Raw genomic sequence first — 447938 nt, forward strand, 5'->3', positions numbered from 1 at the left:
GCGGGCGCGCCGCAGGTGGGCGTGGCGGCGATGGCGGGCGGGCTGACCGTCGCGCAAAGCGGCTTCCTCAAGTTCAGCCGCGGCCAGGAACAGGCCGCCGACCAGGCGGCGGTGCGCTACATGGGCGAGCTCGGCCAGAGCCCCGAGGGCCTGCTGCAGTTCTTCGAGATCCTGGATTCCGACGACCTGCACCTGAGCGGCCGGGCCAATCCCTGGCTGCAGACCCACCCGCTGACCGGGTCGCGCATCAACTTCCTGGCAAACCAGGTGGCGAAGTCGCCCTATGCCGGCAAGGCCATCACCGGTGCCGCGGTGGAGCGCCATGCCAGGATGCGCGCCAAGCTGGACGCGTTCCTTTCCGAGCCCAGCGACGCGCTGCGCCGCTGGCAGGACGACCCGTCGGTGCCCGGGCGCTACGCCACCTCGATCGCGCTCTACCGCATCCCCCGGCTGGACGACGCGCTGATCGCGATCCGGGCCCTGATCGCCGAGCATCCCGACGACCCGTACTTCCACGAGCTGGAAGGGCAGATGCTCTACGAGAACGGGCGGATCGCCGAGGCGGCGGGCCCGTACCGCGAGGCCCTGGCGCTGCTGCCGGCCAGCGGGCTGCTCAAGCTGGGCCTGGCCAAGACGCTGATCGGCTCCGACGACCCGGCCGACCTGCGCGAGGCCCGCCAGCAGCTGGTCGACACCACGGTCACCGAGCCCGACAATGCCGAGGCGTTCCGGCTGCTGGCCACCGCCGAGGGCCGGCTCGACAACGAGGGCGCCGCCGCCATCGCCATGGCGGAGTTCAGCCTCCTGGTGCGCCACTACGACGATGCAAGGCGCTACGCGATGCGTGCCACCCAGATCATCCAGCCGGGCGACCCCGACTTCCTCAAGCTGCAGGACCTGCAGGCCGCCATCGACGCGCTGCCGCCCGGCTCGCGCAACCCGCGCCGCCGCTGATGCCGACGACCGGCCCCTTTGGAGTGAAAACCTTGACGATCCGAACCATCCTCCTCGCCGGCCTGATGCTGACGGCGGCGGTGCCCGCCCTGGCCCAGGAGGGCGCCGCCCCGGACCGCGCCGCGATCGAGGAGGTGGTGCGCGACCTGCTCCGCCGCGAGCCGGAACTGGTGATGGAGGCGCTGCAGGCCCTGCAGGCCAAGCGCGAGTCCGAGGAAGCCGCGCAGGCCAAGATGGCGGTGAGCAGCAACGCCGAGGCCTTGAAGGGGACCCCGGCCGAGGTGGTCGCTAATCCCGAGGGCGACGTCACCCTGGTCGAGTTCATGGACTATAACTGCGGCTACTGCCGGCGGATGACGCCGACGCTGCGCGATCTGGTCGAGCAGGACAAGGGCGTGCGCTTCGTGCTCAAGGAGTTCCCGATCCTGGGGCCGGAATCGGTGGTGGCCGCCCGCGCCGCGGTCGCCGCGCGCAACCAGGACCGCTACTGGGACATGCACCTGGCGCTGATGGAGAGCGAGGACATCTCGATGGAGGGGGTGCGGGTGATCGCGCAGCAGCTGGGCCTCGACATGGCCAAGCTGGAGGCGGACATGAACGCGCCGGAGACCGACCAGGTCCTGGCCGAGGACATGCAGCTCGCCCGCGAGCTCGGCCTGCGCGGCACCCCGGCCTTCGTGCTGGGCGGCGAGATCATCCCGGGCGCGGTGCCGCCCGAGCAGCTCCAGGACATGATCGGCGCGGTGCGCGAGCGCAGCTGACACGAAGCGCCGCGGTGGCCGGGCGCCGCCGCGGGCGTCCTAGCGGCGGCGGCGCAAGAGGGTCAGGCCGTCGCCCACCGGCAGCAGCACCACCGCAAGGTCCGGGTCGGCGTGGATCGCCCGGTTCAGCTCGCGCATGGTGCGGGCCTGGCGGCTGTCGTCGGAGGGGTCGGCGACCCCGCCGCGCCAGAGCGTGTTGTCCAGCACGATCAGCCCGCCCGGGCGGACCAGCCGGCGGCAGCGCTGCAGATAGGCCGGGTAGGACTTCTTGTCGGCGTCCACCAGGGCCAGGTCGAAGCCGTCGGCCAGGCCGTCCGCCAGCAGGGCGTCCAGGCTGTCCAAAGCCGGGCCCTCGCGGAACTCGATGCGGCTCTCGACCCCGGCGGACCGCCAGTGGCGGCGGCCGATCTCCTGCCAGTCGCGGTTGACGTCCAGGGTGGTGACACTGCCGCCGTCCGGCAGGGCCAGCGCCATGGCCAGGGTGGCGTGGCCGGTGAAGCAGCCGACCTCCAGCACGCGCGCAGCCCCGATCGTCTCGATCAGGAACGCCACCAGCGCCGCCGCCTCCGGCGAGGTGCGCATGTCGCCATGCTCCAGCCGGTCGGTCTCGGCGCGCAGCGCCCGCTGGGCCGGGTGCTCGCGCAGCCCGACCGCGGCGACATAGTCGGAGAGCCCTTCGGACAGGCCGATCGTGCGCGCGGTCAGCGTCGGAGCTCCTTCGCGGCGTCCAGCACCTCCTCGACATGACCCGGGACCTTGACGCTGCGCCAGGCGCGCACCACCCGGCCGTCGGCGTCGACCAGGAAGGTCGAGCGGTCGATGCCCATGTATTTCTTGCCGTACATCGACTTCTCGACCCAGGCGCCGACCCGCTCGACGAAGCTGCCCTCCTCGTCGGAGGCGAGCGGGAAGGTCAGGCAGTATTTCTGCTTGAACTTGTCGTGGCTGGCGGTGCCGTCCTTGGACACGCCGATCACCTCGACCCCGGCCTCCTGGAACTCCGGGTAGAGCGAGGCAAAGCCCTGCGCCTGCTTGGTGCAGCCGGGCGTGTCGTCCTTGGGATAGAAATAGAGGACGTAGGGCCGCCCGCGCAGCTCCAGCGACGAAATCCGCCCACCGCCATCGGCGGGCAGGTCGAAATCGGGAACGGCGTCCCCGGCGGCAAGGGTCACGGTCAGGCTCCTTCGGTGGGGACCAGGCGGTCGAAGATCTGGCGCACGGCCTCCTGGCTTTCAACGAGCCGGAGCTGCAGCAGCGCGATGTCGTTGGGCACCCCGGCCAGGCCCTGCGGATCCGTGGCGCGCAGCAGCGCCTCCTGCATCGCCTGGGGCGCGTTCTTCGGCATGGTCTTCTCCTCCTGCGACAGGCGCAGGGTCGCGAACAGCCGGATCATCAGCCGCCAGGCCTCGTCCAGGCGCACCGCCTCGTCGGCGGGCAGGATGCCGGTGGACGCGGCCCTGGCGAACACGGAAGGGGTGGAGCGGTCGCGGATCGCGGGCTCGGCGGCCAGATGGGCCAGCTGCAGGAACTGCGCCAGGAACTCGATCTCGACGATCCCGCCGCGCACATGCTTGAGGTTCCAGGGATCCTCGTTGCCGTGCTCCTTGAAGATCCGCATCCGCATGGCGCGCACGTCCTTGGCCAGCGCGTCCACCGGGCGCGGCCGGCGCAGCACCGCCTCGATCGCGGCCTCGACCTCGGCGGCGAGGCCGGGCTCGCCCGCCACGACCCGGGCGCGGGTCAGGGCCTGGTGCTCCCAGGTGGCCGCGGCCTCCTCCTGGTAGCGCACGAACCGGGTCAGCCGGGTCGCCACCGGGCCGGCATTGCCGGAGGGGCGCAGGCGCATGTCGATCTCGAACAGGGTGCCCTCGCCGGTGCGCGCCGAGAGGGCGCTGGTCAGCCGGTTGGCCAGCCGGGCGAAGTACACGTCGGCCGAGACCGGGCGGGCGCCGTCGGAACTGGCCTCCTCGGGCGCGTCGTAGACGAAGATCAGGTCCAGGTCGGAGCCGATGGTGAGCTCGCGCGAGCCGAACTTGCCCAGGCCCACCACGCAAAAACGCGATCCCTGGATCTGCCCGTGCTGGGAGACCAGCCACTCTTCCGCCTCGGGCAGGAGCTCGACCACCGCGACCTCGGCGATCTGCGAGAGCATCAGGCAGGCGCGCTCGGCGGGCGTCACTCCCAAAAGGATGTGCAGCCCGGCCTGGAACTGCCGGCCGTGCGCCCAGCGCCGCATCATGTCGAGCTTGTCCTGCAGGTCGCGGGCGTCCTGCAGCCGGCTGGCCATCTCGGCCACCAGCTGCCCGGGCTCGGGCAGGGGCTCGAAGAAGTCCGGCTCCAGCAGCGCGTCGAGCAGGTCGGTATGCGCCGCCAGGTGCGAGGCGAGCTTGGGCGCCGCCCCGGTCAGGTCGACGATCAGGCGCAACAGCTTGGGGTTGGCGCGCAAGAGCGAGAAGATCTGCACGCCGGACGGCAGGTTGCTGACGAAGCGGTCGAACAGGGCGAAGGCGGCGTTGACGTCGGGGGTGCGCCCGAACGCCTGCAGCAGCGCCGGGATCAGCTCGGTGAGCAGCTCGCGGGCGCGCACCGTGCGGGTCGCCCGGACATGGCCGTGGTGCCAGCCGCGGATCCGCCGGCTGACCGCGGCCGGATCGGAAAAGCCCAGGGCCGCCAGATGCTCCAGCGTGGCCGGATCGTCCTCGGTCCCGGTGAACACTAAGGAGGCGCCGGCACCCAGGTCCGGGCTGGTCTCGAACAGGGCGGCGTAATGGCGCTCGACGGTACGGAAGGTCTCGTCCAGGTCGCGCACCAGGGTCCCGGCGCCGTCGTGGCCGGCAAAGGCGGCGAAGGCCTCGAAGCGGTCCTCCCGCTCGGGCAGGCGCTGGGTCTGCTGGTCGGCCACCATCTGCAGGCGGTGCTCGACCTGGCGCAGGTAGCGGTAGCAGGCGATCATCTCGGCGGCCGCCTCGTCCTCCACCCAGCGCGATTCGGCCAGCGCCTCCAGCGCCTCCACAGTGCGCGGGTTGCGCAGCACCGGGTCGCGCCCGCCCAGGATCAGCTGCTGGGTCTGGGCGAAGAACTCGACCTCGCGGATGCCGCCCCGGCCGACCTTCACGTCGTGGCCGTGCACCGCGATCTCGGAAAAGCCGCGATGGGCGTTGATCTGGCGCTTGATCGAGTGGATGTCGGCGATCGCGGCGAAGTCCAGGTACTTGCGCCACAGATAGGGGCGCAGGTTGGCCAGGAACCGCTCGCCGGCGGCAAGGTCGCCGCCCACCGGGCGTGCCTTGATCATGGCGGCGCGTTCCCAGTTCTGGCCGTGCCGCTCGTAGTAGAGCTCGGCGGCCTCCACCGGCAGGGCGAGCGGATGGCCCGGCGGGTGCGGGCGCAGGCGGAAGTCGACCCGGAAGACATAGCCTTCCTTGGTCTTCTCCTGCAGGACATATTCCAGCCCGCGCACCAGCCTGGACGCCAGCCCCATCGGGGTGGCGCCGCCCTGCACCCGGAAGCGCTCGGGCTCGTACAGCACGATCAGGTCGATGTCGGAGCTGTAGTTGAGCTCGCCGGCCCCGTACTTGCCCATGCCCAGCACGATCAGGCCGGAGCGGCCGACCGGATCGTCCGGGTCGAGCTGCATCTCGCGCCGGTCGGCGGCGTCCAGCAGCAGGCGGTGCAGGGTGCAGTCGATCACCAGGTCGGCGAAGCGGGTGAGCGTGCCGGTGACCTGCTCCAGCGACCAGGCGTCGGCCAGATCGGCCAGCCCGACCGCCAGGGCCAGCCGCTTGCGCGCCCGGCGCAGCGCCGCCATCAGGCGCGGCCGCTCCGGAGGGGCGCCCGGCTCGGACAGCTCGGCGAACACCTGGTCCACCACCGCCTGCGCCCCCTCGTCCAGGGTCCGCACCAGGCTGAAGGGGGCTTCCAGTGCCACCTCGGTCAAAAACGGGCTGCCGGACAGCACGCCGTCGATCAGGGCGCGGTGGCGGTCGTCGTCCAGCACCGCCAGGGCATGGGCACGGCGCGTCGCGTCGGGTTCGGCCTCGACGGCGCGCTTCAACCGTGCACGATGCCGCGCAACCGCCTGGGAGTCGGTGCTGCGTGGAGGGTAGAGGAGTGGCAAGGGACGTCGATGCCCATCCTGGTGCGCGCCCCGGGCCGGACAATTCCGCCCCGGAGGATGCGCAGGTTGCTGGCGCAAGGGCGGGCAGATTGACCGCAGCACCGCCCGGCCGCAAGCGGCCCGGCCGCTGGCACCGCCTTCTGCGCGGCGTGGCGGCGGTGGTGGCGGTGCTGGTGGTGCTGCTGACGCTTACCGGGTTCGGCGCCTACCAGCGCCTGGCGCAGGGACCGGTCTCGCTGCAGCCGCTGGTGCCCTGGCTGAAGGCGCCGGTCGAGCAGCGCCTGGGCATGCCGGTCGACATCGAGGGGCTGCAGCTGGCGTTCGCCGACGGCCAGGAGGACGGGCTGGTGCTGAGCGCCGGGCCGGTCACCGTCAGCGGCGATGCCCCCGCCCGGGCCGAGAGCCTGCGCTTCTGGATGGGGCTGCCGTTCCGGATGCAGGCCGTCCAGCTTTCGGTCGACAACACCGAGGCGCGCACCCTGCTCGCCGCCTGGCCGACCTATCTCCTGCCGGAGGTGCGCGAGCAGCTGCTGGAGCTGATCGCGGGCGGGCGGATCCGCACCGGGGAACTGCACTACCGCTTCCATCCCGACCGCGACGACGACCTGACCCTGCGGATCCAGGCCGAGGACGCGCAGGTCCGCCTGCCGGACGGGCTGCCCGAGGTGGCGGCCAAGACCGCCGAGGTGGCGATGGATGGCGGCGACCTGCAGGTGCGCTCGCCGGCCGCTACCGGCGCCGGCCTGACCGTCACCGATCTTGCTGTCACCATCGACCACCTGACCGACGAGCAGCCCTCGCGCCTGACCCTGGCCGGGGGCGTCCAGGGCAAAGGCGGGGCGCTCTACGATCTGCTGGCCCATCCGCCGCTGGCGCTGATTCCGCCGGACCTGGTCGAGGCCGGCAGCCTGCGCGGGCAGATGAACGCGAAGCTCGACCTCGCCCTGCCGCTGGCCGACGACATCCCGGCGGACAGCGTCGACCTGCGGGTGGACGGCAGCTTCAGCGACGTGGCCGGGCGCCTGCACCTGCCGGTGCCGCTCGACCTGACCAAGACCGCTGGCGGGGTGAAGATCGCGGACGGTGCCATCGAGCTGAACGCGAAGGGGCTGCTGTTCGGCTCGCCCTTGTCGATCGCGCTGCACGACCGCTGGCGCAACCGCGGCGAGGGGCGGCGGATCGAGCTGCAGGGCCCGGTGACCGGCGAGCTGCTGGCGCGGTTCGACGTGCCGGTGCCGGAGCAGGTCGGTGGCCGGGCCGTGGTGGTGGCCAAGCTGCACGAGAAGCCGGCCGGGCGCTGGAACGTCGAGCTGGACGCCGACCTGGCGGAGGCCCGGATCGACGAGCCGGTGTCCGGCTTATCCAAGGCGGTGGGGCAGCCGGGCCGCCTCAGCCTGTCCGGGCAGGCCAGCGATGCCGCCTCCTGGGCGATCGAGCGCTTTGCCCTGGAGGCGGGCGACCAGAAGGCCGAAGGCAGCGTCGCCCCGGCCGAAGCGGGCCATCTGATGAAGCTGGACCGGCTGGTGACCGCCACCATGGACCTGTCGGCCGCCCTGGTGCTGGGCAGCGAGAACAGCGTGCGCGGCCGGATCGAGGGCAAGCGGGCGGGGCTGCCGGACGGGGCGGCGAGCGCGGCGAGTGCGGCGGGCGCGGCGCCGGCCGTAGGGGCGGGCGAGCCGGCCGATCCGCCCACCGCCCTGGCCCTGGAACTCGACCTGGAGCGGTTCGATACCGGGCGCGGCGTGCTGAACCAGCTGCAGGGCCATGTCGAGCACGGCGCCCAGGGCTTCCACGATGTCCGGCTCGGCTTCGACCTGGGCGGGCCGGCCTCGCTCACCATCGCGCCCATCCAGCCAGCGAGCCCGCAGACGCTGGAGCTGCTGGCGCCCGATGCCGGGCGGCTGATCGAGGTGCTGGGCGCCGGCAAAGCCGTCACCGGCGGCAAGCTCAAGCTGGAGGCCGTGCTGGCGCAGCAGGTCCCCGCGATGCAGGCCAAGGGCCGCATCGACCTGTCGGACACGCGGATCAACATGAGCGGCGAGCAGCCAATGCCGTTCGCCAAGATCGTGATCCCGTTCCAGATCGACGGGCCGGTGGTGACGATCGACCAGGCGCGCATGACCGGCGGTCCGCTCGGGCTGCGGGTGAGCGGGACGATCCATCGCCAGACCGGGGTGCTGAACATGTCCGGGCAGGTCACCCCGCTCTACCCGGTCAACCGCCTGATCGGGCAGATCCCGATCATCGGCGGGCTCCTGGGCGGGTCGAAGGGGCTGGGCGCCATCAACGCCGACTTCACCCTGAGCGGCACGCTGGACGACCCCAAGGCCAAGCTGGCGGCAAGCTCGGTGCTGGTGCCGGGGGTGGTGAAGGAGCTGCTGCGCCTGTTCGAGCCGCGCTGACAGGCGCCGGCGTCGCCTTGTTCCCGGCACCGGGCGGCCGCTGCCGCCCGGGCAGGCCGGCCCGGCTCAGCCGGCCAGGCGCACCAGCACGTGGCGCTTCTTGCCGGCCGACAGCTTCAGGCCCTCGGCCAAGGCCGCGCGGGCCACCGATTGCTGCGGGTCGGCGACCGCCTGGTCGTCCAGCCTTGCGCCACCGCCCTGGATCAGCCGGCGCGCCTCGCCGTTGCTGGCGGCAAGGCCGGCCAGGCGGAACAAATCGGGCAGGGCCACCTGATCGCCCAGGCCGTCGGCGGCGATCTCGACCAGCGGCAGCGAGGCGCGGTCGCCGCCGCCGAACACGCCGGACGCCTGGGCGCGCGCCTTCTCGGCGGCTTCCCGGCCATGGCAGAGTGCGGTGGCCTCGGTCGCCAGGATCGCCTTGGCCTCGTTCAGCTCGGCTCCTTCCAGCCGCTCCAGCCGGGCGACCTCGTCGAGCGGCATCTCGGTGTAGAGCCGGAGGAAGCGGCCGACGTCGCGGTCCTCGGTGTTGCGCCAGAACTGCCAGTAGTCGAACGGCGCCAGCATGGCGTCGTTCAGCCAGATGGCGTTGCCGGCCGACTTGCCCATCTTCTCGCCGGACGCGGTGGTGATCAGCGGCGTGGTCAGGCCGAACAGCTGCACGCCGTCGACCCGGCGGCCGAGCTCCACGCCGTTGACGATGTTGCCCCACTGGTCGGAGCCGCCCATCTGCAGGCGCACGTCCAGGCGGCGCGACAGCTCCAGGAAGTCGTAGGCCTGCAGCAGCATGTAGTTGAATTCGAGGAAGGTCAGCGGCTGCTCGCGCTCCAGGCGCAGGCGCACGCTGTCGAAGGTCAGCATCCGGTTGATGGTGAAGTGGCGGCCGTACTCGCGCAGGAAGTCCATGTAGCCGAGGCCCAGGAGCCAGTCGGCATTGTCGACCATGGTGGCCTTGCCGGGGCCGAACTCCAAAAAGCGGCCGAGCGACGAGCGGATGCCGGCCTTGTTGGCCTCCAGGCTCTCGGCGGTCTGCATCTTGCGCAGCTCGTCCTTGCCCGAGGGATCGCCCACCAGGGTGGTGCCGCCGCCGACCAATGCTATCGGGCGATGGCCGAAGCGCTGCAGGGTGCGCAGCAGCATGATCGAGACCAGGTTGCCGACATGCAGGCTCTGGGCGGTGCAGTCGAAGCCGATATAGCCGGTGATCGCCTTGGCCGCGGTGGCCTCGTCGAAGGCCGCCTCGTCGGTACACTGGTGGACGAACCCACGGGCGTGGAGCTCGCGCAGGAGCTCGAAGCGATGACCGGTCACGTGTTCTGGCTTCATCAGATCGGGGAACGGGGAAGGGCGGCCGCCTCCCGGCCCGGGCAGGCCCGGCCGGGAGGGCGGCGGGTCAGCGGGCGGTGAGCAGGGCCTCGCCCGGGATGCGGTTCATGCGGCGGTCCATGTAGTGCTCGCAGGCACCCATGAACCGCTCCATGTTCTGGCCGAACGCGTGGTCGGCATTCTCGATCAGGTCGAAGTCGATCGTGATGCCGCGCTGCTGGCTGAGCTTGTTGACCAGCTTGTGCACCGATTCGGTGGGGGTGACCGTGTCGCGCTCGCCATGGACGATCAGCCCGGACGAGGGGCAGGGGGCCAGGAAGCCGAAATCGTAGATGTTGGCCGGCAGGCCGGCGGAGATGAACCCCACCACCTCGGGCCGGCGCATCAGGAGCTGCATGGCGATCCAGGCGCCAAAGCCGAACCCGGCCACCCAGACGCCCGAGGCGTTCGGGTTGTGCAGCTGCATCCAGTCCAGCGCCGCCGCGGCATCGCGCAGCTCGCCCTGGCCATGGTCGAACTGTCCCTGCGAGCGGCCGACCCCCCGGAAGTTGAAGCGCAGCACCGAGAAGCCGCGCCGCACATACATCTGGAACAGCGAATAGACGATGCGGTTGTTCATCGTCCCGCCGTGCAGCGGGTGAGGGTGCAGGATGACCGCGAGCGGGGAGGTCGGTCCTTCACCGTGAACGTAACGGCCCTCCAGCCGGCCATCCGAACCGTTGAAGATCACCTCGGGCATCGATTACTCCGCTACCACCGAATCGGCAGGCCAACTGCGCGCCCTGCTCGTCACCGAGCCGCGGGGGCGGAACATTGCTGCCGTCTTGGGACGTCCCTATACTTTGTCGGGCGTGGTCCACACGCTCGGATCGGTGCCGGATCATGCCGCGGTACGCATCGTGCCGCACCAGACGTGAACACGAGCGCCGCGCGGCGGGCATCCCGGCGCACGATCGCAGGTCGTTTAGCGCGAGGAGAGTGCCGTGTTCAAGAGAATGCTCACGGCCGATGCCGGCTGAGCCGCGCATCTATCTGGATCATGCCGCCACCAGCCCGGTCCGGCCGGAGGTGGTGGCGCGGGTCGCCGAGGTGCTGGCGATGGTCGGCAACCCGTCCTCGGTGCACGCGGAGGGCCGCGCCGCCCGCCGGGTGCTGGAGGATGCGCGCGCGGTGCTGGCCGAGGCCACGGGTGCTGGGCCGGACGAGATCATCTTCACCTCCGGGGGCACCGAGGCCAACGACCTGGCCTTAAGCGTCGCCGCTGGGGGGGCCGTGCTGGTGTCGGCGATCGAGCATGCCTCGGTGCTGGAGGCGGCGCCGGAGGCGCTCCGCCTGCCGGTGGACCGGAACGGCCTGGTCGACCTGGCGGTGCTGGAACGGCTCCTGGCGGCAGCGCGGCCGGCCCTGGTCTCGGTGATGCTGGTCAACAACGAGACCGGGGTGGTGCAGGACATCGCCGCCATCGCTTCCTGCTGCCGCAAGGCGGGGGCGCTCTTGCATGTCGACGCGGTGCAGGGGTTCGGCAAGCTGGAGGGGGTGCGGGTCGATCGCCTGGGCTGCGACCTGATGACGGTCTCCGCCCACAAGCTCGGCGGCCCGCCCGGCACCGGCGCCCTGCTGACCCGCCCGGGGCTGGCGGTGCCGGCCAGGCTGCGCGGCGGCGGCCAGGAGGGCCGGCGGCGGGCGGGAACCCACCACCTGGCCGGCATTGCCGGGTTCGCGGAAGCGATCCGCCGCCTGGACCCGGCCGAGCCTGGCCGCCTGGAAGGGCTGCGGGCGCGGCTGGAGGAAGGGGTGCGCCGGCTGGGCGACGCCACCTGGGTCGCCGCGGCCCGCGCGGCGCGGGCACCGCACATCGCCTGCCTGGTCACGCCCGGGCGGCCGGCCGAGATGCAGGTGATCCGCATGGACCTCGCAGGCGTGGCCATCAGCGCCGGGGCGGCCTGCTCGTCGGGCAAGGTCGCCGCCTCGCACGTGCTGGCGGCGATGGGGCTGGGGGCGGATGCCGGCTGCGGGATCCGGGTCAGCCTGGGCTGGTCCAGCGGGATCACCGAGGTCGACCGCTTCCTCCAGGCGTTCGCGGCACAGCACGGTACAGCTTCGAACATGTCCAATCGGACGGGTTCACCCTTGCCGAACCCTTCCGCAGTTGCGACATGAACGGTTGGCCGGGACCTGCTCCCGGACGAATGGCAAGTGGCGAGACGGATGGCACAGGCACTCAGCATCACCCCGCGTGCGGCGGAGCGGGCCAAGGAACTGCTGGCGACCCAGGCGGACGTGGCCGGGATCAAGCTCGCGGTGAAGCCGCGCGGCTGCTCGGGCTGGAGCTACTCGCTGGACTTCGCCAAGGAAGTGGCCGCGGCCGACCAGACCATCGAGGTGGGCGGGGTGACCTTCGTGATCGATGCCAAGGCGCTGGAATACGTGAACGGCACCGAGGTCGACTTCGTCGAGGACAAGCTCGGCGCCTCGTTCGTGTTCAACAACCCGAACGAGAAGGGCCGCTGCGGCTGCGGCGAGAGCTTCCACGTCTGAGCTGAAGGCCGGCCATGGTCGAGATCCTGTTCCGCCTGCCCGACGGCAGCGAACGCCGGGCTCATGTCGCCGCGGGCAGCACCCTTTTGGAGGCGTCGCGCGACGCCAGGGTGGAGCTGGAAGGCGCTTGCGGCGGCAGCATGGCCTGTGCCACCTGCCATGTCCGCATCGACGACGCCTGGTTCGACCGGCTGCCGGTTCCCTCGCCCGAGGAAGAGGACATGCTGGACCTGGCCCCGGACTGGCAGCCGACCTCGCGGCTGGGCTGCCAGATCGCCCTGGACGAGTCCCTGAGCGGCATCGTCGTGCATGTGCCCAAGTCCAGCCTGCTGGACGGTTGACTCCCGCCGCTTCGCCCATCGAGTTGCCCTGCCCGTGACCGCTGACCATCTCGCCGATCTCGACCTGCCCCCCGGCGCCCGGGTGGTGGTCGCCATGTCCGGGGGCGTGGACAGCTCGGTCTGCGCCGGGCTTCTGGCCGAGGCCGGCTACGATGTGGTCGGCATCACCCTGCAACTCTACGACCACGGCCAGGCCACCGGGCGAGCCGGGAGCTGCTGTGCCGGCCGCGACATCCGCGACGCCCGGGCGGTGGCCGACCATCTGGGCATCCCGCATTTCGTGCTGGACTACGAGGAGCGCTTCCGCCGGGCGGTGATCGACGAGTTCGCCAACAGCTACGCGGAAGGGCGCACCCCGATCCCCTGCGTGCGCTGCAACGAGCGGATCAAGTTCGGCGACCTGCTCGACAATGCGATGGAGCTGGGGGCCGTGGCGCTGGCGACCGGCCATTACGTGCGGCGGGTGCCGGCCGGCGGCCAGGCCGAGCTGCATCGCGGCCAGGACGCGGCCAAGGACCAGAGCTATTTCCTGTTCGCCACCACCGACGAGCAGCTCGACCGGCTGCGCTTCCCGCTGGGCGGGATGACCAAGGCCGAGACCCGCGCCCATGCGGCACGGCTGCGCCTGCCGGTGGCGGACAAGCCGGAGAGCCAGGACATCTGCTTCGTCCCGCATGGCGACCATACCAGCGTGGTGACCGCGATCCGGCCGGACGCCGGCCTGTCCGGCGAGATCGTCGACGACCAGGGCCGGGTGCTGGGACGGCACAGGGGCATTGCCGGGGTCACGGTCGGCCAGCGCCGCGGCCTGGGCGTGGCGGCGGCGGAGCGGATGTACGTCACCGAGGTCGACCCGCAGACCCGGCGAGTGCGGATAGCGCCCAAGGCCCGCGCCGCCATGCGCGCGGCGGTGCTGGACCGGCTCCACCTGGTCGGTCGGGCGGAAGCCGGGCTGCCCGACCAGGTGCTGGCCAAGCACCGCTACAACGAGCCGGCCCAGCCGGCCACGATCGACCGCGACCCGGACGGCCGGATCCAGGTCCGGTTCCAGACCCCGCAGATCGGGATCGCCCGCGGCCAGGCCTGCGTGCTCTATGACGGCACCCGGCTGGTGGGCGGCGGCTGGATCGAGCAGGCGCTTACTTGAGCGCCAGCGCCCCGGCCGTGATGGCCGGGGCGTCGGGTCCGCAAGGGACCGGCGTCAGGCGATCCCGGTCCAGGCCTGGCCGTTCCAGCCGAGCGTCTGGTCGGTGAACTGGATGATCTCGATCGAGGTGAAGCGGTCGCTGCCCTGGTCGGGCAGGGCGATGCCCAGATCAGTCAGGCTGCCTGCCTCATCGTCGCCCTCCAGGCGGAAATGGGCGAGCAGGCCGTCGACCACGATGGTGTCGCTGCCAAGGCCGCCCTCCAGCAGGTCGTCGCCCTTGCCGCCGGCCAGGATGTCGTCGCCCTCGCCGCCCTGCAGCACGTCGTTGCCGGCAAAGCCGTAGAGCGTGTCGTCGCCGGCACCGCCGCCGACCGTGTCGTTGCCGCGCCCGCCGGACAGGAGCGAGCCGCCGGCGCCATCCAGGAGGATGTCGTCGCCGTCATGGCCGAACAGGCGGTCGATGCCGTCGCCGCCATCCAGCCGGTCGTTGCCGGCACCGCCTTCCAGGCGGTCGTTGCCAGCTTCGCCCGACAGGACGTCGTCGCCGCGCATCCCGCGCAGCCAGTTGTTCTCGTTGCTGCCGCCGATCCGGTCGGCGCCGTCGCCGCCGATGGCGTGCTCGATCCGGATGTTCGGCGCCGGGCCCCAGGCGGCGTCGCCAACCGACCCTTGCGAGCCGTCCAGGAAGATCTCCAGGTCCGAGGTGAGCGCCGCGAAGTTGACGGTGTCCTGGCCGCCATTGCGGTCGGCCAGGAGCTGGCGCGACGGGTCGTCTGCCGCCAGTCCGGCATATTCGTCGGTGAACAGATAGAGGTCGTCGGTGCTGGCGGCGCCGCCCTGCACGGTCAGGGTGAGGCTTTCGACGGTGACGGTTTCGTTCTTGCCGCTGTTGTTGGCGATCTCCACCGTCCAGACCTGATCGGCCGCCTCGCCCCAGTGCTGGGTGGTGCCGAGCTGCAGCTCGAGCGTGTCCTCGTCCGTGCGCTCCGTGAGGTCGGCGTCCGCCTCGAAGGCAGACCAAATGTTGGCGTCGAACCCGGTCAGGAGGTAGCTGACCGTGCCGTCCTCGGAGGTGAGCGTGATGTCGAGCGCGTCGTAGATGTCGAGCACGTCGGCCAAGGTCGCGTCGGTCGCCAGCGCCAGCTCCAGCCGCAGCGTCAGGTGCTCCACGGCGACGCCGTCGGCATCGGCGAAGCTGATGGCGTAGTCCACGCTGCTTCCGGCTTCCAGCGTGGTGGATTCCGTGTCGGTGACGGCGATCTCGCGGTCGTTGCCGAAGGTCTGGGCGTCCTTGCCCCAGCTTTCCGCCATGCGCACCGCGGCGCGTGCGTCGACCAGGCCCATGCCGTAGTCGTGGCTGACCTGGCGGCCACCGCCGTTCCAGTCGGCGGCGCCGTTGACCTGCCAGTCCCACGGCTTGACGTAGAGCTGGGCCAGGGCCTCCGAGAACCCCTCGATATGCGGACCCATCACCTCCATGACCTGGTCGGCCGACTTCATCCAGCTGTCGGCGCCGTCCGGCTTCCAGGCCGAGGCCGCCAGGATGTTCTGGACGTCGCGGGCGCCCAGGAGCGGGTTCGCCTCCAGCATCAGGGCGACCACGCCGCTCACCATCGGGGCGGAGAACGAGGTGCCGTTGTCGGCGCTGTAGTCGCTGGTCGGGTCGTATCCGTTCGGAGGTACACGATCGGTCGACAGCACATTCTCACCGGGCGCGGTGACCAGCAGCGACGAGCCGGGATTGCTGAACCAGGTGGCCCGGCCGTCATGGTCGACCGCGGCCACGGAGATCACATAGGGCTGGGACTGGTGCTCGTCGCCGCTGGTCAGCGTCGTCTCATCGCGCTCGTTGCCGCCGGCGAACACGATGGCGGTGCCGAGACCGTCGCGGCCCTCCGTGGCCAGACGGATGATCGCCTCCAGCGAGTCGGGATCAGGCGCCTCCATCAGGACGCCGCCCCAGGAATTGCTGGAGACGTCGACGCCCTGCAGAAGCTGCTGCTCGAAGCCGATCCGCTCGAAGCGGTTCTGGGTGGCCTCCGGATCGGGATCATCCTCGTCATCGTCGCCCAGGGGCATGCGGTAGGCGACGAGGGTGGCTTCATGGGCGACGCCCACGCCGCCGATGCCGTTGCCGGCAACCTCGCCGATGAACCCCGCGACCATGGTGCCATGGTTGTCGTCCGGGAGGACCGGCAGGCCCGGTCCGGCCTTGCCGCTCGACGTGTCGTAGCCGTCGGTGCGGTCGAAGTTCGCGGCGAGGTCCGGATGATCGCCCTCGACCCCCTCGTCGAACACGGCGACGCGGACGCCCCTGCCGGTATAGTCCTCCCAGACCTCGGTCACCCGGACGTCGATGCCGGAGGTGCCGCCGGACTGGCCGGTGTTGAGGAGATGCCACTGCTGATCGAACAGTGGATCCCTGGGCAGGGTCGTCATGGCTTCTCTTCCTATAGAAACACGGCAGTACTGTAATTTTTTTTTAGCCGTGTTTTCCGAGGAATAGTAAATACAGATCCGATTGGGCAAGCATTGATTCGCTCCTACACTGTGGCGTGGAACGATCGCGTCTCCGTATTTCAACCAGGGACTGGCCAAGAAAAAGGGCCGTCCACCTTGCGGTCGACGGCCCTCGATCAGACGCGCGAAGGTCAGGCGGCGGCCTTCGGCGTGTCCTTCACATGGTCCAGGTCAGGCGCGTTGCCGTAGGACATCCGGCGCATCTGCTCGATCACCCGGTCCATCTCCTCGGCGGACAGATGCGGCGGCTCGCCGATCGCCAGGGCGTGGACATACATCTTCGCCAGGGTCTCGACCTCGATCGCCAGGCCCAGCGCCTTGTCCAGGCTCTTGCCGGTGGTCAGCATGCCATGGTGGCCCATGATGCAGGCGTAGCGGTCCTTGAGCGCCACCAGGATGGCGTCGGACAGTTCCTGGGTGCCGAAGGTCGCGTACTGGCTGACCCGGATGTCGTGGCCGCCGGCCACCGCGGTCATGTAGTGGAACGGCGGGATGCCGCGCTCGTGGGTCGCCAGCACGGTGGTGTAGGTGGCGTGGTTGTGCAGGACCACGTTGACGTCCTCGCGGTTCTTGAGGATGTCGCGGTGGAACCGCCATTCCGAGGACGGCCGGTGCCGGCCCTCATAGCTGCCGTCCCACTTCATCGTGACGATGTCCTCCGGGGTCATCGCCTCGTAGGGCAGGCTGGTCGGCGTGATCAGCAGGCCGCCCTCGATGCGGTAGGAGATGTTCCCGGCCGTGCCCTGGTTGATGCCCTGGCGGGTCATCTCCAGGCAGGTCGCGATGATCTTCTGGCGGATGTCCAGATGGGCGAGCTCACTCAACGGATGCTACTCCTGGTCGTTCGAGGGGGAAAGGCCACTGCAGGATGGCGGCAGCGGCCGCTGGATATGGGCCGCCACCGCCTGGCGCCAGCGGCGCCGGTAGGCGGCAAGGCCGGAAAGGCCGGAAAGGGGAAGGGGGCTGACGGGCTCGATGCCCAGCCGGACCGGCTGGCCGCGGTGGACATGGGTCCAAAGCTGCGCCGCCCCGGCAGCGGTGCCGCCGCCCAGGCGATTGACCAGCACCTCCTGGCCGGGCCGCAGCGCCGCCACCAATGCGGCGAAGGCCGGATCGGCGGTGAACCCGCCATCCACCACCACCTGGCCGGTGCTGCGCATCAGGTCCAGAAAGATGTCGGCCACCAGGGCGTTGTAGAGTGTGGCCAGCGCGATCCGGCCGTCCTGGCCGCCAGGCTCGCCCTCGATCCGGCCGCGCCCGGCGCTGCCCGGGAAGATCCCGTCATAGTCGACGAAGCCCGGCAGGGCGAGGCAGCCCCGCCCGATCAGGCCCTCCAGGGCTTGGGCCGAGGTGGTCCCGGCAAGGCCGCCGGTGATCGCGGCATATTCGCGGCCGCCCATGCCCAGCACCCCGGCGACCGGCCGCCCGGCTGCGTCGTTGGTGACGGTCATCCCGAACGCCGCGTCCAGCGCCTCCACCGGCGTGGTCGGGCACATCCCGACCAGCCAAGTGCCGGTGGACAGGAGCGCGAAGTCGACAAGGCCGGCCGCCTGGTAGCCGAACAGGTTGGCGGTGCTGTCGTGGATCCCGGCCAGGACCTGGAGGCCCTCGGGCAGGCCCAGGCCCGGCCGGACGGTGCCGACGACCTCGGAGGGCGCCACCACCGGCGCCATCAGATGCTGCCAGCCGCAGGCCTCGACGATCCCGGTGGAACTGCGGTCGAGCGGGTTGATCAGCTGCGACTGGGCGCCCAGCATGGTCGGCTCGTGCACCGCGCAGCCGGTCATCCGCCAGGCCCAGTATTGCGGCAGGGGCAGGAAATGCCGGGCCCTGGCGAACGCAGCGGGATCGGAGCGCTGCATCAGCAGCATCTGCTGGGCGAAATGGCCGGCGCGGACCTGGATCGGCGCGCCGCAGGCCGGAAACGGCGGGATCAGCGCGCGGTACTCGCGGGCGATCTCGGCCGGCACCTCGTTCTCGTAGTCGATCGCCGGCAGCACCGGCCCGTCCGCGTCCACCAGCACCCCGCCCGAGCCGTGGCAGGCCGCGACGAACGCTGCGACCGGGTGCTCGCGGGCAAAGCCGGCCAGGGTCGCGAACAGCCAGTCCTCGATGGCGCCCAGATCGTAATGGCGCCAGGGCGGGCCCGGCAGCGACCGGTTCGGCCGGCTGCGCTCCGCCACCAGCCCGCCCCGGTCGTCGAACAGGTGGATCTTGAGGTTGGTCTTGCCGATGTCGAGGACGGCGACGCTCATCCGCGCCTCGGCTCGGGAGCGGGCAATCGCGGCTGGGGAAGGGGCGGCACCACGGTCAGCGCGGGTCTCCGGATCGGGGCGGCAAGAACCGGCACGGGCCGGCCGGGACGGCAAGGGCCGGAGGCGGCGCCAGGCGGGGGAAACCGGGCGGGAGGCAAGCCGGCCGGCCAGCTCGTGAAACCTTTCACGACGGCGGTATACATCGGCGCCGCTGCGTGGCAAGCCTGAAGCCACCAAGTCCGATGGACAGAACCGTCGATGTACTGGATTGCTCGGTCCGCCCTTTCCACGATCCAAGGCAGCAGGCGCCTGTGAGTCTCCGCCAGCCCCCGGGCACGACCCCCCGCGTGACCATCCGCCATGTCGCCTCCGCGGCCGGGGTGTCGATCGCCACCGTTTCCAACGTCCTGAACGGACGCTCCAGCGTGGCGCCGGAACTGTCGGCCCGGGTGCGCCGGGCGATGGAGGAACTGGGCTACCAGCGCGACCAGGTCGCCTCGACCCTGCGCCGGCGGCAGACCTCGGTGGTGGGACTGGTGCTGCCCTCCCTGATGAGCCCGTTCCTGGCGGCTCTCGCCACCAAGCTGGAAGGGCTGGCGCACAGCCAGGGCTACCAGCTCCTGCTGGGCAGCGCCGACGAGGACCCCGACCAGGAACTGAGCCGGGTCCAGGCGATGCTGTCCTGGCGGGTCGCCGGCATGATCGTGGCGCCGGTCGACTATCGCTTCCTGTCGCACAAGCTGATCCGCAGCCAGGGGATCCGCTGCGTGATCGTCGACCGGACCAGCGAGGTCGATGACCTGGATTCGGTGGGGGTCGACAATTTCGAGGCAGCGCATACCGGGGCGCGCCGGCTGATCGAGGCCGGGCACCGGCGGATCCTGGCGGTCGGCAGCAGCCGGGCGATCCCGAACATGCTGGAGCGGATCACCGGCTTCGAGGCCGCGGTCAGCGAGGCCGGGCTCGCCGCCAACTGCGAGGCGCTTTGCGGCGGCGGCGACGTGCAGGCGATCGGCCAGGCCCTGCGCCAGCGCCTGCAGAACGGCCCGCTGCCGAGCGCGGTGTTCGCCCTGTCGGACGTGTCGACGCTCGCTGCCCTGCGCGAACTGGGCGAACTCGGCGTGCGGATGCCCGACGACGTGTCGCTGCTGGGCTTCGACGACCATGAATGGATGCAGGTGCTGCGCCCGCCGATCAGCGCGGTGCGCCAGCCGATCGAGGACCTGGCCCGCCATGCCTGGTCGCGGATGCTGCAGCGGATCGAGGGCGATGTCTCGCCGGTCTCGCGCATCCAGCTGGCCTGCTCCCTGCAATGGCGGGGATCGACGGCCGCGCCGAAGGACTGAGCGCATCCCGGTCAGCCGCCGTCGAAGATCACCCCGCCGCACACGTTGAGCGACTGGCCGGTGATGAAGGCGGAAGCGTCCGAGGCGAAGAAGCAGACCGCGCCGGCGATGTCGTCCGGCTGGCCGATCCGGCGCAGGGCGGTGGCCGCCTCCCATTTCTCGATGCTGGCCTGGTCGCCCAGGTTCACCTTGCCCATCTCGGTCATGATGATGCCCGGACACACCGAGTTGGCCGTGATGCCGCTGTCCTCCAGCTCCATCGCCAGCACCCGGGTGAACTCCAGCACGGCGGCCTTGGTGGCGCAGTAATGGGCCTGGCCCGGCCCGCCGCGCTTGCCGCCGATCGAGGCGATGTTGACGATCCGGCCGGAGCGGCGTCGGCGCATGTGCGGCAGGACCGCCTGGGTGACCAGGAACACGCCCTTGGCGTTGACCGCGAACACGTCGTCCCACTGCGCTTCGGTGATGTCCTCGATCCTGGCACTGGTCAGGATCCCGGCATTGTTGACCAGCACGTCGACCTGGCCCAGCCCCTCGATCGCCTGCCCGACCATGCCGTGGACGGCCGTCTTGTCGCGCACGTCGGCGGTCACCAGCAGGCTGCGCCGGCCGATCGCCTGGACCTCGGCGGCCACCTCGTGCAGGTCAGAAATCTGCCGGTCGATGTCGTTCAGCGCCAGGTCGAACCCGTCCCTGGCCAGCCCCAGCGCGATGCTGCGGCCGATGCCCCGGCTGGCGCCGGTGACCAGCGCTACCTTGCCCATGCCCGTTCCTTTCCCGTTACTTGACCGCACCCATGGTCATCCCGGCCACGATGTGGCGCTGTACGAAGAAGGTCAGGATCACCGGGGGCACCAGCTGGATGATCGAGGCGGCCGCCATCTGCTCCCAGACGGTCTGCGCCTGGCCGGAGAACGAGGTCAGGATCACCGGGAAGGTCCGCGCGTTGCGGTTGGTCAGGAACAGGGCGATCAGCAGCTCGTTCCAGGCGAACAGGAACACGAACACCGCCACGGTCATCAGCCCGCCGGCGGCCATCGGCACCATCACCTTGACCAGGACCTGGACCCAGTTGCAGCCGTCGATCCGCGCCGCCTCCAGCACCTCGACCGGGGCGCTGCGGAAGAACGACATCGCCATCCAGATTGCGAACGGCAGGTTGAAGCCGGTATAGATCAGCACCATGCCGGTCCAGGTGTCGAGCAGGCCGACCCCGCGCAGGGCGAGGTAGAGGGGCACGGCGGCCGCGATCGGCGGCATCATCCGGTTGCTCAGCACCCACATCTTCAGGTCCTCGCGGCCCTTGAAGGCGAACACGGTCAGCCCGAACGCGCAGGGGACCGCGATCAGCAGGCAGAGCGCGGTGCTGCACAGGGTGATCACCACCGAGTTCAGGAGGAACGGCCAGTAGCCCTCCAGCACCGCCGCGAAATTGGCGAGATAGGTGAAGTCGGGGATCCAGACCGGCGGGACCTGGTAGATCTCCGCCCGGGTCTTGAACGCGGTCAGCCCCATCCAGACCAGCGGCGCCAGGTTCAGCAGGGTGAATACCAGGGCCGCCAAATAGAGGAAGGCGTGCCTGCGCCGGGAGCTAGGCATTCTCCACCCTCCGCAGGTAGCGCATCGCCAGCGTGGTGACGAACAGGGTGAGAAACAGGATCAGCACCGCCGCGGCGGAGCCGTAGCCCATGTTGAAGAACTGGAAGGACTGCCGGTAGGCGAACATGCTGATCACCTCGGTGGCGTCGCCGGGCCCGCCGCGGGTCGCGATGTAGACCACGTCGAAGAAGCGCAGATTGTCGATCAGCCGGATGATCGCCCCGACCAGCAGCACGTCGCGCAGGGCCGGCAGCTCGATATGCCAGGAGATCTGGTACCACTTGGCGCCGTCCAGGGCGCTGGCCTCGTGGAGCTCGCGCGGCACCGACATCAGCCCGGCCAGCATGATCAGCATCAAGAACGGCGTCCACTGCCAGACATTGACCATGATGATCGAGAGCAGCGCCACGTCGGTGGAGCCAAACCAGCCGGATTCCGGCAGGCCCACGCTGCGCAGCAGGTAGTTGGCGACGCCGAGCGTCGGGTTGAGGATGTAGGTGAACAGGAGGCCGGTGATCACCGGGGTGACCATCATCGGCAAAATGAACAGGGTGCGCAGCCAGTTGACGGTGGGCAGGTGGGCGATCTCGTAGAAGATCTTGGCGATCATGAAGCCGATGATCACCTCGATCGCGATCGAGCCGCCCGCCAGGATCGCGGTGTTGAGGATCGCCTTCTGGAACAAGGGATCGCTCAGGAGCTGGACGTAGTTGTCCAGCCCGACGAACTGGCTGCGCCGTGGCCGGGTCAGGTTCAGGGACGTCGTGCTCATGTAGAGCGAGTAGAAGAACGGAAACAGCCCGATGATCGCGAGGTAGGCCACGCCCGGGCCGATGAAGAACAGCTTCGTTGTTCGAGTGACGACCATCCGCTTCCCCGTGCGGGATCGACCGGGCCCTGGCGGGCCCGGCCGTCCGGTGCTGACGCCTGTTACTGCTCGACCGTGTAGCCGCCCTTGACCATCAGGTCGGCGATCCCGGTCTGCAGCTCTCCCAGGGCCTCATCCACGCTGGCCTGGTCCTGCAGGGCGCGGGAGAACTGGAAGCCGACCGTGTCGATGATCTCGAAGGATTCGGGGATGCGCGGCCGGCAGTCGGCGAACACGTTCTTCTGGGTCTCGTAGATCGTGTCGACCCACGGCATCTTCTCGCGGACCTCGGGATCCTGCATCGTCGAGATCCGGCTGGGCGGCCCGCCCAGGAGGACGAACTGCTTGTGCACGTCCTTGCTGGTGAACCACTTGATGTAGTCCCAGGCCAGGTCCTTCTGGTTGCTGTTGCTGTTGATGCCCATCACCCAGCCGCCCAGCGGCGGGGTACCGTCGATGCCGTCCTTGTGCGGGAACACCGCGGTGCCGACCTTGTCCGAGATGCTGCTGATCTTGGGGTCGTGGAACAGGGGCGTGCGCACCGACCAGGCGGTGATCATCGCGGTCTTGCCGGTGGTGAAGGTGGCGGCGCGCTGCTCCCAGTCGATCGATTCCGCGCCCGGCGGCTGGAAGGCCAGCATGTCCTTGAAGAACTGGAACACCTCCTGGCTTTCCGCCGAGGTGAATTGCGGGGTCATGTCGGCATACGGGTCCTCGCTGCCCGGATAGCTCGACACGAACGGCTTGCCGCCGAAATTGTAGATCCACTCGAAATAGGACTGGCCGATCGCCGAGCCGCGCGCGTTGTTGAGCGCCGTGCCGTACATGCCCGGGAAGTCGGGGTTGTCGGTGAAGTGCTTGGCGGCCGCCTTGTACTCGTCGATGGTCCTGGGCGGCTGCATGCCGGCCTGCTCGAACAGGTCCTTGCGGTAGTGCATCAGCATGAAATACGCGCCGAACGGCACGCCGACGATGGTGTCCTCCCATTCCGCGACCTGCTGGAAGGCCGGGACGAAGTCGTCCCAGGCGAGCACGTCCGGGTTGGTCTTCTCGATATAGGGCTTCAGGTCCTCGACGAACTCGCCGCTCCAGAACTCGCCCACCCAGGGCGAATCCAGCACGATGATGTCGTACTCCGACGACTGCGAGGTGCCTTCCAGCACCTCCTTCTCATGGGTCTGGTCGTAGCCGAATGCGTCGATCACCACCTTGGTGCCGGTCAGCTTCTCGAAGGTCGGGTTGAGCTGCTCGAACCCGCTCACCCAGGGGTCCTGGATCATCAGGATGCGCAGGGTGGTGTCGGGATGCTTGCCGAGTTCCTGCTCCCAGTCGATCGCCGCCTGGGCGCGGGCCAGGAGCGGCCAGGTCGCGGCGATCGTGCCGGCCATCAGCAGCGCGGTTCTACGTTTCATGGTCAAGCCTCCACCGGATTGTTCTTGTTCGAGCGGGACGTGATCCGGCACCACGCCGCCGGTGCGGAGGGTGCCGCGACCTGGAAAACGACAAGAGACGTTTGGCCGTCCTCCTGGACGGCCTCGGTCCGGACCGGGGACCGGCCGGCGATCACGCTCCCCTCGTGAATCGTTACACGGAAAGCATAGCCGCGTCGTCCCGACTGACAAGCGGCAATGACACGAGCGCACTGTGGGACACGGGCGCACGGGCGACACGAGCGCGCCGTGGATGCTTTGCCGAACCGGCGCTGTGGAACCCGGCCATGGCGCAGGCTGTTCTTCCGCCCAAGGGCAGCAGGGAGGCAGCGAGGTGGACATCGAGGAGATCCTGATCCGGATCGGGATGGCGACCGGTGCCGGCCTCTTGCTGGGGCTGGACCGGGAACTGCGCGGGATCTCGGCGGGGATCCGCACCCATGCCCTGGTAGCGATGAGCTCCGCCCTGATCACCGTCTCGGCGCTGCTGCTCTACCAGGAACTGCGCGAGCAGCACGGCACCAGCATCGATCCCCTGCGCGTCGTCCAGGGCCTGGCGCAGGCGATCGGCTTCGTCGCCGCCGGCGCGATCTTCGTGTCCAAGACCGATGTCCACAACCTGACGTCTGCCGCCAACATCTGGCTGGCCGCCGCGATCGGGATCGCGGCAGGCGCCGGGCAGGAGGAGCTGGTCGCGATCGGCGTGGGCTTCGGCGTGGTGATCGTCACCTTCGTGCGGGTGCTCGAGCGCTACATCCCAGGCAGCGACAAGATCGACCGGGATTAGGCGCTTGTGCCGGCCTAGCCGCCGTCCTTGGGCGCCAGCAGGTAGGTCACGATCGCGGCGCGCGCCTCCGGGGTGATCATCCCGGTGGCGTTCTCGATCACCTTGGCCATCTCGCCGCCCACGAAGTCGCCCTCGGGCGTCATGCCGAGCGTGAGGAAGGTGTCCAGGTCGTCGGCGCTCCAGCCGCCGATGCCCTGCTCCGGGTCGGCGGTGATGTTGGGCGCCCGGCCGGTGACCAGGTCGCCGGGATTGCCGGACAAAGGCTGCGCCGGATCGGCCACCCCGAAGCCCCAGAAGGTGCGGGGGCTGTGGCACTCGGCGCAATGGCCGGGCCCCTGGACCAGGTAGGCGCCCTCGTTCCAGGCGGCGTCGCGCTCAGGATCGGGGACGATCGGCTGCGGGTCGAAGAACAGCCAGCGCCACGGCCACAGGCCCCAGCGCTGCGAGGCCGGGAAGATCAGCTCGTGCGGTTGCGACGGCTCGGCGGACGGCGCGATCTCGGTCTTGAGGTAGGACCACAGCGCCAAAAGGTCGTCCCGGCTCATCCGGGCATAGCTGGTGAAGGGAAAGGAAGGGTAGTAGGGCCGGCCGTCTGGCGAGAGGCCTTCGCTCATGGCGCGCAGGAAGTCCTCGTCGCTCCAGGCGCCGATCCCGGCCTGCGGGTCCGGGGTGATGTTCGGCGGCAGGAAGGTGCCGAGCGGGGTCTTCAGCGGCTCGCCGCCGGCCAGCGGCGCGCCGTCCTTGGCGGTATGGCAGGACTGGCAGCCGCCCATGTGGAACAGGAGCTCGCCCCGTTCCATGGCATGCGCCGCACCGAAGGGTGCGGCGATGCCCATCGCCAGGACCAGTTGCCGCAAGGCCAGGGTCAGCTGCCGCAAGCGCTCAGTCCTGCGGCTTCCGGTAGGTCTGGTGGCAGCCGCCGCAGCCCTCCTTGCCCAGGGTGGCGAACGCCGCCGTCACCTGCTTGGCGTCGCCGCTGTCCGACGAGGCGGCCAGCGCGTCGGCCAGCTCGCCCATCCGGGTCGCGGCCGCCTCGAAGCCCGCAGGATCCGACCAGACCGCGGGCAGGGCGTCGGTCTTGCCCTGGTCGCTGCCCTCGGGGAACATCGCCGGGATTTCCGGGGCGGTGGCGCTGATCTTGAGCGCGTGCTCGCGGACCTGGGCCAGTTCCTCGGGCGAGCCGGTCAAGAGCTCCTTGATGGCGCCCATCTCCTTGCCCAACGCCTTCATGGTGGCCTGCCGCTTCGCGATGATGTCATCATCCTGGGCGAGAAGCGCGGTCGTCGCGGAAAGAGCCGAGACCGCGACGATCACGACTGCAGCGATCCGATGAAGTTGCATCCTGAAGCCCCCCTGGGAGATCATGGATGTTCTCTAGAATCATTCCGCCCGGCGGAAAAGGCATCGGATGGCGGCAGACGTGAGAAATGAGCTGGACAGTCGTGGAGGTCCCGTGATCCAGTTGCGGGAAATGCAGAAGAATGCCAGGGTAGCTGGAATCCTGTTCGATAAGGACGGGACGCTGGTGGATTTCAGGCGTACCTGGATGCCCGCCTACCAGGGCCTTGTCCTCGACTTGGCGCAAGCGGCCGGGCAGGACGGTTCGATGGCAGCCGAACTCGCCGATCTGCTCCTGGCAAGGCTGGGCTATGACGGCGCCAGCGACCGCTTCACGCCGGCCAGCCCGCTGCTCTGGGCGACCAACGACCATCTGGCGAGCCTGCTCCGCCAGCAGCCGGAACTGGGCCACCTGGATGTCGGCGCGATCGCCCACGCGCATTTCGCCGACGCGGAGCGCTACCCGGCAGCACCGGTGGGCGATCTGGCCGGGCTGTTCGCCCGTTTGCGCGGCCACGGCCTGATGCTGGGGATCGCCACCATGGATGCGACCAGCTCGGCGCTGGCGCTGGCGGAGCGTTTCGCCCTGGCGCCGCATCTTTCCTACGTGGCGGGCTACGATGCCGGGCATGGCGCCAAGCCGGAGCCGACCATGGTCCAGGGCTTCTGCGCCGCCACCGGGCTGGAGCCCGGCCAGGTCGCCGTGGTCGGCGACACCCTGGCCGATCTGCAGATGGCCAGGGCCGCCAATGCCGGCCTGGCGGTGGCGGTGCTGACCGGGGCGCTGCCGGCGGAAACCCTGGCGGAGGCGGCCGATCATGTCCTGGAAAGCGTCCAGGATCTGGAAGCTTGGCTGATCGCCACAGGAAGGCTTGCCAGCCGCGCCGAGCGCCGCTAACAACCCGCCACCGAACGGGCGCCCAGGTAGCTCAGTTGGTAGAGCAGCGGACTGAAAATCCGCGTGTCGGCGGTTCAAATCCGTCCCTGGGCACCATCCTTCCCCTCCTGTCAGAACGTCTCGCCGGCCCGGCTTCCCGGCCGCCGCGCATCCGCCACGCGTTGTGTCGCAGGGGCGGGGGCGCTGACGAACCTGCCCGGTCATGGCATGATGAGCCTTGAGCGTGGTCGGCAGGACCGGAGGCCGGCATGACCTTGATGCGATGGCTCAAGCAGCTGGGCGAGCCGCCGATGACCCGGGTGGCGGCCTGGGTCGACGAGCTGACCCAGGACCCGGACGCCAGCGAGGTCGAGACCGAGCTCGATCTCGGCAGCCGGGTCCGGCGCCGCTACCACCTGCTGGCGCGCGACCGGGACCTGCCGCGCCCGGGCTGCCCGGCCTGGATCGTCGGCATCGAGAAGACCGGCAAGCAGCTGGTGGGCTGGCAGGGCGGCAAGGACGCCTGGCCGCTGGGCGGGCGCGGCATGGCCCTGCGCCTGCCCGCCGACGCCGAGCCCGACTTCGTGCGCAATGTCCGCGACCTGATGGACGACCAGGACGGGATGTTCGTCTCGCACATCGCCCATGTGGGCGGGGAGGGGCGTCCCTGGGAGCTGGTCTACGACCTGTTCGACGACATGGAGCAGGGCCGGCACGTGCCGGGCCAGGCCTGGCTGACCGGCTGGGAGGCCATGGAGACCACCCTGGTGTCCGGGGTCACCGCCACCATCCGCGCCGCCGCCGCCGCGCGCCGCCCGGTCACCCACCTGATCCTGGGCGCCATGGGCTGGGACAACGACCAGGCCGAGGCTTTGGCCAACTACCGTCTCCTGATCGCCAAGACCGCCGCGGGCGCTGATGCCGCCGGGCTGCCGTTCCGGCCGCTGTTCGTGGGGATCACCTGGCCCTCGGTGTGGCGGCCGGGCAGCGGGCTGCGCGACGAGGTCGCCAAGCTGGTGGGCTATGCCGCCAAGGCCGACGATGCCGACGAGGTCGGCCTGACCTACTTTGCCTGGCTGTCGCACCGCCTGGTGGAGGCGGCCCAGGCGCAGGCGGCGGAATCCCAGGCGCCGCTGCGGGCCCTCGCGATCGGCCACAGCTTTGGCGGGCGGATCGTCACCCGGGCCGCCTTCACCGGCGCGCTGCTGGAGCCCAAGCCCCCGGCTCCCGGCCTGGACGCGGTGGTCGGCCTGCAGCCGGCCTTCAGCGTCAACCGGTTCCTGGCCGGCCAGGGCGACGAGGGCGCGCCCTATTCCGGCTGGAAGGACGTGCTGGGCAGCGGCTGCCGGCTGGTGTTCACCACCTCCGACCACGACATGGCCAACCCGCAGGCGCGGCTTTTGAGCTTTGCCGAGCATCTGGGCGGGTTCACCGGGCGCAACGACGCGATGCGCCATGCCGGGGTGTTCGTGATCCATGCCGGCGACGCCGACGGGGTGCTGCCCGAGGCGGCGTTTGCCGGCCGGGACCGGATCATCCTGGTGGACGCCACCGCCTTCGTCGCCGAGCATTCCGACGTGTTCCACGAGCCGGTCGGCCGGCTGATGGCCGGCCTGCTGCGCGCCATCGAGGCCGACAACCAGGCCTGAGGCGGGGGCTCTGCGCGAGGCATGGCGCGGTGGCGGCGGTGCGGGCTACCGCGCCCGGCGTTTCCCGGTTACGGAAAAGCCGATGAACACCGACCTCGCCCCGCCGATCGCGGCGCTGGCCGAACGGCTGCTGGCCGGCGAGCGCGCGGCCCTGGCCCGCGCCATCACCCTGATCGAGAGCAGCCGCGCCGACCACCAGGCCGATGCCCAGGCCCTGCTGCGCCGGCTCCTGCCGCATACCGGCCAGGCCGAGCGGATCGGCATCACCGGGGTGCCGGGGGTCGGCAAGAGCAGCTTCATCGAGGCGCTCGGCACCATGCTGACCGGGCAGGGCCACCAGGTGGCGGTGCTGGCGGTGGACCCCTCCAGCTCCCGCAGCGGCGGCTCGATCCTGGGCGACAAGACCCGGATGGCCAGGCTCGCCGCCGATCCCAGGGCGTTCGTCCGCCCGTCCCCTTCCTCCGGAGCGCTGGGCGGCGTGGCGCGCGCCACCCGCGAATCCGGGCTGCTATGCGAGGCGGCCGGCTACGACATCATCCTGGTGGAAACGGTCGGGGTCGGGCAGTCGGAGACCGCGGTCGCCGACATGGTCGACCTGTTCCTGGTGCTGATGCTGCCCGGTGCCGGCGACGAGCTGCAGGGGATCAAGAAGGGCCTGGTCGAGCTGGCCGACCTGATCGCGGTCAACAAGGCCGACGGCGAGCAGATGCTCGCCGCCGAGCAGGCCCGGCGGCACTACCGCAACGCCCTGCGGATCATCGCGCCCGAGGCGGCACCCTGGCGCCCGGACGTGCTGACCGTCTCGGCGCTCACCGGCCAGGGCCTGGCCGAGCTGTGGGCGACCGTGCTGCGCTTTCGCGAGGCGATGGAGGCGGCGGGGCAGCGCCAGGCCAAGCGGCAGGCCCAGCAGGTCCGCTGGATGGACAGCCTGCTGCAGGACCGCCTGCTGGGCCGGCTGGCGCGGCACCGGGAAGCCGCGGCCGAACTCGCCGCCTGCCGCCGCGAGGTCGCCGCCGGGCAGGAGACCCCGCTGCGGGCGGTGGAGCGGGTGCTGGGCGCCTTCCAGGGCGGCTGAGGCCGGGACGTCTTGCTCAGAAGCCGAAGCCGATCCCGACACCGACCGAACTGCCGGACGTGCCGAAGCTGCCATAGCCGCCATAGCCGTAGCCGCCATAGCGGTCGTAGCTGTAGCGCTCGGCATACGGGTCGGGGAACAGGTTGTGGCCGGTGCGGCGCAGGAGCTCGCTGACGTCGCCCTCGCTGTCGCTGGCCGCCGCGGCGCGCAGATGCGCCACCGTGCTGGGGCCGTCGCAGACCAGGGCCATCAGCCGGCTGGTGTCGCCAAAGCCGGAGCCCAGCACCGCCTCCGGCCCGCAGGCCCGCCAGGGCGACAGCTGCTCGGGCGGGCCGAACAGCAGGATCACCCGCGCCGCCTCGGCCGAAGCCTCGGGCTGGGCGACGAACTGCGCGGAGGTGCCGACCACCTCGGCGCCCAGCGCCTGCGCGACCTGGGCGGGATCCAGCCCGCCGGGAACCGGGCCCTGCACCACCACCGCCATCGGCCCGGAGCTGTTCACCTCCTGGAGCAGCATGCGGGCGGAGCGGGGGTCGCCGTCGGCATAGCGGCCGATTTCCGGGCTCGAGGCGCAGGCGCCGAGCCCCAGGACCGATGCGGCCAGCGCCAGCCGGAGCGCCCGCCATCCGCCCGTCTTTCCGATCCGCGCCATCCTCGACCCCTCGTCATCGTTGCACCGGGCCTGCATCCGCAGTGTAGAGATGCATTCCGTCGATGCGACCTTACATGAGGAGCAACGCCGGAACGTCCCTCCGGCTCCGGCCGCCATGCCGGCGCATTCCGATTTCCGAGGCCATCGATGACCCTCTACGACCAGCTCAAAGCCGACCGCCTTTCCGCCATGAAGGCCCGCGACGAGGTGGCCAAGAACCTGCTGGGCACCCTGCTTGCGGCGGCCGGCAAGGACAGCAAGTCGCCGGACGACGACACGGTGGTGCGGACCATCCGGGCCTTCCTGAAGAGCGTCGAGGAAACCATCGGCCACCTGGCCGGCCGCGATATTTCGGTCCAGGAGCGCGAGAAGGCGATCCTGGAATCCTACCTGCCGACCGTGCTGGACGAGGACGCCACCCGTGCTTCGGTGGAAGCGATCGTGGCCGGGCTCCCGGACCGCTCGCCCAGGCAGATGGGCAAGGTGATGGCGGAACTGAAGGCGCGCCACGGCTCCGCCATCGACCTGAAGCTCGCCAACCCCATGGTCAAGGACGCGCTGAGCGGCTGACCGGCGGCGCGCGCGCAGGCGGGCGCCGTTCAGGCGGCCTGGCTGCGCCCGGGCCGGCAGAACCGGGCGTTGCGCGAGCGCAGCATCGGCGGGGTGGGCTCGAAGGCGGCAAGCTCGCCGCGACGGCGCGCCACCAGCTGGCGGCGGCGCTCCAGTTCGGGCGAGAAATGCGCGGAACTCCGGTGCAGGGTGAGGGCCGGGTGGAGCAGGTCGCCGGCCATGAAGCTGGAATGCGCCATCAGCCGGCCCATCGTGTCGAGCAGCGACAGGGCCAGCCAGTCGGCCTCGACCGTGCCGGGCTCGTGCACCGGCGGAACGGCCGGGCCCGGCCCGCCGCCGTCTTCGCCGCCGCCGCCGCCGCCGCCATCGAACGGCCGGGCGATCGCCAGGGCGGGCTCGTCCAGCGCCAGCCGGCCGGACTGCAGCAGGTGCAGGAGCGGCCGCAGCGCCTCCAGGGCGGTGGTGCGGGCGCCGGTGGCGGCGAGCAGGCGGACCAGGGCGATCAGCCGGGCGGGATGGTGGATCAGGTCGACGAAGTCGCGCAGCCCGCCAAGCCAGGCGGTGGCCAGGGTCTCGGCCCGGGCGATCCGCGCCGCCAGCGGCAGGCCCTCGCCCAGACAGGCGGCGATCCCGGCGCAGGCCTCCGGCCAGTTCCGGGTGAACGGGTCCGGCGGCGGGGCCCGGTCCCGGACGCGCGCCGCCGCGATTGCCGCCGGGGTCGCCAGCAGCCCGCGCGCAGCCAGTTCGGCAGCCCGCTCCGGCGGGCAGGCGATCAGGTTCAGGGTGAAGTCGTCCAGAAAGCCGGCATCGAGCGGCGCCGCCGCGTCGAACCCCGGCAGGAGATGGTAGAGCTGGAATCCCGCCGCCTGCAGGATCTCGCCGGCCACAAGCCCGGCGGCCGGGTCGCCCGGGTCCAGGCGGACCAGCAGAATCGGCGTGTTGTCCCGCCGCCCGGAACCGGCGGCACTCAGGCCAGGCACCGCCTGCGCATCGAGCCGGACCAGGTCGAACGGGCCCTCGGCCATGAGCAGGCGGCCGATCGTCCAGCCGGGCCGGCGGACTTGGCCGGACGCGGGCGCCTGTCCCGGCCCGGCTGTCTGGTCCGGGCCCGCGGCCAGGGCGATCCGCTGCGGGTCCAGCCAGGGAAGGTCGTTGATGCGCCGGGTGAGCTGCAGGCGCTCATGGAGGTCCGGGGCGGCCTCGCAGACAAGCATGCGCCCGCCGGGCCCGGCGGCGCGGGCGAGGCTCGCCGCAAGCACGCCGCAGCCAGCCGCGCTGTCCAAAACCCTCCAGCCCGGCCGGACCGCCCGGCGCAGCCAGGCAAGTTCCGGCTCGAACCAGTCCTCCTGCTCGAACAGGACCCAGGACGGCATCGCCGACAGGTCGTTGGCGGCGGCGACCCGCACGCCGTCCACCAGCTCGATCTCGACCGGCAGGTCGCGGGGGCGGCCAGGGTCGAGCCGCATGTCCCGCCGCTGCCTGGAACCGTTCATCCACGACGCCCCTTCGATCCTGCCGCCGGCCGAGCATAGCCCAGCCGGGTTAACGGGATCCTAACGGGGCCCGGTCATTCCTCGATCGCCGAGGCCAGGATCGCGCCGCGCGACGCCATCACGTAGAGGCCCAGATGATGGGTCAGCGCCTGGGGATGGGCGGCGGTGTCGGGCAGGCCCAGGCTGCGCGCGGTCTCCAGCGGCATGTCGTAGGTGGCGCAGGCCGGCTCCAGGACCACGATGTCGCGCAGGGTCGGCACGAGGCCGTGGTTGCGGGCGGAGAGCAGGGTCACCACCAGGTCCAGCACGCAGATGTCGGTGCAGATCCCGGTCACCACCACCGAGTGCAGCCGGTGCAGCGCCACCCAGTCGGCCATGCGGTTGTGGCTGACGCCGTGGCCGGGATGGGCGGCCTCGACCGCGCCGATGAAGCCGTTGATGCAGTCCTTGCGCAGCAAGGTGGTCAGGATCTCGGATTCCAGCCAGGCCAGCTCGTCGACCAGGTTCTCCTGGCCGGTGCCGCGCTCGCAATGGGGCGGGTAGGGCGGCTCGGCCTTGCCGGGCTCATGGGTGTCCAGCAGGGCCATGATCGGACGCCCGGCGGCGACGAACCTCCTGGCCAGCCGGTCGATCTCGCCGACCATCCGGGCGACCTGGGCATTGGGCGAGGCCGGTGCCAGCGGCCCGGCGCCGACCGTGCAGAAGCCGTGGACTGCATCCACGATCACCAGACCGGTTGGCCGGTCCCCGGGCGACCAGCTCGATGTCGCGACCGGCAGCTGATCCTGGAGCGCTGGGGTTCCGTGGGTCACTTGCTCCCCCTGTTCCTTGTTGGGCCCTGATCCTTGTCGAGCACGCAACCGTTCTAGCCGCTTCGGCGGCCGCCGTCGCCCCGCCAGCGGCGGCACCGCTTGCAGCCCCTCGCCGAAACAGGCAGGACCGTGCGCGCCACAAGCGGCGGGGAGGCGGATCATGGGTGACATCGCAGTCGGGATCATCGGATGCGCCGGCCGGATGGGCCGGCACAATCTGGAGGTCGTGCTGGCGAGCCCCGGGCTGCGGCTGGCCGGCGGGGTGGAGCGGGCCGGGCATCCGGCACTGGGCCAGGACCTGGGCATCCTGGCCGGGCGGGAGCCCGCCGGCAGCGTCGCCACCGACGACCTCGCCGGGCTGATCCAGGCCTCGGACGTGCTGATCGAGTTTTCCGCGCCGGAGCCGACCCTGGAACATCTCCGCCAGGTGGCAAAGGCCGGCAAGGCTTTGGTGATCGGCACCACCGGCTTCTCCGCCGAGCAGGTCCAGGTCCTGGAGGAGCTGGCCAGGAGCTGCCCGGTGGTGTGGGCGGCCAACATGAGCCTGGGGGTCAACCTCCTGCTGGGCCTGGCCCAGCGGGTGGCGGCGTCGCTGGACGTCGAGTGGGACATCGAGATCCTGGAGATGCACCACCGCCACAAGGTCGACGCGCCGTCGGGCACCGCGCTGGCGCTTGGGCGGGCGGTGGCCGCCGGGCGGCTGGTGGCGCTGGACGAGGTGGCGGTGCGCAGCCGGGACGGCATCACCGGCGCCCGGCCGGAAGGCTCGATCGGCTTTGCCACCCTGCGCGGCGGCGACGTGATCGGCGACCATGTGGTGATGTTCGCCGGGGAGGGCGAGCGGATCGAGCTGGCGCATCGCGCCAGCGACCGCAAGCTGTTCGCGCGCGGTGCTGTGCGAGCGGCGCGCTGGCTGGCCGGCCGGCCGGCGGGGCTCTACGGGATGTCGGACGTGCTGGGGCTGTGAGGGCGCGACACGGGCGCGGCGGCCGGGTCCCAGGCCCGCCAGCCCGCGGGCGGCGCTAGAAGGCGGCGGACATGCCGCCGTGATAGGTGGCCGGGCCGGCCGGGTCGTCCTCGACCCGGGGCGGCAGAAGGCGCGCCTGGGAAACCCAGTGCGCCACCTCGTCGGGCGTGGGGGAGCGGCGGGAGATCCGCTCGCGCCGGTTGTGCTCGCGGACCCGGACGTGCAGGTCGGCCGGGTCCTCGGCGGCCAGGCGCTCGACCGTGGCGATGCCCAGCTCCTCCAGGATCAGGCCGAACACGGCGCCCAGCCCGTCGATGCGGGCCATGTCGGCGCGATGCAGGATGACGCGCAGCTCGTCGCCGTCGATGCGGCTCTGGGCCAGGAGCTGGCGGCGTCCGGCATGGCTGCCGGCGACCCGCAGCAATTGTTCACAGGTGGTGATCCGGCGCGCCTTGAGGGCGACGCGCAACGGCGAAGGAAGGCCCCGTAACTTGCTGAGGGGCAGGTCACCCGTTGGCCGGGCGCTTTTCGGCGATGTCGCCGTTACTTGATCCATTAGTGCATCGCCCGTCACGTACCACGAAGGTGGACCCCGCACTCCAAAAGCCGTGCGGCGGTCGCTACACCCATAACGCGAAAATCGTCGGATGATATGCGCCTAGGTAAGCAGAACATTGCGTACGGTCCATATTCCGGAACGTCGCACCTCACAATCCGTCACAAGTCGAGGAGCGCATCCTCAAAACGACAGGCGGCTCAAACTGGATCAGATGTGTGCCGTGGGTCACATTGGCCGGAGTTCATCAATATCGGCTCCGGAGCATCCGTGGTGAAACTGCGGCTGGTTCTGCCTGGGGCGCCTCTCCCGTCCATCCCGCCAACCCTCCAGCATGTCACAGAGGGGCGAGCTTCTTGGTTTCACCCACCGCTTCCCGAAGCGCCCGCGCCAGGTCCGCCCGCTCGGTCGGGGTCAGGAACCCGCCGATCCGCACGTTGGTGACATGGTCGCGGACCCGCACCAGGCTCGCGCGCTGCAGCTGCTGCTCGAACTCGACCCGCGTGAAGTAAGGGATCAGCCGCCACTCGCGGCTGCGGCCATGCTGGTCGACCCGGCGGATGGTCAGCCGTTCCCGCTCCAGGCGCACCGCCTCGAACGCCCGGGCCCGGTGGCGCACCGCCGCGAACGCCGCCCACAGCAGCAGGACGTCCAGCCCGAGAAAGCCCACCACCGGCCAGGCCCCGGCCAGGAAGCTCGCCAGCCCGATCACCGAGGAAAGCAGGGCAAACCCGCCGATGACCAGCGCGGCGCCGCGCCGGGACAATGGCGGGTTGGGATAGATCACCGCCTCGAACAACGCCTTGGTCGTGCCGGACGCTTCGCTCATTCTGACCTCGATTGGCGGGCAGTTTCGGATATATCACGCCGCGACCATGAAAACAGCCTCGGGTGAACAGCCGGCATGAGCGACACCATGACGCCCGAGTGCGTCGAAGCGATCTTCGCCCATCTGGCCGCGGCCGATCCGGAGCCAAAGACCGAGCTCGTCTATCGCGACCCGTTCAGCCTGCTGGTGGCGGTGGTGCTGTCCGCCCAGTCCACCGATGTCGGGGTGAACAAGGCCACGGTCGGGCTGTTCGCCGAAGCCCCCGACGCCGCCGCGATGGCCCGGATGAGCGAGGAGGCGGTCGGCAGGCATATCCGGACCCTGGGGCTGTGGCGGAACAAGGCCAAGAACGTCGTGGCGCTGGCGCGGATCCTGGTGGAGCGCCACGGCGGCGAGGTGCCGCATGACCGCGCGGCCCTGGAGGCCCTTCCCGGGGTCGGCCGCAAAACCGCCAACGTCGTGCTGAACGTGGCGTTTGGCGAGGGCACCATCGCGGTCGACACCCATATCTTCCGGGTCGCCAACCGCACCGGCCTGGCGCCGGGCAAGACGGTCGAGAAGGTGGAGCAGGAGCTGCTCCGGGTGGTGCCGGACACGTACCTGCTGGGCGCCCACCACTGGCTGATCCTGCACGGCCGCCATGTCTGCAAGGCGCGCCGGCCGGAATGCGGCCGCTGCGTGATCGAGCCCTGGTGCCTGTTCCCCGACAAGCAGCTCTATTCGAAGCGGCCGATCGGGCCGGACGGCGTGAGCAGCCCGGACGAGAGCCGCCGCTCGGCATAGCGCATCCGCCAGGACAGCATCGCCGACGCCATCTCCGCCCGCACCCCGGCGCAGGCGGGATCGGCGGCCCGGTCGACCAGCCAGTCCGGGTCGGCCGCATGGTCGAACAGCAGCGGCGGCAGGGCCGCGAACTGGACCAACGCATGGCGCCGGTCGAGGCGGACCGCCACGCCGCAGGCATGGTCGTCCAGGCCCAGCGCCGTGCGGTGCCAGCCGGTTTCCAGGTCGCCGACATCGTGCTCGTAATGGACCGCCTGGCGCCAGGCCCGCGGTTCCAGGCCGCGCAGGAAGCCGGTCAGCGCATGGCCGTCGCACTGCAGCGGCACCGGCAGCCCGGCGGCCTCCAGCAGGCTCGGCATCAGGTCGACATGCTCGGTGAAGGCCTCGACCCGGCGGCCGCGCGCCCCGCCCGGCAGGCGCGCGATCAGCGGCACGTGGAAGGCTTGCGGGAAGAAGCCGGACTTGCCGATCATCCAGTGGTCGCCGGCCATCTCGCCATGGTCGGCGGTGAACACCACCAGCGTGTCGTCGAGCCGCCCGGTGGCGGCCAGATGGTCGAGAAGGCGGCCGACATGGTGGTCGACCTCCTCGACCAGGCCCAGATAGACCGCGCGCATCCGGTCCAGCGCCAGGCCGTCCAGATCGGCGCTGCCCGCGAAATGCCGGCGGAACCAGGCCCCCAGCGGCCGCTCCAGATGGGCGGCCAGCCAGGGATGCAGGCGGCCCTCCAGCGCCGGGCTGGGCTGGCGCCGCAGCGGCGGCAGGTTTGCCGGATCGACCGAGGCATGCCAGGGGGCGGCCGCCACGAAGGGCGGGTGCGGCTTGATGTAGGACAGGTGCATCACGAACGGGTGCGGCTGCCGCTCGTCCAGATAGGCGATCGCCCGGTCGGTCAGAAAGGCGGTCTCGCTGTCTTCCGCGCGAAAGCGCGCCGGCTCGCCCAGGTGGCCCTGGTAGACCTCGTCCACCGACAGGTCGCCATAGCCTTTGGCCCGCAGGTGGTCGAGCCACGGCCGGTTGTCCTCCAGCAGCAGGCAGACCGGCCGGTAGCCGGGCGCCACCCCCTCGTAGCTGGTCAGGCGCGGGTCGGTGGCGGCAAGGCCGCGGGGGTCGACGCTGGTGTCGGTGTAGCCCAGCAGGACCGGATCGGCCCCGGCCCGGCGCAGTTCTTCGGCCAGGGTGGCATGACGCCGGTCCAAAGGCGTGCCGTTGCGGATCGAGCGGTGGTTGAAGCCGTACATGCCGGTGTGCAGGCAGGCGCGGGACGGGCCGCACGGCGTCATGTTGGAGAAATGCCGGGTGAACATCACCCCGTCGGCGGCCAGCCGGTCGAGGTTCGGCGTGCGGACCGCCGGATGGCCCAGCGCCGACAGGCAGTCGCCCCGCCACTGGTCGGCGGTGATGAACAGAATGTTCAAGTCGAACGTCCCCCAGACTTGCCGCGGCGATGGTGGCGGCAGATTTCAACCTGGACAATGCGGCGGCTCAAGGGTCACCCTTGGGTCCAATGAGGCAGACGGGAGGAAGACGATGCTGAGGCTGGCGACGCTCACGGCCGTGATCGGCCTGTCGATCGGCGGGGCCGCGCAGGCGGCGACCATCTCCATATCCTGCGGCGCGGTCGGCGCAGAGCTGGAATACTGCCAGAGCGGCGCCCAGGCATGGGCGCAGCAGACCGGCAACGAGGTCCAGATCGTTTCCACCCCGAACTCGGCTACGGAGCGGCTGGCGCTGTACCAGCAATTGCTGGCGGCCGGATCCGGCGACGTCGACGTCTTCCAGATCGACGTGGTCTGGCCGGGCCTGCTCGGCAGCCATTTCATCGACCTGTCCGGCGACTTCTCCGCGGACGAGGTGAGCGCGCATTTCCCGGCGATCGTCGAGAACAACACCGTCGACGGCAAGCTGGTGGCGATGCCGTGGTTCACCGATGCCGGGCTGCTCTACTACCGCAAGGACCTGCTGGAGAAGCACGGCTTCCAACCGCCCCAGACCTGGGCGGAACTGTCCACGATCGCCCAGAAGATCCAGGACGAGGAGCGCGCCGCCGGCAACGACAAGATGTGGGGCTATGTCTACCAGGCGAAGGCCTATGAGGGCCTGACCTGCAACGCCTTGGAATGGGTCGACAGCTTCGGCGGCGGCCAGATCGTCGACGACGAGGGCAAGATCACCATCGCCAACGAGAAGGCGGCCGAGGCGCTGACCTTCGCGGCCTCGACGGTGGGCACGATCTCGCCCGAGGGCGTGCTGAACTACCAGGAGGAGGAGGCCCGCGGCGTCTGGCAGGCGGGCAACGCCGTGTTCATGCGCAACTGGCCCTATGCCTGGAGCCTGGGCCAGGCGCCGGACAGCCCGATCAAGGACAAGATCGGCGTGGCGGCGCTGCCCAAGGGCGGCGAGGACGGCAAGTCCACCGGCACGCTCGGCGGCTGGCAGCTGGCGGTCAGCAAGTATTCGGACAACCCGGCCGAGGCGATCGACCTGGTCCGCTACCTGACCTCGCCCACCGAGCAGAAGCGCCGCGCCATCGGCGGCGCCTACAACCCGACCATCACGGCGCTCTACCAGGACACCGACGTGCTGGAGGCAGCACCGTTCATGGGCGACCTGTTCGACACCTTCACCAACGCGGTGGCGCGTCCGGCGCGGGTCACCGGGGCCAAGTACAACCAGGTCAGCGCCGAGTTCTTCAACACGAGCCACCAGATCCTGAGCGGCCAGGCCAAGGCCGACGAGGCGCTGGGCGCGCTGGCCGACAAGCTCGACCGGCTGAGCCGCGGCGGCCGCTGGTGAACGACCGGCCGGCGCCGCAGCCCCCGCGGCTGCAGCACCGGCCGCTTCCCCCTGTGCGACGAGGATCAGGGCGATGAGCACGGCCTCCCGGTTGACCCGATCGCGCACCCGTTCGGCCTGGGCGTTCCTGGCGCCGATGCTGGTGGTGCTGGCGCTGGTGGCGGCCTGGCCGCTGGCCCGCACCATCTGGTTCTCGTTCACCGACGCCAACCTGTCGGACATGAGCGCCGCCCAGTTCGTCGGCCTCGCCAATTTCGAGTACCTGCTGACCGATCCCGACTGGTGGCGCTCGGTCTGGAACACGCTGTTCTTCACCCTGGTCTCGGTGTCGCTGGAGACGGCCCTCGGCCTGGCCATCGCGCTGGCGCTGAACATGCACATGCCCGGGCGCGGCCTCCTGCGCACCGCCGTGCTGATCCCCTGGGCGATCCCGACCATCGTCTCGGCGCAGATGTGGGCCTGGATGCTCAACGACGTGTTCGGGGTCATCAACGAGATGCTGATCCTGATCGGGGTGATCGACCAGGGCATCGCCTGGACGGCCAACCCGGACACCGCGATCTGGGCGGTGATCATGGTCGACGTCTGGAAGACCACGCCGTTCATGGCGCTGCTGCTCCTGGCCGGCCTGCAGATGCTGCCCTCGGAATGCTACGAGGCCGCCAAGATCGACGGCATCCACCCGGTCGAGGTGTTCTGGAAGGTCACCTTGCCGCTATTGATGCCGGCCCTGCTGGTGGCGGTGATCTTCCGGCTCCTGGACGCGCTCCGGATCTTCGACGCGATCTACGTGCTGACCGGCAACAACCAGGCGACCATGTCGATGTCGATCTATGCCCGGCAGCAGCTGGTCGACTTCCAGGACGTCGGCTTCGGCTCGGCCGCCTCGACGCTCCTGTTCCTGACCATCGCGGTGTTCACCACCGTCTACCTGACCCTGGCCCGGATCGGCGACAGCGGGGGAGACCATCCATGACTCGCGCCAATCGCCGCCGGCTCGGCCGGGTCGGCTTCTACCTGCTGATGGCCGTGATCGTGTTCTACGCGGTCTTCCCGTTCTACTGGGCGATCGTCAGCTCGTTCAAGCCGGGCTCGGAGATGTTCCGGGTCGACTTCCTGCCGCCGCCGAACCTCGACAACTACCAGGCGGTGTTCGCCGAGCAGCCGTTCGGCCAGAACATCCTGAACTCGCTGATCGTCGCGGTCTCGGTGGTGCTGCTGTCCCTGGCGCTGGGCCTGCTGGCCGCCTTCGCGCTCGGGCGGATCCGCTTTCGCGGCCGCTCGCTGCTGCTGTTCACCATCCTGGGCGTGTCGATGTTTCCGCAGGTGGCGGTGCTGTCCGGCATGTTCGAGCTGGTCCGCTCGCTGGGCCTCTACAACCGGCTGCCGGCCCTGGTGCTGTCCTACATGATCTTCACCCTGCCGTTCACCGTCTGGGTGCTGACCACCTTCATCCGGGCGCTGCCCAAGGAACTGGAGGAGGCGGCGATCGTGGACGGCGCCAAGCCGCTCACCATCGTCACCAAGGTGTTCCTGCCGCTGCTGACCCCGGCGCTGATCACCACCGGCCTGCTGGCCTTCATCGCCGCCTGGAACGAGTTCCTGTTCGCGCTGACCTTCACCCTGTCCGGCGAGCAGCGCACCGTGCCGGTGGCGATAGCGTTGATCTCGGGCGCCTCGGCCTACGAGCTGCCCTGGGGCAACATCATGGCGGCCAGCGTGATCGTCACCGTGCCGCTGATCGTGCTGGTGCTGTTCTTCCAGCGCCGGATCGTGTCGGGGCTCACCGCCGGCGCGGTGAAGGGCTGAGCCATGTTCGAGCCCACCACCCACCGCACCCCCAGGGTGGGGCCGCGCCAGGACCACTGGTGGCGCGGCGCGGTGATCTACCAGGTCTATCCGCGCAGCTTCCAGGACAGCAACGGCGACGGGGTCGGCGACCTGCCGGGCATCGCAAGGCGGCTGGAGCATATTGCGGATCTTGGCGCCGACGCGGTCTGGATCTCGCCGTTCATGCGCTCGCCGATGAAGGATTTCGGCTACGACGTCGCCGACTACTGCGACGTCGACCCCTTGTTCGGCACGCTGGCCGACTTCGACGCGCTCCTGGACAAGGCCCACCGGCTGGGCCTGAAGCTGCTGATCGACCTGGTGTTCAGCCATACCAGCGACGAGCATCCCTGGTTCGCCGAGAGCCGCCGATCGCGGGATGACGCGAAAGCCGACTGGTATGTCTGGGCCGACCCGAAGCCGGACGGCACCCCGCCCAACAACTGGCTGGCGCATTTCGGTGGCGCTGCCTGGAGCTGGGAGCCGCGCCGGGGCCAGTACTACCTGCACAACTTCCTGGCCGAGCAGCCGCAGCTCAACCTGTGGAACGACCAGGTCCTGGCGGCGGTGCTGGAGGTGGCGCGGTTCTGGCTGGACCGGGGCGTCGACGGGTTCCGCCTGGACGCGATCGACGTCGCCCTGCACGACCGGAAACTGCGCGACAACCCGGTGCGGCCCCATGGCCTGCGCCATCTGGGCGGGCCGCCGGCGACGCCGTTCTCCATGCAGGTCCAGCTCTACAACAAGGCCCGCCCGGAACTGTCCGACCGGGTCCTCAAGCCGCTCTGGCAGCTCACCGAGAGCTATGACGCGCGGATGCTCCTGGGCGAGCTCGGCTCCGACATCGGCCTGACCCGCGCCGCCGAGCATACCAGCGGCGGCGGGCTGGACATCGCCTACACCTTCGACCTGCTCCAGCCGAACCCCAGCGCCGCCGGGATCCGGGCGATCCTGGAGGCGGCCGAGGAGGCGGTGGGCGAGGGCTGGATGTGCTGGTCGTTCTCCAACCACGACGTGGTGCGCGCGGTCACCCGCTTCGCCCATGGCAGGCCGCCCAGCCCGGCGCTGCGCCGGCTGGTCCCGGTGATGCTGGCCTGCCTGCGCGGCACGGTCTGCCTCTACCAGGGCGACGAGCTGGGGCTGGAGGAGGCCGAGCTGGCGTTCGAGGACCTGCGCGACCCGTTCGGGATCGCGTTCTGGCCGAGCTTCAAGGGGCGCGACGGCTGCCGCACGCCGATGCCCTGGGAGAGCGGTGCGCCGGCCGGCGGGTTCACCGACGGTGCCCCCTGGCTGCCGCTGCCGTCCGACCATCTGGAGCTCGCGGTCGACCGGCAGGCGGGCGACCCGGCCTCGGTGCTGGAACATACCCGCGGCTTCCTGCGCTGGCGCAGGACCCAGCCGGCCTTGATCCAGGGCGACAAGCGGTTCCTGGACCTGGGTGCCCCGGCCGTCCTGGCGCTGGAGCGCAGCGACCCGGACACGCGCCTGCTCACCCTGTTCAACCTGTCGCCGGAGCCGGTGACGCTGGCGCTGCCCTACCCGGTGCTGGACGGCGGCTGCCCGTCGGGCTGCGACCGGCCGGACGGCGACGAACTCCACCTTGGCGGGCATGGCTTCGCGATCCTGCGGGCAAAGGAGGTCTGATGGCCACGATCGAACTGGCAAAGGTGAGCAAGCGGTTCGGCTCGGTCGAAACCATCCGCGGGGTCGACCTGCACCTCAATGACCGGGAGTTCGTGGTGTTCGTCGGCCCCTCGGGCTGCGGCAAGTCCACCCTGCTGCGCCTGATCGCCGGGCTGGAGGACGTGTCCAGCGGCGAGATCCGCTTCGACAACCAGGTGGTCAACGAGATGACGCCGCCTGAGCGCGGCATCGCCATGGTGTTCCAGTCCTACGCGCTCTACCCGCACATGAGCGTGTACGAGAACATGATGTTCGGCCTGAAGCTGGCGAAGACCGACCGGCCCGAGGCCGAGCGGCGCGTCCAGGAGGCGGCGCGGATCCTGCAGCTCGACCAGCTCCTGCAGCGCAAGCCGCGGGAACTGTCCGGCGGCCAGCGCCAGCGGGTCGCGATCGGCCGGGCGATCACCCGCAACCCCAAGGTGTTCCTGTTCGACGAGCCGCTCTCCAACCTGGACGCGGCGCTGCGCGTGCAGATGCGCATCGAGATCGCCCGGCTGCACCAGCGGCTGGACGCGACCATGATCTACGTCACCCACGACCAGGTCGAGGCGATGACCCTGGCCGACCGGATCGTGGTCCTGGAGACGGGCGAGGTCCGCCAGGTCGGCAGCCCGATCGAGCTCTACCAGCACCCGGCCAACCGGTTCGTCGCCGGGTTCATCGGCTCGCCCCGGATGAACTTCCTGCCGGCAAGCCTGCCCAAGGGCATCGCGATCCCGCCGGAGATCGTGGAGGTCGGGGTCCGCCCGGAACATCTGCAGCTGGGCGAGGGCGGCGACGCCACCATCGAGGGCCGGGTGCTGACGGTGGAGCGGCTGGGGGCGGAGAGCTGGGTCTATCTCGACCTGGGGCTGGAGGATCCGGTGGTGGTCAAGCATGGCGGAGCGGTGGATGTCGCCGTGGACGGCACGGCGCGGGCGGGGCTGCCGGCGGGGGCGCTCTACCTGTTCGACGCGCAGGGACGCTGCCTGCCCCGCGAGGTGTATGGCTGAAGCCTGCGCCGGGCCCCATCTGCCGCGACGGAACAAGGGGCCCGGCCGGCCATCTACTGGCTGCCAGCCGCCGGTTCGGCCGGAATGCCGGCTCCCGGCATGGCTTCCTGCTCCTGCTGCATCTGCTGCTGGCTGGCGGCCGCGGCGGCCTCGGCTTCCTTTTCCTCCAGCGTCCTGAATTCGGGCATCGCTTCCAGCTGCTCCCGGGTGGCGCTGACCACGAAGAAGCGCTCGTTGTCCTGCCGGGTCATCTGGACGCTGTCCCAGGCCAGCGCCACGCGCTTCTGGCCGATTCCGAGAAAGCCGCCGATGCCGACCACGATCGCCTCGACCTGCCCGTCCTCGGTGACGACCAGGTCGGAGATCTTGCCGATCGTCTCCTGGCCGTTGGTCACGTCGACCCCGAGCAGGCTCTGGGCGCGGACCTGATGCTCGCCCTGCTCGGGCACCGGCTCCGGGGCGCTGCCCGTCGCCATCGGCGCGTCGCCGGCTGCGGCCGGAGCATCGGCGGCAGGGGCCGGCATCGTCGCGTCATCGGTCTGCTGGGCAAGGCCTGGTGCCGCCGCCAGGGCAAGCATGGTCGTGGAAACGAGAAGCATGCGTCTCATGGCTCTCACTCCCTAGAGGTGTCCTAGTTCAGATGAACAGACGCTCCTGCATATGCAAGTACGCGGCCGAAAATAGCTCGGTCGATGGATGTCAGTTCACAATTCTGATGAATATGAACTCCGCGTGGACACATGGTGATCTGCTGGTGGTTGACTGGAACTTCTCCGCCTGATTTTGGATTGCGATCGGTGTCCCGAAGTCATCCGCCGCAAGGCAGCCGGCAAAAACCCTCATCGGCTCGATGCGGGCCAGGTCTTTCCCATGGTTACAGCACCCGAAATCTCGCCGCTCCTGGCGATGAGCTTCGGTGGTTCCGGCTGAGGTGGGGGCTTTCGGAGGATTACCGGTCCTGCCCATTGAACAGCAGGCGCGCCGGCCCCGTGAATCGTGGTCCGGTCTTGGGGATGCCGCCATGACGGGGCAGAGGCATCCTCTGGCGCCGGATGGTCGCCGGTTCTAGGCTGGCGGCCAGGGCCAGGATGGAGGGCGGCGATGGTTCGGCAGAACGAGCGGATGGCGTGGTTCAACGGCGAGATCATGCCGGAACGCGAGGTGCGCATCCCGTTTCGCGATTCCAGCTGGCTCTACGGTGACGGCTGCTTCGACATGACCCGCAGCTTCGGCGGCAAGCTCTTCAAGGTGAAGGAGCATGTCGCCCGGCTGTACCGCTCCCTGAAATACCTGCGGATCGACCCGGGCTTCGGGCCGGAGCGGATGTGCGCGATCAGCGAGGAACTGTTCGAGGTCAACCGGCACCTGCTCGGGCCGGACGAGGATTTCTGGCTCGGCCAGCGGATCAGCCGCGGCGTGCGCGAGGTGGAGGGCTATCAGGTCGAGCATCACGGGCCGAACGTGGTGGTCGAGTGCATGCCGCTGCCGTTCCGCCAGCGGGCCAAGCTGTTCATCGACGGGATCAGCGTGCTGGTGCCCTCGCAGCGGCGGGTGCCGCCGGATTCGCTGAGCCCGCGGGTCAAGTCGCACAACTACCTGAACCTGATCGTCGCCAGCCAGGAAGTGCATGCCCAGGACCCGTCCGCCTGGCCGATCCTCCTGGACATGAACGGCAACCTCGCCGAGGGGCTGGGGTCGAACATCTTCGTGGTCAAGGACGGGATCATCCTGACGCCGCGCGACAAGTACGTGCTGCCGGGGGTCTCGCGGCAGACCGCGATCGACCTGGCGCGGGCCGAGGGGATCCAGGTGCGGGAGACCGACATCGATCTCTACGACGCCTACAACGCCGAGGAGATCTTCATCACCTCGACCTCGCTGTGCCTGTGCCCGGCGACCCGGTTCAACGGCGTCGAGGTCGGCCCGAAGGGCCAGGTATGGGGGCCGGTATCCCGCCGGCTGGCCGACGCTTACTGCCGGCTGGTCGACTTCGACTATGTCGACCAGTACCGCCGGCACTACGACAACGAAGCGCCGTCCCGCCCGTTCTGAGGCGGCCGGAGAAGCGATCGTTCCGTCGGCGGGCCCTTGAAGCACGAGGCCGCCGACGGTCGGCGGCTGGCTGCGGCTCCACCAAACAAGGGCGGCCATGCTTGCGCACGACCGCCCTGGTCTGGGAGCCCTGAGGACCAGTCATCAATGACCTTGTCCCGAGGTTCGGGTCGAGACCCGATAGCACGAAAAAAGTGCCTGAAGAGTTTTGTGACCAATCCGACTGTATCTTAAATAAGTAACGTTCTGTCTCGCGCAGAGCCAAGACACCTTCCGGGCTGCCTGCAGTATCGTGGCAGGTGATGAGCCTGGGGGTGGAATTATCTTGGTATCCGATGCGATCCGTATCTTCGTCCATGGAGCAAGACGTCGGCGGCGGAGGTCCACCGCTGGCTCCCTGCTCTCGAACGGCCGTACGTGTGAAATGCTTCTTTTTCAAAGTTCCAAACTGTCGGCTCGTTCACCATGCCATAGGCATGAGCGCCCGATCAACACTTTGATCCGGGCGGGTCGGACAAATTATAGCTTTTCCTGGAAAAGCCAGCCTGCCAGTCGCGGCAAGGCTACAAGCCGGACGCCCAAGGTGATGCAAGGAAAAGAGGTGGTGGACGATCGGGCCGACCGGCGGATCTCACCACGGGCCCAGCCGAATCAGCGGGAAATGTCCTTGCCCGAGCGCCGTTCTAGTTTCCGGAAGCTTATATCTTCGCTCGAGGGGTGACAGGCCTGTTACTGCAGGGTTGCAATCGTTACTCCGGACGCTCCTGGAGCGAGTTGGGGCCCTGTCCCGACTTTCCGGCCGGTCCCGCTGGCCGGGCGGAAGCGCCGCTGGTACCACCGTCGCCGGTTGTTTCCGCCTGGAGTTGCCGCACGTGACCAAGCTCGATGTCGTCCCTGTTCTCGCCGAAGCGGAGCGCCAGTTCCCGGAGACGATCGAGCGGCTGAAGGCGTTCCTGCGCTTCCCCTCGATCGGCACCGCCCCGGCCTACCACGCCGCCACCAAGGACTGCGCGGCCTGGCTTGCCGAGGAACTCGCGGGGCTCGGGTTCGACGCCTCGGTCCGGCCGACCGGCGGCATGCCGATGGTGGTCGCCCATCACCCGGGACCCGCCGGCCAGGACGTGCCGCACCTGCTCTATTACGGCCATTACGACGTCCAGCCGGTCGACCCGATCGAGCTGTGGGACAGCCCGCCGTTCGAGCCGACGGTGGTGGAGGACGCGAAGGGCGGACGGATCGTCGCCCGCGGGGCCGTGGACGACAAGGGCCAGGTGATGACCTTCGTCGAGGCGTTCCGCGCCTGGCTGAAGGTCCACGGCACCCTGCCGTGCCGGGTCACCGTGTTCATCGAGGGCGAGGAGGAAGGCTCGTCGCCGTCCCTGGAGCCGTTCATGCACGCGCACAAGGACGAGCTGCGCGCGGACGTGTGCATCGTGTCCGACACCGGAATGGTCGACGCCGACACCCCGGCGATCACCACCTCGCTGCGCGGCCTGGCCTATGTCGAGGTGACGGTGCAGGGCCCGAGCATGGACCTGCATTCCGGGATGTATGGCGGGGTCGCGGTGAACCCCAACAACCTGCTGGTGCGGATCCTGGCCGAGATGGTGGATGCCGACGGCAGGGTCGCCATTCCCGGCTTCTATGACGGGATCCTGGAGCCGAGCGCGGCCGTGACCGAATCCTGGAAGGCCTTTCCCGTCACCGAGGCGCAGTTCCTGGACGGGGTCGGCCTGACCGGGCCGCATGGCGAGAAGGGCCGCTCGTTCCTGGAACGCAACTGGACAAGGCCGACCCTCGACATCAACGGGATCTGGGGCGGCTATACCGGCCAGGGCTCCAAGACGGTCATTCCCTCCAAGGCCTCGGCCAAGATCAGCGCGCGGCTGGTGCCCGGCCAGCAATGGGAGAAGATCGCCCCGGCGATCCTGAAGTTCGTGCAGGACCGGCTGCCGGCGGACTGCCGCATGACCTACCAGGATTTCGGCTCGTCGCCCGGCATCACCGTGCCGGCGGAAGGGCCCTGGATCGAGGCAGCGCGGGCCGGGATCGCCCAGGTGTTCGGCAAGGAGCCGGTCCTGATGGGCTGCGGCGGCTCGATCCCGGTGGTCGGCAGCTTCAAGGAGATCCTGGGGATGGACACGCTGCTGGTGGGCTTCGGCCTGGACGACGACCGGGTGCACAGCCCGAACGAGAAGTTCGACCTGATCTGCCTGCGGCGCGGCGTCCAGACCCATGTGGCGATGCTGGCGCGGCTGGCGGACGTCTCAGCCTGACGGCCGGGGCGGGCCGGCTTCCAGGAAGATCGCTTCCAGGGCGCGCGCGGCCCGCGACGGCTGGCGTTCCCGGTGGCGCAGCATCGAGAACGCCCGGGGCGGCAGGGACAGGCCGGCCTGGACCAGGCGGCCGGCTGCCAGGTCGGGCGCTGCCACCAGTTCCGACATCACCGCCGCGAGCGGCCCGGCCTGGACCGCCGAGCGCACCGATTCGTTGGAGGGCAGCTCCAGGACGACCTGGAGCTGGCCCGGCTCCAGGCCCAGGCCGCGCAGCGCGTCCTCGAAGACGGAGCGCGTGCCGGAGCCCGGCTCCCGCATCACCCAGCGCCCCGCCGCCAGCTCTTCCGCCCCGAGCGGGCGGCCGTCCGACCAGGGATGGCCCTGCGGCACTACTACCATCAGCCGGTCGGTGGCCACGGCCCGGCGATGCAGTTCCGGCATGTCGGTGTCGTCCTCGACCAGCCCCAGATCGGCGCTGCCCTCCATGATCGCCGCAGCCACGCCCTGGCTGTTGCCGATCTCGATCTGGACCTCCACGGCCGGGTAGCGCTCACGGAACGCGACCAGCCGCGGCGGCGCCCAGTAGCTGGCGATGGTCTGGCTGGCATGGATCCGCAGGCAGCCCCGCAGCATGCCCCCCAGTTCGGCCAGGGCCTGCTCTGCTGCCCTCGCGGCCGCAAGGGTGGCCCGTGCCTCCGGGACCAGGGTGCGGCCGGTCTCGGTGAGCTCGATCCGGCGGCCGACCCGGTGGAACAGGGTGATGCCGTAGCGCTGCTCCAGCGACCGCACGGCGGCGCTGACCGCCGACGGCGACAGATTGAGCTTCGCCGCTGCCTGGGTCAGATGCTCCAGTTCCGCCACGACCAGGAAGATGCGGAGCTGCTCTAAGGTCATGGGCGCCCACTGTTCAATTTTCTAGAACGATCGATCCGAAGATTCGCGATGGACCGAACGGACCGGGAGGCGCGAGGTTCCGCTCCCGTGACGTGGAGTTCCCGATGCGCTGCCGTTCTCCGGCCGACATGGCCATTCTTCTTCCGGGCCTCGCCTGGTGCGCGGGCGTCGCGGCGGTCGCCCTCCTGGTCGAGCGGGCGGAGCTCCATCTGGCCGGCCGGGCCTGGCTGGACGGGCTGGTGCTGGCGATCCTGCTGGGCATGGCGGTCCGCAGCCTGGTCCGGCCTGGCCCGGCCTGCGCCGCCGGCATCGCCTTCGGGGCCAAGCCCGTGCTGGAAGCGGCGATCGTGCTGCTCGGCGCCTCGGTGAGCAGTGCCGCCCTGGTCGCGGCCGGGCCGCTCCTGATCCTGGGCATCGCCGGGGTGGTCCTGGCCTCGCTGCTTGCCAGCTACGGGATCGGCCGGATGGCCGGGCTCGGGCATCGGCCGGCAATGCTGGTGGCCTGCGGCAACTCGATCTGCGGCAACTCGGCGATCGCGGCGGCGGCTCCGGTGCTGGGCGCGGAGGGCGACGAGGTCGCGTCGGCGATCGCGCTCACCGCGGTGCTGGGGGTGCTGGTGGTGCTGGGCCTGCCGCTGCTGGCGCCGCTGCTCGGCCTGTCGCCGGCGCAGTACGGGATCTTCGCCGGCCTGACCGTGTACGCGGTGCCGCAGGTGGTCGTGGCCACGGCACCGGTGTCGGTGCTGAGCGTCCAGCTCGGGACGCTGGTCAAGCTGGTGCGCGTCCTGATGCTGGGCCCGGTCGTGCTGGGGCTGGCGCTGAGCCGCGGGACGACGGCCGGCCGGCCGCCGCTGCACCGGATGGTGCCCTGGTTCATCACCGGCTTCCTGGCGATGATGCTGCTGCGCTCCCTGGGATGGATCCCGGCGGCGGCGCTGGCGCCGATGGCGCAGATGGCCGACATCCTGACCGTGACCGCCATGGCGGCCCTGGGGCTGATGGTGGATGTCCGGGCGGTGGCCGGGGCCAGCGGGCGGGTCGCCCTGGCGGTCGTGCTGTCGCTTCTGACGCTGGCCGCGATCAGCCTTGGCCTGCTTCGCCTGCTGGCGATCAGCTGACGCGGCGGATTCTACAGGCTCTGCTGGTGCTCCCGCCTCTATTGCACTGCAAACAACATCCTCGTCGATCCAACCCCTTGTCGAATCTGCTCATCTTGCCTAAGGCGCCGTGCGTGGGTGCGACAAGAAAGCATCCGCGCCACACTTGGCGGGCGGGGAAGAGCGTCTAATGCAGATCGGGGTGCCGAGAGAGCACGCTGCGCACGAGCGTCGTGTCGCGGCAACACCAGAGACGGTCAAGAAGCTGAAGGCGCTTGGCGTCGACGTGCTGGTGGAGGCCGGAGCCGGCGCCGGATGCGACTTCGCTGACCAGCTCTATGCCGATGCCGGCGCCACCATCGTGCCGGACCCGGCCGCGGTGTTCGCCGCCGACATCGTGCTCAAGGTCAAGCGGCCGGACGAGCGCGAGATGGAACTGCTCCGTCCGGGCCAGGTGCTGGTGGGCCAGCTCGACCCCTACATGAACAAGGAGCAGGTCCAGGCCTATGCCGGCAAGAAGGTGTCCAGCTTCGCGCTGGAACTCCTGCCGCGCACGACCCGGGGCCAGGCCATGGACGTGCTGTCCAGCCAGGCGAACCTCGCCGGCTACAAGGCGGTCCTGGACGCGCTCGAGCACTATAGCCGCGTCATGCCGATGATGATGACCGCGGCCGGCACGGTCACCGCCGCCAAGGTGTTCGTGATGGGGGCGGGCGTGGCCGGCCTGCAGGCGATCGCCACCGCGCGGCGCCTGGGCTCGGTGGTGACCGCCACCGACGTGCGGCCCGCCGCCAAGGAAGAGATCGCCTCGCTCGGTGCCAAGTTCGTGGGCTTCATTCCCGAGGGGGCCGCCACCGCCGGCGGCTATGCCCGGGCGCTCACGCCCGAGGAGCAGGCCGAGCAGAAGAAGGTGGTCGCCGACCACATCAAGAACCAGGACATCGTGATCACCACCGCCCTGATCCCGGGCCGCAAGGCCCCGGTGCTGGTGACCGAGGCCATGGTGGCATCGATGAAGCCGGGCTCGGTGATCGTCGACCTGGCGGTCGAGACCGGCGGCAATGTCGAGGGCTCCAGGGTCGGCGAGGTGGTGGTGAAGAACGGCGTGAAGATCGTCGGCAACCCCAACGTGCCCTCGCGCCTGGCTCCCGCCGCCTCGCTGCTCTACGCCCGCAACCTGCTGAACTTCGTGACCCTGCTGGTCGACAAGGAGAGCAAGGGGCTGGTGATCAACCGCGACGACGAGCTGATCAAGGGCACCCAGCTCACCGATGCCGAGGGCGCGGTCGTGCACGATGCCTTCAAGGCCGCCTGAGGACGCTGGAGAGAAGCAATGGAACTGATCGATCACAGCGTCTTCAACCTGATCATCTTCGTGCTGGCGATCTTCGTCGGCTACTACGTGGTCTGGTCGGTGACCCCGGCGCTGCACACCCCGCTCATGGCGGTCACCAACGCGATCAGCTCGGTGATCATCGTCGGCGCCCTGGTCGCCAGCGGCTCCGGCAGCACGGTGGCCCTGGTGTTCGGCTTCATCGCGGTCGTGCTGGCGGCGGTGAACATCTTCGGCGGCTTCGCGGTGACCCACCGCATGCTCGCCATGTTCAAGAAGCGCGGCTGAGGAACCTACCATGAGCCCGAACCTCGCCGCCATCGGCTATCTGATCGCCGCGATCTGCTTCATCGTCAGCCTGCGCGGCCTGTCCTCGCCGGCGACCTCCCAGCGCGGCCTGCAGGCCGGCATCCTGGGCATGGGGCTGGCGATCGTCATCACCCTGCTCTCGCTGGCCGAGCCGTCCTTCCTGGCCTATGTCCTGATCTTCCTGGCGCTGGCGATCGGCGGCGGTGCCGGCTTCTACATCGCCCGCACCGTGGCGATGACCGCGATGCCGCAGCTGGTCGCGGCCTTCCACTCGCTGGTGGGCCTGGCCGCGGTGTTCGTCGCCGCCGGCGCGTTCGCCAGCCCGGAAGCCTTCCACATCCTGGTGCCCGGCAGCGTCGACACCATCAAGGGCCTGTCCCTGGTCGAGATGGGCCTGGGCGCGGTGGTGGGTGCGATCACCTTCACCGGCTCGATCATCGCGTTCGCCAAGCTGCAGGCGATCATGGGCTCGGCCCCGATCATGCTGCCGGCCCGGCACCTCATCAACATCGCCATCGGCGTGATCATCGTCCTGCTACTGGTCTGGCTGATCGCCGCGCAGAGCACGGCGGCCTTCGTGCTGCTGATCCTGTTCTCGCTGCTGATCGGCGTGCTGCTGATCATCCCGATCGGCGGCGCGGACATGCCGGTCGTGGTCTCGATGCTGAACAGCTATTCGGGCTGGGCGGCGGCCGGCATCGGCTTCACCCTGAACAACCAGGCGCTGATCATCACCGGCGCCCTGGTCGGCAGCTCCGGCGCCATCCTCAGCTACATCATGTGCAAGGCGATGAACCGCTCGTTCATCTCCGTGATCCTGGGCGGCTTTGGCGAGAGCGGCGGGGCGGCGGCTGCCGGCGGCGCCGAGCAGAAGCCGGTCAAGGCGGGCTCGGCCGAGGATGCCGCGTTCATGATGCAGAACGCCCAGAAGGTCATCATCGTGCCGGGCTACGGCATGGCGGTGGCGCAGGCGCAGCATTCGGTCCGCGAGCTCTACGACGCGCTGACCAAGGAGGGCGTCGAGGTCAAGTTCGCGATCCACCCGGTCGCGGGCCGCATGCCCGGCCACATGAACGTGCTGCTGGCCGAGGCCAACATCCCCTACGACGTCGTCTACGAGATGGAGGACATCAACAGCGAGTTCGGCCAGGCCGACGTCGCCTACGTGATCGGCGCCAACGACATCACCAACCCGTCCGCCAAGACCGACAAGGCCTCGCCGATCTACGGCATGCCGGTTTTGGACGTCGACCGGGCCAAGGCGGTGTTCTTCGTGAAGCGCTCGATGGCGGCGGGCTATGCCGGCATCGACAACACGCTGTTCTTCCAGGACAACACGATGATGCTGTTCGGCGACGCCAAGAAGATGACCGAGACCATCGTCAAGTCGATGACCGGCGCGGGGCACTGAGGCCCAGCCGATCGGACCGGTCGTGACGGAACGGCGCTGGGGGCAACCCCGGCGCCGTTTTCTTGTGGGCCGGCCGGATTGGTCCTACATCTTGCCCAGGATGTAGGACGGAGGCGGACATGCGGAAGGTGTCGGCGCGGGAGGCCAACCAGAACTTCTCCCGGCTGCTTGCCGAGGCCGAGGCCGGCGAGACGATCGTGATCACCAAGCGCGGATCCGAGGTGGCGGAACTCGTGCCGGCCTCTACCCGCGCCCAGCGGCGCTCGTTGCAGGAGCAGGCGGAGCGCCGGGCCAGGATCGACGAACTTGTCGCATGGCTGAAGGAAGGCGTGGAGTTCACGGAGCCCGCGGAGTTCAAGCGGGAGGAGATCTACGACCGGTGATCGGCATCGACACCAATGTCCTGGTTTATGCCGCCCAGCAATCGGACGATCCCCGCCATCTCCGGTCGGCGCGGATCATCGAGGTGCTGATCACCACCGACCAATTGTTCATCCCGCTCCAGGCCCTGGGCGAAATGTACCACGTCCTGCGCCGCAAGACCCGGATGCAGCCTGGTGATCTGGCAGGTCTGGTCCGGCGATACCTGGACCTGGCAGACACGGAAGCCTACCGGCCGTCGGACTTGGCGAGGGCCATGGCGGCGGTAGCCGATCATGGGCTGCCGTTCTGGGATGCCCTGATCTGGTCGGTCTGCGACCGGATGGCGGTGCCGATCCTCCTGACCGAGGACCTGCAGGAAGGACGGACGCTGGGCTCGGTCACCTTCACCAACCCGTTCGGCGATCGAGCCGGCAGGATCCTGGCGATCTAGCCGGCGCCGCCGCTCAGTCGTGGTCCTTCGGCCGGCCGCGCATCGACTTGATCCCGGAGCGCTGCGACTTGGCCGCCAGCCGCCGTTCCTTGGAGCCCTTGGTCGGCCGGGTAGCCCGGCGGGTTTTCGGGCGGACCGCGGCGGCGCGGATCAGCGCCACCAGGCGGGCCAGGGCGTCCTCGCGGTTGCGCGGCTGGTCGCGGAAGTCCTGCGCTTGGATGATCAGGATGCCGTCCTGGGTCATCCGCGACCCGGCCAGGTGGATCAGCCGCTGGCGGATGTCCTCGGGCAGGGAGGGCGAGTTCAGGACGTCGAAGCGCAGCTGCACCGCCGAGGACACCTTGTTGACGTTCTGCCCGCCGGGCCCGGACGCGCGCACGAAGCTCTCGTCCAGTTCGCGGGGATCCAGCTGGATGGATTTGGTGACGGGGATCATCGAAGGCTTCCAGAACGGCTCGCGGCCTTCTTAGCGCAACCAAGCGCGTTGACCACCGCCTCGTCACCCCGGAAGGATCGGGCGACCCCAGCTGCGACCGGAACCGCCCATGTCCCTTTCAACGAAGTCCATCCTGGTCACCGGCGCCACCGCGGGCATCGGCCAGGCCATCGCCCGGGTGCTAGCCGGACGCGGCGCGCGCCTGCTGATCACCGGCCGCAACGCCGAGGCGGGCAGGGCGCTCGAGGAGGAACTGGCGAAGGCCGGTGCGACGGTCAGGTTCGTTCGTGCCGACGTGACGGACACCGATGCGCCCAGGCTGCTGGTGGACGCGGCGGTGGACGCCTTTGGCGGGATCGACGTGCTGGTCAACAATGCCGGGATCGTCGCCCGCGGCGATGCCGAGCACTGCAACGACGAGCAGTTCGAGCGGATCATGGCGACCAACGTCACCGCCCTGTTCCGGCTGAGCCGTCAGGTCCTGCCGGTGATGCGCCGGGGCGGCGGCGGCTCGATCGTCAACATCGCCTCGGACTGGGGGCTGGTCGGCGCGGTCGGCGCGGTCGCCTATGGCGCCAGCAAGGGGGCGGTGGTGCAGATCACCCGCTCCATGGCGATCGACCATGCCCGGGACGGGATCCGGGTCAACGCGGTCTGCCCGGGCGACACCGACACCACCATGCTCGACGGCGCCATGACCGGCGGGGACCGGGCGGCGGAGCTGGCGAAGATGGGGCAGGCGCTGCCGCTCGGCCGGGTCGGCCAGCCCGACGAGATCGCCAAGGTGGTGGCGTTCCTGGCCTCCGACGACGCCAGCTTCATCACGGGCGCCTGCCTGCCGGTGGATGGCGGCAACACCGCCCAGTGAGCGTCAGCAAGCTCCGTCGAGCGTCAGCGCCGGCGGACCATGCCGGCCGCCAGCATCAGGATGATCCCGGCCAGGGTCAGGACGCCCAGCGCACCGGCCAGGCCGATCGCCTTGGCCAGGAAGCCGATCAGGGGCGGGCCGGCCAGGAAGCCGACATAGCCGATGGTCGCGACCGCCGCCACGCCGGCGCCGGGCGCAGTCCCGGGCAGCCGGGCGGCCTGGCCCAGCAGGACCGGCACGATGTTGGCAGCACCCAGGCCGATCAGGCCGAACCCGGCGGCGGCCACGAACGGCATCGGCACCAGGGTGGTGATCAGGAACCCGGCGGTGATCAGGAAGCCGCCGGCGCGCAGGACCATGACCCGGCCGAACCGGTCGGTGACCGCGTCGCCGATGAAGCGGCAGCTGGCCATCGCCAGGGAAAAGGCGGCAAAGCCCGCCGCCGCGACCGCGGGGGTGGCGCCGGTGTTCTGCACCAGGTGCAAAGCGCTCCAGTCGGCGGCGGCACCCTCGACCACCATCACCATCATCGCCAGCAGGCCCAGCACCAGGGCGGCGCCGTGCGGCAGGGCGAAGTGCGGGCCGCCGGCCTGGTGGGCCGGGTCGGGCAGGGGCAAGAGCCAGTTCCAGACAAAGGCGATGATGGCGGCGGCCAGGCAGGCTGCCAGCAGCAGGCCGGACCCATCGCCCCAGCCGGCCCCGATCATGACGCCGCCGATGGCAGCGCCGGTCAGGCCGCCCAGGCTCCAGAAGCCGTGGAAGGAGGACATGGTCGCCCGGCCACGGGCGCGCTCGACATCGGTCGCCTGGGCGTTCATCGCGACATCGAGGCCGCCATTGAGCATGCCGAACAGCAGGGCCGCCACGAACAGCAGCGGCAGGTTCGGCGCCAGCACTGGCAGCGCCATCACCAGCACGAACCCGGCAATGAAGAAGCGGGTCGCCCGGTCGCTGCCGAACCGGCCGGCGGCCCAGCCGGCGAGCGGCATGGTCGCCATGGCGCCGCCGGCGACCGTGAGCAGCACCAGCCCCAGCACGAACTCGTCGATGCCGTGGACGGCGCCGATGATCGGGATGTGCACGGCCCACAGCCCGATGGCGGTGCCGTTGACCATGAACACGGTCGAGACGGCCGCCCGGTTGCGGTCGACCGCGCCGCGACGGTCGGCGGTGGTGGCGGTCATCGCGTTTCTCCGGGTGCGCGCAGGATCTCGGGTCCCTCGTCGCCGACGATCCGCTCGACCAGGGCGGCGGGCGCGTCGGCCTCGATCACCAGCTGGTCCAGGGCCGCCAGGGGGGCGATGGTGAAGGGGGCGGAGGCGCCGAGCTTGTCGTTCAGCACCGCCGTGACCACCCGCCCGCTCACCTCGATCATGGTGCGCTTGACCACGGCGTCGTCGGCGAACACGGAGGCCAGCCCGTCATCGGCCGACAGGCTGCAGGCGCCGAGCAGGCAGAGATCCGCCCGGATCTGCCGGATCGCGTCGGTCACGCCGGTTCCGGTGACCGCACCGGCCCGATGGCTGAGGCTGCCGCCCAGCAGGATCACCTCGATGGAGTTCCGGCCGAGCAGGGCGCTGGCGATCGCCGGGCTGTTGGTGACGATGGTCGCCTCGAGGGCAGCCGGCAGGCAGTGCATCACCGCGAGGTTGGTGGAGCCGGCATCCACGATCACCACCTCGCCCGGCCGGATCAGCCCGGCGGCTACCCGTGCTATCGCCTGCTTGCGCGGCCGCTCGGCCTGCTCGCGCTCCAGATAGGGGCGGGGTGCGGTGATCTGGCGGACGGCACCGCCATGGACCCGCTGCACCCTTCCGGTGGCGGCGAGTTCGCGCAGGTCGCGGCGGATGGTGTCCTCGGAGGTGCCGAAGTCACGGGCGAGCTCGGCGGCAAGCACGCGGCCGTCGCGCTCGATCAGGGTGAGGATCGCCCGCTGGCGCTCCTCCGGCAGGACAATGGCAGTGACGGTCATGGCAGGCCCAGAAGTTCGTGCACGTTCGGGTACACGAACATGCACGAGCGTGCAATGCGGATCTGCCGGCGTTGTTCAGGCAGGGAAGATCCGGGCGCTGGCTGCACGAACATGCACGCTGTCGCCCCTGGCCAGCCCCAGCTCCCTCCAGCGCGAGGGCGGCAAGGAGGCCTCGACCGGGTCGGCCCGCCCCTCCACGTCCAGGTCGACCCGGATCACCGAGCCCAGCGCGGTGACGTGCCGGATCCGGGCAAGCGCGCCGTCCTGCCCGGCGACCCGGCTCATCTCGATCTCCTCCGGCCGGACATAGGCGATGCCCTGCGCAGCCGGGGTCTCCAGGCGGAAGGGGCGGCCCAGGACATGGGCGACGCTGTCCTTGGCCTCGAACGGGATGCGGTTCACCTGGCCCAGGAACTCGTAGACGAACGGGTTGGCGGGATGCTCGTAGATGTCGGCCGGCGCGCCGACCTGCTCGATCCGCCCCTTGTTCATCACCACCACCCGGTCGGCCAGCTCCAGCGCCTCTTCCTGGTCGTGAGTCACGAACACCGAGGTCAGCCCCATCTCGTGGTGCAGCCGGCGCAGCCAGCGGCGCAGGTCCTTGCGCACCTGGGCGTCCAGGGCGCCGAACGGCTCGTCCAGCAGCAGCACCTTCGGCTCGATGGCGAGTGCCCGCGCCAGCGCCACGCGCTGGCGCTGGCCGCCGGAAAGCTGGGTCGGGTAGCGATGGGAGAGGCCGTCCAGCTGGACCAGCTGGAGCAGCTCGTGGACCCGCCGCGCGATCTCCGCCTTGTCCGGCCGCTGGGCGCGCGGCTTCACGCGCAGGCCGAACGCCACGTTCTCGAACACGGTCATGTGCCGGAACAGGGCATAGTGCTGGAACACGAAGCCTACCGCGCGCTCGCCCACCGCCCGGGTGGTCGCGTCGTCGCCGTTGAACAGGACCTGGCCGCGATCGGCGAACTCCAGGCCGGCGATGATCCGCAGCAGCGTGGTCTTGCCGGAGCCGGAGGGGCCCAGCAGCGCCACCAGCTCGCCCTGCGACACCGTCAGGTCGACGTCGTGCACGGCCACGAAGCCGTTGAATTCCTTGGTCAGTCCCTTGACCGTGATCGTCATCGAAGGGGCTCCAGCATGAAGCGGGGTCAGTGGCGGCGGGTCGCGGCCAGCTCGGCGCCGTAGCGCCATTCCAGCAGGTGCTTGATCACCAGGGTGACCAGGCCCAGCAGGGCCAGCAGGCTGGCGACCGCGAAGGCGGCCACCGACTGGTACTCGTTGTAGAGGATCTCGACATGGAGCGGGATCGTGTTGGTGAGGCCGCGGATATGGCCGGACACCACCGACACCGCGCCGAACTCGCCCATCGCCCGGGCGTTGCAGAGCAGGACCCCGTAGAGCAGGCCCCACTTCACGTTCGGCAGGGTCACCCGGCGGAAGGTCTGCCAGCCGGACGCGCCCAGGGACAGCGCCGCTTCTTCCGAATCGCGCCCCTGCTCGGCCATCAGCGGGATGAGCTCGCGGGCGATGAAGGGAAAGGTGACGAAGATGGTCGCCAGCACGATGCCCGGCACCGCGAACACGATCTTCACGCCCATCGCGTCCAGCCAGGGGCCGAAATAGCCGCTGCCGCCGAACAGCAGCACCCAGACCAGGCCGGAGATCACCGGGGAAACCGAGAAGGGCAGGTCGATCAGGGTGGTGAGCAGCGCCTTGCCGCGGAAGTCGAACTTGGCGATCGCCCAGGCGGCGCACAGCCCGAACACGAGGTTGGCCGGCACCGCGATCGCCGCGATCAGCAGGGTCAGGCGGATTGCCGCCAGGGCGTCGGGTTCGGTGATCGCCGCGGCATAGGCGCCCCAGCCCTCCCGGAACGCCTCGATCAGCACCACCAGCAGCGGCAGGACCAGGAAGCCCAGCAGGAACAGGACGGCGATGGCGGTGAGCGTCCAGCGCGCCCAGCGGCCTTCGCCGGGTGAAGCGGGCGGGCGGGGAGCCGCCACGGCAGGAAGGCTCGCGATCATCGCCGTTCGTAGCTCCGGGTCCAGGCCTGCAGCAGGTTGATCAGCAGGAGGAGGAGAAAGGAGGCCAGCAGCATCAGGACGCCCACGGTGGCCGCACCGGCATAGTCGAACTCTTCCAGCCGGATCACGATCAGCAGCGGGGCGATCTCCGATTCGTAAGGCATGTTGCCGGCGATGAAGATCACCGAGCCGTACTCGCCGACCGCGCGGGCGAAGGCCAAGGCGAAGCCGGTGAGGGCGGCCGGCAGGATGCTCGGCACGATCACCCGCCAGACGGTCTGCAGCCGGCTGGCGCCCAGCGTCGCCGCGGCCTCCTCGACCTCCTTCTCGAAGTCCGCCAGGATCGGCTCGACGGTCCGCACCACGAAGGGCAGGCCGATGAACACCATGGCGACCACCACGCCGGCCGGGGTGAAGGCGATCTCGATGCCGAGCGGCTCCAGCAGACCGCCGATCCAGCCGTCGCCGGCGAACAGGGCCGTGAGGGTGATGCCGGCCACGGCGGTCGGCAGCGCGAAGGGCAGGTCCACCGCGGCGTCGAGCAGGCGCTTGCCGGGAAAGCGGTAGCGGACCAGCACCCAGGCGACCAGCACCCCCATCACCAGGTTCACCAGAGCGGCGATCAGCGCGCCGCCGAAACTCAGGCGCAGGGCGGCAAGGGTGCGGGGGTCGGTGGCGACCTCGATGAAATGGCCGATCCCGTCGCCGAAGCTGCGCAGGAACATCGCGGCCAGCGGGATCAGGACGATCAGCGACAGATAGGTGACGGTCAGGCCCAGGGTCGGGCCGAAGCCCGGCAGGACCATGCGGCGGACCGGCCGGAGACCGGCCGGCGCCGGGGCGGCCAGGCCGCTCATCGGAACGGGCGCATCGGAACGGGGAGCAGACTGGTCGGCATGACCGTACCCTTGGCGACGCGCCTGGAAGGCGCAGAGGAGGCAGGTTGGACGGAGGCCGCCCCGTTCAGTCGGCGACCACCAGATGCAGGCCGGCCGGAGGCGTCATGGGATCGGCCTCGACCGGCAGCCCTTCCGGTTCGGACATCGCCTCGGCAACGGCGGCGGGAGCGACCGCGGCGGGGGCGACGATGGCGGGCGGGGGTTGATGGAGGGCTTGGGTGGATACGAGGTTGTCGGTGCCGGAACCGAGGTGGAGGAAGGGAACGAGGGCGACCAGGGCGCCCAGAAACAGGATACCTCGGGCTAGGTGACGGCTCGGTCCACCCATGGGCAGGCTCCATTTGATAAACACTATGGATTTTATAAACTATCCGTCCCGAGGTTGCACGCGAAACTTTTAAGCGCCCGCCGGCCGCCTCAGCCGGCCACCACCGCCGCCGGCGGCCACAGGCCTTCCGGGCCGATGGCGGGCTGACGACGCCCTGCCGGAGCCGCCTCCTCCGCCGCCCGGTCGAACCCGATCGCCACGACCAGCGCATCGCCGGCGAGCTCGTCCAGCCGCGCATGCACCAGGCCCGGATCGCCGCCGGGACTGCCGCCCAGCTCCACGAACAGGGTGACCCGGCCCAGCCGGCGCAGCATCCGTGCCCGGCCCGTCTCCAGCGCGGCCGGCCGCTGCCGGGTGCCGGCCAGGGAGGAGGCCAGGTCAACAAGGCGCGGGTCGCGCGCCAGGCTCGCCAGCGGCGAGTTCTCCTCGATCCCGACCGTGCCCACCGGCCGGCCGGCGGCGCGCAGCCGGGCGGCGGCCTCGACCGCCAGCCAGGCCACCTCGTCCCGGGGGAACAGGCGCACTGGCCCCGGACCCTGCGCCGGCTCGGGCGCAGCCTTGGCGGAACTCGGGCGGATCGGCAGGTCGAGCATGGTCATATGCCACCTCCATGGGACACGTGGATCCCGCATTCGCTTTTCGACGATCCCGACCAGCGGCCGGCGCGCGGATCCTCGCCCTCGGCCACCGGGCGGGTGCAGGGCGCGCAGCCGATCGAGCGGAAGCCTTCCGCGACCAGCGGATGGGCCGGCAGGTCGTAGCTGGCCCGGTACGCCTCCAGGTCCTCCGCCGACCACTCCGCCAGCGGGTTGATCTTGATCCGGCCGCTGTTTCGCTCAGGCTCGAACAACGGCAGGACCTGCCGGGCGCCACCCTGGAACCGCTTGCGCCCGGTGATCCACGCGTCGAAGCCGGACAGCGCCTCGTCGAGCGGCTCGGTCTTGCGGAAATGGCAGCAGACGTCCGGATCGCGGCTGTGCAGGTCGGCCCGCGGATCGATCCGGCCGAGCATCCGCAGGTTCGGGGTGGCGCTGCGGACATCGCGCAGGCCCAGCAGCTTCACGAGCTGGTCGCGATAGGCGAGGGTCGCCGGGAAATGGGCGAGGGTGTCCAGGAAGATCACCGGGATATCCGGGTCGACCGACGCCACCATGTGCAGCAGCACGACGCTCTCGGCGCCGAACGACGAGACCAGGGCGATGCGGCCGCGCAGGCTGCCGCCCTGGCCGAGCACGGCGGCGAGCAGGTCGCGGCCGCACAGATGGCCGTGAAGCCGGTTCAGTTCGCCGCTCATCGTCTCGATGGAGCCGGGCAGCTCGGCGCGGACGGCCCCGATGGCTGGTTGCGGCATGAGGATCCTCCGGACGCAACGATGCGGGAGGTGAAACTACATGCTCGGCCCGGGTGCTCCAGCCATATTTCATGAATCCGGGTGTTATGTTTCCTATATATCAATTATTATTTGTAAATTGACGGCGGCGGCCAAGCGCAACGAGCCCGCCGAGTTGCCCCGGCGGGCTCAGATCGCTTGCTGCATGGCGACGCTCCAACGTGACGAGACCGCGGGAAAATCCCGGCGATCGCTCAAGTCAGGGCGACGAGCTTGAACTCAGAGTTCGTCGCGCTCGGCGCGCTTGCGCATCAGCTTGCGGAAACGGCGCACGGCTTCCGCCTTCTCGCGGGCACGGCGCTCGGAAGGCTTCTCGTAATGCCTGCGCATGCGCAGCTCACGGTACAGACCCTCGCGCTGCATCTTCTTCTTCAGTGCGCGCAGAGCCTGGTCGACATTGTTGTCGCGGACCTGGACCTCGACGATGACCGTTCTCCTCGGCATAAAACCATACGACACGCGCCGCGGCCGCGGTTCCGACCGACGCGGCCGGGCCTATATCACCGTCCGCGGGCAGGGGCAACATGGTCGCGCCGTCCGGCGGCCAGCCGATCGGCCGGCGTGACGCCGCCGGCAGGACGGTCTAGATCTCCGGGCATGACCATACTTCCCGTCCTGCGCATGGGCCACCCCACGCTCCTGGCGGTCGCCGAACCGGTCGGCGACCCGACGACGCCCCAGATCCGCCGCCTGGCCCTGGACATGATCGAGACCATGCATGCCGAGGAGGGAATCGGCATCGCGGCCCCCCAGGTCGGCCGCTCGCTGCGCCTGATCGTGGTGCTGCCGATCGAGGAGCGCGGCGCGGCCGGGGACGTGGACGCGATCGAGCCGCTGGTGCTGGCGGACCCGGTGCTGGAGCCGGTGGGCGACGCCGTCGAGGAGGCGGTGGAAGGCTGCCTCTCCATCCCGGGCCTGCGCGGGCAGGTGCCCCGGCCGGCCCGGGTGCGCTGGCGCGCGCGCGACCTGGACGGCGAGGAACTCGGCGGCGAGGCGGGCGGCCTGTTCGCCCGGATCCTGCAGCACGAGGTCGACCATCTGGACGGTATCCTCTACCCGATGCGGATGAACGACCTACGTTCTCTGGCATTCGTGGACGCCGTGGAGGCGGCCGGGAGCAACGAAGCGGGAGCGCCGGAAGGGGCGAAACCATGAAGTCCGATGAGGCCCTGGCCCTGAAGGCCGCCGAGAAGGACCGCCTGTTCGAGATGGTCCTGCAGCATGTCCCGTTCGACGGCTGGGGCATCAAGAGCCTGAACGCGGCGGCCCAGGACCTGGGCATGACCACGATCACCGCAAGGCGGCTGTTCCCGCAGGGCCAGGAGAGCCTGCTGGCCTGGCTGGGCGACTGGCTGGACCGGCGCGCCGCCGAGCGGCTGGCCGACGTCGCCCTGGACCGGCTGCGCATCCGCCAGCGGATCGCCAAGCTGGTCTCGGTGCGGCTGGAGGTCCTGCAGGGCCACAAGGAGGCGATGCGCCGGGCGGTCGCCGCCGGGGCGCTGCCGCGCAACCTGTTCGCCACCGGCCGCCGGATCTGGTCCGGCGCCGACGGGATGTGGCGTGCGGCCGGCGACCGTGGCACCTCCTCGGAGTTCGACTACTGGACCAGGCGGGGCCTGCTTTCGGCGGTCTGGGTGTCGACCTTCCTGTTCTGGCTGGAGGACCGCAGCGAGAACGACGCCGAGACCCTGGCCTTTTTGGACCGGCGCATCGAGAACGTGATGGGCATCGCCATGCTCAAGGGCCGGGTCGAGGGCATGGTGCGCAGCATCCCGGGCCTGCGCATGTTCCTGCCCGAAAAGCCGGCCGGCAGCCGGCGCGGCTGACGATTCCGAGGCCGTTCGATGCTTCCCATGTGACACGGCGCCGTTTTATCAATCGGCCCCCGTGTCCCGTCGGGACCATCCACGAAGCTTGCGCGCGCCCTCCGGGATTGAATGATGATCGTCTATGTCGCGACCTGGCCGCGCTGCGGCAACAGCGTGCTCCGCGACCTGTTCTGGCTCAACTGGGGCATCACCGTCACCGATCCCTACATGCCGGCGGCCGGCCAGGAAACGTGGCAGCGGATCATGACGGGCAAGCACGGCATCGTCATCGACCAGGACGAGCCGCAGATCTTCCGCCTGGGCCAGAAGGTCGGCCTGGTGCCGGGCTGGCTGTCCTGGCTGACCGAGGAGCGCCGCCGCGAGCTCGCCGGCCAGCCGGTCACCTACTACCTCAAGACCCATGAGCCGCCCTACGCCAGCTACCTGCCGGGCGAGACGGTGGTGCAGATGATCCGCCACCCGCTCCCCGCCTGCTGGTCCTGGCACTGCCTGAGCAAGCAGGACAAGGAGCTGGCGCCCGAGTTCGTCGCGACCCGCGGCAACGGCACGACCCTGCCGGGCTATGTCGAGTTCCACGAGCGCTGGCTGGAGGCCCGGGTGCCGCTGATCCGGGTCGCCTACGAGCATCATTTCCGCCATCCCGAGGCGACCGTGCGCACCCTCGCGGCCTATCTGCGCCTGGAACTGCAGACGCCCAAGGTCACCAGCTTCAACACGATGAACACCATGAACCCGGTGCGCTACCGGGCCGGCAAGGTCGCCGGCTGGCAGGGCACCGACGAGCAGGCGGCGGCGATCTGGGAAGCCTGCGCCCCCGTGGCGGGGCGGCTGGGCTACCGCTCGATGACCCCGGAGCCGCCCGTCCGGGGGCCGGCCCCCGGCTGAGCCGCCCGCGCGCCGGGCGGCTCAGCCGGCCGTCTGCCGGCTCAGGCCTCCTCGAGCTGCTCCTGGCGGACTTCCTCCTCCTGGGCCTCGCGCCGCACGGCGCTGGCTTCCTGCGCCAGCACCGTGCTGTAGGGGCTGCCGGTCGGGATCGCCTGCACGGGCCCGCGCTCCGCGGCGGTCGGCGCCGGGCGGCGGGTCATCCGCCAGAGAGCGAAGGCGCCGATCGCGGCATGGGCGGCCGCCAGCATCAGCGGGAAGGCGTAGACCCCGGCCTGCTCCATGATGAAGGAGGTGAGGGTCGGGCCGATCGCGGCGCCCAGCCCGTTCGCCAGCAGCAGCGCGCCGCTCACGCCCACCAGCTGGTCGGCGCGCATGAAGTCGTTGGTGTGGGCGACGCCCAAGGAATACATCGGCAGGCTCAGGCCGCCGAACAGGAAGAACAGCACCAGCACCAGCGTCTCCGCCGAGGGCTGCGCGGTCAGCACCATGGCCGAGGCCAGCGCCGCGCCGAAGCTCACCGCGGCCAGCACGATGCGCCGGTCCATCCAGTCGGACAGCCGCCCGATCGGCATCTGGAACAAAGCACCGCCGATCAGCGTCACCGCCATGAAGATTGACACGGTGCCGACCGACATGCCGAACTCGCGCGCCCAGATTGGGCCCATGGCGTAGAGCCCGCCCTGGGCGATCCCGATCCCGAAGATGGTGACCAGGCCCAGGGGCGAGAGCCGCCAGAGCTCCCGGAACCCGACATGGGTCGGCCGCGACGGCGGCGGCGCCTGGTTGTCGGCCAGCAGGATCGGGATCAGCCCCACCGAGAACAGCACCGACACGCCCACGAACAGCTGCCAGGAGTTCACCGGCGCCAGGTTCAGCAGGAAGTTGCCGCCGGCGAACCCGCCGGTCTGGATCACCATGTAGAATGAGAACAGCCCGCCCCGGGTGCGGTTGTCCGCCTTGCTGTTCAGCCAGCTCTCCGCGGTCATGTAGACCCCGCAAAGGGCCATGCCGGTCAGAAAGCGCAGCAGCGCCCAGACGATCGGGTTCACCCACAGGATGTGCGCCAGGATGATGCCCGAGGCGAGCGACGCCAGGGCGGCGAACACCCGGACATGCCCCACCGAGCCCACGAAATGCGGCACGATGAAGGGCGCCACCACCAGGCCCAGGTAATAGCTGGACATCACGATGCCGGTGCTGGACAGGGCGAACCCCTCGGCCGCCGCGCGCAGGGGCAGGAGCGTGCCCTGCAGGCCGTGCCCGAGCATCAGCACCGCCATGCCCAGCAGCAGCGACCAGGCGGATAATATCGTACGGGTCATGATCGTCCTGCGTTGATGCGCGCCGAGTCGTTGCTGGCTTGATGGCCCTGGTTTCCGATCCCTCTAGCCTTCCTTTGGGCTGTTCGGCCACGGTCATGCGTCACGGGACGCACTGGAAGCGGCCTGTTGCAGCATTTCCGGCTCATTCCCGCCGCGGCGGCATCGAGGCCGCTTCCTTCCGTGGTGCGGCGTGCTACGCCCACGGCCGGGCAGCGGCGGGGGATCACGCTTGAGTTTCCGGCTCGGGATCGACACGGGCGGCACCTATACCGACGCGGTGCTGTTCGACCCTGACAAGGGGGTGGTGCGCGCCGCCAAGGCGCTGACCACCAAGCACGACCTCACGATCGGCGTGCGCGCGGCGGTATCGGAAGCCCTGGGCGACACGCCGCCCCCGATCGGCCTGATCGGCCTGTCCACGACGCTGGCGACCAATGCCCTGGTGGAGGGCCATGGCGGGCCGGTGGCCCTGGTGCTGATCGGCTTTGGCGCCGATGCCCTGGAGCGGGCCGACCTGAAGGAGGCACTGCGCGGCGACCCGGTGCTGTTCATCGCGGGCGGGCACGACGCCAATGGCCGGGAACAGGCGCCGCTGGACGAGGCCCGGCTGCTGGAGGAGGCGGCCCGCGTGGCCCCCGGCATCGACGCCTTCGCGATCACCGGCCATTTCGCGGTGCGCAATCCCGGCCACGAGCGGCGCGCCGCCGAACTGCTGGCAACCGCCACCGGCAAGCCCGCCACCGCCTCGCACGAGCTCACCGCCCGCCTCGACGGCACCCGCCGGGCACTCACCACCCTGCTCAACGCCCGCCTGATCGGCGACATCCACCGCCTGATCGGCGGGGTGCGCGGCTTTTTGGCCGAGCGCGGCATCGACGCGCCGCTGATGGTGACCAAGGGCGACGGCTCGCTGGTCACCGCCGCCACGGCGCTGCTCCGCCCGGTGGAGACGATCCTGTCCGGGCCGGCGGCGAGCGTGGTGGGGGCGGCCCACCTGTCGCGCCTGCAGGACGTGATGGTGTCCGACATCGGCGGCACCACCACCGACATCGCCTTCCTGCGCGGCGGCCGGCCGGAACTCGACCCGAACGGGGCCAGGGTCGGCCGCTTCCGCACCATGGTGGAAGCGATCGCGGTCCATACCTCGGGCCTGGGCGGGGACAGCGAGGTCCGCCGCGACGAGCTGAAGCGCCTGGTCCTGGGCCCACGCCGCGCGGTGCCGCTCTCGCTCCTGGCGCGGCAGCACCCGGGAGTGCTGGCGGAGATGGAGGCGCAGCTGGAGCGGCCGTTCTGGCGCCCGCTGGACGGGATGTTCGCCGTGCGGATGCGCGCGTTGGACGATCCGGCCGCCCTGCCGCGCCTGCAGCGCGAGGTCTGGGAATGGCTGGCCGAGGGGCCGATGGCGCTGGACGAGATCTGCGAGCGCCGCCACGCCGCCCGCCAGCTGGAGCGCCTGGTCGACCGCGGCCTGGTCGCCCGCGCCGCCTTCACCCCGTCGGATGCCGCCCATGTCCTGGGGCTGCAGGACAATTGGGACCCGGCCGGCGCACGGCTCGGCGCCCGGCTGCGCGGCCGCTACGAATCCCTTGTCGCCAAGGACGAGCGCCTGCTGGATCCGGAGCATTTCGCGCGCCTGGTGGTGGAGCTCGCCATCCGCCAGACCGCCTGCGCGTTGCTGGGTGCGGCGTTCGCGGAGGACGGCGCCGCCGCGACCGAGACATCGGCGGTGCGGGACCTCCTGGAGCGGGCGGTCTCCGGCGACGGTGCCGGGGGCTTGGTGCGGCCACGCATGGAGCTGCGCCTGCCGGTGGTGGCGATCGGCGCGCCGGCCCGGCTGTTCTATCCCGAAGCCTGCGCGCGCCTTGCCACCGAGGCGGTGATCCCGCCCTTTGCCGAGGTCAGCAACGCGATCGGGGCGGTGGCCGGCGACGTGGTACAGCATGCGAGGGTCACGATCGGGCTGGTCGAGCAGCAGCGGATGCGGGTGCACGGCTCAAACGGCCCGTTCGACACCTTCGTCCTGGCCGAGGCGCTGGCCCATGCCCGAATCGATGCGGAGCGGCAGGCGCGGGCGCGAGCCCAGGCGGCCGGTGCGGTCGAGATCGCGGTGGTGCTGGACGAGAAGGTGACCATGGTCGACGGGATCGAAGGCGGGTCGATCTTCGTCGAGGCGGTGGTCACCGCCACCGCCTCCGGGCGCCCGGGCCTCGTGGCCTGAGCTGCCCGCTCAGCCCGGGCGGGAGCCGGTCGGCGGCGCCCGCCACCAGCGCAGGCCCGGCTCCGAGAGCATTGCCAGGAGCCCCAGCAGGCAGCCGGACAGCAGGAGGGCGGCATGGGTCGCCAGCGCCACGGTGATCGCCTCGCGGGTCGGCACGCCGGCCTGCACCGCCGCCCAGGCGAACGCCGCCTGGACCGGTCCCAGGCCGGCGATCCCCTGGAACGGCAGGGCGAAGGCCAAGTTGGCGCAGGCGCCGGCGAACACGGCCGTGGCCAGGTCCACCGGCTGGCCCAGCGCGGCGAACGCCAGCCAGGCCACCCCGGCATGGCAGGCCCATACCAGCAGCGACAAGAGCGTCACCTGGCCGAAGATGTGCCGGGCCTGGGCGCGCGCCAGCACCTCGCCGATCGAGGCCAGGACGGGGATGCGCCGCTGGACGAAACGGGCTCCGACCAGCAGCGCCAGGGGCGCCAGCAGGGCCGCGGCCGCGGCCAGGAGCGACAGCCAGCGCCAGGACGCCAAGGACGGGACGGCGAAGCTGGCCGAGACCGCCAGGAAGGCGAACAGGGTGCCGAGATCCAGGATGCGCACCGTCAGGAGCGTGCTGGTGCCGGCGGCAAGCTCGACGCCCATCAGCCGCCGCGCCAGAAGCGGGAACGCCGCCTCGCCCAGCTTGAACGGCAGGAGGAAGTTCAGCGCGATATGGACGCAGGAGATCCGGAAGCTCGCCATCAGGCCGCCCTGGCGCATCCGCTCCAGCAGCAGCACGAACCGGCCGGCCCGCGCGAACTGCAGGACCACCACCAGCGGCAGCACCAGCGCCAGGATGCGCAAATCGGCGGCGCCAAGGCCGGCCAGCACTGGCGCCAGCTGGTCGGTGGCGACCAGCCACCACAGGCTGGCCGCGGTCAGCAGCACGGCGGCCAGGGTGCCGAGGACGCGACGGTTCATTCGGGGGATGCGTCGGTCCGTGCGCGGATCAGCCGGCCGGTCTCGGCCGGGCGGGTCCGGGCGTTGATCAGCTCGGCCAGCATCCCGAACAAAACGGTCTGCACGCCGACGATCACCAGCAGCATGCCGAGTTGCAGCAGCGGCCGGTGCCCGATCAGCGCGCCGGTGAACAGCTTGAGGCAGAACAGGTAGAACAGGATCAGCGAGCCCACCGTCCCGATCGCGACCCCGGCCCCGCCGAACAGATGGCCCGGGCGCTGGTCGTAGCGGGTGATGGTCAGCACGGTCAAAAGGTCGACAGCCCCGCGCAACAGGCGCTTCAGCCCGTATTTGGACTTGCCGTGCCGGCGCGGATGGTGGGTCACCACCAGCTCGCCCACCTCGAAGCCCAACCCGTGGGCCAGCAGCGGCACGAAGCGGTGCAGCTCGCCATAAAGGCGGATGTCGGCGAACACCTCGCGGCGATAGGCCTTGAAGCCGCAGTTGAAGTCGTGCAGCGGCACGCCGGAGACCTTGGCGGTCACCTTGTTGAACAGCTTGCTGGGCCAGGTCTTGTGCGCCGGGTCGTGGCGGATCTGCTTCCAGCCCGACACCACGTCCAGGCCGGTCGCGATCGCCGCCATGAAGCGCGGCAGCTCGTCCGGGTCGTCCTGCAGGTCGGCGTCCATGGTGACGATCACCTGCGCCGAGGAGGCCCGGATGCCCAGGTCCAGTGCGGTGGCCTTGCCGAAATTGCGGCGCAGGCGCAGGCCCTGGACACAGGGCCGGGCAGCCGCCAGCCGCTCGATCGCCGCCCAGGAGCCGTCGGTGGAGCCGTCATCCACCAGGATGATCTCGCGCAGCGGCAGGTCGTGGCCGGCGCACACCGCCTCGATCCGCGCGACCAGCTCGTCCAGGGTCGCCGCCTCGTCCCGCACCGGCACGATCACCGCGAGGTCGAGCGCCGCCGGGGCCTTGGCAGGTTCCGCGGTCAGATCCGGGGCCAGACGGTAGTAGGACGTCATCGACACTCGCCGTTGGGACCGTCGAACAGAATGTATCCGACCGACTGGCGCTTGTAGCTGGCGCCTTCCAGCAGCGCGCTCACGGCTCCTCGCATGGCCGCGGCCTCCATGTCGATGCCGAGCTTGGCGACCGCGCCGCTCAGCAGCCGCTCGGGCGGCACGTAGCCGAACACGTCGGCGTTCCAGGCGAGCAGGCACTGGGCCTGGCCAACCGGCGGGCCGAACACTCCGGCGGGTGCGGTGACGTCGACCACCCGCGACGCGGCGAACCGCACCCGCAGGTTGCCGCCCAGATGCAGGTCGTCGACCACGATCGTGCCCTGCTGGAAGCCGCGCTCGCGCAGGCTCTCCGACAGCTCGGCGAACGGCGACAGGATCCGGCAGCGGCCGGGGCAGCTGTCGCCGCCCAAGAGATGCATGCCGGTGCGGATCCCGAGCGCCAGCACCACCACCAGGACCATCACGGTCAGCCAGCGGTCCACGGGCAGGTCGCGCGGATCCAGGAGTGCCGCGAACAGGATCGGCAGGGGCAGGAGCGGCACGATCATCCAGCGCTCGCTGAAATTGACCCCGCCGAAGGGGAGGATCAGCAGGGCGTGCAGCAGGAGCGCCACCAGCACATAGGTGCCGAGGATCCGGAAGGCCGGGTCGGCGCGCAGCCGGCCGCGGCGGCGCAGCAGCGCCGGAAGGAACACGATCAGCCCGAGGATCAGCCAGGGCTGCGGGAAGGCCAGCACCGCCAGGAGCAGGTCGAGCAGGCTGCCGAGCGCGCTCTTCTCGCCCCGGATCAGCACGGCGCTGCCGGCCGCCCCGATCGACTTGTGCGCCAGCAGCCACAACGCGTTGGGCAGGACGATCAGGGCGGCGACGGCCGCGGCCACCAGCGTGCCCGGATGCAGCACCGCCCGGCGCATCTCCGGCAGGATCAGCCCGGTCAGCAGGAGCGCCGCCCCGGCCATGGCGAGGTTCCACTTGCCCAGGATGCCCAGGCCCAGCACCACGCCCAGCACGACATAGTCGACCATGGCCGGCCGCCCGGCCAGGCGCGCCGCCAGCCACAGGATCACCGCCACCGCGGTGGCGAGTACCGTGGAGTGGGTCAGGTCGACCTGGGCGTACCAGCCGAAGGTGTAGATGGTGGGCAGCGCCGACACCGCGATCGCGGCCCGGGCGTCGTCGCCGAGCCAGGCCTTGGCCGCCTTCCAGAACGCGAAGCAGAGCAGGCCCAAAAAGGCGTAGCGCAGCACGGTGATGGCGACGTAGCCGGTGCCGAACACCGGCTCGATCAGCAGCAGCAGCCAGGTGAACAGGGGGGGCTGCTCGGTGCGGTAGCCCCAGGACCAGGCCTGGGCGGCCAGGGCCTGCTCGGCGTCGTCCATGCCCAGGGTCGGGCCGATCAGGAGGCGCAGGAGGGCATGCAGGGCCAGCCAGCCGACGATCACGCTGGCGATCACCGCCGGTTCGGCAAGTCGGTTCCTGAGACTGGGAGCGCTCGGAGAGGTGTTCAGGGCGTCGGGCACGGCCCGCCTTCTGGTACGAGGGACGCCCGCACCCTAGCCATGGTCCCGCGAAGAACAACCGGCTTCGTCATGTCTCAGGCGGCACCGGGCATGATGGTCATCCGAGCACCGCGGCCAGCCGTCCGGCCAGCGGGTCCAGCTCCTCCGAGCCAAGGCAGATCGGATTCACCACCAGCCGGCCGGAGCGATGCTGCTCGACATCCAGGCGGACCGACGGCGTGCCGCCCTCCAGCGCCATCACCACCGGCCAGGCCTCGCGCTCCAGGTCGAGCCGGAGCAGGGGCACCGTGCCCGGCAGGATCGTCGTGGCCATCCCGGCGATCCCCGCCAGGCGCGCCTGCAGCGCCTCGAGCAGCTGGAGCCAGCGCTGGCTGCGCTCCCGGTCGTCTTCGGCCAGGAACAGGTCGAGGGCGGTCAGCAGGCCGACGATCTGCTCCTTGCCGACCTTGCAGGGCCGGCCGATCCCATGGGGTGGCAGGCCGCGCAGCCTGGAAAGGTCGATGAAGTCGGGGTTTGGGCGGAACTGCTCCAGCCAGACGTCGAGGTCGAGCATCTGCAGTGCAGCGGCCATGATCAGGTCGCGCCGGCCGGCCAGGATGCCCGAAGCCTGCGGGCCGCCCAGCGCCTTGCCGCCGGAAAACGCCACCAGGTCGGCGCCCTCGTCGGTGAACCGGCGCAGGTTGGCGGACGGCGGCAGCTGGGCGGCCGCGTCGACGATCACCGGGACGCCGGCCGCGTGGGCGACCTCGGCCAGCTGGGCCAGGCCCGGCTGGGCCTGGGCATCGGCCACCCACAGCACCGCCGCGGTGTCCGGGCCGATCGCGTCGGCAAACTCCCAGGGCTCGGCGTCGCGCACCCCGGCCCCGGCATAGCGGTCGGGCAGGCCGACCTCGACCAGCCGCACCCCGGCGGTCCGCACCGCATGGTCGTAGAAATTGCGCTGCGAGCGGGCGACCACCACCTCGCCGGGCATGCCGGCGATCTGCGGCAACCGCGCCATCCGGCCGGGATCCAGTCCGGTCACGCAGGCCGCGGTCGCCAGCAGCAGCCCGGCCGCAGCACCGCTGGTCACCAGGCCCGCCTCCGCGCCGGTGGCCTGCGCGATCCGCCGGGACGCCGCCGCCTGCAGGTCGGCCATGTCCACGCAGCTGCCGGCGGCCTCGGCCATCGCCGCCAGCACCTCCGGCCGGATCCTTCCCCCGGACAGCCGCGTGGCCGGGCCCTTGCCGTTGATGACCGGCCGGACCCCGAGCCTGGCGTAGACCGACGTCATCGCTTGTCAGTACTGGTTGGGATTGCCCGGGACGATCGTCCCGGTGCCGCTGTCCTGCCCGTCCTTCATCCAGGTCACGGAATCGCCGTCGACCTCGGCCTGGTAGCAGGTGGCCGGCTCCTCGCCATACTTGAAGCACATCTCGTTGTCGCGGATCCGCCAGCGGCCCTCATAGTCCTTGCTGTGGATGCTGCCGTCCTCGGCGTAGAACTCGGAATAGGCGCCGGTGAGCGCCATGTCCCCCTGGACGGTGTTGCCGATCAGCGCGCTGCGGATGGCGTCGCCGTCCGCCGTCGCGGCCCGGGCGGCCGGCACGGTCAGGAGGAGACAGGCAAGGGCGGCGGACATCCTGAGCATCCAGGGCAACTCCGGTCGTGGACTTGACCTGCACAGCTAGGCCGCGGCCGGTGCCGCGGCAAGCGGGCAGCCCTGTCGCGATCGCGCACGTGATCGGGACAGGCGAGGCGAGCCTTTGCCGTTTGGATCCTCTATAGGGCTGGCATCCCTGGATGTCCGGTGCCTCGTCATGTCGATCAGCGTCTTCGACCTCTTCAAGATCGGGATCGGTCCCTCCTCCTCCCACACCGTGGGCCCGATGCGGGCCGCGCGCACCTTTGCGGAAGGCCTGGCCCGGGACGGGCTGTTGGAGCGCACCGGCTCGGTGAAGGCGGAGCTGTTCGGCTCGCTGGGCGCCACCGGCGTCGGCCATGGTTCCAACAAGGCGGTGATGCTGGGGCTGGAGGGCGAGGCGCCGGAAAGCGTCGCGGTGGAGACGGCGGCGGGCCGGGTGGCGGCGATCCGCGCGGACAAGCGCCTGAACCTGATGGGCAGCCGGGCCATCCCGTTCGAGGAGGGCGTGCACCTGGTCCTCCATCGCAAGAAGTCGCTGCCCTTCCATCCCAACGGGATGCGGTTCACCGCCCTCGACACAGCAGGCCAGCCCCTGCGCGCGGCGGTTTATTATTCGGTGGGCGGCGGCTTCGTGGTCGACGAGGCGGAGGCCGGGGCCGACCGGATCAAGCCGGACCGGACGCCCTTGCGCCACCCATTCACCACCGGCGACCGGCTGCTGGCGATCTGCGCCGAGACCGGGCTTCGGGTCAGCGACGTGATGCTGCAGAACGAGCTGGCCTGGCGCGACGAGGCGGAGATCCGCCGCCGGCTCCTGGAGATCTGGTCAGTGATGCAGGAATGCGTGCGCAACGGCTGCGCGCGCGAGGGCATCCTGCCGGGCGGGCTGAAGGTGCGCCGCCGCGCGCGCGTTTTGTACGAGAAGCTGCAGTCCGAGCCGGAGCGGGCGCTGACCGACCCGCTCACCATCATCGACTGGGTGAACCTCTACGCGCTGGCGGTGAACGAGGAGAACGCGGCGGGCGGCCGGGTGGTGACGGCGCCCACCAATGGTGCCGCCGGCATCATTCCGGCGGTGATGCACTATTATGCCCGTTTCGTGCCCAGCCGCTCCGACGACGGGATCGTCCGCTTCCTGCTGACCGCGGGCGCCATCGGCATCCTGTTCAAGGAGAACGCCTCGATCTCCGGCGCCGAGGTCGGCTGCCAGGGCGAGGTCGGCTCGGCCTGCTCGATGGCGGCGGCGGGCCTGGCCGAAGTTTTGGGCGGCTGCCCCCGCCAGGTGGAGAACGCCGCCGAGATCGCCATGGAGCACAATCTCGGTCTGACCTGCGACCCGATTGGCGGGCTGGTCCAGATCCCTTGCATCGAGCGCAACGCCATGGCCTCGGTCAAGGCGATCAACGCCGCCCGCATGGCGCTACGCGGCGACGGTGAGCATTTCGTCAGCCTGGACAAGGTGATCCGCACCATGCGCGACACCGGCGCCGACATGAAGACCAAGTACAAGGAAACCGCCCGGGGCGGGTTGGCGGTGAACGTGGTCGAGGTGCCGGTCAGCGTGGTGGACTGCTGAGGGTAGGTCTGCCCGACAACGCCGGATGCGACCGTTGGCGGGTTTGCCTGCGCGATTCCGTCCAGCCTTAACCAGATCTTCAGGACCGGATGGCATGGTCCTGCAAGGGGCTGGACGGGATCGAAGGTGACGGAACGGATCTATCTCATCGACGGCGCCAGTCGGCTGACGGAACTTCATCGCTCCGACTACAGCTCGGAAGACCTTTTCCAGAGTCTCCTGGGCGAGCACCCGGCTTTGCTGCGGCTGGCGGCAGGCCCCCTAAGGCGCACTGCTCCTGGTGAAGCGGGAGCAGGCCAGGGACACCCGGGCGCGCCGCGAGGTCACTAGTTCGGCGGGTGATTACGTTCGTTGACCCAGTTGCGCCGGGTGATCCTCGTCACGGCCTCGGCTTGACGGAATAGGCATCTCGCTGCCCATACAAGTGAGGGCAGGGGCCGCGCCCGGCGAAAAGGCGGCGCAACAGAGAGGTTGACGATGTACGGTGCTGCCCTAGCGATCATGATCATGCTGGGCCTATCGGCGTGCACCACTGCATCCCAACCAGACCGAGCGCAGTACGAGTTGCTAAGGACTAGGTTGCAGGAAGACCCGGCCCTGCGACAGGCGATGTTTCAGGATTGCACCGAACGCATGGACGCCTTCGCTCTCAAGGAGCGTGAGATGGCCGCAGCTGTTCTACAGACCGATGTGGGCACATTCCCGAGTCTCTTCTGCCGCCGGCTCCTTGATGGATTCGCGAGCGGGCGGGTCAGTATTGATGACGTCAAGGCCATGGAGCGGGGTGCCCTGGCCACCGATCCTGATGTGATGCGCCGGGTCTTGCCCGTAATGCTGGGGCAGGAGCCGCCCGGGATTTAGGCGACGATCAGGACGCCCGCCGCCGCCTGAAGTCTTCCTGCTCCGCCTCGCGGAGAATGTCCTGGGGACATCCGAGCGCGGCGGGGGGCAAATGCTCGATTATGCCGCCAACGGGATTGCCTACTGGTCGATCGAGCAGATCATCGCCGCGTTTCATGCGACCGCCCAGCGCGATGGAAAGGAGCCGGACGAACTGCTGTCATCGTTCCTGGAGGGTGCCGACCCCGAAGCCTACTGGCGGCAGGTCGAGGCCAACTTGCGGTCGGGTCGCATCCGGATGCTGTTCGTCGCCGACCGGATCCCCAAGGAACTGGCCCGGATCGTCGAGTTCCTCAACGAACAGATGCGCCCGGCCGAGGTGCTTGCCGTCGAGGTGGAGCAGTTCGTGAACGCTGCCGGTGTCCGCACCCTGGTGCCGCGGCTGGTCGGCGCCACCGAACGGGCCCGTACCGCTAAGGCGGTTGGCGGTCCGCGGAGCCTGCCGTCCGAGGCCGAGTGGCTGGATGAGCTGGAAGGCAGCTTCGGCAGCCGGTCGCGCCAGGGCGCGGAGCGTGCCATCGCCTGGTTCCGTGCCGGGCAGTGCGAGGTGGGTCCGACCGATACCGGCGATTCGATGGTCGCCCGTCTCCTTAGGACCGACGGCAAGCCGACCTGGCCGTTCTTCCTCCGCAAGAGCACGGGACGGCTGGAGATCTCGTTCCAGCGGCTGGCGAGCGTGCCCCAGTTCCGGGACGAGGAGGTCCGGCAGGAACTGCTGGCCAGGTTCGCGCTTCTGCCCACGCAGACCTTCACCACCGGCAAGACGACCGGCTGGCCGGCCCTGGCGCTGGAAGACCTGCTGGACGACGATCTCTGGCATGCCTTCACCGACCTGGCCGTGGAAATCCTCGCCGGCATCGGCGGCGGCCGGACAGGTCGCGGCGCGGGGTAAGGCCAGGGGGGCGACGGGCAGCCGGACGGTTGGCCTGAACAAGGATCCGGCCGCGCCTCGGCCATTTCAGATGAATGGCCCGGTCTGTTCGTGCTATGCTCCCTGCATGGCGCGCCAAGACGCCAACACCGGATGAGACGCCCGGATCGGCCTGTTGTCGGGCCGGCGGCGGTGGTGCCGCGCGCCACCGCCGTCTCGACGGCCAGAATGGCTTGTGTACAATCTCCCGCATGAACGACGAAGCCTCGCCCGTGGAGCGCGTCCGGCAGCTGCTGGGCCCGGATCACCCCGTGATCGAGTTCGATGCCAGCACGGCGACCTCCGCCGAGGCGGCGCAGGCGATCGGCTGCGACGTGGCGCAGATCGCCAAGTCGCTGATCTTCAAGAGCCGGAGCGGCCGGCCGGTGCTGGTGGTGGCGTCCGGGGCGAACCGGGTCGACGAGAAGAAGGTCGGCGCGATCCTGGGCGAGAAGGTCGGCCGGGCCGACCCGGACTTCGTGCTGGCCGCCACCGGCTATCCGGTGGGCGGCGTGGCGCCGGTGGGCCACCTCCAGGCCGTGGTTGTCCTGCTCGACGCGGACCTGCAGGGCTTTGCCGAGATCTGGGCGGCGGCAGGGGCGCCCAACGCCGTGTTCCGGCTGACCCCGGCCGGGCTGGCCCGCCTGACCGGCGGCCGGTTCGCCGAGGTGGCGCGCCGCTGAGCGGGCCTCGCCGGCGTCCCGGCCGGGGCGAACCCGGGGGATCAGGCCAAAACGATCAGGGTTTGCGGCGTTGGCTCCAGCGGCACGAACTCCACTGTCCCGAACCCGGCCTTGTGAGCCATGTCGGCGAATTCCGCCCGGGTATGGGCCTGGCCGGCCGGGGTGTTGTTCAGCATCAGGTAGCTGAACAGGCCGGCAAACGGCGGCGTCACCCGGTCCTCCCCGGCCACGAACTCCGGGAGAAGCGCCCGTCCGCCCGGCGCCAGCGCCGCCTTCGCCTTCTCCAGCAGGCGGATGCAGGCCGGCGCATCGAAGTGATGCAGGAGATGCGCCATCATCACGAGGTCGAAGGAATCGCCGAACGGCACCTCGAACGCGTCGCCGGGCAGCGTCCGGTAGCGCTCGGAAAGGCCAGCCTCGGCGGCGTTGCGGCGGGCGACGTCCAGAACCGGTGCGCCGTCGATGGCGGTCACCACCGCGCCTGGCGCCTGCCGGGCAAGGGCGATGCCCCACATCCCGTGGCCGGCCGCCACATCGAGGATCGCCGCCGGCTTCAGGTTCCAGCCTGCCACGATCCCGGCGGTCATCGCGGCCGCCGGGCCCATGAACGGCACCATGCTCTCGGCGAAGCGGACCCAGAGCGGGTTGTCGGGCGTGGCGGTGGCGCGGCCGTCCGCACCGCCCCGGCGGACATTGCCGGCCGGATCGGTCAGCGAGAGGGCGGTCATCTCCGGGGCGGCCAGGAACCCGGTCACCGAGCCCAGGAACATCGGCGAGCGCCGGTCGAGGAACGCCGCCGAAGGCTCGGCAAGCCCGTAGCTCTCCCCGTCCTTGGTGAGCAGGCCCAGCACGACCAGGTAGTCGGCCAGCGCCCGAATGCCGCGCTCCGACGCCTGCGTGCGCGCGGCCAGCGCCGGGATGGTCTGAGCTCCGGCGCCGATTTCCGTGAACAGGTCGAGCTCGACCGCGGCGGACACCGCCGCGGTCTTGGTGAAGCCGAGGATCGCGTCGATCACCAGATCGGGTGAGGCAGGCATGGTCGCACGCTCCACGAATATAGTTGTGGCCGATCTGGACGCTGCTCCATCGCAGGATGCCGGTCAACGGCCAGGGCCATGGCTTGCGGGCGCGGCGCAAGCCCGGCACTGATCGGGGCAACCACAGGGAGGCGAGGGCGGTGCCGGTGGATCTGGGCGAGTTCGACTATGTCATCATCGGCGCCGGTTCGGCCGGCTGCGCGCTTGCCAACCGGCTGTCCGCCGACCCGTCGGCCCGGGTCTGCCTGCTGGAGGCGGGCGGCCAGGACAACTGGATCTGGATCCACATCCCGATCGGCTATCTCTACACCCAGGGCCATCCGCGCACCGACTGGTGCCTGAAGACCGAGGCGGAGCCGGGCCTGAACGGCCGCGTCCTGAACTATCCGCGCGGCAAGGTGCTGGGCGGCTGCTCGGCGATCAACGGCATGATCTACATGCGCGGCCAGGCGGCCGACTACGACCACTGGCGCCAGCTGGGCAATCCCGGCTGGGGCTGGGACGAGGTGCTGCCCCTGTTCAAGCGCTCCGAGGACCATGTCGACGGCGCTTCCGAGGCGCATGGGGCCGGCGGCGAGTGGCGGGTCGAGAACCAGCGGCTGTCCTGGCCGATCCTGGACGCGTTCCGCGAGGCCTGCGCCCAGGTCGGCATCCCCCCGACCGACGACTTCAACAAAGGCGACAACGACGGCTGCGGCTATTTCCAGGTCAACCAGAAGAAGGGCGTGCGCTGGACCAGCGCCAAGGCGTTCCTGCGCCCGGTCAAGGCGCGGCAAAACCTGAGCGTGGTCACCCAGGCGGAGGCGCGCTCCTTGCTGTTCTCCGGCCGGCGCTGCATCGGGGTGGCGCTGGTCGACGGGCGCACCGTGCGGGCGCGCCGCGAGGTGATCTCCTGTGCCGGCGCCGTGATGAGCCCGCTTCTCCTGCAGCGCTCCGGGATCGGCCCCGCACCCCTGCTCAAGGAGCTCGGCATCGACGTCCGCCACGACCTGCCGGGCGTCGGCCGCAACCTCCAGGACCATCTGCAGATCCGGCTGGTCTACGGGGTGAGGGGGATCGGCACGCTCAACGAGCGGGTCGGCTCGATGCTGGGCAAGGGCCGGATGGGCCTGGAGTACCTCCTGTTCCGCAAGGGCCCGCTCACCATGGCGCCCTCGCAGCTGGGCGCCTTCACCCGCACCGACCCGCGCTACGCCACCCCGAACATCGAGTACCATGTCCAGCCTTTGTCCCTGGACAAGTTCGGCGACCCGCTCCACCCCTATCCGGCCTTCACCGCCTCGGTCTGCAACGTCCGCCCGACCAGCCGCGGCGAGATCCGCCTGAGGAGCCCGGACCCCTCCGTGCCGCCGGCGATCGCGCCGAACTACCTGTCCACCGACGAGGACCGCCAGGTCGCCGCCGATTCGATCCGGGTGACCCGGCGGATCTGCGCCGCCCCGGCCCTGGCCCGCTACGTGACCGCCGAGCTTAGGCCAGGCCCCGCCGCCCAGGACGAGGCCGAGCTGGTGCGGGCCGCGGGCGATCTGGGCACCACGATCTTCCACCCGGCCGGCAGCTGCAGGATGGGCCCGGATTCGGATATGGGTGCGGTCGTTTCGCCGACGCTGCGGGTGCACGGCGTGGATGGCCTGCGCATCGCCGACGCCTCGATCATGCCCACCATCACGTCTGGCAACACCAACAGCCCGAGCATCATGATCGCCGAGAAGGCCGCGGAGATGATCCTTGCCCGCTGATCCGGCGCTGCTGGTCCGGGACGAGCGCCCAGGGGACCAGGCACCGCTTCGGGCCCTGGTCACGGCCGCCTTCACCGGGCACCCGCACAGCGACGGCAGCGAGCCCGGGATCGTCGACGCCTTGCGCGCCGACGGGGCGCTGGCCATCTCGCTGGTCGCCGAGCTTGGGGGCGACATGGTGGGGCAGGCCGCCTTCTCTCCGGTGCGGATCGGCGACGGCAGCACCGGCTGGTACGGGCTGGGCCCGGTCGCGGTGGCCCCGGAGCGGCAGGGGCAGGGGATCGGCAGCGCCCTGATCGAGGAGGGGCTGCGCCGGCTGCGCGCCCAGGGTGCTTCCGGCTGCGTGGTGCTGGGCGAGCCCGGCTACTACCGGCGCTTCGGGTTCGCCCAGGATCCGGCCCTGACCCTGGAAGGGCCGCCGGCCGAGTACTTCCTGGCGCTGCGCTTCCAGCCGACGCCGGCTCAGGGCGCCGTGGCCTATCATGCCGCTTTCGGTGGCCCGGAATAAACTATCGTAAGAATAGGGGGCGCTTTTCCCGAAAGTTTCCGGATCCGGGCTGCAAGCCTGTTGCAGGAAGGCGGCAGTCTGCTCCACTTGTCCCAGGCGGTTCACGGGACATGTCATGCTGACAGCAGTTGCCTTCCTGGCCGGACTGGCCCTCGCGGGCTACGGCGTCGCCCGGTGGTTTCGCGAGCGCGAGGATGCGCTCCTGGCCGAGATCGGCGCCCATTACGAGCGCCGCCAGCAGCTGATGATGGGCCGGATCGAGGAAGGCGACCAGGCGCTGCTCGCCGCCTATGCCGATCTGGACCGGCTGGAGCAGCAGAAGAGCCTGGTCGACCTGCGGCTGGCCGAGGCGCGCGCCGAGCTGGACGCCGCCCTGGCTGCCAGGTCGGCGGCCGAGCAGGCGCTGGAGCGCCGGCAGGCGGCGCTGGCGACCGCGGAGGTCCAGCTCGAGCTCGCGCGCCGGCAGGCGGAGGCCCATGGGGAGGCTCAGGGGGAAACGGTGCCGAGCGCGGCGTTCGCCTACCCGCCCGAAGCCGTCGGCCGCCATGAGATGGCATGCAGCAACTGAGGATGGGCATCCACGGGCCCGGCGATTGGCGGCAATCGGGTTGTACCTACATCTGATTGAACATGAACTATGGTTAATGTGCGGGATTTCGCCCCCTTGCCATTCGGGCGCCCCTGCGCGAATCTCAGCCTGACCCATCTGTACCGACAAACGCCTCGATCATCCCCTCTCGCGGCCTCGACAGCGAGCAGGACCGGGCTGGAGCCAGCACCTTGAAGCAATCCATCCAGACGCTGCGCGGCCTGGCATGTATCTTTCTGGTCGCCTATCACACGATCGGCAGCGCTCCCGATCGTGGCCTGATGATGGGCGACGGGACGGTGTTCCGTCACTTGGCGGAATCGTTCGTCTACCTGCGCATGCCGCTGTTCGCCTTCGTCGCGGGACTTGTCTACACCTTCCGCAGTGTATCACCCGGCCAACATGTCGGCGGGTTCATGTTGGGCAAGGCGCGGCGCCTGCTGATTCCGTTGCTGGTGGTCGGCTCCTGCCAGTTCATTGTTTCCGGTCTCTCGAAAGGCATGGACCCGGCCCAGCTGGCCGAGATCGCCTGGCTGCCGATCTTCCCCTACGAGCATTTCTGGTTCCTGCAGGCGGCCTTCCTGCTGTTCGCGCTGATCGCCGTGCTGGACAGTTTCGGGCTGCTGGTGAAGCGCGCCGCCCTGGTAGGCGCCCTGGTGTTCGCCGCGGTGCTGGCCGCCACCGACATCGTCACCACCGAGTTCTTCTCGCTCCGGGGCGCCATCTACCTGCTGCCGTTCTTCCTGCTGGGCGTGTATTTCGGCCGGTTCGGCGACCCGCTGGCCCGCCCGGGCGGCGTGCCGATCGCCTGGGCGCTGGTCGCCATCGGCGTGGTGGTCACCCAGGCGGGGCTGCTGGGCTACATGGACGGCCCGGTGCCGCGGGAGGCCGCGATCGGGCTCCTGTTCGGCGCGGCGTTCTGCATGCTGATCATGCGCACCGGCTGGACCAATGGCGGGCTGGAGTTCCTCGGCAAGTACTCCTACGCGATCTACCTGTTCCACATGTTCGGGGTGGCCGGGCTGCGCATGGTCCTGCCCAAGCTCGGCATCACCGACCCCTATCTGATGTTCGTCATCATGCTGGCGGCGGGGCTGGGCCTGCCGATCCTGGTGGAGATGGTGGCCGGCCGCTTCAACCTGACCCGGATGCTGCTGCTCGGGCAGAAGCCGCTGCGGCCTGCCCAGGAGCCCCGGCCGGCGGCGGCGATGCTCCAGGAGCGTACCGACAGCGGCGTCGGCGAGAAGCGGTTCGCGGCGCGCTGAGCGCCTCGGAGCCTCAGCCCGCCTCGGCCACGATCCGCGCCGCGAACGCCTTCAGGAAGGCGACCCGCTCGGCGGCGATCGCCCGGGCGGGCGCGGTGTGCAGCGTCTCGGCGATCCGGTAGAGCTTGACCGGCAGGTGGTCGAGGGCGAACGCCCGGTCGTCCAGCTCCCGGTGCTGCCCCAGCGGATCGGCCGGATCGAACAGCTGCGCATCCATCCGGCCGGCGGTGTAGAAGCACCGGGCCAGCCCGATCGCCCCAAGGGCGTCCATCCGGTCGGCGTCCTGCAGCACCTTGGCCTCGATGGTTTGGCAGGGAACGCCCGCCGAGAAGCTGTGGGCCAGGATGGCGTGGTGCACCGCCGCCAGCCGCTCCTCGGGAAAGCCGTGCCGGCGCAGCTTCGCCACCGCCTCGTCCGCCGAGCGGGCCGACGCCCGGGCGCGGTCGGGGTCGGATTTCGGCAGGCTCACCAGGTCGTGCAGCCAGGCCGCCGCGCAAAGCACCAGGGGATCGCAGGGATGCCCCAGCTCGCGATCGATCCGCGCCGCCATCCGCACCACCCGGCCGACATGGGCCAGGTCATGGGCGCCGTCGCCGTCGCCGTCGTCCTGCGCCTGCAGGATCAGGCGTGCCTGTTCTTCCACCCGGGCGGGCGTGTCGAGGATCATGACGAATTCCTGGAGGGGAGGGGCCTGGACGGGCAGCGTTGCCGCCAGGGCCGCATGGTGCACTCGGGTCTGCCCCCCGTCCATGGCGGGTATCAGGGGATGACTGTGCGGGCTGTCGAAAACGATCGCAGACGACTTCAAGTTGAACAGCCCGCTCCGCCCACGCCGTTCCTGCCGCCGAACATGACAAGTATGTCATCTCCTGCCATTGCGCAAATGATCGAGATGCAACACCAGGGGAGGCCGCCTTAGAGCTTCACCAGTGCTGGAGCCGCCGGCACGGCACGTTTGGGCCGTTCGGGGCGCGGCATTCGGCAACTCGACTGGCCCTGCGATTACTTCGATATTGCTAGCGATATATAAGAAGAGAATCGAACCTGTCGCAGCCCGCTCTAGAAGAGTTGCTTGCTGGACTTGGGATCCGGCAATCCCGGTCACTATAGACCCGTGCGACGAGCTGCCGCATCCGGAGCCGGCTCCGGGCTGGCCGACCCGCTTTCCCAGCGCTGGCGCGGCTTTGCCGGGTCCACCGTGGTACAGAGGGCACGGCTTGTTGCATCGGCTCCGTTTTTGCCGTTGTCATGGGTGCGAAGATGGATTAGCTGTCACGTCGGCGGCGCTGCGGACGTGCATTCCCCCCCAGGACACCAGGCAGAGCCGAAAGTTTCTCCCCCAGAGAGTAAAGAGGGCGGTCTTCCAGGGCCGCCCTCTTTTCTTTTGGGGCAAATGGTGCGGCATCGGCAGAACCACCACCAAAAGAAAGCGGCCCCGTTGCGGGGGGCCGCTCCTACCGAACCGAAAAGCCCGGTCGAACCGAAAGATCGGGCGATTACTTGTTCATCCGGTTCGCCACCAGGTCATCCACCACCGACGGGTCGGCCAGCGTGCTGGTGTCGCCCAGCTGGCCATAGTCGTTGGCCGCGATCTTGCGCAGGATCCGCCGCATGATCTTGCCCGAGCGGGTCTTGGGCAGGCCCGGCGCCCACTGGATGAAGTCCGGGGTGGCGATCGGGCCGATCTCCTTGCGCACCCACTTCACGAGGTCCGCACGCAGCGCGTCGGACGGCTCGATGTCCTTTTGCAGGGTGACGTAGCAGTAGATGCCCTGGCCCTTGATGTCGTGCGGGAAGCCCACCACCGCGCTCTCGGCCACCGCGGGATGGGCCACCAGCGCGCTCTCCACTTCCGCCGTGCCCATCCGGTGCCCGGACACGTTCAGCACGTCGTCGACCCGGCCGGTGATCCACCAGTAGCCGTCCTCGTCGCAGCGGGCGCCGTCGCCGGTGAAGTACATGCCCTTGAAGGTGGAGAAATAGGTCTGCACGAACCGCTCATGGTCGCCATAGACCGTGCGCATCTGGCCGGGCCAGCTGTCCAGGATCACCAGGTTGCCTTCCCCGGCACCCTCGATCCGCTTGCCCTCGTTGTCCACCAGGGCCGGCCGCACGCCGAAGAACGGCCGGGTCGCCGAGCCCGGCTTCAGCACGGTGGCGCCGGGCAAAGGCGAGATCAGGATCCCGCCGGTCTCGGTCTGCCACCAGGTGTCGACGATCGGGCAGCGGCCGTCGCCGACCACCCGGTGATACCAGAGCCAGGCTTCGGGATTGATCGGCTCGCCCACCGAGCCCAGCAGGCGCAAGGACGCCCGCGAGGTCCGCTTCACCGGATCGTCGCCCTGCTGCATCAGCGCGCGGATCGCGGTGGGGGCGGTATAGAAGATCGTGACGTGGTGCTTGTCGATCACCTCCCAGAACCGCGACACGTTCGGATAGTTCGGCACGCCCTCGAACATCAGGGTCGTGGCGGCGTTGGAGAGCGGGCCGTAGAGGATGTAGCTGTGCCCGGTCACCCAGCCGACATCGGCGGTGCACCAGTAGACGTCGCCGTCCTGGTAGTCGAAGACGTATTTGTGGGTCACCGAGGCATAGACCAGGTACCCGCCGGTGGTGTGCAGCACGCCCTTGGGCTTCCCGGTGGAGCCCGAGGTGTAGAGGATGAACAGCGGGTCTTCCGCGTTCATCGGCTCGCAGGCGCATTCCGGGCTGGCCTCGCGGGCCTCGGCGGATGCGTCGAAGTCGCGACCCTCCTTCATGTCGACCGCGATGCCGGTGTGCCGGAACATCAGCACCCGCACGTCGTCCTGGCACTTCTTCAGGGCCTCGTCGACATTGCCCTTGAGCAGCACCGGCTTGCCGCCGCGCAGGCCGCCATCGGCGGTCACCACCAGCTTGCTCTGGCAGTCGTTGATCCGGTCGGCCAGGGCGTCCGGCGAGAACCCGCCGAACACCACCGAGTGCACCGCGCCGATCCGGGCACAGGCCAGCATGGTGTAGGCCGCTTCCGGGATCATCGGCATGTAGATGGTGACCCGGTCGCCCTTCTGGACGCCGTGCGCCTTGAGCACGTTGGCGATCCGGCAGACCCGGTCCAGGAGCTCGCGGTAGGTGACCTTGCGGTCATGCTCGGGATTGTCGGCTTCCCAGATGATCGCCACGCGGTTGGCGTGCCTGGGCAGGTGCCGGTCGATGCAGTTGTAGGCGACGTTGAGCTCGCCGTCCTCGTACCACTTGATCGAGACGTCGCCCTCGAACGAGGTGTTCTTCACCCGGGTGAAGGGCTTGCTCCAGTGGATGCGCTGGCCGATCTCGCCCCAGAACGCCTCCGGCTCCTCGACCGAGCGCGCATACATGGTGCGGTAGGTCAGATCGTCGAGCAACGCCGTCTTCGCGAACGAAGCGGAAACCGGAATCAGTTCGGACATCGAAAACCACCTTCTTGGTGCCCAGCGGCCCGGGCCCCCGCACGTGGCGAGCCTCCCGGACCGGAGTCGGCGACGCGGTCGCCGGCCTCCCTTTCGGCAAGTCTCGCGCCTGCTGGCCCTTGGTGCAACCGCGATGCGTCCGGGCAGGGCAGGCAGGCGGGCCGATCTCGGAACTATCCACGTATTCCCCATACTTCTCCACAGTCCAGGAACGGCCCGAACCGGCTTGGGCAAGCTGTGGGGCGGGGGCATCAAGGTCGGGCACAGAACCAGCGCCCGGAACCTTCCGGGAACGGCGGTCAGGAAACCTTGTCGAGCCAGTCGACGACTGTGGGGGTGATGCGCTCGACCATGATCTCGATACCTTGGGCGGTGGGATGAATACCATCGCTCTGGTTGAGAGCCTGCTCGCCGGCCACCCCATCCAGGAAGAACGGGTAGAGCGGCACGTCGTGGCGGGCCGCAACCTGCCGGTAAACCTCGGCAAACGATTTTCCGTAGGCTGCGCCGAGATTGGGCGGCGCCAGCATTCCGGCCAGCAATACTGGCACGCCGGCGTCCTGGGCCTTGCCGACGATCGCGTCGAGATTGCGTTCGAGCTGGTCGGTCGGCAGCGCGCGCAGGGCGTCGTTGGCGCCCAGCGCCACGATCATGTGGGTCGGGCGGTCGCCCAGCACCCAGTCGACCCGGCTGAGCCCGCCGGCCGAGGTGTCGCCGGACACCCCGGCGTCGATCACGCTGCAGTCACGGCCTTGGGAACGTAACGCCTGTTCGAGACGGGCGGGAAATCCTTCGTTTACCGACAGCCCATAGGCTGCTGTCAGGGAATCGCCGAGCACAGCGATGCGGCAGGCCGGATCGGCCGCCACCGCAGGAGCGCTGGCCGTGGCCGCCATGGCGGCCACGGCCCCACCCAGCAGGGTCCGCCTTACCGTTGCGACCATCTTGCTGAGGGTGGAGAGGTTGTCGCCATGGTGGGGGCCGGCCATGTTCCCATGAACTGCGTGGTGTGAGGATCGGATGATCAATCTCGTGGACCTCCGTCTCGAGCTGAGGGGTGCCGCCGGGCGGGTATCGATCCTCAAGGGCGTCGACCTGCATATCCCGGCCGGGGCTGCGGTAAGCGTGGTCGGTCCGTCCGGTTCCGGCAAGTCGAGCCTGATCGCGGTGATCGCCGGGATCGAGCGGCCGAGCGGTGGCCAGGCGATCGTGGACGGAACCGACATCGCGACCCTGGACGAGGATGGCCTGGCCCGGTTCCGCCGCGGCCGCCTCTCGATCCTGTTCCAGTCCTTCCACCTGATCCCGACCCTGTCGGCGCTGGAGAACGTCGCAGTGCCGCTGGAGCTGATGGGCCAGCGCGACGCGCTGGACCGCGCGGCCGCGGCCCTGGAGGAGGTCGGCCTGGGCCACCGGATCGACCATTATCCCGGGCAGATGTCCGGCGGCGAGCAGCAGCGCACCGCACTGGCCCGTGCGCTGGTCACCGAGCCGTCGATCCTGCTGGCCGACGAGCCCACCGGCAACCTCGACCGCGCCAACGGCGCCCATGTCATGGAACTGCTGTTCGACCTGCGCAAGAAGCGCGGCAGCACCCTGCTGCTGGTCACCCACGACCCGGCCCTGGCCGAGGCCTGCGACTGGATCTGCCGGATGGAGGACGGCCGCCTGGTGTCGCCGCCCGAGACGGTGGCGAACGATGCCCAGGCACGGGCGCGGGTGCCGGCATGAGCGGTCCCGGCATGACGGATTCGGGCATGACGGGCATGCGCCTGCCGTTCGCCCTGTCCTTCGCGCTGCGCGACCTGCGCGGCGGCCTGCGCGGCTTCTGGCTGCTGCTGCTCTGTCTGGCGCTGGGGGTCGCCGCCATCGGCGCGGTCGGCCTGCTGTCCTCCGCGGTCGACCAGGCGGTGGAGCGCGATGCCCGCAGCCTGCTGGGCGGCGACCTGGTGGCCGAGGCCTCGGGCAGCGAGATCGCCCTGGCCGAGATCGGCGATGCCCTGCCGCCCGGCAGCGTCACCCGCTCCTCGGTCCGGATGAGCGGGCTGGTCACCAGCGACGTTCCCGGCGCCAGCGGCGCGCCGCGCAGCCTCGCCATCTCCCTGAAAGGCGTGGAACAGCCGTGGCCGCTGGTGGGCGAGGTCGTGCTCGACCCGCCGATCCCCGTGGAGGAAGCCCTGGCCGATAACGGGGCGGTGGTGGAGCGCACCCTGCTGCCGCGCCTGGGCGTCGAGGTCGGCGACCAGCTGAACCTGGGCGAGGGCCAGGTGACCATCCGCGCGGTGCTGGTGAGCGAGCCGGAGCGGGTCCAGGGCATCTACGGCCTGGGGCCCCGCGTGGTCGCGAGCATCGACACGATCGAGGCCGCCGGCATCCTCCTGCCGGGCGCGGTGACCACCTGGAGCCGCGCGATCGCGCTGCCCCCGGGCACCGACGCCGCGGCGGTCCAGGCGGCGGTCCGCAACGACAATCCCGGCGCGCGCTACCGCCTGCAGGGCATCGAGGAGATCCAGCCGCAGGTCGCCCGCTTCACCGACCGGCTCGCCAGCTACCTCACCATCGCAGCACTGGCCGCCCTGCTGACCGGCGGGATCGGCATCGGCCTGGCGGTGCAGGGCTGGCTGGTCCAGCGCCGGGCGGGCATCGCCACCCTGAAGGCCCTGGGCGCCACGCCCGGCCAGGTGCTGCTCGTCTATGGCCTGCAGGTGGCACTCGTCGCCACCGTCGCGGCGCTCCTGGGCATGATCGGCGCCTACGCCCTGGCCTCGCTGGCGCGGCTCCTGCCGAGCGAACTGATCCCGTTCGCCTTGGGCGACGTGTTCCAGCCCTGGCCGCTCCTGCGCGCGGCACTGCTGGGCATCGCCACCGCGCTCCTGTTCGCGGCGCTGCCGCTCCTGGACGCCCGCGACCTGCCGGTGGCCGCGCTGTTGCGCCCGGCCGCCGCCGAGCACCGCCATGGCGACTGGAAGCTGCGGGCCGCCGTGATCGCCGGCGGGGTCGTCCTGGTGGGCGGGCTGGCCGCGCTGACCACGCCCCGGCCGGAGATCGGCGCCAGCTTCGCCCTGGCCGCCATGGTCGCCGCCCTTCTGCTGACTTTGCTGGGCAAGGCGGTGCTGGCGCTGGTGGCGCTGGTCGCCAAGAACGGCCCGCTGGTGCTGCGCCTGTCCCTGGCCCGCCTGAACCGCCCGGGCTCCACCGCCCTGCCGGTGGTGGTGGCGACCGGCACCGCGCTCTCGGTGCTGGCGACGGTGCTGTTCGTCCAGCAATCCCTGGATTCGGAGCTGCAGAGCGCCCTGCCGGAACGGGCGCCCTCGGTCGTGTTCATCGACATCCAGCCGGACCAGGTCGCGGCGTTCGACCAGGTCCTGGCCGGGTTCCCCGAGGCGAGCCTGGACCAGCGCGCGCCGGTGCTGCGCGCCCGGGTGTCGGGGATCAAGGGCGTGCCGGTGGAGGAAGCCGCCATCGGCGAGAACGTCCGCTGGACGGTGCGCCGCGACCGCGGCCTGTCCTGGACCGACCAGAAGCCCGACAACGCGCCGCTGGTGGCCGGCTCCTGGTGGGAGCCCGGCTATGACGGCCCGCCCCTGGTGTCGGTCGAGGACGACGTGGCGGAAGGCTACGGGGTCGGGGTCGGCGACACCCTGTCCTTCAACGTGATGGGTCGGACCGTGGAGGCGACCATCGCCAACCTGCGCGAGGAGATCGACTGGTCGCGCGCCCGGATCGACTTCGTGTTCCTGTTCAGCCCGGGCGTGATCGACAAGGCGCCGCACACCCTGATCTCCACCGTGCGGGTGCCGCCCGACCGGGAGCCGGCCCTGCTGGACGCCATGGCCCAGGCGCTGCCGAACGTCACGCCGATCTCGATCAGCGAGGTCAGCCGGCAGATCGGCGAGGTGCTGGGCAAGATCGGCTTCGCGGTGCAGGCGGTGGCCTCGGTCACGCTGGGCGCCGGCCTGCTGGTGCTGCTGGGGGCGCTCGCCGCCTCGCGCCGCCAGCGCCTGCACCAGGCCGCGCTGATGAAGGTCCTGGGCGCCACCCGCGCCGACCTGCTGCGCCACTTCCTGATCGAGCACGCCGCCACCGGCTTGCTGTCGGCGCTGGTCGGGCTGCTGGTGGGCGGGATCGCGGCCTTTGTCCTGGTCGGGCCGTTCATGAACCTGGTGTTCACGCCTGACCCGGGCAGCGCCAGCCTGCTGGCGCTGGGGGCGGTCGTGGTGACCGGGCTGGTCGGCGCGGTGTCGACCTGGCGCCTGCTGGCAAGGCCGGTGGCCCCGGTGCTGCGCTCCTCCTGACCGCCCGCTCGCCGGGTCTGGCGCGCCTCGTCAGACCCCGCGACAGTCCCGGTGCGGAGCAAACAATACAAGCCACGGGCCCGATCGCGTTCTTCTTCGGCAGCCGTCGACGATGCCCGCCGAGGACTTGGCCGCGCGAACAAGCACCGGCCGCGATCTCGTGGCTGGCGAGGGATATTCAGTATCCGGCCGCGGCTGACCGGATTGTAACGATATGTATCACTTCGCAGCCGGGTGCGCCCCCGCCCGTCTGGTCTTGAAGCGCCCGGCCATATCGCTATATCTTCGATGTACGAGCGACGGCCGGGCAAGGTCGTCGTCCCCCTTGAGGAGGTTACATGGCATTCGGCACGGATCCCCGCTTGGCCCGCATGGGCGGACGTGTAGCGGTCGACCAGGTCGACGCGGGCCTGCGCCGCTACATGCTGTCGATCTACAACTACATGGGTCTCGGCCTGGCGCTCACCGGCATCATCGCGATGTTCGTGGCGGCCACGCCTGCGATCTACGTCCCGATCTTCACCTCGCCGCTCAAGTGGGTGGTGATGCTGGCGCCGCTGGGCTTCATCTTTTTCCTGGGCTTCCGCGTCCAGCAGATGAGCGCCTCCGCGGTCCAGATGACCTTCTGGGCGTTCTGCGCCGTGATGGGCCTGTCCATGGCCTCGATCTTCCTGGTGTTCACCGGTGAGAGCGTGGCGCGGACCTTCTTCATCACCGCCGCCGCGTTCGGTGCCTTGTCGCTGTACGGCTACACCACCAAGCGCGACCTCTCGGCGATGGGCACGTTCCTGGTGGTCGGCCTGTTCGGCCTGATCATCGCGAGCGTGGTGAACATCTTCATCGGCTCCAGCGCGATCCAGTTCATGGTCAGCGTGGCGGGCGTGCTGATCTTCGCCGGCCTGACCGCCTGGGACACCCAGCGGCTGAAGGAGATGTACCTGGACAACATGGAGCCGGGTGCGCAGACCAAGATGGCGGTCATGGGTGCGCTGACCCTGTACCTGGACTTCATCAACATGTTCCAGTTCCTGCTGCAGTTCATGGGCGTGCGCACCAACAGCGAGTGATGCATGGCTGATTGACGCGCTCGACTGACGCGAGGGGCCGGTTGCCTGCTAAGGGTGGCCGGCCCTTTTTCTTGTCCTGCCTTTATCTGCGAGACCGCCGCCCCGTGTCGAAGATGTCGTCCGCCGCTGTTCTGGCGCTGCTGCTGGCCGCCTGCGCCGCCGATCCCCCGGCCGCGATCGCGGTCGCCGACGAGGCCCGGGTGCGCCGGGTGCCGGTTCCCGACCTCGACCTGCCCCAGGTCCTGCCCGGCGGCGCCGTCCTGGACGATGCCTGGGAACTGCGCTCCGCCCTGCCGATCACCGGGCTCTCGGCGATGGCGCTCCACGGCGAGCGCCTGCTGCTCGCGACCGATGCCGGGGAGATGTTTGAGACCAGCTGCCCGGCTGGCCTACCCCTGTCCGGCTGCGCCGAGCGCTGGCGCTATGGCGGGCGGCTGGTGGCAAGGGGTGCGCCGCGGGCCGATGTGGAGGCCCTGGCGATCCGCCCGGACGGCAGCGTGATCCTGGGGCTGGAGAACCTGCCGCGCCTGGCGCTGCTCGCCGGGGAGGGGCAGGGTGGCTACCGGATCGAGCGGCTGGCGGATGCGCCGGACCTGGGCTTCCTGCCGAAGAACGACGGGCCTGAGGCGATGACGTCGCTGCCGGATGGGCGGCTGATCGTTTTGCCCGAGGGCGGGGTCGACCAGGACGCCCGGGCGCTGGTGCTCCTGCAGGACCGGAACGGGGCCTGGAAGCGCCACCGGATCGCCCTGCCCGATGCCAGCCTGCGCCCGGTGGAGGCGGCGGTGGCCGGCGATCATCTGTTCGTGCTGCTGCGCAGCTTCGGCCTGCTGGCCGGCTGGCATGGCGAGATCCTGGCGCTGCCGCTGGCGGGGCTGGAAGCCCCGGGCGAGATGCTGCCGGAGCCGCGCTCGATCGCCACGATCACCGACCAGCCAATCGCCGACAACCACGAGGCCATGGCCGTGCGGCGCCTGGCCGACGGCAGCTATTCGATCCTGGTGGCGAGCGACGACAATGCCCTGATGCTGCAGCGCAAGCTGCTGCTGGCGCTCAGCTGGAGTGAAGAGCAGGCCCAGGCAGGGCGGGCGCTCGGAGATTCATGATCGCCCGGAACGGGACGAGCAGGATCAGCGCCATGGCGAGCTTGGCGCCCAGATCGCCCACCGCCCAGCTCACCCAGGGCAGGCCGGTGAACGCGAAGGCGCCGGCGAAGAACACGCCGGTGTCCCAGGTGGACGCCAGCAGCGAGCCGATCAGCGGCGCCTTCCACCACGACGCGCGGCGCATCCGGTCGAAGATCGCGATGTCGAGGAGCTGCGAAGTCAGGAACGCGGCGCCGGACGCCAGGGCGATCCGGACATCGGCCAGGATCAGCGACAGGACGACGCCCAGCGCGAAGCCGACATAGGCAACGTGCCGGGCCCGCTTCGGGCCGTACCAGCGATTGGTGAGGTCGGTGACCAGGAACGCCAGCGGGTAGCTGAACGCGCCCCAGGTCAGCCAGTCATTGATCGGGAACTGGACCAGCCAGTTGGAGGCGACCACCACGACCACCATGGCCGCGACCGCTTCCATGGGCAGCGTGCGGAGGAATGCAGGCATGGCAGGTCGCCTTCAGCAGCGAAGAATGCGTCCGCGGGTGAGGCTCAGGCCTCGGCGGCGCTGGCGCGCACGGCCAGGATGCGCTCCTGGACCCGCGCCAGTTCGGCCGGCAGGTCCTTGCGCGCGGCCTCGACCAGGAAGCCGTCCAGGCCGCCATGCTTGTCCAGGGTCCGCATCGCCGCCACGGTGAGGCGGATACGGAACTGCTGCTTCAGCGTTTCGCTGTAGAGGCGGCGATACTGCAGGTTCGGCAGGTACCGGCGACGGGTCTTGTTGTTCGCGTGGCTGACATTGTTGCCGACGAGAACGCCCTTGCCCGAAACGGCGCAGCGACGTGCCATGGGAAGATCCTCAATAAAACTCGTGACCGATCGGACGAACGGGGCCCGCAGGTGGCGGAAGCCCGGCACGCAGTGCGGGCGCATCTAGCCGGGTGCGGGCCCGGCGTCAAGCTGGCGGGTCCCGCTGGCTTCCCCGCGAGCCGGATCAGGCCGGCGCGCCGGGCCGATCCGGGTTTATGCTGCGCTGCACAAAAATGCCCCTTGCATCAGGTTCGAATGACTCTTATCTAGCGATTGTGCGATGCAGCATAACAAGAATTCGTGCCAAGCCCGTCGTCATGTCGCCATAAAGGAGAGTTCACCCGTGGCTCAGTTTGCATTTCCTGCCCCGAAGTTCGATGCCGACCTGTTCGCCGCCGCCCAGAAGCGCAATGTCGAGGCCTTCACCGGCGCGACCCAGATCTTCGCCGACGGCATGCGCACCCTGGCGCAGCGCCAGTCCGAGATCGCCCAGGCGTCCATGAAGCAGTTCATGGCTGACAGCCAGGCCTTCCTGACCACCAAGCCCACCGAGGTGAAGCCCGCCGACGTCGCCGGCAAGGTCAAGACCGCCTACGAGTCGGCCATCGCCAACGTGCAGGAACTCGGCAACATCGTGGTGAAGGCCCAGACCGACGCCCTGAACGTGCTGAACAACGCCGCGGTCGCCAATTTCGACGACATGAAGAAGGTCGGCGCCTGAACCCAGGCCCGGGTGCCGACTGGCAGGTCCTCACGCGGACTGGCCAGGTAGCACCGTCGATCTGCACGAAGGGGCAGCGCGAGCGATCGCGCTGCCCCTTCGTCGTTGGCCGTACCGCTCAGCCCTGCCGCGCGCTGGCGGTCCACCGGCTCGTGATGGCGGCCGGGTCCTTCTTGGCGCTGGCCGGGTGCTCCTCGACATAGGAGCCCACGTACAGAAAGCCGGTGATCACGTCGTCGCCGGCGAGGCCCAGGCCGTCCCGCACCATCGGGTCGTAGGCGTTCTTGCCGGTGACCCACTTGCTGGCGAAGCCGGCGGCATGCGCTGCCAGCAGCATGTTCTGCATCGCGGCCGCCCCGGCGCTCAGTTGCTCCACCGCCGGGATCTTCGGATGGTCGGCGCGGACCTGGGTCACCACCACGATCACCACCGCGGCGCGCTGCGGGTTGCGGCGCTGCTTGTCCAGGTCGGCCTCGGCGACCTGCGGGTCGGCCTGGCGCGCGGCCCGCACGAACAGGTCGCCCAGCTCAGCGCGCGCCTCGCCCTCCACCACCAGGAACCGGAACGGCGCCAGCCTGCCATGGTCGGGGGCGGCGGCGCCGGCCGCCAGGATCGCCTCCAGTTCCGCCCGATCCGGCCCGGGCGCGCCCATCTTGAGCGGCGGTATGCTGGTCCGGCCCATGATCGCGCTCACAACATCCATGGAGTCATCCCCTGCTTCCCGCTGGCCCCGCTGCCGGCCGGTCGGGCCGTCTCCTAGCGCGAAACCGGAAGGCAGCGAAGGCGTACCCGGAACATGTGGGGCGACAGGCGCTGCTTGCGCCGCCCGATCCGGAAAGGCTAGGGCGGTGCGCCGGTCGGGCGCCTTCGGGTGGCCGCCGGGCAGAACAGGACAACTGGAACGGCCACAGGACGGGCATGTCGGAGCAGGGCTATTATCTCGAGGATCTGCAGCCGGGCATGTCGGCCGCGTTCGGCAAGACCGTGACCGATGCCGACCTGATCCTGTTCGCCGGCGTGTCCGGCGACACCAACCCCGTCCACCTGGACGAGGAGTTCGCCGCCCAGACCATCTTCAAGGGGCGGATCGCCCACGGCATGCTGATCGCCGGGGTGATCTCGGCGGTGCTGGGCACGCGGCTGCCGGGTCCGGGCGCCATCTATGTCAGCCAGTCGATGAAGTTCCTGGCGCCGGTCCGGGTCGGCGACACGCTGAAGGCTTCCGTGACCGTGCGCGCCGTCGACTATGAGCGGCGCCGGGTGACCCTCGACACCGAATGCCGGGTGCGCGAGACCAAGGTCGTGGTGGGCGAGGCGGTCCTGATGGTCCAGCGCCGCCCGGCGTGAGCGCGAATCCGGTCCGGTGGGAACGGCTCGGCTTGACCCGGCGGCGGGCGTCGCGCATCTGCCGCTCATGCAGGTCCACCGTCATCTCGACCGTCTGCCGAGCGCCGCCCGCGGCCTGGCCCTGGCCATCGGCAATTTCGACGGCGTCCATCTCGGGCACCGCGCCATTCTCGGCCGGGCCGCCGCCGAGGCGCGCGACCTGGGCGTTCCGGCCGGCGTGCTCACCTTCGAGCCGCATCCCCGCGAGCTGTTCCGCCCGGAAAGCGCGCCCAGGCGACTGACACCGCTGCGCCGCAAGCTGGAACTCCTGCAGGACATCGGCGTCAGCCATGTGGTGGTGCCCCGCTTCACCCGGCCGTTCGCCGCGCGCACCGCCGCCGAGTTCGTGGACGATGTGCTGGTCGGCCAGCTGGCCGTCCGGGTGGTGGTGGTCGGCGCCGATTTCTGCTTCGGCAAGGGCCGCAGCGGCGACGCCGCCTTTCTGGCCGGGCGCCTGGCCGAGCACGGCGTTGCCGCGGTGGTGCATTGCAAGGTCTCGATCGCGGGCGCGGTCTGCTCCTCCACCACGATCCGCGACCTGCTGGCCGAGGGCGACGTCCGGGGTGCCACCGCCCTGCTCGGCCGGCCGCACGTGGTCGAGGGGATGGTCCGCCAGGGGGCGGGGCTTGGCCGCCAGATCGGCTTTCCCACCGCCAACATCGCGCCCTTGAGCCGCCGCGCCCTCCTGCCTGCCCATGGCGTCTATGCGGCCAGGGTCGGCATCGTCGGCGAGGACCAGAACGAGCCGCGCCCGGCGGTGCTGAACTGGGGCAAACGGCCGACGGTGGATGGGCTCCAGGAGGTCCTGGAGGTGCATCTGTTCGACATGGCCCGAGACCTCTATGGTAAGCGCCTGCGGGTGGGCTTCGTCGAGCGTCTGCGCGGCGAGATCCGTTTCCCGAACCTGGACGCGCTGGTGGCCCGGATCCGCGAGGATGCCGATGCCGCCCGCGCGCTGCTGTCGTCTCCCCTCTCGCCGGTCGAATGATGAGCCAGGATCTGAAGAGCACGGTCTTCCTGCCGAAGACCGATTTCCCGATGCGGGCCGCCTTGCCCGAGCGTGAGCCGGCGATCGTCCAGCGCTGGATCGACACCGGGCTGTGGGAGCAGATCCGGGCGCAGTCCAAGGGCCGGCCCCTGTTCGTCCTGCACGACGGCCCGCCTTACGCCAACGGCAATATCCACATGGGCACGACGTTGAACAAGGTCCTCAAAGACCTGATCAACCGCTCGCGCCAGATGCTGGGCTATGACGCCAACTACGTGCCCGGCTGGGACTGCCACGGTTTGCCGATCGAGTGGCAGATCGAGCAGGAATACCGCAAGCGGGGCGCCGACAAGGACGCCGTGCCGATCGTGCAGTTCCGCGAGGAGTGCCGCAAGCACGCCGCCAAATACATCGACGTCCAGCGCAAGGAGTTCCAGCGCCTGGGCTGCTTAGGGGACTGGAACAACCCCTACACCACCATGGCGTTCTCCTCCGAGGCGGCGATTTTCGAGGAGCTGGCGAAGTTCCTGGAGAACGGCTCGCTGTATCGCGGCCTGAAGTCGGTGATGTGGTCCACGGTCGAGAAGACCGCGCTGGCCGAGGCCGAGGTCGAGTATCACGACCACACCTCGACCACGATCTGGGTGCGCTTCCCGCTGGCCCGGGCGGTCGACCCCGCGCTCGAGGGCGCCGCGGCGGTGATCTGGACCACCACGCCCTGGACGATCCCGGCCAACCGCGCAATCGCCTATGGGCCCGAGATCGCCTACGTGCTGGTCGAGCCCACCACGGTGGCCGAGCAGTCCACCGTGCGGGTCGGCGACCGGCTGGTGGTCGCCGAGGACCTGCTCCCATCCTTCCTGGAGACCGCCGGGATCACCGGTCACACCCTGCGCGGGCGCTTTCCCGGCGCCACGCTGGCCGGTGCGGTGGCCGAGCATCCGCTGCGCGGGCTGGCCGACGGCTACGGCTTCGACGTGCCGCTCCTGGCCGGCGACTTCGTCACCACCGAGCAGGGCACCGGCCTCGTCCACATCGCGCCCTCCCATGGCGAGGACGACTTCAACCTGGGCGCGGCGCACGGCATTCCCGCCGAGGACACCGTGGCCGCGGACGGCACCTACACCGCGACCGTGCCGGGCTTCACCGGCACCCATGTGTTCAAGGCGCACGAGCCGGTGATCCAGGCGCTGACCGAGCGCGGCGCCCTGATCGGCCGCGCCAGCCTGGTGCATTCCTACCCGCATAGCTGGCGCTCCAAGGCGCCCCTGATCTTCCGCGCCACCGCCCAGTGGTTCATCGCGATGGATGACGACATCCGCCTGCGCGAAAAGGCGCTGGCGTCGATCGCCGCCACCACCTTCGTGCCGGAAAAGGGCCGCAACCGGATCGGCTCGATGGTGGAGGGCCGCCCGGACTGGTGCGTCAGCCGCCAGCGCGCCTGGGGCGTGCCGATCGCGGTGTTCGTCGACAAGGCGAGCGGCGAGCCGCTCCGCGACCCGGAGGTGTGCCGGCGGATCGCCGACGCGTTTCGGGCCGAGGGTGCGGATGCCTGGTGGTCGCGCGACCCGCAGGACTTTTTGGGCGAGAAGTACCGGGCGGAGGACTTCGAGAAGGTCGACGACATCCTGGACGTCTGGTTCGACAGTGGTTCGACCCACGCCTTCACCCTGGAAGGCCGCGACGACCTGCGCTGGCCGGCCGACCTTTATCTGGAAGGCTCTGACCAGCACCGCGGCTGGTTCCAGTCCTCGCTGCTGGAGAGCTGCGGCACCCGCGGCCGGGCCCCCTTCGACACCGTGCTGACCCACGGCTTCGTGGTGGACGCCAACGGCCGCAAGATGTCGAAGTCGCTGGGCAACACGCTCTCGCCCATGGACCTGATGAAGACCCAGGGCGCGGACATCCTGCGCCTGTGGGTGGTGTCCACCGACTTCTCCGAGGACATCCGGATCAGCAAGGACATCCTGGAGCGCACCGCCGACAGCTACCGCAAGGCGCGCAACAGCCTGCGCTACCTTCTGGCCAACCTGGACGGCTTCACCGACGCCGAGAAGCTGCCCGACGCGGAACTGCCCGAGCTCGAGCAGTGGGTGCTGCACCGGCTGGCCGAGATCGACCGGGCGGTGCGCGCCGGCAACGAGGCCTATGACTTCCTGGGTCCCTACAAGGAGGTCCTGGAGTTCGCGGCGATCGATCTCTCGGCGTTCTATTTCGACGTGCGCAAGGATGCGCTCTACTGCGACCATCCGGACGACCTTCGCCGCCGCGCCGCCCGCACCGTGCTCGACCGGGTGTTCGACTGCCTGGTGCGCTGGCTGGCGCCGGTTCTGGTGTTCACCACCGAGGAAGCCTGGCGCTACCGTCATGGCGAGGCTGCCGCGAGCATCCATCTGGAGCAGTTCGCGCCGGTGCCGGAAGCCTGGTTGCGGCCGGATCTGGGCGAACGCTGGGAGAAGGTCCGCGACCTCCGCCGGGTGGTGACCGGCGCCTTGGAGATCGAGCGGCGCGACAAGCGGATCCGCAGCTCCCTGGAGGCGGCGCCGGTTCTCTTCCTGACCGAGGCTCAGGCGGCGGTACTGGAGGGGCTGGACATGGCCGAGCTGTGCATCACCTCCGCTCTCGACCTGCAGACCGGCCTGGCCCCGGCCGAGGCGTTCCGGCTGGACGACGTGCCGGGTGCCGCGGTGCTGCCGCGGCCAGCGCCGGGCGGCAAGTGCCTGCGCTGCTGGAGGGTGCTGCCCGAGGCGGAGAGCTCCCCTGAGCATGTCTGCGACCGCTGCGCCGGGGTGCTTGGCCGGCTGCGGATCGCCGCATGACCCATGTCCGCCCGGCGCTGATCCTGGCCGTGCTCGTTTTCGCCCTGGATCAGGCGACCAAGGAAGTGGTGCTGGCGGTCCAGGACAGCCTGCCGGTGGTCGTGCTGCCGTTCTTCAACCTGGTCCTGGTCTGGAACCCGGGCGTCAGCTTCGGGATGTTCGGCGGCGACAAGGCCCTGGAGCCCTGGATCCTGGTGGGCCTGGCCCTGGCCATCTCGATCGGGCTCCTGGTCTGGCTGGCGCGCGAGCGGGACCGGGTGACGGCGCTCGCGATCGGCCTGGTGCTGGGCGGGGCGGTCGGCAACGTGGTCGACCGGCTGCGCCATGGCGCGGTGGTCGACTTCCTCGACTTCCACGTGTCCGGCTATCACTGGCCGGCATTCAACGTCGCCGACGCGGCGATCGTGGTGGGCGCGCTGCTGCTCGTGGCGGAGAGCTTCATGGTCAGGAAGAAGGAGGCCGCGTCGTGAGGAATCCCGGGACCCGGAGCGCCGGCTGGATCGCGGCCGTGACGGCGGCGGCGGCGCTGCTGGCCGGCTGCGACACCACCGTCCAGGAGCAGCTGGGCTTCAGCAAGAACTCGCCCGACGAGTTCCAGGTCCTGCGCCGCGCGCCGCTGGAGATGCCGGCTTCGCTGGCGGAACTGCCGCCGCCGCGCCCGGGCGCGCCGCCGATCAGCGATGCCGACCCCTCCCAGGACGCGCGCAACGTGCTGCTCGGCAGCGTCGCGACCGCCGGGGTAGCCGGCACGGCAAGCGCCGGGGCGGCCAGCACGGCGCCCCCGGGGTCGGCCGGCACGATGACGGCCAGCGCGGCGCCTTCTGGGGCCGCCGGTGCGGCGCCGCCCGGCGCGGCCGGCACGCCAGGCGATCTGGCGGTGGTGGGTGCCGGCAACAGCTCGGACGGCTCGATGGAGGCGGTCACCGCCGAACTCAGCCCGGGCCAGCAGGCGCTGCTGAACCAGACCGGCGAGATTCCGGTCGATCCGAATATCCGGCAGCAGTTGAACCAGGAGGAGCAGGACGCCACTTCGATCAGCAACCAGACCTTCCTGTATATCGCGTCGTGGCAGCGGACCGATCCGGAGGACCAGCCGGGCGTGGTGCTGGACCCGGTCGCCGAATCCAAGCGCCTGCAGGAAGCGGGGATCACCGCACCCACCCGGTCGATGACCACCAGGGTGGGCAGCGTCCCGCTCGCCGCACCGCCGATCAATTAAGGGGATCCGCCTTGTCGACCGCCGGTCTCGAACCCGCTGAAGTGGTCCCGGCCAAGAAGGGCCTGTTCCATCCCACCACCTTCACCCTCGACAACGGCATGCAGGTGGTGGTGGTCGAGAACCACCGCGCCCCGGTCGTGGCGCACTGGGTCTGGTACAAGGTCGGCTGCGCGGACAGCCCGGTCGGCAAGTCCGGCCTGCCGCACTTCCTCGAGCACCTGATGTTCAAGGGCACCGACAAGATCCCGCCCGGCGCCTTCAGCAAGGAGGTCGCCCGCCAGGGCGGCAACGACAACGCCCAGACCAGCCTGGACTACACCGCCTATTTCCAGCTGATCGCCAAGGACCGCCTGCCTCTCATGATGGAGATGGAGGCCGACCGGATGGCCAACCTCCGGCTGGTCGATGAGATCGTTTATCCCGAGCGCGACGTGATCGTGGAGGAGCGCCGCCAGCGCACCGACAACGACCCGGCGGCGCAGCTCAGCGAGCAGATGGGCGCCCTGCAGTACCTGCACCATCCTTACCGCCTGCCGGTGATCGGCTGGATGCACGAGATCCAGAGCTACACCCGCGAGGACGCGCTGGCCTTCTACGAGCGCTGGTACGCGCCGGGCAACGCCGTCTTGGTGGTGGCCGGCGACATCACCGCCGAGGAACTGCGCCCGCTGGCCGAGGCCACCTACGGCAAGGTCGCCCCGCGCGGCATTCCCGAGCGCGTGCGCCTGGGCGAGCCGCCGCAGCTGGCCGAGCGCCGCCTGGAGCTGGCCGACGAGCGGGTCGGCCAGCCGATGCTGATCCGTTCCTACCTGGTCCCGTCGTTCGCCAGCGAGGGCAGGGAGCACGCCTACGCGCTGGAAGTGCTGATGGAATGGCTGGGCTCGGGCGGCACCTCCGAACTGTTCCGCGAGCTGGTGGTGGAGAAGGGCCTGGCGTCGAACGCCGGCGGCTTTTACCGGGGCGTGTCGCTCGACCCGACCCTCTTGCGCCTCTACGCGATCCCGCGGCCGGGCGTCGGCCTGGACACGGTCGAGGAGGAGCTGGACGAGGTCCTGGCCCGGGTGATGCGCGACGGCATCCCCCAGGATGCCCTGGAGCGCGTGCAGAAGCGCATGCTCGCCGAGGCGGTCTACGATCGCGACAGCCTGATGGGCGCGTCCCGCTATTTCGGGGCGTGCCTGTGCAGCGGCCTGACCGTCGAGGAGGCCGAGGAGTGGCCCGACCGGATCGCCTCGGTCGGCCGCGACGAGATCCTGGCCGCCGCCGCGCTGGCGTTCGACAAGCGCAAGGCCGTGACCGGCCGGCTCGTCCACGCCGCATGAGCGGCCGTCGCCCCATCGACGTGCCGAACCCCATCCACGTGCAGAAGAGGAGTGCCGGATCTTGATCCCCGTCCAGGAGGTGAAGACCGCGGCTGGCATCCGCGCCTATCTCGTCACCGAGCGCGCCGTGCCGTTCCTGTCCCTGGGCTTCCATGTCCGAGGCGGGGCCAGGCTCGACCCGTTCGGCAAGGAGGGCCTTGCCAACTTCACCTCGGGCGTGATCGACGAGGGGGCCGGCCCCTACGACACCCAGGCGTTCCGCCGCGAGCTGGAGGACAATGTCATCCGGCTGGGCTTCGATGCCGACCGGGAGGGGTTCAGCGGCCACCTGAAGACGCTCACCGCCACCCGCGACCATGCCTTCGAGCTCCTGCGCCTGTCGATCCGCGAGGCCCGGCTGGATGAAGAGCCGATGGAGCGGGTCCGCGCCCAGGTCCAGGCGGATCTCGCCCGCCGCGCCAAGGACCCGGGCGCCCAGGCGCGCCGCCATTTCTACCAGGGCATCTTCGGCGCGCATCCCTTTGGCCGGCCGGTGCGCGGCACCACCGAAACGGTCGCGACGCTGAGTGCTGAGGACGTCCGCGCCTATGTCGCGGGCTCGCTGCGCAAGGACGACCTGGTGGTCGGCGTGTGCGGCGACATCGACGCCGACACGCTGGCGCCGCTCCTGGACCTGGTGTTCGGCGACCTGCCGGCCGGCAGCGCCTGGACCGAGGAGGCCTCTGTTCCCCTGGCCGGGCCGGGCACCCAGATCGTCGAGATCGACAACCCGCAGACCGTGGCGATGTTCGGCCATGCCGGCATCGCCCGCCGCGATCCGGGCTACCACGCCGCCTTTGTCGCCAACCACATCCTGGCCGGCGGCGGGTTCTCCTCGCGGCTGATGGAGGAGGTCCGCGAGAAGCGCGGCCTGGCCTACGGGGTCGGTGCCTCGCTGGTGGAGCTGGAGGGTGCCCCGCTCTGGGTCGGCCATGTCGCGACCAGCAACGACCGGGTCGCCCAGTCGCTGGAGATCATCGCCGCCGAGGCGGCCAAGCTGGCGGAAGGCATGCTGGATTCGCCGGAGCTGGAGGATGCGCGCACCTACATCACCGGCTCGTTCCCGCTGCGCCTGACCAGCAACGACCAGGTCGCCAGCATGCTGACCGGCATGCTGATGCTGGATCTGGGCCGGGACTATCTGGACCGGCGCAACCAGCTGATCGAGGCGGTGACCCTGGACGATGTCCGCGCCGCCGCGGCCCGGCTGTTCCATCCCGACGCCATGCGGATCGTCGCGGTCGGCAAGCCGCAGGGCCTGACCGCCACCGGCTGAGGCGACAAAGGAGCCCACTTGCCCGTCTGCCGCCTGCCCGACCATCTGGTCAACCGGATCGCCGCGGGCGAGGTCGTCGAGCGGCCGAGCTCGGCGATGAAGGAGCTGGTCGAGAACGCGCTGGACGCTGGTGCCCGGCGGATCGACGTCGCGGTCGAGAAGGGCGGGCGCAGCCTGATCCGGGTGGTGGACGACGGCGCCGGCATGGACGAGGCCGACCTGGCCTTGTGCGTGGAGCGCCATGCGACCAGCAAGCTGGCGCCGGACGCGGACCTAGTGCGCATCGCGACCCTTGGCTTTCGCGGCGAGGCGCTGGCCTCGATCGGGGCGGTGGCGCGGCTGACCATCACCACCCGCACCGCGACGGCGCCGCATGCGATCGCCCTGGATGTGGAGGCGGGCCGGGTGGCGCCGATCCGGCCGGCCTCGGCCGGGCCCGGCACCCGGATCGAGGTCCGCGACCTGTTCTTCGCCACCCCGGCGCGGCTGGCCTTCCTGAAGTCGGAGCGCGCCGAGACCGCCGCCATCGTCGACCAGCTCGACCGGCTGGCCCTGGCCCGGCCGGACCTCGCCTTCAGCCTGACCGTGGACGGCCAGGAGCGCCGCCGCTTCGAGCCGGCCCGCCAGCTGGAGCGGCAGCTGGAGGCGCGGGTGGCCGAGGTGCTGGGGGCGGAGTTCCTGGACGACGCCCGGCCGGTGACGGTGGAGCGCGAGGGCGTGACGCTGGAAGGGTTTCTCGGCCTGCCCACCGAGGCCGCCCGGGGGCGCCGGCCGTTCCTGATCGTGGTGAACGGACGCCCGGTGCGCGACCGGCTGGTCGAGACCGGCTTGCGGGTCGGCTATGGCGACACGCTGGCGAAGAACCGGCTGCCGGGGGCGGCAGTGATCCTGCGCCTCGATCCCGAGCGGGTCGACGTGAACGTCCACCCCGCCAAGACCGAGCTGCGCTTCCGCGAGCCGGACCTGGTGCGCAGCCTGGTGATCGGCGCGGTCCGCCGCCACCTGGACGGCGCCGGCACGGCCACCGCCGGCTCGCTGGCCGCGGCGACGCTGGCGACCTTCAGCACGGCGCCGGCCGCGGAGCGATCGCCGCCCGTCTGGCAGCCGGCCTGGGGCGGCGGCGGCCGGCACGGCGCGCCACGCCCGGCTTTGGCCGAGGCGGCGGCCGCCTTTGCCTATCAGGGCCGCCTGGACACCGGCCCGCCCTCCGCGCGCGCGGAGCCGGTGCAGGCGCCAGCCCCGCAGGCGGCCAGGCATCCCCTGGGAGCGGCCCGGGCGCAGCTGTTCGACGCCTATGTGCTGGCCGAGACCGAGGACGGCTTCATCCTGGTCGACCAGCACGCCGCCCATGAGCGGATCGTGTACGAGCGGCTGAAGGCCGAACTCGCGCGCGGCGGCGTCGCCCGCCAGGGGCAGCTGGTGCCGGTGGTGGTCGATCTGGCCGAGCATGAGGTCGAGCTGCTGGCGGCGGCCACCGCGGAGCTGGCCGAGCTCGGCCTGCTCCTGGAGCCGTTCGGGACCCGGGCGGTGCTGGTGCGGGAAAGCCCGGCCATGCTGGGTGCTGCGGACCTGCCGGGCCTGGTGCACGATCTGGTGAGCGGCCTCGCCGAGGAGGGCGGGGCCGGCGCGCTGGTCGCGTCGCTGCACCGGGTGGCGGCGACCATGGCCTGCCACGGCAGCGTGCGCGCCGGCCGGCGGCTGGCGCTGGCCGAGATGGATGCCTTGCTGCGCCAGATCGAGACCACGCCCAATGGCGGGACCTGCAACCACGGCCGGCCGACCTGGGTGCGGATCGGCCGCGACGCCCTGGACCGCCTGTTCGGACGCTGACCGGCCAGGACGGGAGGCGGCCATGATCCCGGCGCATGCGCCGGTACGCCGCACCTGCTCGACTTAGCGGGTATTTTCCGATATATATCGCCGAACGCGTTGGCGAGCGCCTGCAGCGCGCCTGCGCAGTCGGGCCGGTGACAGGCATGTCCCCGGCCTTTTCCGTGGGGAACGTCGGAGTCTCTATGGCCTACGTGGTCACCGAAGCCTGCATCAAGTGCAAGTACACCGATTGTGTCGAGGTCTGCCCGGTAGATTGCTTCTACGAGGGCGAGAACATGCTCGTCATCAATCCGGACGAGTGCATCGATTGCGGCGTGTGCGAGCCGGAATGCCCGGCCGAAGCTATCCGTCCCGACATGGAAGCGGAGGGTGAGAAGTGGGCTGAGCTCAATCGCGAGTTCTCGGGCCAGTGGCCCAACCTCACCAAGAAGCGTCCGCCGCCAGAAGACGCCGACAGCTTCAAGAACACGAAGGACAAGTACGAGCAGTTCTTCAGTCCAAACTCCGGTGCGGGGAATGGTTAGCGAGATTGCTCACACGTAATGACGCAGGGGTGCCAACAGTTGTGGCATTCTTAGCTAAAATGTGGTATGAATACCGCCATCACAGTTAATTCGCCTGCTTCCATAGTCGTTTGGCGCGATTTTCCTTGTCCTCCAAGGACAACTTGGCGCTGACGACGTCGTAGCGTTCGCAGCAAAGTGAAACGTCGGGTTGATCGGATGCGGTCAGCCCGGACGAGACGCGAGGGAAAGTGCCGGATGGCCAAGAAAGAACTGGCTTTTGAGCCTGGTGATCACATCGTCTATCCTTCCCACGGGGTAGGAAGAGTCCGCAGCGTGGAGACCGAGATCATCGCCGGTTTCGAGCTGGAGATGTATGTCGTCGGCTTCGAGAACGAGCGCCTGACCTTGCGGGTCCCGGTCGGCAAGGCCGCTAAGGCCGGCATGCGCAAGCTCAGCTCGCGCGAGAAGATCCAGTCGGCCCTGGAAGCGCTCAAGATCAAGACCAAGCCGCGTCGCTCGGTCATGTGGAGCCGTCGCGCCCAGGAATACGAAGCGAAGATCAATTCCGGCGATCCCGTCGCCATCGCCGAGGTCGTCCGCGAGCTGCACCGGGCCGAGGACGCCGAGCAGTCCTATTCCGAGCGGCAGATGTACCGCGCCGCCCTGGAGCGTCTCGCCCGCGAGGTCGCGGCGATCGACAAGGTCGACGAGGCGGAAGCGACCCGCCGCCTGGAGAAGGTGCTGTCCGCCGCGGCGTGAGCAGCCTTTCATCGCCGGATCGAAACGACGGGGGCCCTTCCAGGCCCCCGTTTCGTTTTGGCGGCGCGCCTGCCTTGCCCGCTTGCACGAACGAACCCGGCAATCCAGCCGGCGGCCACGGCCAATCCCGCTCCCGTCCGGGCATGGCGCGGGCCGGGGCGGTGTGACGCCGCGCGTCGGCCCGCTGGGTTTTGCACGAACGAACCCGGGAGCGCCCGCGCCCCGGCCGGCCAAGCCCACGGTGCCGGTCATGCGCCCGCGTTTGCACGAACGAACCCGGGATCGGTCACGATAGAACCCGTCGGGCGAAGGGCTTTGCGTCCCCGGCCGCCCGGATCCACCGGGACGAGCCCGGGGAGCCGCGCCGGGACGAATGCCTCAGACGGTCGAGCCGCGGCTTTCCGCCACCCGCTCCTCGATCACGTCCCAGATCTGGCCCTCGATCGAGACCCTGTCGAACCGGTCGATCTCCTGGATGCCGGTGGGCGAGGTGACGTTGATCTCGGTGAGATAGTCGCCGATCACGTCGATGCCCACGAAGATCAGGCCGCGCTGCTTGAGCGCCGGGCCGATCGCCTCGCAGATCTCGTGCTCGCGGTGGGTGAGCGTGCTCTTCTCCGCCCGGCCGCCGACATGCATGTTGGCGCGCGCCTCGCCATCGGCCGGCACCCGGTTCAGGGCGCCCGCGACCTTGCCGTTGACCAGGATGATGCGCTTGTCGCCGGCGCGCACCGCCGGCAGGTAGCGCTGGATCATCAGCGGCTCGTTCAAGAAGCGCGCGAACATCTCGTGCAGGCTGACCAGGTTGGTGTCGTCCGGCTTGATGTGGAACACCCCGGCCCCGCCATTGCCGTAGAGCGGCTTCACGATGATGTCGCCGTGCTCCTTGCGGAACTCCCGGATCTCGTTGAGATCGTAGGTGATCAGGCTGGGCGGCATCAGTTCCGAGAACTGGGTGACGAACAGCTTTTCCGGTGCGTTGCGCACATGGTGCGGGTCGTTGACCACCAGGGTCTGCGGATGGATCCGGTCCAGCAGGTGCGTGGTCGAGATGTAGTTCAGGTCGAACGGCGGGTCCTGGCGCAGCAGCACCACGTCGACCCCGGCCAGGTCCAGCTGCTCGGCCTGGCCGAACTGGACATGGTCGCCCTTGACGCGCTGCACCTGGAACGGCCTCGCCTTGGCAAGAACCCGCCCCTCCTTCCAGGACAGGTCGCGCGGCTGGTAGTGGTAGAGGCCGAAGCCGCGGCGCTGCGCTTCCAGCGCCAGCGCGAACGTGCTGTCGGCGTCGATCGCGACGGTTTCCAGCGGATCCATCTGGATTGCCACCGCTAGTGACATCTACCTACTCCTCGACTTGACAGGGATGGCCCCAAGGGGCTCCGGAAGCGGACATGCTAACCGCGAACGGCTGAGGGTAACGATGGCCTATGACCCGAACAACATCTTCGCGCGGATCCTGCGGGGCGAGATCCCCAACCGGACGGTGTATGACGACGATTTCGCCCTGGCCTTCCACGACATCAACCCCCAGGCGCCGATCCACGTGCTGGTGATCCCCAAGGGCGCCTACACCGACCTCGCCGATTTCGGGGCACGGGCGACACCCGACGAGCTGGCCGGGTTCTTCCGGGCGGTCGCCGCGGTGGCGGCGCAGCTCGGCATCGTCGAGCCCGGTTTCCGGGCCTTGTGCAACACCGGCTCGGACGCCCATCAGGAAGTGCCGCACTTTCATGTGCACCTGTTCGCCGGCGCTCCGCTCGGGCCGATGCTGGCGCGCTAGGAACGCCTCACTCGCGGTTCTGCTCGGCCATCTCGGCCGTGGTGCTCGGCAGGTTGAGCGTGCAGGCGGAAAGAACCCCACTGGCCAGGACCGCGACAAGCAGGGTGCGAAGAAGCGCGCGCATCAGGATCTGATCCCTTCGGGCATCCGGCATCGGGCCGTGGCTTCGACCTGCCCCAACGCCATGCGGCCGGTCAAGCCGGCCACATGGGTTGTTCGAGCAGGCGTGTCAGGCCACCGCGGCGAACGGCGGCCGGATGGGGCTGCGGGCGTCGCCCGCCGACCACCAGGTCGCCACCGGGCCCAGCCACAGGCCGGCCAGGATCGGCGCCAGCCAGGGCAGGGCCGGCGGGGAGAACCACAAGGCCAGGCCCAGCAGGACGGCACCCACCCCGATCGGCAGCATGTGGGTCTCCAGCACCTCGCCCCAGCTCAGCCGCCGGGCGCCGCGCGCCTGGGCGCCCCAGGCATCCACCTGGCCGCGCAGGGTCTGGATCAGGAAGCGGGTGTGCCAAACCATGAACAGGGGCGCGATCAGCGAGGAGAAGATCTGCTCGCCCACCACGTCGCGCCAGAAGCGGAAGCTCGACCGCTCGCGGCCCTCGGCCAGGGCATGCACGATGCCCAGGACCTTCTGGGCGAACAGCAGCACCAGGGTCATCATCAGGATCGACGGCAGCACCGTGCCGGCGGTCCCGCCGCCCGGGCTGACGATCAGGCTGGTGACCACCAGGGCGAACCACACGGCCGAGACCATGTAGGCCCAGGCACCCATGAAGAAATGCAGGCGGCTGAGCGGGTGCAGGCCCTTCATGCCCAAGAGGCGCAGATGCTGCAGATTGCCCTGCATCCAGCGACGGTCGCGCTTGACCTCGTCCACCACGGTGGGCGGACTGTCCTCCACGGCGCCGTCCAGCTCATAGGCCAGCCAGACCCGCCAGCCGCTGCGCCGGACCAGGGCGGCCTCGACGAAGTCGTGGCTCATGATCGGCCCGCCCAGCGGCGCCTTGCCCGGCAGTTCCGGCAGGCCGCAATTCTCGGTGAAGGCGCGCACCCGGATGATGGCGTGGTGGCCGTAATAATTGGCCTCGCTGCCGGCGAAGATCGACAGGCCGGCCGAGGCGATCGGGCCGTACAGCCGGGTCGCCAGCGCCCGGTAGCGGGTGAAGCGGGTGTCGCCCTCGGTCAGGCCCGGCGAGACCTGGATGATCCCGGCATCAGGGTTGGCGTCCATCAGCCGCGAGAGCGAGGCCAGGGTGCGGCCGCTCATCAGGCTGTCTGCGTCCAGGATCAGCATGTAGTCGTAGCGGCCGCCATGGCTGCGGCAGAACTCGGCGATGTTGCCGGCCTTCTTGCCGTAGTTGTCGGTGCGGACCCGCCACATGATGCGGAACTGCGGCCACGAGTGGACCAGGCGCTGCCACTCGCGCCGCTCCTTCTCGATCACCGCGTCGATGTTGCTGTCAGAAAGGATGTGGAACGCGAAGCGGCCGTCCATCTTCAGGGCGGCCAGGTCGCGGATCAGGCTTTCCAGCTTGGCCAGGCTCTCGCTCGGATCCTCGTTGCGCAGCGGCATCAGCACCGCGGTGCGGCCGCGCGGGGGCAGGAGCGAGGCGGTGCTGGTCGGCCGGTTCATGCCGGCAGGCGGCACGCCGCGCTTGAGCGCCAGGAACCCGGCCACGGTCAGCGCGAAGCCGAAGGCCAGCCAGCCGAAGCACAAGGTGAACAGGGTCAGCAGCACGATCTCGCCGACCGACAACCCGTCGGCCGCGAGGCCGCCGCCGAACCACCAGACCGCACTGCCGGTCAGGGCCAGCCAGATGCCGATCACCAGGATCCGCCAGCCGAACGAATGGGGGTGCGACGGGAGCGCGATGCGTCGGGGAAGCGGCTCTGTGAACCCCTTGACCGGCATGTCGGTTGGTGCGGGATCCAGGGCCAAAGCCAAGCTCTCTCGATCAATGACACGGTCCATGGTCGAATCCAGCCTCGCTACGTGCGTCGACGGCGTAAGGGGGGACGGGCAGACGCCGCGAAGAAACGTGCGGCCATCCCAGAGCATCGCGCAGCAGATCAATCCGACGCTTCTGGCGGATAAGCTGCGTTACCTGACCAACACACGATACCCCAAAACGTTCCGCAGCCGCCCCTTTAGATTTGTTCACAAAGGACATCCGTGCGATCGGCATTCCTGCCCATGCGTGGACGCGCTTTGCAGCGGTATCGGCCGGATCAGGGCCTCTGCCGGCGCCAGGGGCTGGGGGCGGTCGGGCCTGCCTGGCGCTTCCTGCATGTAAGCTTCTCCATCGTGCCGCGCCACGCTCCGCGCGTGCGCTGCGCCATGCGTTTTGGCATGGGAGCCATGTCGAAAATCGATGGCGGCTCGATGCGGCCCCTATGGCCCATCTTCGTCGTGGTGAGGCGGCACTCCCCGGCTCTTCGCCGGCCCCGGCGGGATCGACGATCGCCGGATGGAACCCATCGCCGTTGAACGATACAAGTCGGCCGTTCGGCACGCATGGCGATCAGGGACTTCTCGGGCACCCGCATGAATCATGGACGCAAGATCTCGGTGGTCGGCCTGGGCTATGTGGGCCTGCCGGTCGCCGCCGCCTTTGGCACCAGCGGCAGCGGCGAGGTCGTGGCTTTCGACATCGACCAGCGCCGCATCGACGAATTGCGGCAGCGCCATGACCGCACCGGCGAGGTGGAGCCGGACAAGCTTGCCCGGGCACGCATCCGTTTCACCGCCGAACCCGCCGACCTTCGCCGGGCCGACTTCCACATCGTGACGGTGCCGACCCCGATCACCCGCACCAAGCAGCCCGATTTGGGGCCGGTGGTCGCCGCGTCGCGCACGGTCGGCCGGCAGCTCAAGCGGGGCGACATCGTCGTCTACGAATCGACCGTCTATCCCGGGGTCACCGAGGAGATCTGCGCCCCGATCCTGGAGCAGGAATCCGGCCTGGTCTTCGGCTCCGACTTCACCCTCGGCTACAGCCCGGAGCGGATCAACCCGGGCGACAAGGCGCACCGGCTGGAGACAATCGTGAAGGTGGTGGCGGGCAGCGATCCGGCCACCCGGGACATCCTGGCCGAGGTCTACGGGTCGGTGGTCACGGCGGGGATCCACGTGGCGCCGTCGATCGTCACCGCCGAGGCCGCCAAGGTGATCGAGAACACCCAGCGCGACCTCAACATCGCCCTGATGAACGAGCTGGCGATCATCTTCGGCCGGCTGGGCATCGACACCAGCGACGTGCTCGCCGCCGCCAACACCAAGTGGAACTTCCTGCGCTTCCAGCCGGGCCTGGTCGGCGGGCACTGCATCGGCGTCGACCCCTACTACCTGACCAGCCGCGCCGAGCAGACCGGCTACATTCCCCACGTCATCCTGGCCGGGCGGCGGATCAATGACGGGCTTGGCCAGCACATCGCCGACGAGGCGATCAAGCGGCTGGTCCGCCACCACCGCGCCAACGACGCCACCGTCACCGTGCTGGGCTTCACCTTCAAGGAGGACGTTCCCGACGTCCGCAACACCAGGGTGATCGACATCGTCGAGCGGCTGCGCGAGTTCGGGATCCGCGTCCAGGTGCACGACCCGGTCGCCGACGCCGAGGAAGCCCGCCGCGAGTACGGCATCGAGCTGCTTCCGGCCGACCAGCTTCAGCCGGCCGATGCCCTGGTGCTCGCCGTCCGCCACCGGCCGTTCGCCGAGGGCGGCTGGTCGTTGGTGGCGCCGCTGCTGAAGGAACGGCGTGGCCCGGTGATGGACGTCAAGGGAATGCTGGACCGCGACGAGGCCCCCGATGGCGTGGATCTCTGGCGGCTGTGACCCGCGGCGGCCCCTGGCCGTCCTCCGCCTGCCGGCCGTGGCCCTGGCCCTGGCGCTGCTGGCCGCCCCGCCGGTGCTGGCCGACCAGCGCGACCCGGCCCTGGCGCCCTTGTTCGAGCGGCTGAAGCGGGCCGACGCGGTGGAGGGGCCCGGGATCGAGGACCAGATCTGGGCGATCTGGTTCCGTTATCCCGACCGGGTCGTCGCCAGCCTGCTCGACGAGGGCACCGTCCTGATGAGCCGGCGACGCTGGGCCGAGGCGCTGGACCGGTTCGACCAGATCGTCGCCCGCGCCCCGGACTTCGCCGAGGGCTGGAACAAGCGCGCCACCGTGCGCTTCCTGCTGGACGATCTGGAGGGCTCGGTGGCGGACATCCAGCGCACCTTGCTGCTGGAGCCGCGCCATTTCGGGGCGCTGGCCGGGCTCGGCCAGGTCTATCTGCGCCTGGAGCGGCCGGCAGCGGCGCTGCGGGCCTTTCAGGCGGCGCTGGACCTCAATCCGGCCATGGCCGGCGTGCGACGGCAGGTGGAAGAACTGCGCGCGTGGCTGGACGGCAGCGACATCTGACGTTCCTTCCTGTGGTTTCCGCGGCTACCCTTACCGGCGTGGACGTGCGCTAAAGGAACATCGACGGGTGACGGCTTCGATCCGCGCCGAACGGGAGGACGACGCTGCCCTGGTGACCGCGGCCGGAAGCTGGCTGGTCGACCAGGCCGCCATGCTGTCGACGAGGCTCGGCCGGCTGCCGCTCCGCCTGGCCGGTGCCGGCACCGTGACGCTGGACCTGCGGGCGATCGAGCGCTTGGACACCACCGGCGCCTGGCTTCTCGCCCGCACCGAGCGCAGCCTGGAGCAGGCGGGCTTCCGGGTGACCACCCGGCCGCCGGAAGGGGCGGGCGACGCCGAACTCCTGCGGCATGTCCGCGACCTGAACCTGACCGAGACCCAGCTTGCCCGTCCGGCGGGCGCGCTGGTGACCCTGCTGGCGCGCACCGGCGCCTGGGTCACCGATGCCCTGCACCAGGCCGTGGGGGTCCTGGGCTTTTTCGGTGCGATCGTGCTGCGCACCCTGTCCGCCCTGGTGCGTCCGCGCGAGATCCGCTGGACCGCTCTGGTCCACCACCTGGAGCAGACCGGGCTGGGTGCGATCGGCATCACCGCGCTGCTCTCCTTCCTGATCGGGCTGGTGATGGCCTGGCAGGGTGCCGCGCAGCTGGTGCGGTTCGGCGCCGACATCTTCACCGTCGACCTCCTGTCGATCTCCGTGCTGCGCGAGCTCGGCGTGCTGCTCACCGCGATCATCGTGGCCGGCCGCACCGCCAGCGCCTTCACCGCCCAGATCGGCTCGATGGTGCTGAACGAGGAGATCGACGCGATGCGGGTGATCGGGCTGGACCCGGTCGACACGCTGGTGCTGCCCCGGTTCTTCGCGCTCCTGCTGGCGCTGCCGATCCTCACCTTCATCGCCGATGCCGCCGCGCTGGCCGGCGGTGCCGTGGTGGTGCTGTTCGACCTGGACATTCCCTGGACCCAGATGATCTCGCGGTTTGGCGAGGTCGCCACCTTCACCCATTTCGCGGTGGGCATGGTCAAGGCGCCGGTGTTCGCCTTCGCGATCGCCCTGATCGGCTGCTGGAACGGCCTACGCGTCGAGCGCAACTCGGAAAGCGTCGGCAGGATGACCACCCAGTCGGTGGTGGCGTCGATCTTCCTGGTAATCGTGGTCGACGCGATGTTCTCGATCCTGTTCGTCCGGCTGGGCGTCTGAGATGGAAGGCAGTCCGCCGCCGATCGACGTCCAGGGCCTGGTCACCCGGTTCGGCGACACGACCATCCATGACGGGCTGGACCTGGCCGTGCGCCGGGGCGAGGTGCTGGGGCTGGTCGGCGGCTCCGGCACCGGCAAGTCGGTGCTGATGCGCACCATCCTGGGCCTGATCCGGCCCGCGGGCGGCACCGTGCGCCTGCTCGGCGCCGATCTGGCCGCCCTGCCGCGCGACCGGCTGGTCGACCTGCGCGGCCGCACCGGCGTCCTGTTCCAGGATGCCGCGCTGTTCAGCACGCTCACCGTCGCCGAGAACGCCCAGGTGCCGATGCGAGAGCGCTTCCGCCTGCCCAGGCGGCTGATGGACGAGCTGGCCTGCCTGAAGATCGCCCTGGTGGGCCTGCCGCGCGACGCCCGAGACAAGTATCCGTCGGAACTGTCGGGCGGGATGCGCAAGCGCGCCGGCCTCGCCCGCGCCATCGCGATCGACCCGGAGATCCTGTTCCTCGACGAGCCCACCGCCGGGCTGGACCCGATCGCCGCCGCGGCGTTCGACGATCTGATCCTGCAATTGTCCAAGACGCTGGGGCTGACCGTGGTGATGATCACCCATGACCTGGACTCGCTGATGCGGATCACCGACCGGGTTGCCGCCCTGATCGACGGCAAGGCGGTGGTCGCACCGATTGATGAACTGCGCAGGCTCGACGACCCCTGGTTGCGCCAGTACTTTGGTGGACCTCGAGGTCGCGCCGCGCTTGCTGCCGGCATGGCCGCCGTCTGAACGGGAGATTCATGGAGACGCGGGCGCATCATGTCGTGGTGGGGGCGTTCGTCCTGTTGGGACTGGTCGCCATCGCCGCGTTCGCCGTCTGGCTCGGCCGGGCCTCGCTCGACCGCAAGGTCGACCGGTACGAGATCGTCTTCAGCGGGGCGGTGACCGGCCTGCAGGCCGGCAGCGGCGTCCGCTATCGCGGCATTCCGGTGGGCCGCGTGGCCGACCTGCGCATTGATCCGCAGGACGTCAGCCGCATCCTCACCCTGGTGGAGCTCGACGCCGGCACCCCGGTCAAGACCGATACGGTCGCCTCGGTGGAAGCCCAGGGCATCACCGGCCTGTCGCTGATCCAGCTGGAGGGCGGCACCCAGAGCGCGCCGCCGCTGACCTCCGATGATCCCGACCACCCGCCGCGCATTCCCTCCCGCCCGGGCGCCTTCCAGCAGCTGGTCCAGACCACGCCGGAGCTGCTGGCGAGGGGGGTGGTGCTGGTCGAGCGGGCCTCGGCGCTGCTGAACCCGGATACCGTGGCTGCGGTCGGCCAGACGGTGGAGAACCTCGCCAAGCTGACCGACGCGCTGGCGACCCGCAGCGACGGCATTGAGCAGACCCTGGCGGACGTCCAGGTGATGGCGTCGGACCTCCGGGTGGCCGGGAGCGCCATCGCCGACCTGTCGGTCGACGCCAAGAGCGTGCTGCAGACCGCCGACGGTGCGTTCGCGACCCTGGGCAACGAGGGCAAGATCACGCTGGAGGCCCTGGCCAAGGCCAGCGTGGCCCTGGAGCGGGTCAGCACCCGGCTGGACACCTTCCTGGACGACACCACCGTGCCGATCGCGGATTTCTCGCGCACCGGCCTCTACGAACTGACCCAGCTCGTGGTCGAGTTCCGTGACCTCACCGCGACCCTCTCCAGGGTCGTCAACCGGTTCGATCGTGATCCGGCCGGCTACGTGTTCGGCGGGACAAGGCGGGGAATTCCAACCGAATGAACGACCCGCTCCGCCTTGGCCGCCTTGGTCGTCGCAGCCTGTTCGGGGCTTTGGGCAGTGCCGGCCTTGCCGGCTGCACCGGGCTGGACATCCTGAACGCGCCGCCGCCGCGGATCTTCGAGCTTACCCCCAAGAGCTCGTTCCCGCCGGACCTGCCGACGACCCGCGTGTCGATCGTGGTGGACATCCCCACCGCGTCCAGCGGCCTGAACACGTCCCGGATCGCGGTCAGGCCCCTGCCGACCTCGATCGACTATTATGCCGACGTGATCTGGGTCGACGTCGTGCCGGTGATGGTGCGCACGCTGATGGTCGAGACGCTGGAGAACAGCGGCAAGATCGACGTGTACAGCCGCAGCGACCTGGCCTCCCGGGCCGACTTCGCCCTGATCTGCCACATCCGCGAGTTCCAGGCGGAGATCCAGCAGCAGTCCGAGACGCCCCTGGCCCATATCCGCCTGCAGTTCCGGCTCCTGCGCATGCCGCAGCGCGTGTCGATCGGCTCCAGCTACGCCGACTTCCGGGTTCCCGCCGCCAGCAACGCCATCGAGGACGTCGTCGCGGCCCATGACGATGCCTTGGGCGCCTGCCTGAAGCAGATGGCGGTCTGGGTCATCGAAACCGCGGCGGCCAACCGGCCGCCCAAGCAGGCCTGAGCCTTTCACCGAACCGAACGAGACCGATCTTGCTGCCTGTCCTGCTGCATCTCCACGTTCCGCGCGCCTCCGGCTCCAGCCTGCACGCCTGGTTCCGCCAGGGCCTGGGCCAGGGCGGCGTCGCCCGGGCCAATGCCACCGAGGCGGTCCGCAAGATCGTGGCGGAACGCCAGGAGCCGCGGCGTCCGGCCGTGATCAGCGGCCACTTTGCCTATGGGGTGCACCAGAACCTGGAGGGGCATCCCTACCGCTACGCGCTCCTCCTGCGCGATCCCGTGCGCCGGGTCCTGTCCCTGTTCCGCTACATCCGCGGACTGCCGGCCCACGACCTGCACGAGGTGCTGAACGGTCCGGACATGACCATCGCCCGGTTCTACGCGGAGCGCCTGCCCGGCAGCGGGCCGCGCAACGCCATGGTGGCGCAGCTGGCAGGCGTGCTCGGTTCCGGCGTCACGCTGGCGCCGGAGCATCTGGAGCAGGCCTGCGCCAACCTGTTCGCCCAGGACATGATGTACGGCCTGGCCGAGGACCCGGCGCCGTTCCTGGCGCGGGCCGCCGGCCTTTTGGGCATCGAGCAGCCCCCGCCGTTTCCCGAGGTGAACCGGCCGGGTGCGCGCGAGAGCTGGGGCGGCAGCGAGGCCGACCTTGCGGCCATTGCCCAGGCCAACCAGCTGGACATCGCCTTCTATGAGCGGGCGCGCGCCCGGCTTAAAGCCGCCGCGGCCTAGATCATCGAGGGCAGGACCCGGTCGGGCGGGCGGTGGCCGTCGACAAAGGTCTTGATGTTGACGATCACCTTCTCGCCCATGTCGACCCGCCCCTCGATGGTGGCTGAGCCCATGTGCGGCAGCAGCACGACGTTGGGCAGGTCGCGCAGCTTGGGATTGATCGCCGGCTCGTGCTCGAACACGTCCAGCCCAGCGCCGGCCAGCTCGCCTGCGCGCAGCATCCGGGTCAGCGCCGCCTCGTCGATCACCTCGCCGCGGCTGGTGTTCACCACGATGGCGTGGCGGCGCAGCAGCTTGAGGCGGCGGGCCGAGAGCAGGTGGTAGGTGGCGGGGGTGTGCGGGCAGTTGGTGGAGATCACGTCCATCCGCGCCAGCATCTGGTCGAGGCTGTCCCAGTAGGTCGCCTCCAGCTCCTGCTCCAGCGAGGGATGCACCCGGTTGCGGTTGTGGTAGTGCACCGCCAGCCCGAAGCCGCGCGCCCGCCTGGCCACCGCCGTGCCGATCCGGCCCATGCCGACAATGCCGATCCGCTTGCCCCAGATCCGGTGGCCCAGCATGCCGGTCGGGCTCCAGCCGGCCCAGTCGCCGGACCGCGCCAGCCGCTCGCCCTCCACCAGCCGCCGCGACACCGCCAGGATCAGCGCCATGGTCATGTCGGCGGTGTCCTCGGTGAGGACGCCCGGGGTGTTGGTGACGGTGATGCCGCGCTCGTGGGCGGCCTCCACGTCGATATGGTCGACGCCGGTGCCGTAGTTGGCGATCAGCTTCAGCTGCGGCCCGGCTTCGGCCAGGACGCTGCTGTCCAGGCGGTCGGTCACCGTCGGCACCAGGACCTCGGCGACCCTGACCGCCTCGATCAGCTCCGCCTTGGTCATCGGGCGGTCCTCGGTGATCAGCCGCGCATCGAACAGCTCCCTCATGCGCGTCTCGATCACGTCCGGCAGGGTGCGCGTGACGATCACGAGTGGGCGGATGCGGATCATCGATCGGTCCCTTTCGCCGCATGGATCGCGGCGCTCAGCTTTGCGGCGGACCTTGGCAGAAACCGGCGCGCGCCTCAAACAGGATGGACGCGCCACGGTTTCGCTGTTGCCGCGCTGGCCTTCGGATGGGTATCGAGCCACCGTCCATGGAGTGACGGATGAAGTCCTTGATTCGCGCCTTTGTTCTCATGACCGGCCTGCTGGCCGCTGTTCCGGTGGCTCTCGCCCAGGACGGCGGGCCGCGCAGCACCGGCCAGCCGCTGCCACGCTTCGTCAGCCTGGGTGCCGGAGTCGTGAACATGCGCACCGGTCCCGGCGAGCAGCATCCCGTGCTCTGGGTCTACCGGCGCGACGGGCTGCCGGTGAAGGTGATCGGCGAGTTCTACCAGTGGCGGAAGGTGGTCGATCACGAAGGCGCGGTCGGCTGGATCAAGTCCAACCTTCTGTCGAACCGGCGCAAGCTCATGGTGGTCGGCAGCGGGCTGGTCGACATCAAGCGCAACGCGGCGATCGAGGGGCGGATCGTGGCCCGGGCGGAGCCTGGCGTGATCGGCGACCTGGAGACCTGCGACGCTGCCTGGTGCCTGATCGAACTCGAGGCGGCCGAAGGCTGGATCCCGCGCTCGAGTGTCTGGGGGCTGCTGGAAGGGGAGCAGATCAACTGAGCCGGACGGCCGCGAAACGCAACAAAGCCCCGTGTCGCCACGGGGCTTTGTCTCTTTCTGTCCCGGATCTGCCTGGCCGGCTCGTCAGTCGCGGGTGCGGCTGTTGTGGCCGCGGACGTCGCGAACCCGGATGATCACGTCGATCCGGTCGATGACCTTGCCGACCGGCGGATCCGGCAGCTTCTTGAACTCGATGGCGTCCTCGGGGACGTCGATGATCTCGCCGGTGTTCTTGTCGAAATAGTGCCAGTGCGAGGTCGGGTTGGTGTCGAAATAGGACTGGCCGGACCCGACCACCACCTCGGTCAGGAGGCCGGCGGCGGTGAACTGGTGCAGCGTATTGTAGATCGTCGCCAGCGACACCGGGATCGCGTTGGCGCGGGCTTCCTGGAACAGGTCCTCGGCGCTCACGTGGCGGGGGCCGTTCTCCAGCAGCAGCTTCGCCAGCGCCAGGCGCTGGCGGGTCGGGCGAAGCCCGCAGGCTTTGAGCTGCCGAAGGGCGGTTGCATAAGGACGCTGCATAACAATCCACTACAGGCTGACGGGCCAGGACACCGGGCGGCGCCGACTGCTATACCGGACCAAAGCGGTCCGGATCAATCCACGTGTGCGGCAAGAACCGCGCGAAATCTGCGTTTTTGCCGATTTGCGCGGTCCTGCCTCACTCCCCGGTGAGGATCCGCTGCACCAGCTGCTTCACTGTCGGAATGAAGCCGCCCTTGTAGAACGGGTCCTGACCGAACCGATACGCGTTGTGGCCACTGAACATGAGCTGGTTGTCGATCGGGTCGCCCCGGCCGTGCGCGATCTCCTGCAGGGTCTTCTGGATGCAGAAGCTGCGCGGATCGGGCTGGTAGCCGGTGGTGAACTTGTCGCGGTCCTTCCAGGAGCTGAACCGGCAATGGCTGAGGCAGCCCATGCAGTCGGCCTGGTCGCGGCGGATCTGGCGGGCGCGGTCGGGCGCCACGAAGATCAGGGTGCCGTCGGGGGTGCGCATGGGCTGGGTGAAGCCCTCGAGCATCCAGGCGGTCGCCCGCGCATGGTCGGCCGCGGTCAGGTAGACGCCGTGGTTGGAGCGGCCATAGGGCAGGAACGAGGTCTGGCCGGTATTGTCCGACGCTTCCTCGGCGAACGCCACCTGCCGGTCCGAACGGGCATAAAGCTCCTCCAGGAAGCTGTTGCGCACCGCGGAGCTGTAGAAGCCGGTCGGGCTGAACTGGTGCAGGGCCACGCCGCCGGGCGTCACCTCGAACAGCTGCTCCTTCCAGGCCTGCGGGATCGGGCTTTCCTGGGTGAGGAGAGGGCGGGTGCCGAACTGGAAGGCGATCGGACCGAGCTCCTTGTTGCCGATCCAGTTCATCCATTCCTTGAGATGCCAGACGCCGCCGGCCATCACGATCGGGATCTGCTCCAGGCCCATCTCGCGCATCATCTTGCGCAGCTCCAGGACCCGCGGGAACGGGTTCTCCGGATTGTCCGGGCTCTCGGCGTTGGACAGGCCGTTATGGCCGCCGGCCCGCCACGGATCCTCGTAGACCACCGCGCCCAGCCAGTCGCCGAACTTGTGGTAGGTGCGCTTCCACAAGGCGCGGAAGGCGCGCGCCGAGCTGATGATCGGGTAGTAGTTGACCTCGTGCTTCGCGCAGATCTCGGCCAGCCGGTAGGGCATCCCCGCCCCGCAGGTGACGCCGTGGATCAGGCCCTTGGCGCCTTCCAGCACCCCGGTCAGGACCCGCTCGCAGCCGCCCATCTCCCAGAGCACGTTGAGGTGGATGCGGCCCTCGCCGTTGCGCAGCTCATGCGCGATCCGCGCCTGGCTGATGGCGCCCCTGGTGGAATACTCCACCAGTTCCTCGTGGCGCGCCTGGCGGTCGCGGCCCTTGTAGATGAGCGGGACGTACTCGCCGTTGTCGTCGATGAGGTCGGCATTCACGCCGGAGATCGTGCCGACACCGCCGGCCGCCGCCCAGGCGCCGGCACTGGTGCCGTTGGATGCGGCCACGCCTTTGCCGCCTTCCACCAGCGGCCATACCGACGCTCCGGACAGGAACATCGGCTCGACGATCGAAGCTGCGGTCATCTAACGCCTACCTGGGATCTTTCGGCCTGCTCTTGCCATCCTGCCACAATTCGGGCGCCACGCCTCGAACTATGCGGGTCCGGAGCGCCATGAGCGCTCTCGGCCATGTGAGCAGCAATGATAGTATGGAGATGGAGCGGCCCGGCAACAAGACAAGCCGGTCACCATGCGTGGCCGACCGGATCGGATCACCGGGCCCCGTCCATCAGTCGTCGCGGGAGCGGCGCGGGCGGTCGTCGCCGCCGCGGCGGCGGAAGCCGCCTTCGCGCTCGCCACCACGATCAGGGCGATCACCGCCCGAGCGCTCGCCGCGGTCCGGACGGTATTCGCCGTCATCCTCGCGCCGCGGGCGACGCTCGACCTCGATGCGCTCGCCGGTCTCCTGGTCGACGGCACGCATCGACAGCTTGACCTTGCCGCGATCGTCGATCGCCAGGATCACCACCTTGACCTGGTCGCCCTCCTTGAGGACGTCGGTCACCTTGGCGATCCGCTCGTTCTTGATCTCGGAGATGTGCAGGAGACCGTCATGGTTGCCCATGAAGTTCACGAACGCTCCGAAATCGACGATCCGGACGACCTTGCCGTTGTAGATCGCGCCGATCTCCGGCGTCGCGGTCAGCCCGCGCACCCAGTCGACCGCCTGCTGGCCCTTGACCGCGTCGGAGGAGGCGATCTTGACGGTGCCGTCGTCGCTGATGTCGATCTTGGCGCCGGTGACCTCGCAGATCTCGCGGATCATCTTGCCGCCCGGCCCGATCACCGCGCCGATCTTGTCGGTCGGGATCTGGATCTGCACGACCCTCGGCACGGTGTCGCGCATCTCCTCGCGGACCTGCCCGATCCCCTTGGCCATCTCGCCCAGGATGTGCAGCCGGCCACCCTTCGCCTGCTCCAAGGCGATCTTCATGATCTCCTCGGTGATGCCGGCGATCTTGATGTCCATCTGCAGCGCGGTCACGCCGGCATCGGTGCCCGCGACCTTGAAGTCCATGTCGCCGAGATGGTCCTCGTCGCCCAGGATGTCGGAAAGCACCGCGAAGCGCTCGCCTTCCTTGATCAGGCCCATCGCGATGCCGGCCACCGGCCGCGCCAGCGGCACGCCCGCGTCCATCATCGCCAGCGACGCGCCGCAGACCGACGCCATCGAGGACGAGCCGTTGCTCTCGGTGATCTCCGAGACCACGCGGATCGTGTAGGGGAACTGGTCCTTGGCCGGCAGGACCGGGTGCGTCGCGCGCCAGGCCAGCTTGCCATGGCCGATCTCGCGGCGTCCGGGCGACCCCATGCGGCCGGTCTCGCCCACCGAGTAAGGCGGGAAGTTGTAGTGCAGCATGTAATGGTTGCGCGAATCGCCGGTCAGGTCGTCGACGATCTGCTCGTCCTGGCCGGTGCCGAGCGTGGCGACCACGATCGCCTGGGTCTCGCCGCGGGTGAACAGCGCCGATCCGTGGACGCGCGGCAGGACGCCGACTTCCGCGGAGATCGGGCGGACGGTGACGAGGTCACGCCCGTCGATGCGCTGCTTGGTGTCGAGGATGCTGCCGCGGACGATCTTGGCCTCGAGATCCTTGAACAGGCTCTTGAGCTGCGCCTTCTGGTCGATGTCGGCGTCCGGCCACTGCGCCGCGATCTTGGCGCGGGCGGCGGCGACCTTCTCGTGGCGGGCCTGCTTGCCCTTCTCGGAGTAGGCGGCGCGCAGGTCGGCGGCGACCAGCTTCTCGAGCTCCGAGGACAGGGCGGCGTTGTCCGCCTCGACCAAGTCCCAGGGCTCCTTGGCGCACTGCTCGGCGAACGAGATGATCAGGTCGATGATCGCCTGCATCTCCTGGTGGCCGCGCATCACGGCGCCCAGCATGACCTCCTCGGACAGCTCCTTGGCTTCCGATTCGACCATCATCACCGCGTCGGAGGTGCCGGCGACGACCAGGTCGAGCTCGGAGGTCTTCAGCTGCTCGACGGTCGGGTTCACGATATAGGCGCCGTCGGCATAGCCGATCTTGGCGGCCGCGATCGGGCCCAGGAACGGCACGCCGGAAATGGTGAGCGCCGCGGACGCGCCGATCATCGAGATGATGTCGGTGTCGGTCTCGCCGTCATGCGCCAGCACGGTGCAGACGACCTGGATCTCGTTCTTGAACTCGGCCGGGAACAGCGGGCGGATCGGCCGGTCGATGAGACGACAGAGCAGCGTCTCCTTTTCCGACGGCCGGCCCTCGCGCTTGAAGAAGCCGCCCGGGATCTTGCCCGCGGCGAAGGCCTTCTCCTGGTAATTCACGGTCAGCGGGAAGAAATCCTGACCGGGCTTCTTCTCTTTCGCTGCGACAACCGTGCAGAGCACGACGGTCTCGCCATGGGTGGCCAGCACCGCGCCGTCCGCCTGGCGGGCGATCTTGCCGCTTTCCAGCGAGATCGGCTTGCCGGCCCAGGTCGTCGATTTGCGGGTAAGGTTGAACATATCCCCAATTTCCCTTCGTCGCCCCGAACCGTCACGTTCGGCCGGGGTCTACTCCCGCCATCCGGCATCCATACACGTAGCTGGATGGGGGAGGGCCGGGCCGTCCGCACCTCGCAGAACAGCCCGCCTCCGGCGGCTCCCGTCCTCCCGGGTGAACCCGGGGGAACGAGAGCGCCGGACGCAGTGGCGCCTAGCTGGCGCCTGCAATCACTTGCGCAGGCCGAGACGCTCGATGAGCGCCTTGTAGCGGTTCACGTCCTTCTTCTTCAGATAGTCGAGAAGGCTGCGCCGCTGGCCGACCATCATGAGGAGACCACGACGGGAATGGAAATCCTTGTGGTGGATCTTCAGATGCTCGGTCAGGTTGGTGACCCGCTCCGACAGGATCGACACCTGGACTTCCGGCGAACCGGTGTCGCCCTCATGGGTGGCGAATTCCTTGATCAGCTCGGTCTTGCGCGCTGCAGTGATCGTCATCGTCTCTTTTCCATCGGCATCGATGTCAGGAAAACCCGCACGGGCTGCAGCTCCCCTTCCTCGAAACGAGTAAGCGCCACCAGCCGCCCTTCCCACATCGCCCGGACCATCGGCTCCTCTCCCAGCTCGCCCTCGATCATGTGAGGGAGAGCCACGATCGGCTGGCCGGCGGACAGGCGGTGGGCCTGCGGTTCCGTGACGGCGAGCGCCGGGATGCCGGCCAGCGCCGTCGTCACAGGAACGAGAACCTGCGGCAGGCTCTCTTCGGCGATCAGCGCCTCGAGATCGTCCAGCCGCACGGAATCTTCAATCTTGAATGGCCCCACCGCGATGCGGCGGAGCTGGGTGACGTGCGCGCGGGTGCCCAGCGCCTCGCCGAGATCCCGCGCCACGGCCCGCACATAGGCGCCCTTGCCGGACGTCATCGTCATCACGGCATGGTCCGGGTCGGGCATGTCGACCAGTTCCAGCGTGTCGATCCGGATCGGCCGCGGCTCGAGCACGACCTCCTCGCCGCGCCTGGCCATGTCGTAGGCGCGCTCGCCGTCGATCTTCACCGCGGCATAGATCGGCGGGCGCTGCATGATCTCGCCCAGGAACTGCGGCAGCACCGCCTCGATCTGCTCGCGGGTCGGGCGCAGCTCGGAGGTGGCGATCACCACCCCGTCGCTGTCGTCGGTGTCGGTGGCCTCACCGAAGCGGACCGTGAACTCGTAGCCCTTGCGCGCGTCCATCACGTACATGACGGTCTTGGTCGCGTCGCCCATCGCGATCGGCAGGACGCCGGTCGCCAGCGGGTCGAGCGTGCCGCCATGGCCGACCTTCTGCGCGTTGGTCGCCCGCTTGATGACGTTGACCACATGGGTCGAGGTCATGCCGGTGGGCTTGTCCACGCACAGCCAGCCATGGATCGGGATGCCCTTGGCGCGCCTGCGGCTCATTCTTCCGTCTCCTCGGCGTCACGAGGGGGAAGGGCGGCCACCTCTTTCGCGATCAGGGTCTCGACCCGCGAGGCCTCACCGAACGTCTCGTCGGGAACGATGCGCAGGCGGGGCGCATATTTCAGGTCCATCTCTCGGCCGAGCCGGGAGGTCATGTAGGTGGATGCCCGGATCAGCGCCTTCATCACCTCCGGCCGGAGCTTGTCCTGGCCGAGCTCGGCGACGAACACCGTGGCCTGCTTGAGGTCCGGGCTCATCCGGACCTCGGACACGGTGACCTCGACGTTCTGCAGGTCCGGATCGTGTAGCTCGCGGCGCATGAACATGTCGGCGAGGCGGTGTCTTACCGCCTCGCCGACACGCATCTGACGCTGCGAGGGTTCATGGGAGCGGCCGCGCTCGGAGGCGGACGTCCCGTGGGAACGGGATCGGCCGCTCACAGGCTCCGCGCGACCTCCTGGACCTCGTAGGTTTCCACGACATCGCCGGTGCGGATGTCGTTGTAGCCCTCGAGCGACAGGCCGCACTCAAAGCCCTCGCGCACCTCGCGGACATCGTCCTTGAAGCGCTTGAGCGAGCCCAGCGACCCTTCGTGGATGACCACGTCGTCGCGCAGGAGGCGGATCTTCGAGTTGCGACGGATGAGGCCGTCGGTGACCCGGCAACCCGCGATCTTGCCGATCCGCTGCACCGAGAAGATCTCGCGGATCTCCGCGTGACCCAGGATGACCTCCTTCGCTTCCGGCGCCAGCAGGCCGGAGAGCAGGGCCTTCATCTCGTCGAGCAGCTCGTAGATGATCGAGTAGTAGCGGATCTCGATGCCGTCGCGCTTGGCCAGGTCCCGTGCCGGCGCGTTGGCCCGCACGTTGAAGCCGAGGATGACGCCGCCCGAGGCCGCGGCCAGGGTCACGTCGCTCTCGGTGATGGCGCCCACGCCGCCGTGCAGGATCCGGACCGACACCTCGTCGGTGCCGAGCTTCTGCAGGCCGGCCGAGACCGCCTCCAGCGAGCCGTGCACGTCGGTCTTGATCACCACCGGCAGCTCTTTCAGCTCGCCGACCTTGATCTTCGAGAACATGTCCTCGAGCGAGCCGCGGGCGCCGGCGGTGGCGACGAGCTGCGCTTCGCGCTTCTTGCGCTGGCGGTACTCGGCGATCTCGCGGGCGCGATCGGCATCGTCGGTGGCCGAGAGCAGGTCGCCGGCGCTGGGCACGCCGTCCAGGCCCAGGATCTCGACCGGGACGGACGGGCCGGCCTCGGTCACGTTCTGGCCATGGTCGTCGACCAGGGCGCGGACGCGGCCCGAGGTGGTGCCGCAGACGACGGTGTCGCCGACCCGCAGCGTGCCCTTCTGGATCAGCGCGGTCGCGACCACGCCGCGGCCGCGGTCCAGCCGCGCCTCGATGATGGTGCCCTGGGCCTCGCGGTCCGGGTTGGCCTTCAGGTCGAGGAGCTCGGCCTGGAGCTGCACCGCCTCGATCAAGGTCTCCAGGCCGGTCCGCTTGATCGCGGAGACCTGGACAGCCTGGACCTCGCCGCCGAACTCCTCGGTGATGACGTCGTAGTTCAGCAGTTCGCTCTTCACCCGGTTCGGATCGGCTTCCGGCCGGTCGATCTTGTTGATCGCCACCACCAGCGGCACGTTGGCCGCCTGGGCATGGCGGATCGCCTCGATCGTCTGCGGCATGACGCCGTCATCGGCCGCGACCACCAGGATCACGATGTCGGTCACCGAGGCGCCGCGGGCGCGCATCTGCGTGAACGCCGCGTGGCCGGGGGTGTCGATGAAGGTGACCGGCATGCCCGAGCCGATGTCGACCCGGTAGGCGCCGATATGCTGGGTGATGCCGCCCGCCTCGTGCGAGGCGACGCTGGCATTGCGCAGCGCGTCCAGCAGCGAGGTCTTGCCGTGGTCGACATGGCCCATGACCGTGACCACCGGCGAGCGCGGCTGCAGGTTGGTGTCCTCGTCGATCGCAAGGCCCTCCAGGCCCTCCTCGATCAGCGATTCAGACACCCGCTTCACCCGGTGGCCGAACTCGGACACCACCAGCTCCGCGGTGTCCGCGTCGATGGTCTGCGCCGGCGTGGCCAGGATCTTGTTCTTCATCAGAACCTTGATCACCTCGCCGGAGCGCACCGCCATGCGGGCGGCCAGGTCCTGCACGGTGATCACGTCCGGGATCGCCACGTCGCGGACGATCAGCTCGGTGGGCTGCTGGACCTGCTGGCGGCCCTTCTGCTGGCGACGGCGCATCGCCGCCACGGAAGGTGCCCGGCGCTCCTCGAGGTCGCCCTCGGCGCTGATGACGACCCGGCCCTTGGCCTTGCCGACATCGTCCTTGCGCGCGGCCGGAGCCATGAGCTTGGGCGCCTTGGCGGCGGCCTTGCCCTTGACCGGGCGCTTCTCATCGACCGATTCGAAGCCGAACTTCGCGGTGGGCTGCGGGGCACGCGGCGCCTGGGGCGCCTGCGGGGCAGGGGCCGGCTCGGCGCGGGCGGGACGACGCTCCTCGACCTGCTCGGGCTCCGGCGCCTGCGGGGCGCGAGCACCCGGCGCCTGCATGGCGGCCTTGCGCTCCTGCTCGTCGAGCAGGCGGCGCGCCTGTTCCTCGGCCTTGCGGCGGATCTCCTCCTCCGCCTTGCGGCGGGTCTCCTCCTCGGCGCGGCGCTTCGCCTCGGCCTCGGCCTCGACCCGGCGGCGCTCCTCCTCGATGGCGCGCAGGCGCGCCTCTTCCTCGAGGCGCTTGCGGTCCTCTTCGGCGCGGCGCTGGTTGATGATGACCGCCTTGAGGCGGGCATTGTGTTCGGCCTCGGTCAGCGCGCGCAGGCGCACCGGGCCGCGGTTGCCGCCGCCGCCGCCGGCCGGACGCGCTTCGTTGCCGACCGGACGCTGTCCGCCCGGAGCCGGCGGACGGCCGGACTGGTCGGTGGTCTCGGTGGGCGCCATCCGCGGCACCGCCTGGGCGTGGCCCGGGGCGCGCGACTTGCGCACCTCGACCTGGACCGGCTTGCTCAACACCCCGTGCGAGCGCGCCTGCTTGACCGTGCCGACGTCGACCGTCTTGCGCGGAAGATCCATGCGACCGGCGCTGCCGCCGGTGCCAGACGGGCGGAGGCCGATCCGGGCTTTGTTGTCCTGACCCTTCGGATCGTTCATGAGGCGAGCCGTTCCTGTCGTTCGATCGATGTCATCGTTGCACTTGGATCCTGCGGCGCCGGCCGGAATCCGGCCAGACGTCGCACGATCGTCATTAGCGGCGTGGCATGGCTCTCGTGGGTCACCACAAGATGGACGGCCTCGTCGCGGCCGAGTGCCCGGCCGAGTTCCAAGCGGTCGAACAGCCGGACCGTAGGAAGGTCCTTGGCGATGCGACCGAGTTTTTGCAGCCCGTCCTCGGCTGCGTCCAGAGCCTGGATCAAGAGCTTCGCCCGGCCGGAGCGCAGGCTGCGCTCGACCTCGTCGAAACCGTTGACCACGGCGCCGGCCCGGCGGGCAAGACCGATCCGGTCCAGCCCGCGGCGCACCAGCGCCTCTTCGATATGCACCATGAGGTCGGGCGCCACCCGGGAACCGGGACCCGCCGCACGGGTGAGCGCCTGGCGCTTGACCGCCAGGGCGACGCTGCCGCGATCCGCCTCCAGCCAGAAGCCACGGCCGGGCAGGCGTGCATCCACGTCGAACACGACCTGGCCTTGCGGATCGCGCACGAAACGCAGCATGCCGTCACGATCCTGGCGCGTACGCGACAAGACGGAACGCCGCGGATTCCGCTCCGCGCCGACCGGCTCCTCGATGATCGCGACCGTCGTCTCGCTCAAGCGTGCTCCGCCTCCGTCACGTCTTCGTCCGCAGGCTGCTCCGGCGCCTCGATCCAGCCGAGGGCGACACGGGCCGCCATGATGATCTCGCCCGCCGAGGCGGCGGTCATGCCGGCATCCGGCAGGAGCTCGACCAGTTCGTCCCCGGACAGGTCCGCCAGGTCCTCCAGCGTCTTGATGCCCTTGCGGCCGAGCTCGACCGTGTTGGACAGCTCGATCGGCTCGAACTGCAGCAGGTCATCGGCGATGCCGAGTTCCACCGCCTCGGCGGCCAGCGCCTCGCGCTGCTCGTCCAGCCAGGACACCGCGCGCTCGATCAGGGCCTGGGCGATCTCCTCGTCGAAGCCCTCGATCGCCGCCAGTTCGTCCGGCGGGCAGTAGGCGACATCGGCGACCGAATCGAACTCCTCGGTGGCGAGCAGCTCGGCGATCACCGTCTCGACGTTGAGCGCCTCGGTGAACAGCTCGATGCGGCGGCGGAAGATCGCCGAACGCTTCTCGCTGTCCTCGGTCTCCGAGACGATGTCGATCTCCCAGCCGGTCAGCTGGCTGGCCAGGCGCACGTTCTGGCCGCGCCGGCCGATCGCGATGTGCTGCATGTGGTCGGGGACGACCACCTCGATCCGGTTGTTGTCCGGATCCAGCACCACGCGGGCGACCTCGGCCGGGGCCAGGGCGTTCACCACGAAGTTCGCCGGGTCGGACGACCACGGGATGATGTCGATCTTCTCGCCGGCCAGTTCCTGGACCACGGCCTGGACGCGCGAGCCGCGCATGCCGACGCAGGCGCCGACCGGGTCGATGCCGCCCTCGCGGGAATACACGGCGATCTTGGCGCGGCTGCCCGGATCACGGGCGCAGCCCTTGATCTCGATGATGCCGTCGTAGATCTCCGGCACTTCCTGCTCGAACAGCTTCGCCATGAACATGGGATGGGTGCGCGACAGGAAGATCTGCGGGCCGCGGGTCTGGTGGCTCACGTCGTAGAGATAGGCGCGGATCCGGTCCTTGTTGCGGAACAGCTCCCTCGGAATCAGGTCGTCGCGCCGGCAGATGGCTTCCGCCTTGCCGAGGTCGACCAGCACGTTGCCATGCTCGATCCGCTTGATCTCGCCGACCACGATCTCGCCGATCCGGTCCTTGAACTCGTTGTACTGCCGCTCGCGCTCCGCCTCGCGGACGCGCTGCACGATCACCTGCTTGGCCGACTGCGCGGCAATCCGGCCATAGTCGATCGGCGGCAGCGGGTCCTCGATCACGTCGCCTTCCTGGGCGGCCGGATTGAGGCGCTTGGCGTCGGACAGGGCGATCTGCAGGGTGGGCTCGGAAACGTCCTCGACGACCTGCATCACCCGGAAGATCCCGATCTCGCCGGACTTGCGGTCGATCTCGGCGCGGATCTCGAGCTCCTGGCCGTACTTGCGGCGCGCGGCAGTGCCGATCGCCTGCTCCATCGCCTCGATGACCTCGGTCGGCGCGATGCCCTTCTCCTGCGCCACCGCTTCCGCGATTCGCAGGAGTTCGGCCCGGCCGAACACTGGACCCATCGCTTCCATCAGACGCCTCCCTCGGGGCTCGCTTCGTCCGTGGCCGCCTGCGCGCCGTGGTTGCGCGCCTGCGCCTCTTGTGCCGCCTTGATCAATGCGTCGGTCAGGACCAGACGCGCCTTGCGGATCGTCGAAAACGGCACTCGGAACTCCTGCCCGTCCTGCTCGATCAGAATGTCGTCGCCGTCCACCGCGGCGATCGTGGCCTTGAAGCGCTTGCGACCCTCGATGTCCGGCTCGACCTCCAGCTTCGCCAGATGGCCGGTGAAGCGGGCGTAATCGTTGAGGCGGACCAGCGGCCGGTCGATCCCGGGCGAGGAAACCTCCAGCGTGTAGGCCCCGGGGATGGGGTCGTGCACGTCGAGGATCGCGGAGATCGCACGGCTGATGTCGGCGCAGTCTTCCACGTCCATGACCCGGTCCGGGTCGGCGGGTTCGGCCATCACCTGGAGCGTCCTGCGGACCTGGCCGAGAAGCCGGACCTGGACGAGCTCGAAGCCCATTCCACGCAGGCTAGGTTCGATCAGATCGACGAGGGTGCTGATGGTGATGCTCCCGGAAAAACGGCATGCCAAAGGGAGCGGGTAACTACCCACTCACCTCGCATCGGCGCGGTAGTGAACGTGCCGGTAGATACTCGCCCGGCCGGCGAAGTTCAAGGGGTATTGCGTCGACAACCGACGCAGGTGCCGGTTCGCGCCCCTGGAGGGTCTTGCGGCGGATGCATCTTCGTCCGGCCCGGCGGCCGGATCAAGAGGCCGCGCGAAACCGCAGGAAGGTAGCCGGCCGGCCCTCCCGCTCAGCCTTGGCCTGGTAGCGGGTGGGCACATGGTCCGGCGGGGCGATCCGCCAGTCGTCGGCGCGCTCGGCCATCCAGGCGAGCCGCGGCTCGGCCAGGGTGGCGTCGAGCATCCACCGCGCATAGTCGACGATGTCGGTGGCCAGCCGCAACTCGCCGCCCGGCCGCAGCACCCGCGCCATTTCGGGCACGGTCTGGCGGTTGACGATCCGGCGCTTGTTGTGGCGCAGCTTCGGCCAGGGGTCCGGGAACAGCACGTCGATGCGCTCCAGGCAGGCGTCGGGGAGCACGCGCAGCAGGAGCCGGGCGTCGTCGGCCAGGATCCGCACGTTGTCCGTCCCGCTGGCGTCCAGTTCCGCCACCAGCTTGCCGACGCCGTCCATGAACGGCTCGACCCCCAGAAAGCCGAGATGGGGATTGGCTTTGGCCTGCGCCGCCAGATGCTCGCCGCCGCCAAAGCCGATCTCGAGCCGGAAGCCCTGCATCCGCCCAGGGAACAGGCTGGCCGGATCGAGCCGTCCCTGTTCGGGCAGCTCGATCTGCAGGCCGGGCAGGCGCTCTTCCAGGAGCTTGCGGCGGGCGGGCTTCAGCCCGGGCCCCAGCCGCCGGCCCCAGATCTGGCGGCGGACCGGGCCGTCCCCGGTCGCGCCGTCGTCGCGCACGCTCAGAAGGCCCGCTTGAGCTCGTCGACCAGGTTGCGGGCTTCCCAGGAGAAGCCGCCATCCGCCTCGGGCGGGCGGCCGAAATGGCCATAGGCCGCGGTGCGGGCATAGGTCGGCCTGTTCAGGCCGAGATGCTCGCGGATGCCGCGCGGGCTGAGGTTCATCACCTCGTTGAGGACGCGGGCCAGCTTGGACTCGTCCACCTCGCCCGTGCCGAACGTGTCGACATAGATCGAGAGCGGCTTGGACACGCCGATCGCGTAGGAGAGCTGGATCACGCATTTGCGCGCGAGACCCGCCGCCACCACGTTCTTGGCGAGATAGCGGGCGGCATAGGCGGCCGAACGGTCGACCTTGGTCGGATCCTTGCCTGAGAAGGCGCCGCCGCCATGCGGCGCGGCGCCGCCATAGGTGTCGACGATGATCTTGCGGCCGGTCAGGCCGGCATCGCCGTCGGGACCGCCGATCACGAAGTTTCCGGTCGGGTTGACGTAGAACTCGGCTTCCGGCGGGAACCAGCCCTCGGGCAGCACCGACTGCACGTAGGGCCGCACCAGCTCGCGCACGTCGGCGGGCTTCAGGCCCTCGTCATGCTGGGTGGACACCACCACCGAGGTGGCGCCGACCGGCTTGCCGTCGACATAGCGCAGAGTGACCTGGCTCTTCGCGTCCGGCTGGAAGCCCTTGGTGGCGCCGGAATGACGGTCGGCCGCCATGCGGCGCAGGATCTCGTGGGCGTAGTAGATCGGCGCCGGCATCAGTTCCGGGGTCTCGTCCACCGCAAAGCCGAACATGATGCCCTGGTCGCCGGCACCCTCGTCCTTGCTCTCGCCGGCATCGACGCCCTGGGCGATGTCGGGCGACTGCTCGTGCAGGAGCACGTCGACCCGGGCCTTCTCCCAGTGGAAGCCGTCCTGCTCGTAGCCGATCGCGCGGATCGCCTTGCGGGCAGTCTGGGTGATCAGGTCGCTGTCGATCTTGCTGTCGGCCCCTGGGCGGACCTCACCGGCGATCACCACGCGGTTGGTGGTGGCGAGCGTCTCGCACGCCACGCGCGCGAACGGATACTCGGCCAGATAGAGATCGACGATCTCGTCGGAGATCCGGTCGCACACCTTGTCCGGATGTCCCTCGGACACGGATTCGCTGGTGAAAAGATAGTCCTTGGAGGCCATAGCCTGCCCACTCTCCAAAAAACGGGGCCCACCCAGACGCGAGGCATGCACAGGATCCACGCCAGCCCGAAGCGACCCAGGCCATCCTGTGGTCAGGTCGATCGCACGCCATAGTGACGGTGCATGCTTCTGAACGGCGCGGACCTGCGGGTCAAGAAGAGCGGGGGGAGCGCGGCAGCGACCATTCGCCCGCGTTGCGGGCGGGGAACGGTGGCTCGGCGACCGGCCGCTGCTCCGGCAGCTCCGCCAGGGCCCGGGCCACCTCGAACAGGCGCCGGCGAATGACCGGGTCGTCGATCCGGAGAAAGGCGCGCACCAGTTCCAGGGTCTCGCGGTTCTCCACCGGGGAGCGGCCCTGGGGCACAGGTCGCGGTGCTGGCGCATAGCGGAACGCGCTGCGCTCCTCGGAGAGGCCAGATGCCGGCTTGGACGGTCCGGGCGCTTCGTCCATCTCGTCGAAGAACCAGGCGATCGGGGTGTCCAGGATCCGGCTGATCGCGAACAGGCGCGAACTGCCCATCCGGTTGGCGCCGCGCTCGTATTTCTGGATCTGCTGGAAGGTCACCCCCAGCAGTTCGCCCAGCCGCTCCTGGCTCATGCCCACCAGCATGCGGCGGAGCTTGAGTCGCCTGCCCACGTGGATGTCGATCGGGTCCGGATGCTCGACGGTCATGGCGGTCCGCGGTCCGCTCGCTCAGGAGGTGTACCCACGTGAACGATACTCAACGAACAGGCAACCCGCGGCAATAGCAATGATGGCAACCCAACCCCATAGTGAACCAAGTTGGCCGCCCAGGGGTCGCTCGGGCAGGGCGGCCGGCAGCCGGCCGTCGATCACGCCGCGCTCGCCGGTGCCGAGTTCCGCCAGGATGCGGCCATAGCTGTCGGTCACCACCGAGATGCCGGTATTGGCCGCGCGGACCAGCGGAAGGCCCTCCTCGACGCTGCGCATCCTGGCCAGGGCCAGATGCTGCCAGGGGCCGGCGCTGTTGCCGAACCAGGCGTCGTTGGTGATGTTCAGGAGCCACCGGGCGCGGCCCTGGCCATCGGTGGCGCTGGCCGGGAAGGCCACCTCGTAGCAGATCAGCGGGCTGAAGGGCGGGATGCCCGGCAGCTCCACCGTGGTCCGCTCCGGTCCCGCCTGGAAGTCGCCGCGGGCGGCGACCGCCTGGAGGCCCAGCGCGCCCAGGAGCCCGCGCATCGGCAGGTATTCGCCGAAGGGGACCAGATTGACCTTGTCGTAGCGGCTGCTGATCTGTCCCTCCGGATCGATCACGTACACGCTGTTGTGGGCGACCAGCTGGTCCTGCCGGTCGCGGGTGACGTGGTTCGAGCCGGTCACGACATAGCCGCCGGCCTTGGCGGCGAGCCTGGCCAGGTAAGTCCGGGCGACCTCGTCGGCCTCCAGCGAGAAGGGCACCGCGCTTTCCGGCCAGATGATGATCCGGGGCTGGACCGGCGCGTCCTGCTCGGACAGCTCGAGATGGCCCAGGAAGTTCTCCCGCAGCCGGGACGGGTCCCATTTGTGGTTCTGCGCGACGTTCGCCTGGACTAGGCGCAGCTCCAGCCCGGTCGGCTCCGGCAGCGGCACGGACACCCGCCAGGCTCCATAGCCGAAGGCCAGCCCGCCCAGGAGCAGCGGCGCCGCAACCCCGGCGATCCGCAGGCCCGGCCGCCGCTCGAGGAAGGCCAGGGCCACCGCGCCGGCGGCGATGGCGGTGAGCACGGAGAGGGCGGCGGTGCCGGTGAGCGCCACCAGCTGGAGGCTGACCTCGCTGATCGACCAGACCACCGCCAGCGGGTTCCAGGGGAAGCCGACGATGGCGCCGCGCGCCCATTCGCCGACACCCCAGAGGGCCGCCAGGCCCAGCAGCACCGCCAGCGGACGGCGGATGCGGGCAAGGTTCAGGATCAGGGCGTAGCCTGCCTGGAACAGGCCGCAGACCAAGGCGAGCAGGACGGTCGCCGGGACCGCCAGGGCGCCGAACTTCTCGGGCTCCGCGGAAAAGGCGATGGCGACCCAGTACAGTCCGACCAGGTTGAAGGGCAGCCCGAAGGCTAGGCCGCGGAGGAAGGCGGAGCCGGGCCCGGGTGCGCGGGCGATCGCCGCCACCAGGACCGCCAGGCCCAGCAGGCCCGGCAGGACGTGCCAGGGCGGCAGGGCCAGGGCGGCGACGATGCCCGCCACCGCGCAGGCGACCAGCGGGCGGCGAAGGAGGACGGTTTCGATCCGGCTCCCAAGAGCCGGTTCAGTCACCCATCACCTCGGTTTCCGCGATCTGCTCGGCGCGCTGGTCGTGGATCTTCACCCGCTCGATCCGCCGCGACGAGGCGTCCAGGATCTCGAAGGTGAACCCGGCCGGGTGCGGAATCCTCTCGCCGGTGGCGGGGATCCGGTCGACCAGGCTGGAGATCAGGCCGCTCACCGTGTCGACCTCCTCGCGGGTCTCCTCGTCGAGCAGCTCGGCGCCCAGGATCTGCTCCAGGTCGTCGAGATAGGCCCGTCCGTCCACGTCGATCGTGCCGTCCGGCTGGCGGACGATCTGCGCCTCGGTGGCCGGGTCGTGCTCGTCGGGGATCTCGCCGATGATCTCGCCGACCAGGTCCTCCATGGTGGCCAGCCCGTCGGTGCCGCCGAACTCGTCGACCACCACCGCCATGTGCACGCGGGTGTCCCGCATCTCGCGCACCAGGGCCAGGACGCTCATCGAGGGCGGCACCACCAGCACCCGCCGGGTGACCTTGGCCAAGTCGAAACCGTCCGGATTGGCGAAGTAGGGCAGCAGGTCCTTGACGTGGACCATGCCCACCACGTCGTCCAGGGCGGTCCCGTAGACCGGCAGGCGGGTGTGCATGCCGGCCTGCATCGTTTCCAGCACCTTGGCGAGCGAGGCGTCCTTCGGCACCGCCTTGATGTCGGGACGCTGCACCATCACGTCCGCGACCTGCAGCTCGCCGAACGCCAGCGCGTTCAGCACCAGCTCGCGCACGGCCGGAACCAGCTTCTCGCTGTTCTCGTCGCCGATGTCGCCTTCGATGATGTTCTCGATGCGCGTGCGGATGCTGCCTTCGCCATTGTCGACGGCGCCCGCGAAACTGCGCAGCCGGCGCATCAGATCCCCGAACAGCGACGGGTTCTGTTCCGCCCGCCGTTGCAACTGCCTCACCGAACTGCCTCCGCATAGGGATTGGCGACGCCAAATCCCGAAAGGATCCTTGCCTCCAGCGCTTCCATGGCCTGCGCGTCGGCCTCGCCGGTCTCGTGATCCATGCCCAGGAGATGCAGGATCCCGTGGACGATCATGTGACGCAGGTGATGGTCGACCGGACGGTCGTCCGCCCGGGCGTCACGCAGCACCGTCTCCAGCGCCACGACGATGTCGCCGAGCTCGGCCTGCATGCCGGGGGGTAGGGGGATGTCCGGGTCGTAGGCCGGGAACGACAGGACGTCGGTCGGCTTGTCCTTGCCGCGCCAGTCGCGGTTGAGGACCTGGATGCGCGCATCGTCGGTCAGAACGACCGAGACATGTGCGTCGCGGAGATGGGGAGGGGCCGCTTGTGCCAGGGCACGTCCAGCGGTGTCACGAATGAGCCCGATCGGGTCGGTGACGGTCGTTTGCCAGGCTTCCGCCTCAACCGTCACCTCGATCGGGTGACTACTGTCGTCGTTCATTGGTCCTGAACCGGATGGGGGCGTCCGCGACCGAGCGTCCGCGCCACGCCGCCATCGACGTCGGTCGCGGGCGCATCGTCGGCCTCATAGGCGCGGACGATCTTCTGCACCAGCGGATGGCGCACGATGTCTGTCTGGTCGAACCGCACGATCGCGATGCCTTCAATGCCGGCGAGCCGGTCGACCGCGTCCTGCAGGCCGGACTTCACCCCAGGCGGCAGGTCGGACTGGCTGGCGTCGCCGGTCACCACCATACGCGAATTCTCGCCCAGGCGCGTCAAGAACATCTTCATCTGCATGGGCGTGGCGTTCTGCGCCTCGTCCAGGATGACCGCGGCGTTGCGCAGGGTGCGGCCGCGCATGAAGGCCAGGGGCGCGATCTCGATCTGGCCGCTCTCGATCGCGCGCTCCAGCCGGCCCTCGGGCAGGAGGTCGTGCAGCGCGTCGTAGATCGGGCGCAGATAGGGATCGACCTTCTCGCGCATGTCGCCCGGCAGGAAGCCCAGCCGCTCGCCGGCCTCCACCGCCGGCCGAGACAGGATCAGCCGCTCGACGGTGCGCGCCTTCATGGCCGCCACCGCGGCGGCGACCGCAAGGTAGGTCTTGCCGGTGCCGGCGGGGCCCAGGCCCAGCACCAGGTCGTTCTTCTGCAAGGCCTCGAGGTAGCGGGCCTGGTTGGGCGTGCGCGGCACCACCAGCTTGCGCTCGGTACGCACCGCCGACTGCTGGCCGCGATAACCGTCGGTGGGCAGCGGCTCGCCCGCCGTCACCATCCGCACCGCGGCGTCGACCTCGTCGCGGCCGACATCCTCGCCGCCCTTGGCCCGCATGTAGAGTTCCTGAAGCACGGTCGCGGCGGAATTGACCGCGTCCGGATCGTCGCCATGAACGATCACCTCGTTGCCGCGCGCCACCAGGTTGACGGGGAGCTGCTGCTCGATCCGGGCGAGATGACTGTGGTGCTGGCCGAAGACCGTGGCACAGAGCCGATTGTCCGGCAGGACGACCCGGCGATCCGCCTGATCGAGTTCCGCCATCGGCAGGAGCGGCTTCAAGCGGCGCGTCCTCGCTTCTCAGGTGGGGAGACCAGCCGGCCGGCCAGGCTGCGCGGATGCGACCCGGTGATCTCCACGGTGACCAGGTCGCCCACCGAGAGATCGGGGCCATCCAGGTGGACGATCTGCAGCCAGGGCGAGCGGCCGACCTTGCTGCCGGGATCCCGGCCGTCGCGCTCGATCAGGACGTCCATCCGCACACCCACGCTGTTCTCGTCGAACGAACGCCGCTGCCGCTCCAGGAGTTCCTGGAGAGCGGCCAGTCTTTCGGCTTTCACCGACTCCTTGACCTGCTTCTTCATCAGGCTGGCCGGGGTGCCCGGGCGCGGGCTGTACTTGAACGAGAAGGCCTGGGCGAAGCGGACCTGCTCGACCAGCCGCAGCGTCGCCTCGAAGTCCTGGTCGGTCTCGCCGGGGAAGCCCACGATGAAGTCGGACGACAGCGCCAGGTCCGGCCGCGCTTCCCGGAGCCGGTCGACGATCCGCAGATAGTCCTCGGCGCGATGCTTGCGGTTCATGGCGGCCAGAATCGTGTCGGAGCCCGACTGCACCGGCAGGTGCAGGAACGGCATGAGCTGCGGCACGTCGCGATGGGCGGCGATCAGCTCGTCGTCGACATCGCGGGGGTGGGAGGTGGTGTAGCGGATCCGCGCCAGCCCCTCGATCTCGGCCAGCGAGCGGATCAGCCGGCCCAGGCCCCAGGTCCCGCCGTCCGCGGCCTGGCCGTGGAAGGCGTTGACGTTCTGGCCGAGCAGGGTGATCTCGCAGGCGCCCTGGTCGGCCAGCTGGCGGGCCTCCGCCAGGATTGCGGCCACCGGGCGCGAGGTCTCCGCGCCGCGGGTGTAGGGGACCACGCAGAAGGTGCAGAACTTGTCGCAGCCTTCCTGCACGGTGAGGAAGGCCGACGGACCGGACGGTGTCGAGACTGCCGGCAGCTCGTCGAACTTGCTTTCCACGGGAAAGTCGGTGTCGACGATGCCGCTGGCGACGCGGCCGCGCTGGGCGAGCATCTCCGGCAGGCGGTGATAGGCCTGCGGTCCGACCACCACGTCGATGAACGGGGCGCGCTGCAGCATCGCCTCGCCCTCGGCCTGGGCGACGCAGCCGGCCACGGCGATGGTGAGATCGCTGCCGCCGGCACGTCGCTGGTCACGCAGGAGGCGCATCCGGCCGAGCTCGGAATAGACCTTCTCGGCGGCCTTTTCACGGATGTGACACGTGTTGAGGACGACGAGGTCCGCGTCCTCGATCTGGTCGGTGGCGGCATACCCATGGGCTGAAAGCGCTCCGGCCATGCGCTCGGAGTCGTAGACGTTCATCTGACAGCCATAGGTCTTGATGAAGAGCTTTTTCGTCACCCGCCAACCAGGGATGGTTCCAATGCGGCGAGTTATTCCCAGCGCCGCCTGAGCCGTCAAGTTACGCTTCGTTCCCAAAGGGACTTCGGCGCTTCCCGAGGAAGCGCCGTCGCACGCTCCGGGAACGACCGGACCGGTTCAGCCGGCCCGGCGGCCACGCGCACGCGGCTTGGTGCCGAGACCGATCTTCTTCGCCAGCGAGGAGCGCTGCTCCGCATAGGCCGGTGCGACCATCGGGTAGTCGTCGGGCAGGCCCCAGCGCTTGCGGTAGTCCTCGGGCGACATGTTGTAACGGGTCTTCAGATGCCGCTTGAGCATCTTCAGCTTCTTTCCGTCCTCAAGGCAGATGATATATTCCGGCGTCACCGACTTCTTGACCGGAACGGCAGGAGTCAGCTTTTCCTGGGGCTCTTCTTTGATCTCGACGCCCTGGGTCGACAGCGAGGAATATACGAGCCTGATGAGGTCGGGGAGTTCGGTGGACGACACCGTATTGTTCGACACGTGTGCCGCGACGATCTCCGTCGTGAGCGACAGGAGTTCGTTCTGGGTCAACTGTTCCGCCATCTCTGCGTGAGGGCTCCCGGCCTACTTGGTAATACACGAGCCACTACTATATTTCCTCAACCACCGTCTGCAAGGGGGCTTTTCAAAAAGTCCTCACAAAAAAAGGTAGATGAAATGGCCTCTTCTGAAGCAACCCTCGACATCACCGCCGACACCTGCCCGATCACCTTCGTGCGAGCCAAGCTCGCGCTGGAAAGAATGTCTCCCGGCGACATGCTGCGCATTCGGCTTCGCGAAGGTGAACCGCTCGTTAACGTTCCGTTTTCCCTTACGGATCACGGTCACGAGATCGTCAGCCGCAAGGCTGTGGATGACGGGATCTTTGAGCTGCTGGTCCGGCGCGGCGCCGACTAGCTCTGGCCGGGCAGCGACCTTGGCCCATGCAGCGAGGCCTTCATCGTATATGCGCTGATCTTTCGGCCATCCGGGCGATGATAATAGTCCAGCCGCGTCCCGACCCGTTTGAAATTGTATCTTTCATACAAGCTCTGTGCGGCTACATTGTCGACCGCGACCTCCAGGAACATCGCGTCGGCGCCCGCCTGATGGGCACGGACCATCGAGGCTTCCAGTAACGTCCCGGCGACGCCCCGGTGACGCCAAGACTGCAGCACTCCGATCGACAGTAGTTCACTCTCGTCGCGCACCACCCGGCAAATCGCGAACCCGACCCCGCGCAGCCCGTCGATCGCCGAGAACCCGCGATCGAAGCAGCGGGCGATCAGGCCGAACCCTCCCGGCAGCGACAGCAGGTGGGCGATGTCGGAGCGCGACCAGCCGTCCTCGAAGCAGCCGCGGTGCAGGCGCGCAAGTCGACCAAGATCAAAAGGGCCGATGTTCTTGACAGCGATCTGGCCGGGACGGGGCAGGTCCATCAGGGCCATGGTCAGGGATCCACCCGGTCGAGCAGCGACCGGCCCGCACCTTCACGGGCATCGGCACCGCGCAAATAAAGCGGCACCAGCTCGCTTCCCGGCGATCCGCCGGCACCGGCCGCATGGCGGCCAAAGGCCACGTGCGCCACGTCGCTCGCATCCGCCACCAGTTCGACCATTCCCTCGCATCCGGAGCCGACCAGGGTCCTGTCCGGCAATACGCCGGGAGGGGCCGCGAGGATCTCTGGTTCGCCGTGATGGCCCCGCTCGTCGAAGTCCTGGATGAACCAGTTGCCGCGCCCGCCCGGAACCACCACCCGCAACGGGCCGGAAACGCCCTCGCGGCGCGCCCGGTCCGCCAGGGCCTGGAAGGAGGTGACCGCCAGGACCGGCAGGCTGGCCGCCAGGGCCAGGCCCCGCGCCAGCGCCACCGCGACCCGGATGCTGGTGAAGCCGCCGGGACCGATCCCGCAGGCGATCAGGTCGACCTGGCCGCTCCGCCAGCTTGCCTGCTGCAGGCACCGCTCCACGAGCAGCGGCAGGCCATCGGCATCGGCGCCGGCCGCCCGCCTAGCCGATCCCGCGATCAGCGGGCCGTCCGGCCCGCGGCCGCAGGCCGCCACGGCGACCGGCCCGGCTCCGTCGATCGCGAGGATCCGCAACCTCGTCGTCCCTGGCCCTAAGTCAGTCGATAGCCCGGACCTCGACCACGTCCGGCACGTAATAGCGCAGGAGGTTCTCGATGCCGTTCTTGAGCGTGACCACCGAGGACGGGCAGCCGGCGCAGGCGCCCTTCATGTGCAGGTACACGACCCCGCGCTCGAACCCGTGGAACACGATGTCGCCGCCATCGTTGGCGACCGCCGGGCGCACCCGGGTCTCCAGGAGTTCCTTGATCTTGGCGACGGTCTCGTCGTCCTCGGCCTCGACGGCCGGCTCGGGCGACGCCTGCTGGATGACCGCGTCCTCGCCGGACATGAAATGCTCGACCATGGCGCCGAGCACGGCCGGCTTGAGCAGGTACCAGTCGGCGGCGGCCTGCTTGGTCACCGCGACGAAGTCCTTGGTGATGAACACCGAGCGGACGCCGTCCACGCCGAACACGCGGCGCGCCAGCGGCGAGACCCGCTCGGCCTCGTCAGCGTCCAGGACTTCGACCTGGCCGCCCTCGATGATGGTCTGGCCGGGAAGGAACTTGAGCGTCGCCGGGTTCGGCGTCTGCTCGGTCTGAATGAACATGGTATTGCTCTCCGTGCGGCTGAAGTGGCGAGGCCGGGACGTCATCGCAAGAGGATGTTGGTCACTTCCCGCAACTGGGTGCGCGCGCGCAGAAGAAGGAAGCCCTGGGCAGCCAGATGATTGGGCTTCACCTGGCTGTCCAGGCCACCGTTCACCACCACCCAGGGCTGGAGGATCGCGGCCATCCGGAAGCTGTCCAGCATCTCCGCCCAGTTCGAGGCAGCACCCCGCTCGGCGATCACGTCGGCATAGTCCAGACCCAACTCGCGCAGGAGGATGTAGTAGGCGTAGAGCTGGCCCTTGTCGGTATAGAACAGGTCGTCGGCCGAGAAGTCGAACCAGCGGTTCTGGCTGAGGTCGATGGCCTGGTAGATCGCGGCGGAGGTCGAGCCCAGATCGGCGGCGATCGCGTCCAGGCTGTCCAGCAGATTGTCGGCCCGCTTTTCCAGGACGGCCTCGCCAGCGGCAAGCCGCTGGTTGTAGGCGCGCAGCGCCTGGACCGCCTGGCGGTACTGGCTTTCGCTGGTGGCGGTGGGGGCCCAGGAGGTGGTCGGGTTCCAGACCCAGACATTGCCCGGATAGGCCAGCAGGCCCATCGCCCGGGTCAGGTCGGCATCGGCCTGGGAGGAGCCGCGGGCCCGCGCCAGCCGGTCGCGCACCGACACGCCGAAGCGCTGCACCGCCGCCAGGAGCCCGGTCTGGTAGTTGGGCATGTTGTCGAGCAGCACGCCCGGCTTGAAGAACGGCTCGTTGGGCGTCCACTCGTTGACGTCGATCTCGCGCTCGACCAGGTCGGCCATCGCGGCGATCGCCCGGGATCCGTTCTCCGGCGCGCTGGTGGCGATGGCGAAGTCCGGGTCGTCGTCGATCCGGTTCACCACCGCCATGCCGATCAGGTACCAGCCGGCGACCGCCAGCACGATCAGGGCCGGCAGGCCGAACAGGACCCGGCGCAGCAAGGGGCGCCGGGCAGGGGGGTGCACGTCCGATACGGCCATCATCGATCCTCTGGCGGGGGCAACTGCCTGGGAGATGGCGCGTCGGCCCCGCCATCGAAAGGCTCAGGTGAAAGGTTCACCCCTGCCGGAAGCCGACAATGTCGTAGACCTGCCGCAGGATCGGCCCCGCGATCGCGTCGGCCCGGCCGGCACCCTGGTCCAGGATCCGGTCGATTTCGGCCGGATCGGCCAGGAGGCGGCGCATCTCGGTGGTGATCGGCGAGAGCTTCTCCACGCACAGCTCGGCCAGGCGGTTCTTGAAGGTCGAGAAGTTGGCGGAGGCGAACTCGTCCTCGACGGCCTGGCGCGGCCGGTCGGCCAGGGCCGCGTAGATCGTCAGCAGGTTGGAGGCTTCCGGCCGCTTCTCCGGGTCGAAGCTCACGCCCTCGATCGGGTCGGACTTCGCCTTGCGGATCTTCTGCGCCAGCGTGTCGGCATCGTCGGTCAGGTTGATGCGACTATAGTCCGAGGTGTCGGACTTGCTCATCTTCTTGGTGCCGTCGCGCAGCGACATCACCCGGGTGGCCTCGCCCAGGATCATCGGCTCGGGCAGGGTGAAGAACTCCACCCCGAACTGCCGGTTGAAGGCGCCGGCGGTGTCGCGCGCCAGCTCCAGATGCTGCTTCTGGTCCTCGCCCACCGGCACGTGGGTGGCGTTGTAGGCCAGGATGTCGGCCGACATCAGCACGGGATAGGTATAGAGCCCGGCCGACGCGTTCTCGCGCTGCTTGCCGGCCTTCTCCTTGAACTGGGTCATCCGGTTCAGCCAGCCGATCGGCGTCTGGCACATCAGCACCCAGGCCAGCTGGGAGTGGGCGGTGACGGTCGACTGGTTGAACAGGATCGAGTGCGTGGGGTCGATGCCGCAGGCGATCAGCGCCGCGGCCACCTCGCGGGTCGCCCCGCGCAGTTCCTTCGGGTCCTGCGGCAGGGTGATCGCGTGCTGGTCGACGATGCAGTAGATCGCCTCGTAGTCCTGCTGCAGACGTACCCAATGCCGGATCGCGCCCAGATAGTTGCCGAGATGCAGGGCGCCGGTCGGCTGGACGCCGGAGAAGATACGGCCGGACATGGACGAGCCTTCGGATCGGGATCGGGTATAGCTGAGCGCGGTTGGATGGCCGGTCGGGGCTGTTCCGTCAAGCGCGGTCCCGGAAAAGAGCGACGAGTTCCCGCGGCCGGACCACCCGCACCACCGTGACCATCGCGAAGAAGGCCAGCCCGCCCACCAGGATGGCGCTGGCGAGCCCGGTCAGCCGGCCGATATGGTGAAGCTCGGTGAAGGCCTGATGGGCCATCGACCCGGCAAACACCGCGCAGGCCAGGGCGCCCAGCGCGCGCAGCTTGGTGCGCCGGGAAAAGGCGCGTCCCTCGATCCCGCGCAAACGCCAGGCCAGCACCGTCAGGTTCGCCCAGTTGGCGAGGCTGGCCGCCACCGCCAGGCCCAGATGGCCGAGCGGGCGCAGTGTGGCGAGCCCCACCAGCAGCGTGACCACCAGCGCCACCGACGCGCCCACCAGCGGGGTGCGCATGTCGCCGCGCGCGAACAGGCTGGCCGCGAGGATGCGGACCAGCACGGCGGCCGGCAGGCCCAGGGCGAAGGCCTGCAGCGCGCTCGCGGTGGCCGCGGCGTCCAGCGCGTCGAAGGCGCCCCGCTCGAACAGAATCCGCACGATCGGCAGGGCCAGGGCGGTGAGGCCGGCGGCGGCCGGCAGGGTCAGCAGGAGCGCCACCTCGGCGGCCTGGTCGCGCAGCGCGCGCGCCGCCTCCAGGCGGCCCTCGGCGATCCGCCGGGCCACGATCGGCAGGAGCGCCGTGGAGATCGCCACCCCGATCAGCCCCAGCGGCAGCTGGGCCAGCCGGTCGGCGAAGTAAAGGAACGACACCGCTCCCGGGGCCAGGGCGGTCGCCATGATCGTCACGATCACCACGTTGACCTGGTAGATCCCGGCCCCGGCAAGGCCCGGCAGGATCCGCCGCCCCAGCGGGCGCAGGTGGCGGTCGCGCAGGTCCGGCCGCAGGGAGACCGCCATGCCGGCCCGCCGGCAGGCCAGCCAGAGCATCGCCAGCTGCAGCACCCCGGCCACCGGCAGCGCCAGCGCCAGCAGGCGCGCCTGGGCGACCGGGTCGTCGCCGCCCGTCAGCAGGGCGCCGATCATCACGAGGTTGAGGATCACCGGGGCGAGCGACGCCACCGCGAACCGGCCGAGCACGTTCAGCACCCCGGCCAGCAGCGCGGTGAGCGAAACGAACAGCGCGTAGGAAAAGGTGCGCCTGGCCAGTTCGACGGCCAGGTCGTGGCGCGGGTCGGCCAGGTCGAAGCCCGGCGCCAGCACGGTGATCACCAAGGGCATCGCCAGCAGCGCCAGCCCGGTCAAAAGCGTGAGCAGCACGCCCAGAATGGTGAAGGCGCGGCTGGCGAACGCCCGGGCAGCCTGCTCGCCCTCCATGGAATGGACCTGGCTGAACAGCGGCACGAACGCCGCGCCGAACGCGCCCTCGGCGAACAGCCGGCGCAGGAGGTTGGGGATCTTCAGCGCCACCAGGAACGCGTCGGCCGCCACGCCCGCGCCCAGCGCCTGCGCCATCAGCACGTCGCGCAGGAAGCCCAGGAGACGGGAGGCGAGGGTCGCCGAGGCGACGACCGAGGATGCACGCAGCCAGCTCAAGCCCTGCTCCCGCTCAGGTCAGGCTGAGCGCCTCGGTGAGCTGCTTTTGCACCTTCATGACCTTGCTGCGCACGGTGACCTTCATGCCGAACACGTCCTTGACGTAGAAGACGTCGACGACGCGCTCGCCATAGGTGCTGATATGCGCGGAGCTGATCACGAGGCCCGATTCCTTCAGCGCCTTGGCCAGGTCGAACAGGAGGCCCGGCCGGTCGCGCCCGTTCACTTCGATCACGGTATGCGTGCGGCTGGCGTTGTTGTCGAGCAGCACGCGCGGCTCGACCCGGAACACGTCGGCGCGGGCCGGCAGGCTGCGCCGTCCGGCCAGGGCCTTCTCCAGCCAGATCTCGCCGGAGAGAGCCTTGATCAGGTTGGTGCGGATCCGCTGCAGGCGCTCGGGATCGTCCACGGCGACATGCTTCTCGGCGTCCTGGAAGCCCAGCATGTCCAGGGCGGTGCCGTCGGTGGTGGTGAAGATGTGCGCGTCGACGATGCTCGCACCACCCAGCGCGATGGCGCCGGCCACCTTCATGAACAGGCCCGGATGGTCGGGGGCGTAGAGCAGCAGTTCGGAGCGGTCGCGGAACGTGTCGACCCGAAAGTCGATGCCGATCGGCATCGCCTGGCTTTCGGTCTGCCGGATCAGCTCGGCGTGGCGGACCAGTTCCTCGGTGGAGAAGCCCAGCCAGTAGCGCGGGTCGTGGCGGGCGATGTGCCGGTCGATCCGCTCGCGGGTCCACCAGCCGTCCGGGGCTGTCAGGAGCGCCTGTTCCAGCTCGCCCTTGGCCCGGTTGGTGCGGGCGCTGCGCCGGCCGCGCGGGTCGCCGGACTGCAGCGCCGCCTCGGCCTCGTGGTGCAGCTCGCGCAAGAGCTGGCCCTTCCAGCCGTTCCACACGTTCGGGCCGACCGCGCGGATGTCGCAGACCGTCAGCACCAGGAGCAGCTTCAGCCGTTCCGGCGACTGCACCACGTCGACGAAGTCCTGGATGGTCTTGGGATCCTCCAGGTCGCGCCGGAACGCGGTGTCGCTCATCAGGAGATGGTGGCGGACCAGCCAGACCACCGTCTCGGTCTCCTCCGGCGCCAGGCCGAAGCGCGGGCAGAGCCGGCGGGCGATCGTGGCGCCCACCTCCGAGTGGCGGCCGCCGCGGCCCTTGCCGATGTCGTGCAGGAACGCCGCCACGAACAGGGCGCGGCGCGAGAGCAGCTTAGGGAACAGCTCGGTCGCCAGCGGCACCTCGCCGCCGATCCGGCCATCCTCGATCTGGCGCAGGATGTCGATCGCCCGGATCGTGTGCTCGTCGGTGGTGTAGACGTGGTAGAGGTTGTGCTGCATCTGGGCGACGATCCGCCCGAAATCCGGCACGAACTTGCCGAGCACGCCCGCCTCGTTCATCCGGGTCAGCCCAAGCGCGGGATCCCGGCGCGAGGTCAGGATCTCCATGAACAGCCGGTTGGCATGCGGGTCGTCGCGCAGCGCCGCGTCGATGCGCGGCAAGGCGTGGCCGACCGCGGCCAGGGTGGCCGGGTGGATGTCCAGGCCGCGGGCGTCGGCGGTCTGGAACAGCTGCAGGATCCGCACCGGCTCGTTCTGGAAGGTGGCCGGGTCATCCAGCGCCAGCCGATTGCCCTGGATGATGAACCCGTCGACCCGCTTGCGGCTCAAACCGAAGCGCGGGAGCGCGAATTTCGGCCGGCGGCGATGCTGTTCCTCCAGGGCGGCGCACACGATCCGGGTCAGGTTGCCGACCTCGCGCGCCGCCAGGTAGTAGCGCTTCATGAAGCGCTCGACGCCCTTGGCCCGCACCCGGGCGCGAAAGCCCATCCGGCTGGCGATCTCCGGCTGCACGTCCAGGGTCAGCCGGTCCTCCGCCCGCCCGGTCAGCCAGTGCAGGTGGCAGCGCACCGCCAGGAGAAAGGCGTGCGAGCGCTTGAAGGTGGCGAGGTCGCGCCGGGTCAGCAGCCCCGACTGGACCAGGGCGGTCAGGTCGGAGGCGCCATAGACGAAGCGCGCCAGCCAGCCCAGCGTGTGGAGGTCGCGCAAGCCACCCTTGCCCTCCTTGACGTTGGGCTCGAGCAGGTAGCGGCTGTCGCCGACCCGCAGGTGGCGGTCGTCGCGCTCGGCCAGCTTCGCCTCGATGAAGGCGGCCTCGTGGCCCTGGACGATCTCCTTGCGGTAGCGGTCGCGCAGTTCGCCGATCGAGCCCTCGTCGCCCCAGAGCGGCCGGGCCTCCAGGAGTGCCGTGGAGACCGAGAGGTCCTGCTGGGCGAGCTTGATGCATTCCGCGGTAGAGCGGGTGGCGTGGCCAACCTTCAGGCCCAGGTCCCAGAGCCGGTAGAGCACGAACTCGGCGATCTGCTCGGCGACCGGGGTGCGCTTGTAGGGGACCAGGAACAGCAGATCGACGTCGGAATGCGGGCAGAGCTCGCTGCGCCCGTAGCCGCCCACCGCCAGGACCGCGAACTCCTCGCCCTTGGTCGGGTTGGGGGTCGGGTAGACATGCGCGCTGGCAAGGTCGAGCAGGCCCTGGATCAGCCCGTCCATCACCCCGCTCAGGGCGCCGACCGTGGCGCTGGCCTTGCCGCCTGCCTCGAAGCTGTCCCGGATCGCGCGCCTGGCGTCGTCGTGGATGCGCTTCAGCGCGCCCAGGAGGGCCGGGAAGTCGGAGATCCCGTCCACGCCCAGCGCCTGGACCGCCGCCCGGATCGAGGCCGCATCGGGCAGCGATGGAGCTTCCGCCCGAGGCATGCTAGGCGCAGTTTCGGCTCGCCGGCGATCCGCTTCCGGACCGCGCCCCGGCCGCGCTGCGTTGTCATGACCTCCGACCGGAGCTCCGGTGCTCGCGTCCAAATCCGACTACCTTCCACCAAGCCCGCCATATCCCGATGCGGCTTACCGTGCCCTGTGCTTGCGGGAAAGCCCGGCTTCCCGGACGATCCGCCCATGAGCGAGTTCCTGCGCATGAGCGGCTATGCAGTCTATGTATGGCCGGCGTTCGGATTCACCATCCTGGTGCTGGGTGGACTCTGGTTGCTGTCGCTGCGCCGGATGCGGGCCAAGGAGGCCGAGCTCGAGGAACTGCGCGGCCGGATGCGCGCGCAGCGGCCGGCCCGGCAGCCCGCGGTGATCCGCCCGCGCCGGGAGACAACCCCTCCGCCGGATGCGTGAACCGCTCCTTCAACGAGGAAGGGCGTCAGGCGAAGCGGTCGCGCAGCTTGTAGTAGAGCAGGGAGGGGGCGAGGAACCAGGGCGTGCCGCGGTAGAGCGGCCGGGTCTGGAACTCCAGCGGGTCGAGTTCGCTCGCACCCTCCGGCCGGCCAAGGACCTTCAGCGCCGCCTTGTGCCCGTAATAGGTCGAGCGCGGCACCCCGTTGCCGCAATAGCCCATGGCATGGTGGACGCCGTCCTGGCTGCCGACATGGGGCAGGTGGTCGAAGGTGAACGCCACGAACCCCATCCAGCTGTGGCTCACCTTGACGCCCTGCAGTTCCGGCCAGACCCGCACCATCGCTTCGTGCAGCCTGGGCGCGCTGATCCTGGGGTCGGTCTCCGACAGCGCCACCCGCCCGCCAAACAGGATGCGCTTCTGGTCGGGCGAGGGCCGGTAGTAATAGACCACCTTGCGGGTCTCGTGCAGCATCCGCCGCTTCGGGCAGATCTTCGCCATCAGCGCCGGGTCGATCTCCTCGGTGGCGATGATGTAGCTGCCGATCGGGATGATCCGCCGCTGCCACCAGGGCGTGGCGTCGCCGGTATAGCCGTTGGTGGCCAGCACCACGTCGCGGGCGCGGATCGTGCGCCCGGGCAGCGCCACGGCGAAGTCCTGGCCGTCCCGCTCGACGCCCAGCACCTTCTGCCCGGCGAACAGCATGGCCCCGGCCGCCATCACCCGGCCCAGCAGGCCCCGATGGTAGCGCATCGGGTCGAGGGCGCCGCCGCCGGGAAACAGGATCACGCCGTGGAACGCGTCCGAGCCGACCTCGCGATGCTGCTCGCTCTTCGGGATCACCTGCGCCTCGATCCCGAACGCCTTCTGCTCGGCCTCGGCCGCCTTCGCCGCCGGTCCGAACCGCCCGGGCGCGTGGACGCAGAGTAGGTGGCCGCTGGTCTCGAAGCTGCACTCGATCGCCTCGTCGCGGATCAGGGCGGTGAGGTAGTCGTAGGCGTTGTGGCCCTCGCGCTTGAGCCGGGTCGCCCGCTCGACGCCGTAGCTGGCGCTGAGTTCGGCAAAGGATGGGCCGAACCTGGGGCCGACCTGGCCGCCGTTGCGGGTGGAACAGCCGAACCCGGGCTGCTCGGCGTCCAGGATCACCACCTGGCGCCCGGCCCGGGCCAGGGTCAGCGCCGCCGACAGGCCGGTGAACCCGCTGCCGACCACCACCACGTCGGCCCGGTCCGGCGGGCTGCCCTCGCTCTGCTGCAGGGAAGCCTGGTCATGGCCCTCCCACCAGAACGAGGTGGACTTGGCATCGGGCGCCAGAACGGAAGAAGCCATGATTGCCGTCTACTTCCTGCAGCGGTGGATCTGGGAGGGCGCCGGTCAGTTGGCCCGGGCGGGCTTGCCCGCCGCCCGTTCGACGAACACGAACAGGATCACCGCGATCAGCGACACGCCGATCAGCAGCGTCGAGATCGCGGCGATGGTCGGGTCGACCTGGTCGCGCAGCGACATGAACATCATCCGGGTGAGCACCGTGTTGGAGCCGCCGGCCACCAGCAGGCCGATCACCACCTCGTCCAGCGAGCTGACGAAGGCGAACAGGGCGCCGGCTATCACCGACATCTTCACCTGCGGCAGCACCACGTCGACGATCGCGCGCAGGCGCGATGCGCCCAGGCTGCGGGCGGCGTGCTCCAGGTTGCGGTCGAACCGGCTGAGGCCCGCCACCACGGTGGTGACCACGAACGGGATGGCCAGCGCCACGTGGGCCAGCACCACCCCGGGAAACGTGTCGACCAGGCCCAGCTGGATGTAGAAGAAGAACACCCCGATCGCGAGCAGGATCACCGGCATCAGCTGCGGCGACAGGAGCAGGCCCATCAGCGCGTTGCGGGCCGTGCCCTGCAGCTTGTCGATGCAGTAGGCGCCGGCAAATCCGATCGGCGTGGCGATGATCACCGTGCACACCGCCGCCGCCAGCGAGGTGCGGGTCGCGGCCATCCATTCGATCGAGCCGAAATATTCCTGGTACCAGCGCAGCGACCAGGCGCGCGGCGGGAACTCCAGGTAGCTGGCGTCGGAAAAGCTCATCGGCACCACGATGAACACCGGCACCAGCAGGAAGATCAGCACTGCAGTGGCGAGGACGCCCAGCCAGAGCCGTTTCATGAGCGCAGCCTCCGGGGCACGATCCATTGCGAGACCAGGAAGCAGGCCAGCACCAGGACCAGCAGCACCAGGCCCAGGGCGCTGGAGGCGCCCCACTCGGCATACATCGTGACGTTCTGCTGGATCTTCATGGAGATGGTGGTGACGTTGCCGCCGCCCAAGAGCTGCGGGGTCACGTAGAAGCCCAGGCAAAGGACGAAGGACAACAGCCCGCCGGCCATGATGCCGGGGGTGGAGAGCGGCAGGAACACGCTCCAGAATGCCCGGGTCCGGCTGGCGCCCAGGCTGCGCGCCGCCTTCACCATGTCCGGGTCGATCTGGCGCATCGCCGAGAAGAGCGGGAAGATGAAGAACGGCAGCATGATGTGGACCATGCCGATCGTGGTGCCGGTGAAGCTGTTGGCCATCCGCAGCGGCCGGTCGACGATGCCCAGGTCCAGGAGCCAGGTGTTGATCAGCCCCTTGCGCTGCAGCAGCACCATCCAGGCGTAGGTGCGCACCAGGAGCGAGGTCCAGAACGGGATCGCCACGCAGCCCAGCAGCACCAGGGAAAGGAGCGGGGGCTGGCGCACGATGAAATAGGTGGTCGGGATCCCCAGGACGATGACGATCGCGGTCACCAGCAGGCTGAGCAGGACCGTGTCCGCCAGGATGCTGGCATAGCTCTGGTTCTCCAGCATCCGCTGGTAGTGGACCAGCGACAGGCTGCCCTGGTCGACGAAGGACAGCAGCGCCAGCCACAGGAACGGCAGCAGCACGACCAGCGTCACGATCACCGCCGGGACCGCGAACGGCCAGTGGAGCGGGCGGAACGGCCGGACCGCCGCCTCGCGCGAAGGCGCGGCCGTGCCCGTGGCAGCATAGCCGGTCATGGCAGCTCGTCGTCGACGACGATGGCGTCGTCCTCGTGGACCGCCAGGCGCACCGGACTGCCCCGCGGCGGGATCGCCGCCAGCGTGGTCCGCCTGGTGCCGCGCTGCAGGCGGACGACCTCGCCGTTGCCCAGCCTGGCGAACACGATCACCAGGTCGCCCTGGAACAGCACCTCGCCGACGGTGGCGTCGATGTAGAACGAGCCCGGTTCGCGATGGCCGGGGGGGACGATCTCCATCTTCTCCGGGCGGATCACCAGGAGCGGCCGGCGATGGCCGTCCAGGCTGCGCTGGCGGTAGCCATGAGATACGGCCGGCTCGACAGTGGCGGCGCTTGGTCCGTGCAGCGGCAGGAAGCTGGCATTGCCGATGAAGTCGGCGACGAAGCGGCTGGCCGGCTGCTCGTAGATGTCGCGGGGGCTGTCCTTCTGGACGATCCGGCCCCGGTTCATCACCACCACCTGGTCGGCCAGGGTCAGGGCCTCCTTCTGGTCGTGGGTGACGTAGACGATGGTCCGGCCGAGCGTCTGGTGCAGCGCCTTCAGCTCGATCTGCATCTCTTCGCGCAGCTTCTTGTCCAGGGCGGACAGGGGCTCGTCCATCAGGATGATGCGCGGCTCGAACACGATGGCCCGGGCCACCGCGATGCGCTGGCGCTGCCCGCCGGACAATTCGTGGATCCGGCGGCGGCCGAACCCGTCCATCTGCACCGCCTGCAGGGCGCGCTCGACCCGCGCCGCCCGCTCCTGGCCACCGATCCGACGCAGCTTCAAGGGATAGGCGACGTTCTCCTCGACCGACATGTGCGGGAACAGCGCGTAGTTCTGGAACACCACCCCGATGTCGCGCTTGTCCGGCTCCAGGCCCAGGATCTCCTGGTCGTCGATCCGGATGCTGCCGCGATCGGGGTGGGAGAACCCGGCGATGCTCATCAGGAGCGTCGTCTTGCCCGAGCCCGAAGGCCCGAGCAGGGTCACGAACTGGCCGGCCTGGATGTCGATCGAGACGTCGGCGAGTGCGGCGAACGCGCCGTAGTTCTTGGACAGATCGCGAATCGTGATCGACGAAGCCATGAAGGTTTGGCTCTGTGCTGGAAGAAGGGGGCAGGGCGGATCGGGGTGGCGCAGCTCACTGCTGCTTGAAGTTCTGCCAGCGCTCCATCATCTCGGCGCCGTGCTCGCCCCACCAGGCGACGTCCAGGACGATCTGCCTGGCGGCGTTCTCGGGCGAAGAGTTGATCTTGGCCTTGAGTTCGTCGGTCAGGACCGGCTGGTCGAAGGCCTTCTGGTTGATCGGGCCATAGGCGATGTGCAGGGGCAGGAGGGCCTGCTGCTCCGGCGCGATGAACAGGGCCAGGGCCTTCATCGCCAGGTCCTTGTTGGGCGCGCCCTTGGGGATGACGAAGCAGTCGGCCATCAGGATGCCCTGGTCGAACGTGAAGTCGGCCTTGGCGCCGTCCGCGATCGCCGCGGCGACCCGGCCGTTCCAGATCTGGATCAGGTCGACCTCGCCGTCCTTGATCAGCTGCGCCGACTGCGCGCCGGAATTCCACCAGACGGTGATGTCGGGCTTGAGCTCCTTCATCTTGGCGAACGCGCGCTCCACATCCAGCGGGTAGAGCTGGTCGGCCGGCACGCCGTCGGCGAGCAGGGCGGCCTCCAGGTTGCCGCGGGGATGATCGTAGATCGCCCGGTCGCCCGGGAACTTCTCGGTGTCGAAGAAGTCCGCCCAGCCCTGCGGCACCTGGCCGTCCTCGCCGATCGTGTCGGTGTTCCAGGCGATCACCGTCGAATAATACAGGTTGGCGACCCAGTCCTCGCCGACCAGCTTCGGGTCGATCCCGGAGGTGTCGACCACGCTGGTGTCGAGCGGCTCGAACAGGCCCTCCTTGTGGCCGATCGCGCATTCTTCGGCAGCGGTGTTGGCAATGTCCCAGGTGACCGAGCCGCTCTGCACCTGCACCCGGATCTCCGGGATTCCGCTGGTGGTGGCTTCCTTGATGGTGATACCGAGCTTTTCGGCGGTCGGGTCGAAGAAGGCGGCGCGCTGGGCATCCTGGTAGACCCCGCCACCCGATGCCACTGTAATCTCGTCGGCCAGCGCGGTGCAGGCGACAGCAATGCCCAGCATTCCAGGCAGCAGGTGATACAGTTTCATCGGGTTTCTCCAGATGGTTCTGATGGTACTGCGGGCGCTTGTTTTGACTGTTTTCAGTCAGTGCGCATCAGATCTCCAGCCAGGGTCATGCCATGACCAGCCGAATACATTACAGAAACATGATTGCCGAGTGCGAAATCGATTACAGGTCGTGGCGCGGTTGGTGTCAAGACCGCCGGCCGGACATTCCTGGCCCACCCATTCCACCGCAATTTCGTGATTGACTTAATTAAGTGATTGCCAAAATAATGCGGCATGGACAGCCTGACCGCCCTTGCCGATCCGACGCGGCGGCAGATCGTCGAACTGCTGGCCAAGGGTGAGCGCGCCGCCGGCGAGATCACCGAGCAGTTCGCGATCTCCGCGCCGGCCATCTCGCAGCATCTCAAGATCCTGCGCGAGGCCGGGCTGGTGACGGTGCGGGTCGACCGCCAGCGCCGCATCTATCGCCTCGACCCGGCCGGGCTCGGCGCGATCGATGCCTGGCTGCACCAGGTCCGGCAGTTCTGGAACGCCAGCCTCGACGACCTGGAGCGGGAACTGCGCGAGGCAGCGATGCACGATCGGGAAAGGGACAGGCAATGAACGACTATGGCACGCTGATCGCCCCCGACACCCTGCGCTTCGAGCGCCGGCTGCCCGGGCCCATCCAGCGGATCTGGGCCTATCTGACCGAGCCGGACAAGCGCGCGCGCTGGCTGGCGGGCGGGCCGATGGAGCTGCGCCAGGGCGGCGGCGTCACGCTGGAGTTCCGCCACGCCGACCTGTCGGCGACCGTCGACGATGGGGCGGCCCAGGCAGGAAGATGCGACGGCACCGCGACCGTGCATGGCCGCGTCACCCGCTGCGACCCGCCACGCCTGCTGGCCTATACCTGGGGCGAGGACAGCGGGCAGGATTCGGAGGTGACCTTCGAGCTGAGCGAGCAGGACGAGCTGGTGCATCTCGTGCTGACCCATCGCCGCCTGCGGTCCGCGTCCGGCCGGCTCAGCGTCGCTGGCGGCTGGCATGCCCATCTCGCGGTCCTGCAGGACCGGCTGGCCGGCCGCGAGCCGCCGCCGTTCTGGCGGACCCACCAGCGCCTGGAGGCCGAGTACCGGGACCGGCTGGGCTCGGCGGCCAGCGCCGCCTGACAGGGGGCTTGCGCCGCCCCGCGGCCGGCAGGTGGCCGGGGAGCGGTGGTCGCCGGCGGATCCTCAGCCTAGTTGATGATCGTTCCTCGCCCTGCCGCCCGATGCGACGGTCGGCGAGGTGAGGGAAGATCCTTCCATGGCAAAGGACCGCTTGTCCCCATGCTGCTCCGATCCCTCGTGCTGGCGCTCCTGCTTCTGCTGGTTGGCCCGCCGCAGGGGCTGGCCCAGCCGGCGCCCGTGGCCGGGCCGGGGACGGCCGACCTCCAGGCGATCGACCGGGTGCTGCGGCTCCTGAAGGACGATGCCGGCCGGGCGGCGCTGATCGCCGACCTGGAGAGCCTGCGCGCAGCACTGCCGGCAGCCGAGCCGCCGGCCTCCGACCCGCCCCCGCCACCCGAAGCGCCTCCGGCCGACGCCGCGCCGGCCCCGGAGGAGGTGATCCTGACCGAGACCGGGCTGATGGCGGCGGTCACCGCGTGGGTGGGCGATATCGGCGCCGACCTGCCGCGCGCGGCCCTGGGCGTGCCGATCGACCAAATGGTCGGGATCGCCGGCCAGCAGATCCAGGAACGCCTGGCCGAGCCGGGCAGTGCGCAGGCGCTGCAGGCGTTTGCGATCCGCGCCGCCTCCGGTTGGGCGCTGGCGCTCCTGGCGCTCTTCGGGCTCGCGGCACTGCCCTTCGTGCGCCGGCGCACCGTCCCGGACGAACGCGCCGGCGACGCCGGCTTCTGGCGCGGCGTGGCGATGCGCACCCTGTTCGGCCTCCTGCCGGTGGCGGTCGCGGCGGTGGTGCTGGTTCTGTGGCCGGTGGTCATGGGCATGCGCCTGCTGGCCCAGCCGGTGTTCCTGCTGCTGGCTGCGCCGGTATGGGCCGCCATCCTGGCCCGGCGGCTGTTCCACCACCTCCTGGAACTCGCGGCCCCCAGCCGCGGCTGGCGGCTGGTCGTCTACGCGCAGCGCCGCCTTGGCCCCTGGATCGGCGCGCTGGCGGGCCTCGCCACCGTCAGCCTGGTGCTGCGCGACCCCAGCCTGCGCATCGTGCTGGGCGCCGCCACCGTCGACCTCGCCTCGCTCCTGGTCGACCTGTTCTTCAACCTCGTGGCGCTGCTGTTCGTGCTCAGGCACAAGGTGGCAGTGCGCACCCTGCTGATCCGCGACCGGCTCGGCCATCATGCGCCGGAAGCGGGGCCGCTCGAGGCGGCCGTGGTCGCCCTGGCGCGGCGCTGGCACCTGATCGCCATCGTGTTCCTGGCGCTGAACGTGGTCGCCCGCTTGTTCGGGACGCAGAGCCAGGGCTTCGTGCTGCAGGCCTTGCTATCCATGCTGTTCCTGGTGATCGGCACCATGCTCGCCGCATGGCTGCGCAAGCGCGCCGGCCTGTTCGAGGCGCAGATGCGCCGGCGTCGCGCCAGCACGCGGACCGCCATCCTGTGCCGGGCCGCCCGTCTGGTCACCCTGATCGGCCAGGTGGCGATCGCGATCGCCGTGGTGGCGGCGTCCCTGAGCCTTTGGGGGTTCGACCTCGCCGCCTGGCTGGCCACCGAGCCCGGCCGCGCGATCCTTGGCTCCCTCGCGGGGATCGCACTGGCCATCCTGGCGGCCTGGGCGATCTGGATCCTGATCGACGGCTGGATCGAGCACACGCTCACCCCGGTCGATCAGCTTGGCGAGCCCCGGCCGATGTCGAACCGGGTCCGCACCCTGCTGCCGCTCCTGCGCAACTTCGTGTTCGTGACCCTGACCGTGCTGACCGGGATCGCCGTGCTCGCCAATCTCGGCGTCAACGTGGCGCCGTTCCTCGCCGGCGCCGGCGTGGTCGGGCTGGCGATCGGCTTCGGCTCGCAGCAGCTCGTCCAGGACGTGATCACCGGCCTGTTCATCCTGCTGGAGGACACGATCTCGATCGGTGACGTGATCGATACCGGCGACCGGGCCGGCGTGGTGGAGGCGCTGACCATCCGCACCGTGCGCATCCGCGACGGCGAGGGCGCCCTCCACTCGATCCCGTTCTCCAGCATCAAGGCGCTCAAGAACCGTTCGCGCGACTTCGGCGTCTACATGGTCAGCGTGATGGTCGCCCACCACACCGACCTGCAGAAGGCGCTGGACACGATGCGCGAGGTCGGCGGCGCGATGCTGGCGGACCCGGCCTTCGCGCCGCTCATCCTCCTGCCGCTGGACGTGTGGGGCGTGGACGAGTTCACGCCGGACGGCATCGTGCTCAAGGGCGCCATCCGCACCCGGCCGCTGCAGCAGTGGGTGGTCGGCCGCGAGCTCAACCGGCGCCTGCAGGTCCGCTTCGACGAACTCGGCATCGAGCTCGCCCACCGCCAGGTCCTGCCTCCCGGCCAGGGCCAGCCGGCCTGATCCGCCGGAGCCTCGACCGGCGCGGCGCTGCCGTGCGCCAGGGGCTTTGTCAGGCCCCGTCGAGCTCCAGCTTCATGCCAACATGGCTGGCGACGAAACCCAGGCGTTCATAGAAGCGGTGGGCGTCGTGGCGGCGGGTGTCGGTGGTGAGCTGGACCATCCGGCAGCCGGCCGCGCGGGCCAGCCCAAGGGCGTGCCCGATCATCTCCTGGCCCAGGCCCTGGCCGCGCCGGTCCCTTGCCACCCGCACCGCCTCGATCTGGCCGCGGCTGGCGCCGGCGCGGCCGAGGCCGTGGATGACGGTCAGCTGCATGCAGCCGACCACCCGGCCACCCTCCACCGCCACGAGCATGCGGTTGCCGTCCTGCCGCTCCATCGCCCGGAACGCCTCCCGGTATACCGAAAGCTGGGCGTCGCCCGCGTTCTCCCGGCTGCGGCCCAGATCGTCGTCGGCCAGCAGCGCCACGATTGCCGGCAGGTCGGCCTCGGTGGCGTCCCGAAACTCAGCCATGCAGCATTCCCCGCAGCAGCGGCACCAGCGCCGCCTGCGCCTGCACCAGCGCACCGCCATCCCTGGCCAGCATCCGCACCAGCAGCCCGCTGCCCTGGCGCAGCGGCGTCGCTCCGCCGGCCACTTCCTGTCCGTCAAGCACCGCCTGGATCTCCCTGCACCGGCGGCGCGCGTCCGCCGCATCGATCGTCCCGACCAGCAGGAGGCTGCCCAGCGCCTGCTCCGCCCCGGTCACCCCCGGCAGGCCGTCCAGCACCGTCTGGCCCAAGGCCTCCATGCGGTCCAGCATCACCAGCCGCCCGTCCGGCCGCTCCAGCCGGAGCGTCCCCCGGAACCGCTCGAACGACCCGCCGCTCCGGGCCGGACCGTGCATCATGAACCCGTCGGCCACCAGCAGGCGCGCCTCCGGGTCGGCCACCACCCGGACCTCCTGGTCCAGCCGGCTGTCCGGGAACAGGATCAGCGGCAGCGGCAGGAACTCCAGCCGGCTGCCGGCCTCGGCCACCAGCTCGACCCGCTGGCTGCTCGATCCGCCGTCGCGCATGGCATGGACCACCATCGCCGCCGGCATCTCGACCCGCAGCTCGGCGCCCGCCAGCGCCGCGACCCGCTGGTTGATCCGGTCGCCCGAAAAGATCCCGCCCGAGGTGGACTGGATGAACACGCGGGCGCAGGCCGGCCGCCCGCGCACGTCCCAGAGCGGCGCCTGCACCGAGAACGGGTGCCGCACCCGCCGTCCGGCCAGCACGGTCCGGCCATCCGAACCGAGCCGGAAGGAAAGGTCGAGGGCAGGGGTCATGCGTCGCGGAACAGGACCGCATGGCAGATCGCGTCCGCGACCTGGTCGACGCCCTCGCCCTTGCGGCAGTTGGTGGCTAGGATCGGCCGGCCGCCGCGCACGGCCTTTGCCTCGGCCAGCATCCGCTCCAGGTCGACGCCGACATGGGCGTGCAGGTCGACCTTGTTGATGACCAGCAGGTCGCATTGCAGGATGCCCGGTCCGCGCTTGCGGGGAATGTCGTCGCCCCCGGCCACGTCGATCACGAACAGCCAGTAGTCGACCAGGTCCAGGGAGAAGGTCGAGGCCAGGTTGTCGCCGCCGCTCTCGATCAGGATCAGCTCCAGGCCGGGAAAGTCCCGGTCCAGGCTGTCGGCGGCCTCCATGTTGAGGGTCGGGTCCTCGCGGATCACCGTGTGCGGGCAGGCGCCGGCCTCCACCGCCAGGATCCGCGCCGGGTCGAGCAGGTCGGCGCGGCGCAGCCGCTCGGCATCCTCGTGGGTCACGAGGTCGTTGGTGATCACCGCAAGATCGACGCCGCGCTGGAGCAGGCGCGGGATCAGTGCCTCCAGGAGCGCCGTCTTGCCCGATCCCACCGGGCCGCCGATCCCGACCCTGGCGGCACCCCGGCCCATCTCCTGGCCGCTCATCGCAGCATGTAGCGGCGGTTGAGCGGCACCCTCCTTGCCGGCTCGCACATCAGGAGCCTGCCGTCGGCGCGCACCTCGAAGGTCTGCGGGTCGACCTCGATCTTCGGCATCGCGTCGTTGCGCAGCATGTGCTTCTTGCCGAGCGCCCGCAGCGGCTTGATCGCCAGGATCGGCTTCTCCACGCCGAGCTTCCTCTGCACGTCGGCCTCGATCGCCAGCTTCGAGGCGAAGGTCACGCCCAGGTTCAGGGGCGAGCGCCCATAGGCGCCCCACATCGGCCGCTGCACGATCGGCTCCGAATCGATCTGGCTGGCATTGCCGTCGCCCATCGCCGCCCAGGCGATGATGCCGCTCTTGATCACCATCCAGGGCTTGGCCCCGAACGAAGCGCGCGGCCACAGCACCAGGTCGGCCATCTTGCCGGGCTCGATCGAGCCGACATGGTCGTCCATGCCCGAGGCGATCGCCGGGTTGATCGTGTATTTCGCGATGTAGCGCTTGATCCGCTCGTTGTCGGCGCGGGCGGTGGTCTCCTCGGGCAGCCGGCCGACCCGCTCCTTCATGATGCTGGCCAGCTGCCAGCACTTGGCGACGTTCTCGGCCAGCCGGCCCATGCCCTGGGTGTCGGTGGCGAAGATCGAGATCGCCCCCATGTCGTGCAGGAAGTCCTCGGCCGCCATGCTCTGCGCACGCACACGGGATTCCGCGAACGCCAGGTCCTCGGGCAGGCGCCAGTTCATCATGTGGGCCAGCATGGTCATCGGCAGGCCCTCGTTCAGCGCGTAGGCGGTGAACGGGTTGGTCGGGTTGGTCGAGGACGGCAGCACGTTGGCGTGGCTGTTGACCACCAGCAGGTCGGGGGCATGGCCGCCGCCCGCACCCTCCACGTGGTACATGTGGATGGTCCGCCCGCCGATCGAGCGCAGCGTGTCCTCGCAATAGCCGTATTCGTTGATCGTGTCGGTGTGCAGGTTGACCTGGAAGTCGTGGCGGTCCGCCGCGGTCAGGCTGCCGTCGATCACCGCCGGCTGGGCGCCCAGGTCCTCGTGGATCTTCACCCCCAGGCAGCCGCCCGCCACCGATTCCTCCACCGCGCCCGGATCGGAGCAGCCCCGTCCCAGGAAGCCGAAATTGAGCGGGAAGGCGTCGCAGGCCTGGATCATCTGGCCGACGATGTTGGGCCCGGCGCAGCTCGTGTCGAAATGGGGGCCCGGCGACATCCCGATCATGGTGGTGCAGCCGCCGGCCAGCGCATGCTCCCATTGCTGCGGGCAAAGGAAATGCGCGTGCGCCTCGATGGCGCCGGCGGTGCAGATGAACATGTCGCCGTGGATCACGGTGGTGTTCGGCCCGCAGCGCAGGGCCGGGTCGACCCCGTCCATGATGTCCGGGTTGCCGGCCTTGCCCACGCCCACGATCCTGCCATCGCGGATGCCGATGTCGGCCTTCACGATGCCGATCACCGCGTCGATGATGGTGGCATTGTGGATCACGGTGTCGAGCGCGCCCGACGCGTAGGTCCCGGTGGTCTGGAAGCCTTCGCCGTCGCGCATCGACTTGCCGGCGCCGGTGGTCAGCTCCTCGCCATAGACCGTGAAGTCCTTCTCGATCTCGGCCAGGAGCTCGGTATCGCCCAGGCGCACCATGTCGCCGGTGGTGGGGCCGTAGACCTCGGCATAGTGACGTCGGCTGAGGACCGCCATGTTCCGTTCCTTCTCTGCGTCGGGTGGGCGGGCGTCAGGCGCCGCGATAGTTCTGGGCGCGCGCCAGGGCCAGCGCCGCCTGGCGGCTGTCCTCCGTGCGGGTGGTCCCGTTCACCAGCCCGGCCTGGCCGAACACCAGGCCCTGGCCGCCGATCGACACCAGCTCCACCGACTTGCGCAGGCCCGGCTCGAACCGCACGCCCTGGCCGGACGGCACGTCCAGCCGCATCCCGAACGCTTTGGCCCGGTCGAACTCCAGGGCGCGGTTGGTTTCGAAGAAATGGGCGTGGCTGCGCACCTGGATGTCGCGGTCGCCGGTGTTGACCACCTCGACCGTCACCTTGGCCCGGCCGGCATTGACCTCGATGTCCTCGTCCGGGGTGATGATCTCGCCGGCGGCCCGGTGCTCGGCGACCGGCTCCTGGCCTGGGCCGACCGGGCGGAACACGATCACCATCTTGGTGCCTTCCTCGAAATCGGCCTCCACCGAGACCATCTCGATCATCGCCGCGACACCCGGCATCACGTCGTCGGTGCTGAGCAGCTGGCCGGCCATGTCGACGATCGCCGCGTACTCCATGCCTGCCCGGGCAGCCAGCAGCATCTCGTCGGCGATCAGCGCCACCGCCTCGGGATGGGAGAGCCGGATGCCGCGCGCCTTGTGCCGCCTGGCGAACTCCGCGGCGGTGAAGATCCACAGCCGCTCCATTTCGGTCGGGGTGAGGTTCATCATGGCATCGGCCTCACTTGCTCAGCCTCGTTCGCTCAATTGGAGAACAGCCGCAGGTCCTGCCCGGCATGGCGCATCATCGCGATCTCGGCGGCCGGGGTGAAGGCGTGGATCTGGTCCAGGGCAGGCAAGGGGCGTGCCGCCAGTTCGGCGATCAGCGGCCGCAGCTGGCCGATCGCCCGCTGCGCGTCCAGGTGGCTGGCCAGCCCCAGGCGGATGGCGGCGGTGCAGAATGCCGTCGCCATGGCGTGGGCCGCCACCGCCAGCGCCTGGTCCCGCGCCAGCCCGACGCCTGCCAGCACCATGCCCTGCACCACCGGGACATGGCCGTGCGCCTGGTCCGCCTGCACCTTGGCGCGCAGCGCCTGGGCGCCCGCGGTGCCGAGCCTGGCATGCACGCCCAGCAGCGCGTTGCCGGCGCGCCTGGAGCCTTCCCTGGCCGCGGCGGCGGGCGTCGCGGCATCGGTGAGATCGTCCAGCGCCACTAGCCCGTCCAGGTCGCCCGCCAGATCGTGCGCGTGCGCGATCACCACCCGGTCGAAGCTGCTCCAGCGATGCCGGAACTGCCCCTCGATGAAGCCGGCCAGGTCCCGCCTCGCCACCAGCCGGTCGGCCAGCAGGCCTTCCAGTCCCCAGGAGAACGCGAACCCGCCGCTCGGGAACTGGCTGTCGCCGTGCTGCAGCGCCGCCAGCAGTGCTGCGATCTCAGCCATCGACGACCGCCACCCGGCCGGCCGCCAGATGGTCCTCGATCCGGGCGAGATAGCGCTCCTTCGGCACATCCATGGCGACCAGCAGCAGCCCCTCGCTGAAGCGGACCCGCCAGTGCAGGTTGCCGGCCAGATAGCCCAGCTCCAGCGCGAAGCCCGGGGCCGGGCGCAGCTTCAGCCACTCTTCCTGGCCGACCTTCACCACGATGGCGCGTTCGTCGTCGAGGAGCAGCACCGCCCCGTCGAACAGGGCCGTGTCGCGCGGCAGCATCACGGCGCAGTCGGTGCCGCGGTCGGTAGTCGCCCGGAAGCGGCGGCGGGGCAGGTCCGTCACCGGGACCGACAGGACCTCCAGCCGGCAGTCATGGGCCAGGTGATGGAGGCGGTGTCCGAGGGCGGGGTCGGCCCGGTCGCCGATGATCCGCTCGAGGCGGCAGAGCTGCTCGGTCATTCCGGCGCGGTCGCTCGATGGGAGGAGGGCGCTTCCGGCTTAATCCCGATCCAGGGCCTGTTCAACGACGTTGACCCGGGCGGCCGGACCGCCCAGTTCGCTTGGAAGGAGGCTGTTCTCGGCCGCGATCCACGCCACGGGAGGCACCACACATGCTGCGTCGGACCTTCATTGCCTCGCCCGCGTTCGCAGCAATGGCGTCGCTGCCGCTGGCCAGGACCATGCTCGCGGGCAGGCCGGCCCAGGCCCAGGCCCGCGAGTTGGAGGGGAGCTGGATCGCCACCGAGGCGCTGCGCGCGGGCCTGGCCGCGCCGGACCTGGTCGGGCACGAGCTCGCCCTGGGCGGCGACCGCTTCCAGATCTCGAAGGCCGGCATCGTCCAGTATGGCGGGACCTACACCGCCGATCCGATCCCGAACCCGCCCTGGATGGATCTCGAGCACCAGATGGGCGAGGTGGTGGGCATGACCTGGTCGGGGATCTACCGCCTGGAGATCGACCACCTGATCCTGTGCCTGAACGCCGCCGACCCGAATGCGGTCCGCCCGTCGGACTTCGTGGCCGGGTCCGGCTACGTGCTGATCACCTACAGAGCCTTGCGCTGAGGCGGCGGGGGAGCGGGCGGGAAGGGAAATACAACATCGGCCCGTGCCGATGTTGTACTGGCCAATGTTCTTGTCGCTGTTGCCACGTAACTTGCATGGCAGCAGTCGAGCCTGCGCGATGTTCTTGGCTCTCCGGTCGTCGGCCGGCTTTCGAGGAAGCGACGACCTGGGCGATCGCCGGGCGCATCACCGTTTGACAGGCTAGGGCCGGCTCGATAGCGTCCGCGGATGAAAGCTTCAGCATTCGCTGACAAAAAATCATGATCATGGGAAGCGGATGGCCGACGACATCATCCTGTCCGCAACCGGGCTGACCAAGGAATTCAAGGGGTTCGTCGCGGTCAACGATGTCGACCTGAAGGTCGCCCGCGGCTCGATCCACGCGCTGATCGGCCCGAACGGCGCCGGCAAGACCACCTGCTTCAACCTGCTCACCAAGTTCCTGCAGCCGACCCGCGGCGCGATCGTCTACCAGGGCCGCGACATCACCCGGATGCAGCCGGCCGACATCGCGCGGCTGGGCCTGGTTCGCTCCTTCCAGATCTCGGCGGTGTTCCCGCACATGACCGCCCTGGAAAACGTGCGGATCGCCCTGCAGCGCCAGCGCGGCGACAGCTTCGACTTCTGGCGCTCCGAACGGGTCCTGACCCGGTTCGACGACGCGGCTGCCGCCCTCTTGGACGATGTCGGCCTCGCCAGCTTCGCCGCGACCTCCGCCGGCGAGCTGCCCTATGGCCGCAAGCGCGCCCTGGAGATCGCCACCACCCTGGCGCTCGAGCCCGAGATGCTCCTGCTCGACGAGCCGATGGCCGGCATGGGCCACGAGGATGTCGACCGCATCGCCGAGCTGATCCGGCGGATCGCCCGGACCCGCACCGTGCTGATGGTCGAGCACAATCTCTCGGTGGTGGCCTCCCTGTCGGACCGCATCACCGTGCTGGCGCGCGGCAAGGTCCTGGCGGAGGGCGACTATCCCACGGTTTCCGCCAATCCCGACGTCATCGACGCCTATATCGGAGCCGGTCATGACTGAGGCCGCCCTGCTGGAGCGTGGCGCCGTCGCCGGCCAGGCGAGCCTTCTCGCGGTCCGCGACCTGCATGGCTGGTACGGCGAGAGCCATGTCCTGCATGGCATCGAGTTCGACGTGCGCAAGGGCGAGGTGGTCACCCTGCTCGGCCGCAACGGCGCCGGCAAGACCACCACGCTGAAGGCGGTGATGGGCATCCTGGCCAGGCGCCAGGGCTCGATCACCTTCGAGGGCCAGGAGACGATCGGCCTGCCCGCCCGCACCATCGCCCGGGCCGGCATCGCGTTCTGCCCCGAGGAGCGCGGCATCTTCGCCAGCCTCTCGGTGGAAGAAAACCTGATGCTGCCGCCCAAGGTGCAGGAGGGCGGCCTGTCGGTGCAGCGGATCTACGAGCTGTTCCCCAATCTGAAGGAACGGCTGTCCAGCCAGGGCACCAAGCTGTCGGGCGGCGAGCAGCAGATGCTGGCGATCGCCCGGATCCTGCGCACCGGGGCGAAGCTCCTGCTGCTCGACGAGCCGACCGAGGGCCTGGCCCCGGTGATCGTCCAGCAGATCGGCCGTACCATCGCCCGCCTGAAGAGCGAGGGCTTCACCATCGTCCTGGTGGAGCAGAACTTCCGCTTCGCCGCCTCGGTCGCCGACCGGCACTATGTGGTGGAGCAGGGCCGGGTGATCGACGAGATCCGCAACGAGGATCTCGAAGCGAACATGGACAAGCTGCACGCCTATCTCGGGGTGTAGGATCGATGATCGGCGGGCGGCGCAGCACCGCGGGTCGGACAGGGAGGTAGAGAAGATGAGGCTTGGCAAATTCGTGCTCGCGGCCATGGCGACGGCGCTGCTCTCCGGCACCGCGCTGGCGGAGACCAACGTCAAGATTGGCGTGCTGAACGACCGTTCCGGCGTCTATGCCGACCTGTCCGGCGAGGGCTCGGTGGTGGCCGCGCGCATGGCGGTGGAAGACTTCGACGCAGAGGCGAAGGGGATCAACGTCGAGATCGTCTCGGCCGACCACCAGAACAAGCCGGACGTCGCGTCCACCATCGCCCGGCAGTGGTACGACCAGGACGGCGTCGACATGATCGTCGACGTGCCGACCTCCTCCGCGGCGCTGGCGGTGAGCGACATCACCCGCGAGAAGAACAAGGTGTTCGTGAACTCAGGGGCGGCCACCTCCGACCTGACCGGGTCGAAATGCTCGCCCAACACCGTCCACTGGACCTACGACACCTACGCCCTGGCCCACGGCACCGGCGGCGCCATGGTCGAGGCCGGCGGCAAGACCTGGTTCTTCCTGACCGCGGACTACGCCTTCGGCCATGCGCTGGAGCGCGACACCACCGCGGTGGTCGAGGCCGCCGGCGGCGAGGTCCTGGGCAGCGTCCGCCATCCGTTCCCCGGCACCGACTTCTCCTCCTTCCTGCTCCAGGCCCAGGCGTCCGGCTCCGACGTGATCGGCCTGGCCAATGCCGGCGGCGACACCATCAACTCCATCAAGCAGGCCTCCGAGTTCGGGATCACCCAGGCCGGGCAGTCCCTGGCCGGCCTGCTGGTGTTCCTCACCGACGTCCACGCGCTGGGCCTGCAGACCGCCCAGGGCCTGGTGCTGACCGAGAGCTTCTACTGGGACCTGAACGACGAGACCCGCGCCTGGTCCGAGCGCTTCGCTGAAGCCCATGACGGCGACATGCCGACCATGGTGCAGGCGGGCGTCTATGCCGGCGTGCTCCACTATCTCAAGGCGGTGGAAGCGGCCGGCGGCACCGATGCCGAGCAGGTGGTCGCCAAGATGAAGGAGATGCCGACCGACGATCCCCTGTTTGGCCAGGGCTCGATCCGCGAGGACGGCCGCAAGCTCCACGACATGTACCTGTTCCGGGTGAAGACCCCCGAGCAGTCGGAAGGCCCCTGGGATTATTACGAGCTGGTCGCGACCATTCCGCCGGAGAAGGCGTGGCGGCCCCTGGAAGAGGGCGGCTGCGAGTTCGTGAAGTAGTTTCGGCCATGGAACGGGGCATGTGCTTGCGCGGCGGCATGCCCCGCCTTCCGCTTCTCCTACCCTGACCGCAGGACGGGCTCATGTTCGAGCTACTGGGTATCCCGCCGCAGGCATTGTTCGGCCAGCTCCTGCTCGGCCTGATCAACGGCTCGTTCTACGCCCTGCTCAGCCTGGGCCTCGCGATCATCTTCGGCCTGCTCAACATCATCAACTTCACCCACGGCGCCCAGTACATGATGGGCGCGTTCGTCGCCTGGATGCTGCTGGACTATCTGGGCATCAACTACTGGGTGGCCCTGGTGCTGGCGCCGGTGGTGGTCGGCATCACCGGCGTGATCATCGAGCGGCTCCTGATCTCCAGGCTCTACCACCTGGACCATCTCTACGGCCTCTTGCTCACCTTCGGCCTGGCGCTGATCATCCAGGGCCTGTTCCGCAACCAGTACGGCATCTCCGGGCTGCCCTACCAGATCCCGCCGCTGCTCTCGGGCGGGCAGAACCTGGGCTTCATGTTCCTGCCGAACTATCGCGGCTGGGTGGTGGTGGCGTCGCTGGTGGTCTGCCTCGCCACCTGGTTCGTGATCGAGAAGACCCGGCTTGGCGCCTATCTGCGCGCCGCCACCGAGAACCCGGTGCTGGTCGGCGCCTTCGGCATCAACGTGCCGCGGCTGATCACCGTCACCTACGGCTTCGGCGTGGGCCTGGCCGCGTTCGCCGGCGTGCTGGCAGCACCGATCTACTCGGTCAACCCGAACATGGGGGCCGACCTGATCATCGTGGTGTTCGCGGTGGTGGTGATCGGCGGGATGGGCTCGATCCTGGGCTCGATCGTCACCGGCTTCGGCCTCGGCATCGTCGAGGGGCTGACCCGGGTGTTCTACCCGGAGGGATCGGCGGTGGTGATCTTCGTGATCATGGCGATCGTGCTGCTGGTGAAGCCCGCCGGCCTGTTCGGGAGGGCAGCGTGATGGCGACCGATTCCCGCGCGGACGCCCCGGGCGCGCCGGCCCACCCCATCTCCATGGGGATGATGCGCCATCACCTGGTGATCTTCGTGGCCCTGCTGGCCCTGGGCCTGGTCGGCCCGTTCTTCCTCTACCCGATCTTCCTGATGAAGATCCTGTGCTTCGCCCTGTTCGCCTGCGCCTTCAACCTGCTGCTGGGCTATGGCGGGCTCCTGTCGTTCGGCCACGCCGCCTTCTTCGGCTCGGCCAGCTATGTCAGCGCCCATGCCGCCAAGGAATGGGGTCTGAACCCGGAGTTCGCGATCCTGCTCGGCACCGCCGCCGCGGCCGTGCTGGGGCTGGTGATCGGCGCGCTGGCGATCCGCCGCCAGGGCATCTACTTCGCGATGGTGACGCTGGCCTTCGCCCAGATGGTGTTCTTCTTCTCGGTGCAGGCGCCGTTCACCGGCGGCGAGGACGGCATCCAGGCGGTGCCGCGCGGCCATCTGTTCGGCCTGCTCGACCTCGGCGCTGACATCAACCTCTATTACGTCGTGCTGGCGATCGTGTTCGCCGGCCTTTTGCTGATCTACCGGATCATCCACTCGCCGTTCGGCCAGGTGCTGAAGGCGATCCGGGACAACGAGCCGCGCTCGGTGTCGCTGGGCTACCGGGTCAACCAGTACAAGCTGGCGGTGTTCGTGCTTTCCGCCAGCCTGGCCGGCCTGGCCGGCGCCACCAAGGCCCTGGTGTTCCAGCTGGCATCGCTCACCGACGTCTACTGGACCATGTCCGGCGAGGTGGTGCTGATGACCCTGCTGGGCGGCATGGGCACCGTGTTCGGCCCCCTGGTGGGTGCCGCGGTGATCGTCACCATGCAGAACTATTTCGCCACGTTCGGCGCCTGGGTGACGATCATCCAGGGCGTGATCTTCGTGATCAGCGTGCTCCTGTTCCGCGAAGGCATCGTCGGCGTGCTGGGCAGATGGCTGAAGAAGCCACTTTGACCGTTGGTCGGAAATCGATGGGTCCGGCTACTCTCCGGCGGGTACGGACGCCGGCAAGTCCTGATCAGTGCTGACCGCCTGGCAGGCCAGGTTCCGGTGGAACCCGGATCCGGCTGACGGCGTTTGCACAGCATCGGGCCGGAATGATCATTAGGCAGGCATCTGCCGGCTCCCAAGGGAGCTGGCTCGGCTGCTGCCGGCTCCCACAGGATGGAGAATTGCCATGCCGACCAGGTCGCGCAGGACTGTGCCTGCCATCGCCTCAGCCGTGACAATGATGGTGCTGGGCGCCTGCGCAGGCACGCCGCCACCCGACGATGCGATGGCCACCGCCCGATTGGCCGTACAGCGTGCCGAGGCCAGCGAGGCCCCGCGCGAGGCGCCGTTGGAACTGCAGGAAGCGCGCGACAAGCTCACCGAGGCGGAGAAGGCGCTCACCGCCGAGGAATATGCGAGCGCGCGCCGGTTGGCACAGGAGGCCGCCGCGGACGCCGCTTATGCCGAGGCCCAGGCCGAGCGGGCCGTCGCGCAGCGTAACCGGGAACAGGTGGAAACCGCCATCGATGCGCTGGCGCCTGGGGGCTCGGCGGTGACGACGTCGGCACCGGCCGGATCCGCGCCCCCCGCGGCTGCGCAGGACCCGTCCGCGCCCATCGCCACCACGCCGCTTGCCACCCCGGCCACCGGAGGGACCCAGTGATGCGTTCCATCAGGACCGCGACCCTGCTGGCATGCAGCGCCCTGGCGCTTGCCGCCTGCGCCACGCCCACCAGCCCGAACGTCGAGCAGGCTCGGGCGGCGGTGGCGGAGGCCCGCGCGAACCCGGACGTGGTGAGCTATGCGCGGCCGGAGCTCAGTGCTGCCGAGGAGGCGCTGGCCCGCAGTGAGCGGGCGCTCAGCGAGGAAGGCGAGGTCGAGGAGGCCGACTCCCTCGCCTATGTCGCGACCCGGCGTGCGGCCACCGCCACGGAGCTGGCTGCGGCGCGCGCCGACATCGAGGCAGTGCAGGGAGCCGGCGAGGCCCGCGAGCGCGCCATCCGGCAGACCCTGGAGCAGCGCCTGGCCGAGCTGCAGACCGAGCGGACCGACCGCGGCCTCGTGGTGAACATGGAAGGCGACGTGCTCTTCCCGGTGGACCAGGCGCGGCTGAGCCCGGGTGGGCTGCGCGAGGTGGACCGGCTCGCCGCTGCCCTGCGCGACTTTCCCGAAGCACATGCGATCATCGAGGGCCATACCGACAGCACCGGCTCGGACAGCTACAATCTCGATCTGTCCGAGCGCCGGGCCGAGGCGGTGCGTACCGAGCTGATCGCCGCCGGTATCGACCCGTCCCGGCTGGCCGCGCGCGGCCTGGGTGAGGACTATCCCAAGGCGCCGAACGACACAGCCGCCGGCCGGCAGGAGAACCGCCGCGTCGATGTGATCGTGCAGGAAGGCGGGGCGTGACCTTGCCTTCGTGACTCTCCGCCACTGACACCGCCATCCTGCGCCGGTCGGCCTCAGGCCGCCGGCCGCCACGCCAGGAGCCGCATCGCGTTGGCCGTCACCAGCACGGTGGCCCCGGTATCCGCCAGGATCGCCGGCCACAGCCCGGTGACGCCCAGCACGGTGGTCGCCAGGAACACCGCCTTGAGCCCGAGGGCCATCGTGATGTTCTGGGTGATGTTGGCCATGGCGCTGCGCGACAGGCCGATCATCGCGGCCACGTCGCCGACCCGGCCGTGCAGCACCGCCGCGTCCGCCGTCTCCAGCGCCACGTCGGTGCCGCCGCCCATGGCGATGCCGACATCGGCGGTCGCGAGCGCCGGGGCGTCGTTGATGCCGTCGCCGACCTTGGCGACCTTGCACCCGCCCTGCTGCAGCGCCGCCACGATCCGCCGCTTGTCGTCGGGCAGCAGTTCCGCCTGCACCTCGATGCCGAGCTCCTGGCCGACCGCATCCGCGGCGCGCCGGTTGTCGCCGGTCAGCATCACCGCCCGGACCCCCGCCCGGTGCAGGGCCGCCAGGCCAGACTTGGCATCGGCGCGCGGCTGGTCGCTCATGGCGATCAGCCCGGCCACCGCCCCGTCGGTCACCAGCACCGCCACGGTCTTGCCCGCCTCGTTCAGCGCGTCGATCCGCGCCGACACCTGCGCGTCCATCGCCACCAGCTCCCGCGCCATCCGCGGCGAGCCCAGGAACAGGCCTAGCCCGTCGACGCTGCCCATGACCCCCTTGCCGTTCAGCGCCCGGCCGCCCTCCACGGCAGGCAGGTCCTGCCCGGCCGCCCGCTCCCCGATCGCGCGCGCCAGCGGGTGGCTGGATCCGGCTTCCAGGGCGGCGGCGAGCCGGAGCACCCGGTCGGCGTCCAGCGCGATCCCGATCACGTCGGTGACCTCCGGCCGGCCCCGGGTGAGCGTGCCGGTCTTGTCGAAGGCGACGGTGTCGACCCGCCCGACCTGCTCCAGCACCGCGCCGCCCTTGAGCAGGAGGCCGCGCCTGGCCCCGGCGCTGAGCGCTGCCGCGATCGCGGCCGGGGTCGAGATCACCAGCGCGCAGGGGCAGCCGATCAGCAGGATCGCTAGGCCCTTGTAGATCCACTCCTGCCAATCCTCTCCACCGAACAGCGGCGGCAGCACGGCGACCAGCGCCGCCACCGCCACCACGCCCGGCGTGTACCAGCGCGAGAAGCGCTGGATAAACCGCTCGGTCGGCGCCTTCTTCTCCTGGGCCTCCTCCACCAGCTTCACGATCCGGGCGATGGTGTTGTCGGCGGCTGTCGCGGTGACCTCGATGCGCAGCACCGAGCCGCCGTTGACCGTGCCGGCGAACACCTGGTCGCCCGGCTCCTTGGGCTTCGGCACGCTCTCGCCGGTGACCGGCGCCTCGTCGATCTCGCCGCTGCCGGACAGGACCAGCCCGTCGGCCGCCACCCGGTCGCCCGGCCGCACCTGCACGACCGAACCCACGGCCAGGCGCTCGACCGGTACCTCCCGGAACGTGCCGCCCGGCCCCTCGACCCGCGCGGTGGCGGGAACCAAGCTGGCGAGCCCCTGGATGCTGGCGCGCGCCCGGCCGGCCGCCACGCCCTCCAGCAGTTCGCCGACCATGAACAGGAACACCACCGCGGCCGCCTCCTCGGCCGCGCCGATCAGGACCGCACCGATCGCGGCGATGGTCATCAGCATTTCGATCGAGAACGGCGTCCCGGTGACCGCCGCGGCGAACGCCCGGCGCGCGATCGGCACCAGCCCCACCAGCATGGCCGGAATGAAGATCCAGCCTGCCACCGCCGGGACCAGCCAGGCCAGCAGGAACGCCGCCAGGAAAGCCAGCCCGGCGCCCGCGGTCAGGATCGCCCGGCGCTGCTTCCACCATGGCCCCTCGGCCAGGCCACCGTCGTGCCCATGGTCGTGCCCATGGTCATGCCCATGGTCATGCATTGCCGCCTCGGCCTGGACGGCATGCGGCCGGTCGCCGCCGGCGGCTGCATCGCCATGCCCGCAGCATCCACCGCAGGCCCTGTCCGGTCCGCCGGATGCCTCGCCCAGGGCGGACGCCCGGAAGCCCAGCCGGGTCACCTGCCGGACGATCGCCTCGGCGAGCGTCGCGGCCCCGGCATGGGTCACCGTCATCGTACCGGCGGTCACCGAAACGCTGACATCCTCGACGCCCTCCACCCGGCGCACCGCCGTGTCGATCTTCTGGGCGCAGGACGCGCAGTCCATTCCCTGGACGCGGAAGCGGCTCTGGGCGGCTGGGGCGGGCATGCGGGACTCCTTGTGACGCGGCACCCCGGACCATAACTTCTCTAGCGGCTAGAGGAGCAAACGGAAAATGACGGCGCTTTCGATCGGCGAAGTGTCCCGCCGGACCAGCGTGAAGATCCCGACCATCCGCTTCTACGAGCAGATCGGCCTGCTGCCGTCGCCGCCGCGCAGCGACGGCAACCGGCGCCGCTATGGCGAGGAGGACGTCCGCCGGCTGGCCTTCATCCGCCATGCCCGCGAGCTGGGCTTCGAGGTCGACGACATCCGCGAGCTCCTGAGCATGACCGCCCAGCCGAACAGGTCCTGCCACGAGGCGGACAGCATCGCGCGCCGCCACCTGGACGAGATCGAGCAGCGGATCCTGCGCCTGACCGCGCTGCGCGGCGAGTTGCAGCGCATGGTCGCCGAATGTGGCCATGGCCGGGTCTGCGACTGCCGGGTCATCCAGGTCCTGGCCGACCACGGCCACTGCACCCACGAGCAGCATTGAGGACTTCTCGTAGGACGGCGGTGGGCAGGGCCAGGATGGTGTCACAGACATAGTTCCCGGATCTCTTGGCCGGATGACCGTAAAGCGGGCATGACGATTGGCAGCGTTCAAGGCGCCGCTGCACGTCAGGAATGGGCAGTGGCTGGTGAAGCGGCTTCTCCTGGCAGAAGCATCCGGTCGATGAGCCTGGAGCGGCGACGGCGGGTGATCGACCCGGCCCGTCCAAGGCTGTCGATCCTGCGCCTGTGCGCGTTGTGTTCGATCGATCGCCCTACCGTTCCTGGAGACGCCCACGCGCCAATCTCCAGTTCGGCAAAGCGCCCATTCTTCGAGACATGCGCTGCACCTTCAGGTGGCCGTGCCCGCTGCCCGGCAGTGGCAAGCCCGGGAGGGCTTTCGCACAGGCCGCCCAGGATCTGATTGAGCGGCAGGAGGGTCGCGTCGCCGGAATGCAACGGCCACCGCCGCCTCCACCTCGGCCAGGACAACAAGCCATAGGGTCGCGATGATCCCCTTGGCTGATCGTTGGCGGTGGCCCGCCGCCATCGCTTGGTGACGGCCGTCGGATCCGGTCCGTACCGGCTGGCCAAGGTCCCGGTCATTTCTTGCGTCACGCCAAGGACGGCGGAATGGCGGTGGCCGGCGCGGCCAGGGCATCATGGCGCATCCTTCCCGAGGGGCCTGGACGCCGACGTGCTGGCTGCAGCAAGTGTTCTTGTTGCGGTGCGCGCGGTCAGGGGCCGGGAGAAGGGTGCAGCGCCGTGCACACGGAAGAGTCGATCGCAAGAAACCTCCGCGACCTGGGCATCCTGGCCGGCGACCTGGTGATGGTGCACGCCTCCTTGAAGGCGCTGGGCCCGGTCGAGGGAGGTGCGGCGACCGTGCTGGCCTGCCTGCTCCAGGCGGTGGGGCCCGCCGGCACGCTGATGGGATATGCCTCCTGGGACCGCTCGCCCTACGAGGAAACCCTCGACGGTGCGCGGCTGGACGAGGCGTCGCGCCGGTCCTGGCCGGGGTTCGACCCGGCAACCTCCGGGACCTATCGCGGGTTCGGCCTGCTCAACCAGTTCCTGGCCGAACATCCCGGAGCCCGGCGCAGCGCCCATCCGGATGCCTCGATGGTCGCGGTCGGCCCGCTCGCCCAGGCCCTGACCGAGCCGCACGAGCTGGGGCAGGCGCTTGGCGAAGGCTCGCCCCTGGAGCGCTTCGTCCGCCTCGGCGGGAAGATCCTGCTCCTGGGCGCGCCGCTCGATGCCGTCACCGCCCTGCACTACGCCGAGGCGATCGCCAACATCCCCGACAAGCGCCGCGTGACCTACGAGATGCCGATCCGGGGCAAGGATGGGCAGGTCGCCTGGGAGAGGTGCGAGGACTTCGATTCCAACGGCATTCTCGACTGCTACGCCGCCGAAGGAAGGCCGGACGCGGTCGAGACAATCGCCCGCGCCTATGTCCGGCTGGGCCGCCACCAAGAGGGCTTCGTCGCCTCGGCGCGCTGCCGGCTGCTCGATGCGCGGGATGTCGTGGCGTTCGGGGTCGCCTATCTCGAGCGGCATCATGGCGCCGCCGTGCCCGAGGCGAGGAAGCCAGCGGACCTGTCCCGTGCCGGCCGCGCCAGGGCCCCCAAGGGAGGTGCTCGGCCATGATCATCTGGATCAACGGCCCGTTCGGCGCCGGCAAGACCACGCTTGCCCGGAAACTCCAGGAACGGCGGCCGGCCTTCCTGATCCTCGATCCCGAGGAGATCGGCTTCGTGGTGAAGGCGACCGTGCCCCGTTCCGCGAGCGGCGACTACCAGGACCTGCCGGTTTGGCGGAGTCTGACCATCGCCGCGCTGGCCGAGATCCGCCGGCACTACCCGCAGGACATCCTCGTGCCGATGACGGTGGTGCGGCCGGACTATCTGGACGAACTCCTGGCCGGCGCCAGGGCCGTGGACGACCGCCTGGTCCACGTCTTCCTGCATCTCGACGCCAGCCTGCTGCGCGCCCGGATCCAGCGCCAGGCCATGCACCCGGACCCGGTGCGCAACGCCCAGATCCAGCAGTGGCGGACATCGAACATCGACCGCTGCCTGACCGCCAGGGCGCGGATGCCGCCGGACACGTTGTTCCTCGACAGCGGGATCCACGACCCCGATGACCTTGCCGGCATCATCCTGGACAAGCTCGCCCACGCTCCGCCGCAATGCCGTGGGCGGTGAGCCAGGCGAGGACGCGGGAAAGGAAGGCGAGCGCGCGCTCGTTGCCTTCGCTGGGTAGCCGTTCCGTCTAGGCGAGGTGTCAGGCGTCATCGACGGCAACAGGGGGACGGTCCCAGCCGATGCCGCGGTTGCGCCCCATGCCGGCATGGCGGCCCGCTGGGCGGTGCGTCACGCCTGTGCTGCGGCCGAGCTTCCTGGTGTCAAGTTGGATCAGCCCGCTTGGCCTCGCGCGCCTGCAGCGGAGGATCGCCCGGGGTGGATCCAGGGCTGCCAGCCGCCCAGGGCCGTGGCGGCACGACACCGGCCGTCGAGTGGGTGCCCCAGGCGGCTTGCCATGGCCGGACCCGTCAGCCGTTCGCGCCGCAGTGCCACGACCTGAGCCTCTGCCTCCGTGTCCAGGCGGGCCGGGCGGCGGTGCGGCCGGGAGGCGCAGCCCCGCAGCACCGCCTCACCCCCTCGACATGGCGGTCGCGCCCCTTGCGGACGATGCGTTCCAAGACGCCAAAGCGCGGCCGCGACTGCAAAAAACCGTCCAGCCCTCCGCCAACCGCCCCACGAGCAGCCTTCGACGATGCGGCGTCGTGCGCGCCTTTGGATGAACCTCCATCCGGCGCTCCCGGTCGAGTAGGGAGGCTGTGGCAACACAGCCTCCCTCCCTGGCCTCGGGGGGCAACCTCCATGGCAGCGACAGCTAGGTCCCCGGGTCGAGCTGGCCGGCCTCCGCTCGGTTCCGCCGGGCCGGGGGCGGCTGCGTGTCCGTGCGGTCGGCGTGGATCCTGCCCGAAGGCGCCGGAACGATCTGCGTCCATGATTGAGCAGCCGTCCGGTTGCCCTGAAGCGTTCGATCGAGCAAGGACCGGAGGACGGGAAGCGGCGATGGGGCCGCCAGCATGCTGCCGCTGGGCCCGGTCTGCTCTGTCCGCGGACATGGTGAGCGTCTCAGGAAGCCGTGGGGACTTCCGAGCCGGACAAGAGGGAGCACGAACTCCTTCAGGGGAATGCTGGCATCTCAGGTGACTTTATTCGGTGTTTCCGGAGAATTTAAAGCATCTTGTCAGAACCTCGGTCCGCATGTTCCGGTGCGCCCGCGCCTTCGGGGAAAAGAGGGGCCGGTCGACACCTGGCCTGGCGGGGCGCCGCCTGGCTGGTGCCGCCCGGCAGGAAACGGCCCCGCCGGGACAAGCCGGGCGGGAGGGGAGGAAGCATGCGATCGTGGTGGAAGGCCGGCCTGCTCGGCGGCGTCCTGGTGCTGACCGGCCTGGCGCCGGAGGCGGGCCTGGCCGGGCAGGTGCCCGGGTTCGAGGCTGATTCCCGGCCGCTGGTCGCGGCGATCACCGCCAGGGGCGTGGTTGCCCACATGAACGAGCTGCAGTGGATCGCCGACTATTATGGCGGCCACCGCTCGGCGGCCAGCGCCGGCTATGCCGCCTCGGTCAGCTATGTGCGGCGCCGGCTGGAAGCGGCCGGCTACGCGACCCGGACCCAGAGCTTCCTGTTTCCCCTCTTCCAGGAGCGGGCGAAGCCGATCCTCGCCGCCGGCGCCACCAGTTTCGTTCCGGGCCGCGACGTCGAAACCTTCGAGCTGTCCGGATCGGCCGACGTCACCGGCCGGCTGGTGGCCATCCCCGGGCGGACGCCGCCCGCCGGCCCGGATCCCTCCGACCAGGGCTGTGAGCAAAGCGACTTTCCACGGGCCGGCGCCGCTGCCGCGATCGCGGTGATCCAGCGCGGCGGCTGCACCTTCGACAGCAAGGTGCAGCACGCCGTCGCGGCCGGCTACGACGCGGTGGTGATCTTCAACGACGGCCAGCCCGGCCGCACCGAGGCGGTGCACGGCGCGCTCGGCAGCCCCGGCCTGGTTCCGGTGGTGGGCGCCAGCCATGCGGCCGGGACGAAGCTGGCGGCCGCCGCCGCCCGGAGCGCCAGCGGCCGGGTCCGTGTCCATGCGCGCCTGGCGATGCGCCGCAGCTACAACCTCCTGGCGGAAACCCGCTCGGGCAGGTCCGACCGGACGGTCATGGTCGGCGCGCACCTGGATTCGGTGCGGGAAGGGCCGGGGATCAACGACAATGGCAGCGGCAGCGCCGCCGTGCTGGAACTGGCCCTGCAGATGGCGCGCCTGAAGATTCGGCCGGCCAACCGCGTCCGCTTCGCCTGGTGGGGCGCCGAGGAACTCGGCCTGTACGGCTCGCAGCACTATGTCGACCGGCTGTCCCCGGCCGAGCGGGCGGCGATCCTGGCCTATCTCAACTTCGACATGATCGCCTCGCCCAACTATGTCTGGATGATCCAGCAGGGCGATCCGGCCAGTTCGGCCGACGCGCTGATCGAGAAGCTGTTCGCCACCCATTTCCAGCGCTCCGGCCTGCCCTGGGAAACCACCGCCGGCGGCGCTTCCGACTACTTGCCGTTCATGGAGGCTGGGATCCCGGTGGGCGGCCTGTACAGCGGCTCCAGCGAGATCAAGACCCGCGCCCAGGCAGCCCGGTTCGGCGGCTGGGCCGGCCATGCCCTCGACCCCTGCTACCACCGCCCCTGCGACACCAACCGCCGCATCAGCCGGCGCTCCACCCTGGTCCTGAGCCGGGCGATCGCCGACACCGTCCACAAGCTCGCCATGACCGGCCGAGATCTCCGCACGCCGCCCGCAGCACCCGCCAGCGCAACCCGCGCCGCCATCGCCAGCCCCCCGCCGCTTGCGGAAGCACGGGGCCGTCACCTGATCCGCTGAGCCGCTGCAGGGGGCTTGCGGCACCTGCCGGGCCGGGACCCGGCCCACTGCTGGCGCGAGCCGCTTCCAGATCGGGCCAAGGCCTGCCGCCTCCGGCCCATCCACGCGGCTGCCGCTGCTCCGGCGCCCTGCCGGGCATGTCTCGCCGCACTTGCTCTCGCCCCACCAAACCTCGGCGCCAATCCACGGCCTGCCCGTCCGGTCACCTTTCTGCCCGCCCGAGACGAAAGCCGCCCGGACCACCCTGCCGAGCCCTTCCGATCACAAAACCGCGCCAGGCCCTGCCGGACCGACCCAGGGCTCCGGCCTCACCGAATCACACGAACGAACCCGAGCCTCCCAAAAAGATCGCCGGACCAGAGCGGTGACCGCAGGTTCATCGATCCCCGGCCCCGCCGCCCCCGCGGGACCAGTGTCTCGACTTTTGGCCAACCGTCCCGCCGCTGCGCCTCCGCACATCTCGTGGCCGCGATTTTACACGGACGAACCCAAGCCTGATGCCCGGTGCTCCCACCTCCGTGCCGCACCTCGCTTCCCCGCGACCCTGCAGGGTCGGGCTGGCCGGTTCGCAGGCAGGATCCGGTGTCTCCGCATTCCGGATGCCGGCGCAGGACAAGGAGCGGACCGCCACGGCCCGGTCTCGTCGCAGAGAGTCATTCCATGGATGCAGCGGTCCGGGCGCCGCTATCTCGATCTGCATGTCTCCATAGGCCTGCGCCATCTGTTCTGCCGCCACCTGTCTGCCTCGTCCTGCCGCTCGCTCCTCCTGCCCGGTCCGCCGCTGGATCCACTCTACCCGCCGCGCCGTTAACGACCGGTGAAGACCTGCCGGATTTTTTGGGGTCGCCGCCTGTTCCGGCGAAGATGGGCCGGCAGCCCCTCGGCCCCCCCAATCGTCTCGCCCGCCTGTGCGGGATCGGCTACATGGAGGCCGGGCACCCGAGGGTGCACGATCCATCTCCAGGCAAGCGGCCGATGCCGTCCGGACAAGAGGAGCGAAGGGCCATGAAAGAGATCGGGCATCTGATCGGCGGCAAGCGCGTTGCCGGCACCTCCGGCCGGTTCGGCAAGCTGTTCGATCCGGCCATCGGCGAGGTGACCGGCCAGGTCGCCTTTGCCGACGAGCGCGAGGTCGACCAGGTCGTCGCCAATGCCAAGGCCGCCTTCGCCAGCTGGTCGACCACCCCGGTGACCCGCCGGGCGCGCGTGATGTTCCGCCTGAAGGAGCTGATCGAGCGGGACATGGAGAAGCTGGCCCACCTGGTCACGGGCGAGCACGGCAAGACCATCGAGGACGCCAAGGGGTCGATCACCCGCGGCCTGGAGGTGGTCGAGTTCGCCTGTGGCATCCCGCAGCTCCTCAAGGGCGAGATCAACGTCCAGGTCGCCACCGGGGTCGACATCGCCTCGGTGCGCTACCCGCTGGGGGTCTGCGCCGGGATCACCCCGTTCAACTTCCCGGCCATGGTGCCGCTGTGGATGGCGCCGATGGCGATCGCCACCGGCAACGTCTTCATCCACAAGCCCTCGGAAAAGGTGCCCTCGGCCAGCCTGCACCTGGCCGAGCTGGCCCTGGAGGCCGGCCTGCCGGAGGGCGTGTGGAACGTCGTCAACGGCGACAAGGTCGTGGTCGACCGGCTGCTCTCCCACCCCGACATCGCCGCGGTCAGCTTCGTGGGCTCCACCCCGATCGCCGAGTATGTGTTCAAGACCGGCACCGCCAACGGCAAGCGCGTCCAGGCGCTGGGCGGGGCCAAGAACCACATGCTCATCATGCCCGACGCCGACATGGACCAGGCGGTCGATGCGCTGATGGGGGCGGGCTACGGCTCGGCCGGAGAGCGCTGCATGGCGGTGTCGGTGGCGGTGCCGGTCGGCGAGCAGACCGCTGACATGCTGATCGAGAAGCTGGCGCCCAAGGTCCGCCAGCTCGAGATCGGCCCCGGCACCCAGGCCGGCGCCGAGATGGGGCCGCTGGTGACCGGCGAGCACTTGGCCAAGGTGCGCGGCTATGTCGACCTAGGCGTCCAGGAAGGCGCGGAGCTCGTCGTCGACGGGCGCGACTTCAAGATGCAGGGCTACGAGAACGGCTTCTTCATCGGCGGCTGCCTGTTCGACCGGGTCACCACCGACATGCGGATCTACAAGGAGGAGATCTTCGGGCCGGTGCTCTCGGTGGTCCGCCAGCCGGACTTCGACAGCGCGCTGAAGATCGTCAACGACCACGAGTTCGGCAACGGCACCGCGATCTTCACCCGCGACGGCGACGCGGCGCGCACCTTCGTCAACAACGTGCAGGTCGGGATGGTCGGGGTGAACGTGCCGATCCCCGTGCCGCTGGCCTTCCACAGCTTCGGTGGCTGGAAGCGCTCCCTGTTCGGCGACCACCACGCCTACGGGCCGGAAGGCGTGCGCTTCTACACCAAGGCCAAGGCCACCACCTCGCGCTGGCCGACCGGGATCCGGGCCGGCGCCGAGTTCGTCATGCCGACCATGCGCTGAGAGGGGCGTCTGGCGCGGGCGGGCTCTCCCGCCCGCGCCGGCACCGCCCAGGGGCCTTGTGGAACAACGGGCTGCGGGCCGCAGCATCTCTCCGGCCAGGGGCGGATCCGCCCCTGCATCGGCGCATGGCCCACATGCGCCGCTCGCCCAGGCCTCCCCAGCCGCGACGCCGGCGTTATTGAAGATGCAACTGTCACGACGCTATGAGCGTTACGCGCGTACCCGCCGGTGCAAAAGCACCCTCGGGAGGATGAACCATCAGGCGCCCGTTCCCATGGGCGAGCGAGGATCAATGGCACGTATCCGTACCGCGGTATTTCCGGTGGCGGGGCAGGGCACCCGCATGCTGCCCGCCACCAAGGTCCTGCCGAAGGAAATGCTCCCGGTCGTCGACAAGCCGGTGATCCAGTATGCCTTCGAGGAGGCGGCCGCTGCCGGGATCGAGCGCTTCGTGTTCGTGACGGGGCGCGGCAAGGTGCTGATCGAGGACCATTTCGACCGCGCCTACGAGCTGTTCGACACGCTGCAGCGCAAGAACAAGGCCGAGCAGCTGGAAGAGCTGGAGAAGGCGGTCCCCACCGCCGGCGAGGTCATCTACACCCGCCAGCAGGAGCCCAAGGGGCTGGGCCACGCGGTCTGGTGCGCCCGCCACATCGTCGGCGACGAGGCGTTCGCCGTGCTGCTGGTCGACGAATTGCTGCTGTCCGACCCGGCCCCGCTGGTCGACCTCTGCCGCCTGCACGAGAAGACCGGCGGCAGCGTGATCTCGGTGGTCGAGGTCCCGGCCGAGCACACCAGCCGCTACGGCATCATCGCCACCGGCAAGGAAGACGGCGAGCTGATCGAGGTCACCGGGATGGTCGAGAAGCCCAAGCCCGAGGACGCGCCGTCGAGGCTCTCGATCATCGGCCGCTACGTGCTGGTGCCGGAGGTGTTCGAGCATCTGGCAAGGGGCGAGCGCGGGGCCGGCAACGAGATCCAGCTGACCGACGCCATGCAGAAGCTGATCGGCCATTCGCCGTTCCACGCTGCGGTATATCGCGGCGGCCGCTATGACTGTGGCGACAAACTGGGCTACGTCGAGGCGGTGGTCGCTGCTGCACTGCAGCGTCCCGAACTGGCCGACGGCGTCCGCGCCATCCTGTCCCGCTATCGCTGACCGCCGGCCGGTCGACCTGCATTCTTGACCCTATCTGGAGACGTGCATGCGCATCGCGATGATCGGCGTGGGCTATGTCGGCCTCGTGTCTGGTGCTTGCTTCGCCGAGTTCGGCCACGATGTGACCTGCATCGACGTGGACCCCAAGAAGATCGCCATGCTCGAGGCAGGCGGCATCCCGATCTATGAGCCGGGCCTCGACGCCATGGTCGAGAAGAACGTCAAGGCGGGCCGCCTGACCTTCACGACCTCGCTGGAAGAGGGCGTGCTCGACAAGGAGGCGATCTTCATCGCCGTGGGCACCCCCACCCGGCGCGGCGACGGCCATGCCGACCTGACCTATGTGTTCGCCGCCGGCGAGGCGATCGCCAAGGCGCTCAAGGAGCCCACCGTCGTCGTCACCAAGTCGACCGTCCCGGTCGGCACCGGCCGCAAGCTCAAGGAGCTGTTCCAGCGGGTCCGCCCGGACCTGCAGATCGACATCGCCTCCAATCCCGAGTTCCTGCGCGAGGGCTCGGCGATCGAGGACTTCATGCGTCCGGACCGGGTGGTCTGCGGCGTGGAGAGCGCCGCCGCGCGCGAGGCGATGGTCGGCTGCTACCGGCCGCTGAACACGATCGAGGTGCCGATCCTGTTCACCAGCCTCGAGACCTCGGAGCTGATCAAGTACGCCACCAACAGCTTCCTGGCGACCAAGATCACCTTCATCAACGAGATGGCGGACCTGTGCGAGCGGGTCGGCGCCGACGTGAACGAGGTGGCGCGCGGCATGGGGCTGGACGGCCGGATCGGCCGCAAGTTCCTGCATGCCGGCCCGGGCTATGGCGGCTCCTGCTTTCCCAAGGACACGCTGGCGCTGGTGCGCACCGCCGAGCAGAACGGCGTCGACCTGCGGATCGTCGAGAACACCATCACCGTCAACGAGATGCGCAAGCGCAAGATGGTGCGCAAGATCGTCGACGCGATGGGCGGCACCGTCGCCGGCAAGACCATCGCGGTGCTGGGGGTGACCTTCAAGCCCAACACCGACGACATGCGCGACGCGCCCTCCCTGGTCGTGCTGCCGTCGCTGAAAGGCGAGGGGGCGGTGATCCGCGCCTACGACCCCGAGGGCAAGAAGGAGGCCGAGAAGCTGCTGCCCGAGGTGACCTGGGCGCAGGACCCTTACGACGCGGTCGAGGGGGCGGATGCGATCGTGGTGCTGACCGAGTGGAACGAGTTCCGCGGCCTCGACCTGGACCGGGTCCGCGAACTGGTCGCGCACCCGCGGATCATCGACCTGCGCAACATCTTCAACCCGGCCGAGGTCGCCCAGCGCGGCTTCTCCTACACCAGCATCGGCCGGCCCCAGGTCGGTCCCGCCTGAGCCCACGCCTCAAGAAAATCAGGAGCCTGTCATGGCCGGACACAAGCTGCATCCGTCGATCCTGCGCGAGTACGACATTCGCGGGATCGTTGGGGAAACCCTGTTCCCGCAGGATGCCGAGGCGATCGGCCGTGCCTTCGGCACGGTGGTGCGCCGCAAGGGCGGCCAGAAGGTCGCCGTCGGTTATGACGGGCGCCTGAGCTCGCCCGACATGGTCGCCGCGGTGATCCGCGGCATCACCGCGTCGGGCGTCGATGTCGCGGCGGTGGGGCTGGGCCCCACCCCGATGCTGTATTTCGCGGTCCATCATCTTGGCACCGATGGCGGCCTGCAGATCACCGGATCGCACAATCCGCCGACCCATAACGGGTTCAAGATGATGCTGGGCAAGCATTCCTTCTTCGGCGAGGGCATCCGCGAGCTCGGCCGCCTGATCGATGCGGGCGACTACGAGAGCGGCAAGGGCAGGATCGAGGAGGTCTCGATCTTCGACGACTATGTCGCGCGGCTCGCCAAGGACTATCAGGGCGACCGCCCGATCCATGCCGTCTGGGATGCCGGCAACGGCGCCGCCGGACCGGCCATGACCGCGCTGGTGGCGCGGCTGCCCGGCAAGCACGAATGCCTGTTCGCCGAGGTCGATGGCCGCTTCCCCAACCATCATCCCGACCCGACCGTGCCGGAGAACCTGGTCGACCTGATCGAGCGGGTGAATTCCTCCGGCGCCGAGATCGGCATCGGCTTCGATGGCGACGGCGACCGGATCGGCGTGGTCGATTCCACCGGCCGGATCGTCTGGGGCGACCAGATCCTGCAGATCCTGGCCGCCGACATCCTGCCCGAGATGCCCGGCGCCGCCGTGATCGCCGACATCAAGTCGTCCAAGGGCCTGTTCGACGAGATCACCCGGCTGGGTGGCCGGCCGATCATGTGGAAGACCGGCCATTCGCTGATCAAGGACAAGATGCTGGAGGAGGATGCCCCGCTGTCCGGCGAGATGAGCGGGCATATCTTCTACAAGCACAAGTTTTACGGCCATGACGACGCCCTCTACGTCGCCGTGCGCCTGCTCGACATCCTCTCGCGCAGCGGGCGGACCTTGAAGGACTGGCGGGACGCCATGCCGTCGGTGATCGCCACGCCCGAGATCCGCTTCGACTGCGAGGACGAGATCAAGTTCGGGGCGATCCAGCACGTCAAGCAGACGCTGGCCAGCAAGGGCGCCAAGGTGAACGACATCGACGGCGTGCGGGTGGACACCCCGGACGGCTGGTGGCTGCTGCGCGCCTCCAACACCCAGGCAGTGCTGGTGGCGCGCGCCGAGGCGACCTCGGAGGAGGGACTGCTGCGCCTGAAGGACGCGATCCGCGGGGCGCTGCAGGGCTCCGGCGTGGACGCTCCCGCCGACTTCTGAGCCTTATTCAGGAAAATGCGGCCGGGCGGGTCAGGGCAAAGGCTGGACCGCTCCGGCATCCCGGCCGCGATGGAAGGCGATCGACATCCGGAAGCTCTGGGCGATCCGCTCGGCATGGCCGGCCACGGCCGCCGCCGCCGGTGGATCGAATACCTGGGTGGCGGTGCGGCGGAACAGTTCCAGCCAGCGGGCAAAATGCGCATCCGCCAGCTCCGCCATCCGCAGATGCGGCGACAGGGGCCGTCCGTCATAGCGGTCGGTGCGCAGGAGGACCGACGACCAGAACGCGCACATCTTGTCCAGGTGGGCGGGCCAGCGCTCCGCCTGGATCTCGCGCAGGAACAGCGGGCCGATCAGGTCGTCGTCGCGCACGGCTGCGTAGAAGCCGTGGACGAGGCGGCGGATGCGCTCCTCGTCGATGCCAGGGCGGGGAATCGAACCGATCGGCATGGCCTCTCTTTGCATGTCGCTGATGCACCCGGCCGCTCTTGTGCATCTGGCCTCGCTCCCGGACAATGGCCGGGTCATGATGATGCGGCGATCGGCGCATGACGCGAACCTCGCCAAGAGCGGTTGCGTCGCGCCTCCAGTTCGGCTATCACCCGCCGCCACGGACGGTGGCGTTTTCGCCGCCGTGGCTTTTGTTGTGCCCGGAGCAGTTCATGCCGAAGATGAAGACCAAGCGGAGTGCCGCGAAGCGCTTTAGCTTCACCGCCTCTGGCAAGGTCAAGCATGGTGGTGCGAATCATCGCCACTGCCTGACCGCAAAGGCCAAGACCGCCAAGGTGCGCGCCCGTGCCACCGGCTACCTCGAGCCTGGCGACGCGCATCTCGTCAAGCTGATGATGCCGTACGCCTGATCCACTTTATTTCGTTGCGGAGTCGCTGAACATGGCGCGCGTCAAGCGGGGGGTCACCTCCCACGCCAGGACCAAGAAGGTCCTGGACCAGGTCAAGGGCCATCGCGGCCGGCGGTCCACCTGCATTCGTACCGCCATGCAGTCGATGGAGAAGGCGCTCCAGTACGCGTACCGCGACCGCCGGAACAAGAAGCGCGACTTCCGCGCTCTGTGGATCCAGCGGATCAACGCCGCGGCGCGTCAGGAAGGCCTGACCTACGGCAACCTGATCCATGGCCTGTCGCTGGCCGGCGTCGAGCTCGACCGCAAGGTTCTCTCCGACATCGCCGTGCACGATGCGGCCGCGTTTGCCGGCATCGTCGCTCAGGCGAAGGGTGCCCTCGCCGCCTGATGGCAGGGCGGCCCCTGGCGGGCCGCCTCGTCTGGCCGATGCACGCTTCATCGAGCGACCGAAGAGGGGCCATTGGCCCCTTTTTGCATTTCTTCCCGGATCAACGCCCCGGAACCGAACATGACCCTCGACGTCGAGAGCCTGCGCGATCAAGCCCTGGCCGCGATCGGCACCGCCGCCGACCTGCGTGCCCTGGACGAGGTCCGCGTCACCTATCTGGGCAAGAAGGGCGCCGTCACCAGCCTGCTCAAGCAGCTGGGTTCGATGGACGCCGACAGCCGCAGGGAGGCGGGCCGCCAGATCAACGAGCTGAAGGACCGGCTGGACGCGGAGATCGCCGGGCGCAAGGCCGGTCTCCAGGCCGCCGCTCTCGACGCCCGCCTGCAGGCCGAGCGGGTCGACGTGACCCTGCCGGTCCGCGAGGAGCAGCAGGGCCGCCTGCACCCGGTCAGCCAGGTCACCGACGAGATCGTCGCGATCTTCGCCGACATGGGCTTCTCGGTCGCCGAGGGGCCCGACGTCGAGGACGACTTCCACAATTTCGAGGCGCTCAATCTGCCGAAGGAGCATCCCGCCCGGCAGATGCACGACACGTTCTACCTCGAGGCCGAGCAGAACGGCGCGCCTCTCCTCCTGCGCACCCACACCAGCCCGGTGCAGATCCGCACCATGCTGGCGGGCAAGCCGCCGTTCCGGATCATCGCGCCCGGCCGCACCTACCGGGTCGACAGCGACATGACCCACACGCCGATGTTCCATCAGGTCGAAGGCCTGCTGATCGACCGGCGCACCCATATGGGCCATCTCAAGGGCTGCCTGATCGACTTCGTGCGCACCTATTTCGAGAGCGACCGGATCCCGGTGCGGTTCCGCCCGTCCTATTTCCCGTTCACCGAGCCGTCCGCCGAGATGGACATCGGCTGCAAGCGCGGCCAGGGCGAACTGGTCGTGGGCGAGGGCAGCGACTGGCTGGAGATCCTGGGCTGCGGCATGGTCCATCCCAAGGTCCTGCGCGCGGTGAACCTCGATCCCGACGAGTGGCAGGGCTTCGCGTTCGGCATGGGCATCGACCGGATCGCCATGCTCAAATACGGCATCCCCGACCTCCGTACCTTCTTCGAGGCCGATCTCCGCTGGCTGAAGCATTACGGCTTCCTGCCGCTCGATGTCCCCTCGCTCAGCGCCGGTCTGTCCCGATGAAGCTCACGCTCCCCTGGCTGAAAGAACATCTCGACACCGAGGCGGATGTCGAGACGATCGCCACCAAGCTCACCGATCTCGGCCTGGAGGTCGAGGCGATCAGCGATCCCGGCGCGGCGCTGGAAGGCTTCCAGGTCGCCGAGATCGTCGAGGCCGAGCGCCATCCGCAGGCGGACCGGCTCTGGGCGCTCAAGGTGCGCTCCGGCGCCGGCATGCACAGCGTGGTCTGCGGTGCCACCAACGTGCGCGCCGGCCTGCGCGGCATCCTGGCGACGCCTGGCCTGGTGGTGCCGGCCACCGGCGACACCCTAACCAAGGCCAGCATCCGCGGGGTGCCCTCCGAGGGCATGATGTGCTCCTGGCGCGAGCTGGGCCTGGGCGAGGACCATGACGGGATCATCGACCTGCCGGACGCCCCGGAGGTCGGGACGCCGGCCGTGGCGGCGCTCGGCATCGAGGGGCCGGTCATCGAGCTGAAGGTGACGCCGGACCGCGCCGACTGCTTCGGTGTCCTGGGCATTGCCCGCGACCTCGCCGCTGCCGGCCTCGGCCGCCTGAAGTCCCGCGACTTCGAGCCGGTGGCGCCGTCGACCGATGCTGCCACCCGCACCAGCTTCGACTTCGCGCCCGGCAATGAGCAGGCCTGCCCGCTGTTCGTCACCCGCACCATCCGGGGCGTCGCCAACGGCCCGAGCCCGGCCTGGCTGGCGCGCCGCCTGACCGCAATCGGCCTGCGCCCGATCTCCACCCTCGTGGACATCACCAACTACCTGACCTTCGACCTCGGCCGCCCGCTGCACGTGTTCGATCGCAACAAGCTCAAGGGCGAGCTGCGCCTGCGCGAGGCCGTCGACGGCGAGACCCTGGAAGGGCTGGACGGCAGGACCCACACGCTGGCCGCCGGCATGACGGTGATCTGCGACGACACCGGCGTGGTCAGCCTGGCCGGCGTGGTCGGCGGTGTCTCGACCAGCTGCGACGAGGCCACCACCGACGTGGTGCTCGAGGTCGCCCTGTTCGACCCGCTGCGCACCGCCGAGACCGGCCGCCGCCTGGGCATCGACAGCGACGCCCGCACCCGCTTCGAGCGCGGCATCGATCCTGAGCTGGTGCTGCCGTCCACCGAGTTCGCCACCCGTCTGATCCAGGAGCTCTGCGGCGGCCGGGCCGGCCCGGTCGAGGTCACCGGCAAGGTGCCGGAGACCCATGCCACCGTCGCCTTCCATACCGCGCAGATCGCGCGCTTGGCCGGAATCACGGTCGAGCGCGACGAGATGGAGCGAGGCCTGAAGGCGCTGGGCTTCACCATCGAGGGCGGCCCCGACCTCTACGAGATCGGCGTGCCGTCGTGGCGGCATGACGTGTCCACCGAGGCCTGCATCGTCGAGGAGGTCGCCCGCCTGCACGGCTACGACCATATCCCGCCGGTCTCGGTGCCGCGCACCGCCGCAGTCGCCGCGCCGGTGGTGACGCCGGAGCAGCGCCGCCGCACCGACGTGCGCCGGCTGGCTGCCGCGCGCGGCCTCCTGGAAGCGGTCACCTGGACGTTCATGCCGGAAGCACAGGCCAGGCGCTTTGGCGCCGAGGCCCCGATCCTCCTGCGCAACCCGATCCACGCCGACCTGGCGGCCCTGCGCCCCTCGATCCTGCCCAATCTGTTGGATGCGGTCCGCCGCAACGCGGATCGCGGCTTCCGCTCGGGCGGGCTGTTCGAGGTGGGGCCGCGCTTCATCGCCGCCGAGCCCGGGCAGCAGTGCCGGTCCTGCGCCGGCCTGCGCTTTGGGGAAATGCGCGGCCGGCACTGGGCGGAGCCGGCCCGCAACGTCGACCTGTTCGACGTGAAGGCCGATGTGCTGGCCCTGCTGGCCGCCGCCGGTGCCAAGGTCGACACGGCCCAGGTCAGCGCCGATGCGCCCGACTGGTTCCATCCGGGCCGCTCCGGCCGGGTGCGGCTCGGTCCCCAGGTGCTGGCGTCGTTCGGGGAGGTCCATCCGGCGATCCTGGCCAAGGCCGGGATCGACCTGCCGGTCATGGCCTTCGAGTTCGACCTGGACAGCCTGCCCAAGCCGCGTGCCAAGGCCGGGCGGAGCCGGGGACCTCTGCATGCCTCTCCCTACCAGGCGGTCGAGCGCGACTTCGCCTTCGTCGTCGACGAGGCGGTGGCGGTGGACGCCCTCCTCAAGGCGATCCGCCAGGCGGAGAAGCAGCTGGTGCGGGACGTGTCGGTGTTCGACGTCTATCGTGGCGCGGCGCTCGGGGATGGCCGCAAGTCGGTGGCGATCGGCGTGCGGCTGCAGTCGCAGGACCGTACCCTGACCGAGGAGATGATCGAGGCGGCTTCCCAGAAGATCGTCGCGAGCGTCGTCAAGGCGACCGGCGCCACCCTGCGCGGCTGACCGGAACGCTTCCTGGCCATGCGGTGTCTCGTCGTCGCGCGAGGCTGCTGCATGGCCGAAACCGCTTGCCGCCCGGAGCCATGGGCGTTTGGATGCCGCCCGCGCTCATAGGGCGCCAATCATGGTTTCGTCAGGGAAGCATCCAGAACATGAACGACAGGCTCCGTTTCGGCGTCTTCATGGCGCCGTTCCACGCCGCCGGCGTCAATCCTACGCTGGCACTGCAGCGCGACCTGCAACTGGTCGAGCACCTGGATGCCCTGGGCTATGACGAGGCGTGGTTCGGCGAGCATCATTCCGCCGGCAGCGAGATCATCGCCTCGCCGGAGATCTTCATCGCCGCCGCCGCCGAGCGGACCCGGCGGATCAAGCTCGGCACCGGCGTCGTCAGCCTGTCCTATCACAACCCGCTTTGGGTGGCCGAGCGCATCGTGATGCTGGATCACCTGACCCATGGCCGGGTGATGCTGGGGGTGGGGCCGGGAGCTCTGCCGACTGACGCCCAGATGATCGGCATCGACCAGGCCGACACCCGGCGGCTGCTCGAGGAGAGCCTGGACGTCATCATGCGCCTGCTCACCACCGAGGAGCCGGTGACCTTCAGGAACGAGCGCTGGGACCTGCGCGAGGCGCGCCTGCACCTGCGCCCCTATTCCAACCCGCTGTTCGATGTCGCGGTGGCGGCGGTGGCTTCGCCTTCCGGCCCGCGCCTGGCCGGCCGCTATGGCTGCGGCCTTCTGTCGATCGGTGCCACCATGGCGGCGGGCTATGACGCCCTGGCCCTCCACTGGGGCGTGATGGAGGAGTGCGCGGCGCGGGCCGGCACCACCGTCGACCGCTCCAAGTGGCGCCTGGTCGGCCTGGTCCATGCCGCGGAGACCACCGAGCAGGCCTACAAGGACGTCGAGTACGGCATCGAGCAGTGGTTCCACTACTTCCAGTCGGTGGCTGCCTTCCCGCAGATGGCGGTGCCCGGGCGCACCGTGCGCGAGATGATCGACCTCGTGAACGAGACCGGCCTGGGCGCGGTCGGCACGCCGGACATGGTGACCGGCCAGATCGAGCGGCTCTGGAAGCAGTCGAATGGCGGTTTCGGCGCCTATCTGATGCTGGCTCATGAATGGGCCAATCCGGTGGCCACCAAGCTCAGCTACGACCTGATCGCCCAGCACGTGATGCCGCGCTTCCAGGGCCAGGCGCACTCGACGCTGCAGGCCGCGGAGCGGGCAGGGGCGGTGCGCACCGAGCTGGCCGAGAAGCAGAGCCAGGCGGTGGATGCGATGCGGCAGAAATACGACGCGGAGCGTGCCGCCAGCCGCTGAACCGGCGAAATCGGGCCGGGCAGGACGTCTGCACGGCCCGATTTGGGGCGAGGGGCTTGGCTTGCGGCCGTTCCGCGTGCACATAGCGGCGGCCCCTCGTCTGCTCAGGCTTCCATGACCGACCTCGCCCGCATCCGCAACTTCGCCATCGTGGCTCACATCGACCACGGCAAGTCCACGCTCGCCGACCGCTTCATCGAGCTGTGCGGCGGGCTGCAGGCGCGCCAGATGACGAGCCAGGTGCTCGACAGCATGGACATCGAGCGCGAGCGCGGCATCACCATCAAGGCGCAGACCGTCCGCCTCGCCTACAAGGCGAAGGACGGCCTGGACTACGTCTTCAACCTCATCGACACGCCCGGCCATGTCGACTTCTCCTACGAGGTGTCGCGGTCGATGCGCGCCTGCGAGGGCGCCATCCTGCTGGTCGACGCCACCCAGGGGGTGGAAGCGCAGACGCTGGCCAACGCCTACCAGGCGATCGACGCCGACCTCGAACTGGTCCCGGTGCTCAACAAGGTCGACCTGCCGGCCTCCGAGCCCGACCGGGTCAAGGCGCAGATCGAGGACATCATCGGCCTTGACGCTTCCGAGGCGCTGATGATCTCGGCCAAGACCGGCCAGGGCGTGGGCGAGGTGCTGGAGGCGGTGGTCCGGCAGGTGCCGCCGCCGACCGGCGATGCCGAGGCGCCGCTGCGCGCGCTGGTCGTGGACAGCTGGTACGACGCTTATCTGGGCGTGGTGGTGCTGATCCGAATCCGCGAGGGCACCATCACCAAGGGCACCCGCATCCAGATGATGGGTACCCGCGCCGTACACCCGGTGGACCGGGTCGGCGTGTTCACGCCCAAGAAGGTCGAGGTCGCCTCGCTCGGGCCGGGCGAGGTCGGCTTCCTGACCGCCAGCATCAAGGAACTGGCGGACGCCCAGGTCGGCGACACCATCACCGAGGAGAAGCGGCCAGCAGCCGAGCCGCTGCCTGGCTTCCGGCCTTCCCAGCCGGTGGTCTGGTGCTCGATGTTCCCGACCGACACCGCCGAGTTCGGCAACCTGCGCGAGAGCCTGGCCAAGCTGCGCCTGAACGATTCCAGCTTCGCCTACGAGCCCGAGCAGTCCCTGGCGCTGGGGCCGGGCTTCCGCTGCGGCTTCCTGGGCCTGCTGCACCTGGAGATCGTCCAGGAGCGGCTGGACCGCGAGTTCGACCTCGACCTGATCGTCACCGCGCCCTCGGTCATCTACAAGGTCCACCTGACCGGCGGCGACGTGCACCAGATGCACAACCCGGCCGACTATCCGGAAGTGACCAAGATCGAGTTCATCGAGGAGCCCTGGATCAAGGCCACCATCTTGGTGCCGGACGAGTATCTGGGCGCGATCCTCGGCCTGTGCAGCGAGAAGCGCGGCCGTCAGGTGGAGCTGACCTATGTCGGCACCCGGGCGATGGTCGTCTACAACCTGCCGCTCGGCGAGGTGGTGTACGACTTCTACGACCGGCTGAAGTCGCTCAGCCGCGGCTATGCCAGCTTCGACTACCAGCTGGGTGACTACGAGGAGAGCGACCTCGTCAAGCTGTCGATCCTGATCAACGGCGATCCGGTCGACAGCCTGGCGCTGATCGTGCACCGCTCCGCTGCCGAGACCCGGGGCCGCGCCCTGTGCGAGCGGCTCAAGGAGCTGATCCCCAGGCAGAACATCCAGATCGCCATCCAGGCGGCGATCGGGGCGAAGGTGATCGCGCGCGAGACGATCAAGCCGTTCCGCAAGGACGTGATCGCCGGCTGCTACGGCGGTGACGTCACCCGCAAGCGCAAGCTGCTGGAGAAGCAGAAGGCCGGCAAGAAGCGCATGCGCTCCATTGGCAAGGTGGAGATCCCGCAGGCAGCCTTCCTGGCGGCGCTCAAGATGGAGGGCTGAGCCCTCCATCGCCAGCCATGCGCTGCGTTCAGGCCAGGGTTGCCTGATGCGGCTTTGTGGCCGTAGCGGCCTCGCACCTGTGGCCTGCCCCTGGTAGAGATCGCCCATGGCCGAGATCATGATCGCACCGCTGCCGCACGGGCAGGACAACGAGCCCGCGTTCCGCGTCCGCCCGCACAATCTGGAGGCGGAGCAGGCGGTTCTGGGCGGGATCCTCGTCGACAACGAGGCGTTCCACCGGGCCGCCGAGTTCCTGACCGCCGAGCATTTCTACGAGCCGGTCCATGCCCGGATCTGGGCGATGTGCGCCCAGCGGATCGAGCGCGGCCTGCTGGCCGACCCGGTGACCCTCAAGCTCCTGTTCGAGGACGACGAGGCGCTCAAGGGCATGGAGGGGGCCAAGTACCTCGCCAAGCTCGCGCGCGCCGCCGAGGCGGTGCTGGACGTCGGCCACTATGCCGAGCAGATCCACGACCTGGCGCTCAAGCGCGGCCTGATCGACGTCGGCACCGAGGTGGTCAACCGCGCCCACGACAAGTCGGAAACGGCGCCCGGGCGCGAGCAGATCGAGGAAGCCGAGCAGAAGCTGTTCCGCCTGGCCGAGGCGGGCGCCGCCGAAGGCGGTTTCCGGCCGTTCACCAACGTGATCACCGCCGCGGTCGACCTGGTCCAGGATGCCTTCAAGAAGGCCGGCCGGGTCACCGGCGTGCCGACCGGCCTGCAGGGGCTGGATGACAAGCTGGGCGGGCTGCAGCCATCCGACCTGCTGATCCTGGCCGGCCGTCCCTCCATGGGCAAGACCGCCCTGGCGGTCACCATCGCCGCCAATTCCGCGGCGACGTCGATGGACGACGAGGACGAGAACAAGCTCTACCCGGTCGGCGTGTTCTCGCTGGAGATGTCGGCCGAGCAGCTGGCGACCCGGCTTCTTTCCGCCGAATCCAGGATCCCGTCGGACGAGCTGCGCCGGGGCATGCTCGACGAGGATGCCTGGAAGCGCCTGGTGGTGGCCAGCCAGGAACTGGCCCGCCGCCCGCTCTATATCGACGACACGCCGGCGCTCAGCATCCAGGCAGTCCGCACCCGCGCCCGCCGCCTGAAGCGTCGCCACGGCCTGTCCGTGCTGGTGGTCGACTACCTGCAGCTTCTGCGCGGCAGCACGGCCTCGCAGGCCAATCGCGTCCAGGAGGTGAGCGAGATCACCCAGGGGCTGAAGGCGATCGCCAAGGAACTGAACATCCCGGTCCTGGCGCTCTCGCAGCTCTCCCGCGCCGTCGAGCAGCGCGAGGACAAGCGGCCGATGCTCTCGGACCTGCGCGAATCGGGATCGATCGAGCAGGATGCCGACGTGGTGATGTTCGTGTTCCGCGAGGAATATTACCTGTCCCGCTCCGAGCCGATGCAGCGGGAAGGCGAGGACCGCGACAAGTACAACGCCCGCTACGCCGAGTGGCACGAGCGGATGGAGAAGAGCGCCAACAAGGCCGACGTGATCGTCGCCAAGCACCGCCATGGCTCGATCGGCACGGTGACCCTGCAGTTCGACGCGCAGTACGGCCGGTTCCGCAACCCCGAGATGATCGACTACAGCGATGCGCCACCGTTCTGAGCCGGTCTTCACCAGCGACCGGCCCCTGCTCGAGGTGGATCTCGACGCGATCGTCGCCAACCGCCGGCTGCTGATGGACCTCGCTCCGTCGGCGGAAGTGGCGGGCGTGCTGAAGGCGGACGGCTACGGGCTGGGGGCCGTCCAGGTGGCGGGCGCGCTGGCGGCGGATGGCTGCCAGACCTTCTTCGTGGCCACCAGCGACGAGGCGCTGGCCTTACGCCAAAGCCAGCCGGACGCCCGGATCTTCCTGCTGGGCGGCCCTGGCTGGGGTGCCGAGCGCGAACTCGCCCAGGCCCGGATCCTGCCGGCGCTGAACGACCCGTCCCAGCTGGCGCGCTGGCGCGCAACCGCCGCTGACCTGGGACGCCGGCTGCCGGCGGCCATCCAGCTCGACACCGGCATGTGCCGGCTGGGGTTCGACGCGAAGGATCTGGGCGACCTGGACCTGGAAGGCATCGACCTCGTGCTGGTGCTGAGCCATCTGGGCGTGGCGGACGAGCCGGGCCATCCGCTGAACGAGACCCAGCACCAGGCCTTCCAGGCGATGCGCGCGCTGCTGCCGGCAGCCCCGGCCAGCTTGGCCGCGTCGTCGGGAATCCTTCTGGGCAAGCGCTTCCATTTCGACCTGGTCCGCCCGGGCATCGCGCTCTACGGCGCGCAGCCGGTGGCGGACAGGCCGGTCGCCCTGAAGCCGGTGGTCCGGCTGATGGTTAGGGTCATTCAGGTCCACGATGTTGAGGCGCCGGGCACCGTGGGCTACGGTGCCACGCATCAGGTCGCCAGGGGAACGCGCATCGCCACCCTGCCGATTGGTTACGCCGACGGCCTCCTGCGGGCCGCCGGCGGCAGGATCACCGTGAAAGTGGCGGGAATGGACGTGCCGGTCGTTGGCCGTATCTCGATGGATCTCGTCACGATCGACGTGACCGCGCTGGACGGCCAGGTGCGCCCCGGCACGCCGGTCGAGGTCCTGGCCGGTGCCGGGGCAGTCGACCGCTACGCCGCCGCGGCCGGGACGATTCCCTACGAGCTGCTGGTCAGGCTGGGGTCGCGCATCGAGCGCCGCTATGTTGGAGGTGGTGCTTGAATCCGTTGCGTCAGATCGGGGCGGCTGTTCTCGATCTCTGCCAGCATGTGGGTGCGCTCGTATCCTTTGCCCTCGTCTCCATCACCCGGGGATTGATCGGCCCCTGGTACCCGGCGCAGATCCTGCGCCAGATGGTGGATATCGGCTTCTACTCGCTGCCGGTGGTGGGGCTTACCGCGATCTTCACCGGCATGGTGCTGGCCCTGCAGTCGCACACCGGCTTCGCCCGGTTCGAGGCGGAATCGGCGGTGGCGACCATCGTCGTCGTCTCGCTCACCCGGGAGCTCGGGCCGGTGCTGGCCGGGCTGATGGTGGCTGGCCGGGTCGGCGCCGCCATGGCGGCCGAGCTCGGCACCATGCGGGTGACCGAGCAGATCGACGCGCTTACCACGCTCTCCACCGATCCCCAGCGCTACCTGATCTTCCCGCGCCTGCTGGCCGGCACCCTGATGCTGCCGCTGCTGGTGATGGTCGCCGACGTGATCGGCGTGTTCGGCGGCTTCCTGGTCGGGGTCAGCAAGCTGGGCTTCAGCCCCTACGCCTACATGGATCAGACCTGGCTCTACCTGGAAGCGCAGGACGTGCTGGTCGGCCTGGCCAAGGCCGCGGTGTTCGGCTTCATCGTCACGCTGATGGGCTGCTGGCACGGCTACCAGAGTCGCGGCGGCGCCCAGGGCGTCGGCCTCGCCACCACCCAGGCGGTGGTGACCGGCGCCATCCTGATCCTGGTCTTCGACTACATCATGACCGAGATCTTCTTCACCCGATGACCCAAGCACCCTCCAAGATCGCGGTTCGCGGCCTGTACAAGTCCTTCGGACCGAAGAAGGTGCTGCAGGGCGTCGACCTGGACGTCCCCGCCGGCAGTTCGGTGGTCGTCATCGGCGGCTCCGGCACCGGCAAATCGGTGCTCCTGAAATGCATCCTGGGCCTGATGTCCGCCGACTCCGGGTCGATCAAGGTCGACGGCACCGAGGTCGTCGGGGCCTCGGGGAAGGAACTGGCGGAGATCCGCCACAAGTTCGGGATGCTGTTCCAGGGCGGGGCGCTGTTCGACTCCCTGCCGGTCTGGCAGAACGTCAGCTTCGGGGTGCAGGCGCGCGAGAAGATCGGCAAGGCCGAGGCCAAGCGGATCGCCGTCGAAAACCTGGAGAAGGTCGGCCTGTCGCCCGACGTCGCCGACCTGATGCCGGCGGAACTGTCGGGCGGCATGCAGAAGCGGGTCGGCCTCGCCCGAGCCGTGGCGCTGAAGCCGGAAATCATCTTCTTCGACGAGCCGACCACCGGGCTCGACCCGATCATGGCCGACGTGATCAACGAACTGATCCGGACCATCACCCGCGCGATGGGCGCCACGGCCCTCTCGATCACCCACGACATGGCTTCGGTCCGCAAGATCGCGGACTATGTCGCCATGCTCTACCAGGGAAAGGTGATCTGGTTCGGGTCGGTCGACGATCTCGACCGGTCGGGCAACGAGCATGTCGACCAGTTCATCCATGGCCGCGCCGACGGGCCCATCGTGGTCGGCAAGCGCTGAGCATCGTCCGGCAGAGTCCGTCGGGAGGTTCGTGATGGCGCGCATCGAACGCCGCTTCGTGTGCCAGTCCTGCGGGGCGGTGACGGCGCGCTGGCATGGCCGCTGCGACGACTGCGGCGCCTGGGACAGCCTGGTCGAGGAGACCGTGCAGCCCAAGGGAACCGGCAGCGCCGCCGCGACCCGCGGTCGTGGCCGCCAGGTTGCCCTTGTCGGCCTGGATGGCGAGACGGCGCCACCGCCCCGGATCCTCTCCGGCATCGACGAACTCGACCGGGCGCTGGGCGGCGGGCTGGTGCCGGCATCTGCCCTCCTGATCGGCGGCGACCCCGGGATCGGCAAGTCCACCCTGGTGCTGCAGGCCGGGGCCAGGCTCGCGCAGGCCGGCAAGCGGGTCGTCTATGTCACCGGGGAGGAGTCGGTCGATCAGGTCCGCCTGCGAGCCGCGCGACTGGGGGTGACCCAGAGCAGCCTGGAACTGGCCGCCGAGAACGCGGTGGCCGATATCCTGACGACGCTGTCGGTCGGCCGGGCGCCCGACCTGCTGATCGTCGATTCCATCCAGACCATGTTCACCGCCGGTTTCGATCAGGCACCTGGCACCGTCACCCAGCTGCGCGCCTCCACCGACGCGCTGATCCGCTTCGCCAAGGCGCGGCACACGGCGGTGCTCCTGGTCGGTCACGTCACCAAGGACGGCCAGATCGCCGGGCCGCGCGTCCTGGAGCACATGGTCGACACCGTCCTCTACTTCGAGGGCGAGCGCGGCCATCAGTTCCGGATCCTGCGGGCGGTGAAGAACCGCTTCGGACCGGCCAACGAGATCGGCGTGTTCGAGATGCAGGAGAGCGGGCTGGTCCCGGTGGCGAACCCGTCCGCCCTGTTCCTGGCGGAGCGCGAGGAAGGGCTGGCCGGCTCGGCCGTCTATGCCGGGATCGAGGGCAGCCGTCCGGTCCTCCTGGAGGTCCAGGCCCTGGTCGGCAATGTCGCGCCCGGCAGTCCGCGGCGTGCCGTGGTCGGCTGGGACGGCAACCGGCTGGCGATGCTGCTGGCGGTTCTCGAGGCCCGGTGCGGGCTGGAGCTTTCCGGCCGGGACGTCTACCTGAACGTGGCGGGCGGGCTGCGGGTCGTCGAGCCGGCCGCCGACATGGCGGTGGCCGCCGCGCTGATCGGCTCGCTCCTGGACCGGCCAGCACCGGAGAAAGCCGTGTTCTTCGGCGAGGTCGGCCTGGGCGGCGAGGTGCGCAACGTGACGCAGAGCGAACTCCGGGTGCGCGAGGCGGCCAAGCTCGGCTTCACCCAGGTCATTGGCCCGGTTCCGGCCATGGCCAAGGGCGCTGGCGTCAGGACGGTGCCGGTGCGCCACGTGGGCGATCTGATGGCGATGTTCTCGCCGATGCCGGTGCGTGCGCGGACGGCGCGGGTCCGGAGCGGAGTCGAATGATGGACAGCCTCCCCGAACTGACCGCCCTCGATCTGGCGGTGATCGCGACCGTGCTGATCTCCGCCATCCTGGCCCTGGCCCGGGGCTTCATGCGCGAGCTGATGACCCTGCTGACCTGGGGCGGTGCCGTCCTTACCGCGTTCTGGCTGTGGACCCCGGTCCGGCCGATCATCGCGGATGCGGTCGCGCAGAGCCTGGTGGTCGACGCCATCACCCTGGTCCTTGTGTTTCTGGTTCCGCTCATCATTTACAAGCTCGTCGCCTCGATCGTCGTGCGCGGGGTCGACGACAGCGCGCTTTCCGGTGTTGATCGCCTGATCGGGCTGGTCTTCGGCGTGGCGCGCGGTGTGCTGGTGGTGGCGGTGGTCTATCTGGTCAGCATCCGGCTGGTGCCGGCGGAGGACCATCCCGAATGGGTCACCCAGGCCTGGCTGCTCCCGGAAGTGGAGACCGCGGCTAGATTGGTGGACGGGCTTCTCCCGGCGGACTTCGCCGACAAGAGCTTCAGCGCGATCGAGAAGGGGGCGGGAGCCGTGCAGGATCTCGCCGACCCGCGCCGCCTGCTCGACGGAAAGCCGTCGCAGGTGGCGGGTGAACAGGGTTATGGTGCTGCGTCACGATCCGCGATGGAGCGGCTGGTCGAGCAGCAGGAGAGCGAGTGAGTTGGCACCGATGTCCTTGCACGATCGCGCCGCACCTTTCGACGACGACAAGCTGCATGAGGAATGCGGCTGCTTTGGCGTCTGGGGCCATGCCGACGGCGCCGCCGTCACCGCCTTGGGCCTCCACGCCCTGCAGCACCGTGGCCAGGAAGCTGCCGGCATCGTCAGCCTGGACAAGGGCCGCTTCTACAGCCACCGGGCGATCGGCCTGGTCGACGACGACTTCAGCAAGCGCTCGGTGATCGACACCCTGCCCGGGCAGGCGGCGGTCGGCCATGTCCGCTATTCGACCACCGGTGCGTCGGAGCTGCGCAATGTCCAGCCGCTCTATGCCGACTATGCCTTCGGCGGCCTCGCGATCGCCCATAACGGCAACCTCACCAACGCCATGGTGCTCAAGAAGCGCCTGGTCAACGAGGGCTCCTTGTTCCAGTCGACTTCCGACACCGAGGTCCTGGTCCACCTGATCGCGCGGTCGCATCGCCAGGACGTGGTGGAGCGGATCACCGACGCGCTGTTCCAGATCGAGGGTGCCTGGTCGCTGGTGGCGCTCTCCGCCGACGCGCTGATCGGTGTGCGCGATCCACTGGGCATCCGCCCGCTGGTGCTGGGCCGGCTGGGATCCGGCTGGATGCTGGCCTCGGAGACGGTCGCGCTCGATATCATGGGCGCCGAGCTGGTCCGTGACGTGGCGCCGGGCGAACTCATCATCATCGACGACAAAGGCCCCCGCTCCCTCTTCCCGTTCCGCGAGCAGCCGCAGCGCTTCTGCGTGTTCGAGTATGTCTACTTTGCCCGGCCGGATTCGGTCCTGGAGAACCGTGGCGTTTACGAGGTCCGCAAGCGGATCGGCGAGGAACTGGCCAAGGAAAGCCCGGTCGAGGCCGACCTGGTGGTTCCGGTCCCAGACAGCGGCGTGCCGGCGGCAATCGGCTTTGCCCAGGCGAGCGGGGTCCCGTTCGAGCTCGGGATCATCCGAAACCACTATGTCGGCCGCACCTTCATCGAGCCCACCGATTCGATCCGGCACCTGGGGGTGAAGCTCAAGCACAACGCCAACCGCTCGATGTTGAACGGCAAACGCGTGGTGCTGGTCGACGATTCGATCGTGCGCGGCACCACCTCGACCAAGATCGTCGAGATGGTCCGGGCGGCCGGGGCCAGCGAGGTGCACATGCGCATCGCAAGCCCGCCCACGACCTATTCCTGCTTCTATGGCGTCGACACGCCGGAGCGCGAGAAGCTGCTGGCGGCCCGCTACGACGTGAAGGCGATGGCCGAGCTGATCGGCGTGGACAGCCTGGCCTTCCTGTCGATCGACGGGCTGTACCGGGCGACCGGCGAGGCCAGCCGTAACAATGCTGCTCCGCAATTCTGCGACGCCTGCTTCACCGGCGATTATCCCACGCCGCTGCGCGACGCGGTGAACCGGGGCGAGGGGCGTGCCGAGCATGCCGCGCCCGCTGCCGAATCGGCGGTGGAGCCGGTGGCTTGACCACGCCCGATCCGTCGAGCCTTCCCGATCTTTCCGGGCGTGTGGTGGTTGTCACCGGCGCCTCGCGCGGGATCGGGGCGGCGGTCGCCCTGGAGGCGGCGCGGCTGGGCGGCAGGGTCGTGCTGGTCGGCCGCACCCGGGGCGCCTTGGAGGAGCTGGACGACGAGATCCGGGCGCTTGGCAGGGAGCCTGCGGTGCTGGCCCCGGTCGACCTCACCAGGCGCGAGCATGTCGATGCCCTGGGCGGGATGCTGTTCGAGCGGTTCGGCCGCATCGACCTCCTGGTCCATGCCGCCGGCGAGCCCGGAACGCTGACACCCGTCTCCCACATCGATCCCACCGAGCTGCAGAAGGTCCTGGCGGTCGAGGTGATTGCGGCACAGCACCTGATCCGTTCCTTCGAGACGCTCCTGCGCGTCTCCGAGACGGGCCGGGCGATCTTCCTGACCTGCGACATCGCTGCCAGTGCCCCGGCCTATTTTGGGATGGCGGCCGCCGCCAAGGCCGGGCTGGAGGCGCTGGTGCGCAGCTGGGCCGCCGAACTGCGCCAGAGCCGGGTCGAGGTCGTGCTGGTGGATCCCGGCAGGGTCGCCGGCACCCGTACCGAGACGCGGCGCTACCCGGGCGGATCCAGGGAGAAGCTGCCGGGATCCGCCGAAGTGGCGGCTCTGATCCTCGCCACGCTCGCACAGCCCGCCGGCGGGAACGACGTCGTCCGGCTTCAGTCGTCGCCGCGGCTGTAGGGGTTCTCGCCGCGCCGGACATGCATCCGGATCGGCACGCCCGGCAGGTCCAGGGCCTTGCGCAGGCTGTTGCTCAGGAAGCGGAGATAATGGTCCGGCACGTCCGCCGGATCGAGATTCTGGAACAGGATGAAGGTCGGTGGCCGGCTGGCTGCCTGGGTGATGAACCGGATCTTCAGGCGCCTTCCGCCGACCTGCGGCGGCTGGTGATCCTGCAGGGCCATCTGCAGCCAGCGGTTCAGCTTGGCGGTGGTGGTCCGGCGGTTCCAGCGTTGCACCGTCTTGACCACCGCTGGCAGGAGCCGGTTCAGGCCGCTTCCGGTGCGCGCTGACAGGGTGACCATCTCGATGCCCGGGACCTGGGCCAGCTTGTCCTCCAGGCGGGCGCGGATGTTCTTCAGGGCCTCCGCCGGGTCGTCGATCAGGTCCCACTTGTTGATCGCCACCACCAGTGCCCGGCCTTCTCGGATCACCAAGTCGGCAATGGTCAGGTCCTGGACCTCCAGCGGCTGGGTCGCATCGACCACCAGCACCGCGGCATGGGCGAACTTGAGCGCCTGGACGGTCGCGGAGACCGACATCCGTTCCAGCCGCTCCTCGATCCGCGCCTTGCGCCGCATCCCGGCCGTGTCGATCAGCTCGAAGGAGCGCCCCTGGTGCGTCCAGGCCAGCGCCACCGAGTCGCGGGTGAGGCCGGGCTCCGGTCCGGTCAGCAGCCGGTCGTCGCCGATCAGCCGGTTGATGAGCGACGACTTGCCCGCATTCGGCCGACCGACGATGACCAGCTTGATGGCCTTGTCGGATCCAAGTTCCGGACCGCTGGCCGCTGCAGGCTCGTCCGCCAAGGAGGAGGGTAGAGGCAGCTGGTCCTCGCTCTCGCTTTCCTCGGCCGCTTCCTCCTCAGCAGTGGGCAGGTGCTTCAGGATCACCTGGAACAGATCGGCGATTCCCTCGCCATGTTCCGCGGAGATCGGCACCGGCTCGCCCAGGCCCAGGGACCATGCCTCGGCGGCCTCGATCTCCGCCTGACGCCCCTCGCACTTGTTGGCGAGCAGCACGATCGGCTTCCTAGTCCGGTGCAGCAGCTTGGCGACGTCATGGTCGAGGGGGGTGAGACCGGCACGGGCGTCGAACAGGAACAGGCCGAGATCGGCCTGCTCCAGCCCCGCTAGGGTCTGGGCCCGCAGGCGTCCCTCCAGGGTGTCCTCGGCGCCGACATCCAGTCCGGCCGTGTCGATCACCCGGAAGTGCAGATGGCCAAGCTTGCCTTCGCCTTCCAGGCGGTCGCGGGTCACGCCGGGCAGATCGTGGACGATCGCCTGCCGTCGGCCGACCAGCCGGTTGAACAGGGTGGACTTGCCGACATTGGGTCGGCCGAGGATGGCGATGGTAAACACGGCACTTCGTTTCCCGCCGGTCGATGCCGGCATCAGCGGTAGGCGTGCAGCGTACCGTCTTCGGTCAGGAGATAGATAGCGCCGTCCGCGACGATCGGTGGCTGCCGGATCGGCGCACCGACATCCAGCCTGCCGAGGATTTCGCCGGTGTAAGGCGACACCGATACCAGCATCCCGTCCGAACTGCCGACCAGGAGGCGGTCGCGGACCAGGACCGGACCGTACCACTCGATCACCGCATCCCCGGACGTATCCCCCTCGCGCTCGCGCGGCAGCGGGCTGACCCAGCGGATCTGGCCGGTGCTGCGCAGCATCGCGACGACCTCGCCCCGGTCGCTGAGCAGATAGACGATCTCGCCGGCCGGCCAGGCGCTCTGCTGGGTCGCGACGTTCAGCTCGTAGAGCCGAGCACCGGTCAGAAGGTCGAAGGCGGCGATCTCGCCGCCGGTGCCGCCGATGAACACCCGGTCCCGATCGATCACCGGCAAGCCGTCGATGTCGCTGATCGCGGCGATCGCCAGGGTGCGGCGGGGTCGCAGCACGGTCTCGGACCAGATCGGGATGCCGGTCTGCAGGGAGAGCGCGTTCACCTCGCCCGACGAGTAGGGGACGATCACGATCCCCTGCGCCGCGGCCGGCGTGGAACCGCCCAGGATGGCCGCGATCTCACCGGGGGCGGTGTGCTGCCAGACCGGTTCGCCAGTGGCAGCGTCCAGGGCGTAGGACTGGTTGTCGGCGCTGATGATCAGCACCAGCCCATCGGCCACCGCGGGCGCGCCGCGCAAGGGCGAGCGCAGGTCCCGGCGCCAGATCTCGTCGCCCGATGCGGCATCCAGGGCCAGCACGATGCCCTTGGTAGTCGCCAGGAACAGCCGGCCGCTGTCGAAGCCGATCCCGCCGCCATTCAGGCGGTCGGCATCCGGCAGTTCCTCCGGCGTCGTCGTCCAGAGCTTCCTGCCGGTGGCGGCGTCGATGGCCGAAACCTCCACGCTTCCGTCGACGGCATAGATCGTCCCGTTGGCGATCACCGGCGGGTTCAGGAACGCGCCTTCCTCAGCACCCTGTCCGATTGACGCTTCCCAGGCGGGAGCCAGGGCCTCGCCGGCGTCGAGATGATAGACGGCGTGGGCCGGGTTGCCGCCGGCCTGCGGCCAGTCGGTGTTGCGGACCGGCGCCGGCAGCGCGATCTGGTACTCCGCGAGGCTGGGATCGGCCTTCACGCCCTCGTCCAGCAGCAGGACCGGCTTGCGGTCCCCGGGCAGCCTGGGCTTCTCGTCCTCGTCGAACCAGCCGCAGCCGGATACCAGGCCGCTCAACAGAAGGCCGAAGGCCAGGAGAGTGCGTCGCGCCATGGGCCGGCGCTGGGCGGAGACGGAGTCGGCAAAGCTCACGCAGCAGCCTCCAACGCAGCCCGGTACTCGCTCAGGCGCATGCGGGCGCCGGCTGGAAGGCTGGGATCCTTGATCGCGTCGTCCAGCGTCGCCTTGGCGTCCTCGATGTTGCCGCCCCGGACCTGCGCCAGCGCCAGGAGTTCGCGCGCCTGGTGGCGGAACGGCCGGTCGGCCCCGGCGAGGGGCTGCAACTCGGCGATCAACGCCGCGGGATCACCGCTGTCGAGGCGCCGGCCGATCACGCCGATCAGCGCCGCTTCTTTGAGGATCGCGTCGTCGACGCTCCCGCTGGCGACCTGCTCCAGCGACTGGGTGGCCTCATCGGCCTCGTTCTCGCGCAGGGCCGCCTGAGCCGCCTGAAAGCGCGCGATCGCAGCCACGCCGTCGGAGCTGTCGGCGGCCAGCGCCTGGAAATCGGCCTGGGCCGCGGCTGCCTCGCCATCGTCCAGCTTGCTCAGTGCCGCGAACAGTCTGGATGATTCGTCCGCGCGGACGCTCGCCTGCCAGTTCTGCCAGCCGATATAGGCCGCGGTGCCGGCAATCACCAGGAACACCAGGCCGGCCACATAACCGCCATAGCGCTTCGCGAGCGCGATCGCACGGTCACGCTGCAGGTCTTCTTGAACCTCGCGGATCAATGCGTCGGACAAGGCGGTCGCTCTCCTGGAACGGGGCAGCGCGTGCGCGTTCCCCAGGTGGCCGGATCGAACCGGATTGCCGGTTGGTACGGATCGCCCCATCGTTTGGCAAGCGCCGAGCATTCCTCTAAAACCGGTGCACCTACATCTCGAAGGAGGTCGACCGATGCCGCGGATCTATGTGGCGATCGACCTGCCGGAGGACATCGCCGACCAGGTGGATCGCCTGTGCGTCGGCCTGCCGGATGTCCGCTGGACTGATGCCGACGACCTCCACATCACTTTGCGCTTCATCGGCGAGGTTGATGAGCCGACCTACGAGGAGATCGGCGAAGCCCTTGCCCATGTGACGGCGCCTCCGTTCGAACTCCAGCTCCGCGACATCGGGCACTTCCCGCCGCGCGGCGATCCGACGACCCTGTGGATCGGCGTCGCGCCCTCCGAGGGGCTGAACTCCCTCAAGCGCCGTGTCGACCGGCAGCTCGCCAGCCTGGGCGTCGCTGCGGAGCAGCGGAAATTCCAGCCGCATCTGACCATCGCCCGGATCCGCGGCGGGCTTCCGGAGAATCGTCTGGGTTCTTTTTTGAAACGGCTCAGCCTTTACCGGTCCGAGCCGTTCGTGGTCACGGGCTTCACGCTGTATTCCTCGCTCCTGCGGACCGATGGGGCGATCCACACCCCCGAAGCCACCTACGACTTCGTGCAGGGGATCGCCGAGCGGGTGTGATGGAGGTTCAGGTCTCCAGGGCAGCCGCATAGAGGGCGGGGTCGAACCCGACCAGCCGCCGCTCGCCCAGGTCCAGCACGGGCCGCCGGATCATCGAGGGCTGGTCCAGCATCAGGGCCAGCGCCCGGTCGGCGTCCAGGTTCTGCCGGGCTGCTTCGGGCAGGCTGCGAAAGGTCGTGCCCCTACGGTTCAGCACAGCCTCCCATCCGAGCTCGTCGAGCCAGCCCTGGAGCCTGGACCGGTCGATGCCGTCCTTCTTGTAGTCGTGGAAGGCGTGCTCCACCCCGATGTTGTCCAGCCAGGCCCTGGCTTTCCTGACCGTGTCGCACGTTTTGATCCCGTAGAGCGTTACCGCCAAGACCTTCACCTTCTACTGCAGCAGCGACGTTGCCCAACGACCCGGGGGGCGGCGTCATCGAATCGAATCGCCTCCCTACACGGGAACGGGCTCGGAGAACACGGCTTCAAGCAGGGGACCGCCAGGGGTGCGGAAGAACAGGCGGCGCTCGCCGATATCCGCCAGATCCATGGTCGAGTAGCGGATCCCCAGCCTGTCGAGCCGTCCACGGAAGGCGCCATATCCTTCCAGCCGGATGCCGACATGGTCGATTGCCTCGGCACCCTGGTCGAACCCGCTGCCGCCCGACCCGATGATATGGATCAGGGGCCGATCGCCGGCATAGAGCCAGCATCCCGGGATCCGACGGATCATTTCCGGCCGTTCTCCCGATTCGAGGCCGAACACCTCCTCGAAGAAGCGGCGCGTCCTCTCGATGTCGCGGGTCCGGATCGTCACATGATCGAGTTGCACCGGAATGCTCCTCCGCCCACGCAGGATGCAGCGCCCCGAGCATCTTGCCCGGGGTCGGAAGAAGACCTTTCAACCGGTCCTCCGCCCGCTCTTGGACGATCCTGCTCTGTCCCACGGGCCACCCCTGCGAGCGCGACGGTCACGGGCGGCAGATGGAACCGCCGCCCGGGCCGGGTCTTTCTCGGCCTTCGCCGCTTACTCCCACTCGATCGTGCCCGGGGGCTTCGAGGTATAGTCGTAGACCACCCGGTTGATGCCCTTCACGTCGTTCACGATCCGGTTCGCGACCCGCGCCAGGAACGAGGGCTCGAACAGGAACACGTCGGCGGTCATGCCGTCCTCGGAGGTCACTGCCCGCAACGCACAAACCCGCTCATAGGTGCGCGCATCGCCCATCACGCCCACCGTCTTGACCGGCAGCAGGACCGCAAAGGCCTGCCAGATCCGGTCGTAGAGGCCGGCCATCCGGATCTCCTCCAGATAGATCCGGTCGGCCTGCTGCAGGGTCTCCACTGCTTCGGGCGTGATCTCGCCCGGGATGCGCACGGCCAGGCCGGGGCCGGGGAAGGGGTGCCGGCCGACAAAGATCTCGGGCAGGCCGAGCTCGCGGCCGAGCACGCGCACCTCGTCCTTGAACAGCTCGCGCAGGGGCTCGACCAGCTTCATGCGCATCCGTTCCGGCAGCCCGCCGACATTGTGGTGCGACTTGATGGTGACCGAGGGCCCCCGGAACGAGACGCTCTCGATCACGTCGGGATAGAGGGTGCCCTGGGCCAGGAAGTCGGCCCCGCCCAGCTTCTTCGCCTCGCGGTCGAACACGTCGATGAAGGTGGCGCCGATGATCTTGCGCTTGCGCTCGGGATCGCTGACGTCCTTCAGCTTGCCGAGGAACTCCTCGCCGGCATCGACCGCGACCAACGGGATGTTGAAATGGCCGCGGAACAGGTCGACGACCTCCTTGGCCTCGCCGTGGCGAAGCAGGCCGGTGTCGACGAACACGCAGGTGAGCTGGTCGCCGATGGCTTCGTGCAGGAGCAGGGCGGCAACCGCGCTGTCGACTCCGCCGGACAGGCCGCACAGGACCCGAGCATCGCCGACCTGCTTGCGGATCTGCTCGATCGCCTGCTGCTTGTAGGCGCTCATCGACCAGTCGCCGGCCAAGCCGGCGATCCGATAGACGAAGTTCTCCAGGAGCTTGGCGCCAAACGGCGTGTGCACCACCTCCGGATGGAACTGCACGCCGTAGAAGCGGCGCTCCTCGTCGGCGACCGCGGCGAAGGGCGAGCCGTCCGAGATCGCCAGGGCCTGGAAGCCCTCAGGCAGGGCAGTGACCTTGTCGCCGTGGCTCATCCACACCTGGGCACTTTCCCCAGGCTCCAGGATCGCGTCGAACAGGGGCGACGCCTTCTCCAGCCGGATCGAGGCGCGGCCGAACTCCCGGGCGGCCGATGGCTCGACCCGGCCGCCCAGCTGGGCGGCCATGGTCTGTTCGCCATAGCAGATCCCCAGGACCGGCACGCCCAGGTCGAACACGGCATCGGGTGCCCGCGGGCTTGCCGCCTCATGGGTGGAGGCGGGTCCGCCCGAGAGAATCACCGCTCCGGCGCCGAACCCGCGGACCACGTCGTCCGAGACGGTGCAGGGAAGGATCTCGCAGTAGACCCGGGCCTCGCGCACGCGGCGCGCGATCAGCTGGGTCACCTGGGAGCCGAAATCGAGGATCAGTACGCGGTCGGTCATCGTCTTGCCCGGAAAAGCTGGCGGAGTGTCTAGCGCGGATCGCGGCCAAGGGGCAGCCTCGGGCTTGCCGGGCCGCCGCGCCCACGGCCGGGTTGAGCCGGAGGGCGAACACTGCTAAGGAGCCCCACCTTCGCGGCCAGCCGGCAGCGGGACTCCGTGTGCACGCCCGTGACGGGTCGAACCTCGCGGACGTGGTGGAATTGGTAGACACGCAGGATTTAGGTTCCTGTGGGGAAACTCGTGAGGGTTCGAGTCCCTCCGTCCGCACCAAGCTGGCCCGGTCGCGAATCCATGGAAGCCGGTGACCGAAACTGGTCGCCGGCATTGGTCGTTTCGAGGGCGCTCATGCAGGTCACGCAGGTTTCGGCCGACGGTCTGAAACATCATCTGAAGGTGGTGGTCCCAGCCGCCGACATCGAAACTCAGGTCAGCCAGCGGCTCGAGGGCCTGGCCAAGACCGCACGTCTGCCGGGCTTCCGGCCCGGCAAGGCGCCCGTGTCCCTGCTGCGCAAGCAGTATGGCCGGTCGGTCACCGGCGAGATCCTGGAGCGGAGCATCGACGAGGGCTCGAAGAAGGCCATCGCCGACAACCAGCTCCGTCCGGCGCTGCAGCCCAAGGTCGAGGTTACCTCATTCGACGACGGCAAGGACCTGGAATTCGACATCCATGTCGAGAACCTGCCGACCCCGCCCGAGGTTGACCTCTCGACGATCGAGCTGACCAGGTACGAGGCGGACGTTGCGCCGGAGACGGTGCAGAAGGCGCTGGACGACATCGTCAAGGGCAACCGCCCCTATGCCGAGCCGGCGGAGCCGCGCCCGGCGAAGCAGGACGACCGCGTCACCATCGACTTCGCCGGCAAGATCGACGGCGTGGCCTTTGATGGCGGCACCGGCACCGACATGCCGGTGGTGATCGGCTCGGGCATGCTGGTTCCGGGCTTCGAGGACCAGCTGGTCGGCGCCTCGGTGGGCGACGAGAAGACCATCGAGGTCACGTTCCCTGACGATTACGGCGCCGAGAACCTGCGCGGCAAGGCAGCGACCTTCGACATCAAGGTCACCAAGATCGAGGAGCCGGGCGAGGTCACGGTCAACGACGAGTTCGCCAAGAAGCTCGGCCAGGAGAACGTCGAGAAGCTGCACGACGCGATCCGGCAGCGCTTCTCCGCGGAGTACGGCCGGGCGACCCGCCTGAAGCTGAAGCGGGCGCTCCTGGACGTCTTGGCCGAGCGGCACGACTTCGAGGTCCCGCCGGGCATGGTCGAGCTGGAGTTCGACGCGATCTGGCGCCAGCTCACCGCCGAGATGCAGCGCCTGGGCCAGAGCTTCGCCGACGAGGACAAGTCGGAGGACGAGGCCAAGGAAGAATACCGCAAGATCGCCGAGCGGCGCGTCCGCCTGGGCCTGCTACTCTCCGACATCGGCACCAAGAACGAGGTCAAGGTCGAGAACAAGGAACTGCAGCAGGCGATGATCGCCCAGGCGCAGCGCTTTCCCGGCCAAGCCCGCCAGGTCTTCGAGTTCTACCAGAAGAACCCGGGGACGCTGGAGCAGCTCCGCGCGCCGATCTTCGAGGACAAGGTGGTCGACCTGATCATCGAGAAGGCCAAGGTCGAGACCAAGAAGGTCACGCCCGAGGAGCTGATGAAGGAGGCCGAGGAGGACGAGGACGAGGCGATCAGCTCGGCCGGCGTCGCCGACGAGCAAGCCGCTTCCTGATCATTGGTTGAATGCCGGCTGTTGGTCGGCTACCGATGCGCGAGAGACGTCCGCGCGAGCGCGAGCTCGGGCGGACGTTTTCTTATGCGGAGCAGCGGACGGAGGGCGACGAGGTCACGTTGCGCGCTGGTCGATGCTTCAACTTCGCGGATGACACGCTACATAAGCGCCTGACGAACGGTCAGACCAACGCGTCAGCGGCGCGGATCACGAGGGACGGGACATGCAGGGGCCGATGGCGCAGCTGGTGCCGATGGTGGTCGAGCAGACCAGCCGCGGCGAGCGCGCTTACGACATCTATTCGCGGATGCTCAAGGAGCGGATCATCTTCCTCATGGGGCCGGTCGACGACGGCTTGGCCAGTGTCGTGACCGCGCAGCTCCTCTTCCTCGAGGCGGAGAACCCCGAGAAGGACATTGCCATCTACATCAACTCGCCGGGCGGCGTGGTGACGGCGGGATTGGCGATCTACGACACCATGCAGTACATCAAGCCGGACGTCTCGACGATCTGCATCGGTCAGGCGGCCAGCATGGGGTCGCTGCTGCTGTGCGCTGGCGCACCCGGCAAGAGGTTCGCCCTGCCGCACGCTCGGGTGATGACCCACCAGCCGTCCGGCGGCTTCCAGGGGCAGGCGACCGACATCGAGATTCATGCCCGCGAGATCATCAGCATCCGCCAGCGGCTGAACGAGATCTATGTCCGCCATACCGGCCGGACGCTGCCCGAGGTTGAATCGCGCATGGAGCGCGATACCTTCATGAGTGCCGTCCAGGCCAAGGAGTTCGGCCTGATCGACGAGGTCTACGAGAAGAGGGATGTGAAGGCCGCGTGACATTAGGGCCACGATACGATTCCCGATCGATGCGCGTTTTGTGGTTGTCAATCCACGAGGCTGCATGTTGTCTGCCTGCGACGAGCCAGACGCTCAGGCGTCTGGCTGGATCGACGGTTGAACCAGCATCCACCGGCGCGTACCATCCAACCATGACAGCTACCGAGTCGCCTGACCAATGAGCAAAGCTGGCGGGGAATCCAAGAACACCCTCTACTGCTCGTTCTGCGGCAAGAGCCAGCACGAGGTCCGCAAACTTATCGCCGGCCCGACCGTGTTCATCTGCGACGAGTGCGTCGAGCTGTGCATGGACATCATTCGGGAAGAGAACAAATCCGCGGTGGCCAAGAGCCGCGCGGGCGTTCCTACCCCGGCTGAGATCTGCTCGATCCTGGACGATTACGTAATCGGCCAGGCCCAGGCCAAGAAGGTCCTCTCGGTCGCCGTGCACAACCACTACAAGCGGTTGGCCCACGGCACCAAGGGCGGCGATGTCGAGCTTGCCAAGTCCAACATCCTGCTGATCGGTCCGACCGGCTGCGGCAAGACGTTGCTGGCGCAGACCCTGGCGCGGACGCTGGACGTGCCGTTCACCATGGCGGACGCCACCACGCTGACCGAGGCGGGGTATGTCGGCGAGGATGTAGAGAACATCATCCTCAAGCTGCTGCAGGCCGCCGACTATAATGTGGAGCGGGCGCAGCGCGGCATCGTTTACATCGACGAGGTCGACAAGATCAGCCGCAAGTCCGAGAACCCGTCGATCACCCGCGACGTGTCGGGCGAGGGCGTGCAGCAGGCCTTGCTCAAGATCATCGAGGGCACGGTTGCGAGCGTGCCGCCGCAGGGCGGGCGCAAGCACCCGCAGCAGGAATTCCTGCAGGTCGACACCACCAACATCCTGTTCATCTGCGGCGGTGCCTTCGCCGGGCTGGACAAGATCATCTCGTCCCGCGGCAAGCCCCGCTCCATGGGCTTCGGTGCCGAGGTGAGGGGTCCGGACGATCGCCAGACCGGTGATCTCCTGCTCGAGGCGGAGCCGGACGACCTGCTGAAGTTCGGGTTGATCCCGGAGTTCATCGGCCGCCTCCCGGTGATCGCCACGCTCCATGACCTGGACGAGGCGGCTCTGGTTCAGATCCTGAAGGAGCCGAAGAACGCGCTGGTCAAGCAGTACCAGAAGCTCTTCGACATGGAGGGGGTGAAGCTGTCCTTCCAGGACGACTCCCTGAAGGCGATCGCCAACCGTGCCATCCAGCGCAAGACGGGTGCCCGCGGCCTGCGCTCGATCATGGAGCAGATCCTGCTCGACACCATGTTCGACCTTCCGTCGATGAGCGGGGTGAGCGAGGTGGTGATCAATCGGGAGGTCGCGGACGGGCGTTCCAAGCCGCTGACAGTGCATACCGAACAGCGCCAGGATGCTGCCGCATCGTGATTTTCTCGTCGGGTTTGGATCGATTTTGACGTCACGGCCACGTTCGCGTGGCCGTTTGACGTTCTTGAAACCTCTCTCTGCTATAGCCAAGTCTCTGGTCGTGATCGCATGGGGCGACGCGTTCGCCCCCGAGACGAGGTACCATGAGCGAGCAAGCGCTAGGCAATCTTTATCCCGTCCTGCCGTTGCGCGACATCGTCGTCTTCCCGCACATGATCGTGCCGCTCTTCGTTGGGCGCGAAAAGTCGATCAAGGCGCTCGAAGAGGTGATGAAGGACGACAAGCAGATCCTGCTCGTCGCTCAGAAGAACGCCAGTCAGGACGACCCCGGCAAGAACGACATCTACCGGGTCGGCACCGTCAGCTCCGTGCTGCAGCTCCTCAAGCTGCCGGACGGGACCGTGAAGGTGCTGGTCGAGGGTGTCGCGCGCGCGGAGGTCACCGGTTTCGAGGACAACCCGAACTTCTTCATGGTTCGCGCCGATGCCATCGATGACGATGCGTCCGAACCGCGCGAGCTGGAAGCCGTCGCGCGCGCCGTCGTGGGACAGTTCGAGCAGTACGTGAAGCTGAACAAGAAGGTCCCGCCCGAGGTCATGGTCTCTCTGAGCCAGACCGAGGATCCGGCCAAGCTTGCCGACACGATCGCTGCGCATCTCGCGCTGAAGATTTCGGACAAGCAGGAGCTGCTGGAGACCCGGTCGCTCGCCGAGCGGCTGGAGAAGCTTTACGGGTTCATGGAGGGGGAGATCTCGGTTCTCCAGGTGGAGAAGCGGATCCGCTCGCGCGTGAAGCGTCAGATGGAGAAGACGCAGCGCGAGTACTACCTCAACGAGCAGATGAAGGCGATCCAGAAGGAGCTGGGCGAGCTGGAGGACGGCCGCGACGAGGCGTCCGAGCTCGAGGATCGCATCAAGAAGACCAAGCTCTCCAAGGAAGCCCGCGACAAGGCGCTCACCGAGCTGAAGAAGCTGCGGACCATGAGCCCGATGTCGGCCGAGGCGACCGTGGTGCGGAACTACCTGGACTGGATGCTGTCCATCCCGTGGAAGAAGCGCTCCAAGGTCAACAAGGACCTCCGGCGCGCCCAGGAGATCCTCGACGCCGATCACTACGGCCTGGAGAAGGTCAAGGACCGGATCGTCGAGTATCTCGCGGTCCAGCATCGGGTCGACAAGATCCGCGGCCCCATCCTGTGCCTGGTCGGCCCTCCCGGCGTCGGCAAGACCTCGCTTGGCAAGTCGCTGGCCAAGGCCACCGGCCGCAACTTCGTGCGCTTCTCGCTGGGCGGGGTGCGTGACGAGGCGGAGATCCGCGGCCACCGGCGCACCTATATCGGCTCGATGCCCGGCAAGCTCATCCAGAGCATGAAGAAGGCGAAGACCAGCAACCCGCTGTTCATGCTGGATGAGATCGACAAGATGGGCGCGGACTTCCGCGGCGATCCGTCGGCGGCGCTGCTCGAGGTCCTGGACCCGGAGCAGAACGTCAACTTCAACGACCACTATCTTGAGGTCGACTACGACCTGTCCGACGTGATGTTCGTGTGCACGGCCAACACGCTGCGGATGCCGCAGCCGCTGCTGGACCGCATGGAGATCATCCGGATCCCCGGCTACACCGAGGACGAGAAGCTCGAGATCGCGAAGCGCCACCTCATCACCAAGCAGGCCGAGCAGAACGGGCTGAAGCCGGGCGAGTGGCAGCTGGAGGACGACGCCGTCATCGCGCTGGTGCGCTACTACACCCGCGAGGCCGGCGTCCGCAGCCTTGAGCGCGAGATCGCGAACCTGGCGCGCAAGTCCGCCAAGGAGATCGTCCTGGAGGGCGTCGCCTCGGTGCGGATCTCGGCCGAGAACATCGAGAAGTACGCGGGTGTGCGCAAGTTCCGCTATGGCGAGGCGGAGCTGGAGGATCAGATCGGCGCCACCACCGGGCTCGCCTGGACCGAGGTGGGCGGCGAACTGCTGACGATCGAGGCGGTCACCGTGCCCGGCAAGGGCAAGATGACCATCACCGGCAAGCTCGGCGACGTCATGCAGGAATCGATCCAGGCGGCTCGCTCCTACGTGCGCCATCGTTCTCCCGCGCTGGGGATCCAGCCCGACCTGTTCGAGAAGATCGACATCCACATCCACGTCCCGGAAGGCGCCACCCCCAAGGATGGCCCGTCGGCCGGCATCGCGATGGTGACCTCGATCGTCTCGGTGCTGACCCGGATCCCGGTCCACGCCGCCGTGGCGATGACCGGCGAGGTGACCCTGCGCGGCCGGGTCCTGCCGATCGGCGGCCTGAAGGAGAAGCTTCTGGCAGCCCTGCGCGGCGGCCTGAAGACGGTGCTGATCCCCAAGGACAACGAGAAGGACCTGGCGGACATCCCGGAGAACGTGAAGAAGCAGCTGGAGATCGTTCCGGTGGCGACGGTGGACGAGGTGCTGGCAAGGGCGCTCGTCCGCCTGCCCGACCCGCTGCCGGACGTCCCGTCGCCGGAAGCGATCGCGGCCGTTGCCGAGAAGTCCGGCACCGGCGCCCGTCCGAACTGACGGTCGACACCGAAGGAAAGGGCAGGGGCCCGTGGAGCAATCCACGGGCCCCTGCTCGTTTCCGACACGGACAGCCTGCGGCCAGCCGTGCCTTACCAGGTGTCGGCCAGGGCCAGGCGCACGGGCGTGCGCGGTCCCTCGGGCTGCCGGCGCACCGTCTGGTAGAGGTCGACGGTGCCGGCCTCGCCACGCGGCAGGTCCGCCTGCACGGGAGTGTAGGGCACCTCGTCGCTGCCGGCGGCAGCGGTGACGCGCCAGTCGATCAGCTCGGCGAAGTCGAGTTGCTGCGGCAGGTTGATCCAATTGTCGCCGGGTGCGGCAGGCGGCGCCGCTACGGCCCGGCAGGCGACGCAGACCCGGCAGATCGGCGGTTCCTTGGCCGTGCGGGCGGTCTGATTGAGGTGGAAGACCTCCAGGGGCGCCAGCCTTGCGAAGCGGAGCAGGTAGTCGAGGTTGGCCAGGGACGGGAGCCAGAAATTGTCTCCCTCGTAGAAGCGTGCTCCGCCGTTGAAGTAGGCCGCGTTCTCCACCGAGATGGTGGCCCCGGTCTCGATGATCAGGATGCCGCCGTCCCGTACCATGCTCCGGGCGAGCAGGAGCCCGCCGAGCGGGTCGAACATGTGGTAGAGCACCCCGGAGAACACGACGACGTCCAAGGGGCTGCTGCCCACGTGGCGGTCCCGGAACGCGCGCAGCGACATGCCGGAATGGTACTCGAAGGCAACCCCGAGCCGGTCCTGCAGGAAGGCCATCTTCTGTCCGAAGTCGAGCCGGTCGTAGCTCACCACCCGCCCGGCCCCGCGCCTTGCCAGGAGCAGCGGCACGAGCCCGTCCATCGAGCCGATGTCGAGGCAGGACCGCCCCTCGACCGCCGTCGCCGCCAGCGCCTTGCGCGTCATCGCCGTCGGCGCATAGTTCATGCCGGCAGTCCAGGCTCCCGGCGCATGCTCGATCGAATAGTACCAGCGACGTTCCAGCAGCGGGACGTCGCCGGCGCGCGGGTCCTCCACGAGGTATTTCCGCGCGAGGTCATCCCGGTTCTCGGGATTGGGAGGAAGATCCGGCCTGCTGGGCAGCACGACCGGTCGGGGCTGCGCCAGCCCGGCCCGCACGAGTAGGCGTCGCAGCCGATTGATCATTCCGTCGCTCCAGGCGGGCATGTTCTCGACGCCGGTGCCGGGCGCCCGTGCTCCGCGGCTCCTGGCACCCCCGTCGTCGCGCGAACAGCCTGCCGGGCGGGGAAGGGTCCCTCGGTCAGCCCCGAGGGGGGCGAGAGATGGTGCGGGCGGAGGGTTTCGAACCCCCGACATCGACGGTGTAAGCGTCGCGCTCTACCACTGAGCTACACCCGCATGCCTGCACGCTCTAAGGGCGGCGGTGCCGAAGTTCAAGCCGCGGATCGCTGCGCGACGGCAGCGTGATGAAAACATGAGAAATCTGCCGTCTATGCGTTGACACCTTCGGCGCTGGGCCTTAATCACCCGGCCACGGCACGGGGATGTAGCTCAGTTGGTTAGAGTGCCGGCCTGTCACGCCGGAGGTCGCGGGTTCAAGTCCCGTCATCCTCGCCATCCCGTACCCCTTCCAAGCAACGCCCGCTCGAACCGCCGCACTGCAGAACAGTGCGTCAGGTCGGCGCGCGCTTGCGTGCTTGGCGGATCGACAAGCCGCTACTATGTTCCGCCCGCGCTGCGGTGCGAAGAGCCGTGGCGAAGGACGAGTGGAGCGCATGCAAGGCTATCTGGCGGAATACTTTCCGATCCTGATCTTCATCGCGATCGCCGTGGGTCTTTCCCTGGTGATGATTGCCGCCTCGATGCTCACCGCGCGCCAGCGGCCGGACAGCGAGAAGCTGTCCGCCTACGAGTGCGGGTTCGAGCCCTTCGAGGATGCGCGCGGCCGGTTCGACGTGCGCTTCTACCTGGTCGCCATCCTGTTCATCATCTTCGATCTCGAGGTCGCCTTCCTGTTCCCCTGGGCGATCACCCTGGGTGAGACTGGCGCCTTCGGCTTCTGGTCGATGATGGTGTTCCTGGCCGTCCTGACCATCGGCTTCGTGTACGAATGGAAGAAAGGGGCATTGGAATGGGACTGAACACGGTGACCAACGCGCCTGCGAGCACCGTGCCCGCCACGCACTCGGGGGCTGCTTCCGCCGACCTGTTCGCCCGGGTCGACACAGCGCTGAAGGACGAAGGCTTCATCGTCACCAAGCTCGGCGACCTGGTGAACTGGGCGCGCTCCGGCTCGATGTGGCCGATGACCTTCGGTCTCGCCTGCTGCGCCGTCGAGATGATGCATGCCGCTGCCGCGCGCTACGACCTGGACCGCTTCGGCATGGTGTTCCGGCCGAGCCCGCGCCAGTCCGACGTGATGATCGTCGCCGGCACGCTGTGCAATAAGATGGCCCCCGCCCTGCGCAAGGTCTACGATCAGATGGCGGAGCCGCGCTACGTCATCTCCATGGGCAGCTGCGCGAACGGCGGCGGCTATTATCATTATTCTTATTCGGTGGTCCGCGGCTGCGACCGGATCGTACCGGTAGATATCTACGTTCCGGGCTGCCCGCCCACGGCCGAGGCACTGCTCTATGGTCTCCTGCAACTGCAGCGCAAGATCCGGCGCCGCGGCACCATCGATCGCTGAGCGGTGGTGTCCGTGACCGAAGAAACCACCGCTCCCGCCCATCCCCTCGACCAGCTCAAGGGACATTGCGCCTCGCTGCTCGGCGACCGCCTCCAGGACGCCCGCATCTCCTATGATGAGCTGACGCTGGAGGTCAGCACCGGGCGGATCGTCGACACGCTGACGATCCTGCGCGACGAGCCCGGCTGCCTGTTCAAGGTGCTGGTCGATGTCACCGCCGTGGACCGGCCGGACCGCGAGAAGCGCTTCACGGTGGTCTACCACCTGCTCTCGATGAAGCATAACCAGCGGATCCGCGTGGTGCTGGAGACCGACGAGTTCACCCCGGTGCCCTCGGTCGTCTCGGTGTTCTCCACCGCGAACTGGTTCGAGCGGGAGGCCTGGGACATGTACGGGATCCTGTTCGCCGACCATCCCGACCTGCGCCGGATCCTGACCGACTACGGCTTCGACGGGCATCCGTTGCGCAAGGATTTCCCGCTGACGGGCTATGTGGAACTGCGCTACGACCCGGAGCAGCAACGCGTGGTCTACGAGCCGGTGACGCTGCGCCAGGACTTCCGCAACTTCGACTTCCTCAGTCCCTGGGAGGGCAGTGGCTCGCTCCCCGGCGACGAGAAAGCAACGCACTGACCTGTCGCCGAACGGAGTGACCTGGGCCGATGCCCGAGATCCAGATGCGCAACTTCACCATGAACTTCGGCCCGCAGCATCCTGCGGCCCATGGTGTGTTGCGGCTCGTCCTCGAGATGGACGGCGAGGTCGTCGAACGCGCCGACCCGCATATCGGCCTGCTGCACCGCGGCACCGAGAAGCTGATCGAGTACCGGCCCTACCTGCAGAACATCCCGTATTTCGACCGGCTCGATTACTGCGCGATGATGATGCAGGAGCACTCCTACGTGCTCGCGGTCGAGAAGCTGCTCGAGGTCGAGGTGCCGATCCGGGCACAGTACATCCGTGTGCTGTTCTCGGAACTCACCCGGATCATGAACCATTTGCTCAACGTCACCACGATGGCCCTCGACGTCGGGGCGATGACCCCGCTGCTGTGGGGCTTCGAGGAACGCGAGAAGCTGATGGGCTTCTACGAAGAGGTTTCGGGCGCCCGGATGCACGCGAACTACTTCCGCTTCGGCGGGGTCAATCGCGACATGCCGGCGGGCCTCGCCGAACGGATCGCCGAGTGGTGCGAGACGTTCGTCAAGGTCATCGACGACATGGACAACCTCCTCACCGAGAACCGGATCTTCAAGCAGCGCACCGTCGACATCGGCATCTTCACGGTCGAGCAGTGCCTGGACTACGGCTTCTCCGGGCCGATGATCCGCGCGGTCGGGCTGCCCTGGGACCTGCGCAAGGCGCAGCCCTACGAGGTCTACGACCGGATGGACTTCGACATCCCGGTCGGCAAGAACGGCGACTGCTACGACCGCTATCTCGTGCGCATGGCCGAGATCCGCGAGTCGCTGAAGATCATGAAGCAGTGCCTGCGCGAGATGCCGGAGGGTCCCGTCCGGTCGCCGGACACCAAGGTCACCCCGCCGCGCCGGGGCGAGATGAAGCGCTCGATGGAGGCGCTCATCCATCACTTCAAGCTCTACACCGAGGGCGTGCACGTGCCGAGCGGCGAGGTCTACGCCGCGGTCGAGAGCGCCAAGGGCGAGTTCGGGGTCTACCTGGTCGGCGACGGCACCAACCGTCCCTACAAGTGCAAGATCCGCTCGCCGGGCTACGTGCATCTCCAGGCCCTGGACGCCATGAGCAAGGGCCACATGCTGGCCGACGTGGTGGCGATCATCGCGTCGATGGACATCGTGTTCGGGGAGATCGACCGATGAGCGGCCCGTCGCTCGTGACCCGGCCCTACGGCGCCATGGCGCCGGAGATCGACAGCTTCGCCTTCTCCGAGGCGAACCAGGCGGTCGTGAAGGACATCCTGGCCAAGTATCCGGAGGCCCGCCGCCAGAGCGCCACCCTGCCGCTGCTGATGCTGGCGCAGGAGCAGCATGGCGGATGGCTGCCCAAGGCGGCGATGGACCACGTGGCCGACCTGCTGGGCGTCGCCCGGATCCGGATCTACGAAGTCGCCACCTTCTACGACATGTACAACACCACCCCGGTCGGGCCGGTGCAGGTACGTGTCTGCACGACCACGCCGTGCTGGCTGTGCGGCTCGGACGACATCGTCCGCGCGGCGAAGGACGAGCTGCAGTGCGACATCGGCGAGAGTTCGCCGGACGGCCGCTTCTTCCTGCGCGAGTTCGAGTGCCTGGGCGCCTGCGCGAACGCGCCGGTGCTCTGGGTCGACGAGGACTTCTACGAGGACCTCGACTACGACAAGACCCGCGCGCTCCTGGCCGCGATGAAGCGCGGCGAGGCGCCCACGCCCGGGCCGCAGAACGGTCGGCAGGCGTCCATGCCGATCGGCGGCAAGACGACCCTGTTCGAGACGGCCAAGCCCGCTCCGGCGGAGGGACGCGCGGCGAGTGAAGAGGCAGGCAGCTGATGCTTCGTGACCAGGACCGCATCTTCACCAATCTCTATGGCGAGCACTCGCCGTGGATCGACGGTGCCCGGGCGCGAGGCGACTGGAGCAACACCAAGGACCTGATCCTGCTCGGCCGCGAGGCCATCGTCGACCAGCTCAAGAAGTCCGGGCTGCGCGGCCGCGGCGGCGCCGGTTTCCCGACCGGCATGAAATGGTCGTTCATGCCCAAGCAGTCGGACGGGCCGGTCTACCTGGTCGTCAACGCCGACGAATCGGAGCCCGGTACCTGCAAGGATCGCGAGATCCTGCGCCACGACCCGCACAAGCTGGTCGAGGGTTGCGTGGTCGCCGCCGCCGGCATGGGCTGCACGGCCGGCTACATCTTCGTGCGCGGCGAATTCGTGCGTGAGGCGCAGGCGCTGGAGCGGGCGGTCGCCGAGGCCTACGAGGCCGGCTATCTGGGCAAGGATTGCTGCGGGTCGGGCATGTCGTTCGACCTCTATGTCCACCGCGGGGCGGGCGCCTATATCTGCGGCGAGGAGACCGGCCTGCTGGAGGCGCTGGAAGGCCGGAAGGGCCAGCCGCGCCTGAAGCCGCCGTTCCCGGCCATGGTTGGCCTGTATGGCCGGCCGACCACGATCAACAATGTCGAGACGATCGCGGTCACGCCGACCATCCTGCGGCGCGGCGGGGAGTGGTTCGCGTCGCTCGGCCGGCCGAACAACACCGGCACCAAGATCTTCTGCATCTCCGGCCACGTGAACCGTCCCTGCACGGTCGAGGAGGAGATGGGCATCCCGCTGAAGGACCTGCTGGAGAAGCATGCCGGCGGCGTCCGCGGCGGCTGGAACAACCTGCTGGCGGTGATCCCGGGCGGGTCCTCGGTCCCGCTGCTGCCCAAGGACACCTGCGATTCGATCCTGATGGACTTCGATTCGCTCCGCGCGGTCACCTCCGGCCTGGGTACCGCCGGCGTGATCGTGATGGACAAGTCGACCGATGTGGTGAAAGCCATCGCGCGGCTTTCGAAGTTCTACATGCATGAATCTTGCGGGCAGTGCACGCCGTGCCGGGAAGGTACGGGCTGGCTGTGGCGGATGATGGAGCGGATGGTGAAGGGCGAGTGCCGCCTGGAGGACATCGACCTGCTCCAGGACGTGACCAAGGAAATCGAGGGCCACACCATCTGCGCCCTGGGCGATGCCGCGGCGTGGCCGGTGCAGGGGCTGATCCGGCATTTCCGGCCGGAACTGGAACGACGCATCCGCGAGCAGGGCGAAGCCCGCCGACTCGCGGCTTGAAGACGGGGATCGGAACGCGCGTATGCCGAAGCTGACCGTCGACGGTGTAGAAGTAGAGGTGCCGGCCGGTTCGACCGTCCTGCAGGCCTGCGAGGCAGCCGGCCGTGAGATTCCTGTCTTCTGCTATCACCCGCGGCTGAACATCGCCGGCAATTGCCGGATGTGCCTGGTCGAGATGGAGAAGTCGCCCAAGCCGATCGCGTCCTGCGCGATGCCGGCGGCCGACAACATGGTGATCAGGACCGACACGCCGACCGTGCACAAGGCGCGGCGCGGGGTGCTGGAACTCCTGCTCATCAACCACCCGCTCGACTGCCCGATCTGCGACCAGGGCGGCGAGTGCGACCTGCAGGACATCACGCTGTTCTACGGCCCGGACCATTCGCGGTTCGCCGAGAACAAGCGCCCGGTTCCGGACAAGAACCTGGGGCCGCTGGTCTCCACGCACATGACGCGCTGCATCCACTGCACGCGCTGCATCCGCTTCTTGGACGAGGTGGCGGGCGTGGAGGAACTCGGCGCGGTGAGCCGCGGCGAGCACATGGAGATCACCAACTGGGTCGAGGCCTCGCTCACCTCCGAGCTGCAGGGCAACATCGTCGACCTGTGCCCGGTGGGCGCGCTGAACTCCAAGCCGTACGAGTACCGGGCCCGCACCTGGGAACTGAAGAAGACCGAATCGATCGACGTCTCCGACGCGGTCGGCTGCAACATCCGCATCGACGTCCGCGGCAACGAGGTGATGCGGATCGTTCCCCGGCTGCACGAGGAGATCAACGAGGAATGGCTCTCGGACAAGGGGCGGTTCCTCTATGACGGCCTGAAGAAGCGCCGCCTCGACCGGCCGATGGTTCGGCAGGAGGGCCGGCTTCAGCCGACCGACTGGCGCTCGGCGCTGAACGCGGTGGCGTCCAAGGTCGGCTCGGTGGCTCCGGAGAAGATCGGGTTCGTGGTGGGCGACCTGGTCGAGGCCGAGACGATGGTGCTGGTCCGGGAACTGGCCGCGGCGCTGGGCACGCCCCACGTCGACTGCCGCCAGGACGGCAGCAAGCTCGGCTACGGCCCGCGCAGCTCCTGGCTGTTCAACAGCACGATCGCCGGGATCGAGGAGGCCGACGCGATCCTCCTGATCGGCACCGATCCCCGCCATGAGGCGGCGGTGCTGAACGCCCGGATCCGCAAGCGCTGGCGGCAGATCCGCCTGCCGGTGGGCCGGATCGGGGCGACCGGCATCGACCTGACCTATCCGGTCCAGGACCTGGGGGCAGGGGCGCAGACCCTGTCCGACCTGCTGTCGGGCGAGATCGGCTTTGCCGAGCAGCTTCGGGCCGCCAAGAACCCGATGGTGATCGTCGGCAATGCGGTGACGACCCGTCCGGACGGCCTGGCGGTGCTGGACCTGGCACGCCGGGTCGCCGAGGAGTTCGGCGCGATCGGCGAGGGCTGGAACGGCTTCAACGTCCTGCACACGGCGGCCTCGCGGGTTGCTGGCCTCGATCTCGGGCTCGTCCCGGGGCAGGGCGGCCAGGACGTCACCGCGATGATCGCCGGCGGCGTCGAGGTGCTGTTCCTGATCGGCGCTGACGAGCTGGACCTGAGCGGCCTGGGCGACACCTTCGTGGTGTATCAGGGCCATCATGGCGACCGCTCGGCGCCGCGCGCCGACGTGATCCTTCCGGGTGCTGCCTGGACGGAAAAGCACGGCACCTACGTCAACACCGAGGGGCGGCCCCAGCGCGCCAAGCTCGCGACCATGCCGCCCGGCGAGGCGCGCGAGGACTGGAAGATCCTGCGCGCCTTGTCCGACGCGCTCGGCTGCACCGTGCCCCTGGACTCGCTCTCCGCGGTGCGTGCCCGGATGGTCGAGCTGGCGCCGGTGCTGGAAGTGCCGGACGTGATCGTGCCGACCGCCTGGGAGACCTTCGGGCAGGATGGCGAGGTCGACCGGGCGCCGTTCGCCACGCCGGTCGGCGACTACTACCAGACGAACGCGATCGCCCGCGCTTCGGCCGTGATGTCGGAGTGCAGTGAGCTGCGACTGGCGGAACACTCGATGAAGGCGACCGGCACCCATGGGTGATCCCATCCTCGACAGCCTCCTGGCCGTCCTGATCATCGTCGGTCAGATCCTGCTGATCGTGGTGCCGCTGCTGGTGGCCGTGGCGTACCTCACCTATGCCGAGCGCAAGGTCATCGGCGCCATGCAGCTCCGCCAGGGGCCGATGACCACCGGGCCGTTCGGCCTGCTGCAGCCGCTGGCCGACGGGGCGAAGCTGTTCCTCAAGGAAACAGTGATCCCGGCGACCTCGAACAAGGTCGTCTTCATCCTGGCGCCGATGATCACCTTCACCCTGGCCATGATCGGCTGGGCGGTGATCCCGCTGGGCTTCGGCATGGTGATCGCCAACATCAATGTCGGCGTCCTGTACCTGCTCGCGGTCAGCTCGCTGGGCGTGTACGGCATCATCATGGCCGGCTGGGCCTCGAACTCGCGCTACGCCTTCCTGGGCGCACTGCGGAGTTCGGCGCAGATGGTCTCCTACGAGATCTCGATCGGCCTGATCATCGTGAACGTGCTGATCACGGCCGGCTCGCTGAACCTGAGCGAGATCGTGCTGGCGCAGTCGGGCCTGTGGTACTTCATCCCGCACTTCCCGATGTTCATGGTGTTCATCGTCTCGATCCTGGCCGAGACCAACCGCCATCCGTTCGACCTTCCCGAGGACGAGGCCAGCCTCGTCACCGGCTACAACGTCGAATACTCGTCGATGGCGTTCGCGCTGTTCTTCCTTGGCGAATACGCCAACATGATCCTGATGAGCGCGATCGCGGTGATCCTGTTCCTGGGAGGCTGGCTGCCGCCGCTGGACGTGGCGCCCCTCAACTGGATCCCGGGCCCGATCTGGTTCATCCTCAAGATCTGCCTGATGCTGTTCATCTTCATCTGGGCGCGCGCCACGCTGCCGCGCTACCGGTACGACCAGCTGATGCGGCTGGGCTGGAAGGTGTTCCTGCCGTTCTCGCTGATCTGGGTGGTGATCACCTCGGGCTTCCTGGTGGCATTCGACCTGCTGCCGAACTGATGCCGGTCGCCGTCACGACGACCGTTTGCCGGAATGACGCGATGCCGGTGGGCCAGATCGGCCACCGGCATCGCGATGTTGAATGTGGGGATCGATAGGACATGACCGCACTCGATCGGGCGGCTCGGACGTTCCTCTGGCAGGAGCTGGTCTCCGGCTTTGCGCTCACCTTCAAGTATATGTTCAAGAAGAAGGTGACGATCAACTATCCCTACGAGAAGGGGCCGCTGAGCCCGCGCTTCCGTGGCGAGCATGCGCTGCGGCGCTATCCGAACGGGGAGGAGCGCTGCATCGCCTGCAAGCTGTGCGAGGCGATCTGCCCGGCGCAGGCGATCACGATCGAATCGGAGCCGCGCAGCGACGGCAGCCGCCGCACGACCCGCTACGACATCGACATGACCAAGTGCATCTATTGCGGCTTCTGCGAGGAGGCCTGTCCGGTCGATGCGATCGTCGAGGGGCCGAACTTCGAGTTCGCGGCGGAGACGCGCGAAGAACTGTTCTACAACAAAGCCAAGCTGCTCGCGAACGGCGAGCGGTGGGAGCGCGAGATCGCGGCCAATCTCACCGCCGACGCGCCCTACCGCTGAGATGACGCGCCTGGAACGAATAGTGGCCGACGCAGGCTTCGTGGTTGGTAAGCGATGACGATCGAACTGGCTATTTTCTACCTGCTGGCAGCCGTGACGGTCGGATGCGCCGTGATGGTCGTCACCGCACGCAATCCGGTGCACTCCGTGCTGTTCCTGATCCTGGCCTTCTTCAACTCGGCCGGGCTCTTCCTGCTGCTGGGCGCCGAGTTCCTCGCGATGATCCTGGTGGTCGTCTACGTGGGCGCTGTCGCGGTCTTGTTCATGTTCGTCGTCATGATGCTCGACGTGAACTTCACCAAGATGCGCCAGGGTGCCGCGGTCTACCTGCCGATCGGCGCGCTGGTGGGGGTGATCCTGCTGGCCGAGCTGGTGCTGGTGGTCGGTGGCTGGGCGTTCGCGGGCGGGTTCGAGACGGCCTCGCCGGTGCCGGCCGATCTCACGGTCACCAACACCGAGGCGCTCGGCCGGATTCTCTACACGGACTATGTCTATCTGTTCCAGGCGGCCGGCGCGATCCTGCTGGTGGCGATCATCGGCGCCATCACGCTGACGCTGCGCTCGCGCGGCACCTCGCGGCGCCAGGACATCGGACGGCAGGTCCACCGTCGACCGCATCAGACGGTCGAGATCCGCAAGGTCGACACCGGGGCAGGCGTGTGATGGCGATACCTCTTTCCCACTTCCTCACCCTGGCCGCGATCCTGTTCACGCTGGGCGTGTTCGGCATCTTCCTGAACCGGAAGAACGTCATCATCATCATGATGTCGATCGAGCTGATCCTGCTGGCGGTGAACATCAACTTCGTCGCGTTCTCGGCGCACCTCAACGACTTGGTCGGGCAGGTGTTCTCCATGTTCATCCTGACCGTGGCCGCCGCGGAGGCGGCGATCGGTCTGGCGATCGTCGTGGTCTACTTCCGCAATCGCGGCAGTATCGAGGTCGACGACATCAACCTGATGCGGGGCTGATCCGGCGATGCTGTACACGATCCTGGTGTTCGCGCCGCTGGTCGGCGCGCTGATCGCCGGCCTGTTCGGGCGCCTGATCGGCGACCGCGCCTCGCAGGTGGTGACCTGCGGATTCATGGCCATCTCGGCCATCTGCGCGATCTCGAGCTTCTTCCTCAACATCTACGGCGAGCCGTTCAAGGTCGTCCTGTTCGACTGGATCGTAGTCGGCTCGTTCGACACCCAGTGGGCGCTCCGGATCGACGGGCTGTCCGCCACCATGATGCTGGTGGTGAGCTTCATCAGCTTCCTGATCCACGTCTATTCCGTGGGCTACATGTCCCACGACGCGTCGATCCCGCGCTTCATGTCGTACCTGTCGCTGTTCACCTTCGCGATGCTGATGCTGGTGACCAGCGACAACCTCCTGCAGCTGTTCTTCGGCTGGGAGGGGGTGGGCGTCGCCTCCTACCTGCTGATCGGCTTCTGGTACGAGAAGCCGTCCGCCTGCGCGGCCGCCATGAAGGCGTTCATCGTCAACCGGGTCGGCGACTTCGGCCTCATCCTGGGCCTGGCCGGTTGCTACCTGGTGTTCGACAGCATCCAGTATGACGTGATCTTCCCGCAGGTGGCGGAGTTCGCCGACAGCTCGATCGTGCTGTTCAGCTACGAGTTCAACACGCTCACCATCATCGGCGTGCTGCTGTTCATCGGCGCCATGGGCAAGTCGGCCCAGCTCGGGCTGCACACCTGGCTGCCCGACGCGATGGAAGGCCCGACCCCGGTCTCCGCGCTGATCCACGCGGCGACCATGGTGACCGCCGGCGTGTTCCTGGTGGCGCGCTTCAGCCCGCTCTACGAGTACGCACCGACCGCGCTCGCGATGGTGACCCTGGTCGGTGCCTCGACCGCGTTCTTCGCCGCCACGATCGGCACGGTGCAGAACGACATCAAGCGGGTGATCGCGTACTCAACCTGCTCGCAGCTGGGCTACATGTTCTTCGCCTGCGGCGTCTCCGCCTACAGCGCCGGCGTGTTCCACCTGTTCACCCACGCGTTCTTCAAGGCCCTCCTGTTCCTGAGCGCCGGCTCGGTGATCCATGCCATGTCCGACGAGCAGGACATGCGCAAGATGGGCGGCATCTGGCGCAAGATCCCGTACACCTACGCGATGATGTGGATCGGCTCGCTGGCGCTGATGGGCGTGCCGTTCTTCGCCGGCTACTACTCCAAGGACGCGATCCTGGAGGCGGCCTATGCCTCGCACGCACCTTTCGCCGGCTACGCATTCTGGCTGGGCCTCGCTGCCGCGTTCCTGACCGCGTTCTATTCCGGCCGGCTGCTGTGGATGACCTTCCACGGCAAGCCGCGCGCCGATCACCACACCATGGAGCACGTGCACGAGAGCCCGTGGGTGATGCTGGTCCCGCTGTTCTGCCTCGCCGCCGGCGCGGTGTTCGCGGGGTGGCTGGCCAAGGGCGCGCTCGACCCGGATGCGGCGTGGTGGGGCGGCGCCATCTTCATGGCGCATGAGCCGAACATCATGGAGGAGCTGCACCACGTGCCGGCTCTGGTGAAGTTCGCGCCGCTGATCGTCGGCATCGCCGGGTTCGGCCTGTCCTGGGTGTTCTACCTGATGATGCCCGGCATCCCCGGTCGCCTCGCCTCGGCCGCCCGTCCGGTCTACCTGTTCCTCCTGAACAAGTGGTACTTCGACGAGCTGTACGACCGCATCTTCGTCCGGCCGTCCAAGATGATCGGTAGCGCGCTCTGGCGGGGCGGCGACGTGTTCGTCATCGACGGGTTCGGCCCGGACGGGATCGCCGCCACCACGGCGCAGCTGGCCAAGCAGACCGCGCGGCTGCAGACCGGCTATGTCTACCACTATGCTTTTGCCATGCTGATCGGCGTCGCTGCGCTGGTCACCTGGTACCTGTTCTTCGTGAGCTGAGGGATCATGAGCGACTGGCCACTCCTCTCGCTGGTGACGTTCCTCCCGCTCCTGGGGGCAGCGATCATCCTGGTGATCCGCGGCGACAACGACGTCGTCATCCGCAATGCCCGCAGCGTGGCGCTGTGGACCTCGGGCGTCACCTTCCTCCTCTCCCTGTTCCTGATCGCCGGCTTCGATCCCGACCAGCCGGGCTTCCAGTTCGTCGAGCGGGCCGACTGGATGCCCGGGCTCGGCATTCAGTACCATATGGGGATCGACGGCATCTCCCTGTGGTTCGTGCCGCTGTCCGCCCTGCTGACCATCCTGTGCGTGGTGAGCTCCTGGTACTCGGTGGAACACCGGGTCAAGGAGTACATGGTCGCCTTCCTGGTGATGGACAGCCTGATGATCGGCGTGTTCTGCGCGCTCGACATGGTGCTGTTCTACGTGTTCTTCGAGGCGATCCTGATCCCAATGTACCTGATCATCGGGATCTGGGGCGGGCCCCGGCGGATCTACGCGTCGTTCAAGTTCTTCCTCTATACGCTGGCCGGCTCGGTCCTGTTCCTGATCGCGGTGCTCGCGATCTACCTGAACACCGGCACCACCGACATCGCGGTGCTGCAGACGGCGCAGATCCCCGAATCGCTGCAGTACTGGCTGTGGCTGGCCATGTTCGCATCGTTTGCGGTCAAGGTGCCGATGTGGCCGTTCCACACCTGGCTGCCCGACGCCCATGTCGAGGCGCCGACCGGCGGCTCGGTGCTGCTGGCGGGCGTGCTGCTGAAGCTCGGCGGCTACGGCTTCCTGCGCTTCTCGGTGCCGATGCTGCCCGAGGCGTCCGAGTACTTCACGCCGTTCATCTTCACGCTGTCCGCGGTCGCGGTGGTCTACACCTCGCTGGTCGCGCTGGTGCAGCAGGACATGAAGAAGCTGATCGCCTACTCGTCGGTGGCCCATATGGGCCTGGTCACGATCGGCTGCTTCACGCCCAACGCGCTGGGCATTCAGGGCAGCATCGTGCAGATGCTCTCGCACGGCGTGGTCTCGGCGGCGCTCTTCATGGTGGTGGGCGTGGTCTACGACCGGATCCACAGCCGCGAGATCTCCCGCTATGGCGGGCTGGCCGAGCGGATGCCGGTCTATGCCGTGATCTTCCTGTTCTTCACCATGGCTTCGATCGGCCTGCCCGGTACGTCCGGCTTCATCGGCGAGATCATGGTGATCGCGGGCGTCTTCCAGATGAACAGCTGGGTGGCGGCGCTGGCCGCGACCGGCATGATCCTGGGTGCGGGCTACATGCTCTGGCTCTATCGCCGCGTCGTGTTCGGCAAGATCACCCGCGACGACCTGAAGTCGATCAAGGACCTGCGCTGGAACGAGATGGTGGCCTTCGCGCCGCTGGTGTTCCTGGCGATCTGGCTCGGCATCTACCCGTCCTTCTTCACCCGTCCGATGGAACCGGCCGTGGCGCAGCTCCTGCAGCAGGCGCAGACGGTGGACACGGCCGCCGTGGCCGGCGAGTGAGCGGCAAGGAAAGCCAACGATGACCACACCGCTCCTCGACCTCACCCCGGCCCTTCCGGAACTCTTGCTGCTGATCGCCGGCCTGATCTTCCTGGTGGTCGGCGTGTTCCGCGAGCATGACGGGGTCCGCCTGATCAGCCCGCTGAGCGCCATGGCGCTGCTGATCGTCGCCGCCATCGTTCTGGCCTCGGACAAGACCGCGGCCGACACGTTCGGCGGCCATTTCCGGATGGACGCGTTCGCGGCCTACCTGAAGGTCCTGATCTTTGTCGGCGTCGCCGGGGCGATCCTGGTCGCGCAGAACTATCTTGAGGATGAGCGCATCGCCCGCTTCGAGTTCCCGCTGCTGGGCCTGTTCGGCGCGCTCGGCATGTCGATGATGGTCTCCTCCAACAGCTTTCTCGGCCTCTATATGGGCCTGGAGCTGCAGAGCCTGGCCGTCTACGTGCTGGCCGCGTCGCACCGGGACACGCTGCGCTCCACCGAGGCCGGCCTGAAGTACTTCGTGCTGGGCGCGCTCGCTTCCGGCCTGCTGCTGTACGGCATCTCGCTGGTCTACGGCTTCACCGGCACGGTGATGTTCGACCAGCTGGGCGACCTGCTGCGCGACGAGAACGCCTTCCTGTCGAAGGGCGCCCTGGTCGGCCTGGTGTTCATCGCGGCCGGCATCTGCTTCAAGCTGGGCGTGGTGCCGTTCCACATGTGGACCCCCGACGTCTACGAGGGGGCGCCCACGCCGGTGAGCGCGTACATCGCCTCGGCGCCGAAGCTGGCCGCGATGGGCCTCCTGCTGCGGGTGCTGATCGATCCGTTCGGCGCCTGGGTCGACCAGTGGCAGCAGATCATCGTGTTCGTCTCGGTCGCGTCCATGCTGCTTGGTGCGTTCGCCGCGATCATGCAGACCAACTTCAAGCGGCTGATGGCCTATTCCGGCATCGCCAACATCGGCTACGCCCTGGTCGGCCTGGCCGCTGGCACGCAGCAGGGCGTGAACGGCGTGCTGGTGTTCATGGCGATCTACATGGTCATGACGCTCGGCACCTTCGCCTGCATCCTGGCGATGCGCCGGGCCGGCACCTATGTCGAGGAGATCGACCAGCTGGCCGGCCTGTCGCGGCGCCAGCCGATGCTCGCCAGCATCCTGACCATCCTGATGTTCTCCCTGGCGGGCATCCCGCCGCTGGCCGGCTTCTTCGGCAAGTTCTACGTGTTCAAGGCGGCCGTGGACGCCGGCTTCGTGTCCCTGGCGGTGATCGGCCTGCTCTCCAGCGTGGTCGGGGCGTTCTACTACCTGCGGATCGTCAAGCTGGTGTGGTTCGACCAGCCGGCCGAGCCGTTCGACCTGCCGCTGCGGCCCAGCATCGGGGCGGTGGCCGGTGTCTCCGCGATCCTGCTGGTGGTGGCGGTCCTGGCGATCAACCCGCTGTTCGCGAGCGCCGAGGCGGCAGCGAGTGCCATCTTCCGCTGAGCCCGGCGAGGCCGGGCCGTTCTGGCGGATCGAGCATCACGCCACCCTGCCCAGCACCAGCGACCTGGTGCGGGCGCGGGCCCAGCAGGGCGCTGCCGAGGGCCTTGTGGTGGTGGCGGGCCAGCAGACCGCCGGGCGTGGCCGGCACGGGCGGGGCTGGACCTCGCCGCTTGGCAATCTCTACCTGACCCTGCTGCTGCGCCCGTCCGTCCCGGTCCAGGAAGCCGGCGGGCTGGCGCTGGTGGCCGGGCTGTCCCTGGCGGAAGCCTGCGTGGCGCTGGGCGCGCCCCACGGCCAGTTCCGCCTGAAATGGCCGAACGACCTGGTCCATGGCAGCGCCAAGGTCGCGGGCATCCTCCTGGAAGCCGAGCCCGACGGCGCGCAGCGCATCGCCTGGGTTTCGATCGGCATCGGGGTGAATGTCGCTGAAGCGCCGGCCGTTTCGGGACGGGAAAGTGCGGCGCTCGCTGACCTCCTGCCTGGCTGCAATGTCGCGGTGCTGCAGCAGCACCTGCTCGAACAGCTCTACCGGAACTATATGTCCTGGCAGCGCCTCGGGATGCCGGCGGTGATCGGCGCCTGGAGCAGCCATGGCCTGGAGCCGGGAACGGCGATCATGGTCAAGCCGGGGCGGGACCTCCTGGCCGGCCGCTATCTCGGCGTCGACAGCGACGGCGCCCTGCTGGTGGACACCGGCGACGTGCGGCGGATCACCACCGGCGAGGTCCTCTTTGCGGGGGAAGCGCTGGCCGCGACCGGTCCGACAGCGTAGAAGGCTCCAGGAGTTATCGTTCGCCCATGCTTCTCGCTCTTGACGCCGGCACGGCCTGCCCGTTCATCCCGCATCCCGGTGGATGCGGCGTGGCGCGGTCGCGGCGTCGGCCGGATGCGCCCGGACCGGGTGCGTCCCGCGCGCAAGGGCCGAGCCTTCCGGCACTCCTGGCCGGGCGTCCTTTGGACGACGCCGACCTGACCGACGAATTTCCTGCCGGCCCCGTGCGGGGCGCCGACCGTTGCCCCGAGCCGTCCGCCAGCGGCGGACGCAGGGCGATGCGCGCTCCCGGAGCCGGCCCAACCCACCATGTCGACCCGGACCTCATGCTGTCCGGGCTTGTTGAACACCACGGTGACCACCGTGAACGGAAGAGACGCGATACCAAGTGATGCAATCAACTGATACGACGCCGGGCCTGCGCTTCATCCCCCTGGGAGGCGTGGGCGAGATCGGCATGAACACCGCATTGTACGGTGTCGATGGCCGTTGGCTGATGGTGGACCTGGGCATCAGCTTTGCCGACGAGAGCCTGCCCGGCGTGGACATCGTCCTGCCCGACATCGGCTTTGCCGAGCGGCTGCCGGACATCGAGGGGCTGGTGATCACCCATGCCCACGAAGACCATTACGGCGCTGTCCCCTATCTGTGGCCGCGCCTGCGCTGCCCGATCTGGTGCACGCCGTTCGTGGCGGCGGCGCTGTCCCGCAAGTTGGACGACGTGCCGTTTGGCCGCGAGGTGCAGATCAACGTCGTCCAGCCGGGCGAAAACTTCAGGGTCGGCTCGTTCGACCTGTCCTTCATCCACGTCACCCACTCGGTGCCGGACGCCAACGCGGTGGTGCTGCGCACCTCCTACGGCAACGTCCTGCATACCGGCGACTGGAAGCTCGACCCGGAGCCGCTGGTCGGCGACAAGACCCCGGTCGACCAGCTGACCGCGCTTGGCCGCGACGGGGTGCTGGCCATGCTGGGCGACAGCACCAACGTGCTGCGCGCTGGCGACAGCGGCTCGGAAGCCGAGGTCCGCGACAGCCTGATCGAGCTGGTCAAGCAGCAGAAGAAGCGGGTCCTGATCACGACCTTCTCCTCCAACATCGCCCGGATCGGGTCGATGATGGAGGCGGCCAGGGCCAGTGGCCGCATCCCGGCGATCGTCGGCCGCTCGATGCTGCGGATGCTGGAGGCGGCCCGCGAGGTCGGCTTCCTCAAGGACGCGCCGCGCGCCATCGATGCCCGCGAGGCGGCCTCGCTGCCCCGCGAGAAGGTCCTGCTGATCTGCACCGGCAGCCAGGGCGAGCCGCGCTCGGCGCTGGCCCGCATCGCCGGCAAGAGCCATCCCTTCATCAAGCTGGAGGCGGGGGATTCGGCAATCTTCAGCTCGAAGATCATCCCCGGCAACGAGCGCAAGCTCTACGACATGCACAACCAGCTGGTGCGCAACGGGATCGAGGTGATCACCGAGGACGACCACTTCGTTCACGTCTCGGGCCATCCGTCCCGCGACGAGCTGGAGCGGATGCTGCGCTGGATCAAGCCGAAGGTCATGGTGCCGGTGCATGGCGAGCCGCGCCACCTGCGCGCCCACTACCAGCTCGCCAAGTCGGTGGGCGTGCCGAACCCGGTCCAGATCAACAACGGCGACGTGCTGCAGCTGGCGCCCGGCGAGGCGCGGGTGGTGGACACGGTGCCGGTCGGCCGGCTCGCCGTCGATTCCAACCGGATCCGCGGGGTCGGCGACGACCTGTTCCGAACCCGCCGCCGCCTGATGAACCACGGCACCATCGTGGTGAGCCTGGTGCTGGATGGCTATGGCAGCGTCCTGACCCAGCCGATCGTGGCGGATCTGGGAGCTGGCGACCATTCGGTGGAGAGCGCCGACCGCGCGGTGATCGACGCGGTGGTCAACGCCGTGGAGGCCCTGTCCGACGACGACGCGGCGGTGGACGAGCGGGTGCGCGACTGCGTGCGCACGGCGGTCCGGCAGGCCTTCGTGCTGCCGCGCGACCGGCGGCCGATCATCGAGGTGCAGGTGTCCCGCCTGGACAACCGCACCCTGGACGCTCTCGAGGACGACTGAACCGCCATGCTGGGCCGCCTGAACCACGTCGCCATCGCCGTTCCCGACCTGGAGACGGCGCGGGCGCGCTGGCGCGACATGCTGGGGGCGACCGTGTCGGCGGTGTCCGACCTGCCCGAGCATGGCGTGCAGGTGGTGTTCGTGGAGCTGCCCAACACCAAGATCGAGCTGCTGGGCGTGCTGGGCGAGGATTCCCCGATTGCCGGGTTCCTCGCCAAGAACCCGGCCGGGGGCATCCACCATGTCTGCCACGAGGTGGCCGACATCCTGGAGGCCCGCGACCGGCTGCTCGCTGGCGGCGCCCGCATCCTGGGCGACGGGAAGCCGAAGACCGGCGCGCACGGCAAGCCGGTCCTGTTCCTCCACCCCAAGGACTTCGACGGGACGCTGGTCGAGCTCGAAGAGGTCTGAGCCTCCTTCCAACCGGACGACAAGCTGCGTCATGACCCTTATGGAAATCCTCCTCAGCTACGTGATCGCCTGGTGGATGTTCTTCTTCATGGCGCTGCCGTTCGGTGCGGCGCCGCCCGAGGAGCCGGGGCGGGGCCATGCCGAAAGCGCACCGGCCAGGCCGCGCCTGTGGACCAAGGCGGCGGTCTCCAGCGTCCTTGCCGCCCTGGCGGTGTGGGGGTTCCACTGGTTCGTGACCTCCGGGATCATGACGATCCGGCCCTGATCTCCGGGAACGCTGCAAGGCGTTCCCCTCGAATCCCGTCCTGCCGGCCCTAGCTTGAAGGGCAGACAGACAACGCGGCAGCGCCACAGCCCTGGCGCGGCGCCGCGGGATCGGGAGATCGCTCGATGAAATTCGTGGCTTCGCTGCTCTCCGCCGCCTTCCTGATGAGTTGCGGCCCCGTCACCGTGAACGCGCAGGCGCAAGGGAACCCGGTGGAGCCCAAGCCGCCCAACGCGCCGAACCAGGAACCGGCCTTTCCCGGCCAGACCCGGGCACCGGCCGCGGAGCAGGTGCCGGTGCGCGCCGAGACGGTCGTGGAGGGGCTGGATCAGGCCTGGGCGTTCGAGTTCCTGCCCGACGGGCGGATGCTGGTGACCGAGAAGTCCGGGACCATGCGGATCATCGGCGCGGATGGAGATGGCCGCGTGACGGTGGAGGGCGTGCCGGAGGTCGACAGCCGCGGGCAGGGCGGGCTGCTCGACGTGGCGCTGGGGCCGGACTTCACCGATGATCGGATGGTCTATTTCAGCTTCTCCGAGCCGCGCGACGACGGCAACGGCACCACGCTCGCCCGCGCCCGGCTGGTGGAGCAGGGCGGCGGCGCGGCGCTGGAGAATGTCGAGATCCTGTTCCGGCAGATGCCGAGCTGGACGTCGACCAAGCATTTCGGCTCGCGGATCGTGTTCGCCCCGGACGGCAACATCTTCCTCACGGTCGGCGAGCGCGGGCAGCCCCAGTCGCGCGACCTGGTCCAGGACCTGGACAACCATTTCGGCAAGGTCATCCGGCTGCAGCCGGACGGCTCCGTGCCTCCCGACAACCCGTTCGTCGACACCGACGGCGCCCGTTCCGAGATCTGGTCCTACGGCCACCGCAACGTGCAGTCGGCGACGCTGGACGGCGAGGGGCAGTTCTGGCTGGTCGAGCATGGCCCCCGCGGCGGCGACGAGCTGAACCAGCCGGAAGCCGGCAAGAACTATGGCTGGCCGGTGATCACCTACGGGCTGGCCTATTCCGGCAAGCCGTTCGGCCAGGGAATCACCAAGAAGGAGGACATGGAGCAGCCGGTCTACTACTGGGACCCGGTGATCGCGCCGTCCGGCATGGACTTCTACGAAGGCGACCTGATCCCGGAATGGCAGGGCAGCTTCCTGATCGGCGGCCTGGTGAGCCACGGCGTGGTCCGGCTGGTGATGGAGGACGGGCGGGTCGCCGCCGAGGAGCGGATCGACCTGGGCGCGCGCATCCGGGACGTGAAGGTCGGGCCGGATGGTGCGGTCTACGCGGTGACCGACGGGGGCAGCGGGCGGATCCTGCGGATCGTGCCGGACGACTGAGGCGCCGCGGGAGGCCAGGCCTTGCCGCTGCCTGCCGCTTTCGTTGCAGCGCGGCACGGCCGCCCCTATGTTCCCGCCGTCACAGAAGTTCCAGCCTGCCGAGTATCCATGCGCCTTTCCCGCTACTTCTTGCCCGTTCTCAAAGAGGTTCCGGCCGAGGCCGAGATCGTCAGCCACCAGCTCATGCTGCGGGCCGGGATGATCCAGCAGCTCCAGGCCGGGATCTACAACTGGCTGCCGCTGGGCTTCGCGGTCCTGCAGAAGGTCGAGCAGATCGTGCGCGAGGAGCAGAACCGCGCCGGCGCCATCGAGATCCTGATGCCGACCATCCAGCCGGCGGCGCTGTGGCGGGAGAGTGGCCGCTACGAGGCCTACGGCAAGGAGATGCTGCGCATCGCCGACCGGCAGGACCGCGAGATGCTGTTCGGGCCGACCAACGAGGAGAATGTCACTGACATCTTCCGCCGGCACGTGAAGAGCTACCGGCAGCTGCCGCTGAACCTCTACCACATCCAGTGGAAGTTCCGCGACGAGGTGCGCCCGCGCTTCGGCGTGATGCGCGGCCGCGAGTTCCTGATGAAGGACGCCTACTCCTTCGACCTGGACTTCGAGAGCGCCGCCGCTTCGTTCGACCGGATGTTCGCCGCCTATCTGAAGACCTTCCAGCGGATGGGGCTGACCGCCATCCCGATGCGTGCCGAATCCGGGCCGATCGGCGGCAGCATGTCCTTCGAGTTCCAGATCCTGGCGCAGACCGGCGAGAGTGCCGTTTATTTCGACCAGGCGTTCGAGGAGATCGACTTCTCCGCCGACAACCTGGACGTGGCGCACCTCAAGACGCTCTACGCCGCCGCCGACGAGCTGCACGATCCGGCGAACTGCCCGGTCCCCGCGGAGCGGCTGCGCACCGGCCGGGGCATCGAGGTCGGCCACATCTTCTATTTCGGCACCAAGTACTCCCAGTCGATGGGGGCCACGGTGCTCGGGCCGGACGGCAAGGAAACGCCGGTCGAGATGGGCTCCTACGGCGTCGGGGTGTCCCGGCTGGTGGGCGCGCTGATCGAGGCGAACCATGACGAGAAGGGCATCATCTGGCCGGAAAGCGTGGCACCGTTCCGTGTCGGGCTGATCTGCCTGCGGGTCGACGACCAGGCCTGCCGCAGCATGGCCGACGACCTCTACGCCAGGCTGGAGGCCGCCAAGGTCGAGGTGCTCTACGACGACCGCGAGGAGCGTGCCGGAGCGAAGTTCGCCAGCATGGACCTGATCGGCCTGCCCTGGCAGGTGACGGTCGGCCCGCGCGGCGCCAAGGCCGGCACGGTGGAGCTGAAGTCGCGCCGCACCGGTGCGGTCGAGGAACTGTCGGTGGACGCCCTGCTCGCCCGCCTCGCCGCCTGATGTTCTCACCGGTCGAGCGGCTGATCGCGCGTCGCTACCTGCGCCCGACCAAGGGCGAGGGCTTCATCTCGCTGGTCGCGGGCTTCGCGTTTGTCGGCATCGCGCTTGGGGTCGGCACGCTGATCGTGGTGATGGCCGTGATGAACGGCTTCCGCTACGAGCTCCTGTCCCGCGTCCTGGGGGTGAACGGCCATGCCACCGTGGTCTCCCAGGGGCCGCCGATCGAGGGCTACCAGCCGCTGCTGGACCGGATCGGCCAGGCGCCCGGGGTCCAGATGGCGTTCCCCTACGTGGAAGGCCAGGTGATGGCCTCCGCGAACGGGGTGGCGTCGGGCGCCCTGGTGCGCGGCTTGCGCCTTTCGGACCTGGAGAAGCGGCCGTTCATCGCCGGCAACGTGCTGGCCGGCTCGCTCGACCAGCTGAACGGCGTCAACGTCGCCGCGGTGGGTTCGCGAATGGCGCAGCGGATGGGGCTGCGGGTCGGCTCGTCGCTGCAGCTGATCTCGCCGAACGGCACCGCGACCGGGATCGGCACCATCCCCCGGGTGGTGACGTTCAAGGTCGGGGCGGTCTTCGAAATCGGCATGTACGAGTACGACAACAGCTTCATCTACCTGAACCTTGCCGACGCGCAGCGCTACTTCCAGACCGGGGAGGGGGTGTCGGCGATCGAGGTCGATGTCGGCAACCCCGACACGGTCGGCCAGGTCCGCGGCGGGATCGACCCTTTGCTGCCGCCCGGCACCCATCTTCTGACCTGGCAGCAGGTGAACAGTCATTTCTTCACTGCGCTGCAGGTCGAGCGGAACGTGATGTTCCTGATCCTGACCCTGATCGTGCTGGTGGCGGCCTTCAACATCATCACCGGGCTCACCATGCTGGTGCGCTCCAAGGCGCGCGACATCGCGGTCCTGCGCAGCATGGGGGCGACCAAGTCCAACATCCTGCGGATCTTCCTCCTGGCCGGCACCGCGATCGGCATGGTCGGCACCGCGCTGGGGGCGGTGCTGGGGATCGCGTTCGCGTCCAACATCGAACCGATCCGTTTGTTCCTGGAGCGCATCACCGGCACCGAGCTGTTCGCGGCTGAGATCAGATTCCTATCACAGATGCCGGCCCGGATCGAGGTCGACGACGTGGTCTCGGTGCTGCTGATGGCGCTGGTGCTCTCGCTGCTGGCCACGCTCTATCCGTCGTTCCGGGCGGCCGCGACCGATCCGGTGGAAGCGCTGCGCAATGAGTGAGCCGGTTCTCCAGCTGGACGGGTTGGTCCGGACCTTCCGGCAGGGCTCCGCGCAGCTTCAGGTGCTGGCCGGCGTCGACCTGACCCTGCAGCGCGGCGAGATCGTGGCGCTGGTCGGCCCCTCGGGAGCGGGCAAGTCGACCCTGCTGCACCAGAGCGGGCTGCTGGAGCGCCCGGATGCCGGCCAGGTCCGGGTATTCGGCCGCGCCACCGCCAAGCTGAACGATGTCGAGCGCACCAAGCTGCGCCGGGAAGAGATCGGCTTCGTCTACCAGTCGCACCATCTGCTGGTGGATTTCAGCGCCCTGGAGAACGTGGTCCTGCCGCAGATGCTGGCCGGGCGCTCCAAGCGGGAGGCGGCCAAGCGGGCCGACGAACTCCTGGAGCAGGTCGGCCTGTCCGGGCGGCGCACGCACCGGCCGGGCAAGCTCTCGGGCGGCGAGCAGCAGCGGGTCGCGATCGCCCGCGCCCTGGCCAACCGCCCGGCTTTGCTGCTGGCCGACGAGCCCACCGGCAATCTCGACACCGCCACGGCGGAGATCGTGTTCGCGCTGCTCCTGGACGTGGTGCGGCGAACCGGCACCGCGGCCCTGATCGCCACGCACAATCCGGAGCTGGCGCTGCGGATGGACCGGGTGGTGCGGCTGGAGCGCGGCCTGCTCCGCCCGGTCACGCGGGTGCCGGACATGCCTCTCGCCCATGGGATCCCGGCGGGCGGCTGAACCCGCGGCCGGTCTTCCGGCTGGCCATCGGCACCGCCTTGTCCCAGAAGAGCTCATCCAGGCGGCGCGACGATCGCCGGGGCAAAGGATCCGGACGGCTGGGAGGCAGGGGGATGACACGCGGATGCCGCTGGTGGCTGGGGCTGGCGGCGCTGCTGCTACTTCTGCCGCTGCCCGTGGCCGAGGCCGAGGAGGCGCCCTGGGTGGTGCCGAGCGACGCTGCGCTGGCCCTGCGCGACCCAGACCGGTTCGCCTGGCGCCTGTTCGTGGCGATCAACTGGCCGGCCAGGGAGGACGAGAGCGCCCCGGACGAGACCGCTCCGCTGGGCGCGCCGCGGCCGGTGGTCTGGGAGACCTGGGCGCTTGCCTCGGACGTCTACCTGCCGGACGGCCGCAAGCCGCCGGCCTGGCCGGATGTGTCCCACCGGCTGGGCGACGAGCGCGATCCCGACGAGCGGCCGGTCCAGCAGACCCTGATCCGGGACACGCGGCCGACCCCGCCCGGCACGCAGGGGCACCAGAAGGACGAGGTGCGGATGAACCGCGCCGCCTTCGATTATGTCCGCGACCAGGGCCTCTACTCGATCGACGGGCAGGAGCGGCGCTTCTACCAGCGCCGGCCGGTGGCGTTCCCGCCCGACGCGATGGAGATCAAGGCGGTCTGGCGGCCGATCCCGGAAGGGCAGAAGGCGCGCTACCACTGGGCGGTGATCAGCGACGAGCCGGACGGCAAGGAGCGCCTCTACGGGCTGACCTCGCTGCACGTGATGGCCAAGGTGCTGCCGCGCTGGCTGTGGATGACCTTCGAGCATGTCGACAACCCGTTCCGGCACGGCATCCACGACGAGGGCTGGCTGATTCCCTCGCGGGACACGGTGGCCTGCCCGCAGGCGCCCCATGATTGCGGCGAGCTGCCGGCGGGGTTCGGGCTGGAGGGGACGGTGTTCGAGAACTACCGGCTGCGCGGCACCCAGACCGACTTCACCGACGATTACGGCCGGCCGGTGCATCTCGCCAACTCGGAGCTGGAGACCGGCTTCCAGCGCACCGCGTCCTGCATGACCTGCCATGTCCGCTCGACCATCGGGCCCAGGGTGAACGCCGCCGCCTCGTTCGAGTTCGGCGCGGGGTACAAGGACCATGAGCTGGCGCCGCCCGAGGCGACCCGGCTGCCGGTCTTCAGGCAGAACGAGGACGGGTCGTTCGAGAGCTATTACGGCGTGCCCGAGACCGCATGGTTCCGGCTGCCCGACACCGGGGTCTCCAGCTTCGACACCTACCTGCAGCTGGACTATGTCTACTCGATGATGCGTGCCGCGTTCGAGGCGCCGCCCTCTCCTTGAGCTTGAACCGTGCGGCAGGCTTCGACAGGGTGGCGCCGGCCTTCAAGCTTCGACCATGTCCCACCGAGAGGACCGACGAACTCCATGGCGCTCGCCTCCTTCGTACATCTGCGCGTCCATTCCTGCTTCTCGCTGCTGGAGGCCTCGATCAAGAACGCCGACCTGGCCAAGAAGGCGAAGGCCCTGGACATGCCGGCGGTGGCGGTGACCGACAGCTGCAACCTGTTCGGGGTGATGGAGTTCTGCAAGGAGGCGACCAAGGTTGGGGTGCAGCCGATCGTGGGGGCGCTCCTGGCGCTGGTGCCGGACGGTGAGCGCAAGGTCCAAGGCGGCCCGCCGCCGCTGCAGGAAACCGAGCAGCTGGTGTTCCTGGTCCAGAACGAGGCCGGCTACCTCAACCTCTGCCGGCTGATGACCTGCGCCTACCTGGCCGGCAAGGACCAGGTGGCGGTCACCATGGAGGAGCTGGAGCGGCACGCCGAGGGGCTGATCGTCCTCTCGGGCGGGGCGTTCGGGCCGATCGGGCAGCGCCTCCTGCGCGGCGACGCCAAGGGTGCCCGGGCCATGCTGGAGCGGATGAAGGCGATCTGGCCGGACCGGCTCTATGTCGAGATCCAGCGCCACGGCCTGGCCGAGGAGAACGCCACCGAGGAGCGGATGGTGGAGCTGGCCTATGAGCTCGACCTGCCGCTGGTCGCCACCAACGACTGCCATTTTCTCGAAGAATCGATGCACGAGGCGCATGACGCGCTGATCTGCATCGCCGATGGCCGCCTGCTGATCGAGGACGACCGCCGCCGCTTCACCAAGGACCACCGCTTCAAGTCTGCCCAGGAGATGGAGGCGCTGTTCGCCGACCTGCCGGAGGCGGTGCAGAACACGATGGTGATCGCGAAGCGCTGCGCCTACGAGGCGCCCAAGCGCAGGCCGATCCTGCCGACCTATGCCCTGGACGAGGAGGCGGAGATGCGCCGCCAGGCCGCCGAAGGGCTGGAGGAGCGGCTGCGCCAGGCGGTGTGGACCGAGGGGATGGACGACGCGGCCCGGGAGGAGGCGGCCAGGCCCTATCGCGAGCGCCTGGTGTTCGAGTGCGACGTCATTGCCCAGATGAAGTTCCCGGGCTACTTCCTGATCGTGTCGGACTTCATCAAGTGGGCGAAGGCGAACAGCATCCCGGTGGGCCCTGGCCGCGGCTCCGGCGCCGGCTCGGTGGTGGCCTGGTCGCTGTCGATCACCGATCTGGACCCGCTGCGCTTCGGCCTCCTGTTCGAGCGCTTCCTCAACCCTGAGCGCGTGTCGATGCCGGACTTCGACATCGACTTCTGCCAGGACCGGCGCGACGAGGTGATCCGCTATGTGCGCGACCGCTACGGCCATGACCGGGTGGCGGCGATCATCACCTTCGGGAAGCTGCAGGCCAAGGCGGTGATCCGCGACGTCGGCCGGGTGCTGGGGCTGCCCTATGGCCTGGTCGACAAGATCTCCAAGCTGATTCCGAACAACCCGGCCAACCCGCCCACGCTGGAACAGGCGATGGTGATGGAGCCGCGCTTGATCGAGGCGCGGGATAGCGACCCGCAGGTCGAGCGGATGATCGAGATCGCCCGCAAGCTGGAGGGGCTGCCCCGCCATGCCTCGACCCATGCCGCGGGCGTGGTGATCGGCGACCGGCCGCTCCAGGAGCTGGTGCCGCTCTACCGCGACCCGCGCTCGGACATGCCGGTCACCCAGTTCAACATGAAGGACGTGGAGACCGCGGGCCTGGTGAAGTTCGACTTCCTGGGCCTGACCACGCTCACCATGCTGACCATGGGCGAGCGGCTGGTGCGCGAGCGCGGCCGGGAGCTTGAGCTGGCCAAGCTGCCGCTGGACGACCGGCGCTCCTACGAGCTGCTGGCACGGGCCGAGACCGCTGGGGTGTTCCAGCTGGAAAGTGCCGGCATGCGCGACGCCCTGCGCAAGCTGAAGCCGGACGTGTTCGAGGACATCATCGCGATGGTGTCGCTCTACCGCCCGGGCCCGATGGACAACATCCCGCGCTACATCGCGGTCAAGCACAAGACCGAGGAAGCCGGCTACCTCCACCCGATGCTGGAGCCGATCTTAAGCGAGACCAACGGGGTCATCATCTACCAGGAACAGGTGATGCAGATCGCCCGGGAGCTGGCCGACTACTCCCTTGGCGGCGCCGACCTCTTGCGCCGGGCGATGGGCAAGAAGATCAAGGAGGAGATGGACGCCCAGGGCGCCATCTTCATCAAGGGCGCTGCCGCGCATGGCATCGACCAGGACCTGGCCCAGGTGATCTTCGACCAGGTGGCGAAGTTCGCCTCCTACGGGTTCAACAAGTCGCACGCCGCGGCTTATGCGCTGCTCGCCTACCACACGGCCTACCTCAAGGCGAACCACCCCCACGAGTTCTTCGCGTCCTGCATGACCATGGACATGGCCAACCAGGACAAGCTCTTGATGTTCCAGCAGGAGCTGCGCTCGGCCGGGATCACCCTCTTGCCGCCGGACGTGAACGCGTCGCAGGTCAAGTTCTCGGTGGAGGACCATGAGGGTGCGCCGGCGGTCCGCTATGCGCTGGCGGCGATCAAGGGGGTCGGCAGCGGCGCGGTGCAGGCGCTGGTCGAGGAGCGCGAGCGGGGCGGGCCGTTCCAGGACCCGTTCGACCTGGTCCGCCGGCTGGGCGGCAAGGTGCTCAACCGCCGCCTGCTCGAGGCGCTGGCCAAGGCCGGCGCCTTCGACCGGCTGCTGCCCAACCGCCGCCAGATCACCGAGGGCGCCGAGACCCTGCTGCGCGCCGCCCAGGCGGCGGCCGAGGAGGCCGAGAGCGGCCAGGAAAGCCTGTTCGGCGGGATGCCCTCGGTGCCGACCTCGCCCAAGCTGCCCGACGTCCCGGACTGGCCGGCCCTGGAGCGGCTGCAGGCCGAGATGGAGGCGATCGGCTTCTATCTCTCCGCGCACCCGCTGGACGGCTACACCGCCGCCATGGAGCAGTACGGGATCACCCGGTCCGACCGGATCGTCGAGCGGCTGACTTCCGGGCGGCCCGGCCGGCTGAAGCTGGCCGGCGTCGTGCTGTCCAAGCAGGAGCGGGCGACCGAGCGGGCGCGCTTCGCCCATGTCGCGATGAGCGACCCGTCCGGCCAGTTCGAGGTCACCCTGTTCTCCGAGCTGCTGGCGGCGACCCGCGAGCTGATCGAGAGCAAGGTGCCGCTGGTGATCGAGGCGGACGGCCGGGTCGACGGCGACATGGTGCGGCTCACCGCGCACAAGGTCGAGGCGCTGGAAGCCCTGCTGACCCCGCATGTCCCGGACCTGCTGATCCGCCTGTCCTCGGTCGAGGCCGCCCTGGCGATGCAGCCGCTGCTGGCACCCAAGACCACAAGGCAGGGCCGCCTGCGCCTGGTGCTGGCGCATCCCTGCGGCGAGGTGGTGCTGTCCCTGCCCGAGGGGCTGGGCCTGCCGCCGGCAAGACGGCCCGACCTGGAGCGGATGGCCGGCGTGGTCGAGGTGCGCGAGACGGCCACGGTGCACTGAGGGCCGGCCCGGGTTCGTTTGTGGAAGCGGGTGGCCCGGCAGACCCTGGAGGATGGGCTGCTCAGCCCTGCGCGGCGGTAACGTCCGCCTTGTGGGGCGCGATCTCGGGCCAGGGCAGGGCCATGTAGGCCGCCATGCTGCGCAGGTCCGCGTCCCATTGGCGGCGGAGGGCCACGTAGCGGTCGGCGCCGGATGCGGGATCGGCGGTGGTGGCGAGGCCGGCGGCCTGGAACTGGCGGAGCGCCTGCTCGAAGCGCTGCCGCCAGCGCTGCTCGTCGTCGCCGGAGCAGGCGAGCCCGTCCGGGCCCTCCTGCTCGGGCCGGCGGCGCGGGACGATCTGGCGGGAGCCTTCGAGCAGGCGCAGGCCGCTGCCCCACAGCGCCTCGAGCGGGGCGGAGCGCAGGAAGGCGGCGTGGCGCTCGTGATCCAGCGCGGTGCGGGCGAGGCTGGCGGTGTCCAGGGCCAGGAGCCCGACCCTTGCCATGGCGAACAGGGGCTCCCGGCGGCGAAAGTAATGCAGCGCCGGGTAGGCGTGGTGGGCCTCCAGGATCGAGAGCAGCTGGGTGGTGACCGAGAGCACCTCGGAGCGGGCCGAGCCGAACGCGCCGCCAGGCCCCAGATGGGCCAGCAGCATGGCCGGGTTCCCCGTCCGGCCCGACATCTGGTGGATCAGCAGGGCCGTGCTGTCGCGCTGCAGGAGGGCGCTGTAGAGCGACATGACATAGGTCAGGGTCAGGGTCAGGACCGAGAAGCCGATGCCGGCCTCGACCACAGTGAGGAGCCGGTAGAAGCTGGTCTTGGGCGTGAAGTCGCCCACGCCCAGCGTGGTGAGGTTGAAGCCGCTGAAATAGAGCGCGGCCCAGAAATCGGTGGGGGTCGGCCCCTGGCTGGCCTGGATGTTGGTGCCGAGGGCCGGCCAGCAGATCAGGGCGAAGCCGGCGGTCAGGAGGACCATCCAGCCAAGCACGGTCGCCACCAGCAGGCCGGGCCCGACATAGGACAGGAAGGCGCGGGCCTGCCCGCCCGGCAGCGTCCGCGCGCAGCGGCACGCCAGCCGCCACAGCCCGGCATTCAGGTTGCGGGAAATGAACCCGCCGGCACCGCGCGACTGGAGCACGGTCAGGAAGATGTCGGCGAGGGCGGCGGCGAGCAGGGCCAGCCCGGCCAGCGGCGCCAGCCAACTCATGGCCGCGCCCGGCAGGGCAGGAGGCCGGCGGTGGTGGGTGGCACGAGGCGGGGGTTCCTTTCTGGACGATCGGGAGCGGGCAGGGCGGCGGCGGGCCATGCCGGTTCCGGCCAGCGCGGCCTGCTTCCTGCCTGCAGCGAGGCGGCTCGGGTTCGTTCGTGTAAACGTCGCCCAGGCCCCGGGTTGCATCATCCGCGGCAGCCCGCTCCGGCCGGGCCACCTGGAGCGGCCGGGCTGTCTTGGGTTCGTTCGTGCAGGCCGCGCGGGGGGCGGGGGCTCGGGTTCGTTCGTGCAAGGGGCTGGCCGGATCATGCTCCGGTCCTGCCGAAACCCTCCGACGCCATGTCGACATGGTTCAACGTTTCCTGACAGGGGCGAATGGGCCCGAGCATCCGGCGGGCCTGGCCCCGGTGCTTGCCGGTAAGTCGCACATGAAGGATACTGCCGACGTTTTTCCCGCCTTGCGTCGGGGTGCTGCCATGACCGGTCCGCTGGCCGCGAGGTCGTCCGGACGCCGCCGCCTGCCGCGGCGGCCAGGCTGACGGCGGCCGCGATGTTCGGCGAACTGCCCAAGCTGTTCGACCGCAACTTCGCCGTGGGCTTCCTCCTGCCGGCCGCCCTCTTGTGCGTCCTGGTCTTCCTGCTGCTCGGCAGCTACGGGCTGGCCTACATTCCCTGGTCGGTGGAGGGCATCAACCGCCTGTCGGGCGCCGTCTCGGCGTTGCTGGTGATCTGGTTCGTGGCGCTGCTGCTGCTGGCGGTGAACGGGCTGGTCTACCGCTTCATGGAGGGCTACCCGCTCCTGGCGGCGATCCGCGGGCTCGGCCGGCTGTCGCCGCGAACGGAAACCCGGATCCGTCAGGCGATCACCCGGCGCTTCGAGCGCGACGCGGCTCCCGCCCACCGGCTGCAGGCCACCATCGACGACGCCCGCGCGCATGGCCGGCCGGAGCCGGCCATCCCGGCGGATCATGCCTATCGTCTGCTGCGGGCGGTGGAGCGGTTTCCGACCAGGGTGGAGGAGGTGCTGCCCACCCGGTTCGGCAACCGCTTCCGGGCGATCGAGGTCTATCCCCGCGTCCTCTACGGCCTGGACGCGGTGCCGGCCTGGCCGCGCCTGCACGCGCTGCTGCCCGAGCATGTCCGCCAGATGATCGCCGACAGCAAGGCCCAGCTCGATTTCTGCGCCAACGTCATGGTGGCCGGCCTGGTGGCGACGCTCGCCTGCCTGGGCCTCATTCTCTGGCATCAGCGGCTGCCGGAGTGGTGGCTGATCCTGGCCGGGCCGGCCGGCGCGGCGGCGGGCTACCTGCTGGCGCTGGGGGCCGCGATCCCGTTCGGGAACTACATCAAGACCAGCTTCGATCTCCACCGCGGCGACCTTGCCCGCGCGCTGGGCCTGGAGATGCCGCGGGCGAACGACCAGGAGCGGGTCATGTGGGTCATCGTCAGCCGGATGATGATCTACCGGTCGGCGGCCAGGGCCAGCGAACTGACCCGATTCCGGCCGCACCGGCCAAGGGAGATGCCCTAGATGCCGCAGCGGCCCGGCGGCTGCGCCGGTCTCTTTCCGGCTCGCAGATGAAAGGAGAAGCGCCATGACGGCTACAGCCCGACCGGTCCGGGGCAACGGCCCGGCGGAGCCCCACCCGAAGCCGCCCGATCCCAAACCGCCGATCATCAGCCCCTGGGGCGACCCGACCACGCCCCCTTGAGGCCAGAGCGGCGCTAGAAGCGCGAATCGTCGCCCCAGTCATTGAGTTCCGGCACCAGCAGGCCGGACCACACCCCGACCTCGCGGGCCTGGGCCACCGCCTGCAGGGCCTCGTATTCCGGCGGGGCGTAGCGCAGGGCGATCGCCATGCCCTCGTTGACCAGCCAGGCGCCCAGGTCCTGGCGGGGGCGGAAGCGGTCGCGGCCCTCGATGGTGCAGATGCCCTCGGCGACGCCGTCGCTGGCCTGGCGGACGATCTGGCAGTGGACGAAGCCGGTGATCTTGCGCTCCAGCATCCGCTTGACGTTGAAGTCGGAGCAGGTGCGGCCGCGCGCATCGTCGATGCACAGGATCCCGAGCTTTGGGATGGTGATTCCGTAGAGGCGGATGCGGGTGCCGCCGATCGCGAGCGTGCCGTCGTCGTTGACGATCGCCAGGCCGTCGACCTGCTTTTGCTGGGCCTGGCCGGCCCCGGGCAGGGCCAGCAGGAGGAGGAGGGCCAGCAGGGTCAGCGTACGCATGCGTCGAGGGCTCCCAGGGCCTTGGCGCGCGCGTCGATCCGCTGGCCGCGGGCCCGCATGTTGGCCGTCGCCGGCTCCGCCTTCCAGGTCCTGGGCGCCGGCAGGAGGGCGATGATCCGCGCCATCTGCCCCCTGGAAATGGCATCGAGATCCCGGTCGAACCAGTGGCGGGCGGCCGCGGCCACGCCATAGACCCCGGGCCCGGTCTCGGCGATGTTCAGATAGACCTCGATGATCCGGCGCTTGGGCCAGAGCAGTTCCAGCTGCAGCGTGTACCAGGCCTCCAGCGCCTTGCGCAGCCAGCTCCGGCCATCCCACAGGAACAGGTTCTTGGCGGTCTGCTGGCTGATCGTGGACGCCCCGCGGGTGGTCTCGCCGGCGCGCATCCGGTCGAACTGCCGCTCCAGCGCCTTCCAGTCGAAGCCGTGATGGGCGCAGAACAGCTGGTCTTCCGAGGCCAGCGCCATGGAGCGGATCGGCGGCGGGATCTCCTCCAGCGGCGTCCAGACCCGCTCCAGGCCCTCGCCCTCGGCCAGGCGCAGGGCCATCAGCGGGGTGTACCAGACCGGCAGGAACCGGCCGGCCAGCAGGAGGGGCACGGGCAGGAACGCCACCAGCAGGACCAGGACCAGCAGGGCCCGCCCGACGCGGCGCGGCCAGCCGGCGGACCCGACGGTCAGGCGCGGGCGCCACCAGCGCCTGGGCGGCAGTTCGGCCACCACCGGCGGCCTGGCGGCCGGCGGCCGTTTGGCCATCTTGCTGGTGCGGCGGGGGCTCGTTAAACGTGCCGGTTTGCTTTTGGGATCGGCCATCATCGAACGCTGGCGGCGCGGCTGCCGGGATGGCGGCCGCTCGGGATCAGGGAGAACAAGGTCGTGGGCAAGCCGGACAAGGACGCGCTCGTCGGGGTGGGTCTGCTCTTGCTGGCGTTCTCGATCCTGCCGATCCTGGACGGGATCGCCAAGATCATGGGCGAGCGGTTCCACCCGATGCACATCACCTGGGGCCGCTATGTCTTCAACATGCTGGTGCTCCTGCCGATCGTGGCACCGCGGTTCGGCTGGCGGATGTTCGCCCCGCCCAGGCTCGGGCTGCAGGTGATCCGCGGCGCCTGCCTCCTGGCGGCGACCATGCTGTTCTTCACAGCGCTGATGTACCTGACCATGGCGGAGACCCTGGCGCTGGCCTTCGTCTACCCCCTGATCGTGACGATCGCCGCCCCCTGGGTGCTGGGCGAGCGGCTGAGCGCCGCCAAGCTGGTCGCGGCGGTGGTCGGGCTGTGCGGGGCCATCCTGATCATCCGGCCGGGCGCCGCGGTGTTCCAGCCGGCCTCGCTCCTGGCGTTCTCCACCGCGTTCGTGTTCTCGGTCTACATCATGCTGACCCGCAAGCTGGCGGGCCTGGCGCCGCATCTGCAGTCCCTGTTCTTCACCGCCTTCGTCGGCACGGTGGTGATGACGCCGATCGCACCGTTTGTCTGGAACCACCTGTCCTGGCTGGACTGGCTGGGGTTCGCCGCGATCGGGACGATCGCCGCCACCGGGCACCTGATCATCCTGCGCGCCTATGAGCGGGCGCCGGCCAGCGTGCTGGCGCCCCTGGGCTATTTCGAGATCGTCAGCACGGTGGCACTCGGCTGGCTGCTGTTCGACGACCTGCCGGATGCCTGGACCTGGGCCGGCATCGTGGTGATCGTGGCGTCGGGCATCTTCGTGACGGTATGGACCAGCCAGCGGGAAAAGGCGGCGGAGGCGCCGCCGCCGGTCACGCGGACCGACGGGCAGGCGGCCGCCGGCTGACCAGCGCCACCCCCGCCGCCGCCACCGCCATGCCGGCCAGGTCGCCCGCCTCCAGCGCCTCGCCGAACAGGAGCCAGGCGAGCAGAGCGGTGACCGGCGGGACCAGGAAGAACAGGGCGGAGACCCGCGACACCTGGCCGTCGCGGATCATGGTGAACAGCAAGGAGATCGCCCCCAGCGACAGGACGATCACCAGCCAGGCCAGGGCGAACACCACCTCGCCGTTCCAGCCCATCCGGCCGTCCTCGAGTAGCCACGCAGCGGCGATCGAGACGATGGCGGAGGCGCCGAACTGGATCACCGAGCCGGTGCGCAGGTCCAGCGTCGGGCAGAAGCGCTTTTGCCAGAGCGTGCCGAGCGTGATCCCGAGCAGGCCGGCCAGGGCATAGCCGATGCCGGCGGCCGAGCCCGGTGCGAGCGAGCCCGCGACCACCATGACCACGCCCGCCACGCCAAGGGCGATCCCCAGCCATTGCCGGCGGGACAAGGGCTCGGCCAGGAGCGGCCCCGCCACCGCGGCCACCAGGACCGGCTGCATCGACGCGATCAGCGAGGTGGTCCCGGCGGAAAGCCCGTGCACCAGGGATTCGTAGACGCCGGCCAGGTAGATCGCTTGCAGGAAGATCCCGGCCAGGGCGACATGGCCAGCCTGCCGCCAGCTGGACGGCCAGGGTGCCCGGGTCGCCAGCGCCACCGCCAGCATCACCAGGGCGACGATCGCGAAGCGCCAGGCCAGGAAGGTCAGCGGCTCGGCATAGGGGGCCGCGTACTTCATGCCGATGAAGCCGGTGCTCCACAGGAACACGAACAGGGCCGGGGCGATGGCGGGCAGGAGGCGGCGCAGGATGGGTCTCGTCGCAAAGGAAGGGAAGGTGGGCGCCCGGCTCTACGGGAAGAGCGCGGCCACCGCCAGCGCGTCCCGACGAACGCCTTCGCGCCCTCAGCCGTCCCCGGCCACCTCGTGCAGCTCCCAGAAGCAGACCAGGTCCGGATCGACCATCTCGAGGTCGGCCTGGCGGGCCCGGTGGATGCCGGGTGGGGCCGGCCGGTAGTTGCCCGGCCAGGGCGGCAGCTGCCGCTGCTCGCCATCCGGCGCCTGCACCGTCACGCCGTGCTCCTCGCTGGCGGCGACGATCGTCCCGCCGAACTGGGTGCGGTCGTACTCGTCGCCGGCCTGGTCGTGGAAGGTGACGCCGATGAACACGGACTTGCCCGCCAGCATGGCGAGCGCGTCGCCGTCCCACTCCATGCCGGGCAGCGCCCGGTCGGGCTGGTCCGCCTCGGCGGGCCGGAACACCGCCCCGGTCGGGCGGAACACGAAGCCGGGCGGATCCCAGGGAGCGGCCATGCGCGCACCTCCTTGCGCCGGCTTGGGCAGCCGGCGGCGCGCCCGGCCAGGCCGGCAACCTAGCACGGGCCGGATGCCGCACCGAGCCTTGGATGGGGCCGCCACGGCTTGCGCAACCAGGCCTCCGCCTGTAAAGAGCGCGCCATCTCACACGCGGGCGTCGTCGTGCCGTCTTGGCACGCCCTCATTCGGTGCGTCGGGTCCTCCCGGCGTTCTCGCCCGCGGAGGTAGCAACCGACCCGAGGAATCTGGGCTCATGACCTTCCCGACCTTCACCATGCGCCAGCTGCTGGAAGCCGGCGTGCATTTCGGCCATCAGACCCGCCGCTGGAACCCGGCGATGGCGCCGTTCATCTTCGGCGTCCGCAACGGCATCCACATCCTGGATCTGACCCAGACCGTCCCGCAGCTGGACCGCGCCCTGCGCACCGTGCGCGACGTGGTCGCCGGCCGTGGCCGCGTCCTGTTTGTCGGCACCAAGCGCCAGGCGCAGGGCCCCGTCGCCGACGCCGCGCGTCGCTGCGGCCAGTATTTCGTGAACCATCGCTGGCTGGGCGGCACGCTCACCAACTGGAAGACCATCAGCCAGTCGATCAAGCGCCTGCGCGAGATCGAGGCGCGGGTCGAGGGCGGCCAGGGCCACCTGACCAAGAAGGAGTTCCTGAACCTCGGCCGCGAGCGCGATAATCTCGAGCGTTCGCTGGGCGGGATCAAGGACATGGGCGGGCTGCCCGACCTGATCTTCGTGATCGACACCAACAAGGAAGAGATCGCGATCGCCGAGGCCAACAAGCTCGGCATCCCGGTGGTGGCGATCTGCGACAGCAACAGCAACCCGAACAACGTCCGCTTCCCGGTTCCGGGCAACGACGACGCGGCGCGGGCGATCAACCTGTATCTCGACCTGGTGGTCGGGGCGGTCCTGGACGGCATCACCGCCGACCTGACCGCGTCGGGCACCGACATCGGCGAGGCGGTGGACCTGGGCGAGGGCGACATCGGCGAGGTCGAGCCGCTCGAGGCGAGCCCGTCGGTCGCCGAGCCGGACATGGACGCGCAGCGCGAGATCGAGCCGATCGCCACCACCGAGGACCCGGCCGCCGCCATGGGCAACCCGGACGCGATCTCCGAGCAGGCGCCCGCCGGCGACCATGCCACCACCGGCACCGAGCCTGCCGCCGCCGAGCCGGCCCAGGAGGAGGCTGCGGCTCCCGCCGCCAGCTGACCCGCCAAGCCAACGCCGACGTTCAGGAATCGAGATATCATGGCTGAGATTACCGCCGACCTCGTCAAGCGCCTGCGCGAGCAGACCGGGGCCGGCATGATGGACTGCAAGAAGGCCCTGCAGGCCACCGACGGCGACTACGAGGAAGCCGTCGACTGGCTGCGCAAGAAGGGCCTGGCCGCGGCCGCGAAGAAATCCGGGCGCACCGCCGCCGAGGGCCTGGTCGGCCTGGAGCTGGCCGGCACCAAGGGCGCCCTGGTCGAGATCAACGCCGAGACCGACTTCGTGTCGCGCAACGAGCAGTTCCAGGCGATCGTCCGCGAGGCGGCCAAGCTGACGCTGGATGCGGGCGACGACGTGGAGAAGCTCAAGGGCCTCACCGTGCAGTCGACCGGCCGCACCATCGCCGACGAGATCACCAACGGCATCGCGGTGATCGGCGAGAACATGACCCTGCGCCGCTCCACGACCGTTGCGGTCGAGGACGGCGTGGTCGCCGGCTACATGCACGGCCAGCTGGCGCCGGGCCTGGGCAAGATCGGTGTGCTGGTCGGCCTGCAGTCGAGCGGCGACAAGGACAAGCTCGCCGAGATCGGCAAGCAGATCGCCATGCACGTGGCGGCGACCAACCCGCAGTCGGTCTCCACCGACGACCTCGACCAGAACGTCGTGGCGCGCGAGCGGGCGATCTTCGCCGACCAGGCGGCCGCCTCGGGCAAGCCCGCCAACATCATCGAGAAGATGGTCGACGGTCGGATCCGCAAGTTCTACGAGGAAGTCGTGCTTCTGGAGCAGGTCTTCGTCGTGAACCCGGACCAGCGGGTCAAGGACGTGATCGCCCAGGCGTCCAAGGACGTGGGCGCGCCGGTGACGCTCACCGCGTTCGTGCGGATGCAGGTCGGCGAGGGCATCGAGAAGGGCCCGGGCGACGACCTCGCCGCCGAGGTGGCGAAGCTGGCCGGCGTCTGAATCATCTACTGGTGGCATCTATGGTCGACGGATGTCGGCGAGAGGGAGCGGCGACGCGATGAGCGAGGATAGCGTCACTTCCGACGAGACATCCGCGGCCGGAAGGCCGCGCTGGAAGCGGGTGCTGATGAAGATGTCCGGCGAGGCCCTCCTCGGCGGACAGGCTTCCGGCCACGACCGGGCAGTCCTGGAGCGGCTGGCCGCCGACATCGCGGCGGTGCAGGCGATGGGCGTCCAGCAATGCCTGGTGATCGGCGGCGGCAACATCGTGCGCGGCGCCAGCCTGGCCGGCTCCGGCATCGACCGGGCCAGCGCCGACTACATGGGCATGCTCGGCACCGTCATCAACGCGCTGGCGGTGCAGGCCTTCATCGAGCGGGCAGGCGTGCCGACCCGGGTGATGTCGGCGATCCCAATGGCGGCGGTGTGCGAGCCCTATATCCGCCGCCGGGCGATCCGCCACCTGGAGAAGGGGCGGGTCGTGCTGTTCGCGGCGGGCACCGGCAACCCGTTCTTCACCACCGACACCGGGGCGGCGCTGCGCGCGGCCGAGATGAACTGCGACGCCATCCTGAAGGGCACGCAGGTCGACGGCGTCTATTCCGCGGACCCGAAAAAGGATCCGCATGCGACCCGCTACGAGCGCCTGAGCTATCAGAAGGTGCTGGCGGACGATCTCAAGGTGATGGACGCTTCCGCGATCGCCCTGGCGCGCGAGAGCCGCATCCCGATCGTGGTGTTCCGGGTACGGGAGGCCGGCGCCTATGCGCAGGTGGTCGAGGGACGCGGACCGCATACGGTGATCGACGGGGAGGAGCAGAGATGAGCGTGAAGACTTTCGACCTCGAATCCGTCAACAAGCGGATGGACGGCGCCATCGAGGCGCTGAAGAAGGAATTGTCGGGCGTGCGCGCCGGGCGGGCCTCCACCGCGATGCTGGAGCCGGTGATCGTCGAGGCCTACGGCGCCGAGATGCCGCTGGCGCAGTGCGCCACCATCACGGTGTCGGACGCGCGCCTCCTGCAGGTGCAGGTCTGGGACCGCGGCCTGGTCAAGGCGGTGGAGAAGGCGATCCGCTCGGCCAATCTGGGCCTGAACCCGCAGGTCGAGGGCCAGGTGATGCGGCTGCCGCTGCCCGAGATGTCGCGTGAGCGGCGGCAGGAACTGGCCAAGCTGGCGCAGAAGTATGCGGAGAGCACGCGGATCGCGATCCGCAACGTGCGGCGCGACGGCATGGACCAGTTGAAGAAGCTGGAAAAGGACAGCCACATCTCGCAGGATGAGCAGTCCAAACATTCCGACGATATTCAGAAGCTGACCGACAAGCACATCGAATTGGTCGGGCAGTTGCTTGCGCAGAAAGAAAAGGACATCATGCAGGTCTGAGCGCCTCGGGGGCCATCGCGTTGTCCATCTTGCCGTCCACCGCACCGGGCACTCCGTCCTCCCTGCCCGTGCACGTCGCCATCATCATGGACGGGAACCGTCGCTGGGCCCGGGCGCGGGGCATGCCGGCCGTCATGGGCCATCGCCGCGGCGCCGATTCCGTACGCCGCGCCATCCGCGCCGCGGTGCGCGAGGGCGTGCGCTACCTGACCCTGTTCGCCTTCAGCTCGGAGAACTGGCGCCGGCCGGCCTTCGAGGTCGGCGAACTGATGAACCTCCTGCGCTTCTACCTGCGCAAGGAACTCTCCGAGCTGCACAAGGAGGGGGTCCGCATCCGGGTGATCGGCGACCGCACCCGGCTCGCCAACGACATCCAGCTGATGCTGGCCGAGGCCGAGGCGCTCACCGCCAGCAACGACCGGCTCGACCTGATCCTGGCGCTGAACTACGGCTCGCGCTGGGAGATCACCGAGGCGGTGCGCCGGATGGTCGACGACGCCCGGGCCGGCCGGCTGGAATCCGGTGCGGTGGACGAGGACCTGATCAGCCGGCACCTGAGCACCTTCGACATCCCCGACCCGGACCTCCTGATCCGCACCTCCGGCGAGCAGCGGATCAGCAACTTCCTGCTCTGGCAGCTGGCCTATACCGAGATCGTCTTCCTGGACGTCGCCTGGCCGGACTTCGACGAGCAGCATTTCCGCGCCGCGCTGCTCGAGTTCGCCCGCCGCGAACGCCGCTATGGAGCGTCCAGCAGCGCCCAGGTCGGCTGAGCCAAGGTGAAGGTGACCCGGGACTTCGATCCGGCCTTCTACAAGCGCCTGACCTCCGGCCTGGCGCTGGTGACCCTGGCGATCGCCGGGCTTTGGACCGGCGGCTGGGCGTTCGACCTGCTGGTGGTCGCCGCGGCCGCGTTCATGGCCTACGAGTATGGCCGGATCGTGGCGCGGCTGCGCGGCGACACCGGGCTGAACGAGCCGGCGATCCTGACCACCGCCGCGGCGACCCTTCTGGGCGTGGTCGGCCTCTACCGGGGCGGCGCCGCGGAAGGGATGGCCGCCATCGCCCTGGTGGCGCTGGCCGCGGTCGCGATCCGCGCCCTGTTCGGGCGCACCGACGGCAACCGCGCCGGGTTCGGCGCGGTCTACATCGCCCTGCCATGCCTGGTGATCATCGACCTGCGCCTGGTGGAGCCGCAGGGCTTCTCGATCGTGCTCTGGATGTTCGCGGTGATCTGGTCCACCGACACGGTGGCCTACCTGGTGGGCCGCAGCGTCGGCGGGCCCAAGGTCGCGCCGGCGATCAGCCCGGGCAAGACCTGGTCCGGCTGCATCGGCGGGGCGGTCGGCGGCGTCGTGGCCGGCATGGTGGTGGCGATGGCCACCGAGGGCAGCCCGGCAGCGGCGGGCGTGGCGGCCTTGTTCGTCTCGATCGCCGGCCAGATCGGCGACCTGTTCGAATCCCGCCTCAAGCGCGTCGCCGGCCTGAAGGATTCCGGCAGCCTGATCCCGGGCCATGGCGGCTTCCTGGACCGCCTGGATGCGGTGCTGTTCGCAGCGCCGGTCACCGCTTTGTTTGTCTACATCCTGGGCCCGGGCGTGCTGACATGACCGGGCTCACCGTGCTGGGCGCCACCGGCTCGATCGGCCAAAGCACGCTGTCGCTGGTCGACGAGCATCCCGACCGCTTCCGGATCCGGGCGCTGACCGCCCATTCCCGGCCGGACGAGCTGGCCGAGCTCGCCCTGCGCCACCGGCCCGACCTCACCGTGATCGGCGACGACGCCCATCATGCCCGGCTCAAGGAACGCCTGGCCGGCAGCGGGCTTGCCACCGCGGCCGGGCTGGACGGGCTGCTGGCCGCGGCGGAACTGCCGGCCGAGCGGGTGGTGGCCGGGATCGTCGGGATCGCCGGGCTGGCGCCGACCCTGGCCGCGGTGCGCCGGGGAGCAGTGGTGGCGCTGGCCAACAAGGAATGCCTGGTGGCGGCGGGAGACCTGTTCCGCGCCGCCGTGGCGCGCCATGGTGCAAAGCTGCTGCCGCTGGATTCCGAGCACAACGCCCTGTTCCAGGCGATGGTCGGCAGCGACGGCGCCGATGTCGAGAAGCTGACCATCACCGCGTCCGGCGGGCCGTTCCGCACGGCACCCCTGGCGGAGATGCGCGCCGCCAGCCCCGAGACCGCGCTACGCCACCCCAACTGGTCGATGGGGGCGAAGATCAGCATCGACAGCGCCACCATGATCAACAAGGGCCTGGAGCTGATCGAGGCGCACCAGCTGTTCGGCCTGCCCGACGACCGCCTGGACGTGCTGGTGCACCCGCAATCGGTGGTGCACGGGATGGTGCATTATCGTGATGGCTCGGTGATCGCCCAGCTGGGATGCTCCGACATGCGGGTGCCGATCGCCTATTGCCTGGGCCATCCGGCCCGGCTGCCTTCCTCGGTGCCGCGCCTGGACCTGGCCCGGCTGGCCACCCTGACCTTCCAGGCGCCCGACCACGAGCGCTTCCCGGCGCTGCCGCTCGCCAGGGCGTGCTTGCGGGCGGGCGGTGCCGCACCTACGATCCTCAATGCCGCCGATGAGGTGGCGGTCGCAGCCTTCCTGGACCGGCGCATCGGCTTTCTCGACATCGTCGCGGTGATCGAGGAGGTGCTGGCGGGGTCCGATGCCGGTGCGCCCGCCGATCTCGACGCGGTCTATGCCATCGACGCAGAAGCCCGCCGGGCCGCCCTGCAGGCGGTGGCGCAACGTTCGCATCGTCCCGTTTCGGAGCTCGCGTCATGATCGGCACGCTCTTTCAGTATATTGTGCCGTTTCTGATCATCCTGACCATCGTCGTGTTCGTGCACGAATACGGCCACTTCCGGGTGGCGCGGGCCTGCGGGGTCCGGGTCGACGTGTTCTCGGTGGGCTTCGGGCCCGAGCTGTTCGGCTGGACCGACAAGCACAACACCCGCTGGAAGTTCAGCGCCATCCCGCTTGGCGGCTACGTCAAGATGCATGGCGACCTGGACGCCGCCAGCGCGCGCAGCGATTCCGCCACGGTGGCCGACCCCACCGCGTTCCCGGCCAAGACGGTCTGGCAGCGGGCCGCCATCGTGTTCGCCGGCCCGGCCGCCAACTTCGTGTTCGCGATCGTGGCGCTGACCTTCCTGTTCGTGGTGAGCGGCCGGCCCTTCACCCCGCCGGTGGTGGGCCAGGTGGTCGAGGCCAGCCCGGCCGCCGAGGCCGGCATCCTGCCGGGCGACCGGATCGTCGCGATCGACGGCACCCCGGTCGACAGCTTCGAGCAGTTGCAGACCCTGGTCTCGCCGCGTCCGGACGAGACGGTCATGGTGCTGCTGCAGCGCGAGGGCGAGGAGATCGAGCTGCCGCTGGTGCCTGAGCTCACCGAGTTCACCGACCGGTTCGGCAACGAGCACCGGGTCGGCCGGATCGGCATCGGCAGCGGCGGGATCGAGTTCAGGCGCAGCTCGCTCTTGACCGCCCCGGTGGAGGCGGTGACCGAGACCTGGCGGATGATCGCCGGCACGTTTGCCGGCCTGTGGGAGATGATCGTCGGCTCGCGCGGCACCCAGGAACTGGGCGGCCCGATCCGGATCGCGCAGATGTCCGGCGAGATCGCCCAGGACGGCCTGGTCCCGGCGATCTGGTTTACCGCGGTGCTCTCGATCAATCTGGGGTTGATCAACCTGTTTCCGATCCCGATGCTCGACGGCGGCCACCTGGTGATGTACGCGGCCGAGGCCATCCGTGGCCGTCCCCTGGCCGAACGGGCCCAGGAAATCGCGTTCCGTTTCGGACTGGCCATGGTGCTTTCCCTCATGGTATTCGCCACTTGGAACGATTTGGTGAACCTTAAGGTCATCGAGTTCCTTAAAGGGTGGGTTTCCTGATCGAGGCGTGTTCGCCCGCTGGAGCGGTGAGCCGCTGGGGTAGGCACATGCTGACAGGCCGCGCTACGTGCCGGACTTTGACCGCGCTCTGGTTGTCCACATCGCTGCTCACGGGGACCGCCGCCTACCGGGCGGCGATGGCGCAGGAGCAGTCCACGGCGCTCACCGAGATCGTGGTCCAGGGCAACCAGCGCATCGAGCGGGCGACCATCGAGAACTATCTCTCGATGCGGGTGGGCGACCCGATCACCGACGACAAGATCGACGATTCCCTCAAGACCCTGTTCGCCACCGGGTTGTTCGACGACGTCCGCATCGAGCGGGAAGGCTCGACGGTGGTGGTGACCGTGGTCGAGAACCCGATCATCAACCAGGTGGCGTTCGAGGGTAACGACCGGATCACCGACGAGGTGCTGAGCCAGGAGGTGCAGCTGCAGCCGCGCACGGTGTTCACCCGCGCCCGCGTCCAGGCCGCCGTCACCCGCATCCTCGACATCTACCGCTCCAGCGGCCGCTACGGCGCCACGGTTGAGCCCAAGGTGATCGAGCTCGACCAGAACCGCGTCAACCTGGTGTTCGAGATCAAGGAGGGACCGCTCACCGGGGTGGGCGGCATCAGCTTCATCGGCAACGAGAACTATTCCGACTCGGCCCTGCGCGGCGCGATCCAGACCAAGGAAAGCGCCTGGTACCGGTTCTTCACCTCCGACGACACCTACGACCCGGACCGGCTGGCCTATGACGAGGAGCTGCTGCGCCGCTTCTACACCAGCCGCGGCTATGCCCAGTTCGAGGTGCGCTCGGCGGTGGCCGAGCTGTCGCCGGACGGCACCGACTTCTTCATCACCTTCACGGTCGACGAGGGCGAGCTGTTCGACTTCGGCGAGATCGAGGTCAGCAGCAACGTCCGGGATGTCCAGCCCGAGGAGCTGCAGGCCCTGCTGGTGCCGGAGGTCGGCACGACCTACGACAGCGACCAGATCGAGAAGACCGTCGACGACCTGACCGACCGGCTGTCGGTGCTGGGCTACGCCTTCACCAAGGTGAACCCGGTGCAGCGCCTGGATCCCGAGGCGAAGACCGTCTCGGTGAATTTCGCGATCGACGAGGGGCCGCGCGTCTATGTCGAGCGGATCGACATCCGCGGCAACGTGCGCACCCTGGACCGGGTGATCCGCCGCGAGTTCCGCCTAGCCGAGGGCGACGCGTTCAACGCCGACCTCCTGCGCCGCTCGCAGCAGCGCGTCCGCGCCCTGGGCTTCTTCGACAATGTCGGGGTCAACACCCTCCAGGGCTCCGCCCCGGACAAGGTGGTGATCACCGTGGACGTGACCGAGCGCTCCACCGGCGAACTCTCGTTCGGCGCCGGCTACTCGACCTCGGACGGCGTCTTGGGCGACGTGCGGCTGCGCGAGCGCAACCTGCTCGGCCGCGGCCAGGACCTGGACGCCCAGTTCACCTTCTCCGGCCGCCGCCAGGACATCGGCCTGGGCTTCACCGAGCCCTACTTCATGGGCCGCGACCTGTCGGTCGGCATCGACCTGTTCTCGCGCCAGACCGACTTCCAGGACGAATCGTCGTTCGACGAGCGCAACGTCGGCGGCACCCTGCGCGCCAACTACCCGCTCACGGAGAACTGGCGCCACGGCGTGCGCTACACGCTGCGCAACGACAAGATCTTCGACGTCGCCGAGGACAGCTCGCCCTACATCCGGGACGAGGAGGGCGACCGCACCTCCTCGATCATCGGCCAGACCTTCACCTACGACACCCGCGACGACCGCTTCCTGCCCAATGCAGGCGTGCTGTTCCGCTACGACCAGGACCTGGCCGGGCTGGGCGGCGACAACCAGTGGTTCAAGCAGGAGCTCCGGGCCGACTGGTACTACTCGATCGTTCCGGACGTGGTGCTCAACCTGGCAGCCTCGGGCGGCTACATCTTCGCCTTCGGCGGCGAGGAAGTGCACCTGTCCGACCGGTTCTTCATCGGCGGTTCCAGCTTCCGCGGCTTCGAGTTTGCCGGCATCGGCCCGCGCGACGTGGACTATGACGACTCGCTGGGCGGCAACCTCTATTATGTCGGCACCGCGGAAATGCGCTTCCCGCTGGGCCTGCCCGAGGAACTTCAGATCTTCGGTCGCGGTTTCGCCCAGGCGGGTACGCTGACCGACATCGACATCAGCGGGCCGGGGCTCGAGGATTCCGGATCGATCCGTGCCTCGGCGGGCGTCGGGATCTCCTGGATCTCTCCGCTTGGACCTTTGGCGATTGATTTCGCCGTGCCCTTCGCCAAAGAAGACTATGACCAGACCGAGGAGTTCCGGCTTTCCTTCGGCACCCGGTTCTGAACGGAGGCAGCTGGCTTGCCGAGCACAATCTTGACCATGATCAGCACCGAAACGCGGGCGGGCCTCCGGCTCGCCGGCCGCGCGGCCCTGGTCGTCCTGGCCGCCGGCTTCGCCGCGCCGGCCCTGGCCCAGCAGGCCGCCACCCCGCCGGCCGTGGACGCCGGCGTGGAGGAGAGCCTGCCGCCGGCCGTGGTCGGCATCATCGACTACCAGAAGATCCTGCGTGACGCGAAGGCGGCCGCCAGCATCCGCGACCAGGTGGAGGCGCGGCGCAAGTCCTACCAGGAGGAGATCGGCCAGCAGGAGCAGGAACTGCGCGAGCAGGACCAGGCCCTGGTGAAGCAGCGCACCGTGCTCTCGCCCGAGGCGTTCAGCGCCAAGCGTGGCGAGTTCGAAAAAGAGGTCGCCGAGGTCCAGAAGAACGTCCAGGCGCGCCGCCGCGAGCTGGACGAGGTCACCGCGGTGGCCCTGGCCGAGGTGCGCGAGGCGATCATCCAGGTCGTCTCGCAGCTGGCCGAGGCCAAGGGCTTCAACGTCGTGGTGCCGTCCTCCACCGTGCTGGTGTTCTCGCCCCGGATCGACATCACCATGGACGTGCTGCAGCGCCTGGACGAGCGCCTGCCCGACGTGAAGGTGGCCGAGACGGCGCCGGAACTGTCGCAGCAGCCCCAGCAGCCGCAGTGATCGACGATGGCCGATCCCAGATTTTTCGACCGGACCGGCCCCTGCCGGCTGGGTGAGCTGGCGGAGCTGGTCCAGGCGACGCTGGAAGGCGATCCGGACCTGCTGATCGAGGACGTGGCGAACCTGGCCTTGGCGGGCCCGGCCGACCTGTCGTTCTTCGACCACCGCCGTTATGCCGCCGATCTCGCCGCCACCAAGGCCGCCGCGGTGGTGGCCAGGCCTGCCAATGCCGAGGCGATCCCGGCCGGCAAGGCCCGGCTGCTGGTGCGCGACCCGCAGCTGGCGATGGCGCTGATCGCGGCGCGCTTCTACCCGGGCGAGCTGGCGCAGGACGGGGTGCCCGGCGAGACCCGCATAGCGCCCGGCGCCCATGTGGATCCCAGCGCCCGGCTGGGGGCTGGCGTCGAGGTGGGCCCGGGTGCCGTGGTCATGGCCGAGGCGGAGCTTGCCGAGGGCGTGCAGGTGGCGCCCAACGCCGTGATCGGCAGCCATGTCCGGATCGGCGCCTGGAGCCGGATCGGCGCGGGTGCTACCCTGTCCCACTGCCAGCTCGGCGCCCGGGTGGTGATCCATCCCGGGGTGCGGATCGGCCAGGACGGGTTCGGCTTCGCCATGGGCGCCAGCCACCGCAAGGTCCCCCAGCTCGGCCGCGTCCTGGTGGAGGACGACGTGGAGATCGGCGCCAACAGCACGGTCGATCGCGGCAGCGGCTCGGACACGGTGATCGGCCGCGGCAGCAAGATCGACAACCTGGTGATGATCGCGCACAACGTGCGGATCGGCGCGCACTGCGTCGTGGTCGCCCAGTCGGGCATTTCCGGCAGCACCTCGATCGGCGACCACAGCGTGCTGGCGGCCCAGTCCGGGGTGACCGGGCACCTGACCATCGGGCCGCGCGTCCAGCTCGCCGCGCGCAGCGCCGTGAAGGACGACCTGCCCGGCGACGCCATCTATGGCGGCGCCCCGGCAGTGCCGGTGGGCGAGTGGCGGCGGCAGGTCGCGGCGGTCCAGATGCTTGGCAGAAGAAAGAAGAGAGGAGACGGCCGGTGAGCCAGCAGGGTCGGTTCGAGCCGGGTACGCCGCTTCCCGACATCGACTATACGGGCGTCCTCCAGCGGATCCCGCATCGCTATCCCATGCTGATGGTCGACGGGGTGACCGAGATCGAGGCGTTCAAGCGCGCGGTCGGCATCAAGAACGTCACCTTCAACGAGCCGTTCTTCCAGGGCCATTTCCCCAGCGACCCGATCATGCCGGGCGTGCTGGTGATCGAGGCGCTGGCCCAGGCGGCGGCGGTGCTGGTGGTGGCCTCGCTGGGTCCGGACTTCGAGGGAACCCTGGTCTATTTCTCCACCGTGGACGAAGTGAAGTTCCGCCGCCCGGTCCGTCCGGGCAACCAGCTCAAGCTTGAGGTGGTGCTCGAGCGCTCCAAGCTGATGATCTACAAGTTCCGCGGCCGCGCCATGGTCGGCGACAACCTCGCCACCGAATGCTCGTTCTCCGCCAAGGTGATGGCGGGGGGACGCAGCGGTGGCTGAGATCCATCCCACCGCGATCGTCGACAAGAAGGCCGAGATCGCCCAGGACGTGGAGATCGGCCCCTACTGCATCGTCGGGCCGAACGTGACGCTGGAGGCCGGCTGCAAGCTGGTGGCCCACGTGGTGCTGGACGGCCATACCACGGTGGGCGAGGGCACCCGCATCCACCCGTTCGCCTGCATCGGCCAGCCGCCCCAGCACCTGCGCTACAAGGGCGAGCCGTCCACCATCACGATCGGGCCGCGCTCCTGGATCCGCGAGCACGTCACCATCCATCCCGGCACCGAGGGCGGGCGGATGGCGACCACGGTGGGTGCGGAGTGCCTGCTGATGGCCAGCATCCACATCGCCCATGACTGCATCGTCGGCAACGGCGTGGTGATGGCCAACAACGCGACGCTGGGTGGCCATGTCACGGTCGGCGACTATGCCTTCCTGGGCGGCCTTTGCGCGGTGCACCAGTTCGTGCGGATCGGCCAGTACGCCATGCTGGGCGGGCTGTCCGGGGTCGAGAACGACGTGATCCCCTACGGGCTGGTGATGGGCAACCGGGCGCACCTGTCCGGGCTGAACAACGTGGGCATGAAGCGGCGCGGGGTCAGCCGGGACGAGATCCGCCAGATGCGCAACGCCTACCGCACCCTGTTTGAGGGCGAGGGCGCCTTTGCCGACCGCCTGAACGAGGTGGCCGAGGTGTTCGCCGACCAGCCCAGGGTGATGGAACTGGTCGACTTCATCCAGAAGACCTCCTCGCGCGACCTCTGCCACCCCCGGGCCGGCGACCGTCTGCTCTGACCGGAAAGAACGGCACCTCCTTGGCCCCCAGGCTCGCGATCGTCGCCGGCAGCGGCCCGATGCCTAGGCGTCTGGCGGACAGCGCGCGCGCGGCCGGCCGCGACGTGTTCATCCTGAACCTGGACGGTGTCACCGACCCGGCCACCGCCGACGGGCTGCCCAGCGCCACGGTCGGGATCGGCCAGCTGGGCCGGGCGATTGAGATCCTGCACCGCGAGAACATCGCCGAGATCTGCATGATCGGGCCGGTCAAGCGGCCGTCCCTGTCGGCGATCGGGCTGGACAAGCGCGCCATCGCGCTCCTGCCCAGGCTGATCCGCCAGGGACGGGGCGACGACGCGCTGCTGCGGGTCGTCGTGGGCGAGCTGGAAGGCGAGGGCTTCCGGGTGGTGGGCGCCCACGAGGTCGAGGCTTCGCTGCTGGCGCCCGCCGGCCGGCTCGGCCGCCACGCCCCGGATGCCGAGGCCGAGCAGGACGTGGCGCTGGGCGTCCGGGTCGCCCGCGCGCTGGGCGCCCTGGATGTCGGGCAGGCCGTGGTGGTCCAGCAGGGCCAGGTGATCGGCGTGGAGGCGGTCGAGGGCACCGACCGGCTCCTGGAGCGCTGCGGCGCGCTGCGCCTGGCCGGGCGCGGCGGGGTGCTGGTCAAGCTGAAGAAGCCGCAGCAGGAGCGGCGCGCCGACCTGCCGACGGTCGGCACCGACACGGTCGCCCGGGCCGCCGCAGCCGGCCTAGTCGGGATCGCGATCGAGACCGGCCAGACCCTGCTGGTCGACCGGGAGGCCACCATCGCCGCCTGTGACGCGGAAGGCCTGTTCCTGCTCGGCATCGATCCCGGGCCATGAGCGCGCTGGTGCCGGACGAGAAGCCGTTTTGCCTGTTCGTGGTGGCGGGCGAGCCGTCCGGCGACCAGCTGGCCGGGCGGTTCGTCCAGACCCTGCGCCGGCTCCTGGCGCCCCGGCCGGTGGAGGTCCACGGCGTGGGCGGCCCCCGCCTGGCGGCGCTCGGGCAGCGGACCCTGCTGCCGCTGGAAGACTTGGCGCTGATGGGCTTTGCCGAGGTGCTGCCCAAGATCCTGGCGATCCGCCGGCACCTGCGCGACGTCGAGGCGGCGGTGCGCCGGCTCCAACCGGACCTGCTGCTGACCGTGGACGCGCCGGGCTTCAACCTGCGCCTCCTGGAGCGGCTGCGCGACCTGCCGGTGCGCAAGGTGCACTACGTGGCGCCGCAGGCCTGGGCCTGGAAGGAGGGCCGGGCCAGGAAGCTGCCGGGCCTGGTCGACCATGTGCTCTACATCCTGCCGTTCGAGCCGGCCTTCTTCGACCGGTTCGGCGTGTCCGGCAGCTTTGTCGGCCATCCGGTGGTCGAGGAGCCGGCCGAGGCACCGGACGGCGGCCGCTGGCGCGCGGCCAACGCGGTGCCGGCCACCCGCCGGCTCCTGTGCCTCCTGCCCGGCAGCCGGCGCTCGGAGGTGAGCCGGCACCTGCCGATCCTGCGCGAGGTGGCGGCCGACCTGGCGGTCGATCATGCCGATCTGGGGGTGGTGCTGCCGACCGTGCCCTCGGTCGAGGCGCTGGTGCGGGAAGGGGTGGCGGACTGGCCGGTGGCGGCGCATGTCACCACCGACCGGGAGAACCGCTTCGACCTGTTCGCCGCCTGCGACGTGGCGATCGCCGCGTCCGGCACGGTGACGCTGGAACTGGCGCTGGGCTCCTGCCCGACCGTGGTGATCTACCAGACTTCGGCGGTCTCGGCCTGGATCGCCAGGCGGCTGGTGAAGGTGCGCTATGCCGCGCTGGTGAACCTGATCGCCGGCCGGGAGGTGCTGCCGGAACTGCTGCAGGAGGCCTGCACCGCGCCGGCGATCGCCCGGGAGGTGTCGCTCCTGATGGAGGACCCGGACGAGGCCCAGGCGCAGCGGCGGGCGATGGGTGCCGTGGTGCGCTCGCTGATGCCGCCGGGCGGCTGGCTGCCGAGCGAGGCGGCGGTGCGGGCGGCGCTGGGGCCAATGCTGCCGGATCCAGGCCATGGCGCCGAAGCTGGCGACACGATCTAGCCGAGCAGGCGACGAGCGATTGCATGGACTACGAGATCGATGGCAGCGCCCTTGTGGTCGCTGTCGCCGATGAACCAGGCTGCCGATAAGCCCGTCCACGCGACGATCCAGCGAAGGAGCCGCCCAGGCTCGACCCCTGTTGCCTCGATCACGACATCCAGCCGGGCTTCCAGCCGGCCCGGCAAGGTGGCGAGCGGCCGGTCCGGATCGCTGAGATCCGGGTTGGTGAACATGTTGGCGTAGTCGAAGGTTCGCTCGCCCAGCAGCCCGTGGGGGTCGATCGCCAGCCATCCCCGCTCGCCGAAATACAGCACGTTCTCGTGGTGGAGGTCGCCATGGAGCGGACACACGGCCTGTGGGTCCGCCAGGAGCTGGCGTGCCGTATCGGCGGCGGGGACAAGCGCCGCGTGTGCCGGGGTAAGCTGGAAGAGCGGCTGGAACCAGGCTTCCAGCGGGTGCAGATCCGGGATCGGGCGGTGCTGCGCTGCATGCAGCCGGGTCGCGGTGCGGCAGAGGATCCGGCAGGCTTCGTCATCCTGGCCCGACCATGCCATCTGTGCGAGACCGGGGGTGCCGGCTGCCGCCCGTTCCATGAGCAGGGCGTCCGTGGACGAGGCGAAGATCCTGGCGGCGCCCTGGCCATCCCACCAGGTCATGAGGCGATAGCCCGCCTGCTCGTCGGGCATGCGAGCGACCTTCAGCATCCTGGGCGAGCCCTCGTGCCGTACCGGAACAACCCAGCTGGACCGGGTCGTCCGCAGGGGGGCGTCCGGGACCAAGCGCCACGCCTCCAAGAACTTCCTGACCTTCGGCGGGAGGGCAGCAGGCACGCTCAAGGAAAGCTCACCTCAGCTGGCTGTCCGCTACGGGACAGGCTATCCGAAAGGACTGCCCGAGCGAACGCGCCCAGACCCTCGCGAGCCTCGCTTCCGCACGCCTGGGATGAGCTGGACCGGCCATGCGCGCCCTTCGGGCCGACACCGTCTACTCGGCGGCGCGAAGGGCGGCGCCGGCGGCCCGTGCGGCGGCCAGGATCTCGGCCTCGCTCACGTTGATGCCGGTGCGGGCCTGGGCCAGGGCGGTGTTGTAGGCGAACTCGTCGTAGGGATTCACGGCATCGACCACCAGCCGGCCCTCGCCATAGCCGGCGATCACCGCCTCGGCCAGCGCCGCGCAGTGCAGCGACCGGCCGGCACCGACATGGACGATCCCGCCCCGGCGCCTGGTCGCCAGCGCCGCGATCATGGCGGCCGCCTGGGCCACCGGGACGAAGTCGCGCCGGGTCGAGCCGGCCATGTCGAAGCGGATCAGGCCCTCCCGCTTCAGCCGGTCCAGCATGGCGCCGAAGAAGGTGGAGCGGCCGGGCCACTCGAAGCCGAACACGTTGGACAGGCGCAGGATGCACAGGCGCTGGCCCAGCAGCACCTGGCCCGCCTGCTCCAAACGGAGCTTGTTGCGGCCATAGGCCGAGGCCGGTGCCGGGAGATCGCTCTCGCGCAGGCGCCGGCCCTCGGCCGGGCCGTAGACCGCGCGGCTGGACAGCATGACGTAATGGGCCGGGTGGCGGGCCAGCCGGGTCAGGAGCAGGTGCTCCACATCATCCGCCAGCCGCCAGGCCTCGGTGCCGATGCCGGCGGCCCGGCCGGCATGGATCACCAGCTCGACCCCCTCCAGGGGAACGTCCGGGATCGCCTGGTGCGGCACCGGCGCGGCGTCGGGCAGGGCCGCCAGCAGGTGGCGGCCGATGAAGCCGGAGGCGCCGGTGACCAGGATCCGCACCGCCCCCTCCCGTCAGGCCCGCACGGCCTGGCGCGGCTCCACCACCACCCGGCGGCCGCGCACGCCCAGCACCAGCTCGCCGCGCTTGAGCGCCAGGGCCTTCTCGCCGAACAACTCGCGGCGCCAGCCGGACAAAACCCGGGCATCCGGCTGGTCGTCCAGGGCCACCGCCTCCAGGTCGTCGCCGTTGGCGATCAGCCGGGGCGAGATGTCGTTCTCGTCGGCGACCTGCTTGAGCAGGACCCGCAGCAGGTCGACGATCGCCGGGATGCCGCGCGGCAGGTCCTTGACCGGCTCCAGCACCGGCAGCTCCGAGGCGGGCAGCTTCAGCGCCTCCGAGATCGCGTCGGCCACCGCCTGGGCGCTGGCGCGGTCCAGGGAGACCCGGGGCAGGTCCTTCAGCGCGTCCACCGTGGTCGGCCGGTTGGCGGCGATCTCCATCAGCACGTCGTCGCGCACGATCCGCTGGCGCGGCAGGTCCTTGGCCCGGGCGACCCGCTCGCGCCAGGCGGCCAGGGCCTGGACGATGGCGATGAAGCGGGTGTCGCGCGAGCGGACCTTCAGGCGCCGCCAGACCGTTTCCGGGTCGACATCGTACAGGCTGGGATCGAACAGGGCTGCATGCTCGTCCTCCAGCCAGTGGCGCCGGCCGGCCTTGACCATCTCCCGGTCGAGCTTTTCCCAGATCTCGCGCAGGTGGATCACGTCGCCCAGGGCGTACTGGACCTGGTTTGGCCGCAGCGGGCGGTGCGACCAGTCGGAGAAGCGCGAGCTCTTGTCGACCTTGGCCTTGGTCAGCCGGGTCACCAGCGCCTCGTAGCCGACCTCCTCGCCGTAGCCCAGGATCATCGCGGCGATCTGGGTGTCCACCAGCGGGGCCGGCAGCTTGCCGTCCATCAGGTGCCAGAAGATCTCCAGGTCCTGGCGCGCCGCGTGCATCACCTTGAGGACGTTCGGGTTCGCCATCAGCTCCAGGAGCGGCGCCAGGTCGATCCCCGGGGCCAGCGTGTCGATCGCCACCGCCTCCTGCGCGCCGCCCAGCTGCACCAGGCACAGCCTGGCGTAATAGGTCTTGTCGCGCATGAATTCGGTGTCGACGGTGACGAAGTCTTCGTCCGCCAGCCGCGCGCAGACATCGGCGAGCGACGCATTATCCTGGATCAGCATTCGGGTATGGAATCCACGGGCAGGGAGAGGCTTGCTTTACGTGCGTGGTCGGTGAGGCTAGACGCGCGATCGAGATATCCGGTCGGACCGGAGGATACGAGGAACAGATGCATCTTTACCGCACCCACACCTGCGGCCAGCTTCGCGCCGAGGATGTCGGCAGCACCGTCCGGCTGTCGGGCTGGGTCCAGCGCAAGCGCGACCACGGGCAACTCCTGTTCATCGACCTGCGCGACCATTACGGCATCACCCAGCTGGTCTTCCAGCCGTCCGCCGGGTTCTTCGACGAGGCGTCGAGGGTCCGGGCGGAGAGCGTGATCACCGTGACCGGCAGGGTGGTGGCCCGCGAAGCGACCACCGTCAACCCGGCACTGCCGACCGGGGCGATCGAGGTGGTGATCGAGAGCCTGAACGTGGAGAGCCAGGCCGACACGCTGCCGCTCGAGGTGGCGACCGACCGGGACTATCCGGAAGAGACCCGGCTGCGCTACCGCTTCCTCGACCTGCGCCGGCAGAAGATCCACGACAACATCGTGCTGCGCTCCAAGATCATCACCTCGCTGCGCCAGCGCATGGTCGCCCAGGGCTTCACCGAGTTCCAGACGCCGATCCTGACCGCGTCCAGTCCTGAGGGTGCCCGCGACTTCCTGGTGCCGTCGCGCCTGCATCCCGGCCATTTCTACGCGCTGCCGCAGGCCCCGCAGCAGTACAAGCAGCTGCTGATGATCAGCGGCTTCGACCGCTACTTCCAGATCGCCCCCTGCTTCCGCGACGAGGACGCCCGCGCCGACCGCAGCCCCGGCGAGTTCTACCAGCTCGACGTCGAGATGAGCTTCGTCACCCAGCAGGACGTGTTCGACGCGGTCGGACCGGTGATCCATGGCGTGTTCGAGGAGTTCAGCGACTGGGAGGTTACGCCCTACCCGTTCCCGCAGATCACCTATCGCGACGCGATGCTGCATTACGGCTCGGACAAGCCGGACCTGCGCAATCCGATCAGGATCCAGGACGTGACCGAGGTGTTCGCCGGCAGCGGCTTTGCCGTGTTCGCCCGGGCGATCGAGGGCAAGGGTGCGGTAGTGCGCGCCATCCCGGCCCCGGGTGCGGCCGCGCAGCCGCGCTCCTATTTCGACAAGATGGTGGCGTTCGCGCAGAGCCTGGGTGCGCCCGGCCTTGGCTACATCATCTTCCAGAATGGTGCTGCCAAGGGGCCGGTCGCCAAGTTCCTGGACGAGGAGCGGCTGGCACGGCTGAAGGATCTCGCCGGCCTTGCCGACGGCGACGCGGTGTTCTTCGTCTGCGACCAGAAGGCCGGCGCGGAGAAGCTGTCCGGGCAGGTGCGGGTCCAGGCCGGCGAGCAGCTCGGCATCTGCGAGAAGAACGCCTACCGGTTCTGCTGGATCGTCGACTTCCCGATGTTCGAGTACGACGAGGACCTCAAGCAGGTGGTGTTCTCGCACAACCCGTTCTCGATGCCCCAGGGCGGCATGGAGGCGCTGAACGGCAAGGACCCGCTGGAGATCAACGCGTTCCAGTACGACATCGTCTGCAACGGCATCGAGCTGTCCTCGGGCGCCATCCGTAACCACCGGCCGGACATCATGTTGCGTGCCTTCGAGGTGGCGGGCTATGGCCGCGAGGAACTGGAGAACCGGTTCGGCGGCATGTTCCGGGCGCTGCAGTACGGCGCCCCGCCGCATGGCGGCATCGCCCCCGGCGTCGACCGGATCGTGATGCTGCTGGCGGACACGCCCAACATCCGCGAGGTCACCGCCTTCCCGCTGAACCAGCAGGCGCAGGAACTGGTGCTGGGCGCGCCCTCCACCGTGTCCGACAAGCAGCTCAAGGAGCTGAACCTGCAGCTCAGCCCGCTGGCGCGCGAGAAGCTGCGCGGCGACAAGGAGCCCGCCCCGGCCAAGCCGGCCGAGGATTTCGCGGCGCCCAACTGAGCCCGGGCGAAGGGGCCGCCCGCGCGGGCGGCTCCTCGCTTTCCCCGGCGCCCGACGCTCAGTCCTGCAGGGCGTCGGCCTGGGCGTCGGCCACGGTCGGCAGTTCCTCGAACCATTCCTGGTGGGTGCGGGCCAGCGTGCAGGCCTGCTCCACGTCGCCCATGGCGATGGCGTCCACCAGCGGCTGGTGGGTCTCGGCGATGGCCAGCAGGTCCAGGCCGGGCGCCAGCAGGGTGATGATGGTGCGGGTCTCGATCTGCAGCGACGTCCACATGCTGAGCAGGAGCGCGTTGCCGGACGCCTCGACGATCTGGCGGTGGAACGCCACGCTGTGCGTGCACATGGCGTCCAGGTCGCCGGCCTGGGCGGCAGCGCGCATCGCATCCACGCTGGCCTGCAGCCGCCGCGTGTCCTTGGCGAGCCTGGGGGTGGCCAGCCGGGTGGCGGCTTCCTCCAAGGCACCTCGCACCACGTAAACCTCGCGCAGGCCGGCCTCGGAGAAGTCGCGGACGATGGTGCCGCGATGCGCCCGGGTGGTGACGAAGCCGATCGCCTCCAGTTCGCGCAGGGCCTCGCGCACCGGGGCCTGACTGGTCCCGAATTCCTCGGCAATCCGCATCTCGACCAGGCGCTCGCCTGGCCGGATCCGGCCGGAGGTGATCCGGCTGACCAGCGCGTCCTTGATCTGCTCGCGCAACGTCTTGCGTTTGACTGCCACGGCCACTCCAAGCAGGCGTTCTTCGGCCCGGTCGATCATGCCTGGACCTTAGCGGCGCCGCGCGCACCGAGATAGGGGCGGATGGCCCGTTGACAAGCTGCATCGATTATCGATAATCAAATCGATCCAAACTGTCCGGAGGATCCGGGGACGCGGCTGGCCGCGGCATCCAGGCAAGTCCGGACAGTCGATCGACAGCAACGTGAAGAACAGGGCCGGCTCCGCCAAGAGAAGCCGGAAGATCAGGGGTGGCGCAGCCGCGATGACGGCTGGCCGTGAACCAAGGGAGGCGTCGCGATGCTGACGTCCTTGCACCTGCCGCGCGACGCCGCGGAGGCGGCGCTTCTGGCTGCCCAGCCCGGCAGCGCCGTGCTTGCCGGAGGAACCGTCGTGATGCCGGCCGTCAATGCGGGAGCCCATGGCTGGACCCAGCTGGTCTGCCTGGCGCGCAGCGTCCTGGCGGGGGTGCGGATCGAGAACCGCCGGGCGCAGATCGGCGCCGCCACCACCCTGGCCGAGATCGGCCGCCACCCGGAGCTGGAATTCCTCCAGGCGGCCATCGAGAGCATCGGCTCGCCCAACCTGCGCAACCTCGCCACCATCGGCGGCAACCTGTTCGTGGCGCAGCCCTACGGCGACCTCGCCGTCTGCCTCCTGGCGCTGGAGGCGACGGTCGCGGTGCAGTCCACCGAGGGTGTGCGCGAGCTGCCGGTCGAGGCGGTGATCGCGGACGGGGTGGGCGACGGCATCGTGGTCTCGGTGGGGTTCGAGCTGCCGGCCCAAGGGAGCTGGTTCTACCGCAAGGCCATGCGCCGCCAGCAGAACTCCGGGGCGATCGTGACCATCGCTGCGTGGCTGCCGGTCGAGGACGGCAAGGTCGCGAAAGCCCGGGTGGCGCTGGGCGGCTGCGGGCCCAGGCCCAGGCGGGCGCCCAGCGCGGAGGCGGCGCTGATCGGGCGAAAGCTCGATGCCCAGGCGGTCGAGGCGGCGGCGGCAGTGATCGGCGGGGACGCAGAGCCGTTCACCGACGCCCTGGCCAGCGCCTGGTACCGGGCGCGGGTGCTGCCGGTGCATTTCCGCCGCGCCCTCCTGGGCGAGTGACCACCCGACCCGCTTTCCTTGGGGGAAACCTGCGATGCGATCCACCGCGATTGCGATCGACGTCAACGGCCAGGAGCAGGAGGCGCTGGTGCGGCCGGCGACCACGCTGCTGGCGCTCCTGCGCGACCAGCTGGGCCTGACCGCCGCCAAGCGCGGCTGCGAGCAGGGCGGCTGCGGGGCCTGCTGCGTGCTGCTGGACGGCAAGCCGGTGATGAGCTGCCTGGTCCCGGCCATGGCCGTGGACGGCCGCTCGGTGCGTACCCTGGAGGGGCTGGCGCATGGCGAGGAGCTTCATCCGGTCCAGGAGGCGTTCCTGGAGGAATGGGCCACCCAGTGCGGCTTTTGCACCTCGGGCATGATCATGACCGCGCTGGCGCTCCTGGAGGAGCGGCCGGACCCCAGCCGCGACGAGGTGGTGCGGGCCTTGTCCGGCAATGTCTGCCGCTGCACCGGCTATGAGGCGATCATCGACGCGGTGATGGCGGCGGCGGGGCGGATGCAGGCGCCGATGCGCCAGGCGGCGGAGTGAGGCGATGACCAGGCTGGAAGGCATCGACCGCAGCTTCTTTGTGCCGGAGAACAACGAAGGGCTGGACGTGGTGGGCACCGCGGTGCCGCGGGTGGACGCCCGCGGGCATGTTACCGGGCGGACCCGCTACTACGAGGACTGGTCGTTCCCGGGCATGCTGCACCTGAGAATCGTGCGCTCCACCCGGCACCACGCCCTGATCCGCAGCGTCGACCAGCGCGCGGCGCTGGCGGTCCGGGGCGTGGTCCGGATCCTTTCCTGGCAGGACGTGCCGAACAATTGGTACACGATCCTGCGCCTGATCGGGGTGCAGCCGGACGACGAGCCGGTGCTGGCCGAGGACCGCGTGCTCTATGTGGGCGAGCCGATCCTGGCGGTGATCGCCGAGAGCGCCGAGGCCGCGGCGCTTGCCGCCGACAAGGTCGAGATCGAGTACGAGGACCTGCCGGCGGTGTTCGACGTCGAGGCGGCGGTGGCACCGGGGGCACCGCTGGTCAATCCCCGCCAGGGCAACAACTGGTTCACCTACGAGGGCCATCACTGCCGTCGGATCCGCTTTGGCGACGCCGACGCGGCGCTGGCATCGGCCGACCATCGCTGGCGCTATCGCTACGACAGCTCCCCGATCGAGCATGCGCCGACCGAGACCACCGGCTGCATCGCCAAGCCCGAGGGTAATGGCCGGATCACCGTCTATTCCAACACCCAGGCGCTCTACTTCACCCTGGACAACAGCGCGCTGACGCTGGGCATCCCGTTCAGCCGGCTGCGGATGATCGGCGGCACGGTGGGCGGCGGGTTCGGCGGCAAGGTCGACGTGATGGTCGAGCCGCTGGCGATCCTGGCGGCGATGCAGACCGACCGGCCGGTGAAGTTCGCCTACAGCCGGGCCGAGGAGATGCAGGTCTCCTCGCCGCGGGCGGCCGAGCGGATCTATATCGAGGACGGGGTGATGGCGGACGGCCGGATCGTCGCCCGCAAGGTGACCCTTTATGTCGATGCCGGCGCCTATGCCCGGCACTCGCCCTACGGCACCACCAAGGCCGCGGCGCACATGCCGGGGCCCTACACCATCCCGAACGTCCATGTGGACGCCTTCTGCGTGTTCACCAACCGCACGCCGTCCTCGGCGATGCGCGGGTTCGGGGTGACGATCGGCGACTTCGCCCTGGAGAGCCAGATGGACCGGATCGCCCGGCATCTCGGCATGGACCCGCTCCAGCTGCGGCTGATCAACGCCTATCGCGACGGCGACACCAAGGCGCACCGCAAGAAGGTCAGCGGCGCCGCCCTGGTCGAGGTGATCCAGGCGGCGGCCGGCGAGACCGGCCAGGAACTGCCGGCGCGCTTTACCGCGATGAGCTCGACCCGGCGGGAGGAGAGCGCCCATGGCTAGGCTGCACGGCCGCGGCGTGGCCGCGGTGAACTACCCGACCGGCATGAACCTGGGCGGCGACCCGTCCCAGGCCCTGGTCCACGCCACCACCACCGGCGGCTTCGTGATCACGCTCAGCTCGGTCGACCTTGGGCAGGGGATCAAGACCGTGGCGGCGCAGATCGCGGCGGAGACGCTGGGGGTACCCTGCGACACTGTCTGGGTCGACACCGCCGACACCGACACCGGCCCGCACTGCATGGGCACCTTCGCCTCGCGCGGGACCCACCGGATCGGCAACGCGGTGATCATGGCCGCCAAGGAGGCGCGCGCGGTGATGCTGGAGGCGGCCGCCGAGGAGCTGGAGGTCGATCCGCTGGACCTGGAGACCGACGGCAAGGGCAGGATCCAGGTCAAGGGCGCACCGGAGCGCTCGATCTCGGTGCTGGACGTGGCGCTGGCCGCCCACTTCAAGCAGGGCCGCACCATCTCCGGGCGTGGCATCTTCCTCAAGCCCAAGTCCGAGCCGGTGCCGGAGACCGGCGAGATGGACCCGGACAGCTGTCAGGCCCATGCCTGCACCATCGCCGAGGTCGAGGTCGACGACGAGACCGGCGAGGTGACGGTGCTCTCGCTGGTCAACGCCTACGAGGTCGGCCGGGCGATCAACCCGGCCATGGCGCACCAGCAGATCGTGGGCGGCGCCTGGATGGGCATCAGCCATGCCCTGTTCGAGACCACCGAGCCCTACTACCCCGACCGCAGCCACGGGCCGACCGACTTCGCCAGCTACCTGATGCCGGGCCCGGCCGACTGCGCCCGGATCAGCTCGGTGATCATCGAGCGGCCGGCCGAGAACGGGCCCTACGGCGCCAAGGGCATCGGCGAGATGACCGCCAACTCGCCGATCCCGGCGATCGCCAACGCGATCTTCGACGCCACCGGCGTGCGCGTGGAATCGCTGCCGATCACCCCGGAAAAGATCCTGCGCGGCCTGGACGCGCTCAGGACGGCCTGACGGCCGGAAACCCATCTTCAGGAAGGAAACGGACAGCATGCTCAAGGTGATCTCGTTGATGAAGCGCAAGCCCGGCATGAGCTTCGAGGAGTTTAGGCACTGGCTCACGGTCGAGCATGTCGAACTCGGCAAGAAGCTGCCGGGCGTGCGCAAGTACACGGTCAACGTCCTCCAGGAGGAGAGCGCCGATGCCCCCTATGACGGGGTGAGCGAGCTCTGGTTCGACAGCAACGAGGCGCGGCTGGAAGCGTTCGGCACCGAGGCCGGCAAGGCGGCGGGCGCCGACGCCGCGGCCCACGCCGACCGCGTCCACCTCCTGACGTCCGAGCACGTGCAGATCTGATGTCCCAGCCGGACCCTGGCCGCCTCGCGCGGCCAGGCCAGCCCGAGGCGCTGGCCGGCGACCTGGAGCGGCTGGGCTATTTCGCCGGTCCGGGCCTTGCCACCGCCCTGGCGCTGGCGCTGCATTTCAACAAGCCGCTCTTGCTCGAGGGCGAGCCCGGGGTCGGCAAGACCGAAGTCGCCCAGGTCCTGGCGACCTGGCTGGAGCGGCCGCTGATCCGGCTGCAATGCCATGACGGGATCGACGCCGGCCAGGCGCTCTACGAATGGAACCATGCCCGCCAGCTCCTGGCGATCCGCAGCCAGGAGGGCGCCCGGCTGGACGATCTGTTCGACCCGTCCTTCCTGATCGAGCGGCCGCTGCTCAAGGCCCTGCGCATGGACCAGGGGGCGGTGCTGCTGATCGACGAGATCGACCGCGCCGACGCCGAGTTCGAGGCCTATCTCCTGGAGTTCCTGGCCGACTTCCGCATCACCGTGCCCGAACTCGGCGCGATCGCCGCGAAGGTGCCGCCGGTGGTGGTGCTCACTTCCAACCGGACCCGCGAACTGCACGACGCGCTGAAGCGGCGCTGCCTCTACCACTGGATCGACTTTCCCGAGCCCGCGCGCGAGCGGCGGATCCTGGAGGCGAGGGTGCCCGGGCTGCGCGCGCAGGCCGCCGCCGCCCTGGTGGAGGCGATCACGACGGTGCGGCGCCTGCCGCTGGCCAAGCGCCCGGGCATCGCCGAGACCGTCGACTGGGCCCGCGCGGTTACCGTCCTGGAAGGCGAGGGGGTCGCCTGGCCGGACTGCCTGCGCCGCAGCCTGGGCCTCCTGCTCAAGGACCAGGACGACCTGCGCCAGGTCCTGGCCTGCGACCTGGCCTGCCAGCCCGGACCCGGCGAATGAGCGAGCAGGCCGCCGCCCTGCTGGACGGCTTCGTGCTGGCGCTGCGCGGCATGGGCGTAGCAGTGCCCATGGAGGCCCACGCCCAGTTCCTCGCCGGCCTGCGCGCGTTGCCGCCGGCCTCGATCGACGGGCTGTACTGGTTGGCGCGCACCAGCCTGCTGCGCTGCCGGGACGACATCGAGCCGTTCGACCAGCTGTTCCAGGCCTGGTTCAAGGAAGGCCGGGTCGGGGTGGAGACCGATGGCGAGACGGCGCCGGACGCGGAGGATCGCCCGGCGCCGGCTGGCCGGGAGATGGGCGGCCCGCTGCCGGTCATGCCGGGCGAGGGCACCGGCAAGGCGGCCGCCAGCGACGATCTGCGGGGCGCCCGGGCGGAGGCGGATGACCTGGAGCAGGACCCGGGCCTGCGCCGGTTCGGGCGGGAGGTCGTGGCGGCGCTGCCGGAGCGGCGCTCGCGGCGGCTGCGCCCCGACCGGCACGGCCGGGCCATCGACCTGCGCCGGACCGTGCGCGCCGCGGTCCGCCAGGGCGGCGAGATCACCGGTCTTGTTCGGCGCGGCCGCCCGGCGCGCAAGCGGGCGCTGGTGCTGCTGGTCGACGTGTCGGGCTCGCACCAGGGGCTGATCGACGGCCACCTGCGGATGGCGCGGGCGATCTCGGAACAGACGCCCTGCGAGGTGTTCTGCTTCGGCTCACGGCTGACCCGGCTGACCCGGGCGCTGGCCGGGGCCAGCGCGCAGGCGGCCCATGAGCGTGCCCTGGCCGCGATCCCCGACTTTGCCGGCGGCACCCGGATCGGCCCGGCCCTAGCGGCGCTGCTGGGCGAGCCGCGCTTTGCCGGCCTCCTGCGCGGCGCCGTGGTCATGGTGGTCTCGGACGGGCTGGAGCGCGGCGACCCGGCGATCATGGCGGCGTCGGCCCGCCGAATCGCCCGGCTCGCCCACCGGCTGGTCTGGCTCACGCCCCTGGCGGGCGACCCGCGCTTTCGCCCGCGCACCCGCGGCCTGCTGGCGGTCCTGCCGCATCTGGACCGGCTCGGCAGTGCTGCCGACCAGGCCGCGATCCTGGCCGAGTTCGGCCGCCTGCGCGCACTGGAACGAACGGGGAGGACCCTGGCATGATCCCGATCATCGACGCCCACCACCATATCTGGCGCAAGAACGACCTGGCCTGGCTGTCCGGGCCAATGCAGCCGCGCATCTTCGGCCCCTACGAGCCGATCCGGCGCGACTACCCGATCGAGGAGTACCTGGCCGACCTCGACGGGTGCGGGGTGGTGGGCTCCGTCTATGTCCAGACCAACTGGCCCAAAGGCGGCGAGCTGGACGAGGTCCGCTGGGTGGAGGCGGAGGCCCGGCGCAGCGGCTGGCCGCAGGCGATCGTCAGCTACCTGGACCTCCTGGACGTGAAGGGGGCGGAGGCGATGCTGGACGCCCAGCAGGCCGCCTCGCCCCGGCTGCGCGGGGTCCGGATGCAGCTGCACTGGCACGAGAACCCGCTCTACCGGTTCGCGGCCGACGCGAACCTGATGGGCGACGCGCGCCTGCGGCGAAACCTCGCCATGATCGCTGAGCGCGGCCTATTGTTCGATTTCCAGATCTTCGCCAGTCAGATGCGGGACGGCGCGGCGCTGGCGGCGGACCTGCCCGGGCTGCCGTTCGTGCTGATGCATGCCGGGATGCTGGAGGATCTGAGCCCGCAAGGCCGCTCGGCCTGGCGGGAGGGCATGCGGCGGCTGGCCGACCAGCCGAACGTGCATGTGAAGCTCAGCGGGCTCGGCACCTTCCTGCATCGCTGCGATCCCGCCCATGTCGAGGACGTGACGCTGCAGACGGTGGAGATGTTCGGACCAGAGCGCTGCGTGTTCGGCAGCAACTTCCCGATCGAGAAGCTGTGGACCAGCTACCCGGCCCTGGTGGAGGCGCACCGGCGGGCGCTGTCATCCCTGGATGAAACCGCGCAGCGACGGATCCTGCACGACAACGCGGCGAGCCTGTACCGGCTGGCCGGCGCTTGAACATGCGACCGGCCGGCCCCGCGAGGGACCGGCCGGCAGCCGGATCATCCGTTCGGCAGAAAGCCTACGGGATCACTGATTGGTGGTGGCGGGCATCGCGTCGTCGGTGGCGGCCGGCATGCCGTCCATCGGAGCCGCGGGGACCGCCTCGGTGCGGGTCGCCCAGCCGCCGTCGGTCTCCTCGATCTCCGGCAGGGCCTCGACCTGCTCCTTGCTCATCGAGACCACCAGCTCATCGGCGTCGCCCTGGGCCATCTGGATCTGGTTCAGGTCGAGGGCCACGGTGCGCTGGCCGATCCCGAGGAAGCCGCCAACATCGACCAGGACGTTCTGGATCGAGCCGTCGTCGCCGATCAGCAGGTCGCTCACCTCGCCGACCGAGTTGCCCTCGGCGTCGACGATGTTGGCGTCCATCAGGTCGTCGGCGCTGTAGTTGCCGGCGATGGTGCCGGCGAAGCTGCCGGGCTCGGTGCCGCTGTAGGACTGGTAGCGCTGGGCATCGGCGTTGGTCATGCTGGGCGCGGTGCCCATGCTGCCGTCGTCAGTCTCGGTCATCTCCGGGCCAGCGCCCTCGATGCCCTGCTCGACTTCCTGAGCGGCGCCCTCCGCCATGTCGCCGGCCTGGTCGGCGGTGTTCTCGACGCCCTGCTGCATCTCCTCGACAGCGTTGCCGGCACCCATTGCCGGGTCCGTCGTCGTCGCATTCTCTTGAGCATAGGCGAAACTGGCGGTGGTGAGGCCGACCACGGCGACACTGGCGAGAAGTGACTTTCTCATGACCTTGGTTCCTCTGCTCCGATTGTTGCTGCGATCTGATGATCGACTGCCAGAGCAACTTGCTCCCACGGCGCGAGGTTCCGAGATATTCTGAGAAAATCCACACAGCTAACGCGTCGCGTGCATTCGCCGCCGGGCACGCCAGCCTTGCATGACCATCCCGGCAGAGGGACATTCACCGGACGGTCCATCTTCCCGCGGGTGGACAATTCGCTGCGGGTGGAACAGATCGATTGGGCATTCACGAAGAGGCGGGGACATCATGAGCGAAGTGGTCATCGTGAGCGCGGCCAGGACCGCGATCGGCTCCTTCAACGGGGCCTTGTCCACGCTGCCGGCCCATGACCTGGGCAAGGTCGCGATCCAGGCGGTGCTGGAGCGGGCCAAGGTCGATGCCGCCGAGGTGTCCGAGGTCATGCTCGGGCAGATCCTCACCGCGGCGCAGGGCCAGAACCCGGCGCGGCAGGCCTCGGTCAATGCCGGGCTGCCGGTCGACGTGCCGGCCTATGGCGTCAACATGCTGTGCGGCTCCGGCCTGAAGACGGTGGCGATGGCCTACCAGGCGGTCCGCAGCGGCGACAGCAAGATCGTGATCGCCGGCGGCCAGGAGAGCATGTCGCAGGCTCCGCACGCCTCCTATCTGCGCGCGGGCGCCAAGATGGGCTCGGTCGAGATGGTCGACACGATGCTGAAAGACGGGCTGTGGGACGCCTTCAACGGCTACCACATGGGCAATACCGCCGAGAACGTCGCCGAGAAGTGGCAGATCACCCGCGAGCAGCAGGACCAGTTCGCGGTGGCCTCGCAGAACAAGGCGGAAGCGGCGGTCAAGGCCGGCCGGTTCAAGGACGAGATCGTCCCGGTCACCATCAAGACCCGCAAGGGCGACGTGATCGTCGAGCAGGACGAGTATCCGCGCTTCGGCGCGACCCTGGAGGCCATGCAGAAGCTGCGCCCGGCCTTCTCCAAGGACGGCAGCGTCACGGCGGGCAACGCGTCCGGGATCAACGACGGCGCTGCCGCGGTGATGGTGATGAGCGCCGACGAGGCGTCGCGCCGCGGCCTGACCCCGCTGGCGCGGATCGTGTCCTGGGGCCAGGCGGGCGTCGACCCGGCGATCATGGGCTCTGGTCCCATCCCGGCGTCGCGGATGGCCCTGAAGCGGGCCGGCTGGTCGGCGGACGACCTGGACCTGATCGAGGCCAACGAGGCCTTCGCGGCGCAGGCCTGCGCGGTCAACAAGGACCTCGGCTGGGATACCTCCAAGGTCAACGTGAACGGCGGCGCCATCGCGCTCGGCCACCCGGTCGGCGCGTCCGGCGCCCGCGTGCTGGTCACGCTCCTGCACGAGATGCAGAAGCGCGACAGCAAGAAGGGGCTGGCGACGCTGTGCATCGGCGGCGGCATGGGCATCGCCCTGTGCGTGGCCCGCGACTGAGCATTTTTGCCGATCGTCCCGGCCGGACCTTCTTTCCGGCCGGGCACGCGTTCATGTTCTGAACGAAGGTCTGCAACGACCTCGGTCCGATTAGGGAGAACGATCATGGCCCGCGTCGCACTCGTCACCGGGGGATCCCGCGGTATCGGAGCCGCCATTTCGGTGGCCTTGAAGGAAGCAGGCTATCAGGTCGCCGCGAACTACGCGGGCAACGACCAGGCCGCCAACGAGTTCTCCAAGCAGACCGGCATCCCGGTGTTCAAGTTCAGCGTCGCCGAGTTCGACGCCTGCAAGGAAGGCGTGGCCAAGGTCGAGGCCGAGCTCGGCCCGATCGACGTGCTGGTCAACAATGCCGGCATCACCCGCGACACCAGCTTCAGCAAGATGACGCCCGAGCAGTGGCGCGAGGTGATGGCGACCAACCTGGATTCGCTGTTCTTCATGTCGAAATGCGTGTTCGACGGCATGAAGAAGCGCGGCTTCGGCCGGATCATCACCATCGGCTCGGTGAACGGCCAGAAGGGCCAGTTCGGCCAGACCAACTATGCCGCGGCCAAGGCCGGGGCGGCCGGGTTCACCAAGTCGCTGGCGCAGGAGGGGGCCCGCTCCAACATCACCGTCAACGTCGTGGCCCCCGGCTATATCGGCACCGACATGGTCAAGGCGGTGCCCCAGGAGGTGCTCAACGCCAAGGTCCTGCCGCAGATCCCGGTCGGCCGCCTGGGCGAGCCCGAGGAGATCGGCCGCTGCGTGGTGTTCCTGGCCAGCGACGATGCCGGCTTCATCACCGGCTCCACGCTCACCGCCAATGGCGGCCAGTACATGACCTGAGCGGCGGGCGGCCGGCGTCGGGGCTTCCTGGCGCCGGCCGGCTCGGCTAGTGGTGCTGCGCGGCCGGAGCCGACGGGCCGGCCCTTTCCCGTTATTTCAGGAGATCATCGGATGACTGGACGGCTCGCGGGCAAACGCGTGCTTGTGACCGCTGCGGCCCAAGGCATCGGCCGCGCGATCGCGCTCTCCTTCGCGCGCGAAGGCGCCGACGTGCTCGCGACCGACGTGAACGCCCATCTGCTGGTCGACCTGGAGGCCGAGCAGGGCATCCGGACCGAGCGGCTGGACGTGCTGTCCGCCGATGCGATCCGCGCCTGCGCCGAGCAGAACCCCGGCATCAACGTCCTGGTCAACGTCGCGGGCTATGTCCACAACGGCACGATCCTGGACTGCACCGACGAGCAGTGGGACTTCGCGTTCGACCTGAACGTCCGTTCGATGTTCTGGATCATCAAGGCGTTCCTGCCGAAGATGATCGAGCAGGGCGGCGGCTCGATCGTCAACGTCTCCAGCGTGGCCGGCGCCTTCAAGGGCGTGCCGAACCGCTTCACCTACGGCGCCTCCAAGGCGGCCGTGCAGGGGCTGACCAAGTCGGTCGCGATCGACTTCGTGAAGCAGGGCATCCGCTGCAACGCGATCTGCCCGGGCACGGTGCAGTCGCCCTCGCTGGACGACCGGATCAACGCGGCGGCCGACCCGGTGCAGGCCCGCAAGGACTTCATCGCGCGCCAGCCCATGGGCCGGCTCGGCAAGGCCGAGGAGATCGCCGCCCTGGCGCTCTACCTGGCCTCGGACGAGAGCGCCTACACCACCGGCACGCTGCAGGTGATCGACGGCGGCCTGACCATCTGAGGTCCCGCCGGCCTGCCGGATCCCCGGCAGGCCGGTGCTTCCGTCAGCGGGTGCCGTAGATGCGGTCGCCGGCGTCGCCCAGGCCCGGCATGATGTAGCCGTGGTCGTTGAGCTGGCGATCCTGGGCGGCGGTGAAGATCGGCACGTCCGGATGGGCGTCGTGGAATTTCTTCACCCCCTCCGGCGCCGCCAGCAGGCAGGCGTACTTGATCTCGGTGGCGCCCGAATCCTTGACCTTCTGGACCGCGGCGATCGCGGAATTGGCGGTCGCCAGCATCGGGTCGACCAGGATCACCTGGCGGTCGGCGATGTCGCTCGGCACCTTGTAGTAGTACTCCACCGGCTTCAGGGTCGCAGGATCCCGGTACAGGCCGACATGGCCGACCCGGGCGGACGGGATCAGGTCGAGCATCCCCTCCAGGAGGCCGTTGCCGGCGCGCAGCACCGAGACCAGGCAGAGCTTCTTGCCGGCCAGCATCCGCACCTTGGTGACCTCCAGCGGAGTCTCGACCTCGACTTCCTCGGTGGGCAGGTCGCGGCAGATCTCGTAGCCCAGCAGCAGCGCGATCTCCTTGACCAGCCGGCGGAACTCCGCGGTGGAGGTCTCCTTGCGCCGCATCAGGGACAGCTTGTGCTGGACCAGGGGATGGTCGACCACGACGAGCTTGGACATGCGGTTTTCTCCGGGGCAGGGGGCGCGGCCCCGTTTAAGGCAGCCCGGGCCCAGAGGGCAATGCACCGGCGCCGTCGCCCTTGACGCGCGGCAGCGCGGCGATACCGTCCAGCGAAGTGGGGTGATCCAGCTTTGGAGTGTGCCGATGAGACGCCGGACGACGTTCGCCGCGATGGCCTTGAGCCTTGGCCTCTCGACCGGGCTCCTGGGCGCCCTCGGCCCGGCCCTGGCGGCCACGCCGCCCGACACGCTGGTGATGGCCAAGAACATCGACGACATGATCACGCTGGACCCGGCCGAGTGCTTCGAGTTCAGCGGCGGCGAGATCGTGGCGCAGATGTACACCCGGCTCGTCACCCCCGACCCGAAGGACTTCAGCCAGCTGGTCGGCGGGGTCGCCGAGAGCTGGGAGATCTCGCCGGACGGCGACAAGCTGACCTTCAAGATCCGGCCCGGCCTGAAGTTTCATTCCGGCAACCCGGTCACCGCCGAGGATGCCGCCTGGTCGCTGCAGCGGGTGATCATCCTCGACAAGACGCCGGCCTTCATCCTCTCGCAGTTCGGCTGGACCGCCGACAACGTGAAGGCGCATGTCGTGGCGACCACGCCCGACACGCTGGAGATCACCCTGGTCAACAAGTTCGCGCCGACCCTGGTGCTGAACGCGCTGTCCGCCGGGGTGGGCTCGGTGGTCGATTCCAAGCTGGTGCTGGAGCACGAGGAGAATGGCGACCTCGGCTATGGCTGGCTGAAGAACCAGTCGGCGGGCTCGGGCGCGTTCAAGCTGCTGACCTGGAAGGCCAAGGACGCGGTGGCGCTGGAGGCGAATCCGGACTTCTACCTGGGCGCGCCCGCGATGAAGCGGGTGATCGTGCGCCATGTCGGCGAGCCCGCCACCCAGCAGCTCCTGATCCAGAAGGGTGACGCGGACATCGCCCGCAACCTCAGCCCCGACCAGATCGCGGAGCTGACCAAGAGCCCGGATTTCGAGCTGCAGGCCGAGCCCAAGCAGAGCGTGCTCTATCTGGGCCTGAACCAGAAGAACGAGATCCTGGCCAACCCGAAGGTGCGGGACGCGCTGCGCCATGCCGTCGACTACGAGGGGCTGGCCACCAACCTGCTGCAGGGGCAGTGGAAGGTGCACCAGTCCTTCCTGGGCGAGGGCACGTTCGGCGCGCTCAACGACAATCCGTACAGCTTCGACGTCGAGAAGGCGAAGGCGCTGCTCGCCGAATCCGGGGTGGGCGCCGACCCGAAGATCACCTTCGACGTGCCCAACACCTCGCCCTACATCGACATCGCCCAGGCGATCCAGGGCAGCTTCGGCCAGGCCGGGGTCGGCGTGGAGCTGGTCCAGGCCGACCAGAAGCAGATCCTGACCAAGTACCGGGCGCGCAACCACGACATGGTGCTGATGTACTGGTCGCCGGACTACCTGGACCCGCACTCCACCACCGACTACTTCGCCAACAACCCGGACAACAGCGACCAGGGCACCGCCAAGACCATCGCCTGGCGCAATGCCTGGGACATCCCGGAGCTGAGCAGGCAGACCGGCGAGGCGGCGCTGGAGCTCGATCCCGAGGCGCGCGAGGAAACCTATCTGGACATCCAGCGGCAGGTGCAGGACGAGGGTGCCTACGTGCTGATGTTCCAGCAGGTCGAGCAGACCGTGGTGCGGGCCAATGTCGAGGGCTTCGTGTCCGGGCCGACCTTCGATACCGTCACCTATGCGGGCGTGACCAAGCAGTAGACAGGGCCTTTCCGTGGCGCTGTCGCCCGAAGCCGACCGCCCTGCCGACCTGCCCGCCGAGGAGGCGACCGCGCACAGCGCGTTCCTGCGCCTGTCGCGCCGGGCGGCGTCGCTGATCGGCTCGGTCGTCCTGACCGTGCTCGGCCTGCTGATGGTGACCTTCACCATCGGCCGGGTCGTGCCGGTCGATCCGCTGCTGGCGGTGGTGGGCGACCGGGCGCCGGAGCATGTCCGCGAGCGCGCCGCGATCGAGCTTGGCCTGGACCAGCCGCTCTGGCGGCAGTTCCTGCGCTACCTGGGCGAGGTCCTGCAGGGCGATTTCGGCAACTCGGTGCTGAGCGGCCAGCCGGTGCTCACCGACATCGCCCGATTCTTCCCGGCGACGCTGGAGCTGGCCACCACCGCCACCATCATGGGCGTGTTCCTGGGCGTGCCGCTGGGGGTGCTGGCGGCGACCCGGCACGGGCGCTGGCAGGACCAAGTGATCCGGGTCGTGGCGCTGGCCGGCTACTCGGTGCCGGTGTTCTGGCTGGGCCTGGTCGGGCTGCTGCTGTTCTACGCCGAGCTCGGCTGGGTGGCGGGGCCCGGGCGGATCGACGTGGTCTACGAGTACACGATCGAACCGGTGACCGAGCTGATGCTGGTCGACACGCTGCTCGCCGGCGACACCGACGCGTTCTTCGACGCGGTCTCGCACCTGATCCTGCCGGCCTCGGTGTTGGGCTATTTCTCGCTGGCCTACATCACCCGGATGACCCGCTCGCTCATGCTGGGCGAACTCGGCCAGGAATACATCGTGGCGGCGCGGGTGAAGGGCCTGTCGGAGACCCGGGTGATCTGGCGGCATGCCGTCGGCAACATCATGGTGCCGCTGATCACCACCATCGCCCTGTCCTATGCCTATCTCCTGGAAGGGGCGGTCCTGACCGAGACCGTGTTCGCCTGGCCGGGGCTGGGGCTCTACATCACCCAGTCCCTGTTCAGCGCCGATCTCACCGCCGTGCTGGGCGCCACCATCGTGATCGGCCTGGTGTTCATCGGCCTGAACCTGCTCTCCGACCTGCTCTACACCCTGGTCGACCCGAGGGCGAAATGAGCGCCGTCACCGCCTGGCTGACCACCGAAACGCCGGCCTCCCGCGCCCAGGCCCGCGCCGGGCGCTTCTACCAGGGCAGCAGGGCGCTGCTGGCCAACCGGCTGGCCGCGACCGGGATCGTGATCGTGGCGGTGCTGCTGGTGGTGGCGCTGCTGGCCCCGCAGCTGGCGCCGTTCGAGCCGGACGCGCAGAACCTGTCGGAGCGGCTGCTGCCGCCTTCCTGGACCCATCCGTTCGGCACCGACCAGCTGGGGAGGGACATCCTGAGCCGGGTGATCTGGGGCAGCCGGATCACGCTCACCATCATCGCGCTGGCGGCGGTCACCGTGGCGCCGATCGGGCTGACGGTCGGGATCGTCGCCGGCTACCGGGGCGGGCTGGTCGACCAGGTGCTGATGCGGATCACCGACGTGTTCATGGCGTTCCCGCGCCTGGTGCTGGCGCTGGCGCTGGTGGCGGCGCTGGGGCCGGGCATCGAGAACGCGATCATCGCGATCGCCGCCACCGCCTGGCCACCCTATGCGCGCCTTGCCCGCGCCGAGACCCTGACCCTGCGCAAGCAGGACTTCATCGCGGCGGCGAAACTGCAGGGCGCCTCGCACCTGCGCATCCTGTTCCACCACATCATGCCGCTCACCGTCTCCACCATCCTGGCCCGGCTGACCCTGGACCTGGCCGGAATGATCCTGATCGCCGCAGGGCTCGGTTTCCTGGGCCTGGGCGCCCAGCCGCCCTCGCCGGAATGGGGGGCGATGGTGGCCTCGGGCCGCGAGTTCCTGACCCAGCAATGGTGGGTGGCGACCATGCCGGGTGCCGCGATCTTTTTGGTCAGCCTCGCCTTCAACCTGATCGGCGACGGGCTGCGCGACGTGCTGGACCCCAAGGCGGCCGGCCGATGAGCGCGCCGCTTTTGGAGGTGGACGGGCTGACGGTGAGCTTTCCCGGCCGCGACGGGCCGAGGGAGGTGGTGCGCGACGTGTCGTTCACGGTCGGGCGCGAGAAGGTCGGGATCGTCGGCGAGAGCGGCTCCGGCAAGTCGATGACCGCGCGGGCAATCCTCGACCTGATCCCGCCGCCCGGGACGGTGTCGGCCAGGCGGCTGGCGTTCGACGGGCGCGACCTGGCGCGGATGGGCCGAAGAGAGCGGATGCGCCTGCGCGGGCGGGACATCGCCATGGTGCTGCAGGACCCGCGCCACGCGCTGAACCCGGTGATGACGGTGGGCGCACAGCTGGTCGAGACCTTCCGGGTCCACCACCGGCTGGGCTTCAAGGAAGCGCGGACCCGCTCGATCGAGGCGCTGGATACGGTGCATATCCGCGACCCGGAGCGGGTGTTCGACCTCTATCCCCACGAGATCTCCGGCGGGATGGGCCAGCGGGCGATGATCGCGATGATGCTGGCCCCAAACCCGCAGCTGCTCCTGGCCGACGAGCCGACCTCGGCCCTGGACGCCACGGTGGAGGCCGGGATCCTGGAAACGCTGGACGAGCTGGTGACCGCGCGCGGCATGGGGCTGGTCCTGGTCAGCCACGACCTGGACCTGGTCGGCGCGTTCTGCGACCGGGTGCTGGTGTTCTATGCCGGGCGGATCGTCGAGGAACTGGCGGCCCACGAGCTGGCGCGGGCGCAGCATCCCTATACCCGGGGCCTTCTCGCCTGCGTGCCGCGCCTGGGCGAGCGGCGCGGCGAGCTGCCGGTGCTCCAGCGCGATCCGGACTGGGCGTCATGACCGAGCCTTCCATCGGGATCTCGGACCTGCGGGTGCGCTATGGCCGCCTGAACGCGCTGGACGGCGTGTCGCTGGCGGTGGAGCCGGGAGCCTGCCTGGGCCTGGTGGGCGAGAGCGGGTCGGGCAAGTCCACCGTACTGCGCGTGCTGACCGGGCTGGTCGAGGAATGGCAGGGCCGGGTCCAGGTGGCCGGGCGCCCGGTCTCGGGCAGTGATCGCGACCTGCGCTTTTGCCGCGAAGTGCAGATGGTGTTCCAGGATCCCTACGGGTCCCTGCACCCGCGCCGCACCATCGACGCGATCCTGGACGAGCCGATCGCGATCCACCGCCTGGGCGATCCGGCAAGGCTGATCCCGCAGGCCCTGGCCGATGTCGGGCTGCCGGCCGAGGTGCGCTTCCGCTACCCGCACCAGCTCTCCGGCGGGCAGCGCCAGCGCGTCGCCATCGCCCGCGCCCTTCTGCCCGAGCCCTCGATCCTCCTGCTCGACGAGCCGACCTCGGCGCTGGACGTCTCGGTGCAGGCGGAGATCCTGAACCTGCTGGTGGCAATCCAGCAGCGCCGCCGGCTGACCGCGATCCTGGTCAGCCACAACCTCGCCGTGGTGGCGCATATGTGCCCGCGCGTGCTGGTGATGGACCGGGGCCGGATCGTCGAGGAACTCAGCCGCGACGCGCTGGACGCCGGGCAGGCCGTCTCGGCGCAGGCCAGGGCGCTGATCGCGGCCAGCCGCCATGTCCGGACACAGGCTTCAAAAGTCGGACGATAGCGTCTAAGGGCTTGCCTCGTGTTTTTGGGAGGATGGAGCGCAGATGAAGCTCGTGCGTTACGGCACCCCGGGTGCCGAGAAGCCTGGTATCGTGGACAAGGACGGCGTGATCCGTTCGCTCGACGGGATCGTTCCCGACATCGCCGGTGCCGCACTCTCGGACGAGGGCCTGTCGAAGATCCGCGCGGTCGATCCGACCACCCTGCCGAAGGTTCCGGAGAACACCCGGCTCGGCCCCTGCGTGGGCGGCACGGGCAAGTTCATCTGCATCGGCCTGAACTATGCGGACCATGCGGCCGAGAGCAACCTGCCGGTGCCGAACGAGCCGGTGGTGTTCATGAAGGCGACCTCGGCGATCATCGGGCCGAACGACCAGGTGAAGATCCCCAGGACCTCGGTGAAGACCGACTGGGAGGTCGAGCTCGGCGTCGTCATCGGCAAGACCGCCTCCTATGTCAGCGAGGCCGAGGCGCTGGACTATGTCGCCGGCTACTGCGTGATCAACGACGTGTCCGAGCGGGCCTTCCAGGCCGAGCGCGGCGGCCAGTGGACCAAGGGCAAGTCCTGCGACACGTTCGGCCCGACCGGCCCGTGGCTGGTCACCCGCGACGAGGTGCCGGACCCGCAGAACCTGCACATGTGGCTGGAGGTCGACGGGCACCGCTACCAGAACGGCTCCACCAAGACGATGGTCTTCGACGTGAAGCACATCGTGCACTACCTGAGCCAGTTCATGTCCCTGCAGCCGGGCGACATCATCTCGACCGGCACCCCGCCGGGCGTGGGCATGGGCCAGAAGCCCGAGCCGATCTACCTCAAGGCCGGCCAGGTCATGCGCCTGGGCATCGAGGGCCTGGGCGAGCAGCGCCAGGAAGTCGGCGAGGCCTGAGCCTGGCCGGCAGCCGCGCAGGGATGGCTCACGGAGCCGTCCCTGCCGCTGCCCCGACCGGCACGCCGGGCTCCAGCGATCGGCGCATGAAGATCGTCCCGGCCACCGGCGTGTCGTAATAGGGCTCGACGATCTCGAAGCCGAGCCTGCGGTAGAGCGCCTGTGCTCCCGCCATGGACGGAAGTGTGTCCAGGCGCATCTCGCGATAGCCGATCCGCCGGGCCTTCCCCAGGATCGCCTCGACCAGTCGCACGCCCAACCCCATGCCCCGGCCTTCGGGGGCGACGTAGAGCCGCTTCATCTCGCAGCAGCCATCCGGCGCTATGGGCCTGAGCGCGACGCAGCCGGCCGGGACGCCGTCGGAATGGCGGGCCAGCAGCAGCTCTCCTTCCGGAGGCGCGTACTTGCCCGGCATGGAGCGCATCTCCGCCTCGAAGCCCTGGTAGGCCAGGTCCACGTCGAGCGACGCCGCATAGGCCCGGAACAGGTCCACCGCCGCCGCCAGCTCGCCGGGCGTCCGGACGGCGACGATGCGGAAGGCGGGCGGCGGGGTCATGGTCACTTGATCGGGTATTTCGCCTCGATCTCGGCGACCTGCTCGGGCGTGAGCAGGCGCGGGTTCAGGTTGCGCAGCATCAGGTAGAGCTTCGCCGTTTCCTCCAGCTCCTCCACCGCGTTGGTGGCGGCCTCCAGGTCCTTGTCGGCGACGACGGGGCCGTGGTTGGCGAGCAGCACCGTGCTGGCGCGGCCGGCAACCCCGCGGATCGCGTCGCCGAGCTTGGGGTCGCCCGGGATGAAGTAGGGGAGCAGGGGGACCCGGCCGCAGCGCATGCAGTAATAGGCGGTGAGCGGCGGCAGGACGTTGTCCGGGTCGACCTCCGGCAGCATCGAGACCGCCACCGAGTGGGTCGAGTGCAGGTGGACGATGGCCCCGGCCGACGCCCGCTCGTCGTACATCGCCGAATGGAGCGGGATCTCCTTGGACGGCGGGTCGCCGGACAGGAGCCTGCCATTCGCGTCGAGCCGGCTGATCCGGGCGGGATCCAGGCGGCCGAGCGAGGCGTTGGTGGGGGTCATCAGCCAGGTGCCGTCGTCCAGCCGGGCGCTGATGTTGCCGGTCGAGCCCGAGGTCAGGCCGCGGTCGAAGATCGAGGCGCCGATCGTGCAGATCTGCTCGCGGAGCCTGCTTTCCTCGCTCATGGGCGCCTGCCCGGCATGAAGCCGAACGCCTTGGACAAAAAGTCCGGGGTGCCGAAGTTGCCGGATTTCAGCGCCAGGGCCAGCGGCCGCTCGCCCACCGAGACGGTGGCCGGCACGCCCGGGTCGATCTTCTCGCCGATGCGCAGGGCCGACACCTTCAGGGCCGCCACCACCGCACCGCTGGTCTCGCCGCCGGCCACCACCAGCCGGCGCACGCCGCGCTCGACAAGACTGGTGGCGAGCAGGCCCATGGCGCGCTCGACCAGCTCGCCGGCGCGATCACGGCCCAGGATTGCCTGGGCGGCGGAGACCTCGGCCGGGTCGGCGCTGGCATAGAGCAGCACCGGGCCGTCCTGCATGTGCTCCTGCGCAAACGCCAGGGCCTGCTCGATCTGGGCGTCGCCGTCGCTCAAGGATTGCGGGTCGAGCTGGAAGGCCGGGCGCTTGTTCTTGAAGTCGGCGACCTGGCCGCGGGTCGCGACCGAGCAGCTTCCGGCCAGCACTGCCTCCAGGCCGTCGACGTCGGGCAGGATGCCGGCCTGGTGATGGCCGAGCTGGCCCTGGCGCCTGAAGTTCTCGGGCAGGCCAAGGGCGATCCCGGAGCCGCCGGTCACCAGCTTCAGGTCGGCGGCGGCCTCGCCCAGGATCCGCAGGTCCTGATCGTCGGTGACGTCGGTGACGAGATGGACGATGCCCTGGCCGCGCAGTTCCTCCATGCGCGCCCGCACCGCGGCAGCACCCTGGTGAACGATGTCGTAGCGGATCAGGCCGACCTTCTGCCGGCTCTGCGCCGCCATCACCCGCACCAGGTCGGAATCGGTCATCGGGTTGAGCGGATGCTTCTCCATCCCGCTCTCGGACAGCAGCTTGTCGCCGACGAACAGGTGGCCGCGGAAGATCGAGCGCTGCAGGGTCGGGTAGGCCGGGCAGACCATGGTCAGGTCGGCACCCAGCTCCTTCAGGAGCGCCTCGGCGACCGGGCCGATATTGCCGTCCGGGGTGGAATCGAAGGTCGAGCAGTACTTGAACAGGATCTGCCTGGCGCCGCGCTCCTGCAAAAAGCGCAGCGCCTGGAGCGACTGGCGGACCGCGTCGGCCGCCGGGATCGAGCGCGACTTCAGCGCGACCACCAGGGCGTCGACCTCGCCGGTCTCGGTGCCGGGCTCCGGCACGCCGATCGTCTGGACCGTGCGCATGCCTTCCTGGACCAGCACCGCGGCCAGATCGGTGGCGCCGGTGGAATCATCGGCGATGCAGCCGAGCAGCATGGGTTCTCCGCCTCCCTCGGGTTCGTTCGTGCAAAAGACCTAGCGCCTGGAGGCGCTGCCGGCGAGCAGGTCGGTGAGCTGCTGGTGGACGCTGTTGCGGGCCGGACGCCAGAGGCCCCGCTCGATCGCCTCGGCGAACCTTGCCGCCATCTCGCTCAAACCCTCGGGATTGGCCTCCCGCAGGAAGCCCCGGACCCGCTCGTCCTGCAGGTAGGCGTCGAACAGCTGGTCGAAATGATGGTCCTCGACCACCCGCGCGGTGGCGGCGAAGGCGAACAGATAGTCGACCGTCGCCACCATCTCGAAGGCGCCCTTGTAGCCGTGGCGCATGACGCCTGCGATCCAGCGCGGGTTGGCGGCGCGGCCGCGCACGATCCGGCCGATCTCGTCGGCGAGCCGCCTGGGCTTCGGCGTCTCCGGGCGGCTGTGGTCGACATGAAAGGCTTCGGGCTGGCGGCCGCTCAGAGCGCGCACCGCCGCGATCACCCCGCCCTCGAACTGGTAGTAGTCGTCGCTGTCGAGCAGGTCGTGCTCGCGGTTGTCCTGGTTGTGCAGGACCAGCTGGACCCCGGCCAGGCGGCGCTCCAGCTGGTCGCGGTCGGCGATCCCGTCGCGGCCCTGGCCATAGGCATAGCCGCCCCAGGTCAGGTAGCCCTCGGCGAGATCGGCATCGGTCTGCCAGTGGCGCTCGTCGATCAGCGCCTGCAGCCCGGCGCCATAGGCGCCCGGCCGGCTGCCGAACACCCGGGCCGAGGCCCGGTGGCGGGCTTCCCCGGCGTCCTGGCCCTTTGCCACCAGCCACGCGGTTTCCGCCTGAACGTTGGCCGCCAGCGGGTTCTGGCCGGGCGGCTCGTCCAGCGAGGCCACCAGCCGCGCCGCCTCGTCGATCAGGGCGATCTGGTGGGGGAAGGCGTCGCGGAAGAAGCCGGAGACCCGGAAGGTCACGTCGATGCGCGGCCGGCCCAGGGCCGAGAGCGGCAGGACCTCCACGCCGGTGACCCTGCCGCCGGCCCCGTCCCAGACCGGCCGGCAGCCCATCAGCGCCAATGCCTGGGCGATGTCGTCGCCGCCGGTGCGCATGTTGGCGGTGCCCCAGGCGGACACCACCAGGGCTTTGGGCCAGTCGCCGTGGCGCTCGGTGTAGAGCTGCACCACCGAGGCGGCCGAGGCCCAGCCCAGGCGCCAGGCGGTGGGGGTGGGCAGGGAGCGGGCGTCGATGGAAAAGAAGTTGCGGCCGGTCGGCAGCACGTCGGGCCGGCCGCGGCTGGGGGCGCCGGACGGGCCCGGGCGGACGAAGCGGCCGTCCAGGGCGCGCAGCAGGCCGGCGATCTCGGCCGGGCCGGAGCGGTCCAGGGCCGGGGCGATCTCCATGTGGATCCGCCGGAGGACAGATGTGGTGGCGGTCCAGTGCGGCGGGCAGGCGGGCGGAGGGTTGCCCAGCAGGGACAGGGCCAGAAGTTCCAGCCGCTCGACCGTGTCGCCCACCGTCCGCCAGGGGGCCGCAGACAGGGTGGCGAGCCGGTCCGGCCGGGGGCCGGTCCAGGCCTGGCCGGGTTCGCCTGCCGCCAGCGGGTCGAAGCCGGCCAAGTCCAGGTCCTGGGCCAGGGCGCGCAGGAGCGAGCCGTCGCCCTCACGGCTGCCGCGCGGCAGGCGGGCCAGCGCCGCCAGCATCTCGGCGCGGGGCGTGCCGGCGGGGCCCTGGCCGAACACGTGCAGGCCGTCGCGGATCTGCAGTTCCTTCAGGTCGCAGAGATAGGAATCGATCGCGAGCAGGCGCTCGTCCGGGCTGTCGGTGGTGAGGTCGAGGTCCTGGTCGATCTTCAGGCGCTGGGCTTCCTCGGCGATGGCCGTGCCCAGGGCGCGGGCGCGCTTGGGGTCGAGCTCGCGGGCCTGGGCGAACTCGTCGAGCAGGCTCTCCAGGGCGTGCAGGTCGCCATAGAGGCCGGCCCTGGCCAGCGGCGGGGTCAGGTGGTCGATCACGACTGCGCCGGTGCGCCGCTTGGCCTGGGTGCCTTCGCCGGGGTCGTTGACGATGAACGGGTAGATCACCGGCATAGACCCGGTCAGGGCAGCGGGAAAGCAGGCCTCGGACAGGCCGGCAGCCTTGCCCGGCAGCCATTCCAGGTTGCCGTGCTTGCCGACCTGGACCAGGGCGTGGGCGCGCAGGCCGTGGCGCAGCCAGAGATGGAAGGCCAGGTAGCGGTGCGGCGGCGGCAGGGCCGGGTCGTGCCAGGAAAGTGCTGGGTCGATCTCGTAGCCGCGCGAGGGCTGCAGCGCGACCACGACCTCGCCCAGCGGCAGAACCGGCAGGACCAGGGCGTCGTCCAGGCAGAACGGGTCGGCCTCGGGCGCGCCCCAGCGCTGGGCAACCGCATCCCGGACCGGCCGGGGCAGGTCGGCCAGCCATGCCTGGTACTGGTCGAGCGGAACGCGGACGCGCTGTTCCCGGCCCGGGTTGCCCGGGTCGGCGACGTTGGTGACGCCCGCCTGGAGCTGCCGCACCAGGGTGTCGCCATCGGGCGGAATGGATTGGATATTGTATCCAGTCTGAGCCATCGCCCGCAGGATCGCGACGGTGGAGGCGGGGGTGTCCAGGCCGACGCCGTTGGCGAGGCGGCCGTCGCGCACCGGGTAGTTGGCGAGCACCAGGGCGACGCGGCGCTCGGCCGGGGGCGCGGCGGCGAGGTGGGCCCAGGCGGCGGCTTGGTCGGCGGCGCGGCGGATGCCTTGGGGGAAGGGCTGCCAGCGGATGATCCGGCACTGGGTGCGCGGATCGAGCTGGCCTTCGCCCTTGAAGGCGATAGGAGCGGTGTGGACGCGGCCGTCCAGCTCGGGCAGGGCGACCTGCATGCCGAGGTCGACCGGGGCCAGGCCGCGCGGGGAGGCTTCCCAGGCCGCTTGGGTGGAGCTGGAGAGGACCAGCTGCAGGACGGGAACGCCCAGCCGGTCGAACGGGGTGGTCCAGCCGGCCTCGGCATCCGCGACGGAAAAGCCGGTGGCGGCCAGCAGGACGGAGGGGGCGAGGGCCTGGCAGGCATCGGCGGCGATGGCGGCCTCGGCCGGGTCCTTCAGGCTGGTGGTGAACAGGCCGACCGCGGGCAGCCCGCGCTCGGCCAGGGCGTCGAGCAGCCGGTCGACCGGGTCCAGGTCGCCGGCCAGCAGCAGGGCCCGGTAGAACAGGAGCACCGCCCGGACCGGCGGCTGGCCCTCAGCCCGGAAGGCGGCGGCGTCCGTCCAGCTCCGCCCGGCCCGGTAGAGGCCGGTGCGCGGCAGCGGCATCGGCCGGGCGGTCGGCGGATCGCCGCGCAGCAGGGCCGCGCCGTCCTCCAGGAACAGGCTTGCATTGGCGACGCCACCTTCCGCCAGACAGCGCCAAAGCCGCTGGGTAGTGGGGGCCGGCAGGGACGACCAGCCGTCCAGCGAGGGATCGGGACGGTCGTCGCCCGGCAGGACCGCCAGCTCGATGCCGCGCGCGCGGCAGGCCTGCACCACCTGGTCCAGGCCGTAGGACCAGTAGGAGCGTCCGCCGATCAGGCGCAGCACCACCAGGCGGGCATGGGCGACGGTGCGCTCGACCCAGAGATCCACCGACATCGGATGGCGCAGGAGGCGCAGCGGCGCCAGCCGCAGCGACGGGCAGGCGTCGCCCAGCCCGTCCGCGGCGGCCGCCAGGCAGGCGATCTCGGTGTCGGCGAAGGAGCCGACCACCAAGTCGCCCGGCTCCTGGGCGAGATCGAGCGCCTCGCCCTCCACCGGCGTGCCGGCGGCATCGGCGCGCAGGAGATGCATGTCAGCGCAGGGTGGCGATGGCCGCGGCGATGCCGTCCTGGTCCAGCCCCTTCTCGCCGATCACCACAAGGCGCCCGTCCCGCGCCTCGTCCGGACGCCATGGCCGGTCGAACCCCTGGGACACCCGGCCGCCGACCCCCTGGACCGCCAGGCGCATCGGCCGGTCGGCGACCTCCAGAAAGCCCTTGAGGCGCAGGATGCCATGGCGGTCGGCGATCTCGCCCAGTCGGGCAGCCACCCGGTCCGGATCGGCCACCGCGCCCAGCGCCACCGAGAAGCTCTCGAAGTCGTCGTGGTCGTGGTCCTCGCCGTCATGGTGGGAGGGGCGGCTGTCCAGGTCGGCCTCGGCGGCCGCACCGATGCCCAGCAGCACCTCGACCGGCAGGCGACCCTCGCTGGCGCGCACCACCCGCGCCTGCGGCCGCAGGTCCTGGGCGACCGAGCCGTCCACCGCCGGCCAGTCCGCCTCGCCGACCAGGTCGGCCTTGTTCAGCACCACGAGATCGGCGCAGCCGACCTGCTCCTCGAACAGCTCCTCCAGCGGCGTCTCGTGATCCAGGTTCTCGTCGGCCAGGCGCTGGCGCTGCACCGCGGCCGGATCCGGCGCGAACTGGCCGGCGGCCACCGCGGCGGCGTCCACCACGGTCACCACCCCGTCCACGGTGACCCGCTCGCGGATGCCCGGCCAGGCGAACGCCTTCACCAGCGGCTTGGGCAGCGCCAGGCCGGAGGTCTCGATCACGATGTGGTCGGGCGGCGGCTCCATCGCCAGGAGCTTTTCCATGGTCGGCAGGAAGTCGTCGGCCACCGTGCAGCAGATGCAGCCATTGGCCAGCTCGACCACGTCCTCCTCGCGGCAGGTGGCGTCGCCGCAGCCCAGCAGCAGCTCGCGATCGACCCCAAGCTCGCCGAACTCGTTGATCACCAGCGCCAGGCGGCGGCCGCCGGCATTCCTCAGGAGATGACGGATCAGCGTGGTCTTGCCGCTGCCCAGGAAACCGGTGACCACCGTCGCTGCAATCTTCGTCATCTTCGACCTTTCAGTTCCCAGGGAATGCCCGCGGTCACCAGGGTGACCGTGGCGGCGATCGCGGCGATCCGCTGATGCAGCCGGCCGGCATGGTCGACGAAGGCGCGCGCCATCGCGTTCATCGGCACGATGCCCTGGCCGACCTCGTTCGAGACCAGCACGACCCGGCCGGGCAGGCCGGGCAGGATGGCGACCAGCTCGTCCGAGGCCGCCGGCACGTCCTGCTCCGCGACCATCAGGTTGGTCAGCCACAGGGTCAGGCATTCCACCAGCACCACCGTTTCGGGTGCGGCATGCCGTTGCAGGCAGCCTGCGAGCGCCAGCGGCTCCTCGACCGTGGTCCAGCGCGGGTCGCGCTCCGCCCGGTGCCGGGCGACCCTGTTCGCCATCTCCGCGTCCAGCACCTGCGAGGTCGCAACATAAACCGGCGCCAGGCCGCTCGCGAGGCAGGCGGATTCGGCGTGGCGGCTCTTGCCGGAGCGGGCGCCGCCCAGGACGAGCTCGAGATGGGACGGGGGGGCGGTGATCATGATGCTGCGATGTGCAGCGGGCGGCCGGGATCGGTCAAGGCCGACACATGAGCGGTTTTCAACTGGTTCTGCCGGCTGGATCTGGTAAGCGCCCCCCGTCAGCCACGGAGCACCCATGCCAGAGAATTTCATCGCAGAGTTCTATGTGTTCTTCACGATCGTGCTGATCGACGTGGCGCTGGCCGGCGACAACGCAGTCGTGGTGGGCCAGCTCGCGTCGGGACTGCCGAGTGAGCAAAAGCGGCGCGCGATCCTGCTGGGCGTGGTCTTGGCGCTGGTGTTCCGCGTCGCCTTCGCCCTGGTCGCCGTCCAGCTCCTGCAGATCATCGGCCTGCTCCTGGCAGGCGGGCTCCTGCTGCTCTGGGTCTCCTACAAGATGTACCGCGAGCTGCGCGAGGGCAGCCAGGCCGACAATCCCGACGCTCCCCCCGGCTCGGTCGGCCGCAAGACTTTCGCCGCCGCGGCCTTCCAGATCGCGGTCGCCGACGTCTCGATGTCCCTGGACAACGTGCTGGCGGTGGCGGGCGTCGCCCGAGACCACATGACCGCGCTGATCTTCGGCCTGGTCCTGTCGATCGCCCTGATGGGCGTGGCCGCCAACTTCATCGCGCGCTGGATGGAAAAGCATCGCTGGATGGCCTGGGTGGGCCTCCTGATCATCCTGTTCGTCGCCCTGAAGATGACCTACGAGGGCGGCCACGAGGTGCTGGCCGCGCTCTGAGGCGTGCCGGGGCGGTGCCGGATCGCGTCACGGCGATCCGGCGCCCTGCGCCGCCCGGGCCACGCCGACCAGCCGCACCAGTTCCCCGCGCGCCTCTGCGGCGTCGCGGACCAGCCGCTCGAACGGAACCCGGATCAGCTGGCCCTCCCGGCGCAGGTCGGCGCCCTCGGGATCGATCCCGGTCATCGTCCAGCCCTCGCCGGCGGCGCCCAGATGGCGGGCGTAGAGTTGCACCGCGTCGGCATGGTCCGCGTTCATGTGCTCGACCATCCGCGCCTCGGCGGCCGCCAGCGCCTCGCATTCCCGGACATCAAACAGGATGTCGGCGGCCTCTACCCAGAAGATCCGGCCAAAGCCGGCGACCAGGTGCGCCTCGGCGACCTCGACGCGGAACAGGCTGAAATCCCTGAAGCCCGCATAGACCGCCGCGTCCGGATGGCGCCGGACGAAGCGGTCCAGCAGCAGCTTGTCGTCAATGCGGGCCGCTTTGCCCTGGACGGTGGCGCGCGCACCGGTCAAAGGCGAAGCCAGCCCGGCGGTGCCATCGAACAGGAGCGAGATGCGCGGGTCGGCCGCGAGGTTGCGGGTGTGGTCGGCCAGGTCCGAAAGCAGGAGGAGCGGGGCCACATCGTGGCCGACCGCGACGATCGCCAGCGACACGTAGGGAAAGCCGTCCTGGCCGGCCTGGCTGGTGCCGATCGCGACCTTCAGCTGCCGGCGCATCAGGTCGCGGATCAGCTGGCCGGGCGGCGCCGGGGCCAAGTCGTTCGGGCTCATCTCGATCGGCTCCGTCGATCAGGGGCGGGCCCCTTGAGCGGATAAACCAACGCGCTCGAATTGAGGAGGGAAAGTGCCGGTGCTGCAGCGTTATCTGATGGAGGTGCCCGAGCCGGGCGTTCCGGTCCAGCTGGTGGACGGCATCTTCTGGCTGCGTCTCCGGCTGCCCTTCGCCCTGGACCACGTCAACCTGTGGATCCTGGACGACGGTGACGGCTGGACCCTGGTGGATACCGGCTTGGGCGACGCGCCCACCAAGGCGATCTGGGACAGCCTGCTGGGCGGCTTCCTGGCCGGGCGGCCGGTCCGCCGGATCCTCGCCACCCATTTCCATCCCGACCATGCCGGCAATGTCGGCTCCCTGGTCGGCCGGACCGGTGCGGAGCTCCTGATGAGCCGCACCGAATGGCTGACCGCGCGGATGCTGGCGCTGGACACCAGCGAGGACTTTGTCGAGAGCGGGCACCGCTTCGACCTGGCCTGTGCTTTACCCGGGGACCTGCGGGCGCACCGGGCGTCGCGGGGCAACTACTATCGCCGCAATGTCGACCCGGTGCCATATGGCTTCACGCGCCTGAAGGGCGGCGATCGGCTGCGGCTGGCGGGCTCGGAGTTCCAGGTGATCATCGGCGAGGGGCACAGCCCGGAGCAGGTCACGCTGTTCTCAGCCGAACGCAACCTGCTGATCGCCGCCGACCAGGTGCTGCCCTCGATCTCGCCCAATGTCGCGGTCTGGCCGTCCGAGCCGCATGGCGACCCGCTGGGCGGCTTCCAGGCCTCGTTCGAGCGCTATGCCGGGATCGGCGACGAGGCGCTGGTGCTGCCCTCGCACAAGACCCCGTTCACCGGCGTGCAGGCCCGGATCGCGCAGCTGCAAAGCCATCACCAGGAGCGGCTGGAGGCGACGCTTGCAGCCTGCGCCACCTCGCGAACCGCCGCCCAGGTCATGCTTGCCTTGTTTCCCCGCGCCCTGGACATCCACCAGGTCGGCTTCGCCCTGGGCGAGACCCTGGCGCACCTGAACCGGCTGGTCGAGAGCGGCGCCATCCGGCGCACCATGTCCCGGGACGGGGTGAACCTCTACCGGGCCGCCTGAACCGGGCGCCGGCGCTTGTCCCGGTACATGGCCCGGTCCGACACCCGCAGCAGCGTGTCGAGATCGGTGCCCTCCACCGGGAACAGCGCCATGCCGATGCTGACGGTGGTGCTGACCTCGTGGCCGGGGATCGCGTGGGGCAGGGCCAGCAGGCGCTGCAGCCGGTCGCGGACCCGCTCGCCGCTGGCGCGGTCGCCGACCTTGTCCATCACCACCACGAACTCGTCGCCGCCCAGGCGGGCCACGGTGTCGGTCTCGCGCAGGGAGCGCAGCAGCCGGTTGCCGAAGGACTGCAGCAGGTGGTCGCCGGCCTCGTGGCCCAGCCGGTCGTTGACCGCCTTGAAGTCGTCCAGGTCGAAGAAGAACACGCAGCCGCCCTGGCCGGTGCGCCGGGACCTGGCGACCGCGCGCTTGAGCCGGTCCTCCAGGAGCCAGCGATTGGCCAGGCCGGTGAGGCGGTCGTGGGTCGCCACATGGACCAGCCGCCGGTCGTGCTCGCGCTTGCGCGCGGCCCGCTGCAGGCAGGTCACCGCGTGGGCCTGCGCCAAAGGCGAGGCGTCGCCGGCATGGGCGAAGGCCAGCACCGGCAGGCCGGGTGCGATCGACTGCAGGCGCACGAGCCCGTCCAGGCCGTGGGCGTCGGGGGTGGACAGATCCAGCAGCACCGCGCCGACCCCGTGGTCGGCGATCCGCTCGATGGCGTCGGTGAACCGGCTGACCCGGTCCAGCGCACTGGCCTCCAGCCCGGCATGGCGCAGCACCTGCCAGACCTCGGCCGGCACCTCCTGCCCACCGCTCACCAGCAGCACGCGAAACCGCGGTTCGGTGGCGTACCGCTGCATGATGGCTCCTGTCCGGCGGCGGGCCCCGGATGGCCCCTGGACCATCCTCCTATTGCAGCGGTAGCGCGGCAGGGTCGCCGGATCAACAATAACATACTGCGCTAAACTGTTTGAAAACTCCGGTAAAAATCGAACGGAATATGCCGTGGCCGCGCCGGGGGCTTGCCCGGCCTGCACCCAAGGCCGCCGTCCAGGGCCGGCCCGGCCGACGCGGCGGCAGGGATCCGACTTGGCCGACGGAATGGCCTGGATGTGTCGGAAACATTCCAAACTGGCCAGAAATCTGGTAGTTCCCAAACCAACCGTGTCACCCTCTCGCGGGAGAGAGGCGAATGGGTCGTCTCGTCATGCTGTTGGTTCTGGCGGCAGGATTGCCCGGGATCCTGCTGGGCACCGGCCTGGCCGCCCTGGCGTTCGGGCCGCCGCCGATCCTGCCGGACATGGCCGGCTGGACCGTCCCTGGCAGCCCCGTCGCCATGGCCGCCCTGGTCCTGGCGGCCATCGCCCTGATCGCCACCGGCGCGATCGCCCGCGGCCGGATGGCCGCCGCATCCCAGTAATGGCTCTGGCCGGCAGAACGCCCCCGGGTCAGTAGACGTCCTGGCCGCCGTTGACCGGAATCTCGGCGCCGGTGATGTAGGAGACCTGGTCGCTGCAGAGATAGTGCACCACCGCGGCGACCTCTTCCGGCGAGCCCAGCCGCTTCATCGGGATGCGTTCCACCAGCGCATCGGTGCCAGGCGAGAGGATCGCCGTGTTGATCTCGCCCGGGCTGACCGCGTTCACCCGGATCCGCAGATGGGCCAGGTCGGCAGCCAGCTCGCGGGTCAGCGCGGTGAGCGCCGCCTTGGAGGTCGCATAGGCGGTGCCGGCGAACGGATGGACTCGGCTGCCGGCGATCGAGGTGATGTTGACGATCGCCCCTGCGGTCTCGGCAAGCTTGGGGGCCATCTCCCGCGCGAACCAAGCGCAGGAAAAGAAATTGATCGCGAACACCTTCTGGAACACGTCCAGGTCGCTTTCCAGCGCCCCCAGCCGGGCGCCGCTGTCGGCCTTGGGCGAGTAGCCGGCATTGTTGACCAAGGCGTGGATCGGCCCGCCGTCCAGCAGGTCCTCGAGCTCGGCCACGACTTCCGGCAGGCGGGTCAGGTCGGCAAGATCGGCGCAGATATGCATGTGGCGCTCGCCGCGGCCGCATTGCGGCGGCACCGCGTCGCGCGAGCAGGTCACGGCGCGCCAGCCCTGCTTCACGAAATATTTGGCGGTGGCGTGGCCGATGCCCCGCGACGCGCCGGTGATGAAGACGACCTTCTGATCCTGCACGTGACGGCTCCGGACGTGGCGGCACCCGAGCAGATGGCCCGTCGGGCGGGCCTGCGCAAGCGCCGTCGTCCGGCCTGCCACCTCCGGTCGCGGTAAGGCCGGCGTCAGGGGCTGAGCCGGTCGCGGCGCCAGACGCCGCCGTCCCGCACGTAACGCAGCCGGTCGTGCAGCCGGTTGCGCCGGCCCTGCCAGAACTCGAAGTAGAGCGGCTGCACCCGGTAGCCGGACCAGAAGGGCGGACGCGCCGGCTCCGTGCCATGGCGGTTGGCCGCCTCGGCTTCCTGACGCTCCAGCTGCGCGCGATCCTGCACCACCTCCGACTGGCGCGACGCCCAGGCGGCGATCCTGCTACCGAGCGGCCGGCTGGCGAAATAGGCATCCGCTTCCGCCGCCGGGACTTGGCTGACCGGTCCCTCGATGCGGACCTGCCGGTGCAGCACGTCCCACCAGAGCAGGAGTGCGGCCTGCGGGTTGGCGGCGAGCTCCTTGCCCTTGCGGCTCTCCGCGTTGGTGTAGAAGTCGAAGCCTTCCGGGCCGAAATGCTTGAGCAGCACCATGCGCGCCGAAGGCCGTCCATCGCGGTCGACGGTGGCAACGGTCATCGCGTTCGGCTCGACCAGGTTCGCTTGCGTGGCCTCGGTGAACCAGCGGGCGAACAGCGTGATCGGATCGTCGCCCGCCAAGTCCTCGACCAGTTCGGCACGTTCGTAGCTGACCCGCATGTCCTGCGGCTTGGTCATCATCTGGCTCCTGTGCTTCGCCTTCGAGGCGGAGGTGGCGGTGCCGGGCCGATCTGTCCACGGCCAAGCCAGGGTGGCTCCATGGAAAACCGACCGGTTGAGGCCAAACTGGATCTTTTTCCGTTGTTCATCTGGACCTAGCGTCCGGCCCAGGCACAGCATGGGAGTTTGGTGGTGGCGGCCGAGGGCATCCTGTCGATCCAGTCGCACGTGGCCTATGGCCATGTCGGCAACTGCGCCGCGGTGTTTCCGCTGCAGCGGATGGGGTACGAGGTCTGGGCGGTCAACACCGTCCAGTTCAGCAACCATACCGGCTACGGGGTGTGGAAGGGCCACGCCAACAGCGTCGAGCAGATCCGGGAGATCCTGGCCGGCGTGGAGGAGCGCGGCGCGTTCGGCCGCACCCGGGCGGTGGTTTCCGGCTATCTGGGCGATCCGCGCCTGGGCGATGCCGTGCTGGAGACGGTCGCCAAGATCCGCGCCGCGCGGCCAGGCGCGCTGTATGCCTGCGACCCGGTGATGGGCGATGTCGGGCGCGGCTTCTTCGTGCGCCCGGGCATCCCGGAATTCTTCCGCGATCACGCGGTGCCCGCGGCCGACATCGTGACGCCCAACGCGTTCGAACTGGCCTATCTCGCCGGCCGCTCGATCGACAGCCTGGACGACGCGCTGGCGGCGGCCGCGGCGGTGCGGGCGACCGGGCCGTCCCTGGTGGTGGTGACCAGCCTGGAACTGCCGGGAGCGGCCGAGGAGATCCTGGTGCTGGCCGACACGCCCGAGGGCTCCTGGCTGGTGCGCACGCCCAAGCTGCCGCTCGCGGTCAACGGCACCGGCGACGCCACCACCGCCCTGGTGCTCGGCAACCGGCTCGCCACGGAGAACATCCCGCAGGTGCTGCAGCGCTCGGTGTCGGCGATGTACGAGCTGGTGCGCCGCACCCATGAGAACGGCTCGCGCGAGATCGAGCTGGTGGCGGCCCAGGCGGCCTACCAGGATCCCCCGCGCTTGTTCGAGGTGGAGCGGGTGCGGTGAGCGACCAGGGCCTGCCGGAAGCGCTGGCGCGTCGCCGCCCCTCCAGCGAACCGGTCGAGCGGCCCTTGCCGGCGAGCCCGCCGGTCCGTTCGGCACTGGCCGGCGAGCGGGTCCGCCTGGAGCCGCTGGACCCGGAGCGGCATGCCGAGGGCCTGTTCCGGGCCGGCCATGAGGACGGCCAGCCGGAGCGGTGGCGCTTCCTGGCCTACGGCCCGTTCGCCAACGCGGCCGAGATGAAGCCCTGGCTGGTCCGCAGCGCCCTGTCGTCCGACCCGCTGTTCTTCGCGATCTGCGGCCCGGACGGGACGCCGCTCGGCATGTCGGCGTTCCTCAACATCCATCCGGCTGCGGGCTCGATCGAGATCGGCCATCTCTGGTTCGGCGGCGGCCTGCAGCGCCGCCCGGCCGCCACCGAGGCCATCTACCTGATGATCCGCCACGCGATGGAGCTGGGCTATCGCCGGGTCGAGTGGAAATGCGACGCCGCCAACCAGCCCTCGCGCCAGGCGGCCCGCCGCTTCGGCTTCGGCCATGAGGGGGTCTTCTACCGGGCCATGGTGGTCAAGGGCCGCAACCGCGACACGGCCTGGTACTCGATCCTCGACGAGGAGTGGCCCCTGGTGCGGGCCGGCTTCGAGGCCTGGCTGGACCCGGCCAATTTCGACGCTGAAGGCCGCCAGCGGCGCAGGCTGGCGGAGTGCCGCCCGGGCTGACGCCGGACCAGGCACCGACGGTCAGTGCAGGTGATGCCGGCTTCCGGCGTTCTCCCCGGCCAGCCTGGCCGCGCGGAGGTAGAGGTCGGCGCTGGCGTCCAGCAGGCCCTGCAGCCGTGCTGGCAGGCCCGGCACCAGCGGCTGATCCAGGCAGGCCGGATCGCCGTCCAGGTCATGGGGAAGGGGCCGTCCCGCCGAGGCCATTGCCGGCCCGCCGGCCTTGCGGGTCAGCAGCCAGGCGACGACATGGCCAAGCCGGGTGGTGATCCGGTCGATCTCGCGGACATGGGGCAGCTCGCCCGGCGCCACCGCGGGCGCCGCCGGGCGGCTCTCGAGATAGCGCCGCGTCGCATCGACCAGGGCCAGCGCCTCCGCCAGCATCTCGTCGAGCGGGCAGGCAAGGCGAAGCGCCCGATCGTCGTCGTCCTGCGTCATCGATAGGTCCCGTGCAGCTGCCCCGGCGGGACGCTGCCGCCGGGAGCGGGACCGGTCAACGGCTGGCGGTGTAGAATTGCTGCGCGGGCGTACCCGAGAACAAGAACGAGGGGGCGAGCGCGATGCGGCTGCCCGGCAGATCGCGCCGCAGCGGGATCAGGCTGCCGGGCGCGCGCTCGACCGCCACACCCTCAGGCGCTTCCAGGGCCGCCAGCAGCACCCCGCCGCGGGCCAGCGCCCGGGCGCGAAGGTCCCCAGGCTCCCCGACGCTGGCCGGGGCCGGCTCCCGGCCGGGATCGGCGAAGGCGGTGCGCAACTCGTCCTGGCTCCAGCCGCGATGCTGGGCCTGCAGCTTCTCGACCCTGGCCAGATAGGCCTGGCCGCGCTCCGGGTCGCGGCTGTGATAGGCGGCCACCGCCCGGCTCCAGCTGCCGCGCTCGTCGAACAGCTCCTTCAGGAAGGCGGTGCCGTAGGCGACGTTGCGGATCGGGTCCAGCGCCTCCTCGATCGTGCGGAAGGCGTCCGGGTGCCAGTGCAGGTTGATCTGCATGCAGCCCACGTCGATGTTGCGCCGCCCCTCGGCCTGCAGCCGGCGCACCATCGCAATCGCCGCCTCCCGGCTGGGCGCATACCAGGCCTCCTTGCCCGAGGTGACTGTCCAGGGCCAGGGATAGCTGCGGCGGTGCTTGCGGCTCCACCGCCCGGTCTCGGCGAGCATGATCCCGGTGACCATGCCCTCGGGCAGGTCGGCCAGCCGCTCGGCACGATCTGCCGCGTTCAGGCACAGGGCGGCAGTTCTTGCCGGGTCCTCCTCGCCGGCGGCATCGTCTGGCCAGGCGAATGCCGGGGCTAGCAGGCCGATCAGCACGAGGAGGAGGGGGCGCAGTCTGGTCATGGCCCGGGATCTTGCAATCGCCGGGCCAGGGGCGGGACATGCGGCCGGCCTCGCCCTATTCGGCGGCCAGGAGCGCCTCGCCGGCGCCATTGGCCAGGAGGAGGGCGCCCAGCCGCTCCACCAGAAGCCGCGCCAGGCCTGGCAGGTGCTCGCGCGAGACCTGGTTGGCGGGGCTGTGCGGGAAGAACAGGTCGCGGCGCAGCTCGATCTGCAGCGCATGGACCCGCCGGGCCGGACGGCCATGCCGCTCGGTGATCCAGCCGCCGGCGAACGGGCGGTTGCGCGCCACGCTCAGGCCGCCGCCGCGCAGCACCCGCTCGGCCTCCGCCACCAGCTCCGCGCCGCAGCTGCGGCCGTAGCGGTCGCCCAGCACCACGTCCGCCATCCCCGGAAGCCCGGCGCCTGGGGCAGGCATCGAGTGGCAGTCCAGGAGCAGGACCTGACCGAACATGCCGGAAAGGCGGCGGCATTCGGCCGCCAGCGCCAGGTGGTAGGGCAGGTGGACCGTCTCGATCCGCTGGGCGATCTCGGCATGGGCGAGGCGGCGCTGGTGGACCCGGCGCTCGCCAAGCCGGGTCGGCACCACGCCGAGCCCGGCCTGAACCCGCAGCGAGCGGCGCGGGCGCTGGCCGGACGGGATGCCGGAGATCGCCGCCTCGTCCAGCTCCTGCGGATCGCGGTTCAGGTCGATCCAGGCGCGGCTCCAGCGGGCGCGCAGCAAGGTGGCACCGCTCTGCACGCCCGGAGCGAACAGCTCGTGGACCGGTCCGTCGTTCAGAACCGGCAGCATGTCCTCGGCCAGGCCCAGGCGCAGCCGTTCCTCGACCGGGTAGTGGCGGCCGCTGTGCGGGGACGAGATCAGGACCGGCAGGGCAGGCCCGGCGGGGCGCACGAGCACGAACGGGTCGGTCATCTTGTCCACCTGCTGGGCCTGCCGGATGCAACCACGACCCGCCGCCGGCCACAACGCCCGACGACAGAACCATGATAAACGCACGCCCCTCTTGCCAGGGGGCGCGACAGGCGCTATCCGCACGCCACGCCAAGCGGTACGGGCGCGTAGCTCAGCGGTAGAGCACTACGTTGACATCGTAGTGGTCACAGGTTCGATCCCTGTCGCGCCCACCATCTCCTTATCTGAACATCGACGCAGTGGTCTCGCCTGGGGCGGGAGCCGGAAGCTCGCCATCACGCCTGTCGCGCCGGCTTCATCCGGCGACCGTCATGGCTGGGCCGACAGTGGCGCCTCGATGCCGGGCATGTCGGGCAGGTGGGTTGCCGGGGCCACCGCGAGCGAGCGGGGGCGGTCCAGCAGCAGGCCGAACGTCAGCACGAGGGCGAAGACCAGCAGGCAGATCCGACCGGAGAGGGGCATGACGGCTCATCCTGGCGACGGGCGGCCCGCGGGCCGGAATGCCGTCGACACCGCGATTGTGGTGGTCCAGGCCGACCACTCGCTGTGACTCTCGTCACCGCAGCCCTGACCTGCGGATCGGGCATGGGCCGGTTGTGGCCGAGATGCCGCTGGACCTGACCCTGGACACGCCATCGTCACCTCGCCTCCATGCTGAGGGCGCCTCGCCGCGACCTGCCGGCACAGGGTCGGCCGCGATCTTGCCGCCCGGCCCGTTCGGCTCTAGGGACGATCATCGCTGCCAGAAGTTGAGATTTCGTTGACGTCCTCTTTTCCCGATGCACCGGAAGCCGCCCTGGCGGAGGATCTCGCGGAGCGGCCCGACGCGCCGGCGCCGCCCGGCCGGCCGGCCGTCACCGCCGCGGTCTGCCGCGGGGTGCTGCGCCATCTGGTCCAGGCAGGCCACGCCCCGCTGGTCGAGATGCCGCTGCCCGACGGACGTCGCGCCGACATCATGGCGCTGGGCCCGGACGGACGGATCACGATCATCGAGATCAAGTCCTGCCCGGCCGACTACCTGACCGACCGGAAATGGCAGGCCTATGCAGCGTTCTGCGACCGGTTCGGCTTTGCGGTCGCCGCCGACTTCCCGCTGGACCTCCTGCCGCCGGAGCCGGGCATCCTGGTCGCGGACGCGTACGACGCTGCTGAGATCCGGCCGCTGCAGGACTTCACCCTGGCGTCTGCCCGCCGCCGGGTCCTGCACCTGCGCTTCGCCCGCCTGGCGGCGCTGCGCACCCTTGGGGCGGCCGACGCGCTGGCGGGCTAGTTCCACACGGCCTCCGACGTTGCTCCGGCGAGGTGTTCGCTGTATGTTCTCGACATGCAGCAAGTTCACAAGGGACGTGGCGCCACGCTCAATCCGGCTGGCCGCTTCGAGCGGCACGGCCAGGAGATCGTGGACGATGGCTGGGGCACCATCGAGGAGGTAATGGCGGCGCCCGGGCCCGCGACCACGGTGCAGCCGGACCGCTCGCGCACGGTGATCGCCCGCAACGATTCGCCCGACATCGGCTTCGACGCCTCGATCAATCCCTATCGCGGCTGCGAGCATGGCTGCATCTACTGCTATGCCAGGCCCTTCCATGCCTTTCTGGGCCTCTCGTCGGGCACCGACTTCGAGACGCGGATCTTCGCGAAGAACGATGCCGCAAAGATGCTGCGGGCCGAACTGGCGCGGCCGGGCTACCGGCCGGAGCCGATCGCCTTGGGCGCTGCCACCGATCCCTACCAGCCGGTCGAGCGGCGGCTCCGGATCACCCGCTCGATCCTGGAGGTGCTGGCGGACGCGCGCCATCCGGTCGGGATCGTCACCAAGTCGGCCGGCGTGGTCCAGGACATCGACCTGCTCCAGCGGCTGGCCGGGGACGGCCTGGTCCGGGTACAGATCTCGGTCACCACGCTGGATCCCGAGCTGGCGCTGGCGATGGAGCCGCGCTGTTCGGCGCCGGCCAACCGGCTGCGCGCGATCCGGACGCTCGCCGCGGCCGGCATCCCGGTGGGCGTCAACGTGGCGCCGGTGATCCCGGGCCTCACCGACACCGAGATCGAGGCGATCGTTGCAAGGGCTGCCGAGGCCGGGGCGGACGCGGTGTTCTGGACCATGGTGCGGCTGCCCTTCGAGGTGAAGGACCTGTTCCGGGCCTGGCTGGAAACCCACCGGCCGGGGCGGGCCGAGCATGTGCTGTCGCTGATCCGCCAGGCGCGGGGCGGCCGGCTGAACGACCCGGATTTCGGCAGCCGGATGCGCGGCGAGGGGCCTTACGCCCGGCTGATCGCCGACCGCTTCCGGCTGGCGATGGTAAGGTACGGGCTGGCGCGCCGGCGGATGCCGCCGATGCGCGTCGACCTGTTCCGCCCGCCAGAGCCCTCGGGCCAGCTCAGCCTGTTCTGAACGGGATGTGGGCCGGTGGGGGGCCTGCGGCCTCGACGCGCCGCGCCCGAGCGCCTATCTGGCGCAGGTCATCCGCCGGGCGGTTACCGGCTTTGCGATGGCCGGAACGAGGGAGCAGCCTGATTGGCACCGGATGACCTGGCCGTGGCCGCGGGAGACCGCGGCTCTTCCCGCAGCCATACCATGTTCACCCGGGAAGCCTGGGCGGGCCTGCGCGCCAACGTCCCGCTGACGCTGTCCGACGAGGACCTGGCCGGGCTGCGCGGCATCACCGACATCGTGTCGCGCGCCGATGTCGAGGAAATCTACCTGCCGCTCACCCGGCTCCTGAACCTGCACGTCTCGGCGGCGCGCGGCCTGACCCGGGTGACCGACGACTTTCTCGGCCGGCTGGCGATCCGGCGGCCCTACATCATCGGGGTGGCGGGCAGCGTCGCGGTGGGCAAGAGCACGTTCGCCCGTGTCCTGCGCGCCCTGCTCGCCAAGTGGCCGGACCATCCCACCGTGGAGCTGGTCACCACCGACGGCTTCCTTTTGTCCACCGCGACCCTGGAAGAGCGCGGCCTGATGGACCGCAAGGGCTTCCCGGAAAGCTACGACCTGCCGCAGATGATCGCGTTCTTGGCCAGCGTGCGCGCCAACATGCCCGAGGTGCAGGCGCCGATCTATTCGCACGAGGCCTATGACGTCCTGCCCGACCGGTTCCAGACGGTGCGCCGGCCGGACATCCTGATCTTCGAGGGGCTGAACGTGCTGCAGCTCTCCTCCGGCGGGATGAACCGGGGCGGCTCGGTGGTGGCCTCCGACTTCTTCGACTTCTCGATCTATCTGGACGCCGACGAGGCCGACATCGAACGCTGGTACATCGAGCGCTTCCTGGTCCTGCAGCGCACGGTGTTCCAGCGGCCGAGCTCCTATTTCCACCACTTCCGCAACCTGAGCGAGAGCGAGGCGGTCGAGGTGGCGCGCGGCATCTGGCGGCGGGTCAACCTGGTCAACCTGCGCAGCAACATCCTGCCGACCCGCAGCCGCGCCAGCCTGATGATGCGCAAGCGCCAGGACCATGCGATCACCCAGCTCTGGCTGCGCGAGGCCTGAGCCCTGGGGAAGGGGCCGGGAGGGGCTGCGTCCCCGCACGGCGTTGACGGGAGGACCCGGCGGCGGCCAGATCCCGCCGTCGTGAAGGCGAGGGCGGGGTCGGCATGCTAGGATCCTGGCCCCAGGGTAAGGGGAGCGGGACGATGGCTGCCGCAAGCGAACAGGATCTGAAGCCCACCTGCCGGGTGGTCCGGGCGGGCGCCGCCTTCACCGGCAAGCAGGCGCTGTCCTACGCGCCGGCGATCTCGGCCGAATCGGTCGGGGCCAGGGGCATCCACCTGCAGCTCGTGACGATCCCCCCGGGCGGCAAGGCCAAGCCGCACAAGCACGCGGCGCACGAGACCGCGCTCTATGTGCTGAGCGGGCGCTCGGGCATGTGGTTCGGGGAGAAGCTGGAGGAGCATGTCGCCGCCGAGGCGGGCGACTTCCTCTACATCCCGGCCGACATGCCGCACCAGCCCTACAACGCCAGCGACAGCGAGGACTGCGTGGCGCTGATCGCGCGCACCGATCCCAACGAGCAGGAGAGCGTGATCCTGCTGCCCGAGCTGGACGAGGCCCACCGCTAGAGCGGAGCCGTCCGGATCGCCTTGGCGGTCATCCAGGCGTCACCGAGCCCCGCTACCCGCAGCGCCGATCACAAAGCGTGACAAGGGGGATTCGATGCGGTTCCTGACTTCCTGCCTGCTGGCCGGGGTGGCGAGCTTCAGCATTGCGGGCGGTGCCTCCGCTTCCGAGCAGGTCGCCGCCGAACTGGCCGGCCATGCGGTGCTGCCGGCGATGACCATGCTGCCGCCGCCCGCCGACGCGCCGCAGATGTTCCAGATCTCCGGCAAGTTCGCCGGCCCGGCCGGGGTGCGGGTCGATGCGCCCAACAGCGTGGACGGCGTGAGCAAGGCCGGCGACCAGGTCCGCCCCACCGGGCTGACCTTCCCGCTGGTCGGCCAGCCGGTCCAGGGCTTCTCCGGCATCCGCGCACTGGGCGACGACCGCTTCCTGACGCTCACCGACAACGGCTTCGGCTCCAAGGCGAACTCGCCCGACGCCCTCTTGATGTTCCACGAGCTTCAGGCCGACTGGGAGGAGGGCCGGCTTCGCCGGACCGACACCGTGTTCCTGCACGACCCGGACAAGGTGGTGCCGTTCAGGATCACCACCGAGGCCACCGACGAGCGCTACCTGACCGGCGCCGACTTCGACCTGGAAAGCATCCAGCCGGTGGGCGACAGCTACTGGATCGGCGAGGAGTTCGGGCCCTACCTGATCGAGGTCGACCAGGACGGCAAGGTGCTGAGCCTGGTCGAGACCCTCGTGGACGGGAATGCGGTGCGCTCCCCGGACCATCCCGGCGTGCTGACCCCGCCGTCGCCGGGGCCCGTCGACTTCCAGGTGAAGCGGTCCAAGGGCTTCGAGGGCATGGCGGTGTCGCCGGACGGCAAGCTGCTCTACCCGCTGCTGGAAGGCCCCCTGGTCGACGCCCAGGGCAGCCCGGAGAAGCACGAGGGCAAGGAGGCGCTGCGGATCCTGGAGTTCGACACCGCCGCGAAGGAGTGGACCGGGCGGTCCTGGCTCTACCCGCTGGAGGCCGACGGCCACGCCATCGGCGACTTCAACATGATCGACGAGAGCCGCGGGCTGATCATCGAGCGCGACAACCTGGAGGGCGACCCCAAGGATGCCTGCCAGGGCGAGGTGACGGAGACCTGCATCGCCAAGCCGGCCTCGTTCAAGCGCGTCTACCTGGTCGAGCTCGGCGAGCCGGGCCAGGCGGTGCGCAAGATCGCGCATCTGGACCTGATGGACATCGACGACCCGAACGGCCTGGCGCGACTGGGCGGCGGCGACGGCAAGTTCAACTTCCCGTTCTTCACCATCGAAAACGTCGACATGGTCGACGAGAACCACATCGTGGTGGGCAACGACAACAACCTGCCGTTCTCGGCCGGGCGCTCGGTGAACGAGGCCGATTCCAACGAGCTGATCCTGCTCGAGGTCGGCGACTTCCTCCAGCGGAGGTGATGCGGGGTTGATCGCGCCCCCGCCTCCCGGCAAACCGTGGCGACGCTGCAGTGTTCGGGAGGCGGGACGCGATGACGAAGCTCAAGGTCGGGATTCTGGGGGCGGCCCGGATCGCCACCACCAAGGTCATCCCGCCGATGCGGGGCTGCCACTATGCCGAGCCGGTGGCAATCGGCTCGCGCAGCCTGGAGAAGGCGCAGAAGGCCGCGGCGGAACTCGGCCTGGCCAAGGCCTATGGCTCCTATGAGGAACTGCTGGCCGATCCCGAGATCGACCTGATCTACAACCCGCTGCCCAACCACGAGCACGTGCCGTGGACGATCAAGGCGGCCGAGGCCGGCAAGCATGTGCTGTGCGAGAAGCCGCTCGGCATGACCGAGGCCGACGCGCAGCGGCTCCTGGAGGTGCGCGACCGCACCGGCAAGGCGATCCAGGAAGCCTTCATGGTCCGCACCCACCCGCAATGGCACAAGGCGCGCGCCCTGGTCGAACGCGAGATCGGCGAGCTCAAGGCGATCACCGGGCATTTCTCCTACCACAATGTCGACCCGGCCAATGTCCGCAACGTCAAGGAATGGGGCGGCGGCGGGATGCTCGACATCGGCTGCTACCCGATCACCACCAGCCGGTTCGTGACCGGGATGGAGCCGAAGCGGGTGGCGGCGGTGATCGAGAACGACCCCACCACCGGGATCGACCGGCGCGGCTCGGTGATCATGGATTTCGGCCCGTTCACCGCGACCTTCACCTACGGCACCCAGATGGCGCCGCGGCAGACCATGTCGTTCGTGGGCGACAAGGGCTGGGTCGAGGTCGAGATCCCGTTCAACGCGCCCAACGACCGGCCCTGCCGCCTCTATCTGGACAAGGGCGAGCTGCGCCAGGACGAGCGCCAGCTGATCGAGGTGCCGACCTGCGACCAGTACGGCATCATGATGGACGCGTTCGCCAAGGCGATCCTGGACGGCCACCAGCAGCCGGTGCCGCTGGAGGACAGCATGAAGAACATGCGGGTGATCGACGCGGTGTTCCGCGCGGCCGAGCATGGACGGTGGGAGGAGGTCGCGGCGGGCTGATCCGCCGCGAAAGCCCGGGGGCCATGGCATGCTGACGCTCCACGACTACCTGCCGTCGGGCAACGGCTACAAGGTGCGCCTGCTCCTGCACCAGCTGGGCATCCCGTTTCGGCTGGTGGAGCACGACATCCTGCAGGGCGGGACCCGCGACCCGGACTTCCTGGCGCTCAACCCGAACGGGCGCATCCCGCTCCTGCAGCTGCAGGACGGGTCGCTGCTGGCCGAGAGCGGCGCGATCCTGTGCTACCTGGCGCTGGACAGCGCGCTCTGGCCGGCCGAGCGGTTCGAGCGCGCGCTGACCCTGCAATGGCTGTTCTTCGAGCAGAACAGCCATGAGCCGGCCATCGCGGTGGCGCGCTTCTCGCGGATGCGCCCGGACGGACCGCACCGGGCGGATCTCCCTGGCCTGCTGGAGCGCGGCCACGCGGCGCTGGCGGTCATGGAGCGGCACCTGGCCGGGCGGAGCTACTTCGTCGCCGAGCGCTACGGGATCGCCGACATCGCCCTCTACGCCTACACCCACGTGGCCCATGAAGGCGGCTTCGACCTGGCAGGCTACCCGAACGTGCGGGCCTGGCTGGAGCGGGTGGCGGCGCAGCCAGGCCATGTGCCGATCACCTGGAAGCCCAACTGAGCCGGCGGCAGAAGAGGCTGGTCATCGTGGCGGGGCGCTCCAGTTAAGCCCGGACAGGCCAACCGGAGCAGGCTCTTGAACCCAGAAGCGATCCTCGAGCACCGGATCTTCCAGCTGGTGCGCGACTTCATCGCCCAGCTGCCGCAGTTCCTCCTGGCGCTGGCGATCCTGGTGGTCACCTGGGCGGTGGCCCGCTACGGCAGCCGGCTGCTGATGCGGGGCCTGGGACACACCAAAGTCCGCCGCTCGCTGGCCGACGTGCTGGAGAAGCTGGTCGCGATCATGATCTGGCTGGGCGGGCTGCTGCTGGCCTCGGTGGTGGCGTTTCCGACGCTCACGCCCGGCCGGGTGATCACCGCGCTGGGCCTGGGCTCGATCGCGATCGGCTTCGCCTTCAAGGACATCCTGGAGAACTTCCTGGCCGGGATCCTGATCCTTTACCGGGAGCCGTTCCGCCTGGGCGACTATGTGGAATGCGCCGGGATCGAGGGGCGGGTCGAGGAGATCACCATCCGCGACACCCATATCCGCCAGACCGACGGGCAGCGCGTGGTGGTGCCGAACGCCACGCTCTACCGCGACCCGGTCTGGGTGCTGACCGACCAGGACACCCGCCGGACCACCATCATCTGCGGGATCGCCTATGGCGAGGACGTGGACCGGGCGCGCGAGGTGATCCAGGCGGCGGTGACGCCCTTGCCGAGCGTGCGCGACGACCGCGAGGTCCAGGTGTTCGCCCAAGCCTTTGGCGAGAGCAGCATCGACTTCGAGGTGACCTGGTGGACCGGTGCCAAGCCGATCGACATCCGCCGCTCGCGCGACCAGGTGGTGGCCGCGGTCAAGCGCGCCCTGGACGAGGCCGGCATCGAGATCCCGTTCCCCTACCGGACGCTCACCTTCAAGGAGCCGCTGGCGCTGACAAGGGCCCGGGACGAGGGGCAGGAGTAGCGCGGCTCACGCCAGCTTGACGCGGATCTCCTTGGAGAGGAGCCACTGGCCCTTGTGGCCGAAATGGTTGCCGTCGAAGAACAGATGGGTGCTGGCGGAGCCGGCCTTGTCGGCCTCGGTCAGGTTGGTGAAGCCGAAGCGGGCCGGCTCGCGGAAGATGTATTCGACCCGCCCGTACAGATCGACGATGTCGATGTTGCCATAGGCGCTGGCCAGGCTGGAGATGAACCAGTTCCATTCCTTGACCCGGCCGCGCACGCTGGTGGTGGAGAGCGGGTTGCGGCTCCAGTCGTGGATGCGGCACAGGACCAGCCGGCGCCCGCCGCTGGTGACGCCATGGCCGATCAGGCGCTCGACCTGCTCGCGGTACTGGAACATCGGGCGGGACAGCGACTTGGTCAGCTTGACGTCGTTGTAGCCCATGTAGATCACCGTCCGGTCGGGGATCTCCTTCGGGCGGTGGTTGGCGACCCAGATGTCGACCTGGCGGTCGAGGGTCCGCGCCGAGTTGTAGCCCTCCACGGTGGCGCCGGATTCGGCGAGGTTGACCAGGAGCCTGGCCCGGCCGCCGGCATGGATCTGGTCGGCCCAGCTGGCGACCCCCTCCCGGTAGGAGCGGGTGTAGCTGTCGCCGAACGCCACGAAGCTGCGCAGCTTGGTCTCGGCGGCCCGAAGGTCCAGCGTGGTGGCGGCGGCAGCGGCGCCGCCCAGCAGGCCCAGCGCCCGGCGCCGGTTCACGATCGTCATGGCTTGGCTCCTCCCTGGCCGGGGCCACCATCCCAGCCACACCAACACCCGGCAAGCATTGGCGGTGTCGCGGCGACGGGCCGGCGTCAGCCGAGCTTGCGCCGGATCTCCTTGGCGATGATCGCCTGGCCGCGCCGGCCCAGATGGTTGCCGTCCAGGTAGAGATAGTTGCGGGCGGAGAGCGACTTGTTGGGGTCGGTGACGTTGACCAGGCCGTAGGCGCGCTTGTTCTTGAACACGTCGTCGAACCGGGAGAACAGGTCGACCACCACGACGTTGCGGCGCCCGGACGCCACCCCGCGCACGAACTTGTTCCAGGCCTTGATCCGGTCGCGGGCGTTGGTGTGGACGGCGGGGTTGCGGCTGCGGTCGTGGAGCAGGCAGAGCAGCAGCCGCCTGGAGCCCTTGGTCACGCCCTGGTCGATCAGCCGCTCGACCTGCTGCCTGTACTGGTGCATCGACCCGCTGAGCGAGCCGTGCAGCTTCATGTCGTTGTAGCCCATGTAAACCACGGTCCGGTCGGGCAGGCCCTTGCGCCGGTGATGGGCCAGCCACTTGTCGACCTGGCGGTCCAGGGTGCGCGGCCGGTTGGTGCCGACCGCGGTGGCGTTGGATTCGCCGAAATTGGCGAGCACCTTCACCACCCGCTCGGAGTGGAGCTGGTCGGCCCAGCTCGGCACGCCGGCCCGGTAGGAGCGGGTGTAGCTGTCGCCGAACGCCACCAGCGTCCGGCGGGAAGCCGCCTCCGCCTCGTCCGGCGCCAACGCCACGGCCGCGGCCAGGCCGCCGAACAGGCCGAACAGCCCGCGCCGGGAAATCTCTGTCATCACGTCGTCCTCAACCAGCCGCAGCCGGGCCGTTCCGCGCGGGGCGAAGGTTGACGAACGGACATGTTTCGACAAGCCGAATCCGGCGAAAACGGCGAGGAAGCCGCGCCGCCGGGTCTAGCGCGCCGCAGGCGCCATGCTGTCCTGCGGCGCCAGCAGCGAGGCGTCGTAATGGGCCAGCAGGTCGGCCGGGTCCTGGAAGATCTGCCGGCAGCCGGCCTCGGTCAGCTCGTCCTCGGCAAAGCCGCCGCACAGCACCCCGATGGTGGCGATCCCGGCCTTGGCGGCGGCACCGGCGTCATAGGGCGAATCGCCGATCACCACCGCCGCGGCGGGCGAGATGCCCAGCTGGTCCAGGGCCGCCTCGAAGATGTCGGGGAACGGCTTGGAGCGCTCCGCATCGGCCGAGCAGGTCTCCTCGTCGACCAGGTCCTCGATCCCGGCGGCCTTCTTGAACACCGCCAGCTCCTCGGGCTTGGAGGAGGAGGCCAGCGCCACCCGGCCGCCATCGGCCTGGATGCGCAGGAACAGCTCGCGGACCTTGGGGAACGCCTTCACGCGCGGCATGTAGGCGCGCTTGAACAGGTCGGCGCGGAACTTCTCCATGTCGGCGCCATGCCGGTCGACCACCTTGGCAGGCAGCAGGGCCGGCATCAGCTGGTCGCCGCCCTTGCCGATCTGGGAGCGGATCAGGTCGTAATCGATGTCGTGGCCAAACCGGGCGAAGGTGCGCTGCCAGGAGGCGGCGTGCAGGTCCACGGTATCGATCAGGGTGCCATCCATGTCGAAGATGACGGCAGCGGTCATGGGGCAGGTCCCGTTGGGTAACGTCAGGGCGGCACAAGTGGTCCAAACTCCCGATGCCGCCGATTGTTCCCTCCATTCTTGCTCAAACCGTCCGCATCGCGCAGCAAAAATTGCCGGCGGCGACCGGCAGCCGGGAACAGGGAGCCGATCGTGAACATCACCCCTGGTCTGGTGGGCCGCGAGCAGGCGCTCATCGACCTTGTCACCACGACCTTCACCGCCGCGGAGGGGCCGGATGAAGGCGAGCTGGTCGGCAGCCTGGTCCGTGACCTCCTCGCGAATACGCCGATGGAGGACATCCGCGGATTTTGTGCCGAGGAGGAGGGCGATGTCATCGGGGCAGCGTTGTTCACCCGCCTGACCTACCCGGCGGACCCGCATGTGGTTTTCCTGCTGTCCCCGATGGCCGTGGCGTCCCATCGTCAGCGGCAGGGTGTCGGACAGGCCTTGCTCACCAGCGCCCTGCATGCGCTCCGTTCCGAGGGTGTCCAGGTCGCGATCACCTATGGCGACCCGGACTTTTACCGGGGGGTCGGATTCGCGCCGATCACCGAAGAACAGGCCCGGCCGCCCCTGCCGCTCAGCTTTCCCCACGGATGGATCGGACAGTCGCTGGCGGGTGAGGCGATGCCGGACCTCCAAGGACCATCGACCTGCGTCGGCGCATTGAACCGAAGCGAGGTCTGGTGAAGCACCCTCGGGGCTGGCCTCTCCGGGGCGAGGACGGCGGTCACAGCGAGAGGCGGAAATCCGTGAAGCCGATCCACACCGTTCGCGACCAATCCCAGATTTTTTGTTTTATACCGGATGGCTTCGCCGAACCCGCCCGGCCACCGGCATAGGTATATATTCAAATATGGGGTCGATGCAAGCGCCATCCGGCCGTCAGGTGCCGCGATGGGCCGACGATCCCTTGGGCGGGAAGGCCAGGGTGCCGGCGAGCGCCGCCCGCTCCGCTTCGGTGAAGTCGGGGAAGGGCAGCCGGCCGTCGCTTCGCCAGGCGTCGACCTCGGCATGGACCTCCTCGATCCGCTCCGGGTCCAGGCCGTTCTCGCGGCCGAGATAGATGGTCTGCGCCGGCAGGGCGAATCTGGCGCCGGACTGCTCGACGATGTCCTTGATGCGGAAGTTCAGGTCCTCGCGGATCCCCAGCGATTCGGCGTAGTCGCTGGAGGTGATGTAGGCGAACACGTCCAGCTTCAGCGCGGTGTGCGCGTATTCGGTGAAGCGGATCCGGGCCGCGTCCGGGCTGACGCGCGGGTGGCGGACCAGCATCTCGCGGATCTTGGCCAGGATGAAGCGCATCTGCTCGGTGGTGGTCTCGTAGCGCAGCGCGATGGACGGGTTGAACAGCATCTGGTCGCGCCGGGTGAAGTTGACGATCTGCATCTGGGAGAACTCGGCGTTCGGCACGGTGATCAGGGTGCGGTCGAGGCCGCGCACCCGGGTCGAGCGCAGCCCGATCTCCTCGATGGTGCCCATCTTGTCGCCGAACACGCAGAACTCGCCGACCCGCACCGCCTTGTCGGCGAACAGCACGAAGCCGGCGATCACGTTCTCCATGGTCGGCCGGACCGCCAGCGCGATCGCCAGGCCGGTGACGCCGACGCCGGCCAGGAGCGGGCCCACCGGGATGCCGATCGTGTCGGCGGCGTGGACCGCGATGTAGAGGACGCCGAAGATCCCCAGAAGCTTGAAGGACAGGCGGATCAGCTGCGCGTCCAGGCTGAGCGGGCGGCGGTTCTGGGCGTGGATGATCGTCTCGCCGATCCGGGTCGAGACCAGGAAGGCCAGCCAGGCGGCCGCCGCAAAAGTCAGGACCTGGGCCGCGACGGTGGCGGCGACCAGGATGCCGCCGGTCAGGCGCAGCCAGTCGGCGAACACATGGTTCAGCCAGAACGCCACAATCATGGCGCCCACCGCTGCGGCCGGCTGGCCCAGCCGCAGGGCCGGCACGACATGGGTCAGCCGCCGGTCGGCGCGCAGCCCGAGCCAGGCCATCAGCGCGATGCCGGGCGCGGCGACCGCCACCACCAGCAGCAGGGCGCACCACTTCCAGAGCGGCTCGCCCAGCACCATGCGGTAGGCGGGGGCGGGCAGGTTCTTGATCCAGGTCGCCACCGAGGTGATCACGCTCTGGCCGGGCCCGATCCGGTAGGCGTCGTAGGCGCCGGGAATGGCATGGGGACCCGGCAGCACCTCCAGGTCCTGGACGCGCCGGAAGAACTGGGGAAGGCTGGCGACGGTCTCCTGGCTGAACAGGAACGCGGCCGGCCGGTTGCCGACCTGCACGCGCTCCAGGAACAGCTCGGTCTGCGGGATCCGCCAGCTCTGGATCTGGCCGGTCGCCACCGCCTCGGCGTCCGGCACCTGGTCCAGGGGCGGCAGCTCGATCCGCTGCAGGATCCCCTGAAGCTGGAAGGCCAGCTCGATGCCGCGCTCGCGCCGGTTGGCCTGGGGAAGATGGCTGAGGTCCATGGTGCCGAGCGCCCGCGCCAGCGGCGCCTCGGCCAGCGTCGCGCTCTCGCCGACATACCAGTCGCTGACCGCCTCGTGGAAATTGTCGAGGAAGCTTTGCAGCGTCGCGCGCGGGCTGCTGGTGTCGGGCGGGCTCAGCGGGCCGGGGGCGGACTGCGCCAGGGCCGCCAGGGGCAGCAGGACCAGGACAGCCGTCAGCGCGACCAGCCAGCGGCGAACGAACAGACGCAACGACCTTCTCCCGCATCGCGGCGTCCCTGCCGCGCCCTTTCCACTAGCGGAGCGATGTCGTTTCAGGAACCCGTGCGGGCGCCGCCCTGGCACCCGGGAGTGCCGACATGGCGCAGCGTGAGGTTGATGCGCCCGCCGCCCGGGACCAGGCCGGAGCTTCCGGGAATGATCCGGTCGACGCCGTGGAAGGCCAGCCGTGCCGTGCCGCCCATCACCAGGACGTCGCCGCTTTTCAGGCGGATCGAGCGGGTCGGGTCGCCACGCTCCCGGCCGCCGATCCGGAACACCGCCTCGTCGCCCAGCGACACCGAGACGACCGGGGCGGCGAAGTCATGCTCGTCGCGGTCCTGGTGGAGGCCCATCCGGGCGCTGCCCCGGTAGAGATTGACCAGGCAGGCCTGGGCGGGAAGGGCGGGCGGGGCGTGCTCGGCCCACAGATCCAGCAGCACGGGCGGGATCGGCGGCCAGGGCTTCCCGCTGTCCGGGTGGGCCGGCTGGTAGCGGTAGCCGCGGCGGTCCGACACCCAGCCGAGCGGGCCCAGATTGCTCATCCGCACCGAGAACGGCCGGTTCCAGCGCGGCGTGGTCGGCTGGAACCAGAACTGGTCGCCGATCGCGGAAAGGATTTGGTCCAGCAGGTCCCGGCAGGCCGCCTCGTCCAGGCGGCCCGGCAGGTGGACGAAGCCGTCGGGCAGGCCGGCAGGCGGCTCCGTCCCGGCCATGGTCAGGCCTGGGGCTTGCCGCCGAACAGGACCTTCTTCTCCTGCTCGCTCATCGGCTGGCCGATCGACGGGTTGACCTTGGGGCCCTGCTCGTAAGCGCGCTCGGTGGCCGGGCGGGCCTTGATCTTGCCAAACCAGCGCTGCAGGTGCGGGAAGTCCTCCAGCTTCTGGCCCTGGTTCTCGTAGGGGACGATCCAGGGATAGGAGGCCATGTCGGCGATCGAGTACTCGCCGGCCAGGAACTCGCGGTCGGCCAGGCGCTTGTCGAGCACGCCGTAGAGACGGGCGGTCTCCTTGACGTAGCGGTCGATGGCGTAGGGGATCTTCTCGGGCGCGTACTTGTTGAAGTGATGGTTCTGCCCGGCCATCGGCCCCAGGCCGCCCATCTGCCAGAACAGCCACTGCAGCACGTCGTAGCGCCGCGCCGGGTCGGTCGGCAGGAAGCGGCCGGTCTTCTCCGCCAGATAGACCAGGATGGCACCGCTTTCGAACACCGAGATCGGCTCGCCGCCGCCGATCGGGTCATGGTCGACGATCGCCGGCATCCGGTTGTTGGGGGCGATCTTCAGGAAGTCCGGCTTGAACTGGTCGCCGGCGCCGATGTTGACCGGCTTGATCCGGTAGGGGAGGCCGACCTCCTCCAGGAACATGGTGACCTTGTGGCCGTTCGGGGTCGGCCAGTAGTGCAGATCGATCATGAGGCGGCATTCCGTGGATGGAGGTCCTGGTCCTGACGTGGGTGTCCGAGCGGGGTCGAACAACCATGCGCCTTGCGGTAAACGGCCAAGGCGCCTCAGCGGCGCTTGAGGACGCTGGCGTCCACCAGCCGGCCGAACACCATGCCGATCACCGCGCCGATGGTGATGGCGGTGGCCATCGGCCGGGCGGTGCCGTCATGGAGGATGCCGACCAGGCTGGAGGCGGCGGCGGCCAGGGAGAACTGCACGGTGCCGAGCAGCGCGGAGGCCGCGCCGGCGCGATCGGGGAACGAGGCCATGGCGATCGCGGTGGTGTTGGGCATCAGCAGGCCCAGGCTGGCGATCACCAGGAACAGGGGGATCAGGGTCAGGACGAGGCTGTGCACGCCGCTCCAGGCGACCGCCAGCAGGACCATGCAGGCGGCGACCTGCACGATGCCGGCGGTGCGGATCATCCGGGTGGGATCGACCTTGCGGGCGATCCGGGCGTTGACCTGGGAAACGATCACGAAGCCCATGGCGTTGGCGCCGAACACCCAGCCGAAATGGCGCTCGGGAATGCCGTAGAGCTCGATCAGCACGAACGGCGCGCCGGCGATGTAGGCGAACATCCCGGCGATCGCGCAGCCGCCGGCCAGGGCCGGCATCAGGAAGCGCCGGTCGACCAGCAGGCCGGCATAGGTGGCCAGCACCGAGGCCGGGCGGATCGAGCGGTGCATGGCGGGCGCCAGGCTCTCCGGCAGGCGGACGATCACCGCCAGCAGGCAGCCGCCGGCGAACAGCGCCAGGAACCAGAAGATCGACTGCCAGCCGACCGAGACCAGCAGCTGGCCGCCGACCAAAGGCGCCAGGATCGGCGCCAGCCCCACCACCAGCATCAGGGCTGCGAACACCGAGATCGCCTCGCTGGCCGGGAACAGGTCGCGCACCACCGCCCTGGCGATCACCACCGAGGCGCAGGCGGCCAGGCCCTGGACGAAGCGCAGCACCGCCAGCGCGCCGATGGTGGGCGCCATGGTGCAGGCGATCGAGGCGGCCACGAACAGGACCAGCCCGACCATCAGCGGGCGGCGGCGGCCATAGCTGTCGGCCAGCGGCCCCCAGAAGGCCTGGCCCAGGGCGAAAGCCAGGAAGAACGCCGCCAGCGTGGTCTGCACATGGCCGATATCGGTGCGGAACACCTCGGACAGGGTCGGGAACGCCGGCAGGTACATGTCGATGGCCAGCGGGCCGAAGGCGGTGAGCGAGCCGAGGATGATGATGAACTCGGTCCGGCGGCCGGCCAGGGCCGACGTCGACGTCACGTTCGGTTGCACGGGCACTTCTGTCGAAACTGGATATTGGCTGGAGAAGCTAGACCGATCGGCCCTACAGGACCACCCATGCCGCCATGGGGGCAGACCTGCGCCGCCGTGGCGGCCGGGCCGCCTTCGTGCTCCGATGCGGCAAGACCCTACCAAGGAGCGCGGATCTTGGCCGACGACATCCATTTCTACGAGCCGAAGAACGGGCATGGCCTGCCGCACGACCCGTTCAACGCGATCGTGGCGCCCCGGCCGATCGGCTGGATCTCGTCGCAGGACGGGCGGGGCCGGCTGAACCTGGCACCCTACAGCTTCTTCAACGCCTTCAACTACAAGCCGCCGATCGTCGGATTCTGCAGCACTTCGCGCAAGGACAGCCTGCAGAACATCGAGGATACCGGCGAGTTCTGCTGGAACCTGGCGACGGTGGAGCTGGCGGAGGCGGTCAACCTGAGCAGCGCGCCCGCGCCGCGCGACATCGACGAGTTCCAGCTCACCGGGCTGACCCCGGCACCGTCCAGCGTGGTGAGCGTGCCGCACGTGGCGGAGTGCCCGGTCTCGTTCGAGTGCCGGCGCAGCCAGATCCTGCAGCTGCAGGGTGCGGACGGCACCAAGGTCCCGGCCTGGATGGTGTTCGGCGAGGTGGTGGCGGTGCGGATCAAGAAGGCGCTGCTCAAAGACGGGATCTACGACACCGTCGCCGGGCGGCCGCTGCTGCGCGGTGGCGGGCCGGCCGACTATTTCCAGATCGGGCCCGAGGGGCTCCTGCAGATGTTCCGCCCGGGCTGGCCGGTCGAGAAGTAGCACCGCATCTGCTTGGTTCATCGCCTTGACCGTTTCCGGAAAGGCACCGCATCGTCGCCCTGGACGATGATGTCGATGTCTCGATCAGGTGGGCGATGCGCAGGATTGTCAGGACAACCGGAAGAATGGCGGGCCTGGCGGCCTGGGTGGCGCTGGCGGGCATGGCGGCGGCGGACGGCGCCGCTGCCGCCGATCCGGCCCTGGTGACGACCGCGCAGGGCGCGGTGCAGGGCGTGGCGTCGGGGCAGACCATCGCGTTCAAGGGCATTCCCTATGCCATGGCGCCCACCGGGGAGCGGCGCTTCGCGCTGCCGCTGGAAGCGGAGAGCTGGACCGGCACGCTGGACGCCAGCACGTATGGCAGCGCCTGCCCGCAGGTGGCCCGCTACGGTCTGACCGAGGCCAGCCATGACGAGGACTGCCTGACGCTGAACGTCACCGTCCCGGCGGCACCCGGCGATGGCAAGCGGCCGGTGATCGTCTGGATCCATGGCGGCGCCTTCGTGGGCGGCTCCAGCGCGCTCTACCCGCTGGAGACCATGGCCCTGGCGGGGGACGCGGTGGTGGTGTCGATGAACTACCGGCTGGGCGTGTTCGGCTTCATGGCCCATCCGGCCTTCGCCGCCGGGCACAATGGCGGCTACGGGCTGGAGGACCAGCGGGCGGCGCTGCGCTGGGTGAAGCGCAACATTGAAGCGTTCGGCGGCGATCCGGACAACGTCACGCTTGCCGGGGAATCGGCCGGGGCGGCCAGCGTGTGCATGCACATCCTGGCGCCGGACGAGACGGAAGGCCTGTTCCACAAGGCGATCATCCAGAGCGCCGGCTGCGTCACCCCGCTGCCCACCATCCAGGATGCTGAGGTCGTCGGCGGCAAGGTGGCGGAGCTGGCGGGTTGCGGCGAGGAGGCGCAAGCGCTGGCCTGTTTGCGGGACAAGCCGGTGGAGGAGCTGCTGGAGGCGGGCGCCGAGGTGGGCGGGGCCGACATCATGACCTTTGCGCCGGCCACCGGGACCGAGACGCTGCCCTTGCCGGGGGCGGAGGCGATCCCGGCCGGCAAGTTCGTGCAGGTGCCGGTGATCAATGGCGGCGACCGGGACGAGCTGCGCCTCTACGTGGCCTACGACATCCAGGCCGGCGGCTCGGTCACCGCCGAGAACTATGCCGAGCATCTGCAGGCGGTCTATGGCGACAAGGCGGAGCAGGTGCTGGCGCAGTATCCGCTGGACCGGTTCTCCTCGGCGCCGGCGGCGCTGGGCACGGTGATGTCGGACTTCACGCCCTCCAACGGGCTGAACAACTGCATCTACCTGCAGACCGGCAAGCTGCTCAGGACCAAGGTGGAGGTGTACGAGTACGTGTTCGGCGACCAGGACGCGCCGCCGGTCACCCCGGACCCGGGCTTCGAGATGGGCGCGGTGCATTCCTCGGAGCTGCCCTACCAGTTCCCGCACTTCTCCAACACGGCCGCGGTGGACGGGCCGGACCTGGCGCCGGGCTCAGAAGCTCTGGCCGGGCAGATGATGGCGTACTGGACCAGCTTTGCCCGGACGGGCACGCCGAGTGCGCCGGAGGGGCCGGACTGGCCGGTGTTCACGGCGGACGACCGGGTGATGCGGTTCGAGCCGGGCAAGGTCGGGCTGTTCGACGCGGGCGCGGCGCATCATTGCGCGTTCTGGAAGTCGCTCTACCCGGAGATCCTGACCGAGTGAGGGATGCCCGGTGCCCGCCGGTGGCGGCGGGCACCGGGGGGCGGCTCAGAACTCCAGGCAGATCTTGCCGAAGTGCTTGCCGGATTCCTCGTGGCGGAACGCGTCGGCGATGGCGCCAAGCTCGAAGCTCTGGTCGATCACCGGGCGGAAGCCGGTGGCGTCGATGGCGCGGACCAAATCGTTCTGCTGGCGGCGGTTGCCGACGATCAGGCCCTGCAGGCGGGCCTGCTTGGCCATCAGCAAGGCGGTCGGGATCTCGCCGGCCCGGCCGGTGAGCACGCCGATCAGCGAAATGTGGCCGCCGGTCCGCACCGCCTGGATCGACTGGGGCAGGGTGCCAGGCCCGCCCACCTCGATCACATGGTCGACGCCGCGCCCGCCGGTGAGATCGCGGACCTTGGCACCCCAGTCCTCGGTCTGCCGGTAGTTGATGGTGTGGTCGGCGCCCATGGCGCGGACCCGCTCCAGCTTGGCGTCGGAGGACGAGGTCGCGATGACGGTGGCGCCCATCATCTTGGCGAACTGCAGGGCGAAGATCGACACGCCGCCGGTGCCCAGCACCAGCACGCTGTCGCCGGCCTTCAGCCGGTCGTCGCCCACCAGAGCGCGCCAGGCGGTGAGCCCGGCGGTGGTGAGCGTCGCGGCCTCGGCATGGCTGAAGCCCTTCGGCTGGCGGGTGAACCAGCTGGCCGGGCGGACCACCACCTCGCGGGCATAGCCGTCGACCCCGTCGCCCGGCACGGTCTTGAAGTCGCTGACCTCGGCCGGGCCGTCCTGCCAGTGCGGGAAGAAGCAGGAGACCACATGGTCGCCGGCTGCGAACTCGGCGACGCCCTCGCCCACCGCCTCGACCACGCCGGCCCCGTCCGCCATCGGGATGCGCCGGTCCTCGGCGGGGATCCGGCCGCTGACCACGCCATAGTCGTGAAAGTTCAGGGAGCTGGCATGGATGCGCACGCGGATCTCGCCGGGACCGGGCTGGCCCGGGTCCGGCAGGTCGACCATGTGCAGCTGGTCGAGCCCGCCCGGGGCCCGCACCACGATACCGTTCATCGCACGTACCAATCTGAAGGAATGCTGGAGGTTCTACTTGTCCGGCAGGCCGCGGCCCTCGGTGATGCACTGGGTGAACTGGATGGTGCCAGCCTCGAACCCGGCATCGATGCATTGCTGGCGGGTGGCCGCGGCCGGGTTGGCGGCATCCCGGTTCAGGCTGGGATCGACCCGGTAGGATCCGCCGCTGCTGCCGCCGCCGTCGCTGCAGCTCGCCATGAACAGGCTGCCGACGCTGGCCAGCGCCGCCTTCCACCATCCGCGCATCCAACGTCTCCCCGAACAGCAGGACGGCCGCCCACCAAGCGGCGGCCTTCGCTGCCAGCAACGCCTGGCCGGACGCCAGGCTCCCCCGGATCAGCCCTGGAGGCGGAACAAAGGCCGCAGGCGGATGCCCGCGAGCGAGCCCAGGAACGCCAGGGCGAACCAGACCCAGCCATGCAGGCTGCCGGACGCGATCCCGCCAAGAAGCGCGCCGATGTTGCAGCCTGACGACAGGCGGGCACCGTAGCCCATCAGCAGCCCGCCGACCACGGCGGCGGCGAGCGAGCCCAGGGAGAGGTCGACCTTGGGCGCGAACTTGCCGGCCAGGCCGGCCGCCAGCATGGCGCCCAGGATCAGGCCGATATCCATGGCGGAGATCGGATGGGCGAACAGGCTGCCGTCGAGCTGGGCACGGGCGCCGGCACCCGACCAGGCCTGCCAGGAGCCGACATCGACGCCCACCGCCACCAGGGCTTTGGCACCCCACAGCGCGAAGGCGCCGGTGATGCCCCAGGGATGGCCCGCCACCAGCAGGGTCAGGAGCGAGAGCAGGGCCAGGGCGATGGCGCCCCAGAGCAGCGGCCAGGGGCCGGTCAGCAGGCGCGGGGCCTTGCCGGGCAGGGCGCCCAGCGGCGCCAGCCTGCCGGTGCGGCGGCGCTCGCTTCTCGCGACGTACCAGGCGAGACCGCCCAGTACGGCCAGGGTCACGGCCAGGGCCGGCACGACGCCGATCTCCTGCCAGAGCGCCACGCCGTCCATGGCGGGCAGGCCGGCCCAGGCCGGCATGTGCGCCACGCCGACCACCGAGCCGGCGATGAAGGCAAGGAGCGTCACCAGCATCCGGGCACTGCCGCCGCCGGCGGTGAACAGGGTGCCGGAGCCGCAGCCGCCGCCCAGCTGCATGCCAAGCCCGAAGGTGAAGGCTCCCACCAGCAGCGGGATCGACAAGGGCACCACGAAGCCGTTGACCGGCCGGCCCAGCACGTCGCCCTGGGCGATCAGCGGCACCAGGAGGACGCTGGCGAGCGCCAGGAGCAGGAGCTGGGCGCGCAGGGAGGCGCCGCGGCCTTCCTGGACAAAAGCGCGCCAGCCGCCGGTGAAGCCGAACGCGGCATGGTAGAGCGAGACGCCCAGCAGGGCACCGACCAGGACCAGCGCGCCGTTCTTGGCCGAGACGACGTTGCCGGCATAAAGCGCGGCCAGCACCAGGAGGGCGCCTGCGATCCAGGCGACCGTCCGGTCCAGGGGCCGCATCAGGCCGGCCGGGGCGGAGCGCCCGGCCGGCTGGAGAATGGCTGCCATCAGTTCACCGTCCGATCCGCGCCGATCTCGGTTTCCTCACCGTTGATCTTGGCCCATTCGACCATGGAGCCATCGTACATCTTCACCTGCGGGTCCTGGCCGACCTTGTTCAGGACGAACCAGCCGACCGAGGCCCAGTGGCCGGTGTTGCAGAACGCGATCTTCTCGCCGTCCTCGGGCAGGTTCAGCCCGGCCAGCAGGGCGTCCAGCTCCGGGGTGTCCAGGACGTCGGCGCCGTTCTCGACCAGCACGTCGTGGGGCAGGCTGACCGCACCCGGGATGGTGCCGGCGATGCCGACATTCTCCGGGGTCACCTCGCCGGTGTACTGGCCCTTGGGCCTGGCATCGACCAGCGGCACGCCGTTGGCCTGCGCCTGCTTCACCTCGTCCAGGGAGGCCACCAGCTCCGGGCGGAACTCGGCCTTGAACGCCACCGGCCCGGGCGCCGTGCCGGTGCCGGTCTCCACCGGATTGCCGCCGGCGGACCAGGCGGCATAGCCGCCTTCCAGGATCGAGACCTCGTCATGGCCCAGCACGTCGAAGGTCCAGAACACCCGGGTGGCAGCGCCGAAATCGCTGGAGGTCTTGCCGTGCGGCACCAGCACCACATGGGTGTCGTTGCCGATGCCCAGGCTGCCGATCAGCTGCTCCAGGTCCTGGGTGGGCGGCAGCATGCCGGGCACGCCGTTCACGGTGGTCCGCCAGCCGGCCTTGGCATAGTCGGAATGGACGGCCCCTGGGATGTGGCCTTGCGCGAACAGTTCCTCCGAGGAGCCTTCCTCGACGTTGCGGATGTCCAGCACCACCAGGCCCGGCTGGTCCAGATGCTCCTGGAGCCAGGCGGCATCGACCAGGGGCTCGGCGGCCGAGGCGAGGGCGCTCGAGGAGAGCAGGATCGCGGAGGCGAGCAGGGTGACGCGGCGCGACATGGCGGGAACTTTCACAGAAGCGGCGATGGTGCTCCATGTGGTTCCCGAGCGAGTCCATGTCAAACTGCAATAAATTACATTTTTACGCTGGCATTTGGCGTGCCTCGACCTGCCAGTCGGAAACGGTGGACTGGCCGGCATGATCCGGCAGCTCGGCCCCGCCCATGGGATCCCGCCGCCCGGGTTCGTTCGTGTAAAGCATGGGAACAGCGGCCCGGGCCGGGGCTGCCGCGGGCTCGACCGGTTCCGGGGCGGGCTGCGCCGGCTCCGGCTCGGGTTCGTTCGTGCAGATCGCGGCTGGCACCGGCTGGTTCTGGTTGGCGGGGGCGGGCCCGGCGTCCGTCGCGTCCGCCGGCTCGTCCTCCTCGTTTCGCGGCTCGGCGGTGCCGGCGCGCAGCAGCGCCAGGGCTTTCAGCGCGCGGGTGACCGCGTTCATCGCCTCGGCCTGGTAGCGCAGGATGGTGGCCAGGCTGCGCGGGCGGTGGCCTTCCTCGTGCACCAGCACGGCGGCCAGCTTCAGCGTCTCGGAAAAGCGCGAGACCGGCACCGGCAGGCACCAGTACTCGGCCTCCAGCTGGTCGGCGCGCTCGGCCCGCCACAGCGCCAAGGCGATCCGGGCGCACAGCGACGCCTCCACCGGGCAGAGCGGCCGGTAGCGGTCGTAGACCGAGCGCTCCAGCTCGTGGAAGCGGTCGGTTTCCTCGAATTCGGCGAGGCACGGGTCGGTGGAGCGCATCGCCACGGTGCGGGCGTTCTGGGCGGCGCGGGCCCTGCCCTCGGGGGTGGTGGGGCCGCGGCTGCGGGCGCCGTTCTGGCGGGAGGCTTCGGCCTGGGCGAGGCTGCGGGGCATGGGGCGGGATCCTGCGCGGGGAAGGTCGGGGTGTGCAGGATATATTTCCTAGGATCGGATTGCCAGGGAGATGTGCGGAACCGCCAGCCTCCCCTGGGCCGTCGGCGCGCCCGCTCAGGTGCTGGCGGAGCCCAGCACCAGCAGCAGGATCACCAGCACCGCGACGGCGCCGAACCCATAGACCCAGAGCGGCACCTTGCTCTGGCGCGGCGGCTGCCGGGGCGGCGCCTCCGGGCCGGCGGAGCGGGCGATGTCGGCCGGCGCGGTGGTCACCCCGGCGGCCTCGTCGTCGGTGCCCATCGGCGACAAGGCGGGCTCCGGGGTGGGATCAGGGTCCGGCGACTTCTCGGCGTCGATCCGCTTGCGGATCTGCAGCCAGTTCTGGTCCTGCTTGTCCTGGTCCGCCATCGTCGGGACCTCCTTCGTCATGCGTTGCCCGGCCAACCGCTTGAGCCATGGGCGCGTTCCCTGGCCGGACCAGAGGTACGCCGGCCACGCTGCCGGTGGATTTTACGAGTTTTTCGTGGCCGATCGGGATCGGGCTGGAACTACCGCTGCCGCCTGGCGTTGCCACAGCGGACGGTGAACGGTCGCGAGCGCGGCCCGATCAGCCGGACGCAACGTCAACGACAGGAAGCTTGGACCAATGAACAACATCTTCTGGCTGATCGGCGTGATCGTGGTGGTCGTGATCATCCTGGGCTTCCTGGGTCTGGGCTGACCCGCCACCGGGAAACGCGGCGGTTCGCGGCCGGCCTTGGGGGCAACGCCCCTTCTGGCCGCGCGAACCCGCTTTCCCGCACTCTTGCCCAACGGACGGCAGGACGCCGGACTGGCCGGTCCGTGCGCCTCCTGCCGGCCCGGCAACCCCCCGGAAGCGCAGGGCTGCGAATAACCCTTCATCCAGACCAGCTCGGGGCGTTGCGGCTTGTGGACGTCCAGGCGGCAGCAGCGCTTCGACCATGAGTGATGCAGGTTGGTGAAGCGCTGGGAGCCGGCGCACGGGATCAGGTCGATGCAGGCAGGATCCTCCGGCCCATGACGACCATCCAGGACTTGATGCAGGCTCCCTCATGACCTGCATGGCCTGGGACAACGACGTTTTCTGAGCACCTGCGGGTGCGCGCCCTGGGATCGCGTTCCAGCGGGCGGTGGTTGAGAACGCCCCGCCGGTGCCGAGCCATGATCCGCGCCTGAAGAAGGTCAACGCGGCTGGCCCGCTGGGTCCGGGCAACCTTCCGCCCATCCAGGCGATGCCGCACCCGGAGCAGCCGATCCATCTGGTGCTGGAGGACGACCGCCAGCTGCCCGACATGCTGCGCCTTTTGTGGCGGACCGGCTTCACCCGGTTCGGCGGCTGTTTGGCCGGCGGCCTGGTGATGATGCATCGGGTAGCACGGCAGAGCATGGCGGGCGACGAGGCGATCGAGAAGGCCCAGCCCCTGGGCGGCGGGGGCGACACGCCTGGCCGGAAGGACTCCGTGACGTCCTGGCTGGGCAGCCGCCAGGAAAGCTGACGGGGCGCTGGCCCACCTGGCCGGCGAGGCGGGACTGGTCGCTGCCAAGAACCGGCAAGAACAGCCGGCCCGAAGGGACATGGCGGCGATTGCCGCTTCTTCCAGAACATCTTCCGATTGACGGAGATCGCGTCCCGGTGCACCGTCGACCATGGCGACATGGTCTTTCCGGAAATTTGCGGCCGGGAATGGCCGGACCCGGCGCGCCTCCTTCCCCCTGGCGTTGATCCCGGCCACGATTTTGGCGGGCGGCGGCAGGGATGGGCGCGCCCGGCCGGTGCTTTCCGCATGGGGCGGCTTCCGGGCGGGCGGAAGGGGGCCGATGGGCGGCCCGGGTCGCGCTGGAGGAAGCGATGGCGATCACAACAAGGACGTGGGGGCTCTCGGCCCTGGCGGCGGTGGCGGCCGTGGCGCTGGGGGTGGCGGCGCTGCCCGGGGATGCCGCGGGCGACGACGCCCGGCGGGGCTACCAGGGGCCGGGCTACAAGAGCCCGGGTCATCACGGGCACGGCTACCGGGGCTTCGTGGACTATGCCCGGGTTCATCGCGGCTACGCGATCGCGCCGGTGCGCCTGAACCTGAAGAACCGCGACCGCACCCTGGTGGGCCTGGGCAGCTACATCGTCAACGCCCAGGGCGGCTGCAACGACTGCCACACCAACCCGCCCTTCGCGCCAGGCGGCGACCCGTTCAAGGGCCAGCCGGCCAAGATCAACACGGCCGGCTACCTGGCCGGCGGGGTGGCGTTCGGGCCGATCGTCTCCAAGAACATCACGCCGCACAAGAACGGCCGGCCGAACGGGCTGACCTACAAGGAGTTCCTGTCGATCATGCGCACCGGCCACAAGCCCGGCGAGGCGCGCATCCGCCAGGTAATGCCCTGGCCGGTCTACGGCAACATGATCGAGCCCGACCTGCGCGCGGTCTACGAGTACCTGCGCGCGATCCCGCCGATCCGGCCCAAGAGCGGCTGACGGTGGCGACGGGGCGGGCAGGGGGCGGCCGCCGGCCGGCCCTTGCCCGCCGCCCGGGTTAGGCGGTGGAACTGGGCGGCGGGCGCGCCGGTTGACTACCCTGGTGAGCAACATCACGGCCGAAGCGATGACCCGGGCACTCAGCGAGACCCTCGACCAGCTGGAAAAGTCGGTCCATGGCGACAGCATCGCCGTGCAGGAAGTCGTCGAGGCGCTCGGGCGCAAGTCGTTCGCGGCCCTGATGCTGATCTTCTCGCTGATCTCCACCTCGCCGGCCAGCGCCATTCCCGGCATCACCGCGATCGTCGCCACCATCGTGTTCATCCTGGTGGTGCAGATGATCTTTGGCCGGCAATGCGTCTGGCTGCCGGGCGTCATCACCCGCCGGCGGATGTCCTCGGCCAAGCTGTGCAAGGGGATCGGCTGGCTGCGCCGGCCGGTGCGCTTCGTCGAGCGGTTCCTGAAAGCCCGGCTCACCTTCCTGCTGCACCGCCCCTGGATCCTCCTGCCGCTGCTGCTGATCCTGGCGCTGACCCTGTTCATGCCGTTCATGGAGGTGATCCCGACCTCGGGCTCGATCGCGTCCGCCGTGATCGCTTTGTTCGCTGCGGGGCTTTTGACCCGGGACGGCGCGCTGGTGATCGTGTCGCTGGTCGTGCTGCTGGGCGTGCCGCTGGCGGTGTGGCGGTTCGGGTTCGGGGGGTGAGGGGAAGCGCAAAGCGGGAGGGGCGTGGATGCGGATCTCGGTCGATCTCGGTGCCATCCAGGTCCAGGCGCTCGACGAACTGGCGAGGGCCGAGCAGCGGTCGCGCACGGCGCTGATCGGGCAGGCGATCGACGAATACTTGGCGAAGCGACGGGCGGGGGCGATGGACGATGCCTTCGGCCTATGGGGCCAGCGCACGGTCGACGGGCTGGCCTGCCAGGATCGGCTACGCGGCGAGTAGCGCAGGTGCGGGCCGGCGTCATCCTGATCGGCCAATTCGATGCCATACAGCAGGGGCGCAGGCTTCTTTGGCGGGTTCGAGGTGATCGTAATTGAGGATCGGATGGCGGAACGGGCGGTGGAGCTACAGCAAAGCCGCCGGATCCGGCTCCCCGACGCGCTGATCTGGGCGACGGCGCAGGTGCATGGCCTGCTGCTGGTCACGCGGAATACCAGGGATTTTCCGGCGGACGATCCGGGGGTGCGGGTGCCTTATGGGGTGTGACCCTTCCCTGGGCGGGAGGGTGCTGGGATGCGAGGCCTGACCGCATTTCCGCAGGCGCCATGGCCGGGCTCGCCTCAGGTGGTGAAGTCGCCCGTGGTGAAGTCGGCGGCGGCCAGCCGGGTGATGCCGAACAGGGTGAGCGTGTCGCCCTGGAAGCGGGCGAAGCCGCTGGCATCGCCGGCATGGATCACCAGGGAGTCGCGGGCAACGTTGTCGAGCTGGATCTTTTCGACCTCGACATGAGCGTCCGCCCCATCGACCAGGCCGTTCTTGTTGCTGTCCAATTCGGTTAGGCCGATGCGCCTCACTTCGCCAAAGCCTTTAACAAGGAAGAAGACCCTGAACTGAATCCGGAGCTGGTCCTCGCCGCGGGCGAAATCCGCGACGAGGTCGCTGTCGGGGCTGACCCAGTCGGCGCGGCGTGAGGAAAAGTACTGGCCGAAGTCGTCGCCCTCGAAGACGACGGTGTCGCTGCCGGCGCCCAACCGGATCAGGTCGTTGCCGTCCTCGCCGATGGCGATGTCGTCGCCGCTCCCGCCGAGCAGCAGGTCGTCGCCCGGCCAGCCGATCAGGGTGTCGTCGCCGGTCCCGCCGTCCAGCCGGTCCTTGCCATAGTTGCCGACCAGGAGGTCGTTGCCATCGCCGCCATCGAGGACGTCATGGTCGTCCTGGTAGTCGCCGCGGATGTTCTGCAGATCGGCCGCCAAGCCGTAGAGGATGTCATCGCCGGTCCCGCCTGACATCTGGTCCGCACCCAGGCCGCCCACGAGGTGGTCGTTGCCGCTGTCGCCGGACAACGCGTCGTCATCCGCCTCGCCGTAGAGGCGATCCTCGCCGCTGCCGCCAAGGAGGAGGTCGCTGCCGGCAGCCCCATCGAGCCGGTCGTCGCCCCTGGCACCCTCCAGCCGGTCGTGGCCGTCCTGGCCGAACAGGCGGTCGTTGCCATTGCCGCCGGCCAGCCGGTCGTCCCCGGCCTGGCCAAAGAGCCGGTCATCGCCGTCCTTGCCCCAGAGCGTGTCGTCGCCGGTCTCGCCGAAGACGGCGTCGTCGCCCGGCCCGGCGACGAGCGTGTCGTTGCCGGCCCGGCCGTAGATCGTGTCCCTGGACGACGTGCCGGTCAGGCGGTCGTTTGTCGGTGTGCCGATGATGGTTGGCATGGCGTGCTCCTGCCCGCTTCCCCACGCGCTGCCGAGGACGGCGGGGCCGTGCCGGGGCGTGATGCCTGATGGCAGGGCGGACCGGGGACGATGGACTGCCTGCCTTCCCGTGGCTTCGATGCGTTGGAACCGGGGATTTTACCTGATCTGGGGCGGGCCCACCATGGAATGGGGATGGCAGGGCCTGACCAGAATCCCCGCGCAGTTTCCGTAGGAGCCTATGACCAGGGAGTGGCATCGTAATCGTTGGCGATCGCAGCGACGATGAGCGAGATCGGCGTGTCTGCCCGATACCGCGAGCGAGAGGAGGACGGCGTGACGCCGGGTACTCAGAATGGAAATCCGCCCTTTGCTCCCATACATCACCAATAAATATTCCGCTGCCGGAAGTTTTTATGCCTCTCGACCATCTGCCGGTTTCGTTGAACTCTGCTCCCTTTCCGTTAGAGGATTGAATTATGAAACCGGTCCACATTTTACGGCTGCGTTACGACACTCCACCGGAGCATGAGGGGTTGATTGGTGCTGTGGAAATTGGCGAGAGTATCGAAGCGAGTGCTCGAATCTCTCAAGTCATAACGCATAGAATACTGAGCGGGAAGAACTACGAAAAAGGCAACAGCCAGTAGCTAGAGTATTTACTGGCTCCCCAGGCAAGGGTTCTATTTGGCAAGATCTATTTGTTTTGGCGAATAGCGAGCAATATCCCCTATGGTATGATGCAACTAAATTTCTATTGGAAGTCATGATACTGCCGATCTTCGCGTGGATCGTGCATCAAGCGCTTGGCCAGAACCGGGAATCCGAGCAACGGCTCGCCCGATTAGAGGGCCAGATGAACGAGGCGCTCAGGGCGAACGACAATCTCGCTGCGCAGATCCGGATGGCCCATGAAGCGCAACTGGCAGACCGCCAGTTGCTGCATGGAGTCGCCGAGGCCGCCTTCCGGCGATCCCGAACCTCCGTCCGAAAGCTCCCCGCGCCGGTAGGCAGGACTTCCCGGTGGATGAAGCTGGAGGCTCCCAAGGCGGTCGACCGCGTTGAGATCGGCGAAGTGGAGGCAGAGGTTCTGCGTGCGTTGGAGGAACTGGAACTGCTTGAGGCGTGCGCATTCCGCGTGCAGTTCATCTCATTCAATATCCGTACCGGCTCATGCAAGGTTGAGCTGCTCGACGGAACTGGGCGGGAAGTCCTCGGGAAAGTGGTCGATCCAAGCAGATTGCAACCTCTCAACCCGTACACTCGCTCCCTCCACGAACGTATTCCTGTGACAGTCACTGCACAGGAAGCGTTATTGGATGGTGAATTGCACAGGCTCTTCATCATTGCTGGCATATCTGACTAGAATACCGTCATGACCTAAACCGTTGCGAATATGCGGCTACTGTGATAGCCTTCCTTCCGGAAGACTTTGGAAATTTTAGCTTTTTTGTTTAGCATGCATTGCCGTGCATGTAAATGAGAGCGTTGCGTGTATCAAAATCTAATATGCTTGCTAGTAATGGGCCAAGATGTGCGGTCAGCGAGAAAGATATTTGGAGAGAAAAGATGCCACCTTGTTGTGAAGTAGTAAATACCGGGCCCGCCAATCGTGTTCGTGTAAGAAATTCGTGCGCGGAAACTCGAGCAGCTAAGGTTTTGCATGATGGCGGGACAAATGTAGAGACTGTCATATATCGCATTGAGTATGGTCGACCGCGGGATGTGAGATTTCGTAGTCGTAGAGCGAGGGTCTTAAGCGATGAGCCAACTAGAACAGGTCTTGGGCCAGATGCGACACAACACGTTCGCGAGGAGCGCAGCGATGGAGGTGTTTGGCTTCGAAATGTAAGTCTGCAATATGTATATGTTGAATACGAGATTTATGTTGATGGAAGATCGGATCCGGATACAAAGCATCAGTTCGTTATCTGGCCAAACAAAAAGCGAGTTATTTCCAATGATTCTGGAAATATTCATGTAAGGATAATTGCTGCAGAATTCGAAGAAGATTAGAATCTGTCTAGATACTGATGAATTGTGAGGCTCACTGAGGTGTGGCTTGGTCTAACAGCCCTGCGGTTGATCTCGAAGAGCCGTGTCGAGTCTGTTTGTTTCTGCTCAATGCCCTCAATTTACTCCCAGAAAGTTCGCCTCCGCCTTCGCCAGCCCGTCCAGGTACTCCGCCTACTTCTTCCCCAGCCCCTCCAGATCCAGCTCTCTCATGTAGCTCTTCGGATCCGCCATCTTCACGTCAATCTCAGTGATCGCCGCCTGGATCCGCTCGATTAGATGTTCCAGCTTCACCGCCTCCTGGCGCAGCGGGGCCAGTTTCTGGAGGGATTTATCGAGGGTGCGCCTGGGCGGGTTGCTGAGCGGGAGTGGGGATTTACTGGTTGTTGGCGCGTTCGGAGAGCATCTACTGGCGGTAGTTGTCTAGGTCGCCGTCGAAAGGGGGGTGACGCGGCCGTTGCCGGCCAGCCAGAGGCGGTCGTGGGAGACCGAGACCACGGCGCCGGGGAACTCGTTGATGGCCTCGATCAGGGCCTCGCGGCTGTCGATGTCCAGATGGTTGGTGGGCTCGTCCAGGATCAGGAACTGCGGGTCGTGGCGCGTGATCATGGCGAGGTTCGGGCAGGGGCACGGAGCGGCCTTCGGGCGATGAGGAGGCACGTCATCACCCCGCCGCCACCGCCTCCACCGCCGCCACCTTGGCCAGCGTGATCCGGAAGCAGGCACCGGACTGGCGGTGGGGGGCCAGGTCGATGTGGCCGTTCATGTCGCGGAGGAGGCCGAACGCGATGGACAGGCCGATGCCGGTACCCTTGCCGGCGGGCTTGCTGCTGACGAAGGGCCGGAACACGCGCGGGGCGATGGCGGGGGCGACGCCGCAGCCATGGTCGCCGACCTCGACCTGCCAGAAATCCGGGGGGACGGCGGTGATGGCGAGGGCGATGCGGCCCTGGAAGCGGGCGCCGTCCCGCTCGCGCCGCTCCTCGATCGCGTCCATGGCGTCGACCACCAGATCGATCAGGGTCTGCTCCATCGGCACTGGGCGGGCGCGCACGAGATAGGGCTGGCGGGGCGGGTCGATCGCCCAAGTCGATGCGGTGGAAGCGCAGCTGCTCGCCCATCATCCGGGCCACCGCCTCCACCGTGGCAAACAGGTCGAACACCACCTTCGGCTCGTCGCCCTGGCGGCCGGGCAGGCGCATGGGGCGCTGCCGGGTGCTGATGCCCCCTTTGAGGAGCTCACCAGGCCTTGGCGACCAGCACGTCGCAATGGGCCTGCAGCAGCAGGTCCTCGGCGACGCTGCCCAGGAGGGCGTGGGCGATGCCGGTGCGGCCGTGGGTGCCGATCACCAGCAGGTCGGCGGGCAGGCGGCCCGCCACGTGGAGCAGGACCTCGGTCGCCGGCCCCTGGACGGTGAGGCGTTGCTGGGGGGGAAGCTGGTCGCCCAGCCTGGCCAGAAAGGCGGTGAGCTCCTCGTCGATCATGCGGTCGAGCTCGCGCGTGTGCATCTCGCGCGCCTCCGAACGCACGTCGCCGGCGAGAAACACCGGGAAGGGCGCCATGTAGCTGTGGACCAGGTGGAACGTTGCGGCGGGCGCCACCCGGAACGCCGCCCGCGCCGCCCAGAGCGAGTGCAGCGAGAAGTCGATCCCGACCACGGCCTGCCGGTAGTCCGCCTCGGCCTCGCGCCGCACGACCAGGACCGGAAGGCGGCCCTGGCGGATCACCCGCTCGGCGGTGCTGCCGCGGAACATGGTTGGCGCCACGCCGTGATGCACCCCCAGCATGATCAGCTCGGCGCCGGATGCCGTCGCCTCCTGGAGGATCACGGCCTCGGGCCTGCCGGCGGCGATCGCCAGCGAAACAGTCGCCGCGACATCGCCGCCAAGCGTCTGGATGCGCTCCTGCAGGATGGTTTCGGCCGCAGCCTTCTGGGCCTCGGCCAGGTGCGCCGGCAGGGCGTCGTCGACCACGTGGCACACGCGCAGCTGGGCGCCGTGCTGCCGCGCCAGCCGCAAGGCGCGGGCCAGCGCCAGCTCGGAGCGGGGGGAGAGGTCGGTCGCAAGCAGAAGCCGCTTCAAGTCCTGCCTCCTTTGTCGGCCAGATAGCATCCAGATCCAGTCGATCCGAGTTGAACTGGGGTCGGCGGATCAGGATTTCGAGTATCGGGGCGGGCTAAATCGGCTCGGCTGGTGTCCTGCTGCTGCTGCTGTTCTTGCGGAGATCATGGAATCGAGGGGCGGCGTGGACAAGTCGTCAGCAACTTGCACCGAAGCCGGATCATCGAAGGGCGTTGTCCATTTCGTACCTGCCACACGGAGCCGAAGGCTGCGCGTCGACCATGCCGGCAAGCGTCGGCTGCCCGCAGCCCAAGGGGATCCGGGGTGGCGATGGCGCGAGACCGCCGGCCACTGGCGGAGAAGCGGCTGAGGGCTCCGGCGGCTATCCCCCTTGGGGCGGAGGTGAGGAGGCAGGATCTGACCCTCGGTTCCCTTGCCCCTCCGTTTCCTCGCATGATCCGAGTTCCGGCTGGCGGGGAGTGGAGGGGACGCTTCCGGGGCCTGGGGACCGGCCCGGTGCGTTGTCCGGGATCGGTGCAAGCTGCTGTCGGCCGGGCTGGGGCTACAGGCTGTCGAGCAGGTCGACCACCTCCTGGCGAAGGGTCTCGTAGGCCGGCAGGTGGTCCTGGATCCACAAGGTCGCGTGGTCGTCCGACTGGTAGAGATCCAGGTGGTAGCGGCGGCCCTCGGAGCCGCGATGGGCGTTGGTGAACCGGTAGGAGCCGGCCGAGACGATCATCTCGGGGCAGGGCGAGCCGGACGATCCGGGGGCGCTGACGAAGAACATGAAGTACTTGGTCCACTCGCCTTCGCCCGCGCTCAGCCGGAAGCAGATCACCTCGCGCTCGCCATGGGCGAAGATCTCGATGACCTTGGGCACCTGCGGGTGCGGGTCGAGGATGGCGCCCCAGCGGGCGAAGACGGGGCAGGGGGGCGCATCGGCGGCGGATGATGTCGCCGGGGAGGTGCGGGCCGGGCGCAGCCAGGCGGCGAGCCTGGTTCGGATGGTGGTCATGGGGTCGCCTGCGGGGGGCTGTCGCGGGCCGGACGTGCCGGTGGAGATGAGGGGCCCCGGACGGCGCCTGGAGCGCCGGCCATCCCGGGGCAGCCAGGCGCGAGGATGCCGGACCTGGACCTATCGTGCTGCCCGTGGCTGCTCCCCATGCATGGAGGGTGCAACGGCGCGCAGGCCATCCCGTTCGTTCTGCCAGACCGCGCGCCGGTCATGCTCGAGGATCGGCGGATCGCCGCGATGGAGTGCCAGCGCCTTGAAGAAGCCCGGGCCCGGCATGCTCGGATGCTTCCCCCGGACGATCACCGCCGTTCTGAATGGCCGTTTGCCGGCTCCGTCCTGCCTGTCCAGCGGATCGAAGATCCGTGACAGCGCGTTGTTCTTCAGATTGAGGCCATGGGTCGGCAGGCCGAACCGAACTGCCAGTTGCCCATAAGTGATGGTCCGGCCCGATCGGCCGAGTTCCTCGATGAATTCGACCCTGGCATCATGGTCCATGATGGGCACCTGGGCCTCCCCGTGAAATCAAGTCAAAAAATTTCCGATAGAATAGATGTTGCCGATCGACGAGGCAACGATGCCATGGCGCAAGACCTGACGCCCTTTCCCTGCGACGCTGTTCTTCCCGGCAGCGGGCAGGCGCAGCCGGGGCGCCCGCCTGGTTCGGATCGTGGTCCGGGGGTCGGCGCACCCGGGGAAACGCCCCGGATGGCAGGACCCGGGCCGGCCCTCCCGGCCCGCGAGGGAGCGCGACTTGCCCGGTCTTGGGACCGGCCGGGCAAGGCAGGATGGGGGAAGCGGGCGGTCAGAGGGCTGCCAGGAAGTTCGTCAGGTCGGTCTTCTCCTGGCGGGTCAGCCCGATGCCGAAGCGCTGGTTGTAGAAATCGACCACGTCCGCGAGGGTGCGCGCCGAGCCGTCGCGGAAGAACGGGGCACGGGAAGCCAGGTTGCGCAGCGAGGGGACCGAGCTCTTGCCGATGTCGGCGCAGCGGCCGCTGATCATCGCCCGCCCCGGATCGTTGGTTTCGATCACGTTGCTCGGGTGGAAGGCGGGCTTGCTCTCGCAGGTGATGGTGAAGATCGGAAGATCCTTGCGCAGCCTGGCCCCGCCGCGTCCCTGGAAGTCGCCGCTGACGCCGATGTTGCTCTGGCTGGCCGGGAAGCTGTTGCTGCCGCCATGCAGGATGCTGTGGCAGTTGGCGCAGGTCGCGTCGGCCGCGATGAACGGCGGCACCACGTCGGAGAAGCCCGGAACGTCCCGGGCGGCGAACCGGCCGCGGCGGTCGGGTGCGGTGCCGTTGAACAGCGCCTGGCCGCGCTGGATCGACAGGCGCTGGGCCAGGGCGAAGCGCGCCCCGTTCGGCGTACTCCAGGCGTCGAACTCGTCAAACGGCCTGGAAGGTGTCGGCGGAGGCGGGGGAACCACCTTGCTGGCCGGGATCATGTTCTCCCGCAGGTGAACCACGCCGCCTTTGGCACCGTCGTCCAGGGCGCGGGCGCGGTTGTCGACCTGCTGGGCGGTGAAGAAGCCCACCTCGTAGGCGACGATTTTGCGGATCTCCGCCGAATCCACGGTCAGGCTGCCCTGGCCGCCCTCGCTGGTGGGGCGGTTGTCGCGCTGGGCATGGCCGAGGGTGGCGTTGAGCGCCTGGGAGAACAGGTTCGGCTCGCGCCCGTCCCACATGATGTTGCCGGAGGGGCCGCCGCCCAGCGTCTCGGTCTTGAAGGCGAGGTTGGCGCTCATCAGGGGGCGCCGGTACATGGAAAAGATCGGTACGCTGCCGCCGGTGCCGTTGGCGCCGTCGTTGCCGTCCGACGCGCTGGCATGGGGGTTGCCGGGCGTGTTGCAGCCATAGGGGTCGTGGGTCACCTTGATGGTGAAGTCGGCGGCGGTGCGCACCGGCATGAAGATCCGGAACAGCCCGAAGTTCAGGAGCAGGGAGCGGGCCCTGGCCGAATCGCTGTTGCTGCCGCGGCCGCGGCGGCCGCCGTAGAACCTGGATGGCCGGGTCTCCGATGCCGGCACCAGCGTGGGGCAGTTGGCGCCATCCACCGGCGCGAAGATCGGGTCGCGGACGCCGAAGCGGCGGAAGCGGGTCTTGATGTCGGCGACGCTCACGCTCATCGCCTGGGACGGCTGGTGGCAGGTGCCGCAGCTGCGGCCGTTGGCGCCCAGCGACTTGAAGAACGGGTGCTCCTTGGCGCCGATGGTCCGGGCGACGCCCTCGTCGCTGATGAAGCCCGCCACGCCCGACGGGTTGCGGTCGCTGCCCTTGGCCGGGATGACGCCCGGCAGGGATTCGTTGCCGATGACGGCCGGCAGCGGTGCGCCGAGCGCGGCGCGCAGGGTTGGCGGGAAGTAGCGCGGCGCCGTTTTCGGCACCGCCGATTCGGGCACCTCCTGGGCGGCGACCGGCAATGGCAGGCAGAACAGCCCGGCGGCTGCGATCAGCACGCCGCCGAGATGCTGCAACTTCTGGTTGCGACTGCCGCCTTTCCGAGTGAGATCAGTTCTTGTCGCGGCCATGGCTATGGTGATCCATGTATATCGAGGCCATCGGGACAAAGAAGAACTCCAGGTACCGACACAAGCGAGAAATATTATTTGCAGCTTTTCAGTGAAGATGCTCGCGCCGATCTAGAGCCCGTTGGGCATATCTATGCATCATGACAATCATGATTGACAATAGTCGGTATCATCACAATTGTATCATGATATTACTTGTGCATATTTCCGTAGCACTGAGGGTTGTATAGGTCATGTCATCATAATCAGTAGAAATACTGTGCTTTGCTTTTTTATTTGATCACCAGGAAAGATCGGCATCTGTCAATCGGAGGGCTGTCCCATTTTCAGGAAGAAGCCCGCATCTGGTGTGCGGTGTTGTTCCCGTTATTGCCCGAGGCATGGCGACGCTGCGGCGGATGATTTTTGGCCGGATCGTCGCGACGACTTTTGATTGCCGGACCGAGCTGGCCGGGCCAGGCGGGTTTGCCGCCAGGCCGGACTTCCGCTCCCGGCGGTCCTTGGAGACAGGCGCCAAGGCCGGGAGAGGCTCCTGCCTGGTTGCGGGGGGTGGTCCGGGCAGGTGGCCGCGACGGGGAAGGGGGCCGGCAGGCTGGAGCTGGCCCCGATTGCGTTTACCTGAGCTCTGGACGGATCAGCGCCCGGCTTCGGCGCCAGCCGGCTTCACGAACCGTTACCGCCGGTTCGACGGAACGGCGATCCGCTCGAAATCATCGGCAAGCTCATGCAACGCGGCGCGCATGCGCGGGCCCTGCATGGCATGGCCGTGGCCGCAGACGACGCGTTCGGGCTCGAGCCCGGCCAGAAGCCGCACCGAGCGGCCCGCCTGCGGCCAGTCCGGGGTGAAGTAGCGCGGGGGGCCGTGCATCTCCGGGCTCTGGACGGCGACCTCGTAGGCCGATTCCTGCCCGGTGGTGATGAAGGCGTCGCCGGCGACCAGCGTCCGGTCGGCTTCGCGCCACAGCGACACGTGGCCTGGCGTGTGGCCGGGCGTGTGGATCCAGCGCCAGCCCGGCATGCCCGGCAGGCTGCCATCCGCCGGGAGGGCGCGCAGATGCGGGCCGACATCGACGGGACTGGTCGGGTAGAGCGGCGAAAGCAGCGCCATGGCGCCGCCGCCCACCCAGGGGTCGGCGGGCGGGTAGGAGGTGCTGCCGTCCAGGTAGGGATGCTCGAGAGGGTGCGCGTAGACCGGCACGTCCCAGTCGCGGGCCAGGGTTTCCAAAGCGCCCACATGGTCGAAATGGCCATGGGTGAGCACGATCGCCGCGGGCGGGGCGTCCTGGCCGAACCTGTTGCTGGCGAGCTCCCGGATGGACTGCGCGGAGCCGGCAAGGCCGGCATCGATGAGGACCCAGTTGCCGGCGCCGGCGGAAGGATGGCCGAACAGCACCACGTTCACGATCTTCAGCCGTTGCCAAGCCAGGTCGGGTGCTATCGAGACCAGGCCATCCGGCCCCTCGGTTCCGGTCTGGTCGGTCGGATCGAGCGGGATCTGGATTGCCATGGTCATCTCCAGCCTTGCTGCACGACGCGGTCGGGCGGGCCGGTCTCCGGGGGATGGGCCGTGGCTGGCGGCGGGATGGGGGGAGCAGCCAGTTCCGGCAGCCAGGAGCGGAGCGGCGCCCGGGCCCGCTTGTGGGCGTGTTTCAGCCTGCCGAACGGCCTGGTGCCGGGCCGGTTCCGTCGCGGGGGATCGGGTCGCCGGGGCACATGGTGGCTGGGTTGGGGGCTGTTGGTGGTTGGGCCGGGTGGGGGATGCCGCGAGATGGAGGGCGACCATGAGGGACGCTGTCTGCTCCTGGCGGGCCGCGGTGGCGCGCCGCTGGAGTTTGGCCTGTCGAGGCTTGAGCCAGGAGCGGCCAGGGTCGATCTGGGCAGGGTGCGCGGCGGGTGCCTCAGGCCGCTGAGCACGCTTCCGGGGTGGAGGCAGCGGGAGGGCTGGGGCTGATGCAAGAGGCACGGACCCCTTTGCCGCGAACGCGCAGGCGGCATCAATCCTCAGGAGAACCTACGGGACATCCAGGCGCGGGCTCCTCATGCGCACCCACCGTTCATCACCATCGCCGCCCTCTTCTCCCTCTGTCCAACCCTCGCGCCGGTAGAACCTGAGGGCGCCGGCATTCTTCCGCTGGCACTTGAGCGTGGCTTGCCCGCCCGCGAGTTCGACGGCCGCCTGCAGCAGCTTGCGGCCGATGCCCTGGCGGGCAAAGCCTGGGTCGACGTAGAGGTGCTGGATGAACGAGTCCGGCACTTCGACGCCGGCAAAGCCGACGATCCGGCCTTGCTCCGTTCGCGCAACCAGGACGCTTCGGCCCATGATCGCGTTCTTGAACGCGTCGAGCCCGATCCAGCGAGGGGCATACGGATGTCCGGCATTCCAGGCGCGTTCGAAGACTTCCGCACAGGCGGGGGCATCCTCCGACGCGTAGGGCGACACGATGACGTTGGAAGACACGCGTATGGCTCTGGTGATTTTGGGCGGGAGACGTTTGCTCGAACGCCGCTGCCTGGTCAATCCGCGGAGGCTTGGGCGGGCGGCCGGAAACGGCCGCTTCCGCCGGGCCAGGGGGCGCAATAGCGGCAGGGGTTGACGGCGTCCTGTGGTCGGCCCCTGCCGCTCCAGTGCTTGGCGTGCAGGCGATTGACGTTGTCGCGTCTTACGCTGGCTCCCAGCGAACGATCCGAGGGGCGGGCAAGCTATGTTGAGCAACCTTCTCGGGCGGGAAGGTGCGTGAATGCAAGACCTGACCCCATTCCGCGCTTCTGTAGGTGGAAGGTACGGGAGTGTACCGTTCGGAATTCCTGCCTGAGCAGAAGGCCTGCCGCAGTTTCTTTCCCGACGGACGATCCAGGGGTGCAGGCGCCCTATGCCTTGTGAATCTTCCCGGAGCGGGAAGGTGCGCGAACGCAAGACCTGACCCCATTTCCGTAGTGAAGGCTGGGGCGACCTGCCAATTGCGTGCGGCGAGTTGACTGGCAGGAAAGTCGTTGACCTTGATTCTGCGCCTTGGCGATCCTTGCGAAACATCAACAACGAATATACGGATATGCCTGGGCATTAGCAGCGGAAACCACAATGGAGTTCCTCAAGAACATATCAATGAACATGAAGGCCTCCGGTCCAGCAGCCGTCCTATGTACGTGGGTAGCTGCGGTAACCCTTTTAGGGATATTCGGGGATGGCGTGCTTGCCTCCAGCGCCCTTAGCTTGCTTGCAGTTTTCGCTGGAAGTGCAGTGTTCGCTCTGGCGAACCGGACGTAGAAGTCGCTTCAGCGTCAGATGATAGTGGAGTGAGGCGTCTAGGCGAAGTATTCTGGTCGCTATTGATACCATATACGAACATCAATAGGTGGGTCTTGTATTCGGGTAGGCTAACTCAAATTCATTGAGTTATTCTCTGGAGGAATCATCCCGTGAGCTATGCACTACCTCCGAATCTCTCAATGAGTCGATATTTATCAGTCGATAGAATGATGATTAAGCATGGGAAATTTTATGTCGAAGAATTATATAGGACGGTAGAATCCTTTCCAGATTCTGCAATGGTATCTTTAGATACCCCTGCATCTCTGAAAAAGATCCTTGAAAGCAACATTAATGTATTTGACAAAAATCGGCGGATTTGGGGTGATGTTGCCCACTTTCTTCACGCGTACATAACTCTCGTTGTATACCGCGCGGATCAACTTATACTATCCATTTTAGCCGACCTGCAAAGCGACAGACTTGTGCCGGCTGCCGCGAACGCGCGAAACCTAATTGAGTTAGTTGTGGTGGCCTCACAAGAGATTTCTATCGTCGCATCCGCCTTGCAGAATGCATGTAACAATAAATTGGTTCACAAACATATTGTCGAATATGAAGACGTAATTGAGAAGATTATGCTTAGATCAATCTGGGGTGCCAAGTCGCGAGACATTGTGGAAGCGTTGCGTCCTCGGGACGCTTTTAAGACGATCAAAAGCCTCGACGCTGCATTGAAAGGTACGAATCAAGAAGCATTTTATCATGATTTATATGAATACCTCTCTGAGTTCGTCCACCCGTATCGGAATGGCTTTAGCGCGTTGATTGCAGGTAGTTGGGATGATGCTGCCGATTTTCGGCGGAATCTTGTTATAAGTAAAAAAAATGACAGTAATGCTGCTGCAGTATGTGTAGGGCGAACAGTTAGTGCTATGTGTGTCACAAGTTACAGTTTGTGCTACTACTGGAGCAAGAAACGAGATGCAATTCATTCTTATCGAGCCATATTTCGACAACAATGAATAGTATTGTCAATTAGTGAGGTGCAAATTTAACTGCATTATTTCTGTTGTTCTAATGATAACAATCAAATAAATAACTGCAGCGTATGTTATGGGCAATTCATTTCTTTTTAACATCGCTTGTGCATATTTTAATTAATAACGCTTTTGGTTGCTACAAAGAGCTCTCTAGTTATGTGCTAATGGGAAAGATGCCTATGCCACTATCGAAAAAAGAGCTTTACAAGAGAGTTAGGGGGCCAGTCATGAATGATGAGGATTGGTGGAGACTTGTATTTGATTCAGATGTTGGCCACTTGTATGTCGAGCATGAGTGGGCCCATGTCGATGTGCGAAGAAGGACGCCGCCCAACGCCGGAAAGCAAAATATCGAACTAGCCGATTTCTTCGAAAAGGCGCCCATTCAAGCGTGCACCGAACTTCGGCAGCTCCTTGAAAGGCTTTTTAAATGAAGAGCGATCGGATTGCGTCTCTCCATAAGATGCTTGATCAAGATTCTAGTTGAGTATCTGATGAGGGCTGTTGTTCAATTTATCTCAATCCCCTCAATCTCCTCCAGCATCTCCAACCACTTCCCCTCCGCCTTCGCCAGCCCGTCCAGATATTCCGCCTTCTTCTTCCCCAGCCCCTCCAGGTCCAGCCCCTTCATGTAGCTCTTCGGGTCCGCCATCTTGGCGTCGATCTCCGCGATCGCCGCCTGGATGCGCTCGATCAGGCGTTCCAGCTTGGCGGCTTCCTGGCGCAGTGGGGCGAGTTTCTGGCGGCGTTCGTTCTGGGTGCGCTTGGGCGGGGCGGGCTGTTGGGTGGGGGTGGGGGTTTTCTGGTTGTTGGCGCGCTCGGAGAGCATCTGCTGGCGGTAGTCGTCGATGTCGCCGTCGAAGGGGGTGACGCGGCCGTTGCCGACCAGCCAGAGGCGGTCGGCAGTGAGTTCCAGGAGGTGGCGGTCGTGGGAGACCAGGACCACGGCGCCGGGGAACTCGTTGATGGCCTCGATCAGGGCCTCGCGGCTGTCGATGTCCAGGTGGTTGGTGGGCTCGTCCAGGATCAGGAACTGCGGGTCGTGGCAGGTGATCATGGCGAGGTTGAGGCGGGCCTTTTCGCCGCCGGACAGGTTCTTCGCGGGCGTGATCGCCTTGTCCTGGTTCAGGCCGAAGCGGGCGAGACGGGAGCGCAGCTTCTGTTCCGGGGTGTCGGGCAGGAGGCGGCGCAGGTGGGCGATGGCGTCCGCGTCGGGGGTCAGGTCCTCGATCTGGTGCTGGGCGAAGAAGCCGACCTTCAGGCCGCGGGCGCGGGTGAGCTCGCCGGACATCGGCTGGAGGCGGTCGGCCAGGAGCTTGGCGAAGGTCGACTTGCCGTTGCCGTTGGCGCCGATCAGCGCGATGCGGTCGTCGGGATCGATGCGCAAGGACAGGCCGCTCAGGATGATCTTGGAGTCGTAGCCGACGGCGGCCCGGTCCATGGTGATCAAGGGCGGGGGCGGGGGCTCGGGCTGGGGGAAGTCGAAGACGACGTCCGGCTCCATCGCCTCGGCGTCCAGGACCGGCATCTTTTCCAGCATCTTCAGGCGCGACTGGGCCTGGCGGGCCTTGGTGGCCTTGGCGCGGAAGCGGTCGACGAAGCTTTGCAGGTGGGCTCTTCGCTCCAGCTGCTTGGCGCGCATCTTCTCGCGCAGCTCGCGCTGCTCGGCGAACTGGCGGCGGAACTGGGTGAAGCCGCCGGTCCAGGTGGTGAGCTTCTGGTTTTCCAGATGGACGATGCGCTCCGGCACGGCGTCCAGCAGGTCGCGGTCGTGGCTGATCAGCAGCAGCGAGCGCGGGTACTTCGCCAGGTGCTCGGTCAGCCAGAGGGTGGCTTCCAGGTCCAGGTGGTTGGTGGGCTCGTCCAGGAGCAGGAGGTCGGGCTCGGCGAACAGGACGCCGGCGAGAGCCACGCGCATCCGCCAGCCGCCGGAAAACGCGGAGAGCGGGCGGGCCTGCATCTCCTCGTCGAAGCCCAGGCCTTTCAGGATGATCGCGGCCCGGGCGGGGGCGGCGTCGGCCTGGATCTCGAGCAGGCGGTTCTCGACCTCGGCGATGCGCAGGCCGTCGGTGGCGGTGGCGCGCTCCTGCATCAGCGCGTGGCGCTCCTTGTCGGCGGCGAGCACCGCCTGCATGGGCGTGGTGGAGCCGCCCGGCGCCTCCTGGGCGACGATGCCGACGCGGATGCCGGGCTGCAGGCGGACCTCGCCGGCATCCACGTGCCATTCGCCGGTGAGCAGGCGGAACAGGGAGGTCTTGCCGGTGCCGTTGCGGCCGACCAGGCCGAAGCGGCGGTTGGCGGGCATGTGCAGGCTGGCGCCCTCCAGGAGGACGCGGCCGGCGATTCGCAGGGTGATGTCGTTCAGGTCGAGCATGGGGCGCAGGCAGCCTGCCTGGGCCCGGACGTCAAGAGGGGATCATCGCCTTGTCGCAGGACGGCTGGGCAGCGGCGGGTGCTGCCGCGTCCAGGCCGGAGCGCCGGCCGATGACCAGGGAGCGCACCGCGGCGCCGGCATGGGTGATCTGCAGGGAGAGCCGGTCGACCTGGTCGAGCAGGGAGGCGAGGCGGGCGAGATCTGCGTCGGGCGCCTCGGCCAGCGCCAATTGGTGCGGTGCAACGTTCGAAAATGGCATCGGTTCCCCCCGAGCCGGATTAAATATACAAAATGATTAGCAACGAACCCGGGCACGAGAAAAGAAAAAAATAATTCCACCAGTCTGGTGGACAATATCCTGCGCCGGGTCGGTAACCGACAACGTGGCGGTTGATTTCAACGGCGAGGCATCCGGAACCGAAGCAGTCAACCAGGGCGAGTATTGAGGTCCTTCCGGTCAGCCTTTGACGGCGCCGGCGGTCAGCCCCTGCACCAGGTAGCGCTGGATCAGCGCGAAGAACAAACAGGCCGGGATCAGCGCCAGCACCGCCGCCGCGGTCATCTGCCCCCAGTCCACCGAGAACTTCGACACGAAGGTGAGCAGGCCCACCGGGAAGGTCATCTTGGTCTCGGACGAGATCAGCATCAGGGCGAACAGAAGTTCCGACCAGGCCGCGGTGAACACGAAGCCCAGGGTGGCGCCCATGCCCGGCAGGGTGAGCGGCAGGATCACCCGGCGCAGCGACTGGAAGCGGGTGCAGCCGTCGATCATCGCCGCCTCCTCCAGCTCCTTGGGGATGCCCTCGAAGAAGCTCTGCATCAGGAAGGTGGCGAACGGGGCGTTGTAGGCGGTGTAGACCAGGATCAGCCCGGTCAGGCTGTCGACCAGGCCGAGCGGCGTCATCAGCCGGTAGATCGGCGCGATCAGCATCACGAGCGGGAAGATCTGGGTCAGCAGCAAAAAGAACAGGACGGGGGCCTTGGCCCGGAAGGTGAAGCGGGACAGGGCGTAGCCGGACAGGCTGGCCGCCAGCGTCACCCCGATGGCCGTGCCGAACGAGACGATCACCGAGTTCGCGAAGTACCAGGGAAAGTCGGTGGCCCCCAGCACCTCGCCGAAATTGTCCAAGGTCGCCCGGCTCGGCCACAGCCGGATGCCCTCGCCGAACAGGAGGTCGGTGGGGGTGACCGCGATCTTGATCAGCCAGTAGAGCGGGAACAGCGCCGCCAGCACGTAGAGCGCCAGGGCCAGGCGATGGAAGACCGTGCCGAAGCGGCGGGCGAAGGGCGAGGCGCCGGCGACCACCATCAGCAACGGCTCCGGGTCGGCAGGAAACGGGTCATCAAAAGGCGCTCCGCAGCCGCTTGCGCATTTCCAGGATCAAGATCGCGTAGAGGAAAAGGAGGCCCAGCAGCACCATGGACAAGGCCGAGGCATAGCCGAAGTCCAGCTTCCGAAAGGCGATGGTGAAGATGTAGGAGGGCAGGATCTGGGTCTGCCCGGCAGGTCCCCCCCCGGTCATCACCACGATCAGGTCGCCGAAATTGGCGATCCAGATGGTGCGGAGCAGGATGGTGATCGCCACGGTCGGGATCAGGTAGGCAATGGTGACGTGGCGAAAGCGCGCCCAGGTGCCGGCGCCGTCGATGGCGGCGGCCTCGTACATCTCGTTGGGGATCGACTGCAACGCCGCCAGGATGGTGATCGCGAAGAACGGGATGCCCCACCAGACATTGGCGGTGATCGGCCCCCACATGGCAAGCGCCGGATCCCCTAAGATGTTGTCCGGGGCGGCCAGCAGGCCCAGGGCGTGCAGCCAGTGCGGCAGGGGCCCCACCACCGGGTTGAACAGCCAGGCAAACGTCAGGCCGGACAGGAAGGAGGGGACCGCCCAGGGCAGGAACACGATCGCCTGGACCAGCTTCTTGCCCTTGAACTCCCGCCACAGCAGCAGCGCCAGGCCAAGCCCCAGGAAGAATTGCAGGAACAGGGAGGCGAAGGTCCACCACAGCGTGTTGCCGAGAGCCCGCCAGAAGATCCGGTCCTGCCAGATCGCCTCGAAATGGGCGAGACCCACGAAGCCACGCTTGAAGGGGTTGAGGATCTGCACGTTCTGGAACGCGAAGCCGATGCCGACCACCAGCGGGACCAGCATGAACAGGGCGATCAGGACGAGGGTCGGGGAAAGATAGGTCCAGGGCTCGGCGAGCGAACGAAAGGTCCGGCGCCGGGCCGGACCTCCTTCAGGCGCGTTCAGCGCGATTCCAGCCATTTTTTCTGCGCATCGGTGAGATAGGCCGCCCATTCATCGGCGACGTCCTGGGGCGTGCGCTGGCCCAGCAGCATTTCCTGGCCGCCGGTGATCGAGATCTGGTCGGCGAAGAAGCCGAACTCCTCGAGATATGTGGGCATGGCGGTGAGCTGCCAGCGCGGGTCGTTCAGCTCGGTGAACCAGCCGCGATACTGCTCGGTGTCGAAGAACGGGTCGTTTTCCGCACCTTTGTGGATCGGGATCACGCCGACCACCTTGGCCCATTCCAGGTTCATCTCCGGCGAGGACAGGTGCGCGATCAGCTTCCAGCTCTCGTCCTTGGCCTCGCTGGCCGAGAACATCGCCCAGCCGGCATAGCCCATGGTCGGGAAGGACTTGCCGGAGGGCCCGAGCGGCATCGGCGCCACCGCGAACTTGTCGGCCGGCATCCGTTCCGCCACCGCGATCAAAGCGTCCGGGTCCTGGTCGAGCATCGCGCAGGTGCCGGAATAGAACCCGGCCACGATCTCGTTGAAGCCCCAGTTGACGCTGTCCTTGGGAACGGCGCCCTCCTGGTACATGTCGGCCAGGATCTGCAGGCCGGCCACCGCCTCCGGCTTGTTCAACGTCGAGTTGCCTTCCTCGTCGAAGAACTCGTTGGAGCCCATCTCGTTCAGCATGAACATGATGTAGCCGTTGGTGGCACCCGGCCCGCCGCGCAGGCAGTAGCCGGTCTTGCCCTCGCCCAGCGCCGCGATCTTCTTCGACGCCTCGACGAACTCCGCCGTGGTCTTGGGCGGCTCGCTCATCCCGGCCTGCGCGAACAGCTCCTTGTTCCAGAACATCGCCCGGATGTAGAATCCATACGGGATCATGTAGGGCGTGTCGTTGTACCAGGAGCCGAACTGCACCGCGCGGTCGGTGAGCTGCGGGGTCACCTCCCACTCGTCCAGCCAGGGCTGCAGGTTCTCCAGCTGGCCATTCGCGGCATAGAGCGCCAGCCAGCGGTCGGGCATCTCGACCACGTCGGGGATGTTGCCGCCCTGGACCATGGTCGCCAGCTTCTCGAAGGCCTGACCCCAGGGCAGCGAGGTGACCTCGACGGTCACGCCCGGGTTGGCTTCCTCGAACTTGGCGATCATGCCCTTGAGGTGCTCGGTGCGCGCCGGGCTGGTGATCACCTCGGTGAGCTTCAGCGTGGTGTCGGCCAGCGCGGTCTGCGCCAGCAGCGAGAGCGCCAGGGCGCCCGCGGTCATCCAGGTCTTCATCGTCGTCGCTCTCCCTTGGGAAGCCGGACCGTCAGGCGGTCCGCTCCCGTCTCGCCCACCAGCCCTTCTTCACGGGCTTCTTCACCTGTCCGCCGGCTTCCTGCAGCGCCCGGGTCACGTCGCCGATCAGGTCGGCGGGCGATTCCAGCCCGACATGCAGCCGGACGATACGCGCGCCGACCCCGAAATCCACGACCGAATTGGGCCCGGCCGCCTGCTCGTGGGCGATCGCCGCCGGCACCACCAGGCTCTCATGGCCGCCCCAGCTCACGCCGAGCTTGAACAGGCGCAGGGCGTCGCAGAAGGCCTCGATGTCGACCTCGGGCGCCGCCTCGAACGAGAACAGCGACGAACTGCCGAGCAGCTGGCGCTCGTCGACCTTGCCGGCCAGGGCCGGGTGGAGCACCCGCGCCACGCCCGGCAGGCCCTGCAGCGCCTCGGCCACGGTGATCGCCGCGTTCTCCTGGGCCAGCATCCTGGCCGGCAGGGTGCGCAGGCCGCGCAGCAACAGGAACGCCTCGAACGGCGCCAGCTTGGCCCCCAGATAGGGGATCGACGAGGTCGCCAGGCGCTGGATGGCGGCGGCGCTGCCGCAGACCACGCCGGCCACCGTGTCGCTGTGCCCGGACAAGTATTTCGACGCCGAGTGCAGCACGATGTCGATGCCGTGGATGGCCGGGCGCTGGAAGATCGGGGTGGCCCAGCTGTTGTCGGCGATGGTGGTCACACCCTGCGCCTTGGCCAGCCTGGCTATCGCCGCCAGGTCCTGCACCTCGAAGGTCCAGGAGGTCGGCGTCTCCAGGTAGAGCAGCTTCGCGCCGGGCAGGGCCTTCTCGATCGCGCCCAGGTCGCTGCCGTCCACATAGTCGACGGTCACGCCCAGCTTGGGCAGCATGGTCTGGAAGAAGCGGTAGGCGTCCGGGTAGAGATGGCGGACCGCCACGATCCGGTCGCCGGCCTCCACATGGGCCAGCACCGCGCCACTGATCGCGGCCATGCCGGAGGCGAAGCCGCGCGCGGCCTCGGTGCCCTCCAGCCTGGCCATCTTCTCCTCGAACACCTGCACGGTCGGGTTGCCGACCCGGCTGTAGATCGCCTGCTGCTTCTCGCCGGCGAACACCGAGCGCATCTCGGCATAGGAGCGGAAGGTGAACAGGGAGGTCTGGTAGATCGGCGGGACCACCGCCCCTTCGTCGAACCGCGGGTCGTGGGCGCAGATGCTGCCGGCCTCGGACCACCAACTCGAATCGCTCAAACGTCGCTCCTGTAGCGCGCCATGTCGGACATCGCCGGACGGTAGACGGGGCGCACGACGCTCACAAGCTTGAGGGAAAGTTCCGACGCGGTCCGGGCGCTACACGGTGCCGCCGAGCGTGTCCTCCAGCTCCGCCAGCTCCTTGCCGCCGGCCATCAGGTCCTGCAGCTCCTCGGCGCGGATCTCGCCGCGCACCGCGGTGCCGAGCGTCTTGCCGCGGTTGAGCACGGTGAAGCGGTCGCCCACCGCCATGGCGTGGCGGACATTGTGGGTGATGAACACCACGCCGATCCCGCTCTTGCGGACCTTGTCGATGGTGGCCAGCACGTTGGAGGTCTGCCGGACGCCCAAGGCCGAGGTCGGCTCGTCCAGGATCAGGATCTCCGCGCCGAAATAGACCGCGCGGGCGATCGCGACGGTCTGGCGCTCGCCGCCGGACAGCGTGCCGACCGCCTGGTCCGCCTCGCGCAGATGGATGCCCATCTTCGCCATCTCCTCCATGGTGATGGCGTTGGCCTTCTCGAAGTCGAACAGGCGGAACGGGCCGAACCGCTTCACCGGCTCGCGGCCCATCCAGAAATTGCGCACCACCGACATCAGCGGGATCATCGCCAGGTCCTGGTAGACCGTGGCGATGCCGGCAGCCATGGCGTCGCGCGGGCTGTCGAAATGCACCTCGCGGCCCGCCACCAGCATCCGGCCGGCGCTCGGCTGGTGCACCCCGGACATGGTCTTGATGAAGGTCGACTTGCCGGCACCGTTGTCGCCCAGCAGGCAGTGGCACTCGCCGGGCAGGATCGAGAACGACACCCCGGCCAGCGCGATCACCGAGCCGAACTGCTTCTCGATGTCGATCATCTCCATGAGCGGTGCGGTCATGGTCAGCGCTCCCCGGTGATCAGGCGGCGGATATAGGTGTTCAGGATCACGGCGATCAAAAGGATGCCGCCCAGGAACACCCGGAACAGGGAACTCTCCACCCCGGCGAAGAACAGGCCCTGCTGGACCACGCCGAACACCAAAGCACCCAAGGCAGCGCCCACCACCGAGCCGTAGCCGCCGGTGAGCAGCGCGCCGCCGATCACCACCGAGATGATCGCCTCGAACTCCTTGAGCAGGCCGCGATCGGCCGCGGCCGAGCCGAACTCGATGACCTGGCAGGTGGCGAACACGGTGGCGCAGAAGGCGGAGAACATGAACATCAGGATCTTCACCCGGTTGACCGGGACACCGACATAGCGGGCCGCCTGGGCGTCGCCGCCGGACGCGAAGATCCAGTTGCCGAATTTGGTGCGGGTCAACAGGAAATGGCCGAACAGGATCAGGGCCAGCGCCCAGACGATCAGCATCGGCACGCCGTCGACCACCGGCTCGCCGGCACGGTTGCCGGCCACGAACTTGCCGATCACGCCCAGGTCGGCCAGCCAGACGAACAGGCCCTTGAACAGGGTGCCGCCGAACAGCCAGGCCACCGGGTCGCCTTCCGCCACGTCGCGGATGCCGCCGATGATGGTCTTCCTCGTGGTGGTGATCGCCGCGTAGATGGTCAGGCCGCGCAGGATGTAGAGCGAGGCCAGGGTGACGATGAACGAGGGCAGGCCGGTCTTGATCACCAGGTAGCCGTTGAGCGCGCCGATCGCGAGCGCCAGGACGAAGGCGGCCAGGATGCCGACCCAGAGCGGGAAGCCCCAGGTCACCGAGAACAGGGCGATCACGATTCCGGAAAAGCCGATCATCGAGCCGACCGACAGGTCGAACTCGCCGGCGATCATCAGCAGGCAGGCGCCCACCGCGATGATCGCGAACTGGGCGGAGACCACGCCCCAGTTGATGATGCCTTCCGGGGCGAACATGCCGCTGTCGCGGGCGATGCCGATGAAGAAGGCGAACACCAGGATCACGCCGCAGATGGCGCCGAGCTCCGGCCGGATCAGGGCCTTGCGGAACGGCGACTGGGCGCGCACCCGCTCGTCCCGCGCCGCGGCGGGGGTGGAAGCGGTCGATGCCTGATCGGCCATGTTTCCTCCCAGGCCGGCAGGGAGCGCCGGGCCGTCGAAAGCGTGCCGCCGACGAAGCGGCCAGGGTCAGGTGGAGGGCGGGGCAGAAGCGGCCGCGATCGCCGCGGCCGCCGCCTTTTCGGACATGCCTGGAGCGGGCCGCCCGCTCAGCGATACTCGCCGGCGTAGCGCTCGATCATCTCCAGGCCCTCGTTGGTGATGAAGCCCGGGCCGGAATTGATGTTGTTGCCGGGCAGGACGCCGTAGCGGACATAGTTGGTGAGCACGACCACCGGCAGGTAGGCCTGCAGGAACGGCTGCTGGTCGATGCCCCACTTGATGGTGCCGTCCTGGATCGCCTTCACGATTTCCGGACCCAGGTCGAAGGTGCCGAAATAGATCTGGCCGGCCATGCCGTTCTCTTTCAGCGCCTCGATGGTCGGGTTGGCCGAGGTGGGGCCGAGGGTCAGCACGGCGTCGGTGTCCGGGTTGGCGGACAGGTAGGCCAGGACCTTGTTCTTGATCTCGGCCGGGTCCTGGCCGGAATCGATCATCGAATCGCCGAGATCCACGCCCAGCCCGTCGGCGAAGCCGCGGCAGCGCTCGCCGACCACCGGGTTGGAGACCACGTGGTTGACGCAAAGGAACGAGCCGACGCCGTCGTTCTTGGCGCGCTCGCCGGCGGCCAGGCCGGCATCGTATTCCGGCTGGCCGACATACATCAGTGCGCCGACCTGCTTCGCCTCCTCGGGCGTGCCGGAATTGATGATGATCACCGGGATGCCCTTGGCGACCGCGTTCTCGATCGGCCCGCTCAGCACGTCGGTGTCGGCCAGGGTGGTGATGATCCCGTCGGGATTGGAGGCGGCGGTCTGCTCGATGATTCGGGCCATGTCGGCGATGTCGCCGGTGGACGGGTTCCGGTACTCGACCTCGACCTCCATCTGCCGGCCGGCCAGGGCCAGCGCGTTCTTGATGGTGTTCCACCAGCTGTCGCTGTCGGGGGCGTGGCTGACCAGGACGAAGCGCTCGCCCTCGGCCTTTGCCGCGTCGGGCAGCGCGGTGGTGGCGAGGGTCACGGCGAACACGGCGCCGAGCATTCTCGACATGAACGACTTCATGGTGAGCTACCTCCCTGTTGTGGCGCCCCGGACGGCGCGTCCCGCTTGAGCGAGCCTGGGCAACCAACCACAACCGGCGACGTTTCGCAACCGGTTGCAAATTTGCATCGGGCATGTTCCCTGGCACAAGGTCAGCCGCGCCGGCGGAACCCCGCCGGCCGACCCAGGCAGGAGCGCAGCATCGGTGGCCGTCACCCTCAAGGAAGTGGCCGAGCGGGCAGGGGTGTCCCGCTCGGCGGTATCCCGGACGTTTACCGAAGGCGCCAGCGTCTCGGCCAAGACCCGCCGCAAGGTCGAGGAAGCGGCGCTCGCCCTGGACTACCGGCCGTCCCTGATCGCACGCAGCCTCGCCACCAAGCGCACGATGCTGATCGGGCTGGTCGCCAACAATTTCCAGAACCCGGTGTTCCTGGAGGTGTTCGACCTGTTCACCGGCGCCTTGCAGCAGCGCGGCCTGCGCCCGCTCCTGCTCAACCAGTCGCACGAGACCGACCCCAAGCGCTCGCTCAGCCTGCTGCGCCAGTACAATGTCGACGGGGTGATCGTCGCGACCTCGACCCTGCCTCCGTCCTTCGCCCAGGCGGTGCGCAAGGCCAACATCCCGGTCATCCATACCTTCGGCAAGTACGACAGCCCGAGCAACGTGCACGTGGTCGGCATCGACAATGCCCGCTGCGGCGCGATGGCGGCGGAGACCCTGGTGCTGCGCGGCTATCGCTCCGCCGCGATGCTGGGCGGCCCGAAATCGGCCACCTCGACCCAGGACCGGGTGGCGGGCTTCACCCGCAAGGCCAGGGAGCTGGGCCTGGCGGTCACCGACATCCGCTATGCCGACAGCTACACCTACGGGGCCGGCCACCAGGCGATGGGGCAGCTCCTGGTCGACCATCCGGTCGAGGTGGTGTTCTGCGGCGACGACCTGATCTGCATGGGGGCGATGGACGCCGCGCGCGGCAAGGGGTTCTCGATCCCGGACCAGATCGGCTTTCTGGGCTTCAACGACATGGCGATGGCCAGCTGGGACGCCTACGACCTGACCACGATCCGCCAGCCGATCCGCGACATCATCCTGAGCTCGGTGGAGCTGGTGGTGGCGATGGCCAAGGATTCCTCGCGCAGCAAGGAGATCCGGCTGTTCGACTGCTCGATCGTCGAGCGCGGCAGCCTGCGGCCGCTGGCGGCCCCGGCCGGGACCGTCGGCGCCGAGGTGGCCGAGACCGCCTGATCCGGGCCGCGCCGGATCAGCCGCCGTCCAGCGCCGGCCGGGCGTCGACCCAGCCGCCGCCGTTGCGGGCCGAGGTCACGGCCGCCCGGATCGCCTGCATCGAGCGCAGCCCGTCCATGGCGGTGGGGAAATGGCCGGCGGCCGGGTCGGGGGCGCGGCCGACCCTAGCCGCGGCGATCGTCTCCGCCAGGTCGGCATAGATGTTGGCGAACGCCAGCGGCATGCCCTCGGCATGGCCGATGGTGACCCGCGACGCCCGGTCCGCCTCGGGCGAGAGGTTGGCGGCCCCCCGCTCGATGATCTCGGTGCGGCCGTTCAGCGGCGTCCAATAGAGCTGGTTCGGCCATTCCTGCGCCCAGCGCAGGCCGCCCTTCTCGCCGAACACCTGGATGTTCAGCCCGTGCATCCGGCCGATCGCCACCGAGCTGGTCCAAAGCCGGCAGACCGCGCCTTTGTCCATGCGGACGTTGACCATCGCGTCGTCCTCGATCGTGCGGCCCGGGATGCAGGAGATGAAGTCGGCGGAAAGCTCGACGGCCTGCTGGTTGGCGACGAAGCTCGCCATGTGCAGGGCATGGATGCCGCAATCGGCAAACTGCGCCGACGGGCCGACCTGGGCCGGGTCGTAGCGCCAGCGCACCCTGGGATTGTCGGCGTCGGCGGCATCGGCGTGGAAGCCGTGGGCGAACTCGGCCTTGATCAGCCGCACCCGGCCGAGATCGCCGCGGGCGACCATGGCGCGCATGTGGCGGACCAGGGCGTAGCCGGAATAGCCGTAATTGACCGCGCAGATCCGCCCGGTCGCTTCAGCGATCCGGACAATCTCCTCGGCCTCCTCCACGGTCATGGTCATCGGCTTCTCGCACAGCACGTGGAAGCCGGCCTGGAGGAACGCCTTGGTGATCGGGAAATGGGTGGCGTTGGGGGTCGCCACGGTGACCAGGTCGACCCGGTCGGCGCGGTTCTTCTCGCCGTCCAGCATCTCGCGCCAGTCGCCATAGGCGCGCTCTGGCGCGATGCCCAGGCGCTGGGCGTAGGCGCGGCCCCGGGCCGCGTCGGCGTCGAGCGCGCCGGCGGCGAATTGGAAGAGGCCGTCGACCGCGGCGCTCACCCGGTGGGCCGGGCCGATCTGGCTGCCTTCGCCGCCGCCGATCATGCCCCAGTTCAGTTTGCTCATGCTGGCGGATCCGTCAGTGAAAGCCGATCGAGCGCAGATAGTCCCGGTTGGCCCGGGCGTCGGTCAGGGGCTGGGTGTCGCCTTGCGGATCGCAGTCCTGCTCGACGGTGCACCAGCCGGAAAAGCCGTGCTCGACCAGCAGGTCGCGCACGGCCGGAAAGTCGGTCTCGCCCATGCCGAGATTGCAGAAGATGCCTTGGGCGCAGGCGTCGTAGAAGCCGGTGCGCGTCGCCACCACCGACCGCTTCACCGTGGGGTCGACATCCTTGAAATGCATGTAGGAGATCCGGTCCAGGTGCCGCTTCATGAAGGCGACGGGGTCGAAGCCGGCATAATGGGAGTGGCCGGTATCCAGGCAGATCTTCAGGATCGCCGGGTCGACCTCCTCCAGCAGCCGCTCGACCTCCGGCAGGAAGTCGCAGAAGCCCGCAGCATGGGGATGGATCGCGGCGGTCAGGCCGTATTCCTCCACCCCCATCCGGGCGACGTCGCGGATCCGGCCGACATAGGAGCGCCACTCCGCCGCATCCATCTGCGCCGCCTCGCTCGGGCGGCCGGCGGTGGGGGCGCGGCGGGGCGAGATCGAATCGATCAGCACGAAATGGCGGGCGCCATGGGCCTGCAGCGCCCGGCAGGTGCGCACGGCGCCGTCCAGCACGTCCGGCCACAGGCCCGGATGATGGAACGGGCGGAACACCACGCCGCCGACCAGCTCCAGGCCGCGCGCCGCCAGCGCGTCGCCAAGCCTGGCCGGGTCTTCCGGCATGTAGCCGACCGGACCCAGCTCGATGCCCTGGTAGCCGGCGTCGCGGCACTGGTCGAGCACCAGCTGCCAGGGCGGGTTGCGCGGGTCGTCGGCGAACTCGACGCCCCAGGAGCAGGGCGCGTTGGCGATCTTGATCGTCATGGCGAAGGCAGGTCCGTTCGGTCGGGACGAAAGGGAGAGCGGGCGGCGCTCAGACGGTGGCGACGTCGATCCAGCACTGGCCGGAAGCCGAGCGGAAGGCGGCCTCGACCAGCTGGTTGACCCGCATCCCGTCGGCGAAGGTCGGCCAGACCGGCTGGCCGGTCTCGATCGCGTGCAGGAAGTCGCGGGCCTCGATGATGATCTGGTCCTGGTAGCCGGTGCCGTGGCCGGGGCCTTGGCAGAACGGCAGGTAGTCCGGGTGGTCCGGGCCGGTCAGGATCTTGGTGAAGCCCTGCCGGTCCGCGCGGGCGGAGCCCTGGTAGAGCCAGAGGGCGTTCTGGTCTTCCTGGTCGAAGCGGATGGCACCCTTGGTGCCGGTGATCTCGTAGGCGTAGCCCATCTTGCGGCCGGTTGCGACGCGGCTGAAATGCAAGGCCCCCATCGCCCCGCTCTCGAACCGGCAGAGCAGGTGGCCCTGGTCGTCGTTGGTGACCTCTTCCGGGCCGTCCGGCCCCGGCCGCTGCCGGTGCACGGTCTCGATGTCGGCGATCAGCGCATGGATCGGCCCGGCCAGCGCCAGGGCGCCGTTCAGCATGTGCGGCGCCAGGTCGCCCATGGCGCCGTGGGCGCGGCCGTGGCAGCGCCAGCTTACCGGGGTCGCCGGGTCGGCCAGAAAATCCTCGGTGTGCTCGCCGCGGAAATAGGTGATCTCGCCGATCTCGCCGGCGGCCACGATCTGGCGGGCCAGCTGCGAGGCGGGGGTGCGGATGTAGTTGAAGCCGGTCATGTGCACGACGCCGCTCGCCTCCGCGGCGGCGAGCATGGCGCGGCTTTCCGCGAGGTTGCGGCCGAGCGGCTTTTCGCAGAACACCGGCTTGCCCAGGGCGAAGGCGGCCAGGGCGATCTCCTGGTGGGTGCCCTGCGGCGAGGCGATCACCACCGCCTCGACCTTCGGGTCGGCCACCAGTTCCCGCCAGTCGCCGGTGGAGCGGAGAAAGCCGAAATGGCGGGCCTTGTCGGCGGCGCCGGCGGCGCTGGTGGTGGCGATCATCTCGCAGCGCGGCCGCAGCTTCGGGTCGAACACCGGGCCCACCGCCTGCATGGCGACGGCGTGGGCCTTGCCCATGTAGCCGCCGCCGATGATCCCGATTCCGATCTGCCGGGAATGTGCCATGACCTTGTGCCCGAAATTTGCAACCGCTTGCAAAACAGCAGAACGACTTTTAGGCTCCGGGGTCAAGAGGCATCGCCGCCCAAGCCCGGCCGTGCCCAGACCTCCCGGGAGCAGCGCATGGCCGAAGCCGGCACCACGATCCGCCTCACCATGGCCCAGGCCCTGGTGCGCCACCTGGCCGCCCAGATGATCGAGATCGACGGCAGGCGCGTCACCTTGTGCGGCGGCGGGTTCGCGATCTTCGGCCATGGCAACGTCACCTGCCTGGGCGAGGCGCTCTATCGGCACAAGGACGTGCTGCCGGTCTGGCGCGGCCAGAACGAGCAGTCGATGGCGATGGCCGCGGTCGCCTATGCCAAGCAGCAGCTGCGCCGCCGCTTCATGTTCGCCACCGCCTCGGCCGGGCCCGGCACCACCAACATGCTGACCTCGGCCGGGATCGCCCACACCAACCGGCTGCCCCTGTTGATGCTGTGCGGCGACGCCTACGTCACCAGGCTGCCCGACCCGGTGCTCCAGCAGGTCGAGCATTTCGGCAACCCGACCGTCTCGGTGAACGACGCCTTCAAGGCGGCGACCCGGTTCTGGGACCGCATCACCCATCCGGCCCAGCTCCTCCAGTCCCTGCCGACCGCGATCGACACGCTGCTGGACCCGGCCGATTGCGGGCCGGTGTTCCTGGGCCTGCCCCAGGACGTGCAGGGCTGGGCGTTCGACTACCCGGCAGCGTTCTTCGACGAGCGGGTCCACCGGATCCGCCGCCAGGGGCCGGACTTGGCCGAGATCGCGGATGCCGCCCAGGTCCTGAAGGCGGCCAGGCGGCCGCTCCTGGTGGCGGGCGGCGGCGTCCAGTATTCCGGCGCGGTGGCGGAACTCACCGCGTTCGCCGAAGCGCACCGCATCCCGGTGGTCGAGACCATCGCCGGGCGGGCCAATCTCCTGGCCGGGCACGAGCTGAACTGCGGGCCGCTGGGCGTCACCGGCTCCAACTCCGCCAACGCGCTGGCGGCGCAGGCCGACGTGATCCTGGCGGTGGGCACAAGGCTGCAGGACTTCACCACCGGCTCCTGGACGGCGTTTGCGCCGGAGGCCCGGATCGTCTCGGTCAATGTCGGGCGCTACGACGCCAGCAAGCACCGTTCCCTGCCGGTGGTGGGCGACGCCAGGCTGGCGCTGGGCCTGCTGGACCAGGCGCTCGAAGGCTACGGGGCACCCGACGCCTGGACCGCCATGGCAGCCGACGAGCGGGCGCGCTGGAACGATTATGTCGACCAGAACGTCCGCCCGGTGACGAAGGACGGCTCCAACCGGCCGATGTCCTATGCCCAGGTGATCGGCCGGGTGAACGCCCTGTGCGACGCCCGGGACCGGGTGGTCACCGCGGCTGGCGGCCTGCCGGCCGAGGTGGCCGCCAACTGGCGCACGAAGTCGGTGGGCTCGGTCGACGTGGAGTTCGGCTTTTCCTGCATGGGCTACGAGATCGCCGGCGGCTGGGGGGCCAGGATCGGCCAGATGGAGACCGAGCCCGACAAGGACACCATCGTGCTGGTCGGCGACGGCTCCTACCTGCTGCTCAACTCCGACATCTATTCCTCGGTGCTGACCGGCAGGAAGCTGATCGTGATCGTCTGCGACAATGGCGGGTTCGCGGTGATCGACAAGCTGCAGAACAACACCGGCAACGCGTCGTTCAACAATCTGATCCGGGACTGCGCGCTGGCGGTCGAGCCGTTCGCGGTGGACTTCGCCGCGCATGCCCGGGCGATGGGGGCGCAGGCCGAGACAGTGGGCTCTTTGGCCGAGTTCGACGACGCGTTCCACCGTGCCAAGGCGGCGACGCGCACCTGCGTGATCGCCCTGCAGGTCGACGCCCATGACGGCTGGACCACCGAGGGCCATACCTGGTGGGAGGTCGGCACCCCGCAGGTCTCGGAAAGCGAGCGGGTGCGCGATGCCCATGCCCGCCAGGAAGCCGGCCGGGCCAGGCAGCGGGTGGGCGTGTGATGGCGCTGGAGCGGCTGCGCCTGAACCGCTTCCTGGTGCTGGGCCGGGCCGGGATGGACCTTTATGCCGACCCGCCGGGATCCCAGGTGGAGCATGCCGAGCAGTTCTTCGCATGCCTGGGCGGCTCCGCCGCCAACATCGCCGCCGGGATCGTGCGGCTGGGCGGGCAGGCGGACCTGATCGGGGCGGTGTCGGATGACGCGGTCGGCCGGTTCACCCGCAACCAGCTGCACCGGTTCGGGGTCGGCACGCACCATGTCGCCACGGTCGGCGGCGAGCGGCGCAACTCGCTGGCGGTGGTGGAGACCCGGATCGAGGACTGCCAGTCGGTGATCTACCGCAATGGCGCCGCCGACTTCGCGCTCGACCGCGCCACGGTGGAAGGCGCCGACTATGCCGATGCCGGTGCGCTGATCGTCACCGGCACCGCCTTTGCGGCCGAGCCCTCGCGCGGCGCCGGCTTCCTTGCGGTGGACAAGGCGCGCGCGGCCGGCGTCCCGGTGATCCTGGACGTGGACCACCGGCCCTATTCCTGGGGCTCGGACGCGGAGGCGCGCGAGGTCTACCGGCGGCTGGCCTCCCGGTGCGACGTGGTGGTCGGCAACGACGACGAGTTCGCGGTGATGGCCGGCAGCCGGGACGGCGGGCTGGCGCTGGCCGGGGATCTCGTCGGATCGGGCAGCGCCATCAGCGTCTACAAGCTGGGCGAGCGCGGCTCGATCACCTTTGTCGCCGGCTCCGCGTTCCGCACCGGCATCTTCCCGGTCCAGGCGATCAAGCCGATGGGGGCAGGCGACGCCTTCTTGGCCGGGCTGGTCACCGGGCTGGCGAACGGGCGGAGCGCTCGGGACAGCGTGCGCCGGGGGGCGGCCGCCGCCGCGATCGTGGTCGCCGGGATCGGCTGCGCGCCCGCCATGCCGACCCGGGACCAGCTCGACCGCTTCCTTGCCGACCATGGCGAACACACCCCAGCCCCGGGAGGCCCCGATGCACATCCCACCGTTTGACAACCAGAATGCCGCGATCATCGATGTCGACCACGACAAGGTGCCGCTGAACTACTTCAACATCGTGAAACTCGGCCGGGGCGAGACCTTCGAGTACGCGGTACCGGGCTACGAGACCTGCATCGTCCCGGCGACCGGCACGGTCGATGTCGCGACCGGCGGCGAACACTTCGAGGCGATCGGACGGCGCGGCAGCGATGTCTGGGACGGCGAGCCGGAAGGGGTCTACGTGCCGACCGGCATGCAGGCGCGGATGACCTGCGTGAGCGACCAGGCGGAGGTGTTCGTGGCCGGCGCCCGGTTCGACGGCGTGCTGTCGCCGTTCGCGGTGCGCGCCGACGAGATCGACATGGTCCAGTACGGCTCCGACGACACCAAGACCCACCGCAAGATCAAGCACATCCTGGGCGGCAAGCAGCATGGCCGGGTCGGCCGGCTGCTGGTCTCGGAACTGTTCACGGTGGGCCAGGGCGGCTGGTCGGGCTTTCCGCCGCACAAGCACGACACCGACCGCCTGCCGGACGAGACCCGCCACGACGAGACCTACAATTTCCGGTTCCGGCCGCCCATCGGATTCGGCCTGCAGCTGGTCCAGCGCGAGGACGGCAAGGTCGGCGACGCCTACCACCTGGTCGACGGCTCCACGATCGTGCTGGAGAAGGGCTACCATCCCTGCGTCGTGGCTCCGGGCTACGAGATGTACTACTTCACCATCCTGGGCGGGCTGTCGCAGCGCCCGCTGGTTCAGTCCTTCCAGCCGGCCCATGCCTGGCAGATCGAGACCATCCCCGGGATCAAGGACATGATCGCCAAGTTCAAATGACCGCCGCCAGCCTTGCCGAGGTGCTCCGCCCGGCCATGGCGGGCGGCCATGCGGTGGCGGGCCTGGTGGTGCTCGGCTGGGAGGACGCGCTGGCCTATGTGCAGGCCGCGGAGGAGACCGGGCTGCCGGTGATCCTCCAGGCGGGCCCGGGCTGCCGCCAGCACACCCCCGTCCCGGTGCTGGGCCGGATGTTCCGGCACCTGGCCGACCAGGCCCGGGTGCCGGTGGTCTGCCATGTCGACCATGCCTATTCGGTCGAGGAATGCCGGGAGGGGATCGAGCACGGCTTCACCTCGGTGATGTTCGACGGCTCGAAGCTGCCGATCGAGCAGAACATCGAGACGACCAGGGCGATCGTCGAGATCGCGAGGCCGGCCGGCGTGTCGGTGGAGGGCGAGGTCGGCTTTGTCGGCTATGCGCAGGGAGCCGGCTCGGCGCTGACCCGGCCGGACGAGGCGGTGCGCTTCGACCGCGAGACGGGCGCCGACGCGCTGGCGGTCTCGGTCGGCAACGTGCACCTGCAGACCGAGCCCACCGAGGGGATCGACTGGGCGGCGCTGCGGGCGATCGAGGCGGCGACCAGCCTGCCGCTGGTGCTGCATGGCGGCAGCGGCATTCCTCCCGCCACCCGCCGGGCCCTGGCGACGGGCAGCCGGGTCTGCAAGTTCAACATCGGCACGGAGCTGCGCATGGCGTTCGGCTCAGCGCTGCGCCGGGCGCTGGCCGACGACCCCGCCGCGTTCGACCGGATCGCGCTGCTGGGCGCCACCATCCCGGCGGTGCGCGCGACCGCGCGGGAAATCCTCCTGGAGCTGCGCGGAAGGTGAAACGAAAGCGTACTCGCCGGTGACGTCGTCGCATGGCTGGACCTTGGGCGCGGCTGCAAAGCGGGTCTTGGCGGCGTCCAGAGGGTCCAGCCGCTCGCTCTCGACCGCCACCTCCACCACCAGGGTGAGAGGGCGGCCGAGCCTGGCCGGATCGAGCCGGGCGACATTGGCCTGGATGAAGCCGCTCTGCTCCATCCGCCGGATCCGGTGCTGCGGGGTGGCGGTGTCCCGCTGCAGGTCGCCAGGATCCTGCGGTCGGACCGGTCGATGCCGCCCTGTTCAGGTCGGATGCTTTGGGCGAGGTGCGGGCGTTCCTGGCCTGGACGGGCCGGCCGGGGCGGAAGGCTGGACGGTGGTCTCGGATACGTCCTGGCCGGACTATAAGCGGATCCCTGGCTTGGAGATGCAGGGCTATGCGCAGATGGCGGAGCCGCCGGCCCGTGTGTTCATTCAGGCCGGGGCGGGCGGGGTCGCCGCAGCGGTGGCGGCGCATCTGCACCAGGTGCTGGGCGACCGGCGGCCGTTCCTGGTGGTGGCCGGGCCGGCCAGGGCCGCCTGCGTGCTGGCCGCCGCGCAAGCTGGGCGGGTGGGGCGGATCTCCACGGAGGAGCCGACGGTGATGGCGATGCTGGCATGCGGCGAGACCTCGCCGGTTGCCTGGCGGGTGCTGGCGCGCTTGGCCGACGGGTTCATGGCGGTGGGGGAGGCGGACGCGGTGGAGGCGATGCGCCGGCTGGCCCGTCCGTCGCGCGGCGATCTTTCGGTGGTGGCCGGCCAGAGCGGCGGGGCCGGCCTGCTGCACGCGACGCGCGACCCGGATCTGAGCGCGGAACCGGGCCTGGACGCCCGGGCGCGGGTCCTGTTGTTCAACACCGAGGGCGCCACCGACCCCGCCCGCTACCGCGAGCTGGTCGGGTTGGCGCCGCCTGGCTGACCCTGCGGCTCAGTCGGCTGCCGGCAGCTCGATCCGGCAGTCCAGCCCGCCCGGGAGCAGCGTGAGCCGGGTCACCGCGCGCAGGGAGAAGGGCAGGGCCACCTCCAGGAGCTCGAAGCCGTGGCCGCGGCGCTGGCTGGGTTCGGCGGGCAGGTCGAGCCCCTGTTCCTTCCAGTGCAGCTCCACCCGGCGCTCCGCCCCGCTGCCTCGGGTGCTCCAGGTCACCTCCAGCCGACCGTCGGGCCCGGCGAACGCGCCATGGGCGCAGGCATTGGCGGTGAGTTCGTGCAGGGCCAGCGCCAGTATCTCCACCTTGGCGTGGGCGACGTTGACCGGGCTGCCGCAGATGGTCACCCGGTCGGCCGGCACGTGCTGGGCGGTCAGCTCGGAGCGCACCAGCTGGTCCAGCCCGACCTCGTCCCGGCCGCCCCAGTTCACCAGGCCCTGGGCGCGGCTGAGCGCCGCCAGCCGGCCGGCGAAGGTGGCGGCCGCCCTGCGGTCGGTCAGGGTGCGCAGGGCGATCGAGCGGATGGTGGCGAGCAGGTTGCGGATCCGGTGCTGGTGCTGCTGCTCGTCCCGGTGCGGCGGCTGCAATTCGTGCTGCAGCGCCATCCAGTGGGTCTGCCTGCCCGCGGCGTCGCAGACCGGGGAGATCGTCCACTCCAGCCGGAACTCCTCGCCGTTCTTGCGGTAGTTGTAGGCCTGGCCGACGAAGCGCTGCTGGGTCCGCAGGCAGTGCTTGAGCCGGTCGAGCACGGCGCGCTCGGTGCGCTTGCCCTGCAGCATGCGCGGGGTCCGGCCGATCGCCTCGCGCGCGGCGTAGCCGGTCATCTCCTCGAAGGTCGCGTTGACGTACTCGATCCTGGGACCCGGCTCGTCCAGCTCCAGGTCGGTGACGACCACGGCCACCCCGGCCGTGTCCAGCGCGGAGGCGAGAATGGCGGCGTCCAGGGCGCCGTCGTCGGGAATATCCATGGGAGGGCTCCCCGCCGATCTTCGCCGCGCGTCCGGGCGGACGGCCTCCCCCGGATCCGCCTGCCACCTCGCCGGTGCCCTGAACGATGCATCGGAATCGGCAGCGACGCCGGGGAAGGCGCTCCTCGCGACACGGGCGTCTTGTGAGGGTCGATCCTACACCCAACGGTTGCCTGCCGTCCGATTATATCGCGATCGCCCCGGCGATCGGACATACTGGCCGCCACCAGGCCGGCCGCGCCTCCAGCGGCAGGGAAGGGCTGATGAGCCAAGCGACCACCATGGCCAGCGGAGCGGCGCCCGCCAAGCGCTGCATCGCGATCGGCGCGTCCGGCCGTAGCGGGCTCGACGACATCCGCCGGCTGCTGGCGGCCCTGCCGGCGCCGCTGCCGGCGTCGGTGCTGGCGGTGCTGCACCGGCCGGTCGACGAGATCAGCCACCTGCAGGAGATCCTGGCCCGCGCGACGCGGCTGCCGGTGCGGATCGCGCGCGAGGGCGAGAAGCTGCAGCCGGGCCGGGTCTATGTGGGCGAGCCCGCCTGGCATCTCACCATGCTGGAAGGCGGGATGGCCGGGATGGTCGCCGGGGAGGACAACCAGTACCGCAACCGCACCGTCGACATCCTGTTCCGCTCGGTGGCCGAGCATTGCGGCCAGGGCGCGATCGGCGTGGTGCTGTCCGGGTCGCTGGACGACGGGGCGCGGGGGCTGGCGGCGATCCGCGCCGCCCATGGGACGACCATGGTGCTCACGCCCGAGCGCGACCAGCCGCCCGGCATGCCGGAGAACGCCATCGACCATGACGGCCCGATCAACGTGATCGGCTCGCCGGCCTTCATCGCGGCCGAGATCGCCCGGCTGCTGGCGCCCGCCTAGGCGCGGCTCCAACGAAAAAGGGGTGGCCGGAGCCACCCCTTTTCCATGTTCGACCGTGCGAGCGGACCGATCACTCGGCCTTGGGCTCGGCGGCTTCCGTCTCGGGAGCGGCCTCGGCTTCCGGAGCCGCCGCCTCGGACTGGCTGCCGGCCTGCTGCTTGCGGCGCAGCGCGGCGCCCAGGATGTCGCCCAGCGACGCGCCGCTGTCCGACGAGCCGAACTCGGCCATGGCCTGCTTTTCCTCGGCCACTTCCAGCGCCTTCACCGACAGCTGCAGCTTGCGCGACTGGGCGTCGATCGCCTGGACGCGGGCGTCCAGCTTCTCGCCCACCGCGAAGCGGTCCGGCCGCTGGTCCTGGCGGTCGCGGGCCAGCTCCATCTTGCGGATGAAGCCAGGCGCGCCGCTGCTGGTCTCGATCTCGAGGCCACCGGGGGTGACTTCCTTGACCGTGCAGGTGACGCGGTCGCCCTTCTTCACGCCGGCAATGGCTTCCTTGAAGGGGTCGCCGGCCAGCTGCTTGACGCCGAGGGAGATGCGCTCCTTCTCGATGTCGACCTCGAGGACGACGGCCTTGACCATGTCGCCCTTCTTGTACTGCTGCGCGGCCTGCTCGCCGTCCATCTCCCAGGAGAGGTCGGTGAGGTGGACCATGCCGTCGATGTCCTCGTCGAGGCCCAGGAACACGCCGAACTCGGTGATGTTCTTGACCTCGCCGTCGACGATCGTGCCCGCCGGATACTTCTCGGCGAAGCTCTCCCACGGGTTCTGCATGACCTGCTTGAGGCCCAGCGAGATGCGGCGCTTGTCCGGATCCACCTCGAGCACCATGACCTCGACTTCCTGCGAAGTCGAAACGATCTTGCCGGGGTGGATGTTCTTCTTGGTCCAGGACATCTCGGAGACGTGCACCAGACCCTCGACACCGGGCTCCAGCTCCACGAAGGCGCCGTAGTCGGTGATGTTGGTGACGCGGCCGGAGAACTTGGCGCTGACCGGGTACTTGGCGTCGACGCCTTCCCACGGATCCGCCTCCAGCTGCTTCATGCCGAGGCTGATGCGCTGGGTCTCGCGGTTGAAGCGGATCACCTGCACGCGGACGTTCTGGCCGACCTGCAGGACGTCGGTGGGATGCGCCACCCGCTTCCAGCTGATGTCGGTGACGTGCAGCAGGCCGTCCAGGCCGCCCAGGTCGACGAACGCACCGTAGTCGGTGATGTTCTTGACCACGCCGTCGATGATCTGGCCTTCCTTGAGGTTGGCCAGGAGCTCGTTGCGCTGCTCGGCGCGGCTCTCTTCGAGCACGGCGCGGCGCGACACCACGATGTTGCCGCGGCGGCGGTCCATCTTGAGGATCAGGAACGGCTCGGGCTTGCCGACCAGGTGGCCGACCTCGCGCACCGGGCGGATGTCGACCTGCGAGCCCGGCAGGAACGCCACCGCACCGCCCAGGTCGACGGCGAAGCCGCCCTTGACCCGGCCGAAGATGTGGCCCTCGACCTTCTGCTCGGCGGTGAACGCCGATTCCAGACGGTTCCAGCTCTCTTCGCGGCGAGCCTTGTCCCGGCTCAGAACGGCCTCGCCGTTCTTGTTCTCGAACCGCTCGACATAGATGTCGACCTGGTCGCCGACATTCACCTCGACCGGCTGGCCCTGGGTGGAGAACTCTTTGAGCGCCACCCGCCCTTCGGCCTTGAGGCCCACGTCGACGATGGCTTCGTCGCCATCGATCGCGATGATCCGGCCCTTGACGACCGAGCCTTCCAGGCGATCGCCGCGACCGAAGCTCTCGTCGAGCATGGCGGCGAAATCGTCGCGGGAGGCCGACGAAGCAGAGGAGAGATCCTGCATGAAAACTCCGGGGGTAACCGGCTGCCGCGCACGACACCGGGCTCGAGGTTGGTCAAGTGATCCTGAGAAGAACGGTCAGCCGCAAAGGGCGCGGGCCTCGTCGACCATGGCCACCGCCGCCCGGAAGGCGGTTTCGGGATCCATGTCGGTGTTGTCGAGAACCCGAGCGTCCGGCGCAACGACCATGGGCGCGACCGCACGACACCCGTCGCGACGATCACGCTCACGCATTTCCTCCAGAACCGAGGGGAAACTAGCGTTTTCCCCCCGCCTTAGCAACTCCGCGTGGCGGCGGAACGCCCGCTCCTCCACGGTGGCGGTCACCCAGAGCTTCACCGTGGCGTCCGGGCAGACCACCGTGCCGATGTCGCGCCCGGCCAGCACCGCGCCGGGCGGGGTGGCGGCGAAGCGGCGCTGCGCCAGCAAGAGCGCGGCGCGCACGTCCGGGTAGGCGGCGACCTTGGAGGCGCCGTTGCCGACCTCCTCGGCGCGCAGGTCGCTGCGCTCGGTGTCGGCGACCCCGACCGTGCCGGCCATCGCCGACGCCCTGGCCGCGTCGCCCAGGTCGGCGCCGGCGTCCAGCAGCTTGCGGGCCAGCGCCCGGTAGAGCAGGCCGGTGTCCAGGTATTGCAGGCCGAAATGGCCGGCCAGCCGCCTGGCCAGGGTGCTCTTGCCGGACGCGGCCGGCCCGTCCACCGCGATCACGAGATGGCTCACGCGCCCACCTCCGTGATCCTGGCGCCCAGGCCGTTCATCAGCGGCACGAAGCCCGGGAAGCTGGTGAGGATCGCCTCCGCCCCCAGCACCTCCACCGGCTGGTCGGCAAGCCCGCCCAGCACCAAGAAGCTCATGGCGATCCGGTGGTCGAGCCTGGCATCGACCGTGACGCCGCCGGCCAGGGCCGAGCCGCCGCTGCCATGGACGATCAGGTCGTCGTTCTCGACCTCGACCGTCGCCCCGCAGGCGGCCAGGCCCTCGGCCATCACCGCCAGCCGGTCGCTTTCCTTGACCCTGAGCTCGGCCAGGCCGCGCATCCGGGTGGTGCCGCGGGCAAGCGACGCCACCACCGAGAGCACCGGGTACTCGTCGATCATCGAGGGAGCCCGGCCCTCCGGCACGTCGACGCCCCGCAGCTCGCCGCCCTCGACCAGCAGGTCGGCCACGACCTCGCCGCCCACGCTGCGCTGGTTCTGCTCGGTGATCACCGCACCCATCTCGCGCAGGGTGATGAACAGGCCGGTGCGAAGCGGGTTCACGCACACGCCCTGCACCAGCACCCGGCTGCCGGGCGTGACCGCGGCCGCTGCCACGGGGAACGCCGCCGAGGACGGGTCGGAGGGGACCAGGAACGAGGAGGGGCGCAGTTCCGGCCGCCCGGTGATCCGCACGGTCAGCGCGCCGTCCGGCCCGGTCTCGCTGGCGACGGCAGCGCCCATATGGGCCAGCATCCGCTCGGTATGGTCGCGGGACGCCAGGGGCTCGGTCACGGTGGTCTCGCCCTTGGCGTGCAGCCCGGCCAGGAGGATCGCCGACTTCACCTGGGCGCTGGCGACCGGGCTCTGGTAGGCGAGCGGCAGCAGGTCGCGGGTGCCGGTGATCGCGGCGGGCAGGCGCTGGCCGGAGCGGCCGGTGAAGGCGGCGCCCATCCTGGCCAGCGGCGCCATCACCCGGGCCATCGGCCGCGAGCGCAGCGAACCGTCGCCGGTCATGATGCTGGTGAAGGGGTGGCCGGCCAGCAGGCCCATCATCAGCCGCGCGCCGGTGCCGGCATTGCCCATGTCCAGGACGTCGGCGGGCTCGGCCAGGCCGCCCACGCCCACGCCGTGCACGCTCCAGGCGCCCTCGCCGGTGCGGGCGATCTCGACCCCCAGCTTCTGCAGGGCATGGGCGGTGGCCAGGACGTCCTCGCCCTCGAGCAGGCCCTCGATCCGGCTCTCGCCGACGGCCAGCGCCGAGAACATCAGGGAGCGGTGGGAGATCGACTTGTCGCCGGGCACGCGCAGCGTACCCTCCAAGGCGCCGGTGCGGGCCGCCCGAAGTTGCATCGCCAGAACATCCGTCCGAGGTTGCCGGCCGCGATGGGCCGGACGTGATTCATCGTGGCGCGGCGGTTGGCGCGCACGAAATGATTTTTGACAGAGGTGGCGGCCCGTGGCAATCGCGGCCAAGTTTTCCCCTCTCACGTCACGTATCCGGAGGCCCCCCGATGGCCAAGCCCGAATGGGGCACGAAGCGCATCTGCCTGAACTGCGGTGCCCGCTTCTATGATTTCAACGCAACCGAGATCGCCTGCCCGTCCTGCGGGACGCCCTACGACGTCGAGACCGCCAGCCGGGCGCGCAAGGCGCGGCCCAGCCGTGCCGCGGCGATCGACGACGACGAGAAGAAGATCGTCAAGAAGCCGGCGGTGGTCGACGACGACGCCGATGTCGCCGACGAGGCGGTCGACGACGATGTCGTGGTCGAGGACGACGTGGAGGAAGAGGCCGACGTCGTGGTCGAGGCCGACGACGACGAGGAAGAGGACGATCCGCTGATCGAGGACGTCGAGGAACTCGGCGACGAGGACGACATGTCCGACGTCATCGAGGGCGGCCGGGACGAGGACGAGGAGACCCGCTGAGCCTCGAAAGAGCCGGAAGCTGCATTTCCCTCTTGCCAGCAGCTTCCGGCTCGCCTATCTCGCCCCTCGTTCGCCGGGCGGGGCCGTAGCTCAGCTGGGAGAGCGCTTGAATGGCATTCAAGAGGTCGACGGTTCGATCCCGTTCGGCTCCACCATTCCCCGCGAACGAGTGCAGTAGATTGGTCGAAGCCGGCAGCCCGACAGGGTGCCGGCAAGTTGCCGGAAAGCCTGGCGACCGTTGGGGCAGGCAGCGGGCACTGGCGATCGGCCAGACCTTCTCCCGCCTGATCTTTCCCCTGATTACCATGTCGTCGATGATGCCGTCCGTCGAAGCCGCCAGGCGCTGGCCGATGTTGGCTGCAAGGGTCGCGTCGCCCGTGCTCGCCCCTGGGCGGCGCCCCGGGAGATGGACATGGCGCAACCCTTCGTGATCGACATTCCCGACCAGCGGCTGGCCGCGATCATGGCCAGGGTCCAAGCCTATGACTGGAGCCAGCTTCCCGATGCGGGCGGCTGGACGGCCGGGGTCGGCATCGCCGACCTGAAGCGGCTGGTCGCCTACTGGTGCGACCACTACGACTGGCGCGCGGCGGAAGCCCGCCTGAACCGGCTTCCGCAGTTCCTGGCCAGGATCGAGGGCGAGCCGATCCATTTCATCCATGTCCGGGGCAACGGCTCCAAGCCGCCGCTTTTGCTGCTGCATGGCTGGCCCGGCTCGTTCATCGAGTTCGAGCAGTTGCTGGCGCCGCTGGCAGCAGACGGGCACGACGTGATCGTGCCGTCCTTGCCGGGCTTCGCGTTTTCCAACCCGATCACGCGCGTGACTGGGCCGCGCCGGGCCGCGGGCCTCCTGCACGGGCTGATGGCCGAGCTGTTCGCAGGACGCCGCTTCATCGTGCAGGGCGGCGACTGGGGCGCCCATATCGCCAGCTGGATGGCCTATCTCGAGCCGGACGCGCTGCTGGGCTTCCACATCAACATGATGACTGTCTATGCCGAGGACGTGGCGCCTACCACGGCCGAGGAGAAGGAGCTGATCGCCCGGCGCGCGGCGATCCTGGACTGGGAGACCGGCTACCGCCTGGAGCAGGAGACCCGACCGCAGACGCTGGGCGTGGCGATGGCCGACAGCCCGGTGGGCGCGGCCGGCTGGATCCTGGAGAAGTTCGGCCAATGGGCGGACCTGCCCAAGCGCGCCGATGGCAGCCCCGACCTGTGGAGCCGGTTCTCGGAAGAGGACCTGCTCACCAACATCATGCTCTATCTGGCGCCGCCGGCGGTGGTCACGTCGACCTGGATCTACCATGGCCGGCGGCTGGAGGGATCGGACCGGTTCCCGGCCGGGACGCGCATCCGGGTGCCGATGGGCGGCGCCGCCTTTCCCGACCCGGTGTTCCTGCCGACGCCGCGCTCGATGGTGGAGCGGACCTACAACGTGGTGCACTGGAGCGAGATGCCGGCCGGCGGCCACTTCGCGGCGCTGGAACAGCCGGGCCTCCTGCTGGCCGACCTGCGCGCCTTCGTGGATACGGTGGCGGGCCTTGGCCGCTGACGACCAAGGGGCATGGGGTCAGGACAGGAGGGCGCCACCCAGCAGCAGCAGGCCGAAGCCGGTGACCAGGGCAGCGCCGGTCAGGTCCAGGGCCCGTTCGGCCCGCAGGCTTCCTTCGGAACGCCCGACCAGCAGCCGGTTCAGGCCGATGGCGCCCAGGCCCAGCAGGGTCATGGTCAGGGTCATGCCGAGTGCGATCGCCGCGACCAGCAGGTAGCCGGCCCACAGCACGCCGTGGGCGAGCGCGAAGCTTAAGATCAGGATCGAGCCGGTGCACGGCACCAGGCCCACCGCGGCGGCCAGCCAGCCGTTCTCCCGCGGGCTCACCGGCGGGGCCGGGCGGGGGGCGGTGCTTGTTCTGGCCAGGTGGGCCTGGACCAGGGAGGTGCCGGGGTTGACGGGCCAGGATGGCGGGGGCGGGCGCAGGCGGCGCAAGGCCTGGACCAGCATCCACATCCCGGTCGCGGTCAGGACGGCATAGGCGACGATCCGGATCGCCGGCAGTTCCACCGGCACGCCGCCGAAGGTGCGCCGCAGCAGGAAGTCGGCAAAGCCCACCACCACGACCGCGGAGACGACATGCATGGTGCCGATCCGGGCGGCCATCAGGAAGCCGTACCAGGGCCGGGCGTTGCGGGTGGCGAAGTAGCTGGTGATCACCAGCTTGCCGTGGCCCGGCCCGATCGCGTGGACCGCGCCGTACAGGAAGGCCAGCACCATGCCGCCCAGCAAAGGCACCAGCGAGCCGCCTTCCTTGAGGTCGCGCATGCCGGCCGCGACCTGGCTGTTCACGTCGCGCTGGAAGGTGAACCAGGCTGTCACCAGCCCTGGCCCCAGCGACTGCCAGAGCAGGACGGCGACGCCGAACAGGACGGCCAGACCGGCCGCGATCAGGACGAGGCGCATGTCAGCCGGATCACCGGGGGATGGAACAGGCCGCCCAGCAGGTCGATGTCCGAATCGACGCCGAGCTCGGTCTTGCAGGCGGAGCTGCCTTCCACGGCCGCCGCCTCCGGCCCGGTCAGGCCGATGTCGACGTAGAAGGTCTCCTCGTAGAGCGCCAGGCGGATCCCGTCGCCGAGCGGCACCGGCTCGGGCAGCGGCAGCGCGAAACGGTAGGTGACCAGGCGGCTGTCCGGCTCGATGGCGGCGGCAAAGCCGGTCACCGTTTGCAGCGGGATGCGCTGCTCGCCCACCCGCAGGTCGCTCAAGTAGTCGGTCTCCGCCAGCAGCGAGAAGGCCTCGTCCTGCAGCCTGGCGGTTTCTTCTGGCGAGAAGCGGCCATCGCCGTCCTGGTCATATTCCCCGGCCAGGAAGTCGCTGAACAGCTCGTCGAAGCGCCAGGTATGCCGGATCTCGTGCAGCCGGTTTTCCGGCGCCGCGAAGGTGACGTCGGCGGTGATCCAGACATGCGGGTGCGCCTGCGCCGGGTCGCCCGCCAGGACGACGGGCAGCGCCAGGGCCAGCGCCGCGGCCAGGCGGCACGGGTGGTGGCAACCGCGGGGAGGAGGGATGCTGGTCATGTCGCCCGATCCGAAGTGTTGCCGGCACCGTCGGGCCCAAAGCTAGCATCCCTCCGTGCGGGGTGGCGATGCCGGGGCTTCAGTCGTGGTCGTGCGTCTCGCCGGCGCCGCCCACGGCCACGATGTTGAAGGGCATGCCGTCCACGGCGATCTCGCCCGCCTTGGCGAAGCTCTCCGCGTCCACCAGGTGCAGCCGGGCGTTCAGCGGGTCGGTGACCACCACCTGGTCGCCGGCGACGGCGACGCGCGGCCGCGGGTCGCTCCAGTGCCCGTCCATGGAATAGGGATCGGTCACGGTCAGCGACTGGGCAATCTCGGCCTTCAGCACGTCGATCTTGTGCAGCTGGCCGTCCTCGGTGACCACATAGGCGAAGCGCGGGCGGATCGGATCGGTGGCGAAATGGACCCGGCGGGTCGGCAGCTGCACGAGCTGGAAGCCCTGCTCGCCCGCGGACGGATCGACCACCAGGATGCGGTCGGGACCGTAATTGCCGAGGAAGTACTGCAGGCCCTTGCCGCCGATCAGGGTGGTGGCGTGGCCTTCGGGCAGGGAGGCCGGGTAGGGGAGGTGCTGGATCTGCGGGGCGCCGCTCTCCTGGCTGATCAGCAGGAGGCCGGTCTCGCAGGCCAGCGCGTACAGGGCGCCGGAGCCGGCGGAGCCGTGAAGGTCGGGGCAGGCCACGTCCTCGCCGACCTGGTTGCCTGCAAAGTCCACGACCCGCGCGCCGACCGGCAGCTCGGAGGGATCCTGCGGGTGCGGGATCGTGACCACCGCGTGGTTCTGGTAGGGCACCGCGACGCCATGGTGGGGCGCGCCGATGCCGGCGGTGCGGACCTCGGCGTTGCCGTCCAGGACCGCCTGCTCGGAGGTGAAGCGCGCCTGGTCCTCGCCGTCGAACCACTGGGCGATCTGGCCTTGCTGCTCCACGAAATGGGCGGGCTTGGCGCCGGCCAGCTTCATGTCGAGCAGGCGGGCTTCCTCGACCTCGATGTCGCCATGGTCGCCATGGTCGTGGAAGCTGATCCCGGTCGAGATCGCCGACACCGCGCCGGCCTTGCCCTGGATGGCGAACACGGTCTGGCCGGATCCGGTGCGGTAGAGCGAGGCCGGCCCGTCGATGTCGAACCGGCCGAGCTGCTGCTGGCCGATCGCGTCGATCACCGTCACCTGCGGTGCTCCGTGATCCGACACGAAGAGGCGCCAGGCGGCGACCTCCTCGGCATGGGCCGCGCCCGCCGCAAGCGACATGGACAAGGCGATGGCCGTGGCGGAGGCCAGGCTGGCCTTCATGGGAATCTCCTGGGTGATGGTCTGGGTGAACGGGGGGAGCTGGCGGGGGCTCAGCTTCCGAGGATGGCGCCGCGGATGGTCGTCATGTTGTGCCGCATCATCTCGACATAGGTGGCGGCCGGGCCGTCCGGGCCGGACAGCGCGTCGGAATAAAGCTCGCCGCCGATGGCGAGGCCGGTTTCCGCGGCAATCCGCTCGATCAGCTTCGCGTTGGTGACGTTCTCCACGAAGATCGCCGAAGCCTGGTCCTGGCGGATCTGCTCGATCAGCGCCGCGACCTCGGCCGCGGAAGCCTCGGAGCTGGTGGAGATCCCGTTGGGCGCCAGGAAGGCGAGCCCGTAGGCCTCGCCGAAATAGCGGAAGGCGTCGTGGGAGGTGATGATGGTGCGCCGGTCGGCCGGGACCGCCGCAAGCCCCGCCCGGATCTCCGCGTCCAGCGCTGCCAGCCGTTCGCCATAGGCGCGGGCATTGGCCCTATAGCCGTCGCAGCCGGCCGCATCGGCCGCGCAGAAGGCGTCCGCGATGTTGGCCACGTAGACCAGGGCATTGGGCACCGACTGCCAGGCATGGGGATCGTAATCCCCATGGTGATGGTGGCCGTGCTCGTCGCCATGGCCGTGGCCGTCGTCCTCGGGATCGCGGAGCAGGTCGCTGTTCTGGGTCAGCTCGACCACCGGCGCCTGCGTGCCGCTCGCGGCGACCAGGCGCTGCAGGAAGCCCTCGAACTGGAGGCCGTTGACCAGCACCAGGTCGGCGTCGCCGACGGCGATGGCGTCGGCCGGGGTCGGCTCATAGACATGGGCGTCGCCGTTGGGGCCCACCAGCGAAACCACCGCGACCCGGTCGCCGCCGACCTGCTTCGCGAAGTCGGCGATGATCGAGAAGCTGGCCACCGCGTCGAGCTGCGGCTCGGCGGCCGGGGCCGGGTGGCTGGTGGTGGCCAGAACAGCAAGCGCGGCCAGGCTGAACAGATGCCGGCGCATCATCATGGTCAGGGAACTCCGGGATCGAAGGAGGTGGGGACGGGCGGGGGCGCCCGGGAGCTAGCTGCAGACCAGGCGCCGGGGGCGGGGCGGCGGATCGGCCTGGGTCGGCGGGCGGGTGGTGGCGAGCTGGCCGTGGTCGGCGCAGCTCCGGCAGGCACCTTCGACCTCGACCACGCTGCTCTGGACCTGGAAGCCGGAAGCCCGGGCCTCGCCCGCGAGCTGCGCATCCAGCCGCGGCGACAGCTTTTCCTCCACCGCGTCGCAGATCCCGCAGATCAGGAACAGGCGGGCCCCGGCGATGCCCGGATGGCGGGTCGCGAGATAGCAGTCCCGGCGCTCCACCCGCACCACCAGCCCCTGTCCGGTCAGCCGGCCGAGCGCCCGGTAAAGGCTGTGCGGCGAGATCCGCCGCTCCAGCTTCGCCGACAGCATCTGCAGCAGGGCATAGGCGCCGACCGGGCGGCCGGCCTGGCGCAGGAGCTCCAGGAGGGTGGCGGGCAGGGCAGCGGCCGGAAGCCTGCGCCGGTCGCGCGTCGCCGAGCGCAGGGTCATGCGGCCGCGCGCTCCCAGCTGGGGAACGGGTCGGCCAGGTGGCTGTAGTGGGCGGGGTCGAAGCCGGACCCGTCCTCCTGGCCGACCAGGCAGTCGTCCAGGGCGGCGCTGATCGCGGCCCGGTCCAGGTCCTGGCCGATGAACACCAGTTCCTGGCGGCGGTCGCCCCAGCCGAGTGCCCAGCGCCCCTGGAGCTGGCGTCGCCAGGCCGGGTCGTCCGGCCATCGCTGGCGCGGCACCGCCGCCCACCACAGGCCCAGCGGCTCCGTCCGGCAGATGGCGCCGGCCAGGCTCATCTCGCCCACATGGGCCGGCCGCGTCGCCAGCCAGAACAGGCCTTTCGCCCGGATCAGGCCCGGCCAGGTGGCGGCCAGGAACGCGCTGAACCGTGCTGGATGGAACGGCCGGCGGGCGCGGTAGACGAAGCTGCTGATCCCGTATTCCTCGGTCTCGGGAACATGGTCGGCAAAGCCGTTCAGCTCCTTGTACCAGAGGGGGTGCTGGTGGGCCCGCTCGAAGTCGAACCGGCCGGTGTCCAGCACCTCGTCCAGCGGCACCCGGGCGAAGTCGGTCTCGACCAGGCGGGCGTCGGGGTTGAGCGCCCGGACCACCGCGCGGACCGAGGCCAGCCGGTCGGGGGCGACCAGCGAGACCTTGTTCAGCACGATCACGTCGGCGAACTCGATCTGGTCGACCAGGAGGTCCACCAGGCTGCGCGTGTCGCCCTCGCCGGCGGTCTCGCCCCGGTCGGCCAGAAGGTCGCTGCTGGCATAGCCCTGCAGCAGGCTGGCCGCGTCGACCACGGTCACCATGGTGTCCAGCCGCGCCACGTCGGAGAGCGAGCGGTCGTGCTCGTCGCGGAACTCGAAGGTGGCGGCGACCGGCAGCGGCTCGGCGATCCCGGTGCCCTCGATCACCAGATGGTCGAACCGGCCCTCCGCCGCGAGCCGCGCCACTTCCTGGAGCAGGTCGTCGCGCAGCGTGCAGCAGATGCAGCCGTTGGTCATTTCGACCAGCTTCTCCTCGGTGCGGGACAGGCCGCCCTGCTCGCGCACCAGCGCCGCGTCGACGTTCACCTCGGACATGTCGTTGACGATCACCGCGACCCGCCGGCCCTCGCGGTTGTGCAGGATGTGGTGGAGCAGGGTGGTCTTGCCGGCCCCGAGGAAGCCGGAAAGCACGGTCACCGGAAGGCGTGGGGCAGGCAACCCGTCGGGCAGCTGTTGGCGCTGCATGCTGCATTCCTTGCGATGAAAGAAGGATCCGCCCCGGGGGCGGATAAGGTGCCGGAACGTTATAACGTTGCATTATTGAATCGGCAATCGCTGTCCTGTGTGCAGCGACCGTATCGAGGGCCGCATCGGGGGCGGGGGGCGCAGCAGGCCGGGATGGCGGCCCCTCCGGCCTGGAAAAGCCAGTCCCGGGGCAGCTTCGCGTTCATGCTCCCGAAGTGATCGCTTTATCCCCTCACACCGTCCCGGTTCGACCGGTCGACCCGAGCTGAAATCGTTGCCATATCCATTCCAGGCGGAACCGGCCGGAGAGGCTTCCCATGACCATCGTGCGCAGCGTACCCACCCTGAGCATGGCGATGCTCGTCGCGAGCCTGGCATCGCCAGTATCGGCGCAATCCTCCGAAGTGCCGCCCGGGCAGGTGCCTCGGCCGCAGGCAGCCATCGATGTCCCCGGACCTGTCGCCGGGGCTCCGCTCAGCGGGGAGTATGCCGCCGCCGTGGGGCGGGTGGCCTATCTCTGGGGATGGCCGCTGGTGAACATGCAGAACCGGCTGAAGCTTTTCGCAGCCGCGCCCGAGCCGGGCCTGCTCGGCGGGGTCCTGCCGGTGGCCCCGACCAACCGCCTCGCGATGCTCTCGGACTATCTCGCGCCGGAACAGCGCTTCGTCACCTCGCCCAACCAGGACGTCGTCTATGGCGCCGGGTTCCTCGACCTGGCGCAGGAGCCGGTCGTGGTGCAGGTGCCGGATTTCGGGGAGCGGTTCTGAGTCTACCAGATCGTCGACCAGCGCAGTGATTCCTTTGCCCGGCTCGGCCGGCAATACGGAAGTGCTCCCGGCCACTACCTGCTAGTCGGCCCGGACTGGGAGGGCGACGTGCCGGAAGGCATCCGGGCAGTCTTTCGCTCAAGCACCCATGTCGGCGCCGTCTTCCCGCGCATCTTCATGGACGACACCGCCGCGGACCGGGCGGCGATCCAGCCGCTGGTGGACCAGGTCTCCGCCTACCCGTTGTCCGAATACCAGGGCCGGATGACGACCACCGACTGGTCCGAGGCGCCGGTCATCCCGCAACCCGAACAGTCCGGGTCCGGGGAAACCCAGTGGGTGGTGCCGGAGCGCTTCTTCGAGCAGCTGCCGGAGGTGATGGACCAGGTGCCGCCGCTGCCCGGAGAGGAGGCCCTCTACGCCTGGATCCGGCAGATCCTCGACGCTGCCAAGGATGACCCGGCGCTGAAGCAGGCGCTGCAGGATGTCGCCGCGACCACGGAGGCCGAGATCGTCGGCCCGATGTTCGAGTTCAGCAACAACGGCGTCGAGGCCGGCAATGGCTGGCGGACCCAGAAGAACTCGGCTCGCTTCGGCACCGGCTATTTCCAGCGCACCGCGACCGCCAAAGGCAACATGTTCTCGAACGTGCCCGAGGAGACGCTGTACTACGGCGCCGATTTCGACAGCACCGGCCAGCGGCTCGACGGTGCGCATGCGTATTCCGTCACCTTCGCTCCTGGCCAGACGCCGCCGGTGCAAGGGTTCTGGTCGCTGACGCTCTACAACCAGGAGCATTTCTTCGCGCCGAACGAGCTGAACCGGTTCTCGCTCGGCACCAAGAACAAGACGCTGCAGAGCAACCCGGACGGCAGCCTGACGATCCATGTCCAGCAGGCTTCGCCGGGTGCGGACAAGGAGTCGAACTGGCTGCCGGCGCCGGAAGGTCCCTTTTCCCTCTATATCCGGGCCTACCAGCCTGGTGAGGCTGCCGTCACCGGCGCCTGGGTGCCGCCGCCGATCGTGATGAAGCCCTGACCACGCCTGGCCGCCGAGGTCGATCTGCTGCGGCAAGAACGACCGGCCCCGGAGGTCAGGAACGCAGCAGGCCGGCGGCCAGGTGACGGAAGGTCTCGACCGCCTTGGGCAGGACGGCATGGGGATCGTCCGAGGCAGCGATCCAGAGCGAGGCGCTGAGCGCGGCGCCGTTGAGCAGGCGCGCGGCGGCCTCGGGGTCGACCGGGCGGATCGTGTTCTCGTCGATCAGGGCCTGGATGGTCTGGGCGGTGCGGCGCAGGCAGGCGTTCTGGTTCGGCCAGCCGGACGGGTCGCCCAGCACGGCCGGGCCGTCCAGCAGCATGATGCGCTGGATCTCCGGCTCCAGCGCCATCTCGATATAGGCGATGCTTTCCGCGAGCAGGCCCAGCCAGACCGTTTCCGCCTGGTCGCGGGCGACCTGCATCCGCGCCAGCATCTCCTCGTCGATCTGGGCCACGACCGCCTGCAGCAGGCCCTTCTTGTCGCCGAAATTGTGGTAGAGCGCGCCGCGCGTCAGCCCGGCATCGGCGGTCAGGTCGTCCATGGAGGCGGCGGCATAGCCCTTGGCGGCGAACGCCTGGCGCGCCGCCCGGACCAGCTTGGCGCGGGTTTCCTCGACCATCTCGGCTCGGCGTCGGGGGGCCACGGAGCGTCTCCAGAAAGTTTCCCATACGCTTCGTATGCCAATTGACATACGAAGCGTATGCGGAAATAGTCTCACATACGAGGCGTATACCAAATCGGCGCGCCGGCCAGAAGATGGTCCGTGCGGCCGCCTCGCCACCCAAGGAGCAGACCATGACCATGCGTGACGCGATCTTCCCGGCGCGGCGGCAGGACCTCTACGACAAGCATCGCTACTCGGCGGCAATCCGCTCCGGCGACCTCCTGTTCGTTTCCGGGCAGGTGGGCAGCCGGGAGGACGGCTCGCCGGAGCCGGACTTCCCAAGCCAGGTCCAGCTGGCGTTCGACAATCTCGAGGGGGTGCTCCAGGCCGCCGGCTGCGGCTTCGACGACGTGGTGGACGTGACCACCTTCCACACCGACCCGGCCAGCCAGTTCCCGGCGGTTTCGGAGGTCCGGAACCGGATCTTCCCCGACAAGCCCTATCCGAACTGGACCGCGGTGGGGGTGACCTGGCTGGCCGGCTTCGACTTCGAGATCAAGGTGATCGCCCGGATCCCGCAGGCGGCCTGACCCCCGGCCCTCGTGCCAGGCGTCAGCGCTCCGCGCGACCCTGGCCGAGCCGGCCGGCCATGCGCACCAGCTCGGCCAGCGAGCCGGCTTCCATCTTCTCCATGACGTGGCGGCGGTGCACCTTCACGGTGATCTCGCTCAGGCCCAGCCTGGCCGCGATCTGCTTGTTCATCAGCCCGGCGCAGACCAGCCGCATCACCTCCTGCTCGCGCGGGCTGAGCCCGGCCAGCCGGGCGCGCAGCCCCTCCAGGATCCCGCCGGCCTCGCGGCGCTGGCGGTCGCGCTGCAGGGCGGCCGAGACCGCGTCCAGCATGTCCTGCTCGCGGAACGGCTTGGTCAGGAAGTCGACCGCCCCGGCCTTCATCGCCCGCACCGACATCGGGATGTCGCCATGGCCGGTCATGAACACGATCGGGATCTCGATGCCGGCCTCCGCCAGGCGGTGCTGGAAGTCCAGCCCGCTCACCTGCGGCAGCCGGATGTCGAGCACCAGGCAGCAGGCGGCGTCGGGCAACGGCCCGCGCACCGAATCCAGCGCGTTGTCGAACAGCGCCACCTCCAGCCCCACCGAGCGGAACAGATGGCCCAGCGCCTCGCGCACCGCCTGGTCGTCGTCGACCACCAGCACCACCGGGGCGGCCCGGTCCGAGGTCGGCCATGTCGAGGTCTGGCTGGTCAAGCCGGGTGCTCCATGATCGCTCGCCCGCGCCTTGAACGAAGGCCGCTATGTACAAGACCGCCCGGGGCTTCCATGCAAGGGGGCAAGTTCGTGCATCGCCGCCAGGGCGGCCGCGCATGGACCGGCAGGCCGGGCGGACGGCGAGCCTTTTCGGGGGCAGGCGGTGGACAGGGCGGAGCGCTATCGGGTGGACCTGCCCGGCCACATGCTGGAGCTGCTGCAGGACGAGGACGAGCTGGTCCTGTTCCGCGCGCGGCGGCGGCACGGCGACGGCTCGGTCCTCCTGCGCATGCCCGCCGCCGACCTGCCAGGCCCGGCCGCCCTCGCGCGGATCGAGCACGAGCACGGCCTGGCCGACCTCCTCGATCCCGCCTGGGCGGTGCGGCCCCTGGAGATCGTCCGGCCGGACGGGCGGGTGATGCTGCTGCTGGAGGATCCGAGCGGCGAGCCGCTGCGCTCGGCCGGCAGCCGGCCGATGGAGCTGGGCGCCGCCCTGGAGATCGCCGCCGGTGCCGCCGCCTGCCTGGCCCGCCTGCACCAGGTGGGCCTGGTCCACCAGGATGTCCGGCCGGCCCACCTGATGGCGGATGCCGCCCGCCAGGTCCGGCTGACCGGGTTCGGGATCGCCACGAGGCTGCCCCGGGTGCGCCAGCCCCTGCTGCCGGTGCAGACCATCGTCGGCAGTTTTCCGTTCATGGCGCCCGAGCAGACCGGCCGCATGAACCGCTCGGTCGACGGGCGCAGCGACCTCTACGCCCTGGGCGTCGCGCTCTACCAGATGCTGACCGGCACGCTGCCCTTCACCGCGTCCGAGCCGCTGGAATGGATCCACGCCCACGTGGCGATGCCGCCGCCGCCGCCCTGCCAGCGCAATCCCGGCCTGCCGCCCATGGTCGGGGCGATCGTCCTGCGGCTGCTCGCCAAGGCCGCCGAGGACCGCTACCAGACCGCCGCCGGGCTGGAGGCCGACCTGCGCCGCTGCCTGGCCGAGTGGCGGGCGCTCGGCCGGATCGAGCTGTTCCCCCAGGGCGGCCAGGACGTGCCCGACCGGCTGCTGGTCCCGGGCGAGCTGTATGGCCGGGCGCGGGAGACCGCCGCGCTGGCCGCCTCGTTCGCCCGGGTCGCCAGGCTCGGCCGGACCGAGCTGGTGCTGGTCTCCGGCTATGCCGGGATCGGCAAGTCGTCGATGGTGGCCGAGCTGCACAAGACCATGCTGGCCTCCCAGGGTCTGTTCGCGTCCGGCAAGTTCGACCAGCACGCCCGCATGGTGCCCTACGCCACCCTGGCCCCGGCCTTCCAGGGCCTGATCCGCCAGATCCTGGGCGGCAGCGACGCGGAGCTGGAGGCCTGGCGGGGGAAGCTGCAGGCGGCCCTGGGCAGCCATGGCCGGCTGCTGCTCGGCCTGATCCCCGAGCTGGAGCTGGTCACCGGCCCGCAGCCGCCCTTGCCCGAGGTGCCGCCCCAGGAGGCGAAGCAGCGCTTCCACAAGCTGTTCGTCCAGTTCGTCGGGGTGTTCGCCCGGCCGGAGCATCCCCTGGTCCTGTTCCTGGACGACCTGCAATGGCTGGACCCGGCGACCCTGGACCTGGTGGAGCTGCTGGCGACCGACCCGCAGGTCCGCCATCTCCTGCTGGTCGGCGCCTATCGCGACAACGAGGTCGGCCCGGACCATCCGCTCGCCGCCCGGCTGGAGGCGATCCGGGCGGCCGGGGCGCCGGTGGTCGAGCTGGTGCTGGGCCCGCTGGCCCCCTCCGACATGGCGCGGCTGCTGGCCGACACGCTGCGCGTGCCGGTCGGCCGGGCCTGGCCGCTGGCGCGCCTGGTGCTCGCCAAGACCGGCGGCAACCCGTTCTTCACCATCCAGTTCCTGGGCACCCTGGCTGAGGACGGCCTGCTGCTGTTCGACCCGCAGGCCCGCGCCTGGGGCTGGGACCTGGAGCGGATCCGCGCCAAGGACCTGACCGAGAACGTCGTGGAGCTGATGGCGGCCCGGCTGAGCCGGCTGGCGGAGCCGGGCCTGGGGGTCGTGCGGATCCTCGCCTGCCTGGGCAACCGCGCTTCCGCGCCGGTGCTGGCGCTGGCCTCTGGCCGGCCGGAGGCGGAGGTCCGGGCGGCGCTCGGCGAGGCGCTGGCGGCGGGGCTGGTGGTGCCTGCGGGCGAGGGCTGGGCCTTCCTGCACGACCGGGTCCAGGAAGCCGCCTACGGGCTGGTGCCGCCGGCCGAGCGGCCGGCCCTGCACCTGCGGATCGGCCGGATCCTGGCGGCCCGGCTGGGCGGCGCGCCGGGCTCCGAGTTTATCTTCGAGATCGTGGGCCAGCTGGATCGCGCCCTGGAGCTGATCACCGACCCGGAGGAGCGGGAGCGGGTGGCGGCGCTCAACCTGGCGGCCGCCGGGCGGGCGCGGGCCGCCACCGCCTTCGGCTCGGCGGCAGCCTATCTGCAGGCAGGCCAGCGCCTCCTGCCGGATGAGGCCTGGCAGCGCTGTCCGGGGCTGGCCTTCGACATCGAGCTCCAGCTGGCCGAGTGCGAGTTCCTGACCGGCGACCTCGCCCGCTCGGAGCGGCGGCTGGCGGCCCTGGCCGCCCGGGAGCTGGGGCCGCTCGACCGGGCGGCGGTCGCCTGGCTGCAGATCACCTCCTTCACCGCGCAGGGCCGCTTCGACCAGGCGGTCGAGACCTGCCTTGCGCATCTGCGCGGGGCGGGGATCGCTTGGCAGGCCCATCCGACCCGGGCGGAGGTGCTGGCCGAGTACGCGCCGATCCGCCGGCAGATCGAGGCGGACGCCATCGGCGACTATGCCGGGTTGCCGCTGCTGACCGACCCGTCGGTGCGGGCCAAGCTCGACGTGCTGACCGCGGTGCTGCCGCCGGCCTTCTTCACCGACCAGAACCTGGTCTGCCTGGTCCTGTGCCGCATGGTGAACCTGAGCCGCGAGAACGGCCTGACCGACGCCTCCTGCCTGGCGATGGCCTATCTGGGCATGGTGCTGGGGCCGCAGTTCGGCGCCTACCAGGCCGGCTACCGGTTCGGGCGGACCGGGTTCGACCTGGTGGCGGCGCGCGGGCTGACCCGCTTCGAGCCCCGGGTCACCATGTGCTTCGCCTACCATGTGCTGCCCTGGACCCGGCCGATGCGCGAGGGCCGGCCCTGGCTGCGCCAGGCGTTCGAGCGGGCCGAGGAGGCCGGCGACCTCACCTATGCCGGGTTCAGCAGCTGCACGCTGATCAGCAACATGCTGGCGGCGGGCGACCCGCTGGGCGAGGTGCAGCGCGAGGCCGAGCGCAAGCTCGCCTATGTGGTGCGGGCGAAGTTCGGCCTGATCGCCGACATCATCACGACCCAGCTCCACCTGGTGCGCAGCCTGCGCGGGCTGACCCCGGTGCTGGGCAGCTTCGACGACGGGCCGATCTTCGAGGAGGCGGCGTTCGAGCGGCACCTGGAGGCCGACCCGGGCTTGTGCATCGCGGCCTGCTGGTACTGGATCCGCAAGCTGCAGGCGCGCTGCGTGGCCGGCGACGTGGCCGGAGCGCTGGCGGCCGCGGAGCGGGCGGAGCCGCTGCTCTGGACCACGGGCGGGCACCTGGAGCTGGTGGAGTTCCACGTCCACGCCGCTCTGGCGCGCGCTGCCTGGTTCCGCCAGGCCCCGCCCGAACGGCGCGCGGCGCTGCGCCAAGAGCTCGGCCGCCATGCCGCCCAGCTCGCCAGCTGGGCCGAGCATGCGCCGGAGAACTTCCGGCACCGCTCCCTGCTGGTCGCCGGCGAGATCGCCCGGCTGGACGGGCAGGGGCTGGACGCGCTGCGCCTGTTCGAGCAGGCGATGGCTGAGGCCAGGACCCATGCCTTTCCCCAGGTCGAGGCGCTGGCGGCCGAGGCGGCGGCGCGCTGCTGCCAGGCGGAGGCCATGCCGGCCATGGCGCTGGCCTTCCTGCAGCTGGCCAGGGACGCCTACCGGCGGCTGGGCGCCGAGGGCAAGGTCCGCCAGCTCGACCACGCCATGCCGGGCGCTGCCGCGCGGAGTGCGGCGCCCGCTGCCCGGCCGGCCAGCCCGGTCGAGCAGCTGGACCTCGCCACCATCCTGAAATCCGCCCAGGCGATCGCCGGCGAGGCGGTGCTCACCCGGCTGATCGACAAGCTGATGGTGATCGCCCTGGAACATGCCGGGGCCGACCGCGGCCTGCTGGTGGTGCCGCGTGCCGACCAGCTCTGGATCGAGGCGGAGGCGCGCACCGTCCAGGGCGCGGTCGACGTGCAGTGCCGGCGCAGCCTGCTGGGCCCAGCCGACGCGCCGCCCTCGGTGCTGCACTACGCGATCCGCACCCGGGACAGCGTGCTCCTGGACGACGCCCTGACCAGCCCGCCCTTCGCGGAAGACGCCTATATCCGCCAGCGCCGCTGCCGCTCGGTCCTGTGCATCCCGCTGGTCCGCCAGGCGCAACTCACTGGCCTGCTCTACCTGGAGAACAGCCAGGCGCCCCACGTCTTCACGCCCACCCGCGGCGCGCTGCTCAAGCTCCTGGCGTCCCAGGCCGCGCTTTCGCTGGAGAATGCCGAGCTGGAGGAAAAGGAGGCCCTGCTCAAGGAGGTCCACCACCGGGTGAAGAACAACCTCCAGCTGGTCAGCAGCCTGCTCAGCCTGCAGGCGTCCCATGTCGACGACCCGGCGGTGGCCGAGCTGTTCACCGACAGCCGCAACCGGGTCCGCTCGCTGGCGCTGGTCCACGAGAATCTCTACCGGGCCGGCAATTTCGCCCGGATCGCCATGGACGAGCACATCAAGAGCCTTTGCGCGCACATCCTGCGCGCCTATGGCTCGCGCGGCCAACAGATCGAGCTGTCCACCCGGGTCGACGACCTCCAGCTCGACCTGGACCGGGCGGTGCCGTGCGGCCTGATCGTCAACGAGCTGGTGTCCAACGCCTTGAAGCATGCCTTTCCCGACCGCCGGTCCGGCCAGGTGCAGGTCGAGATGCGGCTCCTGGCCGGCCGGCGCTGCCGGCTGAGCGTGGCCGATGACGGGGTGGGGATGCCCGCCGACCCGGCCCGGAGCGACACGCTCGGCCTGCAGCTGGTCCACGACCTGGTCCAGCAGCTGCGCGGTGAGATCGAGGTGCAGCGCGACCATGGCACCCGCTTCACCATCGATTTCGACCTGGAGGGGCACAGGCTGGACGGGCGCCGGCCGGACGGACCTGGCGAGCTGCCGCAATGACCCCGTCCCGGATCCTGATCGTCGAGGACGACCGGGTGGTGGCCCGCGACATCCGGGTGCAGCTCACCCGGATCGGCCACGAGGTGGTCGGCGCCACCGCGCGCGGCGAGGACGCCGTGGCCATGGCGCTGGAGCTGCGTCCCGACCTCGTGCTGATGGACGTCCGGCTGGAGGGCGACCTGGACGGGATCGACGCGGCCCAGCAGATCCGCGAGCGCTGCCAGATCCCGGTGGTGTTCCTGACCGCCTATGCCGACGAGGAGACCGTGCAGCGCGCCAGCCGGACCGAGCCGTTCGGCTACCTGCTCAAGCCGTTCGAGGATTCGCAGCTGCGCACCGCCATCGAGATGGCGGTGCACAAGCATGCGGCGGAGCGGCGGCTGCGCGAGAGCGAGCGCCGCTTCGTGGCGACCCTGTCCAGCATCGGCGACGCGGTGATCGCCACCGACGACCAGACCCGAATCACCTTCATGAACCCGGTGGCCGAGGCGCTGACCGGCTGGCCGCAGGCCGAGGCCCTGGGCCTGCCGCTTTCCACGGTGTTCCGGATCGTCAACGAGGACAGCCGTGCGACGGTCGAGGACCCGGCCGCCAAGGTGCTGCGCTCGGGCAAGGTGGTGGGCCTGGCCAACCACACCCTCCTGCTGGCCCGGGACGGAAGGGAGATCCCGATCGACGACAGCGGCTCGCCGATCGTCGACGACCACGGCGCCATCATCGGCACGGTGCTGGTGTTCCGTGACGTGTCCGAGCGGCGGCGGGTCGAGGAGACCCTGCGCCGGGCCCAGGCCGACCTGGCCAGCGTCGCCCGCCTGGCGACCATGGGCGAGCTGGCCGCCTCGATCGCGCACGAGGTCAACCAGCCGCTCACCGCGATCGTCACCAATGCCGGGACCTGCATCCGCTACCTGGACGAGGCGCGTGCGGCGGCGGAGCGGATCGTGCGCGACGGGCACCGCGCCGGCGACGTGGTCCGCAGCATCCGCGGCATGGTGCGCAACAGCGCCGTGGAGCCCGCCGCCATCCAGATCAACGAGCTGGTGAACGACATCCTGGTGCTGACCCGCGGCGAGGTCCGCCGCCAGTGGGTGACGGTCGAGACCGACCTGGCCAGCGGCCTGCCGGCGGTCACCGGCGACCGGGTCCAGCTCCAGCAGGTCGTGCTCAACCTGATCATCAACGCGGTGGAGGCGATGGCCGAGCTCGACGACCGCGCCCGCCTGCTGCGGGTCACCACCCGGGCCGGCGAGGCGGGCGAGGTGCTGGTCGGGGTCGAGGACAACGGGGCCGGGCTGGATCCGGCAGAGGCCGGCCGGATCTTCGACGCGTTCTTCACCACCAAGCCGAACGGCATGGGCATGGGGCTGGCGATCTGCCGCTCGATCGTCGAAGCGCATGGCGGCAGCCTGTGGGCGCTGCCGCGCAGCCCGCACGGCAGCCTGTTCCAGTTCAGCCTTCCTGCGGCGGGCCAGGGCTGAGCCCCGGCGTCCGCCTCAGCCCAGCCTCAGGCCCGTTCCGGCATCGGCCACCCTGCCTACTGCGCGTCCACGGCCGCTCCCGCGTCGGCCGAGGGGGAGCCCGTGGGCGTCACCCGCCAGATCGTGTTGGCCAGGTCGTCGGCGACGATCAGGGCGCCCTCCGGATCCACCGTCACCCCGACCGGGCGGCCGCGGGTGTTGCCTTCCGCATTCAGGAAGCCGGACACGAAATCCACCGGGTCGCCGGCGGGCTGGCCGTCCTGGAACGGCACGAACACCACCTTGTAGCCGGACGGCTCCTCGCGGTTCCAGCTGCCGTGCTCGCCCACGAACACGCCGTCGGCGAACGCCTCGCCCATGGCCGGGTTCGAGAAGGCCACGCCCAGGGCCGCCACGTGGGAGCCCAGCGCATAGTCCGGGGTGATCGCCGAGGCGACCTTGTCCGGGTCCTGCGGCCGCACCCGCGGATCGACATGCTGGCCCCAGTAGCTGTAGGGCCAGCCGTAGAAGCCGCCCTCCTGCACGGTGGTCAGGTAGTCCGGCACCAGGTCCGAGCCGAACTCGTCCCGTTCGTTCACCACCGCCCAGAGCTGGTCGGTGTCCGGCTGGAAGGTCAGCGCGGTCGGGTTGCGCAGGCCGGTGGCATAGGGCTTGTGCAGGCCGGTCTCGGCGTCGATCTGCCAGATCATCGCCCGGTTGGCCTCGACCTCCAGCCCACGCTCGGTGATGTTGCTGTTGGAGCCGATGCCAACATAGAGGAACTCGCCGTCGGGGCTGACGGTCAGCGCCTTGGTCCAGTGGTGGTTGATCTCCGAGGGCAGGTCGGCGAGCTTTTCCGGCGGGCCCTCGGCCTCGGTCTGGCCGTCGGCATAGGGGAAGCGCACCAGCGCGTCCTGGTTGGCCACGTAGATGTAGCCGTTGGCGAGCGCCAGGCCATAAGGGGCGTTGAGGTTGTCGGCGAAGACGCCCTGCTGCTCGTAGGTGCCGTCGCCATCGCCGTCGCGCAGCAGGGTCAGCCGGTTGCCGGCCTCCACCTTGCTCTTGCCCAGGCTCTTGATGAAGCCCGCGACGATGTCCTTGGGCCGGAGTGCGGGCGCGTTGCCGCCGGAGCCCTCCGCGACCAGGATGTCGCCGTTGGGAAGCAAGAGGGTCTGGCGCGGGATCTTCAGCTCCGTAGCGATCGCCTGGATGGCATAACCCTCCGGCACCGTGGGAAGCTCGTCGCCGAAATTGGCCGGCCGGGGGATGGTCATGGCCGGCAGGAGGCCGCGATGCGGCTCGGGCAGGTCGGGGTTGCGGCCGTACTGGACCTGCTGCGCGAAGACCGCCGACCCGCCGATCGAGGCGGACAGCGCCAGCGCGACGGCGCCGATCACATGGGAGGAGCGCATCATTCCACCTCTCCGGTGCGGAACCCGGAATAGCCGATCCAGGAGGCGGCCAGCGCCAGCAGCACCGTCGCCACCGACAGGTACAGCCCCTCGGGCATGGTCGCCCACGCATCCTTGGCGTGGACCAGGGCGTTGAAGAAGCCGACCACCCACATGACGAGCAGTACCGCGAAGTAGGCGAGCGGGCGCCGCCTGTACCCACGCTCGCTGCGGAACACGTTGATCAGCGCCCAAAGCAGGGCGAAGCCGCCCACCAGCAGCCCGCCGGCGATGAGCCAGGACGAGAAATTGGCCCACTGGATCTCGAAGGTTCTCCAGTAGGCGATGTCACTGAGCAACGCTCCCAGGAACAGCGGCAGCGGAAAGGCCAGGAGAATGGAATGTAGCGGGTGAAGCGGCCTCGGCAAATCGAAGGGGGATACGATAACCACGGCGTCTCAACTCCTGGATCGGGCCGCGCAGCTGTGCCCGAGCACAAACGGGCACCCGGTCAACGCGCCAGTCGCCGGCAGGTTGCGAGCGCCGAGCCGATTCCGTTGCCGCCAGCCTGCCGCCGGCGCCGCCGATGCCGCCCGGATCAGGCCGCGGCGGCGGCTGCCTTGCGGATCCGCACCGGCACCGACTTGTAGGACGGCGTTCCGCTGCGCGGGTCGTGGTCGTCCAGCGCCACCAGGATGTTGGCCTCGGGGTAGTAGGCGGCGGCCGAGCCCGGCGCGATGTCGTGGGCGACCGCGGTCATCCCGGACAGCACCCGTGGCGGCCGGGCGCCGGCTTCGGCCGGGTCCACCGCCTCCAGGTCGATCCGCTCGCCATGAACCAGCCCGAGCGCCGCCAGGTCCTGCGCGTTCATGAACACCACGTCCCGCCGCCCGGTGATGCCGCGGTAGCGGTCGTCCAGGCCGTAGATGGTGGTGTTGTACTGGTCGTGGCTGCGGATCGTGGTGAGGAGCAGCGCCTGCGGGTCGCGGACGGGCGGGGCCTGGGCGTCGCCCGGGGCCGGCAGGAAGCAGGCCTTGCCGGTGGGCGTGTGCCAGACCCGCTCGGCGGCGGCGACCGGCAGGCGGAAGCCGCCCGGCTCCAGGATGCGCCGGTTGTAGCCGGCGAAGTCCGGGAACACCGCCTCGATCCGGTCGCGGATCCGGTCATAGTCGGCGATCAGCCACGCCCAGTCGATCCCGCAGCCGGGCAGGGTGGCCGCCGCGATCCCGGCGATGATGGCCGGCTCGGAGCGCAGCTCCGGCGAGGCCGGCTCCAGCCCGCCGCGCGAGGCATGCACCATGGACATGGAATCCTCGACCGTCACCGCCTGCGCGCCGGTCTCCTGCAGGTCGATCTCGGTGCGGCCGAGGCAGGGCAGGAGGATGGTCTCGCCGGCGGTCAGCAGGTGCGAGCGGTTGAGCTTGGTGGCGACATGGACCGCCAGGTCCAGCCGGCGCATCCCGGCGAACACAAGCTCCGGATCGGCCATCGCCACCGCGAGGTTGCCGCCCAGGCAGACCATCGCCCGCGAGCGTCCCGCGCCGATCGCCTGGACCGCCTCGACGGCATTGTGGCCCCGCGCACTGGGCGGGGTGAACCCGAACTCGCGGCCCAGCCGCTCCAGAAACTCGGCGGCCGGCGCCTCGGTGATCCCGACGGTGCGGTCGCCCTGGACGTTGGAATGGCCGCGCAGCGGGCAGATCCCGGCACCCTTGCGGCCGATATTGCCGCGCAGCAGCAGGAGGTTGGCGATCTGCTGGACGCTGGAGGTGCCGTGGCGGTGCTGGGTGATGCCCATGCCGTAGCAGACGATCGCCCGGCTGGCCCCGGCATAGATCGCGGCGGCTTCCCGTAGCCGGGCGCGCGGCAGGCCGGAAGCCTGCTCGACCGCCTCCCAGGCAAGGCCGGCCAGCTGGTCGGCCAGAACGGCGAAGCCGGTGGTGTGCTGGGCAATGAAGGCCCGATCCAGCAGGCCGTCGCCGCCTTCGGCGCGCTCGCGCGCGTCCGCTTCCAGCAGCGCCTTCATCATGCCCTGCAGCGCCGCCACATCGCCGCCGACCTTCACCTGCAGGTAGGACGAGGCGATCCGCGTGGCGCCGAGCGTCAGCATCTCCACCGGGCTCTGCGGCGCGGTGAACCGCTCCAGGCCGCGTTCCTTGAGCGGGTTGAGCACGACGATCGGCACGCCGCGCCGGGCGGCGGCGCGCAGGGTGGCCAGCATGCGGGGGTGGTTGGTGCCGGGATTGTGGCCGATGCAGAAGATCGTGTCGCAATGCTCGAAATCGTCCAGGGACACCGTGCCCTTGCCGACGCCGATCGATTCCGGCAGCCCGACGCTGGTGGCCTCGTGGCACATGTTCGAGCAGTCGGGGAAATTGTTGGTGCCGAACGCGCGCACGAACAGCTGGTAGAGGAAGGCGGCCTCGTTGGAGGTGCGGCCCGAGGTGTAGAACTCGGCCAGGTCGGGGCTCGGCAGGCGCCGGAGCGCCCGGCCGATCCGCCCGAACGCCTCGTCCCAGCCGACCGGCACGAACCGGTCGCTGCCATGGTCGTAGGCCAGCGGGTGGGTCAGGCGGCCCTGGTCCTCCAGCTTGTGGTCGGACCAGCCCCAGAGCTCGGCGACCGGGTGGCGGGCGAAGAAGTCCGGGGTGGCCCGCTTGCCGGTCGCCTCCCAGGACACCGCCTTGGCGCCGTTCTCGCAGAACTCGAACGACGAGGTGTGCCGGGGGTCCGGCCAGGCGCAGCCCGGGCAGTCGAACCCGTTCGGCTGGTTGGCGCGCAGCAGGGCGCGGAGGTCGGTGGTGACCGCCATCTGGCTGCGCAGCGCCCGGGCCACCGCCTGCAGGGCGCCCCAGCCCCCGGCCGACCCGCCATAGGGGCCGACGCCGGGCACGGTGTATTTCGTCATCCAGATCCTCCAAAGGCGCAGGGGCCGCGGCCCGGCGATGCCGGGCGGGCCGGATCCCGCTGGCGGCTCAGCCGCGGCGGCCGGCCTCGAACAGGAACCAGACCCGCCCCTCGGCCTCGTCGATCCAGGGCTCCAGCAGGCTGGCGGTGGCGACGTCGCCATGCTCGTCGCACAGCGTGTGCATCGCGCGCATCCGCGCCGCCATGTCGGCATTGTCGGAGCGCAGCTCCGCCAGCATGTCGGCGGGCGTGACGAAGTCCGCGTCGTTGTCGGCGATCCGCTGCAGCCGGCCGACATGGCCGATCGAGCGGATCGTGGCGCCGCCGAGCTTGCGTCCCCGCTCGGCGATGGCGTCGGTCGTGGCCAGGATCTGGGCGGCCTGGTCGTCCAGCATCAGGTGGTAGTCGCGAAAGTGCGGCCCCGACACGTGCCAGTGGAAGTTCTTGGTCTTCAGGTAGAGGGCGAACATGTCGGCGAGCAGGCCGGCCAGCGCCGCCGAAAGGTCGGCTTTGGCATTGGCGCCAAGGCCGCCCGGGGTCTGCAGCGGCGCCATCCGGCGGGTCCTGGCATCGTCCATGGTCATGGGGGTAAGCGCCTTCTCTGGTGGGGGGAGCTCCGGCTCTCGCGGAGCGGGAACAGTCTTGCCCCTGTGGGCGCCGCGATCTTGGACGTTTTGCTGCCGCGCGGGCCGCCCTGGCCGCGGCCGGAACATGCAAAAACCACCGCTCCCTCCAAGATCGGCGCCGGCCGCCGGGCGATACTGTCCCGGCCGGCCGAGCAGGACCTTCGCCGCAACGGCCGAGGCCCTCGTCCGGCATCCCCCCACGTCCATCCCGAGTGACACAGCATGGCCCCAAGCGATCCGGTCATCCAACTCCAGGCGTCCCGGCGCCATGTCCTGGTCGGCGCCGCCGGCCTGATCACGGTGACGAGCCTGCCGCTCCTGGGCTGCGCCGACGGCCTGGAAGCGCACGCCCCGCCGGCCTCCGGCCAGAGCCCGATCGCGAGCGGTCCAATGGCCCGCTTCGTCACCAGCGACGGCACCGAGATCGCCTACAAGGACTGGGGCTCCGGTCCGCCGGTGGTGTTCTCCCATGGCTGGCCGCTCTCCGCCGATGCCTGGGACTCCCAGATGCTGTTCATGGCAGGCAACGGCTTCCGGGTGATCGCCCATGACCGGCGCGGCCATGGCCGCTCCAGCCAGACCTGGCAGGGCAACGACATGGATCATTATGCCGACGACCTGGCCCAGCTCCTGGACCATCTGGACGTGCAGGACGCGATCCTGGTCGGCCATTCCACCGGCGGCGGCGAGGTGGTCCGCTATCTTGGCCGGCACGGCTCCGCGCGGGTGGCCAGGACGGTGCTGGTGGGGGCGGTGCCGCCGATCATGCTCCAGACCGAGGCCAACCCGGGCGGCCTGCCGATCGCGACCTTCGACGCGATCCGCACCGGCGTGGCGGCCGACCGCTCGGAGTTCTTCCGGACCTTGAGCGGACCGTTCTTCGGCGCGAACCGGCCGGGCGCCGATCCCGCCGCCGGCCTGCGCGAGGCGTTCTGGGCGATGGGCATGCAGGGCGACATGAAGGCCGAGTACGACTGCATCCGGGCGTTCTCGGAGACCGACTTCACCCAGGACCTGAAGGCGATCAACGTCCCGACCCTGATCGTCCATGGCGACGACGACCAGATCGTGCCGATCGCGGACTCTGCTTACCTGAGCGCCGAACTGGTCCGGGACGCCACCCTGAAGGTCTATCCCGGCGCCCCGCACGGCCTGACCATGACGCAACCCGATGCGTTCAACGGCGACCTGCTGGCGTTCGCGAAGGCCTGACCTTCCGCCGCGCCACCACCGGCGCGAAGGCCCCGGACCAGCCGGTCCGGGGCCTTCTTTTTTTGTGCGCGAAGGGATGGAGCCGGCCGGGATGCCCGGAAAACAGGGCAAAAAAAGACCCGGCGGTCGGGGGGAGGAGGACCGCCGGGTCGAAAGCACCGATCGTAGGGAGGGGACGACCGGTGGGGAAAGGGGTGGTGCCGCTCAGGCCGGCAGCTGGATCCGATCGGAGGCCGGCAGCAGCGGGGCCGCCTGGAACTGGCTGCGGTGGGAGCGGCGCCAGGCGCCGGGGCTGGTCCCGGTGCTGCGGGCGAACACGCGGTTGAAGTGGCTCTGGTCGGCAAAGCCGCAGGACAGCGCGATCTCGGCGAGCGGCATGGCCGTCTCGCGCAGGAGTTCCCGGGTGCGCTCGACCCGCTGCTCCAGGAGCCAGCGATGCGGGGGCATCCCGGTGCACTGCTTGAAGGCGCGGGCGAAATGGCTGAGCGAGAGGCCGCATTCCGCGGCAAGCCTGGCCAGCGGGATGTTGTCGGCGAGGTTGGCGCGGATCACCTCCTTGACCCGCCGCTCCTGCCAGGGCGCCAGGCCGCCGGTGGCCGCGGGGGTGGGCCGGGCGCCGCCATAGCGCTGGACGATGTGGGCGTGCAGGGCCAGGGCGACATGGTCCACGAAGATGCTGCTGGCCTGTTCCGGCCGGCGCAGGGCCGGCAGCAGGGCCAGCCCCAGCCGGCTGGCGACCGGGTCGGGCAGGCTCTGGCCGGGCTGGAACTCCAGCATGGCGGCGCGGCGGCTCCCGGCCCGGCCGCAGGCCTCGTCCAGCGAGGCGCGCGGCAGCTGGAAGTGCAGCATGTCGAACGGGCTGGACAGGTCGGCGCGCCAGGCCTCGCGCAGGTCGTAGATGGCGAGGCTGCCGTTGGCGAAGGTCCCGGTCTGCACTGGGCGGCCGTTGCGCCACAGGCGCAGGCCCGGAAGGTCGCGCAGCTGCAAGGAGACCAGATAGGCGTCCTCGCGCGGGTGCGGGGCGGTCATCCCGTGGCCCGGCCGATCGCAGGCGATCCGGGTGGCGGCGAGCTGGGCGCCGCGCGGCGTCTGGACCAGGAGCGTCTGGGCGGCCTCGATCCGCATATGGGCGGAGTATCGCTTCGTGGGCGTGCAGTTGCTCTTCACGGAGGTCGTTTCCCGCGTCTTGGGTTCTCGCGGGGAGACCCCGCCGGCATCAGGGGAAACGCTGGCCGAGGCCGACGGGATGGCGGCGGCGGATCGCTGGATCCTGCGGCCGGCCCGCCCGTTCGGGGCGCGTTTCCTGATCAGAACTTAGGCCGGTCGGGTGGAGTGCATCTATTCTGCGCAGGTTTATCCAGCCAGTGCATAGGTCTGTCCGACCTATACCAAGGTTTGCCGGGGCAGGCCGGCCTGGCCCCGGCTGCGCCGCCCGAGGCGGCGGCCGGCTTCACCAGAACTCGAACACGATCCCGGCGCCGTGGATCCAGCCGACCGGGGCGGCGCACAGGCCCAGCACCATGAAGCCGATCGCGCCCTCGGCCATGCAGCGGGCGACATGCTCGGTCCAGAACCAGATGCCGAGCAGGATCAGGGCGAGGTAGTAGAGCGCACCGATTCGTTCGGAGATGGTATCGCTCATGACGATCTCCCGGAACGCCGCCCGCAACGTCGGGAGGGCGGCTGCTGGGGGCAGGGCTGGTCGATCAGGGGCGAAGGACGGCCATGGCCGCCCTGCCGCCTGCTCCGGGCGCCGGTGCCCCAGGGTGGGGAGCGGGTCCAGGCGGCCGGATCACGCCCGCCGCTTCCCGTCCCAACGCGAGGATCGGCCGTCCCGTCGCGTCCTCCGTTGAATGACCGTTCGTTAACATTTCATTCATGGATGGACAAGATGCCCGGCCGTCAGGCCGACGGATCGGGGTCCTGGCGGCGCAGGGCCTGCTCCAGGCAGTCGATCATGGCCTCGGCGGGAAACGGCTTGGCCAGGAAGCCAATGGCGCCGGCGCGGAGCGCCTGCTCGCGGATCTGCGGCTCGGGATAGGCGGTGATGATCACCACCGGCACCGTGACGTGCCGGGCCTGGAGGTGGCGCTGCAGCTCCAGCCCGCTCATGCCGGGCATCTGCACGTCCATCACCAGGCAGTCCATGTCCTCCGGCCGCGCCGTGGCGAGAAACTCCTCGGCCGAGGCGAACAGCCGGCAGTCGAACCCAAGCGAGCGGATCAGCCCGCCCATGGCGGCGCGAACCGAAGCGTCGTCGTCGATGATCGCGATCACCGGGTCTGCGGCCAAGCGGGACATCCTGGGGTGGCGCCGGGCGGACATGCCCGGTCGGGCGGTAGAAGGGACCGCCCACCCATGGACCTCCGGCGACGGGATGAAAATCATACGGAGGTTTAGATGCCGGGACGGCCGGGCCGACTGGGCGCCAGGAGGTCGGCCATCCGCACCAGCTCGGCCAGCGAGCGGGCGTTCATCTTCTTCATCATGTGGCCGCGATGGATCTTCACGGTGATCTCCTGCAGCCCGACCTCCGCGGCGATCTGCTTGTTCATCAGCCCGGTCACCACCAGCGCCATCACCTCGCGCTCGCGCGGGGTCAGGGTCGCGTAGGCGGCCTGCAGGCTCGCCAGCATGGTCTCGTCGGCCAGCCGTGCGCGGTCGCGCTCGATGGCGGCGGCCACCGCTTCCAGCATGTCCTGGTCGCGGAACGGCTTGGCCAGGAAGTCGATGGCACCGGCCTTCATCGCCCGCACCGACATCGGGATGTCGCCATGGCCGGTCATGAAGATCACCGGCAGGTGGATGCCGTCGCGGCGCAGCTGGTCCTGGAAGTCCAGCCCGCTGGTGCCGGGCAGGCGGACGTCGAGCACGATGCAGCCGGGGCCGGTCACCTTGCGGCGCGGCAGGAACTCGGCGGTGGAATCCAGCAGCTCGACCTGCAGGCCGACCGAGCGGAACAGGCTGTCCAGCGCCAGCCGCATCGCCCGGTCGTCGTCGACCACGAACACGGTTCCGGGCTGGGCGCTCCCGGTCGGATCGGTCATGGCGCGGCGTCTCCTTGGACCGGCAGGCTGAACTGGATGGTGGCGCCCGGGCCCGGATTGCAGGAGGCGCTGATCCGCCCGCCATGGGCCTGGACGATCGAGCGGCAGATCGAGAGGCCCATGCCCATCCCGTCCGGCCGGGTGGTGAAGAACGGCAGGAACAGCCGGTCCAGGATCTCCAGGTCGATGCCGGTGCCGCGGTCCTCCACCATCACCAGCACCTGGCCGTCCTCCTGGCGCCGGGCGCGGACCCAGAGCTCGCGCGGCCGGTCCGCCACGCCCGCCATCGCCTGGATGCCGTTGATCAGGAGGTTGATGAGCACCTGCTGGAGCTGGACCCGGTCGCCCTGGACCGGCGGCAGGTCGGCCGGCACCTCGCGGGTCAGCACCACCTCGTGGCGGAGCAGCTCGTGCTGCACCAGCGCCAGGGCCTGGTCGATCAGGCAGGCCAGGTCGACGGCGGTGCATTCCGGCATGGCCTTGCGGGAAAGCTCGCGCAGGCCCCAGATGATGTCGCCGGCGCGTTTGCCGTCGGCGATCATCCGCTCGATCGCGGCGCGCACCTCGCCCAGGTCGGGCTCCTCGCGCTGCAACCAGCGCAGGCCGGCATGGCCGTTGGTCACGATCGCCGCCAGCGGCTGGTTGATCTCGTGCGCGATCGAGGCGGTCAGCTCGCCGAGCGTGGTCACCCGGGTGACATGGGCGAGTTCGGCCTCCGCCTGACGCAGGGCTTCCTCGGCCCGGTGGCGCTCGCTGATGTCGGTGTTGGTCTCCAGCACGCCGGTGGACCGGCCGCGCTCGTCCCGCTGCAGCGCCCAGCGGCTGGCCACCGCGATCCGGCTCCCGTCCCGGCGCAGCTGCACCAGCTCGCCTTCCCAGCGGCCGGTGCGCATCAGCTGGGCCTCGATGGTCCCGGCCGGGGCGGGCAGGGTGGTGCGGGTCAGCTCTGCGAACGGCCGGCCGATCGCCTCGGCCCGGGACCAGCCATACATCTCCTCGGCACCCCGGTTCCAATAGACCACCACGTCGTCCATGCCGCGGACCAGGACCGCGTCGTGGGTCAGGTCCAGGAGCTCCGCGCGCTCCTGCAGGGCCATGCCGGCCGACTGGTAGCGCAGCGCCAGGATCGTGGTCATCAGGATCGCGACCAGGCTCACCGCGGCACGGATGGCGGCCGAGCCGAACCCGTCGGTGCCGTGGGAGAGCAGATAGCCCAGCACGGTCAAAACGGCGCAGCCGGCCGCCACGGCAAGGACACCCCGGCGGCGCAGGAAGCCCGCCGCGATCAGCACCACCACGCCGTAGAGGACCGCCACCGCGATCCCTAGGCGGGTGAAGGTGTCGATCGAGAAGATCGCCACCACCAGCAGGCCCGCCGTCGTCAGCACGGCGGCATGGCTGCGCGACATCCGCGCCGCGAGCCCGCTGGTCGGGGCGGACAGCAAGGGATCGCCGGTGGATTCGCTCATGCAGCCCATCATTGCGGGAGGTTGGGGCGGGGCCGCCGGGATTGCTGCCATCCCGTTGCCGGGCGGCCGGCGGCCTCGCCCGGCACCATGGAGTCTCCGAATCCCTCTAAACCGGGCCGCCGGGCCTGTCTTGGACGATTCTACAGCGGCCGGGCCCGGGCAGAACGGCCCGGACCGGGCAGGGGCGGACCGGGTCCGGGATGGCCGGATCGGTCAATCGGCAGGGGGCAGGCGCGACTAGGTTCGGCCGACCTGTCCATGCCGGCCCGTCCCGCCGGGTTTGCGGAACCCCAGATGCCATCGACGACACCGGATCCCGTCCCGCCACCTGGCCCTGAACCGGCGGCCGCCCTGCCGGCGGCGCCGGCGCCGGGCGGGCTGCGCCGCCTGGCCGTGCCGGTGCTGGCGGTCCTGACGGTGCTGATCCTGGTCGGGGCGACCAACGCGCGCTTCGACTCATGGGTGGCATCCTCAGACGTGCAGACCACCGACGATGCCAGCATCGATGCCGACACCACCCGGCTGAGCGCCAGGGTCGGCGGCAATGTCCGCCGGATCCTGGTCCAGGACTTCCAGAAGGTCGAGCAGGGCCAGCTGCTCCTGGAGATCGACCCGGGCGACTACCGGGCGGCGCTCGCCGGGGCCGAGGCCACCGTCCGGGCGACGCAGGCGGGCCTGGCCAACCTCGGCAACCAGGCGGAGCTGCAGGGCGCCCTGGTCGAGCAGGCGCAGCTCGAGCAGGCGGCGGCGCAGGCGCAGGAAAAGCTGGCCAGCCAGGAAGCCGAGCGGCAGCGCCGGCTGGTGGAAGGCGGCATCGCCGGCACCCGCCAGCGCCTGGAGCAGGCCACCGCGGCCCATCAGGAAGCCGTGGCCAGCTGGAAGGCCAGCGCCGCCGCGGTCCGCGCCAGGCGCAGCCAGCTGGCCGTGCTGGACGGGCAGAAGGCGGTGGCGCGCGCCCAGCTGGCGGCGGACCGGGCCGCGCGCGACGCCGCCCGCCTGCGCCTGGGCTACACCCGGATCACGGCGCCGGTCTCGGGCGTGGCGGGCCGCTTCCAGGTCCGGGTCGGCGACTATGTCACCGCCGGCACCAGCCTGGTCTCGGTGGTGCCGCTGCCGCGGGTCTATGTCACCGCCCGCTACAAGGAGACGCAGCTGGCGAGGGTCCGTCCGGGCCAGCCGGCCGAGATCGCCGTCGACAGCTTTCCAGGCCAGGTGCTGCGCGGCCGGGTCGCCCGGCTGTCGCCGGCCAGCGGCTCGGTGTTCGCGCTGCTGCCGCCGGACAACGCCACCGGCAACTTCACCAAGGTCGTCCAGCGGATCCCGGTCCGGATCGAGCTGGAGCCGGACCAGCCGCTCCTGGCGGCGCTGCGGCCGGGCATGTCGGTGGTCGCCAGCATCCGGGTGGACGGTTCTGAAGCGGGGCGGACCGAGGAGGGCGCCGATGGCAGCTAGCACCGCCAGCCGGCTCGCCCCCGGGCCCGTCTCGATCGGCCTGCCGGCCAACCGTCCGGTCCTGCTGGTGGCGGGCGCCCTGCTCGGCGCCTTCCTGGTGAGCTTCGACACGAGGCTGTTCGCGGTGGGCCTGCCCGACCTGCGCGGCGCGTTCGGCCTCGGCGTCGACGAGGCGTCCTGGCTCGCCACCGCCGCCACCGCGCCGCAGATCCTGATCGCCCCGGCAATCGCCTGGCTGGTGACGGTGTATGGCGCCCACCGGGTGCTGACAGGGCCCAGCATGCTCTACGCGCTCGTCTCGGTCGTGATCCCGCTGGTGCGCGACTACCCGACCCTGATCGCCCTGCACCTGGTCCACGGCCTGCTGCTGGGCGCGTTCATCCCGGCCACGATCTCGATCATCTTCCGCAACCTGCCGACCCGCTGGTGGATCGTCGGCATCACGATCTACGCCTTCCGCCAGGCGTTCAGCCTGAATGTCGGCGACTGGATCGTGGGGTTCCACGTGCAGCAGGCCGGCTGGGCGTGGCTGTACTGGCAGGGCGCCCTGGTCGGGCCCCTGATGGGGCTGCTGGTCTGGCTGGGCACGCCGGACGAGCCGGTCAACCGCCAGCTCCTGGCCAGCGCCGACTGGGGCGGCATGATGCTGCTCGGGGCCGGGGTGGCGCTGATCTATGCCGGGATGGACCAGGGCAACCGGCTGGACTGGTTCCAGTCCGGCACGGTGACCGCGCTGCTGGCCGGCGGCGCCGCGCTGCTGGCCGGCTTCCTGCTCAACGAGGCGCTGGTGCGGGAGCCATGGGCCCATGCCAGCGCGATCCTGACCCGCAATGCCGGGATCGGCCTCGTGCTGGTGGTGGCCTACGCCACCACCAGCCTGAGCAACGCCCAGCTGGTGCCGGGCTTCCTTGCCGGCGTCGCCCAGATGCGGCCCGAGCAGATCGGCCGGCTCCTGCTGCCCTGGACCGCCCTGCCGCTGCTGGCGATCATGCCGCTTGCCGCCTGGGCCAGCCGGCTGGTCGACGTGCGCTACCTCCTGGTGGCGGGCCTGACCTGCTTCGCGCTGGCCGGCTGGATGGGCAGCTTCGTCACCCATGACTGGGCGCTGGCGGACTTCGTGCCGCTGGCGCTGGTCCATGCCTTCGCCCAGGGCGTCACCTTCCTGGCGATCGTGGTGTTCAGCGTGGCCAATGTGAGCCCGGCCAGGGCCACCGCGTTCTCGGCCTATCTGCAGGTGGTGCGCCTGGACGGCACCGAGCTCTCGCGGGCGGTGATGACCACCTGGCTGCGCGTGCGCGAGCAGGTCCATTCCCACCTCCTGGGCCTGCATGTGGCGACCGGCGACGGACAGCCGGGCCATGTCCTGGCCGGGCTGCGCCGGCCGTTCGAGGCGCTGGGCGGCAGCGCCGGGGCCGCCGAGGCGGCGGCCTTGCAGCGCCTGGCCGACCTTGTCCGGCGCGAGGCGCAGGTGATGGCCTATGCCGACGGCTTCTGGCTGACGTTCTGGGCGGCGATCGCCGGCCTGCTGCTGGTCTGCCTGCTGCGCGCGCCACCCCCCGGGCCCATGACCCCGCCGGCCCGGGGCTGAGGTCTGCGAAGCCGCCGGGTCAGGCGAAGGCGGCGCCCAGGCGGCGGCCGAGATCGGCGATCTCAAGGGCGACCGGGCGGCGCTCGGCACCGTAGGCCAGGAGCGCCGCCACCGGGTCGCCGCCGGCGGCCAGATGCCTGGCCAGGGCCATGGCGTCGCCGGCGGCCTTGGCCACGCCCATCGCGGTGTGCGGGCGGACCACCGCGGCGGCATCGCCCAGAAGCGCGATCCGGCCGCGGGCCAGGGCCGGGGCCACATGGTCGAAGATGCCCTGGACGAACGGCCGGGGCTCGGCGGCCACCGCCAGGGCGAAGGGCGGCGGCAGCAGCCGCGCCGCGTCCGCCACCAGGGCGTCGCGATCCGCCCGGGCCATGCGCCCGCGCGGCAGATGGAAGGGGTAGGCTTTGCCGTCGGCATCGGTCAGCGCCCGGGCGAGCGAGCCGTCGGCGACCGGCGCAGGCCGGTACCAGACCCAGTTGTAGCGCCGCTCCCCGGGCGCCACCGATCCGTCGGGGCCGGCCACCAGATAGCCCAGCGCATGGCAGCCGGGCGCGTCGAAGAAGGCGAAGCGGTCGCGCAGCACCCGTGCCGCCGGGGCGGGCAGGTCCCGCTCGGGCAGGAGGCCGCGCCAGGCCGCATAGCCGGCATAGTCCGGCGCCGCCACCGGTCCGCCGGCCACCTCGGCGCGCACCGCCGAGCCCAGGCCGTCCGCCCCGATCACCAGCTCGGCTTCCACCACCCGGCCGTCGGCCAGGCGCAGCCGGGCGGAGGCCTCGTCCTGTCCGGCGGCGACCACCTCTGCGCCCAACAGGTAGCGGCCTTCGGGCAGGCGCTCGCGAAAGCTGCGGAACAGGCGGTCCCAGGAGATCTGGGTCTGCGGCTGGGCGACCCGGTCGATGATCCTGCCCGAGCGGTCCAGGAAGATGCGCTCGGCAGCGAGCACGCCGATCCTGGCCAGATGCTCGCAGCCGGCCAGGCGCATGATCCGAAACACCTCGCGTTGCGCCACCAGGCCGGCGCCGCGCCCCTCCAGGCCGCCGGCCGAGCGCTCGCACACCACCACGTCGTGGCCGGCGCCGTGCAGCAGCACCCCGGCGAACAGGCCGCCCAGCGACCCGCCGGCGATCGCGATCTTCCAGGAGGGCATCGGGAACTCCTTGGCGGGCGAGGCTGCGGGACGGCCGCAGCAGGCAAGGCTGCGGCGCGGCGGCTGGGGAGGAAATGCGCGAGACCCGGTCCCTGGCGGTCAGGCGCTGCCCGGGTGCAGGAAGCGGTGGATGGCCTGAACCACCACCGAGCCCTCACCGACCGCGGAGGCGACCCGCTTGACCGAGCCGGAGCGAACGTCGCCCACGGCGAACACCCCGGGCGTGGTGGTGGCGTACGGGGAGGGCAGGGCCAGGCCGTCCCGGTCCTGGCCGGTCAGGACGAAGCCCTTGGCGTCCAGCGGCAGGCAGTCGCCCAGCCACTCGGTGTTGGGCATGGCGCCGATCATCACGAACAGGCTGCCGACCTCGCGGGTCTCCTGCTGGCCGCTCTGGCGGTCCTGCCAGGTCACCCGGCGCAACAGCGTGTCGCCCGCCAGCGCCACCACCTCGGTGAAGGGGTGGACGGTGATCTTCGGCGAGGTTTCGATCCGGCGGACCAGATAGTCGGACATGGTGGCGGCCAGGCCCGGCCCGCGCACCAGCACGTGGACGTGGGCGGCGGTGCGGGCGAGGAACACGGCGGCCTGGCCGGCCGAGTTGCCGCCGCCCACCACCGCCACCTCCTCCGCCTCGCACAGGCGCGCCTCCATGGCGGTGGCGGCGTAATGGATGCCCTGGCCCTCGAACCGGTCGTAGTCCGGCAGGTCGAGCTTCCGGTAGCGGGCGCCGGTCGCGACCACGACCGCGCGGGCCTGCACGCTGGAGCCGTCCTGCAGGTCGATCCGGTAGGGCAGGCTGGCGCAATGGAGTGCCCGGGATGCCCGCGCCAGGGCCAGGTGCGCGCCGAACTTCTGCGCCTGCGCCTGGGCGCGTCCGGCGAGCGCGGCGCCGGAGATGCCGGTGGGGAAGCCCAGATAGTTCTCGATCCGGGTGGTGGTCCCGGCCTGGCCGCCCGGCGCCTCCTGCTCGACCACGATGGTGGAAAGGCCTTCCGAGGCGGCATAGACCGCCGCCGCCAGGCCGCCCGGCCCGGCGCCGACCACCGCCAGATCGAACGGCTCCGCCGCGTCGATCCGCTCGGTCAGGCCCAGCTGCCGGGCCATCTCGTAGGTGGAGGGGTTGCGCAGGACCAGCCGGCCGGGTGCGATCACCGCGGGCAGGTCGGCCGGGGCGAGACCGAACTCCCGCATCAGGCCGGCGGTGGTCTCGGTGTCCCGCTCGGCGGCCACCGGGCGGTGCGGGTAGCCGTTGCGGACCAGGAAGCGCTGCAGGCGCAGGGTGCCGCCGTCATGGCTGCCGCCCAAGAGGATCACCCCGCCGAGCCCGTGCCGGATGAAGCCGACCCGGCGCAGGATGAAGGCGCGCATCACGATCTCGGCGATGTCGGCCTCGGCCGCCAGGAGGCGGCGGAAGGAGGGCTGGCCGATCCGGACCACCCGGCTCTCGACCGCGGCCTGGCAGCTCACCAGGATCTCGCGATCGTTCAGGAGGTTCATCTCGCCGGTGAACTGGCGGGCGCTGTGGGTGGCGAAGACGTGGCGCCCGCTTTGCGGGTGCTCCTCGAAGACCTCGACCTCGCCCTCCAGCACCAGGAAGAAATCGACCCCGCGCTCGCCCCGCCGGTAGAGCAGGGTTCCGGCCGGGACGGCTTCCTCGCTGCCATAGGCCGCGATCCGGGCCGCCATCTCCGGGAGGAGGCGCGGAAAGGTCTGGTCCGGACGCAGGTAGGGATCGGTGGGATCGCCCGGGTCGTTCCCAAGCGGCGCTGCGGCGGTTGGCTCGGTCACCTGCGTCTCCTCATGGCGGCGGGAGAATGGGCGTCCCGGCGCGGGATCCCCGGACGGTCCGCGCCGGGAAGGAAAGGCCAGGCCGGTCAGCCGGCGGCGGCATCCGCATGGACCGGCGCGGCGCGCGGATAGTCGGTGTAGCCCTCCGGCCCCTGGGTGTACCACGTCTCCATGTCGTCCGGGGCCAGTGGGAGGCCGTGGCGGATCCGGTCGGGCAGGTCCGGGTTGGCCAGGAAGCCGCGCCCGAACGCGATGGCGTCGGCCTCGCCCCGGTCCAGCGCCGCCTGGGCCTTCGGCCCGTCATAGTCGGAGTTGAGCACGAGCGGGCCGGTGAACGCCTGGCGGATCGCCGGGTGGACGGGCGGGTGGTCCGGCTTGCCGCGGGTGCCGTCCGGCCCCGGCTCGCGCAGCTCCAGGAACGCGATGCCGATCCGGCCGAGCTCGGTCGCGGCGGCGCGGAACAGCGGCACCGGATCGGGATCGGTGACGCCCTGGGAATCGCCGTTCGGCGAGAGCCGGACTCCGGTGCGGTCCGCGCCGATGGCGCCGGCCACCGCCTCGACCACCTGGACCAGCAGGCGCATGCGGTTCTCGATCGAGCCGCCATAGGCGTCGGTGCGGTGGTTGGCGGCGGCGCGCAGGAACTGGTCGATCAGGTAGCCGTTGGCGGCGTGGATCTGCACGCCGTCGAACCCGGCGGCCAGCGCGTTGCGGGCGGCCTTGCGGTAGTCGTCCAGGATCGCCGGGATCTCGTCCACCTCCAGCGCGCGGGCCTGCGCGTGGGGCTGCTTGCCGGCATAGGTGTGGGCGAAGCCCGGCGCGGTGGTGGCCGAGGCCGACACGCTCTGGCCGCCGTCCAGGAAGCTCGGGTGGACGATCCGGCCCATGTGCCAGAGCTGCGCCACGATCCTGCCGCCCTCGGCATGGACCGCCTCCACGACCGACGCCCAGCCGTCGACCTGCTCCTGGTTCCACAACCCGGTGGCATAGGCCCAGCCCAGGCCCTGCTGGCTGATCCCGATCGCCTCGCTGATGATCAGGCCGGCCGAGGCGCGCTGGCGGTAGTAGTCGGCCATCAGCGGGGTCGGCACATGCGCCCGGGTGCCGCGGCCGCGGGTCAGGGGCGCCATGAACATGCGGTTGGGAGCCTGGATCTGGCCCAGGCGGATCGGGTCGAACAGCGAGGTCATGCTTGGACTTTCGATCGGGGGACGGGCTCGGATGCCAGGCCGTCTATCCGGCGGCGGAGCAATCCGGGTCTTGGACGATTCGCTGCCGGCCAAGGTGGCTCGGCCGGAACGGCATGTCCTTGTCGGTAATCAGCAGGATGGTCCAACCAACTCAAGATCCGACAAGCCGGTTCCGGGCCTACCTGCTCCATCGCATCCAGCACGAGAAGCGGATGGAAACGATGCGGCTGCGACGGTGGATCATGGGAGTCGTGGCGGCGGGCGCCCTTCTGGTCGGCGGCTTCCTGGTCCTGGCCTGGCGGTTTCCGATCCCGCCGGTCGACCCGCCCGCCGCCTCCGGCTTCGAGCCCGCCCTGGTCCGCCGGGGCCAGGAGCTGGCGCTGCTGGGCGACTGCCGGACCTGCCACACCGCCAAAGGCGGCCAGGAACTCGCGGGCGGCCTGCCGATGCCGACCCCGTTCGGCACGATCTATTCCACCAACATCACCCCCGATCCCGCGACTGGCATCGGCAGCTGGTCCGAGGCGGCGTTCGCCAGGGCGATGCGGGAGGGGGTGAACCGGCTGGGGCAGCATCTCTACCCGGCCTTTCCCTACGACCACTTCACCCGGATCGGCGACGAGGACCTGCGGGCTCTCTACGCCTACGTGATGACCCGCGATCCGGTGCAGGCCCTGGTCCCGCCGAACCGGCTGGTGTTCCCGGTCAACATCCGGCTGGTGCTGGCCGGCTGGAAGCTCCTGTTCCTGGACCAGGGCCGCTTCGTGCCCGACCCGTCCCGGGACGCCGCCTGGAATCGCGGCAAGTACCTGGTCGACGGGCTCGGCCATTGCGGCGGCTGCCACACGCCGCGCAACCTGATGGGCGCCGAGGAGGCGGGCCGCGCCCTGGCCGGCGGCCAGGCGGAGGGCTGGGATGCGCCGGCGCTGGGACCGGCCTCGCCGGCACCGGTGCCCTGGGACGAGGCGGCCCTGCGCCAGTACCTGCGCCAGGGCTTCCACCCGCTGCACGGCAGCGCCCGGGGCCCGATGGCGCCGGTGGTCCGCAACCTGGCGGACGCGCCCGACAGCGACGTCGCCGCCATTGCCCACTACCTGGCCTCCTTGGGGAGCGGCGCGGGCGGCGCCGGGCCAGGTCCGGCCGGGCCGCACCGGCCGGTGCCGGCGGGGGATGCCGCGGCGCCCGGGCGCCGGGCGGCTTCCGCGGGCCTGCAGGCCGCCACGCCGGCTGCCCCGGACCAGCCCGGCGCCGCCCTGTACGCCGCCGCCTGCGCGTCCTGCCACGAGAGCGGCAGGGAGCTGCCGCTGGGGGCGGTGGACCTGGGCCTGTCGACGGCGCTCGCCGGACCGGGCCCGGCCAACCTGGTGAACCTGGTGCTGGAGGGCGTGCCGGCCGAGAGCGGGCAGGCCGCCCCGGTGATGCCGGGCTTTGCCGGCATGCTGTCCGACGCGCAGCTGGTCGATCTTGCCGGCTACCTGCGCGGCGCGTTCACCGACAAGCCTGCCTGGACCGGGATCGAGGCCGTGGTCCGCACGGCGCGCGCCGCCGCCAGGCCTGCCATGCCAACCGCCCATCCGGCCGGAGCGCCCCGATGACCATTCTCAACGTCAACGGCCAGGACCATGACGTCCAGGCCAGCCCGGACACGCCGCTGCTCTACGTGCTGCGCGACGAGCTCGGGCTGAACGCTGCCAAATATGGCTGCGGGCTCGGCCAATGCGGCGCCTGCACGGTGATGCTGGGGGGCGACGCGGTGTTCTCCTGCGTCACCCCGGTCATGCTGGCGGCTGGCCGCCGGGTCACCACCCTGGAAGGGCTGGGCAGCGCTGCCGAGCCCGGCCCGCTGCAGCAGGCCTTCATCGACGAGCAGGCGGCGCAATGCGGCTACTGCATCCCCGGGATGATGATGCGGGCGCAGGCGCTGCTGGAACGCGACCCGGCGCCCACCGACCAGGCGATCCGCGCCGAGCTGGAGCCGCATCTGTGCCGCTGCGGCACCCACATGCGCATCCTGCGCGCGGTGCGGCGCGCCGCCGACGCCATGCAGACCCAGATGGCGTTCGAGCTGGGAGCGGAACAATGAGCGTGCGGCTGTCCCGGCGCCCGGTCCTGGCCGGGCTCGGCGGGCTGGTGCTGGGCTTCCGCCTGGGGCCGGCGCTGGCGCAGACTGAGACCGGCAAGGGCGGCGGCCTGCCGGTGCGGGGGCTGCCCGGCAGCCTCGACGACACGCCGCGCCTGGACGCCTGGATCCGGGTGGACCGGAACGGGGCGGCGACGGTGCTGACCGGCAAGGCCGAGCTCGGCCAGGGCCTCAAGACCGCGCTCCTCCAGGTCGCCGCCGAGGAGCTGAAGCTTGCGCCCGGCAGCCTGTCCCTGGTCACCGCCGACACCGGGCGCACCCCCGACGAGGGCTACACCGCTGCCAGCCATTCCATGCGCGATTCCGGGACCGCCATCCGCCACGCGGCGGCACAGGTCCGCGAGATCCTGATCGGCCGCGCCGCCGCGCGCTGGGGCCTCCCGGCTGCCGGCCTGGTGGCCAGGAACGGCATGGTGCACGCACCCGATGGCCGGCGGCTGGGCTATGGCGAACTGGTCGACGACCAGCTCCTTTCGGCGGACGCCCAGCCGACGTCGCGGCTGACCGATCCCGCCGAGTTCACGGTGATGGACCGGCCGCTGCCGCGGATCGACCTTCCGGGCAAGGTCACCGGGGCTGCGGCCTATGTCCAGGACATGCGCCCGGCCGGGATGCTGCACGCCCGGGTGGTGCGCCCGCCGAGCTATGGGGCGGAGCTGGTCGCGGTTCCGGCCGCCCGGGTGGAGCAGATGGCCGGGGTCGTGCGGGTGGTGCGCGACGGCCGCTTCCTGGCGGTGGTGGCCGAGGAGGAGTGGACGGCGATCCAGGCGATGCGCACCCTGGCCGCGCTGGCCGAATGGCGGGAGAACGCCAGCCTGCCGGACCAGGACGCGCTCGCCGCAACCCTGATGGCGCTGCCGGCCGAGGACACCGTGATCCACGATTCCGGGTCGCCCGGGGCCGGCGGGCAGGAGGTTTCCGGCACCTTCACCCGGCCGTTCCTGGCCCATGGCTCGATCGGCCCGTCCTGCGCGGTGGCGCTGGCCGACGAGGACGGGCTGACGGTCTGGACCCACAGCCAGGGCGTGTTCCCGCTGCGCGGCGCGATCGCGGCGATGCTGGACCTGCCCGAGGACAGGGTGCGCTGCATCCATGCCGAGGGGGCCGGCTGCTATGGCCAGAACGGGGCGGACGACGTCGCCGCGGATGCGGCCCTGATCGCGCGGGCGATCCCCGGCCGGCCGATCCGGGTGCAGTGGATGCGCGAGCAGGAGCATGGCTGGGAGCCGTTCGGCCCCGGCATGGTGGTGGCGCTGCGGGCGGCGGTGGGCGCGGACGGCGCGGTGGCCGCCTGGCACCACGAGGTCTGGAGCCAGTCGCACATGATGCGGCCGGGGCCGCCCGGCACGCTGCTGGCCGCGCGGCACAAGGCGGATCCCGCCCCGCCGGCCCCGCCCGTGCAGCTGGCGCAGCCGCAAGGCGGCGGCGACCGCAACGCGATCCCGCTCTATGCCTTCGCCCAGGCCCGGGTGGTGCATCATTTCCTGCCGGACATGCCCCTGCGCGGCTCCTCGATGCGCTCGCTCGGCGGCTACCTGAACGTGATGGCGATCGAGAGCAGCATGGACGACCTGGCGCTCCTGTCCGGGCAGGACCCGGTGCAGTTCCGGCTGCGCCACCTGCAGGACGCGCGCGCCCGGGAGGTGGTGCTGGCGGCGGCCCGGCGGTTCGCCTGGGACAGCCGGCCGGCCGGCCCGGGCGGGACCGGCTGCGGCTTCGCCTTCGCACGCTACAAGAACCTCGAGGCCTATTGCGCGGTCGCCATGGAGGTCGCGGTGGATCGCGAAAGCGGGCAGGTCGCGATCCGGCGGGTGGCGGCGGCGGTGGATACCGGCCAGATCGTCAACCCGGACGGGGTGCGCAACCAGATCGAAGGCGGGATCGTGCAGGCGGCCAGCTGGACCCTGTTCGAGCGGGTGAGCTTCGACCGGACCCGGATCACCTCGGTGGACTGGTCGGCCTACCCGATCCTGCGCTTCTCCGACCTGCCCGACACGGTCGAGGTGGAACTGCTGGACCGGCCGGGCCTGCCGTTCCTGGGCGTGGCCGAGGCGGCGCAGGGACCGGCCGGAGCTGCCCTGGCCAACGCGATCCGCGACGCGACCGGGCAGAGGCTGCACGACCTGCCGCTCGACCCGCAGCGGATCCGGACCGCGATCCTGACGGGCCAGAACGACCGCCTGAGTAACAAGCGTTAACCTTGAGACATGTTCCGAGGCCCTGCTGGAGTTTTCCAACGACACCTCGTACATCCCCAACCGTTGCCAAGTCGGGCCGACCGGCCCTCCCACGAGGTGAGCAGAACAGCATGCAGGATCGCGCGACCAAGAGCCTTCGGGACAGGATCATCGCTGCGTTCGACGATGAGACTGCCTGGCTACGGAACGAGCGGGAGAAGCACCGGGAGACCAGTCTCCACCACCCGGCTCCGGAAATGAGCTGGGAGGAACTGGCACGGATGATCGAGACCCGCCGCCACGACCAGGGCCCCGAAATGGCCCCGGCCGCCGGCTGACGAAAACGGGACGGCCGGCCCCGAGGGGCCGGCCGCTGGCCCCGGCGCCATCGCGGCACCGGCGGATTTTCTTCAAGGCGCTCCGGTCAGGCGACCGCCGCCATGTCCGGCACCAGGGTCTCGGTGAGACCGGCCGGGTTCATGAACACCCCGTCCTCGCGCAGCGCCAGGTTCTGGATGCGCTCGTCCTGGTCCGCCGGGGTTTCGGCGATGGCGAACGGCGTTTCGCCGAAGCTCGCCGCCAGGTACTCGGCCAGCGCGTCCTGCTCGGTGCCGTCCGGCGCGAACACCGCGTCGCCGGTGAGCGCCGGCGCGTCCTCGTCGAACAGGTCGACCCGGTCGGAGATCAGCTCGGGGAAGGGATAGCCGTCCCCGCCATCCGCCAGGAAGGACAGGGTGGTGACCTTGATGGCCCTTGCGGCGTCGCCCACCACCTCGCCGCCCTGGACCACCTCGTCGACCACCTGGCCGTCCTCGTCCACGATCGCCAGCGACTGGACGCGCGCGCCGGGCTCGAGGTCCGGGTCGAAGCTGAACGCGACCCCGCCGACCTGCGGGAACTGGCCGGGCGAGCTGCCCTCGCCGGTGGCGGCCACGCCGTGCTCCAGGAGCTCCTTCAGCCCCTCGGCGGTGGTGGTGACGATCGAGAGCGCGTTGTTGAAGCGAAGCGAGTTCACGATGTCGAGCTGGGAGACGTCGCCCGGCTCCTTGCCGGCATCGGGGTTGCCCTGCGGCGGCAGGAGGCTGCCGTCCTGGCCGATCTCGCCGATGAAGGAGCGGATGCCGCCGCCGTTCTTGATCGAGACCTGCACCTCCGGGTCGACCGAGCGGGCATAGGCCAGGTTGGCGTCGGCCGAGAGGTCGCCCAGATTGGTTTCCTCGGTGCGGACCAGCTCGCGCCGGCCTTCCAGGAACACCTCGGTGCTGCCGAACACGTTGCCGTCCTGCTCGGCGACGATGTCGCTCACCGCGTCGACCAGCTCGGCCACCAAGGCGCCCTTGCTGCCGTCCGCGAACGGATCGGCCTCGCCCCAGATCGCCGCGACGTTGTCGGCGGTGGTGGCGATCGGGCCGTTCATGGCCGGGTCGATGCTGTCCGGGATGATCACGCCGTCGGCGTCGAAGGTGACGTTCAGGCGGCCGACATAGCTGTACTCGCCGTCGGTGCTGACGATCACCGCGGCATCGCCGTCGGCGTTCTCGGTGAGGATCGGATAGCCGGCCTCGGCCAGGTCACCGGGATGGAGGGTGTCGTCGGCATCGGCCAGGATCGTGTCCGAGCCGCCGGCGATCACGATGTCGACCCCGTCCAGCAGGCCGACCAGTTCCTCTTCCAGGCTGATCTGCTGGAGATGCGAGGCCAGCACGATCTTGTCGATGCCCTGCGCCTGGAGCTGGTCGATCACCGGGTTCAGCACCTCGGCCAGCTGGGCCATGTCGTTGCCGCCGGGCTCGCCCGTGACCGTGACGCCGCCGGTCGAGGAGATCGTCTCGACCAGCTGGGTGGTGGCGCCGACCACGCCGATCTTCTCGCCGTTGACGTCGACCACGGTGGCCGGCGCCAGCTTGGGCAGGTCCAGGCCGGCTTCGGACTGGTCCGGGCCGGAGGCGATGTCGGAGGACGGCAGGATCTCGCCGGTGAACAGGCCGGCCAGCGCGCCGTCGCCGCTGAAGTCGAGATTGGCGGAGAGGTAGGGGAACTGGGCGCCGACCCAGCCATCGTCGGCGACCCCGTCGGCATCGCCCTGGTCGGCGGCGATGATCGAGGCGAAGGCGCTGGTGCCAAGGTCGAACTCGTGGTTGCCCACCGCCGAGGCGTCAAAGCCGATCACGTTCATGATCGACACGTCGATCCGGCCGGCCCCGCGCTCCAGGGCCGCATAGCCGTCCGCGTCCAGCCCAAAGAGCTGGTTGTAGACGCTGTTGAACACGCCGTTCTCGCTGAACACCGGGTCGGCCGCGGCGTTCAGGAAAGGCCCTGGCAGGTAGTTGTCGCCCGCGGACAGGACCAGGGTGTTGGCCGCCTGCTGCTCCAGGCCCTCCACGATGGCCGCGAAGTTCGGGGCGTTGTCGATCGCCTCGACGCCGCCCTCCAGGTCAGAGGCGTGCAGGAGCTGCAGCTCGAAGGTCTCGCCGGGCTCGGAGGCCGGCGGGGTGAACTCGTAGAGGGCGGTGGTGCCGCTGATCTCATGCGCCACCGCGATCATCGGCTTGCCGCTCGGGCTGTCCTCGGCGCTGATGAAGGTCAGGCCCTCGGGCCCGATGTCGCCGGCCTCCAGGCTGTCGATCGGCGCGCTAAAATCGCGGCTGTTCATGTAGGTCACGAACTCGGGCGCGTGCGGGTCGCTCAGGTCGAACACCATGATGCCACCGACCCGCTCCAGCCCGACAAAGGCATAGGGCGTGCCGTCGACCTCGCCGACCGCGATGCCTTCCGGCTCCGGACCCTTGTTGTCGCTGCGAGAGTCGAAGCTGTCGTTCTCTTCGTTGTCGCTGTTGAAGTATTCGGGCAGGTGCTTCGCGATGATCTGCTCGAACTGGTCGCCGCTGTCGAAGACGATCTTGCCGCTCGCGTCGAGCACCGAGAACGATCGGGCGCCATAGGACTGCAGCACGTCGTGGTCGCCGTCGCCGTCGGTGTCGCCGTCGATGCCGGACACGCCCAGCCGGCCGATCTGCTCGTCGGCCTGCAGTTCGTCGGCATCGGGGAAGGCGGTGGGGTCGAGGTCCAGATCCTTGACCCGCTCGTCCTCGCCGCGGTCGTCGCCCTCGTTGGCGATCACGTAGTAGGTGGCGCCGCCCGACTGGAAGCTCGCGATGTTGTCCGGCATGTACATGCCGAACACCGGCCAGTTGTCGATCGCGATGCCGTCGTCGCGGTCGCTGGCGTCCAGGCCGTTGCCGGCCTGGTCGTGGTTTTTCAGCCCGAGCGGCACGATGCCGGTCAACTGCCGGGTCTCCAGGTCCAGGATCGCGACCGCGTTGTTCTCCTGGAGGGTCACCATCGCGGTCTTGCCGTCGGCGGAGACCGACAGATATTCCGGCTCGAAATCGGTGGAGGGCAGGGTGTTGGGGAAGATCCGCACGCCCTGGTCGCGCAGCTCCTCGACCTTGGCGTCGAAGCCGCCAAAGCCGATCTCGGTGGAAGTCTTCAGGAAGCCCGGCGTCGCCACGTCGACGATCGAGACCGAGCCCTGCGGGTCGCCGCCCTCGACGGGCTCGCCCTCGTTGGCGGTGAGCACCCTGGTGCCGTCGGGGGTGAACCCGACATGGTCCGGGCCAACGCCGACCTCGGCACCGCCCTGGTAGGTGCCGTCGGCATCGAACAGGGCGACGAAGCCCTCGGCGGCAGGGTCGGGGTTCTTCACCGCGACGGCGACCAGGCCGTCCTTCACCGCGACGCTGGTGACCGAGCCGCCCTCGATCACCTGGTCGACATCGATCGAGAACAGCCGCTCGGGCGCGGTGGGATCGGCGATCGAGACGACGTCGACGCTGCCGTTTGCGCCGTTGGTGATGAACAGGCGCTGGGTCTCGGGGTCGTGGGCGACGATCTCGGCGCCGGCCGCCTGGGGCAGGCCGCTCTCCGGCGTGATCCGGCCGACCAGCTCCAGCCGGCCTTCCTCGCTGCCGTCGCCGAAGTCGAAGCGCGCCAGCACCGGGTCGTGGTCGCTGGAGCGACCGCCTTCCGCGAAATCGGCGTTCAGGTGGACGATGTCGATCTCCGCGCGGCCGGCCAGGCTGGTGGAGACCAGCAGATGGTCGAGCGCCTGGGAATTGCCGTCGAAGTTGAAGCTGTAGCGGTCGCTCTGCGGCAGCTGGTCCACCAGGTTGGTGAGCTGGTCGCCGGCCAGGATCTTCAGCGTCTCGGAGAACTCGAAATCGTTCATGTCGCCCAGCACGACGACGTTGGCGTCGGGCCTGGCCTGCAGCAGGTCGTCCACGAAGTCGTTGACCTCGTCGGCCTGGAACACGCGCTGGGCCAGGGTGTTCTGGAAGGCCGGCTGGTTCTCGCCGAACAGGGGCTCGTCGCCGGACTTCGACTTGAAGTGGTTGTTGACCAGGAACACGTCCTCGCCCTGGAACTCGAACTGGGCGGCCAGGGACTTGCGGGTGCCCTCGAAGCCGATCTGCTCGTTCTCGGCGAAGGCCGGGCTGCCGGGATCCACGCGGCCGGGATTGAGCGACAGGCCGGCGCCGTCCTCGCCGTCCACCACCTGGACCTCGTCGGTGGGACCGGCCTCGCCCTGCGGGACGAAGCCGACCCGCTCGGGGTTGTAGAGATAGGCCACCTGGATGTTGGCGCCGGGCTGGCCGCCATCCTGGTTGTTCTCCGGGGCGATCTGCACGAACTCGTAGGTCGGGCCGCCGGACTGGGCGATGCCGTCGACCAGGCGCTGCAGGGTCACCTCGGCATTGGTGACGCCGCTGTCGGTCGGGCCGTCATTGTCCTGGATCTCCTGGACGGCGATGATGTCCGGGCTGTTCAGGCGCTGGACGATGTCCTGGGACAGCCGGGTGAGCTGGTCGTCGCTGCCGGGATTGGGCGAACCGTCGGACGGGTCCAGGTTCAGGACGTTGAAGGTCGCGACCGTGAGCTGGTCGGCGCCGCCGACGAGCTCGCTGCTCTCGCGCTCCAGGCCGCCCGGGCTTGCCGCCGGGAGAGCCTCGGTGTTGAGCAGCTTGAAGTTGCCGAAGCTGTAGTCGAGCACGCCGGTCACCGGCCCGTCGAACCGGTCGCCGACATTCACCGCGGGCGGGTTCGCCACCAGCGCGTCGTCGACGATGATCCGCTCGGGGTTGGCGTCGTCCGGGCGAAGGGCGATCCCGCCGGCATCGGTGCGGACACCCGCACCCTCGCCGCCGTCCGGCAGGAGCGCGATCTCGCCGAACGCGTTGGTCGGGCTCGCCGCCACCGCGTCGCGGACCTCGACCCGCATGCCTTCCATGCTCTCGTAGAAGTCGATGCCGTCGCTGTTCGGATCGAAGCTGGACAGGCCGTCGTCGTCGATCACCTGGCCCGGCGCCTGGCGGCCATCCTGGCCAATCACGGTGGCCGCCGGCAGGGCGTTGCCGCTGGAGAGCAGCGTGCTGGTGGACAGGCTGATCTGGGTGGTGGAGAGGTTGCCGCTGGAAGCGCCGCCAGGCGTGAACTCGGACACCATGCCGGCCACCGAAAGTTCGTCGCCCACCGCCACGGTCGGGGCGGATCGGGTGAACACGAACACCGCGTCGGAGGTGGCGTCGTCGCCGTCGCCCTGCGGGTCCTGCAGGTAGAAGCCGTTGGAGCTTAAGGCGGTGACGATGCCGGTCACCTCGACCTGGCGGCCGAGCAGGGGCGAGACATGATCGTCGCCCTGGACGTCCGGAATCGTCCAGGTTTCCTGGTTCGTCGCATCATCCATCGGGCGCCCCTCCTCGACGTGCTGGCCCTGGCGCGTCGCTGGTCGGACGTCGCCGGTCATGATCGGTGGCGAAGCGCTAGCCGATCAGCGTGATCAGGGCGTGACGGCGCGGGAGGGAAGGGCGGCCGGGCGGATCTTCGGGCCCGGAGCACAGGCAAGAAAAAAGCCGGCGGAGCAGGCTCCGCCGGCGGCAGCAGAAGCGGCGGGATGGCGCCGCTAGTTCAGGAATTCCGGCGAGACCAGGCTCGGCAGGAACAGGGTGACCTGCGGCCAGGCGATCACCAGGAACAAGACCGCCAGCATGGGCACCAGCATGATCATGACCGGGCCGATCACGTCGATCAGCCGGACCTTGGCGATGGCACAGGCGATCAGCAGGCACAGCCCATAGGGCGGGGTCACCAGGCCGAACGCCAGGGAGATGATCCCGATCATGGCGAAATGGACCGGGTCCATGCCGGCGGAGATGGTGAGCGGCTGCAGGATGGTGCCGACGATGATGATCGCCGGGATCGCGTCCAGAAAGCAGCCGACCACCAGGAACACCGCGGCCACGAACAGGCCCATCTCCAGCAGGCTGAGGTCCCACGCGCCCACGCCGGCCAGGATCGCCTGCGGGATCTTGTAGTAGGCGAGCAGCCAGCCGAACGCGCTGGCGGTGCCCACGCAGAACAGGGCTACCGAGGCGAACTTACCGGTGTCGAGCAGGGCGGTGTAGAAGCCCTTGGGCGTGATCTCGCGGTAGAAGAAGATGCTGAGCGCGCCGGCATAGAGCACGGCGATACAGGCGGATTCGGTGGGGGTGAACCAGCCGAACACCTTGCCGCCGATGATGATGAACGGCGTGGTGAGCGCCGGGATCGAGATCACCAGCCAGCGCATCAGCTCGCCCCAGGTCGCGCGGGCATAGGTGGGGTAGCCCCGCGCCTTGGCGTAGGCGTGCACGGTGCCCATCTGCGCGGCGGCGATCAGGAAGCCCGGGATGATGCCGGCCAGGAACAGGGCGCCGATCGAGGTGGTCAGGATGCCGCCCCAGACGATCATCAGGATCGAGGGCGGGATGATCACCGCGAGCACCGAGGACACCGAGGTGATCGCGACCGAGAAGCCGATGTCGTAGCCTTCCTTGGTCTGCGCCGGGATGAAGATCTTGGACTGGCTGGCGGCGTCCGCGGTGGACGAGCCGGAGATGCCGGCGAAGAAGAACGACAGCACCACGTTGATCTGGGCGAGGCCACCCGGGAAGTGGCCGACCATGGATCGGGAGAGCCGCATCAGCCGGTCGGTGATGCCGCCGCCGTTCATCAGGTTGGCGGTGAGCAGGAAGAACGGCACCGCCAAGAGGATGAAGGAGTTGTAGGCGTTGAAGGTCTCCTGGAGCAGCGTCATCGAGGACAGGCGCGGCTCGATCAGGAGGATGGGCACGGTCGCCAGCGCCAGCGCGAACGCCACCGGCACGCGCATGAACATGGCGACGAAGAACACCCCGAACAGGATCCAGGAAGCCTGGCCCGCGGAAAGGAGGGAGCCGGTCATGGATTCTTTCCGGTCAGGATGCGCATGTCGTCGTAGATCTGCTCGCCCAGGAACAGGATCCACGATCCGCCGGCGATCGGCCAGGCGATGTGGATGAGCCAGAGCGGCAGCTCGGCGAGCTCGGAGATGCGGTACCAGGCGAACCGGGTGAAGGTGACGCCCAGCCACAGGAAGATCAGGCCGATCACCAGGATCGCCACCCGCGCCACCATGCGCAGCGCGGCGTCCCGCTTCGGGCCCATGCGCGGCCACATGTCGACGTCGAAATGGCTGTTCTCGCGCACGCCCACGATCGAGCCGATCATGATCGTCCACACGAACAGGAGGCGGGCCATTTCCTCCGTCCAGATGTAGCGCGGCAGCCAGTCGATGAACCGGGCAAACACCTGGAGGCTGACGGGCAGGACCAGGATCAGGATCGAAACGGCAAGGATGGCACAAAGAAACTGATGGTAGAGCTCGAGCAGCCTGCGAAAGCCGCCGCGTTCCCTGGTCGTCGCCATGTGATCTCCGCAGAGGTCGATCGAAACGGCAGCGGGCCGGGGCGATCCGCCCCGGCCCGACATGCCATCCGGCGTGGTTACTGGATGTTGTTGATCTGCTCGAGGATCTCGGCGGCGCCGATCTCCTCGGCATAGGCCTGCAGGACCGGGTCCACGGCCGCCTTCATGGCGTCACGGTCGGTGAACTCGATCCGCTTGAGCTTGCCCTCGGATTCCATCGCGTCGAGCTTGGCGGTATCCTCGCCCGATTCGACCTCGCGGCCATAGGCGCCGGCTTCCTTGCCGGAGCTCAGGATGCACTGCTGCAGGTCCTCGTCGAGCCGGTCGAAGGTCTGGCTGGAGAAGGCCAGCGGGCGGACGGTGATGGCGTGCTTGGTCATGGCGAGGTTGGGCGCCACCTCGAAGAACCGCATCTGCTCGACGCCGGCCGCCTCGTTCTCGCCGGCCTCAATGACGTTGTTCTGGATGCCGTTGTACACCTCGTTGTAGGCGATCACGGTCGGCGCCATGCCGGCGGCCTGGAAGGTGCTGCTCCAGATGGGCGCGCCCTGGACCCGCACGCGCAGGTTCTCCAGGTCCTTCATGTTGGCGATCGGCTTGTTGGCGAAGATGTTGCGGGTGCCGCCGCCGGCATAGCCGATCAGCATGACGTTGGCGCGCTGGGCGATCTCGTCGGCGACCGGCTTGAACAGGTCCTGGTCGAGGACGGCGTTCCAGTGGTCGAGATCGCGGAACAGGAACGGCGCGTCGATGAACGGCGCCGCCTTGGAGAAGGTCGACATGTGCGCCGGGGAAACGATCGCGAAATCGACCGCGGTGCCCTGCGACATGTACTCGAAATACTGCTTCTCGAGGCCGAGCTCGCTGTTCTTGTGCAGAATGAACTCGATCGGCTTGCCGTAGCACTCCGTGACGAGCTCGCCGAACTTCACCAGGGTCTTGGTGAAGGCGTGCTCGTCGTTGAACTGCGACGCGCCGTGCAACTGGATGGCGTCCTGGGCCTGCGCCGTCGATGCGGCCGCGAGCAACGCGACACCCGTCAGGCTCTTGACGATCAGAGCTTTCAAGTCCTGCCTCCCCTTTCGCCCCGGTTCTGCCTGGGGGCTTGTCGGAATAGTATGACTATTTCATCGTCGCCGTGGCAAGCACGATATTCGCCGAAATGGCGTCCTCCGTGTTACTGTGGTTCGGAGCGATCCGTGCTTCGCGGCTCCGCTTATCATGGTTCCTGGGGGCACCGGAACTGTCGATCGGCGCATCGGCTGTCGGTGCACGCGGCGGCTAGTCCCGGCGGGCAGGGGCCAGGCTCCCGCGCTCGATGAAACGGCTGGGCAGGCACAGGTCGTGCCGCTGCGCCTCGGGCCCGCTCAGGCGCGCCAGCATCGCCCGGGCCGCGGCCTGGCCGATCGCCTGGAAGTCGCGGACGATGCAACTGATCTCCGGCGTCGCCGCCAGCGCCACGTCGGCGGCGTCGATCCCGATCACCGATACGTCGGCCGGGATGGCAAGGCCGCGGGCGCGGATCGCCCGGATGGTCGCCAGGAGCAGCGGGCTGCCCTCGGCAATCACCGCGGTGGGCGGATCCGCCCCGCCCAGCAGGATCTCGGCCACGTCCGGCACCGGCTCATGGTCGATCGGCAGGCGGATCGCCCGGATCCCGGAAGGATCCAGACCGGCTGCCGCCGCCGCCTCCAGGAAGGTCTCGCGGCGCAGGCGGGCCGGGCGGATCGGCGCGTCGTACTGGACCAGCGCCAGGCGACGGTGGCCGAGTTCAGCCAGGCGGCGCACTGCCTCGTCCATGGCCGGCGCGTGCTCGGTGAACACCCGGTCGCCTGCGCCGGGCAGGTCGCGGTCCAGCACCACGACGGGCACATCCAGCCCAGCCACTGCGGTCCGCAGGCCCGGATGGTCCTGGTCGCAGGCATAGAGAATGATGCCGTCGACCTGGCGGGTGCGCAGGATCGAGAGCGCCTCGATCTCGCGCTCGGGCTGCTGGTCGCTGCTGGCCAGCAGGATGGCGTAGCCATTCTGCGCCAGGGCGTCGACGGCGGCCTGGGCGACCGCGGCGTTGGGATGGATGGTGAGGCTGGGGACCAGGAAGCCGATGGTGCGGGTGGCGTTGGTGCGCATGGTGCGCGCCGCGAGGTTGGGCACGTAGCTCAACTCGCGCATCGCCGAAGCGACTTTCTCGCGGGTGGCCGGGATCACCAGGCCGGGCTCGTTGCAGACCCGGGACACAGTGACGGTGGAGACGCCGGCAAGCCTGGCGACGTCGCGGATGGTCGGGCGGCGTGCGCTCACCGACCCGGCTCCTCAGCGCATGTTGACGTTTTCATCGAGCAGTACCACGCTTGTTCTGTTGCGGTGGCGACCAAGAAGGGAAGGCTGGACATGGCGATGCTGACGCAAGAACAGGTGGAATCCTACGAGCGGGACGGGTTTCTCATTGTCAATAATGTGTTAACGCCCGGCGAAGTCCAGGAATTGCGGGCGGTGACGGAGGATCTGGTGGAGAAGGCCCGGCCGCTCACGGCGCATGACGACGTCTACGACCTGGAGCCCAGCCACTCGGCCGACGAACCAAGAGTGCGCCGGATCAAGTCGCCGCACCTGCAGGCGCCGATCTACGACCGGGTGATGCGCCATCCGAAGATCCTGGAGATCCTGCAGCAGCTGGTGGCGCCTTCGATCCGCTTCGACACCTCCAAGCTCAACATGAAGGCGGCCGGCTACGGCGCCGCGGTGGAGTGGCACCAGGACTGGGCGTTCTATCCGCACACCAACGACGACCTGTGCGCGGTGGGCGTGATGATGGACGACTGCGCCATCGAGAACGGGCCGCTTTTGTGCATCCCGGGCAGCCACAAAGGCCCCGTCCACGACCATCATGCCGACGGCCATTTCTGCGGGGCGATCGATCCCGGCAGCGTCGACCTGCCGTTCGACCAGGCCGTGCCCTGCACCGGACCTGCCGGCAGCATCTCGATCCACCATGCCAGGACCATCCACGGCTCTGCCCTGAACACGTCCGACAAGATGCGCCGGCTATTGCTGTTCCAGTACCGCGCCGCCGACGCCTGGCCGCTGTGCGCCGGCGGGCAGATGGACTGGGACTCCTGGCAGGCGCTGATGCTGACCGGCGAGACCGACCCGATCGCGCCGCGCATGGCCGACGTCCCGGTCCGGCTGCCGCTGCCGCCGGCCAAAAGCCAGGGCTCGATCTACGAGAACCAGCGCGGGCTCAAGCGCAGCTTCTTCGGCAAGGCCGACACCAAGGCGGCTTGAACCGGCCGTTGCGGGCCGCAAGGATGGCGCCGCCGGCCGGACGCTCCAGGAGCGCTCGGGCCGGCGGCGCCGTTTGAGCGGGGAGGGAGCGGATGCTGCGGCGGGTGCTGGCCCTGATGCTGGCGACGGGGTGGGCCGGGGCTGCCGTGGCCTGTCCCGGCGCCGAGACGGCCTGCGAGGTCGCAGCCGGGTCCTACCTGCTGCGCCTGCCGCAGGGCAGCGAGAGCGGGGGCCCGCTGCCGGCCATGCTGCATCTCCATGGCTGGGGCGCCACTGCCGAGGGCGTGATGGAGGCCGGCTACACCGAACGGTTCCTGGAGCGGGGCTTCGCGGTGATCGCGCCGCAGGGACTGCCGGGTTCGCCCGGCCGTCCCACCGACTGGTCGGTCGCCGACGGCCAGCCCGATCCGCGCGACGACCTGGCCTTCGTCGCTTCCGTGCTGGAGGATGCCGCCCGCCGCTTCGGCCTGGACCGCGGCCGGGTGCTGCTGACCGGCTTCTCGCGCGGCGGCTCCATGGTCTGGGACATCGCCTGCCAGGCACCCGGCACCGCCAGCGCCTATGCCCCGGTGGCCGGCGGCTTCTGGGAGCCGGCGGTTACCGCCTGCGCGGGGCCGGTGCGGCTCCTGCACACCCATGGCTTTGCGGACATGACCGTGCCGCTGGAGGGACGGCCGTTGAACAACGGCGCCATGGCGCAGGCCGACATCTACCAGGGCCTGCGGCTGTGGCGGCAGGTGAACGGCTGCGGCGCCCGGGCCGGCAGCCACGTCACCGACGGGCCGATCTGGCGCAAGTCCTGGGACGACTGCCAAAGCGGCACGGTGGAGTTCGCCCTGCATCCGGGCAGCCACGGGGTGCCGGAGGGCTGGGCGGACCTGGCGATCGACTGGTTCCTCGGCCTGCCGCCCTGGCCGGACCGCCCGCAGGGCTGAGCGGCCGGGGCGACCTCAGATCATTTCGCGGACATGCGGCTCGCGGCCGTAGATCGCGACCAGCACGATGATGGTGGCGCCCATGGTCGCCTGGACCAAGGGCGGCTTCAGGCCGAGGCCGACCAGCACGGTGGTGAGCTCGATCAGGCACAAGGCACCGGCGATGGTGCCGAGATAGCCGCCCTTGCCGCCGATCAAGGCGGTGCCGCCGATCACCACCGCGGCGATGGTCTGGAACAGGTAGGGCTCGCCGACCCGGGCATAGGCGGCGCCGGAGAAGCCCAGCAGCAGGATCCCGGTGAGCGCCGCGAAGCCGGCGCTGATCGCGAAGGTGACCGTCCAGATCCGCACCGGGTCGACCAGGGCCAGCCGGGCCGCGCGCGGATTGCTCCCAAGGGCGTAGAGGCGGCGGCCATAGACGGTGCGGGACAGCGCCCAGATCACCAGGGCTGCCAGGACGATGAAGGACGGGATCAGCCACGGCACCGGGATCGGGCCGATCGTGCCGCCGATGGAAACGAACTTGGTGACGTAGGAGGGGGCCGCGCCGGTGGGAAAGCCGGCGGTCCACAGCTGCACGGCGCCCTGCAGGGCGGTGCCGGTGCCGAGCGTCACGATCAGCGGGTGGATCGCCAGCAGGGAGGACAGGGCGCCGTTGAACGCGCCCACCACCATCGCCAGGCCGACCACGATCGGCAGCACCAGCGCGAACGGCATGCCGTCGCCGTAGAGCTGCGCGGCGGTGACGTTGGCGAACCCGATCACGAACGGGATCGACAGGTCGATGCCGCCGATGATGATCACCAGGGTCTGGCCGATGGCGCCGATGGCCAGAAGGGTGGTCAGCACCAGCATGGCGCGGATGCCGAACGTGCTGCCGAAGCCCTGGATCAGCAGCATCCCGACCAGGTGGATGGCCAGCGCGATCAGCAGGGCCGCGACCGGGCGCGGGATCCGGGCGAGGGTCCGGGTCATGCGGGGCTCCCCCGGCGCAGCCACTGGCGCAGCCGGTCGGCGTTGAGCGCGACGGCCACGGTCAGCACCACGCCGTAGACGATCTGCAGCACGAAGGTGGAGACGTTGAAGAAGGTCAGCGCGGTCTGCAGGAGGAAGATGTCGGCAGCCCCCAGGGTCGCCGCCACCAGCCCGCCGCGGCCGCCGGCCAGGCTGACCCCGCCCAGCGCCACCGCGGAGATCGCCAGAAGGGTGTAGGTCCCGGCGATGTTGGGGTCGGCCGAGCCGATCAGGCCGGTCAGGCACAGGCCGCCCACCGAGGCGATCAGCCCGGCCAGCACGTAGGAGAGCCAGCGCACCGTGGTGACCGGGATGCCGGCGGTGTAGGCGGCGCGGTCGTCGCTGCCGACGCACATCAGCTGCTCGTAGAAGGGCAGGCGCTTGATCAGGAGCCAGGCCAGCGCCACCGCGGCCAGGGGCACGATCGAGGTCGGCCCGGCGAACGCCTTGATCCAGTCCGGCGCGGTGCCGATCGGCGAGGGTGCGATGGTCAGGGTGATCCCGGCATAGACCAGGGAGGTGCCGAGCGTGGCGACGATCGGCTGGATCCGCACCACCGTGGCCAAAAAGCCGTTGAGCAGGCCGGACAGCAGCCCCAGCAGCAGGACCGGCGGGATGATCGCCAGCGGCGAGGTCCAGCCCAGGCCCTCGCCCAGCCAGCGGACCACCACCACGTTGACCAGGCCCATCAGCGGCCCGACCGAGATGTCGATGCCGCCCCGCCCGGCCAGGATCGGCGGCATCGAGGCGATCGCCGCCAGGATCAGCCCGGACGCCAGCCCGACCGTGACGCCCAGGCTGGAGGGGGCGAAGCGCAGCGGATTGAGGACGATGTTGACCAGCAGCAGGACCACGAACAGGCCTGCGGCCAGGCCCAGATAGGAGCGTTCCGCCAGCCAGCCCTTCATCGGCCCGCCTCCTGGCCGAACATGGCGGCGATCACCCGGTCCAGGCTCATCGCCTTGCGGTCCAGCTCGGCGAACACGCTCTGCTCGCGGAACACCAGCACCCGGCCGCAGAGCTGCAGGATCTCCTCGATCTCGGTGGACAGCACCACCAGCGGGATGCCCTGGTCGGCGGCCAGGCGCCGGAACACCTCGTAGAGCTTCATGCGGGTGCCGAGGTCGACGCCGCGGGTCGGGTCGTTCATCAGCATGACGCCGGGCTCGCGGGCCAGCCAGCGCGCCAGCAGGACCTTCTGCTGGTTGCCGCCGGACAGGGTGCCGATCGGCGCGTTGGGCGAGCCGTAGACCATGGACAGCTCGCGGGTGAAATGCGCCAGCTTGTCCATGAGGCCGCCCTTGGCGATCACCCCCATGGTGGCATGCTCGGGCAGGGCGGCGATGGCGAAGTTGTCGAACACCGACAGGCCGCCGAACACCCCGGTGGTCCGGCGGTCGCGCGGCAGGTAGGCCAGCCCCTGGCCCACCGCCTGGGCGAAGTCGGTGACCGGCCGGGTCTGGCCGTCCTTGCCGGTCAGCTCGATCCGGCCGGCGGCCGGGCGGTGCAGGCCGCACAGGGTCTCGATGAACGCCTCCTGGCCATGGCCTTCCAGCCCGGCCAGGCCCACGATCTCACCACGGCCCACCGCGAAGTCGATCGGACGGGCGTCGGCGGTCAGGCGGACGCCTTGCGCGCGGAGCAGCGGCTCGGCCCGGGGGTCCTGGCGCTTCTGCTTCTCAAACATGTTGGCCCACCGGGATGTGCGTGTCGGGCAGCATCAGCGAGAGCAGGCGCCGCTCGGTGATCTCGCCGGTCTCCAGGGTCTCGACCACGCTGCCGCTGCGCAGCACGGTCACCCGGTCGGACAGGCGGCGGACCTCGTCCATCCGGTGCGAGATGAACAGCGCCAGGCGGCCGCCGTCGACAAAGGCGCGGATCGCCTCGAACAGGACGTCGCGGTCGCCAAAATCCAGCGCGGCGGTGACCTCGTCCAGGATCAGGATGCGCGGCTCGCGCACCAGGGCGCGGGCCAGCACGATCAGCTGCTGCTGGGCCAGCGGCACGGTACCGGCCGGGCGGTCCAGGTCCAGCGGGTTGCGGGTCACCGAGGCCAGCGCCGCCTCGGCGCGGCGGCGCCGCTCCGCCCGGTCGATCCGGTAGCGGAACAGGCCGTCATAGCCCATGAACACGTTCTCCAGCACGCTGCGCGCCGGGGCCAGCAGGACCTCCTGGAACACGGTCGCGATGCCCAGGCGCTGGGCGTCGGCGGGACGGGCGAGCTCGATCGGCCGGTCGTCCAGGCGGATGGTGCCGGCGCTCGGCCGGACCACCCCGGAGAGCAGCTTCACCAGGGTGCTCTTGCCCGAGCCGTTCTCGCCCAGGATGGTGTGGACATGGCCGCGATCGAAGGTGACGTGGGCATCGGCCAGCGCCACGGTCTCGCCATAGCGCTTGGTGACGCCGGACATGGTCAGCATCGCCTGCGCCCCCCTTCGGCCACCGCGATTATTCCGTTTTCACAGCACCGCGGTTAAGGCTTTGCACTGGTCCGCGCAAGTCCGCGCTGGTATCGTTTTCATGATCAACATGTCAGTGCAGCAAAGATGCTGGCAATCGGGGGGTAAATAGAATCATGACGAGATCTCTGTTGCGGCGCGCCTGGCTTCCGGCGCTTGGGATCGCGGCTTTCGCCATGGGCGCCGCGGGCAAGGCCTCGGCGGAGGGCCTGAGCGATCTGCCGGAGAACCTGCAGTCTCTCTACACGGACAGCATCCCGGTGGGCCCGTCGGCCTATGACGACTTCCAGATGCCGGCCAAGCCCTGGAAGTGGTGCCATTCCGAATCCTACATGGGCAATCCCTGGCGGGTGAACGCCGCCAACGAGCTGAAGCGCCTGGTCGGCAATGCCCAGGAGCAGGGGCTGGTCGAGAGCTTCGAGATGTCGGATTCCAACGGCGACGTCACCCAGCAGATCGCCCAGATCCGCGCCTTCATCGACAAGGACTGCAGCGTCATCACCATGATCGCCGGCTCGTCGACCGCGCTGAACGACGTGATCAAGGCCGCCTACGACGCCGGCATCCCGGTGGTGACCACCGCCAGCGCCGTGACCAGCCCCTATGCCCTGAACATCCAGCACAACCACAATGTCTGGGGCTACAACATGGGCAAGGGCGTCGCCGCCTACCTGGACGGCGGCGGCAACGTGCTGGAGGTCGAGGGGATTCCCGGCAGCCCGATCGTCGCCCAGGAGAATGCCGGCGGCGAGCGCGCCTTCGCCGAGCATCCCGACATCAACGTGCTGGGCCGGGTCAGCGGCAACTGGACCGCCAACGTCACCAAGAGCGTGGTGCTGCAGTTCCTGGCGACCAGCCCCCAGCCGATCGACGCGGTCTGGACCACCGGCAGCGAGACCCGGGTGATCGCCGAGGCGTTCGAGGAGGCCGGCCGGCCGGTGCCGCTGATCACCGGCTCGATGTCCGGCGACGCGCTGGGCTACTGGAAGGAGCACCCCGACACCTTCAAGTTCTATGGCGGCGCCATCCTGCCGACGGTCGCCTCGCACAACACCTACCGGGCGGCGGTGCGGCTCCTGGAAGGCCAGCAGCCGATCGTGAACACGATCATCGTGCCGGTGCCGGAGATCAAGCAGGAGGACCTGGACAAGTGGGCCGCCCCCTGCATGACCGTGGAATCGGGCTCGATCTTTCCGGTGCCGCCGGCCGATCCGATCAGCGAGGAGATGATGGACGGCTACTTCAAGAACGGTGCCGGCACGCCCGGCTATGACTTCGCCACCACGCCGGATCCCTGCGGCTGAGGCGAGGGCGGAGGCGGCCACCGCCGCCTCCGCCTGGATGATTCTTCGGAGGCGATCATGGACGAGCGACTGGAACGGACGGCACGGGCGGTACGGGAGGCCGGCGCCGACTGGGCGGTCCTGACCAGCCCGGACACGGTGGCCTATGCCACTGGCCATGTGGTGCCGATCGAGGCGGGCCCGTCGCCGTTCGCCGGCGGGCCGACCCTGGCGCTGGTCGGCAGGGACGGTGCGGCGGGCCTGGTGGCGGCCAATGTGGAGGCCGGGGCCGCGGCGCTGGCCTGGGTGGGCGAGCGGGTGATCTATGAGGGGTTCGGCTTCGAGCAGGCAGCACCCTATGCCGCCAACTACCGCGACGCGGTGGCGACCCTGGTCCGCCGCCTGGGGGCTGGCGGGAAGGTCGCAGCCGAGCCGCGCAGCTTCCCGGCCTGGCTGTCGGACCTGCTGCCCGCCGACGCGTCGCTCGATCTCGGCCGGAGCCTGGATGAGGCGCGCGCCACCAAGACCCCCCTGGAACTGCAGGCGCTGCAGCGCTGCGCCGAGGCGGCAGCCCGGGGGCACGCGGCGTTCCTGGAGGCGCTGCGGCCGGGGCGGACCGAGCTTGCCGTGTTCGCCGACATCCGCCGGACGGTCGAGGAGTTCGCCGGCGAGCGGGTCCCGTTCACCGGCGACTTCATCTCCGGTGTCGAGCGCACCGCCGGGTTCACCGGCTGGCCGACCGACCGGCGCATCCTGGAGGGCGACCCGGTGATGGCCGACCTGGCGCCCAGGATCGGCGGCTACTGGGGCGACAGCTGCGCGGTCACCGTGGCGGGCCAGCCCCGGCCGGGCCACGAGCGGCTGTTCCGCGCCTCCAAGGATGCCTTGAGCCTGGCGATCGAGCTGATCCGGCCGGGCCTCGCGATCCAGGAGTTCGACGCGCAGATCCGCGCCTTCGTGGCCAAGGCCGGCTATGCCTACCCGCACCATAGCGGCCATTCGATCGGCACCGCCGTGCACGAGTTCCCGCGCCTGGTGCCCTACGAGACCACGGCGTTCCGCGAGGACATGGTCGTGCTGGTGGAGCCTGGCGCCTATGACCCGGAGATCGGCGGGGTGCGCTCGGAATACATGCTGCGGGTCACCGCCACCGGCTGCGTGCCGATGGCGCCCTTCGAACATGTGATGGCGGTCGCCGGATAAAGCCGCTAGATCCGCCCGCGACGGGTGCGGCGCTTCGGTAGCAGCCGCATACTATAGTTGTTCTAAAGAACAACTTTTAGCACGATCATGGCTTCTTCCCCTGGAACTTGAACGGTGAGCGCCAGATATAGCATGCCGGCCAGACGGCAGCGGCCCTGGCCCAGGAAAGCGAGGAGGACGCGTTGAACGTCGAGCTTTCGGAGGGCGGCGCGCGGGAATGGGCGGCCCAGGCGCTGCAGACATCGCCGCGGATGCTCGACGTGCTGCCGGTGGCTGCCTATGCCTGCGATTCCGAGGGGCGGATCCGCTGGTTCAACCGGCGGGCGGCGGAACTCTGGGGGCGCGAACCGGAGGTCGACGCCGACGAGGAGCGGTTCTGCGGCGCTCATCGGCTGCTGGACGACGAGAACCGGCCGGTCGCCCATGCCGCGACGCCGATGGCATTCTCCCTGCGGACCGGGCGGGAGACGCACGGCACCGAGATCACGATCGTGCGGCCGGACGGCTCCAGCACGGTGGTCGAGGTGCACACCGCGGCCATCACCGACCAGGATGGGCAGGTGGTCGGGGCGATCAACTGCTTCCACGAGATCACCCGCCAGCGCGAGGCCGAGCGAAAATTCCGGGCGGTGGAGCGACATGCCCGCGACCTGCTGGAGGCGCTCCCGGCGGCCATTTACACGACCGATGCCGAGGGCCGGATCGTCTCCTTCAACCAGGCGTCGGTGCGCCTGTGGGGGATCGAGCCCGAGATCGGCGCGACGCGCTGGTGCGGGTCGCAGGCGCTGTTCTGGCCGGACGGCCGGTCGATGGCCTTCGACGAATGCCCGATGGCGGTGGCGATCCAGACCCGCCAGGCGATCCAGGGCGCCGAGGCGGCGCTCGGGCGGCCGGATGGGCGGCGGGTGCCGTTTTTGGCTTATCCGATGCCGCTGTTCGACGATGCCGGCCAACTGTCGGGCGCGGTGAACATGCTGGTCGACATCACCGAGCTGAAGGCAGGCGAGGCGGCGCTGGCCGAGAGCGAGGCACGCCAGCGCGCGATCCTGCAGACCACGCCCGAGTGCGTGAAGATCGTCGGGCCGAACGGCCACCTGCGCTACATGAACGCCGCCGGCCTGGAGATGATCGGGGCGGACGACTATGCGCAGGTCGAGGGCGTGCGGGTGATCGACCTGGTGGCGCCGGAACACCGCGCGGCCTGGCAGGAACACCATGACCGGGTCTGCAGCGGCGAGCAGCTGGCCTGGGAGTTCGACCTGATCGGGCTGCGGGGCGAGCGGCGCTCGATGGAGACCCATGGCGCGGCGCTCGCGCTGGCGGATGGCCGCCTCGCGCAGCTTGCGGTCTCGCGCGACGTCACCGCCCGCAAGCGCGCGTTCGAGCACCAGCAGTTCCTGATCAACGAGCTCAATCACCGCGTGAAGAACACGCTGGCGATCGTGCAGGGGCTGGCGCAGCAATCCTTCCGCGACCTGCCGCGCGACCTGCGCGAGGGCTTTTCCGGGCGGCTGGGCGCCCTGGCCGTGGCGCACGACCTGTTGACCCGGGAGCAATGGCAGGGCGCCGCCCTCCAGGACGTGGTGCACGGGGTTCTGGCCGGCCATGGGGGATGGGACCCGGCCCGCCTGCGCACGGAGGGACCGAACCTCGCGGTGGCGCCGCAGCGGGCGGTGTCGCTCGCGATGGCGCTGCACGAGCTTTGCACCAACGCGATCAAGTACGGGGCCCTGTCCAACCGGACCGGCCAAGTCGATCTCTGCTGGGCGGTAGAGGCGGACCGACTCCTTCGCCTGCGCTGGGAGGAGCGGGGCGGGCCACCGGTGGGCGAGCCGGCCCGGCGCGGGTTCGGGACGCGGATGATCGAGCATGGTCTTGCCCGCGAGCTTGGCGGGAGCGCCTCGATCAGCTTCCGGCCGGAGGGGCTGGTCTGCGTGATCGAGACGCCACTGGACGGGCCGGCCAGGACAGCGCCGGGATCCGGAACCGCATGATCCTGCCGACCCCCATCGTCCTGATCGCCGAAGACGAGCCGGTGGTGGCACTCTTCCTCGAGGACCTTCTGCTCGAGCTCGGCTGCCGGGTCGTGGTGACCACCGGCCTGGCCCAGGCGGTCCAGGCCGCACGGAGCGAGACGATCGACGTCGCGATCCTCGACATCAATCTGAACGGCGAACAAAGCTATCCGGCGGCGGCGGCGCTGCTGGCGCGCGGCATCCCGTTCGGTTTCGCCAGCGGCTACGGGCCGGAGGGGCGCGATCCGTCCTTTGCGGACGTGCCGGTTCTGGCCAAGCCGTATCGCGAGAGCCAGGTCGACCAGCTGCTGCGGCAACTGCTGCCTAGCTTGCGCGGCTGACCGGCTGAGCTCAGTCGTTCGATTCCAGCCATTCCTTGAAGGTGACGCGGCGCTCGTCGGGGACGGAACGCTGGATCACCGCGCGCAGGTCCTCGGCGACGTCGTCGTCACGGACCAGGACCTTGGCAATGGCGCGGACGAGCTCGGCGTCGCTTTCGGGCAGGGCAAGCTCCACCCGCTTGAAGCCGCGCGCGGCGAGGCGGCGGCGATGCTCTTGAACAGACTGACTCATCTAAAGGGTCTCCGGGAAATTGCCCTGGCGCCGGATGGCACGCCAGCCACGCAATGGCCTGCGTATAAACTACCGGTGCAGCTCAGTAGAATAGTTAAATCATCGGTTCCAGTGGTATTACGCATCTCCGGATACACCGGTTACAGGCATGGATCATCTCACATTCGCGCGGGTCCACGATCAAAAGATTTCCGGAGGCTCCAAGGTTCCTCACGAAAAATATTACTATATATACAGTAGGGATTCTCGGGCGGCTTCCTGCCCCGTCAGGCCTTCTCGGCGGCCTCACTGCCGCGGCGGCCGCGGTGGCGCTGCCAGGGCCAGCGCCCCTCGATCTCCACCTCCAGGGAGAAGCTGAGGAAGGTACGGATCGCCACCACCACCGCTAGCACGCCCAGGTTGTAAAGGGTCGGATCGATAGCAACCGTACCTATAATATCGGCCGCCACCAGGAACTCCAGGCCCAGCAGGATCGCCCGGCCGAGATCGGCGCGATAAGCCTCATAGGCCCCGGTGCGGGTGCCCTGCTGCGCCAGCCGGTGCAGGAACCGGCTGGTCGAGAACACCGCGCCCACTGCGATCACCCCGATACCGATCACTTCGCCCACCCGGGCGGTCAGGTGCAGCCAGTGGTCGAGCCAGTCCGGAGCGCCCCCCAGAAAACTGTCGTCTCCGCCACCCTCCTGGGCCAGTCCGGTCGCAGGCGCCAGCAGGCCGGCCAGGAGCAGCCAGCCGGCCAGGAGCAGCCAGGTCCGGCCGGACAGGATGGCTGCGAGCCGGGTGGGACGGGTACGGCACATGGGCAGGGGCCTCCGCTGGGGGACAGGATCGTCCCCCCAACCTGGGCGGGCCGATCGCCCGGCATCAAGGCGGCGCTGGCCGAAACCTGGCATGGTATTTCATGGGATGAAAAATCTTTCTAATCCCATCAAGCGGTGGTAGCCCTGCCGCCAGCAACGATCCGCCCGCATCCCCGGCCGCCCGGCAGGCGCCCGGGCGGCGGCGCGTCCGGACAGGGAGCACCCGCATGACCAACCTCACCGAACGGCTGGAAGCCTGCTATTCCGGCGCCATCTACGATGTCCTGCGCGAGATGGGCCGGCCCAATTGCGTGCTGCCGTCGGAGATCCGCGCGATCGACCCGGACACCCGCCTGTCCGGCAAGGTGTTCACCGTGCGCGGCCGCGCCGACGACCGGATCGGCGCCCATGACAGCCTGGTCGCGTGGACCGAGTTGTTGAGCGTGGCGCCGTCCGGCCACGTGCTGGTCTGCCAGCCGCAGGACAAGAACCGGGCGCTGATGGGCGAACTCTCGGCGGAGACCCTGCAGTATCGCGGCGTGCGCGGCTACATCGTCGACGGCGGCAGCCGCGACAACGCCTTCATCCGCAAGTTCGGCTTCCCGGTGTTCGCCAGCTTCCAGAGCCCGCGCGACATCGTCGGCGCCTGGCGGCCGGAAGCGTTCGGCGAGCCGATCGCGATCGGCGGCGTGACCATCGCCACCGGCGACTACATCCTGGCCGACATCGACGGGATCGTGGTGATCCCGGCGGACGTCGCCGAGGAGGTGGTGAGCAAGGTCGAGACGGTGATGCAGACCGAGAACAAGGTCCGCAAGGCCATCCTGGAAGGCGTCGACCCCAAGGAAGCCTATCTGCGCTATGGGAAGTTCTGAGCCCGGCCAGGCTCCGGAAAGCCTGACCGGCCGGGTCACCCGGGAGATCGGCACCGCGATCGTGCGCGGCGACCATCCGCCCGAGACGACCCTGCCGGTCGAGGCGGCGATCGCCGCGAAGCTGGGGGTGGGCCGCAACGCCGTGCGCGAGGCGGTCAAGACCCTGGCCGGCAAGGGGCTGCTGCGCACCGGCCGGCGGGCCGGCACCATCGTGCAGCCGCCCGCCGCCTGGAACCTGCTCGACCCCGACGTGCTGGCCTGGACCCTGTCGGTGGACGCCCTGCGCGACGACCTCCTGCGCGAGATCGCCCAGCTGCGGCTGATGATCGAGCCCGAGGTGGCGGCCCTGGCCGCCACCCATGGCAGCACCGCGGAGATCCTCCGGCTGTTCCTGGCGCTGGAGGACATGGAGCGGCACCGGCAGGACCCGGTCCTGGCGGTCGAGGCGGACATCCGCTTCCACCGCTGCCTGTTCGCCGCCTCCCGCCATAAGCTGGTCGGCAGCCTGCTGCGTGCCTTCACCGTGCTGCTGCAGGCCAATTTCGACCTGGCGGTCCACGCGCCGGGCGGCTTCCAGCGCAACCTGGAGGTGCACCGGGCGGTGGCCGAGGCGGTGCACGCCCGCGACCCCGACACTGCCCGCTCGGCGATGCGCCGCCTGCTCGCCAACAACGAGAACGACCTCGCCCGGATCATGGCCCAGCGCCAGGCGGGCCTGGCAACGACGGAGGCATCATGACCAAGAAGCTGCGCTCGCACGCCTGGTTCGGCGGGCTGGACAAGGACGGCTTCATCCACCGCAGCTGGATGAAGAACCAGGGTCACCCGGACGAGATGTTCGACGGCCGCCCGGTGATCGGCATCTGCAACACCGCCTCCGACCTGACTCCGTGCAACACCCATTTCCGGGGCCTGGTCGAGCACGTGAAGCGCGGCGTCTACGAGGCCGGCGGCTTCCCGGTCGAGTTTCCGGTGTTCTCCTGCGGCGAATCCAACCTGCGCCCGACCGCGATGCTGTTCCGCAACCTCGCTTCCATGGATGTCGAGGAGGCGATCCGCGCCAATCCGATCGACGGGGTGGTGCTCCTGGCCGGCTGCGACAAGACCACGCCCGCGCTGCTGATGGGGGCCGCCAGCTGCGACCTGCCGACCATCCTGCTCTCCGGCGGGCCGATGCTGAACGGGCATCACCGCGGCCGCACGATCGGCTCAGGGACCGATGTCTGGAAGCTGTCCGAGGACGTGCGCGGCGGGGTGATCTCGCTGGCCGACTTCCTGGACGCCGAGAGCGCCATGTCGCGCTCGCCCGGACACTGCATGACCATGGGCACCGCCTCGACCATGGCGACCATGGCCGAATCGCTGGGGGTGACGCTCACCGACAACGCCGCCTATCCGGCGGTGGACGCGCGCCGGGTCCGGCTGGCGCACCTGACCGGACGACGGGCGGTGCAGATGGTGGTGGACGACCTGCGCCTGTCCAAGGTGCTCACCCCCGCCGCCTTCGCCAACGCCATCCGGGTCAACGGCGCGGTCGGCGGCTCCACCAACGCGGTGGTGCATCTGCTCGCCATTGCCGGGCGGATCGGGGTCGATCTGACCCTGGAGGACTGGGACCGGCTCGGCCAGGACGTGCCCTGCCTGCTCGACCTGATGCCGTCCGGGCGCTTCCTGATGGAGGACTTCTGCTATGCGGGCGGGGTGCCGGCCCTGATGACCCGGATCGCCGACCTGCTCGACCTGGACGCCCTGACCGTGACCGGCCGCACGCTCGGCGAGAACATCCAGGGCGCGCAGGTGTTCGACGAGGAGGTGATCCGCCCGCGCGACCGGCCGCTGGCGGCCCAGGGGGGCATGGCGGTGCTGCGCGGCAACCTTGCCCCGGGTGGCGCCATCATCAAGCCGTCGGCGGCGAGCCCGGCTTTGATGCAGCATCGCGGCCGGGCGGTCGTGTTCCAGGACATCGACGACTACAAGGCGCGGGTCGACGACCCGGACCTCGACATCGACGCGTCCTGCATCATGGTGCTGAAGAACTGCGGGCCCAAGGGCTACCCGGGCATGGCCGAGGTCGGCAACATGGCGCTGCCGGCCAAGCTCCTGCAGCAGGGCGTGCGCGACATGGTGCGGATCTCGGACGCCCGGATGAGCGGCACCGCCTACGGCACCGTCGTGCTGCACACCGCCCCGGAGGCCGCGGCCGGCGGACCGCTGGCGCTGGTGCGCGACGGCGACATGATCGAGCTCGACGTGGCCGGGCGCCGGCTGCACCTGGAGGTCGACCCGGCCGAGCTGGAACTCCGCCGCGCCGCCTGGACGCCGCCCGAGCCGGCGATGGGCTCCGGCTACCAGAAGCTTTATGTCGACCATGTCCTGCAGGCCGACCGGGGTGCCGACCTCGACTTCCTGGTCGGCTGCCGGGGTGCTGCGGTGCCGCGCGAGAGCCACTGACGGGAACCGGCGGCGGGACGGTCGCCCCGCCGCCGGACCGGGTTCAGCTCAGCCCGCGGCGAAGAACTGCTGGGTGCCGTGCGCCTCGATGGCGGCGGCCAGGCGGCGCAGCGCATGGACATAGGCGCCGGTCCGCACGGTGATCCCGGCTTCCTTGGACGTGGTCCAGATCGCGCGCCCCTCCCGCTCCATGATGGTGCGCAGGCGCTCGTGCACTTCCTCCAGGGTCCAGTAATAGCCCTGGCGGTTCTGCACCCACTCGAAATAGGACACCGTCACCCCGCCGCCATTGGCGAGGATGTCGGGCAGGACGACCACGCCGTTCCTGGCCAGGATCCCGTCGGCCTCGGGCGTGACCGGCCCGTTGGCCAACTCCAGGATCACCCTGGCCTGCACGCTCGCGGCGTTGCGGCCATGGATCATGTTCTCCAGTGCGGCCGGGACCAGCAGGTCGCAGTCGGTGGCGATCAGGTCCTCGGCGGAGCAGGCATGGTGCCGGTCGCCGTCGGCGGTGGAGAGCACCGAGCGGCCGGCGTTCTTGGCGGCTTCCAGCCGCTCCAGGTCCAGCCCGCCATGGGCGAACACCGCACCTTCGGAATCCGACACCGCCACGATCCGGTGCCCGTCGGCGGCGAGCAGGCGGGCGATGTGCCGCCCGGCATTGCCGAAGCCCTGGATGGCGACCCGCATCGGCGCGCCAAGGCCGGCATCGGCGGCCAGGTGGCGGACCAGGTAGTAGCCGCCCCTGGCGGTGGCATCGTCCCGGCCGAGCGAGCCGCCCAGGGCCAGAGGCTTGCCGGTGATCACCGCCGGCACCGATTCGCCGACGATCTGGCCATATTCGTCGGCCATCCAGCCCATGATCATCGAGTTGGTGTAGACGTCGGGGGCAGGGATGTCGCGATCGGGGCCCAGGATCCGCGCGAAGGCCTGGATATAGGCGCGCGATAGCCGCTCCAGCTCGGCCCGGGACAGGCTGCGCGGGTCGACGCGGACGGCGCCCTTGCCGCCGCCATAGGGCAGGTTCATCACCGCGCACTTGAAGGTCATCCAGAAGGCCAGCGCCTCGGCTTCCTCGCCATTGGCCTGCGGATGGAAGCGGATGCCGCCCTTGGTCGGGCCGCGCGTGTCGTCGTAGCGGCAGCGCCAGGCCATGAAGGATTTCCGCGAGCCGTCATCCATGCGGATCATCAGCCGCGCCTTGGTGGTCTCCCGCGGATATTTCAGCTTCTCGATGACGTCGGGATCGATCGAGAGATGCCGTGCTGCTTCATCGAGACGTACCAGCGCCAGGGCAAGAAGGTCGTCATCCGGCATCGGCATGTCTTCGCTCTCATGTGGGAAATTTGGTGTTTCTGCGCAAAAATCCGCGTTTGCACGGAAAGTGGGCAGAGATCAACATCCAGCTGCCGTAAATGCAGTCATGCCTGCTGCCATGTCGGGCATCGTTGTCCGGCTTGCCGCACGGGAGCGGACGGAGGCCGGTTTTGTTTGGAGCGGCGAGCACGCTTGCCGGTTGTCTGCAGGATGAACTGAGAACCGGCTGATCCCACCCAGCCTCGCCGCACGGGCGGCCGGGCGATCAAGGAGAACGAGCATGAGCATTCTGAGCCGTCGTCACGCCCTGGCAGGCCTGGCCGGAGCGGGCTTCGTCGGCAGCCTGGCGCTCTGGGCGCGGCCGGTTCTGGCGCAGGCCTCCGGCGGGCCGTTCGAGCTGCCGCCGCTGCCCTATGCCTTCGACAAGAACGCGCCGCACATCGACACCCAGACCATGGGACTGCACCACGACAAGCACCACGCCTCCTATGTCGAGAAGCTGAACGCCGCGGTGTCCGGCCATGGCGAGCTTGCCGACAAGCCGCTGCCGGAGATCCTGGCGAACCTGGGCAGCGTGCCGGAGAACATCCGCACGGCGGTGCGCAACAATGGCGGCGGCCATGCCAACCACAGCATGTTCTGGCAGGTGATGGGCGGCAGCGGCGGAGCGCCGTCGGGCGAACTGGCGGAGGCGGTCGACCGCGACCTTGGCGGCGTCGAGCAGATGAAGAGCGACTTCAACAAGGCCGGTGGCGGCGTGTTCGGGTCGGGCTGGGTGTTCGTCACCGTGACCCAGGACGGCACGCTGGCGCTCACCACCCGGCCGAACCAGGACACGCCGCTCATGGATGGCCACCAGGTGCTGTTCGGCAACGACGTGTGGGAGCACGCCTACTACCTGAACTACCAGAACCGCCGCCCGGCCTACCTGGAAGCCTGGTGGAACGTGGTGAACTGGGACGCGATCGCTCAGCGCTATGCCGACGCCAAGGCCGGCACGCTGACCCTCTGAGGACGGACGCGCCGGCGTGCCGCCTGCTTAGTCGAGCGGCACCCGGCGGGTCTCCACGTCGATGGCGAAGGTGGCGCCCACGGCCAGGAGCAGGAGCACGGCGAACAGGCCGATCGCGGCCTCGAAGCTGATTGCCATGATCGGCGCCATCACGGTCGGCGCCAGGAGGCCGCCGAAGCGCGCCATCGCCCCGGCAGCACCCATGCCCGTCGCGCGCGAGCGGGTCGGGTAGAGTTCCGGGGTGAAGGCGTAGAGGGCGCCCCAGGTGCCGAGCAGGGCGAAGCTCATCACCAGGATTGCGGTCGCGATCAGCGCCACCGAGGTGGCGACGGTGAACAAAAAGCAGCCTGCCGCGCTCAGCAGCAGGAAGCCGATCAGGGTCGGCCTTCGGCCCAGCCGCTCCACGCCCCAGGCAGCCAGCGCGTAGCCCGGGATCTGCGCCAGCGCCACCACCACCAGGAAGCCGTAGCCGCGCACGAAGCCGAAGCCCTCGCCGGCGAGCCGGCCGGGCAGCCAGACGAACACGCCGTAATAGGCGGCGGAGACCAAGAGCCAGACCGCCAGGATCAGGATGGTCCGGCGCAGCAGGGGGCTGGTGAAGATCCCGCCCTTGTCGCGGCCGGGCGAGGTTGGCCCGGCGGAGATCCGGATCTGGGTGGCGGGCTTGCCGTTGGCGGTCAGCACCCGGTTGAGGACGGTGCGCGCTTCCTCGGGCCGGTTCGACTTCAGCAGGTAGAGCGGCGATTCCGGGATCCAGAAGCGCAGCCAAATCCCGACCAGGGCCGGGGCGGCGGTGCAGGCGAAGATCCAGCGCCAGGCATCGGCGACGCCGGCGGAACTCGCCACCCAGGCGACGATCGCCACCGCCACCGTGCCGACCGCCCAGAAGCCCTCCAGCGCCACCAGCCAGCGGCCGCGCTGCCGGGCGGGCAGGAACTCCGCCATCATCGCATAGTCGACCGGCAGGGTGCCGCCCACCGCGAGGCCGGTGAGGAAGCGCAGCGCCAGCAGGATCTCGAAGCTGGGCGCGAACACCGAGAGCAGGCCGAACACCGCGTCCAGCGCCACCGTGCCCAGCAGGATCCGGCGGCGGCCGTAGCGGTCGGCCAGGCGGCCGAACACGGCAGCGCCGACCAGCATGCCCAGGAAGAACAGGGTGCCGGTCTGCAGGGCGTCCGGGATGGACAGGCCGAAGGTCGTGGCGATCGAGGGGGCGGTGAATCCCACCGCCAGGACCTGCATGGCGTCGGCGGTCCAGACCAGGCCGAACACGCCGAGCAGGCGGCGCTGGAACGGCCCGGTGCCCGCCTCCGACAAGACGGCCTCGACGGTGGTCTCCCGCGGCTTCTTCCTGGCCAACGTTGCTGCCCCCCTGGTTGCACGGCTCCCGTTCGGCGGGCGACATGCTCATCGTCGCCCGCCATCCGCAAGCGCCGACCCTCGGCTTTTCCCTGTCCGGCCGGTGGAGAGGGGCGGCGTTGTGGTCAGCCGGAAACGGTCGGGAAGAACCGGTTGGCCGGGCGGGGCAGGCCCAGGTTCTCGCGCAGGGTGCGGCCCTCGTACTCGGTGCGGAACAATCCCCGGCGCTGCAGCTCCGGCACCACCCGGTCGACCACGTCGTCCAGCCCGGCCGGCAGGTAGGGGAACATCACGTTGAAGCCGTCGCAGGCCTCGCCCGTCAGCCATTCCTCCATCTGGTCGGCGATGGTCTCAGGCGTGCCGATCATCTCCAGCGTGCCGAAGGCGCCGCCGACATACTGGGCCAGCTCGCGCACCGTCATCCGCTCGCGCGCCGCCATGTCGATCAGCTTCTGCCTGGCACTCTTGCTGGCGTTGCTCTCCGGGATCTCGGGCAAAGGACCGTCCAGGTCGAACCTCGACGCATCGGTTCCGAGCTGCACCGACAATGACGCGATGCCGCTGGCCGGGTGCACCAGCGAATCCAGGTGGCGCTTCTTGGCGCGCGCCTCCTCGACCGTGTCGCCCACCACGACGAAGGCGCCGGGCAGCACCTTGAGGTGGTCCGGGTCGCGGCCGATGGCGCGCATCCGGTTCTTCACGTCGGCGTAGTAGCGCTGGCCGTCGGCCAGGTTGTTGGCGCTGCCGAACACCACCTCGGCGGTCTCCGCGGCAAGCTGGCGGCCGGCCTCCGAGGCGCCGGCCTGCACCACCACCGGCCAGCCCTGCACCGGGCGGGCGATGTTGAGCGGGCCCTTCACCTTCAGATGCTCGCCCTGGTGGTTCAGGACGTGCATCCGCGCAGGATCAAAGAACACGCCGCTCTCGACGTCGCGCAGGAAGGCGTCGTCGGCGAAGCTGTCCCAAAGCCCGGTGACCACGTCGAAGAACTCGCGGGCGCGGCGATAACGCAGGCTGTGGTCGACATGCTCGTCGCGGCCGAAGTTCATCGCCTCGTGCGGGTTGCCGGAGGTGACCAGGTTCCAGCCGGCGCGGCCCTGGCTGATATGGTCCAGCGAGGCGAACCGGCGCGCCACGTGGAACGGCTCGTTGTAGGTGGTGGAGGCGGTGGCGATCAGGCCCAGCCGCTCGGTGACCATGGCCAGCGCCGAGAGGAGGGTCAGCGGCTCGAACGAGGTCACGGTGGCGCTGCGCCGGAGCGCCTCGGCCGGCATGTTCAGGACCGCCAGGTGGTCGGCCATGAAGAAGGCGTCGAACCGGCCGCGCTCCAGGGCCTGCGCGTAGCGCACGATCGCTGGCAGGTCGAAATTGGCGTTCGGGTTGCCGCCGGGATAGCGCCAGGCGGCGGTATGGATGCTGATCGGGCGCATGAACGCGCCGAGGCGCAGGCGACGTGCCATGATCGATGCTCCAGGGATGGCTTGGTGCCGGGGGGATCCGGCCAAGGGCCGGGCCGGGTCAAACGCCCGGCCCGGCCGGACAGGAAACGGGTCGGCCGCGCTGCAGGAAGCCCACCGCCGCCAGGGTCAGCAGGGATAGGAGCGTCAGGCTGGCGGCGGCGGGACCCAGCAGGTCGTAGCCGGAGCGCGCGATCACCTGGCCGCCCACCGCGGAACCGATCGAGGTGCCGACATAGATCGCCGAGGCGTTCAGGGCGAGCAGCACCGGCGCCCGCTTCGGATCCAGGGCGGCGAGCCTGGCCTGCTGGGCGACGTTCGCGGACCAGCCCAGCACGCTCCAGACCAGGACCATCACGGCCATGGCGAGCGGCGGCCAGTGCAGCAGGGTGAGGAACGGCACCAGGGCCACCACCGCCATCCCCAGGGTCACCAGGGTGCGCGACGCGCCGATCCGGTCGGTGAACAGGCCGCCCAGCGCGTTGCCGATCACCCCGCCGATCCCGAAGATCACCAGCATGGCGGTGATCCCGGCAGCGCCCAGCCCGTGCCGCTCCTCCAGGAACGGCGCCAGGTAGGTGTAGACGGTGAAGGCGCCGGCCATGAAGCAGGCGGTGAACAGCACCGCCAGCAGCAGCGCCGGGGTCGCCAGCACGCCGGCCAGGGTCGCAAGCGAGGTCGGCTGCACCGCGATCGCCTTGGGCACCAGACGGCGCAGCACCAGCGTGACCAGCACCGCCAGGCTCGCCACGATCACGAAGGTCAGCCGCCAGCCGAACTGGTAGCCCAGCCACACCCCGGCCGGCACGCCGAAGGTCTGGGCGATGGTGAAGCCGCCGAACACGGTGGCCAGCGCCCGGCCGCGATGCTCGGGCGCCACGGTGGCGACCGCGATGGCGGTGGTCACCGGGGTGACCAGGCCAGCACCCCCCGCCATCACCGCCCGCCCGGCCAGGACCAGCTGGTAGCTGGGCGCGAGCGCGCAGAGCAGGGCGCCCAGCGCCAGGACGCCCAGGCCCAGCGTGAGCACCGCGCGGCGGTCGAACCGTCCGGTGGCGGAGACCAGGACCGGGGAGGTCAGGGCATAGACCACGGCGTAGATGGTCATCATCCAGCCGGCCTCCCAGTGCGGGATGGCGAAGTCGCCGGCGATCGGCGAGAGCATCCCGATCACCATGAAGGCCGCGACGCCGACCGCGAAGTTGGCAAGCGCCAGGAGGAGGTGAAGGGTGCGGGCCTGGGCGGCAGACATGGGCTAGGTCTCGCGGGGCGGCGGAGATCCGTCCGGCCCCTCTTGGGTGGCCCGGGTGCGCACGAAGACCGGGTCGGTCAGCGGGCGGCCGGAGAGGCGGTCGATCATCAAGGGCTCGGCGATCTCGCCGGTCTCGCTGTTGCGGATCACCACCCGGCTGTCGGCCGGGGCGAAGTGCCGGTTGCCCCAGTCCAGCAGCGCCAGGACCACCGGGGCGAAGTCCCGGCCGCAGGGGGTGAGCAGGTATTCGTGGCGGGGCGGGCGCTCCTGGTAGGGGCGGCGCTCCAGCAGCCCGTCCTCGACCAGGGCGTTCAGGCGGCGGGTCAGCATGTTCGGTGCTATCCCCAGGCTCTTCTGGAAGGCGTCGAACCGGCTGATGCCGCGCAGCGCATCGCGCATGATCAGGATGCTCCACCATTCGCCGACCCGCTCCAGGCTCTGGGCGACCGGGCACGGCATGGGGGCGAGGCTCTTGCGTTGCATGGGCCGGTTCGTACAGAAGTAACTATCATGATGCAAGTGACCAGATGATGACCACCGCCCCGCCCGCAGGAGAACCCCCCTTGCCGCCGTACTTTCTTGACGACCTCGCACCCGGCCAGCGCTTCACCAGCGGCACCAGCCGGGTGGAGCCGGACGAGATCAAGGCATTCGCCGCCAGCTACGACCCGCAGCCCTTCCACCTGGACGAGCAGGCGGCGGCGGCCAGCCTGTTCGGCGGGCTGGCCGCCAGCGGCTGGCATACCGCCGCGATCACCATGCGCCTCCTGGTGGAGGGCGGGGCGCCCCTGGCCGGCGGTCTGATCGGGGCGGGCTGCGAGCTGGCCTGGCCGCGTCCGGTCCGACCGGGCGACGAACTGACCGTGGTGAGCGAGGTCCTGGAGGTCCGCCCGTCGCGGTCACGGCCGGACCGCGGCATGGTCACGGTGCGCTCGGAGACGCTGAACCAGCAGGGCGAGGTGGTGCAAACCATGGTGGCGAAGCTGGTGGTGCCGCGCCGGGCCTGAGGCCCGACGCCGCCCCTGGGGTCAGGTGCAGGTGGAAAGCGCCAGGATCGGCAGGCCCATCCAGAAGGTCGCGGCCGCCGCCGAGATGCTGGCAGCCGCGGACAGCCACACACCGAAGCGCACCAGCTTCGGCGCTTCCGGATCGGACTGCCGCCACCAAGTCCAGCTCTGCCAGCTGAGCAGCACCAGCACCGCGACACTGGCGATCCACAGCGCCAGCAGCACCGCCCGCTGCAGGCTGAGCGGGCCTAGCGCCATGTCCTGCCAGCCGAATTCGCAACCGACCGACAGGGCGCCATAGAGCGCCCCCAGGGCAACGCTCCAGATCGTGTAGCCGGCCGCGATCACCAGGAAGATGGCGGGGCGGGTCGCGAGGCTCATCGCCCAGCTCCGTCCAGGCCCATGACCCAGGCCATCCCGGCCACCGCCAGCATCCCGACGATGCCGGTGACCGCCGCGTAGTCGTGCCAGAGCCGGCCGATCATCAGGTCGAGCCTGCGCCGCCCGCCGACCAAGCCGCGCCGGCAGGCGTTCCAGCCATGCAGCGCCATGATCAGCCCGATCGTGGCGTGGACCAGGACATAGACCAGCACCGCGGCGGTGATCGCGGCATAGGCGTGTTCGGTCGGGTCCGGGGCCACGGTGAGCACGCCCGCCACCGACAGGATCGCGCCGACATGGCCAAGGGCGGCAAAGCGCATCCAGCGGCGCGGCTTGCCCTGCGGGTCACGGCGCAGCGCGGCCAGGCCGCGCCGTCCGCAAAAGGCCGCCGCCAGCAGGGCGGCGCCGCCGGTCGCCAGGAAGGTCAGGTTCTCGGACAGGATCGCCGGCGGCGGCCAGTTCGGCGCCACCACCCAGAGGAACAGCATCCCGAACAGCAGCGAGCCGAACAGGGTCGCGTCGGCCAGCTGCAGGAACACCACCGCCCACCAGCTGGGCGCGTGGCCGCTCTCGGTATGGACGGGCAGGCTGCTGCCGTCGCCGAGCGGCAAGGGCCCCAGATCCTCCCGGCGGGCGGAGTGGCGGGTCCACTGCCAGAACATGATCACCGTCGCGATGATGCCAACGATCGCCAGCGGGTAGACCTTGAACAGCATGCCCAGGAAGAACAGGCCGGTCGCCAGCGCGGTGTACAGGGGCAGGAAGGTGGAGCCGGGCAGGAGCACGATCTGCCGCGCCTTGCCGCTGACCATGTCGACCGCGATGGTCTCCAGCCAGCCATGGCGCACGAAGCCCAGATAGCCCTCGCCGGCAGCCAGCTTGCGCGGCAGGTCGGGATCGTCGGCGAGCGGCCGGTAGCTGTTGACGTGGGGCAGGGAGGCGAAGCCGTAATTGCCGGGCGGCAGCGGCGTCGCCCATTCCAGGGTCTCCGCCTTCCAGGGATTGCGCGGGATCTTCGGGCCGAAGCGGACATGCAGGAGCACGTCCAGCACGAACAGGCCGAAGCCCATGGTCATGATGAAGCCGCCGATGGACGAGAGCAGGTTGAGCCCGTCCCAGCCAAAGCTCTCCGGATAGGTCCAGATGCGCCGCGGCATGCCGAGCAGGCCGGTCAGGTGCATCAGGAAGAAGGTCATGTTGAAGCCGATGAACACCAGCCAGAACACGGCATGGCCCAGGCGGTAGACGGCTTCCCGGCCGGTGAAGTGCGGCAGCCAGTAATAGGCGGCGGCCAGCATCGGAAACACGAAGCCGCCGAACAGGACGTAGTGCAGGTGCGCCACCACGAAATAGGTGTCGTGGACCTGCCAGTCGAACGGCACCACCGCCACCATCACCCCGGTGAGCCCGCCCAGCACGAACACGAAGAAGAACCCCAGCAGGAACAGCATCGGCAACTCGAGCCGCGGCCGTCCTGCCATCAGCGTGCCGATCCAGGCGAAGATCTGCACGCCGGTCGGGATCGCCACCAGCATGCTGGCAGCCGAGAAGAAGGCGGTGGCCAGGTGCGGGATGCCCACCGTGAACATGTGGTGGACCCACAGGCCGAAGCTCAGGAAGCCCACCGAGATCGCCGCCAGGATCACCCAGCGGTAGCCGATCAGGGGGTGGCGCGCCATCACCGGGATGATCGTCGAGATCACCCCGGCGGCGGGCAGGAAGATGATGTAGACCTCGGGATGGCCGAACAGCCAGAACAGGTGCTGCCAGAGCAGGCTGTCGCCGCCCCGGGTGGCATCGAAGAACGCCCAGCCGAACGCGCGCTCGGCCTCCAGCAGGATGCTGCCCAGGATCAGCGGCGGGAAGCCCACCAGGATCATCACCGCCACCACCAGCATGTACCAGGCGAACACCGGCAGGCGGTTCATGGACATGCCGGGCGCCCGCACCATCAGAATGCTGACCAGGATCTCGGTGGCGGCGCCGATCGCCGAGATCTCGACGAAGGTGATGCCGAGCAGCCAGACATCCGAATTGATGCCGGGGGAATAGGGCTGGGAGGTCAGCGGCACGTACATGAACCAGCCGCCGTCCGGGGCGGCTCCCACCGCCAGAGCCAGCAGCAGGATCGAGCCGCCGAACAGGTAGCACCAGTAGCCGTAGGCGCCAAAGCGCGGGAAGGCCAGGTCGCGCGCGCCCAGCATCTTGGGCAGGAGATAGATCGCCAGGCCCTCGAACATCGGGATGGCGAACAGGAACATCATCACCGTGCCATGCATGGTGAAGATCTGGTTGTAGATCTCCGGGCCGACGAAGGCGCTGTGCGAGGTGGCGATCTGCGCGCGCACCAGCATCGCCAGGATGCCGCCCACCGCGAAGAACAGGAAGGCGGTGACGATGAAGCGGCGGCCGAGAATGGTGTGGTTGACCGCGGAGAGCCGGCCGATGCCGGGCGAGGTGCCCCAGACCTGCTCCAGCTCGTGATGGAGCCGGACCGGCGAGCCCGGATCGGCCACCGGCGAGGGCTCCTGGCTGGACGCGGTCATGGTGCCTCTCCCGACAAGGCGGCGAACTCCTGGGCGGGAACCGCGTCCACCCAGAAGAACATCGCGGCATGGCCCTGGCCGCAGAATTCCGAGCACTGGGCGCCAAAGCGGCCGGGCTCGTCGGCCAGGAGGCGCACCACGTTCACGTGGCCGGGAAGGGCGTCGATCTTGCCGCCGAGCCTTGGGATCCAGAAGGCATGGATGACGTCCTCGCTGGTGACATGGATGTCGACCGGTCGGCCGACCGGGATCACCAGCGGCCCGCCATCGGCGATGTCCGGGCCGCCTTCGGGAAACTCGAAGCTCCAGAACCATTGCCTGGCGGTGGCGTCGATCCGCACCACCCCGGGCTGGCCCGGATGGGGCAGCACCCGCTCGCCGGTGACCAGCGCATAGACCAGGAGCGCGCTCAAGGTGACGCTCGGGAACACCAGGCCCAGCCCGACCACCCAGAAGCCCACCGAGCCGCGGCCGGGGCGCTTGCGCAGGAAGGCCAGCAGCAGGCAGCCGAGCGTGAACGCGGCGATCAACCCGGCGCCGGCCAGCATCACCCACCAGAGCCGCGCCACCGAGGCGGCCACCGGGCCGGCCGGGTCGAGAGTCGAGAGCGGCCCTGTGCAACCGGCCAGGAGCGCCATAACTGAGAGTGCAACCACCGACCGCAGCCGACGGAGCCACCGCAGACGATGGAACAAGCCGAATTCACCAATCCGGTCGTCGAGGAGATCCGCAAGCACGACGTCAGCTCGCAGGTTCATGTCGCGGGACATCCGATCCATGCCATGACGGTGTCCTTCCCGATCGCGCTGGTGATCTCGACGCTCGGCGCCGACCTGTTGTTCTGGTGGTCGGGCGACCCGTTCTGGGCGCGCGCCGCCTTGTGGTCGAGCTTCTTCGCCTTCGCGATGGGCGTCCTGGCCGCTCTGTCCGGCACCGCGGAACTCCTTCTGGTCAAGGGCATCCGCACCCGCTCGGCCAGCTGGAGCCATGCGGTGGCGGCGATGACGCTGATCGCGATCGCCGGGGCGAACTGGGGCTTCCGGGTCGGCGATCACGAGGCGGCGGTGCTGCCGCTGGGCCTGTTCCTGTCGGTGATCGCCAGCATCTTCGTCGGCGTGGCCGGCTGGCATGGCGGCAAGCTGGTGTTCGATCATGGGATCGGGATGCGGATATCGAACAGGGACTGAAGGCCGCCCGGGCGGGTCATCCAGTCCGGCAGGAAGTCGAAGGTCAGGGCGGGCTTGGCCAGGACCAGCCACAGGATCGCCCCGATCGCCGCCAGGGTGCCGCCCAGGGTCAGGGCCGCCCGCCAGGTGGCGAAGCGGATGTCGCGGTCGAACAGCCGGACCATGATGTAGCCGGCCTGCATGTGCAGCAGCACCATGCCGCCCACCGCGGCCAGCTTGAGCGCCATCCAGGGGGCATAGACCTCGTTGGCGAAGATCAGGGCGATGCCGCTGCCGACCGCCACGAACGCGGCGGGGCTGATCACCCGCACATAGGCGAACCGGGCGAAGCGGTGGAGGCGGAACAGGCGATTGTCGTTCTTCAGCCCGGTGCGCTGCAGGAAGATCCCGGGCAGCGCCATCAGCCCGGCCGCCCAGATCGACAGCATCGCGATATGGACGAATTTCAGCCAGGGGATCATCGCCGTCCGCCGCCCGCACCCGCCTGGCTGCCCAGGAGCCTGGCCGCCAGGGCCAGGGCCACCGCCAGATAGGGCAGGATCGAGGGCACCCACATGATCAGCCCGGCCAGCTGCTGGTCCTCGAGCGCGCTCAGGCCGAACGGGGCCGTGGTCAGGAAGTGGGGCGGGTAGAGCGGGGCGGGGGCAAAGGTGATCAGGGCGCCCAGCAGGCCCATCTGCACAACGGTGCCGAGCAGGGCCATGAGCACGGCGGTGGGAGCGGAGCGGGCGGAGAACACGCCCTGCCAGAACAGCCAGGCGCTGGCGACCAGGCTGAGCTGCATCACCCAGAACAGCAGGTCGCTGCCCAAAGCGGCGGTGTAGGGCATCGGCGCATGCCAGAACCACACCACCACGGCATGGAGCAGGGCCGCCGCACCCACGGGCAGCAGGGGAGAGCGGGGCCGCAGGCTCAGCACCAGGAGCGGGACGGCCACGCCGATCAGGACGACGTGGTGGGCGACCCGGGCGGCGAACAGCGCCGAGGTCAAGGCGCAGAGCGGGCTGACGAAGATCGCGACCAGCATGACCCAGCCCGAAACGAACAGCCGGAGCTGCCCGCGGTCTGCCCGGCGGCCGTCGCCCAGGGCATAGGCGCCTGCCACCACCGCCAGGGCCAGCAGGAGCCAGGGATCGAGATTCCACCTGGCCAACAGCTCGGCGGGATGGGGGGCAGCCCCGCAATAGGGGATGCTCGCCTGCGGCACCTTCCAGTCCTTTCAGCGACGATCGTCCTGAAGCAAACTGGTTTCCAGCCCTCCGCTCGGCAACCGGGGCAGCCCGGGCATTTCACTGCCGGGTGCTCCGGGCGGGTCGGCTGCAAGCGGGGCGAGGTGCCGGCGTCGCGCCGCCGGCTGCCTGCCTGTTGCGCCTGCGGCTTACTGGACGACCGCCGCGTCGTCCGTGGTGGCCGAGGCGGCCGAAGCCTGCGGCAGCGGCACCTCCATCTCGACCAGCTTCTCGGCGCACAGGGCCGCGGCGTTCCTGATCGGCTTGTCCATGCCGCCGAGCGTGGTCCAGCCGCCATCCTCGATGACGTTGTCGCGCTGGTAGGAACGCTCCTGCTTCAGCGCGGCGAGCTGCGGCCCGAAATCCGGGCTGCGCATGAACCGCTCGACGCAGACGTCGGAGGCGAGCTCGACACGCGAACGTTCGGCC

At 69.5% G+C, this 447938-nt stretch carries 421 protein-coding genes, 6 tRNA genes and 2 pseudogenes (2 of these 429 cut by a window edge); 227 read left to right on the plus strand and 202 right to left on the minus strand.

Annotated features, from left to right (window positions below):
* Positions 1-954, plus strand: partial view of a M48 family metalloprotease gene (locus GEMRO_RS30425; protein ID WP_169728409.1) — the 3' portion only. It extends 387 nt beyond the left edge of the window; 954 of the gene's 1341 nt are visible here — the last part of the coding sequence; its start codon lies off the left edge, out of view; it ends in the stop codon at positions 952-954.
* A gap of 32 nt (positions 955-986) precedes the next feature.
* Positions 987-1715: a DsbA family protein gene (locus tag GEMRO_RS0118280; protein WP_027135161.1), complete on the plus strand. Its 729-nt coding sequence runs from the start codon at positions 987-989 to the stop codon at positions 1713-1715.
* 39 nt (positions 1716-1754) lie between these two features.
* On the opposite strand, the gene GEMRO_RS0118285 is transcribed toward GEMRO_RS0118280, so the two are convergent.
* The 3 genes from GEMRO_RS0118285 to GEMRO_RS30430 are packed head-to-tail and all read right to left on the minus strand — an operon-like array spanning position 1755 to position 5832.
* Positions 1755-2420, minus strand: coding sequence for an O-methyltransferase (locus GEMRO_RS0118285; protein WP_027136408.1), 666 nt, complete (start codon positions 2418-2420; stop codon positions 1755-1757).
* On the minus strand, positions 2417-2887 hold the full coding sequence (locus tag GEMRO_RS0118290; RefSeq protein ID WP_027135162.1) for a peroxiredoxin: 471 nt from the start codon (positions 2885-2887) through the stop codon (positions 2417-2419). Before GEMRO_RS0118290 ends, GEMRO_RS0118285 begins: the two co-directional genes overlap by 4 nt.
* 2 nt (positions 2888-2889) lie before the next feature.
* On the minus strand, positions 2890-5832 hold the full coding sequence (locus GEMRO_RS30430; protein WP_407645391.1) for a bifunctional [glutamine synthetase] adenylyltransferase/[glutamine synthetase]-adenylyl-L-tyrosine phosphorylase: 2943 nt from the start codon (positions 5830-5832) through the stop codon (positions 2890-2892).
* A gap of 89 nt (positions 5833-5921) precedes the next feature.
* Between GEMRO_RS30430 and GEMRO_RS0118300 the strand changes: the two genes are divergently transcribed.
* Positions 5922-8234: a YhdP family protein gene (locus tag GEMRO_RS0118300; RefSeq protein ID WP_027135163.1), complete on the plus strand. Its 2313-nt coding sequence runs from the start codon at positions 5922-5924 to the stop codon at positions 8232-8234.
* A gap of 66 nt (positions 8235-8300) precedes the next feature.
* Here the strand turns inward: GEMRO_RS0118300 and tyrS are convergent, their stop codons facing one another.
* Both tyrS and GEMRO_RS0118310 read right to left on the minus strand, forming a co-directional pair.
* The gene (gene tyrS / locus GEMRO_RS0118305; RefSeq protein ID WP_027135164.1) at positions 8301-9542 is read right to left on the minus strand and encodes a tyrosine--tRNA ligase; all 1242 of its coding nucleotides are present in this window, start codon (positions 9540-9542) and stop codon (positions 8301-8303) included.
* An 82-nt stretch (positions 9543-9624) separates the two neighbouring features.
* On the minus strand, positions 9625-10296 hold the full coding sequence (locus tag GEMRO_RS0118310) for an alpha/beta hydrolase (protein ID WP_027135165.1): 672 nt from the start codon (positions 10294-10296) through the stop codon (positions 9625-9627).
* Here GEMRO_RS0118310 and GEMRO_RS34365 point away from each other — a divergent pair.
* The 5 genes from GEMRO_RS34365 to mnmA all read left to right on the plus strand — a co-directional run bounded on the left by GEMRO_RS34365 (position 10277) and on the right by mnmA (position 13583).
* Complete coding sequence (locus GEMRO_RS34365; RefSeq protein ID WP_157505639.1) at positions 10277-10474, plus strand: hypothetical protein; 198 nt, start codon at positions 10277-10279, stop codon at positions 10472-10474. The two genes, GEMRO_RS0118310 and GEMRO_RS34365, sit on opposite strands and share 20 nt — an antisense overlap.
* A 91-nt stretch (positions 10475-10565) precedes the next feature.
* A complete protein-coding gene (locus tag GEMRO_RS30435) occupies positions 10566-11717 on the plus strand; it encodes a cysteine desulfurase family protein (protein WP_051329215.1) in 1152 nt (383 codons plus the stop codon).
* 48 nt (positions 11718-11765) lie between these two features.
* Positions 11766-12095 (plus strand): HesB/IscA family protein, encoded by a 330-nt coding sequence (locus GEMRO_RS0118320; protein ID WP_035485575.1) that lies wholly within the window; start codon positions 11766-11768, stop codon positions 12093-12095.
* Between the two features lie 14 nt (positions 12096-12109).
* On the plus strand, positions 12110-12436 hold the full coding sequence (locus GEMRO_RS0118325) for a 2Fe-2S iron-sulfur cluster-binding protein (protein WP_027135167.1): 327 nt from the start codon (positions 12110-12112) through the stop codon (positions 12434-12436).
* Positions 12437-12470: 34 nt separating this feature from the next.
* The gene (mnmA, locus tag GEMRO_RS0118330) at positions 12471-13583 is read left to right on the plus strand and encodes a tRNA 2-thiouridine(34) synthase MnmA (RefSeq protein WP_276202834.1); all 1113 of its coding nucleotides are present in this window, start codon (positions 12471-12473) and stop codon (positions 13581-13583) included.
* 54 nt (positions 13584-13637) lie between these two features.
* On the opposite strand, the gene GEMRO_RS30440 is transcribed toward mnmA, so the two are convergent.
* From GEMRO_RS30440 to GEMRO_RS30445, 3 genes are all read right to left on the minus strand, one after another.
* Complete coding sequence (locus GEMRO_RS30440; RefSeq protein WP_051329216.1) at positions 13638-16022, minus strand: S8 family serine peptidase; 2385 nt, start codon at positions 16020-16022, stop codon at positions 13638-13640.
* 212 nt (positions 16023-16234) lie between these two features.
* Positions 16235-16927, minus strand: a complete 693-nt coding sequence (locus GEMRO_RS0118340) for a class II aldolase/adducin family protein (RefSeq protein WP_027135169.1) — start codon at positions 16925-16927, stop codon at positions 16235-16237.
* A gap of 6 nt (positions 16928-16933) precedes the next feature.
* A complete protein-coding gene (locus GEMRO_RS30445) occupies positions 16934-18358 on the minus strand; it encodes an FGGY family carbohydrate kinase (RefSeq protein WP_051329217.1) in 1425 nt (474 codons plus the stop codon).
* A gap of 347 nt (positions 18359-18705) precedes the next feature.
* On the opposite strand from GEMRO_RS30445, the gene GEMRO_RS0118350 reads away from it, so the two are divergent.
* A complete protein-coding gene (locus GEMRO_RS0118350) occupies positions 18706-19704 on the plus strand; it encodes a LacI family DNA-binding transcriptional regulator (protein ID WP_035485577.1) in 999 nt (332 codons plus the stop codon).
* Between the two features lie 11 nt (positions 19705-19715).
* Here GEMRO_RS0118350 and GEMRO_RS0118355 read toward each other — a convergent pair whose 3' ends face one another.
* The 4 genes from GEMRO_RS0118355 to GEMRO_RS0118370 form a co-directional block, all read right to left on the minus strand.
* Entirely contained in the window at positions 19716-20468 is a 753-nt protein-coding gene (locus GEMRO_RS0118355; RefSeq protein WP_027135171.1) for an SDR family NAD(P)-dependent oxidoreductase, read from the minus strand.
* 16 nt (positions 20469-20484) lie between these two features.
* Positions 20485-21303, minus strand: coding sequence for a carbohydrate ABC transporter permease (locus GEMRO_RS0118360; protein WP_027135172.1), 819 nt, complete (start codon positions 21301-21303; stop codon positions 20485-20487).
* Complete coding sequence (locus GEMRO_RS0118365; protein ID WP_027135173.1) at positions 21296-22171, minus strand: carbohydrate ABC transporter permease; 876 nt, start codon at positions 22169-22171, stop codon at positions 21296-21298. Before GEMRO_RS0118365 ends, GEMRO_RS0118360 begins: the two co-directional genes overlap by 8 nt.
* A 62-nt stretch (positions 22172-22233) precedes the next feature.
* Entirely contained in the window at positions 22234-23583 is a 1350-nt protein-coding gene (locus GEMRO_RS0118370; RefSeq protein WP_169728410.1) for an ABC transporter substrate-binding protein, read from the minus strand.
* Between the two features lie 352 nt (positions 23584-23935).
* Here GEMRO_RS0118370 and GEMRO_RS0118375 point away from each other — a divergent pair, with 352 nt between their 5' ends.
* Complete coding sequence (locus GEMRO_RS0118375) at positions 23936-24388, plus strand: MgtC/SapB family protein (protein ID WP_027135175.1); 453 nt, start codon at positions 23936-23938, stop codon at positions 24386-24388.
* Positions 24389-24402: 14 nt separating this feature from the next.
* Here the strand turns inward: GEMRO_RS0118375 and GEMRO_RS30450 are convergent, their stop codons facing one another.
* Positions 24403-25266 carry a cytochrome c gene (locus tag GEMRO_RS30450; protein ID WP_051329218.1) on the minus strand — a complete coding sequence of 288 codons (864 nt, stop codon included), beginning with the start codon at positions 25264-25266 and terminating at the stop codon, positions 24403-24405.
* A gap of 4 nt (positions 25267-25270) precedes the next feature.
* A complete protein-coding gene (locus GEMRO_RS0118385) occupies positions 25271-25729 on the minus strand; it encodes a c-type cytochrome (RefSeq protein ID WP_051329219.1) in 459 nt (152 codons plus the stop codon).
* A gap of 112 nt (positions 25730-25841) precedes the next feature.
* Between GEMRO_RS0118385 and GEMRO_RS0118390 the strand changes: the two genes are divergently transcribed.
* The 4 genes from GEMRO_RS0118390 to meaB all read left to right on the plus strand — a co-directional run bounded on the left by GEMRO_RS0118390 (position 25842) and on the right by meaB (position 29327).
* Positions 25842-26624 carry an HAD family hydrolase gene (locus GEMRO_RS0118390; protein ID WP_169728411.1) on the plus strand — a complete coding sequence of 261 codons (783 nt, stop codon included), beginning with the start codon at positions 25842-25844 and terminating at the stop codon, positions 26622-26624.
* 20 nt (positions 26625-26644) lie between these two features.
* Positions 26645-26720: transfer RNA gene (locus GEMRO_RS0118395), tRNA-Phe, on the plus strand.
* A 152-nt stretch (positions 26721-26872) separates the two neighbouring features.
* The gene (locus GEMRO_RS0118400) at positions 26873-28252 is read left to right on the plus strand and encodes a hypothetical protein (RefSeq protein ID WP_027135178.1); all 1380 of its coding nucleotides are present in this window, start codon (positions 26873-26875) and stop codon (positions 28250-28252) included.
* An 82-nt stretch (positions 28253-28334) separates the two neighbouring features.
* A complete protein-coding gene (gene meaB, locus GEMRO_RS0118405) occupies positions 28335-29327 on the plus strand; it encodes a methylmalonyl Co-A mutase-associated GTPase MeaB (protein WP_027135179.1) in 993 nt (330 codons plus the stop codon).
* A 16-nt stretch (positions 29328-29343) separates the two neighbouring features.
* On the opposite strand, the gene GEMRO_RS0118410 is transcribed toward meaB, so the two are convergent.
* Positions 29344-29979 (minus strand): hypothetical protein, encoded by a 636-nt coding sequence (locus tag GEMRO_RS0118410; protein WP_027135180.1) that lies wholly within the window; start codon positions 29977-29979, stop codon positions 29344-29346.
* A 147-nt stretch (positions 29980-30126) separates the two neighbouring features.
* Between GEMRO_RS0118410 and GEMRO_RS0118415 the strand changes: the two genes are divergently transcribed.
* Positions 30127-30549, plus strand: a complete 423-nt coding sequence (locus tag GEMRO_RS0118415; protein ID WP_027135181.1) for a GatB/YqeY domain-containing protein — start codon at positions 30127-30129, stop codon at positions 30547-30549.
* 29 nt (positions 30550-30578) lie between these two features.
* Here the strand turns inward: GEMRO_RS0118415 and GEMRO_RS0118420 are convergent, their stop codons facing one another.
* Positions 30579-32015 (minus strand): hypothetical protein, encoded by a 1437-nt coding sequence (locus GEMRO_RS0118420; RefSeq protein ID WP_169728412.1) that lies wholly within the window; start codon positions 32013-32015, stop codon positions 30579-30581.
* A 101-nt stretch (positions 32016-32116) separates the two neighbouring features.
* Entirely contained in the window at positions 32117-32854 is a 738-nt protein-coding gene (locus GEMRO_RS0118425; RefSeq protein ID WP_027135183.1) for an isochorismatase family protein, read from the minus strand.
* A 169-nt stretch (positions 32855-33023) separates the two neighbouring features.
* On the opposite strand from GEMRO_RS0118425, the gene dapB reads away from it, so the two are divergent.
* Positions 33024-33821, plus strand: coding sequence for a 4-hydroxy-tetrahydrodipicolinate reductase (dapB, locus tag GEMRO_RS0118430; protein ID WP_027135184.1), 798 nt, complete (start codon positions 33024-33026; stop codon positions 33819-33821).
* 55 nt (positions 33822-33876) lie between these two features.
* Here the strand turns inward: dapB and GEMRO_RS0118435 are convergent, their stop codons facing one another.
* Positions 33877-34290, minus strand: coding sequence for a DUF4332 domain-containing protein (locus GEMRO_RS0118435; protein ID WP_169728413.1), 414 nt, complete (start codon positions 34288-34290; stop codon positions 33877-33879).
* A 424-nt stretch (positions 34291-34714) separates the two neighbouring features.
* Positions 34715-35206 (minus strand): DUF2244 domain-containing protein, encoded by a 492-nt coding sequence (locus tag GEMRO_RS30455; RefSeq protein ID WP_051329220.1) that lies wholly within the window; start codon positions 35204-35206, stop codon positions 34715-34717.
* Between the two features lie 75 nt (positions 35207-35281).
* Between GEMRO_RS30455 and nth the strand changes: the two genes are divergently transcribed.
* Positions 35282-35989, plus strand: coding sequence for an endonuclease III (gene nth, locus GEMRO_RS0118445; RefSeq protein WP_240476716.1), 708 nt, complete (start codon positions 35282-35284; stop codon positions 35987-35989).
* Here the strand turns inward: nth and GEMRO_RS0118450 are convergent.
* Positions 35923-37407 (minus strand): alkaline phosphatase family protein, encoded by a 1485-nt coding sequence (locus GEMRO_RS0118450; RefSeq protein WP_027135187.1) that lies wholly within the window; start codon positions 37405-37407, stop codon positions 35923-35925. The two genes, nth and GEMRO_RS0118450, sit on opposite strands and share 67 nt — an antisense overlap.
* 112 nt (positions 37408-37519) lie before the next feature.
* Between GEMRO_RS0118450 and GEMRO_RS0118455 the strand changes: the two genes are divergently transcribed.
* The 5 genes from GEMRO_RS0118455 to GEMRO_RS0118475 all read left to right on the plus strand — a co-directional run bounded on the left by GEMRO_RS0118455 (position 37520) and on the right by GEMRO_RS0118475 (position 43290).
* Entirely contained in the window at positions 37520-38785 is a 1266-nt protein-coding gene (locus GEMRO_RS0118455; RefSeq protein ID WP_084507171.1) for an ABC transporter substrate-binding protein, read from the plus strand.
* A gap of 73 nt (positions 38786-38858) precedes the next feature.
* A complete protein-coding gene (locus GEMRO_RS30460) occupies positions 38859-39761 on the plus strand; it encodes a carbohydrate ABC transporter permease (RefSeq protein WP_035485579.1) in 903 nt (300 codons plus the stop codon).
* Positions 39758-40594: a carbohydrate ABC transporter permease gene (locus tag GEMRO_RS0118465; RefSeq protein WP_027135189.1), complete on the plus strand. Its 837-nt coding sequence runs from the start codon at positions 39758-39760 to the stop codon at positions 40592-40594. Before GEMRO_RS30460 ends, GEMRO_RS0118465 begins: the two co-directional genes overlap by 4 nt.
* A 3-nt stretch (positions 40595-40597) precedes the next feature.
* Positions 40598-42259: an alpha-glucosidase family protein gene (locus tag GEMRO_RS0118470; RefSeq protein ID WP_051329221.1), complete on the plus strand. Its 1662-nt coding sequence runs from the start codon at positions 40598-40600 to the stop codon at positions 42257-42259.
* Positions 42259-43290 carry an ABC transporter ATP-binding protein gene (locus GEMRO_RS0118475; RefSeq protein WP_027135191.1) on the plus strand — a complete coding sequence of 344 codons (1032 nt, stop codon included), beginning with the start codon at positions 42259-42261 and terminating at the stop codon, positions 43288-43290. The genes GEMRO_RS0118470 and GEMRO_RS0118475 overlap by 1 nt, the downstream gene beginning before the upstream one ends.
* Before the next feature lie 53 nt (positions 43291-43343).
* Here the strand turns inward: GEMRO_RS0118475 and GEMRO_RS30465 are convergent, their stop codons facing one another.
* Complete coding sequence (locus GEMRO_RS30465) at positions 43344-43898, minus strand: PRC-barrel domain-containing protein (protein WP_084507174.1); 555 nt, start codon at positions 43896-43898, stop codon at positions 43344-43346.
* Between the two features lie 493 nt (positions 43899-44391).
* Here GEMRO_RS30465 and GEMRO_RS0118485 point away from each other — a divergent pair, with 493 nt between their 5' ends.
* Positions 44392-45342: an aminotransferase class IV gene (locus GEMRO_RS0118485; RefSeq protein WP_027135192.1), complete on the plus strand. Its 951-nt coding sequence runs from the start codon at positions 44392-44394 to the stop codon at positions 45340-45342.
* A gap of 872 nt (positions 45343-46214) precedes the next feature.
* Positions 46215-47618 (plus strand): M20/M25/M40 family metallo-hydrolase, encoded by a 1404-nt coding sequence (locus GEMRO_RS0118490; RefSeq protein WP_027135193.1) that lies wholly within the window; start codon positions 46215-46217, stop codon positions 47616-47618.
* On the opposite strand, the gene GEMRO_RS0118495 is transcribed toward GEMRO_RS0118490, so the two are convergent.
* Positions 47610-48512 carry a LysR family transcriptional regulator gene (locus tag GEMRO_RS0118495; protein ID WP_027135194.1) on the minus strand — a complete coding sequence of 301 codons (903 nt, stop codon included), beginning with the start codon at positions 48510-48512 and terminating at the stop codon, positions 47610-47612. The genes GEMRO_RS0118490 and GEMRO_RS0118495 overlap by 9 nt on opposite strands.
* A 104-nt stretch (positions 48513-48616) precedes the next feature.
* Between GEMRO_RS0118495 and GEMRO_RS0118500 the strand changes: the two genes are divergently transcribed.
* From GEMRO_RS0118500 to GEMRO_RS0118525, 6 genes are all read left to right on the plus strand, one after another.
* On the plus strand, positions 48617-49630 hold the full coding sequence (locus GEMRO_RS0118500) for a YeiH family protein (RefSeq protein ID WP_027135195.1): 1014 nt from the start codon (positions 48617-48619) through the stop codon (positions 49628-49630).
* A 169-nt stretch (positions 49631-49799) separates the two neighbouring features.
* Positions 49800-50924, plus strand: coding sequence for a Re/Si-specific NAD(P)(+) transhydrogenase subunit alpha (locus tag GEMRO_RS0118505; RefSeq protein WP_027135196.1), 1125 nt, complete (start codon positions 49800-49802; stop codon positions 50922-50924).
* Positions 50925-50942: 18 nt separating this feature from the next.
* Positions 50943-51230 carry a proton-translocating transhydrogenase family protein gene (locus GEMRO_RS0118510; protein ID WP_027135197.1) on the plus strand — a complete coding sequence of 96 codons (288 nt, stop codon included), beginning with the start codon at positions 50943-50945 and terminating at the stop codon, positions 51228-51230.
* 10 nt (positions 51231-51240) lie between these two features.
* Positions 51241-52662, plus strand: a complete 1422-nt coding sequence (locus tag GEMRO_RS0118515) for an NAD(P)(+) transhydrogenase (Re/Si-specific) subunit beta (RefSeq protein ID WP_027135198.1) — start codon at positions 51241-51243, stop codon at positions 52660-52662.
* Positions 52663-52781: 119 nt separating this feature from the next.
* On the plus strand, positions 52782-53045 hold the full coding sequence (locus tag GEMRO_RS30470; RefSeq protein WP_035485580.1) for a type II toxin-antitoxin system Phd/YefM family antitoxin: 264 nt from the start codon (positions 52782-52784) through the stop codon (positions 53043-53045).
* The gene (locus tag GEMRO_RS0118525) at positions 53042-53476 is read left to right on the plus strand and encodes a PIN domain-containing protein (protein ID WP_027135199.1); all 435 of its coding nucleotides are present in this window, start codon (positions 53042-53044) and stop codon (positions 53474-53476) included. Before GEMRO_RS30470 ends, GEMRO_RS0118525 begins: the two co-directional genes overlap by 4 nt.
* A gap of 13 nt (positions 53477-53489) precedes the next feature.
* On the opposite strand, the gene arfB is transcribed toward GEMRO_RS0118525, so the two are convergent.
* Positions 53490-53912, minus strand: coding sequence for an alternative ribosome rescue aminoacyl-tRNA hydrolase ArfB (gene arfB, locus GEMRO_RS0118530; RefSeq protein WP_027135200.1), 423 nt, complete (start codon positions 53910-53912; stop codon positions 53490-53492).
* A 109-nt stretch (positions 53913-54021) separates the two neighbouring features.
* Between arfB and GEMRO_RS0118535 the strand changes: the two genes are divergently transcribed.
* Positions 54022-54780 (plus strand): SDR family NAD(P)-dependent oxidoreductase, encoded by a 759-nt coding sequence (locus GEMRO_RS0118535; RefSeq protein ID WP_027135201.1) that lies wholly within the window; start codon positions 54022-54024, stop codon positions 54778-54780.
* Positions 54781-54803: 23 nt separating this feature from the next.
* On the opposite strand, the gene GEMRO_RS0118540 is transcribed toward GEMRO_RS0118535, so the two are convergent.
* The 9 genes from GEMRO_RS0118540 to rpsU all read right to left on the minus strand — a co-directional run bounded on the left by GEMRO_RS0118540 (position 54804) and on the right by rpsU (position 61834).
* Positions 54804-55964, minus strand: coding sequence for an MFS transporter (locus GEMRO_RS0118540; protein ID WP_027135202.1), 1161 nt, complete (start codon positions 55962-55964; stop codon positions 54804-54806).
* Entirely contained in the window at positions 55961-56752 is a 792-nt protein-coding gene (locus GEMRO_RS0118545; protein WP_027135203.1) for a DeoR/GlpR family DNA-binding transcription regulator, read from the minus strand. Before GEMRO_RS0118545 ends, GEMRO_RS0118540 begins: the two co-directional genes overlap by 4 nt.
* 75 nt (positions 56753-56827) lie before the next feature.
* Positions 56828-57871, minus strand: a complete 1044-nt coding sequence (locus GEMRO_RS0118550) for a sulfate/molybdate ABC transporter ATP-binding protein (protein WP_027135204.1) — start codon at positions 57869-57871, stop codon at positions 56828-56830.
* Between the two features lie 26 nt (positions 57872-57897).
* The gene (gene cysW / locus GEMRO_RS30475) at positions 57898-58773 is read right to left on the minus strand and encodes a sulfate ABC transporter permease subunit CysW (protein ID WP_035485582.1); all 876 of its coding nucleotides are present in this window, start codon (positions 58771-58773) and stop codon (positions 57898-57900) included.
* Positions 58770-59630 carry a sulfate ABC transporter permease subunit CysT gene (gene cysT, locus GEMRO_RS0118560; RefSeq protein ID WP_027135205.1) on the minus strand — a complete coding sequence of 287 codons (861 nt, stop codon included), beginning with the start codon at positions 59628-59630 and terminating at the stop codon, positions 58770-58772. Before cysT ends, cysW begins: the two co-directional genes overlap by 4 nt.
* A 106-nt stretch (positions 59631-59736) precedes the next feature.
* Positions 59737-60000 (minus strand): hypothetical protein, encoded by a 264-nt coding sequence (locus tag GEMRO_RS34370; protein ID WP_157505641.1) that lies wholly within the window; start codon positions 59998-60000, stop codon positions 59737-59739.
* Between the two features lie 89 nt (positions 60001-60089).
* Positions 60090-60599, minus strand: coding sequence for a hypothetical protein (locus GEMRO_RS0118575; protein ID WP_027135206.1), 510 nt, complete (start codon positions 60597-60599; stop codon positions 60090-60092).
* Entirely contained in the window at positions 60596-61351 is a 756-nt protein-coding gene (locus tag GEMRO_RS0118580; RefSeq protein WP_051329223.1) for a phosphoadenylyl-sulfate reductase, read from the minus strand. The genes GEMRO_RS0118575 and GEMRO_RS0118580 overlap by 4 nt, the downstream gene beginning before the upstream one ends.
* A gap of 258 nt (positions 61352-61609) precedes the next feature.
* Positions 61610-61834, minus strand: a complete 225-nt coding sequence (gene rpsU, locus GEMRO_RS0118585) for a 30S ribosomal protein S21 (protein ID WP_027135208.1) — start codon at positions 61832-61834, stop codon at positions 61610-61612.
* Positions 61835-61987: 153 nt separating this feature from the next.
* Between rpsU and def the strand changes: the two genes are divergently transcribed.
* The 3 genes from def (at position 61988) to GEMRO_RS0118600 (ending at position 64104) form a co-directional block, all read left to right on the plus strand.
* Positions 61988-62545, plus strand: a complete 558-nt coding sequence (gene def, locus GEMRO_RS30480; protein WP_035485584.1) for a peptide deformylase — start codon at positions 61988-61990, stop codon at positions 62543-62545.
* A complete protein-coding gene (locus GEMRO_RS30485; protein ID WP_051329224.1) occupies positions 62542-63216 on the plus strand; it encodes a COQ9 family protein in 675 nt (224 codons plus the stop codon). Before def ends, GEMRO_RS30485 begins: the two co-directional genes overlap by 4 nt.
* Before the next feature lie 111 nt (positions 63217-63327).
* A complete protein-coding gene (locus GEMRO_RS0118600; RefSeq protein WP_027135209.1) occupies positions 63328-64104 on the plus strand; it encodes a sulfotransferase family protein in 777 nt (258 codons plus the stop codon).
* Between the two features lie 41 nt (positions 64105-64145).
* Here GEMRO_RS0118600 and GEMRO_RS0118605 read toward each other — a convergent pair whose 3' ends face one another.
* Positions 64146-65426: an MFS transporter gene (locus tag GEMRO_RS0118605; protein WP_027135210.1), complete on the minus strand. Its 1281-nt coding sequence runs from the start codon at positions 65424-65426 to the stop codon at positions 64146-64148.
* A gap of 229 nt (positions 65427-65655) precedes the next feature.
* Between GEMRO_RS0118605 and GEMRO_RS0118610 the strand changes: the two genes are divergently transcribed.
* Positions 65656-67644 carry a hydantoinase/oxoprolinase N-terminal domain-containing protein gene (locus GEMRO_RS0118610; RefSeq protein WP_027135211.1) on the plus strand — a complete coding sequence of 663 codons (1989 nt, stop codon included), beginning with the start codon at positions 65656-65658 and terminating at the stop codon, positions 67642-67644.
* A 9-nt stretch (positions 67645-67653) separates the two neighbouring features.
* Here the strand turns inward: GEMRO_RS0118610 and GEMRO_RS0118615 are convergent, their stop codons facing one another.
* The 5 genes from GEMRO_RS0118615 to GEMRO_RS0118635 all read right to left on the minus strand — a co-directional run bounded on the left by GEMRO_RS0118615 (position 67654) and on the right by GEMRO_RS0118635 (position 72740).
* Positions 67654-68595: a lysylphosphatidylglycerol synthase transmembrane domain-containing protein gene (locus GEMRO_RS0118615; RefSeq protein WP_027135212.1), complete on the minus strand. Its 942-nt coding sequence runs from the start codon at positions 68593-68595 to the stop codon at positions 67654-67656.
* The gene (locus GEMRO_RS0118620; protein WP_084507182.1) at positions 68592-69599 is read right to left on the minus strand and encodes a glycosyltransferase family 2 protein; all 1008 of its coding nucleotides are present in this window, start codon (positions 69597-69599) and stop codon (positions 68592-68594) included. Before GEMRO_RS0118620 ends, GEMRO_RS0118615 begins: the two co-directional genes overlap by 4 nt.
* A complete protein-coding gene (locus GEMRO_RS0118625) occupies positions 69596-71119 on the minus strand; it encodes a glycosyltransferase family 39 protein (protein WP_157505643.1) in 1524 nt (507 codons plus the stop codon). Before GEMRO_RS0118625 ends, GEMRO_RS0118620 begins: the two co-directional genes overlap by 4 nt.
* A 97-nt stretch (positions 71120-71216) precedes the next feature.
* The gene (locus GEMRO_RS0118630; RefSeq protein WP_027135215.1) at positions 71217-72392 is read right to left on the minus strand and encodes an aminotransferase class V-fold PLP-dependent enzyme; all 1176 of its coding nucleotides are present in this window, start codon (positions 72390-72392) and stop codon (positions 71217-71219) included.
* A gap of 6 nt (positions 72393-72398) precedes the next feature.
* Positions 72399-72740: a hypothetical protein gene (locus GEMRO_RS0118635; RefSeq protein ID WP_027135216.1), complete on the minus strand. Its 342-nt coding sequence runs from the start codon at positions 72738-72740 to the stop codon at positions 72399-72401.
* 178 nt (positions 72741-72918) lie between these two features.
* On the opposite strand from GEMRO_RS0118635, the gene GEMRO_RS0118640 reads away from it, so the two are divergent.
* The 4 genes from GEMRO_RS0118640 (at position 72919) to GEMRO_RS0118655 (ending at position 76812) form a co-directional block, all read left to right on the plus strand.
* A complete protein-coding gene (locus GEMRO_RS0118640; RefSeq protein WP_027135217.1) occupies positions 72919-74319 on the plus strand; it encodes an L-serine ammonia-lyase in 1401 nt (466 codons plus the stop codon).
* A gap of 579 nt (positions 74320-74898) precedes the next feature.
* Entirely contained in the window at positions 74899-75180 is a 282-nt protein-coding gene (locus GEMRO_RS0118645) for a hypothetical protein (RefSeq protein ID WP_157505645.1), read from the plus strand.
* A gap of 91 nt (positions 75181-75271) precedes the next feature.
* Positions 75272-76111 carry a hypothetical protein gene (locus GEMRO_RS30490; protein ID WP_051329226.1) on the plus strand — a complete coding sequence of 280 codons (840 nt, stop codon included), beginning with the start codon at positions 75272-75274 and terminating at the stop codon, positions 76109-76111.
* 230 nt (positions 76112-76341) lie between these two features.
* Complete coding sequence (locus GEMRO_RS0118655; protein ID WP_035485589.1) at positions 76342-76812, plus strand: YbaK/EbsC family protein; 471 nt, start codon at positions 76342-76344, stop codon at positions 76810-76812.
* Positions 76813-76853: 41 nt separating this feature from the next.
* Here GEMRO_RS0118655 and GEMRO_RS0118660 read toward each other — a convergent pair whose 3' ends face one another.
* Entirely contained in the window at positions 76854-77849 is a 996-nt protein-coding gene (locus GEMRO_RS0118660; protein ID WP_035485593.1) for a class I SAM-dependent methyltransferase, read from the minus strand.
* Between the two features lie 140 nt (positions 77850-77989).
* Here GEMRO_RS0118660 and GEMRO_RS0118665 point away from each other — a divergent pair, with 140 nt between their 5' ends.
* The 4 genes from GEMRO_RS0118665 (at position 77990) to GEMRO_RS0118680 (ending at position 81950) form a co-directional block, all read left to right on the plus strand.
* Entirely contained in the window at positions 77990-79588 is a 1599-nt protein-coding gene (locus GEMRO_RS0118665; protein WP_027135221.1) for a GMC family oxidoreductase, read from the plus strand.
* Entirely contained in the window at positions 79578-80096 is a 519-nt protein-coding gene (locus tag GEMRO_RS0118670; protein WP_205625024.1) for a GNAT family N-acetyltransferase, read from the plus strand. The genes GEMRO_RS0118665 and GEMRO_RS0118670 overlap by 11 nt, the downstream gene beginning before the upstream one ends.
* Before the next feature lie 115 nt (positions 80097-80211).
* Positions 80212-80664 carry a hypothetical protein gene (locus GEMRO_RS0118675; protein WP_027135223.1) on the plus strand — a complete coding sequence of 151 codons (453 nt, stop codon included), beginning with the start codon at positions 80212-80214 and terminating at the stop codon, positions 80662-80664.
* A 212-nt stretch (positions 80665-80876) separates the two neighbouring features.
* Positions 80877-81950, plus strand: coding sequence for an acyltransferase family protein (locus GEMRO_RS0118680; protein ID WP_027135224.1), 1074 nt, complete (start codon positions 80877-80879; stop codon positions 81948-81950).
* 13 nt (positions 81951-81963) lie between these two features.
* On the opposite strand, the gene GEMRO_RS0118685 is transcribed toward GEMRO_RS0118680, so the two are convergent.
* From GEMRO_RS0118685 to GEMRO_RS30495, 3 genes are all read right to left on the minus strand, one after another.
* Positions 81964-82617, minus strand: coding sequence for an HD domain-containing protein (locus GEMRO_RS0118685; RefSeq protein ID WP_051329654.1), 654 nt, complete (start codon positions 82615-82617; stop codon positions 81964-81966).
* 829 nt (positions 82618-83446) lie between these two features.
* Positions 83447-85378, minus strand: coding sequence for an acetate--CoA ligase (gene acs / locus GEMRO_RS0118690; protein WP_027135226.1), 1932 nt, complete (start codon positions 85376-85378; stop codon positions 83447-83449).
* Between the two features lie 299 nt (positions 85379-85677).
* Positions 85678-86367, minus strand: coding sequence for an arylesterase (locus GEMRO_RS30495; RefSeq protein WP_240476717.1), 690 nt, complete (start codon positions 86365-86367; stop codon positions 85678-85680).
* Positions 86368-86398: 31 nt separating this feature from the next.
* On the opposite strand from GEMRO_RS30495, the gene GEMRO_RS30500 reads away from it, so the two are divergent.
* From GEMRO_RS30500 to GEMRO_RS0118715, 4 genes are all read left to right on the plus strand, one after another.
* Positions 86399-87109, plus strand: a complete 711-nt coding sequence (locus GEMRO_RS30500) for an ABC transporter ATP-binding protein (protein WP_035485595.1) — start codon at positions 86399-86401, stop codon at positions 87107-87109.
* Between the two features lie 26 nt (positions 87110-87135).
* Positions 87136-89673 carry an ABC transporter permease gene (locus GEMRO_RS0118705; RefSeq protein ID WP_169728414.1) on the plus strand — a complete coding sequence of 846 codons (2538 nt, stop codon included), beginning with the start codon at positions 87136-87138 and terminating at the stop codon, positions 89671-89673.
* A 371-nt stretch (positions 89674-90044) separates the two neighbouring features.
* Positions 90045-90740 carry a Bax inhibitor-1/YccA family protein gene (locus tag GEMRO_RS0118710; protein ID WP_027135228.1) on the plus strand — a complete coding sequence of 232 codons (696 nt, stop codon included), beginning with the start codon at positions 90045-90047 and terminating at the stop codon, positions 90738-90740.
* Positions 90741-90853: 113 nt separating this feature from the next.
* Positions 90854-91846 (plus strand): esterase-like activity of phytase family protein, encoded by a 993-nt coding sequence (locus GEMRO_RS0118715; RefSeq protein ID WP_027135229.1) that lies wholly within the window; start codon positions 90854-90856, stop codon positions 91844-91846.
* Here GEMRO_RS0118715 and GEMRO_RS0118720 read toward each other — a convergent pair.
* Positions 91794-92345, minus strand: a complete 552-nt coding sequence (locus GEMRO_RS0118720; RefSeq protein ID WP_035485598.1) for a VUT family protein — start codon at positions 92343-92345, stop codon at positions 91794-91796. The genes GEMRO_RS0118715 and GEMRO_RS0118720 overlap by 53 nt on opposite strands.
* A 44-nt stretch (positions 92346-92389) precedes the next feature.
* Entirely contained in the window at positions 92390-92686 is a 297-nt protein-coding gene (rpmB, locus tag GEMRO_RS0118725) for a 50S ribosomal protein L28 (RefSeq protein WP_027135231.1), read from the minus strand.
* A gap of 304 nt (positions 92687-92990) precedes the next feature.
* Here rpmB and GEMRO_RS0118730 point away from each other — a divergent pair, with 304 nt between their 5' ends.
* Positions 92991-93368 (plus strand): phasin family protein, encoded by a 378-nt coding sequence (locus GEMRO_RS0118730; RefSeq protein ID WP_027135232.1) that lies wholly within the window; start codon positions 92991-92993, stop codon positions 93366-93368.
* 118 nt (positions 93369-93486) lie between these two features.
* Here GEMRO_RS0118730 and GEMRO_RS0118735 read toward each other — a convergent pair whose 3' ends face one another.
* Positions 93487-94071, minus strand: coding sequence for a nitroreductase family protein (locus GEMRO_RS0118735; protein ID WP_027135233.1), 585 nt, complete (start codon positions 94069-94071; stop codon positions 93487-93489).
* 215 nt (positions 94072-94286) lie between these two features.
* Between GEMRO_RS0118735 and GEMRO_RS0118740 the strand changes: the two genes are divergently transcribed.
* From GEMRO_RS0118740 to GEMRO_RS0118785, 10 genes are all read left to right on the plus strand, one after another.
* Positions 94287-94715, plus strand: coding sequence for a MaoC family dehydratase (locus tag GEMRO_RS0118740; protein WP_027135234.1), 429 nt, complete (start codon positions 94287-94289; stop codon positions 94713-94715).
* Between the two features lie 67 nt (positions 94716-94782).
* Positions 94783-95742: a bifunctional riboflavin kinase/FAD synthetase gene (locus tag GEMRO_RS0118745; protein ID WP_027135235.1), complete on the plus strand. Its 960-nt coding sequence runs from the start codon at positions 94783-94785 to the stop codon at positions 95740-95742.
* Positions 95742-98561, plus strand: a complete 2820-nt coding sequence (gene ileS, locus GEMRO_RS0118750) for an isoleucine--tRNA ligase (RefSeq protein WP_027135236.1) — start codon at positions 95742-95744, stop codon at positions 98559-98561. The genes GEMRO_RS0118745 and ileS overlap by 1 nt, the downstream gene beginning before the upstream one ends.
* Positions 98558-99031: a signal peptidase II gene (lspA, locus tag GEMRO_RS0118755; RefSeq protein WP_027135237.1), complete on the plus strand. Its 474-nt coding sequence runs from the start codon at positions 98558-98560 to the stop codon at positions 99029-99031. Before ileS ends, lspA begins: the two co-directional genes overlap by 4 nt.
* Positions 99028-99780, plus strand: coding sequence for a DUF3035 domain-containing protein (locus tag GEMRO_RS32845; protein ID WP_051329227.1), 753 nt, complete (start codon positions 99028-99030; stop codon positions 99778-99780). The genes lspA and GEMRO_RS32845 overlap by 4 nt, the downstream gene beginning before the upstream one ends.
* Positions 99781-99791: 11 nt before the next feature.
* Positions 99792-101102, plus strand: coding sequence for a M16 family metallopeptidase (locus tag GEMRO_RS30510; protein ID WP_035487535.1), 1311 nt, complete (start codon positions 99792-99794; stop codon positions 101100-101102).
* 61 nt (positions 101103-101163) lie between these two features.
* Positions 101164-102417 carry a M16 family metallopeptidase gene (locus GEMRO_RS30515; RefSeq protein WP_051329228.1) on the plus strand — a complete coding sequence of 418 codons (1254 nt, stop codon included), beginning with the start codon at positions 101164-101166 and terminating at the stop codon, positions 102415-102417.
* A gap of 18 nt (positions 102418-102435) precedes the next feature.
* Entirely contained in the window at positions 102436-104247 is a 1812-nt protein-coding gene (gene mutL / locus GEMRO_RS0118775) for a DNA mismatch repair endonuclease MutL (RefSeq protein ID WP_027135238.1), read from the plus strand.
* A 185-nt stretch (positions 104248-104432) separates the two neighbouring features.
* Positions 104433-104774, plus strand: coding sequence for a ferredoxin FdxA (fdxA, locus tag GEMRO_RS0118780; RefSeq protein ID WP_027135239.1), 342 nt, complete (start codon positions 104433-104435; stop codon positions 104772-104774).
* A gap of 237 nt (positions 104775-105011) precedes the next feature.
* Positions 105012-105515 carry a CarD family transcriptional regulator gene (locus tag GEMRO_RS0118785; RefSeq protein WP_027135240.1) on the plus strand — a complete coding sequence of 168 codons (504 nt, stop codon included), beginning with the start codon at positions 105012-105014 and terminating at the stop codon, positions 105513-105515.
* Between the two features lie 378 nt (positions 105516-105893).
* On the opposite strand, the gene gshB is transcribed toward GEMRO_RS0118785, so the two are convergent.
* On the minus strand, positions 105894-106856 hold the full coding sequence (gshB, locus tag GEMRO_RS0118790; RefSeq protein WP_027135241.1) for a glutathione synthase: 963 nt from the start codon (positions 106854-106856) through the stop codon (positions 105894-105896).
* An 82-nt stretch (positions 106857-106938) separates the two neighbouring features.
* On the opposite strand from gshB, the gene GEMRO_RS0118795 reads away from it, so the two are divergent.
* A complete protein-coding gene (locus GEMRO_RS0118795) occupies positions 106939-107298 on the plus strand; it encodes an HIT domain-containing protein (RefSeq protein ID WP_027135242.1) in 360 nt (119 codons plus the stop codon).
* Positions 107299-107527: 229 nt separating this feature from the next.
* Here the strand turns inward: GEMRO_RS0118795 and mdoH are convergent, their stop codons facing one another.
* Entirely contained in the window at positions 107528-109273 is a 1746-nt protein-coding gene (mdoH, locus tag GEMRO_RS30520; RefSeq protein WP_169728415.1) for a glucans biosynthesis glucosyltransferase MdoH, read from the minus strand.
* A 573-nt stretch (positions 109274-109846) separates the two neighbouring features.
* Between mdoH and GEMRO_RS0118810 the strand changes: the two genes are divergently transcribed.
* From GEMRO_RS0118810 to GEMRO_RS0118840, 7 genes are all read left to right on the plus strand, one after another.
* Positions 109847-111136, plus strand: coding sequence for a nucleotide sugar dehydrogenase (locus tag GEMRO_RS0118810; RefSeq protein ID WP_027135243.1), 1290 nt, complete (start codon positions 109847-109849; stop codon positions 111134-111136).
* On the plus strand, positions 111111-111704 hold the full coding sequence (locus tag GEMRO_RS0118815) for a tetratricopeptide repeat protein (protein WP_084507195.1): 594 nt from the start codon (positions 111111-111113) through the stop codon (positions 111702-111704). Before GEMRO_RS0118810 ends, GEMRO_RS0118815 begins: the two co-directional genes overlap by 26 nt.
* A gap of 67 nt (positions 111705-111771) precedes the next feature.
* Positions 111772-112905 (plus strand): MlaE family ABC transporter permease, encoded by a 1134-nt coding sequence (locus GEMRO_RS0118820; RefSeq protein ID WP_051329230.1) that lies wholly within the window; start codon positions 111772-111774, stop codon positions 112903-112905.
* A 1-nt stretch (position 112906) separates the two neighbouring features.
* The gene (locus tag GEMRO_RS0118825; RefSeq protein ID WP_027135246.1) at positions 112907-113686 is read left to right on the plus strand and encodes an ABC transporter ATP-binding protein; all 780 of its coding nucleotides are present in this window, start codon (positions 112907-112909) and stop codon (positions 113684-113686) included.
* Positions 113687-113697: 11 nt separating this feature from the next.
* A complete protein-coding gene (locus GEMRO_RS0118830; protein WP_027135247.1) occupies positions 113698-114672 on the plus strand; it encodes an MlaD family protein in 975 nt (324 codons plus the stop codon).
* A complete protein-coding gene (locus tag GEMRO_RS0118835) occupies positions 114669-115328 on the plus strand; it encodes an ABC-type transport auxiliary lipoprotein family protein (protein WP_027135248.1) in 660 nt (219 codons plus the stop codon). Before GEMRO_RS0118830 ends, GEMRO_RS0118835 begins: the two co-directional genes overlap by 4 nt.
* Before the next feature lie 29 nt (positions 115329-115357).
* Positions 115358-116056, plus strand: a complete 699-nt coding sequence (locus GEMRO_RS0118840; RefSeq protein ID WP_027135249.1) for a hypothetical protein — start codon at positions 115358-115360, stop codon at positions 116054-116056.
* Here GEMRO_RS0118840 and GEMRO_RS0118845 read toward each other — a convergent pair.
* Positions 116053-117039, minus strand: coding sequence for a 2-hydroxyacid dehydrogenase (locus GEMRO_RS0118845; protein ID WP_027135250.1), 987 nt, complete (start codon positions 117037-117039; stop codon positions 116053-116055). The genes GEMRO_RS0118840 and GEMRO_RS0118845 overlap by 4 nt on opposite strands.
* A gap of 158 nt (positions 117040-117197) precedes the next feature.
* On the opposite strand from GEMRO_RS0118845, the gene GEMRO_RS0118850 reads away from it, so the two are divergent.
* Positions 117198-117704 carry an SH3 domain-containing protein gene (locus GEMRO_RS0118850; RefSeq protein ID WP_035485600.1) on the plus strand — a complete coding sequence of 169 codons (507 nt, stop codon included), beginning with the start codon at positions 117198-117200 and terminating at the stop codon, positions 117702-117704.
* A gap of 84 nt (positions 117705-117788) precedes the next feature.
* On the opposite strand, the gene irrA is transcribed toward GEMRO_RS0118850, so the two are convergent.
* From irrA to GEMRO_RS0118945, 19 genes are all read right to left on the minus strand, one after another.
* Positions 117789-118226 (minus strand): iron response transcriptional regulator IrrA, encoded by a 438-nt coding sequence (gene irrA / locus GEMRO_RS0118855; RefSeq protein WP_035485603.1) that lies wholly within the window; start codon positions 118224-118226, stop codon positions 117789-117791.
* Between the two features lie 139 nt (positions 118227-118365).
* Complete coding sequence (locus tag GEMRO_RS0118860) at positions 118366-119784, minus strand: NAD(P)H-dependent flavin oxidoreductase (protein WP_027135253.1); 1419 nt, start codon at positions 119782-119784, stop codon at positions 118366-118368.
* A 205-nt stretch (positions 119785-119989) separates the two neighbouring features.
* Positions 119990-122242 carry a polyribonucleotide nucleotidyltransferase gene (gene pnp / locus GEMRO_RS30525; RefSeq protein ID WP_084507196.1) on the minus strand — a complete coding sequence of 751 codons (2253 nt, stop codon included), beginning with the start codon at positions 122240-122242 and terminating at the stop codon, positions 119990-119992.
* Positions 122243-122449: 207 nt separating this feature from the next.
* Positions 122450-122719, minus strand: a complete 270-nt coding sequence (gene rpsO / locus GEMRO_RS0118870; RefSeq protein ID WP_027135254.1) for a 30S ribosomal protein S15 — start codon at positions 122717-122719, stop codon at positions 122450-122452.
* Complete coding sequence (truB, locus tag GEMRO_RS0118875; RefSeq protein WP_027135255.1) at positions 122716-123660, minus strand: tRNA pseudouridine(55) synthase TruB; 945 nt, start codon at positions 123658-123660, stop codon at positions 122716-122718. Before truB ends, rpsO begins: the two co-directional genes overlap by 4 nt.
* Positions 123657-124025 (minus strand): 30S ribosome-binding factor RbfA, encoded by a 369-nt coding sequence (gene rbfA / locus GEMRO_RS30530; RefSeq protein WP_051329232.1) that lies wholly within the window; start codon positions 124023-124025, stop codon positions 123657-123659. Before rbfA ends, truB begins: the two co-directional genes overlap by 4 nt.
* Before the next feature lie 71 nt (positions 124026-124096).
* The gene (gene infB / locus GEMRO_RS0118885) at positions 124097-126820 is read right to left on the minus strand and encodes a translation initiation factor IF-2 (protein WP_027135256.1); all 2724 of its coding nucleotides are present in this window, start codon (positions 126818-126820) and stop codon (positions 124097-124099) included.
* The gene (locus tag GEMRO_RS30535; protein WP_051329233.1) at positions 126817-127482 is read right to left on the minus strand and encodes a DUF448 domain-containing protein; all 666 of its coding nucleotides are present in this window, start codon (positions 127480-127482) and stop codon (positions 126817-126819) included. The genes infB and GEMRO_RS30535 overlap by 4 nt, the downstream gene beginning before the upstream one ends.
* Complete coding sequence (gene nusA, locus GEMRO_RS0118895; RefSeq protein ID WP_027135257.1) at positions 127479-129029, minus strand: transcription termination factor NusA; 1551 nt, start codon at positions 129027-129029, stop codon at positions 127479-127481. Before nusA ends, GEMRO_RS30535 begins: the two co-directional genes overlap by 4 nt.
* Positions 129030-129037: 8 nt before the next feature.
* Complete coding sequence (rimP, locus tag GEMRO_RS0118900) at positions 129038-129532, minus strand: ribosome maturation factor RimP (RefSeq protein ID WP_051329234.1); 495 nt, start codon at positions 129530-129532, stop codon at positions 129038-129040.
* Between the two features lie 247 nt (positions 129533-129779).
* The gene (gene trmB / locus GEMRO_RS30540; RefSeq protein WP_051329235.1) at positions 129780-130490 is read right to left on the minus strand and encodes a tRNA (guanosine(46)-N7)-methyltransferase TrmB; all 711 of its coding nucleotides are present in this window, start codon (positions 130488-130490) and stop codon (positions 129780-129782) included.
* Between the two features lie 2 nt (positions 130491-130492).
* Positions 130493-131665: a methionine adenosyltransferase gene (gene metK / locus GEMRO_RS0118910; protein ID WP_027135259.1), complete on the minus strand. Its 1173-nt coding sequence runs from the start codon at positions 131663-131665 to the stop codon at positions 130493-130495.
* Between the two features lie 151 nt (positions 131666-131816).
* A complete protein-coding gene (locus GEMRO_RS30545) occupies positions 131817-132338 on the minus strand; it encodes a helix-turn-helix domain-containing protein (RefSeq protein WP_084507197.1) in 522 nt (173 codons plus the stop codon).
* Between the two features lie 21 nt (positions 132339-132359).
* Positions 132360-133922 carry an apolipoprotein N-acyltransferase gene (lnt, locus tag GEMRO_RS30550; RefSeq protein ID WP_051329236.1) on the minus strand — a complete coding sequence of 521 codons (1563 nt, stop codon included), beginning with the start codon at positions 133920-133922 and terminating at the stop codon, positions 132360-132362.
* The gene (locus GEMRO_RS30555) at positions 133915-134832 is read right to left on the minus strand and encodes a hemolysin family protein (RefSeq protein ID WP_157505648.1); all 918 of its coding nucleotides are present in this window, start codon (positions 134830-134832) and stop codon (positions 133915-133917) included. Before GEMRO_RS30555 ends, lnt begins: the two co-directional genes overlap by 8 nt.
* Complete coding sequence (gene ybeY, locus GEMRO_RS0118930) at positions 134829-135338, minus strand: rRNA maturation RNase YbeY (protein ID WP_027135260.1); 510 nt, start codon at positions 135336-135338, stop codon at positions 134829-134831. The genes GEMRO_RS30555 and ybeY overlap by 4 nt, the downstream gene beginning before the upstream one ends.
* Complete coding sequence (locus GEMRO_RS30560; RefSeq protein ID WP_051329655.1) at positions 135335-136375, minus strand: PhoH family protein; 1041 nt, start codon at positions 136373-136375, stop codon at positions 135335-135337. The genes ybeY and GEMRO_RS30560 overlap by 4 nt, the downstream gene beginning before the upstream one ends.
* Positions 136376-136389: 14 nt before the next feature.
* Positions 136390-137751 (minus strand): tRNA (N6-isopentenyl adenosine(37)-C2)-methylthiotransferase MiaB, encoded by a 1362-nt coding sequence (gene miaB / locus GEMRO_RS0118940; protein WP_027135261.1) that lies wholly within the window; start codon positions 137749-137751, stop codon positions 136390-136392.
* Positions 137752-137889: 138 nt separating this feature from the next.
* The gene (locus tag GEMRO_RS0118945; RefSeq protein WP_027135262.1) at positions 137890-138318 is read right to left on the minus strand and encodes a MucR family transcriptional regulator; all 429 of its coding nucleotides are present in this window, start codon (positions 138316-138318) and stop codon (positions 137890-137892) included.
* Between the two features lie 114 nt (positions 138319-138432).
* On the opposite strand from GEMRO_RS0118945, the gene GEMRO_RS0118950 reads away from it, so the two are divergent.
* A complete protein-coding gene (locus tag GEMRO_RS0118950) occupies positions 138433-138672 on the plus strand; it encodes a sulfurtransferase TusA family protein (RefSeq protein ID WP_027135263.1) in 240 nt (79 codons plus the stop codon).
* On the opposite strand, the gene GEMRO_RS30565 is transcribed toward GEMRO_RS0118950, so the two are convergent.
* The 7 genes from GEMRO_RS30565 to GEMRO_RS0118985 form a co-directional block, all read right to left on the minus strand.
* Complete coding sequence (locus GEMRO_RS30565; RefSeq protein WP_051329237.1) at positions 138669-139202, minus strand: GNAT family N-acetyltransferase; 534 nt, start codon at positions 139200-139202, stop codon at positions 138669-138671. The two genes, GEMRO_RS0118950 and GEMRO_RS30565, sit on opposite strands and share 4 nt — an antisense overlap.
* 2 nt (positions 139203-139204) lie before the next feature.
* Positions 139205-139855 (minus strand): tRNA (adenosine(37)-N6)-threonylcarbamoyltransferase complex dimerization subunit type 1 TsaB, encoded by a 651-nt coding sequence (tsaB, locus tag GEMRO_RS0118960; protein WP_027135264.1) that lies wholly within the window; start codon positions 139853-139855, stop codon positions 139205-139207.
* 22 nt (positions 139856-139877) lie between these two features.
* A complete protein-coding gene (locus GEMRO_RS0118965; RefSeq protein WP_027135265.1) occupies positions 139878-140432 on the minus strand; it encodes a NifU family protein in 555 nt (184 codons plus the stop codon).
* A 41-nt stretch (positions 140433-140473) separates the two neighbouring features.
* Positions 140474-141433, minus strand: coding sequence for a DUF2333 family protein (locus GEMRO_RS0118970; protein ID WP_051329238.1), 960 nt, complete (start codon positions 141431-141433; stop codon positions 140474-140476).
* 73 nt (positions 141434-141506) lie between these two features.
* Positions 141507-142502, minus strand: coding sequence for a tryptophan--tRNA ligase (gene trpS, locus GEMRO_RS0118975; protein WP_027135267.1), 996 nt, complete (start codon positions 142500-142502; stop codon positions 141507-141509).
* 67 nt (positions 142503-142569) lie between these two features.
* Positions 142570-144099, minus strand: a complete 1530-nt coding sequence (gene murJ, locus GEMRO_RS0118980) for a murein biosynthesis integral membrane protein MurJ (protein WP_027135268.1) — start codon at positions 144097-144099, stop codon at positions 142570-142572.
* A gap of 13 nt (positions 144100-144112) precedes the next feature.
* Positions 144113-146848, minus strand: coding sequence for a [protein-PII] uridylyltransferase (locus tag GEMRO_RS0118985; protein ID WP_027135269.1), 2736 nt, complete (start codon positions 146846-146848; stop codon positions 144113-144115).
* Between the two features lie 195 nt (positions 146849-147043).
* On the opposite strand from GEMRO_RS0118985, the gene ccmD reads away from it, so the two are divergent.
* A complete protein-coding gene (gene ccmD, locus GEMRO_RS0118990; RefSeq protein WP_027135270.1) occupies positions 147044-147268 on the plus strand; it encodes a heme exporter protein CcmD in 225 nt (74 codons plus the stop codon).
* Between the two features lie 25 nt (positions 147269-147293).
* On the opposite strand, the gene GEMRO_RS0118995 is transcribed toward ccmD, so the two are convergent.
* Genes GEMRO_RS0118995 through GEMRO_RS0119015 form a run of 5 tightly spaced genes read right to left on the minus strand, consistent with a single transcriptional unit; the run spans position 147294 to position 152458 of the window.
* Positions 147294-148595 (minus strand): NAD(P)/FAD-dependent oxidoreductase, encoded by a 1302-nt coding sequence (locus GEMRO_RS0118995; protein ID WP_035485607.1) that lies wholly within the window; start codon positions 148593-148595, stop codon positions 147294-147296.
* Positions 148596-148640: 45 nt separating this feature from the next.
* Positions 148641-149429: an ABC transporter permease gene (locus GEMRO_RS0119000; protein WP_240476719.1), complete on the minus strand. Its 789-nt coding sequence runs from the start codon at positions 149427-149429 to the stop codon at positions 148641-148643.
* Entirely contained in the window at positions 149426-150301 is an 876-nt protein-coding gene (locus GEMRO_RS0119005; protein ID WP_027135273.1) for an ABC transporter permease, read from the minus strand. The genes GEMRO_RS0119000 and GEMRO_RS0119005 overlap by 4 nt, the downstream gene beginning before the upstream one ends.
* Complete coding sequence (locus GEMRO_RS0119010) at positions 150298-151374, minus strand: ABC transporter ATP-binding protein (protein WP_027135274.1); 1077 nt, start codon at positions 151372-151374, stop codon at positions 150298-150300. Before GEMRO_RS0119010 ends, GEMRO_RS0119005 begins: the two co-directional genes overlap by 4 nt.
* A gap of 55 nt (positions 151375-151429) precedes the next feature.
* The gene (locus GEMRO_RS0119015; RefSeq protein WP_027135275.1) at positions 151430-152458 is read right to left on the minus strand and encodes an ABC transporter substrate-binding protein; all 1029 of its coding nucleotides are present in this window, start codon (positions 152456-152458) and stop codon (positions 151430-151432) included.
* Between the two features lie 255 nt (positions 152459-152713).
* Between GEMRO_RS0119015 and GEMRO_RS30570 the strand changes: the two genes are divergently transcribed.
* From GEMRO_RS30570 to GEMRO_RS0119030, 3 genes are all read left to right on the plus strand, one after another.
* On the plus strand, positions 152714-153043 hold the full coding sequence (locus tag GEMRO_RS30570) for an ArsR/SmtB family transcription factor (RefSeq protein WP_035485611.1): 330 nt from the start codon (positions 152714-152716) through the stop codon (positions 153041-153043).
* Positions 153040-153591, plus strand: coding sequence for an SRPBCC family protein (locus tag GEMRO_RS0119025; protein WP_027135276.1), 552 nt, complete (start codon positions 153040-153042; stop codon positions 153589-153591). The genes GEMRO_RS30570 and GEMRO_RS0119025 overlap by 4 nt, the downstream gene beginning before the upstream one ends.
* 159 nt (positions 153592-153750) lie before the next feature.
* Positions 153751-155958, plus strand: a complete 2208-nt coding sequence (locus tag GEMRO_RS0119030; RefSeq protein ID WP_027135277.1) for a mechanosensitive ion channel family protein — start codon at positions 153751-153753, stop codon at positions 155956-155958.
* A gap of 49 nt (positions 155959-156007) precedes the next feature.
* Here the strand turns inward: GEMRO_RS0119030 and GEMRO_RS0119035 are convergent, their stop codons facing one another.
* The 7 genes from GEMRO_RS0119035 to ureE are packed head-to-tail and all read right to left on the minus strand — an operon-like array spanning position 156008 to position 161491.
* Positions 156008-156469, minus strand: a complete 462-nt coding sequence (locus GEMRO_RS0119035) for a GNAT family N-acetyltransferase (RefSeq protein WP_027135278.1) — start codon at positions 156467-156469, stop codon at positions 156008-156010.
* Positions 156462-157268, minus strand: coding sequence for an urease accessory protein UreD (locus GEMRO_RS32850; RefSeq protein WP_051329240.1), 807 nt, complete (start codon positions 157266-157268; stop codon positions 156462-156464). Before GEMRO_RS32850 ends, GEMRO_RS0119035 begins: the two co-directional genes overlap by 8 nt.
* Entirely contained in the window at positions 157265-157897 is a 633-nt protein-coding gene (gene ureG / locus GEMRO_RS0119045; protein ID WP_027135279.1) for an urease accessory protein UreG, read from the minus strand. Before ureG ends, GEMRO_RS32850 begins: the two co-directional genes overlap by 4 nt.
* Entirely contained in the window at positions 157894-159600 is a 1707-nt protein-coding gene (ureC, locus tag GEMRO_RS0119050) for an urease subunit alpha (RefSeq protein ID WP_027135280.1), read from the minus strand. Before ureC ends, ureG begins: the two co-directional genes overlap by 4 nt.
* 34 nt (positions 159601-159634) lie before the next feature.
* Positions 159635-160330, minus strand: a complete 696-nt coding sequence (gene ureB / locus GEMRO_RS0119055; RefSeq protein WP_027135281.1) for an urease subunit beta — start codon at positions 160328-160330, stop codon at positions 159635-159637.
* Positions 160331-160365: 35 nt separating this feature from the next.
* Positions 160366-161043 (minus strand): urease accessory protein UreF, encoded by a 678-nt coding sequence (locus GEMRO_RS0119060; protein WP_027135282.1) that lies wholly within the window; start codon positions 161041-161043, stop codon positions 160366-160368.
* Positions 161036-161491 (minus strand): urease accessory protein UreE, encoded by a 456-nt coding sequence (gene ureE, locus GEMRO_RS0119065; RefSeq protein WP_027135283.1) that lies wholly within the window; start codon positions 161489-161491, stop codon positions 161036-161038. Before ureE ends, GEMRO_RS0119060 begins: the two co-directional genes overlap by 8 nt.
* Positions 161492-161643: 152 nt before the next feature.
* Here ureE and GEMRO_RS0119075 point away from each other — a divergent pair, with 152 nt between their 5' ends.
* The 8 genes from GEMRO_RS0119075 to GEMRO_RS0119110 all read left to right on the plus strand — a co-directional run bounded on the left by GEMRO_RS0119075 (position 161644) and on the right by GEMRO_RS0119110 (position 168520).
* Positions 161644-162096 (plus strand): TIGR03067 domain-containing protein, encoded by a 453-nt coding sequence (locus GEMRO_RS0119075; RefSeq protein ID WP_027135284.1) that lies wholly within the window; start codon positions 161644-161646, stop codon positions 162094-162096.
* 277 nt (positions 162097-162373) lie between these two features.
* Positions 162374-163129, plus strand: coding sequence for an ABC transporter ATP-binding protein (locus GEMRO_RS0119080; protein ID WP_027135285.1), 756 nt, complete (start codon positions 162374-162376; stop codon positions 163127-163129).
* A complete protein-coding gene (locus GEMRO_RS0119085; protein ID WP_027135286.1) occupies positions 163122-163865 on the plus strand; it encodes an ABC transporter ATP-binding protein in 744 nt (247 codons plus the stop codon). Before GEMRO_RS0119080 ends, GEMRO_RS0119085 begins: the two co-directional genes overlap by 8 nt.
* Positions 163866-163920: 55 nt before the next feature.
* On the plus strand, positions 163921-165120 hold the full coding sequence (locus GEMRO_RS0119090; RefSeq protein ID WP_027135287.1) for an ABC transporter substrate-binding protein: 1200 nt from the start codon (positions 163921-163923) through the stop codon (positions 165118-165120).
* A gap of 83 nt (positions 165121-165203) precedes the next feature.
* Positions 165204-166091, plus strand: coding sequence for a branched-chain amino acid ABC transporter permease (locus GEMRO_RS0119095; protein WP_027135288.1), 888 nt, complete (start codon positions 165204-165206; stop codon positions 166089-166091).
* Positions 166091-167074, plus strand: a complete 984-nt coding sequence (locus GEMRO_RS0119100; protein ID WP_027135289.1) for a branched-chain amino acid ABC transporter permease — start codon at positions 166091-166093, stop codon at positions 167072-167074. The genes GEMRO_RS0119095 and GEMRO_RS0119100 overlap by 1 nt, the downstream gene beginning before the upstream one ends.
* A gap of 223 nt (positions 167075-167297) precedes the next feature.
* Positions 167298-167774, plus strand: coding sequence for a DUF4398 domain-containing protein (locus GEMRO_RS30585; protein WP_051329241.1), 477 nt, complete (start codon positions 167298-167300; stop codon positions 167772-167774).
* Positions 167774-168520, plus strand: coding sequence for an OmpA family protein (locus tag GEMRO_RS0119110; protein ID WP_027135290.1), 747 nt, complete (start codon positions 167774-167776; stop codon positions 168518-168520). Before GEMRO_RS30585 ends, GEMRO_RS0119110 begins: the two co-directional genes overlap by 1 nt.
* A gap of 53 nt (positions 168521-168573) precedes the next feature.
* Here GEMRO_RS0119110 and GEMRO_RS0119115 read toward each other — a convergent pair whose 3' ends face one another.
* Complete coding sequence (locus tag GEMRO_RS0119115) at positions 168574-170823, minus strand: heavy metal translocating P-type ATPase (RefSeq protein WP_027135291.1); 2250 nt, start codon at positions 170821-170823, stop codon at positions 168574-168576.
* A gap of 67 nt (positions 170824-170890) precedes the next feature.
* Between GEMRO_RS0119115 and GEMRO_RS0119120 the strand changes: the two genes are divergently transcribed.
* The 8 genes from GEMRO_RS0119120 to pgmG all read left to right on the plus strand — a co-directional run bounded on the left by GEMRO_RS0119120 (position 170891) and on the right by pgmG (position 182688).
* Complete coding sequence (locus GEMRO_RS0119120; RefSeq protein ID WP_027135292.1) at positions 170891-171313, plus strand: MerR family transcriptional regulator; 423 nt, start codon at positions 170891-170893, stop codon at positions 171311-171313.
* 761 nt (positions 171314-172074) lie between these two features.
* Positions 172075-172959 carry an aminoglycoside 3-N-acetyltransferase gene (gene aac(3) / locus GEMRO_RS30590; protein ID WP_051329242.1) on the plus strand — a complete coding sequence of 295 codons (885 nt, stop codon included), beginning with the start codon at positions 172075-172077 and terminating at the stop codon, positions 172957-172959.
* The gene (locus GEMRO_RS0119130) at positions 172956-173516 is read left to right on the plus strand and encodes an AAA family ATPase (RefSeq protein ID WP_027135293.1); all 561 of its coding nucleotides are present in this window, start codon (positions 172956-172958) and stop codon (positions 173514-173516) included. The genes aac(3) and GEMRO_RS0119130 overlap by 4 nt, the downstream gene beginning before the upstream one ends.
* 1204 nt (positions 173517-174720) lie before the next feature.
* Complete coding sequence (locus tag GEMRO_RS30595; RefSeq protein ID WP_051329243.1) at positions 174721-176247, plus strand: M20/M25/M40 family metallo-hydrolase; 1527 nt, start codon at positions 174721-174723, stop codon at positions 176245-176247.
* A 1005-nt stretch (positions 176248-177252) separates the two neighbouring features.
* Entirely contained in the window at positions 177253-178749 is a 1497-nt protein-coding gene (locus GEMRO_RS0119140) for a CoA-acylating methylmalonate-semialdehyde dehydrogenase (protein WP_027135294.1), read from the plus strand.
* A 292-nt stretch (positions 178750-179041) separates the two neighbouring features.
* A complete protein-coding gene (galU, locus tag GEMRO_RS0119145) occupies positions 179042-179908 on the plus strand; it encodes a UTP--glucose-1-phosphate uridylyltransferase GalU (protein WP_027135295.1) in 867 nt (288 codons plus the stop codon).
* Between the two features lie 46 nt (positions 179909-179954).
* Positions 179955-181274, plus strand: a complete 1320-nt coding sequence (locus GEMRO_RS0119150) for a UDP-glucose dehydrogenase family protein (protein ID WP_027135296.1) — start codon at positions 179955-179957, stop codon at positions 181272-181274.
* Positions 181275-181305: 31 nt separating this feature from the next.
* Positions 181306-182688, plus strand: a complete 1383-nt coding sequence (gene pgmG, locus GEMRO_RS0119155; protein WP_027135297.1) for a phosphoglucomutase/phosphomannomutase PgmG — start codon at positions 181306-181308, stop codon at positions 182686-182688.
* Positions 182689-182718: 30 nt separating this feature from the next.
* Here the strand turns inward: pgmG and GEMRO_RS0119160 are convergent, their stop codons facing one another.
* Positions 182719-183138 carry a group III truncated hemoglobin gene (locus tag GEMRO_RS0119160; RefSeq protein WP_035485615.1) on the minus strand — a complete coding sequence of 140 codons (420 nt, stop codon included), beginning with the start codon at positions 183136-183138 and terminating at the stop codon, positions 182719-182721.
* A gap of 212 nt (positions 183139-183350) precedes the next feature.
* Between GEMRO_RS0119160 and rpmI the strand changes: the two genes are divergently transcribed.
* From rpmI to GEMRO_RS30610, 14 genes are all read left to right on the plus strand, one after another.
* Positions 183351-183548, plus strand: coding sequence for a 50S ribosomal protein L35 (rpmI, locus tag GEMRO_RS0119165; RefSeq protein WP_027135299.1), 198 nt, complete (start codon positions 183351-183353; stop codon positions 183546-183548).
* A gap of 31 nt (positions 183549-183579) precedes the next feature.
* The gene (gene rplT / locus GEMRO_RS0119170) at positions 183580-183939 is read left to right on the plus strand and encodes a 50S ribosomal protein L20 (RefSeq protein WP_027135300.1); all 360 of its coding nucleotides are present in this window, start codon (positions 183580-183582) and stop codon (positions 183937-183939) included.
* 120 nt (positions 183940-184059) lie between these two features.
* On the plus strand, positions 184060-185139 hold the full coding sequence (pheS, locus tag GEMRO_RS0119175) for a phenylalanine--tRNA ligase subunit alpha (RefSeq protein WP_027135301.1): 1080 nt from the start codon (positions 184060-184062) through the stop codon (positions 185137-185139).
* Positions 185136-187535 carry a phenylalanine--tRNA ligase subunit beta gene (pheT, locus tag GEMRO_RS0119180; RefSeq protein ID WP_027135302.1) on the plus strand — a complete coding sequence of 800 codons (2400 nt, stop codon included), beginning with the start codon at positions 185136-185138 and terminating at the stop codon, positions 187533-187535. The genes pheS and pheT overlap by 4 nt, the downstream gene beginning before the upstream one ends.
* A gap of 149 nt (positions 187536-187684) precedes the next feature.
* Positions 187685-188857: an LLM class flavin-dependent oxidoreductase gene (locus GEMRO_RS0119185; protein WP_027135303.1), complete on the plus strand. Its 1173-nt coding sequence runs from the start codon at positions 187685-187687 to the stop codon at positions 188855-188857.
* 114 nt (positions 188858-188971) lie between these two features.
* Entirely contained in the window at positions 188972-190771 is a 1800-nt protein-coding gene (gene lepA / locus GEMRO_RS0119190; protein WP_027135304.1) for a translation elongation factor 4, read from the plus strand.
* Between the two features lie 106 nt (positions 190772-190877).
* Complete coding sequence (locus GEMRO_RS0119195) at positions 190878-192380, plus strand: replicative DNA helicase (protein ID WP_035485617.1); 1503 nt, start codon at positions 190878-190880, stop codon at positions 192378-192380.
* A complete protein-coding gene (alr, locus tag GEMRO_RS0119200; RefSeq protein WP_027135306.1) occupies positions 192364-193467 on the plus strand; it encodes an alanine racemase in 1104 nt (367 codons plus the stop codon). Before GEMRO_RS0119195 ends, alr begins: the two co-directional genes overlap by 17 nt.
* On the plus strand, positions 193464-194237 hold the full coding sequence (locus GEMRO_RS0119205) for an MlaE family ABC transporter permease (protein ID WP_035485620.1): 774 nt from the start codon (positions 193464-193466) through the stop codon (positions 194235-194237). Before alr ends, GEMRO_RS0119205 begins: the two co-directional genes overlap by 4 nt.
* Positions 194234-195007 (plus strand): ABC transporter ATP-binding protein, encoded by a 774-nt coding sequence (locus GEMRO_RS0119210; RefSeq protein WP_027135308.1) that lies wholly within the window; start codon positions 194234-194236, stop codon positions 195005-195007. The genes GEMRO_RS0119205 and GEMRO_RS0119210 overlap by 4 nt, the downstream gene beginning before the upstream one ends.
* Positions 195008-195041: 34 nt before the next feature.
* Complete coding sequence (gene radA, locus GEMRO_RS30600; RefSeq protein ID WP_051329244.1) at positions 195042-196448, plus strand: DNA repair protein RadA; 1407 nt, start codon at positions 195042-195044, stop codon at positions 196446-196448.
* Complete coding sequence (locus GEMRO_RS0119220; protein ID WP_027135309.1) at positions 196445-197110, plus strand: CvpA family protein; 666 nt, start codon at positions 196445-196447, stop codon at positions 197108-197110. The genes radA and GEMRO_RS0119220 overlap by 4 nt, the downstream gene beginning before the upstream one ends.
* A gap of 10 nt (positions 197111-197120) precedes the next feature.
* The gene (purF, locus tag GEMRO_RS30605) at positions 197121-198605 is read left to right on the plus strand and encodes an amidophosphoribosyltransferase (RefSeq protein WP_035485623.1); all 1485 of its coding nucleotides are present in this window, start codon (positions 197121-197123) and stop codon (positions 198603-198605) included.
* Complete coding sequence (locus GEMRO_RS30610; protein WP_035485624.1) at positions 198602-199348, plus strand: SDR family NAD(P)-dependent oxidoreductase; 747 nt, start codon at positions 198602-198604, stop codon at positions 199346-199348. The genes purF and GEMRO_RS30610 overlap by 4 nt, the downstream gene beginning before the upstream one ends.
* Here GEMRO_RS30610 and der read toward each other — a convergent pair.
* From der to GEMRO_RS0119245, 3 genes are read right to left on the minus strand one after another with little or no spacing between them, the layout of a single operon-like run.
* Positions 199327-200745, minus strand: a complete 1419-nt coding sequence (gene der, locus GEMRO_RS0119235) for a ribosome biogenesis GTPase Der (protein WP_027135310.1) — start codon at positions 200743-200745, stop codon at positions 199327-199329. The two genes, GEMRO_RS30610 and der, sit on opposite strands and share 22 nt — an antisense overlap.
* Before the next feature lie 32 nt (positions 200746-200777).
* Positions 200778-202136, minus strand: coding sequence for an outer membrane protein assembly factor BamB family protein (locus tag GEMRO_RS0119240; protein WP_051329247.1), 1359 nt, complete (start codon positions 202134-202136; stop codon positions 200778-200780).
* Complete coding sequence (locus GEMRO_RS0119245) at positions 202133-202786, minus strand: tetratricopeptide repeat protein (protein ID WP_169728416.1); 654 nt, start codon at positions 202784-202786, stop codon at positions 202133-202135. Before GEMRO_RS0119245 ends, GEMRO_RS0119240 begins: the two co-directional genes overlap by 4 nt.
* A gap of 169 nt (positions 202787-202955) precedes the next feature.
* On the opposite strand from GEMRO_RS0119245, the gene thpR reads away from it, so the two are divergent.
* The gene (gene thpR, locus GEMRO_RS0119250; protein ID WP_205625025.1) at positions 202956-203501 is read left to right on the plus strand and encodes an RNA 2',3'-cyclic phosphodiesterase; all 546 of its coding nucleotides are present in this window, start codon (positions 202956-202958) and stop codon (positions 203499-203501) included.
* Positions 203502-203508: 7 nt separating this feature from the next.
* On the opposite strand, the gene GEMRO_RS0119255 is transcribed toward thpR, so the two are convergent.
* From GEMRO_RS0119255 to guaA, 3 genes are all read right to left on the minus strand, one after another.
* Positions 203509-203859, minus strand: a complete 351-nt coding sequence (locus tag GEMRO_RS0119255) for an ArsC family reductase (RefSeq protein ID WP_027135314.1) — start codon at positions 203857-203859, stop codon at positions 203509-203511.
* 75 nt (positions 203860-203934) lie between these two features.
* Complete coding sequence (locus tag GEMRO_RS0119260; RefSeq protein ID WP_027135315.1) at positions 203935-204312, minus strand: VOC family protein; 378 nt, start codon at positions 204310-204312, stop codon at positions 203935-203937.
* Between the two features lie 195 nt (positions 204313-204507).
* On the minus strand, positions 204508-206052 hold the full coding sequence (guaA, locus tag GEMRO_RS0119265; RefSeq protein ID WP_027135316.1) for a glutamine-hydrolyzing GMP synthase: 1545 nt from the start codon (positions 206050-206052) through the stop codon (positions 204508-204510).
* A gap of 185 nt (positions 206053-206237) precedes the next feature.
* Between guaA and GEMRO_RS0119270 the strand changes: the two genes are divergently transcribed.
* The 5 genes from GEMRO_RS0119270 to lon all read left to right on the plus strand — a co-directional run bounded on the left by GEMRO_RS0119270 (position 206238) and on the right by lon (position 212590).
* Positions 206238-206322 (plus strand) — tRNA-Leu (locus GEMRO_RS0119270).
* Between the two features lie 75 nt (positions 206323-206397).
* The gene (gene tig, locus GEMRO_RS30615) at positions 206398-207774 is read left to right on the plus strand and encodes a trigger factor (RefSeq protein ID WP_035485627.1); all 1377 of its coding nucleotides are present in this window, start codon (positions 206398-206400) and stop codon (positions 207772-207774) included.
* A 223-nt stretch (positions 207775-207997) separates the two neighbouring features.
* Entirely contained in the window at positions 207998-208609 is a 612-nt protein-coding gene (gene clpP / locus GEMRO_RS0119280; protein WP_027135317.1) for an ATP-dependent Clp endopeptidase proteolytic subunit ClpP, read from the plus strand.
* Positions 208610-208787: 178 nt separating this feature from the next.
* Positions 208788-210047: an ATP-dependent Clp protease ATP-binding subunit ClpX gene (gene clpX / locus GEMRO_RS0119285; protein ID WP_027135318.1), complete on the plus strand. Its 1260-nt coding sequence runs from the start codon at positions 208788-208790 to the stop codon at positions 210045-210047.
* Between the two features lie 143 nt (positions 210048-210190).
* Positions 210191-212590: an endopeptidase La gene (gene lon, locus GEMRO_RS30620; protein WP_035485630.1), complete on the plus strand. Its 2400-nt coding sequence runs from the start codon at positions 210191-210193 to the stop codon at positions 212588-212590.
* A gap of 92 nt (positions 212591-212682) precedes the next feature.
* Here lon and GEMRO_RS0119295 read toward each other — a convergent pair whose 3' ends face one another.
* Together GEMRO_RS0119295 and GEMRO_RS0119300 are read right to left on the minus strand one after the other, a co-directional pair.
* The gene (locus GEMRO_RS0119295) at positions 212683-213729 is read right to left on the minus strand and encodes a class I SAM-dependent methyltransferase (protein ID WP_027135319.1); all 1047 of its coding nucleotides are present in this window, start codon (positions 213727-213729) and stop codon (positions 212683-212685) included.
* A gap of 138 nt (positions 213730-213867) precedes the next feature.
* Positions 213868-213942 (minus strand) — tRNA-Val (locus tag GEMRO_RS0119300).
* Between the two features lie 142 nt (positions 213943-214084).
* Between GEMRO_RS0119300 and GEMRO_RS0119305 the strand changes: the two genes are divergently transcribed.
* The 25 genes from GEMRO_RS0119305 to dnaE all read left to right on the plus strand — a co-directional run bounded on the left by GEMRO_RS0119305 (position 214085) and on the right by dnaE (position 241696).
* Positions 214085-214161 (plus strand) — tRNA-Asp (locus GEMRO_RS0119305).
* Between the two features lie 158 nt (positions 214162-214319).
* Positions 214320-214685, plus strand: coding sequence for an NADH-quinone oxidoreductase subunit A (locus GEMRO_RS0119310; protein WP_027135320.1), 366 nt, complete (start codon positions 214320-214322; stop codon positions 214683-214685).
* Positions 214676-215236, plus strand: coding sequence for a NuoB/complex I 20 kDa subunit family protein (locus GEMRO_RS0119315; protein WP_084507210.1), 561 nt, complete (start codon positions 214676-214678; stop codon positions 215234-215236). Before GEMRO_RS0119310 ends, GEMRO_RS0119315 begins: the two co-directional genes overlap by 10 nt.
* 12 nt (positions 215237-215248) lie before the next feature.
* On the plus strand, positions 215249-215869 hold the full coding sequence (locus GEMRO_RS0119320) for an NADH-quinone oxidoreductase subunit C (protein WP_027135322.1): 621 nt from the start codon (positions 215249-215251) through the stop codon (positions 215867-215869).
* Between the two features lie 44 nt (positions 215870-215913).
* A complete protein-coding gene (locus GEMRO_RS0119325) occupies positions 215914-217077 on the plus strand; it encodes an NADH-quinone oxidoreductase subunit D (RefSeq protein WP_407645437.1) in 1164 nt (387 codons plus the stop codon).
* Positions 217074-217745, plus strand: a complete 672-nt coding sequence (gene nuoE / locus GEMRO_RS30625) for an NADH-quinone oxidoreductase subunit NuoE (protein ID WP_051329249.1) — start codon at positions 217074-217076, stop codon at positions 217743-217745. Before GEMRO_RS0119325 ends, nuoE begins: the two co-directional genes overlap by 4 nt.
* Positions 217745-219028: an NADH-quinone oxidoreductase subunit NuoF gene (gene nuoF, locus GEMRO_RS0119335; RefSeq protein ID WP_027135324.1), complete on the plus strand. Its 1284-nt coding sequence runs from the start codon at positions 217745-217747 to the stop codon at positions 219026-219028. Before nuoE ends, nuoF begins: the two co-directional genes overlap by 1 nt.
* 22 nt (positions 219029-219050) lie before the next feature.
* Positions 219051-221108: an NADH-quinone oxidoreductase subunit NuoG gene (gene nuoG, locus GEMRO_RS0119340; protein WP_027135325.1), complete on the plus strand. Its 2058-nt coding sequence runs from the start codon at positions 219051-219053 to the stop codon at positions 221106-221108.
* Positions 221101-222111 carry an NADH-quinone oxidoreductase subunit NuoH gene (gene nuoH, locus GEMRO_RS0119345; protein ID WP_051329250.1) on the plus strand — a complete coding sequence of 337 codons (1011 nt, stop codon included), beginning with the start codon at positions 221101-221103 and terminating at the stop codon, positions 222109-222111. The genes nuoG and nuoH overlap by 8 nt, the downstream gene beginning before the upstream one ends.
* Positions 222112-222212: 101 nt before the next feature.
* The gene (nuoI, locus tag GEMRO_RS0119350; RefSeq protein ID WP_027135327.1) at positions 222213-222701 is read left to right on the plus strand and encodes an NADH-quinone oxidoreductase subunit NuoI; all 489 of its coding nucleotides are present in this window, start codon (positions 222213-222215) and stop codon (positions 222699-222701) included.
* 54 nt (positions 222702-222755) lie between these two features.
* Entirely contained in the window at positions 222756-223364 is a 609-nt protein-coding gene (locus GEMRO_RS0119355) for an NADH-quinone oxidoreductase subunit J (protein WP_027135328.1), read from the plus strand.
* Positions 223364-223672 carry an NADH-quinone oxidoreductase subunit NuoK gene (nuoK, locus tag GEMRO_RS0119360; RefSeq protein WP_027135329.1) on the plus strand — a complete coding sequence of 103 codons (309 nt, stop codon included), beginning with the start codon at positions 223364-223366 and terminating at the stop codon, positions 223670-223672. The genes GEMRO_RS0119355 and nuoK overlap by 1 nt, the downstream gene beginning before the upstream one ends.
* A 7-nt stretch (positions 223673-223679) precedes the next feature.
* Entirely contained in the window at positions 223680-225602 is a 1923-nt protein-coding gene (gene nuoL, locus GEMRO_RS0119365; protein WP_157505649.1) for an NADH-quinone oxidoreductase subunit L, read from the plus strand.
* Positions 225603-225608: 6 nt separating this feature from the next.
* Positions 225609-227111, plus strand: coding sequence for an NADH-quinone oxidoreductase subunit M (locus tag GEMRO_RS0119370; RefSeq protein WP_027135331.1), 1503 nt, complete (start codon positions 225609-225611; stop codon positions 227109-227111).
* A 19-nt stretch (positions 227112-227130) separates the two neighbouring features.
* Entirely contained in the window at positions 227131-228579 is a 1449-nt protein-coding gene (gene nuoN / locus GEMRO_RS0119375) for an NADH-quinone oxidoreductase subunit NuoN (protein WP_027135332.1), read from the plus strand.
* Positions 228563-229351, plus strand: coding sequence for a biotin--[acetyl-CoA-carboxylase] ligase (locus tag GEMRO_RS0119380; protein ID WP_027135333.1), 789 nt, complete (start codon positions 228563-228565; stop codon positions 229349-229351). Before nuoN ends, GEMRO_RS0119380 begins: the two co-directional genes overlap by 17 nt.
* A gap of 391 nt (positions 229352-229742) precedes the next feature.
* A complete protein-coding gene (locus GEMRO_RS30630) occupies positions 229743-231431 on the plus strand; it encodes a ribonuclease J (protein WP_051329251.1) in 1689 nt (562 codons plus the stop codon).
* A 6-nt stretch (positions 231432-231437) separates the two neighbouring features.
* On the plus strand, positions 231438-231842 hold the full coding sequence (mce, locus tag GEMRO_RS0119390; protein ID WP_027135334.1) for a methylmalonyl-CoA epimerase: 405 nt from the start codon (positions 231438-231440) through the stop codon (positions 231840-231842).
* Positions 231843-231873: 31 nt separating this feature from the next.
* Positions 231874-232107: a DUF1467 family protein gene (locus GEMRO_RS0119395; protein WP_027135335.1), complete on the plus strand. Its 234-nt coding sequence runs from the start codon at positions 231874-231876 to the stop codon at positions 232105-232107.
* Positions 232108-232232: 125 nt separating this feature from the next.
* On the plus strand, positions 232233-233444 hold the full coding sequence (locus tag GEMRO_RS0119400; RefSeq protein ID WP_027135336.1) for a PQQ-dependent sugar dehydrogenase: 1212 nt from the start codon (positions 232233-232235) through the stop codon (positions 233442-233444).
* Between the two features lie 108 nt (positions 233445-233552).
* Positions 233553-234842, plus strand: a complete 1290-nt coding sequence (proS, locus tag GEMRO_RS0119405) for a proline--tRNA ligase (protein WP_027135337.1) — start codon at positions 233553-233555, stop codon at positions 234840-234842.
* Positions 234839-236086: a lipoprotein-releasing ABC transporter permease subunit gene (locus GEMRO_RS0119410; protein ID WP_027135338.1), complete on the plus strand. Its 1248-nt coding sequence runs from the start codon at positions 234839-234841 to the stop codon at positions 236084-236086. The genes proS and GEMRO_RS0119410 overlap by 4 nt, the downstream gene beginning before the upstream one ends.
* Positions 236079-236807 carry an ABC transporter ATP-binding protein gene (locus GEMRO_RS30635; protein ID WP_051329252.1) on the plus strand — a complete coding sequence of 243 codons (729 nt, stop codon included), beginning with the start codon at positions 236079-236081 and terminating at the stop codon, positions 236805-236807. Before GEMRO_RS0119410 ends, GEMRO_RS30635 begins: the two co-directional genes overlap by 8 nt.
* Positions 236808-236920: 113 nt before the next feature.
* Positions 236921-238150 carry a hypothetical protein gene (locus GEMRO_RS32855; RefSeq protein WP_051329253.1) on the plus strand — a complete coding sequence of 410 codons (1230 nt, stop codon included), beginning with the start codon at positions 236921-236923 and terminating at the stop codon, positions 238148-238150.
* Positions 238151-238234: 84 nt separating this feature from the next.
* Positions 238235-241696, plus strand: a complete 3462-nt coding sequence (gene dnaE, locus GEMRO_RS0119425; protein ID WP_035485638.1) for a DNA polymerase III subunit alpha — start codon at positions 238235-238237, stop codon at positions 241694-241696.
* A 61-nt stretch (positions 241697-241757) separates the two neighbouring features.
* Here the strand turns inward: dnaE and GEMRO_RS0119430 are convergent, their stop codons facing one another.
* Positions 241758-242882 carry a potassium channel family protein gene (locus tag GEMRO_RS0119430; RefSeq protein WP_027135340.1) on the minus strand — a complete coding sequence of 375 codons (1125 nt, stop codon included), beginning with the start codon at positions 242880-242882 and terminating at the stop codon, positions 241758-241760.
* Positions 242883-243435: 553 nt separating this feature from the next.
* On the opposite strand from GEMRO_RS0119430, the gene GEMRO_RS0119435 reads away from it, so the two are divergent.
* Positions 243436-244416, plus strand: coding sequence for a hypothetical protein (locus GEMRO_RS0119435; RefSeq protein WP_027135341.1), 981 nt, complete (start codon positions 243436-243438; stop codon positions 244414-244416).
* A gap of 194 nt (positions 244417-244610) precedes the next feature.
* Here GEMRO_RS0119435 and GEMRO_RS0119440 read toward each other — a convergent pair whose 3' ends face one another.
* Positions 244611-245117 carry a thermonuclease family protein gene (locus GEMRO_RS0119440; RefSeq protein ID WP_027135342.1) on the minus strand — a complete coding sequence of 169 codons (507 nt, stop codon included), beginning with the start codon at positions 245115-245117 and terminating at the stop codon, positions 244611-244613.
* On the minus strand, positions 245105-245872 hold the full coding sequence (gene mtgA / locus GEMRO_RS0119445; protein ID WP_051329254.1) for a monofunctional biosynthetic peptidoglycan transglycosylase: 768 nt from the start codon (positions 245870-245872) through the stop codon (positions 245105-245107). Before mtgA ends, GEMRO_RS0119440 begins: the two co-directional genes overlap by 13 nt.
* A 120-nt stretch (positions 245873-245992) precedes the next feature.
* Here mtgA and GEMRO_RS0119450 point away from each other — a divergent pair, with 120 nt between their 5' ends.
* A complete protein-coding gene (locus GEMRO_RS0119450) occupies positions 245993-246916 on the plus strand; it encodes a DMT family transporter (protein WP_027135344.1) in 924 nt (307 codons plus the stop codon).
* Here the strand turns inward: GEMRO_RS0119450 and GEMRO_RS0119455 are convergent.
* Positions 246882-247721, minus strand: coding sequence for a DMT family transporter (locus tag GEMRO_RS0119455; protein WP_240476721.1), 840 nt, complete (start codon positions 247719-247721; stop codon positions 246882-246884). The two genes, GEMRO_RS0119450 and GEMRO_RS0119455, sit on opposite strands and share 35 nt — an antisense overlap.
* A 135-nt stretch (positions 247722-247856) precedes the next feature.
* On the minus strand, positions 247857-248264 hold the full coding sequence (locus GEMRO_RS0119460; protein ID WP_027135346.1) for a hypothetical protein: 408 nt from the start codon (positions 248262-248264) through the stop codon (positions 247857-247859).
* A gap of 256 nt (positions 248265-248520) precedes the next feature.
* Here GEMRO_RS0119460 and rpsB point away from each other — a divergent pair, with 256 nt between their 5' ends.
* The 15 genes from rpsB (at position 248521) to lpxB (ending at position 263163) form a co-directional block, all read left to right on the plus strand.
* Positions 248521-249489: a 30S ribosomal protein S2 gene (rpsB, locus tag GEMRO_RS30645; protein WP_035485641.1), complete on the plus strand. Its 969-nt coding sequence runs from the start codon at positions 248521-248523 to the stop codon at positions 249487-249489.
* 39 nt (positions 249490-249528) lie between these two features.
* Positions 249529-250458, plus strand: a complete 930-nt coding sequence (gene tsf, locus GEMRO_RS0119470) for a translation elongation factor Ts (RefSeq protein ID WP_027135347.1) — start codon at positions 249529-249531, stop codon at positions 250456-250458.
* Between the two features lie 58 nt (positions 250459-250516).
* On the plus strand, positions 250517-251284 hold the full coding sequence (pyrH, locus tag GEMRO_RS0119475) for a UMP kinase (protein ID WP_027135348.1): 768 nt from the start codon (positions 250517-250519) through the stop codon (positions 251282-251284).
* The gene (gene frr, locus GEMRO_RS0119480) at positions 251281-251844 is read left to right on the plus strand and encodes a ribosome recycling factor (RefSeq protein ID WP_027135349.1); all 564 of its coding nucleotides are present in this window, start codon (positions 251281-251283) and stop codon (positions 251842-251844) included. Before pyrH ends, frr begins: the two co-directional genes overlap by 4 nt.
* 26 nt (positions 251845-251870) lie before the next feature.
* Entirely contained in the window at positions 251871-252617 is a 747-nt protein-coding gene (locus GEMRO_RS0119485) for an isoprenyl transferase (RefSeq protein ID WP_407645438.1), read from the plus strand.
* 6 nt (positions 252618-252623) lie between these two features.
* On the plus strand, positions 252624-253454 hold the full coding sequence (locus GEMRO_RS0119490; protein ID WP_051329255.1) for a phosphatidate cytidylyltransferase: 831 nt from the start codon (positions 252624-252626) through the stop codon (positions 253452-253454).
* Positions 253451-254632, plus strand: a complete 1182-nt coding sequence (locus tag GEMRO_RS0119495; RefSeq protein ID WP_027135352.1) for a 1-deoxy-D-xylulose-5-phosphate reductoisomerase — start codon at positions 253451-253453, stop codon at positions 254630-254632. The genes GEMRO_RS0119490 and GEMRO_RS0119495 overlap by 4 nt, the downstream gene beginning before the upstream one ends.
* Positions 254629-255744: an RIP metalloprotease RseP gene (gene rseP, locus GEMRO_RS0119500; protein ID WP_027135353.1), complete on the plus strand. Its 1116-nt coding sequence runs from the start codon at positions 254629-254631 to the stop codon at positions 255742-255744. The genes GEMRO_RS0119495 and rseP overlap by 4 nt, the downstream gene beginning before the upstream one ends.
* Before the next feature lie 92 nt (positions 255745-255836).
* The gene (gene bamA / locus GEMRO_RS0119505) at positions 255837-258092 is read left to right on the plus strand and encodes an outer membrane protein assembly factor BamA (RefSeq protein WP_240476722.1); all 2256 of its coding nucleotides are present in this window, start codon (positions 255837-255839) and stop codon (positions 258090-258092) included.
* 36 nt (positions 258093-258128) lie between these two features.
* Entirely contained in the window at positions 258129-258776 is a 648-nt protein-coding gene (locus GEMRO_RS0119510) for an OmpH family outer membrane protein (RefSeq protein ID WP_240476821.1), read from the plus strand.
* Positions 258777-258782: 6 nt separating this feature from the next.
* Complete coding sequence (gene lpxD, locus GEMRO_RS0119515; RefSeq protein ID WP_027135356.1) at positions 258783-259826, plus strand: UDP-3-O-(3-hydroxymyristoyl)glucosamine N-acyltransferase; 1044 nt, start codon at positions 258783-258785, stop codon at positions 259824-259826.
* A complete protein-coding gene (gene fabZ / locus GEMRO_RS0119520) occupies positions 259823-260314 on the plus strand; it encodes a 3-hydroxyacyl-ACP dehydratase FabZ (RefSeq protein ID WP_051329257.1) in 492 nt (163 codons plus the stop codon). The genes lpxD and fabZ overlap by 4 nt, the downstream gene beginning before the upstream one ends.
* A complete protein-coding gene (gene lpxA, locus GEMRO_RS0119525) occupies positions 260307-261110 on the plus strand; it encodes an acyl-ACP--UDP-N-acetylglucosamine O-acyltransferase (protein WP_027135358.1) in 804 nt (267 codons plus the stop codon). The genes fabZ and lpxA overlap by 8 nt, the downstream gene beginning before the upstream one ends.
* A 20-nt stretch (positions 261111-261130) precedes the next feature.
* A complete protein-coding gene (locus tag GEMRO_RS0119530) occupies positions 261131-261952 on the plus strand; it encodes an LpxI family protein (RefSeq protein ID WP_027135359.1) in 822 nt (273 codons plus the stop codon).
* A complete protein-coding gene (gene lpxB / locus GEMRO_RS30650; protein ID WP_051329258.1) occupies positions 261949-263163 on the plus strand; it encodes a lipid-A-disaccharide synthase in 1215 nt (404 codons plus the stop codon). The genes GEMRO_RS0119530 and lpxB overlap by 4 nt, the downstream gene beginning before the upstream one ends.
* Here the strand turns inward: lpxB and GEMRO_RS0119540 are convergent.
* The 3 genes from GEMRO_RS0119540 to rnd form a co-directional block, all read right to left on the minus strand.
* Positions 263160-263999, minus strand: coding sequence for an APH(6)-I family aminoglycoside O-phosphotransferase (locus tag GEMRO_RS0119540; RefSeq protein ID WP_035485647.1), 840 nt, complete (start codon positions 263997-263999; stop codon positions 263160-263162). The two genes, lpxB and GEMRO_RS0119540, sit on opposite strands and share 4 nt — an antisense overlap.
* Positions 264000-264147: 148 nt before the next feature.
* Entirely contained in the window at positions 264148-264942 is a 795-nt protein-coding gene (locus GEMRO_RS0119545; RefSeq protein WP_027135361.1) for an NAD-dependent epimerase/dehydratase family protein, read from the minus strand.
* A 12-nt stretch (positions 264943-264954) separates the two neighbouring features.
* A complete protein-coding gene (rnd, locus tag GEMRO_RS0119550; protein ID WP_035485650.1) occupies positions 264955-266109 on the minus strand; it encodes a ribonuclease D in 1155 nt (384 codons plus the stop codon).
* Between the two features lie 107 nt (positions 266110-266216).
* On the opposite strand from rnd, the gene aspS reads away from it, so the two are divergent.
* The gene (aspS, locus tag GEMRO_RS0119555; RefSeq protein ID WP_027135363.1) at positions 266217-268058 is read left to right on the plus strand and encodes an aspartate--tRNA ligase; all 1842 of its coding nucleotides are present in this window, start codon (positions 266217-266219) and stop codon (positions 268056-268058) included.
* A 58-nt stretch (positions 268059-268116) separates the two neighbouring features.
* Here aspS and GEMRO_RS30655 read toward each other — a convergent pair whose 3' ends face one another.
* Positions 268117-268776: a GntR family transcriptional regulator gene (locus GEMRO_RS30655; protein WP_169728417.1), complete on the minus strand. Its 660-nt coding sequence runs from the start codon at positions 268774-268776 to the stop codon at positions 268117-268119.
* 297 nt (positions 268777-269073) lie between these two features.
* Here GEMRO_RS30655 and GEMRO_RS0119565 point away from each other — a divergent pair, with 297 nt between their 5' ends.
* Genes GEMRO_RS0119565 through GEMRO_RS0119600 form a run of 8 tightly spaced genes read left to right on the plus strand, consistent with a single transcriptional unit; the run spans position 269074 to position 276049 of the window.
* Positions 269074-269877 carry an FAD binding domain-containing protein gene (locus GEMRO_RS0119565; protein WP_035485653.1) on the plus strand — a complete coding sequence of 268 codons (804 nt, stop codon included), beginning with the start codon at positions 269074-269076 and terminating at the stop codon, positions 269875-269877.
* A gap of 34 nt (positions 269878-269911) precedes the next feature.
* Positions 269912-270406, plus strand: coding sequence for a (2Fe-2S)-binding protein (locus GEMRO_RS0119570; protein ID WP_027135365.1), 495 nt, complete (start codon positions 269912-269914; stop codon positions 270404-270406).
* Between the two features lie 4 nt (positions 270407-270410).
* A complete protein-coding gene (locus GEMRO_RS35710) occupies positions 270411-271802 on the plus strand; it encodes a xanthine dehydrogenase family protein molybdopterin-binding subunit (RefSeq protein WP_035485656.1) in 1392 nt (463 codons plus the stop codon).
* Positions 271795-272799 carry a xanthine dehydrogenase family protein molybdopterin-binding subunit gene (locus tag GEMRO_RS35715; protein ID WP_027135367.1) on the plus strand — a complete coding sequence of 335 codons (1005 nt, stop codon included), beginning with the start codon at positions 271795-271797 and terminating at the stop codon, positions 272797-272799. The genes GEMRO_RS35710 and GEMRO_RS35715 overlap by 8 nt, the downstream gene beginning before the upstream one ends.
* Before the next feature lie 37 nt (positions 272800-272836).
* Positions 272837-273142, plus strand: coding sequence for an EthD family reductase (locus GEMRO_RS30660; protein ID WP_035485658.1), 306 nt, complete (start codon positions 272837-272839; stop codon positions 273140-273142).
* On the plus strand, positions 273142-274032 hold the full coding sequence (locus GEMRO_RS30665) for an AAA family ATPase (RefSeq protein WP_051329260.1): 891 nt from the start codon (positions 273142-273144) through the stop codon (positions 274030-274032). The genes GEMRO_RS30660 and GEMRO_RS30665 overlap by 1 nt, the downstream gene beginning before the upstream one ends.
* Positions 274029-275153, plus strand: a complete 1125-nt coding sequence (locus GEMRO_RS0119595; RefSeq protein ID WP_035485660.1) for a VWA domain-containing protein — start codon at positions 274029-274031, stop codon at positions 275151-275153. The genes GEMRO_RS30665 and GEMRO_RS0119595 overlap by 4 nt, the downstream gene beginning before the upstream one ends.
* The gene (locus GEMRO_RS0119600) at positions 275150-276049 is read left to right on the plus strand and encodes an amidohydrolase family protein (RefSeq protein WP_027135368.1); all 900 of its coding nucleotides are present in this window, start codon (positions 275150-275152) and stop codon (positions 276047-276049) included. The genes GEMRO_RS0119595 and GEMRO_RS0119600 overlap by 4 nt, the downstream gene beginning before the upstream one ends.
* A gap of 72 nt (positions 276050-276121) precedes the next feature.
* Here GEMRO_RS0119600 and GEMRO_RS0119605 read toward each other — a convergent pair whose 3' ends face one another.
* Positions 276122-276826, minus strand: a complete 705-nt coding sequence (locus GEMRO_RS0119605) for a PRC-barrel domain-containing protein (protein WP_084507221.1) — start codon at positions 276824-276826, stop codon at positions 276122-276124.
* 259 nt (positions 276827-277085) lie between these two features.
* Here GEMRO_RS0119605 and GEMRO_RS0119610 point away from each other — a divergent pair, with 259 nt between their 5' ends.
* From GEMRO_RS0119610 to GEMRO_RS0119620, 3 genes are all read left to right on the plus strand, one after another.
* Complete coding sequence (locus tag GEMRO_RS0119610; protein ID WP_157505818.1) at positions 277086-278264, plus strand: acetyl-CoA C-acetyltransferase; 1179 nt, start codon at positions 277086-277088, stop codon at positions 278262-278264.
* A gap of 105 nt (positions 278265-278369) precedes the next feature.
* Entirely contained in the window at positions 278370-279095 is a 726-nt protein-coding gene (gene phbB / locus GEMRO_RS0119615; RefSeq protein ID WP_027135371.1) for an acetoacetyl-CoA reductase, read from the plus strand.
* A gap of 111 nt (positions 279096-279206) precedes the next feature.
* On the plus strand, positions 279207-279947 hold the full coding sequence (locus GEMRO_RS0119620; protein WP_027135372.1) for an SDR family oxidoreductase: 741 nt from the start codon (positions 279207-279209) through the stop codon (positions 279945-279947).
* A gap of 43 nt (positions 279948-279990) precedes the next feature.
* Here GEMRO_RS0119620 and upp read toward each other — a convergent pair whose 3' ends face one another.
* Positions 279991-280620 (minus strand): uracil phosphoribosyltransferase, encoded by a 630-nt coding sequence (gene upp, locus GEMRO_RS0119625; RefSeq protein ID WP_027135373.1) that lies wholly within the window; start codon positions 280618-280620, stop codon positions 279991-279993.
* 145 nt (positions 280621-280765) lie between these two features.
* Between upp and GEMRO_RS0119630 the strand changes: the two genes are divergently transcribed.
* Genes GEMRO_RS0119630 through GEMRO_RS0119655 form a run of 6 tightly spaced genes read left to right on the plus strand, consistent with a single transcriptional unit; the run spans position 280766 to position 286857 of the window.
* Positions 280766-282373, plus strand: coding sequence for an ABC transporter substrate-binding protein (locus GEMRO_RS0119630; protein ID WP_027135374.1), 1608 nt, complete (start codon positions 280766-280768; stop codon positions 282371-282373).
* Between the two features lie 13 nt (positions 282374-282386).
* A complete protein-coding gene (locus GEMRO_RS0119635) occupies positions 282387-283469 on the plus strand; it encodes an ABC transporter permease (RefSeq protein ID WP_407645395.1) in 1083 nt (360 codons plus the stop codon).
* Positions 283466-284368 (plus strand): nickel transporter permease, encoded by a 903-nt coding sequence (nikC, locus tag GEMRO_RS0119640; protein ID WP_027135376.1) that lies wholly within the window; start codon positions 283466-283468, stop codon positions 284366-284368. Before GEMRO_RS0119635 ends, nikC begins: the two co-directional genes overlap by 4 nt.
* Positions 284365-285201, plus strand: a complete 837-nt coding sequence (locus GEMRO_RS0119645; protein ID WP_027135377.1) for an ABC transporter ATP-binding protein — start codon at positions 284365-284367, stop codon at positions 285199-285201. The genes nikC and GEMRO_RS0119645 overlap by 4 nt, the downstream gene beginning before the upstream one ends.
* Positions 285198-285968, plus strand: coding sequence for an ABC transporter ATP-binding protein (locus GEMRO_RS0119650; protein ID WP_027135378.1), 771 nt, complete (start codon positions 285198-285200; stop codon positions 285966-285968). The genes GEMRO_RS0119645 and GEMRO_RS0119650 overlap by 4 nt, the downstream gene beginning before the upstream one ends.
* 43 nt (positions 285969-286011) lie before the next feature.
* Positions 286012-286857, plus strand: coding sequence for a fumarylacetoacetate hydrolase family protein (locus GEMRO_RS0119655; RefSeq protein WP_027135379.1), 846 nt, complete (start codon positions 286012-286014; stop codon positions 286855-286857).
* A 28-nt stretch (positions 286858-286885) separates the two neighbouring features.
* Here GEMRO_RS0119655 and GEMRO_RS30670 read toward each other — a convergent pair whose 3' ends face one another.
* Genes GEMRO_RS30670 through cobU form a run of 6 tightly spaced genes read right to left on the minus strand, consistent with a single transcriptional unit; the run spans position 286886 to position 294674 of the window.
* The gene (locus GEMRO_RS30670) at positions 286886-287413 is read right to left on the minus strand and encodes a GNAT family N-acetyltransferase (protein WP_051329262.1); all 528 of its coding nucleotides are present in this window, start codon (positions 287411-287413) and stop codon (positions 286886-286888) included.
* 2 nt (positions 287414-287415) lie between these two features.
* Positions 287416-288057 (minus strand): 3-oxo-tetronate 4-phosphate decarboxylase, encoded by a 642-nt coding sequence (otnC, locus tag GEMRO_RS0119665; RefSeq protein WP_027135380.1) that lies wholly within the window; start codon positions 288055-288057, stop codon positions 287416-287418.
* Positions 288054-289325, minus strand: coding sequence for a 3-oxo-tetronate kinase (gene otnK, locus GEMRO_RS0119670; RefSeq protein ID WP_027135381.1), 1272 nt, complete (start codon positions 289323-289325; stop codon positions 288054-288056). Before otnK ends, otnC begins: the two co-directional genes overlap by 4 nt.
* Before the next feature lie 39 nt (positions 289326-289364).
* Entirely contained in the window at positions 289365-293114 is a 3750-nt protein-coding gene (cobN, locus tag GEMRO_RS0119675) for a cobaltochelatase subunit CobN (RefSeq protein WP_027135382.1), read from the minus strand.
* Position 293115: 1 nt separating this feature from the next.
* Complete coding sequence (cobW, locus tag GEMRO_RS0119680) at positions 293116-294144, minus strand: cobalamin biosynthesis protein CobW (RefSeq protein WP_027135383.1); 1029 nt, start codon at positions 294142-294144, stop codon at positions 293116-293118.
* Positions 294141-294674: a bifunctional adenosylcobinamide kinase/adenosylcobinamide-phosphate guanylyltransferase gene (gene cobU, locus GEMRO_RS0119685; RefSeq protein WP_035485663.1), complete on the minus strand. Its 534-nt coding sequence runs from the start codon at positions 294672-294674 to the stop codon at positions 294141-294143. The genes cobW and cobU overlap by 4 nt, the downstream gene beginning before the upstream one ends.
* Positions 294675-294789: 115 nt before the next feature.
* On the opposite strand from cobU, the gene GEMRO_RS0119690 reads away from it, so the two are divergent.
* Positions 294790-295395, plus strand: coding sequence for a YjbE family putative metal transport protein (locus tag GEMRO_RS0119690; RefSeq protein ID WP_035485665.1), 606 nt, complete (start codon positions 294790-294792; stop codon positions 295393-295395).
* A gap of 27 nt (positions 295396-295422) precedes the next feature.
* Here GEMRO_RS0119690 and GEMRO_RS30675 read toward each other — a convergent pair whose 3' ends face one another.
* On the minus strand, positions 295423-296172 hold the full coding sequence (locus tag GEMRO_RS30675; RefSeq protein ID WP_035485667.1) for a HugZ family pyridoxamine 5'-phosphate oxidase: 750 nt from the start codon (positions 296170-296172) through the stop codon (positions 295423-295425).
* 79 nt (positions 296173-296251) lie between these two features.
* Here GEMRO_RS30675 and GEMRO_RS0119700 point away from each other — a divergent pair, with 79 nt between their 5' ends.
* The gene (locus GEMRO_RS0119700; RefSeq protein ID WP_157505651.1) at positions 296252-297268 is read left to right on the plus strand and encodes an MBL fold metallo-hydrolase; all 1017 of its coding nucleotides are present in this window, start codon (positions 296252-296254) and stop codon (positions 297266-297268) included.
* On the opposite strand, the gene GEMRO_RS32860 is transcribed toward GEMRO_RS0119700, so the two are convergent.
* Complete coding sequence (locus GEMRO_RS32860) at positions 297253-298110, minus strand: diguanylate cyclase domain-containing protein (RefSeq protein WP_027135387.1); 858 nt, start codon at positions 298108-298110, stop codon at positions 297253-297255. The genes GEMRO_RS0119700 and GEMRO_RS32860 overlap by 16 nt on opposite strands.
* Before the next feature lie 332 nt (positions 298111-298442).
* Between GEMRO_RS32860 and GEMRO_RS0119710 the strand changes: the two genes are divergently transcribed.
* Positions 298443-298670, plus strand: coding sequence for a hypothetical protein (locus GEMRO_RS0119710; protein ID WP_157505653.1), 228 nt, complete (start codon positions 298443-298445; stop codon positions 298668-298670).
* A 28-nt stretch (positions 298671-298698) separates the two neighbouring features.
* Here the strand turns inward: GEMRO_RS0119710 and GEMRO_RS0119715 are convergent, their stop codons facing one another.
* Together GEMRO_RS0119715 and pdxH are read right to left on the minus strand one after the other, a co-directional pair.
* Positions 298699-299433, minus strand: coding sequence for an SDR family NAD(P)-dependent oxidoreductase (locus tag GEMRO_RS0119715; protein WP_027135389.1), 735 nt, complete (start codon positions 299431-299433; stop codon positions 298699-298701).
* A gap of 104 nt (positions 299434-299537) precedes the next feature.
* On the minus strand, positions 299538-300173 hold the full coding sequence (gene pdxH, locus GEMRO_RS0119720; RefSeq protein WP_027135390.1) for a pyridoxamine 5'-phosphate oxidase: 636 nt from the start codon (positions 300171-300173) through the stop codon (positions 299538-299540).
* A gap of 174 nt (positions 300174-300347) precedes the next feature.
* On the opposite strand from pdxH, the gene pdxY reads away from it, so the two are divergent.
* Positions 300348-301205, plus strand: a complete 858-nt coding sequence (gene pdxY, locus GEMRO_RS0119725) for a pyridoxal kinase PdxY (protein ID WP_205625026.1) — start codon at positions 300348-300350, stop codon at positions 301203-301205.
* Positions 301202-301918, plus strand: coding sequence for a GNAT family N-acetyltransferase (locus GEMRO_RS0119730; RefSeq protein WP_240476723.1), 717 nt, complete (start codon positions 301202-301204; stop codon positions 301916-301918). The genes pdxY and GEMRO_RS0119730 overlap by 4 nt, the downstream gene beginning before the upstream one ends.
* 21 nt (positions 301919-301939) lie before the next feature.
* Here the strand turns inward: GEMRO_RS0119730 and GEMRO_RS0119735 are convergent, their stop codons facing one another.
* The 3 genes from GEMRO_RS0119735 to GEMRO_RS30690 are packed head-to-tail and all read right to left on the minus strand — an operon-like array spanning position 301940 to position 304161.
* Complete coding sequence (locus GEMRO_RS0119735) at positions 301940-302353, minus strand: DUF1465 family protein (protein ID WP_027135393.1); 414 nt, start codon at positions 302351-302353, stop codon at positions 301940-301942.
* A 55-nt stretch (positions 302354-302408) separates the two neighbouring features.
* Entirely contained in the window at positions 302409-303248 is an 840-nt protein-coding gene (locus GEMRO_RS30685) for a lytic transglycosylase domain-containing protein (protein WP_051329263.1), read from the minus strand.
* Positions 303249-303303: 55 nt separating this feature from the next.
* The gene (locus tag GEMRO_RS30690; RefSeq protein WP_035487610.1) at positions 303304-304161 is read right to left on the minus strand and encodes an N-formylglutamate amidohydrolase; all 858 of its coding nucleotides are present in this window, start codon (positions 304159-304161) and stop codon (positions 303304-303306) included.
* A gap of 140 nt (positions 304162-304301) precedes the next feature.
* On the opposite strand from GEMRO_RS30690, the gene GEMRO_RS0119750 reads away from it, so the two are divergent.
* A tRNA-Val gene (locus tag GEMRO_RS0119750) sits at positions 304302-304376 on the plus strand.
* A gap of 94 nt (positions 304377-304470) precedes the next feature.
* On the opposite strand, the gene GEMRO_RS34375 is transcribed toward GEMRO_RS0119750, so the two are convergent.
* Positions 304471-304623, minus strand: a complete 153-nt coding sequence (locus GEMRO_RS34375) for a hypothetical protein (RefSeq protein WP_157505654.1) — start codon at positions 304621-304623, stop codon at positions 304471-304473.
* Between the two features lie 298 nt (positions 304624-304921).
* Between GEMRO_RS34375 and GEMRO_RS0119765 the strand changes: the two genes are divergently transcribed.
* The 8 genes from GEMRO_RS0119765 (at position 304922) to GEMRO_RS0119800 (ending at position 312331) form a co-directional block, all read left to right on the plus strand.
* Positions 304922-305431 (plus strand): MmcB family DNA repair protein, encoded by a 510-nt coding sequence (locus tag GEMRO_RS0119765; protein WP_027135394.1) that lies wholly within the window; start codon positions 304922-304924, stop codon positions 305429-305431.
* A 54-nt stretch (positions 305432-305485) separates the two neighbouring features.
* A complete protein-coding gene (locus GEMRO_RS0119770) occupies positions 305486-306556 on the plus strand; it encodes a PA0069 family radical SAM protein (protein WP_035485668.1) in 1071 nt (356 codons plus the stop codon).
* Positions 306557-306739: 183 nt separating this feature from the next.
* The gene (coaA, locus tag GEMRO_RS0119775; protein WP_027135396.1) at positions 306740-307654 is read left to right on the plus strand and encodes a type I pantothenate kinase; all 915 of its coding nucleotides are present in this window, start codon (positions 306740-306742) and stop codon (positions 307652-307654) included.
* A 143-nt stretch (positions 307655-307797) separates the two neighbouring features.
* Positions 307798-308223 (plus strand): cupin domain-containing protein, encoded by a 426-nt coding sequence (locus tag GEMRO_RS0119780; protein ID WP_035485670.1) that lies wholly within the window; start codon positions 307798-307800, stop codon positions 308221-308223.
* A gap of 94 nt (positions 308224-308317) precedes the next feature.
* Entirely contained in the window at positions 308318-309673 is a 1356-nt protein-coding gene (locus GEMRO_RS0119785; RefSeq protein ID WP_027135398.1) for an esterase-like activity of phytase family protein, read from the plus strand.
* Positions 309674-309744: 71 nt separating this feature from the next.
* Positions 309745-310749, plus strand: coding sequence for a Gfo/Idh/MocA family protein (locus GEMRO_RS0119790; protein WP_027135399.1), 1005 nt, complete (start codon positions 309745-309747; stop codon positions 310747-310749).
* A gap of 28 nt (positions 310750-310777) precedes the next feature.
* Complete coding sequence (locus GEMRO_RS0119795; RefSeq protein WP_027135400.1) at positions 310778-311383, plus strand: glutathione S-transferase family protein; 606 nt, start codon at positions 310778-310780, stop codon at positions 311381-311383.
* Positions 311384-311458: 75 nt separating this feature from the next.
* A complete protein-coding gene (locus GEMRO_RS0119800) occupies positions 311459-312331 on the plus strand; it encodes a mechanosensitive ion channel family protein (protein ID WP_027135401.1) in 873 nt (290 codons plus the stop codon).
* Positions 312332-312337: 6 nt separating this feature from the next.
* Here GEMRO_RS0119800 and GEMRO_RS0119805 read toward each other — a convergent pair whose 3' ends face one another.
* From GEMRO_RS0119805 to GEMRO_RS0119815, 3 genes are all read right to left on the minus strand, one after another.
* Complete coding sequence (locus GEMRO_RS0119805; protein ID WP_027135402.1) at positions 312338-313078, minus strand: GDSL-type esterase/lipase family protein; 741 nt, start codon at positions 313076-313078, stop codon at positions 312338-312340.
* A gap of 86 nt (positions 313079-313164) precedes the next feature.
* Entirely contained in the window at positions 313165-313905 is a 741-nt protein-coding gene (locus GEMRO_RS0119810; RefSeq protein ID WP_027135403.1) for a GDSL-type esterase/lipase family protein, read from the minus strand.
* A gap of 117 nt (positions 313906-314022) precedes the next feature.
* Positions 314023-314712, minus strand: a complete 690-nt coding sequence (locus tag GEMRO_RS0119815) for an HAD family hydrolase (protein WP_027135404.1) — start codon at positions 314710-314712, stop codon at positions 314023-314025.
* 150 nt (positions 314713-314862) lie between these two features.
* Here GEMRO_RS0119815 and GEMRO_RS0119820 point away from each other — a divergent pair, with 150 nt between their 5' ends.
* A complete protein-coding gene (locus tag GEMRO_RS0119820) occupies positions 314863-315402 on the plus strand; it encodes a GNAT family N-acetyltransferase (protein ID WP_027135405.1) in 540 nt (179 codons plus the stop codon).
* Positions 315403-315597: 195 nt separating this feature from the next.
* Here the strand turns inward: GEMRO_RS0119820 and GEMRO_RS0119825 are convergent, their stop codons facing one another.
* The 4 genes from GEMRO_RS0119825 to GEMRO_RS0119840 form a co-directional block, all read right to left on the minus strand.
* Entirely contained in the window at positions 315598-317421 is a 1824-nt protein-coding gene (locus GEMRO_RS0119825; RefSeq protein WP_027135406.1) for a mechanosensitive ion channel family protein, read from the minus strand.
* Positions 317422-317483: 62 nt separating this feature from the next.
* Complete coding sequence (locus GEMRO_RS0119830; protein ID WP_027135407.1) at positions 317484-318143, minus strand: alpha-ketoglutarate-dependent dioxygenase AlkB family protein; 660 nt, start codon at positions 318141-318143, stop codon at positions 317484-317486.
* Between the two features lie 2 nt (positions 318144-318145).
* Positions 318146-318841 carry a glutathione binding-like protein gene (locus GEMRO_RS0119835; protein WP_027135408.1) on the minus strand — a complete coding sequence of 232 codons (696 nt, stop codon included), beginning with the start codon at positions 318839-318841 and terminating at the stop codon, positions 318146-318148.
* A 95-nt stretch (positions 318842-318936) separates the two neighbouring features.
* Positions 318937-320145 carry a Bcr/CflA family multidrug efflux MFS transporter gene (locus tag GEMRO_RS0119840; RefSeq protein ID WP_205625027.1) on the minus strand — a complete coding sequence of 403 codons (1209 nt, stop codon included), beginning with the start codon at positions 320143-320145 and terminating at the stop codon, positions 318937-318939.
* A gap of 168 nt (positions 320146-320313) precedes the next feature.
* Between GEMRO_RS0119840 and GEMRO_RS0119845 the strand changes: the two genes are divergently transcribed.
* Together GEMRO_RS0119845 and GEMRO_RS0119850 are read left to right on the plus strand one after the other, a co-directional pair.
* Positions 320314-320949 carry a flavin reductase family protein gene (locus GEMRO_RS0119845; RefSeq protein ID WP_027135410.1) on the plus strand — a complete coding sequence of 212 codons (636 nt, stop codon included), beginning with the start codon at positions 320314-320316 and terminating at the stop codon, positions 320947-320949.
* Between the two features lie 125 nt (positions 320950-321074).
* Entirely contained in the window at positions 321075-322661 is a 1587-nt protein-coding gene (locus GEMRO_RS0119850; protein ID WP_027135411.1) for a carboxylesterase/lipase family protein, read from the plus strand.
* 45 nt (positions 322662-322706) lie between these two features.
* Here GEMRO_RS0119850 and GEMRO_RS0119855 read toward each other — a convergent pair whose 3' ends face one another.
* The 7 genes from GEMRO_RS0119855 to GEMRO_RS34380 form a co-directional block, all read right to left on the minus strand.
* Complete coding sequence (locus GEMRO_RS0119855; protein WP_027135412.1) at positions 322707-323714, minus strand: zinc-dependent alcohol dehydrogenase family protein; 1008 nt, start codon at positions 323712-323714, stop codon at positions 322707-322709.
* Positions 323715-323747: 33 nt separating this feature from the next.
* Positions 323748-323981, minus strand: a complete 234-nt coding sequence (locus tag GEMRO_RS0119860) for a hypothetical protein (RefSeq protein ID WP_027135413.1) — start codon at positions 323979-323981, stop codon at positions 323748-323750.
* Between the two features lie 90 nt (positions 323982-324071).
* Positions 324072-325232 carry a YeeE/YedE family protein gene (locus tag GEMRO_RS0119865; protein ID WP_157505821.1) on the minus strand — a complete coding sequence of 387 codons (1161 nt, stop codon included), beginning with the start codon at positions 325230-325232 and terminating at the stop codon, positions 324072-324074.
* 47 nt (positions 325233-325279) lie between these two features.
* Positions 325280-326209, minus strand: a complete 930-nt coding sequence (locus GEMRO_RS0119870; protein WP_027135415.1) for a sulfurtransferase — start codon at positions 326207-326209, stop codon at positions 325280-325282.
* 82 nt (positions 326210-326291) lie between these two features.
* Complete coding sequence (locus tag GEMRO_RS0119875) at positions 326292-327059, minus strand: hypothetical protein (protein WP_027135416.1); 768 nt, start codon at positions 327057-327059, stop codon at positions 326292-326294.
* A gap of 114 nt (positions 327060-327173) precedes the next feature.
* Positions 327174-327467 carry a hypothetical protein gene (locus GEMRO_RS30695; RefSeq protein ID WP_157505656.1) on the minus strand — a complete coding sequence of 98 codons (294 nt, stop codon included), beginning with the start codon at positions 327465-327467 and terminating at the stop codon, positions 327174-327176.
* A gap of 102 nt (positions 327468-327569) precedes the next feature.
* Complete coding sequence (locus tag GEMRO_RS34380) at positions 327570-327755, minus strand: hypothetical protein (protein ID WP_157505657.1); 186 nt, start codon at positions 327753-327755, stop codon at positions 327570-327572.
* Between the two features lie 476 nt (positions 327756-328231).
* Here GEMRO_RS34380 and GEMRO_RS0119885 point away from each other — a divergent pair, with 476 nt between their 5' ends.
* The 5 genes and pseudogenes from GEMRO_RS0119885 to GEMRO_RS33660 all read left to right on the plus strand — a co-directional run.
* Positions 328232-328576, plus strand: coding sequence for a hypothetical protein (locus GEMRO_RS0119885; protein ID WP_157505658.1), 345 nt, complete (start codon positions 328232-328234; stop codon positions 328574-328576).
* Positions 328577-328929: 353 nt separating this feature from the next.
* Positions 328930-329550, plus strand: coding sequence for a hypothetical protein (locus GEMRO_RS30700; protein WP_051329265.1), 621 nt, complete (start codon positions 328930-328932; stop codon positions 329548-329550).
* 127 nt (positions 329551-329677) lie between these two features.
* Positions 329678-330256: an exopolysaccharide biosynthesis protein gene (locus GEMRO_RS0119895; RefSeq protein ID WP_027135418.1), complete on the plus strand. Its 579-nt coding sequence runs from the start codon at positions 329678-329680 to the stop codon at positions 330254-330256.
* Between the two features lie 28 nt (positions 330257-330284).
* On the plus strand, positions 330285-330497 hold the full coding sequence (locus GEMRO_RS0119900; RefSeq protein WP_027135419.1) for a ribbon-helix-helix protein, CopG family: 213 nt from the start codon (positions 330285-330287) through the stop codon (positions 330495-330497).
* A 63-nt stretch (positions 330498-330560) separates the two neighbouring features.
* Positions 330561-330761, plus strand: a pseudogene (locus GEMRO_RS33660) (PIN domain-containing protein); the annotation flags it as partial.
* 74 nt (positions 330762-330835) lie between these two features.
* Here the strand turns inward: GEMRO_RS33660 and GEMRO_RS35720 are convergent.
* Positions 330836-331918, minus strand: coding sequence for a calcium-binding protein (locus GEMRO_RS35720; RefSeq protein WP_051329266.1), 1083 nt, complete (start codon positions 331916-331918; stop codon positions 330836-330838).
* Between the two features lie 745 nt (positions 331919-332663).
* Here GEMRO_RS35720 and GEMRO_RS0119915 point away from each other — a divergent pair.
* Entirely contained in the window at positions 332664-333263 is a 600-nt protein-coding gene (locus GEMRO_RS0119915; protein WP_027135420.1) for a DUF7947 five-stranded beta-barrel domain-containing protein, read from the plus strand.
* Between the two features lie 1070 nt (positions 333264-334333).
* On the opposite strand, the gene GEMRO_RS0119930 is transcribed toward GEMRO_RS0119915, so the two are convergent.
* From GEMRO_RS0119930 to GEMRO_RS34725, 8 genes are all read right to left on the minus strand, one after another.
* Complete coding sequence (locus GEMRO_RS0119930; RefSeq protein ID WP_027135421.1) at positions 334334-334519, minus strand: hypothetical protein; 186 nt, start codon at positions 334517-334519, stop codon at positions 334334-334336.
* A 55-nt stretch (positions 334520-334574) separates the two neighbouring features.
* Complete coding sequence (locus GEMRO_RS0119935) at positions 334575-334964, minus strand: sensor histidine kinase (protein ID WP_157505659.1); 390 nt, start codon at positions 334962-334964, stop codon at positions 334575-334577.
* A 185-nt stretch (positions 334965-335149) separates the two neighbouring features.
* Positions 335150-335992 (minus strand): universal stress protein, encoded by an 843-nt coding sequence (locus GEMRO_RS0119940; RefSeq protein WP_027135423.1) that lies wholly within the window; start codon positions 335990-335992, stop codon positions 335150-335152.
* Between the two features lie 541 nt (positions 335993-336533).
* Positions 336534-336986 (minus strand): hypothetical protein, encoded by a 453-nt coding sequence (locus GEMRO_RS0119945; RefSeq protein ID WP_027135424.1) that lies wholly within the window; start codon positions 336984-336986, stop codon positions 336534-336536.
* Positions 336987-337106: 120 nt separating this feature from the next.
* Positions 337107-337490 (minus strand): hypothetical protein, encoded by a 384-nt coding sequence (locus GEMRO_RS0119950; RefSeq protein ID WP_157505660.1) that lies wholly within the window; start codon positions 337488-337490, stop codon positions 337107-337109.
* A gap of 298 nt (positions 337491-337788) precedes the next feature.
* Entirely contained in the window at positions 337789-339456 is a 1668-nt protein-coding gene (locus GEMRO_RS0119955; RefSeq protein ID WP_027135426.1) for a hypothetical protein, read from the minus strand.
* A gap of 727 nt (positions 339457-340183) precedes the next feature.
* Positions 340184-341017 carry an MBL fold metallo-hydrolase gene (locus GEMRO_RS30715; protein WP_051329662.1) on the minus strand — a complete coding sequence of 278 codons (834 nt, stop codon included), beginning with the start codon at positions 341015-341017 and terminating at the stop codon, positions 340184-340186.
* Between the two features lie 504 nt (positions 341018-341521).
* Positions 341522-341968, minus strand: a complete 447-nt coding sequence (locus GEMRO_RS34725) for a GNAT family N-acetyltransferase (RefSeq protein WP_051329267.1) — start codon at positions 341966-341968, stop codon at positions 341522-341524.
* 959 nt (positions 341969-342927) lie between these two features.
* Here GEMRO_RS34725 and GEMRO_RS34385 point away from each other — a divergent pair.
* Entirely contained in the window at positions 342928-343782 is an 855-nt protein-coding gene (locus tag GEMRO_RS34385; RefSeq protein ID WP_157505662.1) for a hypothetical protein, read from the plus strand.
* Positions 343783-344027: 245 nt separating this feature from the next.
* Positions 344028-344234, plus strand: a complete 207-nt coding sequence (locus GEMRO_RS34390; RefSeq protein WP_157505663.1) for a hypothetical protein — start codon at positions 344028-344030, stop codon at positions 344232-344234.
* A gap of 74 nt (positions 344235-344308) precedes the next feature.
* Here GEMRO_RS34390 and GEMRO_RS0119975 read toward each other — a convergent pair whose 3' ends face one another.
* The 9 genes from GEMRO_RS0119975 to GEMRO_RS0120015 all read right to left on the minus strand — a co-directional run bounded on the left by GEMRO_RS0119975 (position 344309) and on the right by GEMRO_RS0120015 (position 354046).
* Positions 344309-346174, minus strand: a complete 1866-nt coding sequence (locus GEMRO_RS0119975) for an ABC-F family ATP-binding cassette domain-containing protein (protein ID WP_027135428.1) — start codon at positions 346172-346174, stop codon at positions 344309-344311.
* Between the two features lie 31 nt (positions 346175-346205).
* Positions 346206-346433 (minus strand): hypothetical protein, encoded by a 228-nt coding sequence (locus tag GEMRO_RS0119980; RefSeq protein WP_157505664.1) that lies wholly within the window; start codon positions 346431-346433, stop codon positions 346206-346208.
* A 198-nt stretch (positions 346434-346631) separates the two neighbouring features.
* Positions 346632-347483 carry a carbohydrate ABC transporter permease gene (locus GEMRO_RS0119985; RefSeq protein WP_051329663.1) on the minus strand — a complete coding sequence of 284 codons (852 nt, stop codon included), beginning with the start codon at positions 347481-347483 and terminating at the stop codon, positions 346632-346634.
* A gap of 34 nt (positions 347484-347517) precedes the next feature.
* On the minus strand, positions 347518-348447 hold the full coding sequence (locus GEMRO_RS0119990) for a carbohydrate ABC transporter permease (protein ID WP_027135431.1): 930 nt from the start codon (positions 348445-348447) through the stop codon (positions 347518-347520).
* Positions 348429-349694, minus strand: a complete 1266-nt coding sequence (locus GEMRO_RS0119995) for an ABC transporter substrate-binding protein (protein ID WP_027135432.1) — start codon at positions 349692-349694, stop codon at positions 348429-348431. Before GEMRO_RS0119995 ends, GEMRO_RS0119990 begins: the two co-directional genes overlap by 19 nt.
* Before the next feature lie 31 nt (positions 349695-349725).
* A complete protein-coding gene (locus tag GEMRO_RS30725; protein ID WP_051329268.1) occupies positions 349726-350949 on the minus strand; it encodes a PLP-dependent transferase in 1224 nt (407 codons plus the stop codon).
* A 99-nt stretch (positions 350950-351048) separates the two neighbouring features.
* On the minus strand, positions 351049-351828 hold the full coding sequence (locus GEMRO_RS0120005) for an ATP-binding cassette domain-containing protein (RefSeq protein ID WP_027135433.1): 780 nt from the start codon (positions 351826-351828) through the stop codon (positions 351049-351051).
* A 2-nt stretch (positions 351829-351830) separates the two neighbouring features.
* Positions 351831-352967, minus strand: coding sequence for an ABC transporter permease (locus GEMRO_RS0120010; RefSeq protein WP_051329269.1), 1137 nt, complete (start codon positions 352965-352967; stop codon positions 351831-351833).
* Positions 352968-353113: 146 nt separating this feature from the next.
* Positions 353114-354046: a sugar ABC transporter substrate-binding protein gene (locus GEMRO_RS0120015; RefSeq protein ID WP_322100072.1), complete on the minus strand. Its 933-nt coding sequence runs from the start codon at positions 354044-354046 to the stop codon at positions 353114-353116.
* A 205-nt stretch (positions 354047-354251) separates the two neighbouring features.
* Here GEMRO_RS0120015 and GEMRO_RS30730 point away from each other — a divergent pair, with 205 nt between their 5' ends.
* Positions 354252-355292, plus strand: a complete 1041-nt coding sequence (locus GEMRO_RS30730) for a LacI family DNA-binding transcriptional regulator (RefSeq protein WP_051329270.1) — start codon at positions 354252-354254, stop codon at positions 355290-355292.
* 16 nt (positions 355293-355308) lie between these two features.
* On the opposite strand, the gene GEMRO_RS0120025 is transcribed toward GEMRO_RS30730, so the two are convergent.
* The 3 genes from GEMRO_RS0120025 to GEMRO_RS0120035 are packed head-to-tail and all read right to left on the minus strand — an operon-like array spanning position 355309 to position 358550.
* Complete coding sequence (locus tag GEMRO_RS0120025; protein WP_027135436.1) at positions 355309-356469, minus strand: Gfo/Idh/MocA family protein; 1161 nt, start codon at positions 356467-356469, stop codon at positions 355309-355311.
* A 13-nt stretch (positions 356470-356482) separates the two neighbouring features.
* Complete coding sequence (locus GEMRO_RS0120030; RefSeq protein WP_027135437.1) at positions 356483-357376, minus strand: sugar phosphate isomerase/epimerase family protein; 894 nt, start codon at positions 357374-357376, stop codon at positions 356483-356485.
* A gap of 49 nt (positions 357377-357425) precedes the next feature.
* The gene (locus tag GEMRO_RS0120035; RefSeq protein ID WP_027135438.1) at positions 357426-358550 is read right to left on the minus strand and encodes a Gfo/Idh/MocA family protein; all 1125 of its coding nucleotides are present in this window, start codon (positions 358548-358550) and stop codon (positions 357426-357428) included.
* A 117-nt stretch (positions 358551-358667) separates the two neighbouring features.
* On the opposite strand from GEMRO_RS0120035, the gene iolD reads away from it, so the two are divergent.
* The 5 genes from iolD to GEMRO_RS30740 all read left to right on the plus strand — a co-directional run bounded on the left by iolD (position 358668) and on the right by GEMRO_RS30740 (position 364145).
* Positions 358668-360554, plus strand: coding sequence for a 3D-(3,5/4)-trihydroxycyclohexane-1,2-dione acylhydrolase (decyclizing) (gene iolD / locus GEMRO_RS0120040; protein WP_027135439.1), 1887 nt, complete (start codon positions 358668-358670; stop codon positions 360552-360554).
* A complete protein-coding gene (iolC, locus tag GEMRO_RS30735; protein ID WP_205625032.1) occupies positions 360554-361561 on the plus strand; it encodes a 5-dehydro-2-deoxygluconokinase in 1008 nt (335 codons plus the stop codon). Before iolD ends, iolC begins: the two co-directional genes overlap by 1 nt.
* A complete protein-coding gene (locus tag GEMRO_RS0120050; protein WP_027135440.1) occupies positions 361542-362384 on the plus strand; it encodes a 5-deoxy-glucuronate isomerase in 843 nt (280 codons plus the stop codon). Before iolC ends, GEMRO_RS0120050 begins: the two co-directional genes overlap by 20 nt.
* Positions 362381-363211: a class II fructose-bisphosphate aldolase gene (locus GEMRO_RS0120055; protein WP_027135441.1), complete on the plus strand. Its 831-nt coding sequence runs from the start codon at positions 362381-362383 to the stop codon at positions 363209-363211. Before GEMRO_RS0120050 ends, GEMRO_RS0120055 begins: the two co-directional genes overlap by 4 nt.
* Positions 363212-363614: 403 nt before the next feature.
* Positions 363615-364145, plus strand: a complete 531-nt coding sequence (locus GEMRO_RS30740; protein ID WP_240476825.1) for a pyridoxal-phosphate dependent enzyme — start codon at positions 363615-363617, stop codon at positions 364143-364145.
* Positions 364146-364154: 9 nt separating this feature from the next.
* On the opposite strand, the gene GEMRO_RS32865 is transcribed toward GEMRO_RS30740, so the two are convergent.
* Entirely contained in the window at positions 364155-365120 is a 966-nt protein-coding gene (locus tag GEMRO_RS32865; RefSeq protein ID WP_051329273.1) for a PAS domain S-box protein, read from the minus strand.
* A gap of 263 nt (positions 365121-365383) precedes the next feature.
* On the opposite strand from GEMRO_RS32865, the gene GEMRO_RS30750 reads away from it, so the two are divergent.
* Positions 365384-365995 (plus strand): chemotaxis protein CheB, encoded by a 612-nt coding sequence (locus tag GEMRO_RS30750; RefSeq protein WP_205625033.1) that lies wholly within the window; start codon positions 365384-365386, stop codon positions 365993-365995.
* A gap of 70 nt (positions 365996-366065) precedes the next feature.
* Here GEMRO_RS30750 and rpsA read toward each other — a convergent pair whose 3' ends face one another.
* The 3 genes from rpsA to aroA form a co-directional block, all read right to left on the minus strand.
* Positions 366066-367844 carry a 30S ribosomal protein S1 gene (rpsA, locus tag GEMRO_RS30755; RefSeq protein ID WP_084507245.1) on the minus strand — a complete coding sequence of 593 codons (1779 nt, stop codon included), beginning with the start codon at positions 367842-367844 and terminating at the stop codon, positions 366066-366068.
* 75 nt (positions 367845-367919) lie between these two features.
* A complete protein-coding gene (gene cmk / locus GEMRO_RS0120080) occupies positions 367920-368561 on the minus strand; it encodes a (d)CMP kinase (RefSeq protein ID WP_027135443.1) in 642 nt (213 codons plus the stop codon).
* Positions 368558-369889, minus strand: coding sequence for a 3-phosphoshikimate 1-carboxyvinyltransferase (gene aroA, locus GEMRO_RS0120085; RefSeq protein ID WP_035485685.1), 1332 nt, complete (start codon positions 369887-369889; stop codon positions 368558-368560). The genes cmk and aroA overlap by 4 nt, the downstream gene beginning before the upstream one ends.
* Before the next feature lie 161 nt (positions 369890-370050).
* Here aroA and GEMRO_RS0120090 point away from each other — a divergent pair, with 161 nt between their 5' ends.
* The 3 genes from GEMRO_RS0120090 (at position 370051) to GEMRO_RS0120100 (ending at position 372019) form a co-directional block, all read left to right on the plus strand.
* The gene (locus GEMRO_RS0120090) at positions 370051-370467 is read left to right on the plus strand and encodes a TIGR02300 family protein (RefSeq protein ID WP_027135445.1); all 417 of its coding nucleotides are present in this window, start codon (positions 370051-370053) and stop codon (positions 370465-370467) included.
* Between the two features lie 79 nt (positions 370468-370546).
* Positions 370547-370622, plus strand: a tRNA-Ala gene (locus GEMRO_RS0120095).
* A 257-nt stretch (positions 370623-370879) separates the two neighbouring features.
* Positions 370880-372019: an epoxide hydrolase family protein gene (locus tag GEMRO_RS0120100; protein WP_027135446.1), complete on the plus strand. Its 1140-nt coding sequence runs from the start codon at positions 370880-370882 to the stop codon at positions 372017-372019.
* Between the two features lie 18 nt (positions 372020-372037).
* Here GEMRO_RS0120100 and GEMRO_RS0120105 read toward each other — a convergent pair whose 3' ends face one another.
* The 6 genes from GEMRO_RS0120105 to zigA form a co-directional block, all read right to left on the minus strand.
* Positions 372038-372925, minus strand: a complete 888-nt coding sequence (locus GEMRO_RS0120105; RefSeq protein WP_027135447.1) for a nickel/cobalt transporter — start codon at positions 372923-372925, stop codon at positions 372038-372040.
* Entirely contained in the window at positions 372910-373542 is a 633-nt protein-coding gene (locus tag GEMRO_RS30760; RefSeq protein WP_051329274.1) for a DUF1007 family protein, read from the minus strand. Before GEMRO_RS30760 ends, GEMRO_RS0120105 begins: the two co-directional genes overlap by 16 nt.
* Before the next feature lie 79 nt (positions 373543-373621).
* Positions 373622-374833 carry a zinc metallochaperone AztD gene (aztD, locus tag GEMRO_RS0120115; RefSeq protein WP_027135448.1) on the minus strand — a complete coding sequence of 404 codons (1212 nt, stop codon included), beginning with the start codon at positions 374831-374833 and terminating at the stop codon, positions 373622-373624.
* A 50-nt stretch (positions 374834-374883) separates the two neighbouring features.
* Positions 374884-375816 (minus strand): metal ABC transporter solute-binding protein, Zn/Mn family, encoded by a 933-nt coding sequence (locus tag GEMRO_RS0120120; protein ID WP_084507833.1) that lies wholly within the window; start codon positions 375814-375816, stop codon positions 374884-374886.
* A gap of 60 nt (positions 375817-375876) precedes the next feature.
* Positions 375877-376371: a Fur family transcriptional regulator gene (locus GEMRO_RS30765; RefSeq protein ID WP_051329275.1), complete on the minus strand. Its 495-nt coding sequence runs from the start codon at positions 376369-376371 to the stop codon at positions 375877-375879.
* The gene (zigA, locus tag GEMRO_RS0120130; protein ID WP_051329276.1) at positions 376368-377606 is read right to left on the minus strand and encodes a zinc metallochaperone GTPase ZigA; all 1239 of its coding nucleotides are present in this window, start codon (positions 377604-377606) and stop codon (positions 376368-376370) included. Before zigA ends, GEMRO_RS30765 begins: the two co-directional genes overlap by 4 nt.
* Before the next feature lie 539 nt (positions 377607-378145).
* Between zigA and GEMRO_RS35405 the strand changes: the two are divergent.
* Positions 378146-378604: pseudogene (locus GEMRO_RS35405) on the plus strand (DUF1254 domain-containing protein); the annotation flags it as partial.
* A 405-nt stretch (positions 378605-379009) separates the two neighbouring features.
* Positions 379010-379411, plus strand: a complete 402-nt coding sequence (locus tag GEMRO_RS35410) for a DUF1214 domain-containing protein (RefSeq protein WP_240476826.1) — start codon at positions 379010-379012, stop codon at positions 379409-379411.
* Between the two features lie 55 nt (positions 379412-379466).
* On the opposite strand, the gene GEMRO_RS0120140 is transcribed toward GEMRO_RS35410, so the two are convergent.
* The gene (locus GEMRO_RS0120140; protein ID WP_027135451.1) at positions 379467-380057 is read right to left on the minus strand and encodes a TetR/AcrR family transcriptional regulator; all 591 of its coding nucleotides are present in this window, start codon (positions 380055-380057) and stop codon (positions 379467-379469) included.
* Positions 380058-380209: 152 nt separating this feature from the next.
* Between GEMRO_RS0120140 and GEMRO_RS0120145 the strand changes: the two genes are divergently transcribed.
* Positions 380210-380608 carry a RidA family protein gene (locus tag GEMRO_RS0120145; protein ID WP_027135452.1) on the plus strand — a complete coding sequence of 133 codons (399 nt, stop codon included), beginning with the start codon at positions 380210-380212 and terminating at the stop codon, positions 380606-380608.
* A gap of 22 nt (positions 380609-380630) precedes the next feature.
* Here the strand turns inward: GEMRO_RS0120145 and GEMRO_RS0120150 are convergent, their stop codons facing one another.
* Positions 380631-381287, minus strand: a complete 657-nt coding sequence (locus tag GEMRO_RS0120150; RefSeq protein WP_027135453.1) for a response regulator transcription factor — start codon at positions 381285-381287, stop codon at positions 380631-380633.
* Between the two features lie 187 nt (positions 381288-381474).
* Here GEMRO_RS0120150 and GEMRO_RS35725 point away from each other — a divergent pair, with 187 nt between their 5' ends.
* Together GEMRO_RS35725 and GEMRO_RS0120160 are read left to right on the plus strand one after the other, a co-directional pair.
* Positions 381475-386496, plus strand: a complete 5022-nt coding sequence (locus GEMRO_RS35725) for an AAA family ATPase (protein WP_051329664.1) — start codon at positions 381475-381477, stop codon at positions 386494-386496.
* Positions 386493-387974 carry an ATP-binding response regulator gene (locus tag GEMRO_RS0120160; protein ID WP_027135454.1) on the plus strand — a complete coding sequence of 494 codons (1482 nt, stop codon included), beginning with the start codon at positions 386493-386495 and terminating at the stop codon, positions 387972-387974. Before GEMRO_RS35725 ends, GEMRO_RS0120160 begins: the two co-directional genes overlap by 4 nt.
* Before the next feature lie 56 nt (positions 387975-388030).
* On the opposite strand, the gene GEMRO_RS30780 is transcribed toward GEMRO_RS0120160, so the two are convergent.
* The 4 genes from GEMRO_RS30780 to GEMRO_RS0120180 all read right to left on the minus strand — a co-directional run bounded on the left by GEMRO_RS30780 (position 388031) and on the right by GEMRO_RS0120180 (position 392835).
* Positions 388031-389368 carry a PQQ-dependent sugar dehydrogenase gene (locus GEMRO_RS30780; protein ID WP_205625036.1) on the minus strand — a complete coding sequence of 446 codons (1338 nt, stop codon included), beginning with the start codon at positions 389366-389368 and terminating at the stop codon, positions 388031-388033.
* Positions 389365-389796: a DUF2231 domain-containing protein gene (locus GEMRO_RS0120170; protein WP_051329277.1), complete on the minus strand. Its 432-nt coding sequence runs from the start codon at positions 389794-389796 to the stop codon at positions 389365-389367. Before GEMRO_RS0120170 ends, GEMRO_RS30780 begins: the two co-directional genes overlap by 4 nt.
* A gap of 146 nt (positions 389797-389942) precedes the next feature.
* Entirely contained in the window at positions 389943-392252 is a 2310-nt protein-coding gene (locus GEMRO_RS0120175; protein WP_027135456.1) for an FdhF/YdeP family oxidoreductase, read from the minus strand.
* Positions 392253-392319: 67 nt separating this feature from the next.
* A complete protein-coding gene (locus tag GEMRO_RS0120180) occupies positions 392320-392835 on the minus strand; it encodes a Dps family protein (RefSeq protein ID WP_027135457.1) in 516 nt (171 codons plus the stop codon).
* Between the two features lie 432 nt (positions 392836-393267).
* Between GEMRO_RS0120180 and GEMRO_RS0120185 the strand changes: the two genes are divergently transcribed.
* Complete coding sequence (locus tag GEMRO_RS0120185; protein WP_027135458.1) at positions 393268-394089, plus strand: alpha/beta fold hydrolase; 822 nt, start codon at positions 393268-393270, stop codon at positions 394087-394089.
* 204 nt (positions 394090-394293) lie between these two features.
* On the opposite strand, the gene GEMRO_RS30785 is transcribed toward GEMRO_RS0120185, so the two are convergent.
* From GEMRO_RS30785 to GEMRO_RS30795, 5 genes are all read right to left on the minus strand, one after another.
* A complete protein-coding gene (locus tag GEMRO_RS30785) occupies positions 394294-395256 on the minus strand; it encodes a helix-turn-helix domain-containing protein (RefSeq protein ID WP_157505666.1) in 963 nt (320 codons plus the stop codon).
* 283 nt (positions 395257-395539) lie between these two features.
* Positions 395540-395731: a hypothetical protein gene (locus GEMRO_RS30790; protein WP_157505667.1), complete on the minus strand. Its 192-nt coding sequence runs from the start codon at positions 395729-395731 to the stop codon at positions 395540-395542.
* A gap of 260 nt (positions 395732-395991) precedes the next feature.
* A complete protein-coding gene (locus GEMRO_RS0120205; protein ID WP_027135459.1) occupies positions 395992-396381 on the minus strand; it encodes a response regulator transcription factor in 390 nt (129 codons plus the stop codon).
* Positions 396382-396485: 104 nt separating this feature from the next.
* Positions 396486-397136, minus strand: coding sequence for a response regulator transcription factor (locus GEMRO_RS0120210; RefSeq protein ID WP_027135460.1), 651 nt, complete (start codon positions 397134-397136; stop codon positions 396486-396488).
* Entirely contained in the window at positions 397133-398605 is a 1473-nt protein-coding gene (locus GEMRO_RS30795) for a sensor histidine kinase (protein ID WP_084507248.1), read from the minus strand. The genes GEMRO_RS0120210 and GEMRO_RS30795 overlap by 4 nt, the downstream gene beginning before the upstream one ends.
* Before the next feature lie 294 nt (positions 398606-398899).
* On the opposite strand from GEMRO_RS30795, the gene GEMRO_RS30800 reads away from it, so the two are divergent.
* Entirely contained in the window at positions 398900-400057 is a 1158-nt protein-coding gene (locus GEMRO_RS30800; protein WP_035485697.1) for an HlyD family secretion protein, read from the plus strand.
* A complete protein-coding gene (locus GEMRO_RS0120225; protein WP_027135461.1) occupies positions 400047-401645 on the plus strand; it encodes an MFS transporter in 1599 nt (532 codons plus the stop codon). Before GEMRO_RS30800 ends, GEMRO_RS0120225 begins: the two co-directional genes overlap by 11 nt.
* A 19-nt stretch (positions 401646-401664) precedes the next feature.
* Here GEMRO_RS0120225 and GEMRO_RS0120230 read toward each other — a convergent pair whose 3' ends face one another.
* The 3 genes from GEMRO_RS0120230 to GEMRO_RS0120240 all read right to left on the minus strand — a co-directional run bounded on the left by GEMRO_RS0120230 (position 401665) and on the right by GEMRO_RS0120240 (position 405770).
* Positions 401665-402792 carry an FAD binding domain-containing protein gene (locus tag GEMRO_RS0120230; protein ID WP_027135462.1) on the minus strand — a complete coding sequence of 376 codons (1128 nt, stop codon included), beginning with the start codon at positions 402790-402792 and terminating at the stop codon, positions 401665-401667.
* A 99-nt stretch (positions 402793-402891) separates the two neighbouring features.
* Positions 402892-404580: an FAD-dependent oxidoreductase gene (locus tag GEMRO_RS0120235; RefSeq protein ID WP_027135463.1), complete on the minus strand. Its 1689-nt coding sequence runs from the start codon at positions 404578-404580 to the stop codon at positions 402892-402894.
* An 86-nt stretch (positions 404581-404666) separates the two neighbouring features.
* On the minus strand, positions 404667-405770 hold the full coding sequence (locus GEMRO_RS0120240) for an alkene reductase (RefSeq protein WP_027135464.1): 1104 nt from the start codon (positions 405768-405770) through the stop codon (positions 404667-404669).
* Positions 405771-405991: 221 nt separating this feature from the next.
* On the opposite strand from GEMRO_RS0120240, the gene GEMRO_RS30805 reads away from it, so the two are divergent.
* The 4 genes from GEMRO_RS30805 (at position 405992) to GEMRO_RS0120260 (ending at position 410425) form a co-directional block, all read left to right on the plus strand.
* The gene (locus GEMRO_RS30805; RefSeq protein ID WP_084507836.1) at positions 405992-407365 is read left to right on the plus strand and encodes a cytochrome c; all 1374 of its coding nucleotides are present in this window, start codon (positions 405992-405994) and stop codon (positions 407363-407365) included.
* Positions 407362-407853: a (2Fe-2S)-binding protein gene (locus GEMRO_RS0120250; RefSeq protein WP_027135465.1), complete on the plus strand. Its 492-nt coding sequence runs from the start codon at positions 407362-407364 to the stop codon at positions 407851-407853. The genes GEMRO_RS30805 and GEMRO_RS0120250 overlap by 4 nt, the downstream gene beginning before the upstream one ends.
* A complete protein-coding gene (locus GEMRO_RS30810) occupies positions 407850-410108 on the plus strand; it encodes a xanthine dehydrogenase family protein molybdopterin-binding subunit (RefSeq protein WP_051329280.1) in 2259 nt (752 codons plus the stop codon). Before GEMRO_RS0120250 ends, GEMRO_RS30810 begins: the two co-directional genes overlap by 4 nt.
* A gap of 110 nt (positions 410109-410218) precedes the next feature.
* Positions 410219-410425 carry a hypothetical protein gene (locus tag GEMRO_RS0120260; RefSeq protein ID WP_027135466.1) on the plus strand — a complete coding sequence of 69 codons (207 nt, stop codon included), beginning with the start codon at positions 410219-410221 and terminating at the stop codon, positions 410423-410425.
* An 86-nt stretch (positions 410426-410511) separates the two neighbouring features.
* On the opposite strand, the gene GEMRO_RS30815 is transcribed toward GEMRO_RS0120260, so the two are convergent.
* The 5 genes from GEMRO_RS30815 to GEMRO_RS0120285 all read right to left on the minus strand — a co-directional run bounded on the left by GEMRO_RS30815 (position 410512) and on the right by GEMRO_RS0120285 (position 420170).
* Positions 410512-415830: a choice-of-anchor I family protein gene (locus GEMRO_RS30815; protein WP_205625037.1), complete on the minus strand. Its 5319-nt coding sequence runs from the start codon at positions 415828-415830 to the stop codon at positions 410512-410514.
* A 216-nt stretch (positions 415831-416046) separates the two neighbouring features.
* Complete coding sequence (locus GEMRO_RS0120270; RefSeq protein WP_027135467.1) at positions 416047-417366, minus strand: TRAP transporter large permease; 1320 nt, start codon at positions 417364-417366, stop codon at positions 416047-416049.
* Positions 417363-417869: a TRAP transporter small permease gene (locus tag GEMRO_RS0120275; RefSeq protein ID WP_027135468.1), complete on the minus strand. Its 507-nt coding sequence runs from the start codon at positions 417867-417869 to the stop codon at positions 417363-417365. Before GEMRO_RS0120275 ends, GEMRO_RS0120270 begins: the two co-directional genes overlap by 4 nt.
* 77 nt (positions 417870-417946) lie before the next feature.
* Positions 417947-418936: a TRAP transporter substrate-binding protein gene (locus tag GEMRO_RS0120280; RefSeq protein WP_084507251.1), complete on the minus strand. Its 990-nt coding sequence runs from the start codon at positions 418934-418936 to the stop codon at positions 417947-417949.
* 214 nt (positions 418937-419150) lie between these two features.
* Positions 419151-420170, minus strand: a complete 1020-nt coding sequence (locus tag GEMRO_RS0120285; protein ID WP_027135470.1) for a LacI family DNA-binding transcriptional regulator — start codon at positions 420168-420170, stop codon at positions 419151-419153.
* 90 nt (positions 420171-420260) lie between these two features.
* Here GEMRO_RS0120285 and GEMRO_RS0120290 point away from each other — a divergent pair, with 90 nt between their 5' ends.
* Positions 420261-421154 carry a phytanoyl-CoA dioxygenase family protein gene (locus GEMRO_RS0120290; RefSeq protein WP_205625038.1) on the plus strand — a complete coding sequence of 298 codons (894 nt, stop codon included), beginning with the start codon at positions 420261-420263 and terminating at the stop codon, positions 421152-421154.
* A gap of 92 nt (positions 421155-421246) precedes the next feature.
* Positions 421247-422089 carry an alpha/beta hydrolase family esterase gene (locus tag GEMRO_RS0120295; RefSeq protein WP_027135472.1) on the plus strand — a complete coding sequence of 281 codons (843 nt, stop codon included), beginning with the start codon at positions 421247-421249 and terminating at the stop codon, positions 422087-422089.
* A gap of 15 nt (positions 422090-422104) precedes the next feature.
* On the opposite strand, the gene GEMRO_RS0120300 is transcribed toward GEMRO_RS0120295, so the two are convergent.
* The 4 genes from GEMRO_RS0120300 to GEMRO_RS0120315 are packed head-to-tail and all read right to left on the minus strand — an operon-like array spanning position 422105 to position 425523.
* The gene (locus GEMRO_RS0120300) at positions 422105-423064 is read right to left on the minus strand and encodes an ABC transporter permease (protein ID WP_027135473.1); all 960 of its coding nucleotides are present in this window, start codon (positions 423062-423064) and stop codon (positions 422105-422107) included.
* A complete protein-coding gene (locus GEMRO_RS0120305; RefSeq protein ID WP_027135474.1) occupies positions 423061-424011 on the minus strand; it encodes an ABC transporter permease in 951 nt (316 codons plus the stop codon). Before GEMRO_RS0120305 ends, GEMRO_RS0120300 begins: the two co-directional genes overlap by 4 nt.
* Positions 424008-424790: an ATP-binding cassette domain-containing protein gene (locus GEMRO_RS30820; RefSeq protein ID WP_051329282.1), complete on the minus strand. Its 783-nt coding sequence runs from the start codon at positions 424788-424790 to the stop codon at positions 424008-424010. The genes GEMRO_RS0120305 and GEMRO_RS30820 overlap by 4 nt, the downstream gene beginning before the upstream one ends.
* The gene (locus GEMRO_RS0120315; protein ID WP_027135475.1) at positions 424783-425523 is read right to left on the minus strand and encodes an ATP-binding cassette domain-containing protein; all 741 of its coding nucleotides are present in this window, start codon (positions 425521-425523) and stop codon (positions 424783-424785) included. Before GEMRO_RS0120315 ends, GEMRO_RS30820 begins: the two co-directional genes overlap by 8 nt.
* Positions 425524-425678: 155 nt before the next feature.
* Here GEMRO_RS0120315 and GEMRO_RS0120320 point away from each other — a divergent pair, with 155 nt between their 5' ends.
* The 4 genes from GEMRO_RS0120320 to GEMRO_RS30835 all read left to right on the plus strand — a co-directional run bounded on the left by GEMRO_RS0120320 (position 425679) and on the right by GEMRO_RS30835 (position 430404).
* Complete coding sequence (locus GEMRO_RS0120320; protein WP_027135476.1) at positions 425679-426866, plus strand: substrate-binding domain-containing protein; 1188 nt, start codon at positions 425679-425681, stop codon at positions 426864-426866.
* Between the two features lie 57 nt (positions 426867-426923).
* On the plus strand, positions 426924-428048 hold the full coding sequence (locus GEMRO_RS32875) for a M24 family metallopeptidase (RefSeq protein ID WP_051329283.1): 1125 nt from the start codon (positions 426924-426926) through the stop codon (positions 428046-428048).
* A 182-nt stretch (positions 428049-428230) separates the two neighbouring features.
* Positions 428231-430042, plus strand: coding sequence for a sensor histidine kinase (locus GEMRO_RS30830; RefSeq protein ID WP_051329284.1), 1812 nt, complete (start codon positions 428231-428233; stop codon positions 430040-430042).
* Positions 430039-430404, plus strand: a complete 366-nt coding sequence (locus tag GEMRO_RS30835; RefSeq protein WP_035485701.1) for a response regulator — start codon at positions 430039-430041, stop codon at positions 430402-430404. The genes GEMRO_RS30830 and GEMRO_RS30835 overlap by 4 nt, the downstream gene beginning before the upstream one ends.
* 10 nt (positions 430405-430414) lie before the next feature.
* Here the strand turns inward: GEMRO_RS30835 and GEMRO_RS34395 are convergent, their stop codons facing one another.
* Together GEMRO_RS34395 and GEMRO_RS0120345 are read right to left on the minus strand one after the other, a co-directional pair.
* Complete coding sequence (locus tag GEMRO_RS34395) at positions 430415-430636, minus strand: hypothetical protein (protein WP_157505669.1); 222 nt, start codon at positions 430634-430636, stop codon at positions 430415-430417.
* Between the two features lie 266 nt (positions 430637-430902).
* Complete coding sequence (locus GEMRO_RS0120345; protein ID WP_157505670.1) at positions 430903-431436, minus strand: DUF1622 domain-containing protein; 534 nt, start codon at positions 431434-431436, stop codon at positions 430903-430905.
* A gap of 227 nt (positions 431437-431663) precedes the next feature.
* Here GEMRO_RS0120345 and GEMRO_RS0120350 point away from each other — a divergent pair, with 227 nt between their 5' ends.
* From GEMRO_RS0120350 to GEMRO_RS0120360, 3 genes are read left to right on the plus strand one after another with little or no spacing between them, the layout of a single operon-like run.
* Positions 431664-432311: an RraA family protein gene (locus tag GEMRO_RS0120350; protein ID WP_027135478.1), complete on the plus strand. Its 648-nt coding sequence runs from the start codon at positions 431664-431666 to the stop codon at positions 432309-432311.
* Positions 432298-433050, plus strand: a complete 753-nt coding sequence (locus GEMRO_RS30840) for a FadR/GntR family transcriptional regulator (RefSeq protein ID WP_051329285.1) — start codon at positions 432298-432300, stop codon at positions 433048-433050. Before GEMRO_RS0120350 ends, GEMRO_RS30840 begins: the two co-directional genes overlap by 14 nt.
* Positions 433047-434762, plus strand: a complete 1716-nt coding sequence (locus tag GEMRO_RS0120360; protein ID WP_027135479.1) for an IlvD/Edd family dehydratase — start codon at positions 433047-433049, stop codon at positions 434760-434762. The genes GEMRO_RS30840 and GEMRO_RS0120360 overlap by 4 nt, the downstream gene beginning before the upstream one ends.
* A gap of 48 nt (positions 434763-434810) precedes the next feature.
* Here GEMRO_RS0120360 and GEMRO_RS0120365 read toward each other — a convergent pair whose 3' ends face one another.
* Positions 434811-436079 (minus strand): Glu/Leu/Phe/Val family dehydrogenase, encoded by a 1269-nt coding sequence (locus GEMRO_RS0120365; protein ID WP_027135480.1) that lies wholly within the window; start codon positions 436077-436079, stop codon positions 434811-434813.
* Positions 436080-436359: 280 nt separating this feature from the next.
* On the opposite strand from GEMRO_RS0120365, the gene GEMRO_RS0120370 reads away from it, so the two are divergent.
* Positions 436360-437091, plus strand: coding sequence for a superoxide dismutase (locus GEMRO_RS0120370; protein WP_027135481.1), 732 nt, complete (start codon positions 436360-436362; stop codon positions 437089-437091).
* A gap of 27 nt (positions 437092-437118) precedes the next feature.
* Here the strand turns inward: GEMRO_RS0120370 and GEMRO_RS0120375 are convergent, their stop codons facing one another.
* The 4 genes from GEMRO_RS0120375 to GEMRO_RS30845 form a co-directional block, all read right to left on the minus strand.
* Positions 437119-438450, minus strand: coding sequence for an MFS transporter (locus GEMRO_RS0120375; protein ID WP_027135482.1), 1332 nt, complete (start codon positions 438448-438450; stop codon positions 437119-437121).
* A 125-nt stretch (positions 438451-438575) separates the two neighbouring features.
* The gene (locus GEMRO_RS0120380; protein ID WP_035485703.1) at positions 438576-439910 is read right to left on the minus strand and encodes an LLM class flavin-dependent oxidoreductase; all 1335 of its coding nucleotides are present in this window, start codon (positions 439908-439910) and stop codon (positions 438576-438578) included.
* A gap of 58 nt (positions 439911-439968) precedes the next feature.
* Positions 439969-441159: an MFS transporter gene (locus GEMRO_RS0120385; RefSeq protein WP_027135484.1), complete on the minus strand. Its 1191-nt coding sequence runs from the start codon at positions 441157-441159 to the stop codon at positions 439969-439971.
* A 3-nt stretch (positions 441160-441162) separates the two neighbouring features.
* Positions 441163-441642 carry a winged helix-turn-helix transcriptional regulator gene (locus GEMRO_RS30845; RefSeq protein WP_084507254.1) on the minus strand — a complete coding sequence of 160 codons (480 nt, stop codon included), beginning with the start codon at positions 441640-441642 and terminating at the stop codon, positions 441163-441165.
* A 47-nt stretch (positions 441643-441689) separates the two neighbouring features.
* On the opposite strand from GEMRO_RS30845, the gene GEMRO_RS0120395 reads away from it, so the two are divergent.
* Positions 441690-442166 carry a MaoC family dehydratase gene (locus GEMRO_RS0120395; protein ID WP_051329667.1) on the plus strand — a complete coding sequence of 159 codons (477 nt, stop codon included), beginning with the start codon at positions 441690-441692 and terminating at the stop codon, positions 442164-442166.
* 21 nt (positions 442167-442187) lie between these two features.
* Here the strand turns inward: GEMRO_RS0120395 and GEMRO_RS32880 are convergent, their stop codons facing one another.
* From GEMRO_RS32880 to coxB, 3 genes are read right to left on the minus strand one after another with little or no spacing between them, the layout of a single operon-like run.
* Positions 442188-442547, minus strand: a complete 360-nt coding sequence (locus tag GEMRO_RS32880) for a hypothetical protein (RefSeq protein ID WP_051329287.1) — start codon at positions 442545-442547, stop codon at positions 442188-442190.
* On the minus strand, positions 442544-445093 hold the full coding sequence (gene ctaD, locus GEMRO_RS0120405; protein WP_027135487.1) for a cytochrome c oxidase subunit I: 2550 nt from the start codon (positions 445091-445093) through the stop codon (positions 442544-442546). Before ctaD ends, GEMRO_RS32880 begins: the two co-directional genes overlap by 4 nt.
* Positions 445090-445731, minus strand: coding sequence for a cytochrome c oxidase subunit II (gene coxB, locus GEMRO_RS0120410; protein ID WP_084507257.1), 642 nt, complete (start codon positions 445729-445731; stop codon positions 445090-445092). The genes ctaD and coxB overlap by 4 nt, the downstream gene beginning before the upstream one ends.
* 48 nt (positions 445732-445779) lie before the next feature.
* Between coxB and GEMRO_RS0120415 the strand changes: the two genes are divergently transcribed.
* Positions 445780-446280, plus strand: a complete 501-nt coding sequence (locus GEMRO_RS0120415; RefSeq protein ID WP_027136410.1) for a DUF2231 domain-containing protein — start codon at positions 445780-445782, stop codon at positions 446278-446280.
* Here the strand turns inward: GEMRO_RS0120415 and GEMRO_RS0120420 are convergent.
* The 3 genes from GEMRO_RS0120420 to GEMRO_RS0120430 all read right to left on the minus strand — a co-directional run.
* Positions 446244-446741: a CopD family protein gene (locus GEMRO_RS0120420; RefSeq protein WP_027135489.1), complete on the minus strand. Its 498-nt coding sequence runs from the start codon at positions 446739-446741 to the stop codon at positions 446244-446246. The two genes, GEMRO_RS0120415 and GEMRO_RS0120420, sit on opposite strands and share 37 nt — an antisense overlap.
* A complete protein-coding gene (locus GEMRO_RS0120425) occupies positions 446738-447487 on the minus strand; it encodes a cytochrome c oxidase assembly protein (protein ID WP_027135490.1) in 750 nt (249 codons plus the stop codon). The genes GEMRO_RS0120420 and GEMRO_RS0120425 overlap by 4 nt, the downstream gene beginning before the upstream one ends.
* A 171-nt stretch (positions 447488-447658) precedes the next feature.
* Positions 447659-447938, minus strand: the 3' portion of a protein-coding gene (locus GEMRO_RS0120430; protein WP_027135491.1) for a hypothetical protein. 164 nt of this gene lie beyond the right edge of the window; 280 of the gene's 444 nt are visible here — the last part of the coding sequence; the start codon falls outside the window, past its right edge; it ends in the stop codon at positions 447659-447661.

Source organism: Geminicoccus roseus DSM 18922 (genome assembly GCF_000427665.1).
GTDB classification, from domain to species: Bacteria; Pseudomonadota; Alphaproteobacteria; order Geminicoccales; family Geminicoccaceae; genus Geminicoccus; species Geminicoccus roseus.

Coding starts and splice junctions, on each gene's coding strand:
- GEMRO_RS32880 (WP_051329287.1), bottom strand. CDS start 442,547: ATGAGCCTCGCGACCCGCCCCGCCATCTTCCTGGTGATCGCGGCCGGC.
- nuoF (WP_027135324.1), top strand. CDS start 217,745: ATGCTTCGTGACCAGGACCGCATCTTCACCAATCTCTATGGCGAGCAC.
- GEMRO_RS0118500 (WP_027135195.1), top strand. CDS start 48,617: ATGCGCTGCCGTTCTCCGGCCGACATGGCCATTCTTCTTCCGGGCCTC.
- GEMRO_RS0119835 (WP_027135408.1), bottom strand. CDS start 318,841: ATGATCGATCTGCACTACTGGCCGACCCCGAACGGCCACAAGGTCACC.
- nuoK (WP_027135329.1), top strand. CDS start 223,364: ATGGCGATACCTCTTTCCCACTTCCTCACCCTGGCCGCGATCCTGTTC.
- GEMRO_RS30715 (WP_051329662.1), bottom strand. CDS start 341,017: ATGGCAATCCAGATCCCGCTCGATCCGACCGACCAGACCGGAACCGAG.
- GEMRO_RS30470 (WP_035485580.1), top strand. CDS start 52,782: ATGCGGAAGGTGTCGGCGCGGGAGGCCAACCAGAACTTCTCCCGGCTG.
- GEMRO_RS30805 (WP_084507836.1), top strand. CDS start 405,992: ATGCGGCTGCGACGGTGGATCATGGGAGTCGTGGCGGCGGGCGCCCTT.
- GEMRO_RS0118860 (WP_027135253.1), bottom strand. CDS start 119,784: ATGACCGCAGCTTCGATCGTCGAGCCGATGTTCCTGTCCGGAGCGTCG.
- GEMRO_RS0120240 (WP_027135464.1), bottom strand. CDS start 405,770: ATGACCTCGCTGTTCGACCCGATCCGCCTGGGCCAGATCCAGGCTCCC.
- GEMRO_RS0118845 (WP_027135250.1), bottom strand. CDS start 117,039: ATGATCCGCATCCGCCCACTCGTGATCGTCACGCGCACCCTGCCGGAC.
- GEMRO_RS35720 (WP_051329266.1), bottom strand. CDS start 331,918: ATGCCAACCATCATCGGCACACCGACAAACGACCGCCTGACCGGCACG.
- lspA (WP_027135237.1), top strand. CDS start 98,558: ATGACCCATGTCCGCCCGGCGCTGATCCTGGCCGTGCTCGTTTTCGCC.
- GEMRO_RS0119325 (WP_407645437.1), top strand. CDS start 215,914: ATGCGCAACTTCACCATGAACTTCGGCCCGCAGCATCCTGCGGCCCAT.
- GEMRO_RS0118415 (WP_027135181.1), top strand. CDS start 30,127: ATGACCCTCTACGACCAGCTCAAAGCCGACCGCCTTTCCGCCATGAAG.
- GEMRO_RS0120315 (WP_027135475.1), bottom strand. CDS start 425,523: ATGCTGACCATGTCCGGCGTCACCAAGCGCTATGGCGAGACCGTGGCG.
- GEMRO_RS30570 (WP_035485611.1), top strand. CDS start 152,714: ATGGACAGCCTGACCGCCCTTGCCGATCCGACGCGGCGGCAGATCGTC.
- rpsU (WP_027135208.1), bottom strand. CDS start 61,834: ATGCCGAGGAGAACGGTCATCGTCGAGGTCCAGGTCCGCGACAACAAT.
- GEMRO_RS0118635 (WP_027135216.1), bottom strand. CDS start 72,740: ATGTCCGCCGCCCTTGCCTGTCTCCTCCTGACCGTGCCGGCCGCCCGG.
- GEMRO_RS0118655 (WP_035485589.1), top strand. CDS start 76,342: ATGAACGACGAAGCCTCGCCCGTGGAGCGCGTCCGGCAGCTGCTGGGC.
- radA (WP_051329244.1), top strand. CDS start 195,042: ATGGCGCGCATCGAACGCCGCTTCGTGTGCCAGTCCTGCGGGGCGGTG.
- rpsB (WP_035485641.1), top strand. CDS start 248,521: ATGACCTTCCCGACCTTCACCATGCGCCAGCTGCTGGAAGCCGGCGTG.
- GEMRO_RS0119510 (WP_240476821.1), top strand. CDS start 258,129: ATGATCAGCACCGAAACGCGGGCGGGCCTCCGGCTCGCCGGCCGCGCG.
- GEMRO_RS0119815 (WP_027135404.1), bottom strand. CDS start 314,712: ATGACCGCTGCCGTCATCTTCGACATGGATGGCACCCTGATCGATACC.
- GEMRO_RS0120350 (WP_027135478.1), top strand. CDS start 431,664: ATGACCAACCTCACCGAACGGCTGGAAGCCTGCTATTCCGGCGCCATC.
- GEMRO_RS0118515 (WP_027135198.1), top strand. CDS start 51,241: ATGAGCCCGAACCTCGCCGCCATCGGCTATCTGATCGCCGCGATCTGC.
- GEMRO_RS0120005 (WP_027135433.1), bottom strand. CDS start 351,828: ATGACCGCACCGCTCATGGAGATGATCGACATCGAGAAGCAGTTCGGC.
- GEMRO_RS0119600 (WP_027135368.1), top strand. CDS start 275,150: ATGATCCCGATCATCGACGCCCACCACCATATCTGGCGCAAGAACGAC.
- GEMRO_RS0118815 (WP_084507195.1), top strand. CDS start 111,111: ATGGCGTGGATCTCTGGCGGCTGTGACCCGCGGCGGCCCCTGGCCGTC.
- rimP (WP_051329234.1), bottom strand. CDS start 129,532: ATGGGCTTCGAGCTCGTCCAGGTCCGGCTTCTCGGCCAGGTCCGCAGG.
- GEMRO_RS0119440 (WP_027135342.1), bottom strand. CDS start 245,117: ATGCGTACGCTGACCCTGCTGGCCCTCCTCCTCCTGCTGGCCCTGCCC.
- zigA (WP_051329276.1), bottom strand. CDS start 377,606: ATGCAGCGCCAACAGCTGCCCGACGGGTTGCCTGCCCCACGCCTTCCG.
- GEMRO_RS0119010 (WP_027135274.1), bottom strand. CDS start 151,374: ATGGCTTCGTCGATCACGATTCGCGATCTGTCCAAGAACTACGGCGCG.
- GEMRO_RS0120385 (WP_027135484.1), bottom strand. CDS start 441,159: ATGTCTGCCGCCCAGGCCCGCACCCTTCACCTCCTCCTGGCGCTTGCC.
- GEMRO_RS30750 (WP_205625033.1), top strand. CDS start 365,384: ATGAGCCAAGCGACCACCATGGCCAGCGGAGCGGCGCCCGCCAAGCGC.
- GEMRO_RS0118740 (WP_027135234.1), top strand. CDS start 94,287: ATGTCGGAGCAGGGCTATTATCTCGAGGATCTGCAGCCGGGCATGTCG.
- GEMRO_RS0118385 (WP_051329219.1), bottom strand. CDS start 25,729: ATGCAACTTCATCGGATCGCTGCAGTCGTGATCGTCGCGGTCTCGGCT.
- GEMRO_RS32850 (WP_051329240.1), bottom strand. CDS start 157,268: ATGACCCCTGCCCTCGACCTTTCCTTCCGGCTCGGTTCGGATGGCCGG.
- GEMRO_RS30695 (WP_157505656.1), bottom strand. CDS start 327,467: ATGGCGGACCAGGACAAGCAGGACCAGAACTGGCTGCAGATCCGCAAG.
- nikC (WP_027135376.1), top strand. CDS start 283,466: ATGAGCGCCGTCACCGCCTGGCTGACCACCGAAACGCCGGCCTCCCGC.
- GEMRO_RS0119915 (WP_027135420.1), top strand. CDS start 332,664: ATGATACTGCCGATCTTCGCGTGGATCGTGCATCAAGCGCTTGGCCAG.
- GEMRO_RS0120230 (WP_027135462.1), bottom strand. CDS start 402,792: ATGCCCTCCTGGAAGATCGCGATCGCCGGCGGGTCGCTGGGCGGCCTG.
- pheS (WP_027135301.1), top strand. CDS start 184,060: ATGACCCTCGACGTCGAGAGCCTGCGCGATCAAGCCCTGGCCGCGATC.
- GEMRO_RS0118420 (WP_169728412.1), bottom strand. CDS start 32,015: ATGCGGCTCGACCCTGGCCGCCCCCGCGACCTGCCGGTCGAGATCGAG.
- GEMRO_RS32855 (WP_051329253.1), top strand. CDS start 236,921: ATGACACGCGGATGCCGCTGGTGGCTGGGGCTGGCGGCGCTGCTGCTA.
- nuoH (WP_051329250.1), top strand. CDS start 221,101: ATGGGTGATCCCATCCTCGACAGCCTCCTGGCCGTCCTGATCATCGTC.
- purF (WP_035485623.1), top strand. CDS start 197,121: ATGTCCTTGCACGATCGCGCCGCACCTTTCGACGACGACAAGCTGCAT.
- ybeY (WP_027135260.1), bottom strand. CDS start 135,338: ATGAACGACGACAGTAGTCACCCGATCGAGGTGACGGTTGAGGCGGAA.
- GEMRO_RS0119735 (WP_027135393.1), bottom strand. CDS start 302,353: ATGACGCAGGACGACGACGATCGGGCGCTTCGCCTTGCCTGCCCGCTC.
- GEMRO_RS0119085 (WP_027135286.1), top strand. CDS start 163,122: ATGACTGAGGCCGCCCTGCTGGAGCGTGGCGCCGTCGCCGGCCAGGCG.
- ureC (WP_027135280.1), bottom strand. CDS start 159,600: ATGGCGGTCCTCAGCCGACGTCACTATGCCGAGGTCTACGGCCCCACC.
- GEMRO_RS0120365 (WP_027135480.1), bottom strand. CDS start 436,079: ATGCCGGATGACGACCTTCTTGCCCTGGCGCTGGTACGTCTCGATGAA.
- lon (WP_035485630.1), top strand. CDS start 210,191: ATGAGCGAGCAAGCGCTAGGCAATCTTTATCCCGTCCTGCCGTTGCGC.
- GEMRO_RS0119150 (WP_027135296.1), top strand. CDS start 179,955: ATGCGCATCGCGATGATCGGCGTGGGCTATGTCGGCCTCGTGTCTGGT.
- GEMRO_RS30660 (WP_035485658.1), top strand. CDS start 272,837: ATGCTCAAGGTGATCTCGTTGATGAAGCGCAAGCCCGGCATGAGCTTC.
- upp (WP_027135373.1), bottom strand. CDS start 280,620: ATGTCCAAGCTCGTCGTGGTCGACCATCCCCTGGTCCAGCACAAGCTG.
- GEMRO_RS0118825 (WP_027135246.1), top strand. CDS start 112,907: ATGGAAGGCAGTCCGCCGCCGATCGACGTCCAGGGCCTGGTCACCCGG.
- GEMRO_RS0119075 (WP_027135284.1), top strand. CDS start 161,644: ATGCTGCGTCGGACCTTCATTGCCTCGCCCGCGTTCGCAGCAATGGCG.
- GEMRO_RS0119460 (WP_027135346.1), bottom strand. CDS start 248,264: ATGGCCGCTCCCTGGGATCCGCCCGGCTTCGTGTTCCGCCCGACCGGG.
- GEMRO_RS0118465 (WP_027135189.1), top strand. CDS start 39,758: ATGACTCGCGCCAATCGCCGCCGGCTCGGCCGGGTCGGCTTCTACCTG.
- pheT (WP_027135302.1), top strand. CDS start 185,136: ATGAAGCTCACGCTCCCCTGGCTGAAAGAACATCTCGACACCGAGGCG.
- GEMRO_RS0120175 (WP_027135456.1), bottom strand. CDS start 392,252: ATGACGAAATACACCGTGCCCGGCGTCGGCCCCTATGGCGGGTCGGCC.
- infB (WP_027135256.1), bottom strand. CDS start 126,820: ATGAACGATCCGAAGGGTCAGGACAACAAAGCCCGGATCGGCCTCCGC.
- GEMRO_RS0119035 (WP_027135278.1), bottom strand. CDS start 156,469: ATGGCTGAGTTTCGGGACGCCACCGAGGCCGACCTGCCGGCAATCGTG.
- GEMRO_RS35710 (WP_035485656.1), top strand. CDS start 270,411: ATGACCAGGCTGGAAGGCATCGACCGCAGCTTCTTTGTGCCGGAGAAC.
- lepA (WP_027135304.1), top strand. CDS start 188,972: ATGACCGACCTCGCCCGCATCCGCAACTTCGCCATCGTGGCTCACATC.
- GEMRO_RS0120260 (WP_027135466.1), top strand. CDS start 410,219: ATGCAGGATCGCGCGACCAAGAGCCTTCGGGACAGGATCATCGCTGCG.
- arfB (WP_027135200.1), bottom strand. CDS start 53,912: ATGATCCCCGTCACCAAATCCATCCAGCTGGATCCCCGCGAACTGGAC.
- GEMRO_RS0119495 (WP_027135352.1), top strand. CDS start 253,451: ATGACCGGGCTCACCGTGCTGGGCGCCACCGGCTCGATCGGCCAAAGC.
- GEMRO_RS0120160 (WP_027135454.1), top strand. CDS start 386,493: ATGACCCCGTCCCGGATCCTGATCGTCGAGGACGACCGGGTGGTGGCC.
- GEMRO_RS0120025 (WP_027135436.1), bottom strand. CDS start 356,469: ATGAGCAAACTGAACTGGGGCATGATCGGCGGCGGCGAAGGCAGCCAG.
- GEMRO_RS0119185 (WP_027135303.1), top strand. CDS start 187,685: ATGAACGACAGGCTCCGTTTCGGCGTCTTCATGGCGCCGTTCCACGCC.
- GEMRO_RS0119015 (WP_027135275.1), bottom strand. CDS start 152,458: ATGAAACTGTATCACCTGCTGCCTGGAATGCTGGGCATTGCTGTCGCC.
- GEMRO_RS0119100 (WP_027135289.1), top strand. CDS start 166,091: ATGGCGACCGATTCCCGCGCGGACGCCCCGGGCGCGCCGGCCCACCCC.
- GEMRO_RS0119975 (WP_027135428.1), bottom strand. CDS start 346,174: ATGCTCGACCTGAACGACATCACCCTGCGAATCGCCGGCCGCGTCCTC.
- GEMRO_RS0118355 (WP_027135171.1), bottom strand. CDS start 20,468: ATGGGCAAGGTAGCGCTGGTCACCGGCGCCAGCCGGGGCATCGGCCGC.
- iolD (WP_027135439.1), top strand. CDS start 358,668: ATGGCCGAAGCCGGCACCACGATCCGCCTCACCATGGCCCAGGCCCTG.
- GEMRO_RS0119855 (WP_027135412.1), bottom strand. CDS start 323,714: ATGAACGGTATCGTGGTGCGGGCCCCGGGCGGGCTCGACCAGCTGCAC.
- GEMRO_RS30840 (WP_051329285.1), top strand. CDS start 432,298: ATGGGAAGTTCTGAGCCCGGCCAGGCTCCGGAAAGCCTGACCGGCCGG.
- GEMRO_RS0119370 (WP_027135331.1), top strand. CDS start 225,609: ATGAGCGACTGGCCACTCCTCTCGCTGGTGACGTTCCTCCCGCTCCTG.
- cobW (WP_027135383.1), bottom strand. CDS start 294,144: ATGACGAAGATTGCAGCGACGGTGGTCACCGGTTTCCTGGGCAGCGGC.
- GEMRO_RS0118985 (WP_027135269.1), bottom strand. CDS start 146,848: ATGCCTCGGGCGGAAGCTCCATCGCTGCCCGATGCGGCCTCGATCCGG.
- rseP (WP_027135353.1), top strand. CDS start 254,629: ATGATCGGCACGCTCTTTCAGTATATTGTGCCGTTTCTGATCATCCTG.
- GEMRO_RS30435 (WP_051329215.1), top strand. CDS start 10,566: ATGCCGGCTGAGCCGCGCATCTATCTGGATCATGCCGCCACCAGCCCG.
- GEMRO_RS0119605 (WP_084507221.1), bottom strand. CDS start 276,826: ATGAGAAAGTCACTTCTCGCCAGTGTCGCCGTGGTCGGCCTCACCACC.
- GEMRO_RS0119315 (WP_084507210.1), top strand. CDS start 214,676: ATGGGACTGAACACGGTGACCAACGCGCCTGCGAGCACCGTGCCCGCC.
- GEMRO_RS0119830 (WP_027135407.1), bottom strand. CDS start 318,143: ATGGCCGGGACGGAGCCGCCTGCCGGCCTGCCCGACGGCTTCGTCCAC.
- GEMRO_RS0120305 (WP_027135474.1), bottom strand. CDS start 424,011: ATGAAGGGCTGGCTGGCGGAACGCTCCTATCTGGGCCTGGCCGCAGGC.
- GEMRO_RS0120275 (WP_027135468.1), bottom strand. CDS start 417,869: ATGGCGACGACCAGGGAACGCGGCGGCTTTCGCAGGCTGCTCGAGCTC.
- GEMRO_RS0119210 (WP_027135308.1), top strand. CDS start 194,234: ATGACCCAAGCACCCTCCAAGATCGCGGTTCGCGGCCTGTACAAGTCC.
- GEMRO_RS0119810 (WP_027135403.1), bottom strand. CDS start 313,905: ATGACAGAGATTTCCCGGCGCGGGCTGTTCGGCCTGTTCGGCGGCCTG.
- GEMRO_RS0119655 (WP_027135379.1), top strand. CDS start 286,012: ATGAAGCTCGTGCGTTACGGCACCCCGGGTGCCGAGAAGCCTGGTATC.
- GEMRO_RS0118965 (WP_027135265.1), bottom strand. CDS start 140,432: ATGTTCATTCAGACCGAGCAGACGCCGAACCCGGCGACGCTCAAGTTC.
- GEMRO_RS0118615 (WP_027135212.1), bottom strand. CDS start 68,595: ATGAACCGTCGCGTCCTCGGCACCCTGGCCGCCGTGCTGCTGACCGCG.
- GEMRO_RS0118310 (WP_027135165.1), bottom strand. CDS start 10,296: ATGCCCGAGGTGATCTTCAACGGTTCGGATGGCCGGCTGGAGGGCCGT.
- GEMRO_RS0120380 (WP_035485703.1), bottom strand. CDS start 439,910: ATGGCACGTCGCCTGCGCCTCGGCGCGTTCATGCGCCCGATCAGCATC.
- mtgA (WP_051329254.1), bottom strand. CDS start 245,872: ATGGCCAAACGGCCGCCGGCCGCCAGGCCGCCGGTGGTGGCCGAACTG.
- pdxH (WP_027135390.1), bottom strand. CDS start 300,173: ATGACCAAGCCGCAGGACATGCGGGTCAGCTACGAACGTGCCGAACTG.
- rbfA (WP_051329232.1), bottom strand. CDS start 124,025: ATGCGTGTCGGCGAGGCGGTAAGACACCGCCTCGCCGACATGTTCATG.
- GEMRO_RS0118945 (WP_027135262.1), bottom strand. CDS start 138,318: ATGGCGGAACAGTTGACCCAGAACGAACTCCTGTCGCTCACGACGGAG.
- trpS (WP_027135267.1), bottom strand. CDS start 142,502: ATGTCCGGCCGTATCTTCTCCGGCGTCCAGCCGACCGGCGCCCTGCAT.
- GEMRO_RS30795 (WP_084507248.1), bottom strand. CDS start 398,605: ATGAGCGAATCCACCGGCGATCCCTTGCTGTCCGCCCCGACCAGCGGG.
- GEMRO_RS30635 (WP_051329252.1), top strand. CDS start 236,079: ATGAGTGAGCCGGTTCTCCAGCTGGACGGGTTGGTCCGGACCTTCCGG.
- galU (WP_027135295.1), top strand. CDS start 179,042: ATGGCACGTATCCGTACCGCGGTATTTCCGGTGGCGGGGCAGGGCACC.
- ureE (WP_027135283.1), bottom strand. CDS start 161,491: ATGACCGAGCAGCTCTGCCGCCTCGAGCGGATCATCGGCGACCGGGCC.
- GEMRO_RS30490 (WP_051329226.1), top strand. CDS start 75,272: ATGCTCGATTATGCCGCCAACGGGATTGCCTACTGGTCGATCGAGCAG.
- GEMRO_RS0119620 (WP_027135372.1), top strand. CDS start 279,207: ATGACTGGACGGCTCGCGGGCAAACGCGTGCTTGTGACCGCTGCGGCC.
- tig (WP_035485627.1), top strand. CDS start 206,398: ATGCAGGTCACGCAGGTTTCGGCCGACGGTCTGAAACATCATCTGAAG.
- GEMRO_RS30780 (WP_205625036.1), bottom strand. CDS start 389,368: ATGATGCGCTCCTCCCATGTGATCGGCGCCGTCGCGCTGGCGCTGTCC.
- GEMRO_RS30440 (WP_051329216.1), bottom strand. CDS start 16,022: ATGACGACCCTGCCCAGGGATCCACTGTTCGATCAGCAGTGGCATCTC.
- fdxA (WP_027135239.1), top strand. CDS start 104,433: ATGGCCTACGTGGTCACCGAAGCCTGCATCAAGTGCAAGTACACCGAT.
- GEMRO_RS30685 (WP_051329263.1), bottom strand. CDS start 303,248: ATGACCAGACTGCGCCCCCTCCTCCTCGTGCTGATCGGCCTGCTAGCC.
- GEMRO_RS30495 (WP_240476717.1), bottom strand. CDS start 86,367: ATGGCCGGCCCCCACCATGGCGACAACCTCTCCACCCTCAGCAAGATG.
- GEMRO_RS0119565 (WP_035485653.1), top strand. CDS start 269,074: ATGCTGACGTCCTTGCACCTGCCGCGCGACGCCGCGGAGGCGGCGCTT.
- GEMRO_RS0119060 (WP_027135282.1), bottom strand. CDS start 161,043: ATGGCTGAGATCGCAGCACTGCTGGCGGCGCTGCAGCACGGCGACAGC.
- GEMRO_RS0119295 (WP_027135319.1), bottom strand. CDS start 213,729: ATGATCAATCGGCTGCGACGCCTACTCGTGCGGGCCGGGCTGGCGCAG.
- GEMRO_RS34380 (WP_157505657.1), bottom strand. CDS start 327,755: ATGATCACGACCACCACGATCACGCCGATCAGCCAGAAGATGTTGTTC.
- GEMRO_RS0119860 (WP_027135413.1), bottom strand. CDS start 323,981: ATGCGCGGATGGTGGAAGGCGGCGCTGGCCAGCGTCGGCAGCCTGTTC.
- GEMRO_RS0119650 (WP_027135378.1), top strand. CDS start 285,198: ATGACCGAGCCTTCCATCGGGATCTCGGACCTGCGGGTGCGCTATGGC.
- pgmG (WP_027135297.1), top strand. CDS start 181,306: ATGGCCGGACACAAGCTGCATCCGTCGATCCTGCGCGAGTACGACATT.
- GEMRO_RS0119780 (WP_035485670.1), top strand. CDS start 307,798: ATGGCTGCCGCAAGCGAACAGGATCTGAAGCCCACCTGCCGGGTGGTC.
- GEMRO_RS30845 (WP_084507254.1), bottom strand. CDS start 441,642: ATGCAACGCAAGAGCCTCGCCCCCATGCCGTGCCCGGTCGCCCAGAGC.
- GEMRO_RS0118485 (WP_027135192.1), top strand. CDS start 44,392: ATGGTTCGGCAGAACGAGCGGATGGCGTGGTTCAACGGCGAGATCATG.
- GEMRO_RS30835 (WP_035485701.1), top strand. CDS start 430,039: ATGATCCTGCCGACCCCCATCGTCCTGATCGCCGAAGACGAGCCGGTG.
- alr (WP_027135306.1), top strand. CDS start 192,364: ATGCGCCACCGTTCTGAGCCGGTCTTCACCAGCGACCGGCCCCTGCTC.
- GEMRO_RS0120010 (WP_051329269.1), bottom strand. CDS start 352,967: ATGGCCGATCAGGCATCGACCGCTTCCACCCCCGCCGCGGCGCGGGAC.
- GEMRO_RS0119595 (WP_035485660.1), top strand. CDS start 274,029: ATGAGCGAGCAGGCCGCCGCCCTGCTGGACGGCTTCGTGCTGGCGCTG.
- GEMRO_RS0118830 (WP_027135247.1), top strand. CDS start 113,698: ATGGAGACGCGGGCGCATCATGTCGTGGTGGGGGCGTTCGTCCTGTTG.
- GEMRO_RS0119195 (WP_035485617.1), top strand. CDS start 190,878: ATGGCCGAGATCATGATCGCACCGCTGCCGCACGGGCAGGACAACGAG.
- GEMRO_RS35715 (WP_027135367.1), top strand. CDS start 271,795: ATGGCTAGGCTGCACGGCCGCGGCGTGGCCGCGGTGAACTACCCGACC.
- iolC (WP_205625032.1), top strand. CDS start 360,554: ATGGCGCTGGAGCGGCTGCGCCTGAACCGCTTCCTGGTGCTGGGCCGG.
- ccmD (WP_027135270.1), top strand. CDS start 147,044: ATGAGCGAGTTCCTGCGCATGAGCGGCTATGCAGTCTATGTATGGCCG.
- def (WP_035485584.1), top strand. CDS start 61,988: ATGACCATACTTCCCGTCCTGCGCATGGGCCACCCCACGCTCCTGGCG.
- GEMRO_RS0120015 (WP_322100072.1), bottom strand. CDS start 354,046: ATGCTCGGCGCCGTGTTCGCCGTGACCCTCGCCACCACCGCGCTGCCC.
- GEMRO_RS0118575 (WP_027135206.1), bottom strand. CDS start 60,599: ATGACCATGCTCGACCTGCCGATCCGCCCGAGTTCCGCCAAGGCTGCG.
- GEMRO_RS0118620 (WP_084507182.1), bottom strand. CDS start 69,599: ATGACGTCCTACTACCGTCTGGCCCCGGATCTGACCGCGGAACCTGCC.
- GEMRO_RS0118950 (WP_027135263.1), top strand. CDS start 138,433: ATGGCCTCTTCTGAAGCAACCCTCGACATCACCGCCGACACCTGCCCG.
- GEMRO_RS0120420 (WP_027135489.1), bottom strand. CDS start 446,741: ATGATCCCCTGGCTGAAATTCGTCCATATCGCGATGCTGTCGATCTGG.
- GEMRO_RS30740 (WP_240476825.1), top strand. CDS start 363,615: ATGCAGGGCTATGCGCAGATGGCGGAGCCGCCGGCCCGTGTGTTCATT.
- GEMRO_RS0119400 (WP_027135336.1), top strand. CDS start 232,233: ATGAAATTCGTGGCTTCGCTGCTCTCCGCCGCCTTCCTGATGAGTTGC.
- GEMRO_RS30485 (WP_051329224.1), top strand. CDS start 62,542: ATGAAGTCCGATGAGGCCCTGGCCCTGAAGGCCGCCGAGAAGGACCGC.
- GEMRO_RS30445 (WP_051329217.1), bottom strand. CDS start 18,358: ATGAGCGTCGCCGTCCTCGACATCGGCAAGACCAACCTCAAGATCCAC.
- GEMRO_RS0120090 (WP_027135445.1), top strand. CDS start 370,051: ATGGCCAAGCCCGAATGGGGCACGAAGCGCATCTGCCTGAACTGCGGT.
- GEMRO_RS0119025 (WP_027135276.1), top strand. CDS start 153,040: ATGAACGACTATGGCACGCTGATCGCCCCCGACACCCTGCGCTTCGAG.
- rplT (WP_027135300.1), top strand. CDS start 183,580: ATGGCGCGCGTCAAGCGGGGGGTCACCTCCCACGCCAGGACCAAGAAG.
- nth (WP_240476716.1), top strand. CDS start 35,282: ATGAGCGACACCATGACGCCCGAGTGCGTCGAAGCGATCTTCGCCCAT.
- GEMRO_RS30595 (WP_051329243.1), top strand. CDS start 174,721: ATGCGATCGTGGTGGAAGGCCGGCCTGCTCGGCGGCGTCCTGGTGCTG.
- aztD (WP_027135448.1), bottom strand. CDS start 374,833: ATGAAGGCCAGCCTGGCCTCCGCCACGGCCATCGCCTTGTCCATGTCG.
- gshB (WP_027135241.1), bottom strand. CDS start 106,856: ATGTCACTAGCGGTGGCAATCCAGATGGATCCGCTGGAAACCGTCGCG.
- GEMRO_RS34375 (WP_157505654.1), bottom strand. CDS start 304,623: ATGCCCCTCTCCGGTCGGATCTGCCTGCTGGTCTTCGCCCTCGTGCTG.
- clpX (WP_027135318.1), top strand. CDS start 208,788: ATGAGCAAAGCTGGCGGGGAATCCAAGAACACCCTCTACTGCTCGTTC.
- rpmI (WP_027135299.1), top strand. CDS start 183,351: ATGCCGAAGATGAAGACCAAGCGGAGTGCCGCGAAGCGCTTTAGCTTC.
- GEMRO_RS30690 (WP_035487610.1), bottom strand. CDS start 304,161: ATGACCGACCCGTTCGTGCTCGTGCGCCCCGCCGGGCCTGCCCTGCCG.
- GEMRO_RS30800 (WP_035485697.1), top strand. CDS start 398,900: ATGCCATCGACGACACCGGATCCCGTCCCGCCACCTGGCCCTGAACCG.
- otnK (WP_027135381.1), bottom strand. CDS start 289,325: ATGCTGCTCGGCTGCATCGCCGATGATTCCACCGGCGCCACCGATCTG.
- nuoN (WP_027135332.1), top strand. CDS start 227,131: ATGACCACACCGCTCCTCGACCTCACCCCGGCCCTTCCGGAACTCTTG.
- GEMRO_RS0118640 (WP_027135217.1), top strand. CDS start 72,919: ATGTCGATCAGCGTCTTCGACCTCTTCAAGATCGGGATCGGTCCCTCC.
- GEMRO_RS30460 (WP_035485579.1), top strand. CDS start 38,859: ATGAGCACGGCCTCCCGGTTGACCCGATCGCGCACCCGTTCGGCCTGG.
- mdoH (WP_169728415.1), bottom strand. CDS start 109,273: ATGGACCGTGTCATTGATCGAGAGAGCTTGGCTTTGGCCCTGGATCCC.
- GEMRO_RS0119435 (WP_027135341.1), top strand. CDS start 243,436: ATGTTCGGCGAACTGCCCAAGCTGTTCGACCGCAACTTCGCCGTGGGC.
- rpmB (WP_027135231.1), bottom strand. CDS start 92,686: ATGGCACGTCGCTGCGCCGTTTCGGGCAAGGGCGTTCTCGTCGGCAAC.
- tsf (WP_027135347.1), top strand. CDS start 249,529: ATGGCTGAGATTACCGCCGACCTCGTCAAGCGCCTGCGCGAGCAGACC.
- GEMRO_RS0119570 (WP_027135365.1), top strand. CDS start 269,912: ATGCGATCCACCGCGATTGCGATCGACGTCAACGGCCAGGAGCAGGAG.
- GEMRO_RS0118580 (WP_051329223.1), bottom strand. CDS start 61,351: ATGCCGCAACCAGCCATCGGGGCCGTCCGCGCCGAGCTGCCCGGCTCC.
- GEMRO_RS0120395 (WP_051329667.1), top strand. CDS start 441,690: ATGACCACCGCCCCGCCCGCAGGAGAACCCCCCTTGCCGCCGTACTTT.
- GEMRO_RS0118995 (WP_035485607.1), bottom strand. CDS start 148,595: ATGGCTTCTTCCGTTCTGGCGCCCGATGCCAAGTCCACCTCGTTCTGG.
- aroA (WP_035485685.1), bottom strand. CDS start 369,889: ATGCAACTTCGGGCGGCCCGCACCGGCGCCTTGGAGGGTACGCTGCGC.
- GEMRO_RS0119795 (WP_027135400.1), top strand. CDS start 310,778: ATGCTGACGCTCCACGACTACCTGCCGTCGGGCAACGGCTACAAGGTG.
- lpxD (WP_027135356.1), top strand. CDS start 258,783: ATGGCCGATCCCAGATTTTTCGACCGGACCGGCCCCTGCCGGCTGGGT.
- clpP (WP_027135317.1), top strand. CDS start 207,998: ATGCAGGGGCCGATGGCGCAGCTGGTGCCGATGGTGGTCGAGCAGACC.
- GEMRO_RS0120270 (WP_027135467.1), bottom strand. CDS start 417,366: ATGACCGGCTCCCTCCTTTCCGCGGGCCAGGCTTCCTGGATCCTGTTC.
- GEMRO_RS0118605 (WP_027135210.1), bottom strand. CDS start 65,426: ATGACCCGTACGATATTATCCGCCTGGTCGCTGCTGCTGGGCATGGCG.
- truB (WP_027135255.1), bottom strand. CDS start 123,660: ATGAGCCGCAGGCGCGCCAAGGGCATCCCGATCCATGGCTGGCTGTGC.
- dnaE (WP_035485638.1), top strand. CDS start 238,235: ATGGCGCTCGCCTCCTTCGTACATCTGCGCGTCCATTCCTGCTTCTCG.
- GEMRO_RS34390 (WP_157505663.1), top strand. CDS start 344,028: ATGAATGATGAGGATTGGTGGAGACTTGTATTTGATTCAGATGTTGGC.
- GEMRO_RS0120055 (WP_027135441.1), top strand. CDS start 362,381: ATGACCGCCGCCAGCCTTGCCGAGGTGCTCCGCCCGGCCATGGCGGGC.
- GEMRO_RS0118745 (WP_027135235.1), top strand. CDS start 94,783: ATGCAGGTCCACCGTCATCTCGACCGTCTGCCGAGCGCCGCCCGCGGC.
- ileS (WP_027135236.1), top strand. CDS start 95,742: ATGAGCCAGGATCTGAAGAGCACGGTCTTCCTGCCGAAGACCGATTTC.
- GEMRO_RS0118675 (WP_027135223.1), top strand. CDS start 80,212: ATGCTGACAGCAGTTGCCTTCCTGGCCGGACTGGCCCTCGCGGGCTAC.
- GEMRO_RS0120030 (WP_027135437.1), bottom strand. CDS start 357,376: ATGACGATCAAGATCGCCAACGCGCCCTGCTCCTGGGGCGTCGAGTTC.
- GEMRO_RS0118720 (WP_035485598.1), bottom strand. CDS start 92,345: ATGCCTGCATTCCTCCGCACGCTGCCCATGGAAGCGGTCGCGGCCATG.
- GEMRO_RS0120145 (WP_027135452.1), top strand. CDS start 380,210: ATGACCATGCGTGACGCGATCTTCCCGGCGCGGCGGCAGGACCTCTAC.
- nuoE (WP_051329249.1), top strand. CDS start 217,074: ATGAGCGGCCCGTCGCTCGTGACCCGGCCCTACGGCGCCATGGCGCCG.
- phbB (WP_027135371.1), top strand. CDS start 278,370: ATGGCCCGCGTCGCACTCGTCACCGGGGGATCCCGCGGTATCGGAGCC.
- rpsO (WP_027135254.1), bottom strand. CDS start 122,719: ATGACGATCACTGCAGCGCGCAAGACCGAGCTGATCAAGGAATTCGCC.
- GEMRO_RS0119995 (WP_027135432.1), bottom strand. CDS start 349,694: ATGAAGACCTGGATGACCGCGGGCGCCCTGGCGCTCTCGCTGCTGGCG.
- GEMRO_RS0119980 (WP_157505664.1), bottom strand. CDS start 346,433: ATGCCATTTTCGAACGTTGCACCGCACCAATTGGCGCTGGCCGAGGCG.
- cobN (WP_027135382.1), bottom strand. CDS start 293,114: ATGCATCTCCTGCGCGCCGATGCCGCCGGCACGCCGGTGGAGGGCGAG.
- GEMRO_RS0120360 (WP_027135479.1), top strand. CDS start 433,047: ATGACCAAGAAGCTGCGCTCGCACGCCTGGTTCGGCGGGCTGGACAAG.
- GEMRO_RS30700 (WP_051329265.1), top strand. CDS start 328,930: ATGGCGATCACAACAAGGACGTGGGGGCTCTCGGCCCTGGCGGCGGTG.
- GEMRO_RS0118795 (WP_027135242.1), top strand. CDS start 106,939: ATGGCCTATGACCCGAACAACATCTTCGCGCGGATCCTGCGGGGCGAG.
- GEMRO_RS32875 (WP_051329283.1), top strand. CDS start 426,924: ATGGACGAGCGACTGGAACGGACGGCACGGGCGGTACGGGAGGCCGGC.
- GEMRO_RS30765 (WP_051329275.1), bottom strand. CDS start 376,371: ATGACCCTGCGCTCGGCGACGCGCGACCGGCGCAGGCTTCCGGCCGCT.
- ctaD (WP_027135487.1), bottom strand. CDS start 445,093: ATGACCGCGTCCAGCCAGGAGCCCTCGCCGGTGGCCGATCCGGGCTCG.
- pnp (WP_084507196.1), bottom strand. CDS start 122,242: ATGTTCAACCTTACCCGCAAATCGACGACCTGGGCCGGCAAGCCGATC.
- GEMRO_RS0118710 (WP_027135228.1), top strand. CDS start 90,045: ATGGGCGGACGTGTAGCGGTCGACCAGGTCGACGCGGGCCTGCGCCGC.
- GEMRO_RS0120250 (WP_027135465.1), top strand. CDS start 407,362: ATGACCATTCTCAACGTCAACGGCCAGGACCATGACGTCCAGGCCAGC.
- ureB (WP_027135281.1), bottom strand. CDS start 160,330: ATGAACCTCACCCCGACCGAAATGGAGCGGCTGTGGATCTTCACCGCC.
- GEMRO_RS0119160 (WP_035485615.1), bottom strand. CDS start 183,138: ATGCCGATCGGTTCGATTCCCCGCCCTGGCATCGACGAGGAGCGCATC.
- GEMRO_RS0119645 (WP_027135377.1), top strand. CDS start 284,365: ATGAGCGCGCCGCTTTTGGAGGTGGACGGGCTGACGGTGAGCTTTCCC.
- GEMRO_RS0118785 (WP_027135240.1), top strand. CDS start 105,012: ATGGCCAAGAAAGAACTGGCTTTTGAGCCTGGTGATCACATCGTCTAT.
- GEMRO_RS0119430 (WP_027135340.1), bottom strand. CDS start 242,882: ATGAGTTGGCTGGCGCCGCTGGCCGGGCTGGCCCTGCTCGCCGCCGCC.
- GEMRO_RS0118325 (WP_027135167.1), top strand. CDS start 12,110: ATGGTCGAGATCCTGTTCCGCCTGCCCGACGGCAGCGAACGCCGGGCT.
- GEMRO_RS30665 (WP_051329260.1), top strand. CDS start 273,142: ATGTCCCAGCCGGACCCTGGCCGCCTCGCGCGGCCAGGCCAGCCCGAG.
- GEMRO_RS0118545 (WP_027135203.1), bottom strand. CDS start 56,752: ATGACCGTCACTGCCATTGTCCTGCCGGAGGAGCGCCAGCGGGCGATC.
- GEMRO_RS0119945 (WP_027135424.1), bottom strand. CDS start 336,986: ATGACCACCATCCGAACCAGGCTCGCCGCCTGGCTGCGCCCGGCCCGC.
- nuoG (WP_027135325.1), top strand. CDS start 219,051: ATGCCGAAGCTGACCGTCGACGGTGTAGAAGTAGAGGTGCCGGCCGGT.
- GEMRO_RS0120320 (WP_027135476.1), top strand. CDS start 425,679: ATGACGAGATCTCTGTTGCGGCGCGCCTGGCTTCCGGCGCTTGGGATC.
- GEMRO_RS35410 (WP_240476826.1), top strand. CDS start 379,010: ATGTTCTCGAACGTGCCCGAGGAGACGCTGTACTACGGCGCCGATTTC.
- GEMRO_RS0118470 (WP_051329221.1), top strand. CDS start 40,598: ATGTTCGAGCCCACCACCCACCGCACCCCCAGGGTGGGGCCGCGCCAG.
- GEMRO_RS0118850 (WP_035485600.1), top strand. CDS start 117,198: ATGAAGTCCTTGATTCGCGCCTTTGTTCTCATGACCGGCCTGCTGGCC.
- irrA (WP_035485603.1), bottom strand. CDS start 118,226: ATGCAGCGTCCTTATGCAACCGCCCTTCGGCAGCTCAAAGCCTGCGGG.
- metK (WP_027135259.1), bottom strand. CDS start 131,665: ATGGCCTCCAAGGACTATCTTTTCACCAGCGAATCCGTGTCCGAGGGA.
- GEMRO_RS0120370 (WP_027135481.1), top strand. CDS start 436,360: ATGAGCATTCTGAGCCGTCGTCACGCCCTGGCAGGCCTGGCCGGAGCG.
- GEMRO_RS0120295 (WP_027135472.1), top strand. CDS start 421,247: ATGCTGCGGCGGGTGCTGGCCCTGATGCTGGCGACGGGGTGGGCCGGG.
- GEMRO_RS30675 (WP_035485667.1), bottom strand. CDS start 296,172: ATGAGCCCGAACGACTTGGCCCCGGCGCCGCCCGGCCAGCTGATCCGC.
- GEMRO_RS0120185 (WP_027135458.1), top strand. CDS start 393,268: ATGGCCCGCTTCGTCACCAGCGACGGCACCGAGATCGCCTACAAGGAC.
- acs (WP_027135226.1), bottom strand. CDS start 85,378: ATGTCCGAACTGATTCCGGTTTCCGCTTCGTTCGCGAAGACGGCGTTG.
- GEMRO_RS0118835 (WP_027135248.1), top strand. CDS start 114,669: ATGAACGACCCGCTCCGCCTTGGCCGCCTTGGTCGTCGCAGCCTGTTC.
- GEMRO_RS0119710 (WP_157505653.1), top strand. CDS start 298,443: ATGGGTCGTCTCGTCATGCTGTTGGTTCTGGCGGCAGGATTGCCCGGG.
- GEMRO_RS0120415 (WP_027136410.1), top strand. CDS start 445,780: ATGGAACAAGCCGAATTCACCAATCCGGTCGTCGAGGAGATCCGCAAG.
- GEMRO_RS30810 (WP_051329280.1), top strand. CDS start 407,850: ATGAGCGTGCGGCTGTCCCGGCGCCCGGTCCTGGCCGGGCTCGGCGGG.
- GEMRO_RS0120300 (WP_027135473.1), bottom strand. CDS start 423,064: ATGACCCGGACCCTCGCCCGGATCCCGCGCCCGGTCGCGGCCCTGCTG.
- GEMRO_RS0119120 (WP_027135292.1), top strand. CDS start 170,891: ATGACGGCGCTTTCGATCGGCGAAGTGTCCCGCCGGACCAGCGTGAAG.
- GEMRO_RS0118320 (WP_035485575.1), top strand. CDS start 11,766: ATGGCACAGGCACTCAGCATCACCCCGCGTGCGGCGGAGCGGGCCAAG.
- GEMRO_RS0118735 (WP_027135233.1), bottom strand. CDS start 94,071: ATGGATGTTGTGAGCGCGATCATGGGCCGGACCAGCATACCGCCGCTC.
- GEMRO_RS0118810 (WP_027135243.1), top strand. CDS start 109,847: ATGAATCATGGACGCAAGATCTCGGTGGTCGGCCTGGGCTATGTGGGC.
- GEMRO_RS0118505 (WP_027135196.1), top strand. CDS start 49,800: ATGCAGATCGGGGTGCCGAGAGAGCACGCTGCGCACGAGCGTCGTGTC.
- GEMRO_RS0118600 (WP_027135209.1), top strand. CDS start 63,328: ATGATGATCGTCTATGTCGCGACCTGGCCGCGCTGCGGCAACAGCGTG.
- GEMRO_RS0119690 (WP_035485665.1), top strand. CDS start 294,790: ATGCCAGAGAATTTCATCGCAGAGTTCTATGTGTTCTTCACGATCGTG.
- GEMRO_RS0119985 (WP_051329663.1), bottom strand. CDS start 347,483: ATGGTGGTCGCCGGCGCCTCGCCCTTCGCCCGCCGCTTCGGCACGGTC.
- GEMRO_RS30560 (WP_051329655.1), bottom strand. CDS start 136,375: ATGGCGGAACTCGATCAGGCGGATCGCCGGGTCGTCCTGCCGGACAAT.
- GEMRO_RS0119990 (WP_027135431.1), bottom strand. CDS start 348,447: ATGGCTGGAATCGCGCTGAACGCGCCTGAAGGAGGTCCGGCCCGGCGC.
- coaA (WP_027135396.1), top strand. CDS start 306,740: ATGTTCACCCGGGAAGCCTGGGCGGGCCTGCGCGCCAACGTCCCGCTG.
- GEMRO_RS0119785 (WP_027135398.1), top strand. CDS start 308,318: ATGCGGTTCCTGACTTCCTGCCTGCTGGCCGGGGTGGCGAGCTTCAGC.
- GEMRO_RS0120100 (WP_027135446.1), top strand. CDS start 370,880: ATGGCGCAACCCTTCGTGATCGACATTCCCGACCAGCGGCTGGCCGCG.
- GEMRO_RS0119080 (WP_027135285.1), top strand. CDS start 162,374: ATGGCCGACGACATCATCCTGTCCGCAACCGGGCTGACCAAGGAATTC.
- GEMRO_RS0119030 (WP_027135277.1), top strand. CDS start 153,751: ATGCTGCTCCGATCCCTCGTGCTGGCGCTCCTGCTTCTGCTGGTTGGC.
- GEMRO_RS0119875 (WP_027135416.1), bottom strand. CDS start 327,059: ATGCCCCGCAGCCTCGCCCAGGCCGAAGCCTCCCGCCAGAACGGCGCC.
- GEMRO_RS34370 (WP_157505641.1), bottom strand. CDS start 60,000: ATGGGTGGACCGAGCCGTCACCTAGCCCGAGGTATCCTGTTTCTGGGC.
- GEMRO_RS0120105 (WP_027135447.1), bottom strand. CDS start 372,925: ATGCGCCTCGTCCTGATCGCGGCCGGTCTGGCCGTCCTGTTCGGCGTC.
- GEMRO_RS0118360 (WP_027135172.1), bottom strand. CDS start 21,303: ATGCCTAGCTCCCGGCGCAGGCACGCCTTCCTCTATTTGGCGGCCCTG.
- GEMRO_RS0118365 (WP_027135173.1), bottom strand. CDS start 22,171: ATGGTCGTCACTCGAACAACGAAGCTGTTCTTCATCGGCCCGGGCGTG.
- GEMRO_RS30670 (WP_051329262.1), bottom strand. CDS start 287,413: ATGACCCCGCCGCCCGCCTTCCGCATCGTCGCCGTCCGGACGCCCGGC.
- GEMRO_RS30565 (WP_051329237.1), bottom strand. CDS start 139,202: ATGGCCCTGATGGACCTGCCCCGTCCCGGCCAGATCGCTGTCAAGAAC.
- rnd (WP_035485650.1), bottom strand. CDS start 266,109: ATGCTGATCCAGGATAATGCGTCGCTCGCCGATGTCTGCGCGCGGCTG.
- GEMRO_RS0119140 (WP_027135294.1), top strand. CDS start 177,253: ATGAAAGAGATCGGGCATCTGATCGGCGGCAAGCGCGTTGCCGGCACC.
- GEMRO_RS30790 (WP_157505667.1), bottom strand. CDS start 395,731: ATGAGCGATACCATCTCCGAACGAATCGGTGCGCTCTACTACCTCGCC.
- GEMRO_RS0120290 (WP_205625038.1), top strand. CDS start 420,261: ATGGCGATGCTGACGCAAGAACAGGTGGAATCCTACGAGCGGGACGGG.
- GEMRO_RS0119865 (WP_157505821.1), bottom strand. CDS start 325,232: ATGCGGCCCCTGGACCGGACGGTCGCCTGGATCGCAGGCGCCCTCCTG.
- proS (WP_027135337.1), top strand. CDS start 233,553: ATGCGCCTTTCCCGCTACTTCTTGCCCGTTCTCAAAGAGGTTCCGGCC.
- GEMRO_RS0118540 (WP_027135202.1), bottom strand. CDS start 55,964: ATGACCGCCACCACCGCCGACCGTCGCGGCGCGGTCGACCGCAACCGG.
- GEMRO_RS0118630 (WP_027135215.1), bottom strand. CDS start 72,392: ATGACGTCGGTCTACGCCAGGCTCGGGGTCCGGCCGGTCATCAACGGC.
- GEMRO_RS0119110 (WP_027135290.1), top strand. CDS start 167,774: ATGCGTTCCATCAGGACCGCGACCCTGCTGGCATGCAGCGCCCTGGCG.
- GEMRO_RS0119930 (WP_027135421.1), bottom strand. CDS start 334,519: ATGATCACGCGCCACGACCCGCAGTTCCTGATCCTGGACGAGCCCACC.
- GEMRO_RS0119095 (WP_027135288.1), top strand. CDS start 165,204: ATGTTCGAGCTACTGGGTATCCCGCCGCAGGCATTGTTCGGCCAGCTC.
- GEMRO_RS0120225 (WP_027135461.1), top strand. CDS start 400,047: ATGGCAGCTAGCACCGCCAGCCGGCTCGCCCCCGGGCCCGTCTCGATC.
- GEMRO_RS0118455 (WP_084507171.1), top strand. CDS start 37,520: ATGCTGAGGCTGGCGACGCTCACGGCCGTGATCGGCCTGTCGATCGGC.
- GEMRO_RS0120210 (WP_027135460.1), bottom strand. CDS start 397,136: ATGACCGATCCGACCGGGAGCGCCCAGCCCGGAACCGTGTTCGTGGTC.
- lpxB (WP_051329258.1), top strand. CDS start 261,949: ATGAGCGCGCTGGTGCCGGACGAGAAGCCGTTTTGCCTGTTCGTGGTG.
- rpsA (WP_084507245.1), bottom strand. CDS start 367,844: ATGCAGGATCTCTCCTCTGCTTCGTCGGCCTCCCGCGACGATTTCGCC.
- GEMRO_RS0118970 (WP_051329238.1), bottom strand. CDS start 141,433: ATGATGGCCGTATCGGACGTGCACCCCCCTGCCCGGCGCCCCTTGCTG.
- GEMRO_RS0120050 (WP_027135440.1), top strand. CDS start 361,542: ATGCACATCCCACCGTTTGACAACCAGAATGCCGCGATCATCGATGTC.
- GEMRO_RS30500 (WP_035485595.1), top strand. CDS start 86,399: ATGATCAATCTCGTGGACCTCCGTCTCGAGCTGAGGGGTGCCGCCGGG.
- GEMRO_RS0119005 (WP_027135273.1), bottom strand. CDS start 150,301: ATGACCGGCTATGCTGCCACGGGCACGGCCGCGCCTTCGCGCGAGGCG.
- GEMRO_RS0119850 (WP_027135411.1), top strand. CDS start 321,075: ATGGCGGGCCTGGCGGCCTGGGTGGCGCTGGCGGGCATGGCGGCGGCG.
- GEMRO_RS0119790 (WP_027135399.1), top strand. CDS start 309,745: ATGACGAAGCTCAAGGTCGGGATTCTGGGGGCGGCCCGGATCGCCACC.
- GEMRO_RS30465 (WP_084507174.1), bottom strand. CDS start 43,898: ATGAGACGCATGCTTCTCGTTTCCACGACCATGCTTGCCCTGGCGGCG.
- GEMRO_RS0119895 (WP_027135418.1), top strand. CDS start 329,678: ATGACCCGGGCACTCAGCGAGACCCTCGACCAGCTGGAAAAGTCGGTC.
- cysW (WP_035485582.1), bottom strand. CDS start 58,773: ATGATCGCGAGCCTTCCTGCCGTGGCGGCTCCCCGCCCGCCCGCTTCA.
- GEMRO_RS0120035 (WP_027135438.1), bottom strand. CDS start 358,550: ATGGCACATTCCCGGCAGATCGGAATCGGGATCATCGGCGGCGGCTAC.
- GEMRO_RS0119115 (WP_027135291.1), bottom strand. CDS start 170,823: ATGCCCGCCCCAGCCGCCCAGAGCCGCTTCCGCGTCCAGGGAATGGAC.
- cobU (WP_035485663.1), bottom strand. CDS start 294,674: ATGATCACCGCCCCCCCGTCCCATCTCGAGCTCGTCCTGGGCGGCGCC.
- guaA (WP_027135316.1), bottom strand. CDS start 206,052: ATGACCGACCGCGTACTGATCCTCGATTTCGGCTCCCAGGTGACCCAG.
- GEMRO_RS0120120 (WP_084507833.1), bottom strand. CDS start 375,816: ATGCGCCGGCATCTGTTCAGCCTGGCCGCGCTTGCTGTTCTGGCCACC.
- mce (WP_027135334.1), top strand. CDS start 231,438: ATGCTGGGCCGCCTGAACCACGTCGCCATCGCCGTTCCCGACCTGGAG.
- GEMRO_RS0118475 (WP_027135191.1), top strand. CDS start 42,259: ATGGCCACGATCGAACTGGCAAAGGTGAGCAAGCGGTTCGGCTCGGTC.
- GEMRO_RS0119130 (WP_027135293.1), top strand. CDS start 172,956: ATGATCATCTGGATCAACGGCCCGTTCGGCGCCGGCAAGACCACGCTT.
- GEMRO_RS0118400 (WP_027135178.1), top strand. CDS start 26,873: ATGACCTTGATGCGATGGCTCAAGCAGCTGGGCGAGCCGCCGATGACC.
- GEMRO_RS32865 (WP_051329273.1), bottom strand. CDS start 365,120: ATGGATATTCCCGACGACGGCGCCCTGGACGCCGCCATTCTCGCCTCC.
- GEMRO_RS30815 (WP_205625037.1), bottom strand. CDS start 415,830: ATGGATGATGCGACGAACCAGGAAACCTGGACGATTCCGGACGTCCAG.
- GEMRO_RS0119000 (WP_240476719.1), bottom strand. CDS start 149,429: ATGAAACGGCTCTGGCTGGGCGTCCTCGCCACTGCAGTGCTGATCTTC.
- GEMRO_RS30585 (WP_051329241.1), top strand. CDS start 167,298: ATGCCGACCAGGTCGCGCAGGACTGTGCCTGCCATCGCCTCAGCCGTG.
- aspS (WP_027135363.1), top strand. CDS start 266,217: ATGCATCTTTACCGCACCCACACCTGCGGCCAGCTTCGCGCCGAGGAT.
- GEMRO_RS0119355 (WP_027135328.1), top strand. CDS start 222,756: ATGACGATCGAACTGGCTATTTTCTACCTGCTGGCAGCCGTGACGGTC.
- GEMRO_RS0119630 (WP_027135374.1), top strand. CDS start 280,766: ATGAGACGCCGGACGACGTTCGCCGCGATGGCCTTGAGCCTTGGCCTC.
- pyrH (WP_027135348.1), top strand. CDS start 250,517: ATGAGCGAGGATAGCGTCACTTCCGACGAGACATCCGCGGCCGGAAGG.
- GEMRO_RS0120180 (WP_027135457.1), bottom strand. CDS start 392,835: ATGACCATGGACGATGCCAGGACCCGCCGGATGGCGCCGCTGCAGACC.
- nuoL (WP_157505649.1), top strand. CDS start 223,680: ATGCTGTACACGATCCTGGTGTTCGCGCCGCTGGTCGGCGCGCTGATC.
- GEMRO_RS0119770 (WP_035485668.1), top strand. CDS start 305,486: ATGCAGCAAGTTCACAAGGGACGTGGCGCCACGCTCAATCCGGCTGGC.
- GEMRO_RS0119310 (WP_027135320.1), top strand. CDS start 214,320: ATGCAAGGCTATCTGGCGGAATACTTTCCGATCCTGATCTTCATCGCG.
- GEMRO_RS30455 (WP_051329220.1), bottom strand. CDS start 35,206: ATGAGCGAAGCGTCCGGCACGACCAAGGCGTTGTTCGAGGCGGTGATC.
- GEMRO_RS34395 (WP_157505669.1), bottom strand. CDS start 430,636: ATGAGTCAGTCTGTTCAAGAGCATCGCCGCCGCCTCGCCGCGCGCGGC.
- GEMRO_RS30545 (WP_084507197.1), bottom strand. CDS start 132,338: ATGACCGTCGAGCATCCGGACCCGATCGACATCCACGTGGGCAGGCGA.
- GEMRO_RS0118510 (WP_027135197.1), top strand. CDS start 50,943: ATGGAACTGATCGATCACAGCGTCTTCAACCTGATCATCTTCGTGCTG.
- frr (WP_027135349.1), top strand. CDS start 251,281: ATGAGCGTGAAGACTTTCGACCTCGAATCCGTCAACAAGCGGATGGAC.
- GEMRO_RS0118685 (WP_051329654.1), bottom strand. CDS start 82,617: ATGATCCTCGACACGCCCGCCCGGGTGGAAGAACAGGCACGCCTGATC.
- GEMRO_RS0118370 (WP_169728410.1), bottom strand. CDS start 23,583: ATGAAACGTAGAACCGCGCTGCTGATGGCCGGCACGATCGCCGCGACC.
- GEMRO_RS0119870 (WP_027135415.1), bottom strand. CDS start 326,209: ATGTCGCGCCGCGTCACCCTGCTCGCCTCCGCGATCCTGCTCTCCTCG.
- GEMRO_RS30630 (WP_051329251.1), top strand. CDS start 229,743: ATGCAATCAACTGATACGACGCCGGGCCTGCGCTTCATCCCCCTGGGA.
- nusA (WP_027135257.1), bottom strand. CDS start 129,029: ATGGGTCCAGTGTTCGGCCGGGCCGAACTCCTGCGAATCGCGGAAGCG.
- GEMRO_RS0118495 (WP_027135194.1), bottom strand. CDS start 48,512: ATGACCTTAGAGCAGCTCCGCATCTTCCTGGTCGTGGCGGAACTGGAG.
- GEMRO_RS0118535 (WP_027135201.1), top strand. CDS start 54,022: ATGTCCCTTTCAACGAAGTCCATCCTGGTCACCGGCGCCACCGCGGGC.
- GEMRO_RS0118550 (WP_027135204.1), bottom strand. CDS start 57,871: ATGACGATCACGGTCAAGGGACTGACCAAGGAATTCAACGGCTTCGTG.
- GEMRO_RS0119805 (WP_027135402.1), bottom strand. CDS start 313,078: ATGACGATCGTGAACCGGCGCCGGGCGCTGGGCCTGCTGGGCGGCGCC.
- GEMRO_RS0118410 (WP_027135180.1), bottom strand. CDS start 29,979: ATGGCGCGGATCGGAAAGACGGGCGGATGGCGGGCGCTCCGGCTGGCG.
- GEMRO_RS0120345 (WP_157505670.1), bottom strand. CDS start 431,436: ATGTGCCGTACCCGTCCCACCCGGCTCGCAGCCATCCTGTCCGGCCGG.
- GEMRO_RS0119395 (WP_027135335.1), top strand. CDS start 231,874: ATGACCCTTATGGAAATCCTCCTCAGCTACGTGATCGCCTGGTGGATG.
- GEMRO_RS0119090 (WP_027135287.1), top strand. CDS start 163,921: ATGAGGCTTGGCAAATTCGTGCTCGCGGCCATGGCGACGGCGCTGCTC.
- otnC (WP_027135380.1), bottom strand. CDS start 288,057: ATGAGCGAGGAAAGCAGGCTCCGCGAGCAGATCTGCACGATCGGCGCC.
- ureG (WP_027135279.1), bottom strand. CDS start 157,897: ATGAGCGGCCAGGAGATGGGCCGGGGTGCCGCCAGGGTCGGGATCGGC.
- meaB (WP_027135179.1), top strand. CDS start 28,335: ATGAACACCGACCTCGCCCCGCCGATCGCGGCGCTGGCCGAACGGCTG.
- nuoI (WP_027135327.1), top strand. CDS start 222,213: ATGACCGCACTCGATCGGGCGGCTCGGACGTTCCTCTGGCAGGAGCTG.
- GEMRO_RS30760 (WP_051329274.1), bottom strand. CDS start 373,542: ATGACCAGCATCCCTCCTCCCCGCGGTTGCCACCACCCGTGCCGCCTG.
- GEMRO_RS0119220 (WP_027135309.1), top strand. CDS start 196,445: ATGATGGACAGCCTCCCCGAACTGACCGCCCTCGATCTGGCGGTGATC.
- cysT (WP_027135205.1), bottom strand. CDS start 59,630: ATGAGCGGCCTGGCCGCCCCGGCGCCGGCCGGTCTCCGGCCGGTCCGC.
- GEMRO_RS0118715 (WP_027135229.1), top strand. CDS start 90,854: ATGTCGTCCGCCGCTGTTCTGGCGCTGCTGCTGGCCGCCTGCGCCGCC.
- coxB (WP_084507257.1), bottom strand. CDS start 445,731: ATGGCGCTCCTGGCCGGTTGCACAGGGCCGCTCTCGACTCTCGACCCG.
- GEMRO_RS0118705 (WP_169728414.1), top strand. CDS start 87,136: ATGACGGGCATGCGCCTGCCGTTCGCCCTGTCCTTCGCGCTGCGCGAC.
- GEMRO_RS32860 (WP_027135387.1), bottom strand. CDS start 298,110: ATGCAGCGGTACGCCACCGAACCGCGGTTTCGCGTGCTGCTGGTGAGC.
- GEMRO_RS0119900 (WP_027135419.1), top strand. CDS start 330,285: ATGCGGATCTCGGTCGATCTCGGTGCCATCCAGGTCCAGGCGCTCGAC.
- GEMRO_RS0118660 (WP_035485593.1), bottom strand. CDS start 77,849: ATGCCTGCCTCACCCGATCTGGTGATCGACGCGATCCTCGGCTTCACC.
- GEMRO_RS30820 (WP_051329282.1), bottom strand. CDS start 424,790: ATGTTTGAGAAGCAGAAGCGCCAGGACCCCCGGGCCGAGCCGCTGCTC.